General features: G+C 40.2%; 388 protein-coding genes, 4 tRNA genes, 2 pseudogenes and 1 riboswitch (1 of these 395 running past the window's edge). Of the genes and pseudogenes, 149 read left to right on the top strand and 245 right to left on the bottom strand.

Translation table 11 applies throughout. The features are described 5' to 3' along the window. Positions 1 to 482 precede the first annotated feature (482 nt). From lgt to IWX76_RS02990, 5 genes are read left to right on the top strand one after another with little or no spacing between them, the layout of a single operon-like run. Positions 483 to 1,307: a prolipoprotein diacylglyceryl transferase gene (gene lgt / locus IWX76_RS02970; protein ID WP_196858382.1), complete on the top strand. Its 825-nt coding sequence runs from the start codon at positions 483 to 485 to the stop codon at positions 1,305 to 1,307. Beyond that, complete coding sequence (locus IWX76_RS02975) at positions 1,304 to 1,693, top strand: MerC domain-containing protein (protein WP_196858383.1); 390 nt, start codon at positions 1,304 to 1,306, stop codon at positions 1,691 to 1,693. Before lgt ends, IWX76_RS02975 begins: the two co-directional genes overlap by 4 nt. A gap of 27 nt (positions 1,694 to 1,720) precedes the next feature. Continuing rightward, complete coding sequence (locus IWX76_RS02980; RefSeq protein ID WP_196858384.1) at positions 1,721 to 2,350, top strand: ABC transporter ATP-binding protein; 630 nt, start codon at positions 1,721 to 1,723, stop codon at positions 2,348 to 2,350. Positions 2,351 to 2,358: 8 nt separating this feature from the next. Then, on the top strand, positions 2,359 to 3,564 hold the full coding sequence (locus IWX76_RS02985; protein WP_334641063.1) for an ABC transporter permease: 1,206 nt from the start codon (positions 2,359 to 2,361) through the stop codon (positions 3,562 to 3,564). A 6-nt stretch (positions 3,565 to 3,570) separates the two neighbouring features. Then, positions 3,571 to 4,014, top strand: a complete 444-nt coding sequence (locus IWX76_RS02990) for a hypothetical protein (protein WP_196858386.1) — start codon at positions 3,571 to 3,573, stop codon at positions 4,012 to 4,014. A 14-nt stretch (positions 4,015 to 4,028) separates the two neighbouring features. Here the strand turns inward: IWX76_RS02990 and IWX76_RS02995 are convergent, their stop codons facing one another. The 12 genes from IWX76_RS02995 to IWX76_RS03050 all read right to left on the bottom strand — a co-directional run bounded on the left by IWX76_RS02995 (position 4,029) and on the right by IWX76_RS03050 (position 15,926). Further along, the gene (locus IWX76_RS02995) at positions 4,029 to 5,531 is read right to left on the bottom strand and encodes a DEAD/DEAH box helicase (protein ID WP_196858387.1); all 1,503 of its coding nucleotides are present in this window, start codon (positions 5,529 to 5,531) and stop codon (positions 4,029 to 4,031) included. Positions 5,532 to 5,631: 100 nt separating this feature from the next. Next, positions 5,632 to 6,990 carry an MBL fold metallo-hydrolase gene (locus IWX76_RS03000; protein ID WP_196858388.1) on the bottom strand — a complete coding sequence of 453 codons (1,359 nt, stop codon included), beginning with the start codon at positions 6,988 to 6,990 and terminating at the stop codon, positions 5,632 to 5,634. Positions 6,991 to 7,069: 79 nt separating this feature from the next. Beyond that, positions 7,070 to 7,483, bottom strand: coding sequence for a DUF6691 family protein (locus tag IWX76_RS03005; RefSeq protein WP_196858389.1), 414 nt, complete (start codon positions 7,481 to 7,483; stop codon positions 7,070 to 7,072). Between the two features lie 12 nt (positions 7,484 to 7,495). Next, complete coding sequence (locus IWX76_RS03010; protein ID WP_196858390.1) at positions 7,496 to 8,053, bottom strand: YeeE/YedE family protein; 558 nt, start codon at positions 8,051 to 8,053, stop codon at positions 7,496 to 7,498. 86 nt (positions 8,054 to 8,139) lie between these two features. Next, positions 8,140 to 8,937 (bottom strand): sulfite exporter TauE/SafE family protein, encoded by a 798-nt coding sequence (locus IWX76_RS03015; RefSeq protein ID WP_196858391.1) that lies wholly within the window; start codon positions 8,935 to 8,937, stop codon positions 8,140 to 8,142. 56 nt (positions 8,938 to 8,993) lie between these two features. After that, a complete protein-coding gene (locus tag IWX76_RS03020; RefSeq protein WP_196858392.1) occupies positions 8,994 to 9,635 on the bottom strand; it encodes a Crp/Fnr family transcriptional regulator in 642 nt (213 codons plus the stop codon). Beyond that, positions 9,628 to 12,024 carry a PAS domain-containing protein gene (locus tag IWX76_RS03025; RefSeq protein WP_196858393.1) on the bottom strand — a complete coding sequence of 799 codons (2,397 nt, stop codon included), beginning with the start codon at positions 12,022 to 12,024 and terminating at the stop codon, positions 9,628 to 9,630. The genes IWX76_RS03020 and IWX76_RS03025 overlap by 8 nt, the downstream gene beginning before the upstream one ends. Before the next feature lie 67 nt (positions 12,025 to 12,091). Further along, positions 12,092 to 12,862: a metallophosphoesterase family protein gene (locus tag IWX76_RS03030; RefSeq protein WP_196858394.1), complete on the bottom strand. Its 771-nt coding sequence runs from the start codon at positions 12,860 to 12,862 to the stop codon at positions 12,092 to 12,094. Further along, positions 12,859 to 13,932: an ACR3 family arsenite efflux transporter gene (arsB, locus tag IWX76_RS03035; RefSeq protein ID WP_196858395.1), complete on the bottom strand. Its 1,074-nt coding sequence runs from the start codon at positions 13,930 to 13,932 to the stop codon at positions 12,859 to 12,861. The genes IWX76_RS03030 and arsB overlap by 4 nt, the downstream gene beginning before the upstream one ends. Then, positions 13,932 to 14,351 (bottom strand): DUF6428 family protein, encoded by a 420-nt coding sequence (locus tag IWX76_RS03040; RefSeq protein ID WP_196858396.1) that lies wholly within the window; start codon positions 14,349 to 14,351, stop codon positions 13,932 to 13,934. The genes arsB and IWX76_RS03040 overlap by 1 nt, the downstream gene beginning before the upstream one ends. Positions 14,352 to 14,411: 60 nt before the next feature. Beyond that, positions 14,412 to 14,741 (bottom strand): ArsR/SmtB family transcription factor, encoded by a 330-nt coding sequence (locus IWX76_RS03045; RefSeq protein WP_196858397.1) that lies wholly within the window; start codon positions 14,739 to 14,741, stop codon positions 14,412 to 14,414. A 36-nt stretch (positions 14,742 to 14,777) separates the two neighbouring features. After that, on the bottom strand, positions 14,778 to 15,926 hold the full coding sequence (locus IWX76_RS03050; protein WP_196858398.1) for an alpha/beta fold hydrolase: 1,149 nt from the start codon (positions 15,924 to 15,926) through the stop codon (positions 14,778 to 14,780). Positions 15,927 to 16,160: 234 nt separating this feature from the next. Between IWX76_RS03050 and IWX76_RS03055 the strand changes: the two genes are divergently transcribed. Together IWX76_RS03055 and IWX76_RS03060 are read left to right on the top strand one after the other, a co-directional pair. Then, entirely contained in the window at positions 16,161 to 17,789 is a 1,629-nt protein-coding gene (locus IWX76_RS03055) for a sensor histidine kinase (RefSeq protein WP_196858399.1), read from the top strand. Between the two features lie 116 nt (positions 17,790 to 17,905). Next, entirely contained in the window at positions 17,906 to 20,362 is a 2,457-nt protein-coding gene (locus IWX76_RS03060; RefSeq protein WP_196858400.1) for a TonB-dependent receptor domain-containing protein, read from the top strand. A 17-nt stretch (positions 20,363 to 20,379) separates the two neighbouring features. On the opposite strand, the gene IWX76_RS03065 is transcribed toward IWX76_RS03060, so the two are convergent. Together IWX76_RS03065 and IWX76_RS03070 are read right to left on the bottom strand one after the other, a co-directional pair. After that, positions 20,380 to 20,634 carry a hypothetical protein gene (locus IWX76_RS03065; protein WP_196858401.1) on the bottom strand — a complete coding sequence of 85 codons (255 nt, stop codon included), beginning with the start codon at positions 20,632 to 20,634 and terminating at the stop codon, positions 20,380 to 20,382. A 136-nt stretch (positions 20,635 to 20,770) separates the two neighbouring features. Next, positions 20,771 to 21,238, bottom strand: a complete 468-nt coding sequence (locus IWX76_RS03070; RefSeq protein ID WP_196858402.1) for a hypothetical protein — start codon at positions 21,236 to 21,238, stop codon at positions 20,771 to 20,773. Positions 21,239 to 21,390: 152 nt separating this feature from the next. Here IWX76_RS03070 and IWX76_RS03075 point away from each other — a divergent pair, with 152 nt between their 5' ends. The 3 genes from IWX76_RS03075 to IWX76_RS03085 all read left to right on the top strand — a co-directional run bounded on the left by IWX76_RS03075 (position 21,391) and on the right by IWX76_RS03085 (position 24,099). Further along, positions 21,391 to 21,726, top strand: coding sequence for a helix-turn-helix domain-containing protein (locus tag IWX76_RS03075; protein WP_196858403.1), 336 nt, complete (start codon positions 21,391 to 21,393; stop codon positions 21,724 to 21,726). 181 nt (positions 21,727 to 21,907) lie between these two features. After that, positions 21,908 to 22,987, top strand: a complete 1,080-nt coding sequence (locus tag IWX76_RS03080) for a fatty acid desaturase family protein (protein ID WP_196858404.1) — start codon at positions 21,908 to 21,910, stop codon at positions 22,985 to 22,987. Between the two features lie 14 nt (positions 22,988 to 23,001). After that, positions 23,002 to 24,099, top strand: a complete 1,098-nt coding sequence (locus IWX76_RS03085) for a PAS domain-containing sensor histidine kinase (protein WP_196858405.1) — start codon at positions 23,002 to 23,004, stop codon at positions 24,097 to 24,099. Here IWX76_RS03085 and IWX76_RS03090 read toward each other — a convergent pair. Together IWX76_RS03090 and IWX76_RS03095 are read right to left on the bottom strand one after the other, a co-directional pair. Next, positions 24,072 to 26,051: a heavy metal translocating P-type ATPase gene (locus IWX76_RS03090; protein ID WP_196858406.1), complete on the bottom strand. Its 1,980-nt coding sequence runs from the start codon at positions 26,049 to 26,051 to the stop codon at positions 24,072 to 24,074. The two genes, IWX76_RS03085 and IWX76_RS03090, sit on opposite strands and share 28 nt — an antisense overlap. Before the next feature lie 74 nt (positions 26,052 to 26,125). Continuing rightward, positions 26,126 to 26,542 (bottom strand): Fur family transcriptional regulator, encoded by a 417-nt coding sequence (locus IWX76_RS03095; protein WP_196858407.1) that lies wholly within the window; start codon positions 26,540 to 26,542, stop codon positions 26,126 to 26,128. Between the two features lie 107 nt (positions 26,543 to 26,649). Between IWX76_RS03095 and IWX76_RS18040 the strand changes: the two genes are divergently transcribed. Then, a complete protein-coding gene (locus IWX76_RS18040) occupies positions 26,650 to 26,772 on the top strand; it encodes a hypothetical protein (RefSeq protein WP_334641074.1) in 123 nt (40 codons plus the stop codon). An 8-nt stretch (positions 26,773 to 26,780) separates the two neighbouring features. Here IWX76_RS18040 and IWX76_RS03100 read toward each other — a convergent pair whose 3' ends face one another. Further along, entirely contained in the window at positions 26,781 to 27,479 is a 699-nt protein-coding gene (locus IWX76_RS03100; protein WP_334641076.1) for an arylesterase, read from the bottom strand. Between the two features lie 134 nt (positions 27,480 to 27,613). On the opposite strand from IWX76_RS03100, the gene IWX76_RS03105 reads away from it, so the two are divergent. Genes IWX76_RS03105 through IWX76_RS03115 form a run of 3 tightly spaced genes read left to right on the top strand, consistent with a single transcriptional unit; the run spans position 27,614 to position 31,427 of the window. Then, entirely contained in the window at positions 27,614 to 28,297 is a 684-nt protein-coding gene (locus IWX76_RS03105; protein ID WP_196858408.1) for an ABC transporter ATP-binding protein, read from the top strand. Further along, a complete protein-coding gene (locus IWX76_RS03110) occupies positions 28,290 to 30,893 on the top strand; it encodes an ABC transporter permease (protein ID WP_196858409.1) in 2,604 nt (867 codons plus the stop codon). The genes IWX76_RS03105 and IWX76_RS03110 overlap by 8 nt, the downstream gene beginning before the upstream one ends. 54 nt (positions 30,894 to 30,947) lie before the next feature. Continuing rightward, positions 30,948 to 31,427: an ankyrin repeat domain-containing protein gene (locus IWX76_RS03115; RefSeq protein WP_196858410.1), complete on the top strand. Its 480-nt coding sequence runs from the start codon at positions 30,948 to 30,950 to the stop codon at positions 31,425 to 31,427. Here the strand turns inward: IWX76_RS03115 and IWX76_RS03120 are convergent. The 7 genes from IWX76_RS03120 to nirB are packed head-to-tail and all read right to left on the bottom strand — an operon-like array spanning position 31,424 to position 42,403. Then, complete coding sequence (locus IWX76_RS03120) at positions 31,424 to 31,981, bottom strand: molybdenum cofactor guanylyltransferase (RefSeq protein WP_334641080.1); 558 nt, start codon at positions 31,979 to 31,981, stop codon at positions 31,424 to 31,426. The genes IWX76_RS03115 and IWX76_RS03120 overlap by 4 nt on opposite strands. Then, the gene (locus tag IWX76_RS03125; protein WP_196858412.1) at positions 31,978 to 33,411 is read right to left on the bottom strand and encodes a rubredoxin; all 1,434 of its coding nucleotides are present in this window, start codon (positions 33,409 to 33,411) and stop codon (positions 31,978 to 31,980) included. The genes IWX76_RS03120 and IWX76_RS03125 overlap by 4 nt, the downstream gene beginning before the upstream one ends. Before the next feature lie 53 nt (positions 33,412 to 33,464). Then, positions 33,465 to 36,980: a molybdopterin-dependent oxidoreductase gene (locus tag IWX76_RS03130; RefSeq protein WP_196858413.1), complete on the bottom strand. Its 3,516-nt coding sequence runs from the start codon at positions 36,978 to 36,980 to the stop codon at positions 33,465 to 33,467. Between the two features lie 5 nt (positions 36,981 to 36,985). After that, positions 36,986 to 38,296, bottom strand: coding sequence for a NarK family nitrate/nitrite MFS transporter (locus IWX76_RS03135; protein WP_196858414.1), 1,311 nt, complete (start codon positions 38,294 to 38,296; stop codon positions 36,986 to 36,988). Positions 38,297 to 38,306: 10 nt separating this feature from the next. Further along, positions 38,307 to 39,500 carry a molybdopterin molybdotransferase MoeA gene (locus IWX76_RS03140; RefSeq protein WP_196858415.1) on the bottom strand — a complete coding sequence of 398 codons (1,194 nt, stop codon included), beginning with the start codon at positions 39,498 to 39,500 and terminating at the stop codon, positions 38,307 to 38,309. Between the two features lie 19 nt (positions 39,501 to 39,519). Further along, entirely contained in the window at positions 39,520 to 39,873 is a 354-nt protein-coding gene (gene nirD, locus IWX76_RS03145) for a nitrite reductase small subunit NirD (protein ID WP_196858416.1), read from the bottom strand. A 16-nt stretch (positions 39,874 to 39,889) separates the two neighbouring features. After that, positions 39,890 to 42,403: a nitrite reductase large subunit NirB gene (gene nirB / locus IWX76_RS03150; protein ID WP_196858417.1), complete on the bottom strand. Its 2,514-nt coding sequence runs from the start codon at positions 42,401 to 42,403 to the stop codon at positions 39,890 to 39,892. Between the two features lie 557 nt (positions 42,404 to 42,960). Here nirB and IWX76_RS03155 point away from each other — a divergent pair. Genes IWX76_RS03155 through IWX76_RS03165 form a run of 3 tightly spaced genes read left to right on the top strand, consistent with a single transcriptional unit; the run spans position 42,961 to position 48,547 of the window. Next, positions 42,961 to 46,044 (top strand): SusC/RagA family TonB-linked outer membrane protein, encoded by a 3,084-nt coding sequence (locus tag IWX76_RS03155; protein WP_196858418.1) that lies wholly within the window; start codon positions 42,961 to 42,963, stop codon positions 46,042 to 46,044. 2 nt (positions 46,045 to 46,046) lie between these two features. Continuing rightward, positions 46,047 to 47,702: a RagB/SusD family nutrient uptake outer membrane protein gene (locus tag IWX76_RS03160; protein WP_196858419.1), complete on the top strand. Its 1,656-nt coding sequence runs from the start codon at positions 46,047 to 46,049 to the stop codon at positions 47,700 to 47,702. Between the two features lie 20 nt (positions 47,703 to 47,722). Then, the gene (locus IWX76_RS03165) at positions 47,723 to 48,547 is read left to right on the top strand and encodes an endonuclease/exonuclease/phosphatase family protein (protein ID WP_196858420.1); all 825 of its coding nucleotides are present in this window, start codon (positions 47,723 to 47,725) and stop codon (positions 48,545 to 48,547) included. 70 nt (positions 48,548 to 48,617) lie between these two features. On the opposite strand, the gene IWX76_RS03170 is transcribed toward IWX76_RS03165, so the two are convergent. The 3 genes from IWX76_RS03170 to purL form a co-directional block, all read right to left on the bottom strand. After that, the gene (locus tag IWX76_RS03170; RefSeq protein ID WP_196858421.1) at positions 48,618 to 50,807 is read right to left on the bottom strand and encodes a catalase; all 2,190 of its coding nucleotides are present in this window, start codon (positions 50,805 to 50,807) and stop codon (positions 48,618 to 48,620) included. A 23-nt stretch (positions 50,808 to 50,830) separates the two neighbouring features. Continuing rightward, positions 50,831 to 51,382, bottom strand: a complete 552-nt coding sequence (locus tag IWX76_RS03175) for a YciE/YciF ferroxidase family protein (protein WP_196858422.1) — start codon at positions 51,380 to 51,382, stop codon at positions 50,831 to 50,833. Positions 51,383 to 51,829: 447 nt separating this feature from the next. Continuing rightward, complete coding sequence (gene purL / locus IWX76_RS03180; protein WP_196858423.1) at positions 51,830 to 55,486, bottom strand: phosphoribosylformylglycinamidine synthase; 3,657 nt, start codon at positions 55,484 to 55,486, stop codon at positions 51,830 to 51,832. 155 nt (positions 55,487 to 55,641) lie between these two features. Between purL and IWX76_RS03185 the strand changes: the two genes are divergently transcribed. Both IWX76_RS03185 and IWX76_RS03190 read left to right on the top strand, forming a co-directional pair. Next, positions 55,642 to 56,463, top strand: coding sequence for an ATP-binding protein (locus IWX76_RS03185; RefSeq protein ID WP_196858424.1), 822 nt, complete (start codon positions 55,642 to 55,644; stop codon positions 56,461 to 56,463). Positions 56,464 to 56,958: 495 nt separating this feature from the next. Continuing rightward, complete coding sequence (locus IWX76_RS03190) at positions 56,959 to 57,120, top strand: hypothetical protein (protein WP_196858425.1); 162 nt, start codon at positions 56,959 to 56,961, stop codon at positions 57,118 to 57,120. Between the two features lie 77 nt (positions 57,121 to 57,197). Here the strand turns inward: IWX76_RS03190 and IWX76_RS03195 are convergent, their stop codons facing one another. The 3 genes from IWX76_RS03195 to IWX76_RS03205 form a co-directional block, all read right to left on the bottom strand. Then, positions 57,198 to 58,211: a zinc-binding alcohol dehydrogenase family protein gene (locus tag IWX76_RS03195; RefSeq protein WP_196858426.1), complete on the bottom strand. Its 1,014-nt coding sequence runs from the start codon at positions 58,209 to 58,211 to the stop codon at positions 57,198 to 57,200. Next, positions 58,208 to 59,233 carry an aldo/keto reductase gene (locus IWX76_RS03200; protein WP_196858427.1) on the bottom strand — a complete coding sequence of 342 codons (1,026 nt, stop codon included), beginning with the start codon at positions 59,231 to 59,233 and terminating at the stop codon, positions 58,208 to 58,210. Before IWX76_RS03200 ends, IWX76_RS03195 begins: the two co-directional genes overlap by 4 nt. A 71-nt stretch (positions 59,234 to 59,304) precedes the next feature. Next, positions 59,305 to 60,960 (bottom strand): alpha-L-fucosidase, encoded by a 1,656-nt coding sequence (locus tag IWX76_RS03205; protein ID WP_196858428.1) that lies wholly within the window; start codon positions 60,958 to 60,960, stop codon positions 59,305 to 59,307. Positions 60,961 to 61,426: 466 nt separating this feature from the next. Here IWX76_RS03205 and IWX76_RS03210 point away from each other — a divergent pair, with 466 nt between their 5' ends. Next, positions 61,427 to 62,311: a helix-turn-helix domain-containing protein gene (locus IWX76_RS03210; protein ID WP_196858429.1), complete on the top strand. Its 885-nt coding sequence runs from the start codon at positions 61,427 to 61,429 to the stop codon at positions 62,309 to 62,311. A 14-nt stretch (positions 62,312 to 62,325) separates the two neighbouring features. On the opposite strand, the gene IWX76_RS03215 is transcribed toward IWX76_RS03210, so the two are convergent. Beyond that, the gene (locus IWX76_RS03215) at positions 62,326 to 63,312 is read right to left on the bottom strand and encodes a 2-hydroxyacid dehydrogenase (protein ID WP_196858430.1); all 987 of its coding nucleotides are present in this window, start codon (positions 63,310 to 63,312) and stop codon (positions 62,326 to 62,328) included. Positions 63,313 to 63,481: 169 nt separating this feature from the next. Here IWX76_RS03215 and IWX76_RS03220 point away from each other — a divergent pair, with 169 nt between their 5' ends. From IWX76_RS03220 to IWX76_RS03235, 4 genes are read left to right on the top strand one after another with little or no spacing between them, the layout of a single operon-like run. Continuing rightward, entirely contained in the window at positions 63,482 to 64,366 is an 885-nt protein-coding gene (locus IWX76_RS03220) for a glycosyltransferase family 8 protein (RefSeq protein WP_334641089.1), read from the top strand. Between the two features lies 1 nt (position 64,367). Beyond that, the gene (locus IWX76_RS03225) at positions 64,368 to 65,144 is read left to right on the top strand and encodes a glycosyltransferase (RefSeq protein ID WP_196858431.1); all 777 of its coding nucleotides are present in this window, start codon (positions 64,368 to 64,370) and stop codon (positions 65,142 to 65,144) included. Positions 65,145 to 65,159: 15 nt separating this feature from the next. After that, a complete protein-coding gene (locus IWX76_RS03230; RefSeq protein ID WP_196858432.1) occupies positions 65,160 to 66,110 on the top strand; it encodes a hypothetical protein in 951 nt (316 codons plus the stop codon). 5 nt (positions 66,111 to 66,115) lie between these two features. Then, entirely contained in the window at positions 66,116 to 67,456 is a 1,341-nt protein-coding gene (locus IWX76_RS03235) for a flippase (protein ID WP_196858433.1), read from the top strand. A gap of 5 nt (positions 67,457 to 67,461) precedes the next feature. On the opposite strand, the gene IWX76_RS03240 is transcribed toward IWX76_RS03235, so the two are convergent. From IWX76_RS03240 to IWX76_RS03265, 6 genes are all read right to left on the bottom strand, one after another. Beyond that, a complete protein-coding gene (locus IWX76_RS03240; protein WP_196858434.1) occupies positions 67,462 to 68,679 on the bottom strand; it encodes a glycosyltransferase in 1,218 nt (405 codons plus the stop codon). 5 nt (positions 68,680 to 68,684) lie between these two features. Further along, positions 68,685 to 69,551, bottom strand: a complete 867-nt coding sequence (locus IWX76_RS03245; protein WP_196858435.1) for a glycosyltransferase family 2 protein — start codon at positions 69,549 to 69,551, stop codon at positions 68,685 to 68,687. After that, positions 69,535 to 70,995, bottom strand: a complete 1,461-nt coding sequence (locus IWX76_RS03250) for an O-antigen ligase family protein (protein ID WP_196858436.1) — start codon at positions 70,993 to 70,995, stop codon at positions 69,535 to 69,537. Before IWX76_RS03250 ends, IWX76_RS03245 begins: the two co-directional genes overlap by 17 nt. A gap of 215 nt (positions 70,996 to 71,210) precedes the next feature. After that, the gene (locus IWX76_RS03255; RefSeq protein WP_334641094.1) at positions 71,211 to 72,332 is read right to left on the bottom strand and encodes a glycosyltransferase; all 1,122 of its coding nucleotides are present in this window, start codon (positions 72,330 to 72,332) and stop codon (positions 71,211 to 71,213) included. 71 nt (positions 72,333 to 72,403) lie between these two features. Further along, positions 72,404 to 74,548 (bottom strand): GumC family protein, encoded by a 2,145-nt coding sequence (locus IWX76_RS03260; protein WP_196858438.1) that lies wholly within the window; start codon positions 74,546 to 74,548, stop codon positions 72,404 to 72,406. Then, positions 74,548 to 75,249, bottom strand: a complete 702-nt coding sequence (locus tag IWX76_RS03265; protein WP_196858439.1) for a TolC family protein — start codon at positions 75,247 to 75,249, stop codon at positions 74,548 to 74,550. The genes IWX76_RS03260 and IWX76_RS03265 overlap by 1 nt, the downstream gene beginning before the upstream one ends. A 449-nt stretch (positions 75,250 to 75,698) precedes the next feature. On the opposite strand from IWX76_RS03265, the gene IWX76_RS03270 reads away from it, so the two are divergent. Genes IWX76_RS03270 through IWX76_RS03280 form a run of 3 tightly spaced genes read left to right on the top strand, consistent with a single transcriptional unit; the run spans position 75,699 to position 81,341 of the window. Then, entirely contained in the window at positions 75,699 to 78,260 is a 2,562-nt protein-coding gene (locus tag IWX76_RS03270; RefSeq protein WP_196858440.1) for a gliding motility-associated C-terminal domain-containing protein, read from the top strand. Between the two features lies 1 nt (position 78,261). After that, positions 78,262 to 79,194: a PorP/SprF family type IX secretion system membrane protein gene (locus tag IWX76_RS03275; protein WP_196858441.1), complete on the top strand. Its 933-nt coding sequence runs from the start codon at positions 78,262 to 78,264 to the stop codon at positions 79,192 to 79,194. A 5-nt stretch (positions 79,195 to 79,199) separates the two neighbouring features. Next, positions 79,200 to 81,341, top strand: a complete 2,142-nt coding sequence (locus IWX76_RS03280; protein ID WP_196858442.1) for an OmpA family protein — start codon at positions 79,200 to 79,202, stop codon at positions 81,339 to 81,341. On the opposite strand, the gene IWX76_RS03285 is transcribed toward IWX76_RS03280, so the two are convergent. From IWX76_RS03285 to IWX76_RS03300, 4 genes are all read right to left on the bottom strand, one after another. Beyond that, complete coding sequence (locus IWX76_RS03285) at positions 81,338 to 82,387, bottom strand: sugar transferase (protein ID WP_196858443.1); 1,050 nt, start codon at positions 82,385 to 82,387, stop codon at positions 81,338 to 81,340. The genes IWX76_RS03280 and IWX76_RS03285 overlap by 4 nt on opposite strands. Positions 82,388 to 82,400: 13 nt before the next feature. Continuing rightward, the gene (locus IWX76_RS03290; RefSeq protein ID WP_196858444.1) at positions 82,401 to 82,790 is read right to left on the bottom strand and encodes a response regulator; all 390 of its coding nucleotides are present in this window, start codon (positions 82,788 to 82,790) and stop codon (positions 82,401 to 82,403) included. Positions 82,791 to 82,945: 155 nt separating this feature from the next. Next, entirely contained in the window at positions 82,946 to 83,449 is a 504-nt protein-coding gene (locus IWX76_RS03295; protein ID WP_196858445.1) for a YMGG-like glycine zipper-containing protein, read from the bottom strand. 65 nt (positions 83,450 to 83,514) lie between these two features. Further along, complete coding sequence (locus tag IWX76_RS03300) at positions 83,515 to 83,715, bottom strand: hypothetical protein (RefSeq protein WP_196858446.1); 201 nt, start codon at positions 83,713 to 83,715, stop codon at positions 83,515 to 83,517. 163 nt (positions 83,716 to 83,878) lie between these two features. Here IWX76_RS03300 and IWX76_RS03305 point away from each other — a divergent pair, with 163 nt between their 5' ends. The 4 genes from IWX76_RS03305 (at position 83,879) to IWX76_RS03320 (ending at position 87,957) form a co-directional block, all read left to right on the top strand. Continuing rightward, positions 83,879 to 84,085 carry a cold-shock protein gene (locus IWX76_RS03305; protein ID WP_196858447.1) on the top strand — a complete coding sequence of 69 codons (207 nt, stop codon included), beginning with the start codon at positions 83,879 to 83,881 and terminating at the stop codon, positions 84,083 to 84,085. Between the two features lie 63 nt (positions 84,086 to 84,148). Then, positions 84,149 to 84,985 (top strand): SDR family oxidoreductase, encoded by an 837-nt coding sequence (locus IWX76_RS03310; RefSeq protein WP_196858448.1) that lies wholly within the window; start codon positions 84,149 to 84,151, stop codon positions 84,983 to 84,985. Between the two features lie 43 nt (positions 84,986 to 85,028). Further along, complete coding sequence (locus IWX76_RS03315) at positions 85,029 to 86,420, top strand: MBL fold metallo-hydrolase (RefSeq protein ID WP_196858449.1); 1,392 nt, start codon at positions 85,029 to 85,031, stop codon at positions 86,418 to 86,420. Between the two features lie 208 nt (positions 86,421 to 86,628). Beyond that, entirely contained in the window at positions 86,629 to 87,957 is a 1,329-nt protein-coding gene (locus IWX76_RS03320) for an OmpA family protein (protein ID WP_196858450.1), read from the top strand. Between the two features lie 78 nt (positions 87,958 to 88,035). On the opposite strand, the gene egtD is transcribed toward IWX76_RS03320, so the two are convergent. From egtD to IWX76_RS03365, 9 genes are all read right to left on the bottom strand, one after another. Beyond that, positions 88,036 to 88,974, bottom strand: a complete 939-nt coding sequence (gene egtD / locus IWX76_RS03325; RefSeq protein WP_196858451.1) for an L-histidine N(alpha)-methyltransferase — start codon at positions 88,972 to 88,974, stop codon at positions 88,036 to 88,038. A gap of 4 nt (positions 88,975 to 88,978) precedes the next feature. After that, positions 88,979 to 90,136: an ergothioneine biosynthesis protein EgtB gene (egtB, locus tag IWX76_RS03330; protein ID WP_196858452.1), complete on the bottom strand. Its 1,158-nt coding sequence runs from the start codon at positions 90,134 to 90,136 to the stop codon at positions 88,979 to 88,981. Position 90,137: 1 nt separating this feature from the next. Then, positions 90,138 to 91,703: an ABC transporter permease/substrate-binding protein gene (locus IWX76_RS03335; RefSeq protein WP_196858453.1), complete on the bottom strand. Its 1,566-nt coding sequence runs from the start codon at positions 91,701 to 91,703 to the stop codon at positions 90,138 to 90,140. Then, positions 91,704 to 92,534, bottom strand: coding sequence for an ABC transporter ATP-binding protein (locus IWX76_RS03340; RefSeq protein WP_196858454.1), 831 nt, complete (start codon positions 92,532 to 92,534; stop codon positions 91,704 to 91,706). It lies immediately after the preceding gene. Next, positions 92,527 to 93,912 (bottom strand): dihydrolipoyl dehydrogenase, encoded by a 1,386-nt coding sequence (gene lpdA, locus IWX76_RS03345; RefSeq protein WP_196858455.1) that lies wholly within the window; start codon positions 93,910 to 93,912, stop codon positions 92,527 to 92,529. Before lpdA ends, IWX76_RS03340 begins: the two co-directional genes overlap by 8 nt. 53 nt (positions 93,913 to 93,965) lie before the next feature. Then, complete coding sequence (locus IWX76_RS03350) at positions 93,966 to 94,532, bottom strand: helix-turn-helix domain-containing protein (protein ID WP_196858456.1); 567 nt, start codon at positions 94,530 to 94,532, stop codon at positions 93,966 to 93,968. Positions 94,533 to 94,537: 5 nt separating this feature from the next. Further along, the gene (locus IWX76_RS03355) at positions 94,538 to 94,744 is read right to left on the bottom strand and encodes a heavy-metal-associated domain-containing protein (RefSeq protein WP_196858457.1); all 207 of its coding nucleotides are present in this window, start codon (positions 94,742 to 94,744) and stop codon (positions 94,538 to 94,540) included. A 21-nt stretch (positions 94,745 to 94,765) separates the two neighbouring features. Beyond that, the gene (locus tag IWX76_RS03360) at positions 94,766 to 97,000 is read right to left on the bottom strand and encodes a heavy metal translocating P-type ATPase (RefSeq protein ID WP_196859021.1); all 2,235 of its coding nucleotides are present in this window, start codon (positions 96,998 to 97,000) and stop codon (positions 94,766 to 94,768) included. A gap of 103 nt (positions 97,001 to 97,103) precedes the next feature. Further along, a complete protein-coding gene (locus IWX76_RS03365; protein ID WP_334641105.1) occupies positions 97,104 to 98,201 on the bottom strand; it encodes an MBL fold metallo-hydrolase in 1,098 nt (365 codons plus the stop codon). Between the two features lie 168 nt (positions 98,202 to 98,369). On the opposite strand from IWX76_RS03365, the gene IWX76_RS03370 reads away from it, so the two are divergent. After that, a complete protein-coding gene (locus IWX76_RS03370; RefSeq protein WP_196858459.1) occupies positions 98,370 to 98,660 on the top strand; it encodes a hypothetical protein in 291 nt (96 codons plus the stop codon). Between the two features lie 60 nt (positions 98,661 to 98,720). Here IWX76_RS03370 and IWX76_RS03375 read toward each other — a convergent pair whose 3' ends face one another. Together IWX76_RS03375 and IWX76_RS03380 are read right to left on the bottom strand one after the other, a co-directional pair. Continuing rightward, positions 98,721 to 99,308, bottom strand: a complete 588-nt coding sequence (locus tag IWX76_RS03375) for a DUF6580 family putative transport protein (protein ID WP_196858460.1) — start codon at positions 99,306 to 99,308, stop codon at positions 98,721 to 98,723. 35 nt (positions 99,309 to 99,343) lie between these two features. Continuing rightward, a complete protein-coding gene (locus IWX76_RS03380) occupies positions 99,344 to 101,218 on the bottom strand; it encodes a TonB-dependent receptor plug domain-containing protein (RefSeq protein WP_196858461.1) in 1,875 nt (624 codons plus the stop codon). A 111-nt stretch (positions 101,219 to 101,329) separates the two neighbouring features. Between IWX76_RS03380 and IWX76_RS03385 the strand changes: the two genes are divergently transcribed. Next, on the top strand, positions 101,330 to 102,481 hold the full coding sequence (locus tag IWX76_RS03385) for a serine hydrolase (protein WP_196858462.1): 1,152 nt from the start codon (positions 101,330 to 101,332) through the stop codon (positions 102,479 to 102,481). Here the strand turns inward: IWX76_RS03385 and IWX76_RS03390 are convergent. Then, positions 102,478 to 103,359 (bottom strand): polyphosphate kinase 2 family protein, encoded by an 882-nt coding sequence (locus IWX76_RS03390; protein ID WP_196858463.1) that lies wholly within the window; start codon positions 103,357 to 103,359, stop codon positions 102,478 to 102,480. The genes IWX76_RS03385 and IWX76_RS03390 overlap by 4 nt on opposite strands. Before the next feature lie 452 nt (positions 103,360 to 103,811). Between IWX76_RS03390 and uxuA the strand changes: the two genes are divergently transcribed. Next, positions 103,812 to 104,981: a mannonate dehydratase gene (gene uxuA / locus IWX76_RS03395; protein ID WP_196858464.1), complete on the top strand. Its 1,170-nt coding sequence runs from the start codon at positions 103,812 to 103,814 to the stop codon at positions 104,979 to 104,981. 5 nt (positions 104,982 to 104,986) lie between these two features. Here uxuA and IWX76_RS03400 read toward each other — a convergent pair whose 3' ends face one another. Beyond that, entirely contained in the window at positions 104,987 to 106,033 is a 1,047-nt protein-coding gene (locus IWX76_RS03400) for a LacI family DNA-binding transcriptional regulator (RefSeq protein WP_196858465.1), read from the bottom strand. A gap of 195 nt (positions 106,034 to 106,228) precedes the next feature. Here IWX76_RS03400 and IWX76_RS03405 point away from each other — a divergent pair, with 195 nt between their 5' ends. The 3 genes from IWX76_RS03405 to IWX76_RS03415 are packed head-to-tail and all read left to right on the top strand — an operon-like array spanning position 106,229 to position 110,765. Next, a complete protein-coding gene (locus tag IWX76_RS03405) occupies positions 106,229 to 107,707 on the top strand; it encodes a xylulokinase (protein ID WP_196858466.1) in 1,479 nt (492 codons plus the stop codon). Positions 107,708 to 107,738: 31 nt separating this feature from the next. Then, complete coding sequence (xylA, locus tag IWX76_RS03410) at positions 107,739 to 109,052, top strand: xylose isomerase (protein ID WP_196858467.1); 1,314 nt, start codon at positions 107,739 to 107,741, stop codon at positions 109,050 to 109,052. A 27-nt stretch (positions 109,053 to 109,079) separates the two neighbouring features. Further along, the gene (locus IWX76_RS03415; RefSeq protein ID WP_196858468.1) at positions 109,080 to 110,765 is read left to right on the top strand and encodes a sodium/sugar symporter; all 1,686 of its coding nucleotides are present in this window, start codon (positions 109,080 to 109,082) and stop codon (positions 110,763 to 110,765) included. Between the two features lie 161 nt (positions 110,766 to 110,926). Here IWX76_RS03415 and IWX76_RS03420 read toward each other — a convergent pair whose 3' ends face one another. Further along, positions 110,927 to 111,799 (bottom strand): universal stress protein, encoded by an 873-nt coding sequence (locus IWX76_RS03420; RefSeq protein ID WP_196858469.1) that lies wholly within the window; start codon positions 111,797 to 111,799, stop codon positions 110,927 to 110,929. 311 nt (positions 111,800 to 112,110) lie between these two features. Here IWX76_RS03420 and IWX76_RS03425 point away from each other — a divergent pair. After that, positions 112,111 to 112,184 (top strand) — tRNA-Pro (locus IWX76_RS03425). A gap of 76 nt (positions 112,185 to 112,260) precedes the next feature. Here the strand turns inward: IWX76_RS03425 and IWX76_RS03430 are convergent. Both IWX76_RS03430 and brnQ read right to left on the bottom strand, forming a co-directional pair. Next, on the bottom strand, positions 112,261 to 112,935 hold the full coding sequence (locus IWX76_RS03430; protein ID WP_196858470.1) for a class I SAM-dependent methyltransferase: 675 nt from the start codon (positions 112,933 to 112,935) through the stop codon (positions 112,261 to 112,263). 390 nt (positions 112,936 to 113,325) lie between these two features. Then, entirely contained in the window at positions 113,326 to 114,627 is a 1,302-nt protein-coding gene (gene brnQ, locus IWX76_RS03435; protein ID WP_196858471.1) for a branched-chain amino acid transport system II carrier protein, read from the bottom strand. 308 nt (positions 114,628 to 114,935) lie between these two features. On the opposite strand from brnQ, the gene IWX76_RS03440 reads away from it, so the two are divergent. Beyond that, on the top strand, positions 114,936 to 115,130 hold the full coding sequence (locus IWX76_RS03440) for a response regulator transcription factor (RefSeq protein ID WP_196859022.1): 195 nt from the start codon (positions 114,936 to 114,938) through the stop codon (positions 115,128 to 115,130). Positions 115,131 to 115,140: 10 nt separating this feature from the next. Here the strand turns inward: IWX76_RS03440 and IWX76_RS03445 are convergent, their stop codons facing one another. Next, entirely contained in the window at positions 115,141 to 115,965 is an 825-nt protein-coding gene (locus IWX76_RS03445; protein WP_334641111.1) for a hypothetical protein, read from the bottom strand. 171 nt (positions 115,966 to 116,136) lie between these two features. On the opposite strand from IWX76_RS03445, the gene IWX76_RS03450 reads away from it, so the two are divergent. Beyond that, entirely contained in the window at positions 116,137 to 118,617 is a 2,481-nt protein-coding gene (locus IWX76_RS03450; protein WP_196858472.1) for an outer membrane beta-barrel family protein, read from the top strand. A gap of 18 nt (positions 118,618 to 118,635) precedes the next feature. Beyond that, positions 118,636 to 119,607 (top strand): NAD(P)H-quinone oxidoreductase, encoded by a 972-nt coding sequence (locus IWX76_RS03455; RefSeq protein WP_196858473.1) that lies wholly within the window; start codon positions 118,636 to 118,638, stop codon positions 119,605 to 119,607. Positions 119,608 to 119,683: 76 nt separating this feature from the next. Here the strand turns inward: IWX76_RS03455 and IWX76_RS03460 are convergent, their stop codons facing one another. The 11 genes from IWX76_RS03460 to IWX76_RS03510 all read right to left on the bottom strand — a co-directional run bounded on the left by IWX76_RS03460 (position 119,684) and on the right by IWX76_RS03510 (position 133,010). Then, positions 119,684 to 121,525, bottom strand: a complete 1,842-nt coding sequence (locus IWX76_RS03460) for a glycoside hydrolase family 2 protein (protein WP_196858474.1) — start codon at positions 121,523 to 121,525, stop codon at positions 119,684 to 119,686. Between the two features lie 34 nt (positions 121,526 to 121,559). Then, a complete protein-coding gene (locus tag IWX76_RS03465) occupies positions 121,560 to 122,216 on the bottom strand; it encodes a DsbA family oxidoreductase (protein ID WP_196858475.1) in 657 nt (218 codons plus the stop codon). A gap of 200 nt (positions 122,217 to 122,416) precedes the next feature. Beyond that, entirely contained in the window at positions 122,417 to 123,937 is a 1,521-nt protein-coding gene (locus tag IWX76_RS03470; RefSeq protein WP_196858476.1) for a RagB/SusD family nutrient uptake outer membrane protein, read from the bottom strand. An 18-nt stretch (positions 123,938 to 123,955) separates the two neighbouring features. Further along, positions 123,956 to 126,946, bottom strand: coding sequence for a SusC/RagA family TonB-linked outer membrane protein (locus IWX76_RS03475; protein ID WP_196858477.1), 2,991 nt, complete (start codon positions 126,944 to 126,946; stop codon positions 123,956 to 123,958). Positions 126,947 to 127,015: 69 nt separating this feature from the next. Further along, positions 127,016 to 128,059, bottom strand: coding sequence for a FecR family protein (locus tag IWX76_RS03480; RefSeq protein ID WP_196858478.1), 1,044 nt, complete (start codon positions 128,057 to 128,059; stop codon positions 127,016 to 127,018). A 55-nt stretch (positions 128,060 to 128,114) separates the two neighbouring features. Then, positions 128,115 to 128,651: an RNA polymerase sigma factor gene (locus IWX76_RS03485; protein WP_196858479.1), complete on the bottom strand. Its 537-nt coding sequence runs from the start codon at positions 128,649 to 128,651 to the stop codon at positions 128,115 to 128,117. A 191-nt stretch (positions 128,652 to 128,842) separates the two neighbouring features. Then, a complete protein-coding gene (gene phoU / locus IWX76_RS03490; RefSeq protein ID WP_196858480.1) occupies positions 128,843 to 129,496 on the bottom strand; it encodes a phosphate signaling complex protein PhoU in 654 nt (217 codons plus the stop codon). Between the two features lie 16 nt (positions 129,497 to 129,512). Further along, positions 129,513 to 130,307, bottom strand: a complete 795-nt coding sequence (gene pstB / locus IWX76_RS03495; protein ID WP_196858481.1) for a phosphate ABC transporter ATP-binding protein PstB — start codon at positions 130,305 to 130,307, stop codon at positions 129,513 to 129,515. Next, complete coding sequence (gene pstA / locus IWX76_RS03500) at positions 130,283 to 131,146, bottom strand: phosphate ABC transporter permease PstA (protein WP_334641116.1); 864 nt, start codon at positions 131,144 to 131,146, stop codon at positions 130,283 to 130,285. The genes pstB and pstA overlap by 25 nt, the downstream gene beginning before the upstream one ends. Next, complete coding sequence (pstC, locus tag IWX76_RS03505; protein ID WP_196858482.1) at positions 131,139 to 132,026, bottom strand: phosphate ABC transporter permease subunit PstC; 888 nt, start codon at positions 132,024 to 132,026, stop codon at positions 131,139 to 131,141. The genes pstA and pstC overlap by 8 nt, the downstream gene beginning before the upstream one ends. A gap of 3 nt (positions 132,027 to 132,029) precedes the next feature. Next, complete coding sequence (locus IWX76_RS03510) at positions 132,030 to 133,010, bottom strand: PstS family phosphate ABC transporter substrate-binding protein (protein WP_334641117.1); 981 nt, start codon at positions 133,008 to 133,010, stop codon at positions 132,030 to 132,032. Positions 133,011 to 133,266: 256 nt separating this feature from the next. On the opposite strand from IWX76_RS03510, the gene IWX76_RS03515 reads away from it, so the two are divergent. Further along, positions 133,267 to 133,340: transfer RNA gene (locus IWX76_RS03515), tRNA-Pro, on the top strand. Between the two features lie 131 nt (positions 133,341 to 133,471). On the opposite strand, the gene IWX76_RS03520 is transcribed toward IWX76_RS03515, so the two are convergent. The 5 genes from IWX76_RS03520 to IWX76_RS03540 form a co-directional block, all read right to left on the bottom strand. Then, positions 133,472 to 135,892 (bottom strand): glycoside hydrolase family 2 TIM barrel-domain containing protein, encoded by a 2,421-nt coding sequence (locus IWX76_RS03520; protein ID WP_196858483.1) that lies wholly within the window; start codon positions 135,890 to 135,892, stop codon positions 133,472 to 133,474. Between the two features lie 81 nt (positions 135,893 to 135,973). Further along, positions 135,974 to 137,671, bottom strand: coding sequence for a RagB/SusD family nutrient uptake outer membrane protein (locus IWX76_RS03525; protein WP_196858484.1), 1,698 nt, complete (start codon positions 137,669 to 137,671; stop codon positions 135,974 to 135,976). Between the two features lie 10 nt (positions 137,672 to 137,681). Beyond that, positions 137,682 to 140,801: a SusC/RagA family TonB-linked outer membrane protein gene (locus IWX76_RS03530; RefSeq protein ID WP_196858485.1), complete on the bottom strand. Its 3,120-nt coding sequence runs from the start codon at positions 140,799 to 140,801 to the stop codon at positions 137,682 to 137,684. 237 nt (positions 140,802 to 141,038) lie between these two features. Next, on the bottom strand, positions 141,039 to 145,184 hold the full coding sequence (locus IWX76_RS03535) for a hybrid sensor histidine kinase/response regulator transcription factor (RefSeq protein ID WP_196858486.1): 4,146 nt from the start codon (positions 145,182 to 145,184) through the stop codon (positions 141,039 to 141,041). Positions 145,185 to 145,673: 489 nt separating this feature from the next. Then, positions 145,674 to 146,174, bottom strand: a complete 501-nt coding sequence (locus IWX76_RS03540) for a DinB family protein (RefSeq protein WP_196858487.1) — start codon at positions 146,172 to 146,174, stop codon at positions 145,674 to 145,676. Between the two features lie 225 nt (positions 146,175 to 146,399). On the opposite strand from IWX76_RS03540, the gene IWX76_RS03545 reads away from it, so the two are divergent. From IWX76_RS03545 to IWX76_RS03555, 3 genes are all read left to right on the top strand, one after another. Next, positions 146,400 to 146,855, top strand: a complete 456-nt coding sequence (locus IWX76_RS03545; RefSeq protein WP_196858488.1) for a hypothetical protein — start codon at positions 146,400 to 146,402, stop codon at positions 146,853 to 146,855. Between the two features lie 2 nt (positions 146,856 to 146,857). Continuing rightward, positions 146,858 to 147,466 (top strand): alpha-ketoglutarate-dependent dioxygenase AlkB family protein, encoded by a 609-nt coding sequence (locus tag IWX76_RS03550; protein WP_196858489.1) that lies wholly within the window; start codon positions 146,858 to 146,860, stop codon positions 147,464 to 147,466. Between the two features lie 201 nt (positions 147,467 to 147,667). Continuing rightward, entirely contained in the window at positions 147,668 to 150,733 is a 3,066-nt protein-coding gene (locus IWX76_RS03555; RefSeq protein WP_196858490.1) for a beta-L-arabinofuranosidase domain-containing protein, read from the top strand. A gap of 93 nt (positions 150,734 to 150,826) precedes the next feature. Here the strand turns inward: IWX76_RS03555 and IWX76_RS03560 are convergent, their stop codons facing one another. Next, on the bottom strand, positions 150,827 to 151,402 hold the full coding sequence (locus tag IWX76_RS03560; RefSeq protein WP_196858491.1) for an SAM-dependent methyltransferase: 576 nt from the start codon (positions 151,400 to 151,402) through the stop codon (positions 150,827 to 150,829). A gap of 68 nt (positions 151,403 to 151,470) precedes the next feature. Then, positions 151,471 to 152,853: an APC family permease gene (locus tag IWX76_RS03565; RefSeq protein WP_196858492.1), complete on the bottom strand. Its 1,383-nt coding sequence runs from the start codon at positions 152,851 to 152,853 to the stop codon at positions 151,471 to 151,473. 164 nt (positions 152,854 to 153,017) lie between these two features. On the opposite strand from IWX76_RS03565, the gene IWX76_RS03570 reads away from it, so the two are divergent. Beyond that, positions 153,018 to 153,848 (top strand): universal stress protein, encoded by an 831-nt coding sequence (locus IWX76_RS03570; RefSeq protein WP_196858493.1) that lies wholly within the window; start codon positions 153,018 to 153,020, stop codon positions 153,846 to 153,848. Positions 153,849 to 153,886: 38 nt separating this feature from the next. Here IWX76_RS03570 and IWX76_RS18150 read toward each other — a convergent pair whose 3' ends face one another. From IWX76_RS18150 to IWX76_RS18160, 3 genes and pseudogenes are all read right to left on the bottom strand, one after another. After that, positions 153,887 to 154,348 carry a sensor histidine kinase gene (locus IWX76_RS18150; protein WP_442952250.1) on the bottom strand — a complete coding sequence of 154 codons (462 nt, stop codon included), beginning with the start codon at positions 154,346 to 154,348 and terminating at the stop codon, positions 153,887 to 153,889. Between the two features lie 66 nt (positions 154,349 to 154,414). After that, positions 154,415 to 154,507: pseudogene (locus IWX76_RS18155) on the bottom strand (hypothetical protein); the annotation flags it as partial. A gap of 78 nt (positions 154,508 to 154,585) precedes the next feature. Continuing rightward, positions 154,586 to 155,050, bottom strand: a pseudogene (locus IWX76_RS18160) (PAS domain S-box protein); the annotation flags it as partial. 126 nt (positions 155,051 to 155,176) lie between these two features. Here IWX76_RS18160 and IWX76_RS03580 point away from each other — a divergent pair. The 6 genes from IWX76_RS03580 (at position 155,177) to IWX76_RS03605 (ending at position 164,798) form a co-directional block, all read left to right on the top strand. Further along, entirely contained in the window at positions 155,177 to 155,593 is a 417-nt protein-coding gene (locus IWX76_RS03580) for a Fur family transcriptional regulator (RefSeq protein ID WP_196858495.1), read from the top strand. A 68-nt stretch (positions 155,594 to 155,661) separates the two neighbouring features. Next, complete coding sequence (locus tag IWX76_RS03585) at positions 155,662 to 156,006, top strand: hypothetical protein (protein ID WP_196858496.1); 345 nt, start codon at positions 155,662 to 155,664, stop codon at positions 156,004 to 156,006. 85 nt (positions 156,007 to 156,091) lie between these two features. Next, a complete protein-coding gene (locus IWX76_RS03590) occupies positions 156,092 to 158,194 on the top strand; it encodes a TonB-dependent receptor (RefSeq protein ID WP_196858497.1) in 2,103 nt (700 codons plus the stop codon). Positions 158,195 to 158,214: 20 nt separating this feature from the next. Beyond that, entirely contained in the window at positions 158,215 to 158,853 is a 639-nt protein-coding gene (locus tag IWX76_RS03595; protein ID WP_196858498.1) for a hypothetical protein, read from the top strand. A gap of 312 nt (positions 158,854 to 159,165) precedes the next feature. Further along, positions 159,166 to 161,628 (top strand): transglycosylase domain-containing protein, encoded by a 2,463-nt coding sequence (locus tag IWX76_RS03600; RefSeq protein ID WP_196858499.1) that lies wholly within the window; start codon positions 159,166 to 159,168, stop codon positions 161,626 to 161,628. Between the two features lie 176 nt (positions 161,629 to 161,804). Beyond that, positions 161,805 to 164,798, top strand: a complete 2,994-nt coding sequence (locus IWX76_RS03605) for a basic secretory protein-like protein (protein WP_334641124.1) — start codon at positions 161,805 to 161,807, stop codon at positions 164,796 to 164,798. 59 nt (positions 164,799 to 164,857) lie between these two features. On the opposite strand, the gene IWX76_RS03610 is transcribed toward IWX76_RS03605, so the two are convergent. After that, on the bottom strand, positions 164,858 to 165,208 hold the full coding sequence (locus IWX76_RS03610) for a GIY-YIG nuclease family protein (RefSeq protein WP_196858501.1): 351 nt from the start codon (positions 165,206 to 165,208) through the stop codon (positions 164,858 to 164,860). Positions 165,209 to 165,342: 134 nt separating this feature from the next. On the opposite strand from IWX76_RS03610, the gene IWX76_RS03615 reads away from it, so the two are divergent. After that, entirely contained in the window at positions 165,343 to 166,119 is a 777-nt protein-coding gene (locus tag IWX76_RS03615) for an XRE family transcriptional regulator (RefSeq protein WP_196858502.1), read from the top strand. Between the two features lie 69 nt (positions 166,120 to 166,188). On the opposite strand, the gene rplT is transcribed toward IWX76_RS03615, so the two are convergent. From rplT to IWX76_RS03660, 9 genes are all read right to left on the bottom strand, one after another. Continuing rightward, positions 166,189 to 166,533 (bottom strand): 50S ribosomal protein L20, encoded by a 345-nt coding sequence (gene rplT, locus IWX76_RS03620; protein WP_196858503.1) that lies wholly within the window; start codon positions 166,531 to 166,533, stop codon positions 166,189 to 166,191. A gap of 75 nt (positions 166,534 to 166,608) precedes the next feature. Next, positions 166,609 to 166,809 (bottom strand): 50S ribosomal protein L35, encoded by a 201-nt coding sequence (gene rpmI, locus IWX76_RS03625; RefSeq protein WP_196858504.1) that lies wholly within the window; start codon positions 166,807 to 166,809, stop codon positions 166,609 to 166,611. Positions 166,810 to 166,835: 26 nt separating this feature from the next. Continuing rightward, positions 166,836 to 167,405 (bottom strand): translation initiation factor IF-3, encoded by a 570-nt coding sequence (infC, locus tag IWX76_RS03630; RefSeq protein ID WP_196858505.1) that lies wholly within the window; start codon positions 167,403 to 167,405, stop codon positions 166,836 to 166,838. A gap of 13 nt (positions 167,406 to 167,418) precedes the next feature. After that, the gene (thrS, locus tag IWX76_RS03635) at positions 167,419 to 169,344 is read right to left on the bottom strand and encodes a threonine--tRNA ligase (RefSeq protein WP_196858506.1); all 1,926 of its coding nucleotides are present in this window, start codon (positions 169,342 to 169,344) and stop codon (positions 167,419 to 167,421) included. Positions 169,345 to 169,432: 88 nt separating this feature from the next. Beyond that, positions 169,433 to 170,278, bottom strand: coding sequence for a hypothetical protein (locus IWX76_RS03640; RefSeq protein WP_196858507.1), 846 nt, complete (start codon positions 170,276 to 170,278; stop codon positions 169,433 to 169,435). A gap of 33 nt (positions 170,279 to 170,311) precedes the next feature. Then, the gene (locus tag IWX76_RS03645) at positions 170,312 to 171,040 is read right to left on the bottom strand and encodes a (Fe-S)-binding protein (protein ID WP_196858508.1); all 729 of its coding nucleotides are present in this window, start codon (positions 171,038 to 171,040) and stop codon (positions 170,312 to 170,314) included. 10 nt (positions 171,041 to 171,050) lie between these two features. Beyond that, positions 171,051 to 172,370: an MFS transporter gene (locus IWX76_RS03650; protein WP_196858509.1), complete on the bottom strand. Its 1,320-nt coding sequence runs from the start codon at positions 172,368 to 172,370 to the stop codon at positions 171,051 to 171,053. Further along, entirely contained in the window at positions 172,370 to 173,080 is a 711-nt protein-coding gene (locus IWX76_RS03655; protein ID WP_196858510.1) for a head GIN domain-containing protein, read from the bottom strand. Before IWX76_RS03655 ends, IWX76_RS03650 begins: the two co-directional genes overlap by 1 nt. Positions 173,081 to 173,144: 64 nt before the next feature. After that, positions 173,145 to 175,037: a RecQ family ATP-dependent DNA helicase gene (locus tag IWX76_RS03660; protein WP_196858511.1), complete on the bottom strand. Its 1,893-nt coding sequence runs from the start codon at positions 175,035 to 175,037 to the stop codon at positions 173,145 to 173,147. A 78-nt stretch (positions 175,038 to 175,115) separates the two neighbouring features. On the opposite strand from IWX76_RS03660, the gene IWX76_RS03665 reads away from it, so the two are divergent. Continuing rightward, on the top strand, positions 175,116 to 178,367 hold the full coding sequence (locus tag IWX76_RS03665) for an amidohydrolase family protein (protein WP_196858512.1): 3,252 nt from the start codon (positions 175,116 to 175,118) through the stop codon (positions 178,365 to 178,367). A 59-nt stretch (positions 178,368 to 178,426) separates the two neighbouring features. Here IWX76_RS03665 and IWX76_RS03670 read toward each other — a convergent pair whose 3' ends face one another. Then, positions 178,427 to 179,656, bottom strand: a complete 1,230-nt coding sequence (locus tag IWX76_RS03670) for an NAD(P)/FAD-dependent oxidoreductase (protein ID WP_334641133.1) — start codon at positions 179,654 to 179,656, stop codon at positions 178,427 to 178,429. Positions 179,657 to 179,673: 17 nt separating this feature from the next. Here IWX76_RS03670 and IWX76_RS03675 point away from each other — a divergent pair, with 17 nt between their 5' ends. Together IWX76_RS03675 and purE are read left to right on the top strand one after the other, a co-directional pair. After that, entirely contained in the window at positions 179,674 to 180,813 is a 1,140-nt protein-coding gene (locus IWX76_RS03675) for a 5-(carboxyamino)imidazole ribonucleotide synthase (RefSeq protein ID WP_196858513.1), read from the top strand. Between the two features lie 57 nt (positions 180,814 to 180,870). Then, positions 180,871 to 181,362, top strand: a complete 492-nt coding sequence (purE, locus tag IWX76_RS03680; protein WP_196858514.1) for a 5-(carboxyamino)imidazole ribonucleotide mutase — start codon at positions 180,871 to 180,873, stop codon at positions 181,360 to 181,362. Here purE and IWX76_RS03685 read toward each other — a convergent pair. After that, the gene (locus IWX76_RS03685) at positions 181,355 to 181,819 is read right to left on the bottom strand and encodes a lysozyme (protein ID WP_196858515.1); all 465 of its coding nucleotides are present in this window, start codon (positions 181,817 to 181,819) and stop codon (positions 181,355 to 181,357) included. The two genes, purE and IWX76_RS03685, sit on opposite strands and share 8 nt — an antisense overlap. Positions 181,820 to 181,999: 180 nt before the next feature. Here IWX76_RS03685 and IWX76_RS03690 point away from each other — a divergent pair, with 180 nt between their 5' ends. After that, positions 182,000 to 182,554, top strand: coding sequence for a hypothetical protein (locus tag IWX76_RS03690; protein ID WP_196858516.1), 555 nt, complete (start codon positions 182,000 to 182,002; stop codon positions 182,552 to 182,554). Between the two features lie 105 nt (positions 182,555 to 182,659). Here IWX76_RS03690 and IWX76_RS03695 read toward each other — a convergent pair whose 3' ends face one another. Both IWX76_RS03695 and IWX76_RS03700 read right to left on the bottom strand, forming a co-directional pair. Beyond that, positions 182,660 to 184,102 carry an amino acid permease gene (locus IWX76_RS03695; RefSeq protein WP_334641137.1) on the bottom strand — a complete coding sequence of 481 codons (1,443 nt, stop codon included), beginning with the start codon at positions 184,100 to 184,102 and terminating at the stop codon, positions 182,660 to 182,662. Positions 184,103 to 184,635: 533 nt separating this feature from the next. Next, entirely contained in the window at positions 184,636 to 185,199 is a 564-nt protein-coding gene (locus tag IWX76_RS03700; RefSeq protein ID WP_196858517.1) for a YqgE/AlgH family protein, read from the bottom strand. A 50-nt stretch (positions 185,200 to 185,249) separates the two neighbouring features. Here IWX76_RS03700 and pdxH point away from each other — a divergent pair, with 50 nt between their 5' ends. From pdxH to IWX76_RS03720, 4 genes are read left to right on the top strand one after another with little or no spacing between them, the layout of a single operon-like run. Further along, positions 185,250 to 185,900: a pyridoxamine 5'-phosphate oxidase gene (pdxH, locus tag IWX76_RS03705; RefSeq protein ID WP_196858518.1), complete on the top strand. Its 651-nt coding sequence runs from the start codon at positions 185,250 to 185,252 to the stop codon at positions 185,898 to 185,900. A gap of 6 nt (positions 185,901 to 185,906) precedes the next feature. Then, complete coding sequence (locus IWX76_RS03710; protein ID WP_196859028.1) at positions 185,907 to 186,797, top strand: 3-hydroxybutyryl-CoA dehydrogenase; 891 nt, start codon at positions 185,907 to 185,909, stop codon at positions 186,795 to 186,797. A gap of 27 nt (positions 186,798 to 186,824) precedes the next feature. After that, complete coding sequence (ruvB, locus tag IWX76_RS03715) at positions 186,825 to 187,847, top strand: Holliday junction branch migration DNA helicase RuvB (protein ID WP_196858519.1); 1,023 nt, start codon at positions 186,825 to 186,827, stop codon at positions 187,845 to 187,847. 39 nt (positions 187,848 to 187,886) lie between these two features. Next, the gene (locus tag IWX76_RS03720) at positions 187,887 to 189,401 is read left to right on the top strand and encodes a GNAT family N-acetyltransferase (protein ID WP_196858520.1); all 1,515 of its coding nucleotides are present in this window, start codon (positions 187,887 to 187,889) and stop codon (positions 189,399 to 189,401) included. Positions 189,402 to 189,403: 2 nt separating this feature from the next. Here the strand turns inward: IWX76_RS03720 and IWX76_RS03725 are convergent, their stop codons facing one another. Then, on the bottom strand, positions 189,404 to 189,628 hold the full coding sequence (locus tag IWX76_RS03725) for a hypothetical protein (RefSeq protein ID WP_196858521.1): 225 nt from the start codon (positions 189,626 to 189,628) through the stop codon (positions 189,404 to 189,406). Positions 189,629 to 189,739: 111 nt separating this feature from the next. Between IWX76_RS03725 and queG the strand changes: the two genes are divergently transcribed. Further along, positions 189,740 to 190,657, top strand: a complete 918-nt coding sequence (queG, locus tag IWX76_RS03730) for a tRNA epoxyqueuosine(34) reductase QueG (RefSeq protein ID WP_442952246.1) — start codon at positions 189,740 to 189,742, stop codon at positions 190,655 to 190,657. 19 nt (positions 190,658 to 190,676) lie between these two features. Here the strand turns inward: queG and IWX76_RS03735 are convergent, their stop codons facing one another. The 16 genes from IWX76_RS03735 to IWX76_RS03805 all read right to left on the bottom strand — a co-directional run bounded on the left by IWX76_RS03735 (position 190,677) and on the right by IWX76_RS03805 (position 212,866). Beyond that, positions 190,677 to 192,545 (bottom strand): M1 family metallopeptidase, encoded by a 1,869-nt coding sequence (locus tag IWX76_RS03735; protein ID WP_334641140.1) that lies wholly within the window; start codon positions 192,543 to 192,545, stop codon positions 190,677 to 190,679. Positions 192,546 to 192,550: 5 nt separating this feature from the next. Beyond that, a complete protein-coding gene (locus IWX76_RS03740) occupies positions 192,551 to 193,534 on the bottom strand; it encodes an exonuclease domain-containing protein (RefSeq protein ID WP_196858524.1) in 984 nt (327 codons plus the stop codon). An 84-nt stretch (positions 193,535 to 193,618) separates the two neighbouring features. Continuing rightward, positions 193,619 to 193,741 carry a hypothetical protein gene (locus tag IWX76_RS18045; protein WP_334641142.1) on the bottom strand — a complete coding sequence of 41 codons (123 nt, stop codon included), beginning with the start codon at positions 193,739 to 193,741 and terminating at the stop codon, positions 193,619 to 193,621. 19 nt (positions 193,742 to 193,760) lie between these two features. Beyond that, positions 193,761 to 194,252 (bottom strand): C40 family peptidase, encoded by a 492-nt coding sequence (locus IWX76_RS03745; RefSeq protein WP_196858525.1) that lies wholly within the window; start codon positions 194,250 to 194,252, stop codon positions 193,761 to 193,763. 2 nt (positions 194,253 to 194,254) lie between these two features. After that, the gene (gene mutS, locus IWX76_RS03750; protein WP_334641144.1) at positions 194,255 to 196,864 is read right to left on the bottom strand and encodes a DNA mismatch repair protein MutS; all 2,610 of its coding nucleotides are present in this window, start codon (positions 196,862 to 196,864) and stop codon (positions 194,255 to 194,257) included. Between the two features lie 103 nt (positions 196,865 to 196,967). Continuing rightward, positions 196,968 to 197,693: a menaquinone biosynthetic enzyme MqnA/MqnD family protein gene (locus IWX76_RS03755; RefSeq protein ID WP_196858526.1), complete on the bottom strand. Its 726-nt coding sequence runs from the start codon at positions 197,691 to 197,693 to the stop codon at positions 196,968 to 196,970. Then, positions 197,681 to 198,313: a histidine phosphatase family protein gene (locus tag IWX76_RS03760; protein WP_196858527.1), complete on the bottom strand. Its 633-nt coding sequence runs from the start codon at positions 198,311 to 198,313 to the stop codon at positions 197,681 to 197,683. The genes IWX76_RS03755 and IWX76_RS03760 overlap by 13 nt, the downstream gene beginning before the upstream one ends. 6 nt (positions 198,314 to 198,319) lie before the next feature. Further along, positions 198,320 to 199,510 (bottom strand): aminofutalosine synthase MqnE, encoded by a 1,191-nt coding sequence (mqnE, locus tag IWX76_RS03765; RefSeq protein ID WP_196858528.1) that lies wholly within the window; start codon positions 199,508 to 199,510, stop codon positions 198,320 to 198,322. Positions 199,511 to 199,665: 155 nt separating this feature from the next. Beyond that, positions 199,666 to 200,856, bottom strand: coding sequence for an AGE family epimerase/isomerase (locus IWX76_RS03770; protein ID WP_196858529.1), 1,191 nt, complete (start codon positions 200,854 to 200,856; stop codon positions 199,666 to 199,668). A gap of 11 nt (positions 200,857 to 200,867) precedes the next feature. Then, positions 200,868 to 202,955 carry a GDSL-type esterase/lipase family protein gene (locus IWX76_RS03775; protein WP_334641148.1) on the bottom strand — a complete coding sequence of 696 codons (2,088 nt, stop codon included), beginning with the start codon at positions 202,953 to 202,955 and terminating at the stop codon, positions 200,868 to 200,870. Positions 202,956 to 202,973: 18 nt separating this feature from the next. After that, positions 202,974 to 204,560 carry an exo-alpha-sialidase gene (locus IWX76_RS03780; protein ID WP_196858530.1) on the bottom strand — a complete coding sequence of 529 codons (1,587 nt, stop codon included), beginning with the start codon at positions 204,558 to 204,560 and terminating at the stop codon, positions 202,974 to 202,976. 31 nt (positions 204,561 to 204,591) lie between these two features. Further along, positions 204,592 to 205,833 carry an MFS transporter gene (locus IWX76_RS03785; protein WP_196858531.1) on the bottom strand — a complete coding sequence of 414 codons (1,242 nt, stop codon included), beginning with the start codon at positions 205,831 to 205,833 and terminating at the stop codon, positions 204,592 to 204,594. A gap of 35 nt (positions 205,834 to 205,868) precedes the next feature. Further along, a complete protein-coding gene (locus IWX76_RS03790; protein WP_196858532.1) occupies positions 205,869 to 206,993 on the bottom strand; it encodes a galactose oxidase in 1,125 nt (374 codons plus the stop codon). Between the two features lie 47 nt (positions 206,994 to 207,040). After that, entirely contained in the window at positions 207,041 to 207,970 is a 930-nt protein-coding gene (locus IWX76_RS03795) for a dihydrodipicolinate synthase family protein (protein WP_196858533.1), read from the bottom strand. 36 nt (positions 207,971 to 208,006) lie between these two features. Beyond that, positions 208,007 to 209,551 (bottom strand): SusD family outer membrane lipoprotein NanU, encoded by a 1,545-nt coding sequence (nanU, locus tag IWX76_RS03800; RefSeq protein ID WP_196858534.1) that lies wholly within the window; start codon positions 209,549 to 209,551, stop codon positions 208,007 to 208,009. Positions 209,552 to 209,569: 18 nt separating this feature from the next. Beyond that, positions 209,570 to 212,866, bottom strand: a complete 3,297-nt coding sequence (locus IWX76_RS03805) for a SusC/RagA family TonB-linked outer membrane protein (protein WP_196858535.1) — start codon at positions 212,864 to 212,866, stop codon at positions 209,570 to 209,572. A 164-nt stretch (positions 212,867 to 213,030) separates the two neighbouring features. On the opposite strand from IWX76_RS03805, the gene IWX76_RS03810 reads away from it, so the two are divergent. After that, positions 213,031 to 213,735: a FadR/GntR family transcriptional regulator gene (locus IWX76_RS03810; RefSeq protein WP_196858536.1), complete on the top strand. Its 705-nt coding sequence runs from the start codon at positions 213,031 to 213,033 to the stop codon at positions 213,733 to 213,735. Between the two features lie 71 nt (positions 213,736 to 213,806). Here the strand turns inward: IWX76_RS03810 and IWX76_RS03815 are convergent, their stop codons facing one another. Continuing rightward, entirely contained in the window at positions 213,807 to 214,298 is a 492-nt protein-coding gene (locus IWX76_RS03815) for a lipocalin family protein (RefSeq protein WP_196858537.1), read from the bottom strand. Between the two features lie 55 nt (positions 214,299 to 214,353). Between IWX76_RS03815 and IWX76_RS03820 the strand changes: the two genes are divergently transcribed. The 4 genes from IWX76_RS03820 to IWX76_RS03835 all read left to right on the top strand — a co-directional run bounded on the left by IWX76_RS03820 (position 214,354) and on the right by IWX76_RS03835 (position 219,593). Next, the gene (locus tag IWX76_RS03820) at positions 214,354 to 215,469 is read left to right on the top strand and encodes a trans-sulfuration enzyme family protein (protein WP_196858538.1); all 1,116 of its coding nucleotides are present in this window, start codon (positions 214,354 to 214,356) and stop codon (positions 215,467 to 215,469) included. A gap of 123 nt (positions 215,470 to 215,592) precedes the next feature. Continuing rightward, positions 215,593 to 215,705, top strand: a riboswitch (SAM riboswitch). Positions 215,706 to 215,933: 228 nt separating this feature from the next. Further along, positions 215,934 to 217,268 carry an O-acetylhomoserine aminocarboxypropyltransferase/cysteine synthase family protein gene (locus IWX76_RS03825; protein ID WP_196858539.1) on the top strand — a complete coding sequence of 445 codons (1,335 nt, stop codon included), beginning with the start codon at positions 215,934 to 215,936 and terminating at the stop codon, positions 217,266 to 217,268. 21 nt (positions 217,269 to 217,289) lie between these two features. After that, complete coding sequence (locus IWX76_RS03830) at positions 217,290 to 218,348, top strand: homoserine O-acetyltransferase family protein (protein ID WP_196858540.1); 1,059 nt, start codon at positions 217,290 to 217,292, stop codon at positions 218,346 to 218,348. Further along, positions 218,349 to 219,593, top strand: coding sequence for a homoserine dehydrogenase (locus IWX76_RS03835; RefSeq protein ID WP_196858541.1), 1,245 nt, complete (start codon positions 218,349 to 218,351; stop codon positions 219,591 to 219,593). A 393-nt stretch (positions 219,594 to 219,986) separates the two neighbouring features. Here IWX76_RS03835 and IWX76_RS03840 read toward each other — a convergent pair whose 3' ends face one another. The 3 genes from IWX76_RS03840 to IWX76_RS03850 all read right to left on the bottom strand — a co-directional run bounded on the left by IWX76_RS03840 (position 219,987) and on the right by IWX76_RS03850 (position 225,336). Beyond that, positions 219,987 to 221,324: a dihydrolipoamide acetyltransferase family protein gene (locus IWX76_RS03840; RefSeq protein ID WP_196858542.1), complete on the bottom strand. Its 1,338-nt coding sequence runs from the start codon at positions 221,322 to 221,324 to the stop codon at positions 219,987 to 219,989. A gap of 122 nt (positions 221,325 to 221,446) precedes the next feature. Next, positions 221,447 to 222,697 carry a competence/damage-inducible protein A gene (locus IWX76_RS03845; RefSeq protein ID WP_196858543.1) on the bottom strand — a complete coding sequence of 417 codons (1,251 nt, stop codon included), beginning with the start codon at positions 222,695 to 222,697 and terminating at the stop codon, positions 221,447 to 221,449. A 2-nt stretch (positions 222,698 to 222,699) separates the two neighbouring features. Further along, positions 222,700 to 225,336: a putative LPS assembly protein LptD gene (locus tag IWX76_RS03850; protein ID WP_334641159.1), complete on the bottom strand. Its 2,637-nt coding sequence runs from the start codon at positions 225,334 to 225,336 to the stop codon at positions 222,700 to 222,702. Between the two features lie 125 nt (positions 225,337 to 225,461). On the opposite strand from IWX76_RS03850, the gene IWX76_RS03855 reads away from it, so the two are divergent. Genes IWX76_RS03855 through IWX76_RS03865 form a run of 3 tightly spaced genes read left to right on the top strand, consistent with a single transcriptional unit; the run spans position 225,462 to position 228,127 of the window. Beyond that, positions 225,462 to 226,346 carry an N-acetylmuramoyl-L-alanine amidase family protein gene (locus IWX76_RS03855; protein WP_334641161.1) on the top strand — a complete coding sequence of 295 codons (885 nt, stop codon included), beginning with the start codon at positions 225,462 to 225,464 and terminating at the stop codon, positions 226,344 to 226,346. Positions 226,347 to 226,381: 35 nt separating this feature from the next. Continuing rightward, positions 226,382 to 227,164: an N-acetylmuramoyl-L-alanine amidase family protein gene (locus IWX76_RS03860; protein ID WP_196858546.1), complete on the top strand. Its 783-nt coding sequence runs from the start codon at positions 226,382 to 226,384 to the stop codon at positions 227,162 to 227,164. 12 nt (positions 227,165 to 227,176) lie between these two features. After that, positions 227,177 to 228,127 carry an MlaD family protein gene (locus tag IWX76_RS03865; RefSeq protein ID WP_196858547.1) on the top strand — a complete coding sequence of 317 codons (951 nt, stop codon included), beginning with the start codon at positions 227,177 to 227,179 and terminating at the stop codon, positions 228,125 to 228,127. Between the two features lie 70 nt (positions 228,128 to 228,197). Here the strand turns inward: IWX76_RS03865 and IWX76_RS03870 are convergent, their stop codons facing one another. From IWX76_RS03870 to IWX76_RS03885, 4 genes are all read right to left on the bottom strand, one after another. Then, positions 228,198 to 229,112, bottom strand: a complete 915-nt coding sequence (locus IWX76_RS03870; protein ID WP_196858548.1) for a ribonuclease Z — start codon at positions 229,110 to 229,112, stop codon at positions 228,198 to 228,200. Further along, on the bottom strand, positions 229,112 to 229,501 hold the full coding sequence (locus tag IWX76_RS03875; RefSeq protein ID WP_196858549.1) for an STAS domain-containing protein: 390 nt from the start codon (positions 229,499 to 229,501) through the stop codon (positions 229,112 to 229,114). Before IWX76_RS03875 ends, IWX76_RS03870 begins: the two co-directional genes overlap by 1 nt. A gap of 65 nt (positions 229,502 to 229,566) precedes the next feature. Then, the gene (locus IWX76_RS03880) at positions 229,567 to 230,523 is read right to left on the bottom strand and encodes a phosphoribosylaminoimidazolesuccinocarboxamide synthase (protein WP_196858550.1); all 957 of its coding nucleotides are present in this window, start codon (positions 230,521 to 230,523) and stop codon (positions 229,567 to 229,569) included. A 30-nt stretch (positions 230,524 to 230,553) separates the two neighbouring features. Further along, positions 230,554 to 231,513 carry a PhoH family protein gene (locus IWX76_RS03885; RefSeq protein ID WP_196858551.1) on the bottom strand — a complete coding sequence of 320 codons (960 nt, stop codon included), beginning with the start codon at positions 231,511 to 231,513 and terminating at the stop codon, positions 230,554 to 230,556. Positions 231,514 to 231,614: 101 nt separating this feature from the next. Between IWX76_RS03885 and IWX76_RS03890 the strand changes: the two genes are divergently transcribed. Genes IWX76_RS03890 through IWX76_RS03900 form a run of 3 tightly spaced genes read left to right on the top strand, consistent with a single transcriptional unit; the run spans position 231,615 to position 233,099 of the window. Continuing rightward, positions 231,615 to 232,400 carry an SAM hydrolase/SAM-dependent halogenase family protein gene (locus IWX76_RS03890; protein WP_196858552.1) on the top strand — a complete coding sequence of 262 codons (786 nt, stop codon included), beginning with the start codon at positions 231,615 to 231,617 and terminating at the stop codon, positions 232,398 to 232,400. Between the two features lie 29 nt (positions 232,401 to 232,429). Beyond that, entirely contained in the window at positions 232,430 to 232,942 is a 513-nt protein-coding gene (locus tag IWX76_RS03895) for a hypothetical protein (protein WP_196858553.1), read from the top strand. A gap of 1 nt (position 232,943) precedes the next feature. Further along, entirely contained in the window at positions 232,944 to 233,099 is a 156-nt protein-coding gene (locus tag IWX76_RS03900; RefSeq protein ID WP_196858554.1) for a hypothetical protein, read from the top strand. On the opposite strand, the gene IWX76_RS03905 is transcribed toward IWX76_RS03900, so the two are convergent. The 6 genes from IWX76_RS03905 to rpsO all read right to left on the bottom strand — a co-directional run bounded on the left by IWX76_RS03905 (position 233,080) and on the right by rpsO (position 239,804). Beyond that, the gene (locus IWX76_RS03905; RefSeq protein WP_196858555.1) at positions 233,080 to 234,291 is read right to left on the bottom strand and encodes a DUF1015 domain-containing protein; all 1,212 of its coding nucleotides are present in this window, start codon (positions 234,289 to 234,291) and stop codon (positions 233,080 to 233,082) included. The genes IWX76_RS03900 and IWX76_RS03905 overlap by 20 nt on opposite strands. 61 nt (positions 234,292 to 234,352) lie before the next feature. Beyond that, complete coding sequence (locus IWX76_RS03910; RefSeq protein WP_196858556.1) at positions 234,353 to 235,303, bottom strand: D-2-hydroxyacid dehydrogenase; 951 nt, start codon at positions 235,301 to 235,303, stop codon at positions 234,353 to 234,355. Positions 235,304 to 235,307: 4 nt separating this feature from the next. Further along, positions 235,308 to 236,375, bottom strand: coding sequence for a 3-phosphoserine/phosphohydroxythreonine transaminase (serC, locus tag IWX76_RS03915; RefSeq protein ID WP_196858557.1), 1,068 nt, complete (start codon positions 236,373 to 236,375; stop codon positions 235,308 to 235,310). 139 nt (positions 236,376 to 236,514) lie between these two features. Then, the gene (gene rpe / locus IWX76_RS03920) at positions 236,515 to 237,186 is read right to left on the bottom strand and encodes a ribulose-phosphate 3-epimerase (RefSeq protein ID WP_196858558.1); all 672 of its coding nucleotides are present in this window, start codon (positions 237,184 to 237,186) and stop codon (positions 236,515 to 236,517) included. 75 nt (positions 237,187 to 237,261) lie between these two features. Next, positions 237,262 to 239,409, bottom strand: coding sequence for a polyribonucleotide nucleotidyltransferase (gene pnp / locus IWX76_RS03925; RefSeq protein ID WP_196858559.1), 2,148 nt, complete (start codon positions 239,407 to 239,409; stop codon positions 237,262 to 237,264). Positions 239,410 to 239,525: 116 nt separating this feature from the next. Next, complete coding sequence (gene rpsO / locus IWX76_RS03930; RefSeq protein ID WP_196858560.1) at positions 239,526 to 239,804, bottom strand: 30S ribosomal protein S15; 279 nt, start codon at positions 239,802 to 239,804, stop codon at positions 239,526 to 239,528. Between the two features lie 118 nt (positions 239,805 to 239,922). Here rpsO and IWX76_RS03935 point away from each other — a divergent pair, with 118 nt between their 5' ends. After that, positions 239,923 to 240,342 carry an acyl-CoA thioesterase gene (locus IWX76_RS03935; protein ID WP_196858561.1) on the top strand — a complete coding sequence of 140 codons (420 nt, stop codon included), beginning with the start codon at positions 239,923 to 239,925 and terminating at the stop codon, positions 240,340 to 240,342. Positions 240,343 to 240,367: 25 nt separating this feature from the next. Continuing rightward, entirely contained in the window at positions 240,368 to 241,771 is a 1,404-nt protein-coding gene (locus IWX76_RS03940; protein ID WP_196858562.1) for an MATE family efflux transporter, read from the top strand. Here the strand turns inward: IWX76_RS03940 and IWX76_RS03945 are convergent. After that, complete coding sequence (locus IWX76_RS03945; RefSeq protein ID WP_196858563.1) at positions 241,768 to 242,754, bottom strand: D-alanine--D-alanine ligase; 987 nt, start codon at positions 242,752 to 242,754, stop codon at positions 241,768 to 241,770. The two genes, IWX76_RS03940 and IWX76_RS03945, sit on opposite strands and share 4 nt — an antisense overlap. 186 nt (positions 242,755 to 242,940) lie before the next feature. Between IWX76_RS03945 and IWX76_RS03950 the strand changes: the two genes are divergently transcribed. The 6 genes from IWX76_RS03950 (at position 242,941) to IWX76_RS03975 (ending at position 247,388) form a co-directional block, all read left to right on the top strand. Beyond that, complete coding sequence (locus tag IWX76_RS03950; RefSeq protein WP_196858564.1) at positions 242,941 to 243,729, top strand: PASTA domain-containing protein; 789 nt, start codon at positions 242,941 to 242,943, stop codon at positions 243,727 to 243,729. 7 nt (positions 243,730 to 243,736) lie between these two features. Further along, positions 243,737 to 244,774, top strand: a complete 1,038-nt coding sequence (gene mltG / locus IWX76_RS03955) for an endolytic transglycosylase MltG (protein WP_196858565.1) — start codon at positions 243,737 to 243,739, stop codon at positions 244,772 to 244,774. A 3-nt stretch (positions 244,775 to 244,777) separates the two neighbouring features. Continuing rightward, positions 244,778 to 245,185 carry an acyl-CoA thioesterase gene (locus IWX76_RS03960; RefSeq protein ID WP_196858566.1) on the top strand — a complete coding sequence of 136 codons (408 nt, stop codon included), beginning with the start codon at positions 244,778 to 244,780 and terminating at the stop codon, positions 245,183 to 245,185. 9 nt (positions 245,186 to 245,194) lie between these two features. Further along, on the top strand, positions 245,195 to 246,178 hold the full coding sequence (locus IWX76_RS03965; RefSeq protein WP_196858567.1) for a YihY/virulence factor BrkB family protein: 984 nt from the start codon (positions 245,195 to 245,197) through the stop codon (positions 246,176 to 246,178). 96 nt (positions 246,179 to 246,274) lie between these two features. Beyond that, a tRNA-Ser gene (locus IWX76_RS03970) sits at positions 246,275 to 246,362 on the top strand. Positions 246,363 to 246,740: 378 nt separating this feature from the next. Further along, positions 246,741 to 247,388 (top strand): DUF4142 domain-containing protein, encoded by a 648-nt coding sequence (locus tag IWX76_RS03975; RefSeq protein WP_196858568.1) that lies wholly within the window; start codon positions 246,741 to 246,743, stop codon positions 247,386 to 247,388. 23 nt (positions 247,389 to 247,411) lie between these two features. On the opposite strand, the gene IWX76_RS03980 is transcribed toward IWX76_RS03975, so the two are convergent. Next, positions 247,412 to 248,116: a hypothetical protein gene (locus IWX76_RS03980; RefSeq protein ID WP_196858569.1), complete on the bottom strand. Its 705-nt coding sequence runs from the start codon at positions 248,114 to 248,116 to the stop codon at positions 247,412 to 247,414. Positions 248,117 to 248,313: 197 nt separating this feature from the next. Next, the gene (locus IWX76_RS03985; RefSeq protein WP_196858570.1) at positions 248,314 to 248,847 is read right to left on the bottom strand and encodes a DinB family protein; all 534 of its coding nucleotides are present in this window, start codon (positions 248,845 to 248,847) and stop codon (positions 248,314 to 248,316) included. Positions 248,848 to 249,481: 634 nt separating this feature from the next. On the opposite strand from IWX76_RS03985, the gene IWX76_RS03990 reads away from it, so the two are divergent. The 7 genes from IWX76_RS03990 to IWX76_RS04020 all read left to right on the top strand — a co-directional run bounded on the left by IWX76_RS03990 (position 249,482) and on the right by IWX76_RS04020 (position 256,967). Then, a complete protein-coding gene (locus IWX76_RS03990) occupies positions 249,482 to 249,871 on the top strand; it encodes a response regulator transcription factor (protein ID WP_196858571.1) in 390 nt (129 codons plus the stop codon). Between the two features lie 140 nt (positions 249,872 to 250,011). Beyond that, positions 250,012 to 251,004, top strand: a complete 993-nt coding sequence (locus IWX76_RS03995) for a HEAT repeat domain-containing protein (protein ID WP_196858572.1) — start codon at positions 250,012 to 250,014, stop codon at positions 251,002 to 251,004. Continuing rightward, a complete protein-coding gene (locus IWX76_RS04000; RefSeq protein WP_196858573.1) occupies positions 251,004 to 252,479 on the top strand; it encodes a glycosyltransferase family 2 protein in 1,476 nt (491 codons plus the stop codon). The genes IWX76_RS03995 and IWX76_RS04000 overlap by 1 nt, the downstream gene beginning before the upstream one ends. Next, a complete protein-coding gene (locus IWX76_RS04005; RefSeq protein WP_196858574.1) occupies positions 252,469 to 253,515 on the top strand; it encodes a YaiO family outer membrane beta-barrel protein in 1,047 nt (348 codons plus the stop codon). The genes IWX76_RS04000 and IWX76_RS04005 overlap by 11 nt, the downstream gene beginning before the upstream one ends. Continuing rightward, positions 253,515 to 255,764: a DUF4838 domain-containing protein gene (locus IWX76_RS04010; protein WP_196858575.1), complete on the top strand. Its 2,250-nt coding sequence runs from the start codon at positions 253,515 to 253,517 to the stop codon at positions 255,762 to 255,764. Before IWX76_RS04005 ends, IWX76_RS04010 begins: the two co-directional genes overlap by 1 nt. Positions 255,765 to 255,968: 204 nt before the next feature. Continuing rightward, positions 255,969 to 256,400, top strand: coding sequence for a hypothetical protein (locus IWX76_RS04015; protein ID WP_196858576.1), 432 nt, complete (start codon positions 255,969 to 255,971; stop codon positions 256,398 to 256,400). Between the two features lie 192 nt (positions 256,401 to 256,592). Then, positions 256,593 to 256,967, top strand: a complete 375-nt coding sequence (locus tag IWX76_RS04020; protein WP_196858577.1) for a response regulator — start codon at positions 256,593 to 256,595, stop codon at positions 256,965 to 256,967. A 19-nt stretch (positions 256,968 to 256,986) separates the two neighbouring features. Here IWX76_RS04020 and IWX76_RS04025 read toward each other — a convergent pair whose 3' ends face one another. Next, positions 256,987 to 257,256 (bottom strand): hypothetical protein, encoded by a 270-nt coding sequence (locus tag IWX76_RS04025; RefSeq protein WP_196858578.1) that lies wholly within the window; start codon positions 257,254 to 257,256, stop codon positions 256,987 to 256,989. A 142-nt stretch (positions 257,257 to 257,398) separates the two neighbouring features. Between IWX76_RS04025 and IWX76_RS04030 the strand changes: the two genes are divergently transcribed. Next, positions 257,399 to 259,444, top strand: coding sequence for a M13 family metallopeptidase (locus tag IWX76_RS04030; RefSeq protein ID WP_196858579.1), 2,046 nt, complete (start codon positions 257,399 to 257,401; stop codon positions 259,442 to 259,444). Between the two features lie 169 nt (positions 259,445 to 259,613). Here IWX76_RS04030 and IWX76_RS04035 read toward each other — a convergent pair whose 3' ends face one another. From IWX76_RS04035 to IWX76_RS04045, 3 genes are all read right to left on the bottom strand, one after another. Further along, complete coding sequence (locus tag IWX76_RS04035) at positions 259,614 to 260,516, bottom strand: glycerophosphodiester phosphodiesterase family protein (protein WP_196858580.1); 903 nt, start codon at positions 260,514 to 260,516, stop codon at positions 259,614 to 259,616. 104 nt (positions 260,517 to 260,620) lie between these two features. Continuing rightward, complete coding sequence (locus IWX76_RS04040; protein WP_196858581.1) at positions 260,621 to 262,147, bottom strand: RagB/SusD family nutrient uptake outer membrane protein; 1,527 nt, start codon at positions 262,145 to 262,147, stop codon at positions 260,621 to 260,623. Positions 262,148 to 262,158: 11 nt separating this feature from the next. Beyond that, on the bottom strand, positions 262,159 to 265,446 hold the full coding sequence (locus tag IWX76_RS04045) for a SusC/RagA family TonB-linked outer membrane protein (RefSeq protein ID WP_196858582.1): 3,288 nt from the start codon (positions 265,444 to 265,446) through the stop codon (positions 262,159 to 262,161). Positions 265,447 to 265,672: 226 nt separating this feature from the next. On the opposite strand from IWX76_RS04045, the gene IWX76_RS04050 reads away from it, so the two are divergent. Further along, positions 265,673 to 265,760 (top strand) — tRNA-Ser (locus IWX76_RS04050). 98 nt (positions 265,761 to 265,858) lie between these two features. Here IWX76_RS04050 and IWX76_RS04055 read toward each other — a convergent pair. Continuing rightward, positions 265,859 to 268,231 (bottom strand): ABC transporter permease, encoded by a 2,373-nt coding sequence (locus IWX76_RS04055; RefSeq protein WP_196858583.1) that lies wholly within the window; start codon positions 268,229 to 268,231, stop codon positions 265,859 to 265,861. A 543-nt stretch (positions 268,232 to 268,774) separates the two neighbouring features. On the opposite strand from IWX76_RS04055, the gene IWX76_RS04060 reads away from it, so the two are divergent. Continuing rightward, entirely contained in the window at positions 268,775 to 271,330 is a 2,556-nt protein-coding gene (locus tag IWX76_RS04060) for a TonB-dependent receptor (protein ID WP_196858584.1), read from the top strand. Between the two features lie 2 nt (positions 271,331 to 271,332). On the opposite strand, the gene IWX76_RS04065 is transcribed toward IWX76_RS04060, so the two are convergent. Together IWX76_RS04065 and IWX76_RS04070 are read right to left on the bottom strand one after the other, a co-directional pair. Further along, positions 271,333 to 273,528, bottom strand: a complete 2,196-nt coding sequence (locus IWX76_RS04065; protein ID WP_196858585.1) for an ATP-binding protein — start codon at positions 273,526 to 273,528, stop codon at positions 271,333 to 271,335. Continuing rightward, the gene (locus tag IWX76_RS04070; protein ID WP_196858586.1) at positions 273,512 to 273,907 is read right to left on the bottom strand and encodes a response regulator; all 396 of its coding nucleotides are present in this window, start codon (positions 273,905 to 273,907) and stop codon (positions 273,512 to 273,514) included. The genes IWX76_RS04065 and IWX76_RS04070 overlap by 17 nt, the downstream gene beginning before the upstream one ends. Before the next feature lie 222 nt (positions 273,908 to 274,129). On the opposite strand from IWX76_RS04070, the gene IWX76_RS04075 reads away from it, so the two are divergent. Genes IWX76_RS04075 through IWX76_RS04125 form a run of 11 tightly spaced genes read left to right on the top strand, consistent with a single transcriptional unit; the run spans position 274,130 to position 283,980 of the window. Next, on the top strand, positions 274,130 to 274,894 hold the full coding sequence (locus IWX76_RS04075; protein WP_196858587.1) for an ROK family protein: 765 nt from the start codon (positions 274,130 to 274,132) through the stop codon (positions 274,892 to 274,894). 34 nt (positions 274,895 to 274,928) lie between these two features. Continuing rightward, positions 274,929 to 276,341: an NADP-dependent phosphogluconate dehydrogenase gene (gene gndA / locus IWX76_RS04080; RefSeq protein ID WP_196858588.1), complete on the top strand. Its 1,413-nt coding sequence runs from the start codon at positions 274,929 to 274,931 to the stop codon at positions 276,339 to 276,341. A gap of 9 nt (positions 276,342 to 276,350) precedes the next feature. Further along, on the top strand, positions 276,351 to 277,862 hold the full coding sequence (gene zwf / locus IWX76_RS04085; protein ID WP_196858589.1) for a glucose-6-phosphate dehydrogenase: 1,512 nt from the start codon (positions 276,351 to 276,353) through the stop codon (positions 277,860 to 277,862). Between the two features lie 5 nt (positions 277,863 to 277,867). Then, positions 277,868 to 278,593, top strand: coding sequence for a 6-phosphogluconolactonase (pgl, locus tag IWX76_RS04090; protein ID WP_196858590.1), 726 nt, complete (start codon positions 277,868 to 277,870; stop codon positions 278,591 to 278,593). Positions 278,594 to 278,650: 57 nt separating this feature from the next. Continuing rightward, entirely contained in the window at positions 278,651 to 279,766 is a 1,116-nt protein-coding gene (locus IWX76_RS04095) for an NAD(P)/FAD-dependent oxidoreductase (RefSeq protein ID WP_196858591.1), read from the top strand. After that, positions 279,756 to 280,475, top strand: a complete 720-nt coding sequence (locus IWX76_RS04100) for a methyltransferase domain-containing protein (protein WP_196858592.1) — start codon at positions 279,756 to 279,758, stop codon at positions 280,473 to 280,475. The genes IWX76_RS04095 and IWX76_RS04100 overlap by 11 nt, the downstream gene beginning before the upstream one ends. Next, positions 280,468 to 281,517 carry a type III polyketide synthase gene (locus IWX76_RS04105; protein ID WP_196858593.1) on the top strand — a complete coding sequence of 350 codons (1,050 nt, stop codon included), beginning with the start codon at positions 280,468 to 280,470 and terminating at the stop codon, positions 281,515 to 281,517. Before IWX76_RS04100 ends, IWX76_RS04105 begins: the two co-directional genes overlap by 8 nt. An 11-nt stretch (positions 281,518 to 281,528) precedes the next feature. Then, complete coding sequence (locus IWX76_RS04110) at positions 281,529 to 281,975, top strand: 3-hydroxyacyl-ACP dehydratase FabZ family protein (protein WP_196858594.1); 447 nt, start codon at positions 281,529 to 281,531, stop codon at positions 281,973 to 281,975. After that, entirely contained in the window at positions 281,968 to 283,242 is a 1,275-nt protein-coding gene (locus IWX76_RS04115) for a beta-ketoacyl-[acyl-carrier-protein] synthase family protein (RefSeq protein WP_196858595.1), read from the top strand. The genes IWX76_RS04110 and IWX76_RS04115 overlap by 8 nt, the downstream gene beginning before the upstream one ends. Then, the gene (locus tag IWX76_RS04120; protein ID WP_196858596.1) at positions 283,239 to 283,499 is read left to right on the top strand and encodes an acyl carrier protein; all 261 of its coding nucleotides are present in this window, start codon (positions 283,239 to 283,241) and stop codon (positions 283,497 to 283,499) included. The genes IWX76_RS04115 and IWX76_RS04120 overlap by 4 nt, the downstream gene beginning before the upstream one ends. Next, complete coding sequence (locus tag IWX76_RS04125; RefSeq protein ID WP_196858597.1) at positions 283,489 to 283,980, top strand: 4'-phosphopantetheinyl transferase family protein; 492 nt, start codon at positions 283,489 to 283,491, stop codon at positions 283,978 to 283,980. The genes IWX76_RS04120 and IWX76_RS04125 overlap by 11 nt, the downstream gene beginning before the upstream one ends. Here IWX76_RS04125 and IWX76_RS04130 read toward each other — a convergent pair. The 3 genes from IWX76_RS04130 to IWX76_RS04140 form a co-directional block, all read right to left on the bottom strand. Further along, positions 283,949 to 284,830, bottom strand: a complete 882-nt coding sequence (locus IWX76_RS04130; protein ID WP_196858598.1) for a Ppx/GppA phosphatase family protein — start codon at positions 284,828 to 284,830, stop codon at positions 283,949 to 283,951. The genes IWX76_RS04125 and IWX76_RS04130 overlap by 32 nt on opposite strands. Beyond that, positions 284,830 to 286,890: a polyphosphate kinase 1 gene (gene ppk1 / locus IWX76_RS04135; RefSeq protein WP_196858599.1), complete on the bottom strand. Its 2,061-nt coding sequence runs from the start codon at positions 286,888 to 286,890 to the stop codon at positions 284,830 to 284,832. Before ppk1 ends, IWX76_RS04130 begins: the two co-directional genes overlap by 1 nt. A gap of 78 nt (positions 286,891 to 286,968) precedes the next feature. Next, positions 286,969 to 287,562 carry a hypothetical protein gene (locus IWX76_RS04140; RefSeq protein ID WP_196858600.1) on the bottom strand — a complete coding sequence of 198 codons (594 nt, stop codon included), beginning with the start codon at positions 287,560 to 287,562 and terminating at the stop codon, positions 286,969 to 286,971. A 91-nt stretch (positions 287,563 to 287,653) separates the two neighbouring features. On the opposite strand from IWX76_RS04140, the gene IWX76_RS04145 reads away from it, so the two are divergent. After that, a complete protein-coding gene (locus IWX76_RS04145; RefSeq protein ID WP_196858601.1) occupies positions 287,654 to 288,145 on the top strand; it encodes a YajQ family cyclic di-GMP-binding protein in 492 nt (163 codons plus the stop codon). A gap of 384 nt (positions 288,146 to 288,529) precedes the next feature. Here IWX76_RS04145 and IWX76_RS04150 read toward each other — a convergent pair whose 3' ends face one another. From IWX76_RS04150 to IWX76_RS04160, 3 genes are read right to left on the bottom strand one after another with little or no spacing between them, the layout of a single operon-like run. Next, complete coding sequence (locus tag IWX76_RS04150; protein ID WP_196858602.1) at positions 288,530 to 289,630, bottom strand: NADH:flavin oxidoreductase; 1,101 nt, start codon at positions 289,628 to 289,630, stop codon at positions 288,530 to 288,532. A 23-nt stretch (positions 289,631 to 289,653) separates the two neighbouring features. Beyond that, positions 289,654 to 289,950, bottom strand: coding sequence for an ArsR/SmtB family transcription factor (locus tag IWX76_RS04155; protein ID WP_334641181.1), 297 nt, complete (start codon positions 289,948 to 289,950; stop codon positions 289,654 to 289,656). 59 nt (positions 289,951 to 290,009) lie between these two features. Then, positions 290,010 to 291,323: a nicotinamide mononucleotide adenylyltransferase gene (locus tag IWX76_RS04160; RefSeq protein ID WP_196858603.1), complete on the bottom strand. Its 1,314-nt coding sequence runs from the start codon at positions 291,321 to 291,323 to the stop codon at positions 290,010 to 290,012. A 62-nt stretch (positions 291,324 to 291,385) separates the two neighbouring features. Here IWX76_RS04160 and IWX76_RS04165 point away from each other — a divergent pair, with 62 nt between their 5' ends. Further along, entirely contained in the window at positions 291,386 to 293,098 is a 1,713-nt protein-coding gene (locus tag IWX76_RS04165) for an ABC transporter ATP-binding protein (RefSeq protein WP_196858604.1), read from the top strand. On the opposite strand, the gene IWX76_RS04170 is transcribed toward IWX76_RS04165, so the two are convergent. Next, the gene (locus tag IWX76_RS04170) at positions 293,060 to 293,977 is read right to left on the bottom strand and encodes a mechanosensitive ion channel family protein (RefSeq protein WP_196858605.1); all 918 of its coding nucleotides are present in this window, start codon (positions 293,975 to 293,977) and stop codon (positions 293,060 to 293,062) included. The genes IWX76_RS04165 and IWX76_RS04170 overlap by 39 nt on opposite strands. 106 nt (positions 293,978 to 294,083) lie before the next feature. On the opposite strand from IWX76_RS04170, the gene rnr reads away from it, so the two are divergent. The 3 genes from rnr to IWX76_RS04185 all read left to right on the top strand — a co-directional run bounded on the left by rnr (position 294,084) and on the right by IWX76_RS04185 (position 297,960). Next, a complete protein-coding gene (gene rnr, locus IWX76_RS04175) occupies positions 294,084 to 296,210 on the top strand; it encodes a ribonuclease R (RefSeq protein ID WP_196858606.1) in 2,127 nt (708 codons plus the stop codon). 18 nt (positions 296,211 to 296,228) lie between these two features. Further along, the gene (locus IWX76_RS04180) at positions 296,229 to 297,200 is read left to right on the top strand and encodes a polyprenyl synthetase family protein (protein WP_196858607.1); all 972 of its coding nucleotides are present in this window, start codon (positions 296,229 to 296,231) and stop codon (positions 297,198 to 297,200) included. 148 nt (positions 297,201 to 297,348) lie between these two features. Next, on the top strand, positions 297,349 to 297,960 hold the full coding sequence (locus IWX76_RS04185; RefSeq protein WP_196858608.1) for an HAD family hydrolase: 612 nt from the start codon (positions 297,349 to 297,351) through the stop codon (positions 297,958 to 297,960). Positions 297,961 to 298,029: 69 nt separating this feature from the next. Here the strand turns inward: IWX76_RS04185 and rpmA are convergent, their stop codons facing one another. The 4 genes from rpmA to IWX76_RS04205 all read right to left on the bottom strand — a co-directional run bounded on the left by rpmA (position 298,030) and on the right by IWX76_RS04205 (position 300,704). Beyond that, positions 298,030 to 298,335, bottom strand: a complete 306-nt coding sequence (rpmA, locus tag IWX76_RS04190) for a 50S ribosomal protein L27 (RefSeq protein WP_196858609.1) — start codon at positions 298,333 to 298,335, stop codon at positions 298,030 to 298,032. 53 nt (positions 298,336 to 298,388) lie between these two features. Further along, complete coding sequence (gene rplU / locus IWX76_RS04195) at positions 298,389 to 298,700, bottom strand: 50S ribosomal protein L21 (protein ID WP_196858610.1); 312 nt, start codon at positions 298,698 to 298,700, stop codon at positions 298,389 to 298,391. Between the two features lie 78 nt (positions 298,701 to 298,778). Beyond that, positions 298,779 to 299,207, bottom strand: a complete 429-nt coding sequence (locus tag IWX76_RS04200) for a hypothetical protein (RefSeq protein WP_334641185.1) — start codon at positions 299,205 to 299,207, stop codon at positions 298,779 to 298,781. A 111-nt stretch (positions 299,208 to 299,318) separates the two neighbouring features. After that, positions 299,319 to 300,704 carry a dicarboxylate/amino acid:cation symporter gene (locus IWX76_RS04205; protein WP_196858612.1) on the bottom strand — a complete coding sequence of 462 codons (1,386 nt, stop codon included), beginning with the start codon at positions 300,702 to 300,704 and terminating at the stop codon, positions 299,319 to 299,321. 142 nt (positions 300,705 to 300,846) lie between these two features. On the opposite strand from IWX76_RS04205, the gene IWX76_RS04210 reads away from it, so the two are divergent. Then, the gene (locus IWX76_RS04210) at positions 300,847 to 301,344 is read left to right on the top strand and encodes an RNA polymerase sigma factor (protein ID WP_196858613.1); all 498 of its coding nucleotides are present in this window, start codon (positions 300,847 to 300,849) and stop codon (positions 301,342 to 301,344) included. After that, entirely contained in the window at positions 301,331 to 301,939 is a 609-nt protein-coding gene (locus IWX76_RS04215) for a hypothetical protein (RefSeq protein ID WP_196858614.1), read from the top strand. The genes IWX76_RS04210 and IWX76_RS04215 overlap by 14 nt, the downstream gene beginning before the upstream one ends. Here the strand turns inward: IWX76_RS04215 and IWX76_RS04220 are convergent, their stop codons facing one another. The 11 genes from IWX76_RS04220 to IWX76_RS04270 all read right to left on the bottom strand — a co-directional run bounded on the left by IWX76_RS04220 (position 301,940) and on the right by IWX76_RS04270 (position 315,456). Continuing rightward, positions 301,940 to 302,536, bottom strand: coding sequence for a hypothetical protein (locus IWX76_RS04220; RefSeq protein ID WP_334641187.1), 597 nt, complete (start codon positions 302,534 to 302,536; stop codon positions 301,940 to 301,942). Positions 302,537 to 302,619: 83 nt separating this feature from the next. Further along, positions 302,620 to 304,524, bottom strand: coding sequence for a beta-N-acetylhexosaminidase (locus IWX76_RS04225; protein ID WP_196858616.1), 1,905 nt, complete (start codon positions 304,522 to 304,524; stop codon positions 302,620 to 302,622). 90 nt (positions 304,525 to 304,614) lie between these two features. After that, positions 304,615 to 305,571 (bottom strand): thioredoxin-disulfide reductase, encoded by a 957-nt coding sequence (gene trxB / locus IWX76_RS04230; protein ID WP_196859032.1) that lies wholly within the window; start codon positions 305,569 to 305,571, stop codon positions 304,615 to 304,617. An 88-nt stretch (positions 305,572 to 305,659) separates the two neighbouring features. Next, positions 305,660 to 306,289, bottom strand: a complete 630-nt coding sequence (locus IWX76_RS04235; protein ID WP_196858617.1) for a toxin-antitoxin system YwqK family antitoxin — start codon at positions 306,287 to 306,289, stop codon at positions 305,660 to 305,662. A 16-nt stretch (positions 306,290 to 306,305) separates the two neighbouring features. Continuing rightward, positions 306,306 to 307,934 carry an acyl-CoA carboxylase subunit beta gene (locus IWX76_RS04240; protein ID WP_196858618.1) on the bottom strand — a complete coding sequence of 543 codons (1,629 nt, stop codon included), beginning with the start codon at positions 307,932 to 307,934 and terminating at the stop codon, positions 306,306 to 306,308. Between the two features lie 57 nt (positions 307,935 to 307,991). Then, positions 307,992 to 308,651, bottom strand: coding sequence for an ATP-binding cassette domain-containing protein (locus IWX76_RS04245; RefSeq protein ID WP_196858619.1), 660 nt, complete (start codon positions 308,649 to 308,651; stop codon positions 307,992 to 307,994). Between the two features lie 350 nt (positions 308,652 to 309,001). Then, on the bottom strand, positions 309,002 to 309,385 hold the full coding sequence (locus IWX76_RS04250) for a group III truncated hemoglobin (protein WP_196858620.1): 384 nt from the start codon (positions 309,383 to 309,385) through the stop codon (positions 309,002 to 309,004). A 15-nt stretch (positions 309,386 to 309,400) separates the two neighbouring features. After that, entirely contained in the window at positions 309,401 to 310,222 is an 822-nt protein-coding gene (locus IWX76_RS04255; RefSeq protein ID WP_196858621.1) for a hypothetical protein, read from the bottom strand. A 305-nt stretch (positions 310,223 to 310,527) separates the two neighbouring features. Next, positions 310,528 to 311,232 (bottom strand): LytR/AlgR family response regulator transcription factor, encoded by a 705-nt coding sequence (locus IWX76_RS04260; protein WP_334641191.1) that lies wholly within the window; start codon positions 311,230 to 311,232, stop codon positions 310,528 to 310,530. Between the two features lie 10 nt (positions 311,233 to 311,242). Then, the gene (locus IWX76_RS04265) at positions 311,243 to 312,802 is read right to left on the bottom strand and encodes a sensor histidine kinase (protein ID WP_196858622.1); all 1,560 of its coding nucleotides are present in this window, start codon (positions 312,800 to 312,802) and stop codon (positions 311,243 to 311,245) included. Between the two features lie 83 nt (positions 312,803 to 312,885). After that, complete coding sequence (locus IWX76_RS04270) at positions 312,886 to 315,456, bottom strand: TonB-dependent receptor domain-containing protein (RefSeq protein WP_196858623.1); 2,571 nt, start codon at positions 315,454 to 315,456, stop codon at positions 312,886 to 312,888. A gap of 147 nt (positions 315,457 to 315,603) precedes the next feature. On the opposite strand from IWX76_RS04270, the gene IWX76_RS04275 reads away from it, so the two are divergent. Both IWX76_RS04275 and IWX76_RS04280 read left to right on the top strand, forming a co-directional pair. After that, positions 315,604 to 316,668 carry a sensor histidine kinase gene (locus tag IWX76_RS04275; RefSeq protein ID WP_196858624.1) on the top strand — a complete coding sequence of 355 codons (1,065 nt, stop codon included), beginning with the start codon at positions 315,604 to 315,606 and terminating at the stop codon, positions 316,666 to 316,668. After that, positions 316,665 to 317,417, top strand: a complete 753-nt coding sequence (locus IWX76_RS04280) for a LytR/AlgR family response regulator transcription factor (protein WP_196858625.1) — start codon at positions 316,665 to 316,667, stop codon at positions 317,415 to 317,417. The genes IWX76_RS04275 and IWX76_RS04280 overlap by 4 nt, the downstream gene beginning before the upstream one ends. Positions 317,418 to 317,443: 26 nt before the next feature. Here the strand turns inward: IWX76_RS04280 and IWX76_RS04285 are convergent, their stop codons facing one another. The 11 genes from IWX76_RS04285 to IWX76_RS04335 all read right to left on the bottom strand — a co-directional run bounded on the left by IWX76_RS04285 (position 317,444) and on the right by IWX76_RS04335 (position 326,307). After that, a complete protein-coding gene (locus tag IWX76_RS04285) occupies positions 317,444 to 317,893 on the bottom strand; it encodes a GNAT family N-acetyltransferase (RefSeq protein WP_196858626.1) in 450 nt (149 codons plus the stop codon). 106 nt (positions 317,894 to 317,999) lie between these two features. After that, positions 318,000 to 318,782, bottom strand: a complete 783-nt coding sequence (locus IWX76_RS04290) for an alpha/beta hydrolase (RefSeq protein WP_196858627.1) — start codon at positions 318,780 to 318,782, stop codon at positions 318,000 to 318,002. Positions 318,783 to 318,979: 197 nt separating this feature from the next. After that, positions 318,980 to 319,387, bottom strand: coding sequence for a hydroxyisourate hydrolase (gene uraH, locus IWX76_RS04295; protein WP_196858628.1), 408 nt, complete (start codon positions 319,385 to 319,387; stop codon positions 318,980 to 318,982). Between the two features lie 13 nt (positions 319,388 to 319,400). Continuing rightward, positions 319,401 to 319,919 carry a GlcG/HbpS family heme-binding protein gene (locus IWX76_RS04300; protein WP_196858629.1) on the bottom strand — a complete coding sequence of 173 codons (519 nt, stop codon included), beginning with the start codon at positions 319,917 to 319,919 and terminating at the stop codon, positions 319,401 to 319,403. A 62-nt stretch (positions 319,920 to 319,981) separates the two neighbouring features. After that, positions 319,982 to 320,551, bottom strand: coding sequence for a Crp/Fnr family transcriptional regulator (locus IWX76_RS04305; RefSeq protein ID WP_196858630.1), 570 nt, complete (start codon positions 320,549 to 320,551; stop codon positions 319,982 to 319,984). Further along, positions 320,552 to 321,091, bottom strand: coding sequence for a GNAT family N-acetyltransferase (locus tag IWX76_RS04310; protein WP_196858631.1), 540 nt, complete (start codon positions 321,089 to 321,091; stop codon positions 320,552 to 320,554). It lies immediately after the preceding gene. Positions 321,092 to 321,141: 50 nt separating this feature from the next. Further along, entirely contained in the window at positions 321,142 to 321,468 is a 327-nt protein-coding gene (locus tag IWX76_RS04315; protein WP_196858632.1) for a DMT family transporter, read from the bottom strand. 71 nt (positions 321,469 to 321,539) lie between these two features. Continuing rightward, the gene (locus tag IWX76_RS04320; protein WP_196858634.1) at positions 321,540 to 322,106 is read right to left on the bottom strand and encodes a Crp/Fnr family transcriptional regulator; all 567 of its coding nucleotides are present in this window, start codon (positions 322,104 to 322,106) and stop codon (positions 321,540 to 321,542) included. Between the two features lie 69 nt (positions 322,107 to 322,175). Continuing rightward, positions 322,176 to 323,060 carry a carboxypeptidase-like regulatory domain-containing protein gene (locus IWX76_RS18050; protein WP_334641196.1) on the bottom strand — a complete coding sequence of 295 codons (885 nt, stop codon included), beginning with the start codon at positions 323,058 to 323,060 and terminating at the stop codon, positions 322,176 to 322,178. 73 nt (positions 323,061 to 323,133) lie between these two features. Next, entirely contained in the window at positions 323,134 to 325,629 is a 2,496-nt protein-coding gene (locus tag IWX76_RS04330) for a PAS domain-containing protein (protein ID WP_196858640.1), read from the bottom strand. Positions 325,630 to 325,674: 45 nt separating this feature from the next. Next, on the bottom strand, positions 325,675 to 326,307 hold the full coding sequence (locus tag IWX76_RS04335) for a class I SAM-dependent methyltransferase (RefSeq protein WP_196858642.1): 633 nt from the start codon (positions 326,305 to 326,307) through the stop codon (positions 325,675 to 325,677). 657 nt (positions 326,308 to 326,964) lie between these two features. On the opposite strand from IWX76_RS04335, the gene IWX76_RS04340 reads away from it, so the two are divergent. Then, positions 326,965 to 327,753: a hypothetical protein gene (locus IWX76_RS04340; RefSeq protein WP_196858643.1), complete on the top strand. Its 789-nt coding sequence runs from the start codon at positions 326,965 to 326,967 to the stop codon at positions 327,751 to 327,753. Here the strand turns inward: IWX76_RS04340 and IWX76_RS04345 are convergent. Together IWX76_RS04345 and guaB are read right to left on the bottom strand one after the other, a co-directional pair. Beyond that, positions 327,746 to 328,333: a TIGR00730 family Rossman fold protein gene (locus IWX76_RS04345; protein ID WP_196858644.1), complete on the bottom strand. Its 588-nt coding sequence runs from the start codon at positions 328,331 to 328,333 to the stop codon at positions 327,746 to 327,748. The two genes, IWX76_RS04340 and IWX76_RS04345, sit on opposite strands and share 8 nt — an antisense overlap. 20 nt (positions 328,334 to 328,353) lie before the next feature. Next, a complete protein-coding gene (gene guaB, locus IWX76_RS04350; protein WP_196858645.1) occupies positions 328,354 to 329,823 on the bottom strand; it encodes an IMP dehydrogenase in 1,470 nt (489 codons plus the stop codon). Between the two features lie 411 nt (positions 329,824 to 330,234). Here guaB and IWX76_RS04355 point away from each other — a divergent pair, with 411 nt between their 5' ends. Continuing rightward, entirely contained in the window at positions 330,235 to 331,449 is a 1,215-nt protein-coding gene (locus IWX76_RS04355; RefSeq protein WP_196858646.1) for a PQQ-dependent sugar dehydrogenase, read from the top strand. Between the two features lie 14 nt (positions 331,450 to 331,463). Here IWX76_RS04355 and IWX76_RS04360 read toward each other — a convergent pair whose 3' ends face one another. Next, entirely contained in the window at positions 331,464 to 331,922 is a 459-nt protein-coding gene (locus IWX76_RS04360; RefSeq protein ID WP_196858647.1) for a GNAT family N-acetyltransferase, read from the bottom strand. Positions 331,923 to 332,038: 116 nt separating this feature from the next. Here IWX76_RS04360 and IWX76_RS04365 point away from each other — a divergent pair, with 116 nt between their 5' ends. Further along, entirely contained in the window at positions 332,039 to 333,883 is a 1,845-nt protein-coding gene (locus IWX76_RS04365; protein ID WP_196858648.1) for an outer membrane protein assembly factor BamB family protein, read from the top strand. A 17-nt stretch (positions 333,884 to 333,900) separates the two neighbouring features. Here the strand turns inward: IWX76_RS04365 and IWX76_RS04370 are convergent, their stop codons facing one another. Both IWX76_RS04370 and IWX76_RS04375 read right to left on the bottom strand, forming a co-directional pair. Further along, entirely contained in the window at positions 333,901 to 335,175 is a 1,275-nt protein-coding gene (locus IWX76_RS04370) for a M16 family metallopeptidase (RefSeq protein WP_196858649.1), read from the bottom strand. Further along, the gene (locus tag IWX76_RS04375; protein WP_196858650.1) at positions 335,165 to 336,412 is read right to left on the bottom strand and encodes a M16 family metallopeptidase; all 1,248 of its coding nucleotides are present in this window, start codon (positions 336,410 to 336,412) and stop codon (positions 335,165 to 335,167) included. Before IWX76_RS04375 ends, IWX76_RS04370 begins: the two co-directional genes overlap by 11 nt. A gap of 68 nt (positions 336,413 to 336,480) precedes the next feature. Between IWX76_RS04375 and IWX76_RS04380 the strand changes: the two genes are divergently transcribed. From IWX76_RS04380 to IWX76_RS04400, 5 genes are all read left to right on the top strand, one after another. Next, complete coding sequence (locus IWX76_RS04380) at positions 336,481 to 337,605, top strand: CofH family radical SAM protein (RefSeq protein WP_196858651.1); 1,125 nt, start codon at positions 336,481 to 336,483, stop codon at positions 337,603 to 337,605. A gap of 22 nt (positions 337,606 to 337,627) precedes the next feature. After that, on the top strand, positions 337,628 to 338,419 hold the full coding sequence (locus tag IWX76_RS04385) for a LytR/AlgR family response regulator transcription factor (protein WP_196858652.1): 792 nt from the start codon (positions 337,628 to 337,630) through the stop codon (positions 338,417 to 338,419). Then, positions 338,331 to 341,357, top strand: coding sequence for a ligand-binding sensor domain-containing protein (locus tag IWX76_RS04390; RefSeq protein ID WP_196858653.1), 3,027 nt, complete (start codon positions 338,331 to 338,333; stop codon positions 341,355 to 341,357). Before IWX76_RS04385 ends, IWX76_RS04390 begins: the two co-directional genes overlap by 89 nt. A 396-nt stretch (positions 341,358 to 341,753) precedes the next feature. Continuing rightward, the gene (locus IWX76_RS04395; protein ID WP_196858654.1) at positions 341,754 to 341,954 is read left to right on the top strand and encodes a hypothetical protein; all 201 of its coding nucleotides are present in this window, start codon (positions 341,754 to 341,756) and stop codon (positions 341,952 to 341,954) included. Between the two features lie 58 nt (positions 341,955 to 342,012). Next, entirely contained in the window at positions 342,013 to 343,131 is a 1,119-nt protein-coding gene (locus tag IWX76_RS04400; protein ID WP_196858655.1) for a GNAT family N-acetyltransferase, read from the top strand. A gap of 6 nt (positions 343,132 to 343,137) precedes the next feature. Here IWX76_RS04400 and IWX76_RS04405 read toward each other — a convergent pair whose 3' ends face one another. From IWX76_RS04405 to mce, 7 genes are all read right to left on the bottom strand, one after another. Beyond that, positions 343,138 to 343,467: a helix-turn-helix domain-containing protein gene (locus IWX76_RS04405; RefSeq protein ID WP_196858656.1), complete on the bottom strand. Its 330-nt coding sequence runs from the start codon at positions 343,465 to 343,467 to the stop codon at positions 343,138 to 343,140. 35 nt (positions 343,468 to 343,502) lie between these two features. Then, on the bottom strand, positions 343,503 to 344,855 hold the full coding sequence (locus tag IWX76_RS04410) for a UDP-N-acetylmuramate--L-alanine ligase (RefSeq protein WP_196859035.1): 1,353 nt from the start codon (positions 344,853 to 344,855) through the stop codon (positions 343,503 to 343,505). A gap of 9 nt (positions 344,856 to 344,864) precedes the next feature. Continuing rightward, positions 344,865 to 345,704 (bottom strand): 50S ribosomal protein L11 methyltransferase, encoded by an 840-nt coding sequence (prmA, locus tag IWX76_RS04415; protein ID WP_196858657.1) that lies wholly within the window; start codon positions 345,702 to 345,704, stop codon positions 344,865 to 344,867. Further along, positions 345,704 to 346,465 (bottom strand): triose-phosphate isomerase, encoded by a 762-nt coding sequence (gene tpiA / locus IWX76_RS04420; RefSeq protein WP_196858658.1) that lies wholly within the window; start codon positions 346,463 to 346,465, stop codon positions 345,704 to 345,706. Before tpiA ends, prmA begins: the two co-directional genes overlap by 1 nt. A 23-nt stretch (positions 346,466 to 346,488) precedes the next feature. After that, a complete protein-coding gene (locus IWX76_RS04425; RefSeq protein ID WP_196858659.1) occupies positions 346,489 to 347,664 on the bottom strand; it encodes a GlmU family protein in 1,176 nt (391 codons plus the stop codon). Positions 347,665 to 347,735: 71 nt separating this feature from the next. After that, complete coding sequence (locus IWX76_RS04430; protein ID WP_196858660.1) at positions 347,736 to 347,984, bottom strand: type B 50S ribosomal protein L31; 249 nt, start codon at positions 347,982 to 347,984, stop codon at positions 347,736 to 347,738. Positions 347,985 to 348,136: 152 nt separating this feature from the next. Then, entirely contained in the window at positions 348,137 to 348,544 is a 408-nt protein-coding gene (gene mce, locus IWX76_RS04435) for a methylmalonyl-CoA epimerase (RefSeq protein ID WP_196858661.1), read from the bottom strand. A 119-nt stretch (positions 348,545 to 348,663) separates the two neighbouring features. Here mce and IWX76_RS04440 point away from each other — a divergent pair, with 119 nt between their 5' ends. The 6 genes from IWX76_RS04440 to IWX76_RS04465 all read left to right on the top strand — a co-directional run bounded on the left by IWX76_RS04440 (position 348,664) and on the right by IWX76_RS04465 (position 354,811). After that, the gene (locus IWX76_RS04440) at positions 348,664 to 349,875 is read left to right on the top strand and encodes an IscS subfamily cysteine desulfurase (RefSeq protein WP_196858662.1); all 1,212 of its coding nucleotides are present in this window, start codon (positions 348,664 to 348,666) and stop codon (positions 349,873 to 349,875) included. Positions 349,876 to 349,939: 64 nt separating this feature from the next. Next, entirely contained in the window at positions 349,940 to 350,353 is a 414-nt protein-coding gene (gene iscU / locus IWX76_RS04445) for a Fe-S cluster assembly scaffold IscU (RefSeq protein ID WP_131595775.1), read from the top strand. Positions 350,354 to 350,391: 38 nt separating this feature from the next. Next, a complete protein-coding gene (locus tag IWX76_RS04450) occupies positions 350,392 to 350,718 on the top strand; it encodes a HesB/IscA family protein (RefSeq protein ID WP_196858663.1) in 327 nt (108 codons plus the stop codon). 98 nt (positions 350,719 to 350,816) lie between these two features. Further along, the gene (locus IWX76_RS04455) at positions 350,817 to 352,724 is read left to right on the top strand and encodes an AMP-dependent synthetase/ligase (protein WP_196858664.1); all 1,908 of its coding nucleotides are present in this window, start codon (positions 350,817 to 350,819) and stop codon (positions 352,722 to 352,724) included. 69 nt (positions 352,725 to 352,793) lie between these two features. Beyond that, entirely contained in the window at positions 352,794 to 354,515 is a 1,722-nt protein-coding gene (lysS, locus tag IWX76_RS04460; protein WP_196858665.1) for a lysine--tRNA ligase, read from the top strand. An 86-nt stretch (positions 354,516 to 354,601) separates the two neighbouring features. After that, positions 354,602 to 354,811: a hypothetical protein gene (locus IWX76_RS04465; protein ID WP_196858666.1), complete on the top strand. Its 210-nt coding sequence runs from the start codon at positions 354,602 to 354,604 to the stop codon at positions 354,809 to 354,811. Positions 354,812 to 354,906: 95 nt separating this feature from the next. On the opposite strand, the gene IWX76_RS04470 is transcribed toward IWX76_RS04465, so the two are convergent. Continuing rightward, on the bottom strand, positions 354,907 to 355,446 hold the full coding sequence (locus tag IWX76_RS04470; RefSeq protein WP_196858667.1) for a DUF2892 domain-containing protein: 540 nt from the start codon (positions 355,444 to 355,446) through the stop codon (positions 354,907 to 354,909). A 97-nt stretch (positions 355,447 to 355,543) separates the two neighbouring features. On the opposite strand from IWX76_RS04470, the gene IWX76_RS04475 reads away from it, so the two are divergent. Together IWX76_RS04475 and ung are read left to right on the top strand one after the other, a co-directional pair. Beyond that, positions 355,544 to 355,927 carry a thioredoxin family protein gene (locus IWX76_RS04475; protein WP_196858668.1) on the top strand — a complete coding sequence of 128 codons (384 nt, stop codon included), beginning with the start codon at positions 355,544 to 355,546 and terminating at the stop codon, positions 355,925 to 355,927. After that, positions 355,928 to 356,608 carry a uracil-DNA glycosylase gene (gene ung, locus IWX76_RS04480; RefSeq protein WP_196858669.1) on the top strand — a complete coding sequence of 227 codons (681 nt, stop codon included), beginning with the start codon at positions 355,928 to 355,930 and terminating at the stop codon, positions 356,606 to 356,608. It abuts the gene before it with no gap. Here ung and IWX76_RS04485 read toward each other — a convergent pair. After that, the gene (locus IWX76_RS04485; protein WP_196858670.1) at positions 356,605 to 357,075 is read right to left on the bottom strand and encodes an Lrp/AsnC family transcriptional regulator; all 471 of its coding nucleotides are present in this window, start codon (positions 357,073 to 357,075) and stop codon (positions 356,605 to 356,607) included. The two genes, ung and IWX76_RS04485, sit on opposite strands and share 4 nt — an antisense overlap. A gap of 137 nt (positions 357,076 to 357,212) precedes the next feature. Between IWX76_RS04485 and IWX76_RS04490 the strand changes: the two genes are divergently transcribed. The 3 genes from IWX76_RS04490 (at position 357,213) to smpB (ending at position 360,352) form a co-directional block, all read left to right on the top strand. Next, positions 357,213 to 357,872: a metal-dependent transcriptional regulator gene (locus IWX76_RS04490; RefSeq protein WP_196858671.1), complete on the top strand. Its 660-nt coding sequence runs from the start codon at positions 357,213 to 357,215 to the stop codon at positions 357,870 to 357,872. A 65-nt stretch (positions 357,873 to 357,937) separates the two neighbouring features. After that, positions 357,938 to 359,800, top strand: a complete 1,863-nt coding sequence (locus IWX76_RS04495) for an Nramp family divalent metal transporter (RefSeq protein WP_196858672.1) — start codon at positions 357,938 to 357,940, stop codon at positions 359,798 to 359,800. 102 nt (positions 359,801 to 359,902) lie between these two features. Then, on the top strand, positions 359,903 to 360,352 hold the full coding sequence (smpB, locus tag IWX76_RS04500) for an SsrA-binding protein SmpB (RefSeq protein WP_196858673.1): 450 nt from the start codon (positions 359,903 to 359,905) through the stop codon (positions 360,350 to 360,352). On the opposite strand, the gene IWX76_RS04505 is transcribed toward smpB, so the two are convergent. The 3 genes from IWX76_RS04505 to IWX76_RS04515 all read right to left on the bottom strand — a co-directional run bounded on the left by IWX76_RS04505 (position 360,353) and on the right by IWX76_RS04515 (position 363,982). After that, positions 360,353 to 361,009: a protein-L-isoaspartate(D-aspartate) O-methyltransferase gene (locus IWX76_RS04505; RefSeq protein WP_196858674.1), complete on the bottom strand. Its 657-nt coding sequence runs from the start codon at positions 361,007 to 361,009 to the stop codon at positions 360,353 to 360,355. Positions 361,010 to 361,118: 109 nt separating this feature from the next. Further along, the gene (priA, locus tag IWX76_RS04510) at positions 361,119 to 363,596 is read right to left on the bottom strand and encodes a replication restart helicase PriA (RefSeq protein ID WP_196858675.1); all 2,478 of its coding nucleotides are present in this window, start codon (positions 363,594 to 363,596) and stop codon (positions 361,119 to 361,121) included. Then, a complete protein-coding gene (locus IWX76_RS04515) occupies positions 363,596 to 363,982 on the bottom strand; it encodes a DUF423 domain-containing protein (RefSeq protein WP_196858676.1) in 387 nt (128 codons plus the stop codon). The genes priA and IWX76_RS04515 overlap by 1 nt, the downstream gene beginning before the upstream one ends. 87 nt (positions 363,983 to 364,069) lie before the next feature. Here IWX76_RS04515 and IWX76_RS04520 point away from each other — a divergent pair, with 87 nt between their 5' ends. Further along, positions 364,070 to 365,650, top strand: coding sequence for a DUF3352 domain-containing protein (locus IWX76_RS04520; RefSeq protein WP_196858677.1), 1,581 nt, complete (start codon positions 364,070 to 364,072; stop codon positions 365,648 to 365,650). Here the strand turns inward: IWX76_RS04520 and tsaB are convergent. The 8 genes from tsaB to IWX76_RS04560 form a co-directional block, all read right to left on the bottom strand. Then, a complete protein-coding gene (gene tsaB / locus IWX76_RS04525) occupies positions 365,634 to 366,320 on the bottom strand; it encodes a tRNA (adenosine(37)-N6)-threonylcarbamoyltransferase complex dimerization subunit type 1 TsaB (protein WP_196858678.1) in 687 nt (228 codons plus the stop codon). The genes IWX76_RS04520 and tsaB overlap by 17 nt on opposite strands. A 25-nt stretch (positions 366,321 to 366,345) precedes the next feature. Further along, positions 366,346 to 366,576: a membrane protein insertion efficiency factor YidD gene (gene yidD / locus IWX76_RS04530; RefSeq protein WP_196858679.1), complete on the bottom strand. Its 231-nt coding sequence runs from the start codon at positions 366,574 to 366,576 to the stop codon at positions 366,346 to 366,348. Further along, complete coding sequence (locus IWX76_RS04535; RefSeq protein WP_196858680.1) at positions 366,563 to 366,958, bottom strand: ribonuclease P protein component; 396 nt, start codon at positions 366,956 to 366,958, stop codon at positions 366,563 to 366,565. Before IWX76_RS04535 ends, yidD begins: the two co-directional genes overlap by 14 nt. Positions 366,959 to 367,020: 62 nt before the next feature. After that, the gene (rpmH, locus tag IWX76_RS04540; protein WP_083251894.1) at positions 367,021 to 367,179 is read right to left on the bottom strand and encodes a 50S ribosomal protein L34; all 159 of its coding nucleotides are present in this window, start codon (positions 367,177 to 367,179) and stop codon (positions 367,021 to 367,023) included. Between the two features lie 110 nt (positions 367,180 to 367,289). Further along, positions 367,290 to 368,027 carry a LytR/AlgR family response regulator transcription factor gene (locus tag IWX76_RS04545; protein WP_196858681.1) on the bottom strand — a complete coding sequence of 246 codons (738 nt, stop codon included), beginning with the start codon at positions 368,025 to 368,027 and terminating at the stop codon, positions 367,290 to 367,292. Next, complete coding sequence (locus IWX76_RS04550) at positions 368,005 to 369,063, bottom strand: sensor histidine kinase (RefSeq protein WP_334641212.1); 1,059 nt, start codon at positions 369,061 to 369,063, stop codon at positions 368,005 to 368,007. Before IWX76_RS04550 ends, IWX76_RS04545 begins: the two co-directional genes overlap by 23 nt. A gap of 11 nt (positions 369,064 to 369,074) precedes the next feature. Further along, entirely contained in the window at positions 369,075 to 369,851 is a 777-nt protein-coding gene (locus tag IWX76_RS04555) for a LiaF transmembrane domain-containing protein (protein WP_196858682.1), read from the bottom strand. A gap of 143 nt (positions 369,852 to 369,994) precedes the next feature. After that, positions 369,995 to 370,606 carry a class I SAM-dependent DNA methyltransferase gene (locus tag IWX76_RS04560; RefSeq protein WP_196858683.1) on the bottom strand — a complete coding sequence of 204 codons (612 nt, stop codon included), beginning with the start codon at positions 370,604 to 370,606 and terminating at the stop codon, positions 369,995 to 369,997. A gap of 727 nt (positions 370,607 to 371,333) precedes the next feature. Between IWX76_RS04560 and IWX76_RS04565 the strand changes: the two genes are divergently transcribed. Beyond that, the gene (locus tag IWX76_RS04565; protein ID WP_196858684.1) at positions 371,334 to 371,909 is read left to right on the top strand and encodes an O-methyltransferase; all 576 of its coding nucleotides are present in this window, start codon (positions 371,334 to 371,336) and stop codon (positions 371,907 to 371,909) included. 665 nt (positions 371,910 to 372,574) lie between these two features. On the opposite strand, the gene IWX76_RS04570 is transcribed toward IWX76_RS04565, so the two are convergent. From IWX76_RS04570 to IWX76_RS04695, 25 genes are all read right to left on the bottom strand, one after another. Continuing rightward, entirely contained in the window at positions 372,575 to 374,119 is a 1,545-nt protein-coding gene (locus IWX76_RS04570; protein ID WP_196858685.1) for a GNAT family N-acetyltransferase, read from the bottom strand. A gap of 520 nt (positions 374,120 to 374,639) precedes the next feature. After that, positions 374,640 to 376,562 carry a polysaccharide biosynthesis protein gene (locus IWX76_RS04575; protein WP_196858686.1) on the bottom strand — a complete coding sequence of 641 codons (1,923 nt, stop codon included), beginning with the start codon at positions 376,560 to 376,562 and terminating at the stop codon, positions 374,640 to 374,642. A gap of 27 nt (positions 376,563 to 376,589) precedes the next feature. After that, positions 376,590 to 378,134 carry a GNAT family N-acetyltransferase gene (locus IWX76_RS04580; RefSeq protein WP_334641216.1) on the bottom strand — a complete coding sequence of 515 codons (1,545 nt, stop codon included), beginning with the start codon at positions 378,132 to 378,134 and terminating at the stop codon, positions 376,590 to 376,592. Beyond that, a complete protein-coding gene (locus IWX76_RS04590; protein ID WP_196858687.1) occupies positions 378,131 to 379,105 on the bottom strand; it encodes a hypothetical protein in 975 nt (324 codons plus the stop codon). The genes IWX76_RS04580 and IWX76_RS04590 overlap by 4 nt, the downstream gene beginning before the upstream one ends. A gap of 339 nt (positions 379,106 to 379,444) precedes the next feature. Then, positions 379,445 to 380,593: a glycosyltransferase family 4 protein gene (locus IWX76_RS04595; RefSeq protein ID WP_196858688.1), complete on the bottom strand. Its 1,149-nt coding sequence runs from the start codon at positions 380,591 to 380,593 to the stop codon at positions 379,445 to 379,447. 119 nt (positions 380,594 to 380,712) lie between these two features. Then, positions 380,713 to 382,113 carry a pectate lyase family protein gene (locus tag IWX76_RS04600; protein ID WP_334641218.1) on the bottom strand — a complete coding sequence of 467 codons (1,401 nt, stop codon included), beginning with the start codon at positions 382,111 to 382,113 and terminating at the stop codon, positions 380,713 to 380,715. Positions 382,114 to 382,551: 438 nt separating this feature from the next. Beyond that, entirely contained in the window at positions 382,552 to 383,646 is a 1,095-nt protein-coding gene (locus tag IWX76_RS04605; protein WP_196858689.1) for an NAD-dependent epimerase, read from the bottom strand. Positions 383,647 to 383,682: 36 nt separating this feature from the next. Then, entirely contained in the window at positions 383,683 to 385,518 is a 1,836-nt protein-coding gene (gene asnB, locus IWX76_RS04610) for an asparagine synthase (glutamine-hydrolyzing) (protein ID WP_196858690.1), read from the bottom strand. Positions 385,519 to 385,540: 22 nt separating this feature from the next. Next, the gene (locus tag IWX76_RS04615; RefSeq protein WP_196858691.1) at positions 385,541 to 386,608 is read right to left on the bottom strand and encodes a glycosyltransferase; all 1,068 of its coding nucleotides are present in this window, start codon (positions 386,606 to 386,608) and stop codon (positions 385,541 to 385,543) included. Positions 386,609 to 386,647: 39 nt separating this feature from the next. Continuing rightward, complete coding sequence (locus tag IWX76_RS04620; protein WP_196858692.1) at positions 386,648 to 387,538, bottom strand: ATP-grasp domain-containing protein; 891 nt, start codon at positions 387,536 to 387,538, stop codon at positions 386,648 to 386,650. Between the two features lie 94 nt (positions 387,539 to 387,632). Beyond that, on the bottom strand, positions 387,633 to 388,247 hold the full coding sequence (locus tag IWX76_RS04625; RefSeq protein WP_196858693.1) for a hypothetical protein: 615 nt from the start codon (positions 388,245 to 388,247) through the stop codon (positions 387,633 to 387,635). Beyond that, positions 388,231 to 389,436, bottom strand: coding sequence for a pyridoxal phosphate-dependent aminotransferase (locus tag IWX76_RS04630; protein ID WP_196858694.1), 1,206 nt, complete (start codon positions 389,434 to 389,436; stop codon positions 388,231 to 388,233). The genes IWX76_RS04625 and IWX76_RS04630 overlap by 17 nt, the downstream gene beginning before the upstream one ends. Before the next feature lies 1 nt (position 389,437). After that, the gene (locus tag IWX76_RS04635) at positions 389,438 to 390,607 is read right to left on the bottom strand and encodes a glycosyltransferase (RefSeq protein ID WP_196858695.1); all 1,170 of its coding nucleotides are present in this window, start codon (positions 390,605 to 390,607) and stop codon (positions 389,438 to 389,440) included. A 45-nt stretch (positions 390,608 to 390,652) separates the two neighbouring features. Continuing rightward, positions 390,653 to 391,891 (bottom strand): hypothetical protein, encoded by a 1,239-nt coding sequence (locus IWX76_RS04640; RefSeq protein WP_196858696.1) that lies wholly within the window; start codon positions 391,889 to 391,891, stop codon positions 390,653 to 390,655. 8 nt (positions 391,892 to 391,899) lie between these two features. Then, the gene (locus IWX76_RS04645) at positions 391,900 to 392,976 is read right to left on the bottom strand and encodes a glycosyltransferase (protein WP_196858697.1); all 1,077 of its coding nucleotides are present in this window, start codon (positions 392,974 to 392,976) and stop codon (positions 391,900 to 391,902) included. Continuing rightward, on the bottom strand, positions 392,973 to 393,569 hold the full coding sequence (locus IWX76_RS04650; protein ID WP_196858698.1) for a sugar transferase: 597 nt from the start codon (positions 393,567 to 393,569) through the stop codon (positions 392,973 to 392,975). Before IWX76_RS04650 ends, IWX76_RS04645 begins: the two co-directional genes overlap by 4 nt. A 12-nt stretch (positions 393,570 to 393,581) precedes the next feature. After that, the gene (locus IWX76_RS04655; RefSeq protein WP_196858699.1) at positions 393,582 to 394,823 is read right to left on the bottom strand and encodes a DegT/DnrJ/EryC1/StrS family aminotransferase; all 1,242 of its coding nucleotides are present in this window, start codon (positions 394,821 to 394,823) and stop codon (positions 393,582 to 393,584) included. Positions 394,824 to 394,881: 58 nt separating this feature from the next. Next, entirely contained in the window at positions 394,882 to 395,988 is a 1,107-nt protein-coding gene (locus IWX76_RS04660) for a glycosyltransferase family 4 protein (RefSeq protein WP_196858700.1), read from the bottom strand. Beyond that, a complete protein-coding gene (locus IWX76_RS04665) occupies positions 395,982 to 396,845 on the bottom strand; it encodes a glycosyltransferase family 2 protein (protein WP_196858701.1) in 864 nt (287 codons plus the stop codon). Before IWX76_RS04665 ends, IWX76_RS04660 begins: the two co-directional genes overlap by 7 nt. Before the next feature lie 16 nt (positions 396,846 to 396,861). Next, positions 396,862 to 398,031, bottom strand: coding sequence for a DegT/DnrJ/EryC1/StrS family aminotransferase (locus tag IWX76_RS04670; protein ID WP_196858702.1), 1,170 nt, complete (start codon positions 398,029 to 398,031; stop codon positions 396,862 to 396,864). Next, on the bottom strand, positions 398,028 to 399,470 hold the full coding sequence (locus tag IWX76_RS04675; protein WP_196858703.1) for a lipopolysaccharide biosynthesis protein: 1,443 nt from the start codon (positions 399,468 to 399,470) through the stop codon (positions 398,028 to 398,030). The genes IWX76_RS04670 and IWX76_RS04675 overlap by 4 nt, the downstream gene beginning before the upstream one ends. Before the next feature lie 270 nt (positions 399,471 to 399,740). Next, positions 399,741 to 402,035: a GumC family protein gene (locus IWX76_RS04680; protein ID WP_196858704.1), complete on the bottom strand. Its 2,295-nt coding sequence runs from the start codon at positions 402,033 to 402,035 to the stop codon at positions 399,741 to 399,743. A gap of 24 nt (positions 402,036 to 402,059) precedes the next feature. Further along, positions 402,060 to 402,977: a polysaccharide biosynthesis/export family protein gene (locus tag IWX76_RS04685; RefSeq protein WP_334641226.1), complete on the bottom strand. Its 918-nt coding sequence runs from the start codon at positions 402,975 to 402,977 to the stop codon at positions 402,060 to 402,062. 303 nt (positions 402,978 to 403,280) lie between these two features. Next, positions 403,281 to 405,458, bottom strand: coding sequence for a TonB-dependent receptor (locus IWX76_RS04690; RefSeq protein WP_196858705.1), 2,178 nt, complete (start codon positions 405,456 to 405,458; stop codon positions 403,281 to 403,283). A 72-nt stretch (positions 405,459 to 405,530) separates the two neighbouring features. Continuing rightward, positions 405,531 to 405,845 (bottom strand): DUF6660 family protein, encoded by a 315-nt coding sequence (locus tag IWX76_RS04695; RefSeq protein WP_196858706.1) that lies wholly within the window; start codon positions 405,843 to 405,845, stop codon positions 405,531 to 405,533. A gap of 256 nt (positions 405,846 to 406,101) precedes the next feature. Between IWX76_RS04695 and IWX76_RS04700 the strand changes: the two genes are divergently transcribed. Next, the gene (locus IWX76_RS04700) at positions 406,102 to 406,395 is read left to right on the top strand and encodes an antibiotic biosynthesis monooxygenase family protein (protein WP_196858707.1); all 294 of its coding nucleotides are present in this window, start codon (positions 406,102 to 406,104) and stop codon (positions 406,393 to 406,395) included. A 312-nt stretch (positions 406,396 to 406,707) separates the two neighbouring features. On the opposite strand, the gene IWX76_RS04705 is transcribed toward IWX76_RS04700, so the two are convergent. Together IWX76_RS04705 and IWX76_RS04710 are read right to left on the bottom strand one after the other, a co-directional pair. After that, on the bottom strand, positions 406,708 to 407,121 hold the full coding sequence (locus tag IWX76_RS04705) for an aldo/keto reductase (RefSeq protein WP_334641342.1): 414 nt from the start codon (positions 407,119 to 407,121) through the stop codon (positions 406,708 to 406,710). Between the two features lie 1,337 nt (positions 407,122 to 408,458). Next, on the bottom strand, positions 408,459 to 409,298 hold the full coding sequence (locus tag IWX76_RS04710; protein WP_196858709.1) for an MBL fold metallo-hydrolase: 840 nt from the start codon (positions 409,296 to 409,298) through the stop codon (positions 408,459 to 408,461). A 223-nt stretch (positions 409,299 to 409,521) separates the two neighbouring features. On the opposite strand from IWX76_RS04710, the gene IWX76_RS04715 reads away from it, so the two are divergent. Next, entirely contained in the window at positions 409,522 to 410,322 is an 801-nt protein-coding gene (locus IWX76_RS04715; RefSeq protein WP_334641227.1) for an AraC family transcriptional regulator, read from the top strand. Positions 410,323 to 410,400: 78 nt separating this feature from the next. Here the strand turns inward: IWX76_RS04715 and IWX76_RS04720 are convergent, their stop codons facing one another. Next, the gene (locus IWX76_RS04720) at positions 410,401 to 411,615 is read right to left on the bottom strand and encodes an erythromycin esterase family protein (protein ID WP_196858710.1); all 1,215 of its coding nucleotides are present in this window, start codon (positions 411,613 to 411,615) and stop codon (positions 410,401 to 410,403) included. Positions 411,616 to 412,060: 445 nt separating this feature from the next. Here IWX76_RS04720 and IWX76_RS04725 point away from each other — a divergent pair, with 445 nt between their 5' ends. The 3 genes from IWX76_RS04725 to IWX76_RS04735 all read left to right on the top strand — a co-directional run bounded on the left by IWX76_RS04725 (position 412,061) and on the right by IWX76_RS04735 (position 413,358). Next, positions 412,061 to 412,399 carry a hypothetical protein gene (locus IWX76_RS04725; RefSeq protein WP_196858711.1) on the top strand — a complete coding sequence of 113 codons (339 nt, stop codon included), beginning with the start codon at positions 412,061 to 412,063 and terminating at the stop codon, positions 412,397 to 412,399. Continuing rightward, a complete protein-coding gene (locus IWX76_RS04730) occupies positions 412,344 to 412,850 on the top strand; it encodes a CIA30 family protein (protein ID WP_196858712.1) in 507 nt (168 codons plus the stop codon). Before IWX76_RS04725 ends, IWX76_RS04730 begins: the two co-directional genes overlap by 56 nt. 67 nt (positions 412,851 to 412,917) lie before the next feature. Next, positions 412,918 to 413,358, top strand: coding sequence for a hypothetical protein (locus IWX76_RS04735; protein ID WP_196858713.1), 441 nt, complete (start codon positions 412,918 to 412,920; stop codon positions 413,356 to 413,358). 200 nt (positions 413,359 to 413,558) lie between these two features. Here IWX76_RS04735 and mscL read toward each other — a convergent pair whose 3' ends face one another. After that, a complete protein-coding gene (mscL, locus tag IWX76_RS04740; RefSeq protein ID WP_196858714.1) occupies positions 413,559 to 414,011 on the bottom strand; it encodes a large conductance mechanosensitive channel protein MscL in 453 nt (150 codons plus the stop codon). Between the two features lie 170 nt (positions 414,012 to 414,181). On the opposite strand from mscL, the gene rpoN reads away from it, so the two are divergent. Next, positions 414,182 to 415,651 (top strand): RNA polymerase factor sigma-54, encoded by a 1,470-nt coding sequence (gene rpoN / locus IWX76_RS04745; RefSeq protein ID WP_196858715.1) that lies wholly within the window; start codon positions 414,182 to 414,184, stop codon positions 415,649 to 415,651. A 71-nt stretch (positions 415,652 to 415,722) separates the two neighbouring features. Here the strand turns inward: rpoN and IWX76_RS04750 are convergent, their stop codons facing one another. Further along, entirely contained in the window at positions 415,723 to 416,190 is a 468-nt protein-coding gene (locus IWX76_RS04750; protein ID WP_196858716.1) for a response regulator, read from the bottom strand. A gap of 274 nt (positions 416,191 to 416,464) precedes the next feature. Here IWX76_RS04750 and IWX76_RS04755 point away from each other — a divergent pair, with 274 nt between their 5' ends. The 5 genes from IWX76_RS04755 to IWX76_RS04775 are packed head-to-tail and all read left to right on the top strand — an operon-like array spanning position 416,465 to position 423,125. After that, positions 416,465 to 418,795 (top strand): Rv1355c family protein, encoded by a 2,331-nt coding sequence (locus tag IWX76_RS04755; RefSeq protein ID WP_196858717.1) that lies wholly within the window; start codon positions 416,465 to 416,467, stop codon positions 418,793 to 418,795. After that, positions 418,796 to 419,494: a hypothetical protein gene (locus IWX76_RS04760; protein WP_196858718.1), complete on the top strand. Its 699-nt coding sequence runs from the start codon at positions 418,796 to 418,798 to the stop codon at positions 419,492 to 419,494. Continuing rightward, positions 419,491 to 421,644, top strand: coding sequence for a sensor histidine kinase (locus IWX76_RS04765; RefSeq protein WP_196858719.1), 2,154 nt, complete (start codon positions 419,491 to 419,493; stop codon positions 421,642 to 421,644). The genes IWX76_RS04760 and IWX76_RS04765 overlap by 4 nt, the downstream gene beginning before the upstream one ends. 7 nt (positions 421,645 to 421,651) lie before the next feature. Further along, entirely contained in the window at positions 421,652 to 422,737 is a 1,086-nt protein-coding gene (locus tag IWX76_RS04770; RefSeq protein ID WP_196858720.1) for an ATP-binding protein, read from the top strand. Further along, positions 422,730 to 423,125: a response regulator gene (locus IWX76_RS04775; protein ID WP_196858721.1), complete on the top strand. Its 396-nt coding sequence runs from the start codon at positions 422,730 to 422,732 to the stop codon at positions 423,123 to 423,125. The genes IWX76_RS04770 and IWX76_RS04775 overlap by 8 nt, the downstream gene beginning before the upstream one ends. Before the next feature lie 20 nt (positions 423,126 to 423,145). Here IWX76_RS04775 and IWX76_RS04780 read toward each other — a convergent pair whose 3' ends face one another. From IWX76_RS04780 to IWX76_RS04815, 8 genes are all read right to left on the bottom strand, one after another. After that, a complete protein-coding gene (locus IWX76_RS04780) occupies positions 423,146 to 424,783 on the bottom strand; it encodes a TldD/PmbA family protein (protein ID WP_196858722.1) in 1,638 nt (545 codons plus the stop codon). A gap of 54 nt (positions 424,784 to 424,837) precedes the next feature. Further along, the gene (locus IWX76_RS04785; protein WP_196858723.1) at positions 424,838 to 426,154 is read right to left on the bottom strand and encodes a TldD/PmbA family protein; all 1,317 of its coding nucleotides are present in this window, start codon (positions 426,152 to 426,154) and stop codon (positions 424,838 to 424,840) included. A gap of 2 nt (positions 426,155 to 426,156) precedes the next feature. Then, the gene (locus tag IWX76_RS04790; protein ID WP_196858724.1) at positions 426,157 to 427,791 is read right to left on the bottom strand and encodes a TldD/PmbA family protein; all 1,635 of its coding nucleotides are present in this window, start codon (positions 427,789 to 427,791) and stop codon (positions 426,157 to 426,159) included. Between the two features lie 84 nt (positions 427,792 to 427,875). Beyond that, the gene (locus IWX76_RS04795; protein WP_196858725.1) at positions 427,876 to 429,480 is read right to left on the bottom strand and encodes a hypothetical protein; all 1,605 of its coding nucleotides are present in this window, start codon (positions 429,478 to 429,480) and stop codon (positions 427,876 to 427,878) included. After that, positions 429,480 to 431,618: a hypothetical protein gene (locus IWX76_RS04800; RefSeq protein ID WP_196858726.1), complete on the bottom strand. Its 2,139-nt coding sequence runs from the start codon at positions 431,616 to 431,618 to the stop codon at positions 429,480 to 429,482. Before IWX76_RS04800 ends, IWX76_RS04795 begins: the two co-directional genes overlap by 1 nt. Next, entirely contained in the window at positions 431,615 to 433,024 is a 1,410-nt protein-coding gene (locus tag IWX76_RS04805; protein ID WP_196858727.1) for a BatA domain-containing protein, read from the bottom strand. The genes IWX76_RS04800 and IWX76_RS04805 overlap by 4 nt, the downstream gene beginning before the upstream one ends. Positions 433,025 to 433,026: 2 nt before the next feature. Continuing rightward, on the bottom strand, positions 433,027 to 433,911 hold the full coding sequence (locus IWX76_RS04810; RefSeq protein ID WP_334641233.1) for a DUF58 domain-containing protein: 885 nt from the start codon (positions 433,909 to 433,911) through the stop codon (positions 433,027 to 433,029). After that, positions 433,911 to 434,915 carry an AAA family ATPase gene (locus tag IWX76_RS04815; protein WP_196858728.1) on the bottom strand — a complete coding sequence of 335 codons (1,005 nt, stop codon included), beginning with the start codon at positions 434,913 to 434,915 and terminating at the stop codon, positions 433,911 to 433,913. The genes IWX76_RS04810 and IWX76_RS04815 overlap by 1 nt, the downstream gene beginning before the upstream one ends. 125 nt (positions 434,916 to 435,040) lie before the next feature. Between IWX76_RS04815 and IWX76_RS04820 the strand changes: the two genes are divergently transcribed. After that, positions 435,041 to 435,688 carry a DUF4159 domain-containing protein gene (locus tag IWX76_RS04820; RefSeq protein WP_334641234.1) on the top strand — a complete coding sequence of 216 codons (648 nt, stop codon included), beginning with the start codon at positions 435,041 to 435,043 and terminating at the stop codon, positions 435,686 to 435,688. On the opposite strand, the gene IWX76_RS04825 is transcribed toward IWX76_RS04820, so the two are convergent. The 8 genes from IWX76_RS04825 to IWX76_RS04860 all read right to left on the bottom strand — a co-directional run bounded on the left by IWX76_RS04825 (position 435,685) and on the right by IWX76_RS04860 (position 445,292). Next, positions 435,685 to 438,357 carry a M14 family metallopeptidase gene (locus IWX76_RS04825; protein WP_196858729.1) on the bottom strand — a complete coding sequence of 891 codons (2,673 nt, stop codon included), beginning with the start codon at positions 438,355 to 438,357 and terminating at the stop codon, positions 435,685 to 435,687. The genes IWX76_RS04820 and IWX76_RS04825 overlap by 4 nt on opposite strands. 37 nt (positions 438,358 to 438,394) lie before the next feature. Beyond that, positions 438,395 to 439,213: an endonuclease/exonuclease/phosphatase family protein gene (locus tag IWX76_RS04830; RefSeq protein ID WP_196858730.1), complete on the bottom strand. Its 819-nt coding sequence runs from the start codon at positions 439,211 to 439,213 to the stop codon at positions 438,395 to 438,397. A 72-nt stretch (positions 439,214 to 439,285) separates the two neighbouring features. Continuing rightward, positions 439,286 to 440,341 carry a helix-turn-helix transcriptional regulator gene (locus IWX76_RS04835; protein ID WP_196858731.1) on the bottom strand — a complete coding sequence of 352 codons (1,056 nt, stop codon included), beginning with the start codon at positions 440,339 to 440,341 and terminating at the stop codon, positions 439,286 to 439,288. 217 nt (positions 440,342 to 440,558) lie between these two features. After that, the gene (locus IWX76_RS04840) at positions 440,559 to 440,861 is read right to left on the bottom strand and encodes a hypothetical protein (protein WP_196858732.1); all 303 of its coding nucleotides are present in this window, start codon (positions 440,859 to 440,861) and stop codon (positions 440,559 to 440,561) included. A gap of 209 nt (positions 440,862 to 441,070) precedes the next feature. Beyond that, complete coding sequence (locus IWX76_RS04845; RefSeq protein ID WP_196858733.1) at positions 441,071 to 442,330, bottom strand: YeiH family protein; 1,260 nt, start codon at positions 442,328 to 442,330, stop codon at positions 441,071 to 441,073. A gap of 34 nt (positions 442,331 to 442,364) precedes the next feature. Beyond that, on the bottom strand, positions 442,365 to 443,813 hold the full coding sequence (locus IWX76_RS04850; protein WP_196858734.1) for a phytoene desaturase family protein: 1,449 nt from the start codon (positions 443,811 to 443,813) through the stop codon (positions 442,365 to 442,367). Positions 443,814 to 443,815: 2 nt separating this feature from the next. Beyond that, positions 443,816 to 444,670 carry a pirin family protein gene (locus IWX76_RS04855; RefSeq protein WP_196858735.1) on the bottom strand — a complete coding sequence of 285 codons (855 nt, stop codon included), beginning with the start codon at positions 444,668 to 444,670 and terminating at the stop codon, positions 443,816 to 443,818. 46 nt (positions 444,671 to 444,716) lie between these two features. Continuing rightward, positions 444,717 to 445,292: a YceI family protein gene (locus IWX76_RS04860; protein ID WP_196858736.1), complete on the bottom strand. Its 576-nt coding sequence runs from the start codon at positions 445,290 to 445,292 to the stop codon at positions 444,717 to 444,719. A 111-nt stretch (positions 445,293 to 445,403) separates the two neighbouring features. On the opposite strand from IWX76_RS04860, the gene IWX76_RS04865 reads away from it, so the two are divergent. Then, positions 445,404 to 446,426, top strand: a complete 1,023-nt coding sequence (locus tag IWX76_RS04865; protein ID WP_196858737.1) for a chemotaxis protein CheB — start codon at positions 445,404 to 445,406, stop codon at positions 446,424 to 446,426. A 2-nt stretch (positions 446,427 to 446,428) separates the two neighbouring features. On the opposite strand, the gene IWX76_RS04870 is transcribed toward IWX76_RS04865, so the two are convergent. Next, positions 446,429 to 447,190 carry an NYN domain-containing protein gene (locus tag IWX76_RS04870; protein ID WP_196858738.1) on the bottom strand — a complete coding sequence of 254 codons (762 nt, stop codon included), beginning with the start codon at positions 447,188 to 447,190 and terminating at the stop codon, positions 446,429 to 446,431. Between the two features lie 148 nt (positions 447,191 to 447,338). Here IWX76_RS04870 and IWX76_RS04875 point away from each other — a divergent pair, with 148 nt between their 5' ends. The 3 genes from IWX76_RS04875 to IWX76_RS04885 all read left to right on the top strand — a co-directional run bounded on the left by IWX76_RS04875 (position 447,339) and on the right by IWX76_RS04885 (position 450,686). Then, positions 447,339 to 448,019, top strand: coding sequence for a type 1 glutamine amidotransferase domain-containing protein (locus IWX76_RS04875; protein ID WP_196858739.1), 681 nt, complete (start codon positions 447,339 to 447,341; stop codon positions 448,017 to 448,019). A 275-nt stretch (positions 448,020 to 448,294) separates the two neighbouring features. Beyond that, a complete protein-coding gene (locus IWX76_RS04880) occupies positions 448,295 to 450,034 on the top strand; it encodes a GMC family oxidoreductase (RefSeq protein WP_196858740.1) in 1,740 nt (579 codons plus the stop codon). 16 nt (positions 450,035 to 450,050) lie between these two features. Next, a complete protein-coding gene (locus IWX76_RS04885) occupies positions 450,051 to 450,686 on the top strand; it encodes a gluconate 2-dehydrogenase subunit 3 family protein (RefSeq protein WP_196858741.1) in 636 nt (211 codons plus the stop codon). Between the two features lie 415 nt (positions 450,687 to 451,101). On the opposite strand, the gene IWX76_RS04890 is transcribed toward IWX76_RS04885, so the two are convergent. After that, positions 451,102 to 451,632, bottom strand: a complete 531-nt coding sequence (locus tag IWX76_RS04890; protein WP_196858742.1) for a DUF4142 domain-containing protein — start codon at positions 451,630 to 451,632, stop codon at positions 451,102 to 451,104. Between the two features lie 327 nt (positions 451,633 to 451,959). Between IWX76_RS04890 and IWX76_RS04895 the strand changes: the two genes are divergently transcribed. After that, a complete protein-coding gene (locus IWX76_RS04895) occupies positions 451,960 to 453,807 on the top strand; it encodes a glycoside hydrolase family 2 protein (RefSeq protein WP_196858743.1) in 1,848 nt (615 codons plus the stop codon). On the opposite strand, the gene IWX76_RS04900 is transcribed toward IWX76_RS04895, so the two are convergent. The 5 genes from IWX76_RS04900 to IWX76_RS04920 all read right to left on the bottom strand — a co-directional run. Beyond that, a complete protein-coding gene (locus tag IWX76_RS04900) occupies positions 453,797 to 456,097 on the bottom strand; it encodes a S9 family peptidase (protein ID WP_334641238.1) in 2,301 nt (766 codons plus the stop codon). The genes IWX76_RS04895 and IWX76_RS04900 overlap by 11 nt on opposite strands. After that, positions 456,094 to 457,503 carry an APC family permease gene (locus IWX76_RS04905; RefSeq protein ID WP_196858744.1) on the bottom strand — a complete coding sequence of 470 codons (1,410 nt, stop codon included), beginning with the start codon at positions 457,501 to 457,503 and terminating at the stop codon, positions 456,094 to 456,096. The genes IWX76_RS04900 and IWX76_RS04905 overlap by 4 nt, the downstream gene beginning before the upstream one ends. Before the next feature lie 3 nt (positions 457,504 to 457,506). Further along, the gene (locus IWX76_RS04910; protein ID WP_196858745.1) at positions 457,507 to 459,321 is read right to left on the bottom strand and encodes a DUF885 family protein; all 1,815 of its coding nucleotides are present in this window, start codon (positions 459,319 to 459,321) and stop codon (positions 457,507 to 457,509) included. Between the two features lie 49 nt (positions 459,322 to 459,370). After that, positions 459,371 to 460,270, bottom strand: coding sequence for an AraC family transcriptional regulator (locus IWX76_RS04915; RefSeq protein ID WP_196858746.1), 900 nt, complete (start codon positions 460,268 to 460,270; stop codon positions 459,371 to 459,373). Between the two features lie 159 nt (positions 460,271 to 460,429). Further along, positions 460,430 to 461,373, bottom strand: partial view of a RagB/SusD family nutrient uptake outer membrane protein gene (locus tag IWX76_RS04920; protein WP_334641239.1) — the 3' portion only. 655 nt of this gene lie beyond the right edge of the window; only the last 944 of its 1,599 coding nucleotides appear in the window; its start codon lies off the right edge, out of view; it ends in the stop codon at positions 460,430 to 460,432.

A 461,373-nucleotide genomic window follows, 5' to 3' on the forward strand; every position in this document is an offset into this window, starting at 1 on the left:
GTCTCGTGTTTATGATGAGTATTGTAATCACATAATCTGCATATCTCAACACCGGCAGTAATGCGCTCATTACTTTGCTCCGTGTCATTATACTCAGCGATACAGTGATGCGAGTGAATAATTTGGACTACCTGAATAGATACAAACAATACCAGCAGTATTGCTGATAAATAGACATGTGCTCGACTGATTGTCCTCCTATTTCTCATTGATGCAACAAAGTTGCTTCTTTTTATTTGTTTTACAAAGTCTACTCCTCAATTATTCCTTACTGCCACTATTTAATTAACTATAAATAATTGCTTTAATCCCTCGATAAAGAAAAACACTAGCATAAAATCTAGTTAACATGCTGACTCAAAGGTGTATAATTAAATTTAAATAATTAACACTTAAAGAATATACGCAACACAGTTGCATTTGAAGAATTTTATGCTGTACCTTTGTTCGAAATAATTTGCAGGTTATAAAACAAAGATAATATGAAGTTAACATGTCTGATTGCAGCATACCTTTGGGATCCTAATGGAACAATAATAGATCTAGGCTTTTTTGCACTCAGGTATTACTCGCTGTTTTTCGCTTTGGCTTTTGGGGTCAGCTACCTGGTGATAAAAAGACAGTTTAGCAAACATGAAGTTCATCCAGAATTACTGGATAAGCTAACCATATATGTATTTTTTGGAACTTTGATTGGTGCAAGGCTTGGCCATTGCCTGTTCTATGACCTCACCTATTATGCTGAGCATCCTTTAGAAATTATTCTACCGGTAAGTTTTAATCCTCATTTTCACTTCACAGGCTTCCAGGGCCTGGCAAGTCATGGAGCTGGAATCGGAATACTATTAAGCATTTTTTTATTCTGTAGAAAGTATAATTTATCAATACGTTTTGTATTGGATCAGGTGGCCATCGTTGTGCCATTGGCAGGTTTTTTTATTCGCCTAGGAAACCTAATGAATTCAGAGATTATTGGCATACCCAGCAATTTGCCCTGGGCATTTATTTTTATAAAAACAGATAACATTCCCAGACATCCAACGCAACTTTATGAGGCTATTGCCTATCTGCTGATTTTTATTCTCACTTATTGGTTAGTTCGCCGATATCCTAAACAAAATGGATATTATGTTGGCCTGGTACTTTTACTGCTGTTTAGTTTCCGGATTGCTGTGGAGTTTCTAAAAGAAAACCAGGTAGCTTTCGAAGCAGGTATGTTACTCGATATGGGGCAAATACTCAGTATACCATTCATTTTAATTAGCTTAATCCTAATGCATTATAAACCCCATAAATTTTTATCATGAAATCACTTCTTAAATCAGACAGGTTGGATCAGTTAGGCATGACCGCCTCCATTGCATGTGCTATTCACTGCGCTGCTTTACCATTAATCATTACCTTTTTGCCCCTTGTTGGGTTGGAATTCCTGGCCAATATTTGGGTGGAGATGGTGATGATTTGCCTCTCCCTTTTGATCGGCGCCTGGTCATTGATCAGCAGCTATTCCAGGCATGAAAATTTAACTCCCATCCTTGTGCTCATCACAGGATTTTTATTCATTGCTACAGGTCATTTTATTCTTGAACAAATGGAGCCTGTTCTGGTGCCTTTAGGAGGTTTCACCATAGCAGCAGCACATTATATCAATTGGAAGTTGAATCGAGTATGCGGACATGAACACAAAAGCTAAGTATAAATAGAACCTTAATGCAGCTATATGATCCACTTACAAAATGTGTCTCACCGATATAAACAGTCTTCATCGCTAATTTTTGAAGACTGGACCCTGCAGGCACAGGAGCATTGGCTATTACTAGGCGCATCTGGAAGTGGGAAGACCACTTTATTACACATCATTACAGGCATATTAAAGCCGGACATGGGTGAAGTAACAATAAATGGAACTGCGTTATATAGGCTTTCATCTGGTCAATTAGATCAGTTCAGGGGTAGAAATATAGGTATCGTTTTTCAACGACCCCATTTAATCAGGAGTCTTAATGTTCTAGATAATTTAGTGCTGGCGCAAAGTTTAGCTGGCCTGAGGGTTGACACTAGGAGGGTGAGACAGGTGTTAGGGTCTTTAAACATAGGCGAAAAAGAATCCGCCTACCCTGCCGAGCTTAGTCAGGGTCAAATACAACGTGTTTCCATTGCTCGTGCTGTGATCAACCGGCCAACGCTTTTAATTGCCGACGAGCCAACTTCCAGTTTAGATGATCAAAATGCCCGTGTTGTGCTTGAACTCCTCAAGGAGCAATGTGAAATAAATAACGCCGTGCTTCTTGTAGCCACGCATGATAAAAGAGTTACTGATTCCTTCAAACATAGCCGTCAATTAAAATGAGCCCATTAATGATCAGCTGGAAAAGCATGTGTGCAAAACCTTTATCTTCAGCTATAAATATGCTTTTGGTTGCATTAGGCATCGGCATTTTAACTGTTTTATTGCTTGTGGTTCATCAAATAAGCGCAAAGTTAAGTAATAATGCAAAAGGTATTGACCTTGTGGTTGGCGCTAAAGGAAGCCCCCTACAACTTATTCTAAGTAGTATTTATCATATAGATTTTCCAACTGGAAACATCCCCATGGTTGAAGCTGAAAAGTTAATGCATCATCCCTGGGTTAAAAGCGCTGTGCCACTTGCATTAGGAGATAATTACCATGGGGTTCGTATTGTTGGTACAGACAGTAATTTTTTAAAACTCTATAAACTGAAAATCAAAACCGGTAAGTTTTGGAAACATGATTTCGAAACCACAATAGGTGCCCGAGTGGCTGAGGAACAGTCTTTGAAGGTTGGTGACTATTTTTATGGATCCCATGGTCTTACTGAAAATTCATCTATTCATAAGAATTATGCCTATAAAGTTACTGGAATTCTTGAACCACAAGGAAATGTCACCGACAACCTGATCTTGACAAATATTTCCAGTATATGGCACATGCATAACACCAGCAATGATGACCATAATCATCAACATGGAGAGGACTATAATGAAACTGCTTCAAATGGACATAAAGAAATTACCACGCTGTTAATTCAATATCGTTCACCTATGGCTGTAGTACAGTTTCCTAGAATGGTTAACCAATCTACAAATATGCAGGCTGCTTCTCCAGCTACTGAAAGTACCCGTTTGTTTTCGCTGATTGGGGTTGGAATAGATACCCTGCAGTGGTTTGCGGTACTGATCATGGCTATTGCAGCAATTAGCGTATTTGTCAATTTGTATAACTCTTTGAAAGAAAGAAATTATGACCTCGCTGTTATGCGAATATTAGGCGCATCGAGAGGGAAATTGTTCTTCATCGTTATCATTGAAGGGATAATCGTCACCGTTGCTGGTGCTTTCATGGGAATAGCACTTGGCCATGTAGTGCTGGAGTTTATTGCTCATTACCAGGAAAATAGTGAGGCCGCGCTAACTGGTCTAATCATTATCTCGGACGAAATCTATCTGATGGTTTTCGGCCTAACCATAGGCATCATTGCGGCATTATTTCCGGCACTGCAAGCTTATTGCACTCCTATTGATGATGTTTTAAAGAAAAATTAATAACCCATGAAACTTTCCAATCTAGTCCTTCTTTTGATCATTGCAGTATTTAAAGTTAGTGCGCAGCAGCATAATCCGAATGACCAGATTATTTCACGTCAATGGAATATAATAGGCGGAGTAAGTTTCAAAGTGGTCAAAAACCAGGAGATGTATGCTGTATATACAAATGAAATAAAAAAGTATGCAAACAAATCATTCGAATTGGAAGGATACATGATTCCAATTCAGGAAGGCATGAAACAAAGCAAATTTATGTTATCTACCCTACCAATCAACCAGTGCTTCTTTTGTGGAAAAAACGGCATTCCAGCAATGGTTTATGTTGAACTTTTAGAACCCACAAAATTTACGTATAATACAGTTAGGGTAAAAGGAATTCTAAAGCTGAGTGTTAGCAATGCTATGGATTATCCACCCATCGTACTGGTTAATGGTTTGCTAAAATAAGCAGGTAACTCTATTTAAACCGCCATTTTTAACAGTGCCCTCCTACCCATAATTTTGGTGATTAATTTTCGAAGTTTGGCCAGGTAATCTTCTTTCAACCATTCCATATAGTTTTTAGTAACCTTACCCAGGCATTTCGAATACTGTTTAATACGCCAGTCAATTTCGCGCAACAGTTCATCTACAAGACTTAGTGCCTCAGAGATACTGTCACTGTTGTCTGCACACATCAGCGCATGCTGACGGATTGAATCTCGGATAACGGTTTTTGCCTTTTGACCGCTGTCCAGCGCTAACTGGTGTGCGGACTGTACATCAAAAGAAATTTCTAAACTGTTAGGGAATTTTGCACGCATATCTGAAGGAATCTGGTGCGCCTCATAACTGGTTTGTGTGTGGAGGCTTGCATAAAAGGCATCTGGATTTTCAAAAATAGTCTTCCAATCTATTTCAGTGTTCCAATCACCAAAACGGTCAGTATTGTTACCCATGTCTATAATGGTAAAAGTCTTTTTTTGTGGAAGGCGTCTTGACCCGCGGCCGATCATCTGGTGATACAATGTGATGGAGGTGGTAGCGCGGTTAAGGATAACTGCCTGGATAGTTGGTTCATCAAATCCTGTGGTCAGAATAGAAACGGAGGTTAAAATAGCCCCTTTGGTCTTTTTAAACCATTTCAGGATTTCGGTCCTTTCTACAGGACTTGTACTATTGTCCAGGTGTTGGATGGGATAGCCTAAAGAAGAAAACACCTCATATACTTTTCGGGAGGTGAAGATACCGTTGTTGAAAATTAAGGTTTTTTTGTTTTTAGCATGTGATTCATAGGCATGAACCAGCAAGTCTGTCATGGCCTGCGAACTGTATAGCTCGTCGGAGGTGCTGACGGTAAAATCGCCTGTGATTCCGGTCTTCAGGGTATTAAGTTCCACATCATAACGCCAGGTAGTAGGTTTGGCTAAAAAGCCTTGATTGATGAGTGATCCGATCTGTTCACCTAAAACAAGCTCATCATAATTCTTATGCATAGGCAGATTAATGTCTGAACTTAAGGGGGTAGCGGTAACACCGATGATGGCTGCATTTTCAAATTTGCTAAGTAGTTTTTGAAAGGAGTTGTGATGCGCTTCATCAACAATGATCAAACCAACCATGCTGGTGTCAATGAGGCCATCGTTTATGCGGTTTTTTAAGGTCTCGACCATAGCCACATAACATTGATAAGTCTCTTTTCGGGAGATCCGCTTAACCGCGCTATTGATCATTTTATTTGGAATGCCTAACATTTTTAGGGCAGCAGCGCTTTGTTTACATAGTTCAGTCCGATGAGTGAGTACAATGACTTTACGCTGGTATTGCTCAATGTATTTGGAAGCAATTTTAGAGAATATCATTGTTTTTCCACCACCGGTTGGCAATTGATACAATAAGCGGCAGTTGGTGCCACGGGATTCCAGTTTTTCAAAAAGGGTGTCTATATCCTTTTGTTGATAATGATAAAGTTGCTTAGTCGGCATTGGCGGTCGTATAAGTTTCGACTATTAACTAGGAAGCCATAAAAAATGTTTGACTAAGCATAAAAATTATAATCAACCAGGTGATTTTCAGTAATATAAACTAATGGCTACCTATATATTTATTAATATGATCACTCAGGTCAAACACTTTTGGACTTAACCGATGCGCTAACATACTGCTTCCTGCAGCACTTCTATAACCTCCTGCGCAATGAACCACAATGGGTTTAACTGTAGGAATTTCTTTTAAACGGCTACTTAACGCTGGCAATGGAATCTGTATTGATCCTTCGAATACGGGTGAATCCTCGCGTTCACTTTCATTCCTCACATCTACAATAGTATAGGCAGATGGGTTGGCCTCAAATTCTTCCAGATTCAACTGATCAGAACTTTCGTCTCCATATAGCAATACGAAAGCTTGTAAGAGGAATGGCTCATAGCCTATTTTAGTTATTCTTTCCATTAATTGCTTTAAGGCGTCTTCATCAGCTGCAGCCAGGTAAAAACGATCTCCAGGCGCCACCAAGGTACCTAACCAGGTTTCAAACTTAAGCCCATCCATGAGGTTAATGGAGTTTTTTAAATGTTGCTTTTTATAGACAGCTGCTGGTCGGGTATCAATCACAAGCACCTGCAGATCTAAACGATCTGCTGCCGCTTTATTGTCGATGGTTTCGCCTACAAGAACTTTCGACAGACTTTCCCTCCAGTTGGGGGCACCAGATTTATTCAGGGCCACGTTGTAAGGAAAATACTGAGGAACAAAAGGCTGATCGGCGGTTAATGCTGTAATAAATGCTTTTTCAGACATGTCCTGTAACGACCAGTTACTTAATTTCTCATTACCAATGGTACTACTGCTGGAATCGCTTAAGGCCTTGCCACATAAGGACCCCGCACCATGGGCAGGGTAAACCACCACCTGATCACCTAAATGCATCAGCTTATCGCGAAGCGAGTGATACATCTGCCTGGCTAAATGATCTCGTTTTAACGTGAGGTCCTCACCCATCTCCCTTAAGTCCGGCCTGCCACAGTCGCCAATAAACAACGTATCGCCTGTAAATACCGCTTTGTCTTCGCCATCATGTGATAAAACAATGGAAATGCTGTCAGGTGAGTGCCCCGGTGTATTCATGGAAGTCAGTTTCACATCTCCAAATTCCAACACATCGCCTTCATCAAAAGCGGTATAAGAATAACCTGGGTCCAACAATTTACTTGCGTAGATTTTTACGCCTGCTTGTTGTTGCAGTTGCAGGTGACAACTCACAAAATCTGCATGTGGGTGGGTTTCGATCACACCGATGATGCTGGCGCCCTCCGCCTTCGCATATTGCTGGTAGGGTTCGGGGATGCGTGCCGGATCTATTAACACCATTTCGCCACTGGTTTCACTTAGGATGGCATAACTATAATGGGAAAGGTTCTTGTCTTCGAATTGTTTAATTTTCATGAGTCTAAGTTTTTGTTATTCAAAATTAGCTATAGTTTGTAAAGACAGATGGTGACCTGAGTCACACATGGTATTTATTTTAATGGGGCAGTTTATTTTTTATCAGGCCATAAATATAAGTACCGCCTAATGCACCCACAATAACCACCACCATGCCTAGGTAGCCATGGCCTAGGTTAACGAACATAGGTCCTGGACAGGCGCCGGTAAGTGCCCAGCCCAGCCCAAATATGATACCACCCAGTAGGTAACGGGCTATACTTTTTTCTTTGTTAGGAAACTCAATGGGCTGACCGGCAAAATCTTTTATCTTGTATTTTTTGATGAGGTAAACAGCCAGGGAACCAATTACTACTGCAGTGCCCATGAGACCATACATATGGAAGGACTGGAAGCGGAACATTTCCTGAATACGGTACCAGGAGATGGCCTCAGACTTACTCATGATGATGCCGAATAGGATACCGGCCAGTATAAATTTAATAAATTTCATGATGGGTTATGTTTAAAAAAGATGTGGTAAAATGAAAAAGGTTGCGGCCAGGCCACCGATAAAAAAGCCAATGACGGCAATTAACGAAGGGCCCTGCATATTGGTTAAGCCAGAAATGGCGTGCCCCGAAGTGCAACCGCCGGCATACCTTGCGCCGAAGCCTACAAGCAAGCCCCCAGCTAATAACAATAGAAAGCCTTTAAGGGACAAGACCGCATCTAGGCTATACAATTGCGAGGGGTTCAACTGCCCATCGAAATAGATACCAATACTTTTTAAATCACTCACCGTAGCTGTGGAGAGTTGCAAGGCCTGATCGCTTTTAAGCAATGTTGCGGATATAAAACCACCCAGGACCGCTCCTACGATAAATAGTAGGTTCCACTTTTGTGTGCGCCAGTCGAAGTTGAAAAACTCAACCTTTTTACCAGCCCCAGCCATCGTACAGATGGTACGTAGGTTGGAGGAAACCCCGAAGGACTTGCCAAAGTAGATCAGTAAAATCATAATGAAGGCTATGGCGGCACCAGAGGTATACCATGGCCAGGGTTGTTTAAGGAGTGCTAACATGGTCTTATGTTAAGGTGTTTTGTGTGAATTGTAAAGCAAATTTCTGATTATTCTGTATAATTATTGGTGACTTAAGTCACCAAGTCTTAAAATATAGGCATCAGTTCTGTAATAATTATAAAAACACCCATCAAGAGCACAAACCAGCCAAATGCTTTTTTAAGTTTCCCACCATCGATGTTACGACTTACATAAAGGCCTAATAACAAACCTAAAATGGCAATGGCGGTAATTTTTAGCAGAAAAAACCAGTCTATTTGGTGGTGCCCCAAGTCGCCGGCAAAGCCAATCAGTGAGTTTAAGGCAATAATCATTAAGGACGTGCCAACGGCTTCTTTCATGGTCAAGCCCAACAGCATCACCAACACAGGGATAAGTAAAAACCCACCTCCGGCACCTAACAAGGCAGTAGCCAGGCCAATGCCTACTCCATAAAGTAATAGTTTTACCGCTCGGCCTGATGTAGCCGAAGGATTAACAGGGTTGCTGAGATTTTCTCTGATCATAGACAGCGCCGCAGCTACCATTAAAATAGCAAAAAGCAGCATAGTGACCAGGTTGGTGGTGACAGTGAAGCCTGCAATAGAAAATAAATGTGAGGGAATTAAAGGAAGCAGGTATTTGCGTACCATAAATACCGTGACAATGGAGCTGAGCCCAAAATATAAAACGGCTTTGCCGTTAACTAATCCTTTTTTCCAATGTTGGTAGCCACCTAGTAGACTGGTACTGCCTACAATAAAAAGGGAGTACGATGTGGCCAGTAAGGGTGTGATGCCAAATAAATAAACCATGACCGGTACGGTGAGTATTGATCCTCCACCACCTATTAAGCCAAGGGAAAGGCCGATGAGTACTGATGCCAGGTATGCGATGATTTCCATGTTGCAAAGATGTAGCATAAAATATCGCAACTTTGTGATTAAGGTCACATAAGCTTTTATTTCAGGTATTCAATGTAACTGCGGTGCAGGATAACTTTTTGCTGTTGCTCCATTTTCTTGAGCAACCGTGAAATAACTTCTCTTGACGAGTTTAAGTCTTTGGCAATTTCGGCATGGGTGAGCATCAGTTTACGGGTACCCAGATCCTGGTGTTGTTTTTCCAGGTAGAATTCCAACCGCTCATCCATAGCTTTAAAGGAAATATGGTCAATCACCACCAACAGTTCTTCAAACCTTTCGCGGTAGGTTTCCAACACAAAATAATACCAGGTTTTATAGCTTTTCATCAGCTCATCCATCATACTGGTTGGAATGGCTAGTACCGTGGTCTGGTCTACCGCCATTGCCTTTACTTCGCTGGTTTCTTGTTTGGTAGAGCAGATCATGGACAGTGCGCAGGCATTGCCAGGTTGTATATAATACATGAAGAAATCGCCTCCATCTGCACCCTCACGGTAAAGTTTGACCAGGCCTTTTACCACCAGCATGGTGAAACGCATGTTCTGTCCGGTATTCATCAATAAATCGCCTGCATTAAAGTCCTTTAAGGTGGCCTCTTCGGTCAGCTTGTCAATCAACGCAGGTTCAAATTGCGGGAAGGAACTCAGGAGGTGCTGTTTTATGATTGTGTTACTCATGTGAAATTGGAAGGTGTACTATAAACGTTGATCCTACGCCTTTGGTGCTTTCCAGTACAATATAGCCCCCATGCCGTTCAATGATAGAATTAACCAAAAATAAGCCAATACCGAAACCGCTATAATGAGCTTCATTTTGACCTTCAACACGGTAAAAACGTTCAAAGATTTTCTGCTGGTCTTTTTCATCAATCCCTATCCCATAATCCTTTACTTCAATTAACACTTCATCACCAGCCGTTGAAAGCGATAAATCGATGACATCACTGTCTGGTGCATATTTAATGGCATTGCCAATCAGGTTGATCATTACCTGGCTTATCTTATCCCGATCTGCCGAAACCTCTATGTTATTTTCAGAACGCAGGTGGAACTGATGGTGCTGGTGACTCAGCTTAAAATCTTCCACCACTTCGGCAACCAAAACATCAAGCATTAAGGGCTGTTTCCTTAAATCAAGGCGGTCTGCTTCAATCCTGGTCAGGTCGAGCATATCACTGATCAATCTGGTTAATTGCACCAACAATTTATCGATTCTGATAAGCGATGGTTTAATCCTGTCCGTTAACGCTGTTGGGGTCTCCTTATCCAAAGCACGTAAGAGCAATTGGATATGGCCTTTAATAGAAGTAACCGGCGTTTTAAGTTCATGGCTTAGCATACTCACAAAATCACTTTTTCGCTGCTCCTCTTCTTTGAGGGTCTGTATATCAGTGGTAGATCCCACCCACATCGTAACAGTCCCTTCGTCGTCTAATATAGGTGAGGCAATGTTCAGGTGCCAGATGTAGTTACCATCGGTGTCCTTGAAACGCATTTCTGACACATGTGGAACGCCAGTTGTGGCCGCCTTTGCAAGCCCTATTTGAAAAGCAGGAATCTCGTCTGGATGCATCATGTTATGATAACCAAAATCCCTCAACTCGTCAAAGCCCATCCCAGCATAATCCAGCCATTTTTTATTGAAAAAAGTTACTTCACCGCTAGGGAGTGCGTTAGAGATTTTTGCAGGGACCAGGTCCGCCAGGTCACGGAAATGTTGTTCACTACGTTCCACCTGTTTCCTGGCATTTACCTGTTCGGTCACATCAACAGCCACCACCATAATATCTGCGGTTGACCCTGAAAAATCTGCGATTGGCTGGTACGTGACATTGAAAAAAATTTCTTTCAACGCTCCCTGATGCTCTAGCAGCGACCGGATTTCATTTGCATAGAAAGGTTTTCCCGAGGTATAAACTTCATCAAGAATGCCCAGAAAGGGTTGCCCTTGTAGTTCTGGAAGAGCAGCACTTAATGGCATGCCTATAATGTCAGGAGTCTTACCCCAAACCTCAAGTATTTTCACGTTAGCCGATTCAAGAACCAAATCACGCCCATGTAGTATACCAATAGCCACCGGCGCTTCGTGAATAAGGTACTTAAACCGGGATTCGCTTATCGCTAATTGCTCATTACTGACAAGCAGCTGTGCATTTGCAGAAGCCAGCTCTTCTGTATATTTTTCCAGTAACCTGCGCGACAATACACGGTCTGTGATTTCGAATGACATGACCAGTACACCCGTTATGTGACCATCAAGGTCTGAAAGCGGTTGATAGGTATAGTCTACATAGGTTTCTCTGGTACTGCCATCAGCATTGGTGAAAAGCACCAGACTTTCCTTAACGTCGATGACCTCGCCCGTTTCCATGACATGAAGTAACTGCCCGGCAAATGGCTGGTTGGCCAGATCGGGTAGGATGGCCAGGAAACGTTTTCCTAACACTTCTTCTTTAGTTTTATTCCAATAAGTAAGGTTGCTGCTGTTGATCATTTCAACAACCAGGTTATGGCCACGGATCACCACTACTGATGCCGGTAGCATGTTTAATATCTGCTCCAGGTTATTATTAGCCTGGCCAAGGCTATTTTGGGAATACAGCAATTGCTCATTGGTAGCGCTCAACTCCTCGTTATAGGCCTCCAACTCTTCGTTCATGGCTTGTTCGCGTTCCAATGCCTCCGTATCGGTAGCAGGTTCTCGCAGCATCCAATCGTCAATATCCATGGCATAACAGATAAAACCAAGGAATTTGCCATCGGTTGAATGCCATGGCACTGCCTGTTCGGCCAGCCAATGGTAAACACCATGTTTATCACTACACCTGTATGTGGCTTTAAATGTTTTATGGAGTTCCGTATGGGATTTAATTGCTGCTTCATATGCAGAACGGGAATCTTCATGGATGTTCATTTCGGTAAAAATGCCTGTAAACTGTTTCCATGCTGTATTGGCAAAGTGCACTTCCCCATTTAGGCCTCGTGCCCTAACCATAATGGGCAGCGGGTCCATCATGCTCTCAAACTCTTCTTCGGTACTAAATCTCTGCTGGTGGCTTACTTCCATCCACAATTATAAAGAAAACGCTTCAAAAAGCTAACTATTTATCAGGTTAATTACTGGTTTTACGGCATTACCCCTTACGCAACATTTCAGCATATTCATTTGGCAATGGGCTATCTTCAATAGCTTTGGCCGCTTTTTCAACATCATAGTGGAACCGAATAAACTCCACCTGAATACTGTCCTTATCGGCTACGGTGCTCTCCGGATTGATGGTCAATATCACATATCCGCCTCTGGGGTCTTTATCTTTGGGCTTACCGATTGATCCGATATTGATGGCATGACGGTAATGATTACTTCCATCTGTACCTGAATTTAAAATGCGGTGATAAGGTTTATGGGTATGCCCGAAACATAGAATGTCGGCATCAGCCTGCTCCATAATACGTAACATGCTTTTTTCGTCGCGGTCTTCAAATAGGTATTCATTCACTTTACGTGGACTACCATGAACCAGCAAAATGTTACGCTTATCGTGGTTCAACTGGTATTCCAACCTGATGTGTGCAGGAAGCGTTCGTAAATACCTGCGTTGCTCCTCTTTTACCAATTCATTTGTGTAAGAGATGGACACTTTACCCATCGCTTTCTCTTCATCGGTTTTATAGGCGCAACCACACTCATCACTTGATCGGCCTATGCCCCAATCATAGTTTCCAGCCAGGGTTGGAATACCACGCCTGCGAATTTCGTCAATGACTTCGTTTGGCCAGATGTTATAGCCCACTAAATCGCCCAGACAATAAATGGCATCCGTGTTCCGCGTTTCCACATCTTTAAAAAAAGCTTCCAAAGCTGGTAAATTGGCATGAATGTCTGAGAATAATGCTATTTTCATATCGTTAAGGTGTTAAAATATTTTTTCCTGAACCAGAAAGCCAGATTCACTAATGCAATTAATGCCGGAACTTCGACAAGAGGACCTATTACACCAGCGAAGGCTTGACCTGAATTAATGCCGAATACACCGATAGCAACAGCTATGGCAAGTTCGAAGTTGTTACCTGTAGCCGTAAAAGCAATGGAAGTGCTTTTGGAATAATCTGCGCCAAAGTATCTCCCTGCAAAAAAGCTAACCACAAACATGATACTGAAATAAATGACCAGCGGAATGGCGATTCTTACCACGTCCATAGGTATTTGAACGATCAGTTCTCCTTTCAAAGAAAACATCACCACAATGGTAAAAAGCAATGCAATTAAAGTAATTGGCGAAATAAAGGGGATAAACTTGTCTTGAAACCAGGCTTCGCTTTTAAGTGCAATTAAAGCATACCTGCTGATTACACCCATAGTAAATGGAATACCTAAATAAATGCCTACACTGGTCGCAATTTCTGCAATAGTGATATTGACGTCAAGCCCCTGCAGACCAAAATACGGTGGAAGAACAGTGATGAAAATATAAGCAAATACACTGTATAATAATACCTGAAAAATACTATTGAGTGCAATTAAGCCTGCGGCATATTCCCGGTCACCTTCGGCAAGTTCATTCCATACCACTACCATAGCGATGCACCTGGCTAAACCAATTAGAATTACTCCAACCATGTATTCAGGATAGTCGCGTAAAAAGGTAATGGCCAGAAAGAACATGAGTATTGGACCTATTACCCAATTAAGCACTAAAGATACACCCAGCACCTTGGTGTCTTTAAATACCCTACCCATCTGTTCATATTTAACCTTCGCCAATGGCGGATACATCATGAGTATCAATCCAATCGCCAAGGGAATATTTGTGGTGCCACTGGAAAATGAATTGATGAAACCTGATGATGATGGAATAAAAAAGCCGATGGACACCCCTATAGCCATAGCCATAAATATCCAAAGGGTGAGGTACCGGTCTAAAAAGCTAAGTTTCCTTCTTTCACTTGCGGGCGCACAGTTTGATGCTGACATTAATAGCAACCCCCTCCTGGTGTGCAGGCTGACCCTGATTTATCCATGGCAAGACAAGCTGTTTTTTTAGCGATTAATAGAAAATTTGCACCATCAAAGGCAAGGTCATACTTACCTACGGTTTCTGACTGATATTCTACTTCAATTTCCAGATCATCCATACCCAACACTTTCTCTGAAAGGGAAATGATATTTAATAACTTGCCAGCCTTTAAGCGGTGTTCGTAATCATTGGCATCCCAAAGTTGAAAATTGGCTACCTTTTCATGACGCACGGTGCCACCACAGTCAATGAAGTCTTTGGTGATGATGCCAACTTCGGTTACATGGAAATGTTCAGGAACCCTGGTTCCATTTTCTAATTGAAAGTTTACACTTTCTGCCTGAGCCAAAAGGCTTTTTATTTCTGATAGTTTCATGATGAATATATTTAATAAGGTGTCATATTGCAATTAAACGATTGATCTAAGCAAAAAAAGCTAGCAACAGTTGGCTTCCCCTTTAAAGGAACTAAGGAATGCCCCTACTTGTGCTTCTAATAGCTTCCAGGTAATAGGGTTGATACAATAACAAACGCTTACGCCTTCAATTGTTCCTTGTATAATGCCGGCATTTTTTAATTCTTTTAGGTGTTGGGAGATTGTTGCTTGTGCAAGCCCCAATTCTTCTACCAGGTCACCACAAATACAAGTATTAGAAATAAGTATTCTTTGCAGAATAGCAATACGTGCTGGATGAGCCATCGCTTTTAGCAATTGCGCAAGCTGGTTCTGTTCAGCAGTAAACATTTCAGTTTTTGTAAGTCCCATATTGCAATATTACGATTAATTAGTTGAACAAAGAAATTATTCATTAATGGCATCATATTTTTTTCTGGAAGTCAAGAATTCAGTTACTTTTTGATTAACCAAAGCATGCTGCTCAATCAAGCCCATATGGCCTGCTGGTGATAGCGTGACCAAACTTGAACCGGGTATGCTATTGTTCATGGTGATGCTTGCCTCCAGTTTTGTTAGGCGGTCGGTATCAGCGCCAATAATTAAAGTGGGGACATGGATTTCTTTTAAAATGGATGTTGCATCATAGTTAAACATACCCAGTACACCACGACCTGTAATTGCCGCAGGTGCCATTGTAGAAAGTAAGCTGGTAAAATCCAATTGTTTAGCCGTTTGTGTACCCGCATAGGTCATAAATCTGGCCATCAACAGGGTCGTTCCATTTAAGTAGCTCATCCATTTAAAAATTGATATTAATGGCGAAACCTTAATCATGCCCCAGCAAAGTGGTCTCAATATTGGATTTTGAATCGCGTGAGTTAAACGGCTGGATAGAATGGTTTTAGTGGGGTTGGTATAGGTAGTATGTTGCAATATAATACCATTTACACGTTGTAATTTCGAGAAGTATAATTTACAAAATGTAAGGATGGTAAAACCGCCCATGCTATGACCCCACAATATTGGATCTTTAACAGGAGCCGCTTCGATTACAGCATCAAGATCTGCGGCTAATTTTTCGAGGCTATAATCTTTATTATCCGGTCTTTTAGATTTGCCAAGCCCTGGGTGATCAATTAAAACTATATGGTAGTCCTTTTCAAAATACTTTTTCTGATAATACCATTGCATACTGTTGGAGTTCCAGCCATGTAAAAAAATAATCGTCTGGTTTCCTTTTACACCTCCATATTCAATATTAATGATACTTCCATCGGGTCGATGTAATTGTTGCTGTTCTGGGTAACGTTCTGCTATAGGTTCATCCTCCCCTTTTCGGGATTTACTGATAAGTTTGCGTACGAGAAACTTGCCTAACAACAAGTAAATAAGAATAATAATGGCGCCAGCTAAACATTTTTGTGCGTATTGCTGATCATAGACAGCAGATAAATCTTTGTGTAAATACCATTGCCTGATTAAATGGATTTCAAGCCAGATGAGGGCAATCGTGATGAGGTTAGCAATTAAAGCAGCTAAAAGTATAAAGGGCATAGGCGTTGATTTTCACCACTAACAACTAAATACCTGGTTTGTTTAACTGGTAAAACATGAATCTATGTCATACATGTATATATTCATAACATAGGCATTCTTAAATTAAAAACTTCTTTTTCAGTTAACTGAAAAAATAAACATCCAATAGGTGGCACGAACTTAGCTTACCTGAAGTGCAGCCCTCCTTTTGTCTAAAAAGATACAGACCAACATTAATTGCAGTGAAAACCTATGAACAAAAACCAACTTTATACTCCCAATAAAGGAGATACAGGTTATAAAAAAAATACACCAAGCACATTTCCTGAAATTAAAGATTGTCCAGAGGCATTAAGAACTGCATACAGCATTTGTTTAAATTGTGGATTTCCAAGTGCCATATTCTGGGGCGAAGAATTATCTATATATTATAATCATGAATATGCTGTTATTTTAGGTGATAAACATCCTGCTGCTTTTGGTACACCCGCAGCGCAGGTTTACCCCGAAATATGGGATACGTTAAGTCTTCAATTAAATGCTATAACCACGAATCTTAAAACACTGAAATTAATTGACACCTTAATATTATTAGAGAGACATGGGTATCAGGAAGAATGTTATTTCGATTACACCTTATCTCCCCTATTTGATAACAGAGGTAATGCAGTAGGCATTTTTAATATTGCGATAGAAACAACTAAACAGAAACTGAACCAACGCAGGAGCGAACTTATTAATTTGTTTATTAGCCAGCAGCATTTTGCACAACCTTTAACCAGCTGTATAGATGGTTGCGGACTCATACTAAAGGACGCGCTGGAAGATATTCCATTTCATTTACTTTATATGAAAACGAATAATGAAAAGTATAAACTGGTGAGTTTTTCTGGCATTAGCGAGCCAAATCATGAGCTTAACTGGCCAATTGAGGAGCTGATTGTTTCTGGTTCTTTCAAATATATTGACAACCTAGCCAACTTTTTTATAGAGCCTGTTGTCAACTTTCATACAGAGCCCTGCCTGGAGGCCGCAATTGTGCCTCTGAAACATGAACACAGCTCGCTTTCAGGTTTCCTGGTAGCCGGTATTTCTCCAAGAAAGCGCTTTGATCAGCATTATTTAGAATTTATTCAAACCGTCAGTTGGCACATTGGTGCTTGTTTTAGTACCGCCACTTCCTTTGACCAGTTTGTTGAACTTGAAGAAGAAAAAGATAATTTACTAGGTGTAATTAGCCATGAGCTAAGAACCCCAATCACATCCATTAAGGCCTATTCTCAACTAGCCTTACGCAACCTTAATAAAGGGGGAGATATAGGTTCAGAGGGGCTTTTAAAAAGAATGGATGTGCAAATTGCTAAGCTTAACCTGATTGTTAGTGATATGCTTGACGGCACAAATTTCAGGGCTGGAAGAATTTCTTATCGCAAGGAAAATTTTGATTTTGATGAAATGGTAGCCACTACAGTTACCGTTTTTGAAGAGAACAATAAACAAACCTTCCTATTGGATTTAAATAGCTTACAAAATTTTGTTGGCGACAGGCAGCGACTAAAACAGGTAGTGAGTAATTTGATATCCAATGCATTAAAATATACGAAGGAAAATAGTGAAATTAGAATTAAAACGGCCATTGTAGACAAGGAGCTGCATTTTAGTATAGAAGACCATGGAATAGGAATAAAACAAGAAGAAAAAACTAAGATATTCGAACGCTTTTACAGGTCTGTAAATATTAAGCAATATACTTATCCAGGTATTGGCCTAGGATTGTTTATTGCTAAAGAAATCATCAAACACTTCGGAGGTAAAATCTGGGTAATTTCTAACCCTGGCCATGGAGCTACCTTTCATTTCAATATTCCTATAATAAGATAACGTATTAAACGATCTACTGTTGCTTTTAACTGAAAATACAGCATTGTTTAGGAATGTAACAACCTTATTATGATCTTTTTGGATTATTAATTGTTAATGCTGTAAAATACGACAGCATGCATAGAATATATATCCTCCCCCTGCTCCTCTGCCTACTCAACATTGGTCAACTATTTGCACAAGAAAGAATTGGCATTCAAGGAACAGTTATCGATTCCGCCAGTCGCCAACCCTTAGATTATGCATCAATTTCGCTAATCAATCAAGCCGATCAAAAAGCAGTTGCAGGCATGCATACCGATGCCAAGGGACAATTTAACTTGAGTGGCGTGGCAACAGGTCAATACACACTTCGCATTGGTTTTATGGGCTATCGAACTTTCGAAAAAACCAATATCAACTATACAGCTGGACAAACCATAAATATTTCTACTGTGAACCTGAGGTCATCAGGGGCAAAAATATTAAAGGAAGTTGTAGTAAGCGGACAAACCCCAGGGATGACAATTGGGATTGACCGCAAAGTATTTAATGTAGAACAAAGTTTAATTAGCCAGGGAGGATCTGTAACCGATCTGCTGTCGGATATCCCATCGCTTTCTGTTGATGCAGATGGATCAGTTAGCCTGCGTGGATCAAGTGGCGTCAGGATTCTGATTGATGGCAAACCATCGGCCATGGCTGGAAGTGATATTACACAGGTATTACAGTCGCTGCCCGCTAATGCTGTACAACGTATAGAAGTAATTACCAACCCCTCATCAAAGTATGAAGCCGAAGGGCAATCTGGCATCATTAATATTGTACTTAAAAAGAACCTCAAAACCGGGTTTAACGGTGTGGCCACCACTTCCGGAGGTTCCTACCGTAATTATAATGGTGGTATTTCGTTAAATTATCGCGACAGCAGCTTCAATTATTATGGCAATTATGATTACCGGAAATTTCGCCGGTTGGGCGATGGTGTTAATGTGACGCGATATTTTGAAAACAATGGCATTATAGATAATAATAACGAGGCAGATCGGTCGGGCGTTGGCCATTCAGCTAAATTGGGTGTTGATTATTTCATTAATCAAACCACTACTCTGGGCCTCTCTGGTAACTTTAGCATTCGTGACAACCAGCGTAATGAAGACTTGTTTTATAGCTACCAGAACCTGCCAAAACTGAACGGAACGAGTACCCGCTTATCGCGCCAAACTGAAGATGATTTTGGTTGGGACCTGAATATGGATTTTAAAAAGGAATTTAAACGTCCTGGTGAGGAATTACTCTTTAATGCCGCCTTTGGTCGTAATAAAGAAGATGGTATTAATGAGTTTAACCAGACTTTTAGCAATGTGGGCACCCCTACCGACCGCCAGATAAATGACACCTACGAAAGAGGCGACAATATTAATTTGCAACTGGACTACACCCTCCCATTTAATGAAAATAGTAAGTTTGAAGCCGGTTACCGCTCTACTTTTGAAAAGGGCGATGAATCGCAGCTCTCCAGGCGATTTAATGTTGACAGTAATGTTTTTGTTCCAGATTATAACGTGAGCAATAACTTTGAACTGGAGGAAAGTGTACATGCTCTTTATGCAAACTACCAGAATAGGTTAACTGAGCGTCTCGGTTTTCAGTTAGGCTTACGTGCAGAACAAGCGGAGTTGCAAACGAATACAATCTCATTTGATCCAGCTATACCAGCTGCCTTGAGGGAAACACCCGGAGGATTGGATTATTTTCGTTTATACCCTAGTGTGTTCCTGACGCAAAAGTTAGGTAAAGAAGGTCAGGAGCAACAACTACAGCTGAGTTATACGCGCAGGGTAAATAGACCCCGTGGTTGGCAGGTAAACCCTTTTGTTAATATTTCAGACCCATTAAATGTACGCCAGGGTAATCCAAACCTACGTCCTGAAGATATCCATTCCTTTGAACTGGGTTACAGCCGCAGCTTAGGTAAAACAAACCTCACAACATCGGTATATTATCGCCGTACAAATGATGTGATTCAACTGATTAGCCAAAGGATTGAAGGCTCCAATGCGGCCACCTTAAGTGAATGGATGAATATAAGCCGCAATGATGCTACGGGATTTGAGTTAATTTCTAAAACCAATGTGGGGAAAGCCCTAGATTTTACCGGAAATGTGAATGTTTTCTATAACCGCTTCTTTGGTAGCCAGGAGTTTAATATAGAAGAACGAGACGGTATTAACTGGGATGCGAATCTTTCTACCAATATCCGTTTCACGAAAGACTTATCAGCACAAATCCGTGCCAATTACAATGCCCCACGCATACTTGCGCAAGGAGAAACCATCGGCAACTTTGTGATGGATGCCGCCCTGCGCCTGCAGGTAATGGGTGATAAAGGTACCATTCTCTTTAATGTAAGGGATGTATTTAACCAGCGCCGTTTTGGTGGATATACTCAAACTGGCCAGTTTATCAGGAATTTTGAAGATCGCCGTGCACTGCGTATGGCGCTACTTACCTTTAGTTACCGTTTTGGCAGTAATGGCGAGCGTCAAGAAGAACGGGAAAGAAGGAATGACGAAGATGATGGTGATAATTAATCGCCATCAAATAGAGGTTATACCAACTTAGCTATTAAAACTTCCGTTTCAGTATAGTGTTCACAAGCAAATACCAGGTCGTCAACATCATCTGCATATTGATCAAAGTCTTCACATTTATAAACATAGCTTCGCCTGTTATAGCTAACCAGGCATATTACTTTAAAATCTTGCCAATGAGGCGCCGCCCGTTCCCGAGAAATTTCTTCTTCATCACTTGCATCGAATACCTGGTATCCAGCTGTTAAATTATGAAATATGATTCTGTACATAGGGCTGTAAAGGTATGATGGATATTACAAAAAAATATAAGGGTAAATACCTGAATTTTGACAAAATACACTTATTTTATTATGCTTATCCATAAAAGACTAGGTGTTTTTACTTATTGATGTTATTTGTTTTATCTTATTTAATCTTTGCATAGGTCTCGATAATTTCCCTGTCAATATTTAAGCTGTCGATCTTTTCAAACCCTTGTTGACGAAGGGTATCCCCTTTCAAGCTGAGCTTAAATTTAAATTCATGATTTTCCCAATCGCGGTAGTTACAGTATTCCAGTTTTTCAGTGTAATCATTACCTACTAAAGTATACGTTCCTGCTCCAGTATCATAAATGGGCTCAGCCGTTTTACCCTGCAGGATATCATGCCTGAAAAAGGAAAAATGAGTGTCGTTAAACATTTTGATCATTAAATCATCTTTGCCCTTTACAGGATAGGCAACGACTGTATCGCCTTTGGTTATGATGATATTAGAGACCAACTTCCAGGTGCCCCTAATGGCAGATGCTGAAACAGACTGGTCCATAGTAGCAGATGGTTGACAAGCCGAAATAACCAAGCTAAGTCCACATAGAGTAATTACTGATTTCATAACTGGAACAAATTAATTGTGTTTCGTTAAAATAATGCAAAAAAAAGTTTTTAGAATAAACGGATGAAATGAATTTATATTATGAAACATTTTTTGTTTTATGAAATATAAAATTTAAGTTTAACATAAGTTGAACTCATAACAACGGAGACATGAAAAATTTAGGCAAATACATTAAGGAATTACGACTGAAATGCGGATGGACTCAAGTAATCGTAGCGGATCAACTTGAAATCTCTATCCCCGCCTTTTCAAAGATTGAGTCTGGCATTACCATTATTAACATCGTAAGATTGAAACAGATCGCCGACATTTTTAATGTGCCCGTATCCACATTGTTGAATGCAGAATTTCATGAAAATCAGTATACCAATGATAATCGGATAAAGGAATTGCAGAAATCAATTTCGGAGAAGGATGAAAACATTCTTCAACTGCAAAAAAAAATAATTGGATTATACGAAAAAGAAGAGCAAGTGGTCAATTGACCACAGGTATGTTTGGATATGGAAATCATGGAATTGGGACAATATCGCTTTGTTATAAACGTTTAATAAAAAGTAATCAATAGAAAATCGTAAATTCGATTTTTTAGGACCATCATATTTAATTCAGCATTGATATTAAAACATCTGTTTGTTCGCTTTAAGTTGATCAAACACATGTTATATGCCTGTTCAAGTTAAATTTACTCCCCCTTCCAAATCTCAATTCTACGCAACTATCCGTAAACGGGTTGATCAATTATTTATTGATGACCAGTTAAGTAAACATGCTAACCTAAGTATGTGGGCTAAAAGCATCTTTTTTCTTATCGGTCTTGTTGCCACCTACCTCCTGATTATAGCTAACCTTTTTTCGCCTCCGGTAATGCTTATCCTTGCTATTTTATTAGGCATGTTCAGTGCTTTTGTGGGATTTAATGTTTGTCACGATGCTATCCATGGTGCTTTCTCCAGTAGTAAGCGTGTAAACCGAATTTTTAGCCTGACTTTTAATTTATTGGGTGCGAATCCATACGTGTGGAGTATTACCCATAATATTGTACATCACACTTACACCAATATTCCCGGTCATGATGAAGATATTGAAATTGCTCCTGGCTTGATTAGGATTGCTGAGGATGATGAAAAAAATCCGATGCAACGCTTTCAGCACTTGTATGCATTTCCACTTTACAGTATGGCTTCACTTTCTTGGGTGTTTAGAAAAGATTATAAAAAATTCTACCAGAAGCTCATTGGTTCACATCAGGCTAAACATCCTGGAATAGAATATTTTAACCTGTATTTTTATAAAGCCATTTATTACTTTTTGTTTATTGTGTTGCCCCTATTGGTGCTAGACATCACCTGGTGGCAATTTTTGATCGGTTTTATATCCTTACATATTGCCCAGGGACTTACCATGGGGCTTGTTTTCCAACTGGCACATGTGGTGGAAGGTACCGCTTTCCCTACCACGAATGTAAATGGTAATATTGAGGAAGCATGGGCAGCGCATCAAATGCAGACCACGGCAAACTTTGCCACCCATAGCCGTTTGGCTGCTTTCTTTTTAGGTGGATTAAACCGACAAATAGAACATCATCTTTTTCCAAAGGTATGTCACATCCATTACGGCAAAATATCCAGAATCGTAAAAAGTACAGCCTTAGAATTTAATCTCCCTTATATCGAAAATAAAACATTTTTTGATGCTTTACGTTCTCATTATTTGATCCTCAAGAAATTTGGAAATGAGGCTTAATTAAATTCATGGATATGGAACTCGCAAAACAAACTGATCTTGACGCGGAGCTTTTAAAAGCAATGATCAAACAAAGTGAGGAAGTCTATTTTGTATTTGATGTTTTAAATAACCGATTTCAATTTATCAACCATGCATTTGAAATGGTAACTAAACTTTCGCGCAAGGATGTAATAGAAAAGCCTGAATCGTTGGTTAAACTCATCCATCACGAAGATCTGGCCTATATCAAGAAGAGCTTTAAGGGCCTCTTAACGAAAACGGAACCTAGTCTATTAGACTTCCGCATTCGCCGTGCGGATCAAATTGAAAGGTGGATCAGGCTGAAGGTATATCCGCTACTTAATGATGACAAAATTACACACCTGGCTGGTTCAGCTGAAGATGATTCAGCGAGGAAACTAGGCATCTTTAATATGCAAAAGATAAACGGCTGGAAAGACGCAAACCTGGAGATCCTTGCTCACGATTTGCGTGGCCCCATAGGAACGGTGCAAATGTTAGCCTCCGTAATCGATAAAAAGCTTCCCGATAATCCAGAGCTGCACAAGCTAACTCAAATGATCGAAACCATTTCCAAACGTAATATCCATTTGATTGAGAGCTTACTCACCAGGGAATTTTTGGCCACAGCTGAGGTAGAGATCAGTCGCGAGCGGCTGGATGTAGTTTGGGAAATTAAACAGGCAATGGATATTTACCTAAAGTCGCAGCAAAACATAAAAAAACACATCAGTTTTACACATTCTCATGAAAGCATTTTTGCTAATATAGACAGCATGAAGTTTCTGCAGGTAATTAATAATTTGGTATCCAATGCCATAAAATTCACGGGTGATGACGGTGAAATTAGGGTTCACCTGGAAAAGTTAGAGACCACGTTTCTTGTATCCGTTGCCGATAATGGAATAGGTATACCTAAAAGTCTCCAACCCTCCCTCTTTAAAAAATATTCAAAAGCAGGGAGAGTGGGCACTGAAGGAGAAAAATCAATTGGCCTGGGCATGTGGATTGTAGAAAGACTAACCGAAGAGCATGGTGGTAAGGTATGGTTTGATAGTGTAGAAGGTAAAGGAAGTACCTTTTACGTAGAACTTCCTTTAGGATGGTGATCTGTTAAATGTATGCGTTGTATTCGCACTGCATTTAGTATAGCCAGCAATGCTACGCCAACATCGGCAATCACGGCTTCCCAAAGGTTAGCCATACCGCCTGCACCTAAAATTAAAACAGCAATCTTTACTACCATAGCCATAGTAATATTTTGCCACACCACATTTCTGGTTATCATGCCCACTTTAATGGCTGAAACAATTTTGGAGGGCTGATCGTTCTGTATCACCACATCGGCAGTTTCGATAGCGGCATCACTTCCTAGTCCGCCCATAGCGATACCTACATCAGCAAGCGCCAGCACCGGCGCATCATTTACACCATCGCCTACAAAAGCAATACGTAAACCCTGGTCTTTTAATGCTTGAACTTTGTTTACCTTATCCTCAGGAAGTAAATCACCATAAGCCATAGTGATGCCTAGTTTTTTTGCTACTTCATCAACCATAGCCTGCTTATCACCTGATAACATGACCGTTTTGATATGCAGCTGGTGTAGTTCATTTACGGCTTGCGCTGCATCTTCTTTAATCTCGTCGGCAATGGTCAGGTATCCAGCATAAATTCCGTTGATAGCAACGACTATCATGGTTTCCTGGATTTGAGTGATATCGTTGGGATAGTTTATCTGGAATTGTTGCATCAATTTGAGGTTGCCGACAAGAACTTTTTTGCCATCAACTATTCCCGTTAAGCCTTGCCCTGCTAATTCTTTTACGTCGGTAGCCTGAGCTTGCCCAAGTTCTTCACCTACATAATCTACCACAGCTCTTCCCACCGGATGGGTAGAATTTCTTTCCATTGCCGCTGTCAGATTTAGAAGTTCCTTTTCTTCCACCCCTATACTTACCACACGCTGAACCCTAAAAACTCCTTTAGTGAGCGTACCGGTTTTGTCCATCACGATGGTATTTACCTTTGTCATCACATCAAGAAAATTCCCTCCTTTAAAAAGAATACCGTTTCTGGAAGCCAGTCCGATACCCCCAAAATACCCTAGAGGAATGGATACCACTAAGGCGCATGGACAACTGATGACTAAAAATACCAGCCCTTTATATAACCAATCGTTGAATTGATAAGAGGCAACAAAAAAGTAAGGCATAAAAACGACTGCCAGAGCTAGAAAAAAAACGATTGGTGTGTAGACCTTAGCAAAGCGGGAGATAAAAAGCTGTGTTTTTGATTTACGTGCGGTGGCATCCTGCACCATAGCCAGGATCCGGCTAAGTTTACTGTCTTTAAACAATGTACTTACTTGTACTTCGGCCAGGGTGTGAAGGTTAACCATGCCCGCCAAAATAGACATTCCACGAATTTTGGTATCAGGTATACTTTCGCCCGTTAATGCCGCCGTATTGAATGATGCGGTAGCTGTGCTTAATATCCCGTCGAGTGCTACTCTTTCGCCAGGTTTTACCAGGATGGTTTCTCCTATTTGAACCAATGAAGGGTTGATTGTAATAGCTTTTCCATTCCTGATCACAGTAACCTCGTTGGGGCGGATATCCAATAAGGATTTAATGTTAAGCTTAGCCCTGTTAACGGCAGTATCCTGAAACCATTCACCAATCTGGTAAAACACCATAACGGCAACGCCTTCGCTATATTCACCGATATAAAAAGCACCTAGTGTGGCTACACTCATTAACACAAATTCATTGAAAAAATCACCACGGATGACTTTACGGTACGCTAGGTTCAATATGGCCCTTCCGGCAAGTAAATAAGCCACTGCATTCACAACGAAACTCAGGGGCTTGGAAAGCGTAATGTGGAATGCATACTCCAATACCAACGCTACGATAAGGATAAATAGCGCCAGAAGGATATCCCAATGGGCCATGATGCCGTTTGCTTCTGCATGTGCGTGACCATGGTCGTTTGCATGTTCATGATCATGGTCGTGTGAATGTTCAACCTGCTTATTAATTTTATTGACGATTTCCATATTCCGTTATTTTAACTGGCCTTCTGCCATTCCACGAAAGTAGCGCATTAGACCATGCAATGGAATTGCATAGTTTACTTCCGGCAATTTGGGCATCGGCCCTTTACCAATAAGCTGTAGGCTTCGGCTTGGTAGTCTAAAGGCAAAGTCACTTCTGGAACACTGGTTTTTGGCAGGCAAATGGTTTCTTTACATAGCTGACAAAAGAAGTGTACATGAAGATCATGGTGACATTCAACGTTACATTCTTCCTTACAGAGGGCGTATTTAGTTGCGCCTGTTCCATCTTCGATAGCGTGAATCACGCCTTTTTCTTCAAATGTTTTCAGTGTGCGGTATATGGTAATACGGTCGGCCGGGGCTAAGCCTTTTTCCAGGTCTGTTAACGTAATGGCTGCCTGTTGTTCCTGCAGATGGTTCAATATGAGCATCCGCATGGCAGTAGGTTGAATTTCTTTGGCTTTAAGCCTATGCGCTATTTCTGGGCTCATTTTGTTTAAATGTTTACAAATTATACAAATAGAAAGGCTTTTAAAACAAAAACCTTTCCATCGCAGTTAAGTCAGTAAAACTATACAATCATTTTAAAATTATTTTTATGCAAAACTGGTTAAAAACAATTATCGCAGGAGCTGCCGCCTGGAAATTTGGTGGCGGATGTTTAGGAACTATCGTAGTTTTCGGTATCGTATATTGGCTGTTAGGACAGTCGGGTTGTTAATACAATCCTTATAACACCTCTTTTAGCTTGATCCAAACATTTTCAGCTAAAATCTTTTGACCTTCAGCCGTTGGATGGATACCATCACTTTGGTTTAGTTGTGCTACACCGCCAACACCATCCAACAAAAAAGGCACTAACACCATCTTATTTTTATCAGCTAGCTTTTCAAACATGCTTTTAAAATCAGCTGCATAACGCTTTCCCATGTTTGGAGGCATCTGCATGCCGGCTAATACCAGGGATGCATCGGGATATTTTTGTTTTACTTTTTCAATGATAGCTTGCATATTCGCTGTAGTTTGAGCAACAGGAATACCCCTTAATCCGTCATTGGCACCAAGTTCAAGCACAAATACTTGTATCGGTTTTTTAAGTAACCAGTCAATTCTGCTTTTTCCTGCGGCCGAGGTTTCTCCACTTAAACCACCATTCACAACCTGATAAGGCAAATCCAATGAATCTATTTTTCTTTGAATCAATGCGGGGTATGCCTCTCGTTGCTCAAGCCCCAAACCTGCCGTAAGGCTTGTGCCAAAAAACAAGATGTTACCCTTTTCAGTTGAAATGGGCTGTTCATTGCCCCTAGCGGCTGTAGTGTGAGATTGAACAGTTTGATCACCGACTTTCTCCTCACTTTTTTGGCCACATCCCGCAAAGAAAACACCACAACATAACATACCGCTTAAAATCTGCACACGTAACATAAATATGAAATATAAATCTAAAATTAGCCTTTACTTGTTTAACTCGTATATTAAACATTTTATGTTTAATCCGTGAATTATAAACAGTATTTCCGGTATTAAGTTTAACCTAATTACTACGCAAAATCCTTTATATGCCTGTCGAAAATATCCTGAGTATAGAAAATGTAAATAAAATTTATAAAAGTGGCGGGCACCAGCTTACGGTGCTTCATGACATTAACTTCACAGTTGAAGCAGGCGCAACCATTGCTATTACAGGGCCCTCAGGAAGTGGGAAGACCACCCTTTTGGGTCTTTGCGCCGGCTTAGACCGCGCCAGTTCCGGCACGGTAAAACTCAATGATATTAACCTGGACCAACTTTCCGAAGATCAGCGTGCAGCAGTAAGAAACCGCTATGTAGGTTTCATTTTTCAGAACTTTCAATTAATGCCCACATTAACAGCTATAGAAAACGTAATGGTGCCCATGGAACTACGTGGAGAAAAGAACATCCGGGCACATGCCCTGGATCTTCTGGATAAAGTAGGGCTAGCCGACCGTGCACATCACTACCCGGTACAGCTATCGGGTGGAGAACAACAACGAGTGTCGCTGGCACGTGCTTTTTCTAATAAACCAGCCATTCTTTTTGCCGATGAGCCCACTGGCAACCTGGATGCGGAAACAAGTGAAAAGATCGAAAATCTGCTGTTTAGCCTAAACCGCGATGCAGGCACTACCCTGGTAATTGTTACACACGACCGTGACCTTGCCACTAGGACCAGCAGAATTATTAATATTAAAGGGGGCGTAATCACTTCATCACATGACTGAGGATAAAGCGCTACTAAACAGAGCAGTAAATGTTCCATGGCTTTTTAAAATGGCCTGGCGAGACAGCCGGAGAAACCGCTCCCGTTTGCTTTTATTTGTTTCCTCCGTTATCCTGGGCATTGCTGCCCTGGTTGCTGTCTATTCTTTTCGCGATAACCTGCAAAAAGATATTGAAAGTCAGGCTAAGATATTAGCAGGGGCAGATTTAACCATCGATAGCCGTAAAGCGCCAAGTAAAGAGGCATTGGTCCTGCTCGATACCTTAGGTGACGAGCAAGCCAAAGAAAAAAGCCTGGCATCCATGATCTATTTTATAAAAAATGAAGGTAGCAGACTTGTGCAAATCAGGGCGCTGGAAGGCGACTACCCCTTCTATGGGGCCATAGAAACCACCCCCGCGCAGGCAGGAACGACCTTCAGAAATGGACAGAAAGCTTTAGTGGATAAAACACTGATGCTGCAGTTTGGCGTAGTCCCGGGGGACTCGATTAAAGTGGGCGAACTCAGTTTCGTGATTGCAGGTGCTATTGATAAGGTACCCGGACAAACAGGAATTTCCGCCACCGTGGCGCCAGTGGTTTATATTCCAATGGAATATCTTGACAAAACAGGGCTCACGAAGCAAGGTAGCCGCATACAATACAAATATTATTACCGTTATAATGACCCACTAGCTGCAGAAAAGGTGGTCAAAGCCTTGGAAAAGGACCTCGATAAGGAAGGTTTAGACACCAGCACTGTGGAATCGCAAAAACAAGAAACTGGGCGCTCCTTCCGCGATGTGAGCCGCTTCCTGGCCTTAGCTGGTTTTATAGCGCTTCTTTTAGGATGCATCGGCGTAGGAAGTGCCATCCATGTGTATATCGGTGAAAAATTAGGCACCATTGCTACTTTACGCTGCCTTGGCGTGAAATCCTGGGAAGCATTTTTGATCTACCTTATTCAGATTTTCTTTATTGGCTTGCTTGGCGCAATTGCTGGTGCCGCCTTAGGCACAATGATACAGTTTCTGTTGCCTGCTGTGTTAAAAGACTTTATCCCCGTTGAACTGAACATGCAGATCTCCTGGCCATCCATCGGACAAGGAGTTTTATTGGGGGTTATTATTTCCATTCTATTTGCCCTACCCTCCTTACTCGGCGTGCGCCGTGTATCCCCTTTAAATGCCTTGCGACTATCTTTTGAACGCGGCACACAAAAGTTTGATCCATTGCGATGGCTGGTTTATTTTTTCATTTTATTGTTCGTCTGGGGTTTCACCTACCTACAAGTCGATGGCTGGAGAGAATCTCTGGCTTTTACAGCCAGTGTACTGCTTGCCTTTAGCTTATTATTCGCCCTGTCGAAATTACTGATGTGGCTGGTACGTCGCCTAATGCCTGCTTCTCTCAATTATTTATGGCGCCAGGGCTTTGCTAACCTTTATCGACCAAATAACCAGACCGTTATGCTTACCGTTTCCATTGGTTTGTCTACAGCTTTTATCTGTACATTGTTTTTTGTACAGGGTATCCTGATGAAAAGAGTAACCTTGTCGTCGGGTAAAAGCCAGCCTAACATGGTGTTATTTGATATCCAAAACAACCAAAAGGATGACGTGGCAAAACTTACCAAATCGTATAATCTCCCGGTCATGAACCAGGTACCCATCATCACCGTCCGTATTGCCGAAATTAATGGTAAAACAGCGGAAGACTTGGTGGAAGCCGACAGTTCATCAGCTGCTGAAAACGCATCAACTCAGGCTGCAAAAGCAGATACCCTGGCTCCTTCTGCCCGTGCATTCCGTGGCGAGCTCAGGGTAACTTTCCAGGATACGCTGACCAAGGCTGAAGAAATTGTTAAAGGCAAGTGGAGTGGAAAACTGCAACATCCCGACGACGTGGTTTATGTTTCGCTAGAAGAAGGTTATGCCAGGCGCATCAACGTGACGGTGGGTGATCAGATTACCTTTAATGTGCAAGGAGTACTCATTCCTACTGAGGTGGGCAGTTTACGATCTGTAAACTGGACGCGCATGCAAACAAACTTCCGGGTGGTCTTTCCTACTGGTGTATTGGAAGATGCGCCTCAGTTTCATGTACAGATGACACGTGTACCAACCAGCGAAACCTCCGCTAGTTTTCAGGGTGCCGTAGTGCGCAACTTTCCAAATGTTTCTGTAATAGACCTTGGGCTAGTATTAAAAGTATTGGATGAAGTATTGTCTAAGATTGGTTTTGTGATCCAGTTTATGGCAGGTTTTAGTATGGCTACGGGGTGGATCGTATTAATCTCGGCAGTGTTAACCAGTAAAACCCAACGATTACAAGAAAGTGTTTTGTTACGTACCCTCGGCGCCAGTCGTAAACAGATACTAGCCATTACAGCGTTAGAGTACCTGTTCCTTGGTATTCTGGCGGCAGGTGCAGGTATTATACTTGCATTGGCAGGTAGCTGGGCCTTAGCCGAATATAGTTTTGAAACCACCTTTAACCCACCCTGGTGGCCAATTATCCTCTTGTTAATCATGATATGTCTTATTGTGGTGCTTACCGGGGTATTGAGCAGCAGAAAAGTGTTAAACCATCCACCACTGGAAGTATTGAATAACTAACGTTTAAACATTTTAATCCTTACGGTTGTTGTAAGGCTATAATTAATAACGCTAATGAACAACCTGACTTCACAACTGATTAATGTATCCAGAACTGGAAACGTTGAAGAATTAAATGAATTATTGGCATTAAAGCCGGAACTAAATGGTGCTGACGACAAAGGCTATACGCCGCTGATCATTGCTTGTTACAACAACCGCTATGAAGCCGCCAAAGTATTAATAGAAGCTGGTGCTGATGTCAATGCTGCTGATTTTGGTGGCAACACTGCTTTAATGGGTGCATCGTTTAAAGGCTATGCTAACATTGCCGAGCTACTGATTGTAAATGGTGCAAACCTCAATTTACAGCATGGCAACGGTGGCACGGCATTGATGTTTGCGGCCATGTTTGGCAGAAATGAACTGGTGGCGCTTCTACTGAAATACGGTGCCGACTTGCACATGCTTGACGTTAGAGGTCTTTCGGCTTTCGACCTGGCTGCACAACAAGGAAATGAGGAAGCCATCACCCTGATGGAACAATATGTCTAAAGGGTGTTGTAATTTTTAAAGTAACCTTGATCTAGAATGGGGATAAACTTGTGGTATCCTTGCTGAATAATGCGGTAAAGAGAATAGGTCCTGCACTGACCACTTTGTACATCGATATTAAGTTGGTTTAAAGCCTTTGACTTATACAAAGCACACAAGGGTTCTATAAATCCTTCCCCAGTGTAAGCATAATAGTCAAAATCCGGAAATGTGATGGTGCTATCTTTCAAGTTCTGTAAGGTCTGCACATCCATTTCCATCATGTCACAAGCAAGTACAAGCAAATCATCATCTGGATACTTCAGGTGAACACTAAGGATTCCATTTAAGGGCCCATTAACATTTACCCGATCCAACACTAATTTATGCTCCCCGAAAATAACTTTATAATTAAGCAGCTGACCCTGGTTTACGGAAATCACTACTGGAATTTGTAAGTTGTTTAGTTTAGCAGTCGCATGTTCCGCCCAGGTTATTTGATCGATGGTCAGCAAGCCTTTGTCGCTACCCATTCTTTTACTCATCCCACCACATAATACCACCCCCCTGATCATCTGTATAGACTTTCTGAATTAACTGCAGTAAATTCTTCTAAAGGTGTCTCACATATAGAACAAGATGCCATCCCCCAGCTTTCATCGTATAGACTAAGACAATTTGGGCATTGTTGTACATAAATTACCAAGGGTTCTGCGTCATTATGCGTTTCAAAAGTTGGCGCTGTAGTTACCCCAGCAGCCAGCGTTTGTTGCTGGTAATAAGCCTGACACAAGTTGACGAGGGCAGGCACCAGGTTCTCCCTGCTAAGGCTTTCTGCAACTACATGGTATTGTCGTGAATTAGGGTTAAAGTCAGTGGTATGGAGTACATCAAAAAGCATTTCCTGGCTTTCATTATCCACTAAATCCCTTTTTCTAATCACAACAGATCCAGACAAGCCACTTTTTGGTGTTATTTTAATGGCAAAGCACAATTTATACGTCCTTAGATCTGCATCATTAAAGGCACGGATTAGTTCTAGTTTTAACGCTAACCCTTCTTCACATAAATCTTCTGTCTGCCAGTTAAGTTCATTAGAAGCATGACATACGTTGATGAGGTGTTTGTCGAGCAGTGCATTCCATAACTTACGGTCTTCCGCCTCCAACCCTTTAATGATGATCGATTTCCAGGGTGTGGTGTAAATCTGCCCGATTCTCGACTTACTGCAAGCTTGGCAGAGGTCTTTTAAAAATGACACAGAAAATTGCTCGTTGCGTCGGTAAATACCTAACCAATATTTATTATCATACTGATTAAAACCCTCATAATAAGGGAGCTGAAACTCAGGCAACTTAAGTATGGCTTCAGGTGCCTGATGCAGAAAACCATACCTTGTTTTAACCAGGGTTTCCAGCTGTAAGCCATCCATTAGCGTTTGCTTTTTTTCATTCTGTTCAGAAAGAATTAAACTTTCTAAGGCTTCACTTAACCTGGCAATGTCTTCGGAATAAACAAGCGACGACCAGCAGTAAAGGATGTTTGTCTTAGGAAACCTAATATATAAATGCCAGTAATTACCAATGGAGGAAGAGATAAAGTTTAAGTTCCCACTAAAAAAAGGAAGAAGCGTCTGGCTATCATCAACCAGGTCAATTTTTAAGGCTGGCGTATAATTAAACGTATCCAATATATCTTTATATACACCTTCACGAAGCCAGTTAGCGCTTGAGAACAAATCTTCGGCTACATAGGAACTAACGATATTTGGGTTCTCCTCCATTTGAGTATCATACTCAATTTCTGAACTTGAAAAACCATGTGCAATGGCCTCCATCTGATTATCCTCTACGGCAAAATAGAGCTGCTGCCGGGTGCCAAACCGCACATGCTTCACACCTGCACTTTCAAGTATTTCAAGGATCAACGATAGATCGCCCACAGATACAATACCTCCCGGAAGATTTACTTTGATGTACTGATTTTTAAAGGTTCCATTCTCCATATACTTATTTATAAATATCCTTTATTTGGCAATGGCTTAGGTGAATTTTCATTTTAGAATACTTTCAGTAATGAATCAGCTAATGCTTCCTGAAGAATAGCCTTAACCTCTGGCTTGCATGACCCACAGCCCATGCCTGCACCTGTCGCTTCACAAAGCTGCGTCAAATCACCACAGCCCGAAGCAATTTTCTTTTGCAGATTCCCTACCCCAACATTGTTGCAGCTGCAAACCAATTTCCCAATAAGCACCTCTGCTTTTTTTCCACTGCGTAGCAACTGCAATCTTTTGTCACTTAATTCGGTTTTATTGGCTATTAAATCCCTGAATTCCAAAAACTCTTGTTTATCACCAATCAATATAGCGCCAACCAATTTATCCTGATGGATAATGCATTTTTTATAATAGCGCTTCGCTTTATCAATAAAAACAATTTCTTCGTAGTTCACCTCATCAGGCGATTCCGCCAGTCCAATACTGCAAAGATCGAAGCCATGGATCTTAATCATGTTCATAAATAAACTCCCTTCATAGAGAGCACTAATATCGCCTTGATGGAAACGTGCCACCACATCGGCCTGTTGTTCAGCCGCAGTGGTAATGCCATATAAAGTTCCCTCAAATTCTGCAATCTCACCTATGGCATAAATAGAGGGGTCGCTGGTTTGAAGACGACTGTTAACCACAACACCACGTACACAGTCTAGTCCACATTCTTTGGCCAATTCGATGTTAGGTGTGGTACCGATGGCCAGAATTACGGCATCGCAATTAATCCTTCTGCCACTTTTAAGTTCTACGCCTGTTAATTTAGAGCGGCCATAGTATAACTGCACTTCATCATTATAATAGATATCGCAACCCTGGTCGGTCATTTCTTCATGCAACAGCTGACTTCCTAAGGGATCCAGTTGACGGTTCAAAAAACGGGAAACACGTTGTACAATCGTAATGCGCACCCCAATTTCGCGTAAGGAGGCCGCCATTTCCAGGCCCAGTAACCCACCACCAACAATAACCACATGCGCCTGTTTAGGAATATGTTTTTTAAATCCATCTGCATCCTGGCGATTACGCATGGTAAAAATCCCTGGCAAACTGGGCACATGTTTAGGTAGTGTAGCACGGCTCCCTGTCGCCATCACCAATACATCATAAGGCGTTTTTCTCCCGGTAACATCCATGACATATTTTAGCGATCTATTAATTTCTGCAATGCCCACCCCCCTTAAATGTTTGATGTTGAATTCATTTTCCTCTTCATCCTGCATTTTAACCAACTGTTGCCAGCTTTGCACACCACTGATATAGTCTGGAAGCATGACCCGGTTGTAGAACGGAAGATTCTCCTTGCTGAACACCGTAATTTGGTCTAAGGTATTGCCTGCCCTATAAGAACGAACAAAACCATGGGCGCCAGCTCCTGCACCAATAACCACGATCCGTTGAAAATCCTTAACGTGTTTTTTAACACTTACTGCGCAGTACTTGAAGTCGGGTTCTTTAGATATCGGATCAACCAGCGTACTGGTTAGGTTATTGGCCCGATTAAGGTCACTACCTAATATTTTACCCCAATGCATCGGCAAAAAAACGACACCTGCTTTGATCGACAAAGAAAGCTGTGCCTTTAACTGCACTTCACCCCTTCTGGATTTCACCACCACTACCTGTTGATCATCAATACCTAACGCGGCTGCATCAAACGGATGTATTTCCAGATAGGCATGTTTAGTGTGCTGATTCAGCTTACTCACCTTGCCTGTTTTTGAACGTGTATGCCAATGATCACGCACCCTGCCAGTGGTCAATATAAAGGGGTATTCATCATTAGGCAACTCACTATTCAGTTGATCATCCGGACTGTGAATAATCGCTTTTTTAGAAGGCGTATGGAAAGCATGGTTCGTAAATAAACGCGGTGTTCCAGCACCAGTTTTCCGGTTAAGTGGCCATTGTACCGATTTTTGATCATCAAGCTGCTGGTAATTTAACCCCTTAATGTTGATGCTGGTTCGATAAGTAAGCTTAGTATGTTCCTGATAAATAGCCTCCATGCTGGCATAATCGAACCCCTTATAGCCCATAAATTTGGCAAAACGGCAAATAATTTCTGCATCGGGTAAAGCTTCACCTGGGGGATCGATAACCTTTTGAAGGTGACTGATTCTCCGCTCCGAATTGGTCATGGTACCCTCCTTCTCTGTCCATGCAGCTGCAGGTAAAATAACATCAGCATAAGAAAGGGTCTCGGCTTTGTCTGAAATTTCCTGAACCACCACAAATTTAGCCTTCTTCAGAGCTTCCTCTACAAAACGTGCATTAGGCATACTGGTCAAAGGATTGGTGCATATGATCCAAATGGCTTTTAATCGCCCATCATGCAGGGCTTCAAACATTTCTGTAGCGGTAAGTCCCACTTGTGGTGATATAGTTGTACCGCCCCAAAACTTCTGTACCTCCAGACGGTGCGCTTCGTTATTTAAATCGCGATGTGCTGGCAACAAATTTGCTAAGCCACCTACCTCGCGGCCACCCATGGCATTAGGCTGTCCAGTTAAGGAAAAAGGCCCAGAACCTGGTTTACCTATTTGTCCGGTAATTAAATTCAGGTTTATTAAACTCAGGTTTTTATTCACGCCAATGGAACTTTGGTTTAAGCCCATCGTCCACATGCTTAAAAACCCTTTAGCCTCCCCAATATAAGTGGCCGCAAGTGATATTTCCGCAACGCTGACGCCGCAAATCAAGGCAGATTCTTCCAATGTCCGTTCAAAGACTTTGTTTTTGTAAGCATCAAAACCTTCTGTACGTAGTTTGATGAAGTTAATATCGATGTATCCTTTTTCGATAAGTACGCGACCGATGGCATGGTTCAGGGTAACATCTGTCCCTGGATGAAGCTGCAGGTGGAGATCTGCCAAAGCGCAGGAATCTGTTACCCTGGGATCGGCGAGGATAATCTTTACCTCTGGATGTGCAGCTTTATGTGCTTCCACGCGACGCCAGAGAATAGGATGACACCAGGCGGGATTAGCTCCGGTAACGAAAAAACAATCCGCTAACTCGATATCATCATAACAAATGGGCACACTGTCTTCACCAAGCGCCATTTTATAGGCCGTAACCGCACTGCTCATGCACAGGCGCGAATTGGTATCAATATTATTGCTACCAATAAAGCCCTTAATGAGTTTGTTAATGACATAATATTCTTCGGTAAGGCATTGTCCTGAAGCATAGAAAGCCACGGAATCCGGACCATATTTATCGATAAAAGTTTTAAATACTGCCGCCGTACGGGTCAAAGCATCATCCCAGCTTACCTTTTGTAAAGGCATATTTTTATGGTAACGCATTTGCGGGTACAACAGCCGATCACTCTTATCATTAACGGTATATTGAAGGTTTAGCCCTTTACTACAGAGCATGCCCTTATTAACCGGATGCGCTTTATCACCCGTAACTGCGATGTTGTTCTGCTGATCACAGGTGATCGTAACGCCACAACCCACCCCGCAATAACAGCAGGTACTCGTATAGGTTTTATTTCTTTGCGCCTCCATCATAAAAGTTAAGCTTGTTGTAGCGAAGGTTGTTTTATTACTTCTGTTTGTGCAACACCCTTCATCCTAAACCTGGTCAGGAAAACAATAACACCTATTATGGCGACTCCAATTCCGATATACCTGAAGGCATCTGCATAAGTAAGCGTTTCTGATTTGAAAAGAAAACCTACCAGCATGGCACCAATATTACCTCCTGCACCTACAATTCCGCTAACGGTGCCTATGGCTTCTTTATTAATAAATGGCACAATACCATAGGTGCTGCCATTGGCCATTTTTAAAAATAGTGCAAAGAACAACATGGCTGCAATGGCCAAACCCAGGGTATTGGAATTCGCAAAAAGGCTGATTCCTATCCCTTCCAAAACCAACAGGCCTCCCAACAATAACCCTTTGCCCCGCAAACCGTAAGATTTACCAACTTTATCGCTCACAAACCCGCCCAATGCTCTGGCAAAAAGATTCATGCCGCCAAATATGCTGGCCATGGCACCCGCCATAATCATGGAAGCACCATATTGGTCGGTAAAAAAAGTAGCCGCTACATTGTCTACTGTAATTTCTATTCCGAAACAGGCCGCATAAGCAAGTGAAAGTACCCAAACGCGGTAATCTTTAATGGCCTTTACAAAGGAACCTTTTGTTGTTTTAACTTTTGTACGTTCCAGCTCAGCGAAGTTGCCAGCGGGGGTATCTTTGGTATATTTATAATAGATCAGGGCCATCACCAATAACATGATCCCTGGTACCACCATGGCTAGTCGCCAGGAATCGGCCTGACTCACAAAACCCAAAGCAGCGAAACCTGCGGCCAGAAGCGGCATAATCAAATTTGTTAGCCCTCCACCCAGGTTTCCCCAGCCACCGGTTACCGCATTTGCAGTTCCGACTACATTAGGCGCAAACATCATGGAGGTATGAAATTGTGTGATCACAAAAGATGCCCCGATAATCCCGATCACAAAACGGAACAATAAAAAGCTTTCGTAACTATTACTAAGCCCGATACACATGACGGGAAAGGACCCAATCACTAGTAAAATGGTATAGGATAAACGTGGACCGAGCGTATCGCATAGTTTTCCAATAATTAATCGTGCAACAATGGTGGCCGACACAGAAGCAATAATAATGTTGCCAATTTGATCTTTACTTAAATGCAACTGATCGCGGATCAGTGGCATCAATGGGGCTACCCCAAACCAGCCGAAGAAACAAAAAAAGAAGGTTAACCAGGTAATATGAAAGGTACGCATCTGTATACCTTTTGCCGAGAAAATGTTCAGGTGACGGAGTGGTTTGGTTTCATCAGTCATGTAAATGGTTTTAGGGGTTGAAAGGATAATAAGTAATCAGCTCGTGTCGGTTAATATGGGGCGATAAAGCCTGCTGCACTGCAAGGCCACTGGCTGTTACCACCGCTCTAACATCTGCAGATCCGTTATTGGGTAGCTGGTTCAGGCCACCCGGAGCTTCATACGACACTGGGAAATACTCGGTTAGCGAATGTCTTTTAGTTTTATTGGCTAATAATGGAAGACGTTCGGCAGGTGCAGCGGCATAACTACAACATCTGTATAAATAATGTTCTATAAATACCTGAAAAGTGGTAAGGCAGGAAAGCGGATTGCCGGGCAGGGCAAATACCAGTGGTCCAAATGGTTTTTTACCCACCAATAAAGGTTTGCCAGGGCGTATACTTACTTTGTGGAAAAGTGTTTCTACACCTAATGCTTCCAATACTGCCGGCACATAATCGGCATCACCACCAGAGACTGCTCCGTTAATGATCACCAGGTCAGCATGTAGCGCCTCCGAAAGACAGTTTGTTAATTCAATTTGATGATCAGGTACATGGACACATAAAACAGGAATAATGTGCCACTGCGCTAGTAAGGACTTCAGCAAATACTGATTACTGTTTCTGATTTGGTAAGGAGCTACTTCTGCCGCCGGATCTACTACTTCATTGCCTGTAGTTATCAATGCTACCTCAGGCATCTTAAATACGTAGAGTTTAACTTTACCCAATGTAGCTAATAAACTGATTACCTGTGGCGTGCATTTCGATGGTGCTGCAAGTAGCATCTCCCCTTTACTGCAATCTTCTCCTTGCCTTGCAATGTTTTGATAAGGTTTTATTTTATCACTATGTAACACCACACGTTTTCCGAATACGATGGCATCTTCTATTCTGATGATGATATTGGCTGATGCCGGCGTGGCCGCCCCCGTCATAATCTTATAACAGGTTCCTGATACAAGCACCTGATTAGCTGCTTGGGCTGTAAATATCACCTCCAACACCTGAAACTCCCGAATACCCTTTTCCCAATCGCTTTCCATGATGGCATAACCATCCATAGCTGCCCTGTTGAATGGTGGGTAATCCCGATCGGCATATAAATCCTCCGCCAGTATGCGGCCCAAAGCTTCTTCCAAATGGATGCATTCTTTTTTAAATGGCATGGCCTTGGTCGAAATAATGTTTAATGCTTGTTCTACCGTTGTCATGTGCATGCCCTCCTTTAATAATTATTTAAGCGGCTGGGTATTTTAGTCCGATGTAGACCAACCCATTTTCTACTTTCACAGGATAGGTTTGGATGGAACATTCATCGCCACTCAAACACTCACCAGTGGCCAGAGAAAATGTCTTTTTATGGAAAGGACAGGCTATCTTAGGGTCTTCCCCTGCAGAACCGATCATGCCACGGCTCAAGGCCATTTGTTGACGGTGCGGACAAAGGTTTTGGGTAGCATACCATTCGTTGCGGCGCGTAAAATAGAATAAGGCTATCTGATCATCACCACATTTAACACATACGCCACCGTTTTCTACCGCATCTTCTACCCGGCAGGCTTCAAACCAATTTGTTGTTACTTCTATCATGATCTTCTTGTTTTATTTAAACCAATGACCAGTCGGCCGCTTTTTTCTGTCCACGCATTTCATCAAATTTCACTTGTGGATCTTTTTCTTCTGGAGCATTTACAAAGTGATTGAAGCGTTTCCGTATTTCGGGATCTTCCACAGCTGTTTTCCATTCGCATTGGTAAGCATTCACAAGGCCCTGCATTTCATATTCCCAGGTTTCGGCCATGCCCAGACTGTCGTTAAGCACCACATTGCGCAGGTAATCCATACCACCTTCCATTTTATTCAACCATGCAGCAGTACGTGTTAAAGGATCGGCAGTGCGGATGTAAAACATTAGAAAACGATCAATGTATTTTATACAGGTATCGCTGTCAACATCTGCAGCCAGCAACAATGCATGTTGTGGTTTACTACCTCCATTGCCGCATACATACAGGTTCCAGCCCTTTTCGGTAGCGATAATACCAAAATCTTTGCTTTGCGCTTCTGCACATTCACGGATACAGCCACTAACACCCGACTTAAATTTATGAGGTGCACGAAGGCCGCGGTAGCGTTCCTCTATACGTATGGCAAAACTCACGCTATCGTGCAGACCGAACCTGCACCAAGTGCTGCCCACACAACTTTTTACCGTTCTAAGCGCTTTACCATAAGCATGTCCACTTTCAAAACCTGCAGCAATCAGTTCTTCCCAGATTAAAGGAAGGTCGCTCAAGTGTGCACCAAACATGTCAATGCGTTGTCCACCAGTTATTTTGGTGTAGAGGCCATACTTTTCGGCCACCTGACCAATAACAATCAGCTTTTGTGGAGTTACTTCTCCGCCAGCCATCCGTGGGACTACGGAATAGGTACCCCCTTTTTGAATATTGGCTAAAAAACGGTCGTTACTGTCCTGGGCGGTATCATTGCCTTTTTTAAGAATCATATCGTTCCACAAACTCGCTAAAAGCGATGATACCAATGGCTTACACACTTCACAGCCATCTCCTTTGCCCAGGTTATCCAGTACCTGCTCGTAATTTTTTAAATGATGTATTTTGATCAGATCGTATAACTCTTGCCTGCTTAAGTGGAAATGTTCACAAACTACATTTCTCACGTACTTACCATTTTGTTTCATGGTATGCAGCATCAGGTCCTTGATCATAGGTACACAACCTCCGCAGCCAGTTCCTGCTTTGGTGCACTTTTTTATGTCATCTACTGATTCGCAACCCTGAGCATTAACGGCATCACAGATGGCACCTTTAGTAATTCCCTCGCAACTACAAATCAGGGCTTCATCCGGCAGTCCGGTAATTCCCGCATTTTCAGTTTGTGCAGCACCACCCCTGGCACCCAGAATCATATCTTCCGGATTTGGTGGCAAGACAATTTTATTGTTTACGGTTTGTAACAGCATGTTATAGGCTTCGGCATCGCCGATTAAGATGCCGCCAAGCAGGTATTTTCCGTCATTACTAATGTTTATGCGTTTATAAGTGCTTTTATTACTGTCTTCAAACAAAATGGTTCTGGCATCAGGCTCCGTAATAAAAGGATCTCCAAAACTGGCAACATCAACACCAATCAGCTTCAGCTTGGTGCTCATGTCGAAGCCTTTAAAGGTTTTGTTATCATTGCATAAAGTAGCTGCTACCACTTCTGCCATCTCATAACCCGGGGCAATTAAGCCATAAACATTCTGATCAAATAAGGCACATTCGCCAATAGCGAACACAGCAGGGTCGCTTGTTTGCATGTATTCGTTAACGACAATACCACCACGTATACCTACATCAATTCCAGAAAGCCTGGCCAGCTCATCCCTTGGCCTGATTCCAGCAGAGATGACCAGCATTTCGGTTTCCAATTCACTGCCATCATTAAACTTCAATCCCGTAATCCGGTCATCTCCCTCAATGCTATCGGTTCCTTTATTGGTATATATCGTTAAGCCTAACGTTTTAAGTTTACTTTGCAACATGCCACTTCCCGCACTGTCAATTTGCCTTGGCATTAAACGTGGCGAAAATTCAACTACACTCGTTTCCTTGATATCTAGATCGATGAGGGCTTTCGCGGCCTCCAGACCTAACAGTCCGCCCCCTAAAACCGCAGCCTTGGTAACATGAACAGCATAAGCTTTAATCTGATCCAGATCTTCGATAGTGCGGTAAACAAAAACACCATTTTTTTCTATGCCTGGAATATCAGGTACAAAAGGTGCTGAACCTGTGGCCATAATAAGATAATCATAGTGCAGCCGCATGCCTTTGGCCGAATGAACAATCTTGTTTGTGCGGTCTATTTCAGTAACCGGATCGTTCAGCGAAATGGTGATGCCATTGTCGGAATACCAAGTTGATGAAGATAAAGAAAGTTCGTCTGCAGATTTTCCATTAAAGTATTCGCTTAAATGAACCCGATCGTAAGCTCTTCTTGGTTCTTCACCAAAAATAGTGATGTTAAAGTCGGATGATTTGCTGATTATCTTCTCACAAAACTTATATCCAACCATTCCATTCCCAATTACAACTATTTGTTTCTGTTTCATGCTGGTTTTACTTTAATATACTTGTACAATTATCATTTATTTACCAAACACCTTAAAATATAAGGTATTTTATGATTCATTACATATCATTTAGCAATTATCACTATTAATTATCGCCTTTATATGATTTATCTTATTCAAATATATATTATTTGAATACAATTTTACAATTATTATGACATTAATCATTAAAAATATATTTTATCATTGCATTTACGCATAATTAGATAACATTAATAAGCATATACGGGGTTTTTATTAATTAAATATATTTTTTTAAAAGCATTTTCGTCAACAAACAGCTAGTTTCAACAACAAACACAAGTGTTTTCAATAAAAAAACAACATTCACAGTAGTTTTGAATATAAAAACTGCAATAATTTCGGTTATCCGCATCAAAAAACTGGTCAACTCCACGAATAATAGCTTAATGATATCTTAATAGTGACTTAACCGAAAAGGACCTATTTATAAAGACCTTCGTTCAAATTCTTGTTAGTCAACACTTAGTTTTTGATTTTACAGGTAAAACTTTGAACATTCACACAAATAAATTATGAGAAAACCGTTACTAAGCTTGTACGGAGAGAAAACTAAAGGCCTTTTCACCTTTTTATTACTGTTGCTATTTAGCATACAGGTTTCTGCACAAAACAAAATTTTAAGTGGGACCGTTGTATCCCAAGAAGACAGTGAAGCTTTACCCGGAGTGATCATTACCACAACTGGAAGCAAAAAAAATGCAACCTCAGACAGTCAGGGAAAATTCAGCATTGAAGTAACCACAACCGATCAGCTTCTGGTTAGGATGATAGGTTTTAAGCCCCAAACCATTCCTGCGGGCATGCAAACAAACCTGGTCATCAGGTTAACTTCCACTGAAGAAGTATTAAATGAAATTGTGGTGGTTGGATATGGCACACAAAAAAAGGCCAATTTAACCGGAGCCATTAGTACTGTTAATGCGGAAGCTTTTAAAGGAAGGGCGGCACCTACAGTGAGCTCCATGCTTCAGGGACAAATGCCTGGAGTTACCGTAGTGAACTCAACAGCGTTACCTGGTAGTAATGGTGGTACCATTAACATTCGAGGGGTGGGCACTTTAAACGACGCCAGCCCTTTAATAGTTATTGACGGTGTACCGGGAGGCAATCTTAACATCTTAAATCCTGATGATATTGAAAGTGTTACTGTACTGAAGGATGCAGCATCGTCCTCCATTTATGGCGTTAGGGGTGCAAATGGCGTTATTTTAGTCACTACAAAAAAAGGCCAGAATAATGCGGCTCCAACCCTATCTTATAACAATTACTTTGGAACACAAACGCCAACAGCATTACCTGGTTTTTTAAGCTCCACAGATTACATGCAGTTATTAAATGAAGCTAAAGTAAATGCCGGAGCCAATCCAACGTATACTGAAGAGCAAATAGAAATTGCAAGAAACGGATCAGATCCTAATTATTATGCCAACACCAACTGGATTGAGGAGATGTATAAATCAAGTGCGCCACAGCAAAACCATAACTTAAACTTATCAGGTGGCGGCAATAACATGAATTATTATGCTTCTTATTCGTTTTTGAAAGAAGGTGGACTTATTACTGGCGATAACTTCAATGCCAACCGCCACAATGCCAGATTACGTTTAAGCTCTACACTGTTCGACCGTTTACAAATTGATGCAAATTTGGGTTATGTAGACAGGTTAGTGTCAGGTTCCAGCGCAGGTGTTGGTTCTGGAAGTGGCCCTATTTACACCGCGCATGTGATATCACCTTTAGTTCCTGTTCGGTTTACCACTGGCGGCTGGGGTTACCTGGGTGGTTCTGCAAACCCTATTGCCATTGCTACAGATGGCGGTTCAAATGCTTTCACTTCCCAGGAAATCACAGCAAATTTACAAGCTACCTTAACCATTACCCCGGAATTTCGGATTAAAGGTCAATATGGACTAGTGAAATACAACTCTTTGAGGGAGATCTTCACCAAAACAATTGATTATTACAGTCCGATTGATAATTCATTAATCTATCAAACCAACGATCCCAATAAAATTGATAACCGTGACTATACGGGTTTATATCAAACTGTTATTGGTACTGCAGAATATGAAAAAACTTTCGCAAGTAAACATTACCTGAAAGCGCTTGCTGGTGCATCATCTGAAGAAACAGGCAACACCCATTTTCTTGCCAGCCGTACCAATGTACCCACACAGGATGTTGGAAGTATCAACTTAGGAACCCTTAACCAGCTAAACGATGGTGATGCTTCAGAAAATGCATTACAATCGGTGTTCGGAAGACTAAATTATAGCTTTGACCAGAAATATTTGCTGGAAGGAAACTTCAGGTATGATGGATCTTCTCGCTTTGCACCAGATTTACGCTGGAACACCTTTTTATCAGGATCTGCAGGCTGGATATTTTCTGAAGAAAACTTCTTTAAGCCCCTAAAAAGCTTCATCAACTTTGGTAAAATAAGGGCTTCCTATGGAAACCAGGGAAATGATAAAGTAGGTTCCGACTACGCCTACCAGGCTGCCATCACCTCGGTAAATACCATGCCTATTGGAAATGAAATTACCGTAGGTTACCGACAAACCGGTATTCCTAACCAGTTACTGACCTGGGAATCTGTGACGAAACAAGATATCGGCATCGATTTAATCATGCTGCAAAACCGGCTAAGTGTAACCGCAGATTATTATATTAATAAAACCAATAACATCCTGTTAAATGTGCCACTTCCCGATGTACTTGGAACAGGCTATCCTCCACAAAATGCCGGTAAAGTAGAAAATAAAGGATGGGAGTTGATGGTTTCCTGGAAAGATAATATTCAGGATTTCACCTATGGCGCCAGTTTTAACCTATCTGACGTAAAGAATAAAGTAGTAAGCCTTGGTGATGCTCCTGCAACAGTAGGCGATCGCATCCGAATGGTTGGCTATCCAATTGATGCTTTTTATGGCTTTGTGGCCGATAGAATTAGCCAGGTGTCTGACTATACACTCGACCCGGTAACCAATAAGTATACACCGAACTTTCCTTATGATTCCAGCTATCCTATGCAACCCGGTGATATCATGTTTAGTGATTTAAATGAGGATGGTAGAATAACACCTGCAGATGACCGAAAAGTCATAGGAAGTGCGATACCAAGATACACTTACGGCTTTAGGGGTAACTTAGGCTATAAAGGGGTCGACCTCAGCTTTTTCTTCCAGGGTGTAGGACAAGCAGATGGTCTTATAGGTGGAAGTGCAAGACATGCTTTTATTAGTGACGGGTCCAATCCTCAAGCTGTTCATTTAGATAGGTGGACACCAACAAATCCAGGGGCAAGTTACCCTCGTTTAAATTATGGGTATGCGTACAACCAGCGTTTATCAACACACTGGCTTGAAGATGCTTCCTACCTGCGCTTAAAGAACGTTCAAGTGGGTTATACCCTACCTAGAAGCCTTACTGAAAAACTGCGTATTGACCGTTTAAGAATTTTTGCATCTGCAGATAACCTGTTTACGCAAACTGACTATTTCTATGGCTATGACCCCGAATCACCAGTATCTACAGGCGGTTATTACCCACAAGTAAAGACGTTTATGTTCGGTGTTAACATCAATTTTAAATAATCATGAAAAATATATTATTATATATGCTTGCTGCCCTGGCGATCTTCACCAGCTCTTGCAGAAAAGACTTTTTAGACCGCACACCGCAGGATACCATTTCAGATGGTACTTTTTGGAATACAGAAGAACAATTGACCTTAGCCCTAAACGGTCTTTATGCTAACGTGAAGAATAACAATACCGTGGCATTGGATCAAATGGGCGATAACAGTATCAACTCCGCAACTGGCGATAGCTACAGAATATTCAGTAGTGGAAACTTTGGTGCCGACCTGGCTTCTGTAAATGCAGAATGGGTAAGCCAATATGCTGGTATACGCCAGTGTAATGTATTTCTAGAAAACTATAACAAAGCAACTGGCGTTAGTCAGGCGAAAAGAGACCAAATGGCAGGCGAAGCGAAAACCATTCGTGCCTACATGTACATGAATCTGGTTTGTTATTTTGGAGATCTTCCCATTGTGACTAAACCTTTAAATATCGATGAATTATACGGCCCAAGAAATCCAAGAGCAGAAGTGCTAGATTTTATAGTAAACGAATTGGAAGAAGCCGCTGCCATGATGCAGGCTGCTCCACAAACAGGCGACAAATTAGGTCGTTTTAGCAAAGGCGCTGCTCTTGCTTTTAAATCAAGAATCGCTTTATTTGATGGACGCTGGGCAGTGGCAGAAAAGGCCGCAAAAGATGTCATGGACCTTGGGGTCTATAGTTTATATTCCACAGGAAAACCTAAGGAGGATTATAATAAACTCTTTTCTTATGCAGGTAAATTATCCCGTGGTGCAAATAAGGAAACCATTGTTGCCCGTATAAACCTTGCAGATGTAAGCATGCATAACATTAGCCGTGAATCACAAGTTCCAGATCAGGCTTCAAGATACAACCCGACAAAATCTCTTGTTGACGCTTATTTGTCGATCGACGGATTGCCTATCGAGAAATCACCTTTGTATAAGGAGAACACCTATGCCAGTTTGTTTGAAAATCGGGATCCAAGGATGAAACAAACCATATTAGCGCCAGGAAGCGCATGGGGAGGAAGAAAAGATGGTAATCCCGCCAACAACGATCCTACTATTTTTACTGCACCAAAATTTGTATCTGATAAATTGGGGAGTGTTACTACAACTGGGTTTTATTTTACAAAGTATGTAGAAATTGATGCCGTAGCAAGAGTGACAAAAGATGAAAATGATATCCATGTCATGCGCCTTGCAGAAGTTTTATTAAATTACGTGGAAGCTAAAATGGAACTGGGAACACTTACACAAGCTGATGTAGACTTGACCATTAATAAATTGCGCGATCGTGTAGGCATGAAACGAATGGTGCTTACGGAGCTTGCCGCCAATGGCATGGATACAAAAACTGAAATAAGAAGAGAAAGAAGGGTGGAGTTAGCACGTGAAGGCCAAAGGTGGTATGATATTATCCGCTGGAAACAGGGCAATCTTTTAGCCCAGGATGTTAAAGGAATGAAAAAATCCCTGGCGATTGTGCCTGCCCAGGTAAGTCAATTTGCTGCTGATGCAAACGGTTATATTGTGGTAATGTCGGGCAGGCAATTTGATGAGTCTAAACATTACCTTTGGCCGGTTCCTCTTATTCAACTTCAGCGTAACCCTAACTTAGGCCAAAACCCCGGTTGGAATTAATGATTTTTATCAAAAAGGATATGAAATACTATAAATACCTGTTCTTCTTATTTAGCATGATGATACTTTCTTCCTGTGCGGAGAAGTTGACGACTAGTAAACACGCTAGCGAAACAGCACAAAACTTACGGGTATTGTGCTACAACATTCATCATTGCAATCCCCCTTCTACCCCGGGCAAAATAGATATCGACGCTATCGCCAAGGTGATCAAAGCACAAAAACCTGATTTAGTGTCCTTACAGGAAGTAGATGTGAATACCATCAGATCTGGAAATATTAACCAGGCGAGCTTGCTGGCTGAAAAGCTGCAAATGAATTTCTTCTTTGCAAAGGCAATTGACCATGATGGAGGCCAATACGGTGTAGCCATATTATCGAAATACCCAATAACTGAACAGGTGATTCATCGTTTAACCACTCAGGCTGGTACAAAAGGAGAACCCCGGGTACTCGCTACGGTTTTAGTGAACCTTCCTGGCGGAAAAAAGGTCAGGTTTGGCGCTACCCACCTTGATGCTCAAAAAGAGGATACCAATCGCCTGCTGCAAATGAAAGACATCAATGACCTAGCGCAGCTGGAAAAGTTGCCATTTATAATTGCTGGCGACTTAAACGCGATGCCCGGTAGTGCGCCAATCAATCTTTTCGACAAGCAGTTTACCAGGACTTGTACAAATTGTGAATTTACAATTCCCGTGATTAATCCAAAAAAAGCTATCGATTTTATAGGCTTTAATAAAACGAATCAAATTGAAGTAATCAGTCATCAGGTGATTCCAGAGCGATACACATCTGACCATCTCCCTATTTTTTCAGTATTGAAGTTAAAAGACAGTAAATAATAATTGGTTATCAATTGAAAAGCCAGTATCACGATTGTGATACTGGCTTTTTAATTAAAAACGTGGATGACTAGGCAGGCACCTTTCTTGGTAACTCACGCTCCCAGAAACGATGTTGCGCAATAGCGGCAATAAATTGTTTAGTCAACTTCGCCGTATCGTTACTGATCACAATACCTTCCGTTAACACGCTAACATCACTAAAATCGTCAGGTAATTTCTTACTGAAATACGTGGCTTCCAGAACTTGTAAAGCATCCTCATCCGCAGCAATGGCTTTGCAATGTTTGAAAGCTTCGTTTAGAAAGTGAACGGCATCAGCCTCTGCTTCTAACGTAGCAACACTATTGGTACCTCCAGGCACGTAAACGGCATCGTAAAATACCGAAGCCGCAGTTAAGAAAGTATGGTCAACCGGAATCTTTTCATCTTGTTCCGCAATCACAACACCTAACCTGGGTGCAATCACTTCTACAGTAGCACCACCGCTAACTAAAGCATCTTTTACCGTGTTTAAGGAAACGGCATTCACGCCATCCGCTGCCAGGATAGCAATTTTACGACTCTTAATGGTATCCTTAACCGTGTTCAACATGCTTAAGGCATCAGACAACATGATCGAACTTTCTTCATCTACAGGTTGGTAATCTGCTGGATCGGCATCTGCAGGAAAACTCAAATTCATCGGCTGTTCTGGCTCCTGAGGCACATGTAAACCTAAGTTATACGCAACCCCTGCAGCAAGGTTTTTATCCACCTGTGCAATAATGCCAAGCATCCGTTGTCTTATTTCTACACTTCTAACTTTTCCTAATTCAAAAGAAAAAGCATCGATAATGTGGTTTTTCTCTGGATCAGACTGGCTGTTAAAGAACAATCGGGCTTGACTGAAGTGTTCAAAGAAACTTTTACTTCTTCGTCTGATTTTTCTGGCGTCAATCCGTTCATTATAACTGGTAAAACCACCTTCAGCAGCTTTTGCCTGCGCAGGTTGATTATTGGCTATACCATTGGGTCCGTAACTTACTTTGCCCCTGTTAATGGTTTGGCGCATAAATCCGTCGCGCTGGTTATTATGAACTGGAACCACAGGACGGTTAATTGGAATTTCATGGAAATTCGGACCACCCAGACGGATCAGTTGTGTATCGGTATAGGAAAATAACCTGCCTTGTAATAAGGGGTCATTGGTAAAGTCAATTCCGGGAACCACATGACCCACATGAAAAGCAACCTGTTCGGTTTCTGCAAAGAAGTTTTCAGGGTTGCGGTTCAGCGTCATTTTACCGATTCTTTGAACCGGAACCAGTTCTTCAGGGATAATTTTTGTTGGATCCAACAAGTCAAAATCGAACTTAAACTCATCGGCTTCCGGTACTAATTGCACCCCTAATTCCCATTCAGGGAAAGCACCACTTTCAATGGCTTCCCAAAGGTCACGGCGGTGATAATCGGGATCTTTACCAGATATGTTCTGCGCCTCATCCCATGCTACAGAATGTACTCCTAATAGCGGTTTCCAATGAAACTTTACAAAAGTACTTTCTCCTGCTTCATTGATTAACCTAAATGTATGTACACCGAAACCTTCCATCATGCGATAACTGCGAGGAATGGCACGGTCGCTCATTAACCACATGATCATGTGAGTCGATTCCGGCATTACCGAGATAAAATCCCAGAAGGTATCGTGTGCCGATGCGGCTTGTGGCATTTCATTATCAGGCTCTGGTTTAACAGCATGCACTAAATCTGGAAACTTAATCGCATCCTGGATAAAAAACACCGGCATATTGTTTCCAACCAAGTCAAAATTACCTTCCTGCGTATAAAATTTAACAGCAAAACCACGTACATCCCTGGCCAAGTCTGTAGAACCACGTGATCCGGCAACGGTAGAGAAACGCACAAAAACAGGTGTTTCAACTGATGGGTCTAAAAGAAAATGCGCTTTGGTAATGGCCGACTGTGATTCATAAACCTTGAATACACCATGTGCCGCTGAGCCGCGGGCATGCACCACACGCTCAGGGATTCTTTCGTGGTCAAAATGGGTTATCTTTTCCCTAAGGATAAAGTCTTCTAATAATGTGGCACCGCGATCGCCAGCTTTTAGAGAATTCTGATCGTCGTTGATTCTTAATCCATGATTAGTAGTCAGCAATTCACCATCGTCGCTGGTGGTATGTGCGGCTAACTTTGCTACTTTGTCATTTATGTTTTCTGCTGCGTTTGCAGCGTCTTTTTTATTTTTCGCCATGTTTTATTTTCTATTGCTTAGGACTAAGCTTCTTCTGCAGCATTAAAATTGATGTTATTTTCTGCAACGTCTGTTAACAAACGATCTGCATTTTTCTCTTCGGCAAGGGTTTCTTGCAAAATAGTTGCTACCTCTGTTAAGCCTAAAGTAGTTGCCAATTGCGCTAAACCACCATAGGTAGCTATTTCATAATGTTCAACCTTTTGTGAGGCTAAAATTATACCCACATCGCGGGTGGCAGTACCAGCTTCGGTGCTTTCAATAATACCCTCTCCCTCTTTGGTCAGGCCTTCCATGGCGTCACATTTTTTGGCTTGTGGTTTTTCATCCAACAGGTCAAAGATTTTGATCAGGCGTTCTACATGACCTTCGGTTTCCACCAGGTGGTTACCAATGGCGGTAGCTAATTCTGCAGATGTTGCAGAACGTTGCATTTTAGGCAGGTTTTTAACTAAATGGTTCTCTGCCCAATAGATGTCTTTTATTCCATCAATAAATAACTCCATCAATGCTGGCTCTGCCAGAGCAGAGGTTTTGGTGCTGAATTTTAGTTCTGAACTTGATTGTTTTTTCATGGTAAATGTAGTTTGTTTTTCAAAGGTCATGAAGCTATCCAAAGGATGATTTCATGGTGTAAATCATGACTACTATTAAACACAACAGCTTCTTATTTGTTTGGTCGGCATACGTCAAGCACCAATTAGATTACATCCTATTTTGCTAAGCAAAAACTATAGAGGATAAGAAGGACAATATGGCAGATAACATTATTTAAACAGCAGCTAATAATGAGTCAAGATTCACATCAATTAAACTACCTGTAGAGTCCATGTTTTTTCTTAGAAATACTTGGACTCAATACGGACTTAACTTGAACTGAATATGGACTGAGGAGCAGGTATTCTTAACATTCAGGATCACCCGTGTGATGTCATTTGTCAGTATTCCTAAATAAAAAGCCCCCAAACTGTGATTAACAATTTGGGGGCAATAATAGCATTTATATTTATATAAGAAGCTTATTAGGCTTCTAGCCATTCTCTTGCATTTACAAAGGCAGCAATCCATGGGGATACTTCATCCTGGCGACCCGCTGGATAATTTGCCCAGTTCCATTGAAAAATAGAACGCTCAATATGTGGCATCATCACCAGGTGGCGACCAGTTTCATCACACATCATCGCCGTGTTATAGTCAGATCCATTAGGGTTTGCAGGGTAACTTTCGTAACCGTATTTGGCTACTATATTATATTTTTCCTCTGCGTATGGCAATTGGAATTTACCTTCACCATGGGAGATCCAAACGCCAAGTGTTGAACCGGCAAGGCTGGAAAGCATCACTGAATTATTTTCCTGGATGGTTAACGATGTAAAGCCACTTTCGTGTTTCTGACTGTCGTTATGTAGCATTTTAGGTTTTTGCTCATGATCTTCATTGATCAATCCTAGTTCAACGAAGAGCTGGCAACCATTACATACCCCTACTGATAAAGTGTCTTCGCGTTTGAAAAAATTCTCCAAAGCCAGTTTTGCTTTTTCATTGTACAAGAAGGCGCCTGCCCAGCCTTTTGCTGACCCTAAAACATCAGAGTTAGAGAAACCACCTACAGCACCAATGAATTGGATATCTTCCAGGGTTTCGCGACCGGAGATTAAATCGGTCATGTGTACATCTTTCACGTCAAAACCTGCAAGGTACATCGCATTTGCTAATTCGCGCTCCGAGTTACTGCCCTTTTCACGAATTACCGCTGCTTTTGGGCGTGGTTTAGTTGGATCGATGACTGGTTTCTTGCCATCAAAATTTAATGGGAAGCTGTAATTTAAAACGTGGTTTTTATAGTTTTCAAAACGTTCAGTTGCTTTAACCAACCCGCTTTGTTTTTGATCTAATAAGAAAGAGGTTTTAAACCATACATCACGTAAATGATCTACGTCTAAGTTTAATTCACCTGCAGTATCTTTAATATTTAAAGTAGCCGTATTGGTTACCGTGCCAATTTTATGGAAGGCAATACCTTCAGCGGTTAACATAGCCTCTGCCTGCGCATCTGCCTGGAATACCAAAGCAATATTTTCTGCAAACAATTTAGTCACCATGTCCTGATCGCCAAGGGCAGATAAATCTAAGTTGGCACCCAGGTTACGGTCTGCAAAACACAGCTCTAATAAGGTTGTAATTAAACCACCACTACCTATATCATGACCCGCCTGGATATGACCGGCTTTGATTAATTGTTGTAAGGTATTGAAGGTTGTTTTAAAAGCTGCTGCATCAACAACATCAGGGGTTTTTTCACCAACTTTATTTAAGATCTGCGCAAAAGAAGATCCACCTAATTTATATTGATCGCCAGAAAGGTTGATGTAATAGATTGCACCACCGTCTTTCTTTAATACAGGCTCAATGACGTTGCGGATGTCATCGCAATGACCAGCAGCAGAAATAATAACGGTTCCAGGCGAGATCACTTCCTCATCCTTGTATTTCTGTTTCATGGATAGGGAATCTTTCCCTGTAGGGATATTGATACCTAGGCTGATGGCAAATTCAGAACAAGCTTTAACAGCAGCATATAAACGGGCATCTTCACCTTCATTTTTACAGGCCCACATCCAGTTGGCAGAAAGTGAAACACTTGCTAATCCGTCTTTTAAAGGTGCCCAAACCAGGTTTGATAAAGATTCAGCAATGGCATTACGGCTACCGGCAGCAGGATCAATTAATGCTGATAAAGGCGCATGACCGATGGAAGTAGCAATACCGTCTTTACCCTGGTAATCTAAGGCCATTACACCACAGTTATTTAAAGGCAACTGTAAAGGACCTGCACACTGCTGTTTAGCCACTTTACCACCCACACAACGGTCTACTTTATTGGTTAACCAATCTTTACTGGCTACCGCTTCTAATTGAAGCACTTGTTCCAGGTAAGTATTGATTTGTGTTGCATCATAATTAAGCGGCGCATATTTACGGTCGATCGTTTTGTCCTGCATTACCACTTTTGGTGAGCTGCCGAACATATCTTCCATTTTCAGGTCCATTGGTTTTAAACCCGTGGTCGCCGATTTAAAGGTAAACCTGTGGTCGTTGGTAACCTCACCAACCACATACATTGGTGCACGTTCACGGTCGGCAATTTTTTGCAGGGTTGCGGCATCTTCTTTTCCGATCACTAGCCCCATACGTTCCTGGGATTCGTTACCGATTATTTCTTTAGCAGATAAGGTTGGGTCACCAACAGGAAGTTTATCCAGGTCGATCAATCCACCGGTTTCTTCTACCAGTTCAGATAAACAGTTTAAGTGTCCACCTGCACCATGATCATGAATGGATACAATGCTATTGTGATCGTTTTCCACCATACCACGAACGGCGTTGGCCACTCTTTTCTGCATTTCAGGATTGGAACGCTGTATGGCATTTAATTCGATTCCTGTGCCCATGGCACCAGTATCTGCAGATGAAACTGCTGCCCCACCCATTCCAATTCTATAGTTATCGCCACCTAAAACAACAATTTTGTCTTCGGCTGTAGGAGTTGCTTTTTTCGCCTGACTGGCTTTACCGTATCCGATACCACCCGCTTGCATAATTACTTTATCGTAACCCAATTTTCTGTCGTTCTCCTCGTGTTCAAAGGTTAAAACAGAACCCGTGATGAGTGGCTGACCAAATTTGTTACCAAAATCAGTAGCACCGTTAGAGGCTTTAATCAAAATATCTGTTGGGGTTTGGTAAAGCCATTTACGTTCGTCCATACCTCTTTCCCATGGCCTGTCGGTAGTAAGACGTGATAGAGAAGTCATGTATACCGCAGTACCCGCAAGAGGCAAAGAGCCTTGTCCTCCGGCCAGTCGGTCTCTGATTTCACCACCAGAACCAGTAGCTGCACCATTAAAAGGCTCTACCGTAGTTGGGAAATTGTGTGTCTCTGCTTTTAACGAAATTACAGATTCGAAATCCTTAATTTCATAGTATTCAGGCACATCTGCACGTTTAGGTGCGAATTGCTGTACCGTTGGACCTTTAACGAAGGCCACATTATCTTTATAGGCAGAAACGATTCCATTAGGATTCGCTTCAGAAGTTTGACGTATTAATTTAAAAAGAGATACCGGCTGTTCTTCGCCATCGATAACAAATTTACCATTAAAGATTTTGTGGCGGCAATGCTCAGAATTCACCTGGGAGAAACCGAAGACCTCAGAGTCGGTCAGTTTACGACCTATCTTTTCGGAAAGATTATTTAAGTAATCTACTTCTTCCTCGCTAAGTGATAAACCTTCTAGTTTATTATAAGCCGCAATATCTTCAATTGGAAGAATGGCTTCAGGCTGGATACGAATGGTAAAAAGATCCTGATTAAGCTCCTGGTATTTTTGAAATAACATAGGGTCGAAATCGGTGAAATCAGCATCCACTTTCCTGAACTCTTCAATCCTTAAAATACCTTTAATGTCCATGTTCTGTGTTATCTCCACCGCATTGGTACTCCAGGGAGTAATCATGGCTGCACGAGGACCAATAAAGCTCCCTGTTATGGAAGGTCTCTCTTGTAATTCGGCACCGTCAAATAGCCAGGTCAATTTACCAATAGCTGCCCAAGTGGTTGTTTTTTCTATTTGTACAGCAAAAACCGTATTACGCTCGTTGGAAAAGAAATATATCATGGTTATATTTTATGGCGCAAAGTTAATCAAAAACTCACGTAGTGCATAACAAGCTACACATATTCTCTATTTACAGTTATAATTGCCCTTGTGCCTGGAATTATTTATATTTAGCTAATTCAATTCATTAACTTTAACCTATTTAGCGCAATACTATGAAGAAATTACTAGGCCTACTCTTTATCACGGCATTAAGTTTTAATGCAAAAGCACAGCACCAGTTGACCAAAATCTGGCAGACGGATAGTGTGATTAACATGCCTGAATCTGTATTATATGATGAAAAATCGGCATTACTTTATGTGGGTATTATGGGTAATAGTTCTGATGCAAAAGATGGCATTGGCAGCATAGGTAAATTGGGCCTGGACGGAAAAATCATTGACCTGGAGTGGGTAAATGGCATGAATGCACCTAAGGGTATGGCGATATATGGTGATAAGTTATATGTGGCTGATGTTACTGACGTGGTAATCATTGATATTCCTAGCGCGAAAGTGGAGAAAACAATGCCTGTTGAAGGAGCCGTATTCCTGAACGATGTTACCGTTACTGATAAAGGTGTAGTATTCATTTCTGATTCTAAAACTAAAAAAATCCACCAACTCCTGAACGGGAAATTAGCCGTATACATGGAAGAAATGGAAGGCATTAATGGCTTAAAAGCTGTTGGGGAACATTTATACATTGCTGGCGGCAAGAATTTACTGAAAGCAGATGCTAAAAAAGGCTTGATTAAAGTAGCTGGTTTACCACAGGGTGGTGATGGCATTGAGCCAATAGGCAATGGCGACTTTATTTTTTCAAGCTGGGGTGGTTATATTTATTATGTGTATGCTGATGGCAGACATGAATTGTTGTTAGATACACACCTGGAAAAAATTAACACTGCTGATATTGGTTATGATCCTGTTAAAAAGATTGTTTATGTACCTACGTTTTTCAAGAAAAGTGTGGTTGCTTACCAGTTAAAATAAGCGCATAGCCTAAACTTTACCACCTAACAGCTTTGTTACGGTATAATTTAAAGCCTGATTAATCACCATATTCATGTGAAGTTAATCAGGCTTTTTTATGCACAAGTTGCACCTGCCGGCTATAAAAGGCTAAGATTATGAAACTTGGTTTATTCCGCTTGCGATATAAAATTAGGGAATAGTATAACCTATTTTTCAACGTCAGGATGGAGCAGGTTGCTGTGTTTTTTAGAGGTTTTATTTTTGGGTAACCAAATGTAAATTCTGATTATACTAAAATGAACAGCTTAAAACCATTGCCTGGATTAATAATAACCTTGAGCGGGAAGCCGATATTAATGAAATAACGCTCAAATTAAATAATTTCAGGAGCCGTAGTTATCCGCTAAGGATTACCATTGATGAAAGGAAGCCTTTAATGGTTTAACAGCTAAAACATTAGGTTATTACACGATTAAGCTTAAACCACAACTCGGTAAAAACCTGAAAATTGAGTTGCTTGACGCCACCGCCCTGGAAGCTAAAGATGCTTTTGGCATGGTGGAGATCACCGGCAAAAAGCTTGACGACGGCGTAACAAGAAATGATGCCCATACAAAAGGGCGATTAAGTATTGTAGAGGTTGAAATTTATGAAGAGGGCCATGCTGAAGACTAAACCCCTGTCGTGTAGAGCGGCTATGCAATGGTTAAATTAATTGCCATCAGCTAGCAACTGGTGGCTTTTTTATGGAGCTACGAAAAGTGGATTAATGCTTTTACTACCGTTTCACCAGGTTGTCTCAACGAGGAGAACTGTTCCTTAACATCTTCAAAATCAATTCGATGCGTAATGTAATTTTCGGTCTGTATATCGCCATTTTTGATGGAGTTAATGACATGCTCAAAATCTTTAGGTAATGCATTTCTGCTACTCATCAGCGTTGCCTCTCTCTTATGAAACTCAGGATGATTAAATGAAATTTCCTGTTTTTGTAAACCTATCATCACATATCTAGCTGAATGTGCAAGATAAGTGAATCCACATTCAATTGCTTGTAAGTTTCCAGTACAGTCAAAAATTGCAGTTGGCATTTCACCATTCGTCAACACGGAGAGTTGAAGGTATGTATCTTCGGATACTGCATGAACTGTATCAATAAAACCCATTATTTTTCTGCAAAATTCCAGCTTTTCAATAGCTACATCCATGATGATCACCCTTCCACCTGCTATCCTAACAAAGTCGGCTGTAGCGAGTCCAATCGGTCCAGCGCCAATAATAAGCACATTTTCCCCTGGTAAAACGTTTGCTTTGGCGACACCATGAGCACCTATAGCCAATGGCTCAACTAAGGCTAACTGATCCGGTTCTAGCCCATTACCATGAATAAGTAAGTGATTTGGAACAGAAATATATTCCTGCATTCCACCGTCAGAATGCACGCCTATGACGTTCATCGATACGCAACAATTAGTTTTGGAGTTTCGGCAGGCAATACACTTTCCACAATAGATATAGGGACTTACAGTAACCCTATCCCCTACTTTAAACAATTCGCTACCCGTTTGTTCAATCCTTCCAGCAATCTCGTGCCCTAGTATTCTGGGATAGTTAAAAAAAGGCTGATTACCACCGAAAGCGTGATAATCTGTCCCACAAATACCCAATCTTTCTAGTCTCAAAATAGAATGCCCCGCGTTTTCCAGGGGCTCTTTTGTCTCCACCATTGCGAATTCACCTGGTTTTACACATATTAAACTTTTCATCGCAAATAATCTTTAATTAATCCTTCTTCCTGCATTGCTTCCCAAAAAACTGTGGGAATCTTTGTTTCAATCATAGTGATATTACTTTTAACCCGCTCCGGCCTGCTGCTACTTAAGGCAATGCTGCCCACTCCAGGATAATTTAACCCAAATACCGTGCATACCGCTGCAGGGCTGACATTATAATCCTTACAAATCCTAAAGAAAGTTGTTCGCCAATCCAATAAGGATGAACCTTCAGGGCTCTGGGGATCAACAGGAGCATAATTATAAAATTCCCCACCTGTGAGGAAGCCGCCATTGAAAACAGCCGAATTAATAACATGAACACCTCTAGCACTCAGTTGGGCTACAAAATCAATAAGCTCCTGAGGATGGGAGTAAATGGTAAGGCTATTGGCAATCATTACCCAATCCAATTCTATATCATTTGAAATCTTTTTAATTACCCTCCAGTCTTTGGCACCTATGCCAACCGATAGCACTTTTCCAGCTTTTTTAAGCTCATGTAGCGCAGCATAAGCGTCAAGAATTTGATGGTATCGGATTTCATAATCTTCGTTTGACTTAACTTTTGATAAGTATTCGTCCGGATCATGCACCGAAACTATTTGCGCATTATATTCGCCTAAAAGTTCGTTTCCCTGATTAAAACAATCTAGTATCCCTTGATAACTGATTCTTTGCACAGCATCGTGTGTCAATCTTTTCCAAACACCCGGCTCAAAAGTAGGCTCATCAGTTTCTAGCTTAGTTCGGAACCAGCCTAATTTATTACTAATAAGTATTTTAGATGGATGAACACAGAGGTTATTTAAACTTTTACCCAAAGCCTCAAGCGCCAATCCGGCACCATATTTACCAGCGGTGTCGAACATGGTAAGTCCAGAAGAAGCTGAAACAGCTTCAGAAACGATTTGCTGTTTAACTTGATCATCAAGTTTAATATATAAATTTCCAAGGCTACTGGTGCCAAATACTACTGTCGGATACTTCGTTATTATCTTATTTTTGTATATCATCACATTAACCTATAAATACCAATAACCTTATTAGGCTTCAATTATAATTCAAGTTGTTTATGTACGATTATTTATGAAATTTTGATCACATAGGCATAGTCATTCTTTAAGTTGCTTTCGGGAAGTTTTACAGTTAAACCTGAATCCCCATGTTCATACCCTAACGTACCTTCATAACCAAGAAGTTGTATGCTATTAATCTTTGTCTTAAGAAAACCTTTTCCCTTACCCAGGCTTTTAATCAGTAAACTTTTTTCTTGCGGAGAGCCGAGTATAATGGCATAAAGTATAGCTCCCTTTTTAGTAAATCTGATATCTTCCGAAGTATATGGTTTATTTTTCCCCTCATTAAAACCTTGGGCAGTTAATGGAGCTGCATTAACTGTGGATGGTCCTTCTCCGAATACATCCCATGGACGGCTGCCGTAAATAGCTTCTTTGTTAACTTCCATCCAGCTTCCAATTTCCTCTACAACTTTTAGTTCATCAGTATCAATAGTACCATCTCCACGCATTGGAACGCTTAATAAAAGGTTCCCATTTTTACTGACCACATCTACAAGGGTTTGAATAACATTTTTTGCCGTCTTATAACGATGCTGATCAAAAACACGCTTATCGTAATGCCAGCTACCAAGACAGGTACAGGTTTGCCAGGTTGTAGGTTCTATTTTGTCGCTCTGGCCTCGTTCTATATCCCAGATCATGCATTTCCGTTGTTCCTCATCCAATATTTTCCCAGTAATTACCGCTTTAAGCGATCCATGTTTTTTTATGCTATTATTATACATGTGCGAAGCTATTTTCAACCCTACATCACTAACAGGCCACATGGGCAAAGCAGTGTCATCAAAGTAAACAAGCTCTGGCTGATATTTATCTATTAATTCTACAGTACGCTTAAAGAACTTCTCGTTGTAGGCTTTAGTTGGAACGGACACGCCATTGCCCCAATTCCATTGTTTATGGATCATTCCATTGTCGAGGCTATTTTCACTCAATGGATGATCCTGGGCATAGAGTTCCTGTGGATCGTACCCTGCCCACCATTTTCCTGCTCCGTCTTTCTTAGTTACTTTTCCATCATATGGAACACCTGCCATATCGCCGTTTTTATCCGAACGCTGCGCGGTTTCAAACCAGCTCCATGTATGTGCAGCATGCACGCTCACGCCAAAATTTATTCCATGTTTTTTAGCTGCTTTTGCCCAGCCGCCAACAATATCTTTCTTTGGACCCAAATTTAGAGAGTTCCATTTTTGGTATTTGCTTTCATAGAGATCGAAATTATCATGGTGGTTAGCCAAGGCTACAAAATATTCTGCTCCTGCTTTTTTGTATAGGCCAACCAAATAATCAGGATCCCATTTGTCAGCCTTCCATTCATTGATGACATCCTTAAACCCGAATTTTGAGGGGTGTCCATACTTTTCAATATGGTATTTATACTGATCACTACCTTCTTCATACATACCCCTGGCATACCAATCACCCCGTTCAGGCTGGCATTGTGGGCCCCAGTGAGCCCATATTCCAAATTTAGCATCTCTATACCATTCTGGTACTTTATAATTTTTCAAAGAATCCCAGCTAGGCTCGAATGGAACTTTAGCAAACTCGCCTGGCATGGAAGTCCCAAGGACCATATCTCCTGCGGCGATAGCATTAGCAAGCCAAAAAGATGGAATAATGGTTGCTAGTGTTTTAAGGAGTGTTCTTCTTTTCATACTTCATTTTAGGTTAAACTGATTAATATATAATAATCCTTTGGAGTAAACCAAAGCATTAAATTCGTAATATTTGGCTTGAAATACATGGAGAAAACTATATGCTTAAGCGACTTTTCATAGAATGAAAAACAAACTTGCATTTAAAATGAAAACAAGAATCACGAATAAAAGAAATTCGACACAAATACATTTGGTTAGAGGTTTCTTCGGATTTAAAATTACAAAGTAACTAAAGGCTATTACTGATCACCAATTTGTCTAATTATTTAAGATTATAGTACTTCTTAATCGGACTAGCCGGAGCAGCTTTTCAAATGTAAACACATAAATACCCTAATATTTGAATTAATAAGACTTTTTTTTATACAGAACCTACTTTTACGATGCTTCCTAAACAAGAAAAAAATGCTATAATTGATAATCGTTATCACAGTATTGATCATCTTGAAATAAATACGAACCAATGGTGAAAAGAATTCTGAAGCACAACTTCTCCTTACTTAACATTGATTATGTACATCTTGGTGAAAAATGGAATTACAAAAACGTGATAAGCCCATATTTTCGGATTTATTATATCGATCAAGGATTTGGTGAGATTTCTGATGTTTCAAGCAGTTTAGTCCTTGAACCGGGATACCTATACATCATTCCAAGTTTCACCCTCTGTAATCTCTCTTGCACAGGGAATTTAAGTCAGTATTTTATTCAGTTTTTTGAAGAAACACCAGACGGAATATCTTTATTTATGAATAACCGTTCGATAAGTCGCATTAAAGCAAATGCAATTGACATTAGTAATTTCTCTAGATTAGTTAAAATTAATCCAGGACGAGGCATAAATAGATCTGATAACCCTCAGGTATATGAAAAAAATATTTTCTACAAGGAATACCAGGAACTCAACAACGAGCAAAATATTTCGACATTTCTTGAAACACAAGGTATATTGCTGCAATTAGTATCACGCTTCATGGCTCCGTCAGTATTTAAACCCAACGAGACCCTACAAATCCATGCGAAAATAGTTGATGCAATGAGTTACATATCATTAAACCTAAGTAATCAATTGACGGTCGCACACCTTGCCAACAGAGCAAATCTAAACACGGACTATTTTTCACGTCTGTTTAAGCAATTTAGTGGAGGCCGGCCCATTGATTACATTCAGGAAAAAAGGATTGAAAGAGCACAATATCTCCTTGTAACTTCCCAGATGACATTTAGCCAAATCGCCGGGATGACAGGATTTGACAACATTTTCTATTTCTCCAAGATTTTCAAAAAAATTACAGGATTGTCACCAGGTAAGTATAAAAAGCAGGCAGAATCAGTAAGTGGACATTAATGTATTGCTGAACACTAGACCCCTACCCGATTAACCAGTGCGGTCTTCTTTTCAAAGGCCTCTATATTTTGATAGGTGATGGTAGCAATTTGCTCCATAGCCTCCTTGGTAAAGAAACCCTGATGAGAAGTGATGAGTACATTTGGAAAAGAGATGAGCCTGGTAATGAGCTCGTCGGCAATAACAGCTTCGGAATGGTCATTAAAAAACAACTTGCTTTCCTGTTCATAAACATCGATACCTAAATACCCTAGGCGACCATGTTTAAGGGCACTAATCACATCGGCCGTTTCGATTAATGCGCCACGGCTGGTGTTAATTAACATGGCCCCTTTACTGAATAATTTCAAAGTTTCCTTATTAACCATATGTAGGGTGTCGTCATTTAATGGACAGTGCAAAGACACGATATCGGCATCACAAAGGGTTTCTTCTAAAGTGCCGTAAGTTACGCCAAGTGCTTCCATTTCTGCGTTGGGATAAGGATCGTAGGCGGCAATATGGCAGCCAAAACCCTTAAGTATCCGGCAAAATGCCTGACCGATATTACCGGTACCTATAACTGCTACTTTACGTTGATGAAGGTTAAAACCCATGAGCTTTTCAAGAGAAAAGTTTCCCTCCCGCACCCTGTTATAGGCTTTATGTGTCTTTCTGTTCAGCGTTAAAATTAAGGCCATGGCGTGCTCTGCAACAGCCTCAGGTGAATATGCCGGCACACGAAGTACCACAATACCCAGCTCTGTAGCTTTTTTAACATCGACATTATTGAAACCCGCACAACGAAGGACAATCAATTTAACGCCATTTTCTGCGAGGTCTGTTAATACGTCCGCATCTACGCGGTCGTTAACAAAAATACATATGCACTCAAATCCATTACTGAGGTTAACAGTTTTGGAGTCAAGTGGTGCGGTATAAAAGGTGAGTTCGTGCCCTGAATTAAATCGGGTGAAATACTCTTCATCATATTGGTAGGTGCTAAAAACGGCTATTTTCATTGGTCTTTGTAGTTGTTTATGAATGATGCTTTTCTCCTTAAGAAGTCTGTTGTAAGTTAGTTAGATAAATGGTTTATCAGAGAATTTTAAAAGACGATTTATTTATTGCATTTTTATAGCGATTTGACTATTGAATGAATAATGATTACCTCTGCAACCCGTCTATAAATTGGAAAGAATTACCTTAGTAACAGTATGTGACAACCACTATGCGGTTATGCTTGCGGCTTTAATTAAATCAATAGCGGTAAATCACACGAGTAACACTCAAATTGAATTATTTATCGTAGACGATCACATTGATAAAAACAATAAGTTAAAAATTGTTAATTCTCATACCAGTCCTCATGTTACGCTTAGCTGGTTGCCCATTGAACAGGTTATCCCTAACAACCTTAACTTACCTTTTGACACTTCTACATTTCCTTTAAACGTTTATATAAGAATATTAATTTCACATTTCATTCCAGACTATTGCTCAAGAGCAATATATCTTGATGTGGATATGATAGTAAGGAAAGATCTTTTGCCATTATGGGAAACTAACCTCAATGACAAAATAATTGCAGGTGTAGTTGACCGGTCTGAGAAAGTGAGTAGCCCGTGGGGCGGAATACCCAATTATAAAGAATTAGCGCTGAATCCAGAAAGTAAATACTTTAACAGTGGATTACTCATTATTGATGTGGTAAAATGGAGGGGTACCGATTTATCTGCAAAAATTTTAGAATGTATTGCTTACAATAAACAGCATGCGGGTTTTCCAGACCAATATGGGTTAAATGTAGTATTTGCCGATCAGTGGCATGAACTCGACCAAAAATGGAATACGATTTCCGAATCAGATGATCCAGATCCATCAATTATACATTTTATAGGCGTAAAGCCTATTTATCAGAATTATAAAAACAACTTATTTTATAAAAATGAGTTCTTCGACTATTTAAATAAGACTGCATGGAAAGGATACAAACCAACAGCTGGTTATAATCAATTCCTTAATAAGTTATCAAAAAAGCTACAAAAATTGGTTAAAAGCATGGTAAAAATATAATATGGACTATCATTTTAAAGATGTATCGCTACTGATCACCCATTATAATCGCAGTGAGTCGTTAGAAAATTTATTGATTGCATTTAAATCACTAAACTGCTTTTTTCAAGAAATTGTAATTTCTGATGATGGAAGCGCTGACCTACACCTAAATAGGATTAAGGAATTAAAACAGGCATTTGATTTCAAATTGGTTACTTCAGCACAAAACCAGGGATTAGGGAATAACCTTAATAAAGGGCAAGCGGCGGTAACTTGTGGACTGACCCTATATATACAGGAAGATTTTATCCCAACAGCCAAATTCCCAGAAGAATTTCAAAAAGCATTGGCCATTTTTAATGAGCAGCAAGACCTTGACATCATCCGTTTTTATGCCTATGTGAAATACCCTTATTTGGAAAACTATAAAGATGGCTATTCTTTAATGTACATTAAACCTTGGCATGCAGACTACCAAAAGATCTATTATTATAGTGACCACCCACATTTGAGAAGAAGCAATTTTAATAAGAAATTTGGCAAGTATGCAGAGGGTATAAAGGGAGATCGCACAGAATACCAGATGTGCGTTTCCTTCATTCAGAAGAAAGGAAAAGGATTGTTTTATAACGATTATCAATCTTTATTTGTGCAGAAAAATTCAGAAGCAGAACCTAGTACCATGACACGCACAAACCTTACACAAAGCCGGAACCCCTTTATTACAGCTTTAAGATATGTTTACCGACAGCTGAAATACAATTATGATATTAATTTCTATAAGGCACACCATTAATAGATTTAGCCAGACATGTTTAAAAAAATTATAAATAAAATACTTAGTCTCTTGGTGAGGATAAGATATGGAAAGCTGCCAGTTAATTTGTTTTACTATTATCGCGATACCTATTACTGCCAGTTGGTCCAGTTGCAATACCTGTTAAAGGACTATGTCATTAAGAAAAAATACAAGTCATTATATTTTCATGGAGAGTTTGCGCCCGAACTTCAGTTCGCCTTACCTTTCGCATACTGGCACTATAAAAATGGAACACTTAAAAGCACACATGCTTCCAAGCTAACCAAAGAGCTGTATTTCTTTTCGCCCCATCATGAAGAAATTTTTACCGATAGGAATAATGAAGGCAATTACAATTACGAAATGCCAAGGATTCTTTACAGTCAGGATTACGACATGAAAAAGTGGGCACCAGTACCTTTAAAAGAAACCTATAAAAATGAGATTTATGTTTTCGAGAAGCCCATGCTGGTTATTGCCAATAGGTATAATATGGAATGGGAAGGTCCACCAATAAGCTTTTTTAGCATTGACTTATTAGATCAAATCATTAAAGAATTAAAAGACAAGTATACGATCGTTTATAACCGCCCTAGGCCACAAAATATCACAATGGATAACAGTGATATTTATGAATTAAACGAATATGAATGGCTGTCCGTGACACACCCTGATGTAGTTTTAATGGAAGACTTGTACCAGGAAAATAAAGGGAAAGCAAATAATTACAATCACTTTCAATTGATGGTCTATGCAAATGCTGATCGGTTTTTGTCTATACATGGTGGAACAGCAACGCTGGCCAGTTATTTCGGTGGAATAAATATTGTGTTATCAAAGCAAGGACCTGAACATCATTTTAAGTGTTATGAAAAGCTATATCCTATGTTTTCAGGTGCGAAGGTTTTACACGCGAAAACGGAAGAAGCAGTTCTTTCTTACATCAAAGAATATTATAACTAAGCCAAATGAAGCCTAAAGTAGAAAACCATTATTGGTTAAAGTCTGGTTTTATTAATGTTATCCAAAACTTTTCAGGTGTATTTTTTGGATTTGCGAGCTTCTACTTTTTGGTAAGGGTATTAACCAAACACGAGTTTGGTGCCTGGACATTGTTTATGGCGACAGTGACCATATTAGAGATCTTTAGGAATGGTTTGATTCAAAATGCGTTGGTAAGGTTTATTTCCTCGTCTCCCTTAGCAGAACATCATAAAATAACTTCGGCATCTTTTACCATTAGTGGTATATTAACACTGGTTTGCATTATAGCTAATCTACTTTTTGCGCACCAGGTTGCACTGATCTGGAAAACAGAGGAATTGGAAACCATGTTCTATTTGTTCAACATTGTTTTTGTTTTATCAGGTATATTGACCCAATTTAACTGTATTGAACAGGCAAACCTCAACTATGCTGGCGTATTTATCACCAACTTCATCAGGCAATCATCCTTCTTCATTTATGTGTTGGTTTGCTTTTCATTTGACATCAAGATAAGTTTAATCAACCTCCTCTATATCCAAATAATTGGTGTCTTTGCAAGTGCAGTTGTAGCTTATTATTATGTGAGACCTTACCTTAAAATAACTTTTAAACTGTATCCTGAATGGATTAAAAAGTTGTTTAATTATGGGAAATATGCTTTTGGAACCTCAGTGAGCTCCATTCTCTCTACCACAATCGATCAAATGATGTTAGGCGTGATGTTATCGCCTGCTGCAGCTGGTTCGTTTAATATCGCTGTTAGAATAACTAACCTTATCGAGATCCCAACTAATGCCGTAGCGACCATTGTATTTCCACAAAGTGCCAAGCGGCTGGAAGCTGAAGGTGTTGAGGCCATAAAATACCTTTACGAGAAATCTGTTGGCGTAATTCTGGCGATATTAATACCAGGAGTGCTGATCATTTTTCTATGCTCAGATTTCGTTATCCATTTTATTGCAGGCGGTAAATACGATGATTCTATTCCTTTATTAAAAGTAACCTTACTGTATTGCATATTGATCCCTTTCGGCAGACAATTCGGCACCATATTAGATTCCATCGGTAGAACAAGAACAACCTTTATTGTCGTGGTCATTTGTGCAACGATAAACTTGAGTTTGAATTATTTATTCATCCTAGAAATGGGTGTAATTGGAGCAGCCTATGCAACACTTGTGTCGAACGTTATTGGGTTTATGATCGCTCAAACGATCCTTAAGAAGGAATTAAATGTCAATCTACTTAACACCTTTATATACGCTTATAAGTTTTACCCTGAATTTTATTATAAGTATATATCAAGAAGCAAAAAAGCGTAGCGATATTATCGCTCATTTATTTTTTGATAATAGTCATTGATTAAAGTGCTGAATTGATTGAATCGTACTTCCCATGTGTTTTCGGAAGCGATTTTTAGTCTTTCATCAATTTGGATCGTATTTGTATCATCCTGCTGAAGCATTTTGGCTAAAGCGATATTGAAGTCTTTTGCTGTACCACAATAAGCCACGGAGTTGCGTGTAAACTCCTGTAAATCCAAATTAAAATCTGTAGCGATTACAGGCTTTCCAGCACCTAAATATTCAAATAACTTTAGCGGGAAGATGGTATTGCTTACTTCGTCTTTTTTAAATGGAATCATACAGACATCAAAGCCCTTGATAACAGATGGCATTTCTGCGTATGGAATCCGACCAATGAAATAAACATTAGGCAGATTCTTAAATGTTAAAGGTACAAAGCTCTCGGTGACCGGTCCGGCAAAGACAAAACTTTTATCTGAATTGCTATTGGCCACCTCAAATAAGAGATCGAAGTTAATTCGCCTTTCAATATTGCCAAAATAGCCAACAATGGGTTTTGGGATCTCATTTAACCTTTCATTAATGATTAAATCAGGCTTCATAGCCAAAGAACTAAATTCGAGGTTTGCTGCGTTTGGAATAAAATAGGAGTCTACATTTTTCGCCGCTTTTTCTTTATACAATTGTTTACTGGTACAGATAATGAGATCAGCATGTTTAATAATCAGATCTTCTGACCATCTTCCATGGTTTGCATCATAACAGCCAATGATCGGATCAACGCAATGGTAAACCGATAATTTTGGTGCTAATAATTGGCCAATATTGGGATAATGAAAATTTGAAGAATTAATGTAGATGTAATCTGTAATGTTAAATTTAGCTATTACCTGAGCTATTCTACGGAGAATAGTCTTTTCATTAAGACCTAAGAGAAACCTGTAGAAGTCTCCTTCCGCAATAAAATTGATAGGCAGTAGTGGAGGAACAATAACTACTTTTAATCTTGTAAGCGCAGTATCGATAAGTTCAACATCGTTTTTATTGAAGTACTTTTTCCTGATGTGAAAGCCGGCAGTCCTGTTCAGAAAATAGTCTTTCCATGTATATGGATAGTCGATATAATAAACATCGTTATCCTCTGCTAGATATTTTGCCATGGTAAAACTGGTCGATTCGAATTGGCCATCGAATTTAGCAATACCCAGTATAAAAATGACTTTTCCTTTTAAACGCATGAACCTTAGTTTGATGATTTTTTAGTATCATGTGGCGCCTGTTTCTTTAACATGCTCACCCCTCTTTTAAGCTCAATGATAATCCGGTTTGATATCGCTTTATAGAAAGAACCGTCTCTTTGTAAGGTTCTGGGAGCCGTCCAAGGGCGGGCATTCATGGATTTGACCTGTTTAATCATCCCATATTTCATCAAATCAAAAGCTAGTCTTCCATCGTCCCCACGAATATTGTGCATGATAAAGCCTTCCTTTAATCCATATTTTTTGACATAGCCCATGCTAATGCCAAATGCATTTAAATGAGGTCTTTTCAAATGCCTAAGTTCAGCTGCCGCATCTTTTAATTTTTCGAGCAAATATAACTGTAATCGTGAAAAGCCTTTTTCAGGAATAAAAGAATAGCGGCCGTAGACACAAACTACGTTTTCCTGTTGCAAAACCTTCATCATTTCTTCAATCCACCCTGGAGGATACAAACAATCAGCATCTGCTAATAAGACATATTTGCCGTTAGCATTTTCCTGAGCTAATTGCCTTGCAGGACCACAGCCTTGAATTGGTTGAAACAGACCTCGTATGTTCATTCTGCTAATAGAATCTTGTGTTTGATCTGCCGAGTTATTGTTGACCACAATAATCTCAAATGGAATATTGGTTTTTGCATAAGACAGCGAGTTAATACAACGCAAAACATTGACTTCCTCATTGTATGCAGCTATGATGATAGATACCAGGGGCGATTTACTTTGCACATGGTCTAACCTTGTGTTAAGCTCCTTAAAAAAAGAATCAGGGACATCTTTGTAATCGTTATAACTCAAATTTAGTTTTTCTACCCAGGCTGGGACTACATAGTTAATCAAGCGCTTCATATTCTTTATGCTTTAGTGCGACGTTTTTACTGTCTCTTTTATCAATAATCAAGGTTATATTAATCATGGCGACCGCTAGATAAAAATAGACACTGTTTGGGAATTGCACCAATGCTTCCTGCGGATAATTCCCAATGCCAAGGGCAAAGATGATCAGCACCATTCCCAGGCAATAATTTTTCAATTCTGTATCCTTGATTATATAATAATTTTCAATCCCAGTCTTTAAAACGACAAACATAAAGGTGCAGAAAAGAAACATTCCAACATAACCTAACTCCACAGCCACCCGAACGTAACCACTATCAGAAGGGAAGTTAGCCAGTTCTGAGTTCGGTGCAAATCTTTTTCCCCATACTCCAGTAGCCCCAAGGCCCCCACCAAATGGGTGTTGTTGGATATATGGCTGGATCTTTTTCTGGTTGATTTTACGCACATTAAATGATGCATCATCATCAGGACTAAATGCTGACTGAAATCTTACAATTGTAGGATTAGAAGTTGGTACAAATACTAAAGCGATAAAAAAAGCCGCACCTACAATTGCATACTTCAATATATTGAAATTGAACCTTAGCACCACAAAAAGAAACATGGCCAAGGGGAACAATGGATAAGCGCCCCGTGTACCTGAATATAACATAGTAGTTAAAAAAAGTGCTGCCAGGCAGCCTAAAATAACCTTTTTATAGGTTTTCATAGGATTTAACATGACAGCAACACAAAGTATTGCACTAATTACCATGTTGTAAGAGAAGGAAACCGGATCAGAAAAAATGGAAAATTTCCGCCATTTACCATCAATAAATAATAAGGAACGTTGAAGCTCTGTATTAATACTTGCTTCTTCAAAACCAAAAAATCCAACATACTCCTGCTTTACCGCGTATAATGCAGCAAAAAATGCAAGAAAAATCCATACAGAAAAGATGAGCCTGATAAACTCTTTTGTTCTAATTTGAGCAACGAAAACAAAGTAGGTAAGCATGATTAATGCTACAGACCTGATGGTGTATAACCAGGCCATTTTTGAAGCAGCCTCCGGATTAAGTACTTGAAGCAGATTATAGCCTATCCAAACCAAAATCATCACGCTGATGGGATTTCTAAACGCTTCCCATTTTTGATATTTCTTTTGATAAATGATGAAACCAAAGCCCAGTAGCAATACAAGTCCGTCCATCAAAGTACCCAAAGGGAAGTTGACCCCAATCCTTAAAACAAACATGACGAAATAGGCGGCTATGAGCAGGACTAAAATACCAAACTTAGGATAATAAATAACAGAGAAAACAAGAGGCAGGCCTATGAGAATAATAAATATACCCAACCCAAAGGTTATTCCAAAATAATTAATCCCCAACACACTGAATACTGAAAACAGCAGTAAAATAGTGGTGAGAACCAAGGGTGTTAACCTGAATGGAGTACTTAAGTTATCCATTGCGCTTTATAAAAAAAGAATTTTGATGAAAAAATAATAAACAGAAACAGCAGAAACCAACAATGCAATCCTGTAAGTAATTACTTCCAGTTTTTTTTGTTGCGCCTCAATATCTTTATCTGTCTTTTTTAATGGAGTTATTTTCATCAGTTTATATTGATTTCATCGATAATGAAGTTATGGTAAGCTTTTATTCGCTTGCTCCTATGCTTAATTTACGATTTAAGATCTTCGTTTGTTCGGTTATGATAGTGGGTAGTAGCTATAGACGTTCGATTTGCATTTTTACTTTTCAGTAACGACTTCAGCTGTAAAAAGATGAAAGTAGGAATACTTTTTAACGACTGGTATATCCGCTCATCTGCATTTGAATGCTTTAAGGCGATTAAAAATCCTATTACAAACAATACAAAAGCAATAAACCAGATAACGACAGCTACCGCAGATACAAACAAATTAATGAACATAAATAAACCTGACAGCAAAATAAAGATAAACAGCGGTGGACGTAATAAGACTAGCCCAAATAAAAGTTGGTTGACACTCCCGTTTTTTATCCCCTTTGACAATATAGCAAAGCCGAACTTAAAATATTTAAACCAGGTATTGATCCATCGCGCCCTTTGATTAACTAATTGTGTCGATTGGGATGTCTTTTCATCATATACGATGGCCTCATCAGAAAATGCAATCCTCAAATTTCTCTTTAATATCTCAGCCTGTAGTACTTTGTCGAAGCCTGCACCTTTAACATTTAACGAACCTAAACATTCTCTATATAACTGGGTGGTAAAAGCCATTCCCGATCCAGACAGTGTTGCAGAAGAATTTAGGTTAAAAAGTAGCTTTCCGTCATAGAAATGGTAATAAATGTCTCGTGCAGCATCCAGACTTGCTATAGTCGAATCCATGTTTTTAGCCATTCTTATTCCTTGTACGGCCTGAAACCCTTGCGAAAACCACACATTTAATTTATTTAAATATTCGAAATCAACTAGGTTGTCGCTATCTACAATGGTTAACCGATCGTGCTCCCGTATAAAATGATCTATTGCATAAAAATGAGAAGCAGTATTACTGGCAAGCACGGTTGGCGGAGCTAATAACACCACCCGTTCATCATTAAATAATAAATCTTCTGTTAGCTTACAATCATCAGCAACGATGTAAACTGTATACTTGTTATAGTTTAATGCCAGTAAAGACTTAACTACCGCAGGCAACATCGTGGTTTGCTGAAATGCAGTCACGATGATAGCATAATCTCCTTCATTGCCATTATTCATCCGAAGATTTGCGATGCGTTTAGTGCGGCTTAATTTCCATACTAAATACATACAAAAGGGTAAAACCAGATTGTAGCCAATAATGATTTGTAGTATAATCCAGGCTATCATAAATAAACTCATTACCGCTCAGCGTTACCAACCTTGTTAATTATCCATCCTTTGAAACTTCCGGTTTCTTTTAAATAGGCAATTTGACCCTTCTTCCGTTCAGAAATGGAATTTCCTGCAGAGAACACAGAGACAATATTATTCGAGAATAAAATCCATTCTTTCGATTGGTTCCGATCATCAAGCGCTGCTGTTTCAATGATGATTAAGTCATACAGAACTTTTGCTTCTTCTAATTTGGCCTGGATAACATCGCGACTTGCTAATTCCATTAAGGAAGTATCACCTCCTTTATTACTCAAAATATCGATGTTGCCTACCTTGTGTTTACTATTAAGATCAAGTGAGCCACTAATAAAATCCTCCAGGTACATTTTTGAGGTAGATGCTCTGGAAATATTAGGATTACTGAAGTTACCATCAATAACAAGCACTTTTTTATTGGTCATTTTCCAGGCTAATGCTAAACTTAAAGCCACTAAGGTTTTGCCTACTGTTGGGCTAATACTGGTAACCACCAATATTTTGTCTGTCAAAGCCAGTTCTATTTCATATCGAATAGAACGCAGTTGATTTTTAAACTTTAATAAGTGAGGAGCAATAGTTTCCTGATTCCATAGCGCGCTTAGGTCAACCGATGGAGATACTAAGTAGTTGACTTCTCCTAAAACCGGTATATCGGTTTTATTGGCTAGCTCCTGTGCAGAGATCACACTATTATCGAAAAAATAAATAACAAAAAGAACTAAAACACAAAAGGCAAAGCTAATGATGGCACTTAATATGACCAGTAACATCTTTTTTGAAGGTTGTGCTAATCCAGGTGTACCTTGTTGCACCACATTCATTTTTACATTAAAAGATGATTCTAAGGTACTTTGATTGTACATGTTTAAAATATCAAGATACTCTTTACTTGCTATTTCAATACCCATTTCCAGCGACTGTACATCAGCCTCTTTAGGCACCATGGTTTCAAATTGTCCATTTAAAGACCTCAACTTCTTATCTAAAGAATTAATACTATACCGGGTCAAATCAAGCTGAATCTCCATGGTCAGCTTTTGATTAATCAATTCCTGTTTTGTATTTAATGGATTGTTAATATACTGGTCAGATGATTTATTGATTTGGGCTGTCAGTTTTCTGCTTAACGAATCATAGCTTGATTTATATCTTGGATCCAGGTCATTATTAATATATAAAGTGTAGATAGAACTAAGTTCATCTTTAGTATCTACAATAGACTGGTTTACCTTAGATAATGCAGCTTCTATATAACTTCTCTCTTGCGGATCGAACTTTTTGTTGATCTGATTTAATGCGCCTGCATAGGAAGCCGTTTTCTCAATGGCTTCTTGTTTTTTGGTATCATATTCTAATACCAGTGTATAAAGTTGTTTTGACTGCTCAGTTAAATTCAGAACACGGTTTTTAATCTTATATGCCCGCAATTTCTCCATTCGTTGAGAAAGCGAATCGCTCTTTTGGACTAACATTCCACTTAAAAAATTATTCGCTCTTAGCTGATTTTCTTTTAAGGAAGTGGAGTAATTTTCAATGACTTCGGAGGCTACAAGGTTAACAACCAATGCAGATAAATCAGGGTTTTCTGATTCAAATTGAACAACGATAAAATCGCTATCGCTAGGTCGGTAAACCAGCTGTTTATTTCTCAATGATTCAGCATCATAACCCATTGATTTTAAGAGTTTAAACAACTTATTCTCCGCTGGCTTGGATAAAGTTAGGCTCTGGTGGCCAATTGCCTTTTCGCGAAACACTTTTAGTGCCTGGGCTTTTTCAGCATCCGACAAGGCAATCATTTCCTTGCTCCATTGCTTAAATGGATCTGCACTAGTTAAATCATGGATAATTAACTGATACGCTACCTGATCCAACACCCTGTTCATGCGCATCATCTCCATCAGGTTGCTGAATTTTTGATTTATCCTATCCTTATCTTCAACCTGGCCTACAACAGATTGCTGTTGCGTGCCATCAACCCAACCTGTTGCAATTTGAGCCTGAGATACATAAGAATTAGGAAGATTTCTAACCAGGAAAAAGGTGATGATGGTAGTAACCAGTGGAATGATAATCAGTGTAAGCTTGTACTTTTTTAGAATATCTAAAAACCTAAATAACTCATTCATTATTTTATATATTCTAGTTTGACAACAGTCAGTTCTTCCAAAGCTACCTTTGCATTCAAGTAGTTAGCTTCAGTCTCCAATTTTGTTTGAAAACTTTGATTTAATGCTATAGAAGCACTATTATAATCCAGAAACGAAGCCTCTCCCCGCTGGTATTTCACTTTAATCGATTTGACATTGCTTTCCGCATCTAAATAAGCATTATTGGCTGGTATTAATGATTTTTGATATTGCATGTACAAAAAATACCTGGTTTTAACCAATGCTTCCAGCTGCAGCAGATATTCATCTGCATTTGCCTGAGCTAATTTAATTTGTTCCTTAGCTCTTTTGATGTTGGCAGGTTTTGCGAATAAAACACCAGGATTAAAGTTCACGCCAAACTGGTAACCGGTAAGCAAATCAGCTGTGGTTAAGTTTACGGAATTTACATTCGCATCATTAGAACGCGTAACGTATTGAAATGAAAATGGATCTAACCAGGATATTTTGGCAGCAGAAAGATCGCTCTTAGCGATATTCACTTCGCTTCCCAAGGATTTTACCCGTGGGTAATTGGCTTTTGCTGCCGCTACAAGCTTTTCTAAATAAAGGCTAGACACTTCACCTAGTATACTTTCCTGGGCAACAGACTTTTGCGATACGAAAACTATAGAAATAAAACAGGTAATTAGGAGAACAAGGGTAGACTTTTTATGCATGGAAAAACTTAGTAAAATCAAATATATAAGTTCTAGTTAAACAAAACGTAAATGTTATAACAGACTATCAAATATACGTTCCTAAACCGAATTTATTGAATTAAACAATACTTTAGAAACAATAATTAATTAATTAAAATATGCCAAGCTTAGATTAACGTATATAAACCTCTATTAAAACCCTTGTTCCTTAACTTTATGACCTTGAGTGATAAGAATTTGTAAATTTAATACTCAAATAAACCATAAGGTATCAACACCTACTTTCCTTAGCATTTTACTAAGCATCAAGATGATCTATCCTTAAATATAACTTAAAATGGAGGTGAATTTTAAATTCCAATGATACTTTAGCGTTGCGCGCCTAAAAATATTTCTGAATAGTATATTGCTTAATCGCGAAGTTCTAGATTTTATTGATATTTTAGCGCGCTTAATTCGCTCTTTACATGACTAAATATTTACGAGCATCATTATTTCTCCTGCTAAACCTTTCTACACTAACAGTTATTGCCCAGTTTCCATATTTTGAAAGCTTCAAAAACTCCACAGCATCTGGGATTAATTTCGGAGGCGCTCCCTCAGCTTTTCTTACTGCCGGCGGAAGCGCATATAATTTAGCTGGCTTAGCGCATACAGGTACACCTATAGATGACAACGGCAAGGGCTACCTCAGACTAACCAGCAATTCAAGAAATCAAAAAGGTTTTATCTACAGTAATACGGTCTTTCCTTTCACACAAGGTTTGACAGTTCAATTTGAATACTATATTTATGGAGGCTCTGGTGCAGATGGTATCAGTTTCTTCTTATTCGATGCGACTGCCAATCCGTTTAATATTGGCGGATTCGGTGGCTCCTTAGGGTACGCTCAAATTACCACTACTGACCCCGTGTCTCCTGGAGTAAGCAAAGGATACATGGCAGTTGGTTTGGACGAATTTGGCAATTTCTCCAACCCCTCTGAAGGTAGACAAGGCGGTCCAGGACAAATAGCCGGGTCCGTTACCCTTCGTGGAAAAGGTGATGGTGCCGCATTAACAGCAGGAAATTATTCTTTTTTAACCTCGACAAATACAAATACTTTAGGCTTTAATTTAGTTGGCGACCTTAACAACAGGCAGCCTGATTCTACTTCTAATGGTTATCGTCGGGTGTTGATTGACCTCACACCAAATCCTAATGGCGGTTACAACATCACCGTAAGAATCACTAGAGGAGGCCCTACTTTAGTCACGTCCACAGTGATTAATAATTTTTACTATCCGGAAGTTGCCCCAACAAACCTTAAGTATGGGCTTGCATCTTCAACCGGCGACCAGACTAACTTTCACGAAATCAGAAACGTCATCATTGATTCGAAAGCGGTCAGTACACTCACGCCTCCCGTGGCCACGAATGATGTCTTTACGATTTGCCAGGGAATAATTGCATCCGTTGACGTGGCGGCCAATGATAGAACCACAAATGCAGGGGGAAGTATAAATAGAGCTTCGATTGACCTGAATCCGGCAGAAGTTGGCTTGCAAAATTCATTTACAGTTGCAGGAAAGGGCGTATTTTCCATCGGTGAGGAAAACACGATCTTGTTTTCTCCTGAAACTAATTTTTCTGGAGCCGTTACAGCCAGTTACAATATTAAAGACACGTTCGGGATGACGTCTAACAACGCCACAGTTACATTAACTTATACTGCTGCCCCTGTACAACCCGTAGCGGGTGCCGATCAACTCCTTAACATCAGTACAGCAACGACCAACTATCAATTTCAAGGAAATAATCCAGGATCGGATGTAGGAAGCTGGACACAGGTGTCGGGTCCAACAACTGCAGCAATAGTTAACCCATCATTATATAACAGTGCTGTAAATAACCTGACCAACGGGGTTTATACTTTTCGTTGGACCATTAAATCAACAGGTGGCTGTGAACTGACCGATGATGTTCAAATAGTTGTTAACCATTTTCCCGTAACATTAAACGATGATTTAACCACCAATTTTAATACAAGTGGAACCGTATTAATTTTAAACAATGACACTGATGTTGATGGAAATAACACTATTGATAAAGCCAGCATAGTCATCAAGACACAACCCCAATCTGGAAAGTTGACTATTGACCCCATTACGGGTCTGATTACTTATACACCAAACCCTGGTTTTGAAGGTGCTGATTTTTTCACTTACACCGTGAAAGACAACTTTGGCGCGGAGTCTAATGAAGCTACTGTTAACATAATTGTCAATCCTCAGCCCGACCCAACTACCATTGGTTTAGCCAAGGCACTCACTTCCCGCACGCGGAATCTTGATGGTAGTTACGACTTAACTTACACATTCAACCTGATTAACTTCGGTGATGTGGAAACGATCTATAACATTAGCCTGATTGATGACCTGGAAGCAACATTTAAAAAAAATGCAGTCATAGTTAAACGTGTAACTGCCACGGGGACGTTGAATGTCGACAACAATTACAATGGCTATTTGCTTAATAACATGTTACTCCCTTCAAGTTATTTAGCTGCAGCGCGCAAGGAACAAGTTATATTAGAAATTAATGTTACGCTTAACCAGGGTGAAGGCATTTTTAACAATACTGCTTTGACTGAGGGCCTGAATACAAGAGACGGAAGCCCAGTGAGCGACCAATCTACCGACGGTTTAGTGCCTGACCCGAATAATGCTGGTGATGTATCTCCTGCACTACCTACCCCAGTTAACCTGAACGTAGAAGACTTATTTATCCCCGGTGGTTTCTCTCCTAACAACGATGGTATAAATGATTATTTTGTTATCGAAAATGGATCAAGGTACCAGATCAATTTAGAAATCTTCAACCGCTGGGGAAATAGAATTTACCGTTCCGTTAATTATAAAAATGAATGGAATGGTAAAACAACAGAAGGAATTCGCGTGGGCGACGATGTTCCCACCGGTACTTATTATTATGTAATTAAGATTGATGGCGTCAACAAATATGTCGGCCATCTTACCCTTAGCCGATAAAATGAAAAAACTTATATCTTTTTCCTTGTTGATTACCTTTTTCATGTTTGGAAATACCGTCCATGCACAACAGGATGCCATGTATACGCAATACATGTTTAATACCCTGGCCATCAATCCGGCCTATGCGGGAAGCAGAAATGTAATTTCTGCCACAGCACTATTCAGAAATCAATGGACCGGAATTCCTGGTGCACCAAAGACCGGAACCTTTACCATCGACGCTCCGGTATATAACGACAAAATTGGGATTGGCTTTCAATTTATATCTGATAAATTAGGGGTAACACAAACAACTGGCGCAGTAATCAGCGCTGCATACAGGATAAAAATGGATGTGGGAACCTTAAGCTTCGGAGTACAAGGTAATGCAAGCCAGTATAGGGTTAACCTTACCGATGTTCCCTTGAGTCCATCTCAACCTTACGATCCAGCTTTTGCCAATAATATAGATAAAATGCTATTTAACTTTGGAACTGGTATGTATTACAATTCTGATCGGTTCTATATAGGCTTAGCAGCACAAGACCTGATGCCTAATGATTTATCTTCCGAAAATACTTCGGGTGCAAAATTAAGTGGTAAACAAGCCCTTCACTTATTCTTTTCTGCTGGTTATGTTTTTCCGGTTGCTGAAGATTTAAAATTAAAACCGTCTTTTCTGGTTAAAGGTGTAAAAGGAGCCCCTATTGAAGCCGACTTAAACGCGACCCTGTGGATAAAAGATGTGATTGGTATCGGCGCCCAATATAGAACCAGTGCTGATATTGCTGGTCTGATCGAACTTCAGGCCACCCCTCAAATCAGAGTCGGTTATAGTTATGACCGCAGCACCACTAGCTTACAGAACTTTAATTCCGGTAGCCACGAAATCATGTTGAGGTATGAATTCGGCTTTGCAAAAGATAAAATATTGTCACCAAGATATTTCTAATCAACATGAAATTACGCTTACGTTTATTAAAAGTACTATGCATTTCCCTTGCCATTACTTTCACACAATCGAGTTACGGCCAGGAAAATAAAACCATGACTGCCGAGATGCGAAAAGCTACGGATGACTTTCAATCCTTACGTTATACCGCTGCGATCAATAGCTTAAATAAAGCATTAAAAAAAGACAGCAACAATGTATTTGCACAGGACATGCTGGCGTATAGTCACAAAATGGTGAAAAATTATCGGGAAGCTTTAAAAGGATATGAGAAGTTAGTTAAGCAAAAAAATCTTAAGCCTGAATGGGCACTCTATTATGCTGAATCTCTGGCCAGCAACCAACAGTATGAAAGTTCTGAAGGCTGGTACCGAAAATACCTTACTTTAGTCCCTGCCGATAAAAGGGCATCATTATTTGCTCGTGCTAATGCCAGCAACTTCAATAAAAATCTCGGAAACTGGTCCATTTATTTCCTAAACCTGAATACTCAAAGTTCGGAATATAGTCCTGTATTTTATAAGAATGGATTGATCTTCAGCAGTAACAGAAAAACGTCTACTCCCATTAAACGTGTATTTCAATGGGATCAAACCCCATTCACCAACCTTTACTTCGTTCCACAATTAGGTGATATTAAGGAAATTAATCCCGATAGCCTGTATAAGATGGCTAAAAAGCAAAAAAATCATTCCTACGCATTCAACGATGATGATACCGCACCAACCAGTAATGATTCCAAAATATTAGGTACTTATCACTCCACCATAGTTAGAGATACTCTAGCAGCAGTATTAGCGCCTACCCTAGATCTACAACTCCTTAAAGGTAACATCAATACCAAATATCACGAGGCCGCTGCAGCAATTTTCCCTGATGGATCCATAGTTTACACCAGAAACAACTTTGACAATGGCCGCGTGCAAAAAAGTGCGGCAGGCGTCAACAAACTAAAGCTTTATACTGCCTCTGGCGATCATCTAAGTAAGGTAACCGAGTTTCCACACAACAGCAATGAATATTCTACCGGACATCCCACACTTCACCAAAATGGCACAATCATGATCTTTGCATCTGACAGGCCCGGAGGCTTCGGTGGAACAGATTTATATTACACCGTGCGCTCGGGTAACGGCGCCTGGAACACCCCTGTCAATATGGGTAAACGCATTAACACAGAAGGCAATGAGTTGTTCCCATACCTGGATAAAAATAACACCCTGTATTTTGCTTCCACTGGTCATGCTGGTTTAGGAGGCCTGGATATTTTTGAAGTAGCATTAAAGGAAATGAGTCCTGTCGACCAGCCGAAAAACATGGGTGTGCCGATCAATTCACCAAAAGATGATTTCAGTTTAATAAAATCAGCAGATGGGAAACAAGGATATTTCAGCTCCAACCGACGTGGAAATGATGATATTTATCAGTTTAAACGAACTGTACAATTAATCACCCTTCAAGGTATGGTTACTGACGCAAGAACCAGAGTTCCTTTAATAAACAGCAGGCTGTTAATGAGGCATCTAGACGGTACAGACACTTTAATTACAAATGCTAAAGGTGAATACAAACGAGTGTTACCAAAAGACACGGACTATGAAATAACCGCACATAAACCAGGCTTTGTAAATAAGATTGCCTTCGTTACCTCACAGGGAATTACTCAGGATTCGGTGATACAGCTTGACATCAAGTTAAACAAAACAGAAACGCTGCAGCAAAATGTGCTTAGCAATTGTGCTGTTTTAAAAAGAACCTTTGCGGTTAAAAACATTTATTATGACCTTGACCGTTCTGAAATCAGACCAGACGCCGTATCGGCTTTAGAAGAATTATTTCAGCTGATGCGTAAAAATCCAGAAATCAGTGTGATCACCTCAAGCCACTGTGATAGCCGTGCATCTGACGATTATAATAGAAAATTGTCTTTAAGACGAGGTCATGCAGCTAAAGCTTATCTTGTAAAAAAGGGAATAGCCGCAGATAGGATTCAAGTGGAGTATTACGGTAAAACAAGAATCATCAATAGGTGTTACGATGGTGTACCATGTTCAGAGCAAGATCAGCAACTAAACCGTCGTACAGAATTTGATATCATTATACATGGTGTAAACATTACCCGACAAGACTGTGACGAAGCTTTTTAAACTTTTTCTTTCTGAACCAAGGCAGGAAAAGTTTTCATGATGATTTTAATATCCAGCCAGATCGAATAATTTTGAGCGTAGAAGTTATCTAGTTTTTTACGCTCACGTTCAGACATGTCTTCTCTACCCCTGCGGCTCACCTGCCATAATCCGGTTAAACCAGCAGGACCTAGAAAGCGCATGCTCCATTCATTCGAAGTAAGCTGCTCTGCTTCATATAAAGGCAAAGGTCGGTTGCCCACAAGAGACATGTCACCTTTAAAAACATTAATTAATTGCGGTAATTCATCAATACTGTATTTTCTGATGAAACTTCCAAATCTGGTCACCCGCGGATCATTTTTTAATTTCATAAAAGTGGATTTACCAGCATCCGATTTATCATATTGGTTGAGCTCACTTAACCCTGCTAATTCTTTGCTCGCATTATTTCGCATGGAGCGGAACTTGTAAAAATCAAAAATATGATACCCCGTTCCTACCCTTTTACTTTTAAAAATAATTGGACCTTTTGACTCCAACGCAATGATAGCAGCAACTATCAATAAAATGGGACTGAGTAATAATATTGCACATCCAGAAGCGACCATGTCGAAAGCCCTTTTATAAAAAGGAATTTCATACCTGACGTCTATTTTTAAAAGATCAGATAATTGTGGTTTAATTAGCTTGAATTTAACAAGAAAACCAATCCGTTCACAAAGATCGTTAACAGGAATGGGTGAAGTATATAAATCATTAACCTTATGGAACATGGCAAGCTGCCTGAGGCTTTTGTCCTGTTCTTCTGAAAGCAATATGATGACCAATCCTTTTAACAGGGGATCTTTTTTTAATTTGCCAATTAAGTCAAAACTTTTATCCTTATCAACAATCTCAATAACAATAACATCTGGCAAATTGAACAACGATTGCTCTTTCAAATATTGAGCACACTGCTCTACAGTAGCTTCAACATGAACCGAAAAGTCTTCTTGTAGCTTGGGTAAGGCTTCACTTAATAGTGAACTTCCTGAATAGAGAACGCGAATAGGTTGATTAGTCAATTGCTTTGTAGATTTAGCTTTCTATAGAGTTATATTTACCTAATACCTCTAAAATAGCAGTTTTTAATTGTGTTGGATTAAATGGTTTTGGAATAAAGGCATCCACCTCAAAAGACATTTCCGCTACCCGTTCTTCTAGATTACTTGCACCAGATAAAATTACCACCGGTGTATCTCTGTAAAATCCGCTTATTTTTAAGTTGTGAATAAAAGAACTGCCATCGAAATAAGGCATTTCAAGATCTGATAAAATAAGTTCAGGAGAGTGGCCTTCTTCTAACCAGGTGAGCGCCTCTACACCGCTGTTTTTAATGACAAGGTTGTAATCTGCCGATAACACAAAATTCAATAATTTAAGGATTGTTATCTCATCATCAACAATCAATATTTGCTTTTTAGCCATGGTAGTCCTTCGATGATACTAGATTATTAACGAACATACAAATTTTAATAAAAACATTTGTATTTCATTTTATTAAATAACAAAATAAAATGAAATAAAACTAAAAAGGCCGCTACAGCAAAACTGTCGCGGCCTTCTCTTATGTAATAAATTGATTATTGAACTCTACCTGATTTTCTATCTTGGCCACGACCAATTAGATAACCGGCACCAGCACCAACAACGCCACCTATAGCGGCACCTCTACCTTTCTTTTTATCAATTAATGCACCACCTACTGCACCAGCGGCTCCACCAATTACACCAGCTTTCGCTGCCTGGCTCCAACCTTCTTTTTTAGCTGCAGTTGTAGTCGTGGTAGTTGACGACGAGCTTACATTGTTAGATGTTCTAGCCGGAGCTGCTGCTTCTCTTTGTTGAGACAACAACAAGGTGCGTTTTTCTGCAGCTATTTGCTCTTCTTTTTCTTCTAAAGCTAATCTTTCAGTTTCCTGTTGGCGAACAACCTCAGCATTTTTAAAGCTGTCAAGTCTTAAACTATCTTTAACTTCTTTGATTGCTAAATCTTTTGCTGCTTTTAAAGTAGCTTCATCTTTAGCTTTATTACTACAAGATGCTAATACAATCGAAAGGGCTAATATGGAGAATACTCTTTTCATAACTTTAAATTTAAATTTGTTCTACACATCCCCTAGAAAAAATGATGCCAGAAATAATTTATTTTCTATTTATCTCTTAAAGGTGATTCTCCAATACCCGGTTTTTTAAGGTTTCGATCATGCTCTTCATCTGAATTTCCTGAAACCATATCATTATCACTATTATACTTCTGGTATCCTGTATCAGAGGAATGATCAGCATCCAGACCCGGATTGTCTAGATCCTCGGTTGGTCGTTCTGTTGATTTTTTATGTTTCTCTTGCATGGCAATTACAATTTATTGAAGTTTTAACAATATGTAGCCCAGTAAAGTTTATAAAAAACAACATTTTTCAGTTTTATTGTAAAAAATTTAATACCTGACAACAAGAGTTTTTGGATATTAATATTCAATTGTTTACTTTCACAGCGAATTATATAATAAAAATATGCGTAAAACAGGAAAAGTTAAATGGTTTAATTCTTCAAAAGGGTTTGGATTTATTACCCCGGAAGAAGGAGGTAAAGATATATTCGTTCATTTCTCTGCTATAGCAGGAGACTCATTCAAAGAATTAAATGAAGGTGACGATGTTGAATTTGAACTTAATGAAGGTAAAAAAGGACCTGAAGCTTCTAACGTAAGAGTTCTTTAATCTATTCTTTAAAAAATCAGAAGGGGTTTGCTCATGGCATCACCCCTTTTTTTATGCCTAAACATGAGCAATCCAAATAACAATACACCATGCGTTAGCATCATTGGCTGTGGCTGGTATGGTCTGGCTGCAGCTAAACAATTACTTGCTGCCGGTTACACCGTTAAAGGTTCCACTACAACCCAACAAAAACTCCAGCAACTGGCAGATGCTGGTATCGAGCCTTATCTCCTAGACTTTGGATTGGGCAAGTCAGTTGATCCTAAAGATTTTTTCTCATCCGAAATACTAATCATTTGTATTCCCCCTCAAAGAAATTCTGATACCTTAAGTCAATATACTGCGAAAATCGACACGATCGCAATGTTCTCCGCGCAATACCCTAAGAAGGAAATTATATTTATAAGCTCCACGTCGGTATATGGCGATGCCAACTGCACCGTCGACGAAAATACGGTCGCTAACCCTCAAACGCCCTCCGGGAAGCAAATCTTAGCCGCAGAACAAGGATTACAAAAGAACAGCCATTTTAGAACTACCATTATACGCTTTAGCGGACTGGTTGGCCCAGGGCGTCATCCAGGAAGATTTTTTACCGGCAAGAAAAACATCCCTAATGGTCGGGCGCCAATTAACCTTATTCATTTAGACGACTGCGTTGGTATTACACTTGAAATTATAAAACGTCAGGCATTTGGATATATATATAATGCCTCCAGTCCTGATCACCTTCAAAAACAACACTTCTATCAACAAGCCATAAAAGCGGCCGGATTAGCGGAAGCCACTTTTATTGATGAGTTAAAAGAATGGAAAATTATTTCTAGCCTTCAAGTACCTAAGCAGCTTAACTATACCTTTAAAACGGCAAACTGGATACAGTGGCTTAAAGATTTTTAAAATTTATTTGATAACTTGTAGCTCTTTTTAGGATGACTACACTATGAAACTAACTATTTGGGGAGCTGCACAACAGGTAACTGGAAGCATGCATCTTTTGCAAACAGATCACTATACCGTACTTATTGATTGCGGACTTGATTATGAAAAAGGCACGCACCAGGAAGATAATGAATACTTCCCTTTTGACCCTTCCACTATAGATGTGGTCATTTTAACGCATGCTCACATTGACCATTCTGGTAACCTGCCCACTTTAGTACGCCTAGGATTTAACGGGCAGATATTATGCACGCCCCCTACAGCAGACCTAACCGAGATTTTGTTAATGGACTCTGTAAATGTTTTTCTAAGCAAGTTGCAACAAACCCGAAAAGGGAAAGGCAGGAAATATCATTCTGGTCCACGCCCATTATACTTGCATAAACATGTAGCAGAAACTGCAAGTCGTTTTATCACCATAGGTTTTCACCGCAAGTTTAACATTACCGACGATATCGCCTTAACTTTTATCCCGGTAGGTCACTTATTAGGTGCTGCTGCCGTCATACTTGAAGTAAAAGATCAGGGAATTCTTAAAAAAATTGCTTTTACAGGAGATATTGGCAGAAAGAATTACCCAGTGTTAGTAGATCCAGAACCTCTTCCTGCAGTAGATTACCTGGTTACTGAATCCACATATGGCGGTCGTGTACATAGTACTGGAATTAATTTGGAAGACAAATTGGTGGAGGTCATCAACGAATCCTGCGTCAAATTTCCAGGACGTTTAATTATACCCGCTTTCAGTATAGGCCGAACGCAATCCCTTGTTTATACCCTCAATAAAATTTTTACCAGTGGTCGTTTACCAAAGGTAAAAGTATTTGTAGATAGCCCTTTGGCATCAATGGCTACTGAAGTTTACCGCAAACATCACCAAATGGTTAATGATGAAGCGAGAACTTTTTATGTTGATCAGGGCGATGAATTCGAATTTGACAATTTATCCTATGTACAGGAGAAAAAAGAAAGCACTTCCATTTCCAATTACCATGAACCTTGCATCATCATCTCCTCGGCAGGTATGCTCGAAGGCGGACGTATACAAGACCACTTATACCATAACATCCAAAATTATTATTGTACCATCCTATTTATTGGGTATTGTGCAAAAGGAACTTTAGGCAACCGCTTATTAAGAGGAGACCCTATTGTGCGTTTACGCAACCGCGACCTTATGGTATACGCATCTATTAAACAAACCGATCTCTTAAGTGGTCATGGTGATCATAATGATATTATGGACATCGTAAAATCCCAACAACCAGTGCAGCTTAAAAAGGTTTTCCTTGTGCATGGCGAAGAACAAAGTATGAAGCTATTAAAGGATAGTATAATTCAAGAAGGTTTTGATGTATTCATCCCTAAAAAAGGCGAAATCTTCGAAATTTAAGTCGTAACTGCATAAAGGTGTATATTAAAATATACATATCATGCAATTTCTTTACAATAACAATGTTTTCATTAAAAAATATTAGATGATAATCCATTGTAATTTAATTATTTCCAAAATATTAGTGTCATTAACAGTTTTTGGCAGGGTTATTACATCAACCCATGTAATCAGTAATACTGATCACATTTACTAATTTATTGAAAACATGAAATCAACAATTACAAAATCAGCAATGATATTATCCTTAGTAGGATTATCAAGCACTCTTTTCGCGCAGGATATGCAAAGTGATACCACTCAGCGTTTCGAGAAAAAAGAATTCCGCACATGGTCTATCGGTTTAAATGGTGGTATGTTAACGCACTACACACCTTTCAATGCAGATAACAATGGCGACTTTGCAACACCACAAGAAAGCTGGGGTTACGGAGGGTACATTAAAAAACAAATTGCTCCAGGATTTGGCTTACAAGCCGATTTCTTAGCAGGTAAAGTAAAAGGTTTCAGACCTAATGGCTTAGCTGCTGGTGCAACTGCAGCACAACAAAACAGTGGATTCGAAACCCGTATCGACTGGTCGGCTGCATTAAAAGCAAACTTTACTTTAGCTAACTTAAGCTTAAACAACAAACGCAGTGTACTTTCACCTTACCTTACAGGTGGTGCTGGTTACATGTCATCTAGTGCAAACACAGATTCACCTCTAGGTGCAAACACTGCTTACACTGAAAACTGGTTTATTCCAATCGGTGCTGGTGTAAAATTTGGTTTGTCTAAAGGAGTTAATCTTGACTTAGGTTACGATGTAAACTTCATGAAAACAAATAATTTTGATGGTACAAGAGGTGGTGCTAATGATAGGTTCTCTTATGCACATGCAGGTATTGAAATTGCATTGGGTAAAAAAGGAACTTCTCAATTACAAAACTATAGCGCAATTGCAGCTCTTCGTGAGGAAAGTGCAGCAGAAAGTGCTGAGTTAAGAAGAGCATTGTCTAGTGCTGAAGAAAATGCAAGAAGAGACAGAGAAACTTATGCTCAGGAAATGGGTGATGATGATAGTGATGGTGTAGCTAACAAATTTGATAAATGTCCAGGAACTCCTGCTAACACGGTAGTTGATGGTGCAGGTTGTCCTTTGAAAGCTGGAACTAATATCATTAGAGAAAAAGTGATCGTTACAGAAGCAGATCGTAAAGTTGTTGACGAAGCGATTAGAAACTTAGAATTTGATTTAGGTAAATCTACCATCAGATCTAGATCTTACTCAACATTAAACAAAGTTGCTGCTTTATTAGTAGAGAAAAACTTTAGCTTAAAATTAGCTGGTCACACAGATAATACAGGTTCAATGGCTTTAAACTTACGTTTATCTAAAGATAGAGCAGAAGCTGTTAAAGCTTACTTAGTATCTCAAGGTGCTAATGCATCTAGAATTGAAGCAACTGGTTACGGTCCAAACCAACCTATTGCATCTAACAATACTGCCGATGGTCGTCAGAAAAACAGAAGAGTTGAATTCAGTTTATTTTAATTGACCAATTCATCAAAACAAAAAAGGTTGCTTTCCAATGGAAAGCAACCTTTTTTTGTTTAACCTAATGAACAGAACTTACACCACTTTCCAAACAGTATCTAAAAACCAGTTCTTTTGATCAGTAAAATGTTGCACTGTTAAATAGCCAGCTTTCACTGCCATCTCTTCTGTTTCAGTTATGGAATACTTCTGAGAGATTTCCATCGAAATGTATTCGTTATTTTTAAAAACAAATTCATGGTCTCCTATTTTTACCAGTTGATCATTTAAGCTAATTAAATAACTGCGGCAGGCGCCAGTCCCTGGATCATAACTTGGGTAATGCTCAAACTGTTCTACCACAAAATTACCCCCCAGCTCTCTGTTAATCCGATGCAACAGGTTTAAATTAAATGCTTTTGTATAGCCTTCGCTATCGTTATAAGCAGCCCTGATCACCCGTGGATGTTTCCTTAAATCAAAACCTATTAACACCAGATCGCCCGTATTCAGGTAACGTTTTAAGTTTTGACAAAACTCAACGGCGGCTTCCACTTCAAAATTACCAATATTACCCCCCATAAATAAAATCACCTTTTTCTTTGCTGAAAGTTGATTTGCCTGATCCAGCATATCAAAGTAGTCTCCACACAAACCTTTAACCTGTAGCCCTTTTATTCTTTCTGGCAGATCTTTTTCTAACTGATCGATCATGCTTCCAGAAATATCAATAGGCCGGTAGGTAAATGTTACACCAGTTTCGACCAGCTCCCTTAATAAATAGCTCGATTTGGTTGCATCACCCGCCCCCAATTCAATCAAATCGAAATCGTCAAACCCATCTTTTAAAACAGTGGCTAATGCTGACGTTTTTTCTTGAAAGATCTCTAGTTCACAATCTGTAGGATAGTATTCTTCGCAATTCATAATCTGCTGGAACAACCTGCTGCCTGTTTCATCATAAAAGTATTTGGAGTTCAAGCGCTTCGGTTGCCCCGAAAGGTCTTGTATTACATCTTTTAAAAATTGTTCCATATTTTTATTTTACTAGCCTGATGCCACTGAACATCCAACGTAGGTAAGGGTGAAAAAAATTGCGGTAAGTAGGTCTCGAATGTTGAACTGCTGTGGCAACCGAGCCTCCACGTAACACTTTCTGGTTAACCATAAACTTCCCGTTATACTCTCCCAATGCACCAGGTACCTTGGCGAAACCCGGATAAGGTAAATAAGCACTTTCAGTCCATTCCCAAAGTTTACCCCAATTTAGCTTTGCAGCTACCGCTTCCCATTCGAACTCTGTTGGCAAACGCATGCCTTTCCATTGGGCAAATGCGGCTGCCTCGTAATAACTAATGTGTGATACCGGTGCATCTAAGGCCAAAACGTTTAATCCCGAAAGGGTATATTGATGCCAGGTTCCTTCGATCGAATGCCAATATAATGGCGCCTTTACCTGATTATTTTTTACCCAGTCCCAACCTTCAGCATGCCAAAAATTAAAATCCTGGTAGCCCCCCTGTTCCATAAATGCTAAGTACTCGCCATTGGTAACCAGGTTGGCCCGAATTTGTGATGCCGGTAAGTATACTTTATGACGTCCCAATTCATTATCGAAATGAAAATCATCCCCAGCATAACCAACTTCATATAAACCTTCTGATAAATTAATCCATTCTTCATGACCTGCATGGACAGTCAGCTGATCATCAATCCCTTCCTCCCGATAGGCCGGAAACAAAGGATTATGACCCAAAATGTATTTTATATCATACCATAACAATTCCTGGTGCTGCTCTTCATGGTTTAATCCAAGGATCAACAATTCAGCTAAGTCGGCATCAGGATGCTGGTGGCTAAGAAAAACTTTCATAGCCTCGTCAACATGATTACGGTAGCGGTAGACCTCATTCACTGTCGGGCGACTTAAATTACCGCGGTCGGTTCTGATTACCCTAGCACCAAGTGTCTCATAATAGCTATTGAAAACATAGTTAAAATCTGCATTGTATTCCTGGTAGTTCTCTGCATGTGGTTTCAAAATAAAGTTCTCAAAAAACCAGGTGGTGTGACCTAAATGCCATTTCGGCGGACTCACATCAACAACAGGTTGCACCACGTAATCTTCCGTTTCCAGGGCCGAACAAATGGCTACACTTTGCAGCCTGGTGGTTTCATATTTCTCCCAAAACCTCATATTAATTATACTTTAAATAGCTGGTTAAATCTGTAATGCTCTTGATGCGCAAACTTTGTGCCTGTTCCCGGCGCATCATTAGCGCATAACTGTTATTAAAACCAATAGGTTCAAGCCATTTTAATTGGTAATTCTCTTCAAACTCCTTTTTAACAAAAGCATACACCAACTTTGCATCTGAACCTAGAGACTTGACCTGCTCTTGATTTGCCTGGAGGATGACCAATAAACCTGTTCCTGTGTATTCCGGGTACAGGTCAATCTGGTTATTTAACAGGGCATCAAAGCAAATTTTAGTACCTCCTAAGCCTGTGCTGGTTTCCACTTTTAAATCAGAATGTCCTTCGATCAGTAACTTATAAAGTTGTGCTAAAATGTATTGTTCGCCAAATATTTTAGAACCCACTCGAACAAGGCCCTTATTTCTTTTACCTGGTGCTTTTAGCAGCTGTGATTGCTTTAAAAAAGCTGCTGCAACCTGTTCAGGCGTTTGTTTTAGTTGATCCACCTGGTAGTTCATCCTGGTCATGGCCTCATCATTAATCAATCCTGCAAGTTTATTTAATACCACTTCCAGTTCCGGGTATCGCCGTAAAATATCCTGTCGCACTACCGGGGCAGCATCATATGGTGGAAAAATATGGCGGTCGTCAATCAATGTCACCAGGTCATAAGCTTTCAACCTACCATCAGTGCTGTAACCATCAATCACATCAAGCTTGCCTTCAAAAGCAGCCTTATACTTCATGGCATCACTAATCACTACTGTTTCTAAATTTAACCCATAAACTTCTTTTAATCCCAGGTAACCATCATCTCTGCCCATAAATTCAGGCGTAAATCCAGCGAGCATACGGCCACCTATTTTACTGGGCACCAAATAAAAGGATGGCAACAACAGTAGAAACAAAGGCAACCATACATAAAGGTTTATTCTTTTTAAGCTTATTTTTTGTACTGCGGCCAATGAAAAATCAAGCATTACGGCAAGCAGCGCAGCTGGAATTGCACCTGCAAGAATCATATTCGTATTATTCAAGGCAATTCCCCCGAAAATAAATTCCCCCAGCCCACCAGCAGCTATATAGGCGGCTAAGGTAGCTACACCTACATTGATCACCGTAGCTGTTCTAATGCCAGCCATGATCACTGGGAATGCTAAAGGCAGCTCTACCTTCATGAGCATCTGGTAGGCACTCATGCCCATACCTTTGGCAGCATCCTTTACCATAGGGTCCACCTCCGTAATTCCAATATAGGTATTACGCAGAATAGGCAACAAAGCATAAAGAAATAGTGCTAAAATAGCAGGTTTAGGTCCAATGCCGAGAAAGGGAATCATCATTCCCAACAGGGCGATGCTTGGAATGGTTTGTAATATGCCAGCAAAACCAAGTATAGGGGCCGCAAGTTTTTTTCGCCCAGCAATCAGTACCCCTAATGGTACTGCAATTAAAATAGCAAATATCAACGAGAGGAGGGTAAGACCCAAGTGTGTCCAGGTTTGACTCAGCAGCTGATCGTGCTGCTGGATGATGAAACTCCAGAAAGTTTGTGTCTGCTCCATTTAAGGTTTAATTGTGCTACGCAATAGTGTTTTTAAATCTCCTTCTTCCATCGCATTCATGGCCTCCCAGGCAGATTGCTCCCCCAATTTAAAAAATTTTAAGGCGAGTAACAAACGTTGCTCTTTTAAGAAATCAACCACAAAATCATTTGCCGGATGCTGCAGCAACATACCGGGTGTACCCAACTGCATGACCTCCCCCTTATTCATCAGGCAAATGGTATCCCCCATTTCAAAAGCTTCCTGTATATCATGGGTCACCATCACTATAGTTTTATTTCTTAATTCATCAAGTTCCCTAAACTCTTTTCTGATCGCTATTCGGGTCAGGTTGTCAAGTGCACCAAAAGGTTCATCCATTAATAATACCGGCGGATTGACCATCAATGCGCGCACTAAACCAACACGTTGCTGTTGTCCACCACTTAGTTCAGCAGGATATTTGCTGATCAATGAATCATCCAGGTTAAGTTTGTTAAACAATTCACCAGCACGACTTTTAATACGTTCAGCATCCCATTTCAAAAGCTTCGGCACAATAGCAACATTTTCTGCCACCGTATAATGAGGAAATAAACCGTGGTGCTGCAAAACATAGCCAATACCCCTGCGCAGTTGTTCAGCTGGCTGGTCATTAACAGCTACTCCATTTATATAAAGTTCTCCACTTTGCGGGCACACCAGTCGGTTAATCATCCGCAACGTCGTAGTTTTTCCGCAACCACTGGGGCCAAGTAAAACCATGTTCTCCCCGGTTGGCACTTCAAAGCTCACCTGGTTGACGGCGAATGCTGAACCATATTGTTTCACTAAGTTGACAGCTTTAATCATCTAAGGCCATAAAAAGGTTATTCAATGATTCGGCATAAAGAGGATGAGCAAAAATGGTATACCTGATCTGTTTGTAAGTAATGCCTCCCATCATGGCCATTTGAAGAACCGACATCACTTCGCCACCTTCAGCGCCAATAATGGTAGCCCCTAATATTTGTTTTGTCTTTTTATCAACCACTGCTTTCATAAATCCCCTGGTTTCTGAGGTTTCTATAGCACGGGCAATATTTTTCATCGGTATTTTAGCCACAGAGTAATCCAGGCCCAGTTCTTTAGCCTCCATTTCAGTAATACCTATACGCCCTAATTGCGGGTCAGTGAACATACAGTAAGGCACCATTCTATTTTTTATGCTTTGGTTACCCTTATTCAGTAAATTTGAGGTAACGACCACATAATCATTATAGGAAATATGGGTAAACTGTGGTCCACCTTTAACATCACCCAAGGCATACACACCTTTAACAGCTGTTTCCAGGCGATCATTCACCTGTATAAAGCCTTTATCATCACAGGTAATACCTGTATTTTCCAGGCCCAGGTTTTCCGTTTGTGGTTTTCTACCCGAAGCAATCAACACCTGACTGCAGGTAATATATTTTGTACCTTCCGGCGATTCAACATGAACACGAATGCCACCATCGACATCCTTCTCAAATTTAACAGCTTTGGTATTTAGCCATACTTCAATACCGTCATCCTTAAAAATATCGCTGATCACTTCGCAAACATCCAGGTCTTCCTTGGGCATCAGGCGGTCACCTTGCTCCAATAAAGTAACCTGGCTACCGAAACGCTGGAACATTTGTCCGAATTCCAGACCGATATACCCACCGCCAACAATCAATAATTTTTTAGGTACTGAGGACAATTGAAGAATGGTGGAAGAAGTAAGGAATTCAACTTCTTTTAATCCTTCAATAGTAGGAATTTTGGTGGTGCCACCGGTATTGATAAAGATGTGGTCGGCACGCAACTGGCGGGTGTCTCCATTTTCTCCATAAACGGTTACTTCATGGTCATCTGTAAATTCAGCATTGCCTGCTATCAGTTCAAGATTTTCTGTACCTGCTATCCCTTTTTCAGCACCATTTCTAAACTGTTTAACCATGGCATCTTTTCGTGCCATGACTGCAGGAAAATCTACCTGATACGAAGGAATGTCGACACCGAAATCCTGGCTCCGGCTGGCCAGGTAAGCCATCCGGGCAGAGGCCACCATGGCTTTTGTGGGAGTACATCCGTCATTGATACAGGTACCACCCACCACTCTTTTTTCTATAAGCGCGGTTTTCCATCCGGCCTCTGCTAATTTTTTTGCCAGCGGAATTCCCGCCTGGCCAGCACCTATTACAATCGCATCGTACGTTTCCATTTTAGCATAACAATAGAAAGGACAAAAGGTGGTATATTTTCTTAAAATTTTATTCAGCCTACCTGGTCAAGAGGTTTCCGATCATGACTCGTGCTTCCTTTATAACGGCTTGGCGACATTCCTGTAACTGATTTAAACTGTGTAGACAGGTGCGCACTGCTGCTGTAGCCCATTTTAAAAGCAATCTCATTGAGATTTAATTCGCCATACTCCAATAACTCCTTTACCTTTTCTACCTTTTGCTGGATTATATATTTTTCAACGGTGATGCCTTCAGTCTCTGAAAATAAACGACTCAGGTATGCATACTCTTTATTTAAGTCTTTTGCCACCAGTTGTGCTAAACTTTCTTTTAAGTCTTGCAGGGAATTGTGATGAATTTTTTCTATGACTTTGGTTTTCACTAACTCTACCAACTGGTCTTTATGTTTATTGATGAGTTCAAAACCCAGGGCCTGGAGTGAAGTATGGAGCTCCTGTAATTGAGCGGGTGCAGGTGGGCTGTGCAAGTCTACCTTGCCAAGGGTAATATCGGCTACTTGCAAACCCAGCTTTTCCAATTCCTGCCTTACAATAAGTATACACCGGTCGCAAACCATATTTTTGATGTAAAGCTCCATTCCGCTTATCGTTGTTCTGCCTGAAAACCGGCTTCATTAAGCGTGTGAATAACCTCTGCAGCGGTAATATCACCTTCCACAGTGAGGGTTTTATCGGCATGATCTGTTTGTACATCCCAAGAACTGATCTCTTTTTTTGCATTTAAAAAAGGTGTTACGGTGGCAATGCAACCTCCACATTTGATATTCGTTTTGAATGTTAAAGTTTCCATATGTTCTATAAGTTATATTAATCAATTAAGTTTTGCAAATTTTAAACGCAAGCTGTTACTCACTACAGAAACAGAACTCAAAGCCATCGCCGCCCCTGCAATCATCGGGTTTAACAGAAAACCATTAAATGGATACAATAAACCTGCGGCAAGGGGAATACCAATGATGTTATAAATAAACGCCCAAAATAAGTTCTGACGAATGGTTTTTACAGTTAATTTAGATAATCGCAGTGCTTTTGGTATCTGTTGTAGATCCGATGAAATCAGGGTAATCTTGGCCACATCGATCGCAATATCCGATCCTTTACCCATTGCAATAGACAGATCGGCTTGCGCCAGGGCCTGGCTATCATTAATGCCATCACCCACCATGGCTACTACCTTACCTTCAGCCTGTAGCTGTTCGATAAATAATGCCTTATCGGCAGGTAGCACTTCCGACCGCACCTGCTTAATACCAGTTTTTAAGGCTACAGCAAGCGCCGTATGCTCGTTATCGCCAGTCAGCATATACACTTCTATTCCCTGATGCTGTAAAGCTTTAATGGCAGCTCCAGATCCTTCTTTAAGTTTATCGGCAATGGCCAGGACCGCTAACACCTCTCTGTTTGTACTAAAATAGATAATAGTTGCTGCCTCTTCTTCTAATTCTTCCACTTGTTTTAGCAAGGTAGCAGGAAGGCTGAGTTGAAGTTCCGTAAATAACCGGTGACTCCCTGCATAGTATGTATCGCCATTAAACATCGCTTTTACTCCCCTTCCAGTTAAACTTTCAAAGTCAGTTATTTTAATGGGCTCAGCCACTTCATGTTGAAGGTGTTTAACAACAGCACTTGCAAGGGGGTGTTCAGATTGCTGCTCCAGTGTAAACAACACCTGCATCAGCTCAGCCTGGTTTTTTAGCGCATCGGTAGTCCACATCAATTGCGTTACCTCTGGTTTGCCCTCCGTCAGTGTTCCTGTTTTATCCACCACCATGGCATTCACTTTATACCCCGATTCCAGCGCTTCGGCATCTTTAATTAAAATACCATTCTCAGCGCCTTTGCCTATACCCACCATAATGGCGGTTGGCGTGGCCAGACCTAATGCACAAGGACAAGCAATAACCAATACCGTAACCATAGCCATCAAGCCATGCGTAAAACCATCTGCTCCACCAAATAGCACCCAGATCAGCAGGGTAACAATAGATATCGCCAACACTACAGGCACAAATATCCCAGCTACCTTATCCACTAATTTTTGAACCGGTGCTTTTGACCCTTGGGCTTGCGCTACCAATTTAATGATTTGTGCCAATAGCGTATCCTTACCCACTTTATTTGCGGTAAATTTAAAGCTGCCTTTTTGATTCAACGTTCCTGCAAAAATAGTCGCCCCTTTTTCTTTCCTCACAGCAATAGGCTCGCCCGTAATCATGCTTTCATCGACATAGGAATAACCTTCGGTGATCACTCCATCTACTGGAATTTTCTCCCCCGGTCGTATAGCAAGCAGGTCACCTTCCACTACTGTTTCTACATCAACATCCTGCTCAACTTGTCCCCGAACCAAGTGTACCGTTTTAGGCTGTAAACCAATAAGTTTCTTAATAGCACCTGAAGTATTAAATTTGGCATTTTCTTCCAATAGTTTCCCCAACATAATGAATACGATCACTACTGCTGCGGCTTCAAAATACACATGAGGATGCAGACCTCGCGACAACCAAAATTCAGGATAAAACGTATTGAACACGCTAAACAAAAAGGCAATGCCCGTACTTAGCGCTACCAGCGTATCCATATTGGCTTTACCATGTTTAGCTTGTTTCCAGGCATTCACAAAAAAGGACTTTCCAAATATAAATAGCACTGGAGCTGTTAACACCATCATAATCGGGTTAGCATATGGCATATCCATAAAAACCATCCCGATAATGACTACCGGTATAGTTAATATTGCCGCCGCTATGCAGCGTTTTTTTAAGGCCTGGTATTGGTCTTCCTGTACGGCTTCTTGCTGTTCTTTGCCATGCACCTGATCCAGAATCAAATCATAACCAATTTCCTGCAATACTTTTTGAAAGGCTTCCGGTTTGATCAACGCAGGTTGGTAAGCTACCTGTACACTTTGTGTGGCATAATTAACATCCGCACGAGCTATCCCTGGTTGTGCTGCAAGCATACTTTGCACACTACTTGCACAACTGGCACACGTCATCCCCAACACGGGGAGTGAAATGGTTTCTAGATCTTCGTTTTTAGCCATCATATTAAATTTACAGTACAAAGGTATTGCGTTTAAACGCGGCAAACTTACATCTTACGGTTATATTTTTGCAGAATTCTGCAGGTCTAAGGATTGTGTATTTCTATTCTATATCCTTCCACCAAGCCTTAAATACTTGCTTGTCGTCATTTAAGTTAACAGGTTGACCAATCATTGGAGTGACCAAAGGAATGTTAACCGTCTTGTTGAGTTCGGTAATTTTGATCAGGGGTTCATCCCATGCATGCTGCGCTAATACAAATTTGGAAGAATGAACAGGAAATAAACGTTTTGCATGTAGCTCTCCTGCTGCTTTTAACCCTTCTTCGGGCAACATATGGATAGCTTGCCAGGCTTTGTTATATTGGCCATTGTCAAGAATGGCAAGGTCAAAACCACCAAATTTCTTTCCAATTGCTGCAAAATGCGTGTCGTATCCACTGTCGCCACCTATATAAATTTTATGGCTTGTACTTTCCAGGATAAAAGATAACCACAAGGTATTATTCCTTGTCAAGCCTCTTCCTGAAAAATGCCTTGCGGGTGCAGTGTGTATGGTCAAACCATGATCTGTCTTTACACTTTCGTTCCAATCTTTTTCTATAATGCTGTTGGTATCGAAACCCCAATGTTCAAAATGAGCACCAACACCCAATCCGGTAATCACCTTTTTAACCTTGCCTTTTAAGGCCATAATCGTTTCGTAATCCAAATGATCGTAGTGGTCATGGGTAATCAATAAATAATCAATTTCAGGCATATCTGCAGCGGTGTAAATATCCGTGCCCTGGAATGATGTGTTGCTATTCGGTATAGGTGACGCATTGCCACTAAAAACAGGGTCGATCAAAAAGCGCTTCCCATCCAGTTGGATAAAATATGAGGAATGACCAAACCAAACCAGCACATTACTGTCTAGAGGAAGTTGATGCAAATCGGTTTTGATGGAAGGGATTTTAACGGTGGGTTTCTGTCTCGGAAACTTCCCGAAGATAAATTTGTAAGTCACATTGACCATAGAATACCCTTCGGTTAACATGGGTGTAAAATGAACGTTTTGAAAATTGCCGTTTTTGTAATTGGGCGATTGTTTTATTAAATCCAGACGCGCAGTATCAGGGGCTTTTCCAAATTTCGCCTGACGCATATAAAGAAAGACAGCCACTACTCCTAGTAACAGTACGCATATTAGTATAATCATTATTCGTTTCAGTCTATTAAAAGTTGATTTCATTAGAGATTAATTTGCTCACCATAGGGTAGCCGTCAGACTTTACAGGTGATAAGCTAACAGTTTACTTTATTGCGGATCGATAACTATCGACAGGCCAAGTTAAAACAATTTATTTATGTTAACAGTTATGACACCATGGAACCATTTAACATTAAAATTGAGCGCGAGAGCCAGGAAGTGACCCTGACTATCCTCCCCACTGACGACGGCTATTACAAAGTAATTTATTACGGAGGCATTTTAGGTGCCATCACTAAGGATGGTCATGCTAATACCTGGACACAGGTCCCTGAGGAAGAAGTAATTGCCGGAGAACTCCCTTTATATCATCATGTTGATGAAGATGATCGCCTGCAACTTGTTTTTAGTGAAATATTGGCCCAGGATATTGGTCGGGAGATTGATGAAGAGCGGCATGTTAGTTAAATCAAAAAGCGGTTGTACCATCTTCAAATGATACAACCGCTTTTTTATATTTTCTTTTACTTACGAATGCTGTAACGTATTGTTCGTGTAATTTAAAGTCGGAAACTTCGCTTTAGCCCATTCAAAACTGCCAAACATCAGTAAACCATAAATCAGGTTACCGGCCAATAGGTTACGTTCAAAAGGTATAGCAGCCATTAAAGCGGTTAAATATCCACCAAAGGTTTTAGGATAAATAGACCCTGCCATTAATACCACACCAATATCAGAAACAATCCAGTGGATAAACACGGCTACAAAAGACGCCAATAACACATTCACTACGTTGATTTTCTTCAGGAAAGTACCGGCAAAAACAATCAGCGCAAAACTTGCATATACCCAAATAGCGCCGTCATAAAACAAGACAAGCTTTTGGAAATAGATGTAATTCACCATCACATCGGTAATTAACAACGTAAGTAACGGTACGGCATAAGCTTTCACCTTGTCAGAAAAATAAGCACCACCAAACAGCGCTATAGCTCCAATTGGTGTAAAATTAGACCATGAGCTAAAAGTACCTAAGTTAATAAAACGGGTAGCTGCAGCGGCTATGATCACGAATACCAGGATCAGGTTCCGGGCAGTTGATTTTTCTAAGGACATGTTTGTAAGATTTAAAGTGTAAAAATATCAATTTCTTAGCGAATATTAAAACTAATCCCTGCATTCATATTAAAGCCCATACTGCTGTAACCATAAAACTCGGTATATTTCTCCTTAAAAATGTTTTTAAAATCAGCAAATACCTTTAGCCTTTTATCAAGCAATGCATATTCAGCATAAAAATCCAAAAGTTGGTAAGCCGGCAGATTAACCACCGCATAGGCGTTAAAGTCGCCATCCTTTCTTTTACCGTTATATTTAAATGCAGAGCTGATATAGAGCTTCTCATTCAGCTGTAATCCTGCATTTAAGCCAAAAACATGTTTCGCTTTACGCACCAGGTAATCAGACACCTCATTGGTGATGTAATTGAATTCCGTGCCATCCACATAAGCATAATAACCGTTTACCTTAAATTTGCCAAATTTGGCCGCAGGTTCAATTTCAAAACCTTTGGCCTGCTGACTTGCCTGGTTAATAAAACCTATATTCCCATAAACAATCGCATCACGGAGGTCACGCTTAAAACCAGCCAGGCGTAACGTATAGTGATCGTTTACAAAGCTCAGGTTGATTCCTGCTTCATAATTTCTCGATGTCTCTGGTTTTAATTCCAGGTTAGCACCAAATTCTCCAAATAAATTCTCTAAAGTTGGCGCTTTAAACGCCGTGGAGATGGTTCCATAAATCTTTAATGCGCGCAACAGCTGGATAGATGGCGTGATGTTATAGGTAGAGTTCTCTCCGTATTGTTTATGTTTATTGTAACGACCGCCTACTTCAAGATTAAACATACCCAGGTCATGTAAAAACACCGATCCATAGGTACTGAATAAGTTGGTGGCTGGTGGCACAGCGGCATTTAATTTGAATGTAGTGGACCGGTTATCTAAACCTGCCAATACTTTCACATGCTGACCGATACCTTGGTTAAGGTAAAAATCAATGACTTGTGTACTTCCCTGAGAAAGACTTGTACCATACTGGCTTTGGGAATCTGTACTTGCATTTTCATAACTGTAATTAAAGGTGACCTTTCCGCTCGCATGTTCATATTGGGTATTCACACCACCGTTAAAATATTTAAGTTTATAATTGTTTTCCAGGTGATCTTCAAACGCATTGGCATCGAAATCATAATGCCCATAAGAATAACGTATAAATGGATTAATGCTCAGCTGTTTACTGGCTTGCAGCGAAAAGTTTGCATTAACTGCAGCAGTTTTATTCCCGTCTTTTTCGAAAGGCGTTTCCTGCCCTGCGGGTAAAGCGGCTTCCGAAATTCCATTAGTTTTAGCCTGGGTATAGGCAATGTTGTAAGAGAAATCTTTAACCTGACTGCTCATACCGATCGTTCCTTTAAAGGATTCATAGCTACCATAACTTCCAACGCCGTAAACACTATTTCCTGCTTTTTTACCTTTTTTGGTGATGATGTTGATCACGCCCGAAACCGCATCAGAGCCATAAATGGTCGACTGCCCTCCTTTTAAGATCTCGATATGGTCAATCTGGTCGATGGAGAACATCCGCAGATCAAATGCAGAACCATTACCAACCGGACTGCTCACTAACACGCCATCGATCAGGATCACAGCATAAGCGCCAGATGCACCCCGCACAAATACACTCTTGTTTAAACCCAGGTTTCCACTAGCTCCACTTACCACAATACCTGCTTGTTCATTAAGCAGGTCGGTTAAATTACGGCCATGACTGCGTGACAGTACTTCCTGACCAATTAGGGTAACCACTTTCCCCGTCTGCGATTGCTTCTGGTCATTTTTAGTGGTAGATATCACCACTTCATCCAATTTTACATCTTCCTGTGCCTGTGCCCCACTATACAGTAGTACAGGCCCTAAGGCCAGGCCAGATACATACTTCAGGTATTTTTTTAGTTTCATCATGTCTTTCTGCGCCGCAAAAGTAGATCATTTACTATCTTTAACGCAACCTAATTTGCATTAATGATGATAAAAATTGCTTCAGCGTTACTTGTTATGCTAAGCCTACAAACCATGGCACAAAAAACCGATACCCTGCTGCTTGAAAAACTCATGCGCAACCAACCAGAAAACTTCTCCACCATCCTTAACCACCCTCAGAAACACCAGGTACAGGTGTTGTATACATTGGTGAAACGTGATCAAAACAACAATCCTACATTTAAATCATATAGCTATAACTTAAATGACCAGCATTATTTTTACCCGGCAAGTACGGTTAAATTAGCCGCCGTTATCTTTGCACTCGAAAAAATAAACGAGCTGAAAGTTCCCGGTCTAAACAATAAGAGCACTATGATAACTGACAGCAGTTATGCAGGGCAAACGAAAGTAACTTCAGACCCTACCGCCGAAAACGGTTTACCTTCCATCGAACATTATGTAAAAAAAATTCTCCTCACCAGCGATAACGACGCTTTTAACCGCCTGTTTGAATTTGTTGGCCGTGCTGAGATGAATGCCAAATTAAAGAAATACGGACTGCAGCAAAGCCGCATACTTAATCGCCTGGCCATAGGCGATGCAGGAGAATCAGCTAAACACACCAATCCTATCAAATTCTACAATGGCAATCAACTGGTATACAGTCAACCGGCACAGTACGATCCTAAAGAATATTCTTTGACATTAAGCAATACGGTGATGGGAAAGGCTTATCTAGACAGCAATGACCGGCTGGTGAACAAACCTTTTAGCCTGGAGAACAAAAATGCCTTTGCCATCAGCGATCAGCAAGCCCTGATGAAAAAGCTGATGACCCCCGAAGCCTTTACGGTTAAGGAACGTTTTAACCTGAGCAAGTCCGATTACGAACTTATCCGCACCTACATGTCTATGCTGCCTACTGAAAGTAAACACCCAGCTTATGATGCCAAGGAATTCTGGCCTGCCTATGCCAAAATGTTATATTACGGCAGAGAAAAAGATGCAGTATTCAACACCGACCTGGCGATGTATAATAAATACGGGGATTCGTATGGATTTATCATAGACAATGCCTACTTCAAAGACGAAAAAAACAAGGTCGAGTTTTTCATTACTGCCGTTATACAATCCAATAAAAATGAGATTTACAACGACGGTATATATGAATACGAAACCATCTGTTACCCATTTCTAAAAAACCTGGGCAGGATGTTATACCAGCATGCCCAGGCACATTAATCAGCTTTCGATAGTGTCTTTTTAATCTGTTCCAGTTCTTTTACTTCCTGCTCGGGAAGTTCAGGAAACTGAATATTTAAGCCATCCATCGTGTCTTCAATGATCCTGGCAATGGTTAAACGCGCATACCATTTTTTATCGGCCGGGATAATGTACCATGGTGCTTTCTCTGTGGAAGTTTCTTCGATGGCGGTTTCATAGGCATTCATGTAATCGTCCCAACGCTCCCGTTCGGCCAGGTCGCCGGCAGCAAACTTCCAATTTTTCTGCTGGTCATTGATCCTATCTAGAAAACGTTGCTTTTGCTCGTCTTTTGACACATATAAGAAAAATTTGATGACCACCACACCGTTCTCACTCAGGTGTGATTCGAAGTTGCGGATGCTTTCGTAACGTTTCTTCCAGAAACCTTTATCAATAGCTTTTACATCCTGGTATCCCGGTAGGTTTTCTGCCAGGATATACTCCGGGTGTACTTTACAAACTAAAACATTCTCATAGTGTGACCGATTGTGCACGCCGATCTTCCCTTTAAACGGTAATGCTTTGTAATGCCTCCATAAAAAATCATGTGCATACTCCTCCTCACTTGGTGTTTTAAAGCTATGCACCTCACAGCCTTGCGGATTAATACCAGAAAACACATGTTCGATGGCACTGTCTTTCCCCGCAGCATCCATAGCCTGAAATATCACTAATACCGTATGTGAGCGCGATGCGTACATGGTTTCCTGCAAAAGACTTAATCGCTTTTTAACTTCCTCTAACTGGATTTCTCCCTGTTCCTTTTCCCCTTCGCCGGGATAGGTGGTGGTTAATTTTTTAAGGGATACTTTCTTTCCTGGTTCAGCCAGGTATTGTGCTAAGTCTTTTTTCAAAATAAACTGTTTTTAATTGATGTTGAAGCTATGATCATGCCTCATCTGTTTTCAAACACCACGATGGGCGATTTAGTTTTCAGGAATAAATTAGGAGTGAAAGTTTATGTGAACATTAATTAACAGGTAAATCACCCTTATTAAGGTGTTAAGTAGGTGTTGTAAGGGCGTTTAGAGGGCTGTAGCCGTTCAAAGGCCCTTCAAAGGCCCTTCTAACCCCCTTCTAAAGCCCTTATACCTGTATGCTGCTGTGCGATTGTTTTTTTTAAATTATCAGCATTTACCTATTTTCTTCATTTGAAGAATAAGAAGAGTTTCCAGCTACATCTAAACATTGCAACCGATTGCAAACACTGTGATTTAGCAGATAAATTGATATATTCGTGAGATGTGTATGAATAGTAGATAGGATTGCATATTTAACTTAAATCAACCAAACGAATAGAAACGACATGAAAATGATTCAAACGATGCGCTGGTATGGCCCTGATGATGTGGTAAGCCTGCGCGACCTACGCCAGGCCGGATGCGAAGGTGTAGTTACAGCCTTACACCAGGTACCCGTTGGCGATATATGGAATGTTGCCGACATTAGGGAACGTAAATCTCTTATTGAAAGTGCTGGCATGAGCTGGACTGTAGTTGAAAGTCTGCCGGTGCATGAAGACATTAAAAAACGACGTGGCGATTTCCAGAAATACATTGACAATTATAAAACTAGTCTGACCAATCTGGCAGCATGTGGTATTAAGGTGATTACTTATAACTTTATGCCTGTTTTAGACTGGATGCGCACCAACCTGAGCTATGCGACGGAAACCGGCGCTTTAGCCCTTCGCTTTGAAAAAGCTGCTTTCCTAGCCTTTGATATCTTTTTGCTGAAACGCCCGAATGCTGCTGCCGACTACCCTGTTGAGGAGGTAAAAAAGGCCACAGCTTATTTCGAAGCCCTGACGGATGAAGCTAAACAAACCTTATTAAACAACTGCCTGCAAGGATTGCCAGGAAGTAAAGACCATTTTACGCCTGAACAAGTATTATCGCTTTTGGCTGGTTTTGAAGGCATTGATGCCGATGCACTTCGTGAACACCTCATTTTATTTTTAAAGGAAGTGACCCCGGTTGCAGATGAACTTGACCTTCAGTTTGCTATCCATCCGGATGATCCACCGTACCCGATATTAGGGCTCCCAAGAATCATGAGCACGGAAGCGGATGCCACCGCTATTTTAACAGCAGTTCCGGCAAAATCCAATGGCTTTTGTTTTTGCAGTGGTTCATTTGGGGCAAGACCAGATAACGACCTGACGGGCATGATCCAACGGTTAGGACATCGCATTCATTTTCTGCACCTGCGCAGTACGCAACGTGATGATGAAGGTAATTTCTATGAAGCTAACCACCTGGAGGGCAATGCAGATATGTACAGTTTGGTAAAGGAAGTAGTGAAGTTAATGAAAAAAGAAAACAGGGCCATTCCGATGCGTCCAGACCATGGCCACCAGATGTTAGATGACCTGACGAAGTCGGCATACCCAGGTTATTCCGCTATTGGCCGCTTGAAGGGCCTTGCAGAGCTCAGGGGATTGGAAATGGGCATTGCCAGAAGTTTAAACGATTAAATTGATCAATCTATAGTTGTTTTATTTTTTTTCAAGGTAGAAGAGCGGATAATTAATCGAGGTCTGATGCTGACAATTTTAGGGATGATGACCTCTTTATCTTCCGTAATTTCATGAAAGAAAAGGTTAGCAATAGTTTTACCCATGCTCACACTATATTGGTCGATGGTGGTGATCGAAGGACTGGTAATTTCGGTGAAAGCCTCATTGGAATAACCGCAGATACCCAGTTCTTCGGGAACTTTTAAACCCATGTTCGTAGCCACCTCCAGCACACCCAGAGCCGAAAAGTCGGAGGTAGATGCAAAAATAGCATCTGGCGGCTCTGGTAAATTCAGTAACTCATTAGTTGCTTCTGCGCCAAGTTCCTTTGTCCAGGCATTTTCTTTCATCAGTTCGGGAACCACAGGCAATTGATGCTTGGCTAAAGCGGCTAAATACCCTTCTTTTCTTTGTTTAAAGATGTTCAGGTTTTGTGGACCTTCGAGGAGTGCAATTCTTTTGTAGCCTTGTTCGATGAGGTGCAAAACCGCTTCCATCGAAGCCTGCTCATTGTCGTTAAGCACTTTAAACGTATCCAGGTTATCGGCGACGCGGTCAAATTGTATTAATGGGATCCCGTTTTCCAGCACATTTCGCAGGTGTCTATCATCTTCAAAATCGGCAGAAATAGAAATAATTATACAACTTACATGCTGGTTAATCAGCGCATTCACACATTCCACTTCACGTTGATAAGACTCATTGGATTGACAGATAATTAAGTTATAGCCTTTCTGATAGGTAATTTCTTCGATCCCGGCAATAACGTCTGCAAAAAAGTTTTGATTAATTCGGGGTACCACCACCCCTATAGTTTGGTTATGGCCTTTCCTGAGGTTAGAAGCCAGACTGTTTTGTTTATAATTAAGCTCTTTTGCCGTTTTCAGAATCAGTTTTTTAGTCGCTTCACTCACATTACTGTTATTGCTCAATGCGCGGGAAACCGAAGAAGCGTTGATATTCAGCTTTTTGGCAATGTCGTAAATGGTGGTCCGTTTCTGCTTTTTCATAACTTAGTCTTACTTTTCCTTGGTAATAAGGCAATCATTTGCTTTTGTTTAATGCTTTGTGCAATTTACAAGCTATGGTTGCTGCATTGCCGCAACAAATATTGCAATTTTTTTAACAATCGATTGCGAATAATATTTATTTGTTTATTTTCGTCAATCTAATTGACAGATTGAACCACCAAATATTAAACGCACATGCTATTATTAGGTATTGATGTAGGCACATCATCCATTAAAGTTTCCGTAATTGATGCCACAAGCGGACATATCCTAGCCACTTCACAATACCCGGATAGCGAGTCTGAAATTCTTGTACCACAAACCGGCTGGGCAGAGCAATCGCCTGAGCTATGGTGGGAACATGTTCAGCAAGCCATCATAAACTGTAACCAGCAAAAGAAATATAACTCCTTAGACATTGCAGCCATCGGTATTGCTTACCAGATGCACGGCCTTGTAATTGTAGATGAACAACAGGAAAGCCTGAGGAACAGCATTATCTGGTGTGATAGTCGCGCAGTAGAAACTGGCGATGCCGCCTTTAAAGCCATCGGTGCCGACTATGCGTTGAGTCACTTACTTAACTCACCGGGTAACTTTACCGCAGCTAAACTGGCCTGGGTAAAGAAAAACGAACCACAGGTATATGAAAAGGTGAGTAAAATGATGTTACCAGGTGATTTCATTGCCATGAAGCTCACCGGCGACATCACCACAAGCAGCTCTGCCCTATCAGAAGGCATTTTATGGGACTTTATAGAAAACACCCTATCCACCGCGGTGATGGGTTATTTCGGTTTTGACAATTCATTAATTCCCGACATCAAACCTGTATTCTCTGCGCATGGCGAAGTAAAAAGCAATGTAGCTGCACAGCTGGGCCTCAAAGCAGGAATTCCAGTCGCTTATAAAGCCGGTGATCAACCCAACAATGCGTTGTCTTTAAACGTAACTCAACCCGGAGAAGTGGCAGCAACTGCAGGCACTTCAGGTGTCATTTATGGTGTTACCGATCAGCTGTTATGCGATAGACAATCACGTGTAAACACCTTTGCCCACGTTAACCATAGCGCTGAAGCACAACGTTTAGGTGTGCTGTTATGTATAAACGGAACCGGCAGCATGAACCGCTGGACAAAACAGTTGAGTTCAAACCTTGGTTATGCCGAAATGAATAAAAAAGCCAGTCAGGTATCCCCAGGCAGTGAAGGTTTGCAGGTATTACCTTTTGGCAATGGTGCAGAAAGAATGCTCAACAATAAAATAGTGGGTGCCCATTTACAAGGCATCGACTTGAATATCCATACCCAGGCACATGTGTTCAGGGCGGTACAGGAAGGTATAGCCTACTCTTTCCGTTACGGATTAGACATTTTAAGAGAAAACGGCATGGAACCCTCAGTGATTCGTGCCGGTAGAAGCAACTTATTTTTAAGTGATATCTTCAGTCAGACCTTTGTTAACATCACCGGCGTTCCGGTAGAGCTCCATGAAAACGATGGCAGTTATGGCGCCGCCATTGGTGCAGGCATTGGTGCTGGCATTTATAAAACTGCCAGTGATGCTTTCCAGAACAAGAAACCGCTAAGCACCATCGAGCCACAGGCTAACCATTTAGAAGACAGCTACCAGCAATGGAAATCGCTATTACAAAGCCAACTTAACACCAAGTAAAAATCAAAATACAAAACTTAACCTCAATAACATGACAACAGAGTACTTTAAAGAAATCAGTAACATTAAATACGAAGGTCCGGAAAGTGATAACCCGCTCGCTTTCAGGTGGTATGATGCAGAACGCGTTGTAGCAGGAAAAACCCTAAAAGAGCATTTACGTTTTGCTGGTGCTTACTGGCATTCGTTCTGCGGAAACGGTGCTGACCAATTTGGCGAAGCCACCCATCGTTTTAAATGGGATGAGAAATCTGATGCTGTAGAACGTGCTAAAGATAAAATGGATGCAGCATTTGAGTTTTTAACTAAAATGAACCTTCCCTACTACTGCTTCCATGATGTGGATTTGGTAGACTATGGCAATGATATTAAAGAAAACGACAGACGTTTGCAGGCTATTGTTGATTATGCAAAAATAAAACAACAAGAAACTGGCATCAAATTATTATGGGGAACAGCTAATTTGTTCTCTAACAAACGTTACATGAACGGTGCTTCAACTAACCCTGATTTTCATGTATTAACACATGGTGCTGCACAGGTAAAATCGGCATTAGATGCAACTATCGCTTTAGGTGGTGAAAACTATGTGTTCTGGGGCGGTCGCGAAGGTTACATGTCGTTATTAAACACGAACATGAAAAGAGAACAAGAGCATTTGGCACGTTTTCTACATACGGCAAAAGACTATGCAAGAAGTAATGGTTTCAAAGGAACGTTCTTTATAGAACCAAAACCATGTGAGCCAACTAAACACCAGTATGATTATGATGCTGCAACGGTATTGGGCTTTTTACAACGTTACGACCTATTAGGCGATTTTAAATTAAACCTGGAAGTTAACCATGCTACTTTAGCCGGACATACCTTTCAGCACGAGTTACAGGTTGCAGTTGATGCGGGCATGTTAGGCTCTATTGATGCGAACCGTGGTGATTACCAAAATGGATGGGATACCGATCAATTTCCAAACGACATTAATGAATTGGTAGAATCAATGCTGATCATCCTTGAAGCTGGTGGTTTTGCTGGTGGTGGTATTAACTTCGATGCCAGAATAAGAAGAAACTCGACAGATGTTGCAGATTTATTTTATGCACACGTAGGTGGAATGGACCTTTTTGCACGTGCATTGATTACAGCTGATAACATATTGACCAAATCAGATTATAAAAAAATCAGAACAGATCGTTATGCTTCTTTTGATAGCGGTAAGGGAAAAGATTATGAAAACGGCCTTTTAAGTTTAGAAGACCTGCGTGCGTACGCCATCGAACACGGAGAACCAAAAATGGTGAGCGGAAAACAAGAATTCATCGAAAACTTAATTAACCGTTACATTTAATTCGAACCCTTAATATAAATCTAAATTATGAAAACACTTGGCGCATTAGATTATGCCGTGTTCCTAATCTACTTTCTAATTGTAGCCAGTTACGGTTACTGGATCTACAGAAAGAAAAAAAAGGAGGAAAACTCTAAAGATTTCTTTCTTGCGAAAGATTCTTTGACATGGTGGGCCATTGGAGCTTCCTTAATTGCTTCTAACATATCGGCTGAGCAGTTTATCGGCATGAGTGGTTCAGGATTCAAAATGGGATTGGCCATTGCCACCTACGAATGGATGGCTGCAGTGACGCTAATCATTGTAGCGGTATTCTTTATTCCGGTGTACCTGAAAAACAAAATCTTTACCATGCCCCAGTTCCTTCACCAAAGGTATAACGGCACGGTAGCGATGATTATGGCGGTTTTCTGGCTATTACTTTATGTAGTAGTTAACTTAACCTCTATCCTCTATTTGGGTGCCCTGGCCATTAACAGCATCTCTGGAATTAACCTAACGCTGTGTATGTATATCCTGGCAGGTTTTGCCGTGTTGATTACGCTGGGCGGGATGAAAGTAATTGGGTATACAGATGTTATTCAAGTGTTCTTCCTGATTCTAGGTGGATTGGCTACAACATACCTTGCACTAAACCTTGTGGCAACACATTTTGGTCAGAGCGGCGTACTAAGCGGCTTTACCTTACTGACAGAGCATGCGGATAGTCATTTTCACATGATTTTTGACAAAGAAGATGAAAACTACCTTGATTTACCTGGATTATCGGTATTAATAGGTGGTATGTGGATTGTGAATCTAAATTACTGGGGATGTAACCAATACATTACTCAACGTGCATTAGGTGCCGATTTACCAACCGCACGTAAAGGGTTATTATTTGCTTCTTTCCTGAAGTTATTGATGCCTGTGATTGTGGTATTACCTGGTATTGCAGCTTATGTACTTTACAAAGAAGGTTATGGCGATTTCCAGACATCGATGATGAAGGATGGCGAGGTTGCACCTGATACCGCTTACCCGGTATTATTGAACCTCTTGCCTACTGGTTTGAAAGGTTTATCGTTTGCGGCACTTACTGCAGCTGTGGTGGCTTCGCTTGCTGGTAAAGCAAATAGTATTGCAACTATTTTTACGCTTGACATTTACAAGAAGGTAATTAATAAAGCTGCCGATGAAAACAAACAAGTTGTTATTGGCCGTTGGGTAGTGGTTATTTCCATGATTGTTGCCATTGTGATTGCACCCTTGTTAGGTATTGATAAAAAAGGTGGATTCCAGTTTATTCAGGAGTATACCGGTTTCTTTTCACCAGGTATCTTCGCCATGTTTATCTTAGGTTTCTTCTGGAAAAAGACAACATCCAATGCTGCTTTATTTGCAACCATTGGTGGTTTCGCCCTATCGGTATGGTTTAAATTCCTACCATTTATGATGGATTTAAGCTTCCTTTATTCCAGCGGATTTGCCGTTCCGGTTAAACAAAGAGATGGAGCAACCTTGTATGAGATTCCTTTCTTAGACCGTATGGGTTTTGTATTTATCATCTGTATGATCGTGATGTATGTGATCAGTATGTATGAAAACAAAAAAGGTGTGGTGACAAAAGGACTTGAAATTGAGAAAGAGATGTTCTATACCAGCAAAAGTTTTGCTGTGGGCTCCCTAATCATTTTAGGCTTAATTGCAGCCTTGTATACAGTTTACTGGTAAACCATTACAAATAATTTTTAATACAAAAGGCCGGTCAATACGCTAATGACCGGCCTTTTTATATAGTATGTTTTCTTTTTAACGCATCGTAACACAAGTGTTGTCGTTGCCTTATACAAATATTGCTTCTTGCTATTTAGCTATACGTAAACATAGTTAAACTAAAACACGTGATTCAGGTAACCTGGATAAACCAGTAGAGGGATTTCTATACGCCTGGCCAGCTTTTGGGTGTGGCTTCGGTTAAATAACACGTCGATTAAGCTACTGCGTTGATGTACCATGACCAACATATCGATTTGACCGTGTTCTGTTAACCAGTCAAGCCCTTCATCAACACTCATTTGTTTAATATCCCTGAAATAAATGCGCGGATAATTCACCTTACTGGAGATGTCATTTAGAAAATCGGCAATTTTTGCCCTTTGCTTGTCGTCATCCCCCTGCCCCTCACTCACATGTGCCACAAGGATCTCCGCATTAAACTGGCTGGCAAAAGTAGCCAGGGAATGAATCACATCGATATCACCTTCACTCAGATCGGTTGCAAATGCAATTTTATTGATGCCCATAAAAGTAGCCGCCGGTGGCACCAGCAATACAGGAATTTTGGCATCGCTAATCATCTCGCGGCTGCAGCTTCCCAGGAAAAACTGGCTAACAGCTCCATCACCCGACATGCCCATAATCAACATATTTGCTTTTTCTTTTTCTACCATGCCATTAATAACATCGGCAAAAGGGCCGCCATCAGCAGTAAACTTAATTGGGCGAGCGTTAGCAAGCCAGCCCTTAGAAGCCTCCTCCTCCAGTTGATTGGATAACGTGGTGAGCCGATCCTGTGTTTGTTGCTGAACGGTGGCATAATCAATAACAGGTAAGGATACCTGAGCAGCCATAGGCGCTTGTACTGGCACCCCAAAAGCATGGCAAAGCAATACCTGGCCATCGACAACGTTGGCAAGGGCTAAGGCGAATCTCGCGGCATTTATAGAAGGATCGGAAAAATCAGTTGGAATCAGAATCTTTTTCATTAGTTATCTATATTTTTTTATCCCGTCATAAAGCTCACCAGTCGTTAATGTCATTAACCTAACACCTAATATTAGGCTTTTGATTTGAAGTTAATATTAATTTTAAGGGTTAAATTTGACTGAAGTCAACTTATTTAAGCTTTTGTTTGGTGGTTCTGCAAGGCTGCAAAATATTTATATAAATTTTTCTACCTGAAAAAGAATGCTTTAGCGAAAAACGCTGAATAAATATGCGCTGGATGCTTTTTATGTCGTGGATTTCTCTACATTTGCACCACAGCATCGGAAAAGATACTGACAGATACCAAGTTCGGGGTGTAGCGTAGCCCGGTATCGCGCCTGCTTTGGGAGCAGGAGGTCGTAGGTTCGAATCCTGCCACCCCGACGAAAGCCACTGATCATCAGTGGCTTTTTTGTTTTCCGGACATTTTGCGGACAGGTATTAAATCGTACAGCCGTTATTATTTAACGGCTATACCCATCAGAATGTATTTACTTTTTTCAGGAATTACTTTCTCCAGTAACGTGTCCACTTTTCCCAGTATTATCCTTTGGCTTTCGGTTCTTCCGAAGCATCCAAAAAAGCCAGTGGTGGTATACCTTATTTTAGAAAAAGAAGAAAACACCTCATCAATTTCACTTAATTTCAGATAATTCCAATTTTTTGTACCAAAAGCTTTTCTGAAGACCTTATGAAAGTAAGTAGCTTCCAGGTTCTCTGCAAATAACAGGATGCCACCAGGTTTTAAAGCTTTATAGATTTCTTTAACCGTGTGAACCTTGTTTTCATTCTTATGGCTGCTAATTCCCCCCAGGATTGATTTGAATACAATCAGGTCAAACTTATCTGTGTACGTGATATTAGTGGCATCCATGCGGTCATAACTAATCCTGGAGCTGCAGTTATACTTCTCATGAAGCTGATAGGCTACCTTCTCAGGACCATTGAGGTCTGTGCACAGTACCTTATTATTATTTAATGCAAGCCATAAGGATATTCCACCCTTACTCGCACCTAATTCCAGGCAATCATATTCCTTGTTATAAATAGTGGTGTTCTTTTCCCAGTAGTCTATCGCTTTAGACCAGTTAAAGACGTCCCACGCAACAATTTCATGCATTAATTCTTTTTCCATAGTATTATTATTGAATACAGGTTAATAGATATTTCTTTAAACGTTCAATGAGGGTATGCAGCTTAATCAAATAAGCCATATATTATCGAATTACCGATAATTCGCTAACTAATTTAATAAAAAAGAAATGAAATATTAACAGAATATTGAAAACTTAAAATTATGGGAATCGGCCCGGTGAGTGTCACAGAAGTTCCTGAAAAAAGTGTTATTTGTACAGCCTGAAAAACCAACCGGAAACACCTACATAGAGCGATTTAACGGTACAATGCGTTAAACTCATACATCATCAGAACCTTAGATGGGGTAAAATAAAAAGTAGAAGAATGAATATTTGAGTATAATAACCACAGGCATCAACAGGCACTAAATCACAAAACGCCAGTAGATTTAGGAAACTGACTTCTTCATCTTTTCAATTATAAAAAACAACACAAATAGCACAAACGATGGTAATATCCAGGCTAAATCATAATTAGCTAATGGAATCTTTTTAATGAATTGATCTATGCCTGGCGTCACTAGGCCATAACTATGCAATAGGCCGACCAATGAAATTAAAGATGTTCCAATAACTGCACCAAGATAGGGTTTACTAGATTTTATAAACCTACCAAAGAATACAATATAGAGAACCAATGTGATTACTATTGGATAAATGAATGATAAAAAAGGATAGGCATATGTAATAATATTATCCACTCCGGTTATAGATAACACACAAGATATCACACAGCAGCTAATGACTATTTTTTTATATCCCACTTTATGATTCACCAATTCGCTAAAGAAAGAACCTACTGCACTTGTAAGTGCAATTGCGGTAGTTAAGCAGGCTAATGCGATACAAATGGCCATGGCATAGGTTCCGTTTATACCCAGGTTATTAATGGAAATTTGTAAGAGTAAGGGTGCTCTTTTTGTGCTTTCTGACCATTCGCTGCCTGAAGTGGCACCTAAATAAACAAGACCGCCATAAATAAATAGCAAAAATAAGGCTGCAAGTAAGCCTGAAGCAATAACGATTTCGTTCTTCTGTTTAGTTGTATGATATCCCTTCAATTTTGCAGCGGAGATAATTATACCAGCAAATATTACGGAAGCTAAAACATCTAAGGTTTGATACCCCTCCTGAAAGCCCACCAAAAAGGAATCTACATTTGAATATCGGTTAACAAAATGATCGTCACTTGCATTGATTAATCCCATTACAATTAAGCCAAAGAGAATAAGAATCAATAAAGGGGTTAGATAATTACCAATTAAATCCACCACTTTTGAAGAAGAAAGGGAAAAAATGCCTGTCACAATAAAAAAAACAATGGAAGCAATTATTGGACTAAAGGTAGGGAAATGCGGCAAGATTCCGATTTCAAAAGTTGTTGCTGCTGTACGGGGAATAGCAATAAGGGGCCCTATTCCCAACATGATGACGATACCTAATACAACACCAACATTTTTATTGACCCGATTACCAAGATCGGTAAAGCTATCACCTGAAAGGACTACGGATATAATTCCCAGGAAAGGAAGAATGACTGTGGTAATCATGAACCCTATGGTGGTCCAAAACCAAGAGTCGGAAACCTGAAGACCAATAAATGGAGGAAGTAGTAAGTTGCCTGCACCGAAGAACATGGCAAATAGGGCAAAGCCTATAGTAATGATATGATTTATCCTTTTACCTTTCATCAACAGTTACAATTTTTGTTTAAAACCGTAAACATAGCAAATTATCGTAACCTTCTTGACTGCTGTTGTAATTGAAATATTTCTACAGCCAATGTTTAGTCCATATACAGGACTTGCAGGCATACAGGATATTCTGGACTTACCATTCTTCACCTATTGCTAATAATGAACGAGTTGGTCAATATTATATTCTACCTGAAAACCATGATTAAAAAATCAATGACATTGACGATGTTATAGACAAGGCGATTTTTTTATCTGTATGCTTCTTTTTTCTTTTTCAATGAGCATTAGAAAATCCACTCGATCTGCCAAGGCTCACGCGTCGGGAAGAAGAAGTGTTACGAAGTATTGCAGAGGGAAAAACAACCAGTAAAATGGCGGAGGAGCTGTTTGTAAGCACGCACACCATTGAAACGCATCGGCGCAACCTCATGCAAAAGTTTAATGTTTCTAACTCTGCTTCCTTGATTAAAATGGCTTCAGAATATAAGCTTATTTAATATCTGAACGCTACTTAGCCATCACGAAATTCCCAAAATAGACTTTCGAGCCTTGTTCATAGGAATATGGGGCCGTGATGTAAAAAAACTTCGTGGCTGCAGGTTTAAACATTTTCGTATCCAAAACTTTCGCCTTATCGATATATACCCGCATATTTTCGCCCTCCACTGTTATTGCTACATGCAACAGTGAATTTGAGTAACTAGCAAAAGGATAATCTAAGGTGTTATATTTATCCGTATCACTACTGGAATTGATAACCTCTTGATTATGGAAGTGCAATTGCGTATTAGTGATTGCATTTCCATTATGAGCGTCAATTAGTAAGTTTTTAGATGCATTGTCTCTGGCGAAGCCGAAAGACATGGCGCCAATATCAGCCGTTTCGGCACTTCTGGTAAGTATATCAAATTCAACAGTAAAATTTCCAGGGTTGTTAATAAGACTGTCAATTTTATATGTTGACTGTTCAGCTAATGCCAACCATTTTCCAGGCATGTCAGCAACAGAGAGTATACTCCCCGATCCGCTTGACTTCCATTTCTTTGGCATAAGGCCTTTTGTGTCGAATTTAAAGTCAGATTCAAAGATAATTTTAGTGCCTGGTGTAAAGGAATAAACCTCCTCCACATAGGGACGGGATTCCTTAGCCCCCCCTACAGCACTTTGATTGGTTCCAGAGCTTTTTTTCCCATTAAGAACATCATCGACTTTTTGGTTTGCTTTATCCTCAAGTTTTCTTTGCACTTTTTTCCAAATCTGAGCTTGAGACGCAGTAACCTGTACAAATAGGCTAAGTAGGGTAATTACGGACAATTGTTTAAGTGTCATCATGTTAGTTTTGTTTATCAAAAATAACTCTAATTTATATGCTATAGGTTGATAAAGAAAAAAATACCGGAAAACCATTAGAATATTGCATGCATAAAAAACATTTTAACTGTAACAAAGATAATTCATAAGGATGCGTTAACGGATTAATTCTTTCTTTTATCTTGCACGAAAATGCCATTGATCTTACGTATCTCCATGAAATTCTCTCTAAAACCCGCTCTTGCTTTCGTTTTTCTAATGATGTTTACCCTTTCCGCTGTAAACGCACAAAATTCATCTCCGGCAATCATTAGTTCCTCAGGAACGATTAAAGGAATCGTTATCGACTCCGCCACAAAAAAACCAGTAGGTTATATGACTATTGCCTTGAAAAAAGACAATGTGGTTTTAAAAACCATGGTTACTGAGGATGCTGGTGATTTCAAGTTCGACCAATTAGCACCCGGTAAATACAAAATTACAGCTATAGCCATTGGGTATGGTTCTAAAAATGTGGATGCAGAAGTTACTGGTATCACTACCATTGACTTAGGCAAAATTTCTGTGGCTTCACAGGCAAATAATTTGCAGGAAGTTGCTATTTCGGCTGATCGGCCTATCATTAAACAGGAGGTAGATCGCATCTCTTATGATATTCAGGCAGATCCGGAAAGTAAAGTGCTCACGGTTTTAGATATGATGCGTAAAGTGCCTTTGTTATCACTAGATGCCGACGACAACATTAAACTAAAAGGCAGCGGGAACTACAAAATTCTGGTTAACGGAAAACCTTCCAGCATGGTAGTACGCAGCCCAAAAGACGTGCTGAAGAGCATGCCAGCTTCGTCAATTCAAAAGATCGAGGTCATCACTACTCCTCCTTCAAAATATGACAGCGAGGGTTTAGCGGGTATTATTAATATCATTACCACCAAAAAGATTGACAATGGCTATAACGGTAGTTTGTCACTAAGGGGTTCTGGCCCGGTTGGCGGACCAGGTTTGGGTGGTTATGGTACACTGAAGCAGAATAAATTCGGCATGACCTTTTATGGGGGTACGGGGGTGTATAGACAACCGGAGACGGAAAGCATCAGCAGCAGAATCACAACTGGTGATAACCCCACTTCTCTACTAAACGCAGGAATGAGAAAATCTAAAAACAGGAACCAATACGGAGGGGCGGAATTAAGTTATGAAATGGATACACTTAACCTGTTAACCGCTGAATTTAATCCCTATAGCGGCTATAATAATTCAGAATCAAATCAGTCTTACAGTTTAACAGGTGATAACCAGGTAGTGGAGTATCAGCTATTGGGAAATAATAAATACGATTGGAGTGGCCTCGACGCCACTTTAAACTACCAGCGGGGATTTAAAGAAAGTAAGGAACGATTGCTTACTTTCTCCTATAAATACAATAATGGAAGAGAGCCACAGGACAATAGTAATATTTTCATCAACCGGGTGAATTTCGCAGGTCCGGATTTCAAACAACATAATGTAAGCAAATCGAAAGAACAGACGATACAATTAGATTATGTGCACCCTATAAAAAAGGTAAATATCGAAGGTGGAATCAAAGGGATTTTGCGAGACAACAATAGTAATTTCGAATATAGCAGTTATAATGAAGCGACAGGAAGTTACGACCTGGATCCCTCTCGAACCAATAAATTTAACAATAATCAAGACATCGTAGGCGTTTACAATTCATATGCCTTTAACCTGAAAGACTGGGGTTTTAAAGCGGGTATTCGGGCGGAAGGAACATTTACTAAGGCCGATTTTATAAGCAGCGAAGCAAGTGTGAATACGGAGTATTTTAATGTCATTCCCACGTTTTCAGTGAACAGAAAATTTAAAAACATGACCAGCATTAACTTTGGGTATACACAGAGAATCGAACGGCCTGGAATTTACACGTTAAATCCTTTCGTCGATCGCGCTATACCGAATTTTGAATCTTCGGGAAATCCTAATCTTGAGGCTGTACTGAGCAACAACTTCGAGCTTAATTATAGCCGTTTTAAAAAAGGTTCTCTAAACATTGGCCTCAGCTATAACTTCGCCAACAATACCGTTCAACAGGTATCTGTCTATAATGAAGATACACAGATTACCTACACCACTTTTGAAAACGTTGGAAAAAACAAGACGTTAACAACCAATATGAACTTCAACTTTCCGCTCACCAGCAAATGGAACCTCAGCATGAGTGGAAATATAGGTTATACAAATCTGGAAGGAACGATTAATGGGGTGATGACACAAAATGATGGCTTTACAGGCTACGGTTACGCAAACACCAGCTATAAGTTTGAGCATGAATGGCGCGCCAGTGCTACCTTTAATTATAGTGCACCGAGTGTGCTTTTACAAGGGAAATCGGGTAGCTACACCTATATTTCCTTTAGCGGAAGCAAGGAGCTCATCAAAGATAAACTCACGCTTTCTGCAGGCATCAATAACCCTTTCTCCAAATACAGGTACTATGAAACGTTTACAGAAGGGCCAAACTTCAACCAGCGGGCTAGCTTTCAATATTATAACCGTTCCTTCTTTGGAAGCTTAAACTGGCGTTTTGGAAAGCTGAAAGATTCGATTAAAAAGGCGCAGCGTAGCATCAGTAATGATGATGTAAAGAGCGGCGGGAAGTCGGGAAGTTAATTTATAATCACATATCCTATGAAAGCAGCAATCATTACAACCTATGGCAAAGCCGATGTCTTGAAACTAGAAGAAAGAGAAAGCCCTGTAATTGATAAGAACGAAGTCCTTATCAAAGTGAAAGCCGCAGGTGTTAATCGTCCTGATGTGATTCAACGCCAGGGAAAGTATCCAGCACCGGACGGCGCACCAAAAGATATACCCGGACTGGAAGTAGCCGGTATCATTGAATGCGTGGGTGCCGATGTAAAACAATGGAAAGCTGGAGATCAGGTATGTGCTTTGGTTGCTGGTGGTGGATACGCCCAATTTGTTAATGCTGATGCGGGTTTGTGTCTGCCCATACCTGAGGGTTTTAGCTTTGCAGATGCGGCGGGCTTACCTGAAACAATGTTTACAGTTTGGAACAATGTATTTCAACGTGCTCACTTGCAAAAAGGTGAATCTATTTTAATTCATGGAGGCAGCAGTGGCATCGGAATTACTGCCATTCAGCTAGCCACCTATTTTGGTGCTAAAGTAACGGTTACCGTGGGTTCCGATGCAAAGGGTCAAGCTTGTTTAGATCTAGGTGCTGATAATTACATTAACTATAAGACCCATGATTTTGAAAAGGAACTGATCGAATCACCGGTAGATGTGATTCTCGACATCATTGGTGGCGAGTATTTTGATAAAAACCTTAATGTCCTTCGACCCGAAGGAAGGTTGGTTTATATCAATGCCATGAAAGGAAACATTGTCTCTCTAAATTTGGGTAAGCTCATGCAGAAACGCATTACCCTTACTGGAAGTACCCTGAGAAGCAGGGAAATCTCTTTCAAGAGAAATCTCGCCGCTGAGCTTTATAAAAAGGTCTGGCCCATTTTAGCATCAGGACACTTTAAACCTGTAGTCTTTGCTACTTTTCCTTTAAATGAAGCTTATAAGTCGCATGAACTGATGGAATCGAGCCAACACATCGGGAAAATAGTACTGGAAATAGATTAAATAATAAGGGGTTGAACTTGTGCAAAATCTGCATAAGTTCAACCCCCTTGTGGTGTCTTTCGTTTAAGATTTAAACTTAGTTAAACTTCACAGGCACCGTATATAGCCGATCATTAACAACCTTTAGCTGATTAACCGGCATTTTCATTACCTTTCGATCATAGGTCATAAAACCATTGATCTCCCCTTCTACATCGGTTGTCTGTGTATAAACTGCAGCCGACAAGCCTAAGTTGATGAACTCCTCTAGACGAACTGTAAATTCATTATATCGCTTAAACATATCTTCCGGGTTCTTGAAAGTCTGGTACCCCCAGTTATCTTTCTGCTGCCAGGTATGGCCAGTGATCGGCAAGCCTAAACCACCAAATTCGCCAAGCACGAGGACATATTTTTGGCCGAACAAATCTGGTCTTGGCATCGCCGGACTAGGATAATTATGTAAATCTACCATATGTCCTGTTGCGTAATAATTACCCCCACTGGCACTATTTACCAACCTCGATGGATCTTTAGCCATTGTCCACTCTGTAATTTCTTCTGTTTTAAACTGTCCCCAGGCTTCATTAAAAGGCACCCAAACCACAATGCTTTGAAAATTGTGAAGGGCATCCATAATGGCGTTCCATTCCTTTTTAAAATAGCCCTCCGATTCCGGTGTTCTTTTTTGATCGGTACCTTTTTCCAAAACTCCCGGTCTTTGTTCCCAGCCATTTCCTATATTACCGCTTGGCATATCCTGCCATACCAGCATACCTAGCTGATCACAGTGGTAGTACCAACGCGCAGGCTCTACTTTAATATGCTTTCTGATCATGTTAAACCCCATTTCTTTGGTTTTAACAATATCAAATTTAAGGGCTTCATCCGTAGGTGCTGTATACAAACCATCAGGCCACCAGCCTTGGTCAAGCGGACCGTAGTGAAATAGAAATTTATTATTCAGCATCATCCGTTGTATGCCTGCAGCATCTTTTTGCATAGAAATTTTACGCATAGCCACATAACTTTTCACCTCGTCTACTGTCTTCCCTTTTCTGATTAAAGTGATTTTTAAATCGTATAAAAAAGGCTGATCAGGTGACCATAACTTAGGATCAGCTATTTTCAGGGTAAGGACCTTACCTGCGGTTTCTTGTTGTTCAACTACTTTCCTCGTACCATCAAATACCGTCACACGAACCATGTCGCCAGCCAGGGTATTTTTTAAATCAGCTGTTACCTTTACAATTTCCTGATCAATATCGGGCGTGTGTTTTGTAGAAGCGATAAAAGACTTAGGCACCGCTTCTACCCATACGGTTTGCCAAATCCCAGACACCGGTGTATACCAGATGCCTTCCGGTTTTTTAACTTGTTTACCATTGGGTTGCGGTCCATCATTTGTAGGATCCCAAACACGTATGCTCACCTCCTGATTTTTCCCAGGCTTCAACAAGGCTGTGATGTCAAAATAGAAAGGATCATAACCGCCCTCATGGGAGCCAGCTAACTTTCCATTCACATACACCTCAGTACGCCAGTCGACAGCCCCAAAATGCATCAGCACATTGTTGTTTTTAAAGTTAGCCGGTAAGGAGAAGTTCCTGTTGTACCAGATCACACTATCCTTTCCCACGGTTTTGCCCACACCAGACAATGCTGATTCCACCGCAAAAGGAACCAATATTTTGCCTGCATATTGTTTAGGTTTAGTTTCAGAATCAACAGTCTCCAGCGAATAATTCCATAAACCGTTTAAATTTAACCACTTATCTCGCACCATTTGTGGTCTGGGGTATTCCGGCAATGGCTTGGCTGGATCGACTTCTTCAGCCCATTCTGTCATTATTTTATCCCCGACTGGCGCCCAGCTTTTGTCCTGAGCATAGAGGTTCAGACTTACTATTAATAAAAAGCCCGTTAAAATTTGTTTCATACGTTGGTTTTTAGGTTAGAATTAGATATTATATTTAATGGTTACGTTCGTTATAAGCCTGCTCTAAAGCTTGAAAAAACGTTTTACTATCTTGTGCCCCTGATATCGCATATTTTCTGTCAATGACGAAAAATGGTACTCCCCTCACGCCTACTTGCTGCGCTTCGTAAATGTCAGACCTCACCTCATCGGCATAACTTCCGTTGTTTAGGGCCAATTCCAGCAAAGTTGCATCCAGGCCTATTTCCGTTCCTAACTGGATGAGGGTGGCATAGTCATCGATATTTTTACCATCAGTAAAATAAGCTTGAAACAGCTTCTCCTCTGCTTCTAACTGTTTATCGTACTGCTTTGCAAAATGCGTGAATCGATGCGCATCAAATGAATTTGCCACAACCGATTGATCAAGGTTGTACTCCAACCCCACATCAGCAGCCATTTGCGTAACCTGATCGTTAAGCCCTTTTGCTTCATCAATGCTCATTCCTTTATGTTCGGCAAGGTACTGATTTATGTTTTTGTTAGGGTCAGTCACCATGTCTGGCGACAATTGATAGCTTTTCCAGATCACCTGAATGTTTTGATTTTCCGGAAATTGCGCCAATGCACTTTCAAACTTCCTCTTGCCGATATAACAAAAAGGGCACATCACATCACTCCAGATTTCTATTTGCATTTTATCGTTATCCATAACCGGTTTTTATTTTCGGGAACCAATTCCTTTTAACAAATATATAAAAAAGCACCACTTGCCCTTTGCAACCGAGCGGCTTTTAGCGGCCGACAGAAACAATAAAGTCCGTCTGTCAATAATGTTACATGATAACACTCCCAACAGACGGACTAATTTAACCTAGTTGATCTTTTTTAAGGGCAATTCCGCAACCGGAATTAGTATCCCGGATTCTGAACCAGGTTTGGGTTTAATACTAACTCTGTGGCAGGGATAGGAAATATCCGGCGATGTGGGCCCTCATTACCTTTTTTGAATCCCCATGCGTTTTCATATTTTCCAAAACGGATCAAATCGTTACGTCTCCAGCCTTCCCACGCCAACTCCCGACCTCTTTCTTCCAGTAATAAGTCTAAAGTCAAGCTCGTCATTGCAGGCGCTTTCGAACGTGCTCTGACTTGGTTTACCAAAGTTAGGGCTTCTCCGGCACTGGCACCTTGTCTAAGTAAGGCCTCTGCTTTCATCAGGTAAACATCTGCCAAACGGAAAACGGGCATATCGTTATTCTGGTGTCGGGTGCTGCTATTGGTATTTGGATCTGGGTAATATTTAATGGAGCGCACACCCATGGAAACACCATTTACTTCAGGACCAACATCCATGGTGGGTTCATCTTTTATGATAATCTCGGGGGTAAAGTTTAACGATCCCGTTCCATTTTTAATTGGCGTTACCCCATCATTTGCATATTGAATTCCGGCAAGCCAGGTTGCATTTCGTACATCGCCAGGTAAGTTAAAGGTCCGGTAAAATTCTGCGATGGTACACATCGCATTACTCGGACTAAATGGCAAGTTATACTTAGCACGCAAGGTGCTGTGCAAGCTAAAACGGGTGAATTGATTTCCAGCAGAATAATTTGCATCATAAATAGCTGGAAAAATCGTCTCACTGTTTGGTCCGTTGTTCACGGCAAACAACTGGTTGTAGTCGCTCATCAGGGAAAGGCCAGACTCGTTGATAATCTTATCACCATAGGTAACCGATTCTGCATAACGGGCTTTACCGGTGTAATACTCCGCATTGAGGTACATTTTCTGAAGCAAGGCATAAGCCATCCAAACCGTTGGACGGCCATAATAAGCTTGGGTAACCGTAGCGGGTTTCGATAAACCTGCCGACACTTCCAATAATTCTTTTTCAATGAAATTGAATACTTCTTCGCGAGTAGATTGTTTAGGACTTTCCGTGGTACCAAAACTGGTGATTGGCACATGGCCATACATATCCATCATATAAAAATAGAACAGTGAACGCATGGTACGAACTTCGTTAATAAACAAGGTCTTCAGTGCGCCCTCTTCAGCATCTTCTAACAGGCTTAATACCCGGTTACAATCACTGATTCCGGCATAACCCCATTGCCATGCCCCTTCTACCGAGGGATCTGCAGTTGTCCAGCTATGTTTATGCATGGAAATATACCTTCCTTGATCATAATAACCACCGTTACGCGCTGTAATAATCGCTTCTTCTGTTGTTAATTCATTCATGCGCCAGATATCTACACCATACCTTGCGGTAAACTTTTGATAAATGGTGCCGGTTGCAGCCACAAAGGCGCCCTCAGATTTCGGGAAATTGTCGCTGGTTAGTTTTGATTCAACCGCGACGTCCAATTTTGTGCAGCTCCCTAACGTTAATAAAGTGAGGGCAGCTATAGTTATATGTTTTTTCATTTTTAATATGAATGAAGATTAAAGACTCATGTTAAGCCCAACGATAAATGAGCGTGTTTTAGGGTAAAAATTACGGTTATCAATACCCGGCGTTTGTCCAGCCATATTGATCTCCGGATCCACACCGTTATATTTTGTGATGATGAATAAGTTATTACCTGAAGAATAGAGACGTAGGGTTTTAGCACCTTTAATTTTAAAAGTATAACCTAGTGTGGCGTTGTCCAGTCTCAAATAAGAACCATCTTCCAAATAACGATCCGACACGAATTGTGCAGTATTGTCATTGCTCGCCTCATCCAGCGTGACCACAGGGATATTCGTTTGGTGGGCATAAATTGGCGCATTCATATCAGCTAGCGTCGCATTCAAGATTTTATTTCCGGATACGCCCCTGATAAATACATTGAAATCAAATTGTTTAAACCTTAAGGTATTATTCCAGCCGTATAATAAATCTGGTTGTGCAGATCCGGTGACAGCAAAATGTTCAAATCCAGTGTTCGTGGTAGAGGCATTACCTTCATTGTCGTAAAACATAGATACGCCGTCTTCATTTTTCCCAGCATAACGCAGGGTATAGAACGAGCCTAATGGCAGACCCTCTTTAATGATCTGAAAACCACTGATGCCCGACTGCCCCCTGCCTCCAAAATTAGCCGTAAAAAATTGGCCCGATTGGAATACATCGTTCGAGATGGAAGTGATCTCATTTTTGTTGTGCGACAAATTTACAGAAGTGTTCCAGCTAAAATCTTTTTTATTAATAACGTTCGCATTTAAGGTTAACTCAATACCTTTGTTGCTCATTTCACCAACATTGGCGGTTAACTGATTATATGGATACTGCGTTGTAGATACGGTATATGGTGCAATCAGGTCAGAAGTTCTTTTGTCGTAAACCTCTAAAGCCCCAGACAATCTATTGTTAAACAAGCCAAAATCAAGACCAATATTCAGGGTAGCTGTACGTTCCCACCTTAAGTTAGGGTTGTCATTTTGAGTCGGACCAATGGCGTTTAACCACTTACCATTGTAATAAAAATAGGTTGCATTCTCTGTTCCATAAATCAGCCTGGCCGTATAGGCATCAAAACCTACCGAGTTGCCAGATTCACCATATCCAGCACGAAGTTTCAAAGCACTGACAAAACTTACCCCCTTCATAAAGTCTTCCCGGTCCAGGTTCCATCCTGCTGATACGGAAGGAAACATACCCCATCGGTTATTGATACCGAAAGCTGAAGATCCATCACGACGTAAAGATGCCTGTAACAGGTATTTACCTTTGTAATCATACATTGCTCTTCCATAAAAGGATATCAGACGTAAGGTAGAGATGGCATTAGTTCCGTAATTTACTACGGTAGTCCCGTTTCCGTTACTCAGACCCAGGTTATTCCATAATAAATCATCAGAAACAAAGTCTCTCCCGGAAGTTTGAAAGCCATCGCCGTTACGGTTTTCCTGCCATGAATAACCGGCAAGTAATTTCATCTGGTGATCGCCAAAAGTACGATCATAATTGAAGTAACCTTCCATAATTTTTTGGGTATGCGTTACAGATGCACGCTCTGCATAACCATTAAATCCCTGTGCTAACATCGATGCACGGTTGTAATAGAGGTTATCATTAACCTGCTCTTTCTGCATGGATAACATGGTGGTAAAATCAAGGCCTTCTACTATGTTAACCCGGGCAGAACCGTTAACCAGGTATAGGTTGGATTTACTTTCTATTGTATTGTTATATAATAGCGCAACCGGGTTATAATAACCTCCTGTACCAGTAGTCCGTGTAAGATCTTCAGTATATGATCCATCTGGCCTTTTCACTGCCACTGTAGGCAGATAAGTGAACATATTATTATAAACTTGAGTAGCTATTCTGTCATTCGTGGTATTACTATTGGTTACATTTAAATTGATTTTTAACCGGTCATTGAACATCCTTTGCTCCATATTTCCCCTTACAATGAAACGTTCCATGGCGGAGGTTTTGATGATTCCTTCGTTACTTAAGTAATTTATACTACCGCTGTAAGAAGAATTGGCACCGCTTCCGCTCAGGTTCACGTTGTGGTTATGAGAAATACCGGTTCTGGTTACTTCCTTCAGCCAGTCTGTATTACTGCCGTCATCATTAGTCGGATCCAACACTTTACCTGCCGCTTTTAAATAGTCCCTCAGTTGATCGCCACTGGCCATATCAATTTGATTAGAAATACTTTCGCTTGCTGCATAGGCGCTGTAGCTTAGTCTTGGCTCCCCCTGAGCAGCACGTCTGGTATTGACCATGATCACGCCATTCGCCGCTCTGGATCCATAAATTGCAGTGGCAGATGCATCTTTCAATACTTCCATTCCAATGATATCATCGGGCGCAACCAAATCAATGGAGGCTCCCGGAACACCATCAATCACATAAAATGGTTCCTGGGCTCCTTCACGGAAACTAGAGGGTCCACGTAAGATCACCGCAGGTCTGTCGTTTGGATTTCCACTACGAGTAACGTTTAATCCAGCTACCTTACCTTGCAAAAGTTGCCCTGGTGAACTGATCACCCCTCTGTTAAAATCTTCTGGTTTTACAGAAGTGACCGATCCGGTAATTTCATTTCTTTTACTTTTACCATAACCGATCACTACTTCCTGCAAGCTGGTAGGTTGTTCCTTCAATTTCAAACTTAATGCCACCTGGTTTCCTGCACTTAACGTGTAGTTGGATAAGGTATCTGTCTGAAAACCTACATAGCTAAAGATAAAACGGTACGGCCCGCCCGCAGGAAGACTCTCAAAAGAAAAAAGACCTTCGGAAGATGAACTTGTTGATACCGATTTTCTGGAAGTCTGGTGCTCTGCTTTAATGATAACACCGGGCAAAGGCATTCCCGAAACATCCTGTACAACACCCTTCACAGGGACTTGCTGGGCAAAAACCTGCCCTACTGAACTGACCAAACCGATTAAAACCAAAAATCGGAGGCGCTTAACTGTTTTTAATTTCATAATTGTTAATGGATATAGTTTGAATTTAATATTTGGATTTTAGTTTTTACTCTACCTAAATTTATATACTTATTCGATTATTCGAGCAGCGATTTCCTTTTTCAACAGATAATTATTTTCCTCACCTCTGGTCAGTCTCATATTATTAATTAAACCGATTGTCTGTAACACATTTTCGACCTGCTCATTATCTATATTAACAGTACCTGTAAAAATGATATGGCTAATCTCCTTATCTGCTGCTTGTATGTTTACGCCATAAGCATTACTTAACAATGCCAGCACATCACGAAGAGGAATGTTTTTCATAATGAGTATACTCCCCTCTCGTGTTAAAGATGCAACTGGCTTCATAACTACAGGAATTTTAGTTTTCAGCAGCGTCGACAATTGTCGTTGCCTGTCGTAAATCAGACCCGACTCCGCCGTACTGAGGTAAACTGGTTTAAAAATTGATGAACTGGATTCCGGACTAACCACGATTTTACCAGTATGTAATTGAACTGCTGTTTTTCGCCTAGCCGCACTGGTGTTAATGGTGAATGACGTGCCCAACGCCGTGGTTTTTAAATCGCCTGCGATAACGCTAAAAGGTTTTTTAGGGTTTCTCTTTACCTGGAAATAAGCCTTTCCACTTAAGTAAACTGTCCTGGAAACCTTATTAAATGTCTGTTGGTATTTTAAAGAGCCTTGAGGGAAAAGTTTAACGACAGAGGCGTCAGGTAAGTGGAGACGTTTAACCTTGCTGCTTTTATTGCTTTCATAAACCCAGCGTTCAGATTTAACCACCACCTCCTTTATTGCAGGTACTACCGCAGCTGTTTCAGTAAGAATGGGCGATGCTTTAGGTAAAGACCACCAAGTCCAACCTAATACACAGATCAGCGACGCCGCTGCTGCATATTTTGTGTAAGTGAATAACCGCTTTCGCAGGATTTTTCTCTTTATTTGTTTTTCGATGTAGGCGTAGTTACGATGCTGAGTCCACTGATCCAGGGTTCCCTGCCCTTTATGATTTGCCCATTCCTCATCGGGAAACAATTCTCCAATGATTTCGGGATTTTCCCAAAGCTTCTTTTTAACCTGGCGTGAGTCTTTCTTTTTAGCCTTCATACCAGTATTACGTATGTCGGCAGCTTACCCCTTACTAGTTAACAATTACTTAATATTAGAAAAAAAATATAGTGTACATGTATTGCTTGAGGCGTAAAAGAACTTTATAGATATGACTTTCGACCGTTTTAGGTGAAATGGCAAGCATCTCTGCAATTTCCTTATGCGAAAGTCCGTTTTCCCGACTTAATTGGAAAACGATCTTTCTGATTGGCGGCAGATGTTCCATTTCCAGTTTAAAGTGCTTCATCAAATCCTTAGTTTCAATCAGGCTAGTTAAACTATCGGTATAAAGGCTGTCCATTGCAGAAGCCAGACTGTATTTATGGCGAACAGCTTCTTTACGCAGTTCGTCAATCATTACCTGACGGGCCATGCCAAAAAGCTGGACATTAATGCCAATGTCATCCTTTAGGATTTCTCGTTTTTCCCATAATTTGATAAATGTGAGTTGCACTACTTCTGATGCTATAAAATCAGACTGTGTTTTAAAGCGAATAAAGCTATGAATTTGTTCATTGTATAAGCTGTATACAGAATTGTATACAGCCAAATTGCCTTCCTTAAGTCCGGTAATGAGGTTGACTTCCATCTGGGTACAAATGTATTTCCCAGATGGCAGAAAAGCATGTCTACTGAAGTTATGCTTGTGTAAACATTGAGTTAATCAGAAAAAACTTTAACCTTAAATATCTTTATGAACATTCGTAAAGAGGTATAAATGCTAGGAAAAGTAAGTTTACTGAATTGTTGCAAGATACTTAACTACCAGGAAAATGGAAATTAATTATGCTTAAGCACTTTGGCTTCCAGGTAAAATATAATCTCTTCAGCAATGTTTTTACTCTGGTCACCCACCCTTTCTAATTTGCGAATAATGGAAAGTACATTAAGGGCCTGCTCCGTTTTATCAGGATTTTCCCTAATATAAGTCGTAATGACACCATTAACTGCTGCGTTAATGTCGTCGAGCATCTCATCCTTTATAAAGATACTTCTGGCCAATTTAGTATTTTCCTGGTCGAAGGCATTTAATACATCCTGAACAATATGGATGGCTGCTTCATACATTTCTAAAAACTGAGTTACTTTCAACAATTCTGGGTCAAAAGCCTGTTTTTCGCTGATGATTAATTTACTGATACCTTCAGCAATGTCGCCAATCCGTTCCAGGTTATTGTTAATCTTAAGCGTCGCCAGCACAAAACGTAGGTCGATAGCCACAGGATTAAACAAGGCAAAAAGATTTTCACAGTTCCTATCGATATTTAACTCCATGGAGTTTACACGTTTTTCATTCGACACCACTTCCCGGGAAAAATCCTTGTCAAAAGTTTTTACGGAATGTAACGATTTGTGCAATTGCGAAATCACCAAGGTCCACATGGCGGTGATATCTGATTTTAACAGGTCAAGTTGTGCTTGTATAGGCGTCATTTCGTTTTAGGTTTATTTAGCCAAATCTACCAGTAATATAGTTCTGGGTAGCATCTTTTGCTGGGTTGGTGAATATTTTGTCGGTACTGTCGAATTCAATAAGCTCGCCTAGGTAAAAGAAGGCTGTTTTATCACTCACCCGTGCAGCCTGCTGCATATTATGGGTAACAATGACAATGGTAAACTGGTCTTTAAGTTCGTAAATAAGCTGCTCAATTTTAGCGGTAGATATTGGATCCAGTGCAGAAGCCGGTTCATCCATCAATAAAACTGAGGGTTTTACAGCAATGGCACGTGCAATACATAAACGTTGTTGCTGTCCACCAGATAAGGCCATGGCCGACTTATGTAAGGAATCTTTTACTTCATCCCACAGTGCAGATTTTTTAAGGGCAGTTTCTACCGCTTCGTCTATCACAGATGTTGAATTCTCGCCATTGATCCGCAGGCCAAAAGCAACGTTTTCATAGATAGATTTCGGAAATGGATTAGGCTTCTGAAACACCATACCAATCTTTTTACGGTATTCGTAAACATCAATTAAGTTGTTATAAATGTCAACATCATCAATCAATACCTGTCCATCAATAATAACATTCTCAATCAGGTCGTTCATGCGATTAAAACAGCGCAAAAAAGTAGATTTCCCACAACCAGAAGGACCAATAAAAGCCGTTACGGTATTAGGTAAAATATTGATAGATATATCTTTCAGGGCGTGTTTAGGACCATAATGTAAATTTAAGTCTTTCGCCTTTAATTTATAAATACCATAACCACTCTCTTTTATATTAATGTTCTCTTTTGCCATCTGTTTCTAAAGTAAATTGCAATACCATTCAGTATTAAGGTAAATAATAACAGCACGATGATTCCTGCCGCAGCGTTAACAATAAAGCCCTGTTGTGGCCTTGATGTCCAGTTAAAAATCTGTATTGGCAGGGAAGTAAATTGATCCATTGGCCCCTCCGGGATAAAAGGAACATAAGCAAGTGCACCCACTACAATTAATGGTGCCGTTTCGCCTATGGCCCTCGATACAGAAAGGATTACCCCAGTTAAAATACCACCAAAAGAGGTGGGAACAACCACCCGCCTAATCGTTTGCCATTTGGTGGCTCCCAATCCATAGGCCGCTTCTCTAAGCGAATCAGGTACCGCTTTAATGGCTTCACGTGTAGACACGATGATGACAGGCATAATTAATAACGCTAAGGTAAAGGCTGCTGCCAAAATACTGTTTCCCATTTCAGACCACCTTACAAACACCTGGAGTCCTAAAATACCATAAATTACTGAAGGTACACCCGCCAGGTTTGAAATATTGATCTCTATAATTTTAGCAAGGCGATTTCTTTTACCATATTCCTGCAGATAAATACCTGATAAGATGCCGATAGGCAAGGCAATGGCCAGCGTAAATATCAATAAGCTTACCATACCCGCTAATGCGGTATAAATTCCTGATTCTTCAGGATGTCTGGAGGGCAGATTGGTGAAAAATGACCAGTTGATACGTGCAATGCCCAGGTATACAATGGCTGATAATAACACCACCAGGGTGATCAAGCCAAAACTTGTACACATGATGGCGAATACCTTGAAAATTCCGTCCTTAGTTTTAGGACTCATTAAATTTCCTCTACTCATAACGCTGTTGGTATTTTTTCCTGATCCAGAAACTAATGTTGTTCAAAAGGAAGGTGAAAATGAAAAGGGTAATACCCGCAGCAAAAATGGTGCGGTATTCTAAAGAATCCTGAGGTACATCTCCCATACTCACTTGTACAATGTAAGTGGTAATGGTTTCTACAGACTCCAATGGGTTTAATGTCAATTTAGGTTGCTGCCCAGCCGCAATGGCTACAATCATGGTTTCGCCAAGTGCCCTGGAAATAGCCAGGATCACCGACACGATGATACCAGAGTTGGCCGCCGGAACGATGACCTTAAAAGCAGTTTGAAAACGGTTAGCGCCTAACCCGTAAGACGCCTCTCGTAAAGACTTAGGCACTGCACGCAGCGCATCTTCACTTAAGGAGGTAATATAAGGAATGATCATCACCCCCATTACCAATCCTGGCGATAAGGCGTTGAAGCCCCCCAATCCGGGGATGATGGTTTGCAACAGTGGGGTTACAAATTGTAAAGCAAAAAAGCCATATACTACGGTAGGTATAGCGGCTAATATTTCCAATAATGGCTTTACTACAGCGGTAAAGCGCTTTGAAGCATATTCATTTAAATACACGGCAATGGTGATTCCTACCGGTACGGCAACCAATACAGCGATGGCTGTGGTGAGTACAGTACCTGAAAGCAGCGATAATATACCGAAATGTTTGTCTTCAAACAGTGGCGTCCATTGCGGGTCTGTTAGAAAATCAAATAGCGATACTTCAGCAAAGAACTTGAAGGTATCCAGTGAGAGCACGATCACGATGCCAACGGTGGTTAATATAGACACCAGGCTACATAACACCATAACCAGCTCCATTAACTTCTCAGAAATTCTTTTCGAGTTGGCCATTAGTTAGGGTTTGTTTGAAAGTAGTTGTAATAGATTTGCACTAACGATTGATTTATTTTCAAAAATTGAACCTGTATGACCTTGCACAAAACGCTCATAGGATAAGCGGTAGGCCTCTACAGGCAGTGGAATGTAACCAACTTCTTTAGCAAGTGCTGCCGCATTGTCTAAATAGAATTTAACAAATGCCTGTACATGTGGGGCTTTTGCAGACTTTGCATTCACATAAATGAATTCTGGGCGTGCCAGTGGCTGGTATATTCCATGCTGTACAGTAGAGTCAGTAGGGTAAACCGCTTTGCTCGTTTCGTTTATCTTCACCGGAACGAGCTTTAATTTTGCTTTATTTTCTGTGTAATAAGCCAGGCCGAAATAGCCTAAACCGCCTATATCAGCCGACACACCCTGCACCAGCACGTTGTCATCTTCACTCGCCGTATAATCGCCGCGAGATGCTTTTGCTTTACCGTTAATGGCTTCTGTAAAATAATCGTAAGTTCCAGAAGAGGTACCAGCACCATAGAGGTTCAAAGGTACATCTGGCCAGGTATCGCGCACCTGCTTCCATGATTTAATTTTACCCTGGCTTTCAGGTGACCACATTTTCTTTAGCTCAGCTACGGTGATGTAATCGACAAAGTTATTTTTCGGACTCACGACAATGGCCATCCCATCGTAACATACAGGTATTTCGATAAACTCTATACCGAGTTTTTTACTTTCTTCTAATTCTTTTGGACTAATTGGACGGGAGGCATTGCTGATATCGGTTTCTCCCCTAAGGAACTTTTTGAAACCACCGCCAGTACCTGAAATACCAACGGTTACCCTGATGTCAGCATCTTGATTTCTGAACTCCTCTGCTACCGCTTCCGTAAGTGGATATACGCTACTGGAACCGTCGATGTTGATTTTACCTTTATAGACTTTAAAACAAGAGGTCAGAAAGATGGAACAGCACAACAGTAAGCAAACTCTATACATTTTAGACAGTTTAGTGGGATATATTGGAATATCATTAGTTCCAGACAATTCCAAAGATACCACAAGGCTAATAAATTGTCAACATGCTAACTTAAACTTAATGATAACTTAGGATGGACTTAACATTAATTTAACATAGCGTTAGGGGCCTTTTTATTTATTTATTGAAATAAATTTGCATACTAAATATATTGTTGTAGTTTTGCAATCCCAACAACGAGATAGGTTATTCATAACCGCCTTCGTTGATCAAGTTCGGGGTGTAGCGTAGCCCGGTATCGCGCCTGCTTTGGGAGCAGGAGGTCGTAGGTTCGAATCCTGCCACCCCGACTTAAAGAACAAAACCTCTTCATAGCAATATGAAGAGGTTTTTCTTTTTATAAACCCTTTTATTCTGGTGTCTTTATTCCATTTTAAGGATCAATTAAATCAATTTATATTCAGTTATGATAAGCCTGCCATTATTTAGATTGGTAAGTAATTGTTTTCTCTCCCAAGCCCTCACCGCTAAGGGTTACTTTAATGGTTCCCGGTTTAGCGTCCGACTGTATATAGGCAAGTAACTTGCCTCGATATACTTTTCGTTGAGGAGACTGATAACTTTCATGACTATCAAGCTTGCCACTCTCCAGACCTAACAGTTTGGCTGGCCCTTCTATTGACACACTTATTTCATTTTCCGAGTCATATACCAGGTTACCCTTGGCATCTTTAAGCTCAATTTCTATATGCGACACTCCCTTTTTGGCTTGATCAAAGTCCGCTCTATCTACTTTTGTACTAATTACTGTAGCTCGGCCTGCTGTAACTAAACTGTAGGTGGCTACTTCTTCCCCTTTGTTATAGGCTTTTAATAGCAATGTTCCAGCTTGATACTTAAGATCCCACATTGGATAGTCGTCTCCGTCAGCGCTCTTTTTGCCCAATGAAGTTCCATTTAAAAATAACTCCGCTTCGTCGGCATTGGTCACTGCACCTACCTTAACCTGTTCTCCATCTTTCCAATTCCATTTTGCATCGGCATTCCACATAAATCTATTAGCTTCTTTCTCTCCATTATTCGCAACCATTAAATAAGCCATCGGTTTCGCAGACCACAGTGACTGCCTCACAAAATAATCGTTTTTTGGGAAACCTGCCATATTAGCCAATCCTGCACCGCTGCTACGTACAGGCCACTTTCTTGCTTCACCCACAAAATCAAATCCTGTCCATAGAAATTGCCCAAAAACATTTTTACTGGTATCTACTGCAACCCATTCCTTTTTCCCTTTCCCATTTTCACTGCCGTAGATAATTCTCTTTGGATAAGCTTTATGGTCATCTGCATAGCGATACTCTTGATAATTGTAACCTACCAAATCCAATAAATCCGGATAGTCTGTCATATTAGACATCACTACGCCAGCCAACGCTGCAGTAACTGGTCTTGTGTCATCGAGTTGCTTCACTACTTTAACCAATCTGCTTGCAATTTCTGCCAATTCACTTGCCGGTGGGTTGTTTTTTATAAATCCTTTACCATATATCTGAGGGTTGCGTCCTGTATTCAGCACCTCATGCGTATAAGGATCATTGGGGTAGTCGATCTCATTTCCAATACTCCACATGATAATAGATGGGTGATTGCGGTTACGTTTAACCATATCACCTAAGTCACGGTCTGCCCATTCGGCAAAATCTTCATGGTAACCATCTTTAGTCGGTGTTCCTACATTCCAGCCTTCAACCCATTTATTTTTCCCCCTGGCCCATTCGTCAAATGCTTCATCCATGACCAGAAAACCCATTTCATCACACAACTCATACAAGTAATCCTGATGCGGGTAGTGGCTCATACGAATAGCGTTACAACCTACTTCCTTCATAATTTGCAGTCGTCTTGCCCAAACTTCTCTGGGTACTGCGGCACCAAGTGCGCCTGCATCATGATGAATACATACCCCTTTTATTTTCATATTCTTTCCATTCAGAAAAAAGCCTTCTTCAGCATCAAATTTTATGGTTCTGAAACCCACTTTTTCTGTATACTGGTCGATTGTTTTACCATTTTGGAATACTGAAACCGACAGGCGATACAGCTCAGGCTTATCATCAGACCATAATGCTGGTGATACCACCGGTAAGGACAGCGTTGCTGTTGCCTCCTCACCTGCTTTAACAGCTAATTGCTGATCCTTACTCGCAACGACTTTTCCCTTCGAATCGGCTAAACTTGTTTTCACAACCACCGTTGTTGTAGCCGTTGTGCTGTTCTGCAGTTTCACGTCAACCTTAGCCATTGCCTGTGCTGCAGTTACCTCTGGTGTGGTAAACGAAACGCCCCAGGTTGGGATGTAGACCTTCTCTTTCGCAATCAGATAAACATTGCGATAAATACCTGACCCTGGATACCATCTTGAATCGGCATACTTGGTATGGTCTGCTTTCACAGCAATGACGTTATTTCCGGTTTTATTAAGGTACGGACTCAGCTCATATTGAAAAGGTGTATACCCGTTTGGTCGTTTGCCCAGGTAATGCCCATTGATCCATACTTCGCTGTTTTTGTAAACACCATCGAAATATATAAACACCTTGCCGGATTGCTGTTGTTGCGTTAGTGTAAATGTCTTACGGTACCAGCCAATACCAGCAGGTAGGTAACCCGTGCTGCTTGCCCATTCTGAACTGAAAGGACCTTCAATACTCCAGTCGTGCGGTAGACTTAAACTTCGCCACTGCTGATCATTAAATTTAATAGCTTCTCCCCCTTTTACATCACCTTTCTGGAACTTCCAGCCTTCATTAAAAAGAGTGTATCCCGTTGCATCATCTTGCGCAGCCGAAAATATTGGACAGAGGATCGTAGTGAGCACGAACAGTATATAGATTTTTTTCATGTGATTGTTTAAAAATGTTTATTTATATCTTCATCTTAAAAAAAATGCAGCACCGGGATTTCAGTGCTGCATGACTCTATTTTAGTATCCTGGATTCTGCTCCAGCTGATTATTTGAAGCTTGAATTTCAGAACGTGGAATTGGCAACCAATAATGCTTGGTTTCAAACTTACGTCCGTCTAAAGCAACCTTTCCGGTATAACTAAAAGTACCATTTGCATTTTTAGTTATAATTACGCCACGTGCCGGCAGGTTCTCTGTCACTTCTGCAATTTTCCATCTTCTTACATCATAGAATCGGTGTTCTTCAAAAGCAAGCTCCACCTGTCGTTCGTAGATGATGGCAGCACGCATGCTGGTCCGATCCGCCGCAGTAACTGCGGGCATGTTAACCCCAGCTCTTGACCTCACCATGTTTACGGCTTGGCGTGCGGTAATACTTGCGTTTGGCCCAACACCATCTGGTCCATAAGCTTCGTTTACGGCTTCAGCATAATTTAACAGTACTTCTGCATACCTAATATAAATCCATGGCTGAAACCCTGCATTACCCCATGGATTTTGCAATGGGTAGGTATCATTCATAAATTTCTTCAGGTAATATCCTGTCTTGGTGGTATTCCAGTTGCTGTCGCCGTCCCTGCTATCCTTACCGCCGGGAATAAAAGTTTCTATATTTCGTTCCCTATATGGAGCACCATTATATAGAATAGTTGCCGCAAAACGAGGGTCGCGATTCTCATAAGGTTTCGCCGGATCATAAAGTGGGTTTGTGGCGTTGGCAGGCAACCCATTGTTCATTTGATAGACATCCACTAAATTCTGCGTTGGCGCATTTCCAGCCCATCCACCATAGCCATTTGGCCCATTTGCGATCTCCAGGTGTACATGGTTGGCATTCTTAGTATATACACGCTCAAAGATGGCCTCATTACTTTCATTAATAAGAAACATATTACCATATCCTTGCTGATAAAGGCTGTATTTGCCCATTGCAATCACTTCTTGTGCGGCCGCAGCAGCATCCTCCCAGGTACCTGCAGCATAAAGTGGGCTTGCTCCATACAACTGAAGTCTTGATTTCAGTGCCAGGGCAGCACCTTTTGTGGCCCTGCCCAGTTGCCAGCTCGCACTATTATCTACCGGTAATTTAGTTGCTGCATCAGCAAACTGCGCCACCGCATAATCTATCCCTTCCTTAATGCTTACCCGTTGGTACAAGGTTGGATCCTGAAGATTATCGGTTAAACTAAGCACCCTGTCACCCATGAGTACTACCTTTCCGTAGTTCCTAATCAAATCCAGGTAACGGAATGCCCTGATAAACTTCAGCTCGCCTTCTAGCCTCGTTTTATGTGCAGCGCTCATTTCTATTTTCGCCAATACGCCTAGCGCATAATTGCACTCACGAATACTGCGGTAACTTCTTCCCCAAATCACCCCAAGGGCACCCAGATTCTCTGGCGCCAGCTGGCCTCTTTGTACCAGCCAGGTATTGTCATCGTTATTATAAATAGACTCATCGGTAATGGAACTCCACATACTGTATTCAAAACCGCGACCGAATCCCGGGTTGGTACCATCAGCCTCTTTGTCCTGCAGCCTTGTACCAATATAACCACTGGTTACATAGGCTTCGAAAACAGCCGTGTCTGTTTCCAATGTATTGGTAGGAATTCTGTCTGTAGCGGTTACGTCCAGAAAGTCTTTCTTACATGAATTTAGTGCCAGTACACCTCCTAATAATAAAAAAACTGGTATGCTATGTTTGTACTTCATTTTGATAGAATTAAAATTTAACGTTTGCTCCTAAATTGATGATTCGCTGCTGTGGATAGAACTGTCCGCTCTCACTGCTTCCTTCTGGATCGTAATCTTTTACTTTGGTGATGGTAAATAAGTTGAATCCACTTGCAAAAATTCGCACACCTGAAACTTTAAGTTTTGATAAGAAATCGCCTTTCAGGTTATATGCCAGTTCCACGTTTTTAAGACGCAAGAAAGCAGCGTCGTTCAGCCAAAAGTTATTCCTATACTGTCCCCCGCTAATTGCATTAGATGAACGTTCAGTAACTCTTGGAAATGTCCCATTCGTATTTGTTGGACTATACCTGTTATCTGCCCAACTGCTATAAAAATTACCTACACTTCCCGACTCCGCTAACACGTATTGACTTACCTGTGCCTGTCCGGCAAATAAAATCGATAGATCAAAGTTTTTATAAGATGCATTCAAGTTCAAACCATAAGTGATTTGAGGGATGTTACCATATTTTGTACGGGTCATATCATCAGCATTCAGTATACCGTCGCCGTTATAATCCTCGTAAATTAAATCGCCCACTTTTGCACCAGGAACATGTGGATGACTATCCAGATCTGCCTGGCTACGGAAAATACCGATGCTATTATATAACAAATAACTGTTTAATGGGCCCCCTGTCTGCCTTTGGTAATCCAAAGTGCCTGCGGCCTCATCAATGAAAACTATTTTGCTTTTTGCATAAGTGAAGTTACCTGATATACCCCAATTAAATTCACTTCCTGCATGGTTGTAACCCAATGTCGCTTCCACACCTTCACTATTCACCTTTCCAATATTTTCAGATGGCACTAGTGGCGTAGTATTGAATGGATTTACTATTCCAGATGTCCCAGGTAGCGAGGCATTTCGGGTAGCCAGAATATCAGATCTTTTTTGTTGAAAATAAATAACTTCCATCGTGAAATGTTTCAAGAAGGCAGCGTTAATACCAATATCCAATTTCTTCGATACCTCCCAGGTAATATTTGGGTTGGCTAGTTTAGTTAAGGCAAGACCTGGCTGTATAGTTGGTGTACCCCCACCTGGAGGCATGGCAACAAATCCATTGCCCACAAGTGTATAGTTGTCATAGTACTGGAAAGCATTCACATTATCATTACCTAAAGATCCATAAGATGCCCTCAGTTTCAGTTCGTCAAAGAAGGTGATCCTTTCACTAAACCATTCTTCTTTGTTGATCCGCCATCCTGCAGACACAGAAGGAAAATTACCCCACTGCTTGCCAGGTGCAAAAATTGAAGATCCATCCCTGCGAAATTGGCCTTCAAACAAGTATTTATCATCAAAAGTATAAGCCAGACGACTAATGATACTCTGACGGGTATAGTTAGAACTATATCCTGAGTTTAAAAAGTCTGTTGCTGCCGTTCCTCCTTGTGAGAGTTCTGGCAACTGGGTAGACAGGTAGTTAAAACGTGTGGCATCAAAGTACTCCAGGTTATTTTTACTCTGCTCATAACCTACAAAGGCATTAATGTCGTGTTTATCAAAACGACGCGCATAGTTAAGTTTAGCGTTAGCGGTAATCAGCGATTCTCTTCTTTGCGATTCGAAAAGTGTTGCCCTATTGTTGTTTCCACCCACAATTGTTGGCGTAAAGGCTGCGGTTGCAGTACTATAAGAATATAATACGTAAGGTTTATTGAAATTTTTAGAGAAAACATTTGATTTATCGGCAGATAAAAATCCATCCACCGACAATCCTTCCACACCCGGTATCTGGTAGCTTCCTCTCAGAATAGCATTCAATACTTGCGTAGGATTTTTTACTGTTCCACCGATGTCTGTTACCAACACCGCAGGATTCGTGTTTTCTATCCCCGTTGTAGGTAATCCATTTGGATAAAAGGCCGAAACGATAGGTTTGGACCTGTAAATTGACCTGAATATATCCCCTGCACCAGTAATTGGAAAATCACGATTTTCTTCCCTTCCCGAGATTGACAAGCCAACTTTAAGTCTTTTACTGACGTTTGCTTCCAGGTTCGTTCTGAAATTATACTGTTTATATCCCGCTACACCATTTTTATAGAGGCCATCCTGGTTAATCATTCCTAATGACATATAATATTTAACGTCATCTGTACCACCATTTACAGATAAGCTATGCTGACTTTGGCTCGTCACCTTTTTTAACACCGTTTCTGCCCAGTCTGTATTTGGATAAAGTAGAGGATCCGATCCATCTCTGAACTGCTGGATCTGTGCTTCGGTATAGGACTGATTAAGACCACCATCAGGGTTAGCATCGAAGTTGATTTCATTCATAATCTGCGCGTAAGTAGCCGCATCAGCCAAATCCGGTAGCCTTGTGGGCGAAGAAAAACCTTGGTTAAAGCTATAACTTATAGATGGCTTACCTGTTTTTCCTTTTTTTGTAGTAACCAGGATTACGCCATTCGCTGCACGGTTACCATAAATAGCTGCAGAAGCATCTTTTAAAACGGATACACTTTCGATATCGTTAGGATCCAAGCGTTCTAAACCACCAATTTGTCCTGGTACACCATCTACCACCACAAGCACGGCAGTACTTCCCGTGGTAGCCAGACCACGGATGGTAATATTGGAACCATCGTAACCTGGCTCTCCACCCCTGTTATTGATCACTACACCGGAAAATCTCCCAGCAAGGGCATTTGACAGATTAGGCTGCGGACTTTTTACGAGATCAGCTCCTTTAACCTGGGATATCGACCCTGTTACGGTTTCCTTCTTCTGGGTACCATAACCCACTACCAATACCTCATTCAGATTGCGATTGTCATCTGTTAACGACACATTAATACTTGTTTTACCAGCAATAGAAATTTCCTGCGTGGTAAATCCAACAGCAGAAATCTGCAAGATTGCGTTTGCATTGTCTACATTGATTTGAAAATTTCCATTACCATCTGTAGAAGTGCCTGTAGACGTATTCTTTATTCTGATGGTGGCGCCAGGCAACGGCTCGCTATTACTATCTGTTATTTTACCCTTAATGACAGCCGCCTGTTGAGCATATGCTGCTGAGGTAATGACAAGGAGCAACAATGTCCTTGCGATAAATTGAATACTCTTCTTGAGAGAATATTTAGGATACATAATGTTTTGATTTGGGTGAATACCTGTTTGAATTTGTAGTTTTTTAGGCACTGCTCATGTATACCCAGACGGATTGTCCTGTAGATTTCTGTTCATACTTATTTGGTTTTATTTTGGTTTAGCCCCTTAAAGCGTCTGATTGACGGTTAATGAGTTTGATACTAAAGTCGATATATTTAGGCTGGCAGCGTGAGGGGTAAACTACTAAAAAGACAGGGATATTTGAACAAAAACCACCTATTTAGGGTCTTTCCCCTTGATTAGTGATTTGTTCAGGGAATATTTGCTATTAAAAGTCTTCCGATATTTTTTGATATAGTCGGATGGGTTCATGTTGAATACTTTGTGAAACTGCTCCCTGAAATAACGCGCATCTTTAATACCTACCTGAAAAGTTGTTTCCTGAATGGTATGTTCTGTGCTCACAAAAATCTCCGCAGCTTTTCTTAACCGAATGAAACGGATAAAACTATTAGCCGACTGGCCTGAAATTGATTTTATTTTACCATACAGGCTGGAGCGACTCATACCGATTTCATCAGCCAGGGTTTGAATTCCGAAATTAGGATCTGCCATATGTTTCTCTACAATTTCAATACATCGATCCAGAAACCCCTTATATTCTGCAGAGATCTTTAGGTTACTTGATTTTAGGGTAATCCTATTATAAAAATACTTTTGCAGGTCATTTCGGCTTTTCAATAAACCTTCTATTCGGGCCACCAATAGCTCTTTTTCAAAAGGTTTACTGATATAATCATCTGCACCACATTCAATTCCCCTTAGTTTTACTTCAGAAGAGGTACCAGCCGTGAGCAGTACAAAAGGAATATGATATAGTGAGGGATCTTCCTTAACTAACTTACATAACTCCACGCCAGTCAAATTTGGCATCACCACATCACTGATTACAATATCTGGAAGATATTCTCTAATGATTTGGAGACCATGCTGCCCGTCTTCCGCATCAAACACCTGGAACCTGGCTTCAAAAATTCGCCTGATGTAATCTCTGATCTGTTTATTATCATCGATGATTAATATGGTTTTTTGCTCCGATGAAATTTCATCCTCAACACCTGTAACAGCCATGGACGCTTCATCATTCTGCTCCTGCCCTTCAGCAAGTTCCCCTAATATAACGGAGCGTTCTAACTGATGGTCAAAAATCTGTTCGTCTTTAAAATGCTCCCTTCCTTTAAGTAAAGTAAGCTCAAATGTAGTACCCTCTCCTGTAACACTATGGTAAGTCACCGTGCCGTGGTGACGTTCCACAAAACTTTTCACCAGGTAGAGACCTATTCCGAACCCCCCTTTAGCATAGTTGTCCGTGTTATGTACTTTATAAAAGCGTTCAAAGATTTTATCGCCAGTGCTTTCCGCAATACCACTACCTGTATCGGCTAGTTGTATTTCAAATTTGTTCTCGTGTTCCACTATGGTTAGCGATACATGGCCACCTTCTGGGCTATACCTTACTGCATTAGAAATAAGATTAAATAGGGCAATCTCAATTTTTTCCCTGTCGCCGTAAACACTGATATCTTTATTCAAACAGGTAAACGTATAGCTAATATTTTTCTTGGATGCCTGGTAACTAAAACACAGAAACACCTCCTCACAAAGATTATATAGGTCAATTTCGGTAATTTTAAGCTTATCCGCTTTCATCTCTGCCTTGCTAAACAACAGCAGCTGATCTACTAAACTCAATAACCGTCTTGCATTTCGGTAAACAATATTAAGGTTATCCCGGTCACCTTCACCCCCCTTTTCATCAAGAATTTCTTTAACAGGATTAATAATTAACGTGAGTGGTGTTCGAAACTCGTGTGATATATTGGTAAAAAATGAAAGTTTATTTTCGTGTAGTTCTTGTTCCTTTTGTGCTTGAATACGGGCTAACCTAATTTTATATTTCAGGCGATGTTGATTTGCGTTATACTGGATCAGAAAATAAATGAGTCCGCCAGTTAGCGCAACATAAAATGTATAGGCCCACCAAGTTTTATACCATGGAGGCAATATCTGGATACGGATACTAGCAAAATCATCCTGCCAGATGCCATCCTGATTGGTAGCTTTTACCTTGAAAATATAATGCCCCGGCTGAAGATACCTATACGTTGCTGATTTCTGGTGTTTTACATAGTTCCATTCTTTATCCAGGCCCTCCAGCTGGTAAGCAAAATCCGACGACCGTGGATAAGCATAATTTAACGCCGTATATTGTATAGAAAAAACGGATTGGTTGGCAGCTAAAATAATTTGGTCTTCTTCACTGATGTTTCTAGTATTATCCAGCTCATTTTTTCCGATACCATATAGCTGCAAACCGGTGATCTTTACGTCAGGTATGTCGTTGCTTTGTTTAATCTTCTTAGGATAAAAAAGGTTATATCCCTCGGTACCACCAAAGAAAATCAAGTCTCCATGGCTACTTGCTGTAGCAGAACCCGGATTGAACTGTCCGGCCTGCAAGCCGTCCGTCACATTAAAATTATATATTTTTCTTGACTGCAACTCAATTTTAGAAAGCCCATCATTTGTGCTGATCCATATTTTACCCGGTGCTTCTTCCTGAATAGCGTACACCGTATTATCACCCAAGCCATTTTTTTCAATAAACCTTTCTGTAGTTTGCTGAACAGTGTTATATAGCACTAGTCCATTTCCTTCTGTACCTATCCACAATCTTTTTTGCCGGTCAAGGTATAGCGAGAAAATAATGTCCCTGGACAAGTCTATCGTTGATGTCTTCGACTTCACAAATGGGTAAAATCTCCCTTCCTTCACTTTAAAATACAGCAATCCCCCACCATATGTACCTACCCACACATTTCCTTTATCGTCATGCTGCAATGATCGTACGTCGTTGGAACCAATATTACTATTTTGCTCATTATAAGTCGTGAATTTCCCTGTTGCCTGGTCTAACATACTCAGTCCACCCCCGTTTGTGCCTACCCAAATGCGATGCTGGTTATCTTCCTGAATCACCCTTACATCATTCCCACCTAGCGTACCTGCAGTTTTTGGCTGATACGCATAGTTCACGAAAGAATCTGATTTGCGGTTGTACCTAAACAAGCCCTTACTGTACGTACCGAACCAAAGCGTGTTTCGGCTATCTTTATAGGCGTATAAAATAGCATTGTCTTTAATGCTGTTTGCTTTTCCATCTGCACGATAGTGCCTTACTATTTTACCACTAACTGTAGTTTTATAAATCCCATCGCCGTCAGTACCCATCCAGAGATAACCCTCATCGTCGATACACATTCCATAATAACGAATATAATTTTCACTACCATTGTGTTCCAGCTTTTTGTGAAAAGCTTTGAATTTATCGGGTGTACGACTTAACATAAATATACCATCACCATAGGTACCCGCCCATAAATTCCCCTCTTTGTCAAAGAAAAGTTCTTGTACGGATCGTTCGGTAATATGAAATCCACTCTCATGTTTTAACTCTTCAAAAAGGAGTGACGTTGGGTTGTTATGGCCGGAAATACGGAGATTTACTTTATATAATCCACCGTCCTGGAGTCCGACAAACAGCTGTTGCTGGCTGTCCTGAACTATCGAAAGAAAGACATTGCTTCTTAATCCATATGCACTTCCCTTAAAATGGTATGATTTACTCGAGCCTCTTTCAAACAACAGCAACCCAGCAGATGTAGCTATCCAAATATTTTGCATTCGATCCTGATAAATCGCATTTACGCGATTTGCAGTTTGTAGGAGAGGACCTAAGTTCACCTTTTCCAGTATTTTGCCATTACTTACCCGGAACACGGAAACTCCAGCATCTCTGGTACCTACCCAGAGTAAACCATGTGCATCTTCAAAAATCTTTAGGATGCTGTTACTACTTAACCCTTTCAGGTTTTTCATCGAATAGTGAAGGTTTTTACCCGTTTTTCTATCAAGGTAATAAAACCCATTTCCACTGGTGGACACCCAAATGTTGTGCTGCCCGTTTTCAGCAATATGACTGACGTCAGCTTTTTCTGATTCTGCTGTTAATGGTAAATTGGTAAATCGTTCACTTTTAGTATTAAATCGATAAAGGCCTTTTCTGGATGACACCCAGAATTCTCCTTTCGAATCTTTAAAAATTTTCTGTACATAGTTGCCCGGCAAACTGAAAGGATTATCCACCTCATGCTTAAAAACATTAAAATTTAATCCGTCAAAACGATTCAATCCATCGCCTGTAGCAAGCCATATAAATCCACTGTTATCCTGTAGAATGCTATTAATGGACCCATAAGAAAGACCGTCTTTACGTGAATAATGATGAATTCTACCTGATGGAAACTGCGCCAGCGTAATAGATGAATAAAGAACAAGAAATAACAGAATTGCCGTCTTCATTTTGATTAGCCAAAGAATTTTGAATAGTTGTCAAACATATAATATTATTAGTGATTGACCAATAAAATCATCGCTTGATTAACTGTTCATCAAGTTAAACCTTAATGTGGTTAGCAATAAGTTCACCCACTTAAATTTCTGTTTTCTTCTCCTAAAAATGCAAAAAAAGGGTCTAAACTTTGAGCATGTCCACATTGTAAATGCTCCGCCTCTATTTAGTTTAAAGAAATTCGACAGTGATTCTGCATGAATATAGGTTAGATACGAATAGAATGTATCATAAATACGTGTTTCTCTAGAAAAACATATATTTAACACGGATTCATGTCGTATTCATCTTGCTTTCATTGGGAGCTTGTATGATGTCAAAATGATGTGATTCTGGCTGAATGACTTTCTTATCTTTAATTAATAAAATTGTATATTTCGTTATTATAATAATACACCAGCAATTAAAAAACTACAGGTGCTAGAAATTACAGTGTCATTTTATTCTGGTACTTCCAGCCCCATTTCCAACCATTCCTCCTTAGACGGGCCATATATTCCTGGAACCGGTAAACCCAGTATCCGCATGATCACCGTCATTTGCCCACGGTGGTGGCTTTGGTGTGAAATCAATACACGCAATACTGTTCCTTTCGCCCATTGCTCGCCATACATTTCTACCTTTTCTGCTAATGCCGAATCTGTCCATTTTGAATGGACTGCTTTGGCAATCTGAGCAGCATAATTCTCATAAACGGAAGCAAGCTCAGTCATAGTTACAGGCTTGTTCTCCTGTTCTAGAAGATCGGCCGCAAACAAACCTGCCCGGTGACCCATTTCAGTAAGTGTTTGTGTGAGGTGCCAGGCCAATCGTTCTAATGAACGTACGTCTGGATGGATATTATGCGCACACGTATCATTGGAAATTCTTTCCAGAACTTTAACAGTCGCTGCCGTTTCATATTGCCAGTCAGCTACAAAATCATTGATGTTTCTATACATATTAAAAGCTTTTATTTTAAAAATTAGGTAAAGCAAATATATAAAAGCAACTAATATAATTAGTAATCTTAGGTAAAATAAAAACTAATATTATTAGCTTTAGTTTGGATTTATGGACGGTTGTTCTTTAATTTTGTGAAAACCAACGAGATGACCATTAGGAAAGTTCAATGGTTAAAGATTGAAAGTAACAATTTATGTATACACCCATAAACATTGAACTAAATGATTGAACTGATCTATTTTCCTCCACCAGATGCACAAAAAGCCTACCAGTTGATTCAGTTCCACACCGGAGAACCCTGGAATGTGGTGGAAGATGGGGAACTTTTAGCTAGTATTGAAAAGTTGAACGGAACCTGGCGTAGCATGGGCGACACGAAGCTTAATGACCTGCTCATCCAAAGTATTGGAGTTCTGATTGACAAACAACATTTCAACCGTTTACCTCTGGAGATCAAAAAACACTGGACAGAATATGTACAGGAGGCCATTGCTCAAGGTGACAACCAGTACATGGTCATCTGCAAACCTGAGATCGATTTTAACCGGTTTGAAAAAGTATTTCGAACCTATATTCCCGGACTGGTTAGTGATGACTGGGAAATCCGTTTCCGCGTGTATAATGCAGAGATGTCCAGTGATTTCGAGGTGTTTGTTAGACATAAACTACTGATTTAATCATGGAACAACTTAGTTTTTTTAAAGAAGCCGGCCAAACGCCTGGTTTGCCGCCCGAGTTATTGGAATACCATCCAGGTTTTTGCGATGAACAGCAAAGTAAATATTTGCTGGAAAAGCTGATTGCAGATACCCCCTGGTCTCAAAAGGTAGTTCAGATGTACGATAAACAGGTCGTGACCCCAAGACTTACGGCCTGGTATGCCGATCCTGCTATACATGATTATACCACCATGCTCCGTGCTGTACCACATCCCTGGACAGCTGACCTTCGGCTGCTCAAGGAAAAAGTAGAGCAGTTAGCGGGCATTACATTCAACAGTGTTTTACTAAACTATTATCGCGATGGAAATGATTCAGTGGCCTGGCATAGTGATAACGAAAAAGCCTTAGGGACACATCCCATAATTGCTTCGGTGAGTTTTGGGCAGGTACGTTCTTTTGATATCAGGAACAAACATGATCATCGCAGTAAATATGCAATTAAACTGGAAAGTGGTTCGCTGATGATCATGAAGGGCGACCTGCAGCAGCATTGGGAACACCGAATTGCCAAATCTTTGAAGCCGATGAAACCAAGGATTAACCTTACTTTTAGGGTGGTGATCTGATTACCACACCAGTTAAGATCAAGTCATTATTTGCTAAAATAGACCCAGCAGAACACACCTATTCTTCCTAGTTTTATAAAATTAACAAATCACCTAATAGAAGCTTTTGATTTGTAATTAAATACACCGGAGGCTTAACCTGTTGTACGCAATTTAATGTGTCCTGGAATGCTGTTTAACTATTAATGAAATGATTAAAATATGAAAATGTACAAGGTAGGCTGTCGGCTCATGGTATTTATTGCGATTTTGCTGCAGGGTGTTCAAAGCGCCCAGGCGCAAAATGGCGACCAGATATTGGATGGGATTGGTGAAACAGGAATGGTTGCACGTTATGTGTTTAATGGCGATTTTAAAGATTGGTCGCGTAATAATCTCCATGCTAAATTCCACGGTACGGAAGCTAAATTTATTAAAGACGAGCGTTTTGGTAAAGTGTTATCCCTTAACGGGGAAAACAACGCTTTTGTGAGCATTCCGGCAGATGCCTTAACAGACCTGGAATCAGTAACCATATCAGGTTGGGTATTCATGCGTTCGGCAGAAGCTGGCCAACGTTTTTTCGATTTTGGAAAGGATGGCAAACAACATTTTTTTACTGCTCCTGTTGGCACCAAGGTCCATAAGGGACTTCAGGTATCTATATCCAAACAGGGAACACAGAACCCTGGAGCGGTGTCAACAGCTTTGCCCACCAATAAATGGGTTCACCTGGCCATCGTCATCGATGTGGCTTCCAAGTCTATGGTAACCTATGTAGATAGTAAACCGGTAGCCGAAGTGAAGAACAACGCAATAGACCTGGCTACCTTTTTTGACCAGCAAGGCAGCCAAAAACCATTATTATACATTGGAAAATCGTTATTGGCGGGAGACCCCAATCTGAATGCCCTGATTCATGATTTCCGCATTTACCGGGTTCCCTTAAGTAACAAACAGGTTGCCGGCATCTATTTCAATGCCTTGAAAGTGGTTCGTGAAGATGCTGCAAAAATGGGTAAAGCTGAAGATAACCTGCCACAATTTCCTGCCAACACACCACAGCTTTACAACAGTTTTCTAGTTAAGGTGGATGATGTGGAAGTGGAGACCGAAGTTGGAAATTTACCTCGCTTACCAAGCTATACACAAGGAAGTTACCGGAATAACATGGATGGTCAGAAAGTACGTGTGCTTTGGCCAGCAGATGTAAATAATGTGGCCGTATTAAAGCCTGGACGTTATACCATTACTGGCCGCGTTGCCGGCACAGATTTAAAGCCAAAAGCTTTTGTTACCGTAAAAGCATCCGGTAAATCAAATACACCTGATTTAAAACTGGAAGCTTTTAATTTAGACCAGGTGGCCTTGAAAAGTGATGCCCAGAATCAAGAAACTAAGTTTGTTGAAAATCGGGATAAGTTTTTGACCACTTTAGCAGCAACCGACCCTAACTCTTTTCTCTACATGTTTCGCCATGCTTATGGACAGCCACAGCCTGTGGGCGCAAAACCTTTGGGTGTGTGGGACAGTGAGGACACGAAATTAAGGGGTCATGCCACCGGCCACTACCTTACCGCTATAGCACAAGCTTATGCAAGCACAGGGTATGACAAAACACTACAGGACAATTTTGCTAAAAAAATGGAAGATATGGTGAACACACTATACACCTTATCCCAACTCTCAGGCACAGCAAAGACTGGGGCTTCGGCTGCTGTGGCTGATCCTGCAGCTGTACCACTTGGCAAAGGAAAGACTAGCTACGATTCGGATTTGAGCTCAGCGGGCATCCGTAACGACTACTGGAATTGGGGAAAAGGGTTTATCAGCGCCTATCCGCCAGATCAATTTATCATGCTAGAGCATGGCGCCTCCTATGGTGGTCAGAAAACGCAAATATGGGCACCCTATTACACTTTACATAAAATTCTGGCCGGCTTAATGGATGTGTATGAAGTGAGTGGCAATAAAAAAGCGCTACAAGTGGCGGAAGGCATGAGCGACTGGGTATATACCCGCCTGAGTAAGCTGCCAACCGAGACGTTGATTAAAATGTGGAATACCTATATTGCTGGTGAATTTGGTGGCATGAATGAATCCATGGCCCGTTTGTACCGACTTACAAATGACCAAAAATATTTAAAAACTGCGCAACTATTTGATAATATCGAGATGTTTTATGGCGATGCTGAACATTCTCATGGACTGGCTAAAAATGTAGATACTTTCCGGGGTTTACATGCCAATCAGCATATCCCTCAAATAGTAGGCAGTATCGAAATGTACCGGGTATCTCAAAATCCGGAGTATTATAAAGTAGCCGATAACTTCTGGTACAAAACTGTTAACGACTATATGTATAGCATAGGCGGTGTTGCAGGCGCACGTAATCCGGCTAATGCAGAATGTTTTATTAGTCAGCCGGCAACTTTGTATGAAAACGGTTTCTCTGCCGGTGGACAAAACGAAACCTGTGCCACTTATAACATGCTGAAATTAACCCGTAACTTATTTCTTTTTGATCAGCGGGCGGAATTGATGGACTATTACGAACGTGGATTATACAACCACATTCTGGCTTCTGTTGCTAAAGATAGCCCGGCTAATACTTATCACGTGCCAATCAGGCCAGGTGCTGTTAAACAGTTTGGCAATCCACATATGACAGGTTTTACCTGTTGCAACGGCACGGCTATAGAAAGCAGTACTAAACTGCAGAATTCTATCTACTTTAAAAGTAAGGACAACAGATCGCTATATGTAAACCTTTACGTGCCCTCTACCCTGCAGTGGTCGGAACGCAAGGTCACTATAGAACAATCAACAAGTTTCCCAAAGGAAGACCACACCCGTTTAACGGTAAAAGGCAGTGGAAAATTTGATATCCATGTACGTGTGCCGGGTTGGGCTACTAAAGGATTTTTTGTAAAGATTAATGGTAAAGAACAAAAGCTAAACGCTGAACCAGGAAGCTACCTGAAGCTGAGTCGCCATTGGAAAGATGGTGATGCCATTGAATTAAAAATGCCTTTCCAGTTTCACCTGGATCCGGTAATGGACCAGCAAAATATTGCAAGTCTTTTTTACGGACCGATATTGCTGGCTGCACAGGAGCCTGAAGCAAGAAAAGAGTGGCGTAAAGTAAGCCTGGACGCTCAGGATATCAGCAAGTCGATTCATGGTGACCCTGCAACTTTAGAATTTACGATTGACAATGTGGTTTTTAAACCGTTTTATGAAACCTACGGCCGTCATTCTGTTTATGTAGATGTTACTTTAAAATAAGCTTTAATGGCTAATGCCTGATTCGTATATAAAATAAAAAAGCCGCTGCATAGGTGATATGCAGCAGCTTTTCATTTTCAAGTAGTTAACCAATTATTCTGTTTTAACAGCCTTTTTGCCTGGCACAGTCCAGTAATAAATGGTGGCCCCGTCTACAATTTCCGTTTTTTCTGGTTTCCAGTCGCCCATATCAAATGCATGCGAAACAATACGTGTTCCTGGTTTTAAGGCTAGAATTTTAGGGCGCAATTTCATGTTTACCGAAGGCAGAAGGTACATGGTAATCACGGTAGCCTTATTTAAATCAGTTTGAAACAGGTCGGCATTCACAAACTTCACCTTACCTGTTACTCCGGCTTCTTTGGCATTTTCATTGGCTTCAGCTATCCTTTCCGGATCAATATCAAAACCCACGCCTGTTATTCCATATTCTTTTGCTGCCGTGACCACAATCCGGCCATCACCACAGCCAAGATCGTATAGCACATCACCTTTTTTAAGTTTAGCCATTTTTAACATGGCTTCTACCACCGGTGGCCGGGTGGGCACATAAGGAACATCTAGTTTGGGTTTCGGCTTTGTCGTTTGCTGTGTTTCCTGGGCAGCTATAGGCGCAAAGCCGCCAACAACTAAAAGCATACAGAGGAGGAGTGTTTTTGCTGGTTTCATATTCTTTTCGTTAAGGTAAGTTCGTACGAGTTAATTATTAACTTACTGACATACAAGTAGATTAACACTTATTCAACAACGATGGGCTGACTTTGTTTAGCCGGAGCCCGTCGATTTTTTAAATGAAAAATAAACAATACCACTACCCCTGTGGCCAGCACAGCCACACCAACCAGTGCGCCAATTCCGGTATAGGCAAGACTTGAATACAACAGGTAGGCACTGGTGCAACAGAAAATAAGTGGTAGTACAGGGTATAAAGGCACCCGGAATGGACGTGGCGCATTTGGCTCTTTTTTACGTAAAACAAATAAGGAAATACCGACCAAAAGAAAGAAAAACCAGAAAACAGGCGCCGTATAATCGATGATGGTTTCAAAGCCACTGCGGGTAAACAGGCCCAGGCTAATGAGCGCTAGCGAAATTATACCTTGTACAATAAAAGCATTTAACGGACCTGAAGTATTGTGGTTCCATTTACCCAAGGCCGAGAAAACGGGGAAATCTTTTCCCATGGCATAATTGGTTCTGGCCCCGGTAAATATGGTGGCATTAACGGAAGTTAAAGCAGAAACGGCAACGATGATCCCAATAAGCCATACGCCTGTAGGTCCCCACACCTGTTGCAACAGGTCTACACCTACGGCATCTGAATTGGCCATGGCCTGATGACCCAATGCCCGAAGAAATGCCAGGTTAATGAGTAAATATATTGCCGTAATGATGCCCAGGCTTATTAACAACACCTTTACCATTCGCCTGCGACCATCCTTTAATTCTGCAGAGATATAGGCTGCTTCATTCCAGCCTCCAAAAGTAAGTAACACGAAAACCATGGCCAGACCGATAAAATCGCCAGAACCAGCACTGCTAACCGGGGCAGCAGCCACCCTACTTTCAACCAATGGTGGGGCAAAAATTAATCCGGCTGCAATGACTAATAAAGCTCCAAAAATTTCTGTTGCTGTAAAAAGCTTTTGCACACCAGTACCCAATTTTATACCTGCTACGTTTATGCCCGTTAATACAATGACCACCAAGGCTGCATAAATTACGGAAGAGTATTCACCCAGTCGATAGAGCTGTGTAAAGTAATCGCCAAATATAAAGGCCAGCAAGGCTATAGAGCCTGTTTGAATGACAGTCATCCTGGCCCAGGCAAATAAAAATGCGATACGCTTTCCATAAGCCTTCCTTAAAAAATGATAGTCGCCACCAGCATGAGGGAAAGCCGTGGTCAGCTCTGCATAACATAGGGCACCAATGAGCGAAACGGCACCTCCCAGTACCCAGGCGAGTAAGAAAAGTGTATCATTAGCGGTATTTGCGGCCACCAGGGAGGGCGTTCTGAAGATTCCTGCACCAATGACTATACCAACGATGATGGCAACGGCATCACTTAAACTTAATTGAGGTTTTGGTCCTGATGCTTCGTTTTTTTGACTAGCCATTTGCGTTCACCTTAAAGTTTTACCAATCTTTCCAAACTATTACAATTTAAAGTTGTATAATGTTTAGTCAAGCCCGGCACAATATAAATGAACCTCATCTACAACCGGTGCCTGAAGGACTAAATTGATATTAGCAATTGTAATTACACATTAACTCCCTACAAATGAATAAGATACTCGTAACGACCGATTTTTCCAGTAATTCACAGGCAGCCATACGTTTTGCCATACAATTGGCCTCGCAGCAATTGCATCATTTAACTTTTTTCCATTCTACCAATATCGAAAGGCCAACACAATGGAGCACTGCTGTTTACCAGTCGCATGAAAATAGCGAATCGACTAAAGTACTGAGAAAGTTGCAGGCCTTTGTTGCAGAAACTTATGAAAGCATGGGCTTACAGCCCATAGAATTTGATTGTGTAGTTAAAAACAATGCAGCTACAGATCGCAATATTATACAATATGCGGAGGAAAACGGGTACCACTACATTTGCCTCAGCAGAAATGGAGAAAACAAAAGCAGCATGTGGTTTGGTTCCAATACATCACACCTGATTAATAAATCGCATATTCCCGTGATTGCAGTACCTAGCAATTACCAGGGAGGCAAGATTACAAAGGTAGCCTATGCTGCTGATTTGAAACATCTGGATACAGAACTTGACTTGGTCGTATCTTTTACACAACCTTTGGATGCACAATTAGAATTGCTCCATTTCACTAATCCAGGCGATGAACTGATAGAACCGGCACAAAAAGAAGCCATCAATAAAAAAATAAGTGAATACCAGTTGATTACCCATTTCGAAAAACTGGATATCGAGAAAACATTGATTGTCAACATGAATGAAGCCTTTGAAAAGTCAAAACCATCGATGGTGATTATGTTTACCCAACAAAACAGGAGTTTCTTTGAAAAGATTTTCTCTTCAAGCATCTCGGCCGAATACGCTACCATGTCGGATATTCCGCTATTGGTTTTCAAAAAGTAAACGACACTTACCTGCACCTGTTAAGGCAAGGTGCAGGTTTAATCTTTAGTCACATGAGGTAACGTAAACCAAAAAGCAGAACCCTTACCAGGTTCAGTGTTCACCCCAATTTCCCCCTGGTGTCTCTTGATAATTTCTGCAGAAATATACAAACCTAAACCCAGGCCAGTGCGCCTGTTCCGCTCTTTAGTCACCCGGTAATAACGATTAAAAACTTGCAAGGCACTATCTACGGCTATTCCCGGCCCTTGGTCAATCACCGTAACCTTTACCTTATCCTCCAGGTTCTCTACCTCAATGATGATCTCTTCTGCATCTGGTGCATATTTAACAGCATTGTTAACAAAATTGATCAATACCTGTTCAATTTTATTCTGGTCGGCAAATACCTCCGTATCAAGATCTCCCTTGTTGGTAATATAATGTTTACCATCGACCGGAATATGGTTGCAACATTCTTCCAACACATTAGAAAGGGGGAAATGGATTTTATTCAGCATGAGTTGTCCTTGCTCAATTTTAGTGGAATCAGAAAGATCGTCGACCAGGTGTATCAGCTTTGCGGTATACAACTGGGCGTGCTCGGCCAGGTTGGCAATTTTTGTACTATTCTCTGGTTCTTTTTTGATCACCCGGTTTAACAGCTGTATAACGGCTTTAAGACTAGTAACAGGTGTTTTTAACTCATGACTGGCAATGCCAACAAACTCTTCCTTTTGCAACCGCAGGTTATGTTGTTCGGTAATATCCTCAATCACGGTAAAACCCAGGGTGTCTCCTTGATCCTGAAATAAAATGGAAGTCACATGCACCCAAATGATAGTGCCATCTTTTTTGGACAGACAAGTATCAAGACTAAAAGAAGGGGTTGATTTATGCCATAGGTTTTCTTGAAAAACGTGCCAGTCCTTATGGAATTCTACAGGAGCATAGTCCAGGATGCGGGTTCCAATGACAGCTTTTTCGGACGCGCATCCTAAGAGGGAAACCAAAGCAGGGTTAACTTGCAGAATATTTAAATTAGAATCAATAATCTTATTACCCAATCGCGAAGATTCGAAAACAGTTCTAAAGCGTAGCAATTTAGCCTCGTTGATACCATGAGGACTCAACACCTCCGCCCCTGTGGCCAAAGCCTTCAATTGCTCGTTTTCTTGTTTCAACTGCGCAATTTCGCTTTTAAGTGCTTCTATATTGTCCATGTTATACTGTATATTTCACTGGGACCGTAAAAGTAAAGCTTTATCTACTGAACTCTTGCATGCTTAACCATTTTCAATAAAAACATTAACCATTAAAGTTATCTTTGTTGCATTAACTTGATAAACATGGACACCCAGAAAATATTAACAGAAAACGACCTGAAGCACACCAAACAAAGGGTACGTGTTTTGGAAGAAATTGCCAGGGAAGTTACTGCGGTATCACAACCAGACCTGGAGAAAAAATTGGGTAAGGAAATTGATCGGGTAACCCTTTACCGCATTTTGAACCTGTTTGAAGAAAAAGGAATTCTGCACCGGGTCATAGACCGCCAGGGAACTGCAAATTATGCGGTTTGTGCACCTAACTGCACAGCCAACCACCATCATGATGAACATGTTCATTTTAATTGCATCGTATGTCAAAAAATATATTGTCTGCCCGTTGCATTGCCTAAATTAAAATTACCCGCAGGTTTCACTACTGAAACCCTGAATGCCATTGCCTATGGTACCTGCGACCACTGTAATAAACAACCTTAGGGGGCATCCCTCTGAATTTATTTTAAATTTATTTCATACTTTACGCAATTAAATGCATCTTTGTTGCAATGAAACAAAGCAACAGGTTTTCTTTAGTAGGCTGTCACCTCATCATTTATATGATGTTGGCGATTTTTGCTGCTATGCCCCTGATGCAGGCTTTTCACCATCACGAGCCCGAAAGTGTTGCCGCTACACAAGATGACCAGCGATTAACCAAGGCACACCTGGACTGTCATTTTTGTCACCAGTTTTCACAAACCCAACCCGTTCCCCTGTTACCGATCCGATTGTTATCCGTGTTATTTTACGGAAGTATTCCTTCCTTATTTCCAATAGATGCGGTTCAGGAACTGATCTTATTGCCCGGTGTAAGCTGGACAAATAAAGGTCCTCCTGTGCTTTCTGCATAGTTTATGCCCTTGTACCCTTTGGTACCTACTATTTCATTAATCACCAGCTGCAGGCACAGCTGAACCATTTCTAATTACTTTTTTTATGCTGAAAGGATTATTAACCGTAATCGGCTTTCCGCTGGCAATTTGCCCTGGCCTATCGTTAGCCCAAGACACCTTACGCCTGCAGGAAGTACAAGTTCATGGGCAACACAGCCCTGTTAAAAGGAATAGTATTTCAACTACTATTTCTGCCAAACAATTGCTAACCACCAAAGGAGGCAACCTGGCCGATGCGCTGGTAGATGTTCCTGGTGTAAGCACCTTGAAAAGTGGCGGCACCATTGCTAAACCTGTTATACATGGCTTACATAGCAACCGTATCCTATTGTTGAATAACGAGGTAAGGTTAGAAGGTCAACAATGGGGAGCAGAGCATGCACCTGAAATAGACCCTTTTATTGCGGAACGCATTCATGTGGTTAAAGGCGCAGAAACCATCCGTTATGGTGCCGAAGCCTTGGGAGGCGTCATTATGGTAGAACCACCTGCCCTACCTAAAACAGCTGACTTTGGCGGCATGTTTAACTTGGTGGGGGCTAGTAATGGTCGCGCGGGTGCCACATCACTCATGCTTAACGGAGGCTTAAAAGCTTTACCGGGATTCGGCTGGCGAATACAACAATCCCTTCGAAAAGCTGGAAACATAAAAACTGCCGATTATTACCTGGGTAATACAGGCCTGAGGGAAAACAATTTTTCTGTGGCATTAGGTTATACTCGCAAAAAATCACAGTACGAAGCTTTTTACAGCAAATTCAACACGGACCTTGGGGTATTATACAGTGCTCATGTAGGCTCTATGGAGGACATTGAAGCCCGCATTGCTTTGGGAAGACCTACTGAACAATACGCTTTCGATTATGGTATTTCAGCGCCAAAACAACGCGTAAACCACCAATTGCTTAAGTTGAAGGTACATTACGACTTTAGCGAAAACCAACAGCTGGACCTGGTCTATGCATTTCAAAACAACCACCGCAGGGAGTATGATTTCCGTCGTGGCGATCGAGAAGCCATTCCCATTACCGACCTGGTATTACGAACTCACACTGTAGATGGACAGTTGACCAGCTATACCAAAAATGGACATAAACGCAATTATGGATTTAATGCGGTAGTGCAGGTGAACAATAACATCCCAGGTACTTTGGCCAATACCTTTATTCCCAACTTTGACACTTATACCACTGGTGCTTTTGTGATGCAGCGCTGGATTACAGGTGACTTTGAACTGGAAGCAGGTCTGCGTTACGACTACAAATATTTCGATGCAGCAGGTTTCAGGTATAGTTACAATATTGAAGGACCAGAAGAGACCATTAATGAACAATACTACGGTGGAGAAAATAGTTTCCATAACGTTACTGGCTCAGCAGGTATGCGCTGGAACCTGCGAAACAATAGCCAACTGATCAGTAATATCGGATTAGCCTGGCGTGCCCCAACGGCAAATGAACTATTTAGTAATGGTTTGCATCATGGCGCTGGTTTATATGAAGTTGGCGATCCGGAGTTAAAAAGTGAACAGGGTTACAAATGGACGACCTCCTTTGAACACAGGGAAGATTTATATACCATTGATGCAGCGGTTTACACACAATACATTAACAATTACATCTACTCAAAACCTGGTTTACAATACAGACAAACCATAAGTGGAACATTCCCTGTGTTTAGTTATGAACAGGCAAACGCTTTTTTCTATGGTGCCGATATCGCAGGAACTTACCAGTTGTTGCCCTCCTTATCTTATCGCCTAACGGCCTCAGTTGTACGAGCGCGAAACCTGGATGACCAGACCCATTTACCCTATATCCCCTCCAATAGAATGGGGCAGCAACTTACATGGAATTTTAACCCACAGAATAATAAAGACCACTACCTGCAATTTGGGCACCAACAGGTAGCGCGCCAAAGCCGCTATGAACAAGGTAGCGATTATGCAGCACCCCCAAATGGTTACACCTTGTTTTCGCTTGCCGCTGGCAGCAGCATAAACCTTGGAAAACAAGTATTGCGTATGCACCTGCAAGCAGATAATCTTTTTAATAATTCCTATAAAGATTACATGAACCGCTATCGGTATTATGCCCATGAGATGGGAAGGAATATCACCATTAGACTCGCTTATCAATTTAATTAACAACACATAAACAACTAACAATGAACAAGTTAAAAAACTACAAATTTGCCATGCTAATTGGCTTTATCGCATTATCATTTACGGCCTGTAAAAAAGATGATCCCATTGCAGAAATCCCTGCCGAAGAAGTAGGAACAGCTGAGCTAAGCTTTTTAGAAGTAGAAGCCGAGCTTCACAACGATCATTACCACTACAATGACATTGCTGGTGCTGTACCACTGACCATTAGTTTTGACCAGGCCGGTTTAGCCCCTGTGGGTACCCATGCGCATTTAACAGAAGGAAAAACGTATAAAGTAAGTCTTAAAGCTTTTGATTTTGCAAAAAGGGAAATGCAACAGGAGTTTGTTGACAAGGCTGATTTACACCAGGCCTTCCTTTTGGGTGCACCTGATGGCGTGTTAACTTACGTATATGCAGACCGCAATGCGGATAACAAAAAAGTTAATGTTGGTGTTACTGGTTACCTTACTGTGAACAAAGCTTCTGCTGGTTTTACTTTCCGTTATGTACTGAGGCATTTGAATCCAGGTGTGAAAGCTAGTCTAACAGCGCAACATTGGAACGCCGCTGATTTTGCCTCCAGGTTTTCTGGAGCAAACGATTTAGACTTAAAGTTCAATTTGCATCCGGTTGCCGCAGGCGACCATGATCACTAAGGTTTACACCTCGATAGGTTTAGAAAAGGGCAGTTTGATAAGGACTTGCCCTTTTCTTGGTTATTAATCACATCAAAAATCCCATTTTGACTGCAAAAAATAAACTACACATTCATTCAATTCATTAAAATTCGCTTTCTTTGCTGCAAATTGTGGCTTTACGCGGTACTGCTTACACAAAAAAACAATTACATTTAACATCCGTGATTATCCGATGTTAATCATCCATAAACCGGTCTGTTTGTTTGATCAGCACTGGCCGATTTAACACTATTTAACTAAAACTGTTAACCATTTTTATGATATTTATCCATGTTTAAAGAGATACATAATAAATACTTACGATACACAGCCATATTTATTTATTCTATTTTACTTTTCTTTTGTGCATTGCAGCTGAATTTTTTAGGGTTATTCGGTTACTCCCCTTCCTATAAAGACATCAAAGCCCCTACACAAAGTGTTGGTTCAGAACTTTATACAGCCGACGGCGTATTGATAGGCCGATATTTTAAAGAAAACAGAACACCTGTAGCCTTCGACCAAATTGCGCCTAGTGTAATTAATGCCCTGATAGCGACCGAAGATGCCCGTTTCTACAAACATATGGGGATCGATTTTATATCCTTAGTTTCAAGTGGTATATCAACAGCCAGTGGTGATAAACGTGGTGGAAGTACCATAACCCAACAACTTGCTAAAAACCTTTACCGCACCCGCTATAATAAATCGCAGGGAGTATTCAAAAGCATTCCAGTGGTGAGTACCATTATGTCCAAGTTAAAAGAATGGATGACCGCAGTAAAGTTAGAAGCTAACTATTCAAAAGAGGAAATCCTAACCATGTATTTAAACACGGTTTCTTTCGGAAATAACGCCTACGGCATCAAAACAGCTGCCCGCACCTATTTTGATAAAGAAACCAACAAACTGGAGGTACCAGAATCGGCTTTGCTGATTGGCATGTTAAAAGCTACAACTTTGTATAACCCCACCAGAAATCCTGAACGTTCTGTAGAACGGAGGAATGTAGCTTTATCACAAATGAACAAATACGGGTTCATCAATACACAGGAATACAACAGGTACAAAAATACCCCCCTAAAACTTAAGGAAGGCCTTGTAGATAACAATGGTGATGAGGACTCTTATCTGCGTACTGCGGTAGCGAAGTACCTGGAGAAATGGTGTGATGACAATGGGTATGACCTGTATGAGGATGGATTAAAGATTTATACAACCATTGATTCTAAACTGCAGAAATATGCGGAGGAAGCTGTTAATGAGCAAATGAAAACTTTGCAAAAACGCTTCTACAATGCATGGGGTAAGGAAGAACCATGGTATGATTCGGAAAATAACAAAGTAGACTTTCCTAATCGCGCCAGGCAAACCCTACCTATTTATGCCATGCTGAAGAAAAAATACGACAACAACCAGGATTCTATTGATGCTTATTTCGACCGCAAAAAGAAAATGACCGTCTTTAGCTGGAGTGGAAATCGCGATACCTTGTTCTCTACCATGGATTCTATACGTTATTACGGTAAAATATTAAATGCAGGGATGATGACCCTCGATCCTTTTGAAGGAAAAATTAAAGTTTGGGTGGGAGGCATAGACCATGAATTTTTCAAATATGACCATGTTAACCAGAGTAAAAGGCAAGCGGGTTCTACCTTTAAACCTTTCGCCTACCTGGCTGCCCTGCAAAGCGGTTTGTCACCCTGCGACACTTTTGTTGATAAACCGGTAAGCATCGCCTATCAGGAGAAAGGGAAAACTGAATACTGGGAACCTAAAAATGCCAGTTATTCCAATACTTACAGCAACATGTCCTTACGTTTAGCCATGGCCAGATCTGTAAATACCATTACGGCACAGGTTACAGAAAAAGTAGGCTCAGACAATGTCGTAAAATGGGCTCATGAGGTTGGAATAGACAGCAAATTACAATCAGTTCCTTCAGTAAGTTTAGGTCCAAATGATGTTTCTGTGTATGAAATGGTAAGGGCCTATGGTACTTTTTTAAATAACGGTATTAAAACCGACCCTATACTTGTAGAGAAAATTACTGACCTGGACGGCAATCTGATCGAGGAGTTTAAAGCCAAAACAAAAAGAGTGCTAACAGAAGAGATTAGTTGGTTAATGCTTTATATGTTGAGGGGTGGTATGGAAGAACCAGGCGGCACTTCACAGGCCCTATGGGAATGGGACCTTTGGAAAAAGAACAACCAGATTGGTGGTAAAACAGGCACCTCATCAGATTATGTGGATGCATGGTACATGGGGATTACGAAAGACCTGGTTACCGGCGTTTGGGTAGGCTGCGATGAACGTACAGCACACTTTAAAAATAGCGAAACTGGCGAAGCTTCGAGAACAGCCCTTCCGATATTTGCTAAGTTTATGGAAAAAGTTTACCATGATGAAACTACAGGTTATACTTATGGTCCTTTCCCTAAGGCAAAAGTAAAAATCAATATTAAATACAATTGTCCTACACCGCGCTACGTGCCCGATACGACCACCCAGGATAGCGTGGCAGTAGATTCGGTTGAACAGCAAGAGCCTGTAGTAGAAGAGCTGGATCCGCTAACTCCGGAACAAATGGAGCTGATTAACCAGCAACAGAAGAAAGCAGGTAACCCGACCACTACACCAGCTGCAGCTACACCACCCATATCGAAAAAAGAAGAGCGGGAATTGAAAAGAAAATTACGGAAAGAAGAAAAAGAAAAGGCTAAATTAGATCCTCCAAACAACAGGTAAACTTTCCTGTATATAACGCTTTACAACTCCTAACCTTTTAAACGATGAAGATAATATCTAAAATTTTTCAACGGTTAATTACAGTCTTATTGCTACTAACGTCAACCTCGTTAGCTGTCCACGCACAGTACTTTGGCCAAAATAGAGTCAGGTATAAAAACGTAAAGTTCAATGTGATGGAAACCCCACACTTTGAGCTGTATTATTACATCAAAAACGACAAGCTGGTTAAACGCTTCGCCAAGGATGCGGAGACCTGGTACAAAATGCATCAGGAAGTATTCAGAGATACTTTCCTTAAAAAAAACCCTATCATCTTATACAGTAACCATCCTGACTTTCAGCAAACCACGGCGCTGCAAGGCGAAATTGGCGTGGGGACAGGCGGCGTAACCGAAGCCTTGAAAAACAGGGTGATTATGCCAGTGATGGAGCTTAACAGCCAGACGCGTCATGTGCTTGGCCACGAGTTGGTTCATGCCTTTCAATACCATTCCCTTTTAGTGCAGGATAGCCTGAGCCTGGAGAATGTGAGCCAGGTGCCATTATGGATGATTGAAGGAATGGCAGAATACCTGTCTATTGGCAAAAAAGATGCTTTTACTGCCATGTGGATGCGTGATGCCTTGTTAAACCGGGATATCCCCTCCTTAAAAGACCTTACAAATTCTAACCGATATTTCCCTTACCGTTATGGCCAGGCTTTCTGGACCTTTATAGGTTCGGTATACGGTGATACCACCATTGTACCGCTATTGAAAAATACAGCAAGGTATGGCTATGAAAATGGCTTAAGATACACCTTAGGCTACGATGATAAAACCTTGTCAGGATTGTGGAAAAATGCTATTGAGGCGCATTACCGACCGATGTTAAAAGCGGATAGTGCACAGGTAAAATTGACTGGAACGAAGATTGTCGACAATAAAAATGCAGGGAACATGAATGTGGCCCCTGCAATTAGTCCGGATGGAAAATACCTTGCTTTTATGTCGGAAAAAGATTTATTCGGCATTGACCTCTTCCTTGCTGATGCCAGAACCGGACGGATCATCAGAAAGTTGAGTAGTCAGGTAAACAATTCCCATATTGACGATTTTAGCTTTTTAGAGTCAGCGGGTACCTGGTCGCCCGACAGCAAGCGTTTTGCTTTTACGGTGTTTAGTAAAGGGAAAAACCGGATGATTATCATCGACATCGAAAAAGGAAATACCCTTTTACATAAAGATATGCAACAGGTGGAGCAGTTCGGCAACTTGAGCTGGTCGCCAGATGGAAAAGAAATAGCTTTTTCAGGAATGGTAGAAGGACAAAGTGATATCTTCACTTATAACCTGGACAATGAAAAGATCACTGCCATTACGGATGATGTATATTCAGATTATGCACCAAATTTTTCACCGGATGGTAAAAAACTTATCTTTTCATCCGACCGTGTATCTGTTGTATCAAACACCACAGAGGCTACCCACCCTATCAATTTAACTATATACGATCGCGAAAATAAAACTTTAACTGACCTGCCTGTTTTTCCGGGGGCCAACAACCTAAATGCACAATTTTCTGGTGATAGCCAAAAGGCATACTTCCTGTCTAACCGCGATGGTTTCCGAAATTTATACGAATATCACTTAGCAGAAGGGACCGTAGAGCAGTTAACAGATTATTTCACCGGCATTAGCGGCATTACAGAATACTCCCCTGCCATATCGGTTTCTAGAAACGATGAAATTATATACAGTTATTATCGTGCGCAAAGGTACACCTTGTATCATGCCGAAAGAAACCAATTCCAGGCCATTGCAGTGGATGCACAAGCGGTAGATTTTACAGCTGCTATTCTCCCTCCAATAAACAACCACGGGATCAATATCATCAACTCAAATCTTTCTAACTTCAGGCGCTTCGATCAAACACCAAACGACTCGCTGCGCATGGTTGCTTACCGCCCGCAATTCAAACTGGATTACCTGGCCAATAGCGGCGTAGGTGTTTCCACAAGTCGTTTCGGCACAGGTGTGATGGGTGGAATCGTTGGGATGTTTAGCGATATCCTTGGTCGTAATCAAATTATAGCTAATCTTGCTGTCAATGGTGAAGTGTATGATTTTGGCGGGATGGTGGGTTATATTAATCAGGAGAAAAGAATTAACTGGGGTGCGGCCATATCACACATTCCCTATATTACCGGTTTTAGAGATTTTGCACCTGAAACCATACCAGTAGAAGGCGGCACGCTTGACGTCATCTCTGACCGCACCAATATCATCAGGACCTTTGAAGACCAGGCTCAATTATTTGCAAGTTATCCATTTAATAAAGCACACCGTATTGAAACCGGTGGCGCTTTTTCAAGGTACAGTTACCGCATAGATCGCTACAGTAATTATTATGAGAATATTGATGGATTTCCAGGCTTCTATTTAGGATCTGATAAAAGAAAAATTCCAACAGAGCAAGCTGGAGAAGAATTGGGGGTATCTTTTAAATCATTTAATATTTTCAACACCAATGTTGCCTTTGTAGGTGATAATTCCATTTTTGGCATGACCAGTCCGCTAGACGGATTTCGTTACCGCGTAGGTGGTGAACAGTACTTCGGTGATTATCAATTCTCGGCGGTTAACCTGGATGGCAGGAAATATGTACGGGTGAAACCATTTACTTTGGCAGCCAGGGCTTATACCTATATGCGTTTGGGAGAGCAGGGCGAGAACCTGTATCCCTTATTTATCGGTTACCCCTACCTGATCAGAGGTTATGAAGCCAACTCTTTATACAATAACCAAAGTGCAGGAGGAAATTTCGACATCAACCAATTATCAGGAAGTAAAATCGCCGTGTTCAATTTTGAAGTGAGGCTACCTTTTACAGGGCCAAAAAGGTTGGCGCAAATTCCTTCAAATTTTTTCTTTTCAGACTTGAACCTATTTTTTGATGCTGGCGTAGCTTGGACGGAAGATTCAAAGGTGGTATTTAAGAGCCAGCCGAACGGCGTGTTATTGCCAAACGGAACGCCTGCAGAAAGGGTCCCAGCGTTGAGTGCGGGAGTCTCCTTACGGGTAAATATATTTGGATATTTTGTATTAGAGCCTTATTATGCTTTTCCTTTCCAACGAAAAGATGTAAAAGCAGGGGTCTTTGGATTAACTTTTGCCCCAGGTTGGTAGTTATATCAGCGTTTAAAAGCCAATGTCCCGGGCGTTAACTACCCCGGGACATTTTTATATTATGACATGATATTCAAAGGCAGTGTAACCTGCATATCAATAGCTTTATTTAAAGTGATGTGCTCGAAATCCAAACCAATGGTTAAATCTACCCAATCAGGATTGCATGATCGTACCAGACGTTCCTTTTGCATGCGGGTAAACCTGCTGATTAATTTAAATCGGCCCAAGGCCTGTGCTTCCGTTTTAAACTCTTCAAAATAAATTAGCCTGCTAAGCTGCTGGCCGCTATCGAAAAATAAATTAGGCATTTGTTTATAAAAAGATAAGGTCTTTAACAAATCAGCACTCATGCCTACATGCAAACTGGTTCTGTTCCTATCGGTCAGGATGTACACAAAATTTTTCATAGCTTTATCTTAAATTGTTTTCAACTAAATTAGTTAGTATATATATTTGTACAGCCAATTAATATTACTAACTTTATTGGCACAATAATACTAATTAGTTTAGTAAAAACAAAAGAATATTAAAATTTATTTTTATGTCAAATATTTCAGCTAACCTAAAATACCTTAGGAAGAAAAAAGGCCTTACACAACAGCAATTCGCTGATGCTATTGGGATTAAAAGGTCTCTGGTTGGTGCTTATGAAGAAGATCGCGCAGAACCAAAATACGACTTGCTAAAGAAAATAGCAACATTCTATGAATTTAGCATTGATGAGTTTATCAATGAAGAAATCAACGATAAGTGGAAACCTAAGCTGAAAAGCCAGGGTTCAAACCTACGCATCCTTAGCATTTCGGTAGATAAAGACGATAATGAGAATATTGAGCTGGTTCCTGTAAAGGCGAGCGCAGGTTATTTGAATGGTTTCGCTGACCCGGAGTACATCAGGGAATTGCCCAAATTCCACCTGCCCCTCCCGAGTTTAAAACAAGGAACTTTTCGTGCTTTTGAAATTACAGGTGATTCCATGCTACCCATTCAACCTGGAAGTATCATCGTAGGCGAATACCTGGATAACTGGAATGACGTAAAAACAGGAGAAACCTATGTGATCGTAAGTAAAAATGAAGGCGTAGTTTATAAACGCGCTGGCAATCGTTTTAAAGAGAACAAAGAGCTTAAATTAGTATCAGACAACAAAGTGTACGATCCTTACCATATTGCCGCTGAAGATATCCTGGAGATCTGGAAAGCAAAAGCGTATTTTAGCTCAACCCTACCCGACCCAACACCAGAACCAACTATTGAAACATTAACCAACATGATGTCGCAAATGCAGAAATCATTGTCGCAGTTAAACAGGAATTAAAAAAAACTTGACATAACAAAAAAGGGAGCTAATAGCTCCCTTTTTTGTTATGTATAACGAATCGTTATCTTATTTAACTGTATCAATAACAGCTTTAAAAGCTTCAGGATGATTCATTGCTAAATCAGCTAATACTTTACGGTTTAAACCGATGTTTTTAGTCGCTAATTTACCAATCAGTTGAGAGTAAGAAATACCATGTTGACGTGCTCCAGCGTTGATACGTTGAATCCATAATCCACGGAATTCTCTTTTCTTAACTTTACGGTCACGGTATGCATATTGCAAACCTTTTTCAACCGTATTTTTAGCAATGGTGAAAACCTTGCTTCTTGATCCCCAATAGCCTTTGGCCATATTTAGGACTTTTTTCCTTCTTCTTCTCGAAGCTACTGCGTTTACCGAACGTGGCATAGTGTTGTTGTTTTTTGATAAACGGTGTTGCGTATTTCAGCAAACTTACTACCGAGTACCTGGTTAAAAATTAAATTATTTACCGATGGCAAGCATACGTTTAACGTTACCTGTATCTGCAGCCGACACCATACTTGTGTGACCTAAGTTACGCTTACGTTTTGTAGACATCTTTGTTAAGATGTGGCTTTTGTAGGCGTTTTTCCTTGCAATTTTACCGGTTCCAGTAAGCCTGAAGCGCTTTTTAGCACTGGAATTGGTTTTCATTTTTGGCATAACCTGTGTTTATTTATGTAATTTACTTATTTTTTCTGCACCTTAGGAGCAAGTGTTAAAAACATACGCTTACCTTCTAATTTAGGTAATAGCTCTACTTTACCTATGTCTTCCAAAGCTTGAGCGAATTTAAGCAACAAAATCTCTCCTTGTTCCTTATATACAATTGCTCTACCTTTAAAGTGTACGTAAGCCCGTACTTTCTCTCCGTTTTCCAAGAAACTAACCGCATGTTTTAGTTTAAATTGAAAATCGTGATCGTTAGTGTTAGGTCCGAAACGTATCTCTTTAATTACAGTTTGCTTAGCATTAGCTTTAATTTCTTTCTGCTTTTTCTTCTGCTCGTAAACAAACTTACTATAATCAATTATCCTACAAACTGGCGGAACCGCATTTGGAGATATCTCTACCAGATCCAATTCCAACTCGTCGGCAAGGGCCAAAGCTTTTGCCAAAGGATAGATCCCTGGTTCAACATTATCTCCTGCCAATCTCACCTCTGGAGCCTTGATATACTGATTAATGTGATGTTCTGCTTCTTTTTTCTTAAAAGGAGGACGTGGTCCCCTGTTAAATCCTGGTCTGCCTAATGCCAAATTTATTTTCTGTTTAAATTGTAATTTCTTTAATTAATAACTCTCTGAATTCTTGCAATGTCATCTCCCCTAAATCTCCTTCACCATGTTTCCTCACAGAAACCTTGCCATCTGCCATCTCTTTTTCGCCAATAATCAGCATGTAAGGGATTTTCTTCACTTCTGAGTCCCTGATTTTCCTTCCGATTTTTTCATCACGAAAGTCAATCAAACCGCGAATATCGGAATTATTTAGTTCATCTGAAACTTTTTTCGCATAATCTTCATATTTTTCTGAAATAGGAAGTATGATAAATTGTTCCGGAGAAAGCCACAACGGGAAGTTCCCTGCACAGTGTTCGATCAGTACCGCAATGAATCTTTCCAATGAACCAAAAGGTGCACGGTGAATCATGACCGGACGATGTTTTAGGTTATCACTACCTGTATATTCCAGTTCAAAACGTTCTGGTAAATTGTAATCTACCTGTATCGTTCCTAACTGCCACTTGCGACCTAAAGCATCCTTTACCATAAAGTCTAACTTTGGACCGTAGAATGCAGCCTCACCATATTCTACAACTGTAGTTAAGCCTTTTTCGTCTGCAGCTTCGATAATAGCCGATTCTGCAAGCTCCCAGTTTTCGTCAGTACCGATATATTTGGTTTTGTTCTTAGGGTCTCTAAGGGAAACCTGAGCGGTATAGTCGTCAAATCCCAAAGACTTAAATACATATAAAACCAGGTCAATAACCTTTTTAAATTCTTCTTTCACCTGATCCGGACGGCAAAACAAATGGGCATCATCCTGGGTAAAACCACGTACACGAGTTAAACCATGAAGCTCCCCACTTTGCTCATAACGATAGACCGTTCCAAATTCAGCAAAGCGTAAAGGAAGATCCTTATACGAACGAGGTTTAACTTTATAAATCTCACAATGGTGAGGACAGTTCATCGGTTTTAAGAAGAACTCCTCCCCTTCCTGTGGCGTTTTTATTGGCTGGAAAGCATCCTTACCATATTTCTCATAGTGACCAGAAGTGATATACAAATTTTTATGCCCGATATGAGGCGTAACCACTTGTTCATAACCTGATTTACTTTGGGCTTTAGTTAAAAATTGCACTAAACGTTCACGCAATGCAGCACCCTTAGGCAACCATAATGGTAAACCTGCACCTACTTTCTCAGAAAAAGCAAATAATTCCAGCTCTTTACCTAGTTTGCGGTGATCACGTTTTTTCGCTTCCTCTATTAAATGAAGATAGTCCGTTAGCTCACTGGCTTTCGGAAAAGTAACCCCATAAATACGCGTCAGCTGTTTTCTGTTTTCGTCTCCACGCCAGTAAGCACCAGCAACATTCATTAGCTTCACCGCCTTAATAAAGCCGGTATGTGGAATGTGTGGTCCGCGACAAAGATCTGTAAACTCACCTTGTGTATAGAAAGTAATCTTTCCATCTTCTAAGCCTTCTAAAAGGTCAAGTTTATACTCATCGCCTTTCTCCGTAAAAAAATGAAGTGCCGCATCTTTTGCAATACTTTCTCTAACAAATACTTCTTTCTTTTTTGCGATTTCCAGCATTTTGGTTTCAATGGCCTTGAAATCATCTGAAGAGAATTCTCTGTCACCGAAATCTACATCATAATAAAAGCCGGTTTCAATAGCCGGGCCAATACCAAATTTAGTCCCTGGATAAAGTGACTCTAATGCTTCTGCCATAATATGGGCCGAAGAGTGCCAGAAGGTAGTTTTACCTGAGGCATCATTCCACGTTAATAATTTTACAGATGCATCGGCTTCAATAGCACGGGTAGCATCCCAAACTTCACCGTTTACTTCAGCAGCTAATACGTTTCTGGCTAGTCCTTCAGATATGGATAAGGCAATTTGATGGGCTGTTGTGCCCTTTTCATACTGACGGACTGACCCGTCAGGGAGTGTAATATTAATCATCTACAACTATGATTTATGAAGTTAAATATTTTATTAATTTAAACCACCTACAGTGTGATTTTTAGAAAAACAAAGGTAAATTAAAATACTAATTAATGACAATATTTCTAATTCCATTTCCAGACCTGTTACCTTGTCTTTCACGCATCGCTTTCATCCTTGCCTCCATTTTAGCCTGATAAGCTTCGGGAGTAATCACAGTTCCTTTCTTGGGCAGGGTGACATCACGGGCACTTACATTTCTATATTCTATGCTGGTAGCCAGAGTACTGGACCCTTTTCCTTCAATAGCGAGAACCGCACCTTCAGTCCATAAAGAAGGGTTTGGTGAAAAGTCAAAACCCAAATCTTTTGTGTACCACACCGTGGTTTCATCTACAATTTCCTTTTCTTCATCTCTGATTTTACGCTTGCTGGTGGTTTTAATCACCACCTTCTGACAGTCAAAGCCAAGAATCTTCTTTGTTTCATCAGATTTAAGATGTTCAATTACCGGCGGCGCAGACACACCACGGTTTAGCATCATCGCCATACCTTCCGGCGCTTTACCCAAATTCATGTTCATAAAATAGGTGGTGTCATTCAGCTCAAACACGGTCGTCAGCTTCTGCGATGCAAGATCATAATAATAATCACGGTTATTTGCTCCTCCCTGACCAAATCCGCGGCCCATACCAGCACCAGCGCTATTGCTGTCCTCAATTTCCTCCACTTTCATGTAACTGGCATGAGTAGCATTAAAAAGCAATTCAAAAGGCGTAACTGAACTTTGCATCCTGGCTAGCATCTCCGCATTAAGTGTCATCCCATTTGCTTCAGCCATGGCAGCCGGATTAAACTTAGTTTCAAATTGTATGGCACCAGATTTTTTTTGGGCACTTAAAGGAAGGCAATAGACAATAAGGGCAATGACAGCCAGAACAATTTTTTTCATCAGTATGTATTGTTTTTTATGAAGCGATTAAGACTAACTCTCCAACCAGCCATTTGCCAGTACATCGGCAAGGTGCATTGTTTTTAGAGGTATATTGTTTTTATCGATATAACCTTGCAGGTGCATCAAACAAGATAAATCTGTCGAAATAATGTAATCAACTTCCTGTTCCATGGCATTGTTCACTTTTTGTTCTGCCATAGCCGAAGAGATAGCATCAAACTTAACAGCAAACGTACCACCAAATCCGCAGCACATATCAGTATCCTTCATCTCTACCATTTCCAATCCGTGAACTTTAGAAAGCAGCTGCCGTGGTTCATCCTTAATTTTACATTCCCTCAAACCACTACAGGAATCATGGTATACTGCCCTGCCATCAAGCTCTGCGCCGAAGTAATCTTTCTTAGCAATATTGACCAGAAAATCAGATAATTCAAAAATGTGCCCTTGTATTGTTCTACATTTATTGTGAACAATGGTATTGGTAAACAAATCATTAAAACCTGTTTTCACCATACCTACACAAGAGGCTGAAGGTGCAACAATGTAATTCTGGTCTGAAAAATCCGAAAGAAACTTATTACCAGTTTCCTTGGCTTCTTCCCAGTAACCTGCATTATAAGCAGGCTGTCCGCAGCAGGTTTGATTTGGATTGTAACTCACCTCGTAACCTGCTTTTTCCAATACTTTTATGGTATTAAAAGCCGTTTCGGGATATAACTGATCAATAAAACAGGGTACAAATAATTCTATTTTCATTTAAAGGATCTTATTTAATCTGAATGGGTGTTGCAAATAATTTAACCTCAGCTTTACGAAGTGAAAGGAGCAATAATAAGCCAATGATAAAAAAGGAGGTTAAAGCAATCGCAGAATTTCGCATACTCCCCGTAAGCTCCTCTATGTATGCAAAGCTAGCTAATCCCGCTACAATTGCAACTTTTTCAGCCACATCGTAAAAGCTAAAAAAAGAGGCAGTATCTGGAGTATTTGCAGGGATATATTTAGCGTAGGTAGAACGGGATAAGGACTGAATACCCCCCATTATTAATCCGACTACAGCGGCTAAAATATAAAACTGAAATTCTGTAGACACAAAATAAGCACTGATACACATGAATATCCAGATGATGACCACTGCAATTAACACTTTTACATTTCCATAAGCCTGCGCCAGGCGCGACATTGCATTAGCACCACCAATAGCCACCAATTGTATAACCAAGATAACCCCAATCAAGCTTGGTGTGGTTAAGTGTAACACTTTTTCGCCAAAACTTGCCGATACGAGCATAATCGTTTGCACACCCATGGAGTAAAAAAAGAAGGCAAAGAGAAAGCGCTTCATCAACTTCATGCCCTTAATTTGCTTCCATACCTTATGCAACTCCACAAATCCACTGGATATTTTCCTTTGTTCGGTGGCATTAAAGTTAGGGCTCCCCTTTGGAAGTACCCTAAATGGAATTTGTGCAAAGCTGATCCACCAAATGCCTACCAGTAAAAAGGAAAGTCGTGGTGGAAAACTCATATCAGTAATGCCAAACCATTCAGGCTTCAAAACAAACACAAAACAGATGAGTTGGATGAGCACACTACCTATATAACCATAACTAAAACCCTTGGCGCTCACCGCATCCTGGCGGTCAGGGGTGGCAATTTCTGGCAGGTAAGAATTGTAGAATACAAAAGCACCCCCGTAACCAATAGCAGCCAGCGCAAAACAGATAATGCCCCATTCTAAAGTTTCCAGTTTAAAAAAGTATAACCCACAGCATGACAAAGCACCCAGCCAGGTAAACAGTTGCATATAAATCTTTTTATTCCCTTTATGATCAGCCATAGCCGATAGCACAGGTGATAACAAGGCCACAACCAGATAGGCAGCGGCTAAAGCATAATTAGACAAGGCTGTATTTACAAAAGGTATCCCGAAAAAAGTCACCTGGTCGCCATGTTCGGCAGTTCGGGTAATGATGGAGTAATAAGCGGGGAAAATGGTTGACGTAATCACCAGATTATAAGAAGAATTCGCCCAGTCAAAGAAAGCCCAGGACCGGATAACCCGTTTGTTGTTCTTTAATTCCACTAATTTACTTTTTGCAATCGGGCGTTACCGGTTTTCTTTTTATCAATTTTTTTAGGGTTTCCTTTATAAAAAACTTCACTAGAACCCGTACTCTCCACCTTCAATTCATTAAGCACATTGATGTTTGATTTTCCAACACCTTCCATGTTCAGGTTATACTGGCCAACCACAAAATCAAAAGCATCCAGATTAAGAGCTCCTTTAGATTTTAATTCATGTATTCCAGCTTGTCCACTCAGTTTTAAATTAGCCGTACCATCAACCTCCGTATTTACTTTAGCTGCATTAAGGTCTAAATCTACAGTTGTACTACCTGTTAACGTTAATTTCAAGTCGCCAAGGTTAAGTCGCCCCTGTGAAGCCAGACTGCTACTACCCCCTGCTTTAATAGACTTCAACATTCCAATACCCGCATAAACAACTACTGAATCTGTACCACAATATTTCTCTGGATCAAGATTTAATTTTAAAGTTCCACGACTTACGGAGGCCTCTACTTGATCAACAACATTAGAATCTGCCTCCACTTTAATCGCATAACTTGTATCCTGGTGAAAAACAACTTTTATAGCCCCCTGCACTTCCACTTCATCGAAACGATCAACGGTGTTAACATGTGATACACGCATACCTGCATCTTCAACACACTCAGTTTTACAAGAAGTTAATATTAAAGGAAATGCTAATAATAAAAGGCTAAGTCGTTTCATAAATTAGGGGTATATAGTATATGTGAGGCAATTTAAATGTTTTTAGCTGTTTGAGCAACATAATTTAAAGGTAATAGTTTTTACCATCAGTTTTTATTTTTCCTGCATCCAGCAATTCACGAATCCGATCCAGTTTTTCATTTTCTGTCCCCGTTTTCAACGCACCTACTAAATCAGTCAGGCTATGCGCACCCCCTTGCAATAAGGTGGCAATCTCAAACTCAATTTTTTCTAATCTTTCATCAGCATCCTGAACCTTTTTCTCCGCAAGGCAAATGTCACAGACTCCACATTTAGCGGGATGTAACTCATCAAAGTAAGTCAACAACTGTATACTTCTGCATACCGGCATGCTGGCATAAGTCAGCACCGCGTTAATCTGGTCATCCTGTATTTTTTTACGCAGGGCAATATATTTCACATCGATGTCCATATGTTGCTGATCTGCACGTGGCAAAATAAACTCAAGCTGTGGCTCATCAGACTGTGGCAAATACGAAATCACTTCCATGTCCTGCATCCTTTTTAACATGGCCACTACAGTATTATATGATACCCCCAGGCGCTTAGCCATATCATTCTCTTTAATCTTTACATATTGATCAAAAGAACCACCATACGATCTTAATAAGGTTTTAATTAAAGGATCGAATCCTGCATTTTCAATTTGAAACCGATACAAATCTTCATTGCCCACCAGCATCATAACACGCGAGTCCAGAAATAAGTTATCAGACAATGTTAAATAGCCATCATGTTCCAGAAACTTCAGCGCAGAGATGGTTTTTAGCACACTCCTATCAAAACGTTTACAAAAATCGGCCAGGTCAAAAGGAAAACTCAGGCCTTGCCCTACCCCATAAGCAAGCTGATAATAACTTCCCAGGTAGTGGTAGGTTTTCCTGATTTCTTCTACACTGGGGAAACTTTCGGTGTATTTACGTCTTAAATTATGGTGGTCGGAAGTATTGGCTAGTAATACCGCAAAAGAACGATGATCATCGCGACCTGCACGCCCTGCTTCCTGATAATAGGCTTCTAAACTTTCCGGCAGGTCAAGGTGTATCACAAACCGGACATCAGGTTTATCGATGCCCATTCCAAAAGCATTGGTAGCTACCATAATTCGGATGCTGTTGTTTTTCCAGGCTTCCTGCTTTCGCGAGCGCTCATCACGGCTCAGTCCGGCATGATAAAAATCAGCAGCAAACTGGTTCCTTTGCAAGAATAACGCTACTTCAGCCGTTTCACGCCTGTTTCGCACATACACCAGGCCACAACCTTTAACATTGCGTACAATGTCGATCAGCTTTTTATATTTATCCTCCAGGTCCATTACCACATAACTGAGGTTCTTGCGGGCAAAACTCTTTACAAAAACAGCAGGATCCGTCAGCTCCAGTTTGTCAATAATATCTGCTCTTACATATTGGGTTGCTGTAGCCGTTAAGGCTATAACAGGTACCTCAGGATGTATTAATCGCAAATCCTTCACCTTTAAATAAGGTGGACGGAAATCATAACCCCATTGCGAAATACAATGTGCCTCATCTATCGCAATCAGATTCACTTTCATATAAGAAATACGTTCTTTAACGATCTCCGAAAGCAGTCTTTCGGGCGATAAATAAAGAAACTTGATCTTGCCGTAGATACAGTTATCAAGCAAAATATCAATTTCTCTTTTCCCCATGCCCGCATAAATGGCAACAGCTTCAATTCCGCGCGCCTTTAAATTCTCCACCTGGTCTTTCATCAACGCCACCAAGGGCGATACCACCAGGCAAATGCCTTCCTGTACCATGGCAGGCACTTGAAAACAAATGGACTTGCCGCCTCCGGTGGGCAATAAAGCCATAGTATCCCGATTAGCCAAAACAGCATCTATAATATCTTCTTGTAAGGGCCTAAAGGAATCGAAACCCCAATACTGCTTTAATATGTCTGCTTTATTCATAAAAGGTAATTCAAAACTATAAAAATGAACTGATATTATTAAATTGCAGGCTTGAACAAGGTAAACTACACACAAACTATGCGCAAAAATCTACTCGCTATTCTTCTTTTAGGTTGTACACTTCCGGCTATCTCCCAAGATAACAAAGAAAAACCCAAGTGGGATATTGAAAAATACAAAGGAACAACTAAAAACTTCTCCATTACAACCAACGAAGGCACCTGGATGAACCTTGACGTTAGCAATGACGGTAAGGAAATTGTATTTGATATGCTGGGCGACATTTATGTGATGCCTATTACCGGTGGTACAGCCACCCTACTCAGCGGCGGTATTGCCTTTGATGTACAACCACGCTTCAGTCCGAATGGAAAGTATATTTCGTATACCAGCGATAAAGGTGGAGGTGATAACATTTGGATCATGAACCGCGACGGATCAAACAAACGTCAGGTGACCAAAGAGAACTTCAGGTTATTAAACAATGCCACCTGGATGCCCAATAGCGAATACCTTATTGCCCGCAAACACTATACAGGTACCCGTTCTTTAGGGGCTGGTGAAATGTGGATGTATAACATTCACGGTGGTGATGGTGTGCAATTAACTAAAAGAAAAAACGACCAGCAGGATGCCGGCGAACCAAATGTTTCACCAAACGGCAAATTCCTGTATTTTAGCGAAGACATGTCGCCCGGCCCTACTTTCGAATACAGTAAGGACCCCAATGGCATGATCTATGCCATACGCCAGCTCGACCTGAGCTCAGGAAAATTAACCAACTTTATTGCCGAACAAGGTGGTGCTGCCCGCCCACAGGTTTCTCCCGATGGGAAAATGATGGCCTATGTGAAAAGGGTACGCTTGAAAACGGTCATGCACCTCCAAAATCTACAAACGGGTGAAGAAATGCCTTTATTTGAAGACCTTTCTCATGACCAGCAGGAAACCTGGGCCATCTTTGGTATCTACCCAAATTTCGCCTGGACACCTGATTCAAAAAGTATTATCTTCTATGCAAAAGGCAAGATAAAGCGCCTAGACTTAAACACCTTACAAGTTAACGAAATCCCTTTCCAGGCCACTACAAATCAAACTGTGCAGGATGCACTTCATTTTCCACAGCAGGTTTTTGCAGATGAGTTTAAGGTAAAAATGATCAGACAGCTAACCACAGCTACGGATGGCAAGTTTGTCATTTTTAACGCAGCTGGTTACCTGTATAAAAAGGAATTGCCCGATGGTAAACCTGAAAGACTAACCAACGGCATGGCTTTCGAATTCGAGCCAGAAATTAGTCCGGATCAAAAATACGTGATCTACACCACCTGGAGCGACGAATTAAAAGGATCTATCAAACGCACTGACCTTAAAACCGGCAAAACCATTACCCTTACCGATGAGAAAGGGTTTTATTATACGCCCAAATATTCCAGTAATGGCGATAAAATTGTTTATAGAAAAGGAACAGGTAATCAGACTTTAGGTTTTTCTCATGGCAAAAACCCAGGTATTTATACCATTTCAGCAAACGGTGGCAACAAAATACTTATCTCTGATAACGGCATTAAACCGAAGTTCAATGCCGACGACAGCCGTATCTATTTTCAAAGCAACAGCAAAGGAAAAAAAGCTTTTAAAAGCATTGCCTTAAACGGTACCGACGAAAAAACTCATTATTCTTCCAGTTATGCCACAGATTTCGCTCCAAGTCCGGATGGGAAATGGATGGCCTTTACAGAACTCTATAATGTGTATATCACCCCTATGGTCACCATTGGTGCTGAATTAGAGTTATCGTCAACAAATAAAGCCATTCCGGTTACTAAAGTAAGTAAAGATGGTGGTAGTTATATCCATTGGAGTGGCGATAGCCATAAACTATTCTGGACACTAGGCGAAAGCTATTTTAGCAAAGACATTAACAACACCACTGTTTTTAACCAAACAGCAACCTTAGCTCCAGCAGCGCAGCCTGATGCCGGTATATCCTTAGGATTAAGTTTAAAGGCCGATAAGCCTACCGGTTTAGTGGCGTTAAAAGGCGCTAGAATCATCACCATGCAGGGCGACCAGGTGATTGAAGAAGGAACCATCCTGTTGCAAAACAATAAAATTCTTAACGTAGGTACCGTGGCAGAGGTAACAATTCCTGCGGAAGCTACTGTAGTAGATGTAACCGGAAAAACCATTATGCCCGGTATTATCGATGTGCATGCACATTTACGTACCAGTCCTGATGGCGTGTCACCTCAACAAGACTGGTCTTACCTGGCCAACCTTGCTTTTGGAGTAACCACATCGCATGATCCATCAAGCAATACAGAAATGGTATTCAGCCAAAGTGAAATGCTTAAAGCTGGCCGTATGGTTGGTCCGAGATTATATTCTACCGGAACCATATTATATGGTGCAGAAGGCGATTTTAAAGTGGTGGTCAACAGCCTTGACGATGCCCTTGCCGGCCTTCGTCGCTTAAAAGCTGTTGGTGCTTTTTCGGTGAAGTCGTACAACCAGCCACGCCGCGAGCAGCGCCAGCAGATTCTGGAAGCCGCCAGGCAGCTGCAAATGGAAGTGGTACCTGAAGGTGGATCTACCTTTTTCCACAATATGAATATGATTGCCGATGGCCATACTGGCATTGAACACAGCATTCCAATTGCTCCTGTATATAAAGATGTAGTAGATTTCTGGGCTAATACTAAAGTAGCTTACACACCAACTTTAATTGTTAGCTATGGTGCACAATGGGGTGAAAACTATTGGTACGACAGGACCAATGTTTGGGAAAACGAAAGGTTAATGGCTTTTACGCCAAGATCGATTATTGACCAGCGGGCCAGGAGAAGAACCACTGCTGAATATGGCGACTATGGGCATATTGAAGTAGCTAAAACAGTGAAACAAATTACAGATGCCGGTACTAAAGCAAACTTGGGTGCCCATGGACAAATTCAGGGTCTGGGTGCACATTGGGAATTATGGATGTTTGTACAAGGCGGCATGAGCCCGCTTGAAGCCATCCGCGTAGCCACCATTAACGGTGCGGCATACCTGGGTATGGATAAAGAACTGGGTACATTGGAAAAAGGTAAACTTGCCGATTTAGTGGTCATGGATGCCAATCCGCTGGAAGACATCAGGAACTCCGAAAAAATTAAATATGTGATGATTAACGGTCGTTTATATGATAGTTTATCTATGAACGAAACCGGAAGCAGAGATAAGGTGCGGCCTAAATTATGGTTCGAAGCCAATAAAGCTATGGGTTATGCCATGCCAATGGGTGAAGCAGAAACCTGGACCTTTACGGTGCCAGAATGTGATTAATTAGTTTTAGCTAGCAATTAAGGGTGTAACACGATCAAAAGTGTTACACCCTTTTGATTTTATAAGTTTTGTGCAATAACAAAACCACTTGCCCAGGCCCACTGGAAGTTGTATCCCCCCAGCCACCCAGTAACATCTACACATTCGCCCCCAAAATATAGGTTTGGTATCTTTTTACATTCCAGAGTCTTCGACGAAAGCTCATTGGTGTCTATCCCACCACGCATTACCTCTGCTTTATCATAACCTTTGTCGCCAGCAGGTTTCACTTTAAACAAATGTATCGTGGAATGAATGGTATCCATATCCTCCTTAGTTAAGGCGGCAACCGGTTTATCCATAGGCAGAAATTTAGCCATGGCCTCGGTAAACTTGCGTGTATAATATCGATTAAACAACGTTGATAACAAGGTTTTTCCTTGCTCACTCCGTTCCTGTTCTATAATTTCGATGATATTTTTATTGGGAAGCAGGTCGATGTTAATCGTTTCCCCTGCCCGCCAGTACGAAGAAATTTGTAATACAGCAGGTCCACTTAAGCCCCAGTGTGTAAACAACAAACTCTCTTCAAAAGCTATTCTATCGTTACTGATGGAACAAAATACGGCGTTACCCGACAACTGGGCATACCAGGTCTCCTCTTTTCCAGTGATGGTTAACGGCACCAATGCTGGCGCAGTAGCTATAATTTTTAATTCGTTCTTGCGTGCATAACGTAAGGCAAAATCTGTGGCTCCCATTTTAGGGATCGGTAATCCCCCGGTTGCCATCACCAGTTTTCCGGCATGTAATTTTACAGTTTTACCGTTTTTTTCGTAACTGACAGTAAACCCTTCGGCAGTTTGCTCGATGTCCAAAACATTTGCCTGGCAACGAATTTCCTGCCCCATCTCCCTGCACAAATCTGTAAAAACAGCCACCACGTCCCTGGCATTTTTACCGTCGGGAAAAAGCTGTCCCAAGGTTTTCTCTTTGCCACTTATTCCGTAGGTTTCAAAAAAGCTTATCGTATCCTCAACGGTCCATTGCTTAAAAGCAGATTTCAGAAAATGCTTGTTTGCTGATATAAACTGCTCTTCTGTTGCAAATAAATTGGTGTAATTACACCTTCCCCCACCCGATATCAGAATTTTTGCCCCTGGCTGATCGGCTTTCTCCAGCACAATCACCTTTTTACCCATAAATCCTGCCTGCACGGCACACATTAGCCCACAAGCTCCAGCACCAATAATTATAGCATCAGCATCCATCAATCCGTTTATATTGTTAAATTTGTGCAAAATAAGCATAACTTTTTCATATTGAGATGGCAAAACAGATAAGCGATTTAAAATTAGGCATACTAGGCGGAGGCCAATTAGGGCGAATGTTAATACAGGAAGCCATTAATTATAACCTGACCACCATGGTTTTAGATCCTGATACTCATGCGCCTTGCAAGCATATCGCGAATACCTTTGAATGCGGATCCATTACAGATTACGATACGGTTTATAACTTTGGTAAAAAAGCAGATGTGATTACCATTGAGATTGAAAAAGTAAACATCGAAGCGCTCGAACAATTAGAAAAAGAAGGCAAACTGGTATTCCCACAATCCAGGGTCATTCGTTTAATTCAAGATAAAGGTGTTCAAAAGCAATTTTTCAAAGAAAACGACATCCCTACCTCGCCATTTATATTGGTTAATGGCAAACAGGAAATGCTAAACAGCAATTTCGCATATCCCTTTATGCTAAAACAACGCAGGGATGGTTATGATGGAAAAGGGGTAATGAAAATCGAAACCATTAAAGAACTGGATGATGCTTTTGAAGGGCCTTGTTTAATTGAAGAGCTGGTAGATTTCGAAAAAGAAATCGCCGTGATCGTGTCTAGAAATTCTAATGGTGACATGCGAACTTTCCCGATGGTGGAAATGGAATTCAATCCAGAAGCCAACCTGGTAGAGTTTTTAATCAGCCCCTCTACCTATCCGGAAGCTATCCAGCAGAAAGCAGAACTCATCGCTAAAAATATTGCTTCAGCCCTAAACATCACAGGCATATTGGCTGTAGAAATGTTTGTAACCAAAAATGGTGAAATATTAGTTAACGAATTGGCACCAAGACCGCATAATAGTGGACATCAGACCATTGAGGGTAATTACGTTTCTCAATTTCAACAACACCTGCGTGCAATATTTAACCTGCCACTTGGCGATACCCGTTGCATCACGAACGCGGTGATGATCAACTTATTGGGCGAAAAAGGTTACGATGGTGTAGCAAAATACAATGGTTTGGAAAAGATTCTGGCATTGGAAGGCGTTTACGTACACCTATATGGTAAAAAGTATACTAAACCTTTTCGCAAAATGGGCCATGTTACCGTTGTGGATCAAAACCGGGAAAGTGCGATAGAGAAAGCAAAATACATTCAAGAAGCTTTAAAAGTAATAGCCTAAACACAGACGGCAACTAAAACAACATATTCAAGTCAATACAGCATAAAAACAGATACAATGAGCATAAAAGTAGGCATAATCATGGGTAGCAAATCCGATTTACCCATCATGCAGGATGCAGCCGACATCTTAACAGGTTTTGGAATTCCATTTGAAATGACGGTTGTTTCTGCCCACCGTACACCTGAAAGAATGTTTAATTATGCCAAAGAAGCCGCAAACAGAGGTCTAAAGGTGATTATTGCAGGTGCTGGTGGTGCTGCACATTTACCGGGCATGGTAGCGTCGATTACCGTCCTACCTGTGATTGGTGTACCCATTAAATCATCAAATTCTATTGATGGCTGGGATTCTGTATTGTCTATCCTGCAAATGCCAAACGGTATCCCTGTGGCAACAGTGGCCCTTAATGCTGCAAAAAATGCAGGTCTATTAGCAGCACAGATTTTAGCAACAGCTGATGCAGACCTGAGCGTTAAAATGCAGCAATATAAAAATGAGCTGAGAGAAACAGTGGAAAAAACCGCTGCCGAAATGGAAGCTAAATAAGCGGGACAGCAGGTAAGCCGGTTTTATACAGTGCAAATTCACGTTTCCTCCTGCCCAGCAGGATGGGCGCAGAACCCACTTTATTCCATACTAAAAACCAGGTTTCTATCTCATTCAAAGGGGCTTTATCATTTATTTTCTTCAGTACGGTAGAATTGACAAAAGCCCCGCCTCCAATATTATAACAGAGGGAAACCAATGCATTGAAATGGTTTTGATTAACCTCAACCCGCAACACACGTGTTACAGTACGCTCAAAAGTGACTACCGTGTTTTTGAAAAGGCCGATTGCGCGATCCCGTGTAATAGGTTTATCGGTCATCTTCACTTTAGTGCCGTTCTCATAATAGGTACAACCTACCCCAATGGTTGCAATACCCGCGCTATCAAGATAAGGATGTAACACCATCCCCTCTTCCTGAATCAGAAAATCAACTCCTACGTCATCTAACTTCATAACATGGCTTTATAAACTCATAACAAACGTAGGAAAGATTAGTTAATGGAGTTAGTAAAGATAAGACATCTGAGAATCTTGGCAATTAATACAATTCAATTCTTTTAACATAACGTTAACACATCCTGGCACCAGTATTGGATTATGCTGTATACAAACACACAAATTAGTATACACAACATGAAAAATATCCTCTTCGCTGTATTATTCGGAGTAGCTTCGTTTAGCAGCATCAATTCACAAGCGCAAGTGAACGTTAACATTAACCTGGCTGCTCAGCCGCAATGGGGACCGGCAGGATACGATCATGTAGAATATTATTATATTCCTGATATGGATGTGTATTACTATGTGCCATCTTCACAGTACGTATACCAAAATAACGGGAACTGGAAATGGTCAAAAAACTTACCTTCTAAGTATAAAAATTACGATTTATACAATTCCTATAAGGTAGTAATGAACCAGAAACAACCCTACTTATCTCATCAAAATCATGTTAAACAATACAGCAACTATAAAAACAATAAGGGCAAACAAGTTAGCCTTCGCGATAAAAAAAGCAATTATAACCAAGTGAACAAAAGAAGTACGGTAAGCAGAAGTAACCGCGTGAGTGTAAAAAGTGCTAATCAGAATGTACGTACAAATGCAAGCAGAGCCAGCAACGGGAACAATGCCAACAAAGCGACTAATGGTAAAATCAAATCGCAAGATAGAAGTAATCGAAACTAACAGCTGCAGACAATAATAAGCCAGTGAAATTAAAAGAGGGGTTGTATCATTTTAACTAATGATACAACCCCTCTTTTTTTTGTAAAATTACCTGACGAGTTTTATTTAAACCGAATTATTTCTATTTTTTCTTTTATTAACGAACCAATAACAAACATAGAGTAGTAAAATCCACACTGGAATCAACTCCACGGATATTTTCAAGCCCGTTATCCACATAATTACTAATATGCCCATCAGAAAGACCAGGCATATATAATTCGAAAGCGGATAGATATAAGAGGGGAATTTTGTTTTAACCTGATCTGCGTCTTTTCGTCTTCTGAATTTCAAATGTGTAATACTAATCATCAGCCAATTGATAATGAGCGAGGACACCACTAAAGACATCAAAATTTCCAATGCCTTCTCTGGCATAAGCTTGTTGATGATGATGCAGATGGCCACAAACAAACTTGATAGCAGAAGCGCATTTAGCGGTACCGAGCTTTTATTCAGCTTCGACAAAAACGAAGGTGCATTCCCCTGTTCAGCTAGCCCGAATAACATCCTGCTATTACTATAAACACAACTGTTGTAAACAGATAATGCTGCTGTCAATACAATCACATTAAGCATATTAGCAATCAAACTGGTAAAATAAATGGTTTTGCCAAAAAGATTAAACTGAAATCCTTTTAGGCTTTCAAAAACCATCACGAAAGGGCTACTATCAGTGGTAATATTTTTCCATGGAGATAATGCAAATAGGATCACCAATGCGCCAACATAAAAAATCAGAATTCTGTAAATTACTTGATTGGTCGCTTTAGGAATAGTTTTTTCAGGCTGTTCCGCTTCAGCTGCCGTGATTCCAATTAATTCTAGTCCGCCAAAGGAGAACATGATTAATGCAATGGCAGAGAACAATCCCTGAAATCCTCCATTCCCATCGGCACTCAAAAACCCCTTTGGAAAAAATCCGCCATCATTCCATAGGTTTTGAATACTGGCCTGTTCACCACCGTTACCACTAAAAAGCAGATAAGCTCCAAAAATGATCATGGCAATAATGGCGACAACCTTGATGATGGAAAACCAAAATTCAACCTCTCCATACACTTTGACTGAGGTAAGGTTTAACGCATTAATCACAATAAAAAAGAACAAACTTGACGTCCACAGTGGAATTTCTGGCCACCAGAAGTGCACGTAGATCCCTATGGCTGTTAACTCCGACATGCTCACCAGGATATACAATACCCAATAGTTCCAGCCAGATGCAAAACCGGCAAAAGATCCCCAGTACTTATTAGCAAAGTGGCTAAAGCTACCAGAAACAGGTTCCTCTACCACCATCTCGCCTAACTGACGCATAATAAAAAAAGCAATAATACCTGCCAGTGCATAACCTAGGATTACTGAAGGGCCAGCCAATACTGCCGCCGGACCAATGCCTAGAAATAATCCTGTACCTATGGCTCCACCAAGGGCAATGAGCTGGATGTGTCTGTTTTGCAAACCTCTTTTGAGTTTTTGTCCCTCAGGCTTTTCGTATGTTTGTTTCAATGGTATATTATTTATGAATTTTTTTTGAATACATTTAGGTATCCCTGAAAATTTTCACAAAAATGGGAACTTATATTGATTATTCTAAGATTTCTTTTTTTTACTGTCTAGCGTCAGTTTCCGTGAAGATCATTACAAGCTTTGACCCGCTACTGTTTTCAGGAGCATTACTTCGTATATTTCTTTAAATGAAATCACCAAGCATGTTTAGCGCTTTGATTTAATATAAAAGCTTAAAAAATCCAAAAAAAAATTCCAGGTTGAGCGTAATTTCAGTACACAGGAGTTATCCCTGCGTCCGGGTTCAGTCCAAGTTCAGTCCAAGTTGAAAGCAAGTTTTCCATGTAATACTCGGATTCATTGTGGAATTAAGTTGTTTTCAATTTGGATTGTGGAGCAACTAAACTTCAAGAGCATATCAATTTCTTTATATGAAAATCAAAAGGTTGGGTGTCACTACGTTTATATAGCGCACAGTCTAGCCCCACTACCCTAATCCAGGGCGTCCGGCAATGACTTTTAAACAGAAATTTTTAGTTTAAATTAGGGTTTTGAGGAAAGTTACTTACATGAGCATATTTGGGACCTAAATTAATAATCACCTCACGCCATACCTCGTCTTCATTGGCAGAAAAAACCACATCAGCATGATACTGGTCAGAAACAATCCAGGTATTATCCCTAAGTTCCTGTAATAGCTGGTCTTCACCCCAGCCAGAGTATCCAATGAAAAATTTAACTTCATCAGGTTGCAGATCATGATTAGCTAATAAAACCTTTAAGGTTTCCAAGTTCGCACCATAATAAATACCGGGGGCAATCTCTTCACCATCATTCATTTTATCGTAGCAACGGTGTATGATGTGCAGCGTATCAGTGCCTACCGGGCCACCATAATAAACAGGAAAGTCTGATGCACCTAGTTCAGGTAATAAATCGCCGAGGATCAGGCTACTTTTATGATTTAAGACAAAGCCGAGTGTACCCTCCGGGGTATATTCAGCGATGAGGATGACCGATCGCAAAAAATTTGGGTCATTTAAGAATGGCTCTGAAATCAATAACTTGCCAGCTGATGGTTCCAATTTGCTTAACATTTCGGTAAATTACTGATAATTTTGAATAAACTAAAACCTATTTTTGCAGAATGGATTTGACCATAGAAACGTTACAAAATTTAAGGCAAGACTACCGTTCTGCTGCACTTTCAGAAGCTGAAGTGGAGAAAGATCCGATCAAGCAGTTTGCGAAATGGTTCACCGACGCTTTAAGCGCACAACTATTCGAACCTAATGTGATGACCCTGGCTACGGCCGACAAAACCGGAAAACCTGCCGCAAGAATCGTACTATTAAAAGGATTCGATGAAAAGGGTTTTACCTTTTACACCAATTACAATAGCCATAAAGGAAATGACCTGGATGAAAACCCAAGGGCAGCACTGGTTTTCTTCTGGCCTGCTTTAGAGCGTCAAGTACGCATTGAAGGCACGGTAACCAAGACTTCAGCTGAATTAGCAGATCAATATTTCCATTCCCGCCCTGCGGGTAGCCAAATTGGCGCCATCGCTTCACCACAAAGCAGTGTTTTAAACGAGCGCCACTTCCTGGAGCAAAAGGTGCAGGAATTAACCAAACAGTACGAAAACAAGGAAATTCCACGGCCAGCACATTGGGGCGGTTATGTGGTCAATCCAATAAATATAGAATTCTGGCAAGGCCGCCCTAGTCGTTTACACGACAGGATCAACTATCAATTAATCGATGGACAATGGGCCATTAGCAGATTAGCACCTTAGAACATGATAAAAAATATAGCCGTTATAGGCTCAGGCACCATGGGTAATGGCATTGCACATACCTTTGCTCAATTCGGATATCCAGTAGTGTTAATCGACATTAACGAAGAAGCCTTAGACCGTGGCCTGGCCACAATAGTCAAAAATCTCGACCGTCAGGTAAGTAAAGGCACCATTACGGCAGAAGATAAGGCTAATACCCTGCAGAACATTAGTAAATCAACTTTGATGAGAACTGGTGTGGCAGAAGCCGACTTAATTGTTGAAGCAGCTACGGAAAACCTCGACTTAAAACTCAAGATTTTCACAGACCTCGATGCTTATGCCAAAGCTGGTACTATCCTGGCCAGTAATACCTCTTCAATTTCGATTACTCAAATTGCAGCAGCAACTAACCGAGGAGAAAAGGTCATCGGCATGCACTTTATGAATCCCGTACCTGTAATGAAACTGGTAGAAGTGATTAGGGGTTATGCCACCAGCGATGAAACGACGGCTGCTGTAATGGAAATTTCCAGCGCCTTGGGTAAATCGCCTGTGGAGGTAAATGATTACCCTGGTTTCGTAGCTAATCGTATTTTAATGCCCATGATCAACGAAGCAATATTCACCTTATTCGAAGGGGTTGCAGGCGTTCATGAGATTGATACCGTAATGAAACTAGGCATGGCACACCCGATGGGGCCCCTGCAACTGGCAGATTTTATTGGGCTCGATGTTTGCCTGGCCATCATGAACGTTTTACATGATGGTTTCGGAAATCCTAAATATGCTCCATGCCCTTTATTGGTGAACATGGTGATGGCCGGAAAAAAAGGTGTAAAATCTGGAGAAGGCTTTTATGACTACGCCAACGGCCCGAAAGACGCAAAAGTAGCCGCTAAGTTCCGCGTTTAATGCTCACATTATCTTAACTTTGCAAACATGAATGAAAATCTTGATCCTGCTTCTGAAAACCTGACGCCCATTGATCGTGACATCGAAAAAGTGCTGCGGCCTCAGACATTTGAAGACTTTACCGGTCAGGAGAAAATCATGGAGAACCTTAAGATATTTGTAAAAGCGGCCAAATTACGTGGAGAATCACTGGATCATGTGCTCTTACATGGGCCTCCGGGATTGGGTAAAACTACCCTTTCTCATATTATCGCCAATGAAATGAATACCGGGATCAAGATTACTTCTGGTCCGGTTTTGGATAAACCAGGAGACTTGGCTGGCTTATTGACCAACCTGGATACAGGAGATATCCTATTTATAGATGAAATACATCGTTTAAGTCCGCTGGTAGAAGAATACCTCTACTCGGCTATGGAAGACTTTAAAATTGATATTATGCTGGAGAGTGGCCCCAATGCCCGCTCCGTGCAACTTAACTTAAATCCTTTTACGCTTGTGGGTGCTACTACCCGCTCAGGTTTGCTAACCGCGCCGCTTAGGGCACGGTTTGGGATCAATGCGCGTTTAGCCTATTACGATGCCAAGTTACTGACCACCATAGTACAACGTTCGTCAGAAATTTTAAAAACACCGATTACCGATGAAGGTGCTTATGAAATAGCACGCCGGAGTCGCGGAACCCCGCGTATAGCCAATGCTTTATTGCGCAGAACACGAGATTTTGCCCAGATTAAAGGTAATGGCGAGATAGATACCGACATTGCCCGTTTTGCATTAACCGCTTTAAATGTTGATGAACACGGATTGGACGAGATGGATAATAAAATCTTGCTGACCATTATCGATAAGTTTAAAGGCGGACCTGTTGGTGTTAAAACCATTGCTACAGCCGTTGGCGAAGACGAAGGTACGATTGAAGAGGTTTATGAACCTTTTTTAATTCAGGAAGGTTACTTAATGCGCACCTCCCGTGGCCGCGAAGTAACCGAAGCAGCTTACATCCACTTAAAAAGAACTTACCAGGCCCAAACCGGCCGTTTGTTCTAAATACATCTCCATGAAAATGGAAAACATATACCTATTGAAATGAATATTGAATTAAGAAAATTAACATTAGCAGATTACGACGACCTAAAAGAATCCATGGCCCAGGCCTACGATACCTTAGGTGGATCGATATGGAGTAAAGCCAGCATAGCCAGATTACTAAAATTATTCCCTGAAGGACAACTGTGTATCGCTGTAGATGATAAGGTAGTGGCCTGCTCCCTAGCCCTGATTGTAGATTACGACCAGTATGGCGATAAGCACACTTACCAGATGATTACTGGTGATTATACCTTCTCTACCCATGATCCTAACGGTGATGTGTTATATGGTATTGAAATTTTCGTAAGTCCGGAACACCGTGGTTTGCGCTTAGGCAGAAGGTTATATGAAGCACGTAAAGAGCTGTGCGAGAGCCTGAATCTGAAAAGCATTATTGCTGGCGGACGTATACCTGGTTATCATGAATATGCAGAGACCCTGACGCCCAGGGCCTATATTGATAAGGTGAAATCAAAAGAGATTTTTGACCCTACCCTTACGTTCCAGATATCAAATGATTTCCACGTGATCAAGGTATTGAAAAACTACCTTCCAGGTGATCATGAGTCTAAAGATTTTGCTACCCTGCTGGAGTGGAACAACATCTATTACCAGGGTATTGATGCTTCGGCACGTTCTGCAAAGACCATTAGAATTGGTTTGGTACAATGGCAGATGCGTTTATTCCCAGATAGGGAATCGTTTTACGAACAGGTAGAGTTCTTTATTGATGCGGTGAGCGGCTATAAATCTGACTTTGTGATGTTCCCGGAGTTTTTCAACACGCCACTTCTGCAACCCTACAACCACTTACCTGAAATGGAAGCTATGCGAATGCTGGCCGAACAAACGGAAGAAATTGTACAGAAAATACAGGAGTATGCGGTATCGTATAACGTCAATGTGATATCGGGTACCATGCCTATTATCGACAAAGAGAACAATAAGTTGTATAATGCTACTTATTTATGCCATAGAAGTGGTAAAACAGAAGAATACAGAAAAATACACATCACACCAAATGAACGTAAATATTACGGCATGACAGGTGGTGATAAGATCAGGGTATTTGATACGGACTGCGGAAAAATTGGAATTTTGATCTGTTATGATGTAGAATTCCCTGAGTTAAGCAGAATCTATGCAGATCAAGGCATGCAGATTCTATTTGTACCTTTCTTAACCGATACACAAAACGGCTATACCCGTGTTAGGCATTGTGCTCAAGCCAGGGCCATTGAAAATGAATGTTATGTGGCCATTGCAGGTTGTGTAGGTAACTTGCCGAAAGTAAATAACATGGATATACAGTTTGCACAATCGGCCGTGTTTACCCCTTCAGATTTTGCTTTCCCAACCAATGCGGTAAAGGCCGAAACTACCCCTAATACCGAGATGGTATTAATTGTAGATGTAGACCTTCACCTGTTGGATGAGTTGCACCATTTCGGAACGGTTAAAATAATGAAAGACCGTCGTCATGATTTGTATGAAGTACGTTTATTGAAATAAGTCTATGTATTAGGGTTATCCCTGAACATAAACCAATATATAATAAACAGTATAATAATTGCTATAGGAATGGCCCATTTCATCGCTACACCGGCACCTTTGTTATCAGGCTCGTTAATAGCCTCCGGCGATGGTCCTGGGTCATTTTGATGTGCAGCATAGTCATGCTCTATAGGTTTGCTACATTTACCGGGATCTTCTGCATGAGGAGTCTTATTATTTTCCATGATCGTATAATTTGTTACCCCTACTTAACAATACTAGCCTAAAAAGGTTTTAAACGCGATATCCTATCTTTGTACACACGTATGTATAACCAGCCGACTAAATACAGCCACATGATTAAGGAGGAAGCCCTACGTTTGGGCTTTCAACAGTGTGGCATTGCAAAAGCTGGCTTTCTGGAAGAAGAGGCACCACGCCTTAGCCAATGGTTAAGAAATCAGCATCATGGCCAAATGGCTTACATGGAAAATCATTTTGACAAAAGACTTAACCCAACACTTTTAGTCGACGATGCTAAGTCGGTCATTTCCTTAAGCTTAAATTATTTCCCATCTCAAATACAGGAAGACCCAGAAGCGCCGAAACTATCAAAATATGCCTACGGTAAAGACTACCACCAGGTAATTAAAGCTAAACTGGCTGAACTGCTTCATTTCATTCAGGAACATATTGGTGAGGTGAGCGGCAGGGCATTTGTAGATTCTGCCCCAGTGCTTGATAAAGCATGGGCTAAAAAAGCAGGCCTTGGTTGGATAGGAAAACATAGCAATCTGATCAGTAAACAATCGGGCTCCTTTTTTTTCCTTGCCGAATTGATCATTGACCTGGATCTGGCATACGATCATCCTTTTACAGCTGATCATTGTGGCAACTGTACCCGCTGTTTAGACGCTTGCCCCACAGATGCCATTATCGCCCCTTACACCGTTGATGCCAGCAAATGCATCTCTTACCTCACCATAGAACTAAAAGACGAAATACCGGCTTCGTTTAAGGGTAAGATGGAGAACTGGATGTTTGGTTGCGACATCTGTCAGGATGTATGTCCCTGGAACCGCTTTTCCGTTCCGCATAACGAAGTAGCCTTTGCACCTGCAAGTGATTTACTACAAATGAAAAAAGAGGATTGGCTGGACATTACAGAAGATATTTTCAAAACCATCTTTAAAAACTCTGCCGTAAAAAGAACCAAGTTTAAGGGCCTTACCCGAAATCTCGATTTCATAAAAAAGGCCTCCAAAGAGGCCTGATCAGCAATAAGCTAGCTTATTATTTTACAATATAACTATTGTCTTTACTTTCTTTATCGGGTACATGACCTCCGCCTAACACCACCTTCTTCAATGCTTTTTCAGTAGGAACAGCGATTGAAATCAACTGATCACCTTTTTCCCATACTCCGATCGTTTGGTGTAAGTGACCAACTGAGCCATCGGCATACTCCAGACGCAAGTCTACAGGTAAGGGTTTTTTACTTTTGTTCCGGATACCCACCACATAACCTGTTTCGTTTTTACGCACTTCCTGTATGGCCAGATCAGTAACACCTTCTTCAAAAAACCAGGCTTTCCAAAACCAGTTCATGTTTTTACCGGCACCTTCATTCATGCTGTTAAAGAAATCAAAAGGTGTAGGGTGTTTCCCTTGCCATTGCTCAATATAGTGGTGCAGGGCTTTGGTGAACAGCTCTTCGCCCAGGTAATCTTTTACAAAGAGGTAACCCATGCCCGGTTTTGGGTATGATGAGGTGAAAGAACCTGATCCTTTCAGTTCTGTAGTCGGGGTAATAATCGGAGCATCATTTGTGGTACCTGATGTAGCTGCAGTTTGTGCAACACCATACAGGTCTACCATGTTCGTATCAATCATCGGACTGATTAACCACTCGCCTATGGTGGCCCAGCCTTCATCCATCCAGGCATATTTAGTTTCATTGGTTCCCATATAAAAGGGAAACATCGTGTGAAAGATCTCGTGTACAGTTAAGGTAATGGCATCTTCCCTTTTCGCAACAGGGTTATCATTCACCATCATCGGGTATTCCATCTGGTCTAAACCATCAAAAATAGTCTCATGCGAATATGGAAAAGGCCATTTGGGGAATTTAAAACTCATCGCCTCCACCGTTTTGCGGGCAAAGTCCACCACTTCATAATAATCTTTATGCGAAGGATTAAACACTGCATCGACGCGGGTTCTGCGTTTAGTTACAGCATCAACCACCAGACTACTCGATTTCCAGATGTAATGGTCACTACTTGCGAATACAAAGTCGGTTACCCCCTTAGCTTCAAAGGTCCAGGTATTAAATTGTTTGCCTTTCGTCAAGCGCTTTTGTTTCAAGTCCGCTTCAGTAAATACATCAACTACACCATCGCTGGTTTCTGCTTGTCTTAAACGTTTGTAAATGTGATCCTGGTAAATATCCTTAGCATTCGTTAAATCGCCGGTTGCCCAGACCTGGTGGTCTTTAGGCATTTTTATGGATACTTTGAAATTACAGAAGTCATTATAAAACTCTTCGTCGCCTGTATACGGGAATTTGTTCCAGCCGTCCACATCATCATAAACAGCAATTCGTGGAAAGAAATAAGCGATAAAATGAGAACCCTCATCTACCTGACCTGTACGGATATGAGATCCTTTATTTAAGCTATAACTGTAATTTAAAACTACTTTTATTTTTTTACCCGGAACCAATGGCGAAATGGGTACCTGCATATTGGTGCCTGCTTCTACCCATGATCCGGCATCCATTTTGTTTCCATCGATTTGGATAGATGAAATTTTTACACCCTCACCCAAATCGCGTTCATTTACCTTTGCTTTACGCGCTGCACCTTTTTTATAAAGATTAGGATATAACTTAAACCAAAGCGTATCCAGCTGATCAGGACTGTGGTTAGTATAGGTAATTTCTACCGTGCCTGCCAATAAACGTGTGACAGGGTTAAAGTCTACATCAATCACATAATCGGCTGTATTCTGCCAGTAGGCAGCACCTGGGGCACCTGTAGATGAACGGGTACCGGCAGCGTATGCCTTTTCTATCTCTGATGGAACAGGCAAAGTTTGCTGTGCATGGACACTTGCAACAGTAAGCAGCATAAACAGCAACAAGGCTGTTTTTTTACCCATGAACATTATTTACCGAACTTCATTTTAAGCTGCTCCAACATGTCGTTGGTTACTGCAACTGGTTTTTCTTTCTTAAACTGAGGTTTAGCCACGTAAGGTTTTGCTGCTGGTTTCGGCGATGGAGCCGCAGCCGGAGCGGGAGTCTGAGGTGCAGCGGCATGTCTCGCTGCTTTCAATTCATCTTTCTTTTTATTCCACCTTAACCAGATTTCTTCCAGTTTTTTCTTGGTATATAAAGGAAAGTCCCCCTGTTTCATCCAGGCATAATAACTTGGCTCCACATCAAATACAGATTCTACCGTTTTGCCCTTATGTTTACCGAAATTGAATACTTCGTCGTTATTTTCGTTATAAACCATTCTGCCAGCAAAATCTACTGGTTTATTCATATTGGTAAATAAATGCAAGGCATCTACATCATTAATTACCGGCTGACTAATTTTACCTTGTTTATCTTCAAAATCAACATCTTTATATCGATCCAATTGTGCTAATAGCACATGATAAGTGGCTGTAATATCTGCTTCTGCCGAGTGGGCATTCACAATGTCTTTATCGCAATAAAATTTATAAGCTGCACGCAGTGTACGTTGCTCCATCTGGTGAAAGATGTTCTGCACATCAACAAACTTCCTGTCAGCCATGTCTAAATCAACACCTGCACGAAGAAATTCTTCCAGCAATACCGGAATATCAAAACGATTGGAGTTATAACCCGCTAAATCAGCATCACCAATAAAATCTGCCAATTCCTGGGCAACAGCCGAAAATAAAGGCGCATCAACAACATGTTCATCATAGATGCCATGAATTAAAGATGATTGTATTGGAATAGGCATCCCCGGATTAATTTTCAGGGTTTTTATTTCTTCAGTACCATCAGGCATTGCTTTTAATATAGCAATCTCTACGATGCGGTCAGATCCTACGTTTACACCTGTAGTCTCCAGATCAAAAAATGCGAGTGGCCGTTTTAAGTTTAATTTCATGTTGTAATAAATACTATTTTATTCAAAAGTCGGAAAAATGATCCATTAAATGCTAAATTTTAAACAGATCGTACAGGATAAGCCTTAGCTCAGGATGATTAGGCCAAGGGCAATTCCAATGATCATCACCAAATACATCAGCAACTCTGTCGATGCAAATCGTTTATATTTTACCCAAAAGGAGTAGTCATTTTTTGGATCATTCATATGAATAGGTTATTGTGAATTAATTATTTACAGGACCTGCCTTAACCCATGCTTTCTGATAGGCTGCAATGCTGAGGTTGTCAACAATCACACCACGACTGGGAGAAGCATGTACAAAGTAGTCGCCATTCAGGTAAATCCCTACGTGGTCTACTTCCCTGCCGCCAAAGGAAAAGAAGATTAAATCTCCCTCTTTTAACTGATTAAATGATTTCTTTTTAATCACCTCTGCCTGGTCTCTGGAACGCCGGGGAAGGTCAACTCCATATATTTTTTTCTCCAACAGCAAGGCAAAACCCGAGCAGTCGATGCCTTTTTTATCCAGGCCACCCAGGCGATACTGCACCCCAGCCCAATCCGTAATAAATTTATATAAGGATTTGTTGTCTAACTTAGACATGGCGTCTGCTGCTGCCGCTGCAGAAGCAGCCCTGTTTGGCGTGTACTTTCTTGATCCGCAGGCTGCCAGTAAACAACAGGCCAATGCCAGCATCCATAATTTCTTTACCATAATTATTCTTTAATCACACGTTGTATTTCATCCAACTTCAGCAAAGCTTCCACCGGTGTTAGTACATTCACGTCTAAATTATTCAACATATCCCTAATTTTAACCAGTACAGGGTCATCTACCGCAAACATATGCAATTGATAGGCCTGGTTCTGCACCTTCTTGATGCTGTCTTTAATGCTCTGGCCTTCGGTACGATCTATCTCCAGCTTCTTTAAAATCTCATTAGCCCTTGCAATCAGCTTGGGTGGCATACCGGCCATCTTAGCCACATGGATACCAAAACTGTGCTCACTGCCCCCAGGAACCAATTTACGCAGAAATATCACACGGTTACCCACCTCTTTAATCGATACGTTAAAGTTTTTGATCCTGTTCATTGTATTGGCCAGCTCATTTAATTCATGGTAATGGGTGGCAAACAGCGTTTTCGGGCGTGCTGTATGGTGGGTATGCAAGAATTCGGCGATGGCCCAGGCAATGGAAATACCATCATAAGTGCTTGTCCCCCTGCCAATTTCATCCAAGAGAATTAAACTGTGGTCAGAAATATTATTCAGGATACTGGCCGTTTCATTCATCTCCACCATAAACGTACTTTCTCCTGATGATAAATTATCAGAAGCACCTACCCTGGTAAATATTTTGTCTACCAGGCCAATGGACGCCGACTTCGCCGGTACAAAACAGCCCATTTGTGCCATCAGCACGATCAATCCAGTTTGCCTTAATATTGCCGACTTACCCGACATGTTGGGTCCGGTGATGATGATGATCTGCTGACTATCGTTATCCAGAAAGACATCATTGGTAATGTACTCTTCGCCCACCGCTAAACGACGTTCTATAACCGGATGGCGACCACCTTTGATATCTAATGTCTTCTCTGTATTTAAACTAGGCCTCACATAGTGATGTTTAACCGCCAACTGGGCAAAACATAATAGCACATCCAGTTGTGCAACCAAATACGCATTTAGTTGTATAGGTTTTATATAAGTAGCCACCTGGTACATTAATTCATTGTACAGGCGAATTTCTATCTGTTGTATCTTCTCCTCGGCACCCAGAATCTGTTCTTCATATTCCTTTAATTCCGGCGTAATGTAACGCTCGGCGTTTACCAGGGTTTGTTTACGTAACCAACCCTCAGGAACCTTGTCTTTGTGGGTATGGGTAACCTCCAGGTAATAGCCAAATACATTGTTAAAGGCAATCTTTAAGGAAGGAATGCCCGTTGCTGCCGCTTCCCGCTTCTGAATCTCCAACAGGTAATCCTTTCCATGGAAAGAGATTTTCCTTAAGCGGTCCAGTTCGTCATCAATTCCATCGGCAATCACATTTCCCTTAATCAATAATGCCGGTGGATCAGGAAACAGTTCCCGTTCCAGCTTCTCCCTGATTGTTAGACAAGGATTTAACTGATCGGCAAGTATGGATAAAAATGGATTGTTGCTTTGGTGTGTGAGTGTTTTAATGGCTTCTATGTGGTGAAGTGCCTTTTTGAGCTGACAAAGTTCACGTGGCCCTACCTTTTGCAGGCCTACTTTTGAAATCAGCCTTTCCAGATCGCCAATTTGTTTAATATGGCCCAGCAATTCCTGTAGCAGTTCATCGTGTGCCACCAGAAACTCAACCATACCTAAACGCTCTTCAATAGGTTTCAGCTCCTTCAGGGGCATAATGATCCACTTGTGAAGTAAACGTGCACCCATAGGCGTGCAAGTTTCATCAAGCACATCTAATAAGGTCACTGCGTTATCATGTGGCGAACTTACCAGCTCCAGGTTGCGGATCGTAAAACGATCCAGCCACATAAAGCGATCTTCTTCCAGCCTCGATAAGGAAGTAATGTGTTTTAAATTGCGGTGTTCAGTTTCATTCAAATAATGGAGCACCACACCGGCAGCAATAATGCCCACCTGCAATTTATCTACACCGAAACCTTTAAGTGAAGCTACCTCAAAATGTTTATTCAGTGTTTCATTGGCATAATCGCTGGTAAAAGCCCAGTCTTCCAAGTGAAAAGTATAAAACTTATCTCCAAAAAGCTCCAGAAATTCCTTCCGGCGACTCTTTTGAAACACCACTTCTGTGGGTTTAAAACCCTGTAATACTTTATCTACGTATTCTGCATTACCTTGTGCGACCAGGAATTCTCCTGTGGAAATATCCAACAAAGATACCCCATAACCGCTTTTATCGAAGGATACGGCAGCAAGGTAATTGTTTGATTTCTGACTTAAAATATTGTCATTGTAAGCTACCCCGGGTGTTACCAATTCGGTTACTCCTCTTTTCACAATGGTTTTGGTGGCTTTGGGATCTTCCAGCTGGTCGCAAATGGCTACCCGCTGACCAGCGCGTACCAATTTACTCAGGTAGTTTTCTAGGGAATGATGTGGAAACCCGGCAAGTTCAATATGACCACCAGGTCCATTGCCGCGCCTGGTTAGTACGATTCCTAATATTTGTGAAGTTTTTACCGCATCCGAACCAAATGTCTCGTAAAAATCCCCAACCCTAAACAATAATAATGCACCAGGATATTTCGACTTAATCGAATTATATTGTTGCATTAATGGTGTTTCTTTACTCTTTTCTTTGGCCAAAATGATTCTATTTACAAAATCGTAAATATACTACCTTCATCCTAAGGCACCGTATTTTGTTGATAATTTTTGAAGATCTACCGGGAAAATCAGTGGTTTTGGATTACAGGCGAGCGATATAAGACAAGAATAAATCCATTGCTTCACGCTTTTGAGGTGTTAAGTCAAAGTCTAGTTTGTGCATCAGGTAGTCGTCCATGTCAAAACCATCAATTTCAGGCAAGTCCTGTATCACCTGCTTGCGTTGGGCCAGGCCAAACTTCAACGCCTCATTAAACTGGGCTATGAAAGCCTCAGGGATAGTTTTATTGGCAATCCATGCCGCATACAAAAAAGGCAAACCGGTAAAATTCATCCATTCCTCGCCCATATCGTATGCATATGCATAGACATCGCGGTTGCTGAAGGTACGGTCGCCAATCAATACGATCGCGTTGGCCTGGGCATTTTGATCGGTCGTAAATTCCACCTTCTGCTCCCAATGGAACTTCAGCAGCACTTTAGCCAGGTTATTGGAAGTCCTGGATTGGGGGTCTAAACGAACAGTTTTAATGTCCTGAACTGGAACATGACTAAAGATGAATACCGAATTTACAGCACCCACCGAACCTATGCCATAAGCACCAATAATGTTGGCATTGGGCACTAAAGGAAAGGCCGCCACTGGCATCAAACCGATATCGACGGTTTGATCAATGACTTTAGCCGCACAATCTGCGGGAATATCTAAAGAAAGTTCTATGTGGTTAATAAGGTCTGAATGTTCTAGTCCGTATATAAAGGGTTTGGTATTGGTATAGGATACTGCAGATATTTTTATTTTGTCCAAGATGCTTCAACTTTTAAATGGTCGGTATTGTTAAAATCGGTGATGGTAAACTGATCACCGGTCATTGAAACCCGATAAAGGGTCGTGTTCTGATGCGGGAAATCGGCCATTTCAGCGAAAGGTTTTCCCGATAACATACACAGCAATAAGCGCATAGCGCGACCATGCATGCACACAAGCACCAGTTTTTCTTCCGGATGGCTAAGCATTTCATCCAGGGCTTCCTGCAGGCGCAGCGCAACTTCATTAGGACTTTCGCCTCCCATTAACTTCGCGTCATATCCACCAGCGGTCCATTGCTCCAACAGATCTCTGAACACCAAGATTGATTCATCAGATCTTGACTTACCTTCCCATTCGCCCCAGGCTAACTCATCGAGTCCACTCAATTGTGTAGTTGGAATGCCGGCATCTGTAAACTGCTGAACAGTTTGATGGGTACGCTTCAAGTCCGAAACGTAGATTTTATCAAATGGTAATGCCTTATACCTAGCATAAAAAGCAGCAGCTTGTTCCCGACCAGTATCATTCAGGTCGCTGTTAATACCGCGGCCCTGTACAATACCGTTTTTATTTAATGCTGTTTCGCCATGTCTGATAATGTAAAACTCTTTACCCATCTTTAACTAGTTAATCACCGGAAGTTTATAGTAACTCGGTTTTTTGTCGCTTTCAAACTCCACATCTGTATAATCCGTCACCACGTTATATAAAGTATCCCTTTCAATCGGGCGGCGTTTAACTTGTTTAATCAGTTCTACCAGCTCCTGGGTACTCATACCTGGGGTTTGCTCTTCAGCACCTGCCATGGAATAAATTTTAGTGGTATCATCAAGTGTACCATCGATATCATCGACGCCAAAGTTTAGCGACAATTGAGCCGTTTGGCGACTAATCATCGCCCAATAGGCTTTAATATGGTCAAAGTTATCCAGGTAAATCCTTGCAATGGCATAGTTCCGCAGGTCTTCGATGACCGAAACTTCCGGAACATGTGACATCTGGTTATTTTGGTTTCTGAATTTTAAAGGAATAAAAGCCTGGAACCCACCAGTTTTATCTTGCAGCTGGCGAAGGCGTTCCATATGGTCAACACGGTGCCAGAAGGCTTCAATATGGCCGTATAACATGGTGGCATTACTGCGCATACCCAGTTTATGAGCCTGCTCGTGAATATCAAGCCATTGTTCGGCATTACATTTATCATGCGCAATCTGTTCCCTAATTTCAGGGTGAAATATTTCAGCGCCACCACCCGGCATAGAATCTAAACCTGCCTCTTGCAGGTATTTCATGCCTTCGTAGTGTGTTAATTTTGCTTTTTTAAAGATGTAAAAATATTCTACAGGGGTTAAAGCTTTGATGTGTAAATCAGGGCGATGCGCTTTGGCCTCCCGAAAGAAACTGGCATAGAAGTCCAGGTTTTGTTTCGGCACCACCCCACCTGTCAGGTGTACTTCGGTTACAGGTTCACCATCATACTCCCTTAGCTTTACCATCATTTCCTCTACAGTACTTTCCCAACCTTCTTCTTTCTGTCTGATCATTCTGGAATAAGAGCAGAATTTGCAATCGTACACACAAAGGTTGGTGGGTTCAATATGAAAGTTGCGGTTAAAAAAAGTATCGTCACCATGTTTACTTTCCCTGATGAAATTAGCCAGAACACCTAAATAGCCCAGTTCCGCATGTTCATAAAGGTAAACCCCCTCTTCCATCGAAATCCTTTCGCGCGACTGCACCTTAAGGGCAATGGCTTTTAAGGCGGGTGTTAATTCGGGGTTATTGAGTAGTAAATTTAAGGCAATAGTATCCATAGTTGATCTCTAAACTGATGGAGGCAAAAGTAACATAAAAATAAGGAAAGGTGTGTTTCTGAAAAGTAAAAGTACAATTCATGGCATTCAAACCCTCCACCATGGTACCCCTGTCTTTGCCTCTAAAATTAAATACCGGAAGTAACAGCTCGCTATTAAACTGAAGTCCCTGTATATTGTTTTAACAACTGCAGGCAGTACCATTCTTGTCTTGGCAAATGGAAAGGCCCCTTAAATAGATTGCCTTTAGCGGTTTGTGCAATGCTGCCATCACGATGTAAATAGCCATACCATTCCCCATGCTCCTTGTCATGAAACTTTTCATACGCATAATCGTGCACCATTTTATGCCATTTAGCATACTTTTCATCCCCCGTCATGGTGTAAGCCAGTAATGTGGCAATAATTGCTTCGTTTTGCGGCCACCAGAATTTCATGTCCTGCCAGTATTCCTGAACTGGTTTATGGTACACATCACGAAAATAAAGGATACCTCCATGCTCTTCATCCCAGCCCCGGGCCCACATATAATCAAGCATTTTACAACCCAGTGCAATCAGCTCCGGATCGTTGTTCCTATATTTCGCCTCATGTAAAATAAACCAGGCGCCTTCTATGGCGTGGCCGGGATTTAACGTTCTGCCGTCCACATGATCAACAATAGCGCCATCTGCTGACACTTGTTCCATCACACATTGTATATCGTCCTTTACAAAATATTGCTCAATCTCTTTAATCCACTTCATGATCCATTCATCGCAGCGTGGATCACCAATGGTTTCTCTTAATTGCTGGGCAGTGTTCATCATAATCATAGGCACCCCAATACCTTTCATGGGTCTGGTTCCTGTGAATTTTGGTTGCAACAACCCTGGATTCGTCGAATACTCGATGCATTTACCAAATAAGTACCGTGCTTTGTCTGCCGCTGCTTCATCGCCGCTGGCTTTTGCATAAGCTGCGTTAGCAATGACAGCAAAGGTCTCCGAAAAATAATAGCGACGTTTACGGATGGGTAGCCCCTCCCGCGTGACATGGAAAAACATCTGACCATCGGTATCAAAACAGTGCTCATTCAAGAAATCTATGCCAGATTTGGCTGCTGCCAGCCATGCTGGTTTTTGTTCCACCGTGTTGTACAAGGTAGAGAGCAACCAGGCAGCCCGGCCCTGAATCCATACGGCTTTATCATCATCTATTAAGCTGCCGTCGGCATCACGAAATAGCAGGTAACCGCCAAATTCCTCATCTATAGAACGGGGGAACCAAAAAGGTACCGTGTCGTTTAACAACTGGTTTTCGTAAAAACTTTTAAGTGTTTGTAATTCGGGCAAGGTATATTTCATAGGAAAGATCTTTATTTTAAGGAAAGGTAAAAGGTTGATGCCGGGAGTCTGGCTTCGTTCTGCAGGTTTGCCCTTGTAAAAGGTCTCCAGGCATAAGCAACAGCTTTGATCTGCTCTACACCAGGTATGACCAGGTGTACTTTATTGTTCTTTATCACGCCTTTGGCAGACAAGTGTTTACCTTTCATGGTGACTAACTCAAAACCGACTAAGGGCTGTTGGTTGGCCGTTACCAGTGATTTAGCACCGGCAAAAGAAATAATCACCTCATTTCCATGGGCGATAGCCGATACGGCTTCCGGACCAGTTGCTGTTACTGGCCGATGATACGTTTGTTTTAGCGCTAAAAGTGCCAGGCGATTACCGACCTCCTTCTTTCTAATGGGGTGCACATCCAGTGAATCCCCAAGATCGGAACTTACCGCCATCCCGCTGTGTGGAATCACTTTCAGGAGTTTACGTTGCGCATCTCTGAAGGATGGCCAGGTTGGGCGATCTATACTGGACAACTGCACATAATAAAAAGGGAAGTTGATACCCCAGTTCTTCCGCCAGCTGCTGACCAGCAAAGGCATGGCATGTTCATATAATTCCACCTGTTGTGCGTTGCTTTCCCCCTGATACCAGATCACGCCTTTGATGGGTGATGCTGTTAATTTGGCAATCCCAGCTTCATAATTATAAACCGGTTCATAAGGGTGACGCTGTTTAACAGTTTTGGAATGGGCAAGATTAATAGCTGCACGTTCCCTGGCCCAGGGCTGTATAAAATCAGACTTCCGCCAGTTATTCAGTTCATCCACCAGCCATGGGTCATGTTCCATGGTGTAACGGTCAATCCATGATTCCAGAATGGAACCTCCTACAGCAAGCTGTATCAAACCTATAGGTACATTTTCTTCTGCAACAAGTTTTTTTCCGAAATAATAGGCTACAGCCGAAAAATTTGCTGCCGAACCAGAATCTGTAACTGCCCATTCGCCAGAAAAAAACTGTAACCTGTTCACTTGGGCTAAAGTCAGTGAATCCCATGCCTGGTTATTGGTTTCTGCCAGCTGGTTCAACTTCAGCAAACGCAAATTATTAATTTTCTTCAGGCTTTGCAGTTCTCCTTTTCCGGTAGCGGCTGCTATTAATGGAAAAGCCATATTTGATTGCCCTGAACAGAGCCATATATCGCCAATCAGAATGTCATTAAGTTCAATCTTTTTACCTTTGCTCTTTACGCTTAGCTGGTATGGGCCGCCATGTCCCATCGCCGGGAATCGGACTTTCCATTTTCCAGAACTATTGGCAACAACTGTTAATTTCTTATTATTCAGGTTTATTTCCACTTGATCGCCTGCATTTGCCGTTCCATAAATCGGAATTTCCTGATTTCGTTGTAACACCATGTGATCGGTAAAAAATGGAGGCAATTGTAACCCACCGTTATTGCCGGAGAGTTTCTTGTAAACTGTATTGGCAATGATGGCTGCCCCTTCCTGATCAGGATGCAGGTTATCTGCAAAAAGATCCGGGCGGTTATACAGCGCAGTGTGCAGGTCAATCAGCGTGGCACCATTGGCTTTTGCAATTTCTGGTATGCGATCCTGGATCTGCCAGAACCAATCCCTGGTGCCCGACTTAAACCTGGGATGCCCGCTGAAAATAGGTGTTAACCTGCAGACATAGATTTTCACCTTCGGGTTTTGTTTTTTCAAGGTATCCAACAGCCAGGCATAATCTGCCTCAAATTCCCCTTTGTATTCCGGCCAGTTGCGTGGATCAGTATCATTCAATCCGAGATGTACAATGGCAATGTCTGGCTGATAAGCTACGGCGTCTGAAAACTCCTTCGTTTTATGATAGGGTTTATGCCCTTTTTTAAGCAGTGTAGCACCACTAAAACCGAAATTCCGAACTTCGTATTTATTCCCCAATAATCCTTGCAAAACCGCCGGATAAGATTCCGTAGCTGGATCTTTTAGCCCTAAGCCATACGTAACCGAGTTACCTATGCAAGCCACTTTTAGTGCTTGTGCAAAAGCACCCGATGCGCCCACTAAGGAGCACATCAGGATACCTAACCAGCCTAAAACATATCTACTTTTAATCATTAATGATTTTTATCGTTGTTATTTAATAATCTGCTGTACAGGAACACGCACAAACTTCAAACTGCTCACCCCTTCGTACAAAATACCAATGGTGTTATCGTCAATTTTAGTTAAGGCCGAATAGCCAAAACATTGTCGATCATCCAACAATAAGGTATTTGCAGCTTGCCAGGTTTCGCCATAGTCTAAACTTGCTTTAATGCTGATGTTCCTTCTCGGACTATCTGATACATTCGGATTGCTAAAGAAAAGCACATCTCGCATTTTGCCCTTTACATTAACCTTAGCTTTGATAAAACTAGCCATACATACAGGATCAGGAAGCGTATGGTAGGAAGTGGCATGTTCTGTCCAGGTCATACCCATATCTTTAGTTACGGCAACACTTCTGAACTTACCTCTGTTGTCGCGCATGTTTAACATCAGCGTACCTGGGGATGTTTCTACGAGCTGACTTTCTGTGGTGTTCGATTTAGCACCCAAGCCGCTCTTCCATGATTTTCCATGGTCATCACTATAAATCAAAGTAGAATGCGGCATCTTATCGGCATCCCAATATTGTGCAGCAAAAACAATTTTACCATCTGCCATAGCAATGCCATTACCAGGACCTGGGAAAAAGATACGCCATTTTGGATTCTTTACCTGGGACGTAATGTTAATCGGTTTAGACCAGGTTAAGCCATCATCGGTGCTTTTAGTCAATACAATCTGACCGGTTTCATCAGGACTTAAGCCTGGACCAGAACCTGCAATTGACCTGTTGCCTTTACTCCATAATGCGGCCACCCATATTGTTTTGCTTACTGGGTCAAACAACACTGCAGGATCACCTATCCCACTATTGTCTTTTGGACCGCCCATGTCTAATATTGTTTTCATGGCCGACCAGCTTTTACCGCCATCGGTGCTTCTGTTCATCCCAACATCAATATTTGCGGGTAGATCACGACTGTTGTCGTAGCGGATGTCATACACGGAGATTAATGTGCCTTTATCTGTAGTGGCCATTCCAGGTATGCGGTAAGAGATGACCTGATCATCCATAGGTTTACGTAAGGCAAATCCGATAGGTTGATTGGTTACTTCATTTTGCATCACCGGGTACTGACGACCCGCAGCATCCTTAAGTTTATTTATCTTCAACTGCACCGTTCCATCCATATCAGCAGTATTTTTCAGCAATACATTTATCCACAAGTGGTGTGTTCCTGAAGCTATGGTTCCGGTCAACGGTAAAGAAAATTTCTTCCCAGATGGTACCAAAGTGGCCATTAGCTGTCCTTTGTTGAGGTTATTTTTTTCTGAAGGGTTATACACTTCTTTGGTAGCATATACTTCCAGCTTGCTAATATAGGATAAGGTATGGGCATCCATCACACCCTCCAAAGCGCTTAGCGCAATCGTTGAACTTCCTTCAGGAATGTTTACCTCCAACCGCAGCACTGGATTAATTTCAAAACTTTTTAACACAGGGTTTGTCGTTTTTGTTGCCGTGATATTGATGGCATTGACACCAGCACTTTGCTGTATTTTTGGTGTACAGGCTACTGCCGTTAACACCAGCAGAAGAAATAATCCGGTATAGGTTCTTAAATTTTGCATAGTTATTAGATTTTAAATGTGTGTAGTCGAATTAGGTGTTAACAAAATCATTTTGCTTTGGCCGCAGAAAATAGAGCTGTACGGCAAGGGCAATAACAACGATTCCGGCAAGCATAGCAAAGTCTTTACCCAGGCTCCCTGCATCTGATGATTTACCCAGCAAGTCGGTAATAAATGCGCCAAAGAATACACCTACCATATTCATTAATCCATAGGCGGTGGCGCGGTATTTTGCAGCAACAAACTGACAGAGAATAGGCATATTATTGGCATCGAACATCCCAAAACCAATCCCGAAACAAATAGCAGCCCCCAGCACATGGAACAGCGAATGACCGAATCCAAGCAGCAATAATGATGGAATGGTTAAGCCCAATCCAATGGCACTGGTATAAATTCTGCCTCTTAGGTTTTTCTGTACCCATTTATCGGACAATATACCCCCAAGAATTACCCCAAGAAAGGAAGAGGCTGCAATAGTGATGGTAGATAACGGTCCTGCTGTTGCCATAGGGATGTCTAGATTTTGCGCGAAAAGCGTAGGCAACCAGTTTTTTGCTGCCCATCCTGGCAAACTAGGTATGGCAAAATAGAATAAGATGATCCAAAAGGAAACATTGGTAAATAAGATGGCCAGCCCCTTAAATAAAGAACTCTTGATCTTCATAGGCATATGATCTCCTTCAGCTAACAATTCAACCGGTTTAGGTACCCGAAGAAAAATGACCAGCACCACCGAATATAACACGCCAACGATCCCGAATAAATGAAAAGTAGCCTGCCAGGAATACTCATCTGCTATGGTAGCACCAAATCCTCCAAGGGCCTGGCCCATATATAAACCGGTCATGTGTATACCAATGGCCAAAGAGCGTGTTTTAGGCGAATGGAAATCCGCAATTAACGATAAGGCGGCAGGAATATAAAGTGCCTCGCTTACCCCCATCATGGCCCTTAACCAGTAAATTTGGTCAAAAGTAGTAGCATAACCTGATAAGAAGGTAATTGCCGACCAGACAAACAAACTAGCAACAATAAGCCATTTACGGTTCACACGGTCGGCAATAATGCCTGATACCGGACTCATAAAGCCATAAATCCATAAAAATACGGCCATCAGGTAACCAAAATTGGTTGCTGACTGTAGTTCCGCAATGTCTATCTGCATCGCCGATTTCATTGTCGATAACATTTGCCGATCCAGGTAGTTGAGTAGCGCGACCACCCATAATAAACCAACTACAACCCAGGCATATCTATTTGTTTTATTCATCAGTTTATGATTTGGTAGTTAAAGGTATGAAGCAATTACTTTTCATTGATTTTTCCTAACATAACATTAGGGGTTCGAACACCCGGACTAACTTCTCCATTGGAGAGCACGATGCGCCCCTCCCAGAGGGCTGCAGAAGTCGTTACCGGAGCAGGAAAGGGTAACTCCCCAATTGTAGTCCATTGGTTCTTTTTAATATGATAAAGCAGTACATCCCGGTCGAAACCTTTATGATGAATACTTAGTGCATTTTTTTTAGCCATCAGCTGTGCCTTTTCTTCAGCACTAGCTGTTTTTGCTATTTGTGCGATTAAGGTTTCGATCTGGTGAAAAACTTCACCATTATCCCCCCCGGTTACCAATATATAATCCTCCCCTATGGCAAGCCCGGTGCCTGCAGAAAAATTACTGAAACTTTTACTGTCGGATATTGGCGCCAGGTTAGACCAGCTTTCCTTAGCAGGATCATAAACATAAGTGCTGCTTTGCAGATCGCTGATGCCTGATGCTGTTTTTGTTCTTCCTCCAATGACGTATAACTTTCCCTGTTGTGCAATTACAAGGGAATTGGCAAGTGCCACTGGCATATCCGGCAGCTTCTTCCATTGTGGAGACTGGTTATTCAGATCCAGGCTAAAAACCTTATTGGAGGAATTACTTTGCTGATCTCCGCCTACCGCATACACCACATTGTTCAAATGGCTAAGTCCTATATTTGTTAGCGCTACCGGAAGGTCAGGCAAAGGCTTTACCTCCACCTCATGTGCATCCGGATTCCACTGGAGGAGAAAAGCTGATTTAGATAGGCCTGCTTCATTTTCCCCACCAGCGTAAACTATACCAAATTCAGTTGACGTATAACCACAATAAGCAATGGCCACAGGAAGTGTCCTGCTTACCGCAGCATCCCAGCTAAACACATCTCCAAACTTTTGCAGGATGTGAATTTCCTTTGAGTAATATTTACGGCCACCATCCCATGGCATTTGTTCAGGGAAGTTGGCGCCACCAGCCACCACCAGCACATTGTTGGTTACTGCATTAATGGCACCTGCAAACCCTAAGGAAATACGACCATCCCGGTTTTTTAACTGGGCTACCTTGCTCCAGGCTATATTTGTTATCGGAGCTTTTTGAATCACACAACTGCTTACTAGCATAAAGGAGGATACTAAGATTAGAGAATACCGGTTCATCGTATTAATAATTAATGCGATAATTTAGACTTAAATTCGTGAAAACCCACATGAGTTACATCTTGTTCAAATAATTGAAACTGTTCCAGGCTCATATTCTTAACCGGAAGTCTGAACGCGCCACAATCGATACCCGCAACTTTCAGAAATGCTTTTCCGGTAGCAATGCCACCATATTTCCCAAGCAACCTGATCATATCGATAGATTGTTGCTGCAATTGCTGAGCATGCTTAAGGTCATTGTTTTCGAAAGCAGCAATCAGGTCATAATATAAGGGTGCAGCGTAATTGAAAGTACTGCCCACTGCACCTTTGGTACCCAATACCAAGGCAGACAGCATATTTTCATCTCTGCCCCAAAGCATATCAAATTTTCCATCCTTAAAATGTAGGCAGGAAAGGAAGTCCATAAAGTCTTCATGTGTGTATTTAACTCCAGCAAAATTAGGTATTTTGCCATCTACGGCCTGCAACAGGTCGTACATGGCAAAGTTAACCCCGGTGAGCACCGGAATGTGGTAATAATAAAATGGCATATCAGGCACCACGCCAGCAATTTCGGCACAGGCTTCGGCCAGCATATCAACATTTGCAGGTTTAAAGTAAAAAGGCGCCGTAAATGATATGGCATACAAACCAATTGCTTTTGCATGCAAGGCAAGATCCTTGCAATCAGCTATGCTGGTACCACCAAGAAATAACATGACGCTAAATTCAGCATCATCTTTAGTGGCCTCTGCCCAGGCAGTGGCCACTTCTTTTTTCTCCAGGGTTGTCATAGACACCCCTTCTCCTGTTGATCCGCAGATAAAAGCGCCGGTAACCTTGTTGTTTTTCAGAAACTTATAATAGGCAGGAATGATCGCTATATTGATGCTGCCATCAGTATGCATAGGTGTAAAAGGAGCAGCAATTAAGCCTTCTAGTTTTGGAAATTTCATTCTAATAGGTGTTATAAATGTCGTATCAATTATCAATTAAAATCCAGGATAACCTGTTGTTTGAACTAATGACCTGTTATTGGTAAGTGTCAGGCGGTCAATTGGCCAAAGCAACTTATAGGCTTCTGCTGGAGAGAGACTCGTATTTTCAAATACATAAGCATCACCCATACGTCGTAAATCATACCAGCGCTTGCCTTCTCCTATAAACTCCAGAAAACGTTCCTGTAACAAAGCTTTCCTTGGGTCAGCATCTACCGCCTGATTTGGGTAACCATACACCGCCGCATTGTAATTGCTACCATAGGCCCTTGCCCGTACCAGGTTAATTTCAGCTGCCGGACTTTCGCCAAGCTCCACTTTAGCCTCTGCCAGTAACAGCAGCAAATCAGCATAACGATATATTGGGAAATCATTGGTATAAACCCTTGTTCCGGCATTCTGCTCGCCCTGGTATTTTTTAAGAAAAGCACCTGCAATTTGATAAGGATTGTTACCGGTTTTTGAATAAGCCGCTTGAATGGTCACATTCTTCCGGGTATCATCATTATTGAACTTTCTATACGTTGCAATTCTGGTAGGTGCCCTTAGCAAACCCCCATAATTGTCTGTGATTACATCAAATTTTCTGTTGGCAATGGAATCAGAGAAATTAACAATCAAACCAGTCTGTGGTACAAAGTTGGAGATGAAACCCAATGCCGATTCATTTAGCAGGTTTCTTGTCGCAAAGATCGTTTCCTGGTTATTTTTGTTTGCCGCAACAAATACATCAGCATATTTAGGCAGCAAACTTAAGGTTGCCACATTTGACTGGATGTCTGTCAATGCTGTTTTAGCTACTGCCGCATCAGCCGCACCACCACTTCTGTGGGCAGTCCACAAATAAACTTCTGCTTTCAACATCTGGGTAGCTGATTTCGACCAGAACCCTTTGTTGGCCTTTGTAGAAAAACTGTAATCTGTACCAAAGCTGCTGTTCGATAAATCGATATCAGATTTGATCAGCGCCATTACTTCAGCTTCGCTGGATGCTGCTTTTGCTAAATTTGCTACATCAAGCGTGATGGTAGGTTCAGTCTGGATAATGACAGCGCCCCATGTTCTGTACAATTGGAAATAATAGAAGGCACGCATTCCATAGGCAGTGCCCAGGTATTTGTTTTTAACTGTTTCTGTGACTACAGTACCTGTATTCAATTTCTCAATTAATAAATTTAATTGATTGATGTTGTCATAAAATCCACCAAAGTTACTCACCCCTGGATTATCTGTATCTAAAGTATGTAACCACATTCTTTCTAAACCCTGGGTTGCTTCCCCGGTAAAAGAGGCTGTAGTACCTGGATCGGAACCATAAATACCGGAGCGCATTTCACCAAGGTATTCGAAATTGCCAGTATGAGCTCTGAAACGCGAATGTACACCATTCACAAAGGCATCATATTGGTCTGGCGACTTCCAGAAACTCACATCACTTAAATTACTTACCGGGTTTAAATCAAGTGATTTTTTACATGCACTTAAAACCAATGTACTTATTCCAACCATGGCCAGAATATATCTTATGTTCTTTTTCATTTTGTTGAATCTGTATGTTTAAAAACTTGCCTGAATACCTAACACAAAAGATCTCGGCGTAGGGTATGTTCCGGTGAATATCCCGGTGATCGAGCCATTGCTGATCGGTGCTTCGGGAGATGGACCTGAAAAACTAGTCAGGTAAAGTAAATTACTTCCGGTAGCATAGATCCTGGCATTTGAAATAAATTTCGCTTTCGTCAAGACACTTTTAGGGAGTGCAAAAGAAAGGGTCACCTCTCTTAATGCCAGGTAATCTCCTTTTTCATAAAGGTTAGAGTTGTTACCATTTAAATTAGGATTGGCATTATTTGCGCGGGTATAATTCTGTTTTGAACCGGCAACCTGATCGGCAAAGTAAACTTTAGGAATATCAGTTACCGTATTGGTTGGCGACCACGCTTGTTTCTGCAAATCAATATAGTTTAATGTTCCCTGGTAATTCCCAAGTGTTCTAGCCACTAAATCATTATATATAGTATGTCCGGTTGCAAATTCCCAACGGTTATATAAATTAAGACTCTTGTAAGAAACATTGGCATTAAAGCCACCTGTCCATTTTGGATAGATATTACCTAGTTTAATCTGGTCTCTGGAATCAATAATTCCGTCGCCGTTTACATCCTGCCAATTAACATCACCCGCAGTAATACGTCCGTTTGCACCTGCCGGAAGATTAGGACCGGTAATACCTGCAATAACATCTCTGCGGTCTCCTGCAATGGCGGCAACTTCTGCATCATCTTTAAAGATGGAAACCTGCTTAAATCCATAGATATCACCTAAAGTTTGTCCTTCCTGTAAACCACCAACCCAAATCACCTGTCCGCTAGTCTGGTCAAAAACTTGCAAACCGCCCTGTCTGTTGTTCTCATTTCCATTAAATGGCAATTGAAGAATTTTGTTTTTGACGAAGGAAGCATTTGCACCTGCAGAAACTGTCCAGTCTGTAGAACGGAATACGTTTACATTCAATGCAAATTCATAACCTTTATTTTGGTAAGTTCCTAAATTGGTTCTCAGCGTAGAAAAACCAGTATAACTAGGCAGATCAAGGTTGGTAAGCAAGTCGCTTGTCTTTCTGTCATAATAATCAAAAATCAAGTTCACTTTATCATTGAATAATCCAAGGTCTACACCCACATCTGTGGTTTTACTTTTTTCCCAACGTAGCGTACTGTTAATGATTCCTGTGTTTAAAAAGCCTGCATTTCCGTTATAATTACCTTGTAGGCCATATACACCCTGCACTTCATAACGACCAAGGCCTGCTACGTTACCATTCTGACCATAACTAACACGTGGTTTTAAAGTGGAGATGTATTTGCTAATTCCAGCTTCTTTAAAGAAACTTTCCTGGTGAACATTCCAGCCGGCAGATATACCCGGGAAAAACCCATTGCGATTTTCTGCTGCTAAACTAGAAACGGCATCCATTCTAAATACAGCTGTAAACAGGTATTTCGAATCAAAATCATAAGCTAATCTACCCAGCGCCGAAGCAATACGATATTCTGAACGAATACTGTAATTATTATTAGGTGTTCCTGTTGTTGAATTATTAGCAGGAAACAGTGTAGAGGCATTGGCAGTTGGAATATCATCCGTTGGCGCATTCTGACCAAATATTTGAACAGTCGATGATTTTACCGTGAAGTATTCTCCACCACCCATGACATTAAAGTTATGCTTACCTACAGATTTATTATAATTTAAAATACCATTAAACTGGGTCTGAAAATCACGAGCGGTTCTATCAATCGCATCCCTGCTGCTGTTACCAATGGTATTGGTAAAAACGTTCGCATAAGTTTGAGTTGATTTCTGGAAACTGCGGTTTAAATCCTCCAGCAAATACGCATTAGCGGTTGCCTTGAAATATAAACCAGGAATAATGTCCCATTTTACAGCACCATTAGCCACTACCCTATTTACCTCGTTGGTGCGGTTAACCCGGCCCAACCAGTATAATGGGTTACCATCAGAATTTGAATTCCCTGGATTTGGCTGTGTTTTCGCTTCGTCTAACCATGGGTTAAATGTTGGCCAGATGGCCATGCTCCGGTAAAGGGTATTTACTTCTGAGCCGACAGTACCTAATTGTGAAGAAGTTGATAAACTGACCCCTGTACTTACTTCCAGGTTAGGTTTTACTTTGTATGACCCATTAATATCTCCATTGTATCGCTTATAGCTTGAGCCAACAATCACCCCATCTTCATTAAAAGAATTAAAGGAAGCAAAATATTTACCCTTGTCGTTGCCGCCAGTTGCACTTAAATAATGGTCTTTAGTGTACGTATCTCTGAAAACCAGGTCAGCAATTTCCCCTCCATGGTCTTTAAACATAATCTGACCTCCGTATGGATCATCAACAATGTCCCATCCTGCTGGCAAAGTGGTTGTACCGGCCGTGTAACTTCTGATATCAAAACTGGCCAGATCGGCACCATTTGTAGATAAGCCAAGTCCCCTGGACCCATTAACCTGCGCCAGACTTCTACCAGCGTTCAGGTAACCTAAACGGGTATAATAAATAAAATCTTTTGCACCTAAATAGTCGTAGCCATTACGGTTTTTGTTATAACCACCCGTAAATTTGTAGGAAATTTCTGCTGCACCATCTTTACCGGTTTTGGTGGTAATTAAAATGACACCATTATTAGCTCTTGCACCATAGATCGCTGTAGCGGACGCATCCTTAAGAATTTCTATCGAAGCTATGTTTTCTGATGCCACATCATTAAAGGCGCGAATCACCCCATCAACAATCACCAGCGGTGAACCTGGATTGTTAATAGAAGCGCCACCCCTTAATAGAATCACTGGTGATGCACCCGGCTGACCAGTGGCCGCAACCACCTGTAAACCAGAAACGGTCCCCTGTAAGGCACTACCCACGTTAGATCGCGGCGCACTTTCCAGCACATCATTGTCTAGTTTTGCAATGGAACCGGTAACGCTCCTTCTGCTTTGCGTACCATAACCTACAACAACTACCTCGTCCAGTTTTGCAGAGGCTGGTTGTAATACAATATTAAGGTTTGTACTTGCGCCAACAGTTACCTCCTGGGTAACGTAACCAACGTAAGTGAATACCAGAATATCATTTGCTGATGCACTTATGGCATATTTCCCGTCAGTATTCGTCTGGGTCACTTGCTTTGACCCTCGATTCATTACGCTGACACTTGGAATGGCTAGCCTGTCATCCGATCCGGTAACTGTTCCTGTTACCTGTCTGTTTTGTGCTAAGGTTACGCCTGAGGAAAACAAGCACAGCACTAAAACAATAGTTTTTAAATAACATTTCATATCGTTTATATTTTGGTTGGCATTATGTATAACATAATAATTCTAAGTTGACGTTTATATTTGTGTAATGCAAATATTTTTGCAAAAAATTTAAATCAAAATGGTAAATGCAGCGAAATTGCAATACTTTTGTTTGCACATACCCTAATTAAAACATACATAATATGGAAGCGCTCGCAGTAGATAATTTTTCTCAATTGGATACCAGTTCTTTAGTAGATAAGGTAGAAATGCAATTAGTTCAATTGCTGGTTGATCGGAAATTGAAGGTTGGCGACAGTATTCCTACAGAAATCGACCTTTCTAAATCGTTGGGGGTAAGCCGCACGGTCACCCGGGAGGCTTTATTGAGGCTCCGGATGATGGGTTTAATTGAGACGAAGAAAAAGAAAGGTTCTGTGATTACCAGCCCTGATATTTTCGAAATCATGAGCAAAAGCATGAATCCTCATATTCTGGATCAAAACACGCTGAAGGAAATCTTTGAATTAAGACTGGTCTTAGAAGTAGGGATGGCGGACTTGCTATTTCTTCGCATTACCCCTGAAGACATTCAGGAACTGAGATTAATTGTAGAGTCGGAACCGGATACGGCCAAAGACCACATCTTTAACATCGATCATGAAATTATTTTCCATGGCAAACTTTATGAAATTACGGGGAATGAAACTTTAAAAAAGTTTCAACGCATGTTGCTGCCTGTATTTGATTATGTTCATAAAAGTGGCCTACTGAAGAAACAAATGGAAATAAATAAATTTGTTTCGCATAAAGGCCTTGTGGAGATCCTGGAGAATGGATCACCAGAGCTTTTCCGTAATGCCATGCGCAATCACTTAGAGAATCATTTTAGAAGGTTGTTTTCCTAACCACAATTTTCAGGCATACAAAAAAAGGAGCACTTGCGTGCTCCTCTTACCTAAACCAAATTTAAACTGAATTATTTTACTGCTTTTGTAAAGTTCATCACTACATAAGCTGTTGAGTTACCATATTCTATTGGCGACTTAAGTACCATACGGTCTCCTGAAGTTTCTGAAAGCACCAATCTGTAACCAGTTGTTACATTTTTAGCTTTATCACCTTCATATATTTTTTTGAATTGGAATGTTTCATCTGCTGTACTTACCGACCAGAAAATACTTTGTGTACCTGATGGGCATTCGTTACCACCCGGTAACATATAACTACCATTACCACTATTGGTCAATGTCCAGGTACTTCCAACAAAACATTTGTAAGAAGCTTCATCAAATAATGATTTTACGGCAATTGCAGGAACACCTTCAAAAGTTATGTTGTTTAATACCCATGTTCCCGTAACTTTTCCGCGTTTCAAACTGGTTGAAGCAGTATTACTTGTGCTTGAACAACTTTGCAAAACCATTAATGAACTGCATAAAATGGCTGCTATAACTAATATTCTTTTCATATACTTGTATTTTGCTACATGCATTACACAAACCCTGCCAAAAAGAATTTACCATATGAAACCAGAAACCATAGCAATACATAGCGGAAACATTAACTTATCTTCTACCGGCGATGTTACTGCGCCTATTAGCTTGTCTACCACATTTTTACGTAATGAAGATGGTGGGTACTCAGGGGGACACATGTATAGCCGGGTTAGCAACCCAAACCGCAGTGCTTTAGAAGCCGTATTAACTGCATTAGAACATGGTGCTGATGCCGCTGCCTTTTCCTCAGGAAACACTGCAGGCATGACCATCTTCCAGGCCTTAACTCCTGGTAGCCATATTATTGCGCCCGATGACATGTATTGGGGTTTCAAGAAACAATTACAGTCTATTTTTGCAGACACCCTGCAATTTGACTTTGTCGACTTAACTGATCCATCTAACATCTCATCCTTTATCAAAAGCAATACAGCGATGATCTGGATCGAAACCCCTTCTAACCCTTTATTAAAAATCACCGACATTGAAGCCATCGCCAGCATCACTAAAAAACACGGCTTAATCCTGGCTTGTGACAGTACTTTTGCTTCTCCATGTTTACAAAACCCCATAGATTTAGGTGCCGACATCGTGATGCACTCCACCACTAAATACATTGGTGGCCATAGCGACGTTTTGGGCGGCGCCTTAATTACCGCCGCAAAAAACGAATTCTGGGAAAAAATCAAAAACATTCAGCAAATCGGGGGGGCTGTTTCTGCACCTTTCGACTGTTACCTGCTTTTACGCAGCATCAAAACACTGCCCTACCGCATGCGTGGTCATAGTGAAAATGGCATGGCCCTGGCATTACACCTGGAACAACATCCCCAGGTAGAAGCGGTATATTACCCTGGTTTGCCTTCACATCCTCAACATGAGGTTGCTAAAAAGCAAATGAGCGCTTTTGGAGGCATGCTGTCTATTTTGGTAAAGGGTGATGCCCTAACCGCACGTAAAGTGGTGAACAGCGTAAAAATTTTCTCGCAGGCCACCAGTTTAGGTGGTGTGGAAAGTTTAATTGAGCACCGGTTCTCTGTAGAGGGTCCTGATACTAAAACTCCTCAAAATTTAATACGCATATCCGTAGGCCTGGAACATATCGACGACCTTATTGCCGACATCAACCAGGCACTAGCCTAATTATATTGCTTTGTAGCGCATAAAAGTTAAATATTTCAGAATTTAATTTTGCGTTTAATTTTTATTCGCTACATTTGTTCATCATCAGCAAAAGCTGATTAAAGTCAATACCTTTTCGGTTTTGATTTATAAAGAAGTGGCGAGAGACAGGCTCAAAGACCCACTGGCAACCCTACCTAAAGGAAGAAGGTGCCAATTCCTGACCAGATAACAGATGTTAAATGGAAAGATAAAATTGAAACATTATGAAAACAAATCATCATCAAAATCGCGTTCGCGAAATCGTTAAGTCCCCAAGCTTTATCCTTGCAACTCACTGTTGTATGTGCTGCTGCATATACTAATTTTAAAAATCTTCCTGCTGTTACCTCACATCCGGAAGGCCTTCCTCATGAAGGTACGCTTTAGTCTATATGCTTCTATAAGCATCAGTCCAACAACAGTATCACTTAACATTTAATATCATGTCAGCAAACTTAAAATTTGAGACCCTACAATTACACGCAGGTCAGGAAATAGATCCAACAACAGGTTCACGTGCGGTGCCTATTTACCAAACCACTTCCTATGTTTTTAAAAACTCTGAACACGGCGCTAATTTATTTGCACTGAAAGAATTCGGCAATATCTATACCCGGATCATGAACCCCACTACGGATGTGTTTGAAAAGCGAATCGCGGCCCTCGAAGGTGGCGTAGCTGCAGTAGCGGTAGCATCAGGACAAGCGGCACAATTTATTGCCCTTAATAATATCCTCGAAGCCGGTGATAATTTTGTCTCCTCGTCGCATTTATATGGTGGTAGCTATAACCAGTTTAAAGTAAGCTTTAAAAGGTTAGGCATAGAAGTACGCTTTGCCGATGTTGACCAACCCGAAGATTTTAATGCCCTGATTGACGAAAAAACAAAAGCCATATACCTGGAAACAGTCGGCAACCCTTCCTTCAGCATCCCTGATTTTGAAAAAATAGCCGCTATTGCTAATAAACACGACCTGCCTCTGGTGGTCGATAATACCTTTGGCGCTGCCGGTTACCTATTCCGCCCTTTAGAACATGGCGCCCATGTAGTCGTAGAATCAGCCACTAAATGGATTGGTGGCCATGGTACCAGCATTGGTGGCGTGATTGTAGATGGAGGCAATTATAACTGGGGCAATGGCAAGTATCCACAATTCTCCAGTCCTGCCGAAGGTTACCATGGCCTCATATTTTCTGATGTCTTCGGTGCTGATGGCCCCTTTGGAAATATACAATTCGCTATCCGTGCCCGCGTAGAAGGCTTACGCGATTTCGGCCCTGCCTTGTCGCCATTCAACTCTTTCCTACTGATCCAAGGCTTAGAAACCTTGTCGCTACGCGTTCAGCGTCATGTAGACAATGCGCTTGAACTGGCTACCTGGCTAGAAAACCACCCTTTGGTACGCTCGGTAAGTTACCCAGGTTTGGAAAGCAGTCCTTATCACCACCTGGCTAAAAAGTATTTAAAAAATGGTTTCGGCGCGGTGCTTTCCTTTGAATTGGAAGGCAGTAAAACGGATGTAACCGGCGTAGTCGATAACCTTAAACTGGTGAGTCACCTGGCCAATATGGGCGATGCCAAAACACTGATTATTCAACCATCGGCTACTACCCACCAGCAACTAAGCGACAGTGAGCAAAAGGCTGCCGGCGTTACCCCTAACCAATTGCGTGTTTCTGTAGGTATTGAACATATTGATGATATCAAAGCCGATTTTGAACAGGCTTTTGAAAAAATAAAACAACAACAACAACACCAGCAACAGGAACCTGCCTAACCTAAGAACGAACAACAAAAAATGAGTACGATGAACACCTATAATTACCCGAAGATTTTTCAGCTGGAAAGTGGCAAAAAATTAAGGGGACTTCAGCAAGCCTACCAGACCTATGGAAAACTCAATGCAAAAAAAGACAATGTCATTTGGGCCTGTCATGCGTTGACGGCAAACGCTGATGTGTTGGACTGGTGGAAAGGGCTTTTTGGAAACAACAACCTGTTTAATCCCGACGAACATTATATTGTTTGTGCCAATGTGATTGGTTCTGCTTACGGCAGCAGCAATCCATTAAGCATAAACCCGGTTACCGGACTGCCCTATTACCTCGCTTTCCCAGAAGTTACCGTACGCGACATGGTTAAAGCGCACCAGTTGCTGGCTGCACACCTGGGCATTAAAGAGATTAAGGTATTAATTGGGGGCTCTTTAGGGGGGCAGCAAGCCGTAGAATGGGCAGTTACCGAACCTTCTAAAATTGAAAACCTGGTATTGGTGGCCACCAATGCACAGCATTCGCCATGGGGCATTGCCTTTAACGAGAGCCAGCGCATGGCCATTAGTGCCGACCGCACTTTCTATGCGCAACATCCCGAAGGTGGCTTAAAAGGACTTAAAGTAGCACGCAGCATTGCATTGCTGTCGTACCGTACTTACGATGCCTATGGCGCCACCCAGCTGGAAAGTGTTAACGATAAAACCAATAACTTCCGTGCCTCTTCCTACCAGAATTACCAGGGCGAAAAACTTTGCAAACGTTTCAATGCCTATAGTTACTGGTACCTGAGCAAAGCGATGGACAGCCATAATGTAGGCCGTGGGCGCAAAAGCGTTCCGGAAGCACTGGCCACTATTAAAGCCAACACCCTGGTAATTGGCGTGGAAAACGATGTGTTATTTCCACTATCTGAACAAAAATACATTAGCGAACATATTAAAGGTGCCGAATTTCATGCCATCACTTCTGCATACGGGCATGATGGATTTTTAATCGAAACCGATACGCTGACCCAATTAATCGGTAATTTCTTAAAAGAAAGTATCAATAAAAAAATAATAAAATTTCAAAAAATAGCATAAATGAGTAAGAAACTAAAAATAGGTTTATTTGGTTTTGGTGTAGTTGGACAGGGCTTACATGACATTATAAAAGGTCAGGACCTTAACCTGGAAATCATTAAAATTGCGATCAAGAATCCGAACAAAACCAGGAACCTGGACGCCAAATTATTTACCACTGATCATAACGAACTGCTGGATCATCCAGAGATCAATACCATTGTTGAATTAATTGACGATGCCGATGCAGCTTACCAGATTGTTAAAAAAGCTTTAATTTCGGGTAAAAACGTAGTATCTGCCAATAAAAAAATGATTGCCCTGCACTTAGCCGAACTGGTAGAATTGCAGCATACTTATGGATCTTCCCTGCTTTACGAAGGTGCCGTTTGTGGCAGTATTCCCATCATCAGAAACCTGGAGGAATATTACGATAACGAATTGCTTCACGGCATCAGTGGTATTTTTAATGGCTCTTCAAATTACATCCTTTCCAAAATATTTAATGAAGGCATGGATTACCAGCTGGCCCTAAAACAGGCCCAGGACTTAGGTTTTGCCGAATCTGACCCAATTTTAGATGTGGGGGGTTACGATGCTAAATATAAACTGGCCATTGCTACGGCACATGCCTATGGTCTATTTATCGATCCAGACAAAATCCTTAACATCGGTATCCAGAACCTTTCGGAAAATGAAGTAAAGTATGCCCGCGAAAAAAACTTTAAGATTAAACTGGTGCCTACAGCACGGAAAATCAGCACCCGCCAGGTGATTTCTTTTGTATTGCCAAAATTTGTCAAATCTGATGATTTCATTTATAACGTAGAAAACGAATACAACTGCGTCACTGTACAGGCTGCTTTTGCAGATAAACAGTTCTTTTTTGGTAAAGGGGCAGGTGGCCACCCTACGGGTGCTGCTGTATTATCAGATATTGCTGCTTTACGTTACGACTATAAATACGAATACAAAAAATACCAGCAACATAACGACCTGGTTTACACCGATAATGTGAGTCTGGAAGTATACCTGCGCTACGAGCATGAGTACACCCTGGATAAGCTTAAAGTGGAAAACATTAAGGAACGTTTTGCAAATAACGACTTTAAATATGTGATTGGAAACGTGAGCCTGAAGAACCTACTGGCTAACCGCGACCTGTTGCAACACAAGGATGTATTTATTGCCCATACCGGCAAATACACCTATACGGAGCAGCAGCTAAAAAACGTTTCCGAAGAAGCCACAGCAGCCCTTAACTAATGCCGTTTTAATTTTTGTTTTGATTGTAAAAGACTGGTGCAAACCGGTCTTTTTTTTATACCTTAACCTATAGTCAAACACCCTATTTTTAAGGTGATCATCATTAGCCGTGATTACACGATCAATAGGCGACCACCATCCAATCTGTGCTTTAAGATTGGCTTATTAATTGTCCCCTCCACAAACGCACCTGCGCCGGACCTGGATCGCACCTTGTTTCACAAAACCGAAGCAAGGGGCAACTAAGGAGCGTAGTCGTATGGTTCTACTGTGCCAAATACAATAAGCTCTGGATAAGCGACAGTTAAGGTAATGATCACCTACAGCAAAGCGCCTGTTTCATCAAAAATGAAACAGGCGCTTTGCCAATAAAATATACAGATTTTTAATTTCTTAGATCTCGCGGTCTACATCCCAGTTTTCCAGGTATTCTGCTACCCTTTTCACAAAAGATCCACCCAGGGCACCATCAACCACGCGGTGGTCGTAAGACAAGGACAAGAACATCATGTGTCGAATGGCAATCACGTCACCAAACTCTGTTTCCAGTACTGCAGGTTTCTTTTTAATGGCCCCTACAGCAAGTATCGCTACTTGTGGCTGGTTAATGATCGGCGTACCCATCACATTGCCGAATGAACCCACATTGGTTAAGGTAAAAGTACCATTCTGCGTTTCATCAGGTTTCAGTTTTGAAATCCTTGCACGGTTAGCCAAATCATTAACTGCTTTGGTTAAACCGATCAGGTTAAGCTGATCAGCCTTTTTAATGACAGGCACAATCAGGTTACCACTTGGTAAAGCCGCAGCCATCCCAATATTGATATCTTTCTTTTTAGTGATCTGTGTACCATTAACGGTCACATTAATCATTGGGTAATCTTTAATTGCTTTGGTCACCGCTTCGATAAAGATCGGCGTAAAAGTAATTTTCTCGTTCTCGCGTTTCTCAAAAGGCTTTTTCACGCGGTCGCGCCATTTCACCATATTGGTTACATCGGCTTCCACAAAAGAGGTAACATGAGGTGCTGTATGTTTACTCATTACCATGTGTTCGGCAATCAGTTTACGCATACGGTCCATCTCTATAATTTCATCACCACCACTTACACTACTGCTTTGGGTAACTACTGGTTTAGCAGGTGTTGGTAATACCGGCTGTTCCGCTGCAGCTACAGGTGCTTGTACTTGCACAGGTGTCACGGCAGTTTGTGAAGGTGCTTGTCCACCGTGATTTTGTTTGTTTTGAATATATAACAACAAGTCGTCTTTAGTTAAACGACCATCAGCTCCACTGCCTTCAAGGCTGGCTAATTCATCGAAACTAATGTTTTCCTGGGCGGCGATGTTCTTCACCAAGGGAGAATAAAACCGGTCGGCACTTTGCGTTTCAGTCTCTACTTCCAATGCAGCAGGTTCTTTTTCTGCAATGGCTTCCAAAGTAGGTTGTTCGATATCCTGAACAAAGGGAACTGTAGTTTCTGCTTCGCCAGCTATTTCTATAATTGCGATGACGGCACCTACCTGCACCACTTCATCTTCCTTACACAACTGTTTTACCAGTATCCCTTCCACTGGCGAGGGTACTTCAGAATCCACTTTATCGGTTGCAATTTCCAATAAGGTATCATCCAGCTGTATGCGTTCTCCAGGTTGTTTAAGCCATTTTATAATGGTTGCTTCTGCAACGCTCTCCCCCATTTTGGGTAACAGTAATTCGTATTGAGCCATGTTGGTTTACAGTAATTTTAATAATTGTTGCCGCTGCAAAAGTAAATCTTTTTAGCCTATAAACGATAGTCAGGTGAAGGCTTTGGCATATTTATTCTTCCTATCCCTTATCAGACAGACTTTTATTTCGTTAACTGTTGCTTCACCTGCGTAAAAAGCATATTTAAAGCTGCGGCAGCAGAACGCTCTATATTTTGTATCCTGCGTTCCCCAAAAGTAAACAGTTTAGCCACTACTTGATCCTTATGGGCCACAGCAATCCACACTGTACCTACAGGTTTGCCGGGCATTCCGCCATCCGGCCCTGCAATACCACTAACGGCTACGGCATAATCGGTTTTAAAGCGTTGGTTAGCACCTAATGCCATTTCTTTAACTGTTTCTTCACTTACCGCGCCAAAATCCGAAAGGGTTTGCGACTGTACACCTAAAATGATTTGTTTTAAATCGTATGAATAAGTCACCGCACCTCCCTCAAAAGACTTGGAAGATCCTGGAATTTGTGTAATCAAGTGTGCAATATAACCTCCGGTACAACTTTCTGCGGTAGAAAAAGTAAGTCCGTTTTGTTCCATCAGTTGTAACAAAGCCTGTTCCAATGGAATATCCTGCTCGGCAACCACAAATGGTTTCACTTTTTCCACTAGCTGTTGTGCATAATGGTCTACTTCGGTTTTCAACTCCGCTTCGTTATTTCCCGATGCACTTAAACGCAAACGCACTTGCCCTAATTTAGGCAGGTAGGCCAGTTTAATGTAGGCCGGCAAACTATCTTCTATCTCCTCAATTTCCTGTGCAAGGAATGACTCACCGATATTAGCCGTTAAAATAGTTTTATGATAAATAAACGGAAGGTGGAACAGGTTTTTTAAACGCGGTAAAATCTCCTCTTCCATGAGGTATTTCATTTCAAAAGGCACACCCGGCATAGAAACAAATATGGTTCCGCGGTGTTCAAACCACATGCAGGGTGCAGTACCATTTTTATTTTGGATGACCTGGCAACCATCAGGCACATCGGCCTGTGCACGGTTAAGCTCTATCATGGGGCGTTTACGCGTATCAAAGAAGGAGGTGACCTGTTTCAAGGTTTCCTCGTCGCGGCGAAAGCCCATGTTAAAATACTTGGCCAGGGTAAGCTTGGTAATATCATCCTTGGTTGGGCCCAATCCGCCGGTCATTAATATGATATTGGCTCTTTTGCGTGCGGCATCTAAAGCCTCGATAATATGACTGGCATCATCTGATACAGAAGTAACCTGTTTAACTTTTATGCCAACCTGGTTAAGTTGTTTGGCCATCCAGGCCGAATTGGTGTCAACGATTTGTCCAATCAGGATTTCATCGCCAATGGTAATAATTTCAGCTAGCATAATTAATAGTATCTGGCACTTTGTTGTTTGCTTAACTTTAAGTCTTGTAAGATGGATGCTTTGACCCTGATGGTTACGCCATAACTTTTGGAGAAACCAAAAGGTACCCAGGTAAAGTTCATGTCCCAGCAATGTAAATCGCGGTATATAGCTAAACGGGTTAACGCTACATTTTTGGTGCTAAAGTTATAACCGGAGTCGAATGTCACTTTCCATTTAGGAGTGACATTAAAATCACCACGAAAGGTAAGGTCGTTATTCACATTTTTATTCTGGCCTACTTCATCCGTACTGTAGTTAAAACTATAGGCAAAGGATAAGTTCCAGGGAATATTAAAATCGACAAAAGCATTAGGGTCTCGACTGATGGCATTTAACTGATTGGCCTGTTCGGTGCTCAAACCTTTTTTAGCAGCATCATTCTCCAGGGCATCCATGTTTTCCTGACGTTTTTGAAAAGAAGCCGGATTTAAGCTGTAGTCGAAAGAGAAACCGAAATTGGTTAAGCGGGGCAACTGGCCCCTTTGCCAGGTATAACGGTCTTCTACATATTTAACCATTTGACCGTTGGTACTCACCGAATCCGACACGACGTAAGGGTTCAAGGCACCGCTAAAGGTAATCCCGATTTTTTCGGTAAAGTTAGAGCGTCCACCAAAATTCAAGACTGATAATTTTTTGGACGGCGCCAGGAGGTTATAAGATCCACCGATATTTAAACCTTGAAGTATAGGTATTTTTCGGGTACCGGTTCCTGTAGTGTCTTTAGGAGAAAGCACCTTCAGCTCTATGTCGTTAAGCAAGCCGAAAGTGATACTTGCCGCCTGACCTTCTGAAGGCCCGCTATACAGGGTATTCTGAAAAATCGAATAACGCTGTATACGGTTATAACGTTCGTCATAGACTGGCTGACCATCCTGGTAATACAATTCATTGTAATACCCTTTATCAGGATCAGAAAAATCTGGGCGATAATTGATGCCGATGCTTGGTGTCATCACATGCCTTAAGGCTTGTATTTTTCCTGTTTTTTTGAACTGCAGGGTATTATAAATTTTAGTGTTCATGCTCATGCCCACGTTATAGTCACCAGAACGTTTAAAGCCCTGTATCGTATCGTAAGCCAGGGAATCACGGCCGTTTAACATTTTTAACCTGGTTTGTTTCATGCTTTGAAAATGCCATTGTTCAGTATAATTAACATTGGTAGAAAAGTTAAAATAATCAGCCAGGGTAAAAGGTAAAGAGCCGGTCAGGTTATGGTTAAACCCATTTTGAAACCTGCTTAAACCACCTGGTGCAAATAACTGGTCTTCGGTAGTGTTCACCGTATTGGTGGCATCCATGCTATAGCCCAGGTTAAATTTCTGGAACCATTTCTGGTCGCCCACCCTTTTTTTAGAGTCAAAAGGATTAATACTGGTCATACTCACACTCACCTGCGGTAAGGTTAAACTGATGGTTTTATTTAAGGTCTCCTGTCTGGAGTTGGCACTGGCACTGATGTTAAAAATCCCTGCCGTTTTGGAGTAGGCAATACTGGAACTCATCACGTTACGTGAAGTGGTGTAAGGATCCATGTTAGAGTTCAGTGAATTGGCCGCATTATAGGAGCCGGTACCTGCCATTACGCTGGCACTAAAAGTAGAACCCGGACTCGCATTAGGATTCTGGCTATGGGTCCAGTTGATTTGAAAATCTTTACTGGGTTCGTTTTGGAAAGTACCCTCAATACCCGCCTTGGTACTGGAATAATTCAGGTCAATGTGGCCATTGAATTTATAACGTTTCAGGTAATTGGTAGAAGTCGACAAACGGTAGGAACCATTGGTATAAATGGAACCCATGATACGTGCATCCCAATAATCGCTTAGGCCGAGGTAATAACCCCCATCGTTTAAAAAGAAACCGTTGGTGGCATCTTCACCAAAACTGGGCACAATAACACCTGATGATTTTTTGTTGGGTTTAGGAAAAAAGGCAAAGGGCAAGGCTAATGGCAAAGGAATATCTTCTATGGTGAGGTAAACCGGACCGGTAATCACCTGTTTCTCGGTGACGATCCCTTTGGTGATAAAAAAGCCAAAGTGAGGGTGCGGCAGGTTACAGGTACTGTACACCATGTTCTTGATGTGAATGTCATTATCCGGCTGTTTTTTACTTTGTCCACCAGAAAAGAAACTACCTTCCTGCTCCATAAAGGTGTTGAAGACCGTACCCTTACTGGTTTGTGTATTGTAAAACAGGGAATCGGCGATAGACGTTCCCTCCCCTTCCATGGTAAAAATTGGCTTACCCGAATAGCGGCCTTTGGAATCTGTAGTACCGCGGGCAAATATGGTGTTGTTCTGATTGTCGTATCGGATATAATCGGCATCGAGCTGAAAACCCTGGTAAATTACCCTGGCCTTGCCGTATAGATGGATCACACTCCGGTCTTTACTGTATTTCGTCGAGTCCTGTGCAGAGTACTCAATTTTACCTACATCAGCTGTACTGTTATTTTTTACCGTGTCACTTAATTTAAACCCTGGGGGGTAAACCTTAGTCATAGTAGTATCCTGCTTTGAAACGGTGTCCTTTTTAAGGGTATCCGTTTGCTGGACGACCTGGAAGGCTATAAACCTTTCAAATGCCATAGCATTGTTACTAAGCATACTGAGCAAAAGAAGCGATTTAAATAAAATGATCTGGCGTAAATGTTTCAAATTCGTATGTGAATGTTATTTTTGCACTAATGTTAATCCAAAAACGTTCAAAATTAATGAAAAATATACCATTGGTTAGACCAAATGCAATATTGATCGCAATTATTTCCTTGATCCTCATTATATCCACTAACCATCAAGGGTTTACGCAAGTTTACAAAATAAAAACCATAGTTATTGATGCAGGGCATGGTGGTAAAGACGGCACCACCAGAGGTGAGTATTCTACAGAGAAGCAGGTAGCCTTGAAAACGGCACTGAGATTAGGACAAGAGATTGAGGCCGGAATGCCTGGTGTGAAAGTAATTTACACCCGTACGGATGATACTTTTGTTCCGCTATACGACAGAATTGGTTTAGCCAATAAAGAAAATGCAGACCTGTTTATTTCCATCCATTGTAATGACATGCCGCTTCGCCGTTCGACAGTTACGACAGGTTACCGCAAGGGAAAAAACGGCAAGCGCTATCCGATTAAAAAAACCGTTTACCGTAAGAGTACTTCTACCCGTGGCACAGAAACCTTTGTATCGGGTATGGGCAGGATGGATGAGCAGGACGACGTGATCAGAAGAGAAAATAAAGCAATTTTGTTGGAGGAAAATTACAAAGAAAACTATGAAGGCTTTGACCCCGATAATCCTGAGAACCATATTGTACTTTCGCTGATGAAAAATGCCTACCGTACCCAGAGTTTAAAGCTGGCGAGATTTGTGCAAGACGAATATGTGAATGCAGGACGTATAAACCGTGGCGTACAGGAACAGAGTTTAGCGGTATTGGCCAGGGCAGGTATGCCGGCTATTTTAACCGAAATTGGCTTTATCAGCAATGCGGATGAAGAAGATTACATGAACTCTGAAGAAGGACAAACACAAATTACACAAGGCCTGCTAAAAGCGATACAGAACTACCAGAATTCCTTTGGACATTCTAAATAATTTGAACGAACACACACACCTAAATGATAGCATTGATGAGATTGAGTCTGAAGACGCCCCTGTTACTTATTTTTTTATTTGGTTCGGCCTTATCGGCTGATGCGCAAAACAGCTATAAGGTTAAAACCATTGTCATTGATGCTGGTCACGGTGGCGGAAAACCCGGCGCCGTAGGTTCCTTTTCTAAAGAAAAAGACATTGCCCTGCAGGTTGCGCTGAAACTAGGCAGGAAATTTGAAGAGGAAATGCCGGATATAAAAATACTTTATACGAGAAAAACGGATGTTGACGTAGATTTCTATAAAAGAGCTGGTTTAGCTAATGACAATAAGGCGGATTTATTTATTTCGATCCATGCCAATTCGATGCCTGCCCGAAACAGAACAACCAAAGGAACGGAGACTTTTGTAGCAGGGATGCACCGCATAAATGAACAGGATGTAGCCATTAGAGAGAATGCTGACGTCATGTTAGAGAAAAACTATAAAGAAAATTATGGGGGCTTCGATCCAAAGGATCCCGAAACATTTATTATCTTGTCGTTGTTTAAAAACAAGTTTAGAAACAAAAGCATGGAGTTGGCCAGGCTAATCCAGAACAATTACCGGGAAACTGACAACCGCATTGACAGGGGAATTAAAGAACAAGGAATATTAATACTACAACGTTGCGGTATGCCCGCTGTATTAACCGAAATTGGTTTTATCAGCAACCCGGAAGAAGAACGTTACATGAATTCGAGTGCCGGTCAGGAAGAAATTGTTAATTCTATTTTTAATGCCGTGAAATTATACAAAAAAGGAAACGATACAAACTAAGTAAATAACTACGTGAAAATACAAAACGAAACCAAAGTTGGCATATTAGCGGCCTTCTCTATAGCCCTATTAATCATTGGATATAATTTTCTAAAAGGAAACGCTATATTTTCAGATGAAACAGTTCTTTACGCCAGGTATACCCGAGTTGACGGACTTGCCGTTTCAAAACCCGTTTTAATTAACGGTTTCCAGATTGGCCGGGTTGATGAATTGAAATTACAGCCTGATGGTTTCATTGTAGCGAAGTTAAATATTAGTGGCGATTATGAAATACCCACCAATAGTGTTGCACGTTTAGAAAGCACTGACCTTTTAGGAAGTAAAGCTATTATTATGGAACTGGGCAATGCGAAAGTATTTGCACAGGATGGTGATACCTTAAAAGCGAATGTAGAAAAGAACCTGATGGAAGCTGTACAACCTGTACAGAAAAAAGCAGAATTGATTATCGATAAAATGGATTCCATTTTAACCAGCGTCAATTCCATCATGAACCCACAGTTTCAGGATAACGTGAACAAAAGTTTCAGCAGCATTGCTTCTACGCTAAGCTCATTAGAAGCCACCTCTAAAAAAGTGGATAAATTGGTGGGCACGGAAGGTTCAAGGATTTCGGCTATCATGGCCAATATCGAATCCATTTCAGGTAACCTTAAAAATAACAACCAGAAGATTAATTCTATCTTAAATAACCTGCATACCATGAGCGACCAGGTGGCTGCAGCAAACTTTAAACAAACGTTAGATAACGCAAACCAGGCGATTGCCGAGTTACAAGGTGTTGTGAAGAAAGTAAATGCAGGTGAAGGCTCTTTAGGCTTGCTGGTTAACGACAGACAGATGTATGATAACCTGAACAATGCTTCAAAAAACTTAGATAACCTGATTATCGATTTAAAAGAAAATCCTAAACGTTATGTACACTTCTCTGTATTTGGAGGAGGTAAGAAAGATAATTAAACTGCGAATGCAGTATTTACAAAAAACGCCCTGGTGATTACCAGGGCGTTTTTTTTATGAAGTTAAAATTTTATTCTACGGTATAGGTGTTTCCTTCAATAGCTAACAGGGTATTAGGAAATATAGTTTTAGCCTCCTCTAACAAGGGTTGTAACAGCTTGTAGCGCGAAGAAAAGTGTCCGATGATCAATTGCGCTGCCCCAGCTTGTATTGCTACCTGTGCAGCTTGTAATGCCGTAGAATGGTGCGTTATGTTGGCACGGTCTAATAGCTCATGCAAAAAGGTTGCTTCGTGATACACCACCGTACATTGTCCCAAAGCCTGTAGGTAACTGCCATCGGCCAGGGTATCTGAACAATAGGCATAACTTTTAGGCGGAATGGGGTCTGTAGTATAGTCCTGGTTTAAAAACACCCTGCCATCGGGCAAAGTCAGGTCCAAGCCTTTTTTTAACAGCGGGTAATAGGAAATGGGCAAATTAACAGCCTCCAGTTTCTCTACAATGAGCTTCCGGGGTCTTTTTTGTTCGGTAAACTTAAAGCCTGTGCAGGGAATACGGTGGTTAAGCACTATGGTTTCCACCTGAAGGTCGTTGTTTTCAAAGATCACTTTACCTGTGTCCGCGGTAATTGGGGTAAATTCAAGGGGAAAGCGAATCACCGTTTCTGAATGTTTAAACTGCAATTCCAGTATTTCCAGCAAGGCCGCGGGTCCAAATAATTTCAGCGCCTTTACCCTGCCATTTAAATGCATGCTGGACATTAGTCCAATCAGGCCAAAATAATGGTCACCATGCAAATGGCTAATGAAAATATAATCTATTTTACTGGCCTTAAGGTTAAACTTGTTTAATTGCTGCTGTGTTCCTTCGCCGCAGTCAATTAAATAAAACTTGTCTTTGCAATGCAGCAGCTGGGCAGAAGGATTTCGATTGTAAATAGGCGTAGCAGAACTACTACCCAGTATGGTAACCTGAAAACTCATTAACTCTCCTCATCAAAACTTCCTAACATCTCTTTCTCTATTTCACCCATAAAAATCAGGTCTACAGCTTCCTCCAGCTTGGAAACCAGGTTCAGGCGCTTACTCAGGTCTGATAAGTCCAGGATGTTTTGTATCTCTGGCTGTACACCTGTAACCACGAATAAACCATTGGCCTTTTTACACAAACGATCTGCAAATAGCAAACTACTCAGGTCTTGTGAGTCCTGGCAGTGTAACACCTGTGATAGGTCAAGGATAATGTTGCAAGCACCGTCTGCATTTAACAAAATGAATTCAGACTTCAAACGAGGGGTCACCTCGTTACTGAAACTGCCTTCATTCAAGGTGATCACCACATACTTCTCATGTTTATCTATTGAAAATTTCATGGTCTTTTAGTTTAGTTAAATACGAAAATAACGATTTTTTCTGTTTTATCAGATGAAACACCGTCTTATTCGGCTGCAAGCAGCTCGTTAACACAAGTTAACACATTTTGTTCAATACGGTTTACCACATCAGCAGCTTCGTTTTTAATAAACTTGTCGCCGGTGATCTGCTCATAAAGTTCAATGTAGCGTGCGGAGATGGATGCAATAATTTCTGGCGTCATTTGCGGAACTTGTTGTCCGTCTTTTCCCTGAAATCCATTTTCGATTAACCATTTGCGAACAAACTCTTTTGACAGTTGTTTTTGCGGCTCCTGATTCGCCTGGCGTTGTTCATAACCATCGGCATAGAAATAACGTGAAGAATCTGGGGTATGAATTTCGTCGATGAGGTAAATGGTATCTCCCACTTTACCAAATTCATATTTAGTATCTACCAGAATTAATCCACGTTCGGCCGCCATTTCTGTTCCCCTTTGGTAAAGGGCACGGGTAAAAGCTTCCAGCTGGGTATAATCTTCCAATGAAACAATGCCTTTAGCAAGGATGTCTTCGCGGGAAATATCTTCGTCGTGACCAACAGCTGCCTTAGTAGTCGGCGTGAGGATGGGTTCAGGAAGTTTATCGTTTTCGGTAAGTCCTTCTGGCATGGTTACGCCGCAGATGCTTCTTCTGCCGGCACTGTATTCGCGCCAGGCATGACCGGCAAGGTATCCCCTGATCACCATTTCTACTTTGAAAGGCTCGCAAATACGGCCAACGGTTACCATTTCATCAGGCACCCGGATCACCCAGTTAGGGAGAATATCCTGTGTTGCTGCTAAAAACTTAGCGGCAATCTGGTTTAAAACCTGACCTTTAAAAGGGATGGCTTCTGGTAAAACCACATCAAATGCAGAAATCCTGTCGGTAACCACCATCGCCATAAAGCGATTATCGATGGTGTACACATCGCGTACTTTACCTTTATAGAAGTTAGACTGTTTTGGAAAATTAAAATTTGTTTCTTTTATTGCTTTCATGGTGTGTGCCAAATCGCGGGGGTGTGTTAGTTATTGTATATCGCCGTAGGCTTTGAGTATTCGTTTCACTAATTGATGGCGCACTACATCGTCTCCGGTCAGGTAGATAATATCAATACCGGGAATATCATCTAAAATCTTAAGGGCATTGAACAGACCCGACATTTGTTTTTTCGGTAAGTCAATTTGTGTTACATCGCCTGTGACAATGACCTTTGCTGATGGCCCCATGCGGGTTAATAACATCTTCAGTTGCAAATCGGTCGAGTTCTGAGCCTCATCCAAAATCACATAACAGTTATCCAGTGTTCTTCCCCGCATAAAAGCCAGTGGAGCAATCTCAATGGTTCTGTTCTCGAGGTAAAGTTTTAGTTTTTCTGCCGGGATCATGTCATCCAGGGCATCATAGAGGGGACGTAAATAAGGATCCACCTTTTCCTTCAGGTCGCCGGGTAAAAAGCCAAGGCTCTCCCCTGCTTCTACTGCCGGTCGGGTTAAAATAATACGCTTAATTTCTTTGTTTTTTAGTGCCCTGACCGCAAGTGCAACAGCGGTATAGGTTTTACCTGTACCAGCAGGGCCAATAGCAAAAAGCACGTCATTATGGGCGATGCTTTCCACAATACGCCGTTGGTTGGCGGTACGTGCTTTGACTAGAATGCCATGTGTTCCAAACACAATGACTTCGCCTCCTGCGGAAAAGTTTTTCGCATTGGGGACTGCAGCGGGTGACTGCTTCTTGAGCGACAAGAGTGCTTCCACTTCCAGCGGACTCAGAGATGTATACTTCTCCAGGTGGCCAACCAGTTCTTTAAACTTCAGTTCAAAAGCGATCAATTCCTGCAGATCTCCTAAAACCTTAATGTCGTTGCCACGGGCAACCAATTTCAGCTTAGGAAAAGCACGTTTGATGAGCTCATAATGTTCGTTATTTGTCCCCCAAAATTGTGCGGGATCTACAGATTCCAATGTTAATTGTATTTCGTTCAAAATATTGTTTTTTTATAGACGTGTATATTTTGATTTAAAAAGTGAATATTTGTAGGCGTTTTGCCGCTTACGCAAGATTAAGAATAAATATTCAATTTTTAATGGCTATTATCACTTTAACAACAGATTTAGGTTCCAAAGATTTCTATCAGGCTGCATTAAAAGGCAGTATCCTGACGATCATGCCGAACGCTAATATTGTGGATATTACCCATAATGTTCCCTCCTTTAACATCTCGTATGCTGCATTTGTTCTAAAAAATGCGTTCCCCTATTTCCCAAAAGGAACGGTGCACCTCATTGGTATAGATTCTGTATTTAGTGAACACACCCGCTATATCGCTTTGAAATATAACGACCACTATTTTGTAGGTGCCGACAACGGTATTTTTTCTCTTCTTTTTGAAGACAAAGCTGATGAACTGGTAGAGTTAAATATTATGCAAGACCTTCAATACCTGCACTTTCCATTGGTTGATATTTTTGTTAAAGCAGCCATACACCTGGCCAAGGGAGGTAAACTAAAAGAAATTGGGTTGCCCATTAGCAGTGTGGAAGAAAGGATGCTGCTTAACCCGGTATTGGAGCAGGACATGATTAGGGGAAGTGTGATCTACATAGACACTTTTTGTAACGTGATTACCAATATTACCAAAGAGCTTTTCACAAAGATGCAACGCAACCGCGACTTTACCCTGTATTTTAGAAAAAGTGAAACCATCAGCCAGTTAAGCTGGCATTATAATGAAGTACCTGAAGGGGAGAAATTATGCCTGTTCGGCATTAGTAACCACCTTGAAATTGCCATTAATAAAGGTAAAGCCAGCGGTTTGCTAGGGCTACACCTCAACGATATTGTGAGGGTAGAGTTTCACCCGCAGGCATAGATTTTGCTTAATAATATAAAACCAACGCCATGATGAGACATTTGCTGTTACTTTTCTTTTTTGTGCTTCCTGTTGCTGTGCTTGCACAAGACAGCACCGCTTACGAACTTCAAAGAAATAAGATTAATGCCTTACTAGCACAACGCAGCGCGCGTTTTGGACAATATCAGCAAAGTTTGGGTACGCGCACCGGCATATTTGGAATGCAAACAAAAAAGGACATCAAAAACTCCAATGAGATTTTAAGGCAGATTGCTTTGAATGACAATAACATCTTCAGGGAGTTGAAGATTCTGATGGAATATAAGGAAATGCAGGTGCAGCAGGTCCAAAGTACCGCGGTAGCCTATAATGAACGGATACAGCGTTATACACAGGCCATAAAAAAACTCCAGGATAAAAATGAGCAGTTAAAGCTTGTAGTTAGCGAGTCAGCGCGTCAGCAAACGTTTTTACAATATGTGATTGCCTGCCTTGCGATCGCCTTTTTTGGCACCGTCATCGTCATGTACAGTAAGATTAGGAAATTAAAAAAAGCTTAAGATGAAAGCACTAAAAACATCCCTGTTTAAAGTTCTGGTTCGCATCAATAAAGTTTTATTACCCAGTTATTACCAGAAAGATCCAATGAAGCTTACTACTTTTGAAAAGGCAGTTACGGGTTACCGGTATTGGGTGCTTACGAATTCTCTTCAGTAAAATAGTTTGTCAGCAACCCCACTAAAAATTTAGGTTCTACGCAGGTAGATTTTGGTGGCATCACCCCATCGGCATCTGCCACAGCCATCAGTTGTGAAATGGCCACCGGAAATAAAGTAAAGGCCAGGGTATATAACCCATTGTCTACCTGTTGCTGTAATGCAGCAATCGGTACCCGGCCGGTAGAAAACGTAATGCGCGCGTCGGTACGTGGATCATGAATACCCAGCAAAGGACCCAAAATATTTTCTTGCAGGATGTGAACATCCAACTGCCCCACTGGATCATTAGCCTGGTAGGAGCCCCTTATTGGCACAAGTTTATACCACTGTTTCGCCATATACATCCCGATTTCATGCAATTGAGCAGGTTGAAAGGCGCTGTGCTGTTTTTCCAGGATAAATGATTTTCCCAGACCTTCAAGAAATTGTGCAGGGCTGCTTTCACCCAGATCACGCAGCAGGCGGTTAAACTCCAGTATCTTTATTTCCTGGGTATTCATGTATACTGTAGAGAAATAAACGGGATCGCTCAGCTTGGCAACAGCTGCAATACGGTGGTGTCCATCGGCAAGGTACACCACAGGCAGCTGAGCAAAGGCCTCCTTAATCAAAGTGAGCTCCGCTACCGAGTTAATTGCCCAGACTTGATGTCTGCTCTGGTCGGTAAAAGTAAAGTCGAGCAAAGGCTTCTCTTCCACATAATGGCTGATCACCGCATCGATCGCCGCATCTGGAGGGTATGTAATTAAAACAGGGTTAGCATCAATCCTGGTGTGTTGCAGGTATTCGGTCAGCAGGCGTTCCCGGCGGGCTACAGTAAGTTCATGTTTTTTAATGTGAGCTTGGAGGTAATCGTCTATATGGGTTAAAGTCCATATCCCCGTCTGCACGGCATCGTCATGTGTAACGCGGTAAACATAAATTGCTGGGACATCTTGTCTGACCAGGAATTCCTTTTTCAGAAAGTGACGAAGGTTATTAGCTATTTTTTTAAAAACCAGTTCCTGGTGGTTGCCGCGGAGGTAAGGACGCTCCAGCTCAGGATTAATTAAATGCAGGAAACTGCATTCGTTTTCTGAGGCGATTAATTTCGCTTCCCCGGTGCTGTAATCTTCAAGCGGGCGTGTGACCACTTTTTCCGGCCATTGGGTGGCTGGAATGAAGGCATTAAACGGCTTTATATTTGGCATGGTAACGATTAAAAACAAAAAAAGAGGAACGATAGGGTCGTTCCTCTTTTTTTGTAATAGCTTATTTACTAAAGTGTGCGATGATCAAACCCGCCAATTCTTCTCCAATACGTTCCTGAGCTTCATTTGTAGCCGCTCCAATATGTGGTGTCAGAGAGATTTTCGGGTGTGATAGCAAGGCTGCTAGTGGTGTAGGTTCATTATCGAAAACATCTAAACCGGCAAAACCAACTTTACCGCTATCCAAGGCATCAATTAAAGCCTGTTCATCAATTGTTCCACCTCTGGAGCAATTCACAATACCTACTCCTGGTCTCATCATGTCAAATTCTGCTGCGCCTAAAATAGGTTTATCAGCAAAAGGTGTATGTAAACTAATGAAATCACTGCTGCTGATTACTTCTTCGAAAGAAACAGTTTCTACGGGAATGTCTACTGATACATCACCTTGGAAGGTGAGTGAAATATGGCCAGTGAATGGAAATAGGTCATAAGCAACAACCTTCATACCCAGACGTAAACCCATGGCAGCGGTTGCGCGACCGATACGGCCAAAACCAATCACCCCTAAAGTTTTACCTTTAAGTTCCATGCCTTTAGCATAAGCCTTTTTTAAACCATTGAAATTGGTATTTCCTTCAACGGGCATTTTACGGTTAGCATCCTGTAAAAACCTTACGCCAGTAAGCAAATGTGCGAACACCAGTTCTGCTACCGAATGAGAAGAAGCAGCTGGTGTATTGACTACCGCAATGCCTTTTTCTCTTGCATAGTCTACATCAATATTGTCCATACCTACCCCACCACGGCCAATCAGGCTTAGGTTTGGGCACTGGTCAATCAGTTCCTGGCGTACTTTAGTCGCACTCCTCACGGTAATGGCATCGTAATGCTGTAAGGCTTCCACTAATTTATCCTGAGGGATGGTTTCCGTATCTACGGTATATCCTGCTTGTTCTAATAATGCTTTACCAACGGGATCTATACCGTCATTTGCTAGTATTTTTACCATTAATCTATTTCTTGTTTTTTTCTTCGAATTCCTGCATTAACTCAATTAAAGCGTGTACGCTTGTGCTTGGCAAAGCATTGTACATGGATGCCCTGAAACCGCCCACACTTCTATGCCCTTTTAATCCTTCTACCCCATTCTCTTCTACAAACTTAAGGAATGGTTTTTCTAGTTCCGGATTGTTCATGACGAAACAAACATTCATTCTGGAACGGTCTTCCACTGCACAAGTGCCTTTAAACAAAGAATTCCTGTCAATTTCAGTATATAAGGCTTTGGCTTTAATGATATTTTCTTTTTCAATTTCAGCAACCCCACCTTTAGCTTTTAACCAGCGTAGGTTTAACATGGCTACATAAATAGAGAAAACCGGCGGTGTATTGTACATCGATCCCGCTTCTGCATGAGCTTTATAGTCAAGCATAGAAGGGATTTTCCGATCGATACGCCCTAAGATTTCATCTTTAACAATGACTACCGTTAAGCCAGCAGGGCCGATATTTTTCTGTGCACCTGCATAAATAAGGTCGAATTTCGATACATCGATTACGCGGCTCATGATGTCTGACGACATGTCGCACACCACGGGAACATTCGTTTGCGGAACGTCAAAAAGCTCAGTACCGTAAATGGTGTTATTGGAGGTGTAATGGAAATAAGCACTATCCTCAGGAATGGTAAAATCTTTAGGAATGAAGGTATAGTTGGCATCCTTAGAAGAAGCTACTACGTTCGCTTTACCAAAAGAGGCTACTTCTTTAATTGCTTTTTTAGCCCATACCCCTGTTTCAAGGTAACTGGCGGTTTGTCCATCCCCTAATAGGTTCATGGGTACCATGGCAAACTGCAAACTTGCACCGCCTTGCAAAAACAAAACGGAATAACCTTCCGGTACATTCAACAATTCTTTAACAAGTTTTCCGGCTTCAACAACTACGCTTTCGAATTCTGGCGTACGGTGGGAGATTTCAAGGATAGATAAGCCGTCTTTAAAATCTAAAATAGCTCTGGATGCTTGTTTAAATACTTCCTGTGGTAAAATACAGGGGCCTGCGCCAAAATTATGTCTCATTTTTTATGCTTTTTATTAAGCGTAAATGTAATAGTTTTTGACATTAAAGCAGGCTATTTTTGAACTTTTGCGACATTTGTAATAATAGTAGCCCGGGTAAATTGCAAAAGTCGACCAAATCAATAGGCTTTATCGTCCATTACAGCCTGATACTGCCCTTATCGACGTTCTTCATGTCGCTTATCATTTCTGCAGGAGATGCTGCAGCGAATACGGCATTACCGGCAACAAATACATTTGCACCTGCATCAATAAGCAGATCTATGTTTTGCATGCCTACGCCCCCATCGACTTCAATAGACAATTCGGGCTTCACTTTCATGGCCATGGCCTTCAACTCGTCGACTTTAGCCAGGGTACGGGGAATAAACTTTTGTCCGCCAAAACCCGGATTTACAGACATGATTAGCACAAGATCCAGATCAGCAAGAATATCTTTGAGCACACTCACAGGGGTGTGTGGGTTTAAAGCTACGCCGGCTTTACAGCCCGACTGGTGGATTAACTGAATGGTACGGTGTAAATGAGGGCATGCTTCATAATGCACGGTAATAATGGCCGCACCGGCCTGTGCAAAACGCTCGATATACTGATCGGGATTGACGATCATCAAATGTACATCCAATGGTTTGGTGGCATGTTTTTTAACAGCTTCCATCACCGGGAAACCAAAGGAAATATTGGGAACAAACACACCGTCCATCACATCCACATGAAACCAATCGGCTTCACTTGAATTAATCATCTCAATATCGTGTTGCAGATTTGCAAAGTCGGCGGCAAGTATGGAAGGTGCTATTAAATGTCTCATCACGTAAAGATAAGAATTCTTTTAAACGAAAAAACCCCGCCGAAGCGAGGTTTTTAAGACATTTATAGAAAAGGGTTATGCAGGTTTGTTTTCTGCAGTACCTTCTGGTTTAGATGGGCGAGGCATTAAAGCTTTTCTGGAAAGCTTCATTTTACCTTGTTTGTCAACATCCAATAATTTAACAGTTACTTTTTCACCTTCTTTGAATACACCGTCCATCGTTTCTAAACGCGTCCAGTCAACCTCAGAAATGTGTAATAAACCATCTTTTCCTGGCATGATTTCAACGAATGCACCAAATGGCATGATTGATTTCACCTTACCTTCGTAAGTAGCACCAATTTCTGGTTTAGCAGCGATGGCGTTAATACGTGCCACAGCAGCATCAATTGCCGCTTTATTGTCGGCAAAGATTTCAACGATACCTTTGTTTCCAACCTCTTCGATAGAGATAGAAGCGCCAGTTTCACGTTGCATTTCCTGAATGATTTTACCACCGGGCCCGATAACAGCACCAATGAATTCTTTATCAATAGAAAGAGAAACAATACGTGGAGCATGCTCTTTGTAATCTTCACGAGGCTGAGCAAGTGTTTTCTTCATCTCATTTAAGATGTGTAAACGTGCTTCGTTAGCTTGTAACAAGGCAGCAGTTAACACTTCCCATTTCAGACCATTGATTTTTAAGTCCATCTGGCAGGCAACAATACCTTTTTCTGTACCTGTAACCTTGAAATCCATATCACCTAAGTGATCTTCATCACCAAGGATATCAGAAAGGATCGCATATTTACCAGTTTTCTCGTCGGTAATTAAACCCATGGCAATTCCTGAAACAGGCGCTTTGATTTTAATACCCGCATCCATTAATGCTAAAGTACCAGCACAAACGGTAGCCATAGACGAAGAACCATTAGATTCCAAAATATCTGAAACGATACGAATGGTATATGGGTTTTCTTCTAATCCAGGTAAAACTCTTTTCAGGGAACGCATGGCCAAGTTACCATGACCGATTTCACGGCGTCCAGCACCTCTGTTCGGACGAACCTCACCAGTAGAGAAACCAGGGAAATTATAGTGTAATAAGAATTTGTTGTATCCGTTAACGAATGCACCATCAATCATTTGCTCATCGTCTTTAGAACCTAAAGTAACGGTGGTTAATGATTGGGTTTCGCCACGTGTAAATACAGCAGAACCATGCGCCGAAGGCAGGTAACCTACTTCACTCCAGATTGGACGTACGGTACGAGAATCACGGCCATCTAAACGAATTCCTTCGTCTAATACCAGGTTTCTGATCGCATCGTATTGTACATCATGGAAATACTTTTTAGACAAGAAGCCAGTTACGTCATCAATATCTTCGCCTAAAGAAGCGATGAAATCCATTAAGATCTGACCAAATTGGTTACCACGATCATGTTTAGCAATATTGCTTTTCGCAACAGCGTAAACTTTATCATAAGTAGCTGCATATACCTGGTCTCTAAGCTCAGGGTTACTGTCTTCATGAGAATAAGTACGTTTAACTGTTTTACCAACAGCTTCAGCTAATTCTTTTTGTACCTGAACCTGAATCACAATCGCTTTGTGAGCAAATTCAATAGCTTCCACCATTTCGGTTTCAGAAATCTCATCAGCTTCACCTTCCACCATCACGATATCTTTCTCCGTACCTGCTACCAATAAATCGATATCAGCACGTTCTAAGTCGCTTAAGTAAGGGTTAATCACGAACTTACCATCAATACGTGCAACACGTACTTCAGAGATTGGTCCGTTAAAAGGGATATCTGAAACTGCAATTGCAGCAGATGCCGCTAAACCAGCTAAACAGTCAGGTGTAATATTTTTATCAGATGAAATCAAAGAGATCATCACCTGCGTATCAGAGTGATAATCAGAAGGAAACATCGGGCGTAAAGCACGGTCAACCAAACGGGAGATTAGCACCTCGTAGTCTGATAATCTTGCCTCACGACGTAAGAAACCACCTGGAATACGACCTGCAGCCGCATATTTTTCCTGATAATCAACAGATAATGGTAAGAAATCAACACCAGACTTTGCACCTACTGTAGATACTACTGTAGCTAAAAGCATGGTATCACCCATTTTTACAACGACAGCGCCGTCAGCTTGTTTAGCTAACTTTCCTGTTTCAATTTCAATTATTCTTCCATCACCCAGGTCGAACGATTTTTTTATGACATTCATTTAAAGCTTGTTATGGTGTGTTTTCCTCTTTCTACACACCGGATTTATGTAGTTATTTTATTTGCAAATTAAAAAAGCCATTCCCTTAAGAATGGCTTTCTATGACATGAGTACAATTATTTGATGATATCTCTTAGCTGTAAAGCTTTGATGATAGCACGATAGCGACTAATATCTTTTTTGAATAAGTAAGCCAGGATACCACGGCGTTTACCTACCAGTTTTTGAAGTGCCAACTGAGTAGAGAAATCTTTACGATTTTTCTTTAAGTGACCTGTTAAATGCGCAATACGGTATGTAAATAACGCTACTTGACCTTCTGCAGAACCAGTGTTGGTTACTACTTCGCCGTGTTGTAAAAAGATTTCGGCTTTCTTTTCTTTACTTAAATACATTCTTGAATGATACTAAAGTGTGTATAATTAATTAATTAGGTGCAAAGATACTGTAAGTTTTAATCATAACCAATATTCTTACTCCTACTATTTCTGCTACTTTTGTAAAAATATTTATATGGAAAAGAACCAATACAGCATATTTGAGAGTGAAATTACCGTACGACCCGATGATATAGATATGTTTAACCACGTACATAACAGCAAGTATTTCGACTATGTACTTGCAGCAAGGTACGAACAAATGGATCGTTTTTACAAAATGCCCATGGAAGATTTCATGAAAGCAGGCTACGGCTGGGTAGTGAGAACAGCTTACGTAGATTTTAAACGCCCAATGATTTTAGGCGATACCGCCCTGGTACGCACCGGCATTTTGACCATTAATGAAAAAGGTTGCCGTGTGCAGTTTGAAATAGAGAACAAGCGCACCAAAAAAATTGCTTCCGATGGCTGGTTTGATTATGTGATGATTGACATTGCTTCTGGAAAAGGCATGAAAGTTACCGAAGAAATGATCCATACGTATAGTGTATAAGATAAAATAAACCTAATTTTAGGTAATGACCAAGGTATCCCGAGCTTTCACGCTACTTAAACAAGCCATTAAAGGCGAAGAAATGGATTACACCACCGGCAGCATCAATAAAGCGGTGGTGATGCTGGCCATTCCAATGATGCTCGAAATGGCACTGGAATCGGTGTTTGCCCTGGTAGACCTTTATTTCGTAGGTCATCTACCCAATAGCAGTCACGCCATACAAACCGTTGGTTTAACAGAATCTGTACTCACTATTATCTATTCCATTGCCATTGGCATGAGTATGGCGGCAACGGCCGTGGTGGCGAGAAGAATTGGCGAGAAAAACCCTGTTGCTGCTGCAAAGGCTGGCGCGCAGGCCATTTTAATTGCACTCGGCATCAACCTGATAATCAGTATTTTCGGATTTATCTATGCGCGCGACATCCTGCTGATCATGGGTGCCTCGGCCGAAACAGCAGATCACGGCACTACTTTTACGCGGATCATGATGGCGGGAAGCATCGTGATCATTCTCTTGTTTTTAATTAATGGTATTTTTAGGGGCGCTGGCAATGCCGCCATTGCGATGAAAAGCCTTTGGATTGCCAACCTGGCCAATATCATCCTTTGTCCTTTACTGATCAATGGACTAGGGCCAATACCCGCATTTGGTTTAACGGGTGCAGCCATCGCCACCACCGCTGGACGGGGTATTGGGGTGGCCTATCAGCTATACCACCTTTGGAGCGGTAAACACCTGATTCGCCTAAAGTTAACCTATTTTACACCCCATTTAGAACAGATCAAAGCCTTGTTAAAGATTGCCACACCAGCAATTTTCCAGTTTATTATTGCTTCTTGCAGCTGGGTATTTCTGGCTCAGCTGGTGGCCACTACCGGTGGCGACCAGGGTTCGGCAGGTTACCAAACTGCCTTAAGGTTGATGATGTTCTTTTTGTTACCTGCCTGGGGTATGAGTAATGCCGCCGCTACGCTGGTAGGGCAAAATCTGGGGGCCGCACAAATTGATCGCGCTTACCAATCAGTAATAACCACCATGAAATACAATGCCGCTTATATGGCCGGGGTTATGCTATTTACCTTTATCGCCGGACCATTTGTGGTTTCTTTTTTCACCAATGATAAGCAGGTTCAGGATGTGGCCATCCAGGCTTTATATATTTTATGTGCAGGATATGTTTTTTACGGAATAGAAATGGTACTGGTGAGTACCTTCAATGGAGCAGGTGATACCAGAACCCCAACATGGATTAACTTTTTCGGCTTCTGGGTGTTCCAGATTCCCTTTGCTTATTTACTGGCTCACTATTTAAACATGGGACCCACCGGGGTATTTATAGCAATACCTGTATCGGAAACAGGTATTGCTATTGTTGCCTATTTTCTATTTAAAAAAGGCAAATGGAAAACCATTAAGGTTTAGCCAATAGTTTCTTTAAGCAGCTTGGTGTAGAAGTCGCTTAGATTCATGCCCATGGCCGCCACCTGTTGAGGAATAAAACTGGTTGCGGTCTGCCCCGGAATGGTATTGATTTCGATAAAATAAAAGTCGCCCACCCCACCCTTCAGGATAAAGTCGATACGCACTATACCGCGGCAATTCAGTTTTTGGTAAACTTCGGTTACAATTTGCGCCACTCTTTGGTTTATTTCTTCATCTAATACCGCTGGTGTCGTTTCTTTAGCTACACCAGGGGTGTATTTAGCTTCAAAATCAAAAAACTCTTTAGCGGTTTCCACTTCTGTAATGGGCAGGACCGTAATTTTGCCATCCAGCTTAACCACGCCTACGGTAAATTCGCGGCCCGCAATAAACTCTTCAATTAAAATTTGGTTGTCTTCTTTAAAGGCTTTATCCAATGCGCCAGGCAAATCGTACTGGTTAGTTACTTTACTCATGCCAATGCTGCTTCCCCCATTATTGGGTTTCACAAAGTAAGGCAGGGTTAAATCCTTTTTAATCTGATCTACCTTATAATTGCCGTTCTTAAAGATCTGTGCTGATTTAGCCACAAATAACTGGTCAATATCCTGCACAATGGCTTTAGTATAACCTTTATTCATGGTAATGGCAGAGGTCATGGCATCGCAAGTGGTGTAAGGAAGGTTTAACATATCAAAATACCCCTGTAATTTACCATCCTCACCAGGTGAACCGTGAATGGCAATAAATACACCATCAAACATTACTTTCCGCCCCTTGAGGTTAAGGGAAAAATCATTGCGGTCCACTTCTATTTTAACGGAGTCTGCAGGTTCATAGAACCAGCCTTGCTGGGTAAGCATAATCTTATACACGTCAAATTTGTTGGGATCCAGATGATGGGCAATGGTGGCCGCGCTTTTTACAGACACTACCCATTCTCCTGTTGTGCCTCCGGTAAGCAGGGCTATTGTTTTTTTCATTCGTTTGTGTTTTATTTAGAAAGTGATCATCAGCTTTTTAATTGCTACAGAAGCTTAGTCTGATCAAGTTTTCATGGGTTAAAATATTACTTCACCTTACCAAAAGGTAATGCTCAAAAATATAATTACTAATGGAGATGTTATTTAAATTCACATAAAATATTTTTTTAGCCTATTTTTGACGCCATGAGTAAGTTCCTATCTTATCTAAAAACAAAATCGTTTAGAAATAACCTTCTTGCCGCTATTTTCACGGCTTTAGCCATATTATTTATTGCTTTCTTCAGTCTTCGGTACTATACCAAGCACGGACAGGGGCTTTATGTACCTACTTTAAAAGGGACCAATTTTGACCAGGCAGTTAGCAAGTTAACCAGCATGGGCTTGCGTTATGAAGTTGATTCTGTTTACATTATGGACCAGCCACCAGGCCTGGTTATTGATCAGGATCCTGAAGCCAACACCTTTGTAAAGGACAACAGAACCATATACCTGACCATCAATACTTCTCAGGCACCCAACGTTAATTTTCCTGATGTAGAATTCAAATCCCTGCGTGAAGTAGAGTCTATATTAAGTGGTTTTGGTCTGAAAATTGGTGACACCACTTACAAGGCCGATGTGAGTCGCGATGTGGTGCTGGAAGCCTTATTCGGCGGAAGAGCCGTTGCCGTTGGCGATGTATTACCTAAAGGGTCAAGAATAGACCTGGTATTGGGAGATGGACGCGGAAATGAAGATGTAGACATCCCTAACCTGGTTGGCCTTACTGCCGATGAAGCAAGATTTTCCCTGAAAGGATCGATGTTAAACATGGGTACCATTACCTACCAGGGTACCATTACAGATAGTGCCAACGCGGTAATTGTAATGCAATCACCTATCCTGTCTGACACCTTAACTAAAGTAAAAATCGGAACACCGGTAAACATTATATTAGCTGAAAAACCAACCAGCCCTGAATTCATTGACTAAACACATTATGAACAATAAAAGAATAAAAAAAACTGTTATCATCATTGCATCGATTTTTTTCGTCATTGGCGCAATTTTCGGGTTTAAGTTTTACCCGGTCTATTTCGCCCCTAACGTAACTGATAATGCCGACTATGTATATATCAATACCGGTTCTGATTTAAATGCTGTATATGCAGCCATGAACAAAAGTGGCGCTTTAAAAAGAATCAAGACTTTTCAGGAAGCTGCAGAACAGATGGACCTGGCCCTTCGTATTCAACCAGGCCGTTACCGGGTAAAAAAAGGCATGACCAACCGCCATTTAGTCAACATGATTAAATCAGGCAACCAGGAACCTGTGAACCTGAAGTTCCAGAACATCCGCCGCAAGGAAGATTTTGCTGGTTACCTGGCCAAAAGATTGGAAGCTGATTCCCTGGCCTTCATCAGCGTGCTGGATTCAGCTGCATTAATTGAAGAGCATGGATTTACACAGGAAAACATCTACACGATGTTTATTCCTAACACCTATGAAATGTACTGGAACACCAGTCCGGAGGAGTTCTTCCATAAAATGAAAGCTGAATATGAAAAGTTCTGGACTGCTGAACGTAAAAAGAAAGCAGCGGCACTTAACCTAACGCCGGTTCAGGTAAGTATTTTGGCTTCTATTGTAGATGGGGAGGCGATTTTTGATAAAGAGATGCCCATCATCGCGGGTCTTTACCTCAACCGTTTAGAACGCGGCATATTACTACAGGCCGATCCTACCGTGATCTTTGCCAATGGCGATTTCACTGTTAAACGAGTAACGTATGCCTTGCTTAGAAAGGATTCAAAATATAACACCTATAAATATGCTGGTCTGCCTCCGGGCCCGATCATGATGCCCAGCATCAAAGCGGTAGATGCGGTATTAAATAAAGACGATAACAATTACCTCTACATGTGTGCAAAAGAAGATTTTTCGGGATACCATAATTTCGCAGAGAACCAGGCGCAGCATGAAATCAATGCAAAAAAATACAGGGAAGCCTTAAACCAACGCAAGATATTTAGATAGTAGATGTACGTACACGAAACAAAAATTAGGGTAAGATATAGTGAAACGGATCAGATGGGTTACGTTTACAACGGAAATTATGCACAGTATTATGAAGTTGGCCGTGTAGAAATGTTAAGGAGCTTAGGCATGAGTTACCAATCGATGGAACACGCCGGTGTGATGATGCCCCTGCTCGAATTGAAATGCAAATTCATCAAGCCTGCGTTTTACGACCAGGAAATTACCATTAAAACCATTGTATCCAAACTTCCAGGTGTGCGTATCCTGTTCGATTATGAGTTGTTCAACGAAGAAGGAGAATTGATAAACCTCGGGCATACCACATTGGTATTCTTCGACATGGAAAAGAAAAAGCCATGTACGCCCCCTGAAAACTTTATGAGCAGAATAGCGCAATTTTTTAACTAAATTTATTAGATGGATTGGATTCACAAGCAATTACTTAAAATAAAAGTATATTCCTTATTTATAGACTGGACAAAGGTCTATATATTGCCTGGTTTTAGTCCCCTGCCCCTTTATACTGTTGCCGCCTTCTTTCTTGTGGAGATTCAAAAAGAATCTTTGCTTAACAAAGCGTCGTCCTTATCGTATAATTTTATGCTGGCCATATTTCCGGGCATCATCTTCCTTTTTACGCTGATTCCCTTTTTGCCTGCCGGTTTTCAAGACCAGCTGATGACGATTGTTGGTTTGATTTTACCGCACAAAGCATTTGACGCCTTTGAATCTACTATCACTGAAATCGTGAAAATACAAAATGGAAAATTACTTTCTTTCGGTTTTCTATTTGCCTTGTTTTTTGCCACTAATGGCATCGACAGTTTGATGATGGCTTTTAATAAATCGTCGTTAATTATGGAAACACGATCCTGGTTTCAACGGCGCATCATCGCCATCGTATTAACCCTGGTGATCGTTTTATCTGTATTCATCTGTATAGGTGCCATGATTGTAGGCGAAATTGCCTTAAATTACATCCAAAATGGACTGGGTATCGAGGGGAAATTCACCTATTATGTAATTCAGGTAAGCCGATGGACTTTGTTAGGTGCATTGTATTTTATCACCATCTCCATATTATACCGCTACGGCCCTGCACACGTAAAGAAATGGCACTTGTTTAGCGCAGGTTCCTGGTTAGCCACAATCCTGGCTTTCCTGAGCATCTGGGCCTTTTCCTTCTACATCAATAACTTTGGATCTTATAACAAGCTGTATGGCTCTATAGGCACTTTGCTGGTGATCATGATCTGGCTTTACCTCAACTCGTTAATTTTATTAGTAGGCTTTGAACTCAATGCCAGTGTCGACCTGAGCAAAAGAAGTGTTAAAATCATCAGACCGAACTATAACGTGTTTAAAAAGCCTGTTCAACCAACGGAAAAACTGCACCGTTAAAAGATTTTTAAGCTCATTTTAAAGAGGTTATCAAAATATTTATAAAAATTGAAGTACAGAATTTGCAGAACCGGAGGGTATTCGTACTTTTGCGCCGGAGAGTTGGCAGAGTGGTCGATTGCGGCAGTCTTGAAAACTGTTGACTGTTATAGGTCCGCGGGTTCGAATCCCCCACTCTCCGCCAAGGTATCAAAACCTACAGGAAGCCTGGAATCGTAAGATTTCAGGCTTTTTTGGTAATTAGCTTTTTCTTAATATTGAGCAGGAAATCACCCAGTAATGGGAGAAAAAAAGCATTAGTCTCATCACACTTTCACTGTAGTTCGAAGAAAGTACACGTTAAAAACGGCATTAGTACTAATGCCGTACCAGTTCCTTCGTTAACCCGGACTTACAAGAAGCCGGAGTGGAACCTGCTTTCCCCGTAAAGCCACATACCTTCCAGTCCAACAGCAGGTAGCATTACCTGGTTAAAAGCTTAAACAAGCAGGTTTTAACGATAAAAAAAACAGAAATCCTTTCTATTGGTTATAATAACTAATCTTAGCATAACCAAAAAAATATGAAAAAGCCTATTTATTTCCTGATTGCAATCGTTGGTATGAGTCTTCAAAGTTGCTTTAATGACGACCGTGGGCAAAGAGATACAGCGGCTACCTCAGCTGTTGATCCAATAGAAGATACGACACAACGAGCACAAAATTATACTGCAGATGTTGATATCAATGGTGATGAGAAATCATTTATATCACAAGCAGCTTCAGGAAGTATGGGTGAAATTGCTACAGGAAATTTAATTATTCAAAAGTCAACGAACGCTGCAGTTAAATCATTTGCTGAACGCATGGTTAAAGACCATAATAAAGCGAATAAAGAACTTGAGAAAATCGCCAATCGCAAGGGCTTAACTTTTCCCAGTACACTTTCAGAAAATCAATTGAAAGAAATCGCAGCGATGAAGGAATTATCTGGCAGGTCCATTGACGTACAATACCTCACCATGATGATTAACAACCATGCCCAAACAACAGCACTTTTTGGAAAAGCCACTTCATTTAAAGATTCGGCATTAAAAGCTTTTGCTTCTACCACCCTACCAGTTATACAATCACACCGTAAAGATGCTGTTAAACTTGGTGAAAAATTAAACATCAGTAACACCAATAATGGTGATGATATCGGTATTGTCACTTCATCAACAAATAATTAAAGACGATGAATTACACTTCACGCTTACTTCTTACTCCACACCTCATAGATTTTCGCGCCCTTGCTGCTCAGCCCGCTGTGATGCCAATTGCCATTCTCTAACTTACCGTCAAAAGTCAATGATGCGCCAACCCTACTGTTATCACGGGAAAAGAATTCAATATTTTCAGTGTACTTACCACCTTTAAAGGTATAAGAACCACCACCAGTGCCAGAAAACTGTTTCTTTGCTGGATCTATTGCTACCCACTGAAACTTTGTTCCAGTCAGCATTTTATAGGTATGACGTGTCCCTGTTTGATGTATTGCACCTATTTTTCCATCATCCTGCATCCTGCCTGTTATCCTCCACACACCTGCAAGAGGCGCTTTACCTTCATCTACATGAGTGAAATTCAATTGAACTTCAGGAGCTGTAATGGATAGCTGCTTGCCAGATAAGGTAAAAGGGAAATCGAAATCTTGTCCTACATTTAATGAATCTGCAGTATTATACCAAACGGTACCTGTCAGTTTATCACCACTGATGCCTACTTTACCGCCCTGACTCATCATAAATTCCTGATCCTGATGCACGGTATAGAAATAAATACTGTCTTGCACCAGGAGAAGATGACGGGTAGCACCATCTTTAAATTCCCATGCCCCGTTAATAGTGGTGGATTGTGCTTGCGCGTTTGAGGTGATGACGAAGCATAACATCGCGAATAGTCCCAAAAATCGTTTCATAACATTCCTTTTTAAATTCAAAAATGATATTTAAAGCTAAGCATTTTTTTAATTGGTGTAAACCTATATTTAAACATGTGAACCTACACAAGTCGCCTATCACGTCGCTAATCAACAAAAAAGGCCCCCATTAATATGGAAGCCCTAAGTTATTGTTACCACTAACTAAATCAATCAATTCAAGCCTGGCAACTCCTTTAGAATAGTTTTTCTGCAGGAGGTTTAATACCAGCCAAACGTATATACATGGTTGTTTGTCCTCTGTGATGGGTCTGGTGTTCAAAAGCTTTAGCTACGGCCTGTTCTTTGGTTAATTCAAACTGACCAAATACCTTAACCTTCTCTTGTAGCAGTGCAGGTGTCAATTTTTGTAATCCAGTAATGATGAAATCATAACTGGCTAAGGTTTCTTTGGTTACCATAGCTTTTGATTTATCATTTCCTTTTTCAAGTGAACCCATGGCTACAGGACTTTTTTGGCCAGTTGCCGCTGTACCAAAGCCATAGTTACCATCAGCAATATGAAGCATCTGGTCGGCAAAGGAACGCGTGTCTGGCGTTACTTTTAAAGAGAAAGCGGAGTCCGGCATGGCATCCAGGTATTCTTTGGTATAAGCTTTCGCCCTTTCCCATTCTTTAATTATTTCACTCGATGCATTTTGTGCCATTGCTGTACTTCCTGCCATGAGGATGAACAGGAATAAGGCTGTAATTTTTTTTAGTGATTTCATGTCTTTTGATTTATAGAGGTCTAATTTATGAATTTCTGATCAGGAATAGATTAACCTACAGGCTATGCTTCTATACATATGGTAACATATTTTGCTTCTTTCTTACTCACTATGGGGCCTATATACTCAACTGTAGTTTATAGAAGTCACACTATACTTAGCTAAACAAGCGCTGATAATTTGCACTGCTATTAGGCGTAGTCTTCAAACTAAATCATATTTTAATTTATAATTTATGCAGCTAAACTATTTGTAGCAGAATGACTAATTAAATACCTTTTATCAAACAAAAACACCTGTAAATCAATACAATAAGATTAATAAAAGCGAATATCTCGAAAATAGATGCTTCAATTCAATGCATAACAGGTTTAAACCTAGCTGAAACTACTGAAAACGGTGTTCAGTTAAACCCAAAAAGCTAAACCTACTGATAATAAGTCGGCTATAAAATAGCTAGTTTGTTTAACGTTAAATGGAAACACATCGACAAAATATTAGTTAATTTATAGAAAATATATTACACCCTGAAAACAATTTCTTAAACAAAAACCTATTAAAACATATTCTTGTTCTCACATGCGTGGCATAGAACTTGTGCAGGGCTGTATACACCAACTGTTTATTAACTCCTATGAAAAACAAAATTCTAATAATTGAAGACGAAGAACTTATTTTAACATTTTTACAAAAACGAATTGAAAAAGAGAATTTTGATGTAGATGTTGCCCGAGATGGAAATGAGGCGATCAGCCAAATTGAAAAAAATAAGTATGATTCTATCATCGTAGACCTGATGTTACCTTTCGTATCCGGATTTCAATTAATTGGACATATACGTGCAGATGATAAAAATGAGGAAACACCTATCATCGTTGTATCAGCGCTGGGAAACGAAAGCACCATCATAGAAGCCCTCTCTATTGGCGCAAATGATTTTCTTAAAAAACCAATTGCTTTAAATGTATTGCTTACAAAGCTTAAATTATTAATTGGGGGTACATCTTTATCGTATAACGCATAGTGCTTCCAGGATATCATCATTGGGATACTTTTCTGAATTGGTTTCAGAAATATCCTTTATTCATACAAATTGCACTAGTAGTCATTGTCATCTCCATTATAATGTTTTTGTTAGCCAATGCGCTGTTATCACTTCAACGAATGGTAACAGCTTATAAAGAATCCCGAGTTAATCGGGCTACTACCTTGGTATCGGACGCATTAATTGACAATTTAATGCTGGATGAGAAGGCAGCAGAAAAGGACTTTTTACCCTATGTAGATAGAATAAATTCGCTTGCCATTAAAAGCAGTCTTTTTAACCAGGTTGTCATCGACCAGATTATTTATTACCACCGTAATTTTACTGATAGCACCGAACGCATACTCAAAAGGCTGTTTTCTAACCTGCAATTGAGTGAACGGGTAATTCTTAAACTGAAAAGTGGATCCTGGGAGTTGCAAGCGAAAGGACTGCGGGAAATGCGTGAAATGAAACCCGACTATCCGGTAGATCAATATATTGACCCGATTTTAAATGATCAAAATGATGATTTACGTATTGAGGCGCAATCTACCTACCTCAAACTCCATAAAAACAATCCCTTTGGTTTTTTAGCTATGGCTACCGAAGAATTGTTACCCTGGCACCAAATCTTGTTGTATGAAATCATTATCAATACGCCTGATCTAGCCATTCCGGAATTAAGCACATTCCTGAAATCTAAAAACACATCTGTGATTTCCTTTTCCATTAAACTTGCCGACTATTACCAACAGCTGGAAACAATACCAGATCTAATCGCGCTGTTAGATCATCCTGACCAACAGATTAGGGTAGATACGATTAACGTTTTAGGGAAATTTAATGCAGAAGAGGCTGAACCCTATATGCTTAAAAACTATCCTGAAGAAGAATTGCATGTACAATTACAGGTGCTGCAATCCATAGGTTTAATTAGAAGCGGAAATCAACTCGGGTTTTTAATTGAACAATTTGTAAATGCTACAGAATTCTCTATCGTGAAAACTGCAGGCTGTGCACTCGTGGTATACCCTGAATTTAACACGGATAGCTTAATCAACGATCCACTCCTTTCTGAAGAAAAACAAATCATTATCAGCCATTGCGCTAACACTTTAATTAGAAATTAATGCTCCATCAGTTATTTAATTACATAAGGGAATTCTATGAGGTTTTCATGTTCTATTATGCAACCGTACTCATGCTTTCCTATGCGGGGTTAGTTGTTTTGTCCTTAATCGAAATCCGCAAATACCTTAAACGTCAAAGTTATATAGATTTACGTTCCCTATTAACATCGCCTTACGCACCAGGTATAACAGTGGTAGCGCCTGCTTACAATGAAGGATTAACTATTATTGATAGTGTCCACTCGCTGTTATCGCTCAACTATCCTAAGTTTGAAGTGGTAATTATAAACGATGGAAGTACCGACCATACCCTGCAAAAGTTGATTGATGAATTTAACCTGGAACCCATCGAATATGCTTACAACGAGCAAATTGTAACCAAACCGGTGAAACAAATTTACCGCTCTACAAACCCAGCATTTTTTAACCTGCTCATTGTTGATAAAGAAAATGGGAAAAGTAAGGCTGATGCCTCCAATGCGGGAATTAACGTTTCTTCTTACCCTTATTTTCTATGTACTGACGTTGACTGTATTATCCATAAAGACACCCTTTTAAAGCTTATCAAACCCTTTATAGAAGAAAAAACAAAGGTAATTGCTACCGGCGCTGCCATTAGAATTTCAAACTCCTGCGAAATTAAAAACGGTTTCATGGTTAAGGTTAAAGTACCTAAGGGCTATCTGCCGTTATTTCAGGAACTGGAATACATCAGGGCATTTTTATTGGGCCGCATGGCCTGGAGTAAAATGAATGCATTAATGCTGGTGTCGGGCGGTCTTGGTATGTTTAATAAAGAGATTGCCATTAATGCAGGGGGTTATGATCCTAAATCCTTTGGCGAAGACATGGAACTCATTACCAGAATGCGTATATACATGCATAACCTGAAAGAAAAGTACCTCATTAAATATATTCCAGAATCCCTTTGCTGGACCGAAGTGCCCGCTAACCTTAAAGTGTTTGGCAGTCAGCGTACCCGTTGGTCAAGAGGACTTTCGCAAAACTTATGGATGCATAAAAAGATTATGTTTAACCCTAAATATGGCATTTTTGGAATGGTATCATTTCCCTATTGGCTGTTTTTTGAGTGGCTTGCCCCTATCATTGAAGCCACTGGTATCCTTTATTATATCTATGTAGTAGTTACTGGTCAGATTAACTGGGAATACGCCGTCATTTTACTCATTTATGTGTATAGCTTTTCGGTAATGATTACCATTATGGCGGTACTTTGGGATGAATTAATCCATAAACAATATGGTTCAAAAATGGAAGTTTTCAAGCTCTGCTGCGCTGCACTTTTAGAACCTATTTTCTACCATCCGCTTGTCGTTTTCTTTGCCCTTAAAGGCGACATCTACTCCTTTCTTGGTAAACCCATGGCATGGGGTAATATGCAAAGATCAGGCTTTAAAAAACGTATTAAACGCAGTAAACTTACTTCTAAAAAACCCGTAGAACATGAAAATTAGATTGATGCTATTGCTGTTGAGTATTTTATCAGCCGTAAAGCTGCATGCCCAAAAGGTAGATGTTGATAGCTTGTTCAAAAAAGCTTTATACGAAACCAATGAAAATGCAAATTACCCGAAGGCCTTGGTCCTTGCAAAACAAGCGCTTCGTATCAGTCCGACATATACTGATGTAAAATTATTGGTTGGAAGGTTATATCGGCTGAACGACAAGCCAGATAGTGCCAGGATCATGTTCAATGAAATTCTTCTCGAAGAGCCGGATCATGCCAATGCAAAAAGCTATTTGACTAGCTTAACGAATTCGGAACGTCAACAAAAAATTGATAGCCTTAAAAATAGAGTGAGCATTACCTATAATCCTACTTTTTTTGAAAGAGAAGGTAAAGAATCATGGAACCTGCTGAACGTGTACTACGGAAGGCAAACAAAATATGGTACCATCATCGGGCGGATTAATTATGCCGACCGTTCCTATGACGATGGTTTCCAGTTTGAATTAGAAGCTTATCCGAAACATAAAAACGGTTATTCATTTGTCAATTTCGCTTATTCCAATGCAGCCATTTTCCAAAAATACAGAGCTGCTTATTCTTATCTCCAGAATTTTAAAGGCGGCTGGGAAGGTGAACTAGGTGTTCGCTACCAATATAAATTTGATCACTTATTTAGTTACGGAGGTTCCATAGGTAAGTATATTGGCAGCTATTGGCTTAATTTCAGGGCCTATGTTACGCCCGACGAAAGAAGGGTTTCGCAATCTTATGCCCTTACCGGAAGGTATTACCTGAATACGGCTGACGATTACTTTACAGCGATTATTGGAACGGGAATATCACCTGACGACAGGACCAGAAATTTTAATTTTTCTGAAAGATTGAATAACAAATCTTTTAGACTGAGCCTCGGTTACCAGCAGTTACTTTGGAAACGTAATGTGATTGGTATATTAGGCACTTATAACCGCGAAGAGTATGTTGCAGACCGAAAGGAAAACGAATATGATATCGCGATCAACTTTCAGTACCGCTTTTAATGATCAAACAGACCATCATATTACTTGCTTTTACCATGTTTTCTATAAACCAGTTATCGGCTGCAAGTGATCCTTTGGTCCTCATTTCCAGTGGCAAGTCTGAATATAATATAGTGGTTTCTGCCAGTGCTTCCACAGAAGAGCTTCATGCAGCAGCAACCTTGCAGAACTATCTTAAAAAAGTAAGCGGCCTGCAATTGCCCATCATCAAAGATAGCAACAGTAAGGGTATAAGTGAGATCATTATCGGACATACCAATCGTACCCCTTTAACCGTATTCCAGCATCGTGATGAGTTATTGATCAAGGTAGCGGCAAATCACTTGGCATTGAATGGCGGAGGCACCAAAGGCGTGCTATATGCAGTATACACCTTTCTGGAGCGTTTTTTAGGCTGCCGGAAATATGCAGCTGATTACGAGGTGATCCCCCGTAAAACTACCGTAACCATACCCTCTACCCTTGTTATTCAGGAAAAGCCTGACTTCAACTACCGCGAGGTATATTACCCCGACTCCAAAGACCAAACCTACCTGGACTGGCACAAATTAACACGTTTAGACGATGTCTGGGGCCTATGGGGTCATTCCTTTGATAAATTAGTGCCGTCTAAAACTTACTTCGGTAAACATCCTGAATATTATGCATGGGTTGATGGAACAAGAAAAGCTTCCCAACTATGCCTGAGTAACCCCCAGGTGCTTAAGATCGTTTTACGCAACCTGAAGACGCAAATGGACGACAATCCGCAAATGAAATACTGGTCGGTGAGTCAGAATGACGACCTGGGTTATTGTGAATGCAACCGCTGTAAGGCTGTGGACCAACAAGAAGGTGGGCCTCAAGGCTCCATTATACGGTTCGTCAATAAAGTAGCCAAACAATTTCCAGATAAAATAATATCTACACTTGCTTATACCTATTCGCAAAGAGCACCCTCGCTGACTAAACCAGCAGCAAACGTCCAGGTGATGTTATGTACTATAGACTGTAACCGAAGTAAACCCATTGCCACAGACCCAAGGTCTAACAGCTTTAAAAGGGATTTAAAAAATTGGAGCGGCCTCACTAAAAACTTGTTTGTATGGGATTATAATGTACAGTTTACCAATTATGTAAGTCCCTTTCCAAACTTTGGGGTATTACAGCCAAATGCTGATTTTTTTAAGCTAAACAAAGTTAAAGGCATCTTTTTTCAAGGCTCGGGCGGTACCCCTGCCGAATTCTCTGAGCTGAGGGGTTACTTGTTAGCCAAACTCACCTGGAATTCTAAAGCGGATGTACAACAATTGACTACAGAATTTTTATCGGGCTATTATGGAAAGGCTGCCCCCTTTATACAACAGTATATTACCGATTTAGAAGGCGGTTTAAAAAAAGCAGGTCAGTTACTTGATATCTATGGAAACCCGGTAAGTGTCCACAATACCTACCTGAGCCCTCCACTGCTGGATCATTATGGCAAACTGTTCGACCAGGCTGAACACGCTGTAAAGCATTCGCCAGCGCAGCTTAAACATGTAAAAAAAGCAAGGTTGGCCGTAGAATTTGCTGTTCTTCAGCAATCAAGGTTTTACGGCATGGAAAAACATGGTGCATTTATCCAAAATGAAAATGGAGCATGGATCAGCAAACCTGCCATGGAAAGAAAAGTAAAATCATTCGTTCAAACTGCAATTGCGGCAGACATTACTGAACTTTCTGAAGGCGGGAAAACACCAGATCAGTATGAACAAGAATGGAAGGAGATTTTTAAAGCCGGCCCGAAAGTGCATTTAGCCATAAACGCACCATTGAAGGCGCTGATTCCTTTTAGTGAGGAATACCAAAATAAGGGCATCAAAACTTTGGTGGATGGAAGCAGGGGTTATGCAGACTACCAATACAACTGGCTGGGCTGGTATGGCACGAACATGGAAGTAGTAATCGATCTTGAAAAAGAAACGCCAATTAACCAGGTGAGTACTGGCTTTTTAGAAGACCAGCGCCATTGGGCCTTTCTACCCACTGCGGTAACTTATAGCTTTTCACTTGATGGCGAAAAATATACCAGCATGGAAACTATCCTAGGTCCATTACTTTACGAAAACTACGATATTGCGACTAAGGATTATACCCTTGAATTACCAACAGGGTTTAAATCCAGGTACATTAAAGTTAAAGCTGTAAATATGGTGATACCGCCAGCATGGCGAAATTATAGTGGCAGGAAAACATGGGTTTTTGCCGATGAGATCATGATCCTTTAGTGCTCACTATGCTTTACTGCATGTGTTTGAATCGTTTACTTAAGTGCAACATTTGTGATACTCGATATCAATGTGTATAAAACTGACTACTTAAGCTCGATGCCTAATCATTGCATTCTCTAAGAAATAACTTACATTTACAACTGCTAACCTGAGTGCTAAACCAGTATCCAGGTAATCATTTGACAGCTAACTAAAAATACAATGAGAAGAAATTTGCTAGTGTTATTCATGCTTTTCGCAGTTACCTATTCCCTGCAAGCACAAAAAATACCAACAGCTACCGAAATTGCAACAAAAGGTGTTGCAACGATGGAAAAAAGGCTAAAATTGAACTCTACGCAGAAAAATATTATCTATAATTATACACTTGAACTGACTAAAGACCAGATTGCTTTGGGTAAAAAACAGAAAACAGGTGCGCCTATTGAAGATGACTATACTAAATTCATCAAAAAGCAAAACGAAACTTCGGAAAGCATCAGGAACATCCTGAAACCTGAGCAACAGACAGAGTACGACTTGTACCTGGAGGAACAGTTGCGTGGTGGTAAAAAGAAAAAAGGTAAAAAATCAAAAGACGAGGAAGAAGAAGTGGTTACTGGGATCTCTGGCTTGATCTTGCCTAAGGATTAAGAAGTACTAAACTTTAAGTTACATCGTTTAATTATCACAAGCTGTTAAAGCCCTCCTCATGTAAGTATATACCTCCCTGTGAATCAGGTATAATTACTAAACAGGGTTAAATATAGTTGGCTAAATTTGAATATCGATATAACAATTAATGTATCTGGTTGTTCATCACAAATTAAAAACGCCTGAGAAACTATGAATAAAGTATTATTAATCGACGACGATCTGGATTTGCTTGAAGTTTTATCTTCTGCCTTAGCTTATTTCGGCTTTGAGGTAAAAACAAGCAATCACACAGACGACATTTTATCTATGGTGACGGTGTACCAGCCAGACCTGGTGATTATTGATTATATTATGGAAGGTATAAATGGTGGCGAAATGTGCTCAGCCATTAAAAAGAAAGAATCTACAAAAAACATTCCTGTGATTATTCTATCAGCCTACGACAAAGTGATCAAATCACTTGGAAACTATGGCTGTGACTTATTTATTTCCAAGCCTTTTGATATGCAGGATTTGGTAAAAAAAATTAAACAAGTGATAAGCAAAACACCGGTCTCTTTATAAAACCGGTGCTTTAAAATGGTTAAGATAACGTTTCATCGTCATCTATCTCTTCGCCATTCAGCATATCCAAGTCTTCCTCATCAACATTGGTAGCTTCGTCATCATTAGGTGTAATCTCAAACTCTTCATCATCTGCCAGTTCATTGGCTGTTTCTGTTTCATTCAAATCATCTCCCCCATCTCCCTCATTTTGACTCACTGGTCCGTCGGTGGCTAAAGACTTCGGATCAAAGCCTTGTTCTTGATCTTGCGTTTCGTTGTGATTCAGGTTTTCTTGTTGATTTTCCATAAAATTTATATTTCCTAAGGAACATCCGCAGGCACTTTAAGTTTCCATAAATTATTAATATTCTTTACTTACTTACAGCTTTTATACCACCTGTTTTGTTTCAAACTTTTTATTAGATTTGGTTTAAACAAACTATTATATCATGATAAAACAATTACCTAAATCACCATGGATTCCCCTGGTGGCTGGAGCACTCCTGTTAACGGTGGCTTTCCAGGATCCCCTGCGCAATGATGGCCTGAAATCGGGTGTAAACCTTAAGCACATGGACACAAGTGTTTCACCTGGTGATAACTTTACCAGATATGTTAACGGTGGCTGGTCAAAAGTAACTACCATCCCTTCCGACAAGGCATCGTATGGAGCCAGCTCGATCATTAACGATAAGGCTCAGGAAAATGTACGTACCATTATAGAAAATGCAGCAAAAGGTAACCCTAAGGAAGGCAGTGAAGAGCAAAAGATTGGCGATTACTACGAATCCTTTATGAACATGAAAGATAGGGACGCTGTAGGTCTAAAACCATTGCAGGAAGAGTTTAAAAAGATTGATGCACTGAACAACGCAAAAGATTTAGCGGCTTATTTCTCTTATGCCAATATGGTGGGCAACATGATTCCATTTAATGTAGGGGTCATTGAAGATTTTAAAGACCCAAACAAATACATGGTTTATACCTGGCAGGGTGGTTTAGGTTTACCCGACCGCGAATATTACTTGCAAACAGATGCTAAATCTGTGGCTTTACGCGAGAAGTATGTTGCCCATGTAGAAAGCATGCTCAAATTAGCCGGATTACCGGATGCTAAAGCTAAAGCCGCTGAGGTAATGGCGTTAGAAACCGCAATGGCTGGTAAACAAATGAAAAAAGAAGAGACCAGAAACATGGCTGGTTTATACAATAAATACGCGGTAAAGGACCTAAAAACATTAATGCCCGACTTCGATTGGACTACTTTAATTGCCGAAGCTGGTATTAAGAACCTTGACAGCATGGTGGTAACACAAGTGGCTTATACCAAAGACCTGAATGCCATTTTAAAGAACACGCCTATTTCAACCTGGAAAACTTATTTGAAATGGAGCGCAACTACAGGTGCTGCTACCTCGCTAACTTCAGCGATAGACCAGCAACATTTTAATTTCTATTCGAACACCTTAAACGGTATCAAAACCCAAAGACCAGCCTGGCGCCGTGCGGTAGGTGTGGTAAACGGTAACCTGGGTGAAATGGTTGGTAAAGTGTATGTGCAAAAACATTTCTCGCCGGCAGCTAAGGAACGTATGTTGAAATTAGTAGACAACTTATTAAAAGCCTACGCATCCAGCATTAAAGATCTGGATTGGATGAGTGATGAGACCAAAATAGAAGCCCTTAATAAACTCAGTAAGTTTACGCCAAAAATTGGCTATCCAGATAAATGGAGAGATTACAGCAGCCTGAAAATTGTTAAAAACGACCTTTATGGAAATAATAAACGTTCTGCAGCTTTCGAATACAACCGAAACCTGAACAAATTAGGTAAACCGGTAGACAAAACAGAATGGGGCATGACACCCCAAACGGTAAATGCTTATTACAACCCTACATTGAATGAAATTGTGTTTCCCGCAGCAATTTTACAACCCCCATTTTTTGATATGGAAGCCGAAGATGCGGTTAACTATGGTGGTATTGGTGGGGTAATCGGCCATGAAATTGGTCACGGTTTCGATGATCAGGGAAGCACCTTTGATGGCAACGGTGTGATGCGTAACTGGTGGACAGCCACAGATGAAAGTGAGTTCAAGAAAAGAACCAACGCTTTAGTAGCGCAATACAGCGATTTTCAGGTGTTCCCAGACCTGAAGGTTAATGGCGCATTTACGTTAGGTGAAAACATTGGTGACCTTGGTGGCTTAAGCATTGCATTAAAAGCCTACCAGAGCAGCTTAAACGGCAAACCAGCCCCAGTATTAGATGGCTTTACCGGTGTGCAACGTGTATTTATAGGATGGGCACAGGTTTGGTTAAACAAAACCAACGATGAGGCCCTGAGAAACCAGGTGAACACCGATCCACATTCGCCGGCAACTTTCCGTGTAAATGGTGTGGTTCGTAACATTCCAGAATTTTACACCGCGTTCGATGTAAAACCATCAGATTCTTTATACCTGGCTCCAGAGAAAAGAGTTAAAATCTGGTAAGGTTTGATTAATGCTCAAATATAGCTTGACAAACAAAGCAATTTGATGGCTTGATCAAAGGATAATTCAGCAAATATGAGCACAACAGAAAGGCCGTTTCATGATCATAAATCATCATTGATACGGCCTTTTGATGTATAGGCAAAAAGGGAATTTGTTATAGAGGCAACTACCGCTTTTGTTGTTTTAAATACGTCTGCAGTTCTGCCGGACGGTCAGTCTGCAAAATAGCAGGCTGTAATTTTAACAACCAACCCCAACTTTGCTCCTCTTCGCCCTGTTCAACTGCACGGTCGTCGTCGTGGCCCCCATTTAATGAAGGCCACAAACTGTTTAACCACAATACCTGTTTTTCGGCCAGGCTTGGCAGTGCTTTGATGCTGCTTAACGTATCGGTATCAAATATAGGCTGGATGATGCTACGTTTACGGGTTTTATAACTCTCGATGATCGACAGGGCATCGGGGCGTTTCATGGCCACCACCACCATCACATACACATCATCAGGTAAATTTAAAGATTTTTGCAATTCCTGATAAGGGGTGTTGTCATTCACGTTAACAATGGTTTGACCGGTAGTGCCGGTTTGTTTTAAAAGTTCGATCACTTGTGACAGGTAATGATTGCCTTTGTCTACATTGATAATCACTTTGCCTTTGGCTACCGCTAACATTTCCGCTAACGTAGGAATTTGATGCGGGGTAACACGACCCAATCCATTTCTCAACCTTAATTTCTTAAGTTCAGCCAGGGTATAGTCGCCGGGTTTACCTTTAGCATTAGTGGTGCGGTCGATAGTATTATCATGCATGACTACCAATACACTGTCTTTACTCATTTTCACATCCAGTTCCATAATATCATAGCCTTTTTCAATGCTGTTGGTTAAAGACATGATGGAATTTTCTGGTGTATGGCGCCAGTCGCCACGATGAGCTGCAACCAGGACTTTTTTATTCGCCGGATTAAAGATGGCAGCCAATTTTTGATCAGGGTGCTGCTGCGCGTTGCTGGTTAGCACTAGGAAAACCATGCTAACCGCTATAATGTGTTTTTTATATTTTTCGATCATTTGGATGTTTAATATACTGTTTATAAGTTATAACGATTCTTAAAAGTTAAAACGCTTCCCAGCATGAGGCTGGGAAGCGTTTTAATAAATTAGTTGACCAGCGTTTAGTAACCCGGATTTTGATACATTTTAGCCGGATCTAATTTCACCTCATCAAATGGAATCGGGTAATACCAGTCTTTAGTACTGATGTTTGACAATTTAGCATTGCCATAATCAACCTGAGGTTTTGCTTTAAAATAAGTAACCAGTTCAGCTGGCGTAAATGCCCTTAACAAATCAAACCAACGGTGGTGTTCAAAAGCAAGTTCTACCCTTCTTTCATGTAAAATAGCTAGTTTTAAAGTAGGATATTTTGTACGATAGGCAGGATTTAAACTTGCTACCGCGTAAGCAGGCATACCCGCACGGGTTCTCACCATATCTAAATATTGTATAGCCTGTGCATTGTTACCCATTAAATTGTTTACTTCAGCCAGCATTAAGATCACATCAGCATAACGCATCATAATCCAGTCATTACCACCGTAACCGTTAACACCTGCTGCAGAACTCGCATCGCGAAACTTGGTAATAAACCAATCTTTTACAGCCGGATCGTTTGCATATTTTACGGAGTAGTCTTTTCTAAGGTCACCTGCTTCATAATCGTTAACGAGGTCGTGTTTTACATTTGCACCTATGCCAGTTGATACTTTTAAAGAGTTGATATTTTCACCTTTTGCCTGGTTATCAGCTGCTAGGCCAGAGCTATAATTCAAGTCCCCTTGTCGGTAAGCAATCTGGAAGATCACCTCTTTATTGCTGGTTTTTTTGGTCACATCGAATACATCAGCATAAGGAATTTCGGCTAATTGTCCGAAGCTACGCAAGTTATAAGCCGCTAACAAGTGTGTATTAGCCAATTCTAAATTAGCCGCTTTGTTATCCTTTAAAGTCGTAGCCATGGTTAAGTATACTTTACCCAGGTAAGCATTTAGCCCAGCTTTTGAGATTCGGCCAACGCCGGCAGCCGATTGAAGATTAGGCAAACTACTGTTTAAGCCATCCTTAAGGTCGTTTACAATTTGCGCATAAACTTCTTCTTCAGGCACACGAAAGGTAAGTGCCGCTACTTCTTCCATGGTGCTTAACTGTTCCGTAACCAGGGGTACTGCACCCCATTTACGTACCAGTTCAAAATACATGAGGGCGCGTACAAACTTGGCTTCGCCGGCATAAACATCTTTGTTAGCCGGGGTATTAAAAGTTACCTTATCGATGTTTGACAAGATAACATTGGTTCTGGAAATACTCTGGTATAAAGAAGACCAGTGGGTACGCAGGTAGGAGTTTGCAGGTAATATAGAAAAATCGTTGAATTGGAAAGGCTCACCAGCATTGGACTGGTTATCGTCTCTGCCCCTGTCGTCAGATCGTTCATCAGTAAACAGGTGACTACCTTCACCAACCGTATTGCCGCTTCTTAACGACTGGTAAGCACCATTTACGGCCAGAAGGATATCATTTTCTGTTTTAAAATAATCATCTACAGTAACGGCATTCGGATCTGTTTGTTCCAGAAATTCTTTTTTACATGCACCTAAGCACAACACCAGGCTTAAGGATACTAACTTTATGTATTGTTTCATGTTTTTATTCTTTAAAAAGTAAGTTTTAAGCCAAGATTGTATGTTCTGGCTAATGGATAGTTACCATAATCTACACCGGGTGTTAAGTTTGAACCCCCGCTGTAATCTACTTCAGGATTGTATCCTTTGTAATCGGTGATGGTAAAAACGTTATCTACACTGGCATACAACCTGATTCTGCTCACTTTAAGGCTTTCTGCGGCCGATTGTGGTAAGCTGTAACCTAAGGTGATATTGGTCATTCTTAAATAAGAACCATCCTGGATATAGAATGTAGACAAACGTGTACTGTTACTTTGCGTACCCGCTCTGGAAGCACGATACACCTCACCATTACCAGGATTAGCGGCGTTACGGTAACGGTCTGCTGCAGAAGCATATTGGTTACCTGAACCTTCCATATTGTATAAATAGTAATCCTGTCCGTCTAACACCTGGTTTCCCTGAGATCCGTTAAATGAAGCACGTAAATCGAAGGTTTTGTAAGCCGTATTTAAGGCAAATCCATAAGTGAATTTTGCATGGGGAGTGCCGATCACGGTTTTATCAAGGTCATTAACAATACCATTACCATCAGTATCCTGGAAATAAAGATCACCGATTTTAAGTGGATTGGTTGACGCTGCAGAAGGTGCAACCTGGTTAATATTTTCTGCAGTAACCAGTCCTAATACCTTAAATCCGTAGAACATACCAACGGGCTGACCCTCCTGTGTGATGTGTGTATTATAAGAACGTTCAGCACCGTTAGTCAGGATGGTACTTGCTCCGCCCATATCCAGCACTTTGTTGCGGTTAACGGAGATGTTTCCACTTAAGCCAAGAGAGAAGTCGCCACTTTCGATAATGCGACCGTCTAACTGTAAATCAAAACCACTGTTTTTGATTTTACTATCCTTCAGGTTGGTTAAAATGGTATTTGTTCCGGCGATAGCCGAGATGCTTTGGTTAAACAATAAGTTATATGAATGACTTAAATAATAATTGGCAATCACCGCTAAGCGACCCTGGAACAAGGAAATATCGGTACCGAAGTTGAACTGTGAAGTAGATTCCCAGCCTAAATTCTCATCTTTAATGGAATTGGCCCAAATGGCTGTAGAAATAGCATTACCAATAACAACGCCCTCTGGTGAACGCATGTATTGTTGCTGGTTATAATTACCAATGTTATTGTTTCCACTTAAACCCCAGCTGGCCCTTAATTTAACAGAGGACTGCTCGCCAAGGAAATCGTTATAAAAACCTTCTTCCGACAAACTCCATCCTGCAGCAACCGATGGGAAGTTACCCCATTTGTTTAATGCACCAAATCTGGAAGAACCGTCGCGACGGAATGAACCTGTTAGGAAATATTTACCTTGGTAGTTATAGTTGAAACGGCCAAAATAGGACAATAAGGTATAAGCAGATTTAGAAGCATCATCTAAAGCAAAGAAACTTGGATCAGCACCTTTATCGGAAATTTCGCCGATGTTATCATTTTGAAAGCCTCTGGCTGATACTTTCAACAGATCACTGCTTGTTTTTTGAGCAGAATAACCTCCCAATAAATCAATTTTATGATCACCGAAGGTTTTATTATAATTTAAGGTCAACTCACCCAATTGATCAGTTTGTTGTAAAGTTTGTGCTGTAGCTTTGGCTGCAGCTAAGGAAGCAGCAGAATATGGCGCATTGTTACCATTGCTTAAACTGGTAGGCAGGTAGTAATCATACTTCTCATTATACGTTTGCATGCCCACATTCGCTTTTAGGTTTAATCCTTCCAGAATGTTGTAAGTAGCATTGGCATTATAGGTACTTCTGTTTCCTTTACGGGTAATTTTCATTTGTTGTACCGTGGCCAAAGGATTCTCTGGATTTTGTATACCATATTGAGAAGAAAGTGCACCCATCCCAAACTGGATTGGTGTGCCATTCTCATTTGTTGCAGGTAAGGTGGGCAGGTAAATTAAGGCCGACATCATTGGGCTTAAATTATAACGACCTTCCTGCACTTCGCGGTTATTATTTTGAGTATAGGAAAGGTTAGCCCCTACGCTTAACCTTTCGCTTACTTTACCATCGATATTTGCGCGGAAGTTGATTGCTTTTTGATTGGTATTGGTTACAATACCATCGTTATCCTGGTAACCACCACTTAAGAAATAACGTACGTCCTTATTTCCACCGGAAAAAGCCAGGTTGTGGCGTTGAAAAAAAGCATTTCTATACAGCTCATCCTGCCAATCGGTATTATATAGCGATTGCTTTGCCGTTTGTGTTGTAAAATCATAGTATTCGGCAGGGATGCTCACGCTGCTTCCATTACCTACATTGGCAATACGGGTAGCGTTGTTATCGGAAAACATGGCATCTGTCCAGGTTTTACCACCATTAACCACCAGGTCTTTGTAAGCATTGTTACGACCATCTATTAATAATTGGGTATAACCATCAGCATCGAGTAAGTCGACCTTTTTAGCCAGTTGAGAGATTCCGGTTTGAACATCATATTCAAAAGTACCTTTACCTTCTTTACCACGTTTTGTCGTAATTAACACTACACCACCTGAGGCCCTGGAGCCATAAATGGCAGCAGAAGCCGCATCCTTCAAGATGTCGATGGTTTCAATGTCCTCTGGATTAATAAAAACGTTATTTCCTGCTGGATAGCCGTCAATCACGTACAAAGGATCGGAACTTGCATTGATCGAACCTACCCCCCTCACCCTGATTTTGGTCCCTGAGTAAGGTGCACCGCTGGTTTGAGATACCTGTACCCCAGCTACTTTACCCACTAAAGCCTGGCCAACGGTTGGTGAGGTTAAATTTAATTCACTGGCTTTAACACTGCTTATGGCGCCGGTAACATCGGATTTCCTCACCCTTTGGTAACCAATAGACACTTCTTCTAAAGCGTTGCTATTTTCAAGTAAAGTAATGTTTAAATTCCGTTTTTGCGATACGGTAACCTCTTGTGAAACATAACCGATAAACGAGAAAACAAGTGTTTGTCCGGCTTCCATTGAAATAGTATACTTACCATTCTGATCAGTTACAGTGCCTTTTTTAGAAGTTTTTTCGTAAACACTTACACCTGGCAAGGGTTGCCTCTGGGCATCAGTAATGGTGCCTTCAATGGTGATACTGGCTTGTTTAGCCTGTATAGTTAGATTAGATTTTTCTAGCGTATACCGGTTTGAAATGTTGGAATAAGCCATACCCGGCGTGTTGCATAAGGCAAGTAGCGATAAGGGTACAATTAGTTTCCGACAAATACTGCGGGTATTTGAAGTGAATAAAAGTGATTTCATTTGCTTGTGGTTTGTAGAGTATTCATCAGCATATTCTTTTTAGCTGATGGCGCAAATGTAACCTTGCCATGTAAACCCAGTGTTAGGTTAAGCTTATCTTGGGGTTAACATCACCTTAACGGAATCTTCGCTATTAATTTTAAATTTATTACACTGATAGTCAGGAAGTACAACATATTCGTAAAACAAAGTTTGTAAAAACGATATGGATTCGTACTTTTGCGGCGGAGAGTTGGCAGAGTGGTCGATTGCGGCAGTCTTGAAAACTGTTGACTGTTATAGGTCCGCGGGTTCGAATCCCCCACTCTCCGCCAAGGTATCAAAGCCTTTTAAAAAGCCTGGAATCGTAAGATTTCAGGCTTTTTTAATTATAATAAATTTTAATAGCAGCCGAATAATTGGGGAAATGGGCTTATTCGGATTTCAGGATTACTGCTGGTGAGGTCTTCATCGCTTTATAGGCCTGGTAGGAAACTGTGAAAATGATCAATAGCCCTGTCAAGGCACTGGTTATTACAAAAGGTGAAGCAGATAAACTTTGCTTATAAGCAAAATTCTCAAGCCACTTATTAGCGATGATATAAACAGCTGTAACCGCAATAACATTGGAAATAATAATTAGCCAGGTAAAATGTGAGTTTAACAAAAAAACAATTTGAAGATCACCAGCACCCAATATCCTACGAACCGCGATTTCTTTTCGCCTTGAATTGGTCATAAACTTCGCATAAGCGAAAATGCCGAACAACGCAATGAGCATGGTGATGGCGGAAAGAGCGGAAATAATAAACCGCAATCTTTCTTGTCTTTCGAATAACTTATTGTACAAATTGTCCACAAATTCGTATCGTAAATCTTCCCCATCCAACTTATTAATTCCCGCCCATTTTCCTTTTAATTCACGAAGAACAGAAGGGATTTTATTTTGGTCAATTTTCACCATAATGGCCAGCTTAGCCTCTCCACAAGCATTCTTTATGCTGTATAATGTAGGCTCAACAGCTTTTTCAAACCCTTCAGACTTGAAATCACTGATCACCCCAATAATATTATAAGTGGTGTTACAGCCGCGAATGGCTTTTCCAATGGGGTTGGAAATGTTATATTTCTTTACCGCTGCTTCATTTATGATCACATTTGACACCGTATCTAACCCGAATTCGGAGGAGAACAGGCGGCCATCTTTAAGTTTGATATCAAGTGTTTCAAAATAGTCAAAGCCCACATTCACAACGCTAAAATGATTTTCGATACCGTCTACCGAAAATAATTGTGAGGACGCTTTAGGACTTGTTGGAATGTTACTGGCGACCGTAACCGACTTGACCCCATCAATCTTCTGGATCTTGTCCTTTACCGGTTTAAACACCTCTTCTTTATTAAAAATTGCCTGATTTTTTATGTATAGGAGTTGTTCAGCAGAAAAACCCTTATCCTGCGTTTGCATATAATTGAGTTGGCCCTTGACAATAAGCAAGCCGATGATAAACGCCATGGCTATGGAAAACTGAAAAACAAGGAACACTTTCTTTAGCCACTGACCTTCAAAACTCTTTTCAAAATTCCCTTTAAGTACCAACGCTGGTTTAAATGAAGATAATATCCATGCGGGATAAATGCCGGTAAGGATGGTTGTGAGCAATAAAGTTATGGGCAGCAGCCAAAGAATAGTGGGATCACCGCTCCCTAAGGATAAATTTACAGAAAGAACAGTATTGATGGAAGGCAAAATAGATTCCACTATGATGAGTGCGATAACAACAGCTAGGCTACATTGAACGAAAATTTCAAGCATAAACTGTAAGCTCAAACTGTACCGGGTTGCCCCCATTACTTTCTTAACACCAATTTCTTTAGCTCTTTTGGTAGATTGTTCGATGTTTATATTGATAGCATTGAAACAACCGAGCAGCAAAACTAAAAACCCCAGGTATAAAACGCCATCTATTATTTTTTTATGGTTAACGGCTTCTGTTCTGGCCTGCAGGTGTAGATTTTTAAGGGGATCCAAAAAAATTACTTTGGTTTTTTTACCCGCCAGATTGGCTTCTACAACATTCTTCTTCAATAGCTCATGATAAAGAAGGTTAATTTTGTTTTCCAGGTGATCAATATCTGTATCCGGTTTAACTTGAATGAAGGTTGTATAAGACTGGTCCGTAGCGTCCGTTCCAAATGAAATATCATCAGCAAGCGCAAGCCCATCGAATACGATATTGGAATGAGGAGTTGGTGTAAACACCCCGTCAACAAGTGAGGTCATCCCGAATGCTTTATTAACAACCATTACCATTTCTGGCACCACTTCCTTACTTTTAGGAAATAGTGATTTGTAGTCATTTAAACTTAAAAAAAAACTACGTTCGCCCATTGCTTTTGGTTTAAACTGTTCTATGTTAATGCGAAAATTGAAAATTTTATAGGCATCGGCATCTGCAGACAATACGTTTTTAAGGTATAGTCGGGTGTTTTCGTTTAACATTGCAAATTCAAAATTTGTGAACTTAGTTTTCCCTACATATACTATCTCGGGACAGGTTTCTTTAATTTTTTTGGCTAATTCCGCTGATGTGTAGCTAGTTATATTGTTTGGAAGATCTCTACCCACTAAATAGATATTCTCATAATTTGGATTGTTGGCATCAAAATTATTTTCATACCTCGTATATAAAACAATTACGATAAAGGCAGCAATGGCTACTGCTATACCTCCAATGTTGATACATGTTGCGACAGGATATTTTTTAAGGTTTCTTAAAGCAATTTTAAAGTTCAATTTAAACATATCCATCAATAAAGGTTATCGTATTTTTAGGATGCTATGTTTTATAAGAATGCATAACCTTAGCTGAAATTTATACTTTTCACTTTCAAAACGTCAAGTTTTACGATCCTTAATTTTTAAGCTATCCGTCATCAATTATAACCCCTCAACACTGTCGCTACACTATACAAACAAGCAAAAAATCAGACTATTTAAATAAAGACTACTAAATTGATAGATTTAATTGTAATTTTAAATAACAATCCTATATTTGTGTCTTAAACCTTTAAAAACTAGCCCCATTGAAAACACATTCTCCAGTAACCATATTCCTTTCCCGCTATTGTTGTTGCTGATGAAGTCCACTGAAACCATCAGTCAACGCTAAAGCGTAAAACCTTACCTGTATTACTGAACACAACTAAAAACGGACCTTAAAAAACGTCTACAAGGAATTACTTTGCCATTTTTTTTGCGAGTGTATAGCCTTATTAAGAACACCAACTCCAACATATACTATTAATAAACCAACATTATCCATAAACCAACCTTAAACTATAGATCATGAAAAAAAGCCTACTTCTTCTCCTCTCCTTATTCTTCACTGCAAGTTTCACCTTTGCGCAGGGTCCGATCACGGGCATCATTAAACGCAGCAACGGCGCGCCAGTACCTCATGCTACAGTGGTCATCAGAGGTACCAGTGTCACGGTAAGTGCCGATGAAAATGGCAAGTTCACAATTAATACTACGCCGGAAACGCCATTCTACCTTCAAGTCAGTTCAGTGGGCTATAAACCCCAGGATTTTCAAATTTTGAAAGTTAATGGTAGTCCTGTAGAACTGGTTTTAGTGGAAAGTGCTTTGCTCGATGAGATTGTGGTTACCTCACGCCGCCGTTCAGAAGTGCTGCAAGATGTTCCCATCCCTATTTCTGTAGTCGGCGGAACCCAGATTGAACAATCAGGTGCCTTCAATGTAAACCGGGTAAAAGAACTGATCCCCTCGGTTCAGCTTTACACTTCAAACCCACGGAACACCGGAATTAATATTCGTGGCATCGGCTCACCATTTGGATTAACCAACGACGGTCTGGACCCAGGGGTCGGCTTTTATGTAGACGGCGTTTATTACGCACGCCCGGCCGCAGCTACACTTGATTTTATTGACGTTGAACGTATTGAAGTGTTACGAGGTCCACAGGGAACATTATTTGGGAAAAACACCAGTGCTGGTGCCTTCAACATCATTACGCGTAAAGCAAGTTTTATACCTGAAGCCAGCTTTGAAACGAGTTTTGGTAATTACGGTTATATCCAGGCTAAAGCATCGATTACAGGTCCAATCACTAAAAAACTTGCCGGCCGGATATCCTTCTCTGGAACACAGCGAGACGGTCTGATCGATAATGTAAAAACAGGTACAGCTACAAACGACCTCAATAACCTTGGGGTACGTGCACAATTGCTTTTTAAAGCTTCAGAAAATGTGACGATTACCCTGGCGGGTGATGTAACCGATCAAAAACCTGATGGATATGCACAGGTAGTTGCGGGTGTTGCACCTACGCTACGTCCTGCTTATCGTCAGTTTAATGCGATAACTGCAGATCTGGGTTATACCTTACCGAGCCTGAATGCTTTTGATCGTAAGATTGATCACGACACGCCCTGGAGATCGGGCAACCAATTGGGGGGTGCTTCCCTAAATATTGATGCTAAAATTGGACCTGGAACGTTGACTTCAACTTCTGCTTGGCGTTATTGGAACTGGGATCCATCTAACGATAGAGATTTTACCGGTTTACAGGCACTGGCTAAATCTCAAAACCCGGCTAAACATGAAAACTGGTCGCAGGAAATCCGTTATGCAGGCGACTTTACGGACAAATTAAGTGGGGTGATTGGGGTGTTTTATATAGATCAGGAGGTTAAAATTACGGGAACAGAAGAATCTGGATCTGCCCAATGGCGCTTTTCCCAAAGTTCAAACAGTGCACTATGGCGCACACCCGGCCTTTTTGAAGGTTATGGCATTTATACCACTGCCTCCATCAAATCACAAAGTGCAGCAGTATTTGCAAGTTTAGACTGGCAAATAATTGATGGATTGCACTTGCTGCCAGGTATCAGATGGAATTACGACAAAAAAGATGTTAACTATAACCGCATTGCCAGAGGTGGCCTCGAAACGACTGATCCAGCTTTACTTGCGTTAAAAAATGGTGTATATAGCAGTCAGCAATACCTAGCTGATGCTGATGAGAAAAACTTTACATATTCTGCTACTTTGGCCTACAAACCAAACCGAAGAATAAATGCATTTGCAACCTATTCAACGAGTTTCAAACCTGTAGGAGTTAACGTAGCAGGTTTACCAACCGTTAATGGAGCAGCAGCAACTGATCTGGCCGTTATAAAACCAGAAGATACTAAACACTATGAATTAGGATTGAAATCAACACCCATTGATAACCTGACTTTAAACATCACTTTGCATCATTCTGACATAAAAGATTACCAGACCAATGTACAATCACCGGAGTTGGGCGTAAATCGTGGTTACATTGCCAATGCAGAGGAAGTAAATGTAAAAGGGGTTGAAATAGACGCAAATGTACGGTTAAGTCCATCATTCTCGTTTTATGGTGCTGCGGCTTATACTGATGCAACATATGTCCGTTTTACAAATGCCCCCCTACCGCTTGAAGAAACTGGTTTTACGGAAAACGGTGTTCAGCTAGCCTTTAAAGACATCTCAGGTGGCGCACTTCCAGGAGTATCTAAATGGGCCGGATCTTTAGGTACTGAATTTTCCACGCCGACTAAATCTGTAGGAAAAGATGCTAAGTTTTTCATAGCCCTGGATGGTTCATTCCGGTCATCATTTTCCTCCAGCCCTTCGCCATCAGCCTACCTGAATATTGATGGTTATTCTATCTTTAATGCAAGAACAGGTTTTAAAGCACCTTATGGCATTTCGGCTTTTGTATGGGTCCGCAATTTACTGGACGAAAATTATTTTGAACAATTGTTACCCGCAGGCGGCAACGCCGGCCATTATGCAGGGGTACTTGGCGATCAAAGAACTTTCGGTGCTACCTTACGCTATTCATTTTAAGTTTATTTTTTTAATAAGGGTAAGGTAAAGTAAAATACTGCACCTTTCCCTTCATCACTTTCTATCCAGATTTTCCCTTCATGAAGTTGGATAATTTCTGCACTAAGGTATAAACCAATTCCAAAGCCAGATACCGTTTTGAGTTCCTGGTTTTGGATGCGGTAAAACCGGCTAAAAAGCTTGGGTTGGTCGGCTTTAGCAATACCAATACCTTCATCCTCAATGGAAACCTGTACCATTTCCCCGACTTGTTCACAGCGGATGGTCACCATGGTATTTGGTCGGGAGTATTTTATTGCATTACCCAACAGGTTATTTATGACCTGACCAATTTTTTCGCGGTCGGCATAAACGGACAGTGGTTTACAGGTGGAAAACAAGATGGTATGACTTTTATCGGTCAGTGAAACCTCTTCAACAATTTCTGCGATTAGCTTCTCAATGGTAAACTCCTCATATTCAAGGTAAATCTTACCAGCCTCTAATCTCGAAAGATCAAGAAAACTTCTGATCATGTTGTTCATTTTATTCACCTGTCCCTCTACTTTACCAAGAGATTTAACTGTAAAATGATCACCACTATTTTTTGCCTTCAAATTTAAAAGCTGTACATAAACTTTTAATGAGGTTAGCGGAGTTTTTAGTTCATGACTCACCATGGCAATAAAGTCGTTTTTCCTAATCTCATCTTGTTTATGCTCGGTAATTTCCATCAGTATTCCTGATATTCGAATGGGGAGACCTCCTTGATCACGGTAAATTTTTCCTGTAACGCGCATCCACCTGATCTTTTGATCATGACGGTCAACGATAGAAAACTCCACGCTAAATTGCTCGCCCTTGGCCATAGACTCACGAAAGGCATGAAGCACAATAGGACGGTATTCTTCCGTAATCTGCCTGGCAAAACTTTCATAAGTCATTTCTTCGTCGTGGAAATAGCCAAAAAGCTCCTTGAGGCGATCTGACACTACTAATCTTTTACTAGTTGTATGAAAATGCCAGGTACCCAGATTTGCCGATTCAATGGCAATTCGTAACATTTCTTCAGCCCGTTCAGTTTTTAAACGATTCTCCACACGGATGGTAATATCTTCTGCACCAACAATTACCCCATACACATTCCCTTCAGCATCAAGCATGGGGTCGTAGAAATAACTCACATATTTCTTAGAAATTCCATCTGCGGTTTGATAGTAAAAAACATCTTCAGGTTGAACAAAGGATTGTCCGGTTTCAAAAACCTCACGAATATGTTCGGGAAATGGTTGTCCTATAAATTCAGGGAATATTTTCATGAGCGGTATACCCATCACCTCTGTTGCAGTTTTCCCCCATAAATGTAACATCGGCTGGTTGGCAATTTCAACTGTCCATGATTTTCCCTTGACCACCAGCAGGCCATAGTGTGTATTCATCACCACATTTTGAAAATTAGCTACACTTTCTTCTAGTTTCCTTTTCACCTGCACCAATTGCGTTACCTCCGCAGCTACAATCATTACCCCATTGGTAACACCATTCTGGTCTTTTATTGGCTGATGAACAAAGTTAAAATAGGCGTTCTCCAAATTACCATTTCGCATCAGCACCGCTTGTACCTCATTACCTACAAGTGGCTCACCCCAGGTGTAAACATCTTCAAGCAATTTTAAAATATGTTGTCCTTGCAGCTCTGGCAAGGCGGCAGCTAAGGGAAGACCTACTACAGCTTCTGATTTCCCCCATAGCTCAATTAACATGGTATTGGCAGATTCAACGGTCAGGTCTTTACCACGTAAAATGCCCATTCCAAAAGGTGCCTGATCAATAAGATGCATCATACTGACTTCCGTTTTAGATGCACAGTAAAGTAAAAAATCAACTTCACCTGCCGCATTTAAAACTGGATTGATGCTGCCACTCAATTGTAACACTGAGGGATTACGTGGTGATAGCATAAAAAAAGGAGGTATAATGGCTGTTTGTTTGGTGGCTATCACCTGTTCAAAAAACTGAAAGGTGGTGGGGTGAAACAAACTGCTTGGCATATCAGCAAATGATTTGTCCAATAGTTCGTTCCGGGTAAAACCGCTAAGCTTAAGAAACTCGTCGCCTGCAACAAAAATAGAAAACACTGATCTTTCGACCGTAAAAACAATTCCACTAAAAGTTTTCTCTAAAAGGGATTTATATAAATTATCATTTCGAGGATCCATTCAATATTTTATCTTCAACTATATTTATCAACTCTTGAACGTCAAAAGGTTTTTCAAGGAAACCATCAAAACCAATATCATTATGGTTATAGATGAATCTCGGAAAAGCCGACAATAGGATAACAGGAATATCGGAATACTGTTTGCTCGACTTGATTTGTTTACAAATCGTGCCTCCATTTTGACTTCTAAGGTTATAGTCTAATAAAATTATTTGGGGTTGGTGTTTGGATACAAGGTCAAAAATATTATCGACTTGTTCGTAAAAAAATACCTGGGTGTTATCCGATGGAAATATCTCTTTAAATACCTCTCCCATCTCCGGATCATCATCAATCACTAAAATCCGCTTTTTCATGTCTTTAAGGATAATTTGCAATAGCTCACATTTTATCGGTTGGTTAAATGATAAACAAAAAGTTTAAGAAAAGGTTTGAGTGAGTGGTTAGGTGGAGAACAATACTATATAAATAAGGTCGTCATTACAACATTAATATTATATTTGACTTTTAGATCATTCTATTCCTTAAACGTTCAATAAAGGACTAAAAGACTATGGAGATCCTAAAACACATCAGAATAATCACTAAACGAGCAAAAAATGCCTAATAACCAGGAAAATGCATTAAAAAACATCCTATCTGTAGATATAGGTGGTTCTAATATTAAAGCCTGCCTTTTAAGTCCCGACGGAACGGCATTATCCGAGTACACCAAATTACCTACTCCAGTAAAATCTACACCTGAGGCTGTTTTAATTATTATTAAACAACTGGCCGCAACCATGGGCACCTTCGGACAAGTTTCTGTAGGTTTTCCTGGATATGTGAAACAAGGTGTAGTTTATACTGCACCTAACTTAGCCAAAGGAAAATGGCACCGTATTGAGTTTGCACAGATGATAAGCGACTTGCTTGGTAAACCGGTACGTTTAATCAACGATGCCGACTTACAAGGATTGGCATTGGTTGACGGTGAAGGGTTTGAAATTGTGATGACTTTTGGCACAGGGTTCGGAACAGCATTGCTATTTGACGGCGAACTGCTTCCACACCTGGAACTGGCACATATGCCAGTGACTAACACTAAGGATTACGATGATTATGTTGGCGACAAAGCCATGAGAAAATTAGGCGTGAAAGAATGGAACGAACGTGTAGCCCGGGTTATTGAAATTTATAAAACCGTATTCAATTACGATAAACTCTTTTTAGGCGGAGGAAATTCTAAATACATCGACTTCAAATTAGAGGACAACGTGAAGCTTGCCAATAATCGCGAAGGAATCAAAGGAGGGGCTAAATTGTGGAAAGTACAAGAAAAATACCACCTGGTTACAAAACATCCAGCTAAACCTACCTCATAGAATCATATTATAGTTAAAACCAAACGATAAACTCATGAAAAAATACACTTTAGGAATGATAGGTCTGGGTACAATGGGCCGTAACCTTTTACTTAACATGGCCGATCACGGTTATGCAGTTACTGGATACGATAAGGACCCAAAAATGCTTCAGATTTTAGAAGAAGTTGGAAAAGAACATGATTTAAAGGGATTTGCATCCCTTGAAGATTTTGTCCAAAGTCTGGAATTACCCCGAAGAATTGTATTATTGGTTCCTGCAGGCGCTATTGTAGACAGTGTAATCGCAGAGCTTTCTCCAATATTGGATAAAGGCGATATGATTATTGATAGCGGAAACTCACACTATACGGATACCACCCGCAGGGCATTAGCCTTAAAAGATCAGGACCTACATTTCTTTGGAATGGGGATTTCTGGTGGTGAGGAAGGAGCCCGTTTCGGTCCGAGCATGATGCCCGGTGGCGACAAAAAGGCTTATAGTGCCATGAAAGAAGTACTGGAATCTATTTCAGCTAAAGTAAACGGCGATCCTTGTGTTACCTATATTGGTCCGGGTGCCTCAGGTCACTTTGTCAAAATGGTACACAATGGTATAGAATATGCCATGATGCAACTGCTTGCCGAAGCCTACGACATCATGAAAAATGGTATGGGTTATCAAAATGAGCAGATTCAGGCAGCTTTTGCCAAATGGAACCAGGGTCGTTTGAAATCTTTCCTTATGGAAGTTACTGCAGAAGTATTTGCTTTTGTGGATGAAAAAACCGGCAACCTGATGATCGATATGATTAAGGATGAAGCCAAGTCTAAAGGTACCGGCAAATGGACTTCGCAGGTATCAATGGACTTAAGTTTACCTATACCAACCATTAATGAAGCCGTAAGTTCACGTGATGTATCTAAATTCAAAAAATTAAGGGTAGAATTAGCCGCAGCTTTTCCTCACCAAACTTCCATTCCTGAAAATACAGCAGAACTGGAAGTGCAATTAGAAGAAGCATTATACTTTGCGATGATCAGCTGTTATGCACAGGGATTACACTTGTTATGGCAAGCTTCTGCAACGTACGAATATGAGTTGAACTTGCAGGAAATTGCGCAAATATGGCGTGGTGGCTGTATCATCAGAGCAGAATTACTAGAGGATATTTACCAGGCTTATAGCAAAGAACCAGCTTTGGAACACTTGTTTGCTGATAAAAACATACAGGATAAAATTAAAAGCACATTGCCTTCCTTACGTAAGATCATTACCCTATCCATTGAAAACGGGCTTCCAATAACGGCATTTGCTTCTACCCTAACCTATTTTGATTCTTTAAGAACTGAAAAATTACCGTCTAACCTGATCCAGGCACAGCGTGACTTTTTTGGTGCACATACTTTTGAACGTACAGATGCAGACGGTATTTTCCATGCCCTCTGGAACCCTATTACTTTGTAATACTAAAACATGAAAACAGCGATCAATCTTAAACCAACCATTTTCGTAATTTTTGGTGGTACTGGAGATCTAAATATGCGCAAACTTGCGCCTGCTTTATATAATCTCTATGCCGATGGCTACATGCCAAAAAAATACGCCATTATCGGAACCTCTAGAAAAACCTTTAGCGATGAGAAGTTTAGAGACGTCATTATGGATGGCGTTAATAGCTTTTCAAGAACCGGTAAGGTAAAAAAAGACAAGTGGTCGACTTTTGCTGAAAACGTGTATTATACCCCGGTTGACGTTTCTGCACCTAAAACTTTTGAAGGTTTGAAAGAACGTATCGAAGTTTTTCAAAATGAATTCGGTCCGGAAACACAGGTGGTATATTACCTTGCGGTAGCACCCAACTTATTTCCGATGATTGCAACTTGTATTTCCGACTACAAACTTGCCGGAACCGAAGATACTTGCAGAATTGTGATTGAAAAACCATTTGGAAGGGACCTGGAAACGGCCAAGGAACTGAACCAACTATTAACCAGCATCTTTACTGAAAAACAGATTTATAGAATTGACCACTACCTGGGTAAGGAAACCGTGCAGAACATTATGGCTTTCCGTTTTGCCAACTCCTTCCTGGAACCATTATGGAACCGTACCTACATTGATCACGTTCAAATTTCTGTAACCGAACAATTGGGCGTAGGTGATCGTGGTGGCTATTACGAAGGTGCTGGCGCCTTGCGTGATATGATACAAAACCACTTGTTGCAATTACTTTGTTTAATTGGCATGGAAACCCCCATCAACTTTGATGCGGACGAAATTCGCAATAAAAAAGTGGATGTATTAAAAGCCATGCGTGCTTTTAGTCCAGAAGATATCCGTTTTAGTACAGTCAGGGGACAATATACAAAAGGTTGGGTGGAAGGTAAGGAAGTACCTGGTTACCGCCACGAAACGGGCGTTGATGCAGATTCCAATACAGAAACCTTTGCGGCCATTAAGTTTCATGTAGATAACTGGCGCTGGAAGGGTGTCCCATTTTATGTGCGTACCGGAAAACGGTTGTTTCAGACATCTTCTTTAATTGCCATTCAGTTTAAAGACGTACCACACCAAATTTTCCCGGCAGGGGTAACAGAGCACTGGCAACAAAACCGCTTGATCATCAGCATTCAGCCAGAAATGAGCATCCGTTTGCAGGTGCAGGGAAAAAGACCTGGTTTAGACATGGTATTGAACCCGGTAGATATGGTATTTGACTATAAAGGTACTTATGACTCAGAAAGTCCGGAAGCTTACGAAACCTTATTGCTTGATGTAATGACGGGCGACCAAACACAGTTTATGCGTGCGGATCAAGTAGAAAGCGCTTGGGAATTATTAATGCCGGTAATCAGTGCCTGGGAAAGTAAAAAGTCGTTGAGTTTTCCTAATTACACGGCCGATTCATGGGGACCAGAAGATGCGGAAGCCCTTATTGCACGCGATGGTTTCCATTGGTTCAAATTGCCATTAAATAAAGATTAATTGAAATGAATTTATTGATATACAATACCAAAGGTGAGTTACTTCATGACCTTGCCCGGTACATTATTAAAATTGCAGAAAAAAGCATTCAGGAACAGGATTGTTTCAATTTTGTTTTAACTGGTGGTAATTCACCAAAAGAACTTTATCAGCTTCTGGCTACCGACTATAAAGAGGCGATCGACTGGAAAAAAGTTTACTTTTTCTTTGGCGATGAACGAAATGTTCCTTTTAACCATGATAGCTATAACGGCCTGATGGCAAAAGAAAGCATTTTAGATCCTTTACAGATACCCGCAGATCATATTTTTTATGTACCAACTAACCTTGCGCCTGAAAAAGCTGCTATCGAATACCAGAAGTCTATTGTTAAACATTTTGAAGGTGGAGACCTGAACTTCGATCTTATTTTACTGGGCATGGGTGATGACGCTCACACGGCCTCTCTATTTCCACAAACAGCTATTCTAAAGATGAAGGAAGCCACTGTTGATGCCGTTTACGTAGATAAACTGTCTACTTACCGCGTTAGCTTTACCGCCCCCTTAATTAACAAAGCTAAAAATATTGCTTTCCTGGTTTTTGGCGAAAGTAAAGCGAAGGCTGTAAAACAAGTGGTAGAACAAGTTAAAAAAGACACTACCCTTTACCCGGCTCAAATGATTAAACCAGTTGATGGTTATGTTACCTGGTTTGTAGATAAAGAAGCCGCAGCCTTGCTGGACAATTAAAAGCATGACCAAACAAAATCTGTACACACGGTGTTGTGTGTACAGATTTTCGAAGGTATGCATCAAAAAAACGACGTCATCATTGCCGGTGGCGGCCTTGCAGGTTTAACTGCAGCTATTCACCTTTGCCGTGCCGGTTTAAAGGTTACCTTAATCGAAAAACACGCCTACCCCCAACATAAAGTTTGCGGAGAATATATCTCCAACGAAGTACTTCCCTACCTGCGGGAACTTGACGCAGACCCCGCTATACTACAACCTTCACAGCTCAATAGATTCGAATTTTCTAGTCGCCAAGGAACCCTGATTTCTGCCGCCTTACCATTAGGTGGATTTGGACTAAGCCGATATTCTTTTGATCAGTTTCTCCTGCAGAAAGCCGTTGCACAGGGCTGTAATTTGGTGCAGGATACAGTTGTTTCCATTGACAACCAGCAGGAACAAATGGAAGTAAAAACAGCAAGCAGCGGCACTTACACTGCTGCTTACGTGATGGGTGCCTATGGAAAAAGGTCTGGCGTGGACCAGCAGCTGGATCGCCAGTTTATAAAACACAAATCACCATGGCTTGCCGTTAAAGCACATTATTCCGGAGATTTCGATCCTCAGCTGGTGGCCTTGCATCATTTTAAAGGAGGCTATTGTGGCGTGTCGACCGTGGAAGACGGCCTGATAAACATTTGTTATTTAACCAACTACCTATCTTTTAAACCCTACCGCAGCATTGCCGATTTTCAAGAACAGGTGCTCTATAAGAACCCACACCTGAAAAACATCTTTAATCAATGTAAAATGCAGTTTGAAACACCGCTGAGCATTGGTCAGATCTCGTTTGAAAAAAAAGAAGCTGTTAAAAACCATGTGCTACTGGTTGGGGATGCCGCAGGACTCATTCACCCCCTTTGTGGCAATGGCATGAGCATGGCCATCCTGGGGGCTAAATTTGCGTCTTCGTTAATCATCCAGCAAATAGAAAGCAAGTCGCCAGACCGCTATGTATTGGAAAAAGGTTACACCCTCGAATGGAATAACCATTTTAAGCAACGACTGTCCATGGGTAAACACCTTTCTGCAGTTTTGCAAAATGAATTCTTATCTTCATTTCTTACGGCCTCGTTGGCCAGGTTTCCATTTATTTTACCTCATTTGATTAAAAGAACCCATGGCCATTGACACCACCTATCGATCACAGGCACCAGAGATCATGGATGATTTTGATCTGGAAGGCGAAACCCTTAAGGATGCCCTTGATAAAATTGCCCATATCAATAAACTACTCGGTGGCAATACCATCACCTTGAACGGCGTAAAAACCTTATTGAAGGGCTGCCCGGAAACTACAGGCGCTCTCCGTATACTCGATGTGGGTTGTGGAAACGGCGACATGTTGCGTACCATAGCAGATGATGCCCGCCAAAGTGGATTCTCCTGCGAACTCATCGGTATGGATGCCAATGCCTACACCATCAAATATGCACAGCAGCGCTCGGCAAACTACCCGGAAATCAACTATCGCTGTGCAGATATATTTGAAGCCCTTGATGAAAATCATACCTACGACATTATCTTGTGCACACTCACCTTGCATCATTTTAAAGATGAAGATATATTGACGCTGCTACAAGGTTTCCGCAAACACAGTCGCCTTGGATTTGTTATCAATGACCTGCACCGATCTGCAATCGCATATTATTTGTTTAAAGCCTTGTGTTTTGTTTTCAGGTTAAATGACATGTCGCGCGAGGATGGACTCATTTCCATCCTTCGCGGGTTTAAAAAGAATGATTTAATGGCCTATTCAAAACATCTGCAGTTTAATAATTACACTATAAAATGGAAATGGGCATTCAGGTATCAATGGATAGTTAAAACTTATGGTTAAAATAAAAGCAGTTCACACAACCTTACCTGAACACAAAAGAACAACAACAGAAATCCTCCCTTTTTTAGATGGCTGGCTACACGGACAGGACGACCGGTTTATTAGAAAGGTGAAAAAGATTTTCGAAAACTCGGCCGTAGAGGAAAGGTATTCTTTTATGTCGCCTGAAGAAGTCTTTTCCCTCACTTCCTTTGAAGCGCGTAACAACATTTATATCGAACAAAGCATGAAGTTGAGTACTGAATGTTTGACTGCCGCTTTAACCAAAGCCAACTGGGCCGCGCAGGACCTGGACTTCCTGATTACGGTAAGCTGTACGGGTATTATGATTCCCTCACTTGATGCCTACCTGATCAACAACTTGCAGCTACGCCAGGATGTGGTACGCCTGCCAGTTACTGAAATGGGCTGTGCTGCCGGAGTGGCCGGCATGATCTATGCACGCAATTTCCTGAAAGCTAACCCTGGCAAACGCGCCGCTTTAATTGCGGTGGAATCCCCTACAGCAACATTCCAATTAGAAGATTACTCGATGACGAATGTAGTCAGCGCTGCCATTTTTGGCGATGGTGTGGCCTGTGTGTTACTTTCTTCTTGCGAAGAAGACAATGGCCCGGAGATTCTTGACGACAGCATGTATCATTTCACCGATTCTACGAACCTGATGGGTTTTAAATTAACGGACAGTGGTTTGAAAATGGTGTTGGATATCGATGTACCTGAGGTCATTGAAGCCAATTTCCCGGCCATTCTTTACCCTTTTCTGGAAAAAAATGGACTGGGCATTGCCGATATCGATCACCTTATCTTCCATCCCGGTGGTAAAAAAATTATACAGGTCGTGGAATCTTTATTTAGCGAGCTGGGTAAAAATATAAATGATACAAAAGAAGTGTTACGTTTGTATGGAAACATGTCTAGTGCTACCGTACTTTATGTATTGGAGCGCATGATGGATAACCAACCTTCCCCGGGCGAAAAAGGTTTAATGTTAAGCTTTGGACCCGGATTTACAGCGCAACGCATTTTATTACAATGGTAAATGATAACACAATGAAACAAGAAGAAATTTTAGCCAGGCTACCTTATAGCTATCCCTTTTTATTTGTAGACGAACTGTTAAGTATAGATGAAAACGGAAGTACCGGAACCTTTACTTACCCTCCGGACCTGGATTTTTACAAAGGCCACTTTAAAGATCACCCCGTTACGCCCGGTGTTATTTTAACTGAAACCATGGCGCAGATTGGGCTGGTATGTCTGGGCATTTTCCTTACCGGCGATGTAGCTCCAGGCAACAGCAGCCATGTCATGTTAACTTCTACCGCAATTGACTTTATGAAGCCAGTATTTCCTGGTGAAAAAGTAACCGTGACAGCAGAAAAGGTATATTTTAGGTTTAAAAAACTACACTGTAATGTTCAAATGAAAAATAAAGCAGGTGATGTAGTTTGTAAGGGTTCAATTTCAGGAATGGTAACCACTAAACTAAATGGCTAACCGGGTTGTTGTAACCGGCCTTGGTGTAGTAGCGCCAAACGGTGCAGGGATAGCTGATTTTACAGCGTCCATCAAACAAGGTAAGTCCGGTATACAACACCTCCCTATTCTGGAAGCGTTAAAATTTTCCTGCCAGATTGCTGCAATCCCAACACTCTCCCCCGCATTGATTTCCAAATATTTCAGTGAGCTTGAACTTCGCAACTTGAACAGCACAGGCATAACCTATGGCGTTATAGCAGGTATGGAAGCCTGGGCTGATGCAAGACTACCTATTTCTTCAGCCAACGCACCTGATTGGGATAGTGGTACCATTTTCGGTGCCGGCACTTCTGGCATTGATAAGTTCAGGGAAGCGATTTATAAAGTAGATCAGTTAAACGCACGCCGCATTGGCAGCAGTGTAGTTATCCAAACCATGACCAGTGGCGTAAGCGCCTATTTGGGCGGCAAGCTTGGCCTGGGCAATCAGGTAAGCACCAATTCTGCCGCTTGCAGTACCGGTGCAGAAAGTATACTGATGTGTTATGATAAAATTAAATCAGGCCAGGCCTTGCGGATGCTGGCCGGTAGTACCAGCGATAGCGGACCTTACATCTGGGCAGGTTTCGATGCCATGAAGGTATGTACCTTTAAGCACAACCACAGTCCTGCTACAGGCTCCAGGCCTATGAGTGCCACCGCCAGTGGCTTTGTGCCGGGTAGTGGCGCCGGAGCGCTTGTACTCGAGGACCTCAACACTGCACAAGCCCGTGGTGCACATATTTACGCTGAAGTTTTGGGTGGCCACCTTAATTCTGGTGGGCAGCGGGGCGGCGGTACCATGACTGCCCCTAACAACGCCGCTGTACAGCAATGCATTAGCCGTGCACTCCAAAATACAGGTGTAAGTGCACAAGACCTCGATGTCATCAATGGTCACCTTACTGCTACCATGATGGACAGCACAGAACTAAAAAATTGGGTGGCTGCAATTAGCCGAAAAGGCACAGATTTTCCGTATATTAACTCCCTTAAAGGCATGACCGGCCACTGTCTAAGCGCAGCGGGCAGCATAGAGTGCGTAGCTTCAGTTTTACAGATAGATCAGGGTTTTCTGTTTCCCAATGTTAACTGCGAAGACTTGCACCCGGAAATTGCCGATTGTATAGCCAGAGATAAAATACCGCAGCAATGCATACCCATGGATATTAACATCCTGGCGAAAGCGAGCTTTGGTTTTGGAGATGTGAATGCTTGTCTACTATTTAAAAAATATACAACATGACGAAAACAGAATTACTCGCCCGTTTACAACCCATTGTTGCGACTTATGCGCAGGATAAAGAAGCTTTACAGACCTTAAATGAGGACACAGATTTCATTAAAGACTTAAAGATTAATTCTGCAAACCTGGTTGATGTAGTGTTGGATGTAGAAGAAGAATTTGGCATTGAAATAGATAATGCTGCAATGGAGAAAATGTTGACCGTTAGAGCGGCCATGGAAATTGTTGAACTTAAACTTCAGGAAGATGATCGGTAATGATATCGTGGATCTACGCACGGCAAAACAAGAAAGCAACTGGCAACGAAAAGGTTACCTGCAAAAGGTATTTACGCCAGCAGAACAAAAACTTATTTTAGAAAGCGCTTCACCAGACATACTCGTATGGCTTTTCTGGAGTATGAAAGAAGCGGCCTATAAAATCTATTCTAAAGAAATGGATATTCGTAACTATGCACCTACTAGTCTGGAATGCAGCATATACGACCTTGATGGCCAAACAAGCAGCGGACAGGTAAGCATAGGGGGGATAACTTATTACACCCGCAGCAGCCTGCACCATAACTTTATTCACACCATTTGTGCCGATAGCCTGGTCATGCTACAGCAAATTAAGGTATCTATACAAGGCGCTACGCACCCTGCGGACCTTTTTACTCCGCCTGTTTGTCATAGCCACCATGGTGCATACCTGGCACAGGTTTACCTTACTCCAGGTTCTCTTCGATCAATAGGTTAATAATACCATCGGCTAAACCTACCCTAGGAACGTGGAGCTGCTTAATGCCTGTCCATTTCAGCACGGTAATAAATATTTCGGCTGCAGGAATAATTACGTCCGCACGGTCTGGATTTAAACCTAAAATCTGTATCCGTTCTTTTAAAGAATGATTGTTTAAATGGTTATACAGACTCTTTAACTTTAAAAAAGATAATGGCGTACCTTCTTTTTCTTTTGACAGTTTAAACATTTTATTAATGTTGCCACCGGTACCTATGCCCATCAGATTTTTATGATCTTTGGTTTGTTCCTTAATCCATACGCGCATTTCTTCCCAGGTTTCTTCTTTGTCCTGGTTATCAAGAATCCTGATCGTTCCAATATCGAAGGAACGTGAGGCAACAGGGATTTTATTTACAAAAACTGATAGCTCGGTACTACCCCCACCTACATCAATGTACAGATAACTTTTATGGATATCCAGATTCTCTTCAATATGGTTATGGTAAATGATATTTGCTTCCCGCTGTCCGTGAATAATTTCCAGATCCAATCCCGCTTCCGCTTTTACCCGCGCAATAAGGTCGGCACCGTTGGTCGCCTCGCGCATTGCTGAGGTGGCACAAGCCAAGTAAGCCGAAACCTGGTACACATCCATTAAATTCTTAAACGCTACCATGGTTTTCACCAGGTCGTTTGCTTTTCGCAAGGAGATCTTTTGATCTAGAAATGCATCATCTCCTAATCGTAAAGGAACGCGAACAAGCGTGTTTTTTTTATAACCGTACTTTCCGTCTTCCTGCGTAATGTCGGCAATCATTAGCCGCACGGCGTTAGAACCTATATCAATTGCTGCATATCTTACCATTAGTCCTGTTGGTGTTTGTTTTTTAAATAATTGTAGGTATTTACCTGCGCACGCACCTTGGTGCCTAATCTGTTTTTATGGTAGCGGTTATTGTTCAGTTTGGTAATATCTCTGGCTTTCACGTTATCTTGAAGCTGGAAATCTATAATATCCCTTATTTCCTGGCGTACATCATCGTCGAGCACGGGAAAACCCACTTCCACCCGATGTTCGAAGTTCCGGCTCATTAAATCAGCAGATGATAAATACATCTCTTCCTTACCTTGATTGCCAAAAATGTATACGCGTGCATGTTCCAGAAACTTATCAATAATACTAATTACCGTAATGTTTTCGCTAAAACCTTTAATGCCCGGGATCAGGCAACAAATGCCTCGGACAATGAGTTTCACCTTTACTCCGGCATTACTAGCTTGGTATAATTTATTAACTACCCCTTCATCAGCAAGGCTATTTACCTTTAACAACAGATAAGCCGCTTTGCCCGCTTTGGCACTTCTGATCTCTCGGTCTATTAACCGATAAAACTTGTTTCTTGATTCTAATGGTGATACGATCAGGTGTTTGAAACCTTTGGCTACCGTATGGTTGTTTAAAGCACTGAACAGTTTAACCAAATCACGGGTTATTTCCCTTTTAGCAGTAAAAATACTGTGGTCACAATACAGTTTCGCAGTCTTTTCATTAAAATTTCCTGTAGCTAAATTGGCATAATAAACCGCACGTCCACGTTCCATTCTTTTTACCAGGCATATTTTGGAATGCACCTTATAATCGGTTAAACCATAGTTAACCTGCACACCTTCCTCTTCCAGGCGGTTAGACCAATAGATATTGGCATTTTCATCAAACCTTGCCTTAAGCTCTACCACCACCTTCACCAGTTTCCCATTTTTAGCAGCATTGATCAGGGCATTGATTACCCTGGAATTTTCAGCAAGACGGTACAACGTAATGTTAATTTCTGTAACCTTTGGATCAATGGCAGCTTCCCTTAAAAAAAGAATGATGTAATCGTATGATTGATAAGGGAGGTTAATAAGGTAGTCTTTAGTCGCGATTTTATCAATAATACTCTCCGTACGGTGTAAGCCTAAAACTTTAAGTGGCGGCGTAGGCGGATATTCTAGCGTTGGCGAACCTACGTTTGGGAATCGTATAAAATCGCCAAAGCGGTGGTAACGGTTACCGGGTATTAAACTTTCCGCTTCGATCTTAATCTTGGCTACCAATACGCTCAACATATCAAAGGGCATCTCGGTATCATATAATAAACGCATGGGTTTACCCTTACGCCTTTTATCAAGACTGGTCTTTAATTCTTCGATAAACTTATCGCTGATATTTTTGTCGATATCTAATTCTGCATCACGGGTAACCTGGATAGAAAAAGCATCCAGTTCATCGTAATCAAATATGTAGAAGATATCATTCATGCAATATTTGATGATATCTTCGGCAAGGATGATAAACTTTAAGCCATTCGTTTCCGGTAATATCAGGAATCGGGGTAAATCTTGCGGCAGTTCAATTAAGGCGTAACGCTTATTTTTAGAACCTTTTTTAAAAAGGCGCACAAAAAAATACAAAAAGCGGTCTTTAAGTTCTGGGAAAGGCTTATCGAGGTCTATTAATATTGGAACCAGGTTTGATAAAATGCGGTCTCTAAAATGGTTTCGCACAAACTCACCCCTGGATACATTTAACTGGGTATCATTAAGTATAAAAATGCGGTTTTGTGCAAGCTCATTGATTAAGGTAGCCTGGAAAAGCTGCTCAAACCTGCGCTCCTGTCTCACCACAATATTCTTAATTTCATTAAGCACCTTTTTAGGGTTGAAACCTAACAAGGCCTTTGATTTTTCGTTTAAATTGGCAAGGCGGTTGATGGTGGCCACCCTAACCCGATAAAATTCATCGAGGTTAGAGGAAAATATCGACAAAAATTTAATCCTTTCTATTAATGGAACCGATTCATCTGCCGCTTCCTGGAGCACCCGCTCGTTAAAATACAACCAGCTGATTTCTCTGTTTAGAAAAGGAACTTTCTTTTTCGTCATGTAATATGTTTATTTTACCCGCTGATGGCGGATAGCCAAAACTGCAAACTTTAATGTTAATTCTATGTTAATTTTAGCCTAGGCAGGTTCAATATTCTCCGGCATTTCCGGATCTTCCGGGAAAACTTCAGCTTTGGGCTTAGCACGCGAAGCTCTTTTTTTAGCCGGCGTTGATGTTGTCTTTGCAGCTGTCGATTTAGCTAGTGCTTGTGCTGCACGCGCCTCTGACGTTATTGGCGTAACTTTTACACTTTGCGCCAGGGGTCTAGGTTTCACTACATTGGTTTTATAATTCTGATCTTGTCTTTTTAGCGTCTTTGCTACCCCATCAATCTTTTTTGCAGAATTATCGTTTTTACCAGCTTTTTCAGGTTTAACTGATTTTTTAAGTTTTTCGTTCCCTTGGTCTTTAACAGCTATCGCTTTTTCTTGGTGTTGCTCAAAGGTTTTTTTGTCTTTCTTAACCCCAGGCGCTGCATTAAAGCCTACAGCTTCCTGCACATTCGATACTTTTTTCGCTAATTTTTTAGCAATCGTCTTTCCTGCTTTCGAAATATCATCACCAACTTTTCCGGCATCATGCCCCAACTGGTTAATTACTTCTAGGAATCTTTCCGTCAATGTTTTTTCTAAATCTTTTTTTGCTGCTTTTTTAGCAACTTTTTTTTGCACTTTTGGCTTATTGGTTTTCATGAGATTCTATAATTAACAGGAATAAATGTTGACTATAAATTTAACAATTTTTCATTCTAAAGCTATTATCATGCCCACTTTTGACATTGTAAGTAAAGTTGACCCGCAAACATTCGACAATGCGATGAACAACGCAAAAAAAGAAATCCTAAACCGTTATGATTTCAGCACTTCCAAAAGCACGATAGAACATGATAAAAAAACAAATATCATAACCATCGTTACTGAAGACGACATGCGCCTGAAAGCCATCCAGGATTCGATCATTTCAAGAATGATTAAACAAAATCTGGATGCAAAGAGTCTGGACTTTGGCAAAGAACAGTATGCCTCTGGAAACATGATCAGGAAAGAAATTTCCATCAAAGAAGGAATCGATAAAGAAACCGCAAAAAAGATTGTGGCCAAAATAAAAGCCAGCGGATTAAAAGTTCAGGCCTCCATGATGGACGAACAGGTGCGGGTGCAAAGCAAAAACATCGACGACCTGCAAGGTGTGATTGCCTTATGTAAGGGCGAAGACTTCGGTCAGCCGTTACAATTTATTAACATGCGTAATTAACAAAATAGTGCCTGCTTTATTAATGAAGGCAGGCACTGTATGTTAACTAAACACCGTATACCCATACGATATTCTTAACACCTATGATTTTCTCAATAGTAGGTAGTTATTTTACAATAACGAAGTATACAGTACTATGCATTAAGGATATACTATCATTTTTAGTCAGAATCACGTGTTTCTGACCCCAGTTTAGCTGCTCCTCAAAGCAAGATGAATACGACATAAATCCGTGTTAGTCGTTTACAACCTATATTCAAGCAGAATCAATGTCGAATTTCTTTAAACTAAAAAGAGACTGTATCATTTTGACTGCCCTCAAAAAGTGTCTAACTTTTTGGGGGCAGTGTAGGAAAATGATACAGCCTCTTTTAGGAAACTAAATTAGATTAACTCGGCCAGTGCGGCTTTTGTAAAACCTTTCAACTCATCGGTACGGTTGGCTTTAATTTTCTCCACCCAATATGGATCAGCCAACAACGGTCTGCCTACGGCAACCAGGTCGAAATCGCCACGGTCCATTCTTCTCATTAATTCATCTAATGAACTAGGGTCAGAACTTTCGCCAGCAAAAGCGGCTAAAAACTCACCTGTTAATCCTACAGAACCTACGGTAATAGTTGGTTGACCAGTAATTTTCTTAGCCCAACCTGCAAAGTTTAAATCAGAACCTTCAAATTCAGGTTCCCAGAAACGACGTTGTGAACAATGGAAAATATCTACGCCGGCTTCTGCTAAGGGGTTTAACCAGGCTTCCATTTCTTGTGGCGTTTTTGCCAGTTTATAATTATAATCTTGTGGTTTAAATTGCGATAAACGAATGATGATCGCAAAGTCTTCCCCTACTTGTTTTCTAATCTCTTTAATTACTTCAATGGCAAAACGGCTGCGTATAGGCAAAGTTGCTCCGCCATAACCATCTTGACGTTGGTTGGTGCCTTCCCAAAAAAACTGGTCAATCAGGTAACCATGTGCTCCATGTATTTCTATACAGTCAAAACCCAAACGTTTAGCATCAGCTGCTGAACGGCCAAAAGCAGCAATGGTCTCCGCAATATCGTTTTCTGTCATTGCTATGCCTTGCGTAACCCCAGGTTTAAATAAACCTGATGGCCCTTCAAAAGGACCAGCTGGTAACCAGCCTGAGTAGTGATTTTCCATTACACCCATGTGCCAGATTTGTGGCCCCATCTGTGCTCCGCCCTGTTTTACCTCAGAGATCACATTTTGCCAGCCCTTTAAAGCTGCTTCACCATGGAAATGCGGAACGTTTTTATCGTTAGATGAAGATAAACGGTCGATCACCGTACCTTCAGACAAGATCAAGCCGACTTCACCCTCTGCTCTGCGGCGATAATATGCGGCAACTTCTGGGGTGGGAACGCCATCAGGCGAGAAAGAACGCGTCATGGGTGCCATCACGATCCTGTTTTTTATATTTAATGATTTTAGGCTAAAAGGCCTGAATAAACTATCTGTTTTCATAATTAATTGATGTACAATACTGTTTATAATTCTTTTTCGATCAATTGAGAAAAAGCTAGAAATGCCGCTTCATTACGCTTATAATAAGTCCATTGACCTACCCTGGTCGATTCAATTAAGCCTGCCCGTTGTAAAATACAGAGGTACTCAGAAACCGTAGATTGGGTTAAACCTGCTTTCTTCTGTATCTGACCAACACAAACACCATGGTCGTATCCATTGTCCTGTGCAGGAAAATGAAGTTCAGGGGATTTCAGCCAGGTCAGAATCTGCAACCGGGATTTATTGGATAGTGCTTTGAAGATTTCTAATTGATCCATGCACAAAGGTATATCGATATTTTCCGATATCCCAATGATATGCATGGATTTGACAGTACTTATACAGTTTTTACATCACCTTCGCTATAATCTTCGATATCGGTGATGTACCCATTTACGATCAGGAAATCGAACAGGGGTTTAGCATCCGGGGTAACCGGCATATTAGAACTGGTGATGACAGCGTTGGTTTTTTTGTCTAAATACGGGTAAGCAAACAACTTTACGTTTTTGCTAAACATGTCACTTACGTAGCTTAAAAGCTGACTAGTATAGTTTTCGCCGAAGTTACTAGAGTTAAATACAAACTTTAGGTTGTTGATATTGGTGGAAATGCCCACACTGCTAGGTTTACAGCGATCCAGGTATTTAGCCAATTTGTTGTGGCGTGCAAAGTTAGAAACGATGACTAAATTCCCCGTTTTACACATCTCTTCGGCGCGTTTGGCTACCGCATGTAAATCGAGGTTATCGGTCCAATTTTCTTCGGTAGTCAGCACATTTGACAAAAGCACCTCGATCAGAACGCTTAGGTTCTCTTGTTTCACCGATTCAGTACGCACAAATTGCTCTACCGCCTTGTTCAGCATGCTAAAGTTAGGATTAGATTTCTGCGCATATTTGGTGCGCAAAATCATGATGTCCTTTTTATATAAAAGATCCTTGGGTAAACACGGTTGTCCTAACGAATCAAAGATCGCCGCATTTGAAAAATCCTTCACGATTAAATAAAGGTTAAGCAGGATGTTGTTAACAGATTTAAATGCAGGGCCGTGAACAGAGATCAGGTCGATCTCTACTGAGCCTACAGTGAGGTTATCAGCCAACGATTCAATCATGGTTTTAGGGTCATGATTGAAGTAAAAAGCTGCATAAACCAGGTTTACCCCGATGATGCCTAATACATTGTGTTGCAAGGCTGCATCGGTATCGAGTAAACGGACATGGAAAACAATGTCATTGACTTCTCCGCCAGGTTCAGACTGGAATTTAATGCCTATCCATCCATGTGGGTCATTTGACTTATTGTAATTTAAGGTGGTAACAGTATCTGCAAAGGCGAAAAATGTTCTGTCGTCATATTTTTCGCCGTTTAAACGCTCGTTTAACAGGTCGTATTCATGGTTGAGCATTTTAGATAAACGCGACTGGCTTACATACCTTCCGCTTTCTTCTGCACCATAAATAGCATCACTAAAAGTCATATCATAGGCCGACATGGTTTTTGCCACCGTACCTGACGCCGCACCAGCGGTAAAAAAGTTTCTTGCAACTTCCTGCCCTGCCCCAATTTCTGCAAAGGTTCCGTAAATCTTTTGATTTAAATTTATCTTTAAGGCTTTACGCTTTGTATCCAGAATTTCTCTTTCCATGGCGCAAAAATAGGACAAACTAGCCTAATAAGCATTACAAATTTGTTTATCTTGCTAATCTGATGTTAAACGTAAACAATTTAGAAATTCAGTTTCGTAATGAGGAAGATCATTCCTTAATCACAGCCGTAAACAAGGTTAGCTTTAAGGTTGAGCCAGGAAAAGTATTGGGCATCGTGGGCGAATCGGGCTCCGGAAAATCAGTAACCTCTTTTTCCATTATGCGCCTTCATCATGAAGGAAATACGGAGATTAAGGGAGACATTACCTTTAACGATATCAACCTGCTAAACCTGAAGGAAGAGGATATCAGGGCTTACCGGGGAAATAAAATTTCTATGATCTTTCAGGAACCGATGACTTCCCTAAACCCAGTGTTTACCTGCGGTTTCCAGGTGATGGAAGCGATGATGTTGCATCAGCGTATTAATAAAGTTCAGGCCAGAGAAAAAACGCTCGCCTTGTTTGAAGAGGTGCAATTGCCCCATCCGGAGCATATGTTAGCACGTTATCCTCACCAGCTTTCGGGCGGACAGAAACAACGGGTGATGATTGCTATGGCACTAAGCTGCAATCCTGAGTTGCTGATTGCCGATGAACCGACCACTGCTTTGGATGTGACTGTTCAAAAAACCATTCTACAATTGTTGTTGAAACTAAAAGAAGAAAGGCAAATGGGCATGATCTTTATTTCGCACGACCTTGCAGTCATCAGCGAGGTAGCAGATGAAGTTGCAGTGATGTATCGCGGTGAAATCGTAGAACAAGGCGAGGCAAAAGCTTTATTCAAAAACCCTAAACATGCTTACACCAAAGGTTTGCTGGCTTGTCGCCCGGCTCCTGAACGACAACTCAAAGTGTTACCTACGGTAGCTGATTTCATGGGTAATGAAGAAAGAAGTGTAAAACACTTACTAGAAAGCAATACCTACACTACCGAAGAAATTAACGAAAGGAGAAGCCGCCTTTACCAGCAACAACCATTGCTGGAAGTTGAAAACCTCTGCACTTGGTTTCCGGTAAATAAAGGCCTGTTTGACCATAGCAACACGTATATAAAAGCGGTAAATAACATCAGTTTTAAAGTTTACCCTGGAGAAACCTTAGGACTGGTTGGCGAATCTGGCTGTGGAAAAACTACCCTTGGCCGAAGTATATTAAGGTTGACAGAACCAACGTCAGGCAGGATCATTTATCAGGGCAAAGAATTATTGAAGCTCAACAGCGCGGAACTTCGTAAAACCAGGCGCGACCTGCAGATCATTTTCCAGGACCCCTACTCCGCTTTAAATCCGCGACTTACCGTGGGCCAGGCCATTATGGAACCATTGCAGGTACACCAGTTGTTTAGTAACGACCAGCAGCGTAAATCACATGTATTGCATTTATTGGAAAAGGTTGATTTGAAAGCGGAGCATTATAACCGATATCCGCATGAGTTCTCCGGCGGACAGCGCCAACGCATCGTCATTGCCCGAGCTTTGGCTTTGGAACCTAAATTTATCATCTGTGATGAGTCAGTATCGGCATTAGATGTATCGGTGCAGGCGCAAGTATTGAACCTGCTGAAGCAGCTGCAACAGGATATGGGTCTAACCTATATCTTTATTTCACACGACCTGGCTGTGGTGAAACATATTTCAGACCGGATGCTGGTGATGAATAAAGGCCAGGTAGAAGAACAGGGATTTCCAGACGATATTTATCACCGTCCACAAGCAGCGTATACCCGTAAACTAATTGACGCCATTCCCGGCACGGGTAACTTCCGCTGATTCTTCCTGATCGCGTTTTTCAGAAAGTTTCATGATTGCAGTATTCAGCTCACGCCTGATTTCTCTTTCCTTTTGCCTGTCGTACTTATTGAGGAGTACCTGTACCTTAAACGTCGCTTCATCCTTAAATATAGCAATGGTTTTAATAGATAAGCCATCCAGTACCACATAAGCGGCATAATTAACCATCACCTTCTTTAAATAGTTTTCCAGGTAGTCGGGTGTATAACCGTAATGCAGGAGGATGTGAAATTCTACACTCAGTTTCTTGATATTTTGTTTACTCTGGTTCACAATAACTGAGCTAAATACCACCGAATTAGGAATGATCACCATGTCATTGTCCTCGTTCTGCAAAATCATATTGATCAACGTGATGTCAATGATCTTTCCTTCAATTTCACCCACCTTGATATGGTCGCCAAGCGACAGCTGGTCAGAAAACATGATGATCAGTCCGTTAATCATGTTGGTGATATAATCTTTAAAAGTCAGCGCAAGGGCCGCTGCAACGATGGTGATGCTGGTTAAAAAGGTTTTCGGGTCATTGCCCATAAAAACAATAAAAGCAAGGGCAAAGAATACGGTATTCAGAATAGACTCAATTCTGTTTATACCGAGAATAAAGTTGTCCTTGATATTTGACTTTAGACGGTGTTTTTTTATGTACCAGACAATGATGACCAGACGCAATAGTGATACCGTTAAACTGGGCCCAAGGAAAATAAACACTGCACTGGTTAACTGGTGAACAAATACATGTTCATCATATAACATCGGCTTATAGATCCTGAAATACACCAGCACCGCATAGATAACCGCCTTAATGAGAATGACTATAAATTCATTACTAGTTTTTCTTTCTTTTACCGTAAACATATCGATTTCTTAACCACTTAGGTAACCTCTGTTAGACTAACAAATGTAGCAAAAACCGCATTATATCCCATCAAATTGTTACCTTCGGGTGATTCATAAATTAGTTATGGCAAAAAACAAAACATCAAACTTAACACAAGTGCTGACTCAACTGATTGGCGATGTGTTGAGCAAAAGCAAAGAGCCGCTTAATTACAAACAAGTCTCTGCGCAATTAAATATTACGGATAGCGCTTCAAGAGAGACCATTTTAGAAGTTTTAAAAGAGCAAACAAATAAAGGCACATTTATAGAGCCCGAAAAGGGCAAGTTCCTGTTAAAAGACCTGAAAACTTTCATCATCGGTAAAGTGGATATTACTGCAGATGGCTCCGGCTATGTGGTACCCGACGACGAGTTTGAAAAAGACATCTACGTTTCGGCACGCAAGCTGCACAATGCCTTGCATGGCGATAAAGTAAAGGTTTATATTTTCGCAAAGAAAAGTGGGCGCAAGAATGAAGGGGAAGTGGTTGAGATCATCGAACGTGCAAAAACAGACTTCATTGGTGTGATTAGGATTTCGGAACGTTTCGCCTTTGTGGCCATAGACGACCGAAAGATGTTACACGATATTTTTGTTCCATTAACGGACCTTAATGGTGCTAAAAACGGACAGAAAGTACAAGTGAGCATCACTGATTGGCCCGAAGAGGCAAAAAATCCAATTGGTAAAGTGATCCACATTCTTGGTCAGCAAGGGGAAAACGATACAGAAATGAATGCGATCCTCGCTCAATACGGCTTTCCTTTAGCATTCCCTGCCGAGGTGGAAAAAGAAGCCGATGCCATTCCAGAACAGGTATCTGAAAAGGATCTGGCAGGCCGTAAAGATTTTAGAAATACCGTTACCTTCACCATTGACCCTGCGGACGCAAAGGACTTTGATGATGCCATTTCGGTAAAGAAACTGGATAACGGAAACTATGAAATTGGTGTCCATATTGCTGATGTATCACACTATGTTACACCAAACAGCGCTTTAGATAAAGAAGCTTATTCCAGGGCTACTTCAGTTTACCTGGTTGATCGTGTGATTCCGATGTTACCTGAACGTTTAAGTAATGGAGTATGTTCCTTACGTCCTAATGAGGATAAACTTTGCTTTGCGGCGGTTTTCGAACTAGACGACAAAGCGAATATCCATTCAGAATGGTTTGGCCGTACCGTGATCAATTCAAACACCAGGTTTAGCTATGAAGAGGCACAGGAAGTAATCGAAAACAAGGAAGGAAACCATGTTGAAGAAATCTTGAAATTAAATGAACTGGCTTATATCCTGAGGGATAGAAAATTTAAAGCTGGCGCCATTAGTTTTGAAAGTACTGAAGTGAAGTTCAAACTGGATGAAGCAGGTAAGCCAATTGGTGTTTATGTGAAAGAACGTAAAGATGCCCACAAGCTCATTGAAGATTTCATGTTGCTGGCCAATAAAAAGGTAGCAGAATTTGTAGCGAAAAAAGGGACAGGTAAAATGAAATATACCTTTGTTTACCGCTCCCATGATTCGCCAAACCTGGAAACCCTGAATAACTTCGCATTATTTGCTGCACGTTTCGGTTACAAAATCAATATGAAATCAGACAAGGAGATTGCAAAATCACTGAACTTTCTGATGGAAGATGTAGAAGGTAAAAAGGAACAGAACGTGTTAACGCAACTGGCAATCCGTTCCATGGCTAAAGCCATATACACGACTAAAAAAACCAGCCATTATGGTTTGGCTTTTGACCATTATACACACTTTACCTCGCCCATCAGGCGATACCCTGATGTGATGGTTCACCGCCTGCTGGCGAGTTATTTAAATGGCGAGAAATCGGCAAATGAAGAGCAATTTGAAATCGCTTCATCGCATTCCTCGGCCATGGAGAAACGTGCTGCTGATGCAGAACGCGCTTCCATTAAATATAAACAAGTAGAATACCTGGAAGAAAATGTAGGTAATACCTATGCAGGCATCATCTCTGGCGTTACCGAGTGGGGAATGTATGTGGAATTAACGGATAATAAATGTGAAGGCATGGTGAGGTTGAGAGATATCGCTGATGACTTTTATGTGTTAGACGAAAAGAATTACTGTATTATTGGTCAACGTAAGAAGAAAAAATACCAGTTGGGTGATGATGTACAGGTAAAAGTAAAGAAAGTGGACCTTTCAAAACGCATGATCGATTTCACCCTGATTAATTAAGAACACGGCAAGATAATAATGTATACACTTTTTGAATTACAAAGTCGGATTGAAAAAGCCATCGCTGCGATGGAATACCCAAATCATCCGAAGAACTTGTACACTCCCATCGCGTATATCATGAACCTGGGCGGAAAAAGATTACGCCCGGCACTGGTATTACTCGCTGCCGACTTGTTTAAAGGCGACATTGAGGAGGCTTTGCCTGCTGCATTAGCCATTGAAACCTTTCATAATTTCACCCTGATCCATGATGATATTATGGACAATGCACCCCTACGTCGGGGACAACAAACCGTACATGAAAAATGGGGCACTAACAACGCTATCCTGAGCGGCGACGTGATGATGGTAGAAAGTAACAAGCAACTAACCAAAGTGAAAGTAGAGGTTTTAAAAGATGTCCTTGATACTTTTAATGCCACTGCACAAGGCGTTTGTGAAGGCCAGCAGCTTGATATGGAGTTTGAACTTCGTGAGGATGTGGGCATTGCTGAATACATTGACATGATCAGACTGAAAACTGCAGTATTGGTAGGTGGAGCCATGAAAATTGGTGCCATCGTGGCGGGTGCCAGTAAAGAAGACGCCCAATTGATCTATGATTTCGGCGAAAATCTTGGCATTGCTTTCCAACTGCAGGATGATATCCTGGATGTATATGGCGATCCGGAGAAGTTTGGCAAACAAATTGGCGGTGATATTATAGCCAATAAAAAGACCTATCTCTTGCTGAAGCTGCAGGAATTAGCCGAACAGGAAGATAGGGCTGCTTTAGCTTCGCATGCATTAAACACCACTACCCTGCCCGATAAAATTGATAGCATTAAAGCATTGTATGATGAATACCAGGTGAAAGAATTGGCCTCCCAACAAATGCGCGAATATTTGGATAAAGCATTTGCGGCATTGGCAATGATCAAGGTTGCAGACGAGCAAAAGAAAGAATTGATAGGCCTTGCGAATGCATTGATGCATCGGGAGAGCTAAGTTATTTAACCTATAAAAAAAGGCCCCTGCAATATGCATAGGCCTTTTTTTATAGGTTAAATTTTATATTTCAATACCCGCAATGCATACTGGTTGGGGTCTAAGGCAAACTAATAATGCTGGTAATTGTTATCACAAAAATTCATTTATGAAAGGTTCGAAAATTAAAGTACTCTTTTTTGACGTCGGTGGGGTTTTGTTGAACAATGGTTGGGGGCATCAATCCCGAAAGCTAGCTGCTGAGCAATTTGGGCTCCATTATGAGGAAATGGAAGTGCTCCATAACTTCATTTTTAATGTTTATGAAATTGGTAAGATCACCTTAGACGATTACCTGGATACTGTTGTGTTTAACCATCCAAGAACCTTTACTAGACAAGAATTTAAGGACTTTATATTTTCGCAGTCTGTTGCTTTGCCAGATTTTTTGCCCTGGCTAAAAGAATGGAAAAGGACTTGTGGCTTCAGGGTGATATCAATAAATAATGAAGGCAGGGAGATCAATAATTACCGCATACAGAATTTTGGTTTACATGATTGTTTTGACGCCTTTATTTCTTCCTGCGAAGTGGGCATGCGGAAGCCTGATCCTGGAATTTTCAGCTTAGCCATGGGAATTGCACAAGTCACGCCTGAAGAATGTATTTACTTTGACGACCGGCAAATGATTATACAAACTGCTCAACAGCTTGGGATCCGTAGTTATCATCATCAGGACTTTTTAACGACCAAACAGATCCTGGAAGAGTATCGTTCATAAAGTTACTATAAACAAAAGAGGCGATCACATGTAGTGATCGCCTCTTTTGTTTATGTTGTTTAGAATAACTTATTCTGCAGGTGCAGCTTCAGCTTCTACCACTGGAGCAGTTTCAACAACTGCAGCAGGTAAGATAGAAACGTAAGATTTGTTATCTTGTTTCTTTTTGAAAATTACTGTACCATCTACTAGAGCGAATAAAGTATGATCTTTTCCAATACCTACGCCTTTATCAGGATGGTGTTTTGTACCACGTTGACGTACTATGATGTTTCCAGAGATAGCGGATTGACCGCCAAAGATTTTAATACCTAAACGCTTGCTATGCGATTCACGTCCGTTCCTGGAACTACCGGCTCCTTTTTTATGTGCCATGATTTATATTTTATTAACTACCGTATTATTTGGTAATTGATGTTTAACAATAATTATAAACTGATACCAGAGATCTGGATTTTAGTGAAATACTGACGGTGTCCGTTTTTCTTTTTGTAACCTTTTCTACGTTTCTTTTTGAAAACGATAACTTTATCACCTTTTAAATGAGACACGATTTTAGCTGTAACAGTTGCGCCAGTTAATGCAGGAGTTCCTACAGAAATTGTACCACCATCTTCAACCAACAATACATTGTCAAATTCAATACTAGCGCCTTCATCTCCTTGTAAACGGTGTACAAAAAGGTGCTGGTCTTTTGCAACTTTGAATTGCTGTCCTGCTATATTTACTATTGCGTACATTGTTAAATAATTATTATTTTAAATTGTTTATTTTATTGAGGTGCAAATATAGAATTAATTATTCTAATATCAAATGATTTAGTTATTCTTACTATATCTTTCTTCTGCGTCATTAATGGCATCTGCTACAAGGGTGCGCATTTGCGTAGCCACACTCATCAATTTAGGGATATCCTGGTAATCGCTCATGATGATTACTTTCTTTGATTTGCGCTTGTAGTTAAATTGTAACTCATAGCGTAATACTTTGCCCGAAGTGAGGTCTGCACCCCGGTTGGCAATCTCATCAGGAAAATTCCACAAGCCAAGTTCATTGGCCTTGTTATGCAAATAAATGATGTCGTTCTTTCTTAGTTTTACATTGGTTTTAACCAGTGAATCCTGTGCATTAAGGTAATGGTATTCGCCAGTAGCAGAATCGTAACTATTTTCGAGCACTTCACCTACACCCCACTTATATTGCAGCGATACAAATTCTGTTGACTTAAATGGTGCATTCTTGATCATGGGTCTATAGTAGATGACACAATAGATCAAAAAAGGCACTATAATCGACGCTGCTAAAAATATCTTCTTCCCTCTGGAACTCATCTTTGTTTGTTTTTACTAAAATTAAAGTTAATCTGTAGGTCCGGTAAGCTCTCCCTCCCACTTGCTCACCACGGCTGTTGCTAAGCTGTTACCTATCACATTGGTTGCCGATCTTCCCATATCCAATAAAGGATCAATACCAATGAGCAAGGCTAAACCAGCTTCCGGAATGTCAAAGGTAGCAATTGTACCTGCAATTACCACCAATGAGGCACGTGGAACGCCCGCAATACCTTTACTTGTTAACATTAAAATAAGCAACATGGTTACTTGTTGCTCAAAACTAAGGTGGATGCCATAGGATTGTGCAATAAACAAAGAGGCAAAAGTCATATATAACATGGAACCATCCAGGTTAAAGGAGTAACCGAGCGGTAATACAAAACTTACAATTTTATCTTTACACCCGAAGCGCTCCAGTTGAAGCATAGTTTTAGGATATGCCGCTTCGCTACTGGCCGTACTAAAAGCAAGTAACACTGGCTCCTTCATTCTGTTAATCAGGTTAAATACCCGATTTTTAAGGATAATAAAACCAATAAAGATCAGGATAATCCAGAGCAATAACATAGTGGAATAAAACTCTCCAATAAATAAAGCATAGGTAGACAATACACTCAAACCTTGTTTAGCGACGATGGCAGCCATGGCGCCAAATACTGCAAAAGGTGCGAAGTTCATCACATAACCTGTTACCTTTAAAATTACGTGTGCGACGGCATCAAAAAATTTAATAATAATTTGTCCTTTTTCCCCTATGGCAGCTGTTGCAACACCAAAGAATAAAGAGAAAACTACGATCTGCAGAATCTCATTGGTGGCCATCGCTTCGGTCATACTTTTTGGAACAATATGCGAAATAAAGTCCTTCATCGATAAAGCTACTTTTTTGATTCCGGTATCTACGTTATCCGGAGGCAGTGGCAGGTTCATTGCTTCTCCTGGCTTAAAAATGTTCACCATAATTAAACCTAATACCAGCGATAACAATGACGCACTTAGAAACCAAAGCATGGTTTTACCTCCAATACGGCCAACTGCTTTAATATCTCCTACCTTCGCTACCCCAACTACCAGCGTAGTAAAAACAAGCGGAGCCACAATCATTTTTATTAACCGCAGAAAAATATCACTGAGTAAGGTGAGCGGCTCTAGTTTTTTCTCTCTAATTTGTTCGTTATCTACACGTATTTTTAAAGCAGCCTGACGTTCGGCTGTTAAATCGGTGAAAGCGACACTTGTTGAATCTTTTACCTGTAAAATCTGACCATCTAGTTTTTTTACTGCAATTTCAGCGTTTAAAATATTTTCATTGTAAGTACGCAGGGAATTCACATTTAAGTAATACCCTAGCCCTACGCCTAAAATCAAAGCTAAAAAGATAAAAAACGTTAACCTGTTTTGTTTAGACATCTATCCTTAATAATGTTTATAAGGCCGTAAAACTACAATAATTAAATTATTCCGTATACATTGTTTAAAAAGGAATTTAATTCGCATTTTAGGTGTAACAAACCCCAATAAAATACTTCTAACGCTATATAACGCCTTATACGTGGAACAAAAAGACCAGTTATTCAAGCAAATCTTCGACGCAAACTCCAAAAAAATATTTCATTTATGTTATGGATATACGGGTGATAAGGATTCTGCAAACGATTTGTTACAGGAAACGTTTCTTAAGGTATGGCAAAACCTCGATAAATTCAGAAACAAATCACTAATCTCTACCTGGATTTACCGGATAGCGGTTAATACGTGTTTAACTTACCTAAGATCAGAAAAAAGACAGGCGAAAGAAGAATTGACCGAAAACATTATTGAAAGCAAACCTGAAGAGTTCTCTGAAAAAAATGAACAGGTGGCCCTGCTTTATCAATCCATCGCAAAACTGGAAGAAAACGATCGTTTAATCATTACCATGGTGCTCGACGACCTTCCCTATCATGAAATAGCTGATATATCGGGCATTAGCGAAGGAAACCTGCGGGTAAAAATTCACCGCATTAAACAAAAACTGACAGAATTATACAATCAACATGCAAGAATTTGAAGATATAAAATCGCTATGGCATAACCACACCGTGGAGGTAAAAATCTCCTCCGGTGAAATGCTGCAGCAAGTTAAAAAAGAAGTCAACAGCATCCGCACTAAATCCTTGTTTAACATCATAGGGATGGGATTGTCTTTTGTGGCGATCGCGTGTTTGTGGTTGTTTTTCGACTTTAATTCCTGGACTACCCATGCAGGTATTACCATCTTGATTACCGCTATCGCCGTTTATACCTTTATTTTATATCGAGGTCACCGGTTGATAACTGAAACTGATTTCACGGCCAACCCGCATGATTTCCTTACTGGACTCCGGGTTTACCAAGTAAGCCGTTATAACTTATATAACCGTTTATTCTGGATATACATGATTGCACTTTGTGTGGGTAGTGCCTTGTTTTTCTTTGAGGTACTTTCTTATTTTAGCTTTTGGAAACAAGCCCTGGTCGTAGTATTATCCTTTGGATGGCTCATTTTCTGCTCCACTATCGTGCGTAATATTGTCATTAAAAAAGAAAAAGAGCGCATAGCGCTCTTAATCGAAAAGTTTGAAAGAATTAGTGCCCAGTTCAAAGAACAAACGCATCAACCATAATTATTCTTCTATTTCATCTACAGAAAAACTATTACCACTTAATTTGTATTGCAACATCTTTAGGGCACCCGCTTTCTGCGTGGTGTCCTCACTGTTTACAATTGGAAAAGAACGGAATAAATCACCATTTTTAATAATGAATTTGTCGTTACCTGCATAACTCTTTTTTATCCTGCTACTCAGCCCTGGAAAAGAAATCTTCTGGAAGCTATTGCGGCTATATTCATAAACATGCAAATCATGTTCGGTTTTATTCACCACAAACTCAATATAAACTTCCGGGTTTCCATCATTATCCAGGTCCATGTTCCAGGCATCAGAAATAATCCCTGCTCTTTCATTAGCTAAAGATTTAAAATCATTTTTAACAGAATCAGAAAGCAGAATCAAGTAGCCACCAACACTGTCTACTCCTTTGCCCCAACTTAGCACCTCAAAAGTAAGTCCGGGTCTAACCGGAACTTCTTTGTAATAAGGAAAAGGACCAGGTTTTTCTTCCACGATTTCTGTTGCTGGACCGGCAGTAGCCTTATCGTCCTGTTCCGATGAACACGAAAACAAGAATAACGCAGCAGCTGCCATAAAAAATGATCTCATCTTTAAATATCTCATTGTTGTGTTGTTAATCTTACTAATTTAAATGAAATGGATTGGCCATACAACTGCAATCCTAAACAATATTACTTCGCAGGTTTTACACTAGCAGCGCCATTATTAAAAATCGTCTCTGTAACTACACTATGTTTACCAGAAGAGGTTACAACGATGGTATTTAACACGCGCTTTTCCCCTTTTGCCAAATTAAACTTTAATGGTGATACATAAAGTGTAGAATATGCTGAGGGGCGGGTACCATCTAATGTATAATACATTTTAGCATTAGGCATCGGTGTTTTTAGTTCTAAGTTTACACGATCACCATCCACTACGCCATCAGGCTGGCCAATTGGCGTAGGAACCCAGTATTGGGTGTTGGTTTTATCTAATCGAGCTAAGTGCAGAGGCAAACGTTCTTCTGTAAAGTTCTTCATGTCTTTACGGTCCAGTTGAGTCCAGGCAATTTCAGCCAAAGCAAACATCCTTGGTAGGATATGGTATTCCACTTTTTCAGGTGTTTTAATATATTCTGTCCATAAATTAGCCTGAACACCAATGATATATTTGCGTTCGTCTGCAGTTAATACTCCAGGAATAGGATCGTAACTGTAGATCTTACTGAATGGTGCAAAACCACCAATATTTGTAGGCTCATCTGCTGATTTAGACTGTGCATGGTCCAAGTACAAACCATTGGTCGCAGGTGTCATAATTACATCATGTTTCTGTTGGGCGGAAGCAATACCACCTTCAACCCCTCTCCAGGACATTACAGTGGCGTTTGGCGCTAAACCACCTTCTAAAATCTCATCCCAGCCAATAATCGAACGACCTTTGCTGTTAACAAATTTTTCCATTCTCTGAATAAAATAACTTTGCAAACCGTGCTCATCTTTCAGGTTATTATCTTTAATAAATTTTTGGCAAAATGCCGATTCCTTCCAGTAGTCTTTAGGGCATTCATCACCACCAACATGAATATATTTTGAAGGAAACAAAGCGATTACTTCTTCTAAAACATTCTCCAAAAATTTAAAGGTATTTTCAGTAGGCACAAACACATCCTGGAAAACTCCCCAGGTTTGTTGCACCTGTTTTCCGTTTCTAGAGCCTGCCCATGGCGTTTTAGTATCAATTGGGGTAGCGCGATCAGGGAAACAACTTAACTCCGGGTAAGCGGCAATAGCAGCAGAAGCATGACCCGGCATTTCAATTTCTGGAATTACATTAATATACTTCGTAGCGGCATAGGCAATCACTTCTTTCGCCTCGGCTTGCGTATAAAAACCTTTGTACTCCTGATCATCATTAGCAACGCCTGGATAATGACCTATGATTGTACCGTTACGTACTGCACCAACAGATGTCAGTTTTGGGTATTTTTTAATTTCAATCCTCCAGCCTTGATCATCGGTTAGGTGCCAGTGAAAATTATTCAATTTATATTGAGACATCATATCGATAAACTTTTTGATAAAAGAAACCGGGAAATAATGTCTAGCCACATCTAAATGCATTCCACGGTATTTAAATCTCGGGTAATCGTTAATTTCAACAGTCTGGATACTGAAACTTTCACCTGTTTTAGCAGGTATCATTTGCATGGCTGATTGTACACCATAAAAAAGACCAGCACCTTTTCCGGTAACTTGAATCTTATTTGCGGTAACAGAAATTTTATAACCTTCTGCAGGCAGTTGATCTGCACCTTCAGTGGTTAACACGATTGCTTTTTGATTGCCATTTACACTTTTGGCTTCCCGTAAGGCAAATCCACCCTGGGCAGCAATATAAGCGTTCAGTAAGTCGGCCACATTATTGGTTTCCGGCTGCGCCGCAACCATAACAACTGTTTTGTCTAAAACAAAGGTTCCGTTAGTTTTTTGTACCGAAACCGGTGCGGGGATAATACCAACATTGACATCTTGCTGTGCGAAAACAGGGATGGCCAAAGCGGCTAATAAAATACATGATAAAATCTTTTTCATATAATGGTTAAGTTGAATGAAGCCACCAATATAAACATAAAGGGCGGATCCCCGATAAGGAATCCGCCCTTTTTATAACAGCTAGACAGCTTAAATGCTTAACACATCTTCTTTTGCAGCCAGGTAACGTTCGGCATCTAAAGCAGCCATACAGCCTGAACCAGCAGCAGTTACCGCTTGACGGTAATAATGATCCTGTACATCTCCACAAGCAAAAACACCTTCTACATTAGTCTTGGTACTTCCCGGAACCGTAATCAAATAACCCGTCTCATCCATTTCTAACCAGCCTTTGAAAATATCAGTATTTGGTTTATGGCCAATGGCTACAAAGAAACCTTCCACCTGTAAATCCTGCTCCAAACCTGTTTGGTTATTTACCACACGCAAGCCAGTAACATTTTTACCGTTACCCAAAACTTCTTTAGCTTCAGTATTGTAAATCACTTCTATATTCGGCGTATTTAAAACGCGGTGAACCATAGCTTTAGAAGCCCTAAACTCATCGCGACGCACTAACATATACACTTTGTTGCACAATTTAGCTAAATAGGTAGCCTCTTCCGCAGCCGTATCTCCAGCCCCAACAATGGCAACATCCTGGTTTTTAAAAAAGAATCCGTCACAAACTGCACAAGCAGATACGCCAAATCCATTATATTGACTTTCACTAGGTAGACCCAACCATTTAGCAGTAGCTCCCGTTGAAATAATTACGGTATCAGCGGTAATGGTTTTAATTTCATCAACCACAACTTTATGCGGTAAACTTGAAAAGTCTACAGAACTTACATAGCCAAAACGGATATCTGTTCCAAAACGCTCCGCTTGTTTTCTAAAATCTTCCATCATTTCCGGGCCCATTACACCAAGAGGGTAACCTGGAAAATTATCTACATCAGTAGTTTGCGTAAGCTGTCCGCCAGCTTCCATACCCGTATATAAAACTGGCTTTAAATCTGCTCGTGCAGCATAAATGGCAGCTGTATACCCAGCAGGTCCTGATCCGATAATCAGGCATTGAACGTGTTCTATCTCTTGAGTCACTTGCGACATATATATTCTTTATTTTTAATGCAAATTTAAGGATTAAAGCCTAAATAAGGTAATCCTTAACAGTAATGTGATCTTAGCGTTATAATTTGGGTTTTTGTTGTTGTTCTTCTCTTAACTGGCGTTTAGTTTTCTTTTCGACAGATAACACCTGATCATCCTTATAGGTAGTCACCTTTAACCCTCCGTCAGTCACCCATTTTCCATTACGTTTTCCGGCAAGAAACTGCCCTGTTTCTACAAGGTCTCCATCACGATCGAAAGATTTAAAAGGTCCGTTTAACAACCCTTCTTCATAATTAACCACATTTTTTACCGAACCGTCTACATAATAGCTAATCCATTGTCCATGTTGTTTACCCTGAACAAAATTACCCGACATCGTGACATACCTTTCCTTACCCTTAGTATACACTTCCAACTGGCGAAATCCTTCATTAGGATCCACCCAGTCGTAATACACAAATTTACCCTCCGGAATTTGTAAGCTGCTGTCACTAAACGCACCTGTAGTCATCATGCAACCCTCGCTATCGTATTTTTTAAATGCCCATAACTTCTCGCCACTTAGATAGCCATAAATACCATAACTAGCCGCCTGGGTAGAATCGGTTGTTACTCGGTCTTTCTCATCAAAATAAACTTTTCTCACTTGCCCAAAGCCTGAAAAGGAAATCAGGATAAAGATCAACAGGATATATATTTTGTTCATATACAAAAATATCAAACTATGTTTGAATAATTCCAACATTAAATGCCTTTTTTATGGGCGACTGGTTAGCGGCCTCAATACCCATAGAAATCACTTTTCGTGTTTCTACCGGATCGATGATGCCGTCAACCCATAAGCGCGATGCGGCATAATAAGGGGTTGTTTGTTTGTTGTACCGATCAGTAATCTCTTTTAGCAATTCGGCCTCTTTTTCAGGTGTAATCACTTCACCTTTTGCTTTTAACGATGCTTCCTGAATTTGCAGCAGCGTTTTGGCTGCCTGTGATCCACCCATAACAGCAATTTTAGCACTTGGCCAGGCATAAATTAACCGGGGGTCGTACGCTTTTCCGCACATTGCATAATTTCCTGCTCCATAAGAATTACCGATGATGATGGTAAACTTAGGCACCACCGAATTGGCCACCGCATTAACCATTTTTGCACCATCCTTAATGATACCTCCTTGTTCAGATCTACTACCTACCATAAAGCCCGTTACATCCTGCAAAAATACAAGTGGTATTTTCTTTTGGTTGCAATTCATAATGAATCGTGCTGATTTATCCGCGCTGTCTGAATAGATGACACCACCAAATTGCATCTCTCCTTTTTTAGATTTCACCACCTTACGCTGGTTGGCAACAATACCCACTGCCCAACCATCAATTCGCGCTAGGCCGCAAATAATGCTTTGACCATATTCCTTTTTATACTCTTCCAGCGCTGAATCATCAACCAATCTCTTGATCAATTCCACCATATCATAAGGTTTTTCCCGATTTTCAGGGAGCAAGCCATATATTTCGGCTACCGGGAAGTTAGGTAAGGCAGGTTTAATGCGGTCGAACCCCGCTACCTGCGGGGCACCCAGCATGCTCATGATTTTCTTAATGCTATCTAAGCAGGCCTGGTCATTAGGATGTTTATAATCCGTTACGCCTGATATTTCGCAGTGTGTGGTAGCGCCACCTAAAGTTTCATTATCCACATCTTCACCTATTGCCGATTTTACAAGGTATGAACCTGCTAAAAACACCGAACCCGTGCCTTCTACAATCATAGCTTCATCACTCATAATAGGTAAATATGCACCACCTGCAACACAGGAGCCCATAATCGCCGAGATTTGCACAATACCATCTGCCGACATCATGGCATTATTGCGAAACATACGACCGAAATGTTCTTTATCAGGAAAAATCTCATCTTGCATGGGTAGGTATACCCCGGCACTATCAACCAGATAGATAACCGGCAGACGGTTTTCCATGGCAATTTCCTGTGCTCGTAAATTCTTTTTAGCGGTCATCGGAAACCAGGCTCCCGCTTTAACTGTAGCATCGTTGGCTACAATCATGGCCTGGCGACCAGATACATAACCTATACCACAGACTACACCTGCCGATGGGCAACCACCCTGTTCGGCATACATATCTTCGGCAGCAAGCGCACCAACCTCCAGAAATTCAGTATCCGGATCAATTAAATACGCGACGCGCTCCCGGGCTAGCATTTTCCCTTTGGCCTTTTGTTTAGCAGCACTCTTTTCGCCACCACCGGCATATATTTTTTGAAGGCGGCTTTTTAAAGCATAGACCGCCTGTTTATTTAGGTCTTCGTTTTTATTGAATTCAATGTTCATGGCACAATGTAAATCTAATTTTAAATAAACTATAGTCTGAATTAGGATTCAGTATGGTTACGGTAATTTAGCATATCCCAGCCATTCTACTTGTGCCCTCTCTTTAATAAAATGAGTCTTGCCATTTGTTAATACATATAGCTGATCACTCACGTCCATCACATCATGATACAGATGATCCGTTAAAAGAATGCCCTTATTGCGCTTTCCCTCTTTTATCCAGGTCTTCACTAATTCAATCCAAAGCGGGCTCAGCATAGAGAATGGTTCATCCAACAAGGCAAACTGGCCAGGCGTTTTAAGTACCAGGTATATTTCTACCAGCCGCTTTTGCCCGCCAGACAATTCATCAAATTTAGACAAGTACCTATCTCCAAACTCTGGCATACTTTCGACCAGTGGATCAAAGGCTACCTGGAAATCCGAAAAATTCCTTTTTATAGTCAAGCCATTAGGAATAAAGTTAAACTGAGGTAGGTAAGCCACCAATTGGTGCACCTGAAAAGCACTGGCAACCCACAAACCATCTGCCCTAACGGATTGGCTTTGCGCCTTTTTACTTCCGTAAATAATATTCATTAAGGTAGATTTGCCCATGCCATTGCGGCCCAATAAACCGGTTATACTTCCAGTCTCACACTTAATATAAACATCCGACAAAATCTTCCATTCCCCATATTGCAGTTGTACACCGTCAGCTTCCAGGGTATGTATCATCTTACTACATTTGTTAACACCATTAGCAAAACGAATACAACAAAATCGAAACCTAAGGTGCAGGCGAAGAGCTTAAACTTTGAAAGGCCTAGGTTACGGTAATAATAAAACTCCTTATGTTTATAGGAACTAACGTACCAGGAAAAAACCCCCATCGTAATGATTTTAAACCACAGGATAATTGCTGCAGCTCCTGGCCCAAGTTCATAAAACATGGCCATGGATACAAGGGTGATAATGACCGATACGAGGCAGAAATTAAGGTAAAACCGATAAAGCAGGTTTAAATTTCTTCCATTTAAATAAGAGGTAAATAACATGAGGAGCGAGATAAGTTAACGAAAATTTACTTAGACCAGGACGGTTCCCGGACCGCCCATGTGATTTAATTTACTCACAAACAAAGCAGCCATTAAAGCCGCCCTTTTCTTTGTATCCATAGCCATTTCGCCTTCAAAATTTGCATCGATCGTTTCATTAAACAATAGCAGCCAGCGGTCGAAATGAGTTTGGTTAATGCGCAACGAGGCATGTTTGGCAAAAGGATTCCCTTTAAAACCAGGAACACTAAATAAGGCAGCATTCCAAAATTGATACATTCTTTCCAGGTGTGGCGTCCAATCTTTAATCACCCCATTAAATACTGGCCCAATTAAATCATCATGCTGCACTTTATAGTAAAATTCATTCACAAAAAGCACTATATCATCTAAACCCTTAATATCTGGTTTCATAAGTTGCAGGTTTGTTTAATCTCTGAATTCATCAAGGGTTCTAATGCGATTATCTCCGGGAAAGGACTTTAAAAAGGAAATATCTTGTCCATTTTTAACCCAGCTACAGGTGGCTTGTACCCATTTATAGATAGCTGCATTCACCATCGGCAAGCTCGGTGGAAGGGCTTGGGTGAAGTTCTCCCCTGTTGTGTAATGAACCTGGTAAAATGCTGATGGCACTAGAAAAACGAGAGTTTGCCGATTAGAGGACTGTATAAAAAAATCACCCTGAATTCTCTCATTCGGGTTTTGCCTTTTAATCAGGTATACCCTGGCATTCACATTGGTTACGAAATAATCATTATTAACCAGGTAACCACTACTACCTACAGCCTTTACACCACGGGTAATATTTTTATCTCGCTTACCATTTGACGCACGGTATAATCGGTTAACTTGCAGCTGACCATCTTTTACGGCTATAATAAAAAATGGGGCTACCAAACCTGAGCGGTCTGCAATTTGCACAAGCATAGCTGTTTGTTGCGTATTAATAAATTTGGCAAAGGAAAATTCTTTATGGATTGATTCCGGATCCCTTTTGTCCAATTGTATGCGTACAGTGGTATCACCAAACTTTACACCAAAGGTTTCTTGTTCATCCGCAGTTGCTGGAGCATTTGCCGGAGGAGTAAATTTAACAAGCACTAACTTGACATCTGTTTCTTTAGGATGGAAGTTAAAATCAGTGTTAGCCGCAATCACTTGCGGAACATAGGTTACTTCATTTTTATTGGATTGGCACCTAAAGAAAACAAAGGAAATAAAGATTAAAGCAAATATGGGTTTTATCATAAGGTGGCAAAAAAAGGAGAGTTCGTTAACATCCATAAAAATAGCAGAATTTTTTGAACTACAGAGATGTTAACTTAAAAGATAAACTATAACAAGCTTAAAAATCATTTTATACATCTCACTGCGATACTTCCCCTCTCCTATTTAATCTTTTTTCTTCCGCTCTTCCTTAGGAAATGTATAATAGACATTACTGTAATATTCTTCTTCTTGTACCGGCTCGCTGTAGGCGCATGCCAGTTTACTTTGAGTTTCTATATTTAATCAAATCGCGAATTGTAATGTTGCTTTCGAAAAGAAGGAAGTTATTCTTTTTTTAGCAATAGCTTTTCTATGTCAGGCATATATGATAAACCTATCGGCAACTCCTTATCCTGTAACCATACACTTCGCTTATCAACTTTACTAATTCTGCTAAGTGAAACAATATAAGATCGGTGAATTCTGATAAAAAAACCTTTAGGGAGAATTGATTCCGCTTCCGTCATGGTCATTCTGGTCGTCACTAGTTTGTTTACGAAAAAGAAATTCAAATAATTACCTATGCTTTCCAAATATAACAATGCAGAGAGTTCAACTTTTACCTGTTCATAACCACTTTTAATGAATATGGAGGGTAGGTGATCAGGCAAATTGTTAATACTATTTAAGCGCAGTTGATGGAGTGCTGCGGCTTTGTGGCATGCTTTAACAAAACGTGAAAACGAGAACGGCTTTAATAGATAGTCGACAGCATCCAATTCAAAACTTTGTACAGCATGTTCCTGATAAGCAGTACTAAAAATGATCATTGGAGGATTAGTAAGAGATTTTAAAAATTCTATCCCTGATAATCCCGGCATTTTAACATCTAAAAAGATAAGATCAATTTTGTTCACACTTAGGTATTCAAGTGCATGCAGAGGCTTGGTAAAGCTATTTTTTATTGCGATAAAGGGAACATCAACAGCTAAGTTTTTGATGACTTCAATCGCAAATGGTTCATCATCAATAATTATTGCTTTCAGCATAATTCCAGGTTTAAATTGACCGTTCACTATTAGACCCTACTTTAATTTCAGAAATATATTCATTTTCAATAATACCATGACTAAACACATAGTCGTTTTTATAGAAAATCTCTAAACGCTCTTTAACATTTTGAAGCCCTATTCCTGAATGATGTTTTTCAGGATCTTGAAGCTGTTCTTTGTGATAACTGTTAGCCACCCTAAAACGGATAGACTGATCATCACAAGTCAGCAGAATATTAACCCATGATGCTGATTCAAAGTTGATACCATGTTTGAAAGCATTTTCTACTAATGGCACAAACAACATAGGTACTATTTTTAGGTTTTCAACATCTTCAGCAAAATCTGCTGTAATTTTCACCTGTTCATCAGCAGATATTCTGAGTTCTTGCATGGAAAGGTAATTTTTAATGTATGCGATTTCATTTTTCAAGGGGATAAAGTCGTGGTGGTTATCATCTAACATAAAACGCATCATATCACCTAGTTTTTGTATCCCTTCAGCAGTCCTCTTTGACCCATCCAGTAGTGCAACGCCATAAAGGTTATTTAAAGCATTAAAAAGAAAATGTGGGTTTATCTGTGATCTCAACAACTGTAGGTCGGCGGTTGATTTAGCCAGCGCTTTATGTGTACCTCTATATTCATTAATCTGATCCTTTTGCTGTAAATAAATAAACCAGGTTATAGGTGTAAAAACAAACAATTGAAAGGCCCAATTAGACAACCAGGTACTCATGAATGTTCCATGATCAGGAAAAAACCATAGTGCAACAGGAAATGAAAAACCTAAGGTGGCAATCAACAATTTTAATGAAATTGGAAGGATGAGTTTTGGTGTTTCATCTATTTGATTAAACAGGATATAGGTATTTATAAAATAGATAGGAATACAGGAGGTTGCAAAAATGAAGTAAGTGCTATAAAAACTACTTTCACTAATAACCTGAAAGGTAAAAAGGCATAATGGAACACAAAAGTAAATGCAAATAAATGTCGATACCTGATTGCTAATTAAAATACTATAGTTTTTTTGATTTGACAAATTCTCTAGTTTATAGACTACATATTCCCTAAGGGCCGCGTAAAGCATGTATATGAGCATCATCCTTAACGCCCTGTCAAAACCTTGCAAAAGATGCAGCATTGGCACATCATTATAACCAAGAATGGAGAGCAAACCAAAACCACCATAATTGAACCAGGACGGATGAGCATAAAATGTAGCTACATTCACGCTTAAGCAAAGGATAAGCGAAAGAAAGGCGATTTGGAAAAACACCCATACGTAATTAACTAGAGATTTCTTTTTGGTGTTTCTAAAATAAGGAATCGTAATTAGATTCAACCAAAGATGAATACCAAATAAAGTTAATACTACCCATAATTTAGGATAAAGCACATTAGGTAAATAGCTAAATTCTAAAGCGTGTTGTTGGTAAATCTCAATCAGTTCAGCCATCCCTTGACTGGAGATCACAATTGCATTCCGTATGTAACTAAAGGCGGCCAGCGCAGTTAGCAATGAAGCAATTAAAATTTCATGTTTTCTTAATCTTACCTGCATGTCATAAATATTTATGCAATGGTAAGTATTCTAGTTTCTCCGTTTTTAGAAATGTGACAGAACGATAAATAACGGGACGGATACTAATTCGACCCATTTTGACCTCCAGCCTGGCCATTAGCTTCGCCTTGCTTCAAGTCATCATTAGTCACACCCCGCTTTTTCTTAGGTGCTTGTGGACCGAAGTTCGTTTTACCAAAATTGTAAGCAAAGCTAAGTCCGAAAGACCTGAAGGGAACTGAAAAGCTACTACTTTGTGTAAGTGGCCCGCTATTAATTTTGCTCTCAAAATCTTTATAGTCCTTAAATGGTTGCGTAATATTCAGGCCAAGTGTTCCACGCTTTTTCAGGACATCTTGTTTTACACCTATTACCCACAAATTGAAAGCAGGGTTTGTACCCTGGAAAGTTCTCCTGGCAGAGTTTTGCATCATAAATGTTTCTGCATTTAGTGTTGGGCTCAACTTAACAGTCCCACTTACAAAAGCATTATATTGAATATACGTTGATTGTTTACCTTGCTGTAAATTACTTACGATTTGAGGTTTATAGGTAAATGCATTCAGATTTCCTCTCAAAGTAAGGATATTAAACAGTTTTACCGATCCAAAAAAACTAAACCCAATAGAATTATTATTTCCTACATTCAGGAAATTGGTTAAAGATACATCACGGGTAACTTCATTGCCTTCATTATCAACAGTTGTAAAAGGTACCGTGCTCACAAAACTTTCAATAATGTCGTCTGTCCTGCGGTAATACACGGAAGCATTGATCACAGAAGATTTGACAAAAGTGGAATAATTAAACTCGATGGTCTGTCCTATTTCTGGAGACAACTCTGGATTCCCTTGGCTCTGATTCAATGGATTGCTTGTGTTCAGGAAAGGGTTCAAATACTGCAAGCTAGGTCGTTGTATACGTTTGCTATAACTCAACTTAATGGTTTGCGTTGGCGTTAGTGTTTTTGCTATGGCAAGGCTAGGTACAAAATTAAAATAGTCATTCTTAAAAGGCATTAAGCCGCTCGTTGTACTTCCAGAACTTCCATCTATTTTCGTGTTTTCTACACGTGCACCTGCTAACACAGTCAATCCATTACTCAGGCTAGTGGTCAATAATCCATAAGCTGAATATACATTTTGCCCATAGTCATATTCATTTGAGGTGGTGGCGTTAAATACATATTGTCCTGATTCATTTGGGTTATAAAAATCATAATCACTATTGATCTCGCGGATGATGGTCTTTGCTCCGGCTTCCACCTTAAACACTTTATTAATTGGCAATACATAATCGCCCTGAATCGTATATTCGTTATTCGTACCCAGATTTGTGGCCTGTTGATTTTGCGTAAAGGCAGAGTATTCAGACAGGTAATCCACATCAGCGGTACCATGTGTCCACTGCGCGGCAATACTTATTTCTTCGCCTTCTCTTTTAAATTTATGCGTAAAGTCGTTGTTCCAGTCAAAGTTGGAAAAGCTATTTTTATTATTATTTATAGCCGTGTAATTAACTAAGCCATTGGTAGGTGAAAAATTACTGTTGGTGGTAGTGCCTTTATTTTCGAATTCCCCGCCCCGCTTACTAAAGGATGATGAGAAACTGTTGTTGTCATTGAAATCATAACCCAGTGAGGCCGCAGCAGTAAGGAAATGGCGATTAGAATTGCTTTCCCCGTTGGACGAAGAAGTGGTGCCAAGCTCCGAATTTGAACTTTCAAAAGATGTGTAAGTCGTTTGCGGCCAACCTGTATTATAACCAACATTAGCGGTGAGGCTAAGCTTATTTTTATTGAAGTTTATATTGGCATTTCCATTATTTTGTCTTGTACCTACTCCAGCACTCACTGAACCACTCACTCCAGAAACCTCTTTCTTTTTAGTGATGATATTGATTATTCCCGCCGAACCTTCTGCATCATATTTAGCCGATGGAGAAGTAATGACTTCAATATTTTTAATTTGATCTGAAGGCATAGACTTGAGCACATCAGCTGCATTTGTGGTTAGTGCCCCAGAAGGTTTACCATTAATCAGTATTCTAACATTTTGACTTCCTCGTAAAGCAACATTACCGTCCATATCAACCGAAACCATCGGAACTTTGCGCAAAATATCGGTCGCATTACCACCGGCACTGGTCACATCTTTCTCTGCATTAAATACCAGTTTATCAATCTTGTTTTCAATTAATGCCTGCTGCCCCGTAATCTGCACCGCTTCCAACAAATTAGCCGTTGGAGAAATGATAACATTTCCTAGGTTTCTATCCAATTGACCAGCAGTCAAAACGATAGCGAGAACGTTTTTGACCTTGTATCCTATATAATTCACCTGAAGTCGATATTCTCCTGCCTGGACGTCCGTTACCCTAAAACTCCCCTTTTCATCAGTCAGATCACCACTCACCGGGGTCGTTGATCCGTTTTTAAAAAGACTCACTGTCGCATAATCAATAGGTTGCTTGCTTATCGAATCAATCACTATCCCAGATACCGTTCCGCCTGCAGCCATTGGCCTTGTGTTTGGGCCAGGAGTCTGTGCGCGAACTGCCGTCCAACCCAGCACTAACAAGAGCGTTAACAGCATCGTTGTTTTTATAAAACTTATTAATCGTCCTTCTATTTTGTTACCAGCGGGAGTCTGCATATTTGCCATCTTTAAAACAAATCAACGCAATTGCAAGCATCATAAATTAGCGAATAGACCGTTGACGCTTAAAAGTCGACAGAATCAACATTTTGATCGACAGCGCTATAGCTTGATGTATAAATAAATATAAGATATTTGAGGACCATGACTTCAGCAATTAAAGGCTTCAGGAATAAGCTCCCTTCCGTTCACTATATCATTGTTGCGGCACTGCTGGTGCTCACTTTTTTTCCATTAACCTGGCCAGTGCAATTGCCTGTCGAGTTTTGGATAAAACAGGTATTGATCAACTTGATATGGGCTTCACTATTCTATGCAAATTACTTTGTTTTCACCCCTAAGCTTTTATACAACCACCGCACAGGTAGTTTCGTACTGTTGGTTATGATAACAATCATTGCTGTTGTTTTCCTAAATAATTGGTTAGATGATTTCTTAGGATTACCACAGGCGATGGACAAAATATTCGCACCTGAAGGCCCCAAACACATAGAGAAACAAGATCATTCTGGATCCTATATCACCATTATTATGGCCATGATCATTTATGGCGTAAGTACAGTAGTGGCCTTGTCAAAAAAAATGCAAAATGATCAACTCACCTTCCAGGCGACTGAAAAGGAAAAGATAAGTTCAGAGTTATCCTTACTTAAATCACAGATCAATCCACACTTTTTCTTCAATACGCTTCACACCATATATGCGCTTGCCGACAACAATACGGGTACGGCTAAAGATGCCATTTACACCTTGTCTCACATGATGCGCTATGTGATTTATGATACAAAGAATGACCTGACCAGCCTGGAGAAAGAAATTAAGTTTATAGAAGATTACATCCTATTGATGAGGTTAAGGCTCAATGAAAATGTTCAAGTCATTTTCGAAAAGCAAGCAGGCATGAAAGATTACGAAATAGCACCTATGCTGCTGTTACCATTCATCGAAAACGCATTCAAACATGGCGTAAGCACCATTCATCAAAGTTATGTCTATATTGATATCAGTCAGCTAAATGATCAGGTGAAAATTATGATCAAAAATTCGCTATTTGAAGCCAGCGAACACCTTGAAGATAGCAATGGAATTGGATTGACAAATACTAAACGGCGATTAGATCTACTATACCCTAATAAACACAGCCTACATGTTGAAAATAATACTGATTTAAAAGAATATACAATTACCTTAATCCTGAATTTCCAATGAAAATTAATTGTATTGCTGTTGATGATGAGCCTTTTGCATTATCCTTGATCAGTTCATATATTGAAAAAACACCTTTCCTAAACTTAGTAGCAGGCTTTTCAAACGGTGTGGCAAGCTTGAAAGCTATACACGAATATCCTTCCATACAACTCATTTTTTTGGATATCAGGATGGCCGACCTAAGTGGAATAGAACTAGCCAGGATTATTGAGCAATCAGGTCGCAAAAAGAGCATAAGAATTATCTTTACCACAGCCTATGATCAATATGCTATGGAAGGTTATAAAGTTGATGCGCTGGATTATCTTTTAAAACCATTTAATTTTGTAGACTTCACCCGTGCTGCAACAAAAGCATATGATTATTTTAACATGCTGCATTTTAGTTTAACTCCAGATAAACCAAGTGAATCCACAAGGATACAAGAAAAAAAATACATCTACCTGAAAGTGGATTCTCAACTCCAAAAAGTTGATACAGCCGATATTCTCTACATCGAAGGACTCAAAGATTATGTTAAACTATTTTTGAAAGGACTAGACAAGCCGCTGCTTACCTTATCAAGCTTAAAAAGTCTTGAAGATAAGCTTCCCACTAACACATTTTTAAGAATACACCGGTCTTTTATTGTTGGCGTTGAACACATTAAATCTGTTACAAAAAATTCTGTCCAGATTCAAGAGACTACAATACCCGTGACAGAACAGTATAAGCTTGGATTTACTGAATTTTTAAAAAACTGGGTGTAAGGCAACAACCTTTCATCGTAAATCACCTACATACTATGTTGTTTCCAACTATGGTAACTCATCTCTAATTTAATTTCACCATTGGGATAACTACCGACTGAAGTCCAGCCTTGAAGTTGGTAGAACCGCTCTGCTCGGGTATTTTTAGAGGTACCTAATACCACATTGTTTTTAGTCTGCTCAAAATACCAGTTAATCATTTGTCTGTGTAATTCCTTTCCAATCCCTTTTTCTGCAAATTCCGGATTTACAAACAAAGCCCAAACGCTTTTATCCCGAAGGTCTATGATAGAGAACCCTACAACATTGCCATTTACTTCACATACCCAACCCTTCCCTTTTTCATTAAGGTAAAATGCAACATCCTCGTCCGTCACCAGATCAGGGCTACTTAACATATTCTCCTTAACCAGGTGCCTAACTACTTGCATCTGCTTAATGTCCGAAAATTCTGCAGCTCTAAATATGGTGTTCATGATTTTAAGAAAACAAATTACCTCTACTTTAATTGTAAATCATCAGTAGGGATAATTTCATAAGGGTTTTAGTGAGTGTACACTAATATAATAACAAACTTAATAATCAATTTATGGGTTGGACCCCTTCATACCATTCAGTAATATACTCAGATACACTTTCCCAACCTGGCTCTCCACAAATAAAGTGACTTTTACCTTCAAAAATTTTCACATCTACCCGGCTATTAGCGTCACTGTACCGGCTGGCTATTTTCCGGGTAAGACTGGAAGGAAATATATGGTCACTGCCACCTCCAATAAATAATAATGGTGCATGAGGCTTCTTGAAATCTATGTTTGAAAACGAATCTAAAACAAGTTGCCGACTAACCTTATAACTTTCAGGTACAGCAAATTTTTCAAATGCTTTTTCTTTTTCTGCAATGGATATTGTATTAAAAAATGAATAATCGTACCATTTACGACTTCCCATAAAATGGCTTTTGAAAGAAAAGAAGCCAAAGGCTGGTAACACAGTTTTTAGTGTTTGAAATGGTGGGAAAACATTTTTCGGTGGTGCGCCGTCAATGTTTACACCTGCCACTACTTTTCCCATTTCTACCAGCTTTAATACAGCCATACCCGCCATAGAGTGACCAATAATTAAAGGCTTCTCTGGGAGGGTATCAATTAAACTAACCACATTATTCACTACATCTTTAAAGCCGGTTTTAATCAGGTCAGGATGAAGCCTGGCCCTTAATTCTGCAGGATTACCTTCGTGGCCAGGGTTTGCCGGTGTATAAACATTAAAACCCTTTTGCTCAAAATATCGTTTCCAATCAGTCCAGGTGTTGTTATTAACAAAATTTCCATGAATAAGTATTATAGTTTTTGAACGCGCCATAGCCTTTATATTTTAAAATGATAAGATTCAAAGTGGACGTTTACTTAGGATGCTAAGTACTGCCTAAAATAATAATTTTATCTCTTTATTTAACTATACCACAGTCGTTTACGACTATTTTAATTTGCTATTTCATTTGAATGATAATTACATCGTCCTAAAGCACGAAATTGGCTTATTGCAGAAAAAAAGATAGGCTAGTTTCCCCTATAAGTTGAATAGCCAAACGCTGATAGTGTTATTGGAACATGATAATGATTTTTATCTTTTATTTGAAAAACCACTTCAATAAAAGGATAGAAACTTTCTACATCATTTCTTTTAAAATAATCGCTAGTCATATACGTCAGTTTATATATACCCAGGTTTGATGGATCAGCATTTAAAAAATCAGAAATTCTGCCATTTTCATCCGTTGCCTTTTCATCTATAAACAACCAGTGTTTTGTCTGTTCGTTATATTTTTCCAATTTAATGGTTACTCCAGTTGCTGGTGTTCCTTTTGACACATCTAAAATATGACTGGAAAGCTGATAATTGGTTTTTTGGGCGAAAGTACTCAGGGTAAACATTGCCAGAATGAGTGTTAATGATAAATTTTTCATAAGTGTATTTAAATTATTTTGTTGTGGTCAATCCTATTTCAGTTAAGGTGGCAGATTTTGCGATGAGGTCATCATTTTCAGCACTGCCCACTCCTATACTTCCTATAAGGTTACCCTTGTACCAAACCGGTACGCCCCCGCTTAATAATATTAATTCAGGTAAGGTATTTAAATTTTCAGTATCAGGGTTGGAAGCTGCATTTCTTAATAGCAACAGTGTTAGTGTTTTTGTAGACAAAGCGGTATAGGCTTTTCTTCTTGCAGCCTCGGTATTATGCGGTCCAACGCCATCACCACGCATGAGTAAAAGAATGGTGCCTGAGGCATCTAACACTGCAATCGAAACTTTTTTATCTAACAATTCTGCCCTAAGAGTGGCTCTCGCTGCCAGTTCTATGGCTGCTGTTAAGGTTAAATTGTATGATGAACTTATATAGAGACCAACACCAGTAGCCGATGTTTTTTGTTTGGATGTTTGCTGGCCGAAACAATAGGTAGACATCATGACCAGAACAATCGACATTATTTTCATAGCAGATTTTTATGCAAAGTTAATTGCAACTCAAATGAAAAACCTTGTCTTAAGTCAACGTTTTATAGCTTCGACTTTATTCTGCTTAAGGTAGATGGAGAAATGCCTAAATAAGACGCCGCTATTTTATTAGACACCCTGACTAATATTTTTGGCTGATTTTTTATGAGCCACTTGACTTTGTTTAAAGCATCAAATCCTTGAAATCCATAGTTTCTTTTTTGAGCTACAATAAATCCAAGCTCCAATATTTCTGTATATATTTTTGCAAACTGCGGTATCGTATTTACCAGGTGATAAAAATCAGTTCTTGAAATACAAAGCAATTCTGACCTTTCCATTGTTTGTAAATACTCATGAGCTGGTAACTGATCAATGAAGCTTGGTAATGCGGTGGCAAAATTACCTTCAAAAGCAAAGAATCTTGAAATTTCTGCACCTTCTTTTGTATGCGTAAACACGCGGATGCAACCTTTATTAATAAAATAATAATGCTTTGAAACCTGACTATAATCCAGAAGGATGTGATTTTTACGCGTTTTTATGAATTTAAAGTAAGTGCAGACCTCTTCAAGCTGATGGCTATCCATGCTAACTCTACTTTTTATAAACTCTTCTAAAACTGTGTACACCTACGCTAAAAGCCTGTCTCCACTTAACACCTTTTTCATCATCACATCTTTCTGCTCATCATTACCTAACCTGAAAATATGTTTATCAAACGCCACAAATCCATTTTTTTTGTAAAAACTGATGGCACTCAGGTTCTCTTCCCATACCCCTAACCATATATAGTCTGCTTGTTTCTGTTCTGCAACAAGAATAGCCTGATGATAAAGCAATTGGCCTACCTTTTTACCCTGATATTCCTTCAACACATAAATCCGTTCAATTTCAAGGGCTTTGTCATCCTTTAACTCTGTTTGTGAGGCGCCAATGTTCAGTTTCAAATAAGCAATGACCTTTCCAGCTAACGTGGCAAAATAAAAGTATGAATTCTGGTCACTAAGTTCGGCCCTGAGTTTTTCAATGGAAAAGCTTTCTTCTAAATAATTAGTCATGTCTTCAGGGTTATTTGCCGAAGAAAAAGATTCCGAAAAAGTTAACCTGCCAATATGTTGTAACAGATTAATGTCACCCATTCCAACTGGTGTTATTTGTATACTATTCATAACTTATAAACGTAATATTACCAATATTAACTATGCGTGTGATGTTAATTTTAATGAGACACGGCCTTTAGTCCGATGATCGAGCCTATTAACGTGGCCAGGAAAAGTAACCGCAAAAAAGTGGCAGGTTCTTTAAATACCAAAATACCTAATAATACTGTTCCTACAGCGCCAATTCCTGTCCAAACGGCATACGCAGTTCCAATAGGCAAAACTTGAGTGGCTTTAATTAGCAGCCCCATACTAATACACAAGGCCATTAAAAAACCTGTATACCAGAAATACATTTCGTTTCCGGTAGATTCTTTTGCTTTTCCTAAACAGAAAGCAAAGGCCACTTCAAATAAGCCTGCTATAACTAAAATAATCCAATTCATATTTTTATTTGTTGGCCACAAAGGTCTCAAACAAAGTTGAATTAGCTTTTTACAAATGTTAAAAATTACACCTATTTTTTTTTATCAGCGCGTATTCTGCTGAGGCTAACTTGCGACATGCCTAAATAAGATGCGATGTAGCCTAATTGAACCCTCAAAAGTAAAGCTGGTTGGTCATTCATTAAATCCATATAGCGTTCCTGAGCCGTTTTAAACTGCATGGCAATAAGCCGTTCTTCCGTTTTCACAAGTTCCTGTTCGGCCAATTTTCTTCCCCAATTGGCAAGGTGTACATCTTTTTCATACAGGGATCTTAGTTCCAAAATATTAATCTTGTACAAGTCGCAATCTTCAAGTAACTCAATGCGCTCATAACTTTTCTTGCCAAAAATATAGCTGTGCATGGAAAGTACAGGTGCACCTTCTAGTCCAAACCAAAAAGTAACTTGCCCATTAATGGCATTTGAATACGCCCGAACAACTCCCCGTTTAATGAAGTAAATATGCTCTTCAACACAGTCTTCCTTTAACAAAATATGGCCTTTAGGATAAGTTATCTCCTTAAACTGAGATTTTAATAAGATCTTAGCATGTTCAGGCAAAGGATATAGCCCCGTAATGATGTCATCAATATTCATTTTTGATCAATTCAATCACCCATGTTTTCAATGTTAAACGCTTAATTGTAAGAACTCATGAAGTGGCAATTACTTCTTCTTAGAGAAATCAAATTTATTTGCATAAGCTTCTTTAACTTTGAGGATGATCACGCCATTAGCTCCTTGAGCACCGTATATGGCTGTTGTTTTTGCGTCTTTTAGTACTTCTATTGCCTCTATCCAATCATGCGAAATTTCCTTAAATTTAACTGTGTCAATAGTACAACTCTTATCACCAGAAGTAATAACAATCAAAGGCTCTTTATCTTTATCCAAATTTACCCTTGATACTCCTCCGATCCTTATGGTATTAGGCCCAGCAACAGCCATTTTAATACCCATATTTTCTTCGAAGGTTGTCTCTTTCTCTGCATAGCCAGGCGATGACAAAATAAGCGGAATAGCGCTATCTTCTATTGATAGGTCCAACTGAAACATACCAGCACGATCTGTTATGGCAATTACATTTTGAAAGCCTTTTTGCCTCACTTTTACACCTGCTAAAGCTTTCCCAGTTCCTTCATCTATGACCTTTCCACTAATTCTATCTCTTAGAATGGATGATTTAACTGCCGACTCGAATGATAGCGAACGTAAAGCAGATGATTTGTCGCCCTGTATAGTGTCTTGACTTGGCTTTTGTGCCAGGGCCGGGCTAACCACACTTGCCCCTATGGCCAGAGACATTAACCATTGCCAGTTTATCTTTGAGGGAGGCTGTACCAGCTTGCGATCAAGCTGTGTAGAAAGTAAGCGTCCACAAACATTATCTTCTTTTTTGTTGAAAAACTTGATCAGTTCAGCATCTGATTTATCCGTAAGATCTACAATGTTTTTTTCACAACGGTCGCAATATTTCCCAGCGCCTATTTGCTGCATATCATCCCAGTTTTCAGAACAGGGATTAGTCATTATTAATTGGAGATCTTTCATAAAAGCTTTTTTGAGACGTGATACACTAAAGTACATTATTTAATGTATAGTAACAATCTTCGACACCATTCGGTTATTTTGGCAAAGTAAACCAAAAGGTACTTCCCTCACCCAATTTACTATCCACACCAATCTCTCCACCATGTCTTCTAATAATCTCTGCGCTAATATACAGCCCCAGGCCAAGCCCAGAGTATTGTACACCTCCATAATCCGCGCGGTAGTAACGGTCAAAAATATGCGGGATCTTCTCCTGCGGGATGCCAGGCCCGAAATCTTTTACAGAAATTTTAGCTACAGTTCCAAGGTCCTCTATTAATAAATATATTTCCCTGCTATCAGGTGCATATTTAGTGGCATTATTAACAAAGTTAACCACCACCTGATCTATCCTTGTCTGGTCGGCCTGAATCTGTAACGCCACATCTCCCTTAAGAATCAATTCATGTTTTCCTACAATTCGAACATGGTGGCAGCATTGTTCCAGCATTTCTGCTATCGTAAAAGTTTCCATGTTAAGGTGCAATTGCCCCTCGTTTGTTCTGGTTGTGTTAAGCAGATCATCAATCAGGTTAGTGATTTTCATTACACTGCCATTCGCCTGTTCAATCAGCCGTGGAACGACACCACTTGATAAATTATCTTTATACCTATTAAGTAATTGCAACGCACCTTTTAATGTCGTAATAGGCGTTTTCAGTTCATGACTCGCAATGCTTAAGAAATCATCTTTTCGTTGTTCCTCGAGCTTGCGTTCAGTAATATCTTGAACTGTTCCTGAAAAAAAAGCCTGGCCGTTAGCATCTTCAGCATATAATTTTCCAGTTGCCCTCACCCATTTGATAGTGCCATAGCTGACGCTCCTAATGGGATACTCCATATCGTAACTGGCTCCATTAACACTGGCCTGCTCTATCGCCTCCAAAACGGCCGGTCTGTATTCATCCAGTATCTGTTCTATCGCCTTGTCATAAGTCATATCCTCATGTTCATAAAATCCAAAGATCTGTTTCAGTCTTACGGATGGCCTGAATTCGCGAGTGTTAACGTCGATATGCCAGGTGCCTAGTTGTGACGACTCAATAGCAAATCGAAGCTGGGCTTCAGCTTGTTCAATCTGTTTACGGGCACGCACTTTTTCTGTTACATTAAGAACCGTGGAAATGACACCAATTCTATTTCCAGCCAGGTCATCAAGGGCCTGACAATAATAATCAATATAAAATGTGCGGTCTGTATTATCGGCCTTGTTTTTATAGGTTACGATGAGTTCTTGGTTTACAATAGACTCTCCTGTCTCCAGTACCTTTTTCCAAAGTTTAGGAAAAGGCTGGCCTGCAAGTTCTGGGAAGACCGCTAACATCGTCTTACCCATTACTTCTTCTTTTGTTCTATCCCATAACCTAAGCAATGCATCATTGGTAGTTGCAATAACCTGATCGGCGCCCATAAGTACTACTATAGGCACTGGTATTTCGCTAAGAATCTTATCTAAACGGATTTCACTAGCCTGCAAATCAAGATTTGTGATCATCAATCTTTCTTGCGATTTACTTAACTCTTCATTAGTCGCTAGGAGTTCTTCATTAAGTTGCTGAAGATGCTTTCTTCCAACCACCTGTTCTGAAACATTATTAGCGGTAACCATGATCCCATTGGTTTCACCGTTTTCATCTTTTATCGGCTGATATACAAAATTAAAGTAGACATCTTCTAACTTTCCATTGTGCCGTAAAATTGCTTTTACTTCTGAACCATAGTAGGGTTGGCTATTAGCGTACACATTGTCGAGGATACTTATAAACTCCTGACCGTTAAGTTCTGGTATAGCAATATGAAGGGGTTTGCCTAAAATATCGGCTGTTTTACCCCAAGCCTCAAGCACTTTTTTATTTGCAGATTCAATAACATGCGCACTCCCAGCCAAAACAGCAATGGCTACTGGTGCATCGGATAATAAGAACCGAAGCCGACTTTCAGATGTTGACAGTTCTGCTGTTCGCTCCCGTACCCTTGACTCTAATTTTTGGTTAAGTTCCCGAAGAGTTTCCTGAGTAACATTCAGTTCTTCATTGATGGCTTGAAGCTCCTCGTTCGAAGCTGCTAGTGCTTCATTTAAAGCTTGTTCACGTTTTAAAATTTCCTCTTTCTCCCGGGCTGCCTTTAATTCCTCCTGATTATTCACCTTTTCAGTAACATCTCTAGCGGTGTGAAAAATGGCATACACCTCTCCAGATTCATCTTTTACCGCGAGATATGCATAATCAAAATAATATAATTGCAATTTGCCATTCACAAACAGTTCTGCAGGAATGGCATGACCAATGTTATCAATACCTGTTCTCCATACTTCCTGCAACATCCCCTCAAAAGGCTGTTCAGCAATTTCCGGAAGTGCTTCAGGTAGTGTTTTACCAATTACTTCCGGACCTCTTCCCCATGCCGCCTGCATGGCAGGATTTGCAATCTCTATCAGTAGCTCCTCACCCGTATAAATTGCAACCGGGTCATTTGACCGGCATAAAATTTCAATAATTTTATCTTGGCTTAATCTTTTTTGTCTTGCCATAAAAAGGGAAGTGCTATATTATATTTCGTAATTTATTGTTGGCAATTACCATGGTATCCCAGAGTTGCCAGTCTTTTGTATACACCAGGTAGTCATACAGCGCTGGTTTTGAACGTTAGTCGTTTTTATAGGCTCATGCAATGTCCCATTGAGTTTTTTAGTCAACCTAAGTAACATTTCCTGATTAACCAGAAACCGTTCTGACTCATCTGGAAGAATGTATCTTCCGTTACCAACGAACCTGAGTGATGATTCCATACCAATATCTGAGGCCAGTCTGCAGAACAAGAATCCATCTTTCTTCAATACACGCCACATAGAATACAGCATGGAATGAAAATGCTCCAGGTTTTTTGCAAAATGTAATACCGCACTGCTGATGACCAGATCAAATTTTTCATTAGAAAATGGTAACTCCTCAACTGGTGCCAGGATAAAATTGTCCCTGGTCGTCCCCTTACCTAAGGTATCCGCTAATTGCTGGACGTAACTTATGGCATCCGGGTTTTGGTCAACCCCATATACATGGAAATCATTTTTCATAAAATAAAAAATATTCCTGCCAGTTCCACATCCGGCATCTAAAATAGATTGACAGTTCGAATAAGTCCCTTTTAACAGTTGATCAAACAAATAAATGTCAATATCACCATATAGTTCCTGAAAATTAGTTGCCATAGTTAAAGTATTGATATTAGCAACCGTTCATTCGATAATTCTTGACTCTTCATTTTCCCAAAAGCATCTTTGCGCCGTAAAGATATCATTTCTATTTACCACATTTCAAGGAATAAACCCGTATTTTATCATCCTTTAATTATTATTCGAACACTACTTTTTTTCCATATCACTGATAATTGATAGCTAATCCTCTCAAAAAATTTGTACTTTAAATCAAAAGATGCACGAGACTTAGCTTGATCATTTCTGAAAACGGCAGTTTATTTATCCGTAAATGGCGCAACGCATTTACGCTTTATGCTGGGGGCTGCTGGAGTCTACTCATAAATAAAAAATGAAAAAAGCATAATGACCAAAATTGCTATAAATCATAACATTTGTTCGACAAAAACATCGATTTTCAGTTTCTTTAAACGAAATAGACATCTTAACCAAGATGACAATTTCATTTTTTTAACAGCAAAAACAGCTAACTAACTATACATCAACTAACCCTCCATCCAAGTTCAGTCCAAGTTCAGTCCAAGTTGAAAGTAAGTATTTCTAGAAATACACGGACTTATCATTTAGTTTTATTATATTTATCTTTGAGTTAATACGAGGCGTAGATATACTGCACTTAAAAATAACTCTTCACACTTAAAGAAAATAAAAATGGCCATAGTGAAAGGAAAATTTATCATAGGAGTTGCAGGTGCAGTAATTTATAAGACCTACCGGGGACAGCAAGTCATCACAGGAAAAGCCCGTGGAACTGTCAAAATCAGTGAAGCAACTAAAAAATCAGCAAATATATTTGGTAAATCAAGTACGTTTGCTTGTCAAATTAGACTGGGATTAAACGCGATCGTCACTAAAAATCATGATGGTACTATGCACTTTCGTTTAACCCAGGACGTGGCCCGCATTGTTAACAAAGCGCTAGACCCAGAAAATAGCGCTTTCTTTTTCGGCCCTTCTGATTTCGACGCACTGACCGGATTCCAATTTAACATTAAGTCGCCATTTAAACAAAGTTTGTTGGTACATCCTTACATCACGGTAACAGATAACCAGCTTACTTTACACCAGCCTGAAATCCATGTTCCGAAAGACTTGAAATTTCCGCTAAATGCAACAAGCTGTAACATCAACTTTGTGGTCATGGAATTTAATTTGCTGGATGGTACAAAGAAGAGAACGTTGATCGGCACTAAAAAGATCGATAATAACAAAGGGATATACGCTGCAGAGGAATGGACTGCGCCACTGCAGGAAGGATGGTTCACCGTAATTGCGATTTCTCTAAATTATGTGCAGCAAACCTTTGCAGGAGACGTGATATTGAATAGCAAAGATTTCTGCCCGGCAATGATCGTCCAGGCAGGCTTTATCACCAATATTGACCAGGCCGGTCCCTTTGAATTAAAAGCTAAGACATATAGATGGGCACCAACTAAGTAAGGTTACGGTCTTTAAACCAGACTTCATCGGGCGTAGCCGAAAAACTACTCATTTTTTCAATGAGTACCTGGGGGTTGGCTTCATTAAAAACAAGATCTTTATTGTTCTGTTTTAGGAAACGATGCTGCACCATTACTTCCATTTGCAGAAACAGGTGGTCGTAATAACCGACTACGTTAAGTACGCCGATGGGTTTACCATGTAACCCTAATTGTAACCAGGTTAACACTTCGAAAAATTCCTCGAGCGTACCGAAACCACCTGGCAATACCACAAAGCCGTCAGAAAGATCGGCCATACGCTGTTTGCGCTCGTGCATGTTACTGGTGATGACCATTTCGGTGATGCCTTTATGGCCCACTTCCTTGTCCATTAAAAACTGAGGAATAACGCCAATGACTTTGCCGCCGTGTTTTAACACCTCATCGGCCAGTACACCCATTACCCCTACGCTACCACCACCGTATACCAGTGTGATGTGTTGTCTAACCAGAGTAACAGCAAGATCCTCTATTGCCTTAAGCAGTAGAGGATCTCCGTTAAAATTTGCACCGCAATACACGCAAAGCGACTTGATCATCGATATGTTGTTAAAAAGAATTAACGAGAATAATTTGGCGCTTCTTTGGTAATAGAAATATCGTGCGGGTGACTTTCTCTCATGCCTGCAGCGGTAATTCTCACAAATTTTGCCTGTTGTAAATCATCAATCGTCGCCGCACCACAGTAGTGCATTCCAGCCCTCAGGCCACCTACATATTGATAAATAACCTCAGCTAAAGTGCCTTTGTAAGCTACACGACCTACAATACCTTCAGGAACCAATTTGGTGACCACATCTTCTTCATCCTGGAAATAACGGTCTTTAGAACCTTGCTGCATGGCCTCTACAGAACCCATACCACGGTAAGACTTGAACTTACGTCCTTCATAAATGATGGTTTCGCCTGGCGACTCCTCTACACCGGCAAATAACGAACCTGCCATGATGCAACTAGCACCAGCAGCAATCGCTTTCACAATATCACCCGTTTGTTTGATACCACCATCGGCGATAACAGGGATCCCGGTACCGATTAGCGCCTGTGCACATTCAAAAACGGCATATAGTTGTGGTACACCTACACCAGCAATGATTCTGGTGGTACAGATGGAACCTGGTCCGATACCCACTTTCACAGCATCGGCACCTGCAGCAGCCAAAGCCCTTGCCGCATCGGCAGTTGCGATGTTACCAGCGATAACCTGTAAATCAGGAAAACGTTGTTTAATGGCAATCACCATGTCGATCACACCTTTCGAATGTCCGTGAGCCGTATCAACGGTAACCACATCCACCCCTGCAGCTACCAAGGCAGCTACACGATCAATGTTATCGGCCGCAACGCCAACCGCAGCACCTACGCGTAAACGGCCTCTTTCGTCTTTACATGCTTTAGGGTAATTTTTATATTTCTGGATATCTTTAAACGTGATTAAACCAGCTAAACGACCATCCTGATCAATGATTGGAAGTTTTTCAATTTTATAGTTCTGCAAAATTTCTTCTGCCTGTAATAAAGTTGTGCCTTCTGGTGCGGTAATCAGGTTTTCGCGGGTCATCACATCGCCAATTTCCAAACTCATGTTTTTCTGGAAACGTAAGTCGCGGTTAGTGATGATGCCGACTAACTTATTATCTGCATCAATAACAGGGATACCCCCTATTTTATAGGTTTGTGTAATTTTATAAGCATCAGCTACGGTTGCATCTTTCAGCAAGGTAATCGGATCCTGAATCATGCCACTTTCGGAGCGTTTAACTTTCCTTACCTCTTCTGCCTGACGTTCAATGCTCATGTTTTTGTGCAACATGCCAATACCACCTGCCTGTGCAATGGCAATAGCCAGATTTGCTTCGGTAACGGTATCCATGGCAGCAGACACTACAGGGACATTTAAACGGATTTTCTTGGTAAGGAAGGTTCCGGTATCCACATCGCGCGGCAGAACTTCAGAATATGCAGGTACTAATAATACGTCATCGTATGTTAGTCCTTCGGCTATAAATTTGTTGGGATCGAGTTGCATAGCAAATAATTTAGGAGTTACTATTTGCCGGGCAAAAGTACATTTTTTTAAGGAAAACTGCAATAGAGGTTTAGTAATTGGGATTTTTTTATTAAAGATTACACAGGGATGGGATTTAAGATGTCTCGGTCTGTTATGAAATTCGATTGTTATCCCTATATCTGTGTAAATGTCTGCTGGATGGGATTCTTAAAGTTCCTCACCATAGAAGAAATTCGACTCAAATATAAACATCATGATGAGCCGAATAGCCTAATTATTCGGCTCATCGAACAAGGAATTTAATGGTTCCGTTGCGGGAAATTCGTAGCTTTATACGTATCATGGATTGCAAATACAAGTATTTCTAACAAAGAACAAATATAGATTCTTCATTGTTCCTTTTCATAAGCACCTTTACTACTGACCCTTATGAAACCTTGGATAAAAACCTTGACCATTGTCGCCATACTATCTGGTCTGGCATACAGCTGTACTAAACATGACGACTTTTGGGAGTCTATTATTCCAGAGACAAAAGATCAACCGACATCAAGCCAGATCAAAGGGTATGTATTCAGGCCTGCTATAGCGCCAGCCACGGATGCAAACATTCAACAATTAAAAGTACCTCCAGGGTTTACGGTTAAAAAATTTGCCGATGGATTAGGAAAACCCCGGATACTGGCTATAAGCAACACGGGCAATGTGTATGCATCGGATCGGGAAGCAGGTATTGTCATGTTATTAAAGGATACGAATACAGATGGTGTAGCTGATGCGAAATCGACAGTAGCCACCATAAAACAGGCACATGGTTTAGCAATACATCAGTCGAAAATGTACATTGCTGCTGTAAAAGAAGTTTATGTGGCGGATATGAATGCTGACGGAACGTTAAGCGCGCCCCGAATAATCATCAGCGATCTACCTGATGGTGGCCAACATCCCAATCGCACATTGGCTGTCGGCCCGGATGGCTTGCTTTACATTACAGTAGGCAGTACTTGCAATGCTTGTCCGGAGCCAAATAAAATGAATGCTACGATTGTGCGAAGCAATTTAGATGGAAGCAATAAAAAGGTGTTTGCAAAAGGACTCCGAAACACCATTGGTTTCGGCTGGCATACAGAAACCGGGGAGCTGTGGGGAATGGACCATGGTATTGACTGGCTTGGTGATGAGGAACAACGCGAGGAAGTAAACTTGATTAAGGAAAATTTGAACTATGGCTGGCCGTATATTTATGGAGAAGGCAAGTATAACCCAAGTGACCCTCCGCAAGGAGATACCACCTACAGTCAGTATGCACAACTAACCACTTTCCCTACGCTAACTTACCAGGCACATGCAGCGCCGATGCAAATGGCGTTTTATACAGGTGATCGTTTCCCGGCAGACTATAAAAATGATGCATTTATTGCTATGCGTGGTTCCTGGAACCGCAGTGTTCCATCGGGATATAAAATTGTACGCCTGCATTTTGAAAATGGTAAGCCGGTTCGTTTTGAAGATTTTCTGACTGGTTTTTTAATTAACGGCAACCAATCACATTTTGCGAGATTGGTGGGCGTAGCTGTACACCCTGATGGCTCGATCATGGTATCAGATGACACCAACGGCGTCATCTATCATGTGGCTAACTAACAGTCATGTGCGCCCTATTCTTCAGGTTCCGTATGTTGCCTTAACTGTTTTGGACCTTGTGGCCAGATAAACGCTGTACTCTGTTTTTTCCAGCCCAGGCTTTTATAAAAAGCATCTTTACCCGGTGCAGCAGTTAACGTGACGAAGTGGTAATTCTCTAACTTGTCATTAAGGGTTTTAACGAGCTTCTTTCCCAGGCCCCTTCCTTGAAAATCAGGGTCCACCACAATATCGCCAAGCATGGCATAATAACGGCCATCATCAATGGTGCGGCCGAAAGCCACCAACTGATTTTCCTGGTAGACGAATAAAGTCCATGTGCTTTGATGAAATGCTTTTTTAATCTCCTCCGGCAATCGCGTTCGCCAGTTTACTTTGTCAAAAAGTAAACAAACGTAATTCCAGTCGATGGAACTGAGGTCGGGATTTGTTTTAAACACAAGTTCTTTATTATCCAGGAAGGTCGATAGCATATGTTTTTTAAGAATAAAGATGAGGGAATTGTTACATGCAAATATGATAATTAAATAATCAGTTTGTTAATCAAAAATATTAAAATGTTTAGTTTTAGCGCATGAAACCAATTGACATGAAGCTTAGAAACTTTTTTTTATTAGCCCTATTATTACTCTTTTATTTTCCCTCTCAAGCACAGACGTTTAAATACGGATTTGTAACTGATACACATGTAGGCACCAACACCGGCGAAGACGATTTACGAAACACCATTGCCGATTTAAATAAACAAGCCGACCTGGATTTTATATTGGTTACCGGCGACATTACCGAAATGGGTACGCAAAAGGAAATTAAATTAGCAAAAGAAATCCTATCCGGTTTACATAAGCCTTTTTATGTGATCCCGGGAAACCATGATACCGGCTGGTCTGAATCTGGCGGTGTTGATTTTATTCGCGAATTTGGGGATGATAAATTCACTTTCGACCATAAGGGCTTCCGTTTTATTGCCTGTGCATCGGGGCCCTATGTGCGCATGTCTGATGGTCACATCCCCCGCGATGCTACGGTTTGGCTGGACAATATTTTGAAAAACACACCAAAGGACATGCCTGTAGTATTTATTAATCACTACCCGATTGACAATAGTCTCGATAACTGGTATGAAGCTATTGACAGAATTAAAAAATACAATATTCAATATGCCATCTGTGGCCATGGGCATCAAAACAAAGCTTATGATTTTGAAGGCATAGAAGGAACCATGGGCCGCTCTAACTTGCGTGCCAAAGACAGTATTGGGGGTTACAATGTAGTAACCATGCGTAAAGATTCTGTGTTTTTCGCTACCAAAAAACCGGGCATGGAGATACAACAGCCCTGGCGTAAATTTGCCTTAGGTACTTTTAAACCGAAAAGTGATGGTCCTTTTGAGCGCCCATCTTACGCAGTGAATGAGGCTTATCCTGAGGTAAAAAAAACCTGGTCGTATCATTCGGCTGCCAACGTGATCTCTACACCCGCTACAGACAGCAAAACTGTTGTAGTGGGTAATGCCATTGGAGAAATTGAAGCTTTTAATTTAAGCGATGGTCAGAAACAATGGACTTACAAAACTGGAGGGGCCATTTACTCTTCGCCTGTAATCGTTAAAGACATGGCTATTTTAGGCAGTGGCGATGGACAAGTTTATGCACTGGATATAAACTCAGGAAAACTGATTTGGAAATATAAAGCCAAAGCAGCGGTATTAGGATCGCCTGTGGTCCAAAAAGGGAAGGTATATATTGGTTCAAGCGACAATACCTTTCGTGCTTTAAATGTGAAAAATGGAAATGTGTTATGGGAATTCACAGGTGTGGAGGGTACCCTTGTAGGCACACCACTAATCTATAAAAACAAAGTAATTTTCGGCTCCTGGGGCCGCCACTTGTATGCCTTAAATAAGAAAAATGGAGATTTATTATGGAAATGGAACAATGGGCATGGTAGCCGCATGTATTCACCAGCCATGGTTACCCCAGTGGCACACGATAATGTAGTATATATTGCTGCTCCCGACCGTGTACTGACAGCCATTGATGCCAATAAGGGAACAACACTGTGGCGCAATAAAGAGGCTACAGTTAGAGAATCCATTGGTATCTCGGAAGATCAATCCATGATTTATGGTAAAACCATGAATGATGAGGTGGTAGCTTACCAAACGCAAAAAACGGATCCAGGTGTGGCCTGGCGTTTAAACCTGAAATATGGTTATGAACATGTTCCTTCCATGCTGGTAGCAAAAGATAAACAAGTATTTTTTGGCACTAAAAACGGTGTGGTTTATGCTTTTGATCCCATAGCAAGAAAACAAGTGTGGGCACATAAAATTGACCATTCTATGGTGAATACCGTAAATGTAATTAATGGTAATAAAGTGCTGGTTGCTACGATGGATGGTGTAATAACCCTGTTGGAAAAAACGAATTAACCAACAGGGAATAGGTGTTATTTTTTGCCGACGATCACTTTAGTGAAATCTTTGGTATTCAAATAGGTATTGGCCAGTGTGCGTAGCGCGCTGGCCTCTATTGTTTTTACGGTTTCAATATAACGGTCGTAATAAGCATACTCTAATCCAGAGAAGAAGATACTTTTAAACTTATCTGCATGGGAGAATGCATTCTCCAGGCTACCTAACATGGAGCCTAACATGTAATTACGAACAAGGTCGAGTTCGGCATCAGCAACCAGGTCTGTTTTCAGGATGTCAATTTCTTTCTCAATCTCCATCAATGCATTACCGCAGACATCTGCACCAACTTCTGTTGCAATGAAGAAGTAACCGGCATCTTTCATCGAAACCACAGCAGAACCAATGCCATAGGTATACCCTTTATCCTCGCGAATATTGGCCATCAGGCGTGAGCCAAAATAGCCACCCAACAAGCAATTTAATACCTGGAAGCCTGCAAAATCAGGATGGGTTCGGTTAATGGCTAAAGTTCCCATGCGTATCGCAGATTGTATAGCACCCGGACGTTCAATCAGAATCTCCCCTTTTGGCGCAGTTGGAAACACAAACTTGTTTTGTACCGAAGGCAGGTTATTGTTCCAGGTTTGTCCGAAAATCTTGTTCAGTAAGGCAAATTCTGTTTGTTCAAACTTACCGGCCACAAACAAAGTGCAATTTGCCGGTTTATAGGCCGCTTTGTAGTAAGCCAACAAATCAGCTTGCTGCAAGGCATCGTACTCGGCAAAACCGATGTTCGATCCATAACTGGTATCGCCAAACACTGCATGTGCAAAGTTTTTTCGGGCCAGGAAATCGTTCTTTTCTAAGCTTACCTGTAAACTTTGCTTTTGGTTTTGAATAAAGATATCCAGCTCCTGCTGTGGAAATACACTTTCATCTAATATGGACTTCAAAATGGGTAATACCGATGGCAGGTGTTTATTCAGGGTATAGAGCTTGATGCTGCTTTGATCAGCACCGTATTCGGTTTGTAAAAAAGCACCGTAGTAATCTACTTTATCGGCGATGTCTTTGGCCGACAAAGATGCCGTACCGTTATTGATCAAATGATTTACGGCTACGGCCTGTAATGGTTTTGAAGCATCGTAGTTAACATTATCGAAGATAAACTCGATCCTTACCAGGTCTTGTTTACCGGCATTAATGGTATATACGTTGATGCCGTTATCCAGCGTTTGCTGTTGTGGCGTAATAAATTTTATATCTGATACCTGCATAGAATCAGGCACGAGGGTTCTATTTAGCATCTTTATCGATTAAATAATATAGGGTTGAACATTGTTCCTTCACAAAAGTCTGGTGTGCAGCTTCCTGTATTTGAGCAGCTGTAACCGACAGGTAACGGTCTATTTCCGTATTCAACAAGGCGGCATCGCCCAATAGTTCGTAATAGGCAAGATTCATGGCTTTATCCAATAAACTCATTTCGGCAAAGACCATAATAGACTCAGATTTATTCTTTACTTTGGTTAACTCATCAACAGTTACCGGCTCTTGTTTAATACGTTCCAGTTCTTTCCAGATGGCTGCTTCAGCAGCTTCCATGGTAACCCCTTCTACCAATTTTCCTTCTACTACAAAAAGTCCATCGTCCATGCTGCTGGTAATGTAAGCATGTATATCACTAAACAACTGTTGTTCTTTTAACAGGGTGTTGTACAAACGTGACGATTGTCCCTGTGACAGCACATCAGACAAGAGGTCGAAACGCTGATAAGCTTCACTCCTTCTGTCGGGCATTTTAAAGGCCATATAAATGGCATTCAAAGGCACATTGGCTTTTACCGTTAACTGGCGTGCTTCGGTTTGCGCTGGCTCCTGTGGGAGGTTTCTTTCGTAAGCTTCGCCTGCAGGGATAGAACCGAACCATTTTTTGGCCATGGCTTTGATATCGGATGTTTTCACGTTTCCACCAACCACCATTATGGCATTCTGCGGGTTATAATGTTTTATGAAGAATGCTTTTACATCTTCCATCTTCGCATCTTCAATTTGCTGAAGGTCTTGCCCGATGGTTGCCCAGCGGTAAGGATGATGCTGGTAGGCTAATGGGCGCAGTTTCAACCAGACGTCGCCATAGGGCTGGTTGAGGTAACGTTGTTTAAATTCTTCACAAACTACATTTCTTTGCGTTTCTAAACTTTTCTCTGAAAAGGCAAGGCTCAACATGCGGTCGCTTTCTAACCAAAAGGCGGTTTCCAGATTTACGGCCGGTAAAGTGATGTAATAATTGGTAATGTCGTTACTGGTGAAAGCATTGTTCTCACCTCCTACTCTTTGCAGGGGCTCATCGTAGGATGGAATATTGACGGAGCCTCCAAACATGAGGTGTTCAAATAGATGAGCAAAGCCGGTTTTTCCTGCTTCTTCATCTCTTGCACCCACATCGTATAAAATATTTAATACCGCCATCGGCGTTGTATCATCTTCATGTACTAAAACACGCAATCCGTTAGCTAGTGTAAAACGGTCGAAATCTACCATATATTTAAAAATAATTGGGGCAAAGATAGGAATTTAAAAAGAACAGAACTTATGGTTATCTTTGTCCGATGAACACTGCTGATCTATTACACAGGGCCCTGCAATTCGACTTTCTTACCCAGGAAGAGGGCGTTTTTCTATACCATCACGCTGCTACCGCCGAACTGGCATATGTAGCCAATGAACTGAGAAAAAAGCAAGTGCCCAGTGGGAAAGTTACCTGGCAGATTGACAGAAATGTGAACACCACCAATGTTTGTATTGCCAATTGCAAATTCTGTAATTTCTTTAGAAGACCTGGTCATGAAGACAGTTACATTACCGATATAGAAACTTATAAAGTAAAGATTGAAGAGACTTTCCGTTTAGGTGGCGACCAGCTTCTGTTACAGGGTGGGCACCATCCGGATTTAGGTCTGGAATTTTATTCCAACCTGTTCCGCACGTTGAAAGAACTTTATCCTGATTTAAAACTCCATGCTTTAGGTCCACCGGAAATTGCACACGTGGCTAAACTGGAAGGGAAATCGCATACAGAAGTATTAGCCGCATTAAAAGCTGCAGGGATGGATTCATTGCCTGGTGCAGGCGCTGAAATCCTCAATGACCGCGTGAGAAGGTTAATTTCAAAAGGAAAATGTGGCGGACAGGAATGGCTTGATGTGATGCGCGCTGCGCACCAATTGGATATTACCACTTCGGCCACCATGATGTTTGGACATGTGGAAACCATAGAAGAGCGTTTTGAACACCTGGTGTGGATCAGACAGGTGCAAAGTGAGAAACCTGCTGATGCAAAAGGTTTTCTGGCCTTTATTCCATGGCCTTTCCAGGATGATGGTACTTTATTAAAAAGATTAAGGGGCATTAGCAACAATGTTTCTGGCGACGAATATGTGCGTATGCTGGCGCTTAGCCGTATTATGCTTCCTAACATTAAAAATATTCAGGCTTCATGGTTAACGGTTGGTAAAGCAGTTGCCCAACTTTGCCTTCATGCAGGTGCTAATGATTTTGGTTCCATCATGATTGAAGAAAATGTGGTTTCTGCAGCAGGTGCACCACATCGTTTTACTGCGAAAGGTATACAAGACGCCATAAAAGAAGCTGGTTTCGAAGCACAGTTACGTGGTCAGCAATATAATTACAGAGATTTACCAGAATTTTTAGAAGAACAGGTAATCAATTACTAAATTGGCATAAAATGATCTCTCTATGCTAGTATTGAACGCAATTATTGTTGACGATGAAGAATTTGCACGTTCTTCATTGTATTTTCTACTTCAAGAGAATTGCGAAAACATCCATATTGCTGGCATAGCAAAATCAGTTGCAGAGGCTAAAATCTTATTACAGGAAAATGAAGTTGATCTTATTTTCCTGGACATTGCCATGCCAGGGGAAAATGGCTTTGAACTGATCCCCTCGGCCATACATAATAACGCTCATGTGGTGTTTACTACCGCTTTTGATCAATATGCTTTACGTGCCATCAAGGCGAATGCACTGGATTACCTACTAAAACCTATTGATATTGACGAACTGCAGGAAACTGTAGCCAAAGCAACCAGGCTGGTGGAAACAAATAAATTTGCACAACAACAAAACCGTGAACAGCTAACCCTGCTGGCCGGTTACTTAGATAACCGTTCGGAAATCAGGAAGCTTAGTTTACCTAATGGACAAGGAGGTTACACTATTGTGGACTTTGATGACATTATTAACATTGAAGCCGATAGCAATTATTCTGTCTTTTACTTGACCCGTAAGGACAAAATTACCGTAGCCAAAGTATTGAAAGAATATGAAGAGATTTTGCCAGACAGCAAGTTTGTGAGGGTACATAAATCGAGCATGATTAACCTGGATTACCTGCAGGAATATAATTCTAAAAATGGTTTAGAACTCACCCTTAAAAATGGCGTCAAAATTGCCGTTTCCAGGCGAAGGGCAAGTGAGTTTGCTGAAAAAGTTAAATCTTATACCAACTCAAGGATTGATAAATAAAGCTGGATTCTTCAGGTATTTGCTATTGCTCACGGTACTGTTGACCGGAAGCACAGCTTTGTGCGATGCCCAATCTACATTTATACAACATTACTCCACTAAAGAGGGTTTGCCAAGTAATAATTGTTATTCCATCTTTCAGGATGCCAACCAGTTTCTATGGATTGCAACCGACGCCGGCGTAAGTCGCTTTGATGGCCAGCGCTTTGAAAACTTTACCATTGACGATGGCCTGCCAGATAACCAGGTGCTCCAGATAAAAGAAGATCGTAAGGGCAGAATCTGGTTTTTGGCTTTCAATGGCGAGATGAGTTATTTCCACAACGGTCAAATTTACAACAGTACCAATGATGAAACCCTTCGTCTATTAAAATTTAACGCCGTAATTATTTCTATTTTTCATGATAGCAAAGACAGGCTCTGGTTTGGCACGAATAAGAACCTCTTGTTTATGTTTGATGGAAAAACCTTATCAAAGTATAGCTCAACAGATCAAAATAACCAGTTTATATTTAGTTATGCCAATGAGGATGCGCAGGGCAGGATGTGGGTTTATAGCCAGAACAGCGTTCGTTTATTTAAACATGGAAAATTTGATTTAGTAAATAGCCATACAGCTTCGGCACTATCATACAAAATGATTGCGAGTGCTAATAGTAATACGATGTGGTACCTGGATAAAAAAGGCTTGAATTTTAAACAGGGCAAAGTCCAGAAACTGGTTCGAGCCATTAACCAAAAATTTGCTGCGCTCGAATTGGGATATTTTCATGTGGATCACGATAATCTATGGTTAAGTAGCCAGGATGGTGTGTTTCACATTGATTCTATAGGTCACACGCAGCATTACCTGAAAGGTATACCTACGGTGCAAGTGATAAAGGATATGCAACAGAACATGTGGTTTACGAGCAGTGACGGCATTTACATGTTACCTAGAGAGGAAAACAGAATGTTTACCCTAAATAAAACCCACGGTTTAAGCAGCAATGTGGTTAAAAGTATTATAAAAGACCGAAAAAAGAATATTTGGCTGGGCCTGGAAGGCGGATTCCTGAACAAACTCGATACCAGCAATCAAATTAGTGTCTTTAAGGTGAAGCGGAATCGGCCTTACCATACCGGCATAAAGAAACTAATGCTTAATGCCGATGGGCAGTCTATTTTTTTCGCCTCAGATGAAGGCCTGGGTGTGATCAGCAACATCCATGGCGACCAACCTGAAAAGACTTACCTGCAAGAACAACAGCAGTCTGTATTTGTAGTGAAAGACTTCGCCCTAAACGGTGATCATTCGCTTGCCGTAGCACTATCCTCGGGTGTATTCATCCTCAAGGAAAGTAACAAGAACTTTGAATTTTCTATGTTGAACCTTATGGAGGGTGTCGACTTTTTTGAAGATCGTGCCTATAGTACTTTTTACGATAAACAGGGCAAACTATGGTTTTCCAATACAAAGGGGCTGCATGAATTTAGTAAGGGTAAGTTGAAGCCCTTTAATAAAAACTCCCTCCTCACTAAAAGAATCAATGACATTAAACAACTGCCAGATGGTACACTGGTACTGGCCACTGATGGTTATGGTTTACTATTAACTGACGGCCAAGATATTTTACACCACATTACCCAGCTTGATGGCTTAGCCAGTAACATTTGTAGTGAACTGTTTGTTAGCGGCAAGGATATTTGGGTGATTACCAATAAAGGCATTAACAGGATCTGTATGGACACTAGCGTGCCTAAAGTGGAATCGTTTCAGTACACCAATGCTTTACTGAAGAATGATGTTAATGATGTGTACATCGATGAAGACACCTCCTACTTTGCCACCAATAGCGGGCTGGTTTATTTCCATAATAAAAAACACAACCAATTGGTGGAACCACCGAAAGCGCTGGTGACCTCGATTGTGGTAGATGGCATTAAAAGAAATATTAACGACCTAAACATCAAACTAAACCCCTTAAATAATAAAATCGCATTTTATTTTACAGCCATTGATTTTCAAAATCAAGACATGTGGTACAGGTACCGCCTGAAACCTGAAGATGAATGGGCAGAAACGAGGGTAAAAAGGATCGAAGTAAGTGCTTTAGAACCTGGAAAATACAAATTTGAGCTCCAGGCAAAAACTATTAATAGCGACTGGGGAGAACCTGTTTTTCTAAGTTTTGACCTGAAAGCTAAATTGTGGGAAACCACCTGGTTTAAATTGATACTGTTTGCACTGGCCGGACTAGGTTTATATGGTATTGCCGTAGTGGTGACGAAAAAGCAAAAAAACAAGGAACAACAAAAGCTGCTGTTAAAAAATAAGATATTAATGCTGGAACAAAGAGCCTTGCAGGCAATGATGAACCCGCACTTTGTATTTAATGTGATGAATTCTATCCAGCATTACATCAATACGAAAGACACTTCTTCTGCCAATAAAGTTTTAACCGGTTTTGCAAAATTGATTAGAAAAAACCTGGAGATTTGTACCAAAAGTTATATTTCACTACAAGAGGAATTGGAGTACCTGGAACTATACCTTAGTCTGGAAAAGAAAAGGTTTGGCGATAAACTCCACTATGACATCAGGATTGCCGCAACCATTGACAAGGAAGAAACCTTTATTCCATCCATGTTATTACAGCCTTATATTGAGAATGCCATATGGCATGGTATTATGCCTTTGGAGCAAGGTGGTGACCTTCACATCACCATCAGCCTGCAAAACCAAGACGATCTGTTGATCGAGATTTCTGATAATGGTGTAGGGATAGACAATTCATTGAAACACAAAAAATTTACACATACCAGTAAGGGGATGAACCTTACTCAGGAACGAATTAACCTGATCAACCAAATTGAGGTAAATCCTATACAAATACAGGTCAAACAAAATGGCATTTCAGGTACTTCTGTAAAGATTTTAATTAAAATAGCAGAATAATTACCGTTTACTCAATCATAGATACCACAGACTAATTTGTGTTGCTACGTTTATTTAATAGCATTATACTTGTATCAGATTTTAATCAAACCTAGTTTGAAAAACGTTCTTATAGAATTGATAAAGATATTTTAACCTAACCTAAAAACTATCTCAATTCAGGTTTCATTTGTGTGTTAAAAGTGGTAAAGCTAGTACCTTTACCACTTTTTTTTGCCCAAAAAATCGGTAGCACAAGAACTTATAGCTATGTGTATATTTCATTACATATTGATTTTAAATGCTTGTTTTTTTTTGAAATACTTTCTTGCACAAACGCTTTTTGTTTTAATTTTGGTGAATATAAATTCGTAAATTTAAACCAAGCAATCCATTTATTAATTTAGTTTTTTTGTAATGACAACTCCGAAAAAATCCATCAAAAAAAGCCCGGTAGACGAAGTTGAAGACCTTGATTTTCTCAACGAAAATGCTATTAGAGGTACAAAAAGCAAGAAATCATTTGTAGATGATGACGATGATGAATTCGATCTTCCATTGGACGATCTGGACGCCTTTAATGACTATATTGACGAAGACGACGACGACACTTACTAATTCAACACCGTACACCCCAACATCCTTAACAGGATGTTTTTTATGAAAGCCTATATACATGCAGATCCTTCCCGTTAGTGATTCCAAAACAAAAAAAGAATTTTTACAACTTGCCCGTTATATTTACCAGGATGATAAAAACTGGATTTGCCCATTGGATATGGATATTAACGCAGTTTTTAACCAGAAAACCAATCCATTTTTTAAACATGGGTCCTGCACCAGGTGGATTTTAAAAGATGATGAAGGGAAACTAATAGGAAGGGTCGCTGCCTTTATTAACGAGAAAAAAGCATATCAATATGATCAGCCTACTGGCGGTATGGGGTTTTTTGAATGTATAGACAACGTGGCCGCAGCATTTATGTTATTTGATACCGCTAAAGAATGGTTATTGGAAAAAGGCATGAAAGCGATGGACGGTCCAATCAATTTTGGGGAGAACGATTCGTACTGGGGTTTGCTTGTAGAAGGCTTTACACCCCCTTCTTACGGCATGAACTATCATAAGCCATACTACAAGGTGTTTTTTGATGAATATGGCTTTACCAAGGAATATGAGCAGATTACTAATCATTTACAGATAAGAAATCCTTTTCCGGAAAGATTCACAAAAATTGCCAATTGGGTTGCCAACAAACCAGGTTATACGTTTGAATATTTTTCTAAGAAGAATTCAGAAAAATATGTGAACGACCTGATGGAAATCTATAATGATGCCTGGATAGATTTTGAGAATTTTGTGCCCATCAAAAAAGAAACCCTACAGGAAAGTTTTAAAAAGATGGAAGCCATCATGGATGAAAAACTCATTTGGTTTGCTTACATCAATGGCGAGCCCGCATCGTTTGTGGTGATAATTCCTGATGCTAACCAGTTAATTAAAGGTTTTAATGGGAAATTAGGATGGATGGAGAAAGCGAAGTTTGTTTACAGACGATGGAAAGGTGTTAACCGGATGCGTGCTATAGTGATGGGAACTAAGACTGCTTACCAAAAACACGGGCTGGAATCTGCCTTGTTTATAAAATTGAAAGAATATGTGCTTCCTTTAAACCAGTATGATGAACTGGAGTTATCGTGGGTAGGAGATTTTAATGATAAAATGCTTTCCTTACACCAGGCTACAGGTGCCACCTTTGGAAAGCGACACCTCACCCTGCGTAAGATTTTTTAATGATTTTTACTTCTGTCTGATCTCTTCGTAGAGTTCAATGACTTTTTTCTGAAGTTTGATGATCTCTTCCTCTCTGGAAGATAGTTTTGTTTTTAGCGTATTAATTTCTTCAAAGTTTACTGACTGTGGATTTTCTCCCTCTTTAGAGATGATATCCATCGTGGAAACTTCGAATAAATTTGCAATTTGTGCTAACCTTGAAATATTGATATCTGTGATACCTGTTTCAATTTTAGAGAATGCTGGTATTGATATATTAAGGCGTTTCGCTACCTCGCCCTGACTCCAGCCGTTCTTCTGCCGCAATTGCCTGATGTTTTTACCAATGACGTTCATGTTTTGATTTTAGATATTAATTATTGTGCATTAAACTACTTATTCAACTCCTGTGCCAGTTTAACGAGATCCAAGCCCCCGAAATTTCCTGAACTCATGAGTAATAAATTTGTATTGTTAAAACTTAAGCTTAACAAATATTTTTCAAAATGGAGAGCGTCATTAAAAAATTGCAATTTAGCATTTTTAAATGCTGTTTGAACTTCTAGTTCACTAAAAGCGCTAATTTTCTTTTGTTGGAAAGTCTTTTCATTTATATAAATTATTGCCTCATCTGCCATGTCCATGGTATGTTCATACTGGAGGAGAAAATCTTTATTTAGGCTACTAAATGTATGCAACTCTATACAGGCAATAAGCTTTCTGCCTACAAATTGGGACTTAACCGCTTCGATTGTTGCTTTTAACTTTGACGGTGAATGCGCAAAATCTTTGTATACATTCGTGCTTTTTTCACTTAACAACAATTCTAATCGCTTCGCAGCCCCTTTAAATGTTGAAATGGCAACATTGAAATCTGCAGCAGTTATCCCTAATTCAAGACAGACCAATTTGGCTGCTGCAAGATTCATCAAATTATGATGTCCAAAAATATTCAATTGGATTTCTTCTGGCAATAGATAAGTTACACCTTCCTTAATTTTATGAGCAGGAATAGCATAAGGTATCTTATTTATTTCTGTATCCGATTTAGATACCACTTCAACTAAAACAGGATCTGTTTCGCAATATATTAATTTTCCATCTGGTTGTATTGTATTGATGAAAACATCAAACTGTTGAATATAGTTTTCAAAAGTTGGAAAAACATTGATATGATCCCAGGCAATACCACTCATTACCGCAATATTTGCTTTATACAAGTGAAACTTAGGGCGTCTGTCTATGGGTGAAGCCAGGTACTCATCGCCTTCTATAATGATCAGCGGAGCTTCATCTGTAACTTTAACCATGGTATCAAAGCCCTCCAGCTGCGCGCCAACCAGGTAATCAAAGTCGCGATGATAAAAGTTTAACACATGCAAAATCATAGAGGTGATGGTCGTTTTTCCATGACTGCCACCAATGACTACACGCAACTTATCCTTGGTTTGCTCATAGATATATTCCGGATAGGAATAAATCTTCAGACCTAATTTTTTGGCTTTCAACAACTCTGGATTATCAACAAAAGCATGCATACCGAGAATTACCGCATCCAGATCTGGTGTGATATTTTCTTCCTTCCATCCCATGGTTTCGGGAAGTAAACCAAACCTTGCAAGTCGGCTACTGGATGGTTCAAATACCACGTCGTCTGACCCGGAAACTACATAACCTTTTTTATGCAGTGCAATAGCCAGGTTGTGCATGGCACTGCCACCAATTGCAATAAAATGTATACGCATCATATTGATTTAATTCTTTATAAAGTGGGCTGCTACCCAGTCTCCTATTTTCTGATGATCCTGGTAAAAAATGTGATGTTCCTTGCAGGCTTCTTTAATCATGTCTAAATCAGGACTTTCGTAAAAACCACTAAAGAAAATATGTCCACCACTGGTTAAAACCTTAGCATAGGAAGGAATCTGGTCTAGTAAGATATTCCGGTTAATATTGGCTAAAATCACATCAAATGAGGTTGCAGGAATAACTTCCTTTCCACCACAGATGGCTTCAATTGTATTGATTTTATTCAAAGCTGTATTTTCAAGGGTACTTTGGTAACATACCTCATCATAATCAATGGCCACCAAGGCAGAGGCACCTCTTTTAGCGGCAAGAATGGCCAGGATGCCGGTGCCACAACCCATATCTAATACTGTTTTACCTGCTAAATCAGCTTGTAAAACATATTGCATCATCATTGTTGTGGTTTGATGATGACCCGTACCGAAAGCCATTTTTGGATCAATCACAATCTCGTAAGCGTATTGTGGCTGCGCCGGGTGAAAGGTTGCACGAACATAGCATTGATCTGCAATGATCAGCGGCTGAAAGTTTTTTTCCCATTCTTCATTCCAGTTCTGGCCTTCAATTTCCTCTACAGTGTACGTGTAAATAAAATCACCATCGAACTGGCTTAACACAGCGGTTAAATTAACCTGGCTATATAGTTCAAAATCAGTAAATGCAGAAAAACCACTGGCCGTATCTTCAAACGTATTAAAACCGCTTTCAGCCAAATCATTAATCAGAAGATCTTTTTGGTAATCTTCGATTTTTTCGAAAGTAAAAGTTACTTGGATGTATTGCATTAAGAATTAAATGTTTTTACCAGGTCTGTGAAATCACGGGATTTTAACGAAGCACCACCGATCAGTCCGCCGTCTATATCCTGTTGTGAAAATAATTCTTCAGCATTTTTTGGATTACAACTTCCGCCATACAATATACTTGTATTTTGTGCAACTGCTTCGCCATACTGCGCTTGGATTTGCTGACGAATAAAAGCATGAACTTCCTGCGCCTGAGCCGAACTTGCTGTTAAGCCTGTTCCAATTGCCCAAACTGGTTCGTAAGCTACAATAACTTTAGAAAAGTCATCTTCACTAAGCGAGAAAAGACCATTAGTTAACTGCGATTTAATAATATCGAAGTAACTGCCATTATTTCGCTCGTCTAAAGTTTCTCCGATGCAAAAAATTGGAATAAGGTTATTCTTTAAAACGATATTAGTTTTTTCCAATAATAAGGCATCACTTTCCGCATAATATTGTCTGCGTTCAGAGTGGCCAACAATTACATATTCAGCACCTACAGATTTCACCATTTTAGCTGAAATTTCACCGGTATAAGCGCCACTTTCATTTTGGTGACAATTTTGAGCACCAATTTTAACGGTGTTACCACCCAACTTGGCTAAACTGTTTAAATGGATGTAAGGAGCACAAATTACAGCAACCTGATCGCCTTTTTGCTCATCACGAACCATATTCACAATCTCTGAAAACAAAGAGATTCCTTCGGCATAGTCCATATTCATTTTCCAGTTACCTGCTACAATTTTTTTTCTCATCTTAATTTAATTTATATGTACAATTAAAAGCGTCTATGTTGTTGTGTGGAGTCGAAGACGTGTTGCAAGATATCTTTTTCCTGCTGATCAAAAGACATATTTCTTCGCTCAAATACTTTTTCTGCCGTTTCAAACATCTTTTGGATGGTATATGTTTCAAATCCATGTGCTCCGCCCCATGCAAAATCAGGGATAAAGTTACGAGGAAAACCTGGTCCGAAAACATTTGCACTTACACCGGCCACTGTTCCGGTGTTAAACATGGTGTTGATGCCGCACTTCGCATGATCAGCCATGATTAAACCACAAAACTGCAAACCAGTTTTACGGAATCGTGAAGTTTCATAATCCCACAATTTTACTTCGGCATAGTTGTTCTTAAGGTTTGAGTTATTTGAATCAGCACCTATATTACACCATTGGCCCATTACAGCATTCCCTAAATAACCTTCATGGCCTTTAGAGGAATAACCCCAGATGACTGAATTATTAATTTCGCCCCCTACACGGCAATACGGACCAATCGTAGTTTGTCCGTAAATCTTAGTTCCCATTTTTACCTGCGAGTTATCGCAAAGTGCAAAGGAGCCCCTGATATGTGTGCCTTCCCAGACTTCAGAATTTTTACCCAGGTAGATAGGTCCTTTTAAACTATTAAAAGTTGAACATTCAGCACTTGCCCCTTCTTCGATGAAGATGTTCTCGCCTATAAAGGTATTGGTATGGCTTAGCACAGCGGAAGTGCGCCCTTTGGTTAGCAAGGCAAAGTCTTTTTTTAATTCTATATCATTTAATCTGAATATATCCTCAGGATAAACGATACGGATGACATCAAGGGAATAATTCTTTTGAGTGACGCTATTGGCGAGCGCAACATGATGTGGCGTGCCCGGTGCAACTCGGTAAGCAAGGAGCACTTGCGCTTTTACAAGCGCCTCCCCTTCCTGCAGCTGCATGATCGCTTCGGCCAGCTGCTCATCAGGACATACGGAGCCATTGATAAACAGGGCTGCTGAGGGCAAAGAAGGATATTTTGCAGACAGATAATCAATTGTTGAGTAGCCAGACGTCCCTTGCAGGTATTTTTCCCATTTCTGGGCTATCGTCAAAATCCCTAGTCGCAGGTCCGCTACTGGACGGGTAAAAGTTAGCGGGCGCAGGGATAGCCATGCCGCATCGTCGAACAAATTCATCATCATAAGCGACAAAAATAAAAAAAGTCCCGATGCTATTGCATCGGGACTTAAAATAATTTCTTTTTAATGCAGAATTACTTCTTTGCGTAACGAGTTTTAAATTTATCGATACGACCAGCTGTATCTACCAGTTTCATTTTACCAGTATAAAAAGGGTGAGAAGTGTGTGAAATCTCTAATTTGTAAAGTGGATATTCATTACCATCTTCCCAAGTGGTAGTTTCTTTAGTATCTACACAGGATTTAGTTAAAAAAGAATATTCGTTAGACATATCTTTAAATACTACAAATCTATAGTTTGATGGATGCAGATCTTTTTTCATGTTATGGTTATATTTATTACTTACGTGTCTCTTATTTTAAAGGATGCAAATATCAATAATTTATTCTTGAATAACAAGTAAGTCAGGCCAATTTGTGTAAAAATACCAATTGCACAACACCAGACTATATTATAACCCTCATTATAAATCTTTTAACTATTCTTAATTTCCTGACAGAGTTCCACTAAAACGCCTTTGGTTCCTTTGGGATGTACAAAACAAACTAATTTATGATCCGCGCCCATTTTAGGTTCTTCGCTAAGCAGCACAAATCCCTGCGCTTTCAAACGTGACATTTCTTGCACAATATCATCTACATCGAAAGCTATATGATGAATCCCCTCCCCTCTCTTTTCCAAAAACTTTGCTATGGGACTATCGTTATGGGTCGCTTCGAGCAATTCGATTTTATTTGCACCCGTTTGAAAAAAAGCTGTATTAACACCTTCGCTATCTACATGTTCCGTTTTGTAACAACTTATTCCCAATAAACTTTCATAAATACTGCATGCTTCCTGAAGATTTTTGACTGCAATACCGATATGTTCTATTTTGTTCATTTCATCAAAGTTAGATAAATGTAAAAATGCAGGTTTTATCGATAGGTTCATAGGTATAAATGATAACTGTTGGCAATGTTTTTTCGTATCTTTGTGTATTAAGAATAATAAATCATAACATGGAACTTCCTATTTACCTAGATAATAACGCAACGACACCCCTGGACCCAAGGGTTTTAGAGGCCATGCTGCCTTATTTCACTAACAAATTTGGTAATGCTGCCAGCCGTAACCACGCTTTTGGATGGGTTGCTGAAGAAGCAGTTGATTATGCCCGTGAACAAGTTGGCAAGCTGATCGGTTGCACCGAGAAAGAAATCATTTTCACCTCAGGCGCTACAGAAGCAGATAACCTGGGTATAAAAGGTGTTTTTGAAATGTATAAAGAAAAAGGTAACCACATTATTACTGCTACTACAGAACATAAAGCGGTATTGGATACTTGTAAACACCTTGAAAAATTAGGCGCAAAGGTTACTTACTTAAAAGTACAAAGTGATGGCCTAATTAATTTGCAGGAATTAGAAGCCGCAATGACACCAGAAACTATTTTAGTAACCATCATGTATGGTAACAACGAAATTGGTGTTGTACAGCCGATTAAAGAGATCTCAGCAATTGCACATAAACATGGTGCTTTATTTATGACCGATGCTACACAGGCGGTTGGTAAGATTCCTGTAAACGTTAATGAAGATGGCATTGATTTAATGGCATTTTCTGCACACAAAATGTACGGACCTAAAGGTGTTGGTGTTTTATACGTTCGTCGTAAAAACCCAAGGGTTAAAGTAACTGCACAAATTGATGGTGGTGGACATGAACGTGGTATGCGTTCAGGAACTTTAAACGTTCCCGGTATTGTGGGTTTAGGAAAGGCTTGCGAATTGTGTCGTCTTGAAATGGATCAAGAAGCAGCTCGTTTATCTGCTTTGAGAGACAAATTAGAAAGTTCTTTAACACAATTAGAAGAAAGTTATGTTAACGGTAACACAGCACACCGCTTACCACACGTAGCAAACATCTCTTTTAAATATGTTGAAGGTGAAGGTTTAATGATGGCGATGAAAGACTTAGCGGTTTCTTCAGGTTCAGCTTGTACTTCAGCTTCCCTGGAACCTTCTTATGTATTAAAAAGTTTAGGTCTTTCTGACGATTTAGCTCACTCTTCTATCCGTTTCGGCTTAGGCCGTTTCACCACAGAAGAAGAAATTGATTATGCTATTGAGAACACGAAAAAAGCAGTAAATCATTTGAGAGATTTATCTCCACTGTGGGAAATGTTTAAAGAAGGAATAGACTTAAGCAAAATTGAATGGGCAGAGCACTAGTTGCAGCCTGTTAAATATTAATTAAAACATTAAAAAGGCCTACAAAGCCTGGAGGAAACAAAAAATGGCATATTCAGAAAAAGTAATGGAACATTATACCAACCCACGTAACGTTGGTACTTTAAACAAAGATAGTAAATCTGTAGGTACCGGCCTAGTTGGTGCCCCAGAGTGTGGTGACGTGATGCGCCTACAAATCGAAGTGGATGAAAACAACGTTATTACTGACGCTAAATTCAAAACATTCGGTTGCGGATCAGCAATTGCTTCATCATCTTTAGCTACAGAATGGTTAAAAGGTAAAACAGTTGACGAGGCTTTAACAATTGACAATATGGATATTGTAGAAGAATTAGCTTTGCCACCAGTTAAAATACACTGTTCTGTATTAGCGGAAGATGCTATCAAATCTGCTATTAATGATTACAGGGTGAAAAATGGTTTAGCACCATTTGAATTAGCAAAATCACACCACTAATAACCAGAAGGTTTTAGTAGGTAACAAAATTAAAAAACATGATCACAATTACCGATAAAGCAAAAAGCAAAATAGACCATTTGATGCAGGATTCGCAGCTTGGTGTTGACTATTTTCTTCGTGTTTCTGTAAAAGGAGGCGGCTGCTCTGGCTTATCTTACAACTTGGATTTTGATAATGAGGAAAAAGTTGGCGATCAATTTTTTGAAGACAGAGGCATTAAGATTGCCCTGGATATGAAATCCTTTTTATACCTGGCCGGCACAGAACTTGATTTCTCGGATGGCTTGAACGGAAAAGGTTTTAACTTCCATAATCCAAACGCCAGTCGCTCTTGCGGCTGTGGAGAGAGTTTCTCTGTTTAAAATACATTTGTTATATTTGTAAAGGGCACTGAGGTGCCCTTTTTCTTTTTTAAATGTAAAATTATCTTGCCCAGCAAGTAAAACAACAAGAGCAAATTATGGTATCATTTAATGAGTTCTCTACCGTTCCTAGTCTATTAAGAAATGTTGTCGAGAATATCCATCCTCCTGAGGAAACCTTCCTGATTCATAAAAAAAATGGTGAATGGGAAGAAATTTCCTTCGGTACTACCCTGGAACGTGCTGATACCATTTCTGCTTATTTCCTTAATAAAGGAATAAGAAAGGGTGATCGAATGGGCCTGATAATAGAAAACTCTCCAGAATATGTTTATTATGATCAAGGGATTCAGCAAATAGGCGCTATCAATGTCTCCATTTACCCCACCTTATCCGAACAGGAAGTAGAATATATTATTAATGATTCAGGCATTAGGGCTATTCTTGTTGGCAACACCTTTTTATTAAAGAAAATATTAAAAATTGCAGAAAACTGCAAAAACCTCCAGTATATTATCCCCGCTTTTGCTGAATATAAAAAAGTTGCGATACCGGAAGATCTAAAATCAGAAGTGATTTACTTTGAGGATATATTAGCCACACCGCTACATTCGGCAGAAACGACAGAAATAAACCTCATTCGTTCTACACTACGTCCAACGGATATCTCTTCACTCATTTATACCTCTGGAACAACCGGCACACCAAAAGGTGTAATGCTTTCCCATGGAAACTTTGTAGAGAACGTAAAAGTTTGCCTGCAACAGATCTACGTCATCGAAAAAACAGATGTATTTTTATCCTTCCTGCCTTTATCTCACGTGTTTGAACGCACTGCCACTTACCATGTTTGCTGCTCACAGGGCTGTAAAATAGCCTATGCACAAAGCCTTGAACTATTGGCTAAAAACATGATGGAAATTAAACCTACAGTAATGAGCTGTGTGCCTAGATTATTAGAAAGGATTCACGATAAAGCCATAAAAAGTGGTACAAGTGAAGGCGGTTTAAAGTCAAAGATTTTTCTTTGGGCCCTGGAAACCGGGCAAAAACACAGAAGCCTTAAAGAAGCAGGTAAAAGTAGTGGGCTTTTGCTTAACGCCCAAAAAACACTGGCCGAGAAGTTGGTATTTAGTAAGATCAAAGAGAAAACTGGCGGCAGACTCAAATTTATGATCTCGGGTGGTGCTGCACTTCCTAAAAATGTAGGTGAGTTTTTTGGTAACCTTGGCATTAAAATATTAGAAGGATTCGGTTTAACAGAAACATCGCCTGTGATGTCGGTTACGGAATACGATCGCCAGGTATATGGTACGGTTGGTCGCGTGATACCCGGTATCGAAGTAGGTATCCAGAATCCCGACACTAAAGAAATGATAAATATCCAAACCCACGATACTTTTAACCCGGAGTTTATATGTGATGAAGGTGAAGTCATTGTTCGTGGTCATTGTGTGATGCAGGGTTATTTCAACAAACCAGCAGAAACTGCCGAAGCCATCGACAAAAATAATTGGTTCCACACCGGTGATATCGGCCGTTTCTATAAAGGAAACCTACAGATTACCGACCGGATAAAAAATATGATTGTTAATGCTTATGGTAAAAACGTATATCCATCACCAGTAGAAAATATTTACCTCAAAAGTTTGAAAATTGAACAAGTATTTTTAATAGGAGATAAAAGGGAATACCTTACTGCCATCATTATCCCCAACCCTGAAAGCTTAACCGAACAATTCAATTTAACAGCGGAATTTTTCCAACACCCGGATATTTTTATTCAGCAAAAGGAGATTATAGATTGGATAGCTCAGGATATACGCAAATTATCGAATGAACTGGCTAAATTTGAACGTATCAAAAACTTTTTGGTTAAACGTAATCCTTTTAGCATGGAAGAAGGGGAAATAACCCCGACCATGAAAGTTAAAAGAAAGGTTGTGGAGAAAAAGTATGCAGAATACATCAATCTTCTGTATAAAGAATCCGTTGAAGCAGAATAAATGACCAGCAATTGTTAATTTTACAGTTTTAAAAACATCACCTGGCTACATGACCGGGTAAATATATATATGAGTACAGGATTATCAGAACAAGAAATATTGCGCAGAAGTGCGCTAACCCAGTTACGTGAACTAGGCATAAACCCCTATCCGGCAGAATCGTTTGAAGTGACTGCCCACGCTGCAGACATTCTGGCGAATTACGAAAAAGATAAAACGGCCTACAAAACAATAAGTATGGCTGGCCGTATCATGTCAAGAAGGATTATGGGAAGTGCTTCATTTGTGGAGTTACAAGACTCGACTGGCAGGATACAAATTTATTTAAAAAGAGATGACCTTTGTCCGGATGAAGATAAAACCATATACAACACGGTGTTCAAAAAGTTATTGGATTTAGGTGACTATATTGGTATCCAGGGTTATGTATTCACTACACAAACTGGAGAAATATCAGTTCACGTTACTGAATTCAAATTACTCTCTAAATCATTAAAACCATTGCCAGTTGTAAAACGTGATGATGATGGCAATATCTATGACGGATTTACTGATCCTGAATTACGTTACCGTCAGCGCTATGTTGATTTAACCGTTAATCCGGGTTTTAAACAGATCTTTATTAACCGTTCCAGGGTAATTAATACCATGCGTAATTACTTTGATCAGCAAGGCTGGATGGAAGTAGAAACCCCGATTCTACAGTCTATACATGGTGGTGCGGCGGCACGTCCGTTTAACACACACCACAATACCCTTGATATGCCCCTATTTTTGCGTATCGCTAACGAGCTTTACCTGAAAAGACTGATCGTAGCCGGCTTTGATGGTGTATACGAGTTTGGGAAAATGTTTAGAAACGAAGGTATGGACCGTACCCATAATCCGGAGTATACCGCCATGGAAATCTATGTAGCTTACAAAGATTATATCTGGATGATGGCCATGGTGGAAGAATGCCTGGAAAAAATTGCTGTTACCATTCACGGTACACCTGTGGTTAAGGTAGGTGATGCGGAAATCAATTTCGCAGGACCTTACGAAAAACTTACGATGTATGAGTCGATCCAGAAATATACCGGTATCGATGTTTCGGAAATGACTGAAGCACAACTTCAGGATACCTGCAAGAGCTTAAACATTGAAATCGATGCGACCATGGGTCGCGGTAAACTGATTGACGAGTTGTTTAGCGAAAAAGTAGAAGCAAACCTTATTCAGCCAACTTACATTACTGACTACCCATTAGAAATGACCCCATTGGCTAAGAAACACAGAAGCAAAGAAGGTTTGGTAGAACGTTTTGAATTATTTGTATGCGGAAAAGAAATTGCCAACGCTTACTCTGAATTAAACGACCCTATTGACCAAAAGGAGCGTTTCGAAGATCAATTGAAGCTGGCAGCCAGGGGCGATCACGAGGCCATGGCCATGGACGATGATTTTGTTCGTGCTTTAGAATACGGTATGCCACCAACATCGGGATTGGGTATTGGTATCGACCGACTGGTGATGTTGATGACCAACCAATCGACCATTCAGGAAGTATTATTTTTCCCTCAGATGCGTCCGGAGAAAAAAGCAAAAATAACCAGTGACGAAGATTTCGTTGCTGCGGGTATTCCGGCCGACTGGGTACAAGTGATTAGGAAAATGGGTTTTAACACTGTGGAAGACCTAAAAACAGCCAATCCGAACAAGGTATTTAATGACCTAGGAGGTATGCGTAAAAAAATGAAATTAGAACTTGTCATGCCTTCTAAAGAAGATGTAACCACTTGGTTCGCTTAACAGAAAGATAACATAAACTTAAGGCCTGTGGTAATAAAATACCTCAGGCCTTTTTTAATTTTAGGGTGTATTAAAACCTATGAATTATGACTACCTCAAGTTTGGAAATCAACGAAAATGAATACTGCATAAAACTTGACAGGGCTTCATTTGACCTATCTACCATCCGTCAGCTCATCAACCGCATACAGGCAGAACAGCGCTATTTTAAAAAATCGTTATATAACGATGAAGGTGACCTGCGAAGCAGAGATACCCAATGGGAAGAAAACTTTGATCGCTTATGCGATAAATAAGAAATATAAATTAATCTATATTAGCCAGACCTAACGCAAAAAGGGTGCAACATGTTGACATGATGCACCCTTTTTGTGTCTGTTATAAACTTGAACTACCTGTATCTGATCTGCTGTTGTTTATCCAGCATCCCTAATTGATCTTTCATTTGTTTAATCTGATCAGCAAGCAGTTTATTCTTATCGGCTTTTTTAGCTTCCGTCAAATACATTTGTGCCTCTCTTTTATTTCTTTTTCCCATAGCAATACCTGCAAGACTTAATTTAGCAAGAGCAACATTATGTTCCATATGCATACCTAAGGCAAGAGCTTTCTTGAAATATTTTTCTGATTGCATTGGTGTTTTCCTGGATTCAATTAATCCCATTAACAACTGGAAATACCCGTGCTGGGCACGAATTAACTGTGTTTCATAATTGGTTATCCTTCTTAAAAACATTTCTGCCTTTGGCATATTGTCCTTACGGAGAAACCATTGAGCAAGTAACATGTTCTCATTAAAGAAGAACGTAACGACAACTAAAATACTAATGAACAAGGCTAAAATACCCCAGCCCCAGAATCCAAAAACCATTAATGTGATGGCGGCTCCAAGTAAGGCAAAACCCAGAATTAGACGTACGATGTTTGGCATATTCTTATGTAAATTTAAGCAAATATCGTGTTTAAATACGTAAACTTAAATTATAATGCCCATAAAATAACAAATACTATCTTTAGCCTAATAAAAGATGATGAAGCCAATAAACATAGAAAATTTCGACCAAAATTACGCCACATATGAGCCAGATAGAGAATTGCTAAACGGGTTAAGCACCCTCATCAATAACATCGACATCACCGCCGTTATCGGTACCTGGTGTGGCGACTGCAAGTTATATGTCCCTCAATTTTATAAGGTATTGGATGCCATCGGTTTTGCTGAAAGCAATCTCACTTTGATTGAAGTTGACGAAGAAAAAAAGGCAGAAAATAGTACGATTGACCACTTAAATATCATAAGCATACCTACTTTTATCATTTTTAAAAACGGTCAGGAATTGGGACGGATTATTGAAAGTCCGCGACTAACCCTTGAACGTGATTTGTTGAATCTTTTAAAAACCCATAATTAAATGACCGCTATGTTAGAACAAAGTTGGCTTCAAGTGTTGGAGAATGAATTTGAACAGGATTATATGAAATCTTTAAAAAAGTTTTTACTGGCTGAAAAACAAAATGGCCATATCGTGTACCCTAAAAATGCTGATATTTTTAACGCTTTTAAACATACCCCTTTCGATAAAGTTAAAGTGGTGATACTAGGACAGGACCCTTACCATGGACCTCATCAGGCACATGGACTTTCGTTTTCTGTACAAAAAGGTATAAAGCCACCGCCTTCTTTAAAAAACATTTATAAAGAACTGGCCACGGACCTGGATGAATTTCAGCCCCCAGCACATGGTGAATTGACCGAATGGGCAAGTCAGGGTGTATTGCTGCTGAATGCTACCTTAACGGTCCGGGCACAAGAACCAGGTGCTCATCAAGGTAAGGGCTGGGAAATTTTTACTGACCGGGTAATTACCGAGTTGTCCAGGCAAAAGAAGGGGATTGTATTTTTGTTATGGGGAAAATATGCCCAGGATAAATCTATATTAATCGATGCATCCCGGCATACTTTGTTGAAAGCCGCACATCCCTCCCCTTTTTCTGCTCATCGGGGATTCCTGGGCTGCAAGCATTTTTCAATGACCAATCAAAAGCTGCAGGAACAAGGTATAGCGCCGATAGATTGGCGTTTAAGCGACTAATATTCCAATGGAACGATTGGTTCTTTTTTAGTAGTGGACATGATCATCATGGTTTGAAATGTTTTAACCACCGATATCTTGCTGATTTTGTCCATAATTAAACGCTCGTAAGCTTTGATGTCATTCACGTAAACTTTTAACAGGAAATCTGCCTGACCAGTTACGTGATGGCATTCGGTAATTTCCTTAATGTTATTTACTTCGTCAAGAAAGGTTTGAATGGTATTATTTTTATGGAAGTCTAATTGTACCTGTATAAAAGTTTTAATCCCTAACCCAAGTTTCTCTTCGTCAACAAGGGCATGGTAACTCTTTATGAAACCAGCTAATTCCAGTTTTCTCACCCGCTCTAAGGTTGGCGCCGGAGATAATCCAATTTCTTGTGATAAAAGCAAATTGGTTATTCTACCATTTTCCTGTAATAACTTAAGTATTTTAAAATCTATTTTATCAATATCTGCGGCCATGTTTTATTCTTTTGAACAAAGATATAACAAATAGCCATTATCTGCCAAATATAATTCTATGAAAGGTTGAAAATTATACAATTAATTCTTCAGTATTTTATTTAGATTTGTCTAAACATTTTTTTAGAGTATTAAAAATGGAGAGCCAAACCGAAGAAAACTATTTAAAGATCATTTACCACCTATCACGCTTAAGTGCTGGCCCTGTGCAGACTAATGCTATTGCAGACCGGACACAAACAAAACCGGCATCGGTATCTGATATGGTAAAAAAGCTAGCAGAGAAGCAATTGGTTAATTATGTAAAATACCAAGGCGTAACACTAACCGAAAAAGGACAGGTAACAGCTGTAAATATAGTACGTAAACATCGCCTTTGGGAAGTTTTTTTAGTGGATACATTAAATTTTAAATGGGATGAGGTTCATGAAATTGCCGAAGAGCTTGAACATGTCAATTCTAATCTGCTGGTTGAAAGATTGGATCGTTTTCTAGGTTATCCGAAACATGATCCGCATGGCGACCCCATACCTGATAAAGAAGGAAATATTGAAGAGGCTTCGGTGATCAAATTGAACAAACTTCTACCTAGCGAAAAGGGCATCATTGTAGGAGTGAGTGAACATTCTTCCGCTTTTTTAAAGTACCTGGAGAAAACAAAACTTACTTTAGGCACTTCCTTACAACTGATCGAGATCACGGAATTTGACGGCTCTGTTGACTTGATATTGGATGGTAAAAAAATCAATATCAGCAGAGAGGTTGCCAAGCACCTGCTGATGAAACCGGCATTATAAAAGAATGAGGAAGCGGCACACCGCTTTGAATTGACTAACAAAAACAAATTCAGTGATACGATAACATGAAGCAATCGGAGTCTTTAAGTGAAGTACATAAAAGCGTAGAAACCAATAAACGCACCGGATGGAAGCGGATTTTATCTTTCATCGGTCCAGCTTATTTAGTAAGTGTTGGCTATATGGATCCGGGAAACTGGGCAACAGATTTAGCGGGTGGAAGTCAATTTGGCTATCAACTGATCTGGGTATTGTTGATGTCAAATTTAATTGCTTTATTATTACAGTCTTTAAGCGCCCGTCTGGGAATTGTAAGGGGACTTGATTTAGCACAAGCTTCCAGAAGCACCTATCCTAAATGGGCAAACATTCCCTTATACCTATTGGCGCAAACCGCCATTATCGCCTGCGACCTAGCCGAAATCATAGGTATGGCCATTGGTTTACAGCTGCTATTTGGCTTACCCCTTATCTGGGGTATTAGTCTCACCATACTCGACACTTTTCTACTCTTATTCCTCATGAACAAAGGCATGCGTAAAATGGAAGCCTTTATTGTGTCAATGGTATTTATTGTTGGTATTTCTTTTTTGGTAGAAATGTTTATTGTAGAACCCTCTTTAAAAGATATTGTCAAAGGATTTGAGCCCAGCGTACTTTCAGGCGATGCTTTATACATAGCCATCGGTATTATTGGAGCTACGGTAATGCCACATAATTTATACCTACACTCCTCATTGGTACAAACCAGAAAATTCGAAAGGGATGTAAAAGGAATCAAAGAGGCCATTAAGTTTAACTTTATCGATACGGCGGTCGCCTTAAACCTCGCTTTCTTTGTCAACGCCGCCATTTTAATTCTTGCCGCCGCAGCTTTTTATAAAAACGGTTTGCACGAAGTTGCCGAAATTCAGGACGCTCATAAATTACTGGAAAACATATTTGGCGGTGTCGCACCTTCACTGTTTGCCATTGCCTTGATTGCCGCGGGCCAAAGTTCTACAGTTACGGGTACCCTTGCAGGTCAGATCATCATGGAAGGGCATCTTAACCTTCGGATCCGCCCTTGGTTAAGACGTTTAATTACCCGTATGCTAGCCATTGTCCCTGCCTTCTGTACCATTCTATATTTTGGCGACGATGCCTTAAGTGGCTTGCTGATCCTGAGCCAGGTGGTACTGAGTTTACAATTGGGCTTCGCAGTGATTCCTTTAATCCACTTTACTTCCGATAAAAAGGAAATGAAAGGGTTCGCCATAAAACCATGGGTGAAAATTTTAGCTTGGATCAGTGCCTTGGTCATCGTGTCGCTAAATGTAAAACTGGTCATCGAAGAAATAAATTCCTGGAGCGAGGGTGCTAATGCGTGGTATGTTAATTTCCTGGTTATTCCGGCAGCTATTCTCATTGCTTTATTATTACTGTATATTTTTATACATCCTATTATAGCATCCAGAAAAGCGCTAAAAACGAATGTACCTCATGGCGACGCGCTAAATATAGAGGAGGTCAGTAAAATAAAGTATAGTAAGATCGGCATAACAGTTGATTTTTCTAAGAATGACAGGAACACTATCCAGCATGCCTTATTACAGGGCGGCAAAGATGCGGATTACTTCCTGATCCATGTGGTAGAAACAGCCCTTGCCAATTACTACGGCGATAAGACTTTAGATTTCGAAACACAGAGTGATACTTTAAACCTGCAAAAATATTGCGATAATCTGATGGTATTAGGTTACCAGGTTACCCCATTAATAGGGTATGGAGGTACAGCAAAAGCGATTGCCGAGATTAGTGATCAAAATGAGTTACAGCTATTGGTGATGGGTGCCCACGGACATAAAGGCATCAAAGATTTAATTTTTGGCACTACCGTTGATGCAGTTAGGCATAAGGTAAAGATACCGGTCCTGATTGTCAGGTAATTTTCGGATATTAGCCCACTTTCTATTATGATAACATCATAAGCTTTGAAACATGATATAAGCTTACGGTGCTTCACTACTTTTGAAAAGCAATAAAAATTAATGAAACAAGACGTTCAAATAAAAAATAAAAGAGCTTATTTTGATTACCATATCGTTGAGAAATTCAATGCCGGTATTGCTTTATTAGGCACAGAAATAAAAGCCATCAGGCAAGGAAAATCGAATATGTCCGATGCCTTCTGCATGTTTATTGGCAACATCCTTTACGTAAGAAATCTTCACATCTCCGAATACAGCAACAGCTCTTTTTATCATCATGATATCAAAAGAGACAGGGTGTTGCTTTTACATAAAAAGGAGCTTAAAAAGCTTAAGGCCAAAAGCGAAGAAAAAGGTTATACCATTGTACCTTTAAGAATTTACACTAATGAGCGTGGATTTGCCAAAATAGAAATTGCCTTGGCGCAGGGTAAAAAGGAATTCGATAAAAGAGATAGCATTAAAGACCGAGAATCCAAACGCGAGCTAGACCGGGCCATGAAGGTTTAACTACCAGGCCTGGTCGCCTACCAAGGGTACAAACCTAAAGGTATCCAGTTCAATTTTTTCGTAGTCAGTTTCGCTTACCCTAATCACCGTTACCATTTTCTGACTATTCTCATCACCCACCGGGATCACGAGTATGCCCCCTATTTTTAATTGTTTTAATAATACCTCCGGAACAAAAGGCGCACCTGCGGTTACAATTATCTTATGATATGGCGCATGTGCTGCAATACCCATAGAACCATCGCCATAAAAGAAATTAGCATGATAACCCATTCCTGGTAATACTTTGATGGTGTGCTGATAAATACTTTCCTGACGTTCAATGGTAAAAACCTGTGCACCCAGCTCCATTAATATACAGGTTTGGTAACCTGATCCAGTACCAATTTCCAATACTTTATCGCCTTTTTTGATGTGCAGTAATTCTGTTTGGTAAGCTACAGTATACGGTTGAGATATGGTTTGCCCATCCCCAATGGGGAACGCAATATCCTTATAGGCCTGGTTCCAGAAAGTCTCATCAAAGAAGAAATGCCTCGGCACCTTGCCAATTGCGGCAAGCACTTTCGTATCCGTAATTCCTCTTGATTTTAAGTGTTCGACTAACTTTTTTCTAGCGCCTCTTTCCCTGTAATTATCTACAAACTTGTATGCCATTGCAATCAAAAATAACAGTTTATAAACTATTCAGCGTCATTTAAGCGATTAATAAATTGATTATTGCTTAACCCTCACAAGATCAACCCTTATAAATTTACCACTTAAATTAATAGGGATCAACATCTAATTGTATCAATACACCCTTAAAGATTTTCTCCGCATTAAAGTTGGTAATTTCGCTTTTTAACAGCGCTTTAACTTTTTGAATGGCCGTATGTTTATCAGATTTAATGATAATCTGCCTGATGTAGTAATTCCTGATCCTGGATACCAACGGTTGCTCCGGCCCCATCACCCGGCTGCCTAATCGTGCTTTTAATGCATTGGCAAAATGTTGTGAGGCTGCATTGATCACATCTGCATCTTTATGCCGTAGACTGATAAAAATAAGCCTTGAAAAAGGGGGGTAGTTAAACTGGCTGCGCTCAGCAATTTCATCAGTATACATCTGCACATAATCATTTTCCACTACCTGTTTTATAATACGGTGTTTATCGTCGTAAGCCTGTATACATACTTTCCCCTGTTTCTCCCGCCTGCCTGCCCTTCCAGACACTTGCGCCAACAATTGGTAACTTCGTTCAAATGCCCTAAAGTCAGGATAGTTAAGCAGTGTATCTGCGTTAATTACCCCAATTAAGGTTACGTTTCCAAAGTCGAGCCCTTTGGCTACCATTTGCGTCCCAATAAGGATATTTGTTTTTTTGTCCTGAAAGTCTCCAATAATTTTTTGAAGGCTATTTTTAGTTCGGGTGCTGTCTACATCCAAACGGGCAATTTTTGCTTCCGGAAAAATCAGGCTAAGCTCTTCTTCGACCCTTTCAGTTCCAAAACCTTTTTGCTCAATATGAACAGAACCGCAGGCCGGACAAATATTCAGAGGGCTTTCATGGAAACCACAATAATGACAATGTAATTTCCCACTGCTTTTATGAAATGTTAAACTCACATCGCAGTTTACACATTTGGGTGTAAAACCACAGGTGGCACAAATTAAGATAGTAGCATAACCCCGGCGGTTTTGGAACAGGATCACTTGCTCGTCGTTGGCCAGCGATGTTGTGATGTCGTCAATTAACACACTAGAAAAGTACGACACCATTTTCTTTCTTTTCGTTTGCTCCGCAATACTTATTACTTCATGTGCAGGAAGCTGCACACCTCCAAAACGTTCATTTAAAGTAACCAGTCCGTATTTATTGCTTAGAGCATTGTAATAACTTTCAATAGATGGTGTTGCAGATCCCAATACAATTTTCGCCTTGTGCTGGTAGGCTAAATATACAGCGGCGTCACGTGCCTGGTATCGTGGTGCGGGATCATGTTGTTTATAAGAAGATTCATGTTCTTCATCTACTATGATGAACTTCAGGTCATTAAAAGGCAAAAATACCGCAGAACGGGCACCCAACACAATTTTGTAAGTGCCATTAATTACTTTATTCCAGATTTCTACCCGCTCAAAGTCGTTAAACTTGGAGTGGTAAACCCCAATGGCATCGCCAAAGTATTTTTTAATCCGTTCTACAATTTGTGTGGTTAGGGCAATCTCAGGCAACAGGAACAAGGCTTGTCCGCCATTTTCAATCGCCTGTTCAATTAATTTGATATATAATTGTGTTTTTCCAGATGCTGTGATGCCATGTAACAACACCACTTCCTTCTGCAACAAAATTTCGTTTATTTGGGCAAAAGCAGTGGCCTGGGCATCACTTAACTTGAAGTTGAGTATAAAGTCATCTGTTTCATCCTGGAGTCGGCTCACAGCCTTCTTTTTCAGCAAAAAGATTTCCTTGTCAACGAGCGACTTGATGGCCGCCTGTCCGGCATTACTATGTTCAAGTAATTCCACCTTTGCTATTTCAGCATTTTGTTTGGCTAAGTGAAGATAAGTCATCAACGCGTCCAATTGTTTAGGCGCACGTTCCAATGTTTCAAATAAAGCTTTTAAGTTACCTTCTTCCTTATAAAAGGGATTCAGGCTGAGGAAAGACTTCAGCAGCGGTTTGTATTTTTCAATCACCTCCTCTGCAATATACACCACCTCTCTATCGATTAGCGACCGTATAATAGGAAAAACAGTCTTCTGCCCCAATAGCTTTACAATGTCGTCTATTGATAAACGCTGTTTGACTCTTAGCACGCCAACCAGCAGTATTTCTTTTTCGGTAAGGTCTTCATGTACTTCACCCTGATCCTCTTGCAGTACAATTATAGTTTCACTGGCCAACTTCAAACCTGCTGGCAAGGCAGCCGACATCACTTCACCTTCATTGCAAACATAATAATCTGCCATCCAGTCCCAGAATTTCAATTGCATGGCATTAACCACAGGAGCCTGGTCTACTACATCAATAATGTATTTGGCCTCGTATACCGCTGGTGCGGTAGTCATGATGCTTTTAATCAGGGCCGTGTATATCTTGCTTTTTCCAAACTGCACAATCACGCGCTTGCCAACCGCAATTTGATCGTTTAAATGATGGGGTATTCTATACAGGTAATTCTTAGCTAAAGAAAGGGGTAGAATAACTTCAATGAAGTATGTTTCTCTTTCTGTGAAATCAAGCTGCTCCAATTCCATTATTTATGTCTTAACGCTGCCAGGAATAATAATACCCAACCCGCAATAAAGAACAATCCACCAATTGGGGTAATGGGTCCAATAAAATTAACAAAAGAAAGCTGTAGGATTTCCCTGGTGGCCAATAAATATAAAGAACCTGAAAACAAGACAATTCCTGCAGTAAAACAATAATAAGACCAGTCTACCAGTTTATTTCTAAAACGACCAAACGTGGAGAGGAACAGTAAAGCAAACACATGATAAAACTGGTACTCGACTCCTTTTGCCCAGATGGTTAGCGCATAAGTATCAATTAGGGCTTTCAAACTATGGGCGCCAAAGGCACCGAAAACAACAGCTAGGGCACCAAAAAAAGCAGCAGTTAAAATTATTCGCTTGTTCATTTATTTTTATGGGATAAGTGATAAAAGTAAGAAACTTGTATGCATTTTCTATTAATCCAATAGATTAAATTAAATTTGTTGTAACACATGAAAAGATTTTACATCACCATCATTGTATTACTAGGTGCCATGATTACCCTGGCATACCTTTATTTCTCTAAGCTAAATAGGGACACAAACGAGGGTGAAGCAAGTTTATACGCAGCAACAGCTAAATCGGGATTAGTCTTTGTTTTCGAAAACGAAAAAAGCATTCTGGAATTGCTCGCAAGTCAGAATTTGCTGCAACGTCTGATTCCTAAAAGAGAGTTAAACAACCTGAGAGCCTTACAAAAATACTTATTGTCCAAACCAGAACTAAGTGCACTTGTGAAAAATGAGAACATTTACTTGAGCTTTTTACCAGGTGAGCAACGCGAAATTGACTTCCTGATCAGTACGCAAACTACAGAGAAATTAGATCCAAACCTGTTATATGAAGTGCTCACGGCCAAAGGCATCAAGATAGAAAACCAGGAAACCTTTTCTAAACTCACTTTGGCCGATACATCAGTATTTTACCTGGCACAAAAAAAGAACTTAATCTTACTGTCCCCTTCCTACCAGGTAATTTCCGAAAGCTTGAAGTCTATCGAAAAACCACAACAAACGGCATTTATCGATTATATAAAGGCAAACAGCCTGCTTAGTAAAAACAGTCTGGCCACAATTTACCTTAACTTTGATGTGCTGGAAGGCTTATTAAAACAAATGACCCCGAACCGCTTAAAGCAGGAATTTAGCTTGTTAAACCAACAACAAGCTTTTGCCAACTTGAGTTATCGATATAGTAAAGACCGGGTATTATTTAATGGTTATACAACCATACAAACAGAACACAATTACCTAAACCTATTTTCAGAAAGCACGCCTGAGAAAGTAACCATCGATGCCATACTACCAGAAAGTACAGCAAGTTATGCCATTTACATGCCTGGTGCCTACAAAAATTGGAAGCCTAAACTAAATAAATGGTTTCAGACGACTAACAAGTCGACACAGGTTGACAATACCCTAAAGCGCATCAATACGGTTTACCGTTTAGACCCTAACCTCACTTTTCCTCAGTATTTTAAAAATCAAATGGTGACTTTCCGTTTGAAAAGCAGGGAAACCCTTGGCGCCATTAACCTGAGTAATGGTGATAAATTGCGTCAATTATTAATTGACCTAAGTACAGTACACAGTGATGACATCAGTATTTTCAAGGAAGATCACCTCCTTTACAGCTATTTTGGCGAAGCATTTGAGAATTTCAAAAGACCCTATTACACAATTGTTGATAACTACCTGGTCTTTTCAAACCGGGCCAGCACCGTACAGTCTTTTCTATACAACTACAGAAATAACAAACAGTTAATTAATAAAAAGGCCTATCGCGAAGCCTTTGATCAATTGTCTACACAGTCGAATGTGATCTTCTATGTAGATCACCTCAATTCTGAACGCATAGCTTTGCAGAACCTGTACCTTCCCTATTACCGCATGTATTCATCTGTTGATCACCTGGGAGAGTTTGATGCTACAATCCTGCAATTAACCGGCGATCAAAAGAATTTTCAAACCAATATGTTGTTGAGTAAGGTTCCTGAAATAGTAGCAGAACCCGATTCTATACCTTCTTTTTAGGAGCCGTAAAAACGAAATCTTTCAGGTAATAAGGTTCAAAGTAAGCCACATCTTCAAATTCCTGTTGTTCATATGCAGCTATAGCAAGCTTCGATAAATGGGCTGACGAATTAAAGTTCTCTGCCGAGAAGATTGCATTGGGGTGGTGTAACACCTCACTGCATTTTGAAGCACCATCACCTATGAAAGTGATTTGATGAGCAGTAAGCTCAGCGGTATAGGAATCAGCCTCTATTATTTTCGCTGTCACCGGGGCTACCATTTCCAGTGCCTCATTAAATAAAGCGGTAAATACTTCCATACGGCGTGCGTCAATCATCGGACAAATCAAACCTGTATAACCCGTGTTTTCCAAAAGAAAACCATTTGCCATCATTTTCAATGTATCAATGGCGATGAGTGGTTTATCCAAAGCAAAACAAAGGCCTTTAACGGTCGATATACCTATCCTTAAGCCGGTATAAGATCCCGGACCTTTACTCACGGCTACGGCATCTAAATCCTGGTATTGCAGGCCGGCCTGTTGCATTACTTCTTTAATAAACAACGTTAAACTTCCAGCATGAATGTTTTTTGCAGTTTCCTCTTTGAGCGCGATGGTTTCACCGGCTATAGCCAAAGCCACTGAGCAGGTTTGGGTAGCGGTTTCAATTTGAAGTATTTTTGCCATTGCCGCAAATATAAAGGATTTTCGGTTACGGCACAGGGTCTGGCCCATGTTTGCCCCAGGGGTGGCAACGGCCAATGCGTTTTAAAGTAAGCCAGCCCCCTTTAAAAGGACCGTATTTCTTTATCGCCTCTACTCCATATTGAGAACAAGTGGGTGTAAACCTGCAACTTGAGCCTAATAATGGCGATAGTAACAATTGATATAGTTTTATGATCGCCAGAAATATCCAGCTGAATATAGATTTAATCGCTTTCATGATCTTTTAGCTGGGTGCTGAGTTTTTTAAAAACATTGATCATTTTTTTCTCCATAAAATCAAATTCATACTTCTTCTTTCCAATAAATTGAATCGAAAGCAGTAAAAGCTGTGAAGATGGCTTTAAAACGCTGTACAGATGATCTTGTTTATGCAGGCGGTAGGCCTCGCGGCTACGCCGTTTAATCACATTGCGGTCAACGGCCCGTTTGTAACGTTTTTTGGAAACATTGATTACTACCTGCACAGGAGCTGCAACAGGTTCGGGTACATAAAGATAGGAAACGCGGAAGGGATACAATAAAAAAGAAGAACCGTTTTTGAACAACAGGTCTAGTGACCTTCTGCTACATAACCGTTCTTCTTTAGAGAATGTTTTCATGTTTTTGATTGCAATTTTGCAGACATGTTGATCTGCTAACACTTAGGGTGTTGCAATCAAAATTATGCTTTGTGACGACGTTCGTCAGAAACTGATAATTTTCTTCTTCCTTTTGCGCGACGTGAAGCTAATACTCTTCTACCGTTTGCTGTAGCCATTCTTTCGCGGAAGCCGTGTTTGTTTCTTCTCTTTCTTTGCGAAGGTTGGAATGTTCTTTTCATAACTGTATTATATCTTAACTATATATTTTTTAAATAAGAGGTGCAAATATAGCGTGATTTTTTCTCAAATGCAAATACATTATTCATGTATAGTATTTTTAAATGAGCAACTATATCCCTAACAATGCTTTAAGCTTTAAATATCCTGTTTTACTTACAGGAAGCCAGATATTAGATTTCAAAAGCACAACGTAACTTTCTTTTTCTTTGAGCTCTATTTTGGTCACCTGCGACAAATTTATAATATAAGAACGATGAATACGAATAAATTGAGAAGAATCGAGTGTTTTCTCAAAAAAGCTCATCGTTTTGTTCTTATAAAACACCCCTTCAGTGGTACTTAGTTTCACCTGATCGTCGTCTGCTTCAAAATAATGGATATCCGCTACATTTAATATTTTTATGGCTCCATCCTTTTTCACTACTACCCGGTTGTTTTGCGCTGGACTTAATGATGCGGTATCCAACAATTCTTTTGTCGGGTTATGTTCCGTATGGAGCCTGGTCAGCAATCGCTTAATGGCCTGGTCAAAACGTTCCTTTTCAATAGGTTTAAGCAGGTAGTCCACCGCATTCACTTCAAACGCTTTAATTGCATACTCATCAAAGGCAGTAGTAAAAATAACACCAGGCTGCTCGTCTACCAGCTCAAGCATTTCAAAACCACTAATTTTAGGCATTTGTATATCCAGAAAAATAAAGTCGGGCTTATAATGTGAAATCGCTTTTAAGCCCTCAAAACCATCTGCACACTCAGTCACTATAGTGATCTCCGGAAAACTCTGCAGATAAAACTTGATAATGTCTCTGGCAAGCGATTCATCGTCAATTAGTATGGTTTTGATCATTGTGTTGGGGTATTTTAAGCTGTGTAACAAATAGATTAGGTTCGGCGGTAAAGGTTTGTAATAAGTTTTGATCTGCAAATAATAAATATAGCCTGCGTTTAATGGCGGTGAGGCCAAAACCAGTTCCTCCCGTTGCTTTCATGTCCGGATCAAAAGGATTACTCACAGTAACTTTAAGTAATTCCTGTTCCATACTTACACGAATGGCAATAGTTATGGCTGCCGATGTATTATACAATCCAAATTTAATAGCATTTTCCACAATTGGCTGCAAAAAAGTTCCTGGTAAACATTTACCTAACGTATCCTCATCAATTTGCACATCCAAGTTCAGTCGGTGACTAAACCTTACCTTTTCAATATCCAGGTACAGCTGTATATATTCCATTTCTTCGGCTACACTTACCCAAACCTCGTCATCTCTTTTCAGGGTCCCCCTTAAAAACGAAGCGAGTTTCATAATCATCGGTCCTGCTTCTTTGGGATTAACAATAGTGAGTGCGTACACCGAGTTGAGGCTGTTAAATAAAAAGTGAGGTTGTAACTGATGACGAAGTTTATTGAGTTCAGCTTCTTTAGCCAGGTTCTGTGCCGTAAACAAACGTTCTTTCATTTCCGATTGCTCCTCCAATCGATACCACAACATGTTAACCAGGGCCCACCATACTAAAAATATAAAAACAATAATAAACCTGAAGGGCTTGGTCAACTGCAAAAAACTATCATATTTTACATCCTCAATGACCTGATTTAAAATAAATACACTTGAGAAAGTAACAAAGGAAGCCAAAATCAAGGTGACCACCAGCACATAAATTACTGGTTCACTCTTAGGCTGATAATACCCTAATAAAGTGCTGAAAACGATGCAGCAAAGCGCCAGTAATGCATTAGTAATTCCGCTATCAGCAACTGAGATGGTCCAGTTGAAATTTAGCAGGTAATAAAACAATAATACAAAGACGGCCGTATAAGCCAGGAAAGAACTGGCAGCAATTTTTTGTATTTTCGGAACGGATAGCGGTCTGGTGATCACAAGCCTTAAGATTAGTAATTTCTGATATCTACCCCACCAAACAACGCCACCCCCTTTATAATAATTATTTTCCTCGGACCATCGCCAAAGGGCATAATGGCACGTTTATCGTCCATACCGCCAAAAATGGCAACCACTTCCGACTTGATCTCCCAAGTGGGCGGCAAAATGATTTTAATACCACCAAAAATAGCCACCACCTCAATTATTATATTACCTTGAAAATCGGCTTGGGTTAGGTTGATCTCAGAACCACCGAAAACAGCAATGATCTCCCCTCCTTTCAAGTCTTTAGAAAAAATCTTGTGACTGGTACCTCCGAATACACTTACCGAATCGATCACATCACTTTTATCCGTAATCGGCTCATGACTACTCAAAGGTTCCTGACTAACTGAAGGATCCTGCAGAGGATCGGTTACCGGCAGTTGCGACAATATACCCTTCTTCCTTTTTACGCTGTATTTAGGTTTAAAAATAAGAAATAAACCTAAGGCAATTAAACCAAAAGCAAAGTAATATTTCCCCAGGTCATAGTCTACCAAGTCACTGATGGTGAAATATCCACCAATCAACACCAACACTAACCATCCGCCCCCATTAAAATTGCGCTTAAAGCCAATAAATAAACCGATGCCAAGCAAAAGCATATGCCAGCTGAAGATCCATCCTGGAATATAAATACCAAAATTTCTTAATAAAAAAACCAGCCCAATAACTAGGATAATTAAACCACCCCATGTTCTATTGTTTGAAACAGGAGCTTGAACATTATCTTTATTTTCCATTTGTGTGAATTTTATATTCAAATGTAAATCATAAGCAGGAAGACAAAAAGACAGCAAACTTCAATGGAGGAAAAAGGTCGGTGAACGGCGACTTTTTACCGGTAAAGTCAGCGCAGTTTTTTTAGTCAAGAAGTTTTAGGATTTTATTTCATTGTATATCTGGCCATCCAGATAGTTGCATTACCACAATTTGGATCATTTTCAACATGCCTTAATACCTTAAAATTGTGTATTTTCAAAAGCTTTGCATACATATCAGTACTTAGTGAATCATGAAACAAATTCTCACCGCCATTTACTCCCCATTTCTCTCCTAATTCAGTTCCAGAAGTAAAAAGTATGATTCCCTTGGGATTCAGATATTTTTTAAAGCATTTAAACATAATTGGCTGATCCACAATAGGTAGATAAAAAAAACTATGCCATGCAATGATTGCGTCAAACTTCTTATTCAAATTTAGAAAGCGCATATCTTGCAAAAGAAACTCGGTTTCCGGAAAGTTCTTTTCAGCAATACAAAGCATTTCCTTGCTTGCATCGAGTCCCGTAACATTTATTTTTTTACTAATGAGGTATTGTAAAATTGGTTTTCCAGTGCCACAACCTAAATCGAGAACATTTCCTTCTGCCGGTATAAATTTAATAAGATCATCAAGATATTCTTTTTCTATAAGCGCCGTATTCCTATTTTTAGAAAACCAACTTGCAATTTTATCATATACTTTATACACATTTTCTTTTTTTTCATTTCCCATAATCAAAAAAATAATTTATCCTACCCTACCTCCATTCATAATAGTCTATTGTTATAGGAACGCATGGTCAGAATAATAATTTTTCAATCTATTTTAACTCTGTTATTCTGCATCTGGTACCTCTTCTAAACTGTTAAAGACCAACAATCCTAATTCTATGCTATCCTTACAACTTCATCCTCACCTTTTGCCCCCCCCTGAATTCGAAGCACGGCATTACACTTTTCCAGCAGGCGGTGGGCCACCGGATACTGAACTTCATCCCAAGCTGCATCACCAGGTTGGGAAGAGCCGACAAGTTGAATCAACCGCAAAGCAACCCATTACCCAATCACGGGAACATATCTTTCTCTATATTAATGTAATGTTACAGCTTCAAGCTGATCTAAATTTTGTTGCATCAAAACAGGGTCATCATTGGTGCCACTTCTGTAAGTTCCTGCAACTAATATGAGCATAATAGCTGTTTATATATTAAGAACGGCAATAAGTTTCAGTCTAGAATTAACTCATATTTCATGGATTAAATATACGTCCTTATGTCATTTATTTTCTTATCTTAACTAGCTGAAATATATCTAGATCATGTCAAATCAGCACCCCAACATTAGGTTTTCTAAATCCTTTTTCAAGCCTATACAATCAATGATCTGAAATGAACATTGAAATATTTTCCCCACTAGTCAATGGATTTTCCATGGTCAAATCACCTACTTATTAGTCCATTATGACCGACGAAATAGTTAAAGATTATCCCATTAATTATCTTGCCATTGACGAAGCGACCAAACAATCTGGCTTTGAAATGGCTTCTGATCCTAAAACATGTTCTCTATTAAAGACCTTAGCTGCCAGCAAACCTAACGGTAACTTATTAGAGTTAGGCACTGGTACTGGACTGTCTACATCTTGGATTTTAGAAGGCATGGACACTAAAGCTTCGTTAACTTCAATTGATAATGATATTTTTTTTTTAGATATAGCAAAGAAAGACTTGAAGGACAGCCGATTAAAACTGGTTAATCAGGATGCAGGAGAGTGGATTAAAAATAACAAGGCTTTGAAGTTTGATTTTATCTTTGCTGACACTTGGTATGGCAAATATCTAATGTTAGAAGAAATATTGGAAATGCTAAGTCCTGGTGGACTTTACATTTTAGATGACATGTTACCACAATCGAATTGGCCTGAAGGGCATCAAGAGAAAGCATTAAAGCTTCTTCATACACTTTCAGAGCGGCCTGATCTAAAATTGACGAGGCAGTGCTGGGCCACCGGAATCATTATTGCAAGCAAGAAATAACGATTTTCTTTTTTGATCTAAATTCGTGGAATATTAGTTAGCTTATCTATGAAAGTCAAGATGATTAATAAAATGGGCTGGATAGAAGGAAATCATGACCTGGCAAGATTCGTTAATGAAAGTTTATGCAAATGGTATATCGTTTTGCACCAGATGGATATAATTGTCCTCAAACTATTATGAATATTTTCAAACTGTTAATAAGGTGGTTATCATGTAGTGGCCGAGAAATTCACGGACAAGCTATTTATATCGATCCAAAAGCTCATATGGTTATTGTAAGACTTGCCTCGCACCATATAGCTGGAAATCAGCAAATGATTCTTATTCATTGCCTCCTGATAATACTTTAGCCAAATATTTTATAATAAAAAATAGAATGCACTTCCGATCTACAATATTTTATTAGATGAAATAATTGAGGCTATTTTATCCGAACATCGAATATGCACATTTAAGCATAGAAAGCAAAAGGCCACCTCTTTGGGCAGCCTTTTGTAGATTATTTATTTTTTTATCTTGGTTATCATCAACAAAACATAATATTCAAAATTTTCTGATGATTAATTTAGCCCTTGCTTAATCAACAAAGACGATCTATCTGCACCATTAATAAGTAATACCTCATTTTTTTTCATGTTTATAGATTTTAAAACAAGAAATAATTAGGCTTTATTATCTTGCAACCGATAAAGAGGGAAGAAATCAACTTCAGTATCGATTTCAATTTCTTTCTTAGTCAATAAAGAATTGTATACTTTCTCATTTGCTACAAAACGCCAACTTCTATAGTCGAAAGTAAGATGGGAAAAGCCGGTCTTCCATTTAAATAAGGAATCTTCCTTAAAGCCTAAGCCTCCACCCAAATTAAAAAACTTCACACCAAGCGCTCTGCCAATAATTGTGACTTCTTCTATTAATAATTTAGCTGGGGAATCTGCCAAGTACTCCTCTCTTGTACCTAGTAAATGAAACTGTATAATCCCGTTAGTTATGACTACAATTATTCCGCTTACAGGATAATCATTTGTATCATATACGAACAGAAGCCTGGCATCAACTTCGTCCGAATATAGTAAAGTTTTAAAATATGCGTAATCAAAATAGTATGTGGCGGAGGCATCTATACGAAGCATATTCAATTTATAAATTGATGCGAAAATTTTTATATCTTCCTCTGCATTTACTTCTTTAACATAAAATCCTTTTTTTCTTAGTTGTTTTATCTTTCTTAAAAAGCTTTCCCGGTAAGCATTTCTCTGTTCTTCAAGAGATATTGAAAGATCCATGACTACTACCTTACCATTATCTACAACCCCTCCAAATTCTTCCATTAAATCAGTTTGGTTAAAGAAAGGATGTAACCGAGAAAACACAGTTACAATTTTTTCATCCTTTAAAAAATCTAGAAAATTACTTCTAAAATTACACACAAAATCAGGTGAAAAACTATGAAAATCTTTATTGGAAATAGGACCGCTATACCCATATACAGAAATCAGGTCAAAGTATTCAGAGTCTTGGATTTCTCTCTTAATGAGTGGAATTCCAATGAAGTTGTCGCCTTCTTTATAAACAAACAATAAAGGAATTCCAGTGCTATCTAATGAATGATATGTCCATGAATGATAAAAATCATAATTAATAGTTCTTTTTACAAAATTTTTCCATTCTAATTCTTGATCAATAGTTATTAAGTATTTTAAACCAGATAATTTTTTATTAGTTAAATAATCCTCTCTCGTTATTTTCATCATCATGAGACTCTCCGCACTATCTAAACTAATAAAACCTTGTCTTGTATAGATTTTAATAGCTGCTTCATTATTTTTATCTACGTCAAATCTGATGTTATTAAGATTTAGTGTGAAAAATGCATAATCAAGAATAAGCTTGGTCGCTTTTGTACTTATTCCTTTACCCCAATAATCTTGATCCCCAATGAAAAGTTGGACTTCAGCCTGCTGATTCGCAATATCAATCAGATTAATGTTTCCTATGTGCTTTTCGTTTTTAGTTAAACAAATAGCAAAACTTTTCTGATTAGACCGCTTCAGACTTTCCTCTATCAACGCTGTCTCCTGTTCCATTGTAATTACTTCATTTAAATTATACAAAGTATACTTGCACACTTCTGGATTATTTCGCCATTTATATGATGCAGTGACGTCATCTAACACCAAGGGTCTTAAATAGATACTTTCGTTCATAATATTGTTTTTAAACATTAAGTATGCGTTTCATATCTGAATGTGTATGATGATGGTCAATTGGCAATCTTTAGTTTGATCGTAGCTAGTTAGGGGGAAATTTTACAAAATTAGCCAAAGAATTTGTGTGGGAATATAATCATAAAAGGCCGCATGAAGCTACGTCTGGCCCATATTCCAGACGCTTGCCAACTACAATGAGCTATATGCAAGATATTATAGCAATACTAAATTATTATTTCGGATTGTAAAAGTGGATGGGAATATTAATGAATCAACTGCCTTTTTGAATAGCAAAAAATTTGATCATGCTATTCATATACCGCGAAGTGAATTACCTAGAGCATTGTTTGCCGAATATGCCTACTAAAGTTATTTTAGATAAATCTGGTAACATTGCTTTTCACCATGTCGGTGGAGCAGATTATAGTAATCCGGAAATTACTACCTTTATGAACAAAATTTTGGAAGCCAAATATTACTCTGATGAAGTTCTAAGCAAATCCGTAATGCAAAAAAATCATGTCATTGGGGTTACTTCATTTACTACATCCATATGTTGAAAGATAGAATTTGCACTAATATATTCAGGAACTATTTCCTTCATCTTCCTAACAATTGCTTGATCATCATTCAATCGGCTCAACTCTAATAACTCATCAATTTCACGTTTAACATAAATGAATGGGTGATATATTACATTTGATATTTTAATTTTCTCATGATACGTAGGAAGAACTTTCTCTGTATCATTCAATAATTCTTCATACAACTTTTCTCCAGGCCTTAACCCGGTAAAGCATATTTTAATATCAGCATAGGGAACGAAACCAGCTAACTTGATCATATTTATAGCCAAATCCAAAAGTTTGATTGGTTCCCCCATATCAAAAATAAAAATCTCTCCACCTTTCCCCATTACAGATGCTTCCAGCACCAGTTGCACTGCTTCGGGAATCGTCATAAAATATCTTGTAATTGCTGGATCGGTTACTGTGACAGGTCCTCCCATTTCAATTTGCCCCTTAAACCGTGGAACAACTGAGCCATTTGACCCCAGTACATTTCCGAATCTTGTAGTTATAAATCGCGTTCTATAAACAATATCCGTTTGGTGATTTTGAAGTGACTGAATATAGATTTCAGCAATTCTTTTCGAGGCCCCCATCACATTAGTAGGTCTAACTGCCTTATCGGTTGATATCATTATAAATTTATCAACATCATAGTCAATAGCCAAATCAGCAAGATTTTTCGTGCCCATTACATTAGTCAGTACGGCTTCCGAAGGATTATGCTCCATCATTGGTACATGTTTCAAGGCTGCTGCGTGGAAAACAATTTCTGGTCTATATGTTTCAAACAAAATTCTAAGTCGACCATAATTTTGAATATTCACAACAACCAATTCACAATTATTAGCCTTAAAATTATCTTCAATTTCAAGCTGCAATTCATGAAGAGGTGTTTCTGCTTGATCACATAAAATTATTAGTTGAGGGTTACATTTCAAGACTTGTCGAACAATCTCAGATCCTATAGATCCAGCTGCTCCAGTAATCAAAACTCTCTTATCTTTAAGCTCGCATTTTATATTTCCACCTTCCATATGGATAGGGTCGCGTTGTAACAGATCTTCAATCTTTAAATCTGGAAGTTGACTTAATTTTAATTTTCCATTGAGCCAGTAGTTTAGGGCAGGCACAGAAATAACCCTTATCCCGCACTCCATGCATTTGTTTATAGCAAGCTTTCGTCCTTCAATATCTACGCAATCTTCCATAACAATCATCTTCTCCACCCCATATTTGTTTTTTAGAAAGGGAATTGACTGCAAACTAAACACCTTCTTTTGCTCTATGTATTTGTTTCTTTTATCTTGGTTATCATCAATAAAACCTAATATTTCAAAATTTTTTTCTGATGATGAATCTAGCCCTTGCTTAATTAATAAAGATGATCTATCTGCACCATAAATAAGTAATACCTCTTTGGAAACCACCTTTAAATCTTTTAAATAATGAAACAATTGTTTAACTACTATTCTTAATGCAATTAGCATTGATGCAGAAATAAAGAAGTTTATAATAAGCATAGAAATAAACCACCTATTATTCAGGCCAAAATACGGTGATAAAAGCAAGTAATTCACCACCTCAAACAACAAACTAGCCAACAACACTGCCTTAAATACACGAAAAATATCATCAACACTGGAATATCTAATAATTCCTGTGTGTATTTTCATACTCACAAAAACTGACATAGCGATCACGTTGTAGACAACAAGGAAAAGAAGTAAACTATTGTCAATCACACCATAAAAAACAGACTTTTTTAGGATTCTTAAGGAGAGGCCAAGAGCAAATGTTATAATGAGCTGATCAATAAGCAAAATGAGCCATCTTGAATAGATTTTTTCACAGAACAATGTGTTTTTCATGATAATACACTTTTTATAGAGAAATAATTAGGCTTTGATAGCTTGCAACCGATAAAGGGGAAAGAAATCAACTTCAGTATCGATCTCAATTTCTTGCTTAATTAATAAAGACTGGTATACTTTCTCATTTGCTACATAACGCCAACTACTATAATTTAAAGTGAGATGTGAAAAGCCCGTCTTCCATGTGAATAAGGAATCTTCCTTAAAGCCTAAGCCACCACCCAAATTAAAAAACTTAGCACCCAGCAGTCTGCCAATAATCGTGATTTCGTCAGTTAATAATCTAGCTGGGGAAACTGCCAGGTACTCCTCCCTTGTACCTATTAAATGAGCCTGTATAATTCCGTTAGTTATGACTACAATTGTACCACATATGGGATAATCATTTTTATCATATACGAACAGAAGCCTGGCATCAATTTCGTCTGAATCTAGTAAAGCTTTATAGTAGGCGTAATCAAAATAGTATGTGGCGGAGGCTCCAACACGAAGCATGTTTAATTTGTAAATTAATGCGAAATTATTAATATCATCTTCTGTAGAAGTTTCTTTTACATAATATCCTTTTTTCCTCAGTTGTTTAACCGATCTTAAAACGTTTTCTCGGTAACCTTTTCTCTGTTGTTCAAGAGTTATTAAAAGATCTAAGACTACTACCTTACCATTATCTACAACCCCTCCAAATTCTTTCATTAAATCAGATTGGCCAAAGAAAGGATGTAATCGAGAAAACACAGTTACAATTTTTTCATCCTTTAAAAATTCTTGAAAATTCCTTTTAAAATTACACACAAAATCAGATGATAAACTGTGAAGAGCTTTATTGGAAATAGGACCGCTATATCCATATACTGAACTCAGGTCATAGTACTCAGAGTCTTGGATTTCTCTCTTTATTAGTGGAATTCCAATGATATCGTCGCCTTCTTCATAAACAAACAATAAAGGAATTCCAGTACTATCTAATGAATGATAGGTCCATGAATGATAAAAATCATAATTAATAGTTTTTTTTACTAAATTTTTCCATTCAACTTCTTGATCAATCGTAATTAAGTACGTCAAACCAGATAATTTTTTATTAGTAAGGTAATCTTCTCTCGCTATTTTCATTACCATTTGGCGCTCGGCACTATCTATACTAATAAAACCATGCCTTCTATAGATTTTAATAGCTGCTTCATTCTTTCTATCTACGTCAAGTCTGATGTTATTAAGATTTAGTGTGAAAAATGCATAGTCAAGAATAAGCTTTGTCGCTTTTGTACCTATTCCTTTCCCCCAGTAATCTGGATCACCTATGAAAAGATGGAATTCAGCTTGCTGATCCGAAATATCAATCAATTGAATGTTTCCTATGTATTTTTCGTTTTTAGTTAAGCAAATAGCAAACCTTTTTTGATCAGATCGCATCAGAATTTCCTCCAACCACGCTGTCTCCTGTTCCATTGTAATTGGTGCTTTTGGATTAAACAATGAATACTTCCACACGTCTGGATTATTTCGCCATTTATACGATGTAGTGGCGTCATCTAACACCAAGGGCCTTAAATAGATACTTTCGTTCATAATATTGTTTTTAATACATTTAGTATGCGTTTCATTTCTGAATGTGTATAACGATGGTCGATTGGCAATGCAATAAGGTGTGTTGTTAAATAATGTTCATACATTTTATTTGTTGTCCATTCCAAAACATTTGGCCAATAAGAGGCGATGTATATACGCTTATCTAACAGCTTGTTTTTGATTTCTGAAGAAGAAAGTAAAAGTGGATAAACCATCGGGCCATTTACAGATGATGCGTCGAATGAATAATCATTATACTCTTCAAGAAAGTCATGGAGGTACATAAAATTAGAATTTCGTCTGTATTTACATGTCTTGTAATCAATCCCAGACAATATTCTTTGCGATAGCGCCGACATCCTTTTTATAGGAATATTAGATAAACTCCTATTGTTGGCGATATAGTCTTTGTATCCATTTTCGATCCCCAAATCAATACTTTTTATCAAATGAGAAAATCTTTCTACTGATACGTCTTTTACTAATTTCAATCTTATATCACTTGTACATTGAAGGTATGCCCCATCTGGTACACCAAAAAATTTACGGCAAGAATAAAAAGTGTCAACGTTTTCTAATGGTTCCGAAAAAAAAGCTTGAGAATTATCTATTATCAGGTTATCAAAAAGTTTGCTTAACCTAATAACTGTTTCCTGTTTTAATCCAAAATAATTTGTATATAGAAGACAGTCCTCTGATCCTATTACAAAATCAAGAACAGGATCCATCTGTTCGTTGATAGTATAATACTGAAATTGAATTCCTAATTTCTTAAGTGGTTCTAGTATGACCTCGCAGGTATAATAAGGTATGTGAACCAATTTATAACGTTTTACCTTTAATATATATTCAAACGCGTTTCTACCAGTATTTAATTTTAACAATGTAGGGTATAACTCTTCCCCTTTGGGTAATTGTAATTCCAAATATCCTCCAATAGATGGCATTTTGCTTGAATAATTATTTTTCATTTTAGAAATAGATTAGCAATAAACAATTTATTTCTCGCCCCGAGATCATGTCTTGTGCCAGCCGTATTTAAGGCAACACATTTGGATTCCATGACGGGATCAAGCAGAAAAGTTGGGGGTCATGAAGTAAACCTAAATCCGAAAGCAGTAATACTGCCATTCAACTTCATTGTGCCATAGTGCAAGTTCTCCGAACGCATGCACCTTGCTTTGCTCTTGCATAACTTAAAGACATTGTCCAGGCTAATCGATAAATGGTTGGCCTTTTTAAATTGTAGGCATATCCCTGACAACAGATATGCACAATAGTTTAGCACTAGGTCATTTTAACAATGAGATTTAAGTCCCTTCAAGAATATTTACCATAGCTTGGTTAACTTTATTCACATCAAATTTCTCAAACGCATATTTTCTTCCATTTACACCGAATCGTGTAACTTCATCTGTATGTCTAATGTAATATTCCATTTTAGAAGCCAATTGCTTAATGTCTTTAATTGGGATTAAAAAGCCGTTTTCCATTTGAAGAATTGGATTTATTGTCTCCCTACACCCAACCGAGTTACAAGTAATAACGGCTCTACCCATTGCCATCCCTTCTAACAGACATCTTGGAACTCCTTCTCCATAGTAAGAAGGTAAGACTACAACAGAACACTGACTTATGTATGGTCTTACATCATCTACCAATCCAATATATTGGATTGTTCCATCCGTTTTTATTTTTGAATAAAGTTCTGCACTAATGGCATCGATATTATCGTCATATGGCCCAATTAGTTTAAAAACAATCTCTGGAAAACTTTCTTTAATCTGCTTTGCTGCATAATAATACTCTTTGATCCCTTTCGCATTTATTAATCTAGAGATCATTAAGAAACTTATATTGTTTAAGTCTGGGGGAGAATATTGATAATATGATAAATCTACGCCTGAGCCATTTACTACATGAGCTGTATTTCTCTTTGTAATAATATTTGCACGAATAAGCGTGTTATAATCATCTTGGTTTTGAAAAATAATATGTAATCTCTTGCTAGCACTAAGGCTTAATTTCAACAGAATTCTTGTAATTTTCTGAATCAAACTTTTTCTGGACCCTATATCAATAAAATTATAGCCAAGTCCGGTAAGCATAGGTGTTATATGATTTACTTTGCAAAGTCTGGCCACAAATACGCCATATATAACTGGTTTAAAAGTGTAAGGAAAAAATACATCAGGCTTAGTTAATCGAATTATTTTACTTAATTCAAATAGATATTTCAGATCAGAAATTATAGATACATTACTCGGATTTAATCCATTTTCATATATTTTAATTGCCATCCCTGTCAATTTATTTTTAATCCACTCTTGTTCAATTTTTGGTGTAAAAATTATGACCTCATGTTTTACAATTAGCGCTTCTATCAATTTCCCTCTAAAATCCAGTAATGAACGCGGGGAATCGCATGAGATCAAAATTATCTTTCTTTCCTTTATCATGTTGACTTAAATTTATAGGTATACATTTTAGGGTCGATTAACACATATTTGTTAAACCGACCCTAAAAATTTTTAGATACCAATAATAGGATTTTTAGTCAACCATTAAGATTGACACTTTAGAGATTCAAAGTTGCACCAGCACTTGCTGTTACGACTGCTGGAACTTGATCAGCTGGAATTAGCTCCGATTTGTATTCATAGGTTGGAACCCACGTTGAAGCAGATGTTGATATTATATTTGCTCCACTATTTTTATAAATATTAGTACTAGCGCCACTTACAAATCCCGGCTTAGCATTGTACGTTGTACGGATAGGTGCACTCTGATTTTCGAAAAAGTTGTTATCAGTTCTTACGGTTGCACCCATTGTAGCACCAATTCCATATCCGCTACCATTTTGCAAATAGTTATTAAAAACGTGCATATAACCAAATCTAGTACTTGGCTGTCTTTCAGACACATTATAGAAATAGTTTTTGTAAACAGTTACGTTAAGTTTACCAATATCATTTGTGTTTCCATCTCCGAAACCTATTAACATAGGAATATGACTATCGTGCAATCTATTCCATGATAATGTAACAAAATCAGATCTATTTCCTACATCTAACAATCCATCGTAGTAATCCCATCCGTGGTTTCTATCGGATGACAAATCACAATGATCAACCCACACATGATGTGCACCTTCTTTTATGACAATATTAGAATAAGTAACTACGTTTTTGATCGTCATGTTTCGAATAATTACATTATTCGTACCGTAAATTAATAGGCCGACACCCTCCATGCTTGATCCCTTTAATCCGAGTATTGTTGTATTGGAACCCACATTAATATAACCTGCTCCTGTAATCCTTCCTGACACCTTAACTATTTTTGCGTTATTCGATGAAACAGCAGATTTTAAAGCAGCGAGACTTGTTACAGTTACGGTTTGACCACCTAAACCACCTGTTGTTTTGCCATTTACTGATGCATAACCAATAATAGCTCCACTTTCCACTGGGGTTATTACTCCCGGAGCTGTTGGATTAGTTACAATTGGCGGTACAACAGAGCTAGTACTTCCATCAACAGAATAAGTATAAGTACGACCATTCTTTCTCGGGTCAGTGTTATCAGAAGCTGAAAAATAAAGCGCGTTTGACCAATGACTAAAGCGACCTTTACCTATTTTTCTGATGTCATCATGTTTGGAATGTGCAGCACTGAGTTCTTTTCCATTCTCAAACACTTTCAGCTTTGAAATTGATGGATTGCTTTCCGAATCTCCGGTAATAGATATACCATACGCTTTATAAGCAAAACCACCATCACTAGAGGCATTACTTAAGTTTAGTGTTTTTATCCCATTTTTGCTATCTACAGCGGCTGAGGTCGTTTCAGTGTTATTTACTGGGCTTTCAGGATTTACCTCATTTAGATCTTTTTTACACTTACTAAAAGTAAAAATCACTAAGAGTAATAAAAGGCTCATGGGCACTCGATTTGTTGTTTTGTTTTTTATTTCCATTGTTTTTTAAGTATACAAACCTAACGCAGAAAAAATGCGATACTATATACTTAAAATATTATGGAAATGTGATTTTTTTATGTAAAGAAGCCTGTATTTAATAAGAAGGCAACTTTAGCTTATCTGAATAATTTAATTCTTAAATTACATATTTATTCACATGTATAAAATAATTTCATAAATACCAATCATAGCATACTTATTATATATAATGATAAATATTGATTAAAATATTTTCTTGTAGTGAATTTTAAATTTATTTCAGAAATGTGTACATTATTTGTAGAAAATAAGTCTTAAAGCAGTAATAGACATATTTAAAAATGATAATATTGTAATTTTTTTGTCAGATTACAGGGTAATTTCATCTAACATGTAACATTTTACCTACAACGTTTATAATTATTAATATTTTTTGTATTATTTTAATACAGATTCTCAACCCAAAACAGCAGTTTCAATGAAGCCTTGTCTGTTATTTGTTATCATGTAAAAAGCCTTATACCAGCTCACAAAATCTCTCACACCATCAGCGACTGAAATTTTTGGATTATAGGCTAGCAATTTCTTCATTATAGAGATGTCAGCCCATGTTTCCTCAACGTCGCCATTCTGCATAGGCATGTAATTTTTTTTAGCAATTTCTCCTACATTTTTTTCAATCTCAGCAATGAAATGTAGTAAATCAACCGACTCTCCCCTTCCTATGTTAAAAACCCTATATGGGACATTCGAGGAAGACGGATCGGGGACTGAACCATCCCATAATGCATCTACCTTCGCAGGATGATCGATTACCCGAACAATTCCATCAACGATATCGTCTATATAAGTAAAATCACGTTTCATAGCGCCGTTATTAAATACGTCTATATGCCTATGCTCCAAGATTGCTTTGGTAAAAAGAAATGGCGCCATATCTGGTCTTCCCCACGGACCATAAACCGTAAAAAAGCGCAATCCCGTTGTCGGGAGGTTGAATAAATGACTGTAAGTATGAGCCATCAATTCATTACTCTTTTTAGTAGCAGCGTATAATGAGACCGGATGATTAGCTTGGTGACATGCTGAAAATGGCATTCTTTTATTTAAGCCATAAACACTTGAGGAGCTTGCGTAAACAAAATGTTTAATATGGTGAGTACGACAACACTCTAATACATTAAGAAAACCAACAATATTTGAATCAATGTAAGCCCTTGGATGTGTTATACTATACCTTACTCCTGCTTGGGCAGCTAAATTACATACGGCATCAAAATGAGAATTTATAAAAAGCTCTTTCATCTTGCTATGATCTGTAAGATCTAATTTAACAAATTGATAGTTTGAATATTTAACGCTTCTTACAGTTTTACCGTATTCTAATTCAGCCCCATTAATTCCTGTTTCTGAAAGTCTGCCATATTTTAGATTCACATCATAATAATCATTAATATTATCAATCCCTACCACCTCATCGCCTCTTTCCAACAAACACTTTGCCAGATGATATCCAATAAAACCGGCAGTACCGGTAACCAATACTTTCATAACGATTGCTTTAAATTTTGATTTATAAGTTTAATTCTAAAGGTGCTTATGCCATACCTCCAGACTGAATACACAAAAAAGTATTTTGGCTCTTCTTTCATCAGAAATTTTAATCTTTCTTTCTATAAGATTGATTATGAAATCTTTTTTTAGGATTTTGGAATACAAATTATCTGGAGCCATTAAATATGCTTGTATAATATTCTTCAGTTCATTGTCTACCCAATTTTGCAGAGGTATTTCAAAACCTCTTTTTGGTTGGTCAATCAGTTCTTCGGGTAAGTATCTTTTACCGAGAGTTCTAAGAATGTCCTTAGTTTGAAAATTCTTAATTTTATAACTGTCTGGAAGCCCTGGTGCAAACTCTAATACTTCCTTAGCAAGAAATGGGCTTCTCCCTTCCAAAGAGTGCGCCATTGTAGCAATATCCATTTTAGTAAGCAGTCTACTAAATAGCATGGAATCAAAATCCATTAGCAACAACTTCTTTAATGGTGATATTGAATAGTCATTTATCCTTGCCAAATCACTTGAAATCAATTTCATCTTTGGCTTTTCGATAAAAGCATCTTCAAAACCGACAAAAAGATCTGAAGAAGCAGAGCAATAAATTTTCACCAAGTCAGAATAACTTGCAAATTTCAACAGTCTATAAAAATAGGTGTAGTTACTTTGCTTCTGATTTGCTATAGGTAAGATGCGAGTTAAAATTCTTGAACTAATCCTTGTGAATTGACTAGGATTGAAAAAATCAACATGCCTAAAAGGTACGTACCTTCTGTATCCTCCAAAAAGTTCATCTGCCCCATCACCATTTAATACTACAGTAATATGTTTCTTTGCTTCTTTTGCAACATAGTAACTTGGAATTGCAGAATTGTCAGAATTAGGTTCGCCATGATTTACAATAATCTTCTCTATATCATTCTTTAAGTCTGAAAAATCTATTTCCACAACTGTATGATCAGTAGCATATTTTTGGGCAACCTTTTCTGCTAATGCCGATTCATCAAATGACCCTGGTATTTTAACCGTAAATGTTTTAAGCTTTGTGGTTTGCTGAGCAGCCATTGCAGTAATTAAACCACTATCAATTCCTCCACTTAAGAATGATCCCACATCTAAATCAGAGCTATCTATTCTGCGTTTTACTGCATTTTTCAATATAGAATCTAATTGCGTTACAGCATCATGATAATCAGCTTGCCTTTCTGTCTTATAAAAATCCTCAATTTTAAACCAGCAAACATCTTCATAAATTCCTGTATGTGTATTAATCTTTAAATAATGTCCATTTTCAAGTTCATTTACAAAAATGTATGGTGTAGCCTTACGATAATGGTGCCCAACATAAAGATAGTCAGTTAATGCAGAGTAGTCTATCTCAGGTCTGCACTTTTTATACAGTACGTTTAGTTCAGATGAAAAAACAAATACTTTTGCTTTATTATAAACATATAAAGGTTTTTTTCCAGCCCTGTCACGCGCCAAATACATCGTAAAATTGACAGTATCATAAAGCGCAAATGCAAACATGCCATCAAATTCATCAAGCATATTCATACCCATTAACTCGAACATCATAAGGATAGTCAATGTATCAGAATTAGATGAGGCATTGAGGCCATACTTCTTTCTCAACTCCATATGGTTATATATTTCGCCATTAAAAACAATGACTAATCCATTATATTCCATTGGTTGTTGACCAGTTGTGCTTAAATCCTGTATTGCCAGCCTTGTATGATAAAGATTTACATTATGCGAGCTATAAAATCCCTGTTCATCAGGTCCCCGGTGTATTAATCCATTAAATATTTTGCACTTATCTATAGGCTTTTTATAATTAATTGTTCCAAATATTCCGCACATATTAAATCAATTTTAAATAACATCAACAAGCTAACTTGTCAATTAATTGCATCCATTCCCCCATCACCTTTTCTTCACTGAAACTCGTTTTAATATGCAGTTTCCCATTATTCCCAAGAACTAGCCTATTGGCCGCTGACATATCCATAATCATTAACATTTTAGCGGCCATATCTTGTTCATTTTGCTTCTCGCACAACAATCCACAATGAGCTTTCACAACTAACTCACGATTTCCGTCAATATCTGTTACAACAGTAGGCTTAGCATGCGCCATGGCTTCCAGAATTGCATTGGGCATCCCCTCCGAAAATGAGGAAAGCACAAAAGCGTCAGATTGCCCCAAATAGCGGTGTGCTTCCTGTTTAAAACCCAATATATTTACGTGATTTTGAATCTTAAATTTTTCAATAACTGTATGTGGCCACAATTCTCCATTTAAATTTCCAATAATGTCAACAGTGAAATTTTTGTGCTTTAACAGCGCTATAGCTTTAAATAGCGTTAAATAGTCTTTGTTCCACCTAAAATGACCAATACAAACCCATTTAAAACATTCATTTTTAACATCATCAACAGGATTATTACATTCAGGTATAGCAATGCCATTGTGAATCACTACTCCCCCTAAACTTACAAGCTTTTGCTTTTCAAAATTCACCTTAGATGCAACGGAATTATATACTATCGCATCGTCGAACCTTTGAGTAAGTTTAAAGGCGAGATACCACTTTTTTGGTACTACAGAAATTCTGATCGTAGATATCAACTTAAATTTGACACACAATTTTAAAAGGCGTGCAAATATGATTGCAATAAACATAAAAGCAATAACCACATCAGGTCTAAACCGTTTAGTGGTTCTATAGAGCGTGTATATATTATAAAAAGGATAACGGAGCCAATTTTTCAAGAATAATATTTCTAAACCAGATCTGCTGATGTCTCCATTAAATTCATCGATAGGCTTTAAAGAAATTATAAGAGCGTTATGATGATTTGATTTCAGATACAAGGCAAGTTTCAGCAATTGGGTTTCCGCTCCACCCTTACTCATAGAAGGAGTCATTAAAATCACTCGTTTATTCATTAACATAAATTTTTATCTGAGATTAATTAATCCTTGGCTCTAATTAGCTAATGAATCTTCGAGATAAGCTTTTACCTGTTTGTGTTTTATATCAAAAACTACATCCACGTATTTAATATCCCATGAGTTTAATAAGCTAAAATGTTGTTTATAAAAAGCATACGCTTTATTTTTTATTTCCATTCTAGGGTTTGGCTGATAAAAGGGACTTACCTCCAGATAAATAGGTTTAGTATTTAGATCATCATTCTGCCAAGTAACATCAAAAGCTCCCGTAGTGATATTTAGAGATTTAAAGGTTTCTATAATATGTTCTCTCCATTGTTCGGGAAAAAAATCAAAATCTACTTTGCTTCCGTAACTGGTCGACGTAGGTTTCCATTCTTTATTTAAATTTATCCTCCAATAATGAAGCACTATTTCTCCTTTGACTAAAATCACTCTCAAATCCTTTCTCATATTAATTAGCTCCTGCACAATAATATGCTTATTATCAGCCACGAATTTTTTATTTGACACAAGATTAGCCAGATCCTCAAGCGAGGAAATTTTATACAGGCCTTCAGAAGATGAAGAATGTTCAGCCTTAATCAGAAAAGGATAATGGACGTTCGCAACTATTAAGTCATCAAATGATTCAAATATTCGCGTCTTAGGCTCATTAACACCCACCTTGTAAAAAACCTGATGCATATATGTTTTATTTTCCCATAACATGGTCTCGCAATGCTTTGGGAAAACTGAATTCCCCTGCTGTTCAAGCTGCATAGTTATATGCGACAAAATATGGGTATAGTTATCGAACTTATAAATGTTGTACCGGTTACTAATGGAAAAAAAGATCTTTTTGTTATGGTGTTTACCTATTGTTAAACTAAATACCACGTTTATCCTTTTATTCTCAGCTATCAAACCTGCAATGGTGGCCATATCCCAGATAAACGCATCAGATCCAAAATATTTGATTGATCTAAAAGGAATCCAAACTAAAATATCACTTTTAGAATCATGAAGGCTCAGTAATTTAAACCACTTTATTGCTAATATAATTCTGACAATTCGGGATATCCTTTTTAATACCTTTATTACTGGTCGCATAAGCTGAATTAATTAATTCTATTTCTTTAACACCTAAATACTCGACTGGTAGAGTATTCAATTTCAATAACATTTTTTCATACAATCTTACCTCTCCGTACTCGTGACCGTAACTCAAATCGTCAATATAAACTACAGCTATTTTTCTTTCTAACAGCTCAGTTATATAAGCTAATTTATCTTCAGCTCTGTCTACCAGAATCAGATTAATGGAATTTAATCCATTTCCAGACAACCACTTAAGTGTTGAAAAGTAATTCAAATAACCTCTGGCCGAAATAAACACTACTCTATCTTTATCCTGTATTTTTTCAAGGATAAAATTTCGCATTCCTATGAAAATTGATAAAGATCCATATCGATGGTTATCATTCCGATAAACATAATTTTGTAGCGATGGCCAAGTATCAGCCAGTGTATTATCTATATCAACTAAATACACCTTATCCTTTTTATTTAGATTTTTTATACATCTGTTAAAACGATATCTAAAAAACAAATCAAAAGTGCGGTAAACAATTACCTTAATTAGCTGTTTCATTAACTAATTTTAAAACTTCATTCATTTCTATACAAGCTTTAATACTTTGAATCACATAATCATTCTCTTCTTTTGATCTGGACGCTAGTCGTAGGAACTGGCCCTTTAATCCAATTTTATCATCACAGGTTCTAACATAAATCCCATAACTTATGAGCAGTTTTGCAACGAATTCTGTTGATTTTATTCCTTCTTGCAATTCAATCAAGACAAAATTAGCCATGCTAGGATATACTTTAATATTGGGTATTTGCTTTAACTCTTGGATAAAATCTAAAGTTTCCACAATGTACCTCACCCTTACTTTATCATATTCCAGTGCAAAATCATCTCTTGTATATAGACGGAAGAAATATTCAGCAAGCCCGTTTGAGTTCCACAAATAGCCATTTTTTAATAAAAGATCGACGTATTCCTTTCTCATCACGCCATAACCAGCTCTCACGCCAGCGATTCCAAAATCTTTTGACATGCTTTTTAAAACAATAAGATTAGGATGTTTTTTGACTAAGTTTGAGAGTGAGACTAACTGATAGGATTCGCTTTCATATGCAAAATGAATAAAACTTTCATCGATAATGATATTTTCAACAAAGGAGAGTTCCTCAATAATTCGTTTTACATCTGCCGCCTTAGTGTATCCCCCATTAGGATTATTTGGATTAATCAATACAATTGTATCAGGCTTATGTAGTTTAACAAAGTCAATATACTCTTCAACATCAAGACTATAACTGTTATCCTTTGATAAATTGTAATACACAACTTCAACCCCCTCCTTAACATATTCATAATATGAAGAAAATGTAGGTATAGTGATTATGATTTTTTTCTTGGTGAAGTTATGAATAACAGCCTGGATAATTTCAATAGCTCCATTACCTATAAAGATATTTCGAGAATCTATTTTTAAGAAATCAGCAAGAATTTCGGCTATTACCCTATTTTGTGATGGGTAGCTTTCCAATAAAGCTCTGATATTACCGGTATGCAAAATTTCCTTATTAAAATGTTCTATAAAAAGATCTGTGGCATAAGGGTTCGATAAGAAGCAAGCATCTACTTTAATATCAACTTCAGGAAGTTTCTGTTTAAATGTAAAGAACCCAGGAGAGTGTGACCCTGCTTCACTCTTCAAAATTTCAATTTTCCTTACCACGTTAAGTTCGTCACTAGTAAATTTTATCATCTTAGTTTAATTTTATCTTAATGTAATCACTAGATAGCCTTCCATTAAGCTGCCCTACCCCACATGAGGATAGTAAATAGTTTTTAGCATGTGCATTTGCAGATGCCTGAATATGGTAGTTAGATTCAAAAAAAAGTCTTCCGTTTCTCTTGATCATCATTTTGTCGGGATGATTCAGTGCCTCTATAAGTACTTCACAATACCTATCAACACTAATATCTTTACTCAGAAAACCTGTTTTTCCATGCATAACCATCTGCTTAATGCCACCAACTGGAGTGCAAACTGGAATACAGCCTAAGGATAATGCTTCGATTAAAGAAATTGGCATGCCTTCAAAGATGCTCGAAAGGCAAAATGCATCTGCTATGCTTAAATAATCGGCAATATTGTTTTTACCCCCGACAAACGCTATGTATGCATCGTCATTAACCACTTTTAACAAATGCTGGAACAAAGGCTTTTCCCTAACCTCTCCAATAATGATCAGTTTGCATTTCTTTTTTTCCGTCGTATTGAATTTCTGGACAGCTCTAATTAATAGTTCTTGATTCTTTTCAATAGCAATACGCCCAACATGTACTAAAATATAATAGTCATGAGCTTCCTTATATTTTTTAATTAACAAAGGAAACTCATCACTAGTTGTCAAATCCTCCCGTCCGTTTTCAATGAGGATGTCATTTTCCAATTTGTAATAATCCCTGAATGTTTTACTTCCATCATAAGAGATTGTAACGGGTTTCACTTTATTTGATTTGTACCATATCTTCCTAAAATTCTTGATGAATAGATTTGGACATTCAGCCACAGCTATATTATGAATGGTATGAAAAAATAATGTCCCCTTATTAAGAAAAAGATAGAAAGCCAGGTATTCAAAACCATTCAAGTGAGAATGCAAAACATTGGGATTTGATTTAATTAACCACTTAGTTAAAGTTATAAGGACACCAAGGCTGAATCCTCTTTCTTTATTAAAAGAGACATACCTAACTGTTTCATGAATGTCATTAACAAAGGTATTCTCTTCATCATTCGCACATATAGAAATCAAAAAGACTTCATATTTATCAACTTTTGCAAGCTCATTACATAAATCAACGACAAAACGCTCTGCACCACCTTTGGTTAAATCACCGATAAGGTGCATTATTCTGACTTTCTCCATTATCTATTTATTTAAGAACTGATTCAAAAAAAAATTGAATGTCTTTTAGGAATGTTGGGTGCGAATATCTTGCGTAATGTTCAGTTCTACCTCTGGTTCAGTTTCTCTTTTGAGCAAAAAATTAAGGTGTAAAATTGCAAAATAGAGAAAGATTGTTGGCCCATTTGCACTAACAAGCCATGAGTTGTGTGACAGGGAATTTATAGAAACAGCAATAAATGAGCAACACAGACAAATGATTAAGGCATACTCTTTCTTCCTTACATTTCGAAAGGCATCAATTATTATTTTCCAAATTCTATGGTACAAGCCAATTAATATTCCTAAGCCTAAAAAAGGGCCCAAATAAGTAAGAAACATTAGATAAGCATTATGCGAGGTAATCCCGGAAGAAAACACTTCATTACGGTAGATGACATCCGACCAATTTTTCCCATAAAAAATAAGTCCATAAGGATAGCCAGAATAGATTCTTAAATTTTCCAAAGCAAGTGTAGAACGATTGTACTCTTGCATATTGTTTTCATTCTTCGTAATGATATTATTATAAGAATCAAGATTATCTTTCAAAACATAAGTATAAAAAACAAATGCCGCGCCTATAGCAAGTGCCGTAATAAAAATCGCTTTAAAATTATAATACATCAATAGGAATAAGAAGGCCGAACAAATAAAACCAACAAATACCGAACGCTGCATACCTAGATAAATAAAAAGCAAGCAAATACAAAGGATGAATACTTTAAAAAGTAGAGGCTTTTTATATACGAAAGTATAAATTAGAAGGAACGGAACCAGGGCGGCTAACTGGTATCCAAAATTGAACTGATAGACTGCTATTCCAGAGGGACTTTGCATTACAGGTTCTCCCATAAGAATTGATCTTATATTATTTATTTCTAAAAGGAAATATGGATTGAAGACCATCACAACTGCAGAGATACTTAGTAAAGCTATAAAAACATAAATCGTGATGTTAAACCTCATTTTGTTCGTTCCAACAAAGAAATTAAAATAAAAACTACACAATCCAATACACATGATATAAGCGATAAATACGATCAACTCAGATAAACCGATAACATTATATAACAAAATCGCTAAACCAAAAAGAATAAGCTCACTACTGTACAAGAACTCTATTTTCTCTTTTTCACGAAATAAAAAAATAAGAGGAATGCAGAAAATTAAGGGTGCCGGAATTCTAAAAATATCTGTCATAAAAATTCCAAATGACAGGGTATATAGGTACAGGATAACAAGTACTGCTGCAAGTATTTTCATATGCCGAGCTATTCTATATTTTGTTTGAAAGTATTTATGAAGCTATCTGCGTTATTCACCGCATTAAAATATTGCAATTGTGCATTCTTTGCGATTTGTTTATACACTTCATAATGTGTAACCATGTGCTCCAACTTCTCTTCGAGGTCATGTAAATTCCAACTCACAGGAACATACGTTTCATTTTCGACAAATAGGTTCGGATATGTTTCCAAATGACTCATCAACGGTTTAATTAAAACTGATCCTGCAATAAATGTTTCAAAATCCCGATAGCAAATTTCCCCCCAACCAAATGGACTAATGCTAAGTTTAGAATCTCTAAGTTCTTTCCAATATCTGGCTTTACTTACATTTTTACCACTTGCAATAGTAAGATTCAATTTTTGAAACAGTGCCAGCACATGATTTCTCTGATAAGAGATCACATTTTCCTGGCCTTTATCTTTGTGGATTGTTCCCCTAAAGGCCAGGTCATATTTTCTTGTTTTATCATAAGGAGTTAATTGAACTGGATAGATTCTGGAACTCAAATAATTACTTAATCTGCTCATTTTATATCCAAAGTACCTATAATCATTAAACCCTAAATTCCAGCCTAGTTTAATTTTATGAAGTTGATCTTTTGGGCACGGCACAAAAGTTGTTCGTTGATCTACGGATAAAGTATTTAGCCATATTCGTAAGTCATATTGATCGTGAGAAGTGTAGTAATTTAAATCCCTAAGCATTTGCTTTTTCATAAAAACATCCACTAGTGATATAATCGGAAAATCACTCGAGCCAGTGGAATCCGCTGCATCAAACCAAATTAACCTGCCGGTAATATTTTTCATTTCCAATAAGTAAGCTATCATTTCATCCTCATTCTGAGATGATCTGGTTAGTAAATTTTGCCAGCCCTCTGCAAAATACCGCGAATGTATCAGCAAATAATCGGCTCCTTTAAGCCTTTTATCTTTATGATTATAATAGATTTCTACTTTTAGCCCATGCTCAAGAAAAGCATTCCTCCAGCGATAAAAATGATGTGTCTCACCATAAAATCTTTTAGATGGCCAATCCAAAATTTTTAACACTTTCATCTACAAATGATTCTTTTAAGCGTATAAGAAATAATTTTGAGATCAACCCAAAGGTTATGATGTTCAATATATTTTAAGTTCTGAGTAATCTTTGAAGGAATTATAGTATTAATATAAAAATTTTCAGGGTCATCAGCATTAGCAAGCAGTTGATTTTCATCAATATACTGGATAGAAGCCCAATCCGTAATACCTGGTTTTACAGTAAGCACCTTTTTTTGAAAAGCATCATACAACATAACATACTTAAGTACCTCCGGCCTTGGGCCAACGAAGCTCATTTCGCCTTTTAGAATATTAATAAGCTGTGGAAGCTCGTCAACTTTGTATTTGCGTAACCAGCATCCAAATCGGGTAATGCGCGAATCATGATCACCAATAGTGAGTAAGCCGCCCCTATCTGAATTAGTATACATTGTTCGAAACTTAATCAGTTGAAAATTCTTCTGATTTAAGCCTACTCGAATCTGCTTGTAAAAAATGCTACCTTTTGAGTCGCATTTCAAAAGAATAATAACTACAAAAAAAAATGGCAGTAAAAACAATAAACCCGCCGCTGCGCACACAACATCAAACATCCTTTTCGCATCCATGTTATTCAATTCTTACAGAAACACCTTAACCAAATCATTAACCTTTCTAACTCGCTGTACAGAGTCAATAACACATTCAACAATAAAGTCAATTTCAATATCCAAGAGCTGAGGATAAATTGGCAAGGATATCTCGCAAGCATATTGTTTATAGCTATTTGGATAATCTTCTATAGCGTATCCAATACTTTTGAAATAAGTTAGCATTGGCATAGGTATAAAATGAACGTTTACATTAATATCCCAATTGACCAGCCCCTCTATAATCTGGTCTCTTTGAACTTCTGTAATCCCTTTAATACGCAAAGGAAATAAATGATAAGAAGCCTCCCTTGTTTCATCTTTCATTGTTGGTTCAATAAACCAATCATAACCTTTGAAGGCCTCACAATATTTTAGGTATATACTTTTCCGTTGTGGAAGCAATGTTTTACTGTATTGTCTTATTTGAGCCAACCCAATTGCAGCACAAATATCAGGCATATTCATTTTAAAACCTTTAAATAGAATATCATATCTCCAGTTCGCACCTTTTGATTTAGCGAAGGCATCTTTGTTTTGCCCGTTTAATGAGTATAGCTTTAAGAAACTATACTCTTCTTGATTGTCAAAAGGAGTTGGTAGATTTAGACAAATGCATCCACCTTCAGCTGTTGTAATATTTTTAACAGCATGAAATGAAAAGATTGTAACGTCGCACATTTGAGCTGCAGGAAGTCCTTCATAGGTGGCGCCAATAGAGTGTGCAGCATCAGAAATCAATAATATTCTCCCTAACTCTGATTGTTTAGCTGTAGCCGGGGCAAACATCCGTTTTACTTGTGGATCATTTACGATTTTTCGCAACTCATTGTAGTTACAAGGCAACCCTGCAATATCTACTCCTATTATGGCTTTCGTTTTAGCGGTGATTTTATTTTTCACCATTACAGGATCAATAGTAAAATCATCCATGATGTCCACCATCACTGGTATAGCACCACAATGCAATACACACAAAGCTGTTGCGCAATAAGAATATGCCGGCACAATAACTTCATCTCCATCCCCAATGCCAAACCATTTTAGCATCATAATTGCTCCCGATGTCCAAGAATTCACACAAACGGTGGCTTTCGACCCCGTTAAGCTTAACAATTCATATTCAAGAGCTTTAACTTTTGGGCCTGAAGTGATCCAGTTAGCACGAAGACAATCAAGTACTTCATCAATCACTGCCTGATCAATAAACGGAGGAGAGAAAGGTATATTCATATCTTTAAGATTTAATATTCAGAAAACTTATAAAGGATATATGAAATGTGGAAGGGGTTCAAATATGGTTTTGGATTAGATTTTCCCATTTAGTGAAAGTATTTTCCAGGGAATTAGTCTGATTTATCAATTGCGCATTTACAGACATGTTAATTTTAAGGACTGGATCGCTGATCGCTCTTTTAATTGCTTCAGAAAGTTGTTTTGTATTATTTACTTTTACCAGCAATCCATTTTTCTCATGTTCTATGATATCAGAAGGTCCATATTCACAGTCATTAGCCACACAAGCGCAACCTAAACTCATTGCTTCCACGAGTACATTAGGATAACCTTCATTTCGTGACGATAACACGAACAATTCGGCTTGTTTATAATAATCCTGTAGATTATTCTGATATCCAATCAATTTAACCCGATGGTTAAGATTCAATCTTTTAATTTGGCTCTCCAAATTTTTACGTTCATTACCCTCACCTAAGATTAAAAGATCAACATCACTAATCGTTAATTTCGCAAATGCGTCTATCAACAAATCGAACCCTTTTTGATGGTCTAAACGGCCTACACTTAAGATAAATTTGCGCGGATATACACTTTCCAAACTAGCGGGAATGAACTTACTAACCGGATTATTTATAACCTCAAAATTGCTTAGCCGCCTAAATGATTTATTCTTTCTAAACCCATCAACCATTCCTTTTGATGGGACAACTATAGCCTTTGATTTACTATATATACTAGCAGATAGCCGCCTCAAAAAGTAGTTTAACCGATTTACTGTGTAGTCTGGGGTAACACGTTCTGAAACCAAATATGGTGTCTTTAAGATATTACACGTAAGCCCTACCCATAAATTAGCTGATGTCATAAATGAAACTACACAACTAGGCTTTTCGCTGCCTAGCAAATAAAGCAGTTTACAAAAAGTAACGCCGCCATACCATATACGATAAAGTATATGTTTACTCCTTTCCGTGTCTATAAGGGAAATAACTCTTATTCCCTCCTCTAGAAAATATGCAGGTTTAGCATCATTTAAGCAGACCAAAGTAACGTCATAGCCTCTCTTACAAAAATAGTTTCCGAGATTTGAAATCACGCGTTCTGCTCCTCCTCCATGGAGACTATTAATAGCAAAAAACAGCTTATGTGTCTTTACCATAATTTAGCGATTGTTTGAAAGGCACTAGTGAATTTAAAGTAGCGGATATCAAATAAAAAGTACTGCTTAAAATAGATATTCAATAATTCTCTTTTTTGAAAGGATGAGTATTTAAAATTCTTAATCGTCAATTTGAAATCACTTATGCTTCTAGATTTTCTAACTTTAGGATCAATCATACTCCATACTCCACCATTATGGTGGCGATAAGAAGCCATTACATCTGGAAGCACATATATTTTATTTCCTGTATTTGCTAATGCATATAGTTTTAAAAAAGTATCTGTACCATAAGTATCCAAATACCAGCGCTGTGCAGTTACCTCCCTTACCTCCTTAATGTTTCTCATCACCAAGGAAGACATTCTAGTTTCCTCTCTTTTCCCAAGTAAAACATCTTTGTAATCGAACTCCAATTCTACAGGAAAGTCCTTCACATAGACAGTTTTACCTTGGCTATCAATTACTTCAGTATGATGACAACAGATCACATATTCTTCGTTTGCCTCTAAAAAATCTACCTGCTTCTGCAGTTTAGAAGAATCAGTCCAAAAGTCATCACCATCGCACATGGCAACATACTTTCCTTTTGCACGTGTTAAAACTTCGATGTGATTTCTTATCGATCCAACATTGGTATCGTGACTAATCAAAGTGATCATGCCAGGATAACGGGCACAGTAATCTTGAATTATTGCTTTTGTATGATCAGTAGAAACATCTTCACCTATAAGAATTTCGAACTTAAAATTGGTTTCCTGCATTAAAAAACCATCTAAAGCTTGAGCAATATAATTTTCATGATTATACGTAATACAACATACAGATACCATTAAATTGCGTTCAGATATAGCCATAATATTTTTTAATAAATTAGTGCGCATCATTCTGCAGACCTGCAAACACAGTTTGTAAATTACTTACAGGAGTTATGTGACTCAAATTTGCCGTATGAGCAGGTTGATCATAGTTTTGAACCCGCAAAATAATCCTGGTAATTAGATCAAGGTCGCTACAGGTTAAAGTATGATAAAGTGGTAAACAAAGGATCCTTTTAGCTATTGAATCACATATTGGCATGTGGGTTTGTGTAACAAAAGGTAGCGTTGATAATGATGGGTAAAAATATCTTCGGCAATAAATCTTCTCATTCTCCAAGGCTTTTAAGCATTTTAACATTAAATCTTGACTGTCAAAAAGTACAGGAAAGTATGCATAATTATAATCCAGGTTTTCGTTTAATTTTGGATACTTAGCTTCTAGGGTACTTAATGCTTTCCAATAATAAAATGATAACAGCCTTCTCTTGTCTAAAATATCATCCACCTCCTTTAGGTTACATAACCCCATAGCTGCGTGAAACTCGCAATTCTTACCATTAATCCCTAATTCTGAAAACTCATCAGGGCCATTGTGACCAAAGTTCCTCATCAAAGCCATTTTTTTTAATAATTCAGGACTATCAGTAAAAACGGCCCCACCTTCAATGGTATGAAATACCTTAGTAGCATGAAAACTTGTGGTACTTATATCCCCATATGCAAATACAGATTTGTTTTTATATTTAGTACCAAAACAATGTGCGGCGTCATAAATTACTTTCAAGGAATACTTATCTGCTATTTCTTGTATGGAATCAATATCACAAGGATTCCCATAAACATGTGTAGCTAGAATAGCTGTTGTTTGAGGTGTTATGGCAGCCTCAATTTTTTTAGGATCTATGTTAAAAGTTCCCTCATCTATATCCACAAAAACAGGTTTGCAACCCTCCCATAAAATGCTATTTGTTGTTGCTACAAATGAGAAAGGTGTAGTAATAATTTCTCCCTTTAAGCCTAGTGCTTTAATGGCAAGTTGTAATGCCAGTGTGCCATTTGAAACAAAAAGCAAGTGTTTAATACCCAGATAATTTTTAAGTCTCAATTCAAGCTCATTTACCAATGGACCGTTATTAGTGAGCCATTGACGTTCCCAAATGCTATGAATGTATTCCTCAAACTCTTGAATTTTTGGAAGAAAAGGTTTGGTTACAGGTATCATTTCGTTAAGATTAATTGTTTAAAATCATTAATTGGAGCGAGTCTTAAAAATGTACTGCTAACCAGATAAATCACAAGGAAAAAAAAGCCGTTTATCACTATTCTAATAATGTCAGGGAGTTGAAGACTGCTGAAGTAGAACATATTAGCCAAATAGCACATTAGTCCTGCAAATGCAGATGCCACTATAATGGGGATAATGTCAGTAATTTGCTCCCGGATTGAATAATTGATCAGTCTACCACTGTAAATTGAGTTTATGTAATAAGCAAAAAAATTGAATATCAATTGGAAATATAATAGTCCATATATCCCAAATGGTAACACACATAAAATACCCACAATACAAATTATTTTTTTTATTAACTCCAATTTCAGAATCAGATCGCTTCTTCCCTTTACCTTCAAAATATTGAGATTATAAGCGTGCAGTGGGTACATAACACCTGCAATGCATAGGATCTGAAAGTATGGAACTGCCGGCACCCATTTACTGGTTAGTAGAAACGTAAATAATGGTTCAGCTATAACAGCCAAAAGAATCAAGACTGGGGCATTCCAAAAAATAACCTGTTGCATTAATTTTTTATACACCGCTTTCAGCCTAACATCATCATTAGCTATGGAAGCGAACATTGGATAGGTCACTTTGTTTATCACTGCAGAGATATTTGCAATTGGGAGCTGACTAGCTGAATCTGCTCTCGAATAAAAGCCGAGTTGCGCAACAGAGTAGCTTTTACCTATAATTAATACATATATATTTCTGTAAACGATTTCCAGCAACCCCGTTAAGGTCATTTTATAACCAAAAGAGAAGTGCCTTTTAAAGCAAGTCTTGCTAAATACCCACTCAGGTGTCCAGCCAGAATAGATCCAATGCATTACAGTCGACAAAAAGGACTGAAATAAGCCCATCCACACTAAACTCCAAACTCCATAACCATTTAGTGCCAAAAAAACACCTAACAATCCTCCAATTAATACCGCAGGAATCTGAATCTTCATCTGAATTTTGAAATTCATTTCCTTAGTCAATCGTGCATTCTGTACGGCAAAAAAAGCATTAATGATAAATTCTAATGCATAGATTCTAAGAATCAGCGTAAGTATATCTTGATTATAAAATGAAGATACTAAAGGTGCACACAGGTAAACTATTCCATATAAAACGAAACTCCCAACAAGATTAAAAAAGAATACAGTTGAATAGTCATCCTCGCCCAAATCTGAAGAACGTATTAAAGAAGAAGTTAACCCACTCTCTAATAGCGAATTGCCAATAGCAATAAAAACAGTTAGCATTGCAATAAGGCCAAACTCTTCAGGTAATAAAATTCGGGCTAGTATAATTGTAACGCAAAAACCAATTAGTTGTACACTAAACTGTTGCGCAAAATTCCAGGTTAATCCAGAAATTGTTTTTTTCCTTAAGGACATGGTCAAAGGTTTATTTCTGATAGGGGACGGAACACCCCCATTTTATAAAAATCAGGTCTACCAGACATGTTACTTTTAGGTAAATCTCTGTATCATTTGTTTGATAAAATTGACAAGCTGATGGCCGGGTATAGCTTCGCTACCTCACTTACATGATATTTGGTAGCATTAAAGAAAAATTTGTTATTTACAATCTATATTTTGAATATATACCGGTCATCTACCGATTTCTCACTATAACCTTCTCCTTACTAAATTCAACAATTCACCCTACGATGGGTAGGCGTAGCCGCCATATCTATGGGAACTTCCATTCCCTTTTTTAGCATCATTAAGTACAATCATAGGATTTACCAACCTTCTACTTTCACAAATCCCCTCAAATATTGCCAGGTCTGCCTTATTGGTATAATTATACCTAACCAAGTATATGCTCGAATCTGCGTACTCAGACAATTCAAATGCATCAGATACATGACCAACCGGAGAGGTATCTACTATTATGTAATCAAATCGTTTTTTAAGCTCATGAAATAAGACCCTCAGTTTAGGGCTCTGTAGAATCTCGGATGGACTATCTGATATCCCTCCGCAACCAATCACATACAAATTATCTGACTGCGGTGCTTTGATCAAAATATCTTCAATATGAACTTTTTCTGATTTTAAATATTCAGAGAGCCCTAAATTTGCTTTTAAATTCATGTTATTCAGCAAATCGGGCTTGCGTAAGTCGAATTCAAGTATCGCCACTTTTTGTTCAATTAATGACAAAGTAATGCCCAAATTGATACTGAAGAATGTTTTGCCTTCTCCTTTCGTTGTAGAAGTTACCAGCAGAACTTTATTGCTCCCTTTAGTATTCATAAATTGCAGATTAGAGCGTATATATCTAAAGAGTTCAGAGATGGTCGTGCTTTTACCCTTATGAACTACGATGGACTCTCCTATTGTCTTATGACTAAGCTCTCCAAGAATTTTCCCATTTGTTGCAATGTATTCGATATCATAAATATTTTCGATTTTATCGTTCATTTTATCCTTCACATAAATTATAGAAAAAGGCGCAAAAATACCCGCTAACATACCAAGCATATAAATCAAGGCAACTTTTGGTTTAGCCGGATTAGGATCATATGCAGGCTTATCTATGGTTTGAGAAGTAGGTATTGTTGCAGACAATGAAAGTTCTGTTTCTTCTCTCTTTTGAAGCAGATACTGATAAAGTGTTGTCTTAACACTTTGCTCCCTGCTCCTTTCTATCAATTCCCGTTCAATAATAGGAACGCTATTCAACTTCGCCGCAAACTGTGAAGTTTTATTCTTTAAGGTGTTATTTTCAAGGATTAACCCTCTTCTTATCATATTAAGGTTCTCCAGGATGCTAGATTTCATACCGTTTAATTGCTCAGTAAGATTTATAACCAAAGGATTGTTGACGCTATTGTTGCGCAATAACCTTTGTCTCTCGATCTGTAAATTATTATATCGCTCTATTAGGTTAAGCAAGGTTGGCTCTTTTAACCCAAGTGTGCTTGGCACAAGTTCAAATTCGCTTTCAGCATTTTTCAGGTAAGACATAATAGACTGAATAAGACTTAATTGCACTTCACTTGTAGAAAGCTGCTCTTGATAATTTCCAGAAGATTCTAAGTTCATCTGAGCATTCACACTCAGTTCAGTAATTTTATTATCTCTTTTATAATTCTCTACATCATGCTCAACACCCGACAAATTCGTAGAAAGTTTTTTCAATTTGCTATCTATAAACTTTATTGTATTAAGAGCCATTAAATTTTTATTGCTAACATTCTCCATGTTATACTTGTATATTAATGAGCTTAGCAAATCAACACCACGTTGAGGTATTGCATCTAAAACACTCATCACAACAGTATTCGCCCCCTTTACAACTGGCAAAACCACTATGCCACTGGCACTATAGGTTTGTGCTAATTTATTTAAATCTACAAAGCCTATATGCAAAGTTTTATCCGAAACTTTAAAGTCTGGTCCCTTTACCACTTTAATACTGTATTGAGGCCTATTAATCGTACTACCAAATCTATAGATCGTTTCCTTTCCTTTTTCACCTAATACAAATTGATTGTCATTTCTTGCCTTTAAAGTCAGCTTCAATTTATAAGCTTGATCAGTAACTGCATTTACAAGAACTTCCATTGGTAAAGATTTTCCATATAATTCCTTCTCTTTTAGTGGGAGATCGTGGAAGTATTTGACATTCATTTTAAGGTCTTTTAACACTTTATAAATCAAGTCTCTAGATCTCATGACCTCCATTTCGTCGTCCACACTTTTAGAAGTTCTAAACATGTTAAGATCACTGAAAGCCGTTCCTTTCAACAAGCCATCACCCTTTGAATCGTCCTGAACAAGTAAGGTGCTAGTCACTCTATATTTAACTACAGTAATTTGAAGATAAAGCCAGGCACTTCCGAGACCTACGATTAATGCAAGTATAAAGTAGTGCCAATGCTTAGCAAATTTTAAGAGCTGCACCACTATGTCCGGGTTATTTTTCGGAGTTTGTCTATTATAAGCCATCACAATAAGTCTTAAAGTTTTGCATTACCTATTTAAAAATGTTGTGGCCAATACAGCAACAGCAGATATTGTCGCAACTATGAGTGGCATCAACCGATTATTATTACTCACCTCAACAGATTTTGCTTTATCAGGCTCCACATAGATTACATCATTTTGCTTTAAATAGAAGTAGGGAGATTTGAGTACCTCTTTGCTATTTAGATTTACACGTGCCATCTTTCTAACCCCATCAATTTCTCTGATCACCAAAACATTTTCTCTTTTCCCATATCCAGTCATATCGCCTGCCAAACCAAGAGCTTCTAATAGATTGATCTTTTCGTTGGTCACCGAAAATGTTGAAGGATGATTAACTTCACCGATAACAGTAACTCTAAAATTCAGGAACTTAATATTTACTATCGCATCATTTACATATTTACCAAGGTCGTTTTCTAATAACACTTGTGCCTGGCTAAGCGTTAACCCTTCCAGCTTAACTTGGCCAAGTACAGGAAACTTAATATTTCCGCCTTCATTTATCCTGTATCCTTCTCTTTCGTATACCCCATTCATTGTGGGATTACTTGGGACAGAAGCAAACAAAATATTTGACTCAGGACTTGTGGTGTTTACTGTAATTCCTAACACATCATTTTTAAGAATGGTAGGCTCACCAGCATTTAAAACTTGGGATGTGTTTTCATTTGCTCCTCTCAAATCACTGAAATAAACAAGGTTTCTTTGTCGGGAACAACTACTTAATATCATTATTATCAATAATAATTGAATATAATTTAAATTCATTTTATATAAATTAACCATAATAAATGTGTGATTAAATATTACAATACAAATATACATTCCAAAAGGAACCCATTGATCATACTTTCTAAGTTGTAGACCATATTGTAACTCATTCACAGCAGATTTTCTTATTATGTAAAATACCTTATACAATAGGTATGGATTTAATTTATTTATCTATTATAAAAAATATGTTATACCAGTAAACCTCAACCATTAAAAAATAACACTTTCATCTATGGCTACGGGGATAACCAGAACAGGTAGCGTTATACCAGCAGCCGATTGAAGATAATTATAATGTAGTTCTGTGTCTTCTTCTGAAATAGGTATACTATTTTGATACAGAAATTTTCAAATGGAAGTACACATAAAAGAGGCACTAGGGGATTACCAATCTTGCGGCGAATAAAAAGAAGCAGTAGGTTCAGGGTAGTTCCCTCTCTATCTCTGATGTCAAAGCCTTATTTTTAAACCACCATTAATTACAAAGCCGTCCAAAGGGGCATATATATCCCGGAATTCAGGATTTGAAATACTACCTGTATAAATCTTATCAAAACGGGTTTGACGGGTATCAGTGAAGTTTTCAAAGTTGATATATAAAGAAAATCGCTCCCATAGCTTTTCAGCCATAAATCCAAAAATCCAGTAAGGCTTACCGGCTGCACCATCGTTAAGGCTTTGCTTGCTGTAATAGTATGCTTCGGCTCCAAGTTTCCACTTATCCTCTACTTCATACATCAGCACATTGTTCAGCCGGTGTTTTGCTGTTAAAGGATTTTGCCGAAGCATATCTCCTACATGGATCTTTGCATCGGTTAAGCTATATCCGATAAAAAGCTTAAAATCCTGATAAGTCAATTTTACATTGGTCTCCATACCTTTACTATCCATGTGACCAGGTGAATTAATAAATCGATATTGATTTGATGATTCCAGCACCATTGTTAAAGGATTATTTAGATAAGTATAAAAAAACAGGTGGTTAATGCTAAAACCAATCTGATCATTAAATAAAGATGTTCGGTAAGTGATGTCCCAATTTGCCCCATAGCTTCTTTCTAACTTGTTTTCCTCGCTAGAAATTGGAAGGACAAGTTGATATTGGATACGCTCACTCTCTTCAGTAAATATGGTAGGCGTTTTATACCCTAGTCCTCCACCAATTCGTGAATTTACCTTATCATTTATTATAAACAACGCAGAAACCCTTGGAAGTAAGGCAAAGCCATAATCTACAATATAGTCCCCTCTTAATCCTGTTTCCAGCTCAAGCCATTTGGTGGCATGATAGTTATTTTGAATAAAAGCTCCAAGAGTAGTTTGATTATAATTCCTTAAAGGAACTGCTGTTTGTGCATTTTCCTTGAACTGATCAGTCCATAAATTTAGTCCTGCAACCCATTCTATCTTAGCATTACCGGTTGAAAAGTTAGCTTCAGAGAACGTTCCAAGCTGACTCCCATCAAAGAGATAGCTAGGAACGGTTATTTTTCGATTGAAATAACTTAAGCTGTTGCGAATGTTAATTTCTGAATTTTCCCCTATTTTATGATTTAGGGAGAACTGGCTTGACACCCTGTCTGAGATATTCCGTTCAAAAAAACTATGGGTAGCATCTCCTTCACCTTTGATGTACTGCAAATCACCACCTGCTCGGTTTTCAAAACTGCTATTGATTCCAAAATTTAAAGTTGTCTTATCATTGATATACAAAAAGAGTTTGGGATTGAAAGTATAGCGAGTAAATTTTGGAATAGCTGTGAACTCTACATCACCTGGTGCATATGCTTCATTACTATTTTTTGAAGCAAATACGGTTAGACCTGCTTTTCCAAATCTCTGCCCATAGAAACCATTCAGATCCAATCCTCCTGCCGAAGTTCCATTAAGGTGAATGTTCAGTTCCCTTTCTTCCCTCGGCGTTTTACTAATCAGGTTCACTAGACCCGCAATAGCTCCCCCACCATATAGTGTAGAAGACGATCCTTTGATCACCTCTACTTGCTTTAAATCCAAGGGAGGAGTTTGCAGCAATCCGAGCCCATTTGCTGCCCCTGAGAATAAAGGAAATCCATCTTTCAAGATTTGAGTATAACGCCCATCAAGTCCTTGAATTCGTATAGAAGCATTTGCACTTATTGCAGAAGTTTGTTGGGTTTGAATTCCTGTACTTTCATTAAGCACCATGCGAATATCACCTGGTTTCATGTTTCCTTTTTCATCCAGTTCTTCACCTGCAATTACCTCAATACGAGTTGGAATATTAGCTATTGTTCGGCTGCTCCGGGTGGAAGAGACAATAACCTCATCAAGATCCTCACCGCCTGCTGGTTCCAATACAACTACAATAGGATTATTGTTAACCAGAGGAAATTTAAGGCTGTCTATTTTTGAAGTATAGCCTACAAAACGATATTCAATCAGATGTAAACCATCAGGGATATCAGAAAATGTAACCTGTCCATTGACATCGGTAGTTGAAGCTTTTTTTAGGTCAGTTATCGTTACAGTAGAGCCTGGTAGAACAGTTCGAGATTTAGCATCCTTTAAAATTATTGTTATCTTATTTTGTGCAACGGCAGTCATTGACAATGCCATTACAACCAAAAGAATCAAGTATCTTTTCATTGAAATTAAACTAAGGTTATAATGCCTTATAGGCTGGATAAAAGAAATATAATGTTATTATTGGCAAGGAAGTTAGCCAACCTTTGGGGGTTGACATACTGAAGAACTAATCCTCCTCGGATTACCTGCAATACTGATCGAGAATTTAATTTCTAATGGCCGGTAAGCTATAATCATAAACTGCTTTTGCGGCAGCATGATTGCAAAAGGACAACGAACACATTGGCAATAAGGGCTGCAAGCGTCATTATTATCCTCACTCTTTGTGTCTGTTTTTACAGGTCCTGACTTTTCTTTATCATCGACATTCATTACAATATCATCCTTAAAGACATCATATCCTGAAAGAAATAATAATATGGTCATGAAAATGGCGATTACTTTCATGTTTGCAAAGATAGCAATCATAACCATTCTGAGAAGAGTACAAATCCAATCCCATTTGAAAGGGATATCACTTAGTTAAATACGATTATTATAATGCTTAGGTAATAGTTAAGCACGTTGCTCAGAAAAGATGACAAGTACTTTTTGTCATAACTCATTCTATAAAAATAGTATTAGCTTCTATCAAATCCCTAAACCATATATATACATCCGATCGGGAATAAATTACTATACTTGTTTTAATTCAAGCTTTGATATGATAACAGAAATTGCGGTACTTTTTGTAAAAGAAAACGAGATTGAACAATTTGAAAGCGACTTTAGAGAGGCTGGAAAGTATATTATTGCTATCCCTGGATATATAAAACACAATTTGCATAAATGCATGGAGGTACCTAACAAATATGTTCTTATAGTGGAGTGGGAAAAATTGGAAGATCACACCGTTGGTTTTAGACAGTCAACAGAGTATCTGCAATGGAAAAGGCTTTTACATCATCACTATAACCCGTTCCCGGTTGTTGAGCATTTTTCCCAAATTTCGTTATAGTAATTAAGCAAAAATTCATACGGTTATTATGGATCCAACAGATAAGTTAACGGGAAATAATTAGCCGTAGCTTTCTGTAATATCCTATTTTGATAACTTAAAAATTTATCGTAAATCGTATTATTATTAAATGAAATATGCTTTTAAAATTCTTAAATCTCGGAATTACGGAGATGTTCTTCGTATTAATTATCTTATTGCTAATTATCGCGATAGGTAATTATGGTAAAAACACAGCACTTGGGTACTGGGGGTCAGTATTGCTGTCCATTTTAAGTACGCCAATAGTAGCGTTTATAATTATATCTATTATTAAATTAAGATCCCGCTCCTCAGTTTCATAAACCATACGTACATAGTCTGACAATCTAATTTAATGTTACCATCTATGTACTCAACCTTATCCATACTTGGGATAGGGACGATCCATGATTTTTGAGCTAGTAACCATGCAAGGGCAATTTGTACTGGACTCGCATTTTTTCTGGCGGCAATCTCACGCAACATTTCTACAAGCGGCATATTCGCTTTGATGGCATCAAGGGTAAAACGAGTGAAATTAGCACGAAGGTCATTAGCAGTATCAAACTTAGTATCAGCTGTAATGTTACCTGCAAGTAAGCAGGTTCCGAGTGGGCCCCATGGTACAAACCCAATGCCCAATTCCTGGCAAACAGGAAGCACCTTTTCTTCAGGTTCTCTTGTCCAAATTGAATATTGATGTATTAATCATTACAAGAATTTTATCTGCCTATGGAGCTGTTTTTGAAACACTGATCGCAAGAAACTTCATTACGGTAGCGGACTCCCGTAACCCAGGATTAAAAACTCCTCAAATACTCGGTTGGACCGGAATGCGTGGGGTTGTCTCCCTCGCTGCTGCGCTATCAATACCTGTAAGCTTGAATGGAACACCGTTTCCTCATCGAAGTCTGATTTTGTTCATTAACCTTCATTGCTATTCTGGGTACGCTGCTACTTCAGGGATTGACTTTACCAGTTTTACTTGCAAAAATTAAGCTCCCGGATTTTCAGGATTACCTATCAGAAAAGGAGGCGGAAAGCTACATTCATAGGGCACTGGCTGAGCAATCTTTGAAGCATCTTAACAACCAAATATAACGGCTTATGGCAAGATTCGCCTATGTTGCTGCAAATGGCAATTATGGGAAGGCAAAACGCTTGATGATAATGAAATTTTTATTTCTACAGATAGCAAGGCTATTTACATGGATATATTGGACATTCAGCGAAATTGGCTAATCCAAAAGAATGATGCTGATAAACGTTTTGATGAAGATTTAATTCGTAAGCATATAAGACTGATTAATATCGAGGAGGAAAAAATAAGATCGCTCTAAGATTGTATAGCCAATGAGCCTATTAAATTAATAACTGTATTCTTACCATGTTTATACATTATTAGTTAAAATGCAACAAGGTTAGATTTTTACAATTTATTCTATCGTCATGTAATTTTGGCTCTAAAAAAACCTAGAATTTCAATGCCAGATCGGTGTATTTAAGTATTCGATGTTTTTGTTGAGGGAGAATAGGAAAGCCTTTATCATGCCTGTTATCTATTTTATCATGAAATCCCTCGACTATAAACTGTAACAACTTGATCAAGAGTATCGATTATGGATATTTCAAAAGTATTATTCTTACTCCTCCACCTATTCTCTCCTACTTTATTGAATTCTATATCAACTGAATTAATAATCGAATCCAACGATTTTGATGATATGAAATACTTTATCAAATAACACTTATTTCCAAAGAAATAATTACCATTCGGATTTCATTTTCCTTATTTTTAAATGTAAGATATGGAACAAATTCATGTTCTGAAGAGTCCCGATTTACGATTGAAAATTCAATAACATTTTCTTTAATCTGCTTTTCAGTTAAGTTAAGTAGCTTGTAATATTGAGCTTTTAAATTTAAAGAACAACTTACTAATAACGCAAAAAAAACTGATACGACTTTTTTAAAGTGTATCAGTTTTTTAAATTGTAATACCTAATTATATTTGAAGGCAGTCTTGACAATTAATACGGAGATTAAAGAGAAAGTTTAATCACTTCCCCATCTTCAGGGATTAATAGTTTATCTATTCCGAAATTGAATTCGGCAGCTTTCAGTTTCAAAGACCTCCTGGTTGTCCGGCAATGGTCCAACGCATCCATATGTACTGCTATCACTTTCGCCTTGCCACTCTCCCCGATCAATGTCATTGTCTGCTCTTCATTCATAATAATTGGCGTATTCTCGTACCCCTTAATAAGTGCTCCACCGGAATTAACGATAATATAGTCGGGTTTAAACTTTTTAATGTTCTTTTTGATATCATCTGTCCAGATGGCGTCTCCAACAATATATATGGTCGGTTGGTTTTTGGCCTTCAGCACAAAACCGGAGGTCCTGCCCATCTGCTTCAATACTTCCCCGCTACCATGTTCAGCTTCAATCCTATGAATGTTGATACCATTCCATAACTTGTTGTCTTGTAAAACAGTCGCGTTTACAAAGCCTTCCTTCTCAAAGAAACCCTTATCTGCAGGTTGATTAATAAGTTCTATGGATTTATTCAGGATTTTACTGGCGGCCTTGTCAAAGTGGTCATCGTGTGTATGTGTCACCATAACCAGGTCAACACCTTTAATAACATCATTGACTGGCATTTTTAGGTCAACTGTAGGGTTTGTTTGGATTCCAGCCCAGGACTCAATTGCTCCCTTAGGAGAAAGCATTGGATCAACTAAGATCTTTTTTCCATTATACTCAATGATTAATGTTGCGTTTCTAACCAACTGAACACTTGGCTTGCTGCCAGAGTTTATTTGTGCAAAGGATATGGTAGCTGAAAGTGATAACACCACTGCTAAAATTATTTTTCTCATAACTTTTTATTTTTTTTGATTGAACAAAGTTCAGAACTTTGAATTAGCTGAGCCTATCAATGGCTACTTAATTACTATCATTTTGATAACCGGATAGTGCAGAAGATAATTTCAATGTGCATTAAATGTATAATCTTCAGTAACTTTGGCAAACTAAATAGTAAAGATCCTGAAAACGATAAAATTTCATAAGACTGAATGCGGAGTTGATTTTCTGTTGAATGTGTTAACAGAGAAAGATATTGATTATACTGATAGAAGCACTTTTAATACTGACTATTTTGAAGTTTTATTCTTCAAAAAGGCACAGGGTACACTAATTTTAAACCAGCAAGAAATCGAGTTAAAGGATGGTTCAGTCATTTTTATTTCACCCTTTCAAAATCGCAATTGGAAATTAGAATCAATTGATTTTCAGGTTACTACTTTAATTTTTCAAGAAGCTTTCCTGAACGATTTTTTTGCCGATAAGTTGTTCACTTACCGATTATTGTACTTTTATCAGCTGGTTCATCCTTTACAAATGAATATCTATAAGGATGAAATGCTAAAATACTGCAACCTGTTAACAGAAATAAAAACGGAGTTGGAGGATAGTAAAACAGATAGCGTCCATATTATTCGCTCATTGTTATACTATCTGCTCCAAACACTAAACCGCCGTTATTCCCAACAGCATGCACTAACGCTAAGAAATACACAGCATAATTTTGCTTTCCTTTTCAAAAATCTCATAGAAATCCATATTAGGGAGAAACAGCGAATTGCCGATTATGCCGAAATGTTGGGCATCAGCAGGGTTTCATTGAATAAAGCGGTCAAGGCTCAGTTCAACACTACAGCTACTCAATTGCTAAAACAACGTCTTCTTTTTGAAATTCAAAACTCGCTACTCCATTCGAATAAAACAATTAATGAAATAGCCTACGAACTTAAATTTCCCGAACCGAACCACCTGATGAGATTCTTTAAAACTCAAACAAGTCAAACAACAACAGAATTTATAAATAGTATGAAAAAATAACATAATCAAATACTCATCATCGAAACAGAAAATTCTATTTGATTAATGGAAGGAGTTTATGTTAATAAGCTAAACAATTTAAATAGCTTGAGTGGACTTAATAAATACAATCAGATCAAAATTCTCCAGAATCGATAGCCTGGTTCTGATTAGTCCACCTGTAGCTCCCACCATTCTCAACACCCTTTTATCCGAAAAGAATGGCGTTAACACCTGATGATCCTTTAAAGAACTGATGTCGATTATAAAATTTGGGCTTTTACACTGCTGGAAATAATATTCATAATTATTCTTTGTAGTAACAGCTGGAATATATTTATTTTCCCAACTTACCTGACCATTTTTAGGTACTGCAATGTGCACAAATCCCTCACTAAAGTCAGTAGCGATAGTAAAGTATTTTGATTTATATTTTTCATATAAATAAGTCCCCATAGACGGCTTGCCAAACAAAGAAGATTTGGAGAGATGCCCATTATGCGCCCAGATGATCATCTTATTGGTATTTTTTTGTTCAAGTATCCAGGAAACATTAGCTGCCATATACTTATCTCGCTTACCAAATTGACGTTCCAGAAAATGACCTACATCTTGGTCCAATAAGGTAACATAATGCCTGGTTAATGGAGTTTCATGAAGTTCAGCTTCCTGATAAAGCTGTGGAAGGATTGATTGGACTTCCTTAATATCTTTTTTAGTTAATGTACTATAGCTGGTGTTCCTAATTCTCGTTAACAATGCTTTACTTTCCGCAGTAAGGTTGTTTAATGAAGCGAGAATACTGGCACTTATAGTATTAAAACCTCTCGCTTCTATTCCATATAAATGTACACGATCAGGAGTTGCGCGTGTTTGATTATATTGCCGGAGCCAGGAAAGCATGGATCTGGTTTCCTTTAAGAGTGGAAAACCACTATAGCTTCCGCTAAGTTTATCAACTTTATGGTTAATATAATCATCCAATCTTTGAACGGTAGAAAAATCGCTCTCAAATGCAATTGCATTAAAACCAAGTTCAGTCACCATAAACCGAATCAACCTATCCTTGTAAACAAAAAATTCTTTTGTACCGTGGGTAGCCTCCCCTAAAGAAACAATTGACCGCTCTGCTAACGTTTTCTTAAGGAAAGCAAGGTCTGAAAAACTACTGTCAGGATTCATTGTCGTTATTGGAACGATTACCTCATTTAAACTTTTTACAATTCCAGAAGGATCGTCCTGACCTCTGGATTTTGTTGTCAAAAAGAGTGTAACCATAAAAGCAGCTAAAACCAAAGTTTTAAAGTTATCCATAAGATATTATTTATAAGTTTTTCGTGACGGTACCTTTATATTTAGGCAATGATAATGCTTACAAAATTATCCATGATGGATTTAACAATATTTAACGAGGCAGCTCTCGGCGCTTATCTTTTTTAGTCGAAATCAATCTGTGAATAACACCCAAATCATAACATTTCTTTGAACAAACCACACTTTTTATACATTTCTTTAAACGATAACAGAAAATAAATTATTAGTATAAATCGAAAATACACCCACAAATTTATACTAAAAAACTCGATAACAGTCCCTAATGAATCCAAGATGAATACGACATGAATCCGTGTTGATATATGTTTTTCTGCAAAAAATACGTAATTATTATATATTCTAGCTATATTTATCTTAAAGTTAATATAGCGCGCACTAGAAACGCATTATGACTTAACTTTAAATCATATAAGAAAACGCAATCATGGCTATAAGAAAAGAAAATTTTATTACAGGGGCTGTCGGCCCCGTCGTTTATAGGAATTACCGGGGTAAGCAAATCATCTCCAGCAAAGCACGCAGTAAATACTACATTGCGGAAGGAACAATGAAAAATGCTAACACCTTCGGCAAAGCAAGTACATTCGCATGCCTAATAAGAGAAAGCTTGAAGGATGTGATTACCCCTAACTACGATGGCACCATGCCAGGTCGTTTAGTACAGGAAATTGTTTACACCCTAACACAAGCACGCGATCCGGAAACCAATGAATCCTACTTTTGGTCCCTCCAGTTTCACCCAACTCAACGGATTTCAGTTTAACAGGAATTCCCCGTTTAACCGCAGTTTATCGGTAGAGCCCTTTATCACGGTATCAGATAACCAGCTTACTTTACATTTACCTGAATTCAAAGTGCCGAAAGAATTTAAATTTCCGCTAAAAGCCACTAGCTGCACCATCAACTTCTCCGTGATGGAATTTAATTTATTGGAGGATACAAAAAAGAAGGCATTGATAGGTACGATTAACGTCGACAATAAAAAAGGCGTTTACCCTGCACAGGAATGGACAGCTCCCTTACAAGAAGGATGGCTCAGTGTAGTCGCAATATCACTTAACTATGTTCAGCACACTTTTGCAGGAAATGTAGTACTGAACAACAAGAAATTATGCCCGGCAATGATCATCAATGCAGGTTTTATGACCAATATAAATCACGTAGGCCCCTTTGAACTAAAAACGAAAAATAAGAAATGGGTGTCAAAAACATAGCACTGTTTTAATAATATATTTTGATCTATATTGGTCATAAACCATTCTATCAAACACCAAAAAATGTATGCAAAATTTCATAAAGATAAGCTGCCTTTTTATCATCGTATTGCTAAACAGCTGTAATAAATGCGAAGGCATAGCTTGTACAACAGCCCCCCCAAGCTTTACACTAGAACTTGTAGATGCTATTACTGGGGTGAATCTCTTTACCACGGGCAAATATAAAGCGAGTAACATCAAAGTAACAGATGAGCTTGGGCAAAATGTTTATACCTTGTTTAACGCCGAAGATAACCGCAACACACTTGCAATCATTGCCAAAGACAAGGAAGGTATGCAAACATTAACACTTACCATTGGAAAGAACCTTTCCATCCCTATACAAATTAAGGTAGGCTTCGGCACTAGCGGCTGCTGTTCCAGTTATCATGCAGAAGATGTTGCTGTGCAAGGGTATGTAACCGAAATAGTCAACGAAACGGGAATAATTAAAATAAAGATCTGAGATTTCAGCTTTTAATAAAAAAACAATTTCCTGCCCACTACAGGATCAGAAAATTTTGGTCTGAAACATTCGATAAGATGAAACACTGTTTTTAATTGTGCTCTCCTACTTAAAACTTACCCCACAGGTTGAAAACCACAAAAGGCCGTTACATTAACAATGCAACGGCCTTTTCGTTATAAACTTTACACAGCTGTCTTTTATGCTTTCGCTTTCAGCAAATCTCTAATCTGTATAAGCAATACTTCTTCATTTGTTGGAACAGGCACAACTGGGGCAACTGGTGCTGCTTCTTGTTTTCTTTTCATCCTGTTAATAGCTTTTACCATTAAAAATATAATGAAGGCAAGGATCACGAAGTTAATCACCTCCGTGGCAAAGTTTCCCCAGGCAAATACTGGTCCTGCCTTTCTGGCTTCTTCCAATGATGCCCCAGGATTAGCATCCAGGAAAGTTCGCACCTTTTCGCTCAAAGGAAAGTAAAAATTGGTAAACCCTTTGTCACCAATCAATAGACTTATTGGGGGCATAATTAAATCGTTAACCATGGAGGTTACAATTTTTCCAAATGCGCTGCCAATAATTACACCCACTGCCAAATCTATCACATTACCTTTGACAGCAAACTCTTTAAACTCTGAAACGAAACTCATAAATCCAGTTATTATTAGTTAATAATTGCATTAAACTTAGAAATTTTTCAGGAGGAATAGGTCTTTTTTTTTGAATTAAAAATCAGTATATTACCATAATACTTGTAGGTCATTAGCTTTTATCTAAACCAAATGCTTAATTTTGAAACGGGTTTAATGCCATTTCTAACATGCTAAAACAACATTTACAACAAAAATTACTTCAGAAATTATCACCTCAGCAAATTCAATTTATCAAATTGCTGCAGGTGCCCACTGTGTCATTAGATACCCGCATCAAAGAAGAGCTAGAAGAGAATCCAGCACTGGAAGATCCCAGTTTAATGATCGCAGAGGAGCCTAAAAGTGAATATGACGATTTAAACGATACGTCTGATGATTACGATTCTTCTTCGAAAGAAGAGAATACCGATGAGTTTAATGTGGATGATTATTTACAAGATGACAATCAAAACGATTACAGCACCTCCTACAATAATGGAGATGATGATGAAGATAAAAAAGAAACTCCCATAGCCATCGAAAGTACCTTTTTCGAGAGTTTACAGGAACAACTTGACCTGGTTCCTTTGTCAGACCAGGATTTTATTATCGGAAAACAGATTATTGGAAGTTTAGATGATGATGGCTATTTACGTCGCCCTATCACTTCCATGATTGATGACCTTGCTTTCTCTCAAAACGTTATTGTTGATGAAGAAGAAGTCATGGATATGCTTAGGATTATCCAGAGTTTTGACCCTCCAGGCATTGCTGCCAGAGATTTACAGGAATGCCTTACTTTACAGTTAAAACGTAAAGATCAAACGCCATTGATTACCAAAGCCATCATGGTAGTAGAAAACTACCTGGATGAGTTTACCCGCAAACATTACGACAAGTTAGAGAAATCGCTTAACCTGAGCAGTAATGAATTAAGGGATATTATTAACGAAATTTTAAGGTTAAACCCTAAGCCGGGCGACTCTAATCAAGTTACCACCAAACAGCTTCAGGTAATTCCAGACTTCCATGTTTCTAACAATGACGGGGTACTGATTTTAACCTTAAATTCAAAAAATGCTCCTGAATTAAGGGTAAGTCGTTCTTACATCGACATGTTTGAACATTACGACAAGGCTGCATTAAAGGATAAAAAACTAAAAGAAGCTGTTCAGTTTGTGAAGCAAAAACTGGATTCTGCCAAGTGGTTTATCGATGCCATTAAACAAAGGCAACAAACCTTACTTAAAACCATGAATGCCATTATGCAGTATCAATATGAATACTTGCTGACTGGCGATGAGCGTAAAATGCGCCCCATGATTTTGAAAGATATTGCCGACAAAATAGACATGGATATCTCGACTGTGTCAAGGGTAGCCAACTCCAAATATGTACAAACAGAATTTGGCACTTTCTTATTGAAATCTTTCTTCTCCGAAGCCATTCAAACCGAAAGCGGCGAAGAAGTGTCTAATAAAGAAGTGAAAAAAATTCTCGAAGATTGTATTGGTCGCGAAGATAAGCGGAAACCACTGGCAGATGAAAAACTAACAGAAATTTTAAAAGAACAAGGTTATAACATTGCCCGCAGAACGGTTGCTAAATACCGCGAGCAGATGAATATTCCTGTAGCCAGGTTAAGAAAAGAACTATAAGCGCTTTCAAAAGCGTTAAGATGATAAAAGGCGATTAACAGAAATGTTAGTCGCCTTTATTTTTTACTGTCCTATGATAATAGATTTTGCCTCAATAAGAATTCCAATTGTTCATTGGCCACAAGCAGTTTTTCGGTCAATTCGCGGTTTTCTTTCCTCAGCATATAGATTTCAAATGCTTTCTCAATATTAATTCTTAGGTCTTCGTCCATCCAGGGTTTCTGGATATAACGGTATACCTGGCCTTTGTTTATGGCATCAATTACTGCATTGATGTCGGCATAACCAGTAAGCAATATTCTGATCGGATCAGGATACTTTGGAATAATAGACTCCAGAAATTCAATTCCTGTCATCACAGGCATGCGCTGATCGGTAATAATTACATGAATTTCTTCAGTCTCTATCACTTTTAAACCTTCTGCAGCAGATTCTGCGGTAAAAACATTAAATAATCGCCTAAATCCAGCTTTAAAAGAGTTTAAATTGTGAACTTCATCATCTACATACAATACATTTATTTGTGCGTCGGGGCTCATGGTCAAAATGGGGGATATATTTTATAAAGATATTGCTTTTACCCCTTTATATACACCCCTAACAGTAAAAAATTATATCTTTAACTGATTTAAGCGCTTCAGGAAAATTTATTTCTTATCTAAAGAGACTGATAGTCAATTTACAAGTTGATTAAACGTCTATAAAGAATAAAATAATTAATTTTCCCATTTTATATCACGTTAAAAAATTCTAATTTTATGGAATTTTAGCAGTAATACGTAGGGTGTACCACAATTTGATTCCATAGAACAGATGTATTTAAACAACGATTTAAATAAGTATATTAAAAAATTTACCACTGACACAAAAACTTACCACAACAGCTATACACCTCTATTTTATCGGATAAACAAAGCCGAAGATGCTGTGGAATTTTTGAAAATAATGGAGGAAAAACCTTATACCAAGGTGTTTGATGCTATTAACAATCAATTACAAGATTTAATCAAAGTACTTCATCCCACCAGGGTCTTTGAAGCAGCTGCATTAGAAGCCGCCATAGACATTCATTTAAAGGGTGTAGCACGTACAGACTACGGTGTTTGGGTATATTACCCATGGATAGATACGATCGTTCACCTATTAGATGAGCAGGAGTTTATTGAAGTACGTACCAATAGAAACAAACATAAAATAACACAGGCAGAGCAAGACGAGCTTTCTAAGAAAAAAATAGGTGTTATTGGCCTATCTGTTGGCCAGTCGGTTTCACTCACGCTGGCCATGGAGCGTGGTTGCGGCGAACTTCGCATTGCTGATTTCGATGTACTGGATCTAACCAACTTAAATCGCATTCGTTCTGGCGTTAATAATGTTAACATAAAAAAAACAGTCATTGTTGCGCGGGAAATTGCAGAAATAGACCCTTTTTTAAAGGTAACCTGTTTCCATGATGGCATTACTGAAAACAATATAGACGAATTTTTAACCAGCAACGGTAAACTGGATTTGCTGATTGATGAATGCGATGGCATTGATATTAAAATACTTTGCCGTACGAAAGCAAAAAGCTACGAGATTCCCGTGCTGATGGAAGCTAGTGACCGTGGCACAATCGATATCGAAAGGTTTGACCTGGAGCCGGAACGTCCGATATTGCATGGCAAAATTGAACACCTGGATCTTTCTAAAGTTAAATACCTCAAAACAAATGAGGATAAAGTGCCCTATATTTTACCTATTGCAGGCGTAGAAACTTTGTCTACCCGCATGAAAGCTTCCATGCTGGAAATTCAGCAAACCATTACTTCCTGGCCACAATTGGCCAGTGCGGTAACTTATGGTGGTGGTATTACGGCAGATTTGTCACGCAGGATATTACTGGATCAACTTCATGTTTCAGGAAGATTTTTTGTAGATATGGAAGAAATCATCTGTGACCCCATTGATCAGGAAAAAGAAGTTAAACCTCCGGTAATCGAAAAAGGCATCAGCTTTGACGACATCGAAGCCAGTCTTAGCCAGGCTACTTACCGCAATAACCCGGAAGCCCTTGTTTTAAGTCAGCACGAACTCGACGACATCATTGCCACTGCACAAAGAGGAAGTTCGGCAGGAAATAATCAACCCTGGAAATGGTTTTACCAAAAAGGGAAGCTGTTCTTGTTTCATGACACAGAACGTTCCTTCTCTTTTGCAAACCAGGATAACATTGTGGCGTTCGTAGGTTTTGGCCTAACCCTAGAAAGCATCCGCTTAAAAGCGCAAGGCATGAACTTATCGGTTGATGAGCAGACCTTCCCAGACCCATCTATTCCTACGTTAATTGCTGTGTTGCAATTTACAAGCCTACAGGAAATCCAAAAAGATCCTTTAGCGCCATTTACGGCCATTCGACATACCAGCAGGAATATTCCTAAAGTTAATAAGCCGATAAAAGAACAAGATCTTTTGGAGCTGCAAGCGGAAACATCAAAGATTGAAGGTGCTAAATTATACCTGTGCTCGGATCAGGAAGCCATAGCGAAATTAGCCGGTGTGATGGGCCAGGCCGATAAACTGCGCCTCTTTACCCCTACGGGTCATCATGAATTATTCAATTTGGAACTGCGCTGGAACAAAGAACATAGCGAAGCCACCGGCGACGGATTGGACCTGGAGTCTTTCGAATTAACCCCTGGTGAAGCGGTAGGCATGCGCATTGCCAAAGATCCGAAGGTGCTAGATTTATTAAAAGAATGGAAAGGCGGGGCAGGCCTGGAACGGCTATCCCGGAAGTCGGCATTAGGGGCTTCTGCCATCGGTTTGATCACCATGCCCGCTTATACTGCACAAAGTTTTATTAATGGTGGAAAAGCCGCAGAGCGCGTTTGGCTTACGGCCAATAAAAACAATATCTCTATGCACCCAATGACAGCGAGTATATTACATTTCAACTTGTTGAAATACGGTACTGCATTAAATGACGACTTGTTTTTAAAAGAAAAGTTCGGCCAGTTAAATGATATTTTTTACCAGCAATTTGATCAGGTTGGTCCTGAAGAAGTTTCGGTATTTCTGTTCAGGTTATTTTATGCAGAGAACCCTACTACACTTTCACAAAGAAAACCACTAGCACAAATATTTAAGTCTAAAAACAACTAAATGGTACGATTCAGGGCATTTAAAGCTACCGATGACGAAGCCTCCTGCTTCAAATTTATTGAAGGTCACAGAAGAGTACTTGAGATTTTCGGCATCACCATGATTACTTCTGCTAAACATGAATGGGTACATCATGATAACACTTATGTTATTTTAGTGGAGTCATTGGAAGATGGCAGAGCGCTTGGCGGCGCAAGAATCCAGATTGCTGATGAGCACTTGGCATTGCCGATCGAAACGGCTATTGGTAAACTGGATGAAAATATTTACAAACAGTTAGACCAGCGCAAACCTTTAACCGGTGAACTATGCGGTTTATGGAACTCTAAAGAAATTGCCGGTTTCGGTGTAGGAAGCATTTTCCTGATCAGGGCTGCTGTAGCACTGGCCTATTCGTTAGACTTAACCAGTTTGTTTGCGCTATGCGCTCCGGCAACTGTGAGGGGAGGTAAAAAAACAGGTTTTGATATCAATATAGAATTGGGTAACAACGGCCAGTTTTATTATCCTAAACTGGACCTTATTGCTACAGCTGTAATTATAGATAACCTGAGAACACTGGAAAAAGCAGAGCCAGAGATCAGGGACCTGGTTTTTGATTTAATCAATAATCCTATACAGGTGAGGCAAGAGAAAAGTCCGAAAGGCGATATCGAGATCACCTATGAACTTCAAGTACCTAAGTTGGTGAGCCAGTGAAATTAATTAAATTCATCCTGCTGTTTGCAGTCTGCCTGATTTCATTTGGCTGGACAACTATTGCTGTAGCCCAAAATAAAAAGGACTACCACGAAAATAAACAGCTCAACATCAGTAACCAGGTTTCCATTTTCGAAGATCCGACTGGAAAGCTTTCCTTAACAGAAGTAATTGCAGCGAATAAGTTTACCCTCAATAGCGAGAAAGTGGCTAACGTAGGCCTAACAGCCGCCAGGGTGTGGATAAAACTGCAGACTTACCATCCGGATAAAACAGAGGATGCTTACCTGGAAATAAAAAACCCAACATTCGACAGGGTAACACTCTTCACCCCTGTAGCAGCAAACCAGTTTACACAAAAATTTTCCGGACAAGCAGTAGCACTATCGAAACGTGATTTCAACCACCAGAATGTGATATTCCAGTTGTCGCCCGTTAATCAGGATACCCTTACTTCTTACCTTAGCATCGAATCGGTAAACCCGGTTACCCTTCCGGTTTACATTGGCAACCTGCAAGCCACCATCAAGTCGGTATGGCTGGAAGATGTGGTATTCAGCTTATACATTGGCTTAATCCTGACGATGTTTGTGTACAACATCTTCATTTATTTTACCGTTCGCGACCGGAGTTACCTCTTTTATGTAATTTATATTGCCACGGTAGGTTTCACTCAACTATCGCTCAAAGGGTATTCCATGGTGATTTTTTGGAAAGACAATGTATGGCTTAATAACCAGGGCACCGTATGTTCCATTGTATTGGTGGGTCTTGCCTCCATAATTTTTACCAAAGAGTTTTTACACGTTAAGCGATATTATAAACAATTAAACCGTTTTTTAAACATCCTCATCATTTGTTATGTACAGGCTTTACTGGTCAGCTTAATTGGTTATCCACGACAAGCGCAAATCTTTTTGCAAGCATTAACGTTAACAGCGTCGTTAACGGTGATTACCACAGGTATCCTGGTCTATCGAAAAAACTACCGCCCAGCCTTGTTTTTCACCATTTCCTGGTCATGCTTTCTGGCAGGTGTCATCATCTTCATCTTAAAAGATGTGGGTGTGCTCCCTCCTACCTTTTTGATTAACAATGCCATCCTGATCGGATCAGGGCTGGAAGCCGTACTGTTATCATTTGCTTTGGCAGACCGGATTAATATTTTAAAAAAGGAAAAAGAATATTCACAAGCTGACGCCCTGCGTATCCTGACTGAGAATGAAAAGCTGGTAAGGGAACAAAATGTGCTTTTGGAACAAAAGGTAAAAGAACGTACGGAAGACCTGGAAAAAGCAAATATCACACTCAATACCGCAATAGTAGATTTAAAAGAGGCGCAGTCGCAATTGGTTGATGCCGAAAAAATGGCCGGACTTGGTCAGCTTACCGCTGGTATTGCCCATGAGATCAATAATCCGATCAACTTTGTAACGTCAAACATTAAACCGCTTGCCTTAGATATTGATGAACTTAACGACGTAATCAATATGTACGAAAAGATTGACCGAAATGGTGATTTAGACCAGCAGCTCAGCGCCGTTGAGGCCTTTAAGAAACGTATTGACATTAGCTTTGTAAGGGAAGAAATCAAATCGCTGCTGAATGGAATTGGCGAGGGTGCCCAACGCACAGCAGAGATCATTAGAAGTTTAAAAAACTTTAGCCGACTGGATGAAAGTGATACCAAACCCGTTGACCTGAATGAAGGATTAAACTCTACCCTGGTGCTGATTAGAAGCACTTTCCCGACAAACCTGGTGGTGATTAAAAATTATGGAGAACTGGCCTTAGTAGAATGTTTGCCGGGTAAAATAAACCAGGTATTTATGAACCTGATTACTAATGCCATACAAGCCATTAAATCGAAAGCTGTTCCTCAGGAGAAAGAATTTCTTGAGGTAAGCACCTGGCAGAAAGAAGACTATGTCTATGTAAGCATCAAAGACTCGGGTATGGGGATGACGGAAGAGATTAAACAAAAAATATTTGAACCTTTTTTTACCACTAAAGATGTTGGAGAAGGCACAGGCTTAGGCTTATCCATCGTTTTCAGGATTATAGAAAGTCACCAAGGTAACATTGATGTTGTAACAAATGTTAATCAAGGTACAGAATTTATTATTACATTGCCTGTAACTAAAAAATAAGTCGGTTATGAATGCACCTTCGGTTAAAATTCTTTATATAGATGACGAAGAAAACAACTTACATGCTTTTAAAGCTGGGTTTAGAAGGCAGTATGAAATATACACCGCAATTTCTGCAGCCGAAGGACTGAAAATACTCCAGAACGTGAATGTACACGTGATTATTGCCGACCAGCGTATGCCTGGCATCACCGGCGTGGAATTTTTCAAAAGCATAATAAACACCTATCCTGATCCGATAAGGATATTGCTTACCGGATATACCGATATCGAAGCGCTTGCTGATGCCATTAACGAAGGGCATATTTACCGCTACATTACTAAACCCTGGAATGACCTGGAGCTGCACAACAGCATTAAAAATGCTTATGATGCCTACAAGGCAAAAACCGATTTGCGTGATAAAGTTGCCGAACTTGAAAAAACCAACGATGAACTAAACCGTTTTATCTATAGTATTTCGCATGAGTTACGCGCGCCATTAGTATCTGTAATTGGTATTATTAACCTGGTTAAAATGGAAGACCTCTATTATTCCAGCGGGGAATACTGGGGGCTGGTTGACACCTGTTCTGTTAAACTTGACTATTATATTCAAAAAACCTTAGAATACTATAAAAACAATAAAATTGAATCTGACCAGTCGGCTATAAACTTTAAACAACTGGTGGAAGACCTGATTCAATTGAATAGTTATGCTGATAAAGATACCCAATTTACAGTCTCCATTGAGCAGGAAGAGGTATTTACGGGCGATGCCTATCGGATTGAAGTGATCCTGGGTAACCTGATCTCTAATGCCATCAATTACCAAAAGGTTAATGAACCCAATAAAAAAGTAGAGATTACGGTGCAGGTATCAGCTGAAATGGCTGAAATTTGTGTGAACGATAATGGAATTGGAATTTTAGAAGAACACCTGGAAAGGATATTTGCACAGTTTTTTAAGGCAAAAAATCATCATGGTAGTGGCTTAGGCTTGTTTATCGTAAAAGAAGCCCTCACTAAGATCAATGGTAAGATAACCGTAAAATCAAATATTAACGACGGAACAACTTTCAAAATCCAAATACCAAATGCTCAACTTGACTAACAAATTCCGTCAGGTAATGTTGATTGATGATAGTGCAATTGATTTAAAGATCCATAGCAAAATCTTATCACTCCATTACGTAGGACTGGATATTATCACTTTCCTGACTGGATCAGAAGCCTTGATGCATTTAAAAAAGTTCAAGGATCTGCCTGATGAACTTCCTGACTTAATTTTACTCGATATTCAAATGCCAGAGATGGATGGCTTTGAGTTTTTAAACAGGTTCACGAAACTCCCGCCAATCATCATTGATAAATGTGCTGTGGTCATGTTATCTTCTACCTTAGACTATGGCGACACCATTCGTGCGCAAGCCAACAGGCATGTAATAAAATTGCTTAAAAAGCCGCTTAACCCGGTTGAACTCAAGCGAATTATAGGATAGGCGGCTTTATAAGCAAATCTTTATATTTTTCTACCAGTGTTAATTACATTGACACCATCAAAACGTGTAGTGGAAGAGCCATGTGAAACTGCACTAACCTGACTTGGCTGGCCTTTCCCGTCAGCAAATGTTCCGCCCAGGCGGTAATCACTTTTACCCGCCAAACGGCTGCAGGAGTTCCAGAATTCCTGGGTATTACTTTGGTAAGCAGCATCTTTCAATAGGCCAACAATTTTACCGTCTTTAATTTCATAAGCCAGTTGTGCACTGAACTGGAAGTTATAACGTTGCTGGTCAATGGAGTAAGAATTACGCCCAAACATATAAATCCCTTTTTCTACATCTTTAACCAGTTCCGCAGCAGTGAGTTCGCTATCTCCTGGCGCTAAAGACACATTGGGCATCCGTTGAAAGGGAATGCTGTCCCAGCTGTCGGCATAACAGCACGCCTGTGAAGCTTCCAACCCGAGGATATGGGCCTGATCCCTGATGGTTTGATAATTGACCAGGATACCGTCTTTAATGATATCCCATTGTCCGCATTTCACCCCTTCATCATCATAACCTACCGCACCCAGAGAACCTTGTTCAGTTTTATCGGCAATGACATTTACTAATTTACTTCCAAAGTTAAACTTCTTGCTTTCCCACTTATCCAGCGTTAAAAAGCTTGTGCCTGCATAGTTGGCTTCATAACCTAAAACACGATCCAGTTCCGTAGGGTGCCCTACAGATTCGTGAATGGTTAAGAACAAATGTGTAGGATCCAGTACCAGGTCGTACTTACCAGGTTGCAGAGGTTTTGCTTTCGCTTTTTCGGTTAAGTGAACTGCAGCTTCCTTCACATCTTCCAGTATGTCGTAACGTTTTTTGTACATCGTTACCGGTCCGCCTTTGATCTTTTCGCTTTCCTTAGGCACCAGGTATTCATAACCCATGCCCATTGGGGCACTAAAAGCATTGCGGGTTTCAAACTTTCCACCTGCAGGATCAATTTTAGTGACAGTAAAGGTTGGCCAGATGCGATGAACATCCTGATCAATGTAAGAGCCTTCTGTAGAGGCAAAATATTTCTGTTCATTCACCATAAAGATGTTTGAATTCACATATTTAGCACCGGCCAGCATGGCTTCACTGTTTACTTTCAGCAAGAGGTCAATTTTATCCTTAATGGGTACTTCAAAAGCATTAATTTCTAAAGGTGTTTTCCAGCTTACTTCGCCAAAACCCTGTTGTGGTGCCAGCTGCACAGGTTCTGTGAGTAATTTAGAATTTCCTTTTGCAATGGCGACGGCCATTTCTGCAGCCCTGGCAATGCTATCATTATCGAGGTTGTCAGTAGCGGCAAAACCCCAGCTCCCATTGGCAATCACCCGCACCCCAAGGCCATAAGATTCGCGGTTAGCGATATTCTCTACCTGTTTTTCGCGTGTGGCAATAACCTGATTCAAATACCTACCGATGCGAACGTCGGCATAGGTAGCGCCTTTGGAACGTGCGGCATTTAAGGCCACATCTGCCATTTTCTTTTTTAAAGCGATATCAACGGGTGTCAATGCAGCTTCTACAGAGATATCCCTCCCAAAAAGTGGAACACCTTGCACCATGGAGGCCCCGAGGCCTACCCCGGTCATGTATAAAAAATCTCTTCTTCTCAATTTCGTTAAGGATTAGGTCATAAAAAAGCGATGGCAAGGCCATCGCTGATGTAGTTAAACGGCGTCAGAAAGGGAAGTAAAAGTAAAGTCCCTGATTTTCATCGGCGGGATCATTCCATTGCCTGTTCTCACGGGTTTACCTAAGGCTTCCACGTTATTTAACATGATCACCGGGCTCTCATTAAACCTAAAGTTTTTAACAGGGAACTTAATCTCCCCGTTTTCAATATAGAAAGTACCATCGCGGGTAAGGCCGGTCAGTAATAGGGTCTGAGGATCTACAGAACGGATATACCAGAAACGGGTAACCAGGATGCCTTTCTCTGTGCTTTTAATTAAATCTTCTAAAGACTGGGTGCCCCCTTCCATCACAATACTTCTGTTAAATGGAATCGGTGACACACCTTTTTGAGCTGCCCAGTACCTGGAATAACTTAGGTTTTTAACCACACCCTTTTCCACCCACTGCGTTTTATTTACCGCAATTCCATCACCGCTCCAGGTGGCTGAAGGTACATCAGGATGCATGGGATCGGAATAAATGCTTACGTTATCAGAAAACAACTGTTCGCCAAGGCGGGTGCCCCCACCTGGTTTACTCATGAAACTCCTGCCTTCATCGGCACTGCGGGCATCAAAACCCCTGAACATATTGCCCAACATATCACTGGCCGCCAAAGGCTCCAGAATAACGGTATATTTTCCTGGCTCTATAGCTTTAGCCCCCGCAGAACCCACCGCTTTTGAAGCAGCGATTTTACTTAAGGTCAGCGTATCCATTTTATCCAGGTCGTTAAAACCTTGTTCGATATAACCTGAACCTGTTCCTTCCTGGTTTCTTACCGTAACAGAAAAAGAAACATCTGTACTTTGATTATAAGCAAAAAGGCCTTTGGAATTCATGACTGACCTGAATTCGGTAGCGTTTTCCAGAAAGCCCGCAGCTTCCAGCTTCGCCGCTTTCGACACTTGTAAGCTTTTGGCTACCATGTCGGCACGGGTGTCGGGCGTAATGGCTGCTGTTTTTGCATTAAAAGTTGGTGATTCTTTAAAGGTTTGCGGACCTAATAGCGGCATAAACTCCGGGTTCTCCGGGGCCAGCATGGCCAGTTCTTCAGATCTTTTCACCACTTTTTGCAGAGAGGCATCATCAAATTCATTGATGCTGGCCATGCCTGTTTTTTTACCGTAAGTAGAACTTACTGATAAACTCATCACGCTGATTTGTCCGGCAGTAGATACGGCGTTTCTTGCATAACGTATGTTACCACCATCTGATCCGCTTAAACTTAATTCGCAGGATTCTGCTTTAGAAAAGCTGAGTACTTTTTTTAATATTGCCTGGGCTTCTTCTTTACTTAATATGGCCATAATTATATCTTTCTTGCTGTATTAATAACATTAACTCCATTAAAACGTGTCGTTGAACTTCCATGAGAAACGGCACTACTTTGCGAAGGCTGTCCTTTACCATCGTTAAAGGCACCACCTAAACGGTAATCGCTTTCGTCGCACACCGCCGAAACTGAGTTCCAGAATTCCTGTGTATTGCTTTGGTAAGAAACATCGTTGAGCATGCCCACAATTTTTCCTTCTTTGATCTCATAAAACAACTGGCCACCAAACTGAAAGTTGTATCGCTGCTGGTCAATAGAGAAACTGCCATCACCAATAATGTAAACCCCTTTTTCTACATCTTTAATCATGTTGTCTACACTCAGTTTTTCCTTTCCGGGTTGCAGGGAAATGTTTGGCATGCGCTGAAATTGTACATCATCCCAGCCTTGTGCATAACAGCAGCCCTGAGATTCGTCTAAACCAATAATATGTGCCTGGTCTCTGGTGGCCTGGTAGTTTACCAGGATACCATCCTTAATGATGTCCCATTTCTTGCATTTAACACCCTCGTCGTCATAACCCACTGCACCAAGTGATCCCACTTGTGTTTTATCAGCCACCACGTTCACTTGATCACTTCCGAATTTGAAGTTTTTAGATTTCCATTTATCCAGGGTAAGGAAACTTGTTCCGGCATAATTAGCCTCGTAACCTAACACCCTGTCTAATTCTGTAGGGTGCCCTACGGATTCATGAATGGTTAACCATAAATGGGAAGGATCTAAGATCAAATCATATTTACCAGGCTCTACCGACTTGGCTTTTATTTTTTCCGTTACATTTAAAGCGGCAGATTTAACATCTTCCAGCATATCATAACGTCCTTTGTATCGGGTAACAATACCTGCTACCTTGTGTTCAGGTGCTGCGTTCAGGTATTCATAACCTAAACCTGATGGGGAACTTAAAGAGTTTCTGGTCTTAAATTTCCCTGAAGCACGATCGATTCGGGTCACATTAAATGATGGGTAAATGCGGTGTACATCCTGATCGATGTAAGACCCGTCGGTAGAAGCGAAGTATTTTTGTTCGTTTACAGAAAAGATAACGGAGTTGACGAAGTTTGCGCCATTTTGCATGGCCACATCGTTAACCTTCATTAATAGGTCTACTTTCTCCTTTACCGGAACCTCAAAGGAGTTAATCTCCAAAGGTGTTTTCCAGCTCACTTCACCATACCCTTTTTGTGGGGCAAGCTGCACAGGATCTCCCTGAATTTTAGCATTGGCTTTTGCTACTGCTACGGCTTGTTCTGCGGCTTTGGCGATGCCATCTTTGGTCACGTCATTGGTGGCAGCAAAACCCCAGCAACCGTTTGCCAATACACGGATGCCTACACCGTAAGATTCTGTATTGGAAATTCCCTGCACGCGTTTTTCGCGTGTAGCGACAAACTGGTTCAGGTAGCGGCCAATGCGAATATCGGCATAGGATGCGCCTTTGCCTCTTGCGGCATTTAAGGCCACATCGGCCAGTTCTTTTTTAATTTTTACGTCTACCCCATCCAAGGCTTGCAAGGGGTCAATGGAATTCCCGAATGCCGGGAGGTTGGGAAGCAATAAGGCACCCATGCCCATTCCAGATAAGTAGAGAAAGTCTTTTCTTTTCAAAATGAATATTTTGGTTCAGTTAAATAATATACAATCTAGTTAATTACCATGATGTTTTAATATTTGAAGCCTATTTTTCGCCTATCAATTAATTTTGTTACGAAAGAACCGGGCTTCATACCACAAATAACCTGTGGAAAGCAGGAAAACAAGAAAATACCACCACATGGAACTCTCTTTTACGTCCATTTTGGTGCTTTCTATAGTTTTTACTTTAGTTTTTTGTTGCGAAACATGTGCTGCAGTACGCTGAAGTTTTTGGTGCCACTTGCTGCTCGCCCATTGGCTGTTTTCATATACGTAAAACCAGGCTAGTTGGCCATTAAGGTCCGCGGAAGTCCAGCCAGGTTGAAGGGGCCAGAAATAGGCATCCCATTCAAATGGTTTTTCCATATTCTGACGCATTGCCAATTTATCATTGTTCATGATCACCCTTGGCATCTGGCTACCCATTGCTTGTGCCACCAGCATTCTAGATTTAGCGCCTATAACAGGGTATTCCGGTAAAACCTGCCAATCCATGATCACTTGCTTTTTTCTGCCCCCTGATTTTATTAATCCAGACCAGAAGTCGGCATAGGCGGTCTTCTTCCCTTCCAGCAATAAGTTATAGGTATCGGGAACAGTGGTAACCACTACTTTACCACGACCGTTTAAACGGGTAGGTTTTGCCACTTTGGCCCTCATGATCATGCCTAGTCCTGCTTTACCTTCATTATTAATGGCCGCTTTTTCTGCAGCCGGTAAAGTGCCCCAGGTATCTTCGTCAGTCAGCAGCAAGTCGGTATTTTTTAAAACCGAACTATGGATTGTATTCCCTAAGGTTTGTTTAGTATTCAGGTAATCTATACTGAATTTGCCCTTGCTAATCTGTGTTCTGAAAACCACAGGATACTGCTGTTCATATAGCCAGTTTTTAAGGAATTTGTATTCAAAGTCAGGGAAGGAGGCGAGGATTAATATCCTCATGGGTTTCTCTTCCTGCATTTCAAAAGGTACCGGCTCGTTAACTAAGGTATCATTCCCGCTGAAGGCGAGCAATTGATAAACTGCACGACCGCTTAAGGCAGGATTTGTTTTGAAAGAAAACCTGGTATCTGTTGCTGGCTTTATTTTTACCGAATCCAGGTGCAGACCCAACCCTTTTAACACTAGTTTTATTGGCTCTTTACCTGCGTGGTGATAAATCCCTTGCAACACCAGGGATTCCGTTTGATTAATTTTCCGCTTCCAGTTGGCATTAATTATACCAGATGGGGTAGCTGCAGGGTGATAATTGATTTCATAATCCTTTAACTGCTGTAGCTGACTTTCCTCCAGTCCGTAGCCATACAGCTTGATTTTAGTGAGCGCTGGGCGCTCTTGCAGGAACAAATACAGGTCTGGAATCCATACAGCCTTGCCTTTTAAAGCCTGCTGTATTGATTTGTCGCTGGTGTAAACTTGGCGATTTGCAGGAATGGAGTCAACAGCTGCGCCGGTGGTTAAAAAAACAATCTCCTGTGGGGAGGTCTTTTTTAAAGACTGGTATTTTATTGGATATAAGAGAAAGTATAAACTGAAAACGGCCAGCAGACTGGCGATTATACGCCAGGGCATGCGCGATTTATTCGGCCGCAGGTATTCCTTTATAATTAGAAAAACACCTACAGCGATACACATAAAAAGGGCAACCTGTTGTTCCGTCATTAAGGTTTCATTTGGTGGAGGTGATTAAAATAGCTTTGGTAAAGCGTTGATGCTGGTGCCGCTACAGGCTGTTGTGGCCTGGACTGGGCGGCAGGTATGATGTTGAGGATGGCTTTTTGCACGCCCTGAATATCAGTTAATACCATTGTTTTGGCCGCCTTAACTTTCCTTAATTGTTTCAGGGCAGGCAGGAAAGTAGCCGGATGCGTTGCTGCAGCCACAATCATCTCCTGTTCAGCAGCCTGTAGCACGGGGTAGTCGGCCGCCTGAAATTCTTGTCCGGCTTTACGCTTTTCCAGTAAACCCAGTGTTTGCTTCAATAAGCTAGCCTTTTGCGAAGGTTCTGTATAAGTGCTTTTGCGCAGTGGCTCACCGATCTTATCAAGTTCACCGGTCAGGCGTTTTTCTTCTTTTAAGGGCGGCATATTGACCGATGTTTTGGCAACATAAGCCCTAGATTTTTGTTGCAGGTCTTTAAATAAGCGCAGTGCTTTATATTCATAGGGCAAAGCTTCCTGCGGTTTAAAAGTGCGTAACCGCAGCTCTGAATTCCACATCTCCGTCAATACCGCTTTTAGTTGTGCTTTTAATTCAGGCTCAAAAAAGGTAGCATCTTCTGCCACATCATGGTTATGGGCATAGCTTTCCATAATGGCCTTGGTATCGCCAAACTTAGGCGTCTCGCCATGGTCATGACCTTCATGATCACCGTCTTCATGGGCCTCTTCTGGCCCGATCTCTCCCTCCGATTCTTCCCCTAAAAACTTACCATACCTGAGGCGCAATAGCTTTTGATCGATGCCCAGGTTGTTGCTTCGGTTTTTAAACACCTGCTCGGTCATGCTGCTTTTGTCTTTTAGCAATTGCTCGGTGTCAATAATGATTTGTCGCTGGCTTCTAAAATACTCTGGCACTAGGTTTACCCCATTCGCCATGCCCGTCATACTCATCAGTTCTGCGGTATCCACCATGGAAACAAAATAAACTTCCGAGCGGCTGCTTTGTCCGCGGGTATCCAATGCCTGAACAAAGAAATACAGTTCATCGCCTGGCTTTAGTCCTAAAGACCTCAAATTGAGCACCTGGTTTAGCTGCATATTTGGCTGCTTAGCAAAGGAACTGTTAAAAGGGATTTTCCTTTCAGTGAAGCTCACCCCCTCACCTTTTCCACTGGCCATGGTTACTGAAATAAAGGCATTGCTAACACCATAATCGTCCTGCAAGGAAACCTTTAAATTCACCTGTGGAGCCTGTCCGTAATCTATCAAGGTCCGTGGTTTCGGACTGTTAATTTTAATGCGGACTGGTAAATCGTGGATCAGGTCTAATTGGTATAAGTCGGATTTTATACCGCCAATATTTAATTGGTAAAACCCTGGCTGACTAAGTTTACGGCGTAATTTAAACACGGTTCCGGATTTATCTAACGGACTAACAACCACCGTTTCCTTTTCATTAAAGATAAATTTCATAGTCCCCAGCGGTACTGATGTCGTGATTTGCCAATCGACAATCGCCTCCATTTCAGCCCTGATATTCAACAAGGTTTGTATCCTTGGAGACAGACCAGTATAAGTTGGTGGAGTAATATTAACCAGCACTGCAGTAACCTTTGGCGGAACATTTTCTTTTACCGGAGCTGCATCCACTATGCTGGTGTTTGCTGTTGATAGTCCAGTACTATTTTTTCGGGGCTGGAGGTTTAACAGCCAGCCAGCTAACAGGATCAGCACGAGGGCAAAACCTGTATACAGCAACTTTTTAGCTAACACTTCAGGTAAGTCCAATGCAGGAAGGTTCGCCCTGACTTTTTGTTTCTGAAACCTTTCCAGCATCGAAAGTGATTGCTCATCTTTATACAGTAACGCTGTACTTTCTTCCAGCTCTGGATACCGCTGGTCGAGGTAACGAGAAACGGTGTGCTCGGAAACTTTCCAATAGGGATGCCAGTACGTCAATGCTGCAAAACAGGCAACCCAAAGCGGCAACAAAACCCAATAGGGAGCTGCAAACTGATAGACAGCGATGTACAGTAAAACGAGAGCCAACGCCAGGCTAGCGCCCAACAGCAGGAGGAAGTTCAGGATAACCCACTTTCTCTTTAAATTGATTAAAGAAATGACCTCTGTAGTCCTCATACAGCAGATTTATTTTTATTTCGAATAGACAATATTCTTTCCAGCACAAACACCAGCCAGGCAAATAACCAGATGATCGGACTTATAGTTTCCTTAGGGTCTGCCCTGTCCACCGTGCCCTTATGTTTAACCTGTAAAGTCATGGTCTGGCCATGGGGTAACATCCTTTGATCGGCAGCATGGCTTTCGAAACCAAAGTCTGTTTCGCGTGCCGTAGCCCCCGTCACCAATGGCATTAACTTTTTCACGAATTGCTCATTCCAAACAAAATCTGTCCATTGTGGGTTAAAACGTGAATAAAAGAGGTAATGGTTTAAGCCTTTTGATTGTTGAAGCGATAACAAAGGATCACCAAAACCGTCCGTCCACAGGGGAAACCCTTTGCTTTGACTGGCTCTTATTCTTTTATGTAAAGTGATCGCTTCCCCACCAACAGCAAGAGCTTCGTTATCAAAGGCTATAAAACTTTCTAGCTGTTGTGTTTTTCCGGGTACATAGCTAAATAACGATGCACCCTTTTTCCAGGCGCTTGTTAATAAGGGATCCAGCGGACGGTCGGCTAACCAAAATACCAGATCAGGCTGTAATTGTTCAAAGTTAGTTTTACTCCATGGCCTCAGCAGGATCTTGCGTTCTGTGAAACCGGCGATGGCTTCAATGGCAGCGCTCAGGTATTTTTTATCTTGAGGATAACCCAACTCGTAAATCAGGATGGTGATGTTACCGGTATCTGACGCAATGGCTTTATACAGTGTTGATGCGGGTGAAGATTGTGCTTCGAAAGTTTTGCCGTAGGCTTTAGTGGTCCATTGGCTTAGTGTATCTGATCGCTTGATCACCTGGTGGTGCAAGTCATAGGAGCGTTGAGGCAATTCCTCACCCAGCTGATTCAAACGGCGGTCGCTATACAAATACACCCGGTAATTTGCTGGCAAGGTACTGTTTAACTGTTTCAACAAAGCGGTATGTAAATGTACAGCCGGAATACCTGGGTTTTGTGTTAATGTATCTTTCAGACTGAGCTGCTCGAAACCAACATTAAAATCATGAAGTTCATAACCGGTAGTCAATAAAGAGTCGATGGTCAGTTTATTTTCTTTATAAACCAGGGGAAGATCTGTTTTATCCAATAAAATCCAGCCTTTTTGATCACCTTTTTTAAAGTCCTTGGTCATCACCGGCTTAGCGATCAGGAAAGCAAGCAACAGGATCAGCAAACAACGCAGCAAGAAAAGCAGCCAGTCGGTCAGCTTAAAGCTTTTGGAACTTTTCCTGGAACTTACCCCCAACAAAGCGATGTTTCCAATTTTCAAGACCCTGCCCTGATTTAGTTTCCACAAGTGAATCAACAGCGGAACCAGCAATCCTGCAGCAGCCAATAAACCTATGGGATAAAGTAATTCCACGTTTATACTTTAAGTTTGTTTCGTTGATTTAAGAAATCCCTTAAGGCCTGGTCAAGGGGAACATCGGTCGTTAACATCCGGTAAAAGATATGACGGTCCAACAGCTTCATCCGTGTAGCAGCAAGATAGGCGTTTAAGTTCTTTTGGTAATCGGCACGTGCCTGATCTTGATTAATCTCAATCGATGCCCCCGTTTCCATGTCTTCGAAATGATCATAGCCTTTATAATTGAGTTCAAGTTCATTGGGAGACATCAGGTGAAATACGATGACTTCATGCCTGGTGTTTAACGTATCGAGCAGTTTTGATAGCTCGCCATTATCCTCATATAAATCAGTGATGAATATGGCTAATTCCCGTTTTTGTGTACCGGTATATAAAGTTTTGTAATGAATGGGATTGGTAAATGTACCTCCGGCTTCCAACTGTTCTAATTGATAAAATAAACGCGACAGGTGTTGATAATCCTGCTTTGCTGCCAGGGAAAATATGCCTGATTCTTTAAAAACATATAAACCAATGGCATCGCCCTGTAAATTGCAGAGGTAGGCAAGAGAGGCTGCAAGGTACCTGGCATAATCTAATTTAGTAAAATCGCCGTCTTTATGGTTCATGGAGGCACTGCCGTCAATCAAAAAGCGTACGGAAATATTTGTTTCCACTTCAGATTCCCTGATATAATAACGATCTGAACGGGCAAACATTTTCCAGTCTAAAGACCGGAGGTCGTCGCCAGGTTGATAACTTCGGTACTGGCTAAATTCAAGTCCCGGACCTTTAACTGTACTTTTATTGATACCGCGCATGAAACCATCCACTGTCATTTTTGCCGACAGCGACAGGCTTTTGATCGCCATCAGTACTTTTGGATCCAGGAGGGTACTCATTATAAACGAAGGCTAGGCCGGGCAACTACCTTAATTAACTCGGTTGTTACATCATCCGCAGTCACCTGTTCTGCTTCTGCTTTGAAATTCATGAGTATCCGATGCCGCAGCACGGGGTAAGCCATCGTTTGTAAATCTTCCATGATCACCGCATAACGCCCATGAAACAATGCCCTGGCTTTAGCGGTTAAAATTAAAGCCTGACCGGCGCGTGGTCCAGCCCCCCACCTTACCCATTCTTTAACATATTCGTTGGTGGTGGTATCTGGCCGGGTGGCCCTGATCAGCGTACTGACGTAAGTCACCAGGTCGTCGCTAATACTGACCTCCCTGGTTAAGGCCTGTAACTGTATAATTTCATCTTTTCCAATTACCGGCTGTACTTTTTCTGCTTTGGTTCCTGTGGTTCTCGATAAGATGCTGGTTTCCTCCTCGGCACTAGGATAGCCTATTTTTACATATAATAAAAAACGATCCAACTGGGCTTCCGGCAAAGGATAGGTTCCGGCTTGCTCAATGGGGTTTTGGGTAGCTAAAATAAAAAATGGACGTTCCAGCGGATAGGTCTGGCCTGCATAAGTGACCTCAAACTCCTGCATGGCTTCCAGTAGAGCAGATTGTGTTTTTGGTGGCGTCCGGTTGATTTCATCGGCCAGGATGATATGGGCGAAAATGGGTCCTTTGTTAAACTTAAAGAATCTTTTTCCGGTCACGTGGTCCTCCTCCAGAATTTCCGTACCGATAATATCAGTAGGCATTAAATCAGGTGTGAACTGTATCCGGCGAAAGGAAAGATCCAGGGCTTGTGACATCGTTCTTACCATGAGGGTTTTTGCTAAGCCCGGCACTCCTTCTAAGAGGCAATGTCCGCCGGCCATTAATGCGACCAACATTTCTTCGATAACGACGTCCTGCCCAACAATTACCTTCTGAATTTCTTGCTTTAGCAAAGATATTTTATGAATCAGCGTTTTTAAGTTTGCTTCTGAAATTTCCAATGCCATATTTTAGGTTAAGGTTTAGCTAAAGGACTTCAATATAGGAGATAGGATTGAAATTTAAGGTGTCAAGCAAATATTATCAAAAAAATTACATGTTTTGATGTCGAAAAAACGGCTTTTATTAAAAAATGAAGCTAATTTACACCATGCAACGATCTAAATTCACCTTTGCCAGGATAAAATACAGTTCGGGAAACTGGGATACGGATCAGCGAATGCCAGCTAACCTGCTGAACTCCTTACTGGAATACACCACGATTCCGATTAACCATGAAGAAAAAATTGTGGAGTTAAGCAGTGCAGACTTATTTAAATATCCGTTCTGTTACTTAAGCGGACATAAACTGGTACAATTCAATGCACAGGAAGCCGCAAACTTCAAGAAATATGTGAATAATGGTGGATTTGTATTTGTAGACGATTGCAACCATGACATCGATGGCCTCTTTGCCAAATCCTTTGAAACGCAGATGAACAATTTATTCGGCCCACAGGCTTTGCGGAAGATTCCCAACAATCACCAGATCTACACTTCGTTCTTCAAATTTGAGAATGGACCACCTACTACGTCCTTTGAATTAAATGGCTGGGGCGATGATTTAGTGCATGATTACCTTAAAGCCATTGTGGTTAACAACCGCATTGGGGTGCTGTACAGCAATAAAGATTATGGCTGTGAATGGGATTACGACTTCCGCAACAAACGTTTTCTGGCAGAAGATAATACCAAGTTTGGTGTTAACATTATACTATATGCAATGGGGGTTAATAATTAATACAATTGATTAAATAATAGTTTAAAGGTTCCATGTGCCTGCGCACGGAATGTAATTTCTGGTCCGAAGGCATATAATTTTCCTTTTCCTACAGGCGCTACAAAGGCTGCCACCCCACCTTTAAGGTGGTTTTGCCCCCAAGCCCAACCACTTCTTAACACATCCTGCTCATCAAACCAGGCTAGTGGCGTAATTTGAGCCTTTGTGTGTTCGGTTAAGCGGAATACAGGGCTGTTGTTAAATACCACATCAACCTGTGCAGGCATACCATAATTTGCTTTTTGAAGGGTATCAACCGACATCCGTAGAATGCTTCCGGGGATATAAAACTGATCTGCTTTTACTGCTGAAAGTGCATTTTCGACCGGAAGTTTTAAATGGTAAGCTAAACTGGTGGCACTACCCACGGTAACGATGTCGCCACCCTTTTCCATAAACTCCTTCAGGTGGGCTATGGAAAGTTCGGGCGTTAAACTCCCCAACATATGGCGGTATGCAGCAGGTATCGTCTCCACCTCAGGCTCTCTATTTCTTCTTGCTCCTGCTTTAGTTCCAAAAGCTGGTATACCATCACTGATAAACAGGATCACATCATATTTCGACCGAAGATTCCCTTTATCAATATCTTGCGGATAAACCAGCTGATAAGAAAAATGGTACTGTTCCATCATCCACCTTACCCAACCTGAGGGTATAGAACCTCCATACTTATCAAACAAAGCAATTCTAATTGGTTTGACGCGCTCCATAGCTGAAGGAACTTGCTTTAGTTCATAGGCATGCGTGCCAATAGTTACTCCAGTTTTCTCCAGAATTGTTCTCCCTTTAGCAGAGACATAAAATGAGCCTGCCTTAAAATCAGCATGAGGCTTCGTTAAGCGAAACACTTCCACACCGTTTTTAAGCAAATCATTTACCGCAATAAAAGCGTTATTTACCGCTGCAGCTAAAACATAACCTGTGGCTGAGGCACTCACTTTTTGAACAGGCGGTTCCTGCAGCTGTCCATAATCAATGCGTTTAAAAGGTCCGTCGAAATCATCCAACACCCGCTCAAACTTTACGCCCATCTGAAAGGCTAAGGTCCAGCCTGCAGCATCATAAGGCCTTACCGGGGGCCCGCCCGGATATTGAAAGTCATTGGGGTGATCCTGTGGTTCAAACATGTCCATCACATGTGGCCGGAACGCCTGGTTAGTTTTCACCACATACGATCCTGAAGGATATGATTTTCCATCCACTGCAAAGGGCGCTGTAGCTTGCTGCACTAAAATGCCAGACTTGATTAATGCATTAATAAACTTTACCGCTGTCGGAAAATCAGTCTGATTGGCAGAGATCACATAACCTCTGGCATCGCGCAGGCTTTTATCTTGATAGACCTGATCATAGTAGGTTAAAGGGATTGGTCCGGAAGCAAGGGAATCTTTTTCATAAGCTTTTTGCAAGGCTGCCGTATGTTTAGGCATCGAAGTCCAGTGATCAGCACTGCCTTTCTGTATCGCATTTCTGCCCATCACATAAATATGATACAACAACTGGTCTCCCTGGCGACTGGCATAATCAAGGATACCATAATTTAAGGAGATAGAATAATCAATTGACTGCCTGAAGTTCCAGGGCTGTGGCTTGACTGGAAAAGGTGTAGCATTACTTGGAATGAGCCTTTGAGGCACCAGGGGGATGGATGACGGTGTTGGGTGACCGGTAATCTCTGTCAGAATACCGATCATGTTATGAAAATAAGGTGTGGTCCTTAAACCACCGTTCCACCAGGTAGAATATACTGAACCACTTAACCTGGTGTAACCCGGCTTTCCTTCCGCGTTTAAGCGATTAATCATTGATGCTGCCACCCCATCTATTCCGGTGATTAACAATGGATCGTACACAAAATTAAAAGGATCACGGTATGGCGGCCCTGCCACTACTGCGCCTGCTGGTGCGGTCTGGTGATGGTTATATACAATCTGTGGCATCCATTCGATGTATTGCTGACGAGAGATATTCGTGCTTTCCTTCATGTTGTTCATGTAGAAATCCCGGTTATTATCATGACCAATGTACTTCTGGTACAAGCTGGGAATGTTCATGTTACGCTTTTTCACATCTTTCTCCATCATGTACCAGTCTGACATTAACTCTTGTCCGTCTGGATTCACCTGCGACAATAATATAATCACATCATCTAAAATCCGGGTAGTTTCCTGATCAGTACTATTCAACAAGCGGTAATACAATTCGATTAGTTGTTGGGTGGCCACAGTTTCATTGGCATGCAAACCACCATCAATCCACACCACAGCTTTCCCTTCGCGGGCAAGCGAAGTAGCTTGTGCGTCGGTCAGGTCTTCTGCCCTGGCCAGTTTTTGAGAAATTTCTTTATAACGTGCTAATTTTTTAAGGTTGGCAGGCGATGAAATAATCATCATGTACTGATTACGCCCCTCCTCTGTCTTGCCGATGTCCTGCAGCACTACACGGTCCGAAACTTTGGCTAATTTTTTAAAATACGCTTCTGCCTGCGTATAATTAGCCAGACTATAGTCGTCTCCAATGTTAAATCCAAAGTGTTCTTTAGGACTTGGCATCAACTGTGCACAGACGGTTTGCAGGCCAAGCAACCCAAAAACCATAACAGCAAAAATTCTTTTCCTTAGACTCATCATCTTTAATTTGGAACAAGATAAATATTACGTCTAATTTTTACTGTCTGGGCGCTAAAATAAAATTAAAATATACAGGAACGTGATCAGAAACCTTCCTCGCTAACTTTAAAGTTTCAAATGCTTTATAGAAATGCAAAATACCCGCACTTTGAAGCTTAACATATTTAGAATTGAAGTAAAAGTTGTCAAATTCAGAAGCTAAACAGTCATTTTCGATACACACTTGACGCAAAGAAGTCTTTTGAGCCACTAATGCAGACTCGAAACCCATCTTTTTTAAGGGGTTGAACACAGAATGAGATTGAGGTAAGTTAAAATCACCACAAAAAACAAGATTATCCTGTGGATATAAATTAGGGAAAAACTTCAAATACTTGATCTCAGTTTCAGGTTGTTTAGCTTTAGGGATGGCATGGTAATTAACCAGCGTGAATACAGATTTTTGTACTTTAAACCTGGCCAGGAAGGGTTCCCTGTCAATGGTAGCCGCATACTTTTTATCTAACCAGGCATCGCCAATGATTTTTAGCTTCTTGGTTTTCCAGATAAAAGCATAACGTTCTGAAGAATAAGCCGTACCCGAAGTAGGCATACTTACCGTATAACTCCAGGCCTGGCCTGTACGATTTAATTGGTCAACCAATCGTGCAACAGCCTGCGGCCCCGCCGGCCCCGGTACCACCTCCTGCAGTGCAATTAAATCAAAAGTTTTCAAAGTGGTGGCCATAACTTTTATGGTTTCCTCGCTTTTGGAACGTCCAAAATCTTTGAGGTTCCAGGAACAGACTGTTATATATTGTGCGTAACAGGAAACATGGCAAAATAGGAATAAGAGCAGCAGGTATTTTTTAAACATCGGGATCGGATCGGTAAAAGAACCCCAAATCTAACAGAATGATTTGGATAAAACAGCCTCAAATAATTTTAGCTATTCCGGCTGCAGGGGATTGGAATAGTTAAATTCAGGCTTCTGGTGTGTATTCTCTAATACCTGTAATTGCGCACTAAAGAACGTTCGTAATATTTCAGGTTGAATAATTTTCACATTGCCCATCCATTGAAAGATCCAACCAATCAGTTCCCGGTTTATGCCACAAGTTAAAGTTAACTGCCAGTTGCCATGAGGTAATTCTACAAATTGTTGAGAATGATGCCAAAACACATTCCGCAGGAATTTAGCTGTAGTTGATGCCACTTCAAGAATCACCTGGTACACTTGTTCATCAATATTTTGAGTGACACCAAATCGATTCTTTAAGTTATTTTCTACAACCTTCAACGCACTTTTAACCGGAAAAAGATTATTGGTTAATTTATATTGTTCAATTTGATAGGAATCCAATACCACACATTGTTGGGTGGCGTCAATAAGTCCTGCAACGAAGAAGCTTCCCCGATGGTAAATCAGTTTAATCGGGTTAAAAATAAAAGGAAATTTTAGTGATTTGTATAGTGAAACTGAATCGCCCAGGTAACTGATAACCTCTATACTACGGCGATTTGAAGTGGCCCACAATATTTCGTCCAATGTTCCATGAAAATTTTCTGCGTATGGAAATTCGTTAAAATTAGAACTGGTGATGCTATTGCCAATCCAGCTGGCATTATTTTCTAACTTACTGTTATTAAGGTTATTGGAAATCAGGGTTTGAAGCTTTTGGAGAGACTCCTCTCTTCCCCTGGTTAAACCGATGGGCATGGTGATCCGGCTTATTAAGTATGTATTAATGTCATAATTGGTTATGGGATCTGCCTCTATATGTTTGTTAATAAGCCAAACTTTTCTGTTGAATTCCAGACTCCGTTGTTCCAGGCGCTCTTCTCCCCTTAAAAAGTAGGTACTTACATCGGCAAGATCCCTGTAAATCTGCCTGCTACTAATCTTAACGCCAAGCTCCATTAGATTAGCCTGTATAGATTCCATCGTTTGTGGGGCGGTATTCAACGACAAATAAATGTACTTTAACCTGTCTAACTGCTTCATCTTTGACATTTAATGGCAAAGTACAAAAAACAAAACACAACTTTAAAGAAATTATTAGGTAATTTTATAAAGAAAAGCAGAATTTTTTTATTTAAAAATACACTTAATGAATGGACAAGAAACCCTCATTAAGCGCTCTCTCAAGCGGCGTGGTGCAAACCGTTACTCAACGTAACGGTTTGTTCATTGCATTATACGCCAAAAGCACATCAGCAATTTACGCAGATCTTTCTCCTACCTTCTTACAGCGCTGGTCATAAGTAATAATGTAATCTCCTTTTTTTAAGCAAAAGGTGGAGCCACATGCGTTTGTAAATTGCCCTTGAGATGCACCCATTTCTGCCAACTTTCTACTCTTTGCATCATAGGTGACATAATAATTTCCCCGCTCCACTACAAAAAAACCAGATGCAATTCCCCGCAAAGCGCCGTTGGCTTTACCTAACTCTGAAATTTTCTTGCCTTTAACATCGTAAACCTGATAATAACTACCTCGTAATTGTACTTCTGAAATTTCCATATTTTTAGCTGTTAAATGAGCCTACTCTATACAGTTTTCGGCTTCCCTGTTATCCATAAACAAATAAAACACGTTTTCAAAATTGCGCTTCAATACTTTAAAGATAGTATAAAGCAGTCACATGTAATTATTTAAATTTAAGATATTACAAAATATGTTTTTGAGATATTTATTCACAATGATATTAACAATCAATTAAATCTACTGGGTTACCCAAATAATATAAAAGCTACAATTAACGTAATTACAATGTTAAATCCCTGAGCAATCAAAAAGGCATACAGTGGCTTTTTCGTTTCTTTATTAAATAATTCAGAAAATCGGGTTTCTAAACCGATGCTGGTGAACGCCAAGGCAAACCACAATCCCTGTAAGCTTTTCAGGCTTCCTTTCACATCGGCAGTTACCTGAGGAGATAACACAAATGAAAATAATAGGGATGCACCTACAAACCCTAAAACAAACTTCGGAAAGCGCTCCCAGATAATGCGCAATGTAGGTTTGCTTTGCTCATCCTTAGCCAATGGATTTTTAGTATAAGTCCAGTAAACTGAAATGGCGAATGCAGCCACCCCCAAAAGCACATTTTGCGAGAACTTAACAATGGTACTCACTTGCAGGGCTGTTTCGCCGACCAACGTTCCTGAAGCGACCACCGCACCTGTAGTATCGATACTGCCGCCCAGCCAGGCACCAGTTACTTCCTGTGGGAAATTAAAATATTGCGCGATATAGGGCATGATAATCATCATCGGAATTGCCGTTATCAGCACCATGGAAATCACTGACGATAGTTTCTTTGGGTCGCCTTTTATTGCGCCTGAGGTAGCAATGGCAGCTGACACGCCGCAAATAGAGACGGCACTGGAAATCATCATCGTTAATTCGTCATCAATCTTGAATTTCCGGCACAACCAAAAAGCAAAATACCATACAGAAAGCACCACTACCAGCGCTTGCAATAAACCCAGTGATCCAGCTTTCAGAATATCGGAAAAGATAATCCCGGTACCCAATAATACCAGTCCAATCTTAACATACACCTCCGTGGCTAAAGCTTCCCTGAACCAAACAGGCAATTTAAACAGGTTGCCTAGGAGTAAGCCGAGTGACAAACTAAATATAACGGCTTCCAGATTCAGGTTTTTAATGTTGGCATTGCCTGCCATCATCAAAGCTACCAGGGTAATGGTATAGACCACCGGAAAAACAACTAAAAAATACTTTAAAGGTTTGCCGGTTAATAAGGCCGCTAAACCAGCAACCACAAATACCAGCATAAACTGTAAACCAATGGCACCCAGATTGCTTAGGGTAAATATTTCCGTACTGAAGTCGGCCATATGGCGCCAGTTAAATCCGGGAACAGGAATGATGAATCCAATGACTGCAAGTAGAATGATAAAAGCGCCAAGAAGGACGACTACCCAGTCCTCGTGTAAAATGAGGTTATTTTTAGATGATGACATCCACAAATAAAGGATTATTATTTTAATTAATAGGCTAAACCAGTGGTGTTACCTTTAAATTAAAAATATCCTTTAATGCCGCTTTGGCTGCATGGTAGCCACACATTCCGTGAACGCCCCCTCCCGGGGGGGTGGATGAGGAGCACAAATACATACCTTTCCCATCCATACGGTAAGGAGAAATACTCAGCACCGGCCGGGAGAACAATTGCCTGATGTCAAGCACGCCACCATTAATATCTCCCCCAATGTAGTTAGGATTGTAGGCTTCCATTTGGGCAGCATTAAAAGTATGTTTTGCAAGAATACAATCTTTAAAACCAGGCGCAAATCGTTCTACCTGTTGCTCGATATGGGAAGTCATATCCTGGGTATGGCCATGTGGCACATGACAATAAGCCCACGCCGTATGTTTGCCTGTTGGCGCACGACTCGGGTCGGCCAGACTTTGTTGCGCCAGCAACACAAAGGGTTTTTCGGTAACACGCCCACTTGCAGCGGCCTGCTCCCCTGCTGCAATTTCTTCCAATGTGTTACCCAAATGTACCGTACCTGCCTTTCTTGCTTGTTGAGCAGTGAAAGGAATGGCGGCTGTTAATGCCCAGTCAATTTTAAACACACCCATGCCATAACGGTAGTTCTCCAGTTTTCTGCGGTAAGCAATTGAAAAGGCAGTATCTTCCAGGGCCAATAATTGCCTTGGTGTTAAGTCAAATAATACAGCATGCGCACTTGGTAATTGTTTGATGGAGGTGATAAAACATCCGGTTTGAATTTTACCGCCCAGGGCAGTAAAATGTGCCGCTAAAGCATTGGCGATTTGTTGGGAACCACCTTTAGCAATGGGCCAGTTACCCACATGACCACAGGCCAGAAGTACCATGCCGATGGCCGATGTCATCAGGTTCGATAAGGGTAACATCGAATGCGCGGCCATACCGGCCCATAAAGCCCGTGCTGCCGGGGTATCAAACTTCTTTGCCGTAGACAGCGCGGAGCTCAATCCTTTGATTCCGAAACGAGCAAGGGAAACCGGGTGTGAGGGTATCTTTAACTGCTGACTGAGTACATCGGCTGCTAATTTTGGCCAATCCTTAACCAGGGTTTGCATTAAATGGAGGTAAGCTTGTTCATCGCGACCCAACAAAGCCGCCGTTTGTGTTACGGTGCCAGTGAGTAGTGCAGCAGAACCATCATCCAAAGGGTGAGCAGCATTGATCTCTGGATAAACAAATTCTAGTCCATATGCTGCTAAATTCAAAGATTTAAAAAAAGGGGAACTATTCACCATTGGGTGAATGGCCGAACAAATGTCATGTAAAAAACCTGGATGTGTGAGTTCTGCCGACCGTAAGCCACCACCAATCTGATCCTTTCCTTCTATCAATAATACTGATAAACCTTGCTGTTGCAGGGTAATGGCAGCCGCCAAACCATTTGGTCCGGAACCTACAACTACTGCATCATAGTCTTTTTGTTCCAACACTATACTGTCCAGGTACCAAAAGCGCCACTGTTGTAATCATCATAGGCCTGGTGAATTTCATCCATTGTATTCATTACAAAAGGGCCATGGGCTAAAATAGGTTCCTCAAAGGGTTTCGCATGCCCCAATAGAATCAAACTATCTTCCTGAGCCTCCACCTGCAATAACTTACCCTCTAATGCAAACTCCACCAATTCTCTCATCAAAGCCATTTGACCATTAACTTTCACGGCTCCCTTTACTACATAAAAGAATATATTATGGTCTGCCGCAATTGCCGTTTTATAAACAGCGCCTTTTTTAATAAATACAGTTGCTAAAGCGATATCCACCAATGGCTTAAAAGCACCTTCAGTGCCACTCCAATTCCCAGAAACGGCGGTTAGCTGAACTTCACCCTCTTCAAGGTCTATGGTTGGAATTTCGTTTTTTTGTTTACCCTGGTAAACAGGCTCCACCATTTTATACTTTGCAGGTAAATTAACCCACAGCTGAAGAATTTCCAGTTGCCCTCCGTGTTTCATGAAATCAGCCGAAGATACTTCGGCATGAATTAAACCACGTCCGGCAGTCATCCATTGTACACCACCGGCTTCAATGATACTGGAAGCGCCACTGTTATCCTTATGCGCCAGATCACCAGAAAGAATAAAGGTCACGGTTTCAAATCCGCGATGCGGATGTGGTCCGAAAGGTAAACCCCGATTATTCTCTGGATACACCTGAAATCCATGATGGTTTAAAAACAAAAATGGGTCAATCTGTTTAATAACCTGGTTAGGTAATGCCCTATAGGTAATCAAGTCGCCTATAGGTGCATTTACTGCCTGATGTTTATATTTTACCGTTCTCATGATCGATTAATTTTAACTTAGGGCCACTTTATTGTCTAAGGTCATGCTATAATTTCTTAAATTCCCCATCAGCTTTAATCTTCACCTCATCACTTAACATGGGTGGGGCAAACTTCTCTCCAATACCAAAATCCGATCTTTTAATCGTACCAGTTAATTGAAAACCTGCAGTCGGCGTTTTAGATTGTGGATTTACAATCGTCCCTCTGTACCACAAATCCATGCTCACCGGTTTAGTTACCCCATGAAGGGTAAGGTTCCCTGTTAACTTATATTTGTTATCCCCCGATTTAACAATGCCCGTACTTTTATAAGTCATGGTTGGAAATTTCTCCACATCAAAGAAATCTGCACTTCTTAAATGTTTGTCGCGCATCTCCACTTCGGTATCGATGGAAGATACATCTGCAGTGAGCTCAAAAACAGCATCACTAAAATCTGCTGCGCTTCCTGTAGCGGTTGCATCAAACTTCTTGAACAAACCATCTACATCAGAGATACCTAAATGGGTGGTGCTAAAACTCAACTGGCTGTGCATCGGATCAGATTTCCAGCTGCTTGTTTGTGCATACAGACCGGTACTGACCAGACTGATCATCAATAAGGAAAACAATTTTTTCATAATAATCTTTTTATTTAAAGTTAAACAATTCAAGACTGAAATGGTTTCTATTGCGTAAAGTTATATCTCTAAAAAACCTGCAATCGAAATTCTACGCATAGCAAAATCCCGATGACCAAAACAACAAATAAACAATCTTTTGAACAAGTAGTAGTTGTAGGCACATCTGCCGGTGGCCAAGAAGCGCTCGTTGCCCTCATTAAGCAGCTGCCTGCAGATTTCCCCGCTCCTATTTTAATGGTCATGCATCTATCAGCTGATGCCAATGCGCAATTTATAATGGATGTCATTCAGAAAAGCAGCCAGCTTTCCTGTAAAATGGCGGAGGACAAAGAATTATTGCGTCCGGCACAGGTTTATCTTGCGCCGTCTGATCACCATTTGATGATTGGCAAAAACGGTGAAATCCTGGTGACCAAAGGTGCCCAGGAAAATCGCTCACGTCCAGGTATTGATCCTTTATTCCGTTCTGCCGCGGTGGCCTACAGAAACCGGGTGATTGGCATTGTGCTCACCGGGTACCTCGACGATGGCACAGCTGGTTTATTAGCTATTCAACGTTGTGGCGGCATTTGCATCGTACAGAATCCTGACGAGGCCAGTTATCCTGATATGCCTAGAAATGCACTTAACCAGATAGACGTAGATTATTGCCTAAATATCATAGAAATGGGCAGTATCCTGGCACAACTCATGAACAGGAAACTTCCTAAGGAAGCCAATGTACCGGAAGATATTTTCAGGGAGGCGACAATTGCCGAACGCGTGCTTAGTGACCTTCCTTCTGTCAATTCGCTTGGCGACCAGGTGCCTTTTAATTGCCCGGGTTGTGGAGGTGTATTATGGAAAATTGGGAAAGGACCAATGTTACGCTACCGATGCCATACCGGCCATGCTTACACAGCCCAGGTATTGCTGGCAGAGCAGACCAGTAAAATTGAAGAAACCATGTGGATTGCCCTGCGCATGTTTGAAGAGAGAAGAAATTTACTGGTGACCATGGCTAAAGATAAAACCGGCACTTCTGCCAAAGTAGCTACAGAAAGGGCAAATCACTCCCAGGTGCATATTGACCGCATCAGGGCTATTTTACTTTCCGATAATCCTGGCGAAGACGAAAGCCTTGCCGACTAAACTTATTTTTTCTTGATGTAGATATGTTTAATATGTGGTTTTCCAGTATCGCGTTCGTCGATTTCAAACCTATTCATGCTTTTTAAAAGCGGGAGCAGTTTTGAAAAACCATAGTTTCTCGGATCGAAATCGGGCTTCTTTTTTAACATCAGGTTGCCAAGTTCACCTAAAAATGCCCAGCCATTTTCATCAGCAAGGTCGGTAATGCTATCGCTAAACAACCTGATGATCTTCGGATCAATCTTATTCAGCGGCTTCTTAACCTGTTTTACCCGGCTTTTAGAGGCCTTCTGGTTACCACTTTCTTCCTCATTCTCCACTTCCAGATTAAGGATCTCCATGTAAATAAATTTATCACAGGCCGTAATAAAAGGGAGCAATGTTTTCTTTTCGCCTATACCAATCACTTTCATTCCGGCTTCACGTAAACGAGTAGCCAGGCGCGTAAAATCACTGTCGCTTGACACTATGCAAAAGCCGTCTACCTTGCCCGTGTATAAAATATCCATCGCATCGATGATCAAGGCACTGTCTGTGGCATTTTTACCGGTCGAATAACTGTACTGCTGTATCGGGGTAATGGCATTTTCTAACAGCACTTTCTTCCATCCGGAAACGGTAGGTTTGGTCCAGTCGGCATAAATTCTTTTAAAAGTCGGCGTACCGTAAGTGGCAATCTCCTCAAACATCTCCTTTACATTCGCATAAGGCACATTGTCTGCATCTATTAATACAGCCAATTTTAAATCTTTTGTCGTGTCCATCTTCATTCGTCAAACGTAAAACAGCTACCTGTTTTGTAAAACAAAGATACGGCATTTGATTTAAAACGAAATAGCGCAAACCATTCCAGGGCATTACTGTTTAATGTTCGATTAACAGCGCTACTTTAAATTAATCTAACCTTATTACATGAACATATTAATTGTATTAACCTCACATGCAGAACTAGGCAACACCGGCGAAAAAACCGGCTTCTGGGTGGAAGAATTTGCTGCACCTTATTATGTCCTGGCTGATGCAGGTGCAACAATAACGCTGGCATCTCCAAAAGGTGGACAGCCGCCAATTGACCCTAAAAGTGAAGCACCTGATGCACAGACCCCTGCTACGGAACGATTTGATATGGACCAGGAATTAAAAGATAAACTTTCGCAAACGCTGATTTTAAGTGACCTGAAAGCGGAAGATTTCGATGCTGTATTTTACCCGGGTGGTCATGGACCGCTATGGGATTTAGCGAACGACAGCCATTCCATCCAGCTGATTGAAAACTTTATTAAACAGGAAAAACCTGTAGCACTGGTTTGTCATGCCCCCGCGGCCCTGGTTAAGGTGAAAGCCGCAGATGGAGATCCCCTAGTTCAGGGTAAACTGGTTACCGGATTTTCAAACAGTGAAGAGGCAGCGGTAGAACTTACGGATGTTGTGCCTTTTTTACTGGAAGATGAATTAAAAAAACTCGGTGGTTTGTACAGCAAAGGAGCTGATTGGAGCTCTTATGTGATCAAAGATGGCTTTTTAATTACAGGCCAGAATCCAGGTTCATCAGAAGAGGCCGCCCGCGAACTGCTGGAAGCCCTTGAAAAATAATTATAAAAATATACCCCTATGTTAAACAGCCCAGGACCTTGCTGACTTCCATGTTTAGCAAGGTCTGTCAAAGGGTTCCTCATGATGCCATCGGCAGTCATTCGTTCCCACAACCAACTCCGCTAACTAGCGTTAATCAAAAACCAAATAGGTACGCTATAAAAATACTGCTCGTTTTTGTTGTAACTTTTTTAGATCTTTAGATTGAATACCTTGAGTCAGCCATTAAAAATGCTAAATTACGGGTTCCTAACACAAACTAAAACGTTTTACACATGAACGAATTCCAAATCAAAAAGTCAGATACCGAGTATGATGCTATCATTGTCGGATCAGGTGCAGGAGGCGGTATGGCCGGGTACGTCCTGGCCCATGCAGGGCAAAAGGTATTAATGCTTGAAGCAGGTGCTTATTTTGATCCCCGTTTGGATGCGCAACAATTGAAATGGCCATGGGAATCACCACGGCGTGGTGCCGGTACGGTGCGCCCATTCGGTGATTTCGATGCCTCTTATGGCGGCTGGGAACTGGATGGAGAACCCTACACTCAAAAGGACAAAACTGAATTTGCCTGGTTCCGCTCACGCATGCTGGGCGGCCGAACCAACCACTGGGGCAGAATATCGCTTAGGATGGGGCCTGATGACTTTAAATGTAAGGATGGATTGACAGATGACTGGCCAATCACCTATGACGATGTTAAACCATTTTATGATAAGGTTGATCGCCTGATCGGTATCTATGGAACCGCAGAAGGCATACCCAACGAACCCGACGGCATATTTATGGCGCCGCCAAAACCCCGCCTTAACGAGCTGTTTATTACCAAAGCGGCCAGAAAAGCAGGTGTTACCGTAATCCCTGGCCGTGGTTCGGTATTAACAGAGGCTTTACCTAATAATAAAGACCGGGCACCTTGTTTTTATTGTGGCCAATGTGGCCGTGCATGTAAGGTTTATGCCGATTTCTCCTCTTCTTCCTGCCTGGTGATTCCGGCAGAAAAAACAGGAAACCTTACCGTAATCACGAACGCCATGGTGCGTGAAGTGCTTACTGATAAAGCAGGCCTGGCTACCGGTGTATCTTATGTGGATAAAAACACCATGGAAGAACACCAGGTGAAGGGAAAGATTGTAATTCTTGGCGCCAGCGCCTGTGAATCTGCACGTTTGTTACTTAACTCAAAATCTTCAGCACACCCTAACGGACTGGCCAACAATAGCAATGTAGTTGGTAAATATTTACATGACTCTACTGGAGCCAGTGTAGGTGGCTTTCTACCGGAACTTTTAGACCGCAAGCGTTATAATGAAGATGGTGTAGGTTCTGTGCATATCTACTCTCCATGGTGGCTTGATAATAAAAAACTAGACTTCCCAAGAGGTTACCATATTGAATATGGTGGCGGAATGGGCATGCCGAGTTACGGGTTCGGTGCTGGTATACAAAACAGAAATGGGCTGGTTCCTGGCAGAGATGGCAAAATGAAAGAAGCCGGAGGTTATGGTGCAGGCTTAAAAGATGATTACCGCCGCTTTTATGGCAGTAACATTGGTATGGCTGGTCGTGGTACCGCCATTGCCAGAGAATCTAACTACTGTGAAATTGATCCCAATGTGGTGGATAAATATGGTATTCCAGTGTTGCGTTTCCATTACAAATGGGCAAATGAAGAAATAAAACAAGCTAAACATATGCAGGATACCTTCCAGGAGATCTTCCAAGCGATGGGTGGAATTGTTACCTCTACTATTCATGGTCCGGAAAACAACTACGGCCTTGAAGCTCCGGGAAAGATTATCCACGAAGTAGGAACCATTAGAATGGGCGACAACCCTAAGACGTCGGCCCTGAACAAATGGTGCCAGGCCCATGATTGTGCCAACCTGTTTGTGGTTGATGCCGCTCCTTTTGTACAGCAGGGCGATAAAAACGCCACATGGACCATATTGGCTTTAGCCTGGCGTACAGCTGAGTATATTTTAGCGCAAAAGAAAAAACTGAACCTGAGTTAATAATAAACGACTTGACATGAACAGAAGAGACTCACTAAAGGCCTTAGGCTTAACCGCTTTAAGCACAGGGGTATTGTTGCAGGCTTGTAAACCAGATGCTGCAAAAGACCAATCAGAAATAGCCGCAAAGGACTCCAAACAACCCGGACGCGAGGCTTTTGAGGTGGAACGTGATAAGGCCTTAAACGCAGCTAAATTTTTTGATGACCATGAAATGGCCACCATCACCATATTGGCGGATATCATTATTCCTAAAGATGGAAAATCCGGCAGTGCTTCGGATGCCAAAGTACCCGATTTCATTGAGTTTATTGTGAAAGATATGCCTGGCCACCAGACCCCCATGCGTGGCGGATTGAAATGGCTGGATATTCAATGTTTATCGCGCTACGGGAAGACGTTTAAAGACGCTTCAGCAGAACAACGTATCGATATGGTTGATGATATCGCCTACCCGAATAAAGTAAAACCTGGGATGGCACAGGGCGTTGCCTTTTTTAATAAAATGCGCGACTTGACTGCTTCCGGATTTTTTACCAGTGAAATAGGCGTGAAAGATATGGAATACCTGGGAAACACTCCCAACCAATGGCGTGGTGTGCCGGATGATGTACTTAAACAGTACGGCTTCGAAAAAACAGCAAAGCTGTAGAAAGCGTCAAAATTTAAATCTAAAAGGGCCCTTGATCATGACGATGATCAAGGGCCCTTTTTCGTTTACAATCATTTTAGGTTTATCGATTAGACAAAAGAAGTTCCATTAAACTGTAGCTGCCAGGTATATGACCCTCAATAAGGGGTTAAATCGGGGTTAGAAGGGTGCTTAAAGGGCTGTAGCCGTCTTAAGGCCCTTCAAAGGCCCTTCCAACCCCCTTCTAAGGCCCTTATACCTAGGGTCTGCTGTTGAAAATTAAAATCTATGTCCTATACTAGAATACGTTTACATAAAAGTTTGTTACGACTACTTGTTTACATTGATTTTTTTGTTCCTAAATGATGTTTACATTACTTAAAAAGGACCTATTAAATTTCCTGGCTTTGCTTTACAAAAAGTTACTAGGAATTAATTAAGGCATTTGCGCGTCTAAAGCAATAGCTTCCTGCAGGTGCGTCCTTAAAGCAGGCAACTTCACAGCAGCAAAAGCCCTAAGCTCAAGATCAGGCACACCGTTCGCTTTTGAAGCCGTTTCAAAAAGGTCTACCGCTTCCTGATGTGAAACCACCATCTTTTTGGCAAATAACGCGTCAAATGCAGCGCCTGTAGCACTGTTGAGGCTATCGAGGTTAGCAAGTTCTTTAGGCTGCAAGTTGATTGGCACAGACCAGCCTTTATGACTAGCCAGCGCCACCATTTCGGCACCCACAGTAGTGTGGTCATTCACCATGTGTTGCCCATAGGCCTTGACATCTGCACTTACGCCTTTAATTATGGCCAGGTTACCAGCGGCAATTTCAAAGGTATTGCTGCTCGATGCCCGATCGATAAAGTCCTGATTGCTTAATCGAAAATCATTATCTCTTTCCTTCTTGCAGGAGGAGACCGTTAAAGCCGTGCTAAATAGCAGCAAAATGGCTGTTAAAATTTTAATATTTTTCATAAGGATGCGAATAAATAATTTTAATAACATTACTTTATTAATCAACCCTTGCTGAGGCGATATGTTCGGGGTACTATTACCCGATTTCCCTGTTATAAACATCAATTTTAATTCAGTAGAAATACCCGGTTTTAGAACCTGAAATATAACCATTACAGGCAATCATGTAAACTGCAGGTCAGAAATTATGGTAATTATGGGCATATATGAATTGTCAAATTATCTTAGGAAGAATTGTCATAAAAAAAGAGAGCGGGCTTTTTCAAAAACCATATGTAAAAGCTATTGTTTTTTAAGCAAATGCATTGGCCTATTACCTTATCACACATGGATATAGACATCAACCACCCGAACTACAGTTTAACCAAGCACATTCTGGATAATGACGAGGGAGAAACTTACGTGAATCCTTTACCCAGAGCTGTTATCCGTCCAAATTCTTTCTTACTGTTAGACGGAAGCTGGCGTTTCAGCCCTGACCCGGAAAACCTAGGTATTAAAGACCTTTGGTACATTAATCACGATTTTAAAAACGAGGCCAACTGGCCAGGCAGTGTAGAAACCCACCTTTCGAAATCTAATCCGAATGGTGAATACTGGAAAGACAAAATTGTTGTGTGGTATGAAAGGGAATTTCCGTTACCCAAACTATCTGATGATGCGAAGTGTCCACGTTCGCAGTTGCAGTTAACTTTTGGTGCCTGTGGCTACAAAACCAGGGTATGGCTAAATGGCATTCCCTTAAAAACAATTGAGGGCGAATGGGTACATGTAGGTAGTAACACCTCGTTTACTTATGAACTAGATGAGCAGGTATTGCAGGAAAACAACCGGCTTACCGTACGCATTGCGGCAACTATGGATGCGGACACCGCCAGAGGGAAACAAGAATCTTCGGTTTACAAAAGAGGGGGCATCTGGTATCAAACCTACAGTGGCGGTGTACGTAGCATCTGGCTGGAAACAGTTGAAAAAAACCGTCTCCGATCTCGGATTGGCGTAGTAAGTATGATTGAAGAGAACCTGGTCCGGTTTAATTTTACGACCCGTATTCATGACCCTGGCGATTACTTGATCAGGCTGAAAGTTTACCACCATAAGCAGGATCATCATACGCCGATAGCTACGGATGAATACCCTTTGAAACTTAAAAAGGGACAAAGGGAACAGCGACTGGTCATGGAAATTCCAAATGCTGAAAACTGGTCGCCAGCATCGCCACATTTATACCGCCTGGTGGCACAACTGGTCGACGAAAATGGGAATGCTTCAGAAATTGAGGCTAAATTCGGCATCAGAAAAATCGAAGCCCGCGGCCCTCACATTTACCTCAACAATGAACGCACCTACCTCAATGGTATTTTGTACCAACCGGGTGTGGCCAATTATGAAGAAATAAAAAGGCATATGCATGCCATGAAACGCCTGGGCTGCAATATGGTGCGAATACACATTGCTGGTGTAGACCCGAGGATTTACAACCTTGCCGACAAAATTGGCCTTTTATTATGGGTGGAGGTACCCAGTCCGCACCGGTCTACCGAAAAGAGTCGTAAAAACCACAAAAATGAACTATTAAAGATGCTGGCCCTGATGGGCACACACCCCTCCATCATGATCTGGAGTTTGTATAATGAAGATTGGGGCGCACAGGATGTTGCCTCTAATTTAAAAACAAGGCAATACATGATGGACATGTATCACTATATGAAACTGGCGCATCCGCAATTCTTGGTGGTGGATAACGATGGATGGCATCATTTATCCTACCGTGGTCGTTTAAAAACAGATCTGCTGACTGTACACCTCTATACCCCGGAATTGGATCGCTGGAAGCAGCTATTAAATCAGCTGATGCAGGGACAAATGGATGGCGTGGCCGCCTTCCCTATTGTAGTTGGTGACCCTTTCTTTTACCGCAAGCAGGCGCCATTACTTGTTTCAGAATGGGGCGGTTTTGGCTTCGCCGACTATGGCGGACCAAAAGACAATGAGGAACGCGCCAGTCAGATCAGGTTGTTCAAAAAAGAGCTACGAGACAGGTCATTTGCCGGCGATGTATATACACAGGCCACCAATATTGAAGAGGAGCGCAATGGCATTATCGACTTTGGCACCGGCGAACTTAAAGTGCCTGACGGCCTGTTCAATGCTGAAGATCAAACTAATTTGTAACCAGGTTTTCCAGGTTACGTTTTGGCGATTCTGTGTTTAATAAGGTTTTTACAAAAAAATCCCTTTTCTTACGCCTGCCGTAGGGGCCGCCATCACTATGCCCCATACCAGGAACACATAGAAAATCAAAATCCTTGTTGGCTTTTATCAAGGCATCGGCCAGGCGGAAGGTAGACTCAGGCGGTACGTTTTCATCAGCTTCCCCCACAATCAATAACAGGTTACCCTGTAGTTTGGCGGCATTGGTAATGTTGGATTGTTCGCCATAATGAGGGCCCACGGGATACCCCATCCACTGTTCATTCCACCATTGTTTATCGATCCTGTTATCATGGCAACCACATGCAGAAACTGCCGCTTTATAAAACTCCGGATGAAATAACAAGGCACCAGTAGAATTTTGTCCGCCCGCAGATGTTCCATAAACGCCTACCCTACTGATATCTGCCTGAGGGTATTTTTTAGCAAGGTCTTTCATCCATAAAATCCTGTCGGGAAAACCAGCATCAGCCAGGTTTTGCCAGCACACGTCATGAAAAGCTTTCGAGCGATTGGCTGTTCCCATCCCGTCAATTTGCACCACGATAAAACCCAGTTCGGCCATACTTTGCATTTCACTATAGGGCAGGAAGCTTTTTGGCACAAAGCTGTCTTGCGGACCAGCATATATATACTCGATAACCGGGTAAGTTTTATTGGGATCCATTTTTGAAGGTTGCCATACCACGCCCCAGATATCCGTTTGACCATCCCTAGCTTTAGACACAAATATTTCAGGCAGTTTTACGCCGGTTTCGAGGAATGCTTTCGTATTTCCTTCTTCCAGCACCGTTACCGCTTTACCGGTAGTTATCAATTTTAACAGGGTTACCGGGGCCACATTAACCTGCGAATAGGTATCGAGGTAGTACTTGCGGTCGGGAGAAAAAGAAAGCTGGTGGTTGCCAGGTTCAGGCGTTAAATCTACACGTTTTTTGCCGTCGAAACCGGTGCGGTAATAATGAATATGATAAGGATCCTCGGCCGCGTTGATGCCACTGGCCCTAAACCAAACTTCACGTTTGACCACATCAATACTATCCACGCCGCGAACCACCCAGTTGCCTTTAGTAATAGGCTGTTGTTTGCCGGTGATGGTGTTTACCAGGTATAAGTGGTTATAACCATCCTTTTCGCTACTCCAAATCATTTCATTTGTTTCCGGCAGGTATCGTGTGTAAATGCGATTTTCATAAATAAAGGTTTTGGTTTTTTCATCAATGATGTTTCTGGTTTTGCCCGTCTGCACATCCACCTCAATCACGCGGAAACGCTGGTGACCGCGGTCTACCATTTCGTAAGTGTAAAAGCGGTTATCTCCCTTGCGCCAGTTTAATTCCTGGGGACCGAAAAAGTCGATTACTTCTGTATCCACTTTAATTTGTTTGTGCTGAACCACATCAAACGCAAAAGGGGTGTAAGTGGTGAAATCATCACCAGGCTGTGCATATTCACGCGACTTCAACTCACCACGGGTGGTACCTTCTTCAGCACTCAGCACATAATGTACTTCCTTGATTTTTTTAGGGTCAATGCGGTAGCCAACCAAAGTTTTGCTGTCTGGCGACCAGCTAAATTCACCATAAGGTGTTTCCTTGTTGCCATCAGTAGAAAGCTGTTGCTCTTTACCTGTATCCAGATTTTTCACATAAACATTGCCGCCTTTTAGCAGCAATAATTTCTTTCCATCTGGCGATTTCGATACTTTAGGAATACCTTGCCAGCGAGAACGGTTACGTTGAAGAGGCCGGTTTGCATTGTAGCCATCAGTTAAGGTATCTGTGGTAGCAGTAGTTGTGTAATTTGATAAGTCTACCTTAAACCATTGCTCCTTAGTTTTTAAAGTTAAGTGGTCAGCTTCTTCATTAAAAAATAACTTGGTAAGTGCTAGTCTTCCGGGATCTACAGGTTTCCCCGTTTCTTTCTGCATTGCAGCCGCTAATCGCGCGGCATCAAATGCCTTTTTGCGACTACCATCTTTCACATTTACATAAATATATTCCCAGGTTTTATTAGCCAGGTTTCGCTTATACCAAAACGAATGTTTGTCTGCTTGCCATACCGGCAATACCTGATTGTTCAGTTCTACTTTACGCAATAAAGTATCCAGCTGATCGGCATCACGATAGACTATGGCCATTTGGGCGGCATCAGGTTTGTAGGCTGTTAATGCTTGTTGCGCTTGTACAGAAAGACTACCCAAAACAGAGGCCATCAGGATGATGCGGTTTAAAAAGGAAAATTGCTTCATACTTTTTTATTGAATTTTTCGATCAGGTAATAGACAGGGATGCCCATCAGGGTGATGATGAGGCCCGGCCAGGTGTAATTAGGTTTATAAATAATGAGTAAAACACAAAAAGCCATGCCCATGATAATGTAAATCAGGGGAAGAAAAGGATAACCAAAGGCTTTATAAGGGCGATTTGCGTCAGGACGTTTTTTACGGAGGATAAAGATGCCGGTGATGGTTAACATGTAAAACATGACCACTACAAAAGAAATCATATCGAGTAGATCGCCATAATGGCCACTTAAGCACCAAAAGCAGGCGAACACACATTGTATCCAAAGGCCAAAAGCAGGTACGGAGTTTTTGTTGAGGGTTCCTACTTTTTTGAAAAACAAACCGTCTTTAGCCATGGAATAATAAACACGGGCACCTGCCATGATTAAACCATTGTTACAGCCAAAGGTAGACACCATAATCATCAGGGCGATGATGACGGTACCCCAGCTTCCAAAGATCACATGCGATGCTGCAACTGCCACCCGGTCTTTATCGGCATAAGCCATATCATGCAATGATAACAAACCTGTATACATGATATTGGTTAACAGGTACAACACGGTAACCATAATGGTACCTAAGGCCAGACTTAATCCAATGTTGCGTTTAGGGTTTTGGATTTCACCGGCAATGAAGGTGACGTTATGCCAGGAGTCGCTGCTGAAAATAGAGCCAACCATGGCTGCTGCAATGGCACCAAAGGCCGCCATGGTGGTATAGCTGCCCACACTACCGTCTGTAGTAAGCGGCTGTAGCAGCCAGGCATTTTTCCAGTTTGCTGCCCAAACGTCTGTATCCAGGAAGATTAATCCAAACACCACCAGTCCAAAAAGGCTGAGCAATTTAGTCAGCGTAAAGGTAGTCTGTATCATTTTGCCGCTGTTAACGCCCCGGCTATTGATATAAGTAAGCAGTACAATGATGCCGATAGCCAGTAATTGTGCTGGCGACACCTGGAAAAACCCCAGGTCTATGGCCACCAGGTCTTCATTAAAAGCAGGAATAAGGTAGGCCGTAAATTTTGCAAAGGCCACACCTACCGCAGCAATAGTGGCCGTTTGGATCACGGTAAAAAAGCTCCATCCATATAAAAAACTAACCAGGGGGTTATAAGCCTCCTTTAAGTAAATGTATTGCCCGCCGGCTTTAGGAAACATAGCACTCAGTTCGCCATAACTCAGGGCAGCTGTGAGTGTCATAAATCCGGTGAGCAGCCAAACCACCATAAGCCAGCCCGAACTGCCTACATTGCGGGTAATATCAGCAGAGACGATAAATATCCCTGAGCCAATCATGCTGCCGGCCACGAGCATGGTGGCATCCATTAATTTTAAAGAAGGTTTAAATTGCGTGTTTTCGGCTTTCATTAGTTATTTAGGGCTAGACAGGTTGTAGAATTTCCATTGGGTAGTAAAATCTCTTGAAAGGGATTGTTTAGTGAGCGTAGCCCTGATCAGTTCTACCGGAATCAGGTTTTCTTTCATCACGGCATCATGGAATTGTGGGAAAGTCATTTGACCACTGTCTACCAGTTCTTTTCTTAAGGCATCCAATTGTAAACCCCCAATCATGTAAGCTACCTGGTAAAGGGGACTGTAGTTACCCTGGAAAGAACGCCTAACTTCACCTTCGGCATTAGCGCGTTCATGCCCTACCCGGTCGACCAGGAAATCAACACTTTGTTTTGGCGTCCATTTGCCCAAATGGTAATTCAGGGAAAACAAGATGCGTGCACAGCGGTGCATACGCCAGAACAACATACCAATTCTTTCTTCGGGAGTTTTGGCAAAACCTTTTTCATACAACAAAAGTTCCCAATAAAGTGGCCAGCCTTCAATGCTAAAAGGCGTGGTGAATGGTCGGCGATAGCTTTTATAGCGACTGTTCATGTAATATTGAAGGTGGTGGCCGGGCAGAAGCTCGTGCTGGACGGTACCCCTGGAGAAATAGGGGTTATTGCCCCGCATGCTCATCAGTTTATCTTCTGCTGTCATGGTATTTGTAGGGTAGGAAATGCTGATTTCCTTGCCCCCGGTGAAAAATGGATTCACCAGCTGGCGTTCCGGCGACATCATGACCATGCCCCAGGTTTCCTGTGCCAGCGATGGAATGTCCATCAATTTATTGGCTTTAATAAAATTGGTGGCATCATCCTGTAATTTGACAATCAATGCAGGTTGTTCGCCCAATGGAACATAAGCGTTTTTTACCTTTTCCTGTGCTTGTTTCCAGTCGGCACCAAAGCCCATTTCTTTTGACGCTTTCAGCAATTCGGCATCACAAAAAGCAAACTCCTTTTCCGCAATTTTGATGAGTTCTTCCGGACTATAAGGGATAAATTCTGCCTGCAGCTGTCGTTCCAGCGCTGCCTTTCCTATCGGCAAACCTTTGATGCCATAATTATTAGCTTCGCCAATGGCCTGTGGATCTTCTTTTGGTGATAATAGCTTTTCATATTGAGCTAAAGCAGTGTCTAAAGATTCAAAGGGTTTGGGCACCCACCAGGTAAAGTCAGGATCATAGCCATTGTAGAACACGTAAAAGCTATTTATCCGGGTTTTTAGTCCCGCTACGACTTGTTGCAGCAACCGCTTCTCGTTTTCCTTCAGGGTAGCTGCCTCTGTATTTTTAAGCGCTGCCTGAACACTTTTGGCCAGGCTGTTCATTTGGGCTGCCACCTCGCTCCCATTTAAAGGATCGCCACGTTGACGCTTTTTTTCTAAAAGATAGATATCTTTTGCAAATGGAAGGTGTTTATTGATGGTGGGTTCCTGGGATTCCTCTTCCCTTAAACCAAATAAACTAGCATTAATTTCTTTCTGGAGTAGCAGATAGTCGGTTTTACCGTAAACACTAAATGAATCAAAATCAAGAGACCTGAGTTGCTTTAAATAACTTTCGTTCACTTCAAGCAAACGTTTCCTTTGTTCTGGTGAGTGATACACCTGGGCATTGCGTTGGTACATGCTCCCGGGGTAGGTGACATATGGCGCATAAAAATCTTCAATGGCAGAGATGTCGCTTTGGTAAGTAGCCATGGTAGTGCCCATTTCACTGGTTTGTTCATATAAACTTGCCGGAATTGTTTGTTGAGCACTAACAAAAACAGGCCATAGCAGGAAGTATGAAAAACAGAGCAGACCTATGACAGCCCTGCTGCTTTTCAGCGCATTTTTTATATACATTTTTCAAGAATTAAGACAGGAAAACCTGTCGTTTTACAGGTCAGTACAATTAGGCAGACAGGCGGTTTACCTTACTCACATTGTTATAGGCATCGACATAAGCCCTTGGCGACTGGCCAATAATGTTTTTGAACACACGGTTAAAATTAGTAATACTATTGAAACCTGCTTTATAAGCAACCCCGGATATACAATCTGTTTTTTTACCGGCAATCAGACTTTTGCAAGCATCATTGATTCTCACCTCATTAAGGAAAGATACGAAGGTATGGCCTGTATGCTTTTTGAAATACCTGCAGAACGCCTGTGGTGTCATGTAAGCTGCATTAGCAATATCTTCCAGCGCAATCTGGTTATTATAATTACGCATGATGTAGTTAATGATGTTACTCAACCTTATTCCTTCTGTTTCTGAGAGATCAGAAGAATACAGTTGTGAACAAAGTGGTATCACCTGATCTTTGATGCTATGCAAACTATTTAACAGGTTAATCAGGTTAAATAGCACATCGGTACCTGTAGCTTCATGCACCTGTATAACCTTCGCAATGACCTGGTCGGTATAGGCGGAAGGGATTTTGAATCCATGTTTATTGTTCTTCAGAAAGGCACTGATCATGCTCATTTCCGGCAGGTTAAATAATCCGCCCAAAACGCCTGAAGGATTGAAATACAAAGAGCAGGCCTCGATATTTTTATCCTCATCGGTAAAGTATTCAGGGTTAGATTTAAATAAATGCGGAAGGTTGGCGCCAATCAGAAACAGGTCGCCAGACCGAAAAGAATGCATGTTGTTGCCAGCGATCAGGGTACCCTCGCCTTTTTTTACCCAGGTAAGCTGCCATTCATCATGGCGATGAAGGTATTGGTAGAAAAAAGGCAAGTTTACATGTTCGGTTATCACACTCTTATCATCCGGTACGAGCATGGTAAATGGAAGTACTTTCATGGTTGGTTGGTTTAGGTTATTGAGTGTTAATATACAAATATTAACACTCAATAATTAAAGGGTGCATACAACCGGTTAATATCCGGTTATACTTGGCTAAAATACGTCACTTTGACGTTTAATACAACCAGTCCTGATTTTCTAAACACTTTTACCATATTAATAGCCTGGGTTTTGCTTTAAATTAGGGTTTTTGGCAATCTCATCCTGTGGAATCGGGAATAAAGAACGGGTTGGTGACTGCGGTGAATGATTGAACCATTTTTTGGTAGAAAACACGCCAAAACGGATCAGATCTTGCCTGCGGTGTGCTTCGGCAGCAAACTCCCATCCCAGTTCATCAAGAAAACGTCCAAATTGAATATCTGCGCCACCATTTACGGCATCAATAGTACCATCAGGGCGTTGCAAACCATATTGATAGGTACTGCCTTTCAATAGGTCGGCACCAGTAACTGTAGCTTTTGCGGGATTACCTTTAAATGCACGCTGTCTCACCTGGGTTACCAGGGCAGCGGCACCATCGGCATCACCAGTTCTGAGTAAAGCTTCAGCTTTCATCATGAGCACATCACCATAACGTAAAAATGGAAAGTCATTATCCAGGTCGCCAGTTGCATTGGGTTTAATCACAAACTTCCCGATGCGATAACCATGGTTTCCGGCGGCTACAATACCATCCAGACCACCCATTCCTGGCACAAAATTAACGTAATTGATGGCCACCTGACCCGTTTGCGGGTTAACTTGCGGACCCTGAATCCAGGTATCTTTCAAGCGACTATCGGCTGTGTCATAGGTATTAATGAACTGCGGTACCGCACAATTTCCACCCCAGGGCTGGGCCGTCATCCGGAATACCGGCTGGCTTAATGGATCCAGTGTTTTTAGGTGGATCTGGTTACCTTTACCATAAATCTCATCATAAGGTATCGCAAAGATGATCTCCGAAGAACTTTGGTTTGTGTAAGTAAACACATCTAAATAATTATTGTCTAAACGGTACTTACCACTGGCAATGATATCATTGGTTTCCTGGATACATTTAGCATATTCAGGCGTACCTACATACACACCTGAGTTCAGGTAAATTTTGGCAAGCA

The sequence above is a fragment of the Pedobacter sp. CAN_A7 genome, assembly GCF_015752175.1.
GTDB lineage: Bacteria > Bacteroidota > Bacteroidia > Sphingobacteriales > Sphingobacteriaceae > Pedobacter.

What these genes read in the sequence shown, in the direction of transcription:
- lgt (WP_196858382.1), top strand. Translation starts at nt 483, where the DNA reads ATGAAGTTAACATGTCTGATTGCAGCATACCTTTGGGATCCTAATGGA.
- IWX76_RS02975 (WP_196858383.1), top strand. Translation starts at nt 1,304, where the DNA reads ATGAAATCACTTCTTAAATCAGACAGGTTGGATCAGTTAGGCATGACC.
- IWX76_RS02980 (WP_196858384.1), top strand. Translation starts at nt 1,721, where the DNA reads ATGATCCACTTACAAAATGTGTCTCACCGATATAAACAGTCTTCATCG.
- IWX76_RS02985 (WP_334641063.1), top strand. Translation starts at nt 2,359, where the DNA reads ATGATCAGCTGGAAAAGCATGTGTGCAAAACCTTTATCTTCAGCTATA.
- IWX76_RS02990 (WP_196858386.1), top strand. Translation starts at nt 3,571, where the DNA reads ATGAAACTTTCCAATCTAGTCCTTCTTTTGATCATTGCAGTATTTAAA.
- IWX76_RS02995 (WP_196858387.1), bottom strand. Translation starts at nt 5,531, where the DNA reads ATGCCGACTAAGCAACTTTATCATTATCAACAAAAGGATATAGACACC.
- IWX76_RS03000 (WP_196858388.1), bottom strand. Translation starts at nt 6,990, where the DNA reads ATGAAAATTAAACAATTCGAAGACAAGAACCTTTCCCATTATAGTTAT.
- IWX76_RS03005 (WP_196858389.1), bottom strand. Translation starts at nt 7,483, where the DNA reads ATGAAATTTATTAAATTTATACTGGCCGGTATCCTATTCGGCATCATC.
- IWX76_RS03010 (WP_196858390.1), bottom strand. Translation starts at nt 8,053, where the DNA reads ATGTTAGCACTCCTTAAACAACCCTGGCCATGGTATACCTCTGGTGCC.
- IWX76_RS03015 (WP_196858391.1), bottom strand. Translation starts at nt 8,937, where the DNA reads ATGGAAATCATCGCATACCTGGCATCAGTACTCATCGGCCTTTCCCTT.
- IWX76_RS03020 (WP_196858392.1), bottom strand. Translation starts at nt 9,635, where the DNA reads ATGAGTAACACAATCATAAAACAGCACCTCCTGAGTTCCTTCCCGCAA.
- IWX76_RS03025 (WP_196858393.1), bottom strand. Translation starts at nt 12,024, where the DNA reads ATGGAAGTAAGCCACCAGCAGAGATTTAGTACCGAAGAAGAGTTTGAG.
- IWX76_RS03030 (WP_196858394.1), bottom strand. Translation starts at nt 12,862, where the DNA reads ATGAAAATAGCATTATTCTCAGACATTCATGCCAATTTACCAGCTTTG.
- arsB (WP_196858395.1), bottom strand. Translation starts at nt 13,932, where the DNA reads ATGTCAGCATCAAACTGTGCGCCCGCAAGTGAAAGAAGGAAACTTAGC.
- IWX76_RS03040 (WP_196858396.1), bottom strand. Translation starts at nt 14,351, where the DNA reads ATGAAACTATCAGAAATAAAAAGCCTTTTGGCTCAGGCAGAAAGTGTA.
- IWX76_RS03045 (WP_196858397.1), bottom strand. Translation starts at nt 14,741, where the DNA reads ATGGGACTTACAAAAACTGAAATGTTTACTGCTGAACAGAACCAGCTT.
- IWX76_RS03050 (WP_196858398.1), bottom strand. Translation starts at nt 15,926, where the DNA reads ATGCCCTTTATACTTTTAGCTGCTTTAATTGCTAACCTCATCACGATT.
- IWX76_RS03055 (WP_196858399.1), top strand. Translation starts at nt 16,161, where the DNA reads ATGAACAAAAACCAACTTTATACTCCCAATAAAGGAGATACAGGTTAT.
- IWX76_RS03060 (WP_196858400.1), top strand. Translation starts at nt 17,906, where the DNA reads ATGCATAGAATATATATCCTCCCCCTGCTCCTCTGCCTACTCAACATT.
- IWX76_RS03065 (WP_196858401.1), bottom strand. Translation starts at nt 20,634, where the DNA reads ATGTACAGAATCATATTTCATAATTTAACAGCTGGATACCAGGTATTC.
- IWX76_RS03070 (WP_196858402.1), bottom strand. Translation starts at nt 21,238, where the DNA reads ATGAAATCAGTAATTACTCTATGTGGACTTAGCTTGGTTATTTCGGCT.
- IWX76_RS03075 (WP_196858403.1), top strand. Translation starts at nt 21,391, where the DNA reads ATGAAAAATTTAGGCAAATACATTAAGGAATTACGACTGAAATGCGGA.
- IWX76_RS03080 (WP_196858404.1), top strand. Translation starts at nt 21,908, where the DNA reads ATGCCTGTTCAAGTTAAATTTACTCCCCCTTCCAAATCTCAATTCTAC.
- IWX76_RS03085 (WP_196858405.1), top strand. Translation starts at nt 23,002, where the DNA reads ATGGAACTCGCAAAACAAACTGATCTTGACGCGGAGCTTTTAAAAGCA.
- IWX76_RS03090 (WP_196858406.1), bottom strand. Translation starts at nt 26,051, where the DNA reads ATGGAAATCGTCAATAAAATTAATAAGCAGGTTGAACATTCACACGAC.
- IWX76_RS03095 (WP_196858407.1), bottom strand. Translation starts at nt 26,542, where the DNA reads ATGAGCCCAGAAATAGCGCATAGGCTTAAAGCCAAAGAAATTCAACCT.
- IWX76_RS18040 (WP_334641074.1), top strand. Translation starts at nt 26,650, where the DNA reads ATGCAAAACTGGTTAAAAACAATTATCGCAGGAGCTGCCGCCTGGAAA.
- IWX76_RS03100 (WP_334641076.1), bottom strand. Translation starts at nt 27,479, where the DNA reads ATGTTACGTGTGCAGATTTTAAGCGGTATGTTATGTTGTGGTGTTTTC.
- IWX76_RS03105 (WP_196858408.1), top strand. Translation starts at nt 27,614, where the DNA reads ATGCCTGTCGAAAATATCCTGAGTATAGAAAATGTAAATAAAATTTAT.
- IWX76_RS03110 (WP_196858409.1), top strand. Translation starts at nt 28,290, where the DNA reads ATGACTGAGGATAAAGCGCTACTAAACAGAGCAGTAAATGTTCCATGG.
- IWX76_RS03115 (WP_196858410.1), top strand. Translation starts at nt 30,948, where the DNA reads ATGAACAACCTGACTTCACAACTGATTAATGTATCCAGAACTGGAAAC.
- IWX76_RS03120 (WP_334641080.1), bottom strand. Translation starts at nt 31,981, where the DNA reads ATGATCAGGGGGGTGGTATTATGTGGTGGGATGAGTAAAAGAATGGGT.
- IWX76_RS03125 (WP_196858412.1), bottom strand. Translation starts at nt 33,411, where the DNA reads ATGGAGAATGGAACCTTTAAAAATCAGTACATCAAAGTAAATCTTCCG.
- IWX76_RS03130 (WP_196858413.1), bottom strand. Translation starts at nt 36,980, where the DNA reads ATGATGGAGGCGCAAAGAAATAAAACCTATACGAGTACCTGCTGTTAT.
- IWX76_RS03135 (WP_196858414.1), bottom strand. Translation starts at nt 38,296, where the DNA reads ATGACTGATGAAACCAAACCACTCCGTCACCTGAACATTTTCTCGGCA.
- IWX76_RS03140 (WP_196858415.1), bottom strand. Translation starts at nt 39,500, where the DNA reads ATGCACATGACAACGGTAGAACAAGCATTAAACATTATTTCGACCAAG.
- nirD (WP_196858416.1), bottom strand. Translation starts at nt 39,873, where the DNA reads ATGATAGAAGTAACAACAAATTGGTTTGAAGCCTGCCGGGTAGAAGAT.
- nirB (WP_196858417.1), bottom strand. Translation starts at nt 42,403, where the DNA reads ATGAAACAGAAACAAATAGTTGTAATTGGGAATGGAATGGTTGGATAT.
- IWX76_RS03155 (WP_196858418.1), top strand. Translation starts at nt 42,961, where the DNA reads ATGAGAAAACCGTTACTAAGCTTGTACGGAGAGAAAACTAAAGGCCTT.
- IWX76_RS03160 (WP_196858419.1), top strand. Translation starts at nt 46,047, where the DNA reads ATGAAAAATATATTATTATATATGCTTGCTGCCCTGGCGATCTTCACC.
- IWX76_RS03165 (WP_196858420.1), top strand. Translation starts at nt 47,723, where the DNA reads ATGAAATACTATAAATACCTGTTCTTCTTATTTAGCATGATGATACTT.
- IWX76_RS03170 (WP_196858421.1), bottom strand. Translation starts at nt 50,807, where the DNA reads ATGGCGAAAAATAAAAAAGACGCTGCAAACGCAGCAGAAAACATAAAT.
- IWX76_RS03175 (WP_196858422.1), bottom strand. Translation starts at nt 51,382, where the DNA reads ATGAAAAAACAATCAAGTTCAGAACTAAAATTCAGCACCAAAACCTCT.
- purL (WP_196858423.1), bottom strand. Translation starts at nt 55,486, where the DNA reads ATGATATATTTCTTTTCCAACGAGCGTAATACGGTTTTTGCTGTACAA.
- IWX76_RS03185 (WP_196858424.1), top strand. Translation starts at nt 55,642, where the DNA reads ATGAAGAAATTACTAGGCCTACTCTTTATCACGGCATTAAGTTTTAAT.
- IWX76_RS03195 (WP_196858426.1), bottom strand. Translation starts at nt 58,211, where the DNA reads ATGAAAAGTTTAATATGTGTAAAACCAGGTGAATTCGCAATGGTGGAG.
- IWX76_RS03200 (WP_196858427.1), bottom strand. Translation starts at nt 59,233, where the DNA reads ATGATATACAAAAATAAGATAATAACGAAGTATCCGACAGTAGTATTT.
- IWX76_RS03205 (WP_196858428.1), bottom strand. Translation starts at nt 60,960, where the DNA reads ATGAAAAGAAGAACACTCCTTAAAACACTAGCAACCATTATTCCATCT.
- IWX76_RS03210 (WP_196858429.1), top strand. Translation starts at nt 61,427, where the DNA reads ATGGTGAAAAGAATTCTGAAGCACAACTTCTCCTTACTTAACATTGAT.
- IWX76_RS03215 (WP_196858430.1), bottom strand. Translation starts at nt 63,312, where the DNA reads ATGAAAATAGCCGTTTTTAGCACCTACCAATATGATGAAGAGTATTTC.
- IWX76_RS03225 (WP_196858431.1), top strand. Translation starts at nt 64,368, where the DNA reads ATGGACTATCATTTTAAAGATGTATCGCTACTGATCACCCATTATAAT.
- IWX76_RS03230 (WP_196858432.1), top strand. Translation starts at nt 65,160, where the DNA reads ATGTTTAAAAAAATTATAAATAAAATACTTAGTCTCTTGGTGAGGATA.
- IWX76_RS03235 (WP_196858433.1), top strand. Translation starts at nt 66,116, where the DNA reads ATGAAGCCTAAAGTAGAAAACCATTATTGGTTAAAGTCTGGTTTTATT.
- IWX76_RS03240 (WP_196858434.1), bottom strand. Translation starts at nt 68,679, where the DNA reads ATGCGTTTAAAAGGAAAAGTCATTTTTATACTGGGTATTGCTAAATTC.
- IWX76_RS03245 (WP_196858435.1), bottom strand. Translation starts at nt 69,551, where the DNA reads ATGAAGCGCTTGATTAACTATGTAGTCCCAGCCTGGGTAGAAAAACTA.
- IWX76_RS03250 (WP_196858436.1), bottom strand. Translation starts at nt 70,995, where the DNA reads ATGGATAACTTAAGTACTCCATTCAGGTTAACACCCTTGGTTCTCACC.
- IWX76_RS03255 (WP_334641094.1), bottom strand. Translation starts at nt 72,332, where the DNA reads ATGTATTTAGTATGGAAATTAAGCCGCACTAAACGCATCGCAAATCTT.
- IWX76_RS03260 (WP_196858438.1), bottom strand. Translation starts at nt 74,548, where the DNA reads ATGAATGAGTTATTTAGGTTTTTAGATATTCTAAAAAAGTACAAGCTT.
- IWX76_RS03265 (WP_196858439.1), bottom strand. Translation starts at nt 75,249, where the DNA reads ATGCATAAAAAGTCTACCCTTGTTCTCCTAATTACCTGTTTTATTTCT.
- IWX76_RS03270 (WP_196858440.1), top strand. Translation starts at nt 75,699, where the DNA reads ATGACTAAATATTTACGAGCATCATTATTTCTCCTGCTAAACCTTTCT.
- IWX76_RS03275 (WP_196858441.1), top strand. Translation starts at nt 78,262, where the DNA reads ATGAAAAAACTTATATCTTTTTCCTTGTTGATTACCTTTTTCATGTTT.
- IWX76_RS03280 (WP_196858442.1), top strand. Translation starts at nt 79,200, where the DNA reads ATGAAATTACGCTTACGTTTATTAAAAGTACTATGCATTTCCCTTGCC.
- IWX76_RS03290 (WP_196858444.1), bottom strand. Translation starts at nt 82,790, where the DNA reads ATGGCTAAAAAGCAAATATTGATTGTTGATGATGAGATAACAATCCTT.
- IWX76_RS03295 (WP_196858445.1), bottom strand. Translation starts at nt 83,449, where the DNA reads ATGAAAAGAGTATTCTCCATATTAGCCCTTTCGATTGTATTAGCATCT.
- IWX76_RS03300 (WP_196858446.1), bottom strand. Translation starts at nt 83,715, where the DNA reads ATGCAAGAGAAACATAAAAAATCAACAGAACGACCAACCGAGGATCTA.
- IWX76_RS03305 (WP_196858447.1), top strand. Translation starts at nt 83,879, where the DNA reads ATGCGTAAAACAGGAAAAGTTAAATGGTTTAATTCTTCAAAAGGGTTT.
- IWX76_RS03310 (WP_196858448.1), top strand. Translation starts at nt 84,149, where the DNA reads ATGAGCAATCCAAATAACAATACACCATGCGTTAGCATCATTGGCTGT.
- IWX76_RS03315 (WP_196858449.1), top strand. Translation starts at nt 85,029, where the DNA reads ATGAAACTAACTATTTGGGGAGCTGCACAACAGGTAACTGGAAGCATG.
- IWX76_RS03320 (WP_196858450.1), top strand. Translation starts at nt 86,629, where the DNA reads ATGAAATCAACAATTACAAAATCAGCAATGATATTATCCTTAGTAGGA.
- egtD (WP_196858451.1), bottom strand. Translation starts at nt 88,974, where the DNA reads ATGGAACAATTTTTAAAAGATGTAATACAAGACCTTTCGGGGCAACCG.
- egtB (WP_196858452.1), bottom strand. Translation starts at nt 90,136, where the DNA reads ATGAGGTTTTGGGAGAAATATGAAACCACCAGGCTGCAAAGTGTAGCC.
- IWX76_RS03335 (WP_196858453.1), bottom strand. Translation starts at nt 91,703, where the DNA reads ATGGAGCAGACACAAACTTTCTGGAGTTTCATCATCCAGCAGCACGAT.
- IWX76_RS03340 (WP_196858454.1), bottom strand. Translation starts at nt 92,534, where the DNA reads ATGATTAAAGCTGTCAACTTAGTGAAACAATATGGTTCAGCATTCGCC.
- lpdA (WP_196858455.1), bottom strand. Translation starts at nt 93,912, where the DNA reads ATGGAAACGTACGATGCGATTGTAATAGGTGCTGGCCAGGCGGGAATT.
- IWX76_RS03350 (WP_196858456.1), bottom strand. Translation starts at nt 94,532, where the DNA reads ATGGAGCTTTACATCAAAAATATGGTTTGCGACCGGTGTATACTTATT.
- IWX76_RS03355 (WP_196858457.1), bottom strand. Translation starts at nt 94,744, where the DNA reads ATGGAAACTTTAACATTCAAAACGAATATCAAATGTGGAGGTTGCATT.
- IWX76_RS03360 (WP_196859021.1), bottom strand. Translation starts at nt 97,000, where the DNA reads ATGGCTAAAAACGAAGATCTAGAAACCATTTCACTCCCCGTGTTGGGG.
- IWX76_RS03365 (WP_334641105.1), bottom strand. Translation starts at nt 98,201, where the DNA reads ATGATTATACTAATATGCGTACTGTTACTAGGAGTAGTGGCTGTCTTT.
- IWX76_RS03370 (WP_196858459.1), top strand. Translation starts at nt 98,370, where the DNA reads ATGGAACCATTTAACATTAAAATTGAGCGCGAGAGCCAGGAAGTGACC.
- IWX76_RS03375 (WP_196858460.1), bottom strand. Translation starts at nt 99,308, where the DNA reads ATGTCCTTAGAAAAATCAACTGCCCGGAACCTGATCCTGGTATTCGTG.
- IWX76_RS03380 (WP_196858461.1), bottom strand. Translation starts at nt 101,218, where the DNA reads ATGATGAAACTAAAAAAATACCTGAAGTATGTATCTGGCCTGGCCTTA.
- IWX76_RS03385 (WP_196858462.1), top strand. Translation starts at nt 101,330, where the DNA reads ATGGCACAAAAAACCGATACCCTGCTGCTTGAAAAACTCATGCGCAAC.
- uxuA (WP_196858464.1), top strand. Translation starts at nt 103,812, where the DNA reads ATGAAAATGATTCAAACGATGCGCTGGTATGGCCCTGATGATGTGGTA.
- IWX76_RS03400 (WP_196858465.1), bottom strand. Translation starts at nt 106,033, where the DNA reads ATGAAAAAGCAGAAACGGACCACCATTTACGACATTGCCAAAAAGCTG.
- IWX76_RS03405 (WP_196858466.1), top strand. Translation starts at nt 106,229, where the DNA reads ATGCTATTATTAGGTATTGATGTAGGCACATCATCCATTAAAGTTTCC.
- xylA (WP_196858467.1), top strand. Translation starts at nt 107,739, where the DNA reads ATGACAACAGAGTACTTTAAAGAAATCAGTAACATTAAATACGAAGGT.
- IWX76_RS03415 (WP_196858468.1), top strand. Translation starts at nt 109,080, where the DNA reads ATGAAAACACTTGGCGCATTAGATTATGCCGTGTTCCTAATCTACTTT.
- IWX76_RS03420 (WP_196858469.1), bottom strand. Translation starts at nt 111,799, where the DNA reads ATGAAAAAGATTCTGATTCCAACTGATTTTTCCGATCCTTCTATAAAT.
- IWX76_RS03430 (WP_196858470.1), bottom strand. Translation starts at nt 112,935, where the DNA reads ATGGAAAAAGAATTAATGCATGAAATTGTTGCGTGGGACGTCTTTAAC.
- brnQ (WP_196858471.1), bottom strand. Translation starts at nt 114,627, where the DNA reads ATGAAAGGTAAAAGGATAAATCATATCATTACTATAGGCTTTGCCCTA.
- IWX76_RS03445 (WP_334641111.1), bottom strand. Translation starts at nt 115,965, where the DNA reads ATGATGACACTTAAACAATTGTCCGTAATTACCCTACTTAGCCTATTT.
- IWX76_RS03450 (WP_196858472.1), top strand. Translation starts at nt 116,137, where the DNA reads ATGCCATTGATCTTACGTATCTCCATGAAATTCTCTCTAAAACCCGCT.
- IWX76_RS03455 (WP_196858473.1), top strand. Translation starts at nt 118,636, where the DNA reads ATGAAAGCAGCAATCATTACAACCTATGGCAAAGCCGATGTCTTGAAA.
- IWX76_RS03460 (WP_196858474.1), bottom strand. Translation starts at nt 121,525, where the DNA reads ATGAAACAAATTTTAACGGGCTTTTTATTAATAGTAAGTCTGAACCTC.
- IWX76_RS03465 (WP_196858475.1), bottom strand. Translation starts at nt 122,216, where the DNA reads ATGGATAACGATAAAATGCAAATAGAAATCTGGAGTGATGTGATGTGC.
- IWX76_RS03470 (WP_196858476.1), bottom strand. Translation starts at nt 123,937, where the DNA reads ATGAAAAAACATATAACTATAGCTGCCCTCACTTTATTAACGTTAGGG.
- IWX76_RS03475 (WP_196858477.1), bottom strand. Translation starts at nt 126,946, where the DNA reads ATGAAATTAAAAACAGTTAAGCGCCTCCGATTTTTGGTTTTAATCGGT.
- IWX76_RS03480 (WP_196858478.1), bottom strand. Translation starts at nt 128,059, where the DNA reads ATGAAGGCTAAAAAGAAAGACTCACGCCAGGTTAAAAAGAAGCTTTGG.
- IWX76_RS03485 (WP_196858479.1), bottom strand. Translation starts at nt 128,651, where the DNA reads ATGGAAGTCAACCTCATTACCGGACTTAAGGAAGGCAATTTGGCTGTA.
- phoU (WP_196858480.1), bottom strand. Translation starts at nt 129,496, where the DNA reads ATGACGCCTATACAAGCACAACTTGACCTGTTAAAATCAGATATCACC.
- pstB (WP_196858481.1), bottom strand. Translation starts at nt 130,307, where the DNA reads ATGGCAAAAGAGAACATTAATATAAAAGAGAGTGGTTATGGTATTTAT.
- pstA (WP_334641116.1), bottom strand. Translation starts at nt 131,146, where the DNA reads ATGAGTAGAGGAAATTTAATGAGTCCTAAAACTAAGGACGGAATTTTC.
- pstC (WP_196858482.1), bottom strand. Translation starts at nt 132,026, where the DNA reads ATGGCCAACTCGAAAAGAATTTCTGAGAAGTTAATGGAGCTGGTTATG.
- IWX76_RS03510 (WP_334641117.1), bottom strand. Translation starts at nt 133,010, where the DNA reads ATGTATAGAGTTTGCTTACTGTTGTGCTGTTCCATCTTTCTGACCTCT.
- IWX76_RS03520 (WP_196858483.1), bottom strand. Translation starts at nt 135,892, where the DNA reads ATGAAAAAAATCTATATACTGTTCGTGCTCACTACGATCCTCTGTCCA.
- IWX76_RS03525 (WP_196858484.1), bottom strand. Translation starts at nt 137,671, where the DNA reads ATGAAGTACAAACATAGCATACCAGTTTTTTTATTATTAGGAGGTGTA.
- IWX76_RS03530 (WP_196858485.1), bottom strand. Translation starts at nt 140,801, where the DNA reads ATGTATCCTAAATATTCTCTCAAGAAGAGTATTCAATTTATCGCAAGG.
- IWX76_RS03535 (WP_196858486.1), bottom strand. Translation starts at nt 145,184, where the DNA reads ATGAAGACGGCAATTCTGTTATTTCTTGTTCTTTATTCATCTATTACG.
- IWX76_RS03540 (WP_196858487.1), bottom strand. Translation starts at nt 146,174, where the DNA reads ATGTATAGAAACATCAATGATTTTGTAGCTGACTGGCAATATGAAACG.
- IWX76_RS03545 (WP_196858488.1), top strand. Translation starts at nt 146,400, where the DNA reads ATGATTGAACTGATCTATTTTCCTCCACCAGATGCACAAAAAGCCTAC.
- IWX76_RS03550 (WP_196858489.1), top strand. Translation starts at nt 146,858, where the DNA reads ATGGAACAACTTAGTTTTTTTAAAGAAGCCGGCCAAACGCCTGGTTTG.
- IWX76_RS03555 (WP_196858490.1), top strand. Translation starts at nt 147,668, where the DNA reads ATGAAAATGTACAAGGTAGGCTGTCGGCTCATGGTATTTATTGCGATT.
- IWX76_RS03560 (WP_196858491.1), bottom strand. Translation starts at nt 151,402, where the DNA reads ATGAAACCAGCAAAAACACTCCTCCTCTGTATGCTTTTAGTTGTTGGC.
- IWX76_RS03565 (WP_196858492.1), bottom strand. Translation starts at nt 152,853, where the DNA reads ATGGCTAGTCAAAAAAACGAAGCATCAGGACCAAAACCTCAATTAAGT.
- IWX76_RS03570 (WP_196858493.1), top strand. Translation starts at nt 153,018, where the DNA reads ATGAATAAGATACTCGTAACGACCGATTTTTCCAGTAATTCACAGGCA.
- IWX76_RS18150 (WP_442952250.1), bottom strand. Translation starts at nt 154,348, where the DNA reads ATGCTGAATAAAATCCATTTCCCCCTTTCTAATGTGTTGGAAGAATGT.
- IWX76_RS03580 (WP_196858495.1), top strand. Translation starts at nt 155,177, where the DNA reads ATGGACACCCAGAAAATATTAACAGAAAACGACCTGAAGCACACCAAA.
- IWX76_RS03585 (WP_196858496.1), top strand. Translation starts at nt 155,662, where the DNA reads ATGAAACAAAGCAACAGGTTTTCTTTAGTAGGCTGTCACCTCATCATT.
- IWX76_RS03590 (WP_196858497.1), top strand. Translation starts at nt 156,092, where the DNA reads ATGCTGAAAGGATTATTAACCGTAATCGGCTTTCCGCTGGCAATTTGC.
- IWX76_RS03595 (WP_196858498.1), top strand. Translation starts at nt 158,215, where the DNA reads ATGAACAAGTTAAAAAACTACAAATTTGCCATGCTAATTGGCTTTATC.
- IWX76_RS03600 (WP_196858499.1), top strand. Translation starts at nt 159,166, where the DNA reads ATGTTTAAAGAGATACATAATAAATACTTACGATACACAGCCATATTT.
- IWX76_RS03605 (WP_334641124.1), top strand. Translation starts at nt 161,805, where the DNA reads ATGGAAACCCCACACTTTGAGCTGTATTATTACATCAAAAACGACAAG.
- IWX76_RS03610 (WP_196858501.1), bottom strand. Translation starts at nt 165,208, where the DNA reads ATGAAAAATTTTGTGTACATCCTGACCGATAGGAACAGAACCAGTTTG.
- IWX76_RS03615 (WP_196858502.1), top strand. Translation starts at nt 165,343, where the DNA reads ATGTCAAATATTTCAGCTAACCTAAAATACCTTAGGAAGAAAAAAGGC.
- rplT (WP_196858503.1), bottom strand. Translation starts at nt 166,533, where the DNA reads ATGCCACGTTCGGTAAACGCAGTAGCTTCGAGAAGAAGAAGGAAAAAA.
- rpmI (WP_196858504.1), bottom strand. Translation starts at nt 166,809, where the DNA reads ATGCCAAAAATGAAAACCAATTCCAGTGCTAAAAAGCGCTTCAGGCTT.
- thrS (WP_196858506.1), bottom strand. Translation starts at nt 169,344, where the DNA reads ATGATTAATATTACACTCCCTGACGGGTCAGTCCGTCAGTATGAAAAG.
- IWX76_RS03640 (WP_196858507.1), bottom strand. Translation starts at nt 170,278, where the DNA reads ATGAAAAAAATTGTTCTGGCTGTCATTGCCCTTATTGTCTATTGCCTT.
- IWX76_RS03645 (WP_196858508.1), bottom strand. Translation starts at nt 171,040, where the DNA reads ATGAAAATAGAATTATTTGTACCCTGTTTTATTGATCAGTTATATCCC.
- IWX76_RS03655 (WP_196858510.1), bottom strand. Translation starts at nt 173,080, where the DNA reads ATGAAACGACTTAGCCTTTTATTATTAGCATTTCCTTTAATATTAACT.
- IWX76_RS03660 (WP_196858511.1), bottom strand. Translation starts at nt 175,037, where the DNA reads ATGAATAAAGCAGACATATTAAAGCAGTATTGGGGTTTCGATTCCTTT.
- IWX76_RS03665 (WP_196858512.1), top strand. Translation starts at nt 175,116, where the DNA reads ATGCGCAAAAATCTACTCGCTATTCTTCTTTTAGGTTGTACACTTCCG.
- IWX76_RS03670 (WP_334641133.1), bottom strand. Translation starts at nt 179,656, where the DNA reads ATGCTTATTTTGCACAAATTTAACAATATAAACGGATTGATGGATGCT.
- IWX76_RS03675 (WP_196858513.1), top strand. Translation starts at nt 179,674, where the DNA reads ATGGCAAAACAGATAAGCGATTTAAAATTAGGCATACTAGGCGGAGGC.
- purE (WP_196858514.1), top strand. Translation starts at nt 180,871, where the DNA reads ATGAGCATAAAAGTAGGCATAATCATGGGTAGCAAATCCGATTTACCC.
- IWX76_RS03685 (WP_196858515.1), bottom strand. Translation starts at nt 181,819, where the DNA reads ATGAAGTTAGATGACGTAGGAGTTGATTTTCTGATTCAGGAAGAGGGG.
- IWX76_RS03690 (WP_196858516.1), top strand. Translation starts at nt 182,000, where the DNA reads ATGAAAAATATCCTCTTCGCTGTATTATTCGGAGTAGCTTCGTTTAGC.
- IWX76_RS03700 (WP_196858517.1), bottom strand. Translation starts at nt 185,199, where the DNA reads ATGTTAAGCAAATTGGAACCATCAGCTGGCAAGTTATTGATTTCAGAG.
- pdxH (WP_196858518.1), top strand. Translation starts at nt 185,250, where the DNA reads ATGGATTTGACCATAGAAACGTTACAAAATTTAAGGCAAGACTACCGT.
- ruvB (WP_196858519.1), top strand. Translation starts at nt 186,825, where the DNA reads ATGAATGAAAATCTTGATCCTGCTTCTGAAAACCTGACGCCCATTGAT.
- IWX76_RS03720 (WP_196858520.1), top strand. Translation starts at nt 187,887, where the DNA reads ATGAATATTGAATTAAGAAAATTAACATTAGCAGATTACGACGACCTA.
- IWX76_RS03725 (WP_196858521.1), bottom strand. Translation starts at nt 189,628, where the DNA reads ATGGAAAATAATAAGACTCCTCATGCAGAAGATCCCGGTAAATGTAGC.
- queG (WP_442952246.1), top strand. Translation starts at nt 189,740, where the DNA reads ATGATTAAGGAGGAAGCCCTACGTTTGGGCTTTCAACAGTGTGGCATT.
- IWX76_RS03735 (WP_334641140.1), bottom strand. Translation starts at nt 192,545, where the DNA reads ATGGGTAAAAAAACAGCCTTGTTGCTGTTTATGCTGCTTACTGTTGCA.
- IWX76_RS03740 (WP_196858524.1), bottom strand. Translation starts at nt 193,534, where the DNA reads ATGAAATTAAACTTAAAACGGCCACTCGCATTTTTTGATCTGGAGACT.
- IWX76_RS18045 (WP_334641142.1), bottom strand. Translation starts at nt 193,741, where the DNA reads ATGAATGATCCAAAAAATGACTACTCCTTTTGGGTAAAATATAAACGA.
- IWX76_RS03745 (WP_196858525.1), bottom strand. Translation starts at nt 194,252, where the DNA reads ATGGTAAAGAAATTATGGATGCTGGCATTGGCCTGTTGTTTACTGGCA.
- IWX76_RS03760 (WP_196858527.1), bottom strand. Translation starts at nt 198,313, where the DNA reads ATGGGTAAAGAGTTTTACATTATCAGACATGGCGAAACAGCATTAAAT.
- mqnE (WP_196858528.1), bottom strand. Translation starts at nt 199,510, where the DNA reads ATGGATACTATTGCCTTAAATTTACTACTCAATAACCCCGAATTAACA.
- IWX76_RS03770 (WP_196858529.1), bottom strand. Translation starts at nt 200,856, where the DNA reads ATGAAATATACCTTGCCCGAATTACAAACACTTAAAAGTTTTTACGAA.
- IWX76_RS03775 (WP_334641148.1), bottom strand. Translation starts at nt 202,955, where the DNA reads ATGATTAAAAGTAGATATGTTTTAGGCTGGTTAGGTATCCTGATGTGC.
- IWX76_RS03780 (WP_196858530.1), bottom strand. Translation starts at nt 204,560, where the DNA reads ATGCAAAATTTAAGAACCTATACCGGATTATTTCTTCTGCTGGTGTTA.
- IWX76_RS03785 (WP_196858531.1), bottom strand. Translation starts at nt 205,833, where the DNA reads ATGAATAAAACAAATAGATATGCCTGGGTTGTAGTTGGTTTATTATGG.
- IWX76_RS03790 (WP_196858532.1), bottom strand. Translation starts at nt 206,993, where the DNA reads ATGCTAGTAAGCAGTTGTGTGATTCAAAAAGCTCCGATAACAAATATA.
- IWX76_RS03795 (WP_196858533.1), bottom strand. Translation starts at nt 207,970, where the DNA reads ATGAAATTTCCAAAACTAGAAGGCTTAATTGCTGCTCCTTTTACACCT.
- nanU (WP_196858534.1), bottom strand. Translation starts at nt 209,551, where the DNA reads ATGAAAAAGAACATAAGATATATTCTGGCCATGGTTGGAATAAGTACA.
- IWX76_RS03805 (WP_196858535.1), bottom strand. Translation starts at nt 212,866, where the DNA reads ATGAAATGTTATTTAAAAACTATTGTTTTAGTGCTGTGCTTGTTTTCC.
- IWX76_RS03810 (WP_196858536.1), top strand. Translation starts at nt 213,031, where the DNA reads ATGGAAGCGCTCGCAGTAGATAATTTTTCTCAATTGGATACCAGTTCT.
- IWX76_RS03815 (WP_196858537.1), bottom strand. Translation starts at nt 214,298, where the DNA reads ATGAAAAGAATATTAGTTATAGCAGCCATTTTATGCAGTTCATTAATG.
- IWX76_RS03820 (WP_196858538.1), top strand. Translation starts at nt 214,354, where the DNA reads ATGAAACCAGAAACCATAGCAATACATAGCGGAAACATTAACTTATCT.
- IWX76_RS03825 (WP_196858539.1), top strand. Translation starts at nt 215,934, where the DNA reads ATGTCAGCAAACTTAAAATTTGAGACCCTACAATTACACGCAGGTCAG.
- IWX76_RS03830 (WP_196858540.1), top strand. Translation starts at nt 217,290, where the DNA reads ATGAGTACGATGAACACCTATAATTACCCGAAGATTTTTCAGCTGGAA.
- IWX76_RS03835 (WP_196858541.1), top strand. Translation starts at nt 218,349, where the DNA reads ATGAGTAAGAAACTAAAAATAGGTTTATTTGGTTTTGGTGTAGTTGGA.
- IWX76_RS03840 (WP_196858542.1), bottom strand. Translation starts at nt 221,324, where the DNA reads ATGGCTCAATACGAATTACTGTTACCCAAAATGGGGGAGAGCGTTGCA.
- IWX76_RS03845 (WP_196858543.1), bottom strand. Translation starts at nt 222,697, where the DNA reads ATGCTAGCTGAAATTATTACCATTGGCGATGAAATCCTGATTGGACAA.
- IWX76_RS03850 (WP_334641159.1), bottom strand. Translation starts at nt 225,336, where the DNA reads ATGGCATTTGAAAGGTTTATAGCCTTCCAGGTCGTCCAGCAAACGGAT.
- IWX76_RS03855 (WP_334641161.1), top strand. Translation starts at nt 225,462, where the DNA reads ATGAAAAATATACCATTGGTTAGACCAAATGCAATATTGATCGCAATT.
- IWX76_RS03860 (WP_196858546.1), top strand. Translation starts at nt 226,382, where the DNA reads ATGAGATTGAGTCTGAAGACGCCCCTGTTACTTATTTTTTTATTTGGT.
- IWX76_RS03870 (WP_196858548.1), bottom strand. Translation starts at nt 229,112, where the DNA reads ATGAGTTTTCAGGTTACCATACTGGGTAGTAGTTCTGCTACGCCTATT.
- IWX76_RS03875 (WP_196858549.1), bottom strand. Translation starts at nt 229,501, where the DNA reads ATGAAATTTTCAATAGATAAACATGAGAAGTATGTGGTGATCACCTTG.
- IWX76_RS03880 (WP_196858550.1), bottom strand. Translation starts at nt 230,523, where the DNA reads ATGAAAGCAATAAAAGAAACAAATTTTAATTTTCCAAAACAGTCTAAC.
- IWX76_RS03890 (WP_196858552.1), top strand. Translation starts at nt 231,615, where the DNA reads ATGGCTATTATCACTTTAACAACAGATTTAGGTTCCAAAGATTTCTAT.
- IWX76_RS03895 (WP_196858553.1), top strand. Translation starts at nt 232,430, where the DNA reads ATGATGAGACATTTGCTGTTACTTTTCTTTTTTGTGCTTCCTGTTGCT.
- IWX76_RS03900 (WP_196858554.1), top strand. Translation starts at nt 232,944, where the DNA reads ATGAAAGCACTAAAAACATCCCTGTTTAAAGTTCTGGTTCGCATCAAT.
- IWX76_RS03905 (WP_196858555.1), bottom strand. Translation starts at nt 234,291, where the DNA reads ATGCCAAATATAAAGCCGTTTAATGCCTTCATTCCAGCCACCCAATGG.
- IWX76_RS03910 (WP_196858556.1), bottom strand. Translation starts at nt 235,303, where the DNA reads ATGGTAAAAATACTAGCAAATGACGGTATAGATCCCGTTGGTAAAGCA.
- serC (WP_196858557.1), bottom strand. Translation starts at nt 236,375, where the DNA reads ATGAGACATAATTTTGGCGCAGGCCCCTGTATTTTACCACAGGAAGTA.
- rpe (WP_196858558.1), bottom strand. Translation starts at nt 237,186, where the DNA reads ATGAGACATTTAATAGCACCTTCCATACTTGCCGCCGACTTTGCAAAT.
- pnp (WP_196858559.1), bottom strand. Translation starts at nt 239,409, where the DNA reads ATGAATGTCATAAAAAAATCGTTCGACCTGGGTGATGGAAGAATAATT.
- rpsO (WP_196858560.1), bottom strand. Translation starts at nt 239,804, where the DNA reads ATGTATTTAAGTAAAGAAAAGAAAGCCGAAATCTTTTTACAACACGGC.
- IWX76_RS03935 (WP_196858561.1), top strand. Translation starts at nt 239,923, where the DNA reads ATGGAAAAGAACCAATACAGCATATTTGAGAGTGAAATTACCGTACGA.
- IWX76_RS03940 (WP_196858562.1), top strand. Translation starts at nt 240,368, where the DNA reads ATGACCAAGGTATCCCGAGCTTTCACGCTACTTAAACAAGCCATTAAA.
- IWX76_RS03945 (WP_196858563.1), bottom strand. Translation starts at nt 242,754, where the DNA reads ATGAAAAAAACAATAGCCCTGCTTACCGGAGGCACAACAGGAGAATGG.
- IWX76_RS03950 (WP_196858564.1), top strand. Translation starts at nt 242,941, where the DNA reads ATGAGTAAGTTCCTATCTTATCTAAAAACAAAATCGTTTAGAAATAAC.
- mltG (WP_196858565.1), top strand. Translation starts at nt 243,737, where the DNA reads ATGAACAATAAAAGAATAAAAAAAACTGTTATCATCATTGCATCGATT.
- IWX76_RS03960 (WP_196858566.1), top strand. Translation starts at nt 244,778, where the DNA reads ATGTACGTACACGAAACAAAAATTAGGGTAAGATATAGTGAAACGGAT.
- IWX76_RS03965 (WP_196858567.1), top strand. Translation starts at nt 245,195, where the DNA reads ATGGATTGGATTCACAAGCAATTACTTAAAATAAAAGTATATTCCTTA.
- IWX76_RS03975 (WP_196858568.1), top strand. Translation starts at nt 246,741, where the DNA reads ATGAAAAAGCCTATTTATTTCCTGATTGCAATCGTTGGTATGAGTCTT.
- IWX76_RS03980 (WP_196858569.1), bottom strand. Translation starts at nt 248,116, where the DNA reads ATGAAACGATTTTTGGGACTATTCGCGATGTTATGCTTCGTCATCACC.
- IWX76_RS03985 (WP_196858570.1), bottom strand. Translation starts at nt 248,847, where the DNA reads ATGAAATCACTAAAAAAAATTACAGCCTTATTCCTGTTCATCCTCATG.
- IWX76_RS03990 (WP_196858571.1), top strand. Translation starts at nt 249,482, where the DNA reads ATGAAAAACAAAATTCTAATAATTGAAGACGAAGAACTTATTTTAACA.
- IWX76_RS03995 (WP_196858572.1), top strand. Translation starts at nt 250,012, where the DNA reads ATGGTAACAGCTTATAAAGAATCCCGAGTTAATCGGGCTACTACCTTG.
- IWX76_RS04000 (WP_196858573.1), top strand. Translation starts at nt 251,004, where the DNA reads ATGCTCCATCAGTTATTTAATTACATAAGGGAATTCTATGAGGTTTTC.
- IWX76_RS04005 (WP_196858574.1), top strand. Translation starts at nt 252,469, where the DNA reads ATGAAAATTAGATTGATGCTATTGCTGTTGAGTATTTTATCAGCCGTA.
- IWX76_RS04010 (WP_196858575.1), top strand. Translation starts at nt 253,515, where the DNA reads ATGATCAAACAGACCATCATATTACTTGCTTTTACCATGTTTTCTATA.
- IWX76_RS04015 (WP_196858576.1), top strand. Translation starts at nt 255,969, where the DNA reads ATGAGAAGAAATTTGCTAGTGTTATTCATGCTTTTCGCAGTTACCTAT.
- IWX76_RS04020 (WP_196858577.1), top strand. Translation starts at nt 256,593, where the DNA reads ATGAATAAAGTATTATTAATCGACGACGATCTGGATTTGCTTGAAGTT.
- IWX76_RS04025 (WP_196858578.1), bottom strand. Translation starts at nt 257,256, where the DNA reads ATGGAAAATCAACAAGAAAACCTGAATCACAACGAAACGCAAGATCAA.
- IWX76_RS04030 (WP_196858579.1), top strand. Translation starts at nt 257,399, where the DNA reads ATGATAAAACAATTACCTAAATCACCATGGATTCCCCTGGTGGCTGGA.
- IWX76_RS04035 (WP_196858580.1), bottom strand. Translation starts at nt 260,516, where the DNA reads ATGATCGAAAAATATAAAAAACACATTATAGCGGTTAGCATGGTTTTC.
- IWX76_RS04040 (WP_196858581.1), bottom strand. Translation starts at nt 262,147, where the DNA reads ATGAAACAATACATAAAGTTAGTATCCTTAAGCCTGGTGTTGTGCTTA.
- IWX76_RS04045 (WP_196858582.1), bottom strand. Translation starts at nt 265,446, where the DNA reads ATGAAATCACTTTTATTCACTTCAAATACCCGCAGTATTTGTCGGAAA.
- IWX76_RS04055 (WP_196858583.1), bottom strand. Translation starts at nt 268,231, where the DNA reads ATGTTTAAATTGAACTTTAAAATTGCTTTAAGAAACCTTAAAAAATAT.
- IWX76_RS04060 (WP_196858584.1), top strand. Translation starts at nt 268,775, where the DNA reads ATGAAAAAAAGCCTACTTCTTCTCCTCTCCTTATTCTTCACTGCAAGT.
- IWX76_RS04065 (WP_196858585.1), bottom strand. Translation starts at nt 273,528, where the DNA reads ATGGATCCTCGAAATGATAATTTATATAAATCCCTTTTAGAGAAAACT.
- IWX76_RS04075 (WP_196858587.1), top strand. Translation starts at nt 274,130, where the DNA reads ATGCCTAATAACCAGGAAAATGCATTAAAAAACATCCTATCTGTAGAT.
- gndA (WP_196858588.1), top strand. Translation starts at nt 274,929, where the DNA reads ATGAAAAAATACACTTTAGGAATGATAGGTCTGGGTACAATGGGCCGT.
- zwf (WP_196858589.1), top strand. Translation starts at nt 276,351, where the DNA reads ATGAAAACAGCGATCAATCTTAAACCAACCATTTTCGTAATTTTTGGT.
- pgl (WP_196858590.1), top strand. Translation starts at nt 277,868, where the DNA reads ATGAATTTATTGATATACAATACCAAAGGTGAGTTACTTCATGACCTT.
- IWX76_RS04095 (WP_196858591.1), top strand. Translation starts at nt 278,651, where the DNA reads ATGCATCAAAAAAACGACGTCATCATTGCCGGTGGCGGCCTTGCAGGT.
- IWX76_RS04100 (WP_196858592.1), top strand. Translation starts at nt 279,756, where the DNA reads ATGGCCATTGACACCACCTATCGATCACAGGCACCAGAGATCATGGAT.
- IWX76_RS04105 (WP_196858593.1), top strand. Translation starts at nt 280,468, where the DNA reads ATGGTTAAAATAAAAGCAGTTCACACAACCTTACCTGAACACAAAAGA.
- IWX76_RS04110 (WP_196858594.1), top strand. Translation starts at nt 281,529, where the DNA reads ATGAAACAAGAAGAAATTTTAGCCAGGCTACCTTATAGCTATCCCTTT.
- IWX76_RS04115 (WP_196858595.1), top strand. Translation starts at nt 281,968, where the DNA reads ATGGCTAACCGGGTTGTTGTAACCGGCCTTGGTGTAGTAGCGCCAAAC.
- IWX76_RS04120 (WP_196858596.1), top strand. Translation starts at nt 283,239, where the DNA reads ATGACGAAAACAGAATTACTCGCCCGTTTACAACCCATTGTTGCGACT.
- IWX76_RS04125 (WP_196858597.1), top strand. Translation starts at nt 283,489, where the DNA reads ATGATCGGTAATGATATCGTGGATCTACGCACGGCAAAACAAGAAAGC.
- IWX76_RS04130 (WP_196858598.1), bottom strand. Translation starts at nt 284,830, where the DNA reads ATGGTAAGATATGCAGCAATTGATATAGGTTCTAACGCCGTGCGGCTA.
- ppk1 (WP_196858599.1), bottom strand. Translation starts at nt 286,890, where the DNA reads ATGACGAAAAAGAAAGTTCCTTTTCTAAACAGAGAAATCAGCTGGTTG.
- IWX76_RS04145 (WP_196858601.1), top strand. Translation starts at nt 287,654, where the DNA reads ATGCCCACTTTTGACATTGTAAGTAAAGTTGACCCGCAAACATTCGAC.
- IWX76_RS04150 (WP_196858602.1), bottom strand. Translation starts at nt 289,630, where the DNA reads ATGAAAACAGATAGTTTATTCAGGCCTTTTAGCCTAAAATCATTAAAT.
- IWX76_RS04155 (WP_334641181.1), bottom strand. Translation starts at nt 289,950, where the DNA reads ATGGATCAATTAGAAATCTTCAAAGCACTATCCAATAAATCCCGGTTG.
- IWX76_RS04160 (WP_196858603.1), bottom strand. Translation starts at nt 291,323, where the DNA reads ATGGAAAGAGAAATTCTGGATACAAAGCGTAAAGCCTTAAAGATAAAT.
- IWX76_RS04165 (WP_196858604.1), top strand. Translation starts at nt 291,386, where the DNA reads ATGTTAAACGTAAACAATTTAGAAATTCAGTTTCGTAATGAGGAAGAT.
- IWX76_RS04170 (WP_196858605.1), bottom strand. Translation starts at nt 293,977, where the DNA reads ATGTTTACGGTAAAAGAAAGAAAAACTAGTAATGAATTTATAGTCATT.
- rnr (WP_196858606.1), top strand. Translation starts at nt 294,084, where the DNA reads ATGGCAAAAAACAAAACATCAAACTTAACACAAGTGCTGACTCAACTG.
- IWX76_RS04180 (WP_196858607.1), top strand. Translation starts at nt 296,229, where the DNA reads ATGTATACACTTTTTGAATTACAAAGTCGGATTGAAAAAGCCATCGCT.
- IWX76_RS04185 (WP_196858608.1), top strand. Translation starts at nt 297,349, where the DNA reads ATGAAAGGTTCGAAAATTAAAGTACTCTTTTTTGACGTCGGTGGGGTT.
- rpmA (WP_196858609.1), bottom strand. Translation starts at nt 298,335, where the DNA reads ATGGCACATAAAAAAGGAGCCGGTAGTTCCAGGAACGGACGTGAATCG.
- rplU (WP_196858610.1), bottom strand. Translation starts at nt 298,700, where the DNA reads ATGTACGCAATAGTAAATATAGCAGGACAGCAATTCAAAGTTGCAAAA.
- IWX76_RS04200 (WP_334641185.1), bottom strand. Translation starts at nt 299,207, where the DNA reads ATGATCAAGAATGCACCATTTAAGTCAACAGAATTTGTATCGCTGCAA.
- IWX76_RS04205 (WP_196858612.1), bottom strand. Translation starts at nt 300,704, where the DNA reads ATGTCTAAACAAAACAGGTTAACGTTTTTTATCTTTTTAGCTTTGATT.
- IWX76_RS04215 (WP_196858614.1), top strand. Translation starts at nt 301,331, where the DNA reads ATGCAAGAATTTGAAGATATAAAATCGCTATGGCATAACCACACCGTG.
- IWX76_RS04220 (WP_334641187.1), bottom strand. Translation starts at nt 302,536, where the DNA reads ATGAGATCATTTTTTATGGCAGCTGCTGCGTTATTCTTGTTTTCGTGT.
- IWX76_RS04225 (WP_196858616.1), bottom strand. Translation starts at nt 304,524, where the DNA reads ATGAAAAAGATTTTATCATGTATTTTATTAGCCGCTTTGGCCATCCCT.
- IWX76_RS04235 (WP_196858617.1), bottom strand. Translation starts at nt 306,289, where the DNA reads ATGAACAAAATATATATCCTGTTGATCTTTATCCTGATTTCCTTTTCA.
- IWX76_RS04240 (WP_196858618.1), bottom strand. Translation starts at nt 307,934, where the DNA reads ATGAACATTGAATTCAATAAAAACGAAGACCTAAATAAACAGGCGGTC.
- IWX76_RS04245 (WP_196858619.1), bottom strand. Translation starts at nt 308,651, where the DNA reads ATGATACATACCCTGGAAGCTGACGGTGTACAACTGCAATATGGGGAA.
- IWX76_RS04250 (WP_196858620.1), bottom strand. Translation starts at nt 309,385, where the DNA reads ATGAAACCAGATATTAAGGGTTTAGATGATATAGTGCTTTTTGTGAAT.
- IWX76_RS04255 (WP_196858621.1), bottom strand. Translation starts at nt 310,222, where the DNA reads ATGATAAAACCCATATTTGCTTTAATCTTTATTTCCTTTGTTTTCTTT.
- IWX76_RS04260 (WP_334641191.1), bottom strand. Translation starts at nt 311,232, where the DNA reads ATGCTGAAAGCAATAATTATTGATGATGAACCATTTGCGATTGAAGTC.
- IWX76_RS04265 (WP_196858622.1), bottom strand. Translation starts at nt 312,802, where the DNA reads ATGCAGGTAAGATTAAGAAAACATGAAATTTTAATTGCTTCATTGCTA.
- IWX76_RS04270 (WP_196858623.1), bottom strand. Translation starts at nt 315,456, where the DNA reads ATGCAGACTCCCGCTGGTAACAAAATAGAAGGACGATTAATAAGTTTT.
- IWX76_RS04275 (WP_196858624.1), top strand. Translation starts at nt 315,604, where the DNA reads ATGACTTCAGCAATTAAAGGCTTCAGGAATAAGCTCCCTTCCGTTCAC.
- IWX76_RS04280 (WP_196858625.1), top strand. Translation starts at nt 316,665, where the DNA reads ATGAAAATTAATTGTATTGCTGTTGATGATGAGCCTTTTGCATTATCC.
- IWX76_RS04285 (WP_196858626.1), bottom strand. Translation starts at nt 317,893, where the DNA reads ATGAACACCATATTTAGAGCTGCAGAATTTTCGGACATTAAGCAGATG.
- IWX76_RS04290 (WP_196858627.1), bottom strand. Translation starts at nt 318,782, where the DNA reads ATGGCGCGTTCAAAAACTATAATACTTATTCATGGAAATTTTGTTAAT.
- uraH (WP_196858628.1), bottom strand. Translation starts at nt 319,387, where the DNA reads ATGAAAAATTTATCATTAACACTCATTCTGGCAATGTTTACCCTGAGT.
- IWX76_RS04300 (WP_196858629.1), bottom strand. Translation starts at nt 319,919, where the DNA reads ATGAAAATAATGTCGATTGTTCTGGTCATGATGTCTACCTATTGTTTC.
- IWX76_RS04310 (WP_196858631.1), bottom strand. Translation starts at nt 321,091, where the DNA reads ATGAATAGTATACAAATAACACCAGTTGGAATGGGTGACATTAATCTG.
- IWX76_RS04315 (WP_196858632.1), bottom strand. Translation starts at nt 321,468, where the DNA reads ATGAATTGGATTATTTTAGTTATAGCAGGCTTATTTGAAGTGGCCTTT.
- IWX76_RS04320 (WP_196858634.1), bottom strand. Translation starts at nt 322,106, where the DNA reads ATGAATATTGATGACATCATTACGGGGCTATATCCTTTGCCTGAACAT.
- IWX76_RS18050 (WP_334641196.1), bottom strand. Translation starts at nt 323,060, where the DNA reads ATGAAAGATCTCCAATTAATAATGACTAATCCCTGTTCTGAAAACTGG.
- IWX76_RS04330 (WP_196858640.1), bottom strand. Translation starts at nt 325,629, where the DNA reads ATGGCAAGACAAAAAAGATTAAGCCAAGATAAAATTATTGAAATTTTA.
- IWX76_RS04335 (WP_196858642.1), bottom strand. Translation starts at nt 326,307, where the DNA reads ATGGCAACTAATTTTCAGGAACTATATGGTGATATTGACATTTATTTG.
- IWX76_RS04340 (WP_196858643.1), top strand. Translation starts at nt 326,965, where the DNA reads ATGGCCATAGTGAAAGGAAAATTTATCATAGGAGTTGCAGGTGCAGTA.
- IWX76_RS04345 (WP_196858644.1), bottom strand. Translation starts at nt 328,333, where the DNA reads ATGATCAAGTCGCTTTGCGTGTATTGCGGTGCAAATTTTAACGGAGAT.
- guaB (WP_196858645.1), bottom strand. Translation starts at nt 329,823, where the DNA reads ATGCAACTCGATCCCAACAAATTTATAGCCGAAGGACTAACATACGAT.
- IWX76_RS04355 (WP_196858646.1), top strand. Translation starts at nt 330,235, where the DNA reads ATGAAACCTTGGATAAAAACCTTGACCATTGTCGCCATACTATCTGGT.
- IWX76_RS04360 (WP_196858647.1), bottom strand. Translation starts at nt 331,922, where the DNA reads ATGCTATCGACCTTCCTGGATAATAAAGAACTTGTGTTTAAAACAAAT.
- IWX76_RS04365 (WP_196858648.1), top strand. Translation starts at nt 332,039, where the DNA reads ATGAAGCTTAGAAACTTTTTTTTATTAGCCCTATTATTACTCTTTTAT.
- IWX76_RS04370 (WP_196858649.1), bottom strand. Translation starts at nt 335,175, where the DNA reads ATGCTAAATAGAACCCTCGTGCCTGATTCTATGCAGGTATCAGATATA.
- IWX76_RS04375 (WP_196858650.1), bottom strand. Translation starts at nt 336,412, where the DNA reads ATGGTAGATTTCGACCGTTTTACACTAGCTAACGGATTGCGTGTTTTA.
- IWX76_RS04380 (WP_196858651.1), top strand. Translation starts at nt 336,481, where the DNA reads ATGAACACTGCTGATCTATTACACAGGGCCCTGCAATTCGACTTTCTT.
- IWX76_RS04385 (WP_196858652.1), top strand. Translation starts at nt 337,628, where the DNA reads ATGCTAGTATTGAACGCAATTATTGTTGACGATGAAGAATTTGCACGT.
- IWX76_RS04390 (WP_196858653.1), top strand. Translation starts at nt 338,331, where the DNA reads ATGGCGTCAAAATTGCCGTTTCCAGGCGAAGGGCAAGTGAGTTTGCTG.
- IWX76_RS04395 (WP_196858654.1), top strand. Translation starts at nt 341,754, where the DNA reads ATGACAACTCCGAAAAAATCCATCAAAAAAAGCCCGGTAGACGAAGTT.
- IWX76_RS04400 (WP_196858655.1), top strand. Translation starts at nt 342,013, where the DNA reads ATGCAGATCCTTCCCGTTAGTGATTCCAAAACAAAAAAAGAATTTTTA.
- IWX76_RS04405 (WP_196858656.1), bottom strand. Translation starts at nt 343,467, where the DNA reads ATGAACGTCATTGGTAAAAACATCAGGCAATTGCGGCAGAAGAACGGC.
- IWX76_RS04410 (WP_196859035.1), bottom strand. Translation starts at nt 344,855, where the DNA reads ATGCGTATACATTTTATTGCAATTGGTGGCAGTGCCATGCACAACCTG.
- prmA (WP_196858657.1), bottom strand. Translation starts at nt 345,704, where the DNA reads ATGCAATACATCCAAGTAACTTTTACTTTCGAAAAAATCGAAGATTAC.
- tpiA (WP_196858658.1), bottom strand. Translation starts at nt 346,465, where the DNA reads ATGAGAAAAAAAATTGTAGCAGGTAACTGGAAAATGAATATGGACTAT.
- IWX76_RS04425 (WP_196858659.1), bottom strand. Translation starts at nt 347,664, where the DNA reads ATGATGATGAATTTGTTCGACGATGCGGCATGGCTATCCCTGCGCCCG.
- IWX76_RS04430 (WP_196858660.1), bottom strand. Translation starts at nt 347,984, where the DNA reads ATGAAAAAAGATCTGCATCCATCAAACTATAGATTTGTAGTATTTAAA.
- mce (WP_196858661.1), bottom strand. Translation starts at nt 348,544, where the DNA reads ATGAACAAAATAGAACATATCGGTATTGCAGTCAAAAATCTTCAGGAA.
- IWX76_RS04440 (WP_196858662.1), top strand. Translation starts at nt 348,664, where the DNA reads ATGGAACTTCCTATTTACCTAGATAATAACGCAACGACACCCCTGGAC.
- iscU (WP_131595775.1), top strand. Translation starts at nt 349,940, where the DNA reads ATGGCATATTCAGAAAAAGTAATGGAACATTATACCAACCCACGTAAC.
- IWX76_RS04450 (WP_196858663.1), top strand. Translation starts at nt 350,392, where the DNA reads ATGATCACAATTACCGATAAAGCAAAAAGCAAAATAGACCATTTGATG.
- IWX76_RS04455 (WP_196858664.1), top strand. Translation starts at nt 350,817, where the DNA reads ATGGTATCATTTAATGAGTTCTCTACCGTTCCTAGTCTATTAAGAAAT.
- lysS (WP_196858665.1), top strand. Translation starts at nt 352,794, where the DNA reads ATGAGTACAGGATTATCAGAACAAGAAATATTGCGCAGAAGTGCGCTA.
- IWX76_RS04465 (WP_196858666.1), top strand. Translation starts at nt 354,602, where the DNA reads ATGACTACCTCAAGTTTGGAAATCAACGAAAATGAATACTGCATAAAA.
- IWX76_RS04470 (WP_196858667.1), bottom strand. Translation starts at nt 355,446, where the DNA reads ATGCCAAACATCGTACGTCTAATTCTGGGTTTTGCCTTACTTGGAGCC.
- IWX76_RS04475 (WP_196858668.1), top strand. Translation starts at nt 355,544, where the DNA reads ATGATGAAGCCAATAAACATAGAAAATTTCGACCAAAATTACGCCACA.
- ung (WP_196858669.1), top strand. Translation starts at nt 355,928, where the DNA reads ATGACCGCTATGTTAGAACAAAGTTGGCTTCAAGTGTTGGAGAATGAA.
- IWX76_RS04485 (WP_196858670.1), bottom strand. Translation starts at nt 357,075, where the DNA reads ATGGCCGCAGATATTGATAAAATAGATTTTAAAATACTTAAGTTATTA.
- IWX76_RS04490 (WP_196858671.1), top strand. Translation starts at nt 357,213, where the DNA reads ATGGAGAGCCAAACCGAAGAAAACTATTTAAAGATCATTTACCACCTA.
- IWX76_RS04495 (WP_196858672.1), top strand. Translation starts at nt 357,938, where the DNA reads ATGAAGCAATCGGAGTCTTTAAGTGAAGTACATAAAAGCGTAGAAACC.
- smpB (WP_196858673.1), top strand. Translation starts at nt 359,903, where the DNA reads ATGAAACAAGACGTTCAAATAAAAAATAAAAGAGCTTATTTTGATTAC.
- IWX76_RS04505 (WP_196858674.1), bottom strand. Translation starts at nt 361,009, where the DNA reads ATGGCATACAAGTTTGTAGATAATTACAGGGAAAGAGGCGCTAGAAAA.
- priA (WP_196858675.1), bottom strand. Translation starts at nt 363,596, where the DNA reads ATGGAATTGGAGCAGCTTGATTTCACAGAAAGAGAAACATACTTCATT.
- IWX76_RS04515 (WP_196858676.1), bottom strand. Translation starts at nt 363,982, where the DNA reads ATGAACAAGCGAATAATTTTAACTGCTGCTTTTTTTGGTGCCCTAGCT.
- IWX76_RS04520 (WP_196858677.1), top strand. Translation starts at nt 364,070, where the DNA reads ATGAAAAGATTTTACATCACCATCATTGTATTACTAGGTGCCATGATT.
- tsaB (WP_196858678.1), bottom strand. Translation starts at nt 366,320, where the DNA reads ATGGCAAAAATACTTCAAATTGAAACCGCTACCCAAACCTGCTCAGTG.
- yidD (WP_196858679.1), bottom strand. Translation starts at nt 366,576, where the DNA reads ATGAAAGCGATTAAATCTATATTCAGCTGGATATTTCTGGCGATCATA.
- IWX76_RS04535 (WP_196858680.1), bottom strand. Translation starts at nt 366,958, where the DNA reads ATGAAAACATTCTCTAAAGAAGAACGGTTATGTAGCAGAAGGTCACTA.
- rpmH (WP_083251894.1), bottom strand. Translation starts at nt 367,179, where the DNA reads ATGAAAAGAACATTCCAACCTTCGCAAAGAAAGAGAAGAAACAAACAC.
- IWX76_RS04545 (WP_196858681.1), bottom strand. Translation starts at nt 368,027, where the DNA reads ATGATCAAAACCATACTAATTGACGATGAATCGCTTGCCAGAGACATT.
- IWX76_RS04555 (WP_196858682.1), bottom strand. Translation starts at nt 369,851, where the DNA reads ATGGAAAATAAAGATAATGTTCAAGCTCCTGTTTCAAACAATAGAACA.
- IWX76_RS04560 (WP_196858683.1), bottom strand. Translation starts at nt 370,606, where the DNA reads ATGGGAAATGAAAAAAAAGAAAATGTGTATAAAGTATATGATAAAATT.
- IWX76_RS04565 (WP_196858684.1), top strand. Translation starts at nt 371,334, where the DNA reads ATGACCGACGAAATAGTTAAAGATTATCCCATTAATTATCTTGCCATT.
- IWX76_RS04570 (WP_196858685.1), bottom strand. Translation starts at nt 374,119, where the DNA reads ATGAACGAAAGTATCTATTTAAGACCCTTGGTGTTAGATGACGTCACT.
- IWX76_RS04575 (WP_196858686.1), bottom strand. Translation starts at nt 376,562, where the DNA reads ATGAAAAACACATTGTTCTGTGAAAAAATCTATTCAAGATGGCTCATT.
- IWX76_RS04580 (WP_334641216.1), bottom strand. Translation starts at nt 378,134, where the DNA reads ATGAACGAAAGTATCTATTTAAGGCCCTTGGTGTTAGATGACGCCACT.
- IWX76_RS04590 (WP_196858687.1), bottom strand. Translation starts at nt 379,105, where the DNA reads ATGAAAAATAATTATTCAAGCAAAATGCCATCTATTGGAGGATATTTG.
- IWX76_RS04595 (WP_196858688.1), bottom strand. Translation starts at nt 380,593, where the DNA reads ATGATAAAGGAAAGAAAGATAATTTTGATCTCATGCGATTCCCCGCGT.
- IWX76_RS04600 (WP_334641218.1), bottom strand. Translation starts at nt 382,113, where the DNA reads ATGGAAATAAAAAACAAAACAACAAATCGAGTGCCCATGAGCCTTTTA.
- IWX76_RS04605 (WP_196858689.1), bottom strand. Translation starts at nt 383,646, where the DNA reads ATGAAAGTATTGGTTACCGGTACTGCCGGTTTTATTGGATATCATCTG.
- asnB (WP_196858690.1), bottom strand. Translation starts at nt 385,518, where the DNA reads ATGTGCGGAATATTTGGAACAATTAATTATAAAAAGCCTATAGATAAG.
- IWX76_RS04615 (WP_196858691.1), bottom strand. Translation starts at nt 386,608, where the DNA reads ATGAATAAACGAGTGATTTTAATGACTCCTTCTATGAGTAAGGGTGGA.
- IWX76_RS04620 (WP_196858692.1), bottom strand. Translation starts at nt 387,538, where the DNA reads ATGGCCACCATTGCAGGTTTGATAGCTGAGAATAAAAGGATAAACGTG.
- IWX76_RS04625 (WP_196858693.1), bottom strand. Translation starts at nt 388,247, where the DNA reads ATGAAACAGCTAATTAAGGTAATTGTTTACCGCACTTTTGATTTGTTT.
- IWX76_RS04630 (WP_196858694.1), bottom strand. Translation starts at nt 389,436, where the DNA reads ATGATAAAATTTACTAGTGACGAACTTAACGTGGTAAGGAAAATTGAA.
- IWX76_RS04635 (WP_196858695.1), bottom strand. Translation starts at nt 390,607, where the DNA reads ATGGAGAAAGTCAGAATAATGCACCTTATCGGTGATTTAACCAAAGGT.
- IWX76_RS04640 (WP_196858696.1), bottom strand. Translation starts at nt 391,891, where the DNA reads ATGAAAATACTTGCAGCAGTACTTGTTATCCTGTACCTATATACCCTG.
- IWX76_RS04645 (WP_196858697.1), bottom strand. Translation starts at nt 392,976, where the DNA reads ATGAAAGTGTTAAAAATTTTGGATTGGCCATCTAAAAGATTTTATGGT.
- IWX76_RS04650 (WP_196858698.1), bottom strand. Translation starts at nt 393,569, where the DNA reads ATGGATGCGAAAAGGATGTTTGATGTTGTGTGCGCAGCGGCGGGTTTA.
- IWX76_RS04655 (WP_196858699.1), bottom strand. Translation starts at nt 394,823, where the DNA reads ATGAATATACCTTTCTCTCCTCCGTTTATTGATCAGGCAGTGATTGAT.
- IWX76_RS04660 (WP_196858700.1), bottom strand. Translation starts at nt 395,988, where the DNA reads ATGGTAAAGACACATAAGCTGTTTTTTGCTATTAATAGTCTCCATGGA.
- IWX76_RS04665 (WP_196858701.1), bottom strand. Translation starts at nt 396,845, where the DNA reads ATGGCTATATCTGAACGCAATTTAATGGTATCTGTATGTTGTATTACG.
- IWX76_RS04670 (WP_196858702.1), bottom strand. Translation starts at nt 398,031, where the DNA reads ATGATACCTGTAACCAAACCTTTTCTTCCAAAAATTCAAGAGTTTGAG.
- IWX76_RS04675 (WP_196858703.1), bottom strand. Translation starts at nt 399,470, where the DNA reads ATGTCCTTAAGGAAAAAAACAATTTCTGGATTAACCTGGAATTTTGCG.
- IWX76_RS04680 (WP_196858704.1), bottom strand. Translation starts at nt 402,035, where the DNA reads ATGGCTTATAATAGACAAACTCCGAAAAATAACCCGGACATAGTGGTG.
- IWX76_RS04690 (WP_196858705.1), bottom strand. Translation starts at nt 405,458, where the DNA reads ATGAAAAGATACTTGATTCTTTTGGTTGTAATGGCATTGTCAATGACT.
- IWX76_RS04695 (WP_196858706.1), bottom strand. Translation starts at nt 405,845, where the DNA reads ATGAAAGTAATCGCCATTTTCATGACCATATTATTATTTCTTTCAGGA.
- IWX76_RS04700 (WP_196858707.1), top strand. Translation starts at nt 406,102, where the DNA reads ATGATAACAGAAATTGCGGTACTTTTTGTAAAAGAAAACGAGATTGAA.
- IWX76_RS04710 (WP_196858709.1), bottom strand. Translation starts at nt 409,298, where the DNA reads ATGAGAAAAATAATTTTAGCAGTGGTGTTATCACTTTCAGCTACCATA.
- IWX76_RS04720 (WP_196858710.1), bottom strand. Translation starts at nt 411,615, where the DNA reads ATGGATAACTTTAAAACTTTGGTTTTAGCTGCTTTTATGGTTACACTC.
- IWX76_RS04725 (WP_196858711.1), top strand. Translation starts at nt 412,061, where the DNA reads ATGGCTATAAGAAAAGAAAATTTTATTACAGGGGCTGTCGGCCCCGTC.
- IWX76_RS04730 (WP_196858712.1), top strand. Translation starts at nt 412,344, where the DNA reads ATGAATCCTACTTTTGGTCCCTCCAGTTTCACCCAACTCAACGGATTT.
- IWX76_RS04735 (WP_196858713.1), top strand. Translation starts at nt 412,918, where the DNA reads ATGCAAAATTTCATAAAGATAAGCTGCCTTTTTATCATCGTATTGCTA.
- mscL (WP_196858714.1), bottom strand. Translation starts at nt 414,011, where the DNA reads ATGAGTTTCGTTTCAGAGTTTAAAGAGTTTGCTGTCAAAGGTAATGTG.
- rpoN (WP_196858715.1), top strand. Translation starts at nt 414,182, where the DNA reads ATGCTAAAACAACATTTACAACAAAAATTACTTCAGAAATTATCACCT.
- IWX76_RS04750 (WP_196858716.1), bottom strand. Translation starts at nt 416,190, where the DNA reads ATGAGCCCCGACGCACAAATAAATGTATTGTATGTAGATGATGAAGTT.
- IWX76_RS04755 (WP_196858717.1), top strand. Translation starts at nt 416,465, where the DNA reads ATGTATTTAAACAACGATTTAAATAAGTATATTAAAAAATTTACCACT.
- IWX76_RS04760 (WP_196858718.1), top strand. Translation starts at nt 418,796, where the DNA reads ATGGTACGATTCAGGGCATTTAAAGCTACCGATGACGAAGCCTCCTGC.
- IWX76_RS04770 (WP_196858720.1), top strand. Translation starts at nt 421,652, where the DNA reads ATGAATGCACCTTCGGTTAAAATTCTTTATATAGATGACGAAGAAAAC.
- IWX76_RS04785 (WP_196858723.1), bottom strand. Translation starts at nt 426,154, where the DNA reads ATGGCCATATTAAGTAAAGAAGAAGCCCAGGCAATATTAAAAAAAGTA.
- IWX76_RS04795 (WP_196858725.1), bottom strand. Translation starts at nt 429,480, where the DNA reads ATGACGGAACAACAGGTTGCCCTTTTTATGTGTATCGCTGTAGGTGTT.
- IWX76_RS04800 (WP_196858726.1), bottom strand. Translation starts at nt 431,618, where the DNA reads ATGAGGACTACAGAGGTCATTTCTTTAATCAATTTAAAGAGAAAGTGG.
- IWX76_RS04810 (WP_334641233.1), bottom strand. Translation starts at nt 433,911, where the DNA reads ATGAGTACCCTCCTGGATCCAAAAGTACTGATGGCGATCAAAAGCCTG.
- IWX76_RS04815 (WP_196858728.1), bottom strand. Translation starts at nt 434,915, where the DNA reads ATGGCATTGGAAATTTCAGAAGCAAACTTAAAAACGCTGATTCATAAA.
- IWX76_RS04820 (WP_334641234.1), top strand. Translation starts at nt 435,041, where the DNA reads ATGAAGCTAATTTACACCATGCAACGATCTAAATTCACCTTTGCCAGG.
- IWX76_RS04825 (WP_196858729.1), bottom strand. Translation starts at nt 438,357, where the DNA reads ATGATGAGTCTAAGGAAAAGAATTTTTGCTGTTATGGTTTTTGGGTTG.
- IWX76_RS04830 (WP_196858730.1), bottom strand. Translation starts at nt 439,213, where the DNA reads ATGTTTAAAAAATACCTGCTGCTCTTATTCCTATTTTGCCATGTTTCC.
- IWX76_RS04835 (WP_196858731.1), bottom strand. Translation starts at nt 440,341, where the DNA reads ATGAAGCAGTTAGACAGGTTAAAGTACATTTATTTGTCGTTGAATACC.
- IWX76_RS04840 (WP_196858732.1), bottom strand. Translation starts at nt 440,861, where the DNA reads ATGGAAATTTCAGAAGTACAATTACGAGGTAGTTATTATCAGGTTTAC.
- IWX76_RS04845 (WP_196858733.1), bottom strand. Translation starts at nt 442,330, where the DNA reads ATGTCATCATCTAAAAATAACCTCATTTTACACGAGGACTGGGTAGTC.
- IWX76_RS04855 (WP_196858735.1), bottom strand. Translation starts at nt 444,670, where the DNA reads ATGAGAACGGTAAAATATAAACATCAGGCAGTAAATGCACCTATAGGC.
- IWX76_RS04860 (WP_196858736.1), bottom strand. Translation starts at nt 445,292, where the DNA reads ATGAAAAAATTGTTTTCCTTATTGATGATCAGTCTGGTCAGTACCGGT.
- IWX76_RS04865 (WP_196858737.1), top strand. Translation starts at nt 445,404, where the DNA reads ATGACCAAAACAACAAATAAACAATCTTTTGAACAAGTAGTAGTTGTA.
- IWX76_RS04870 (WP_196858738.1), bottom strand. Translation starts at nt 447,190, where the DNA reads ATGGACACGACAAAAGATTTAAAATTGGCTGTATTAATAGATGCAGAC.
- IWX76_RS04875 (WP_196858739.1), top strand. Translation starts at nt 447,339, where the DNA reads ATGAACATATTAATTGTATTAACCTCACATGCAGAACTAGGCAACACC.
- IWX76_RS04880 (WP_196858740.1), top strand. Translation starts at nt 448,295, where the DNA reads ATGAACGAATTCCAAATCAAAAAGTCAGATACCGAGTATGATGCTATC.
- IWX76_RS04885 (WP_196858741.1), top strand. Translation starts at nt 450,051, where the DNA reads ATGAACAGAAGAGACTCACTAAAGGCCTTAGGCTTAACCGCTTTAAGC.
- IWX76_RS04890 (WP_196858742.1), bottom strand. Translation starts at nt 451,632, where the DNA reads ATGAAAAATATTAAAATTTTAACAGCCATTTTGCTGCTATTTAGCACG.
- IWX76_RS04895 (WP_196858743.1), top strand. Translation starts at nt 451,960, where the DNA reads ATGGATATAGACATCAACCACCCGAACTACAGTTTAACCAAGCACATT.
- IWX76_RS04900 (WP_334641238.1), bottom strand. Translation starts at nt 456,097, where the DNA reads ATGAAGCAATTTTCCTTTTTAAACCGCATCATCCTGATGGCCTCTGTT.
- IWX76_RS04905 (WP_196858744.1), bottom strand. Translation starts at nt 457,503, where the DNA reads ATGAAAGCCGAAAACACGCAATTTAAACCTTCTTTAAAATTAATGGAT.
- IWX76_RS04910 (WP_196858745.1), bottom strand. Translation starts at nt 459,321, where the DNA reads ATGTATATAAAAAATGCGCTGAAAAGCAGCAGGGCTGTCATAGGTCTG.
- IWX76_RS04915 (WP_196858746.1), bottom strand. Translation starts at nt 460,270, where the DNA reads ATGAAAGTACTTCCATTTACCATGCTCGTACCGGATGATAAGAGTGTG.